Origin of the sequence: Proteus mirabilis HI4320 (assembly GCF_000069965.1) — a bacterium.
GTDB classification, from domain to species: Bacteria; Pseudomonadota; Gammaproteobacteria; order Enterobacterales; family Enterobacteriaceae; genus Proteus; species Proteus mirabilis.
In genome coordinates, this window is the sequence record NC_010554.1 from 2,537,540 (window position 1) to 2,998,912 (window position 461,373).

Annotated in this window: 394 protein-coding genes, 2 tRNA genes, 9 pseudogenes and 1 riboswitch (2 of these 406 only partly in view); of the genes and pseudogenes, 138 read left to right on the forward strand and 267 right to left on the reverse strand. The window is 41.1% G+C overall.

The features are described 5' to 3' along the window. Both rapA and rluA read left to right on the forward strand, forming a co-directional pair. Positions 1–2,781, forward strand: the 3' portion of a protein-coding gene (rapA, locus tag PMI_RS11515; protein ID WP_004249485.1) for an RNA polymerase-associated protein RapA. 123 nt of this gene lie to the left of the window's left edge; the window shows 2,781 of its 2,904 coding nt (coding positions 124–2,904); its start codon lies beyond the left edge, outside the window; the stop codon is at positions 2,779–2,781. Positions 2,782–2,839: 58 nt separating this feature from the next. Beyond that, entirely contained in the window at positions 2,840–3,493 is a 654-nt protein-coding gene (rluA, locus tag PMI_RS11520) for a bifunctional tRNA pseudouridine(32) synthase/23S rRNA pseudouridine(746) synthase RluA (RefSeq protein WP_004245532.1), read from the forward strand. 244 nt (positions 3,494–3,737) lie between these two features. On the opposite strand, the gene djlA is transcribed toward rluA, so the two are convergent. Beyond that, positions 3,738–4,538, reverse strand: coding sequence for a co-chaperone DjlA (gene djlA / locus PMI_RS11525; RefSeq protein WP_004245533.1), 801 nt, complete (start codon positions 4,536–4,538; stop codon positions 3,738–3,740). A 425-nt stretch (positions 4,539–4,963) separates the two neighbouring features. Here djlA and lptD point away from each other — a divergent pair, with 425 nt between their 5' ends. From lptD to apaH, 6 genes are read left to right on the forward strand one after another with little or no spacing between them, the layout of a single operon-like run. Then, positions 4,964–7,330, forward strand: a complete 2,367-nt coding sequence (gene lptD / locus PMI_RS11530) for an LPS assembly protein LptD (RefSeq protein ID WP_012368321.1) — start codon at positions 4,964–4,966, stop codon at positions 7,328–7,330. A 47-nt stretch (positions 7,331–7,377) separates the two neighbouring features. Then, on the forward strand, positions 7,378–8,715 hold the full coding sequence (surA, locus tag PMI_RS11535; RefSeq protein WP_004245538.1) for a peptidylprolyl isomerase SurA: 1,338 nt from the start codon (positions 7,378–7,380) through the stop codon (positions 8,713–8,715). Continuing rightward, complete coding sequence (gene pdxA / locus PMI_RS11540; RefSeq protein ID WP_004245539.1) at positions 8,705–9,706, forward strand: 4-hydroxythreonine-4-phosphate dehydrogenase PdxA; 1,002 nt, start codon at positions 8,705–8,707, stop codon at positions 9,704–9,706. Before surA ends, pdxA begins: the two co-directional genes overlap by 11 nt. Beyond that, entirely contained in the window at positions 9,699–10,517 is an 819-nt protein-coding gene (gene rsmA / locus PMI_RS11545; protein WP_004245541.1) for a 16S rRNA (adenine(1518)-N(6)/adenine(1519)-N(6))-dimethyltransferase RsmA, read from the forward strand. The genes pdxA and rsmA overlap by 8 nt, the downstream gene beginning before the upstream one ends. A gap of 29 nt (positions 10,518–10,546) precedes the next feature. Next, entirely contained in the window at positions 10,547–10,924 is a 378-nt protein-coding gene (gene apaG, locus PMI_RS11550; protein ID WP_004245543.1) for a Co2+/Mg2+ efflux facilitator ApaG/CorD, read from the forward strand. 2 nt (positions 10,925–10,926) lie between these two features. Further along, positions 10,927–11,748: a bis(5'-nucleosyl)-tetraphosphatase (symmetrical) ApaH gene (gene apaH / locus PMI_RS11555; RefSeq protein WP_004245544.1), complete on the forward strand. Its 822-nt coding sequence runs from the start codon at positions 10,927–10,929 to the stop codon at positions 11,746–11,748. Positions 11,749–12,115: 367 nt separating this feature from the next. On the opposite strand, the gene folA is transcribed toward apaH, so the two are convergent. Then, positions 12,116–12,601 carry a type 3 dihydrofolate reductase gene (folA, locus tag PMI_RS11560; RefSeq protein ID WP_004245545.1) on the reverse strand — a complete coding sequence of 162 codons (486 nt, stop codon included), beginning with the start codon at positions 12,599–12,601 and terminating at the stop codon, positions 12,116–12,118. Between the two features lie 413 nt (positions 12,602–13,014). Then, on the reverse strand, positions 13,015–14,223 hold the full coding sequence (locus PMI_RS11565) for an RNA-guided endonuclease InsQ/TnpB family protein (protein WP_012368322.1): 1,209 nt from the start codon (positions 14,221–14,223) through the stop codon (positions 13,015–13,017). 22 nt (positions 14,224–14,245) lie between these two features. Here PMI_RS11565 and tnpA (PMI_RS11570) point away from each other — a divergent pair. Beyond that, positions 14,246–14,661, forward strand: a pseudogene (tnpA, locus tag PMI_RS11570) (IS200/IS605 family transposase). Positions 14,662–14,728: 67 nt separating this feature from the next. On the opposite strand, the gene PMI_RS11575 reads toward tnpA (PMI_RS11570), so the two are convergent. The 9 genes from PMI_RS11575 to nudF all read right to left on the reverse strand — a co-directional run bounded on the left by PMI_RS11575 (position 14,729) and on the right by nudF (position 29,620). Next, positions 14,729–15,922 (reverse strand): hypothetical protein, encoded by a 1,194-nt coding sequence (locus PMI_RS11575; protein ID WP_012368324.1) that lies wholly within the window; start codon positions 15,920–15,922, stop codon positions 14,729–14,731. Between the two features lie 106 nt (positions 15,923–16,028). Further along, positions 16,029–19,283 carry an autotransporter Pta gene (pta, locus tag PMI_RS11580; protein ID WP_012368325.1) on the reverse strand — a complete coding sequence of 1,085 codons (3,255 nt, stop codon included), beginning with the start codon at positions 19,281–19,283 and terminating at the stop codon, positions 16,029–16,031. 458 nt (positions 19,284–19,741) lie between these two features. Further along, positions 19,742–21,163: a cell division protein FtsP gene (gene ftsP / locus PMI_RS11585; RefSeq protein WP_004250218.1), complete on the reverse strand. Its 1,422-nt coding sequence runs from the start codon at positions 21,161–21,163 to the stop codon at positions 19,742–19,744. 354 nt (positions 21,164–21,517) lie between these two features. Further along, positions 21,518–22,267, reverse strand: a complete 750-nt coding sequence (locus PMI_RS11590; RefSeq protein WP_004245551.1) for a 1-acylglycerol-3-phosphate O-acyltransferase — start codon at positions 22,265–22,267, stop codon at positions 21,518–21,520. A gap of 64 nt (positions 22,268–22,331) precedes the next feature. Beyond that, positions 22,332–25,289, reverse strand: a complete 2,958-nt coding sequence (gene parC / locus PMI_RS11595) for a DNA topoisomerase IV subunit A (RefSeq protein ID WP_004245552.1) — start codon at positions 25,287–25,289, stop codon at positions 22,332–22,334. A gap of 33 nt (positions 25,290–25,322) precedes the next feature. Next, positions 25,323–27,218: a DNA topoisomerase IV subunit B gene (parE, locus tag PMI_RS11600; RefSeq protein ID WP_004245554.1), complete on the reverse strand. Its 1,896-nt coding sequence runs from the start codon at positions 27,216–27,218 to the stop codon at positions 25,323–25,325. Between the two features lie 107 nt (positions 27,219–27,325). Further along, a complete protein-coding gene (gene yqiA, locus PMI_RS11605) occupies positions 27,326–27,916 on the reverse strand; it encodes an esterase YqiA (RefSeq protein ID WP_004245556.1) in 591 nt (196 codons plus the stop codon). Positions 27,917–27,919: 3 nt separating this feature from the next. After that, complete coding sequence (gene cpdA / locus PMI_RS11610; RefSeq protein WP_004250217.1) at positions 27,920–28,759, reverse strand: 3',5'-cyclic-AMP phosphodiesterase; 840 nt, start codon at positions 28,757–28,759, stop codon at positions 27,920–27,922. Positions 28,760–28,990: 231 nt separating this feature from the next. Then, positions 28,991–29,620, reverse strand: coding sequence for an ADP-ribose diphosphatase (gene nudF, locus PMI_RS11615; RefSeq protein ID WP_004245558.1), 630 nt, complete (start codon positions 29,618–29,620; stop codon positions 28,991–28,993). A gap of 213 nt (positions 29,621–29,833) precedes the next feature. Here nudF and tolC point away from each other — a divergent pair, with 213 nt between their 5' ends. From tolC to PMI_RS11630, 3 genes are all read left to right on the forward strand, one after another. Further along, entirely contained in the window at positions 29,834–31,231 is a 1,398-nt protein-coding gene (gene tolC / locus PMI_RS11620) for an outer membrane channel protein TolC (protein ID WP_004245559.1), read from the forward strand. Positions 31,232–31,559: 328 nt separating this feature from the next. Continuing rightward, a complete protein-coding gene (locus PMI_RS11625; protein WP_004249472.1) occupies positions 31,560–32,288 on the forward strand; it encodes a DUF1190 family protein in 729 nt (242 codons plus the stop codon). Positions 32,289–32,295: 7 nt separating this feature from the next. After that, the gene (locus tag PMI_RS11630; RefSeq protein ID WP_012368326.1) at positions 32,296–33,459 is read left to right on the forward strand and encodes a glutathionylspermidine synthase family protein; all 1,164 of its coding nucleotides are present in this window, start codon (positions 32,296–32,298) and stop codon (positions 33,457–33,459) included. A 139-nt stretch (positions 33,460–33,598) separates the two neighbouring features. On the opposite strand, the gene ygiD is transcribed toward PMI_RS11630, so the two are convergent. Beyond that, entirely contained in the window at positions 33,599–34,384 is a 786-nt protein-coding gene (ygiD, locus tag PMI_RS11635; RefSeq protein ID WP_004249471.1) for a 4,5-DOPA-extradiol-dioxygenase, read from the reverse strand. Between the two features lie 175 nt (positions 34,385–34,559). Next, positions 34,560–35,213 (reverse strand): 3,4-dihydroxy-2-butanone-4-phosphate synthase, encoded by a 654-nt coding sequence (gene ribB / locus PMI_RS11640; RefSeq protein WP_004245565.1) that lies wholly within the window; start codon positions 35,211–35,213, stop codon positions 34,560–34,562. A gap of 124 nt (positions 35,214–35,337) precedes the next feature. Beyond that, positions 35,338–35,497, reverse strand: a riboswitch (FMN riboswitch). A gap of 201 nt (positions 35,498–35,698) precedes the next feature. On the opposite strand from ribB, the gene ubiK reads away from it, so the two are divergent. Continuing rightward, a complete protein-coding gene (ubiK, locus tag PMI_RS11645; protein WP_004249470.1) occupies positions 35,699–36,013 on the forward strand; it encodes a ubiquinone biosynthesis accessory factor UbiK in 315 nt (104 codons plus the stop codon). A 60-nt stretch (positions 36,014–36,073) separates the two neighbouring features. Here ubiK and PMI_RS11650 read toward each other — a convergent pair whose 3' ends face one another. The 5 genes from PMI_RS11650 to PMI_RS11670 all read right to left on the reverse strand — a co-directional run bounded on the left by PMI_RS11650 (position 36,074) and on the right by PMI_RS11670 (position 43,852). Then, entirely contained in the window at positions 36,074–37,381 is a 1,308-nt protein-coding gene (locus PMI_RS11650) for an AAA family ATPase (protein WP_004250215.1), read from the reverse strand. Next, on the reverse strand, positions 37,381–38,334 hold the full coding sequence (locus tag PMI_RS11655) for a reverse transcriptase domain-containing protein (protein WP_004250214.1): 954 nt from the start codon (positions 38,332–38,334) through the stop codon (positions 37,381–37,383). The genes PMI_RS11650 and PMI_RS11655 overlap by 1 nt, the downstream gene beginning before the upstream one ends. Positions 38,335–38,544: 210 nt before the next feature. Next, positions 38,545–39,969 carry a bifunctional D-glycero-beta-D-manno-heptose-7-phosphate kinase/D-glycero-beta-D-manno-heptose 1-phosphate adenylyltransferase HldE gene (hldE, locus tag PMI_RS11660; RefSeq protein WP_004249466.1) on the reverse strand — a complete coding sequence of 475 codons (1,425 nt, stop codon included), beginning with the start codon at positions 39,967–39,969 and terminating at the stop codon, positions 38,545–38,547. A gap of 100 nt (positions 39,970–40,069) precedes the next feature. Next, on the reverse strand, positions 40,070–42,904 hold the full coding sequence (gene glnE / locus PMI_RS11665) for a bifunctional [glutamate--ammonia ligase]-adenylyl-L-tyrosine phosphorylase/[glutamate--ammonia-ligase] adenylyltransferase (protein WP_012368328.1): 2,835 nt from the start codon (positions 42,902–42,904) through the stop codon (positions 40,070–40,072). Between the two features lie 24 nt (positions 42,905–42,928). Continuing rightward, positions 42,929–43,852, reverse strand: a complete 924-nt coding sequence (locus PMI_RS11670) for a CYTH domain-containing protein (protein WP_004245571.1) — start codon at positions 43,850–43,852, stop codon at positions 42,929–42,931. Between the two features lie 219 nt (positions 43,853–44,071). Here PMI_RS11670 and PMI_RS11675 point away from each other — a divergent pair, with 219 nt between their 5' ends. Further along, the gene (locus PMI_RS11675; RefSeq protein ID WP_012368329.1) at positions 44,072–44,692 is read left to right on the forward strand and encodes a TIGR04211 family SH3 domain-containing protein; all 621 of its coding nucleotides are present in this window, start codon (positions 44,072–44,074) and stop codon (positions 44,690–44,692) included. A gap of 27 nt (positions 44,693–44,719) precedes the next feature. Then, positions 44,720–45,943 (forward strand): multifunctional CCA addition/repair protein, encoded by a 1,224-nt coding sequence (locus PMI_RS11680; RefSeq protein ID WP_012368330.1) that lies wholly within the window; start codon positions 44,720–44,722, stop codon positions 45,941–45,943. A 19-nt stretch (positions 45,944–45,962) separates the two neighbouring features. Here PMI_RS11680 and folB read toward each other — a convergent pair whose 3' ends face one another. After that, complete coding sequence (folB, locus tag PMI_RS11685) at positions 45,963–46,313, reverse strand: bifunctional dihydroneopterin aldolase/7,8-dihydroneopterin epimerase (RefSeq protein WP_004245575.1); 351 nt, start codon at positions 46,311–46,313, stop codon at positions 45,963–45,965. Between the two features lie 104 nt (positions 46,314–46,417). On the opposite strand from folB, the gene plsY reads away from it, so the two are divergent. The 5 genes from plsY (at position 46,418) to PMI_RS11710 (ending at position 50,621) form a co-directional block, all read left to right on the forward strand. Then, positions 46,418–47,074, forward strand: a complete 657-nt coding sequence (plsY, locus tag PMI_RS11690) for a glycerol-3-phosphate 1-O-acyltransferase PlsY (RefSeq protein ID WP_004245577.1) — start codon at positions 46,418–46,420, stop codon at positions 47,072–47,074. A 369-nt stretch (positions 47,075–47,443) separates the two neighbouring features. Beyond that, the gene (locus PMI_RS11695) at positions 47,444–48,142 is read left to right on the forward strand and encodes an RraA family protein (RefSeq protein ID WP_004249461.1); all 699 of its coding nucleotides are present in this window, start codon (positions 47,444–47,446) and stop codon (positions 48,140–48,142) included. 19 nt (positions 48,143–48,161) lie between these two features. Continuing rightward, on the forward strand, positions 48,162–48,686 hold the full coding sequence (locus PMI_RS11700) for a prephenate dehydratase domain-containing protein (protein WP_004245580.1): 525 nt from the start codon (positions 48,162–48,164) through the stop codon (positions 48,684–48,686). A 70-nt stretch (positions 48,687–48,756) separates the two neighbouring features. After that, positions 48,757–49,155, forward strand: a complete 399-nt coding sequence (locus tag PMI_RS11705; RefSeq protein WP_004245582.1) for a cupin domain-containing protein — start codon at positions 48,757–48,759, stop codon at positions 49,153–49,155. Positions 49,156–49,214: 59 nt separating this feature from the next. Next, on the forward strand, positions 49,215–50,621 hold the full coding sequence (locus PMI_RS11710) for a 3-deoxy-7-phosphoheptulonate synthase class II (RefSeq protein ID WP_004245583.1): 1,407 nt from the start codon (positions 49,215–49,217) through the stop codon (positions 50,619–50,621). A gap of 69 nt (positions 50,622–50,690) precedes the next feature. On the opposite strand, the gene tsaD is transcribed toward PMI_RS11710, so the two are convergent. Further along, positions 50,691–51,713, reverse strand: a complete 1,023-nt coding sequence (gene tsaD / locus PMI_RS11715; RefSeq protein ID WP_004245584.1) for a tRNA (adenosine(37)-N6)-threonylcarbamoyltransferase complex transferase subunit TsaD — start codon at positions 51,711–51,713, stop codon at positions 50,691–50,693. A gap of 342 nt (positions 51,714–52,055) precedes the next feature. Between tsaD and rpsU the strand changes: the two genes are divergently transcribed. From rpsU to PMI_RS11745, 6 genes are all read left to right on the forward strand, one after another. Further along, positions 52,056–52,271 carry a 30S ribosomal protein S21 gene (rpsU, locus tag PMI_RS11720; protein WP_001144069.1) on the forward strand — a complete coding sequence of 72 codons (216 nt, stop codon included), beginning with the start codon at positions 52,056–52,058 and terminating at the stop codon, positions 52,269–52,271. Between the two features lie 113 nt (positions 52,272–52,384). Next, the gene (gene dnaG / locus PMI_RS11725; protein WP_004245585.1) at positions 52,385–54,133 is read left to right on the forward strand and encodes a DNA primase; all 1,749 of its coding nucleotides are present in this window, start codon (positions 52,385–52,387) and stop codon (positions 54,131–54,133) included. A gap of 190 nt (positions 54,134–54,323) precedes the next feature. After that, a complete protein-coding gene (gene rpoD / locus PMI_RS11730; RefSeq protein WP_004245586.1) occupies positions 54,324–56,180 on the forward strand; it encodes an RNA polymerase sigma factor RpoD in 1,857 nt (618 codons plus the stop codon). Positions 56,181–56,562: 382 nt separating this feature from the next. Further along, positions 56,563–56,639, forward strand: a tRNA-Ile gene (locus tag PMI_RS11735). Between the two features lie 548 nt (positions 56,640–57,187). Continuing rightward, positions 57,188–57,871 (forward strand): DNA-binding protein, encoded by a 684-nt coding sequence (locus tag PMI_RS11740; protein ID WP_223842426.1) that lies wholly within the window; start codon positions 57,188–57,190, stop codon positions 57,869–57,871. A gap of 255 nt (positions 57,872–58,126) precedes the next feature. Continuing rightward, positions 58,127–59,044, forward strand: a complete 918-nt coding sequence (locus PMI_RS11745; protein ID WP_004249454.1) for a bestrophin family protein — start codon at positions 58,127–58,129, stop codon at positions 59,042–59,044. Between the two features lie 81 nt (positions 59,045–59,125). Here PMI_RS11745 and PMI_RS11750 read toward each other — a convergent pair whose 3' ends face one another. Genes PMI_RS11750 through PMI_RS11760 form a run of 3 tightly spaced genes read right to left on the reverse strand, consistent with a single transcriptional unit; the run spans position 59,126 to position 61,642 of the window. Continuing rightward, positions 59,126–59,305: a DUF2474 domain-containing protein gene (locus PMI_RS11750; protein ID WP_012368332.1), complete on the reverse strand. Its 180-nt coding sequence runs from the start codon at positions 59,303–59,305 to the stop codon at positions 59,126–59,128. Continuing rightward, positions 59,283–60,290 (reverse strand): cytochrome d ubiquinol oxidase subunit II, encoded by a 1,008-nt coding sequence (cydB, locus tag PMI_RS11755; protein ID WP_012368333.1) that lies wholly within the window; start codon positions 60,288–60,290, stop codon positions 59,283–59,285. Before cydB ends, PMI_RS11750 begins: the two co-directional genes overlap by 23 nt. After that, the gene (locus tag PMI_RS11760; RefSeq protein WP_004245592.1) at positions 60,290–61,642 is read right to left on the reverse strand and encodes a cytochrome ubiquinol oxidase subunit I; all 1,353 of its coding nucleotides are present in this window, start codon (positions 61,640–61,642) and stop codon (positions 60,290–60,292) included. The genes cydB and PMI_RS11760 overlap by 1 nt, the downstream gene beginning before the upstream one ends. 662 nt (positions 61,643–62,304) lie before the next feature. On the opposite strand from PMI_RS11760, the gene PMI_RS11765 reads away from it, so the two are divergent. Next, positions 62,305–64,590: an FdhF/YdeP family oxidoreductase gene (locus PMI_RS11765; RefSeq protein WP_012368334.1), complete on the forward strand. Its 2,286-nt coding sequence runs from the start codon at positions 62,305–62,307 to the stop codon at positions 64,588–64,590. Positions 64,591–64,662: 72 nt separating this feature from the next. On the opposite strand, the gene PMI_RS11770 is transcribed toward PMI_RS11765, so the two are convergent. The 3 genes from PMI_RS11770 to PMI_RS11780 all read right to left on the reverse strand — a co-directional run bounded on the left by PMI_RS11770 (position 64,663) and on the right by PMI_RS11780 (position 69,031). Then, positions 64,663–65,562: a LysR family transcriptional regulator gene (locus tag PMI_RS11770; protein ID WP_012368335.1), complete on the reverse strand. Its 900-nt coding sequence runs from the start codon at positions 65,560–65,562 to the stop codon at positions 64,663–64,665. A gap of 224 nt (positions 65,563–65,786) precedes the next feature. Beyond that, positions 65,787–67,307 (reverse strand): methyl-accepting chemotaxis protein, encoded by a 1,521-nt coding sequence (locus PMI_RS11775; protein ID WP_017628548.1) that lies wholly within the window; start codon positions 67,305–67,307, stop codon positions 65,787–65,789. Between the two features lie 155 nt (positions 67,308–67,462). After that, on the reverse strand, positions 67,463–69,031 hold the full coding sequence (locus PMI_RS11780; RefSeq protein ID WP_004245601.1) for a methyl-accepting chemotaxis protein: 1,569 nt from the start codon (positions 69,029–69,031) through the stop codon (positions 67,463–67,465). 400 nt (positions 69,032–69,431) lie between these two features. On the opposite strand from PMI_RS11780, the gene PMI_RS11785 reads away from it, so the two are divergent. Beyond that, positions 69,432–70,112: an HAD family hydrolase gene (locus PMI_RS11785; protein WP_012368337.1), complete on the forward strand. Its 681-nt coding sequence runs from the start codon at positions 69,432–69,434 to the stop codon at positions 70,110–70,112. Between the two features lie 96 nt (positions 70,113–70,208). On the opposite strand, the gene PMI_RS11790 is transcribed toward PMI_RS11785, so the two are convergent. From PMI_RS11790 to PMI_RS11815, 6 genes are all read right to left on the reverse strand, one after another. Continuing rightward, complete coding sequence (locus PMI_RS11790; protein WP_004245603.1) at positions 70,209–70,784, reverse strand: TerD family protein; 576 nt, start codon at positions 70,782–70,784, stop codon at positions 70,209–70,211. 76 nt (positions 70,785–70,860) lie between these two features. After that, complete coding sequence (gene terD, locus PMI_RS11795) at positions 70,861–71,439, reverse strand: tellurium resistance membrane protein TerD (protein WP_004249446.1); 579 nt, start codon at positions 71,437–71,439, stop codon at positions 70,861–70,863. Between the two features lie 67 nt (positions 71,440–71,506). Continuing rightward, positions 71,507–72,532 (reverse strand): TerC/Alx family metal homeostasis membrane protein, encoded by a 1,026-nt coding sequence (locus tag PMI_RS11800; protein ID WP_004245605.1) that lies wholly within the window; start codon positions 72,530–72,532, stop codon positions 71,507–71,509. Between the two features lie 34 nt (positions 72,533–72,566). Beyond that, complete coding sequence (locus PMI_RS11805; RefSeq protein WP_004245607.1) at positions 72,567–73,022, reverse strand: tellurite resistance TerB family protein; 456 nt, start codon at positions 73,020–73,022, stop codon at positions 72,567–72,569. Between the two features lie 24 nt (positions 73,023–73,046). Next, positions 73,047–74,189 (reverse strand): TerD family protein, encoded by a 1,143-nt coding sequence (locus tag PMI_RS11810; protein ID WP_012368338.1) that lies wholly within the window; start codon positions 74,187–74,189, stop codon positions 73,047–73,049. Then, a complete protein-coding gene (locus PMI_RS11815) occupies positions 74,190–74,774 on the reverse strand; it encodes a tellurium resistance-associated protein TerZ (RefSeq protein ID WP_004250201.1) in 585 nt (194 codons plus the stop codon). 392 nt (positions 74,775–75,166) lie between these two features. On the opposite strand from PMI_RS11815, the gene PMI_RS11820 reads away from it, so the two are divergent. The 5 genes from PMI_RS11820 (at position 75,167) to PMI_RS11840 (ending at position 79,840) form a co-directional block, all read left to right on the forward strand. Beyond that, a complete protein-coding gene (locus tag PMI_RS11820) occupies positions 75,167–76,312 on the forward strand; it encodes a phosphoribosyltransferase domain-containing protein (RefSeq protein ID WP_012368339.1) in 1,146 nt (381 codons plus the stop codon). Then, complete coding sequence (locus PMI_RS11825) at positions 76,305–77,075, forward strand: HAD family hydrolase (protein WP_004245612.1); 771 nt, start codon at positions 76,305–76,307, stop codon at positions 77,073–77,075. Before PMI_RS11820 ends, PMI_RS11825 begins: the two co-directional genes overlap by 8 nt. A gap of 2 nt (positions 77,076–77,077) precedes the next feature. After that, positions 77,078–78,154 (forward strand): cysteine protease StiP family protein, encoded by a 1,077-nt coding sequence (locus PMI_RS11830; protein WP_004245613.1) that lies wholly within the window; start codon positions 77,078–77,080, stop codon positions 78,152–78,154. Then, positions 78,154–79,098: an HpcH/HpaI aldolase/citrate lyase family protein gene (locus tag PMI_RS11835; RefSeq protein ID WP_004245614.1), complete on the forward strand. Its 945-nt coding sequence runs from the start codon at positions 78,154–78,156 to the stop codon at positions 79,096–79,098. Before PMI_RS11830 ends, PMI_RS11835 begins: the two co-directional genes overlap by 1 nt. Before the next feature lie 274 nt (positions 79,099–79,372). Next, positions 79,373–79,840, forward strand: coding sequence for a hypothetical protein (locus PMI_RS11840; RefSeq protein ID WP_004245615.1), 468 nt, complete (start codon positions 79,373–79,375; stop codon positions 79,838–79,840). A gap of 134 nt (positions 79,841–79,974) precedes the next feature. On the opposite strand, the gene PMI_RS11845 is transcribed toward PMI_RS11840, so the two are convergent. Both PMI_RS11845 and PMI_RS11850 read right to left on the reverse strand, forming a co-directional pair. Continuing rightward, positions 79,975–80,382 (reverse strand): TonB family protein, encoded by a 408-nt coding sequence (locus PMI_RS11845; RefSeq protein WP_004249439.1) that lies wholly within the window; start codon positions 80,380–80,382, stop codon positions 79,975–79,977. Positions 80,383–80,478: 96 nt separating this feature from the next. After that, on the reverse strand, positions 80,479–81,192 hold the full coding sequence (locus PMI_RS11850; protein ID WP_012368340.1) for an NUDIX hydrolase: 714 nt from the start codon (positions 81,190–81,192) through the stop codon (positions 80,479–80,481). A 152-nt stretch (positions 81,193–81,344) separates the two neighbouring features. Between PMI_RS11850 and PMI_RS11855 the strand changes: the two genes are divergently transcribed. Both PMI_RS11855 and PMI_RS11860 read left to right on the forward strand, forming a co-directional pair. Further along, the gene (locus PMI_RS11855) at positions 81,345–82,361 is read left to right on the forward strand and encodes an SPFH domain-containing protein (RefSeq protein ID WP_012368341.1); all 1,017 of its coding nucleotides are present in this window, start codon (positions 81,345–81,347) and stop codon (positions 82,359–82,361) included. Between the two features lie 3 nt (positions 82,362–82,364). Beyond that, positions 82,365–83,309, forward strand: coding sequence for a diacylglycerol kinase catalytic domain-containing protein (locus PMI_RS11860; protein ID WP_004245619.1), 945 nt, complete (start codon positions 82,365–82,367; stop codon positions 83,307–83,309). Here the strand turns inward: PMI_RS11860 and tetR(J) are convergent. Next, positions 83,306–83,929, reverse strand: coding sequence for a tetracycline resistance transcriptional repressor TetR(J) (gene tetR(J) / locus PMI_RS11865; protein ID WP_012368342.1), 624 nt, complete (start codon positions 83,927–83,929; stop codon positions 83,306–83,308). The two genes, PMI_RS11860 and tetR(J), sit on opposite strands and share 4 nt — an antisense overlap. 90 nt (positions 83,930–84,019) lie before the next feature. Here tetR(J) and tet(J) point away from each other — a divergent pair, with 90 nt between their 5' ends. Beyond that, positions 84,020–85,216 carry a tetracycline efflux MFS transporter Tet(J) gene (gene tet(J), locus PMI_RS11870; protein WP_012368343.1) on the forward strand — a complete coding sequence of 399 codons (1,197 nt, stop codon included), beginning with the start codon at positions 84,020–84,022 and terminating at the stop codon, positions 85,214–85,216. 266 nt (positions 85,217–85,482) lie between these two features. Here tet(J) and PMI_RS11875 read toward each other — a convergent pair whose 3' ends face one another. After that, the gene (locus PMI_RS11875; protein ID WP_004249433.1) at positions 85,483–85,773 is read right to left on the reverse strand and encodes a phage holin family protein; all 291 of its coding nucleotides are present in this window, start codon (positions 85,771–85,773) and stop codon (positions 85,483–85,485) included. Between the two features lie 506 nt (positions 85,774–86,279). Between PMI_RS11875 and PMI_RS11880 the strand changes: the two genes are divergently transcribed. The 4 genes from PMI_RS11880 (at position 86,280) to dhaM (ending at position 90,044) form a co-directional block, all read left to right on the forward strand. After that, positions 86,280–86,540, forward strand: coding sequence for an Ogr/Delta-like zinc finger protein (locus tag PMI_RS11880; RefSeq protein ID WP_004245624.1), 261 nt, complete (start codon positions 86,280–86,282; stop codon positions 86,538–86,540). A gap of 294 nt (positions 86,541–86,834) precedes the next feature. Next, positions 86,835–87,899 carry a dihydroxyacetone kinase subunit DhaK gene (dhaK, locus tag PMI_RS11885; protein WP_004245625.1) on the forward strand — a complete coding sequence of 355 codons (1,065 nt, stop codon included), beginning with the start codon at positions 86,835–86,837 and terminating at the stop codon, positions 87,897–87,899. Positions 87,900–87,931: 32 nt separating this feature from the next. After that, positions 87,932–88,564 (forward strand): dihydroxyacetone kinase subunit DhaL, encoded by a 633-nt coding sequence (gene dhaL / locus PMI_RS11890; protein ID WP_004249430.1) that lies wholly within the window; start codon positions 87,932–87,934, stop codon positions 88,562–88,564. Positions 88,565–88,595: 31 nt separating this feature from the next. After that, entirely contained in the window at positions 88,596–90,044 is a 1,449-nt protein-coding gene (gene dhaM / locus PMI_RS11895; RefSeq protein ID WP_004250192.1) for a dihydroxyacetone kinase phosphoryl donor subunit DhaM, read from the forward strand. A 43-nt stretch (positions 90,045–90,087) separates the two neighbouring features. Here the strand turns inward: dhaM and PMI_RS11900 are convergent, their stop codons facing one another. The 3 genes from PMI_RS11900 to PMI_RS11910 are packed head-to-tail and all read right to left on the reverse strand — an operon-like array spanning position 90,088 to position 95,062. Continuing rightward, a complete protein-coding gene (locus PMI_RS11900) occupies positions 90,088–91,365 on the reverse strand; it encodes a sigma-54-dependent transcriptional regulator (protein ID WP_004245628.1) in 1,278 nt (425 codons plus the stop codon). Then, a complete protein-coding gene (locus PMI_RS11905; RefSeq protein ID WP_004250191.1) occupies positions 91,343–93,718 on the reverse strand; it encodes an ATP-binding protein in 2,376 nt (791 codons plus the stop codon). The genes PMI_RS11900 and PMI_RS11905 overlap by 23 nt, the downstream gene beginning before the upstream one ends. A gap of 57 nt (positions 93,719–93,775) precedes the next feature. Beyond that, positions 93,776–95,062 (reverse strand): ABC transporter substrate-binding protein, encoded by a 1,287-nt coding sequence (locus tag PMI_RS11910; RefSeq protein WP_004245630.1) that lies wholly within the window; start codon positions 95,060–95,062, stop codon positions 93,776–93,778. A 312-nt stretch (positions 95,063–95,374) separates the two neighbouring features. Here PMI_RS11910 and PMI_RS11915 point away from each other — a divergent pair, with 312 nt between their 5' ends. The 3 genes from PMI_RS11915 (at position 95,375) to PMI_RS11925 (ending at position 98,713) form a co-directional block, all read left to right on the forward strand. Next, a complete protein-coding gene (locus PMI_RS11915; protein WP_004245631.1) occupies positions 95,375–96,712 on the forward strand; it encodes an MFS transporter in 1,338 nt (445 codons plus the stop codon). Positions 96,713–96,774: 62 nt separating this feature from the next. Continuing rightward, a complete protein-coding gene (gene pyk, locus PMI_RS11920) occupies positions 96,775–98,226 on the forward strand; it encodes a pyruvate kinase (protein ID WP_004245632.1) in 1,452 nt (483 codons plus the stop codon). A 220-nt stretch (positions 98,227–98,446) separates the two neighbouring features. Continuing rightward, positions 98,447–98,713, forward strand: coding sequence for a DksA/TraR family C4-type zinc finger protein (locus tag PMI_RS11925; RefSeq protein WP_004249427.1), 267 nt, complete (start codon positions 98,447–98,449; stop codon positions 98,711–98,713). 86 nt (positions 98,714–98,799) lie between these two features. Here PMI_RS11925 and PMI_RS11930 read toward each other — a convergent pair whose 3' ends face one another. The 12 genes from PMI_RS11930 to PMI_RS11985 form a co-directional block, all read right to left on the reverse strand. Next, complete coding sequence (locus PMI_RS11930) at positions 98,800–100,536, reverse strand: pyridoxal phosphate-dependent decarboxylase family protein (RefSeq protein ID WP_012368345.1); 1,737 nt, start codon at positions 100,534–100,536, stop codon at positions 98,800–98,802. 800 nt (positions 100,537–101,336) lie between these two features. Beyond that, entirely contained in the window at positions 101,337–102,650 is a 1,314-nt protein-coding gene (locus tag PMI_RS11935) for a CitMHS family transporter (RefSeq protein WP_004249424.1), read from the reverse strand. Between the two features lie 244 nt (positions 102,651–102,894). Continuing rightward, positions 102,895–103,611, reverse strand: coding sequence for a purine-nucleoside phosphorylase (gene deoD / locus PMI_RS11940; RefSeq protein WP_004249423.1), 717 nt, complete (start codon positions 103,609–103,611; stop codon positions 102,895–102,897). 78 nt (positions 103,612–103,689) lie between these two features. Continuing rightward, positions 103,690–104,916 (reverse strand): phosphopentomutase, encoded by a 1,227-nt coding sequence (gene deoB / locus PMI_RS11945; RefSeq protein WP_004245637.1) that lies wholly within the window; start codon positions 104,914–104,916, stop codon positions 103,690–103,692. A 66-nt stretch (positions 104,917–104,982) separates the two neighbouring features. Then, positions 104,983–106,305: a thymidine phosphorylase gene (deoA, locus tag PMI_RS11950; protein ID WP_004245639.1), complete on the reverse strand. Its 1,323-nt coding sequence runs from the start codon at positions 106,303–106,305 to the stop codon at positions 104,983–104,985. 69 nt (positions 106,306–106,374) lie between these two features. Beyond that, positions 106,375–107,154, reverse strand: a complete 780-nt coding sequence (deoC, locus tag PMI_RS11955) for a deoxyribose-phosphate aldolase (protein ID WP_004245640.1) — start codon at positions 107,152–107,154, stop codon at positions 106,375–106,377. Positions 107,155–107,677: 523 nt separating this feature from the next. Beyond that, complete coding sequence (locus PMI_RS11960; protein WP_004250187.1) at positions 107,678–108,979, reverse strand: NupC/NupG family nucleoside CNT transporter; 1,302 nt, start codon at positions 108,977–108,979, stop codon at positions 107,678–107,680. Positions 108,980–109,266: 287 nt separating this feature from the next. Continuing rightward, positions 109,267–110,049, reverse strand: a complete 783-nt coding sequence (locus PMI_RS11965) for a metal-dependent hydrolase (protein WP_004249416.1) — start codon at positions 110,047–110,049, stop codon at positions 109,267–109,269. Continuing rightward, positions 110,046–111,107 (reverse strand): patatin-like phospholipase family protein, encoded by a 1,062-nt coding sequence (locus tag PMI_RS11970; protein WP_012368347.1) that lies wholly within the window; start codon positions 111,105–111,107, stop codon positions 110,046–110,048. The genes PMI_RS11965 and PMI_RS11970 overlap by 4 nt, the downstream gene beginning before the upstream one ends. Positions 111,108–111,203: 96 nt before the next feature. Next, positions 111,204–111,551, reverse strand: a complete 348-nt coding sequence (locus tag PMI_RS11975) for a BON domain-containing protein (RefSeq protein ID WP_012368348.1) — start codon at positions 111,549–111,551, stop codon at positions 111,204–111,206. A gap of 408 nt (positions 111,552–111,959) precedes the next feature. Beyond that, complete coding sequence (gene prfC, locus PMI_RS11980; protein WP_004249415.1) at positions 111,960–113,549, reverse strand: peptide chain release factor 3; 1,590 nt, start codon at positions 113,547–113,549, stop codon at positions 111,960–111,962. Between the two features lie 256 nt (positions 113,550–113,805). Further along, positions 113,806–114,453, reverse strand: a complete 648-nt coding sequence (locus PMI_RS11985; protein WP_000854920.1) for a LexA family protein — start codon at positions 114,451–114,453, stop codon at positions 113,806–113,808. A 117-nt stretch (positions 114,454–114,570) separates the two neighbouring features. Between PMI_RS11985 and PMI_RS11990 the strand changes: the two genes are divergently transcribed. Genes PMI_RS11990 through eexS form a run of 7 tightly spaced genes read left to right on the forward strand, consistent with a single transcriptional unit; the run spans position 114,571 to position 118,246 of the window. Then, positions 114,571–114,822 (forward strand): helix-turn-helix domain-containing protein, encoded by a 252-nt coding sequence (locus tag PMI_RS11990; RefSeq protein WP_000451746.1) that lies wholly within the window; start codon positions 114,571–114,573, stop codon positions 114,820–114,822. Positions 114,823–114,877: 55 nt separating this feature from the next. Continuing rightward, the gene (locus tag PMI_RS11995) at positions 114,878–115,747 is read left to right on the forward strand and encodes a hypothetical protein (RefSeq protein ID WP_012368349.1); all 870 of its coding nucleotides are present in this window, start codon (positions 114,878–114,880) and stop codon (positions 115,745–115,747) included. Then, positions 115,734–116,396 (forward strand): DUF6475 domain-containing protein, encoded by a 663-nt coding sequence (locus PMI_RS12000; protein WP_001158521.1) that lies wholly within the window; start codon positions 115,734–115,736, stop codon positions 116,394–116,396. Before PMI_RS11995 ends, PMI_RS12000 begins: the two co-directional genes overlap by 14 nt. Then, complete coding sequence (locus PMI_RS12005) at positions 116,383–116,931, forward strand: lytic transglycosylase domain-containing protein (protein ID WP_012368350.1); 549 nt, start codon at positions 116,383–116,385, stop codon at positions 116,929–116,931. The genes PMI_RS12000 and PMI_RS12005 overlap by 14 nt, the downstream gene beginning before the upstream one ends. Next, complete coding sequence (locus PMI_RS12010; RefSeq protein ID WP_000210563.1) at positions 116,928–117,227, forward strand: flagellar transcriptional regulator FlhD; 300 nt, start codon at positions 116,928–116,930, stop codon at positions 117,225–117,227. The genes PMI_RS12005 and PMI_RS12010 overlap by 4 nt, the downstream gene beginning before the upstream one ends. Next, positions 117,224–117,757 (forward strand): FlhC family transcriptional regulator, encoded by a 534-nt coding sequence (locus tag PMI_RS12015; protein WP_000566753.1) that lies wholly within the window; start codon positions 117,224–117,226, stop codon positions 117,755–117,757. The genes PMI_RS12010 and PMI_RS12015 overlap by 4 nt, the downstream gene beginning before the upstream one ends. A 57-nt stretch (positions 117,758–117,814) precedes the next feature. Next, positions 117,815–118,246, forward strand: a complete 432-nt coding sequence (gene eexS / locus PMI_RS12020) for an entry exclusion protein EexS (RefSeq protein ID WP_012368351.1) — start codon at positions 117,815–117,817, stop codon at positions 118,244–118,246. A 32-nt stretch (positions 118,247–118,278) separates the two neighbouring features. Here the strand turns inward: eexS and PMI_RS12025 are convergent, their stop codons facing one another. From PMI_RS12025 to PMI_RS12110, 20 genes are all read right to left on the reverse strand, one after another. Further along, entirely contained in the window at positions 118,279–121,848 is a 3,570-nt protein-coding gene (locus PMI_RS12025) for a conjugal transfer protein TraG N-terminal domain-containing protein (protein WP_012368352.1), read from the reverse strand. Positions 121,849–121,851: 3 nt separating this feature from the next. After that, positions 121,852–123,240 carry a conjugal transfer protein TraH gene (locus PMI_RS12030; RefSeq protein WP_012368353.1) on the reverse strand — a complete coding sequence of 463 codons (1,389 nt, stop codon included), beginning with the start codon at positions 123,238–123,240 and terminating at the stop codon, positions 121,852–121,854. Between the two features lie 2 nt (positions 123,241–123,242). Then, entirely contained in the window at positions 123,243–124,187 is a 945-nt protein-coding gene (locus PMI_RS12035; protein WP_012368354.1) for a thioredoxin family protein, read from the reverse strand. A gap of 287 nt (positions 124,188–124,474) precedes the next feature. Continuing rightward, positions 124,475–126,367: a UvrD-helicase domain-containing protein gene (locus PMI_RS12040; protein WP_012368355.1), complete on the reverse strand. Its 1,893-nt coding sequence runs from the start codon at positions 126,365–126,367 to the stop codon at positions 124,475–124,477. Continuing rightward, positions 126,364–128,328, reverse strand: coding sequence for an ATP-dependent nuclease (locus PMI_RS12045; RefSeq protein ID WP_012368356.1), 1,965 nt, complete (start codon positions 128,326–128,328; stop codon positions 126,364–126,366). Before PMI_RS12045 ends, PMI_RS12040 begins: the two co-directional genes overlap by 4 nt. Positions 128,329–128,501: 173 nt before the next feature. Then, positions 128,502–128,678 carry a hypothetical protein gene (locus PMI_RS19290; RefSeq protein WP_153630148.1) on the reverse strand — a complete coding sequence of 59 codons (177 nt, stop codon included), beginning with the start codon at positions 128,676–128,678 and terminating at the stop codon, positions 128,502–128,504. Between the two features lie 157 nt (positions 128,679–128,835). After that, positions 128,836–129,543, reverse strand: a complete 708-nt coding sequence (locus PMI_RS12050) for a hypothetical protein (protein WP_012368358.1) — start codon at positions 129,541–129,543, stop codon at positions 128,836–128,838. Between the two features lie 89 nt (positions 129,544–129,632). Further along, positions 129,633–130,706 carry a DUF7146 domain-containing protein gene (locus PMI_RS12055; RefSeq protein ID WP_012368359.1) on the reverse strand — a complete coding sequence of 358 codons (1,074 nt, stop codon included), beginning with the start codon at positions 130,704–130,706 and terminating at the stop codon, positions 129,633–129,635. A gap of 91 nt (positions 130,707–130,797) precedes the next feature. Beyond that, positions 130,798–131,139 carry a hypothetical protein gene (locus PMI_RS12060; RefSeq protein ID WP_012368360.1) on the reverse strand — a complete coding sequence of 114 codons (342 nt, stop codon included), beginning with the start codon at positions 131,137–131,139 and terminating at the stop codon, positions 130,798–130,800. Beyond that, a complete protein-coding gene (gene radC / locus PMI_RS12065) occupies positions 131,139–131,636 on the reverse strand; it encodes a RadC family protein (RefSeq protein ID WP_012368361.1) in 498 nt (165 codons plus the stop codon). The genes PMI_RS12060 and radC overlap by 1 nt, the downstream gene beginning before the upstream one ends. An 82-nt stretch (positions 131,637–131,718) precedes the next feature. Next, a complete protein-coding gene (locus PMI_RS12070; RefSeq protein WP_012368362.1) occupies positions 131,719–133,374 on the reverse strand; it encodes a VWA domain-containing protein in 1,656 nt (551 codons plus the stop codon). Between the two features lie 69 nt (positions 133,375–133,443). Then, on the reverse strand, positions 133,444–133,884 hold the full coding sequence (locus PMI_RS12075) for a hypothetical protein (protein ID WP_012368363.1): 441 nt from the start codon (positions 133,882–133,884) through the stop codon (positions 133,444–133,446). Between the two features lie 61 nt (positions 133,885–133,945). Then, the gene (locus PMI_RS12080; protein WP_012368364.1) at positions 133,946–134,899 is read right to left on the reverse strand and encodes a DUF3150 domain-containing protein; all 954 of its coding nucleotides are present in this window, start codon (positions 134,897–134,899) and stop codon (positions 133,946–133,948) included. 98 nt (positions 134,900–134,997) lie between these two features. Then, positions 134,998–135,765, reverse strand: coding sequence for a hypothetical protein (locus PMI_RS12085; protein ID WP_012368365.1), 768 nt, complete (start codon positions 135,763–135,765; stop codon positions 134,998–135,000). Beyond that, complete coding sequence (locus tag PMI_RS12090) at positions 135,765–136,724, reverse strand: AAA family ATPase (RefSeq protein ID WP_012368366.1); 960 nt, start codon at positions 136,722–136,724, stop codon at positions 135,765–135,767. The genes PMI_RS12085 and PMI_RS12090 overlap by 1 nt, the downstream gene beginning before the upstream one ends. Before the next feature lie 209 nt (positions 136,725–136,933). Continuing rightward, positions 136,934–137,950: a YqaJ viral recombinase family nuclease gene (locus PMI_RS12095; RefSeq protein WP_012368367.1), complete on the reverse strand. Its 1,017-nt coding sequence runs from the start codon at positions 137,948–137,950 to the stop codon at positions 136,934–136,936. Positions 137,951–138,010: 60 nt separating this feature from the next. After that, positions 138,011–138,154: a hypothetical protein gene (locus tag PMI_RS19470; RefSeq protein WP_000167275.1), complete on the reverse strand. Its 144-nt coding sequence runs from the start codon at positions 138,152–138,154 to the stop codon at positions 138,011–138,013. 83 nt (positions 138,155–138,237) lie between these two features. Then, positions 138,238–139,056: a phage recombination protein Bet gene (gene bet / locus PMI_RS12100; RefSeq protein ID WP_000414662.1), complete on the reverse strand. Its 819-nt coding sequence runs from the start codon at positions 139,054–139,056 to the stop codon at positions 138,238–138,240. A gap of 79 nt (positions 139,057–139,135) precedes the next feature. Further along, positions 139,136–139,555 carry a single-stranded DNA-binding protein gene (locus PMI_RS12105; protein ID WP_012368368.1) on the reverse strand — a complete coding sequence of 140 codons (420 nt, stop codon included), beginning with the start codon at positions 139,553–139,555 and terminating at the stop codon, positions 139,136–139,138. A gap of 15 nt (positions 139,556–139,570) precedes the next feature. Further along, on the reverse strand, positions 139,571–139,897 hold the full coding sequence (locus PMI_RS12110) for a hypothetical protein (protein ID WP_012368369.1): 327 nt from the start codon (positions 139,895–139,897) through the stop codon (positions 139,571–139,573). A gap of 367 nt (positions 139,898–140,264) precedes the next feature. On the opposite strand from PMI_RS12110, the gene PMI_RS12115 reads away from it, so the two are divergent. Further along, positions 140,265–140,867, forward strand: a complete 603-nt coding sequence (locus tag PMI_RS12115) for a hypothetical protein (protein ID WP_012368370.1) — start codon at positions 140,265–140,267, stop codon at positions 140,865–140,867. Between the two features lie 108 nt (positions 140,868–140,975). Then, positions 140,976–141,650 (forward strand): endonuclease, encoded by a 675-nt coding sequence (locus tag PMI_RS12120; protein WP_012368371.1) that lies wholly within the window; start codon positions 140,976–140,978, stop codon positions 141,648–141,650. Positions 141,651–141,714: 64 nt separating this feature from the next. Here PMI_RS12120 and PMI_RS12125 read toward each other — a convergent pair whose 3' ends face one another. The 18 genes from PMI_RS12125 to traL form a co-directional block, all read right to left on the reverse strand. Next, the gene (locus PMI_RS12125) at positions 141,715–142,233 is read right to left on the reverse strand and encodes a hypothetical protein (protein WP_012368372.1); all 519 of its coding nucleotides are present in this window, start codon (positions 142,231–142,233) and stop codon (positions 141,715–141,717) included. 19 nt (positions 142,234–142,252) lie between these two features. Continuing rightward, positions 142,253–144,526 (reverse strand): dynamin family protein, encoded by a 2,274-nt coding sequence (locus tag PMI_RS12130; RefSeq protein ID WP_012368373.1) that lies wholly within the window; start codon positions 144,524–144,526, stop codon positions 142,253–142,255. 9 nt (positions 144,527–144,535) lie between these two features. Then, positions 144,536–144,784, reverse strand: a complete 249-nt coding sequence (locus PMI_RS12135; RefSeq protein ID WP_011788505.1) for a hypothetical protein — start codon at positions 144,782–144,784, stop codon at positions 144,536–144,538. 241 nt (positions 144,785–145,025) lie between these two features. Continuing rightward, the gene (gene traN, locus PMI_RS12140) at positions 145,026–148,718 is read right to left on the reverse strand and encodes a conjugal transfer protein TraN (RefSeq protein WP_012368374.1); all 3,693 of its coding nucleotides are present in this window, start codon (positions 148,716–148,718) and stop codon (positions 145,026–145,028) included. A gap of 2 nt (positions 148,719–148,720) precedes the next feature. Further along, entirely contained in the window at positions 148,721–149,749 is a 1,029-nt protein-coding gene (locus PMI_RS12145; RefSeq protein ID WP_012368375.1) for a TraU family protein, read from the reverse strand. Continuing rightward, complete coding sequence (locus tag PMI_RS12150; protein WP_012368376.1) at positions 149,733–150,860, reverse strand: TrbC family F-type conjugative pilus assembly protein; 1,128 nt, start codon at positions 150,858–150,860, stop codon at positions 149,733–149,735. The genes PMI_RS12145 and PMI_RS12150 overlap by 17 nt, the downstream gene beginning before the upstream one ends. A gap of 7 nt (positions 150,861–150,867) precedes the next feature. Next, positions 150,868–151,380 (reverse strand): S26 family signal peptidase, encoded by a 513-nt coding sequence (locus PMI_RS12155; RefSeq protein WP_012368377.1) that lies wholly within the window; start codon positions 151,378–151,380, stop codon positions 150,868–150,870. Next, positions 151,364–151,711: a hypothetical protein gene (locus PMI_RS12160; RefSeq protein ID WP_012368378.1), complete on the reverse strand. Its 348-nt coding sequence runs from the start codon at positions 151,709–151,711 to the stop codon at positions 151,364–151,366. Before PMI_RS12160 ends, PMI_RS12155 begins: the two co-directional genes overlap by 17 nt. Next, a complete protein-coding gene (traC, locus tag PMI_RS12165) occupies positions 151,704–154,103 on the reverse strand; it encodes a type IV secretion system protein TraC (protein WP_012368379.1) in 2,400 nt (799 codons plus the stop codon). Before traC ends, PMI_RS12160 begins: the two co-directional genes overlap by 8 nt. Further along, the gene (locus PMI_RS12170; protein WP_001228924.1) at positions 154,103–154,795 is read right to left on the reverse strand and encodes a DsbC family protein; all 693 of its coding nucleotides are present in this window, start codon (positions 154,793–154,795) and stop codon (positions 154,103–154,105) included. The genes traC and PMI_RS12170 overlap by 1 nt, the downstream gene beginning before the upstream one ends. Positions 154,796–154,926: 131 nt before the next feature. After that, positions 154,927–155,865, reverse strand: coding sequence for a nucleotidyl transferase AbiEii/AbiGii toxin family protein (locus PMI_RS12175; RefSeq protein WP_012368380.1), 939 nt, complete (start codon positions 155,863–155,865; stop codon positions 154,927–154,929). Beyond that, the gene (locus PMI_RS12180; protein ID WP_012368381.1) at positions 155,858–156,691 is read right to left on the reverse strand and encodes a type IV toxin-antitoxin system AbiEi family antitoxin; all 834 of its coding nucleotides are present in this window, start codon (positions 156,689–156,691) and stop codon (positions 155,858–155,860) included. The genes PMI_RS12175 and PMI_RS12180 overlap by 8 nt, the downstream gene beginning before the upstream one ends. Positions 156,692–156,868: 177 nt before the next feature. After that, positions 156,869–157,255, reverse strand: coding sequence for a TraA family conjugative transfer protein (gene traA / locus PMI_RS12185; RefSeq protein WP_000180225.1), 387 nt, complete (start codon positions 157,253–157,255; stop codon positions 156,869–156,871). After that, the gene (gene traV, locus PMI_RS12190) at positions 157,252–157,824 is read right to left on the reverse strand and encodes a type IV conjugative transfer system lipoprotein TraV (protein WP_001944091.1); all 573 of its coding nucleotides are present in this window, start codon (positions 157,822–157,824) and stop codon (positions 157,252–157,254) included. Before traV ends, traA begins: the two co-directional genes overlap by 4 nt. A 74-nt stretch (positions 157,825–157,898) precedes the next feature. After that, entirely contained in the window at positions 157,899–159,188 is a 1,290-nt protein-coding gene (locus PMI_RS12195; RefSeq protein WP_012368382.1) for a TraB/VirB10 family protein, read from the reverse strand. Between the two features lie 2 nt (positions 159,189–159,190). Then, positions 159,191–160,090 carry a TraK domain-containing protein gene (locus tag PMI_RS12200; protein WP_012368383.1) on the reverse strand — a complete coding sequence of 300 codons (900 nt, stop codon included), beginning with the start codon at positions 160,088–160,090 and terminating at the stop codon, positions 159,191–159,193. Beyond that, complete coding sequence (locus tag PMI_RS12205) at positions 160,071–160,697, reverse strand: TraE/TraK family type IV conjugative transfer system protein (protein WP_000667170.1); 627 nt, start codon at positions 160,695–160,697, stop codon at positions 160,071–160,073. The genes PMI_RS12200 and PMI_RS12205 overlap by 20 nt, the downstream gene beginning before the upstream one ends. Then, on the reverse strand, positions 160,694–160,975 hold the full coding sequence (traL, locus tag PMI_RS12210) for a type IV conjugative transfer system protein TraL (protein ID WP_000433891.1): 282 nt from the start codon (positions 160,973–160,975) through the stop codon (positions 160,694–160,696). Before traL ends, PMI_RS12205 begins: the two co-directional genes overlap by 4 nt. A gap of 288 nt (positions 160,976–161,263) precedes the next feature. Here traL and PMI_RS12220 point away from each other — a divergent pair, with 288 nt between their 5' ends. Next, the gene (locus tag PMI_RS12220) at positions 161,264–161,851 is read left to right on the forward strand and encodes a hypothetical protein (protein WP_012368385.1); all 588 of its coding nucleotides are present in this window, start codon (positions 161,264–161,266) and stop codon (positions 161,849–161,851) included. 26 nt (positions 161,852–161,877) lie between these two features. Here the strand turns inward: PMI_RS12220 and PMI_RS12225 are convergent, their stop codons facing one another. The 11 genes from PMI_RS12225 to PMI_RS12275 form a co-directional block, all read right to left on the reverse strand. Then, a complete protein-coding gene (locus PMI_RS12225) occupies positions 161,878–162,513 on the reverse strand; it encodes an IncC plasmid conjugative DNA transfer DtrJ family protein (RefSeq protein ID WP_041707099.1) in 636 nt (211 codons plus the stop codon). Further along, positions 162,500–163,060, reverse strand: coding sequence for a hypothetical protein (locus tag PMI_RS12230; protein ID WP_012368387.1), 561 nt, complete (start codon positions 163,058–163,060; stop codon positions 162,500–162,502). The genes PMI_RS12225 and PMI_RS12230 overlap by 14 nt, the downstream gene beginning before the upstream one ends. Positions 163,061–163,069: 9 nt before the next feature. Beyond that, positions 163,070–164,890 (reverse strand): conjugative transfer system coupling protein TraD, encoded by a 1,821-nt coding sequence (gene traD / locus PMI_RS12235; RefSeq protein ID WP_012368388.1) that lies wholly within the window; start codon positions 164,888–164,890, stop codon positions 163,070–163,072. A 48-nt stretch (positions 164,891–164,938) separates the two neighbouring features. Then, entirely contained in the window at positions 164,939–167,089 is a 2,151-nt protein-coding gene (gene mobH, locus PMI_RS12240; RefSeq protein WP_012368389.1) for a MobH family relaxase, read from the reverse strand. Positions 167,090–167,337: 248 nt separating this feature from the next. Next, entirely contained in the window at positions 167,338–169,464 is a 2,127-nt protein-coding gene (locus tag PMI_RS12245) for a UvrD-helicase domain-containing protein (protein ID WP_041707154.1), read from the reverse strand. 14 nt (positions 169,465–169,478) lie between these two features. Then, positions 169,479–175,901 carry a DEAD/DEAH box helicase gene (locus PMI_RS12250; RefSeq protein ID WP_012368391.1) on the reverse strand — a complete coding sequence of 2,141 codons (6,423 nt, stop codon included), beginning with the start codon at positions 175,899–175,901 and terminating at the stop codon, positions 169,479–169,481. 192 nt (positions 175,902–176,093) lie between these two features. Then, a complete protein-coding gene (locus PMI_RS12255; RefSeq protein ID WP_012368392.1) occupies positions 176,094–181,064 on the reverse strand; it encodes an Eco57I restriction-modification methylase domain-containing protein in 4,971 nt (1,656 codons plus the stop codon). Positions 181,065–181,066: 2 nt separating this feature from the next. After that, positions 181,067–183,952, reverse strand: a complete 2,886-nt coding sequence (locus tag PMI_RS12260) for a DEAD/DEAH box helicase (RefSeq protein WP_041707155.1) — start codon at positions 183,950–183,952, stop codon at positions 181,067–181,069. A 104-nt stretch (positions 183,953–184,056) separates the two neighbouring features. Further along, positions 184,057–184,980 (reverse strand): WYL domain-containing protein, encoded by a 924-nt coding sequence (locus PMI_RS12265; RefSeq protein ID WP_012368394.1) that lies wholly within the window; start codon positions 184,978–184,980, stop codon positions 184,057–184,059. A 317-nt stretch (positions 184,981–185,297) separates the two neighbouring features. Continuing rightward, positions 185,298–185,597, reverse strand: a complete 300-nt coding sequence (locus tag PMI_RS12270) for a hypothetical protein (protein WP_012368395.1) — start codon at positions 185,595–185,597, stop codon at positions 185,298–185,300. An 87-nt stretch (positions 185,598–185,684) separates the two neighbouring features. Beyond that, the gene (locus tag PMI_RS12275; RefSeq protein WP_012368396.1) at positions 185,685–186,590 is read right to left on the reverse strand and encodes a 3'-5' exonuclease; all 906 of its coding nucleotides are present in this window, start codon (positions 186,588–186,590) and stop codon (positions 185,685–185,687) included. Positions 186,591–187,246: 656 nt separating this feature from the next. Here PMI_RS12275 and umuD point away from each other — a divergent pair. Both umuD and umuC read left to right on the forward strand, forming a co-directional pair. Further along, positions 187,247–187,696: a translesion error-prone DNA polymerase V autoproteolytic subunit gene (gene umuD / locus PMI_RS12280; protein WP_012368397.1), complete on the forward strand. Its 450-nt coding sequence runs from the start codon at positions 187,247–187,249 to the stop codon at positions 187,694–187,696. A 7-nt stretch (positions 187,697–187,703) separates the two neighbouring features. Beyond that, positions 187,704–188,972: a translesion error-prone DNA polymerase V subunit UmuC gene (umuC, locus tag PMI_RS12285; protein ID WP_012368398.1), complete on the forward strand. Its 1,269-nt coding sequence runs from the start codon at positions 187,704–187,706 to the stop codon at positions 188,970–188,972. Between the two features lie 10 nt (positions 188,973–188,982). Here the strand turns inward: umuC and mobI are convergent, their stop codons facing one another. Then, positions 188,983–189,426: a conjugative transfer protein MobI(A/C) gene (gene mobI, locus PMI_RS12290; RefSeq protein WP_041707100.1), complete on the reverse strand. Its 444-nt coding sequence runs from the start codon at positions 189,424–189,426 to the stop codon at positions 188,983–188,985. A 464-nt stretch (positions 189,427–189,890) separates the two neighbouring features. Between mobI and PMI_RS12295 the strand changes: the two genes are divergently transcribed. The 3 genes from PMI_RS12295 to PMI_RS12305 all read left to right on the forward strand — a co-directional run bounded on the left by PMI_RS12295 (position 189,891) and on the right by PMI_RS12305 (position 192,380). Then, positions 189,891–190,865, forward strand: coding sequence for a ParM/StbA family protein (locus tag PMI_RS12295; protein WP_012368402.1), 975 nt, complete (start codon positions 189,891–189,893; stop codon positions 190,863–190,865). Between the two features lie 125 nt (positions 190,866–190,990). Next, complete coding sequence (locus PMI_RS19370) at positions 190,991–191,137, forward strand: hypothetical protein (RefSeq protein WP_162097663.1); 147 nt, start codon at positions 190,991–190,993, stop codon at positions 191,135–191,137. Position 191,138: 1 nt separating this feature from the next. Beyond that, the gene (locus PMI_RS12305) at positions 191,139–192,380 is read left to right on the forward strand and encodes a tyrosine-type recombinase/integrase (RefSeq protein ID WP_012368404.1); all 1,242 of its coding nucleotides are present in this window, start codon (positions 191,139–191,141) and stop codon (positions 192,378–192,380) included. A 16-nt stretch (positions 192,381–192,396) separates the two neighbouring features. On the opposite strand, the gene PMI_RS12310 is transcribed toward PMI_RS12305, so the two are convergent. After that, the gene (locus PMI_RS12310; protein ID WP_012368405.1) at positions 192,397–192,591 is read right to left on the reverse strand and encodes a helix-turn-helix transcriptional regulator; all 195 of its coding nucleotides are present in this window, start codon (positions 192,589–192,591) and stop codon (positions 192,397–192,399) included. 1,043 nt (positions 192,592–193,634) lie between these two features. Between PMI_RS12310 and abiEi the strand changes: the two genes are divergently transcribed. Both abiEi and PMI_RS12320 read left to right on the forward strand, forming a co-directional pair. Then, entirely contained in the window at positions 193,635–194,171 is a 537-nt protein-coding gene (gene abiEi / locus PMI_RS12315) for a type IV toxin-antitoxin system AbiEi family antitoxin (protein WP_004249304.1), read from the forward strand. Further along, positions 194,161–195,081 (forward strand): nucleotidyl transferase AbiEii/AbiGii toxin family protein, encoded by a 921-nt coding sequence (locus PMI_RS12320; RefSeq protein ID WP_004249303.1) that lies wholly within the window; start codon positions 194,161–194,163, stop codon positions 195,079–195,081. Before abiEi ends, PMI_RS12320 begins: the two co-directional genes overlap by 11 nt. A 311-nt stretch (positions 195,082–195,392) precedes the next feature. Here PMI_RS12320 and rimI read toward each other — a convergent pair whose 3' ends face one another. Next, entirely contained in the window at positions 195,393–195,839 is a 447-nt protein-coding gene (gene rimI / locus PMI_RS12325; RefSeq protein ID WP_004245652.1) for a ribosomal protein S18-alanine N-acetyltransferase, read from the reverse strand. Continuing rightward, the gene (locus tag PMI_RS12330) at positions 195,808–196,218 is read right to left on the reverse strand and encodes a DNA polymerase III subunit psi (RefSeq protein WP_004245653.1); all 411 of its coding nucleotides are present in this window, start codon (positions 196,216–196,218) and stop codon (positions 195,808–195,810) included. The genes rimI and PMI_RS12330 overlap by 32 nt, the downstream gene beginning before the upstream one ends. Before the next feature lie 129 nt (positions 196,219–196,347). On the opposite strand from PMI_RS12330, the gene rsmC reads away from it, so the two are divergent. Then, entirely contained in the window at positions 196,348–197,361 is a 1,014-nt protein-coding gene (gene rsmC / locus PMI_RS12335; protein ID WP_012368406.1) for a 16S rRNA (guanine(1207)-N(2))-methyltransferase RsmC, read from the forward strand. A 116-nt stretch (positions 197,362–197,477) separates the two neighbouring features. On the opposite strand, the gene PMI_RS12340 is transcribed toward rsmC, so the two are convergent. The 5 genes from PMI_RS12340 to PMI_RS12360 form a co-directional block, all read right to left on the reverse strand. Then, positions 197,478–197,741, reverse strand: coding sequence for a DUF1435 family protein (locus PMI_RS12340; protein WP_004245657.1), 264 nt, complete (start codon positions 197,739–197,741; stop codon positions 197,478–197,480). Between the two features lie 183 nt (positions 197,742–197,924). Next, on the reverse strand, positions 197,925–198,467 hold the full coding sequence (locus PMI_RS12345; protein WP_012368408.1) for a GNAT family N-acetyltransferase: 543 nt from the start codon (positions 198,465–198,467) through the stop codon (positions 197,925–197,927). Further along, complete coding sequence (locus tag PMI_RS12350) at positions 198,464–200,101, reverse strand: Na/Pi cotransporter family protein (protein ID WP_004245660.1); 1,638 nt, start codon at positions 200,099–200,101, stop codon at positions 198,464–198,466. The genes PMI_RS12345 and PMI_RS12350 overlap by 4 nt, the downstream gene beginning before the upstream one ends. A gap of 428 nt (positions 200,102–200,529) precedes the next feature. After that, positions 200,530–201,969 carry an alkaline phosphatase gene (gene phoA, locus PMI_RS12355; RefSeq protein WP_012368409.1) on the reverse strand — a complete coding sequence of 480 codons (1,440 nt, stop codon included), beginning with the start codon at positions 201,967–201,969 and terminating at the stop codon, positions 200,530–200,532. A 171-nt stretch (positions 201,970–202,140) separates the two neighbouring features. Continuing rightward, the gene (locus PMI_RS12360) at positions 202,141–203,349 is read right to left on the reverse strand and encodes an RNA-guided endonuclease InsQ/TnpB family protein (RefSeq protein WP_041707157.1); all 1,209 of its coding nucleotides are present in this window, start codon (positions 203,347–203,349) and stop codon (positions 202,141–202,143) included. 22 nt (positions 203,350–203,371) lie between these two features. Here PMI_RS12360 and tnpA (PMI_RS12365) point away from each other — a divergent pair, with 22 nt between their 5' ends. Beyond that, positions 203,372–203,788, forward strand: a complete 417-nt coding sequence (gene tnpA, locus PMI_RS12365) for an IS200/IS605 family transposase (RefSeq protein WP_041700895.1) — start codon at positions 203,372–203,374, stop codon at positions 203,786–203,788. Positions 203,789–203,926: 138 nt separating this feature from the next. Here tnpA (PMI_RS12365) and PMI_RS12370 read toward each other — a convergent pair whose 3' ends face one another. The 5 genes from PMI_RS12370 to serB all read right to left on the reverse strand — a co-directional run bounded on the left by PMI_RS12370 (position 203,927) and on the right by serB (position 210,771). Next, positions 203,927–205,486 carry an alpha/beta hydrolase-fold protein gene (locus tag PMI_RS12370; RefSeq protein WP_232464486.1) on the reverse strand — a complete coding sequence of 520 codons (1,560 nt, stop codon included), beginning with the start codon at positions 205,484–205,486 and terminating at the stop codon, positions 203,927–203,929. 169 nt (positions 205,487–205,655) lie between these two features. After that, on the reverse strand, positions 205,656–206,795 hold the full coding sequence (locus PMI_RS12375; protein ID WP_004245665.1) for a YdcF family protein: 1,140 nt from the start codon (positions 206,793–206,795) through the stop codon (positions 205,656–205,658). A gap of 317 nt (positions 206,796–207,112) precedes the next feature. Beyond that, the gene (gene nadR / locus PMI_RS12380) at positions 207,113–208,357 is read right to left on the reverse strand and encodes a multifunctional transcriptional regulator/nicotinamide-nucleotide adenylyltransferase/ribosylnicotinamide kinase NadR (RefSeq protein ID WP_004249296.1); all 1,245 of its coding nucleotides are present in this window, start codon (positions 208,355–208,357) and stop codon (positions 207,113–207,115) included. Between the two features lie 11 nt (positions 208,358–208,368). Beyond that, positions 208,369–209,760, reverse strand: a complete 1,392-nt coding sequence (gene radA, locus PMI_RS12385; RefSeq protein WP_004245667.1) for a DNA repair protein RadA — start codon at positions 209,758–209,760, stop codon at positions 208,369–208,371. A 33-nt stretch (positions 209,761–209,793) separates the two neighbouring features. Next, positions 209,794–210,771 (reverse strand): phosphoserine phosphatase, encoded by a 978-nt coding sequence (serB, locus tag PMI_RS12390; protein ID WP_004245668.1) that lies wholly within the window; start codon positions 210,769–210,771, stop codon positions 209,794–209,796. A gap of 109 nt (positions 210,772–210,880) precedes the next feature. On the opposite strand from serB, the gene PMI_RS12395 reads away from it, so the two are divergent. From PMI_RS12395 to PMI_RS19665, 4 genes are all read left to right on the forward strand, one after another. After that, on the forward strand, positions 210,881–211,573 hold the full coding sequence (locus PMI_RS12395; RefSeq protein ID WP_004245669.1) for a YtjB family periplasmic protein: 693 nt from the start codon (positions 210,881–210,883) through the stop codon (positions 211,571–211,573). Positions 211,574–211,819: 246 nt separating this feature from the next. Next, positions 211,820–213,361 (forward strand): YjjI family glycine radical enzyme, encoded by a 1,542-nt coding sequence (locus PMI_RS12400; RefSeq protein ID WP_012368413.1) that lies wholly within the window; start codon positions 211,820–211,822, stop codon positions 213,359–213,361. Further along, positions 213,333–214,199, forward strand: coding sequence for a YjjW family glycine radical enzyme activase (locus PMI_RS12405; RefSeq protein WP_012368414.1), 867 nt, complete (start codon positions 213,333–213,335; stop codon positions 214,197–214,199). Before PMI_RS12400 ends, PMI_RS12405 begins: the two co-directional genes overlap by 29 nt. A 200-nt stretch (positions 214,200–214,399) precedes the next feature. Continuing rightward, positions 214,400–217,264, forward strand: coding sequence for an autotransporter domain-containing protein (locus PMI_RS19665; protein WP_232504889.1), 2,865 nt, complete (start codon positions 214,400–214,402; stop codon positions 217,262–217,264). 101 nt (positions 217,265–217,365) lie between these two features. On the opposite strand, the gene yntE is transcribed toward PMI_RS19665, so the two are convergent. The 19 genes from yntE to efp all read right to left on the reverse strand — a co-directional run bounded on the left by yntE (position 217,366) and on the right by efp (position 237,452). Next, positions 217,366–217,977 carry a nickel ABC transporter ATP-binding protein YntE gene (yntE, locus tag PMI_RS12420; RefSeq protein WP_004245677.1) on the reverse strand — a complete coding sequence of 204 codons (612 nt, stop codon included), beginning with the start codon at positions 217,975–217,977 and terminating at the stop codon, positions 217,366–217,368. 67 nt (positions 217,978–218,044) lie between these two features. Continuing rightward, positions 218,045–218,848, reverse strand: a complete 804-nt coding sequence (gene yntD / locus PMI_RS12425) for a nickel ABC transporter ATP-binding protein YntD (protein WP_004245678.1) — start codon at positions 218,846–218,848, stop codon at positions 218,045–218,047. Further along, on the reverse strand, positions 218,842–219,654 hold the full coding sequence (gene yntC, locus PMI_RS12430) for a nickel ABC transporter permease YntC (protein ID WP_004245680.1): 813 nt from the start codon (positions 219,652–219,654) through the stop codon (positions 218,842–218,844). The genes yntD and yntC overlap by 7 nt, the downstream gene beginning before the upstream one ends. Then, entirely contained in the window at positions 219,651–220,634 is a 984-nt protein-coding gene (gene yntB, locus PMI_RS12435; RefSeq protein WP_012368416.1) for a nickel ABC transporter permease YntB, read from the reverse strand. The genes yntC and yntB overlap by 4 nt, the downstream gene beginning before the upstream one ends. Continuing rightward, positions 220,619–222,202 (reverse strand): nickel ABC transporter substrate-binding protein YntA, encoded by a 1,584-nt coding sequence (gene yntA, locus PMI_RS12440; RefSeq protein ID WP_012368417.1) that lies wholly within the window; start codon positions 222,200–222,202, stop codon positions 220,619–220,621. Before yntA ends, yntB begins: the two co-directional genes overlap by 16 nt. Positions 222,203–222,602: 400 nt before the next feature. Then, on the reverse strand, positions 222,603–223,595 hold the full coding sequence (locus tag PMI_RS12445) for a glycosyltransferase (protein ID WP_012368418.1): 993 nt from the start codon (positions 223,593–223,595) through the stop codon (positions 222,603–222,605). Positions 223,596–224,012: 417 nt separating this feature from the next. Beyond that, positions 224,013–224,513 carry a hydrogenase maturation peptidase HycI gene (gene hycI / locus PMI_RS12450; protein ID WP_004245684.1) on the reverse strand — a complete coding sequence of 167 codons (501 nt, stop codon included), beginning with the start codon at positions 224,511–224,513 and terminating at the stop codon, positions 224,013–224,015. Continuing rightward, positions 224,510–224,920 carry a formate hydrogenlyase maturation HycH family protein gene (locus PMI_RS12455; RefSeq protein ID WP_004245685.1) on the reverse strand — a complete coding sequence of 137 codons (411 nt, stop codon included), beginning with the start codon at positions 224,918–224,920 and terminating at the stop codon, positions 224,510–224,512. The genes hycI and PMI_RS12455 overlap by 4 nt, the downstream gene beginning before the upstream one ends. Further along, on the reverse strand, positions 224,913–225,695 hold the full coding sequence (locus tag PMI_RS12460) for an NADH-quinone oxidoreductase subunit B family protein (RefSeq protein ID WP_004245686.1): 783 nt from the start codon (positions 225,693–225,695) through the stop codon (positions 224,913–224,915). The genes PMI_RS12455 and PMI_RS12460 overlap by 8 nt, the downstream gene beginning before the upstream one ends. Next, positions 225,692–226,246 carry a hydrogenase 4 subunit H gene (gene hyfH, locus PMI_RS12465; protein ID WP_004245688.1) on the reverse strand — a complete coding sequence of 185 codons (555 nt, stop codon included), beginning with the start codon at positions 226,244–226,246 and terminating at the stop codon, positions 225,692–225,694. Before hyfH ends, PMI_RS12460 begins: the two co-directional genes overlap by 4 nt. Positions 226,247–226,257: 11 nt before the next feature. Next, complete coding sequence (locus tag PMI_RS12470) at positions 226,258–227,991, reverse strand: hydrogenase large subunit (protein ID WP_012368419.1); 1,734 nt, start codon at positions 227,989–227,991, stop codon at positions 226,258–226,260. A gap of 1 nt (position 227,992) precedes the next feature. After that, a complete protein-coding gene (locus tag PMI_RS12475) occupies positions 227,993–229,561 on the reverse strand; it encodes a hydrogenase 4 subunit F (protein ID WP_004245690.1) in 1,569 nt (522 codons plus the stop codon). Between the two features lie 4 nt (positions 229,562–229,565). Then, a complete protein-coding gene (gene hyfE, locus PMI_RS12480; protein ID WP_004245691.1) occupies positions 229,566–230,216 on the reverse strand; it encodes a hydrogenase 4 membrane subunit in 651 nt (216 codons plus the stop codon). Between the two features lie 11 nt (positions 230,217–230,227). Continuing rightward, on the reverse strand, positions 230,228–231,676 hold the full coding sequence (locus PMI_RS12485) for a hydrogenase 4 subunit D (protein ID WP_012368420.1): 1,449 nt from the start codon (positions 231,674–231,676) through the stop codon (positions 230,228–230,230). Between the two features lie 6 nt (positions 231,677–231,682). Then, positions 231,683–232,633, reverse strand: a complete 951-nt coding sequence (locus PMI_RS12490) for a respiratory chain complex I subunit 1 family protein (RefSeq protein WP_012368421.1) — start codon at positions 232,631–232,633, stop codon at positions 231,683–231,685. 12 nt (positions 232,634–232,645) lie between these two features. Beyond that, on the reverse strand, positions 232,646–234,661 hold the full coding sequence (hyfB, locus tag PMI_RS12495; protein ID WP_004250169.1) for a hydrogenase 4 subunit B: 2,016 nt from the start codon (positions 234,659–234,661) through the stop codon (positions 232,646–232,648). A gap of 1 nt (position 234,662) precedes the next feature. Beyond that, positions 234,663–235,283, reverse strand: coding sequence for a 4Fe-4S dicluster domain-containing protein (locus PMI_RS12500; RefSeq protein ID WP_004245695.1), 621 nt, complete (start codon positions 235,281–235,283; stop codon positions 234,663–234,665). 237 nt (positions 235,284–235,520) lie between these two features. Beyond that, positions 235,521–235,997 (reverse strand): RpiB/LacA/LacB family sugar-phosphate isomerase, encoded by a 477-nt coding sequence (locus tag PMI_RS12505; RefSeq protein ID WP_004249279.1) that lies wholly within the window; start codon positions 235,995–235,997, stop codon positions 235,521–235,523. Positions 235,998–236,885: 888 nt separating this feature from the next. Beyond that, positions 236,886–237,452: an elongation factor P gene (gene efp, locus PMI_RS12510; RefSeq protein ID WP_004245698.1), complete on the reverse strand. Its 567-nt coding sequence runs from the start codon at positions 237,450–237,452 to the stop codon at positions 236,886–236,888. Between the two features lie 43 nt (positions 237,453–237,495). On the opposite strand from efp, the gene epmB reads away from it, so the two are divergent. Further along, complete coding sequence (gene epmB, locus PMI_RS12515) at positions 237,496–238,524, forward strand: EF-P beta-lysylation protein EpmB (protein WP_004249278.1); 1,029 nt, start codon at positions 237,496–237,498, stop codon at positions 238,522–238,524. A gap of 140 nt (positions 238,525–238,664) precedes the next feature. On the opposite strand, the gene PMI_RS19670 is transcribed toward epmB, so the two are convergent. The 8 genes from PMI_RS19670 to PMI_RS12555 all read right to left on the reverse strand — a co-directional run bounded on the left by PMI_RS19670 (position 238,665) and on the right by PMI_RS12555 (position 245,978). Then, positions 238,665–239,285 (reverse strand): hypothetical protein, encoded by a 621-nt coding sequence (locus tag PMI_RS19670; protein WP_012368422.1) that lies wholly within the window; start codon positions 239,283–239,285, stop codon positions 238,665–238,667. A 93-nt stretch (positions 239,286–239,378) separates the two neighbouring features. Continuing rightward, positions 239,379–241,922: a fimbria/pilus outer membrane usher protein gene (locus PMI_RS12525; RefSeq protein ID WP_004245704.1), complete on the reverse strand. Its 2,544-nt coding sequence runs from the start codon at positions 241,920–241,922 to the stop codon at positions 239,379–239,381. 43 nt (positions 241,923–241,965) lie between these two features. Next, the gene (locus PMI_RS12530) at positions 241,966–242,781 is read right to left on the reverse strand and encodes a fimbrial biogenesis chaperone (protein WP_004249275.1); all 816 of its coding nucleotides are present in this window, start codon (positions 242,779–242,781) and stop codon (positions 241,966–241,968) included. 4 nt (positions 242,782–242,785) lie between these two features. Beyond that, a complete protein-coding gene (locus PMI_RS12535) occupies positions 242,786–243,502 on the reverse strand; it encodes a fimbrial biogenesis chaperone (protein ID WP_012368423.1) in 717 nt (238 codons plus the stop codon). A 7-nt stretch (positions 243,503–243,509) separates the two neighbouring features. Then, complete coding sequence (locus tag PMI_RS12540; RefSeq protein WP_004245710.1) at positions 243,510–244,067, reverse strand: fimbrial protein; 558 nt, start codon at positions 244,065–244,067, stop codon at positions 243,510–243,512. Positions 244,068–244,069: 2 nt separating this feature from the next. Beyond that, complete coding sequence (locus PMI_RS12545) at positions 244,070–244,645, reverse strand: fimbrial protein (protein ID WP_004245711.1); 576 nt, start codon at positions 244,643–244,645, stop codon at positions 244,070–244,072. Beyond that, on the reverse strand, positions 244,623–245,321 hold the full coding sequence (locus PMI_RS12550) for a fimbrial biogenesis chaperone (protein WP_004249271.1): 699 nt from the start codon (positions 245,319–245,321) through the stop codon (positions 244,623–244,625). Before PMI_RS12550 ends, PMI_RS12545 begins: the two co-directional genes overlap by 23 nt. Positions 245,322–245,414: 93 nt before the next feature. Continuing rightward, on the reverse strand, positions 245,415–245,978 hold the full coding sequence (locus PMI_RS12555; protein ID WP_004245713.1) for a fimbrial protein: 564 nt from the start codon (positions 245,976–245,978) through the stop codon (positions 245,415–245,417). Positions 245,979–247,110: 1,132 nt separating this feature from the next. Between PMI_RS12555 and PMI_RS12560 the strand changes: the two genes are divergently transcribed. Beyond that, entirely contained in the window at positions 247,111–247,749 is a 639-nt protein-coding gene (locus PMI_RS12560; protein WP_004245714.1) for an NAD(P)H-binding protein, read from the forward strand. Positions 247,750–247,857: 108 nt separating this feature from the next. Here the strand turns inward: PMI_RS12560 and PMI_RS12565 are convergent, their stop codons facing one another. After that, positions 247,858–248,202: a DUF4156 domain-containing protein gene (locus tag PMI_RS12565; protein ID WP_004245715.1), complete on the reverse strand. Its 345-nt coding sequence runs from the start codon at positions 248,200–248,202 to the stop codon at positions 247,858–247,860. 368 nt (positions 248,203–248,570) lie between these two features. On the opposite strand from PMI_RS12565, the gene yidI reads away from it, so the two are divergent. Beyond that, positions 248,571–249,044 carry an inner membrane protein YidI gene (yidI, locus tag PMI_RS12570; protein WP_012368424.1) on the forward strand — a complete coding sequence of 158 codons (474 nt, stop codon included), beginning with the start codon at positions 248,571–248,573 and terminating at the stop codon, positions 249,042–249,044. 97 nt (positions 249,045–249,141) lie between these two features. Here the strand turns inward: yidI and groL are convergent, their stop codons facing one another. The 3 genes from groL to PMI_RS12585 form a co-directional block, all read right to left on the reverse strand. Continuing rightward, entirely contained in the window at positions 249,142–250,788 is a 1,647-nt protein-coding gene (gene groL / locus PMI_RS12575) for a chaperonin GroEL (protein WP_004245716.1), read from the reverse strand. A 52-nt stretch (positions 250,789–250,840) separates the two neighbouring features. Further along, positions 250,841–251,134 carry a co-chaperone GroES gene (locus tag PMI_RS12580; RefSeq protein ID WP_004249265.1) on the reverse strand — a complete coding sequence of 98 codons (294 nt, stop codon included), beginning with the start codon at positions 251,132–251,134 and terminating at the stop codon, positions 250,841–250,843. 169 nt (positions 251,135–251,303) lie between these two features. After that, on the reverse strand, positions 251,304–251,810 hold the full coding sequence (locus PMI_RS12585) for an FxsA family protein (RefSeq protein ID WP_004245719.1): 507 nt from the start codon (positions 251,808–251,810) through the stop codon (positions 251,304–251,306). A gap of 372 nt (positions 251,811–252,182) precedes the next feature. On the opposite strand from PMI_RS12585, the gene aspA reads away from it, so the two are divergent. The 4 genes from aspA to PMI_RS12605 all read left to right on the forward strand — a co-directional run bounded on the left by aspA (position 252,183) and on the right by PMI_RS12605 (position 256,226). Beyond that, complete coding sequence (gene aspA, locus PMI_RS12590) at positions 252,183–253,607, forward strand: aspartate ammonia-lyase (protein ID WP_004245720.1); 1,425 nt, start codon at positions 252,183–252,185, stop codon at positions 253,605–253,607. A 158-nt stretch (positions 253,608–253,765) separates the two neighbouring features. Then, positions 253,766–255,091 carry an anaerobic C4-dicarboxylate transporter gene (locus PMI_RS12595; RefSeq protein ID WP_004245722.1) on the forward strand — a complete coding sequence of 442 codons (1,326 nt, stop codon included), beginning with the start codon at positions 253,766–253,768 and terminating at the stop codon, positions 255,089–255,091. Between the two features lie 192 nt (positions 255,092–255,283). Then, positions 255,284–255,856: a division control transcriptional repressor DicD gene (gene dicD / locus PMI_RS12600; RefSeq protein WP_012368425.1), complete on the forward strand. Its 573-nt coding sequence runs from the start codon at positions 255,284–255,286 to the stop codon at positions 255,854–255,856. Between the two features lie 294 nt (positions 255,857–256,150). Continuing rightward, positions 256,151–256,226, forward strand: a tRNA-Phe gene (locus PMI_RS12605). 233 nt (positions 256,227–256,459) lie between these two features. On the opposite strand, the gene PMI_RS12610 is transcribed toward PMI_RS12605, so the two are convergent. From PMI_RS12610 to PMI_RS12680, 17 genes are all read right to left on the reverse strand, one after another. Next, a complete protein-coding gene (locus PMI_RS12610) occupies positions 256,460–257,530 on the reverse strand; it encodes a tyrosine-type recombinase/integrase (protein WP_000654298.1) in 1,071 nt (356 codons plus the stop codon). A gap of 15 nt (positions 257,531–257,545) precedes the next feature. Next, a complete protein-coding gene (locus PMI_RS12615; protein ID WP_232504890.1) occupies positions 257,546–259,195 on the reverse strand; it encodes a TraI domain-containing protein in 1,650 nt (549 codons plus the stop codon). A gap of 118 nt (positions 259,196–259,313) precedes the next feature. Continuing rightward, positions 259,314–259,640: a hypothetical protein gene (locus tag PMI_RS12620; RefSeq protein WP_012368427.1), complete on the reverse strand. Its 327-nt coding sequence runs from the start codon at positions 259,638–259,640 to the stop codon at positions 259,314–259,316. A 143-nt stretch (positions 259,641–259,783) separates the two neighbouring features. Continuing rightward, positions 259,784–260,785, reverse strand: a complete 1,002-nt coding sequence (locus tag PMI_RS12625; protein ID WP_004245726.1) for a DUF1281 domain-containing protein — start codon at positions 260,783–260,785, stop codon at positions 259,784–259,786. An 84-nt stretch (positions 260,786–260,869) separates the two neighbouring features. Continuing rightward, positions 260,870–261,169, reverse strand: coding sequence for a TA system toxin CbtA family protein (locus tag PMI_RS12630; protein ID WP_001038587.1), 300 nt, complete (start codon positions 261,167–261,169; stop codon positions 260,870–260,872). 9 nt (positions 261,170–261,178) lie between these two features. Further along, complete coding sequence (locus PMI_RS12635; protein ID WP_012368428.1) at positions 261,179–262,153, reverse strand: ArdC family protein; 975 nt, start codon at positions 262,151–262,153, stop codon at positions 261,179–261,181. Positions 262,154–262,305: 152 nt separating this feature from the next. Beyond that, positions 262,306–262,953: a hypothetical protein gene (locus PMI_RS12640; RefSeq protein WP_004239680.1), complete on the reverse strand. Its 648-nt coding sequence runs from the start codon at positions 262,951–262,953 to the stop codon at positions 262,306–262,308. Beyond that, the gene (locus PMI_RS12645) at positions 262,953–263,465 is read right to left on the reverse strand and encodes a hypothetical protein (RefSeq protein WP_000542402.1); all 513 of its coding nucleotides are present in this window, start codon (positions 263,463–263,465) and stop codon (positions 262,953–262,955) included. Before PMI_RS12645 ends, PMI_RS12640 begins: the two co-directional genes overlap by 1 nt. 110 nt (positions 263,466–263,575) lie before the next feature. Further along, on the reverse strand, positions 263,576–263,932 hold the full coding sequence (locus PMI_RS19060; protein ID WP_004239684.1) for a hypothetical protein: 357 nt from the start codon (positions 263,930–263,932) through the stop codon (positions 263,576–263,578). Between the two features lie 96 nt (positions 263,933–264,028). Next, positions 264,029–264,199 carry a hypothetical protein gene (locus tag PMI_RS19675; protein ID WP_232504891.1) on the reverse strand — a complete coding sequence of 57 codons (171 nt, stop codon included), beginning with the start codon at positions 264,197–264,199 and terminating at the stop codon, positions 264,029–264,031. Between the two features lie 418 nt (positions 264,200–264,617). Then, entirely contained in the window at positions 264,618–264,935 is a 318-nt protein-coding gene (locus tag PMI_RS12655) for a hypothetical protein (protein WP_000171971.1), read from the reverse strand. 81 nt (positions 264,936–265,016) lie between these two features. Next, positions 265,017–265,379, reverse strand: coding sequence for a hypothetical protein (locus tag PMI_RS12660; RefSeq protein WP_004245735.1), 363 nt, complete (start codon positions 265,377–265,379; stop codon positions 265,017–265,019). A 223-nt stretch (positions 265,380–265,602) separates the two neighbouring features. Continuing rightward, complete coding sequence (locus PMI_RS19740; RefSeq protein WP_012368430.1) at positions 265,603–265,731, reverse strand: hypothetical protein; 129 nt, start codon at positions 265,729–265,731, stop codon at positions 265,603–265,605. Further along, positions 265,728–266,339: an SGNH/GDSL hydrolase family protein gene (locus PMI_RS12665; RefSeq protein ID WP_000861660.1), complete on the reverse strand. Its 612-nt coding sequence runs from the start codon at positions 266,337–266,339 to the stop codon at positions 265,728–265,730. The genes PMI_RS19740 and PMI_RS12665 overlap by 4 nt, the downstream gene beginning before the upstream one ends. Positions 266,340–266,346: 7 nt before the next feature. Beyond that, positions 266,347–267,255, reverse strand: coding sequence for an integrase domain-containing protein (locus tag PMI_RS12670; protein ID WP_004252296.1), 909 nt, complete (start codon positions 267,253–267,255; stop codon positions 266,347–266,349). 1,042 nt (positions 267,256–268,297) lie between these two features. Continuing rightward, positions 268,298–268,537 (reverse strand): hypothetical protein, encoded by a 240-nt coding sequence (locus PMI_RS12675; RefSeq protein WP_004245739.1) that lies wholly within the window; start codon positions 268,535–268,537, stop codon positions 268,298–268,300. After that, the gene (locus PMI_RS12680) at positions 268,537–268,836 is read right to left on the reverse strand and encodes a hypothetical protein (RefSeq protein ID WP_004245740.1); all 300 of its coding nucleotides are present in this window, start codon (positions 268,834–268,836) and stop codon (positions 268,537–268,539) included. Before PMI_RS12680 ends, PMI_RS12675 begins: the two co-directional genes overlap by 1 nt. A gap of 342 nt (positions 268,837–269,178) precedes the next feature. On the opposite strand from PMI_RS12680, the gene PMI_RS12685 reads away from it, so the two are divergent. Next, positions 269,179–269,586, forward strand: coding sequence for a DUF3742 family protein (locus PMI_RS12685; protein WP_004239694.1), 408 nt, complete (start codon positions 269,179–269,181; stop codon positions 269,584–269,586). A 42-nt stretch (positions 269,587–269,628) separates the two neighbouring features. On the opposite strand, the gene PMI_RS12690 is transcribed toward PMI_RS12685, so the two are convergent. The 16 genes from PMI_RS12690 to PMI_RS12765 form a co-directional block, all read right to left on the reverse strand. Next, entirely contained in the window at positions 269,629–271,143 is a 1,515-nt protein-coding gene (locus PMI_RS12690) for a conjugal transfer protein TraG N-terminal domain-containing protein (RefSeq protein WP_000988923.1), read from the reverse strand. Continuing rightward, the gene (locus tag PMI_RS12695) at positions 271,140–271,478 is read right to left on the reverse strand and encodes a hypothetical protein (protein WP_000160224.1); all 339 of its coding nucleotides are present in this window, start codon (positions 271,476–271,478) and stop codon (positions 271,140–271,142) included. Before PMI_RS12695 ends, PMI_RS12690 begins: the two co-directional genes overlap by 4 nt. Beyond that, complete coding sequence (locus PMI_RS12700; protein WP_000973818.1) at positions 271,479–272,921, reverse strand: integrating conjugative element protein; 1,443 nt, start codon at positions 272,919–272,921, stop codon at positions 271,479–271,481. Positions 272,922–272,935: 14 nt separating this feature from the next. Next, the gene (locus PMI_RS12705) at positions 272,936–273,910 is read right to left on the reverse strand and encodes a TIGR03756 family integrating conjugative element protein (protein WP_012368435.1); all 975 of its coding nucleotides are present in this window, start codon (positions 273,908–273,910) and stop codon (positions 272,936–272,938) included. Continuing rightward, the gene (locus tag PMI_RS12710; protein WP_004239699.1) at positions 273,907–274,347 is read right to left on the reverse strand and encodes a TIGR03757 family integrating conjugative element protein; all 441 of its coding nucleotides are present in this window, start codon (positions 274,345–274,347) and stop codon (positions 273,907–273,909) included. The genes PMI_RS12705 and PMI_RS12710 overlap by 4 nt, the downstream gene beginning before the upstream one ends. Before the next feature lie 78 nt (positions 274,348–274,425). After that, positions 274,426–276,651, reverse strand: a complete 2,226-nt coding sequence (gene taaP / locus PMI_RS12715; RefSeq protein WP_012368436.1) for a trimeric autotransporter adhesin TaaP — start codon at positions 276,649–276,651, stop codon at positions 274,426–274,428. A 94-nt stretch (positions 276,652–276,745) separates the two neighbouring features. Next, on the reverse strand, positions 276,746–279,613 hold the full coding sequence (locus tag PMI_RS12720) for a conjugative transfer ATPase (protein WP_004239701.1): 2,868 nt from the start codon (positions 279,611–279,613) through the stop codon (positions 276,746–276,748). Further along, positions 279,613–280,050 (reverse strand): TIGR03751 family conjugal transfer lipoprotein, encoded by a 438-nt coding sequence (locus PMI_RS12725; protein WP_004245744.1) that lies wholly within the window; start codon positions 280,048–280,050, stop codon positions 279,613–279,615. Before PMI_RS12725 ends, PMI_RS12720 begins: the two co-directional genes overlap by 1 nt. Next, the gene (locus tag PMI_RS12730) at positions 280,047–280,532 is read right to left on the reverse strand and encodes a hypothetical protein (RefSeq protein WP_004239705.1); all 486 of its coding nucleotides are present in this window, start codon (positions 280,530–280,532) and stop codon (positions 280,047–280,049) included. Before PMI_RS12730 ends, PMI_RS12725 begins: the two co-directional genes overlap by 4 nt. Next, complete coding sequence (locus PMI_RS12735; RefSeq protein ID WP_004239706.1) at positions 280,529–282,025, reverse strand: TIGR03752 family integrating conjugative element protein; 1,497 nt, start codon at positions 282,023–282,025, stop codon at positions 280,529–280,531. Before PMI_RS12735 ends, PMI_RS12730 begins: the two co-directional genes overlap by 4 nt. After that, positions 282,022–282,918 carry a TIGR03749 family integrating conjugative element protein gene (locus PMI_RS12740; protein ID WP_000023746.1) on the reverse strand — a complete coding sequence of 299 codons (897 nt, stop codon included), beginning with the start codon at positions 282,916–282,918 and terminating at the stop codon, positions 282,022–282,024. The genes PMI_RS12735 and PMI_RS12740 overlap by 4 nt, the downstream gene beginning before the upstream one ends. Next, a complete protein-coding gene (locus tag PMI_RS12745) occupies positions 282,915–283,559 on the reverse strand; it encodes a PFL_4703 family integrating conjugative element protein (protein ID WP_000033152.1) in 645 nt (214 codons plus the stop codon). Before PMI_RS12745 ends, PMI_RS12740 begins: the two co-directional genes overlap by 4 nt. Next, positions 283,552–283,968, reverse strand: coding sequence for a TIGR03750 family conjugal transfer protein (locus PMI_RS12750; protein ID WP_004239708.1), 417 nt, complete (start codon positions 283,966–283,968; stop codon positions 283,552–283,554). Before PMI_RS12750 ends, PMI_RS12745 begins: the two co-directional genes overlap by 8 nt. 12 nt (positions 283,969–283,980) lie before the next feature. After that, complete coding sequence (locus PMI_RS12755) at positions 283,981–284,343, reverse strand: TIGR03745 family integrating conjugative element membrane protein (RefSeq protein WP_073557142.1); 363 nt, start codon at positions 284,341–284,343, stop codon at positions 283,981–283,983. Between the two features lie 47 nt (positions 284,344–284,390). Beyond that, complete coding sequence (locus PMI_RS12760) at positions 284,391–284,630, reverse strand: TIGR03758 family integrating conjugative element protein (RefSeq protein ID WP_001070025.1); 240 nt, start codon at positions 284,628–284,630, stop codon at positions 284,391–284,393. Next, positions 284,627–284,953, reverse strand: coding sequence for an integrative conjugative element protein, RAQPRD family (locus PMI_RS12765; protein ID WP_001236300.1), 327 nt, complete (start codon positions 284,951–284,953; stop codon positions 284,627–284,629). Before PMI_RS12765 ends, PMI_RS12760 begins: the two co-directional genes overlap by 4 nt. 146 nt (positions 284,954–285,099) lie before the next feature. On the opposite strand from PMI_RS12765, the gene PMI_RS12770 reads away from it, so the two are divergent. Continuing rightward, complete coding sequence (locus tag PMI_RS12770; RefSeq protein ID WP_004239713.1) at positions 285,100–285,708, forward strand: DUF2913 family protein; 609 nt, start codon at positions 285,100–285,102, stop codon at positions 285,706–285,708. Between the two features lie 87 nt (positions 285,709–285,795). Here the strand turns inward: PMI_RS12770 and PMI_RS12775 are convergent, their stop codons facing one another. From PMI_RS12775 to PMI_RS12820, 9 genes and pseudogenes are all read right to left on the reverse strand, one after another. Continuing rightward, positions 285,796–286,545, reverse strand: a complete 750-nt coding sequence (locus tag PMI_RS12775; RefSeq protein ID WP_000179437.1) for a TIGR03747 family integrating conjugative element membrane protein — start codon at positions 286,543–286,545, stop codon at positions 285,796–285,798. Beyond that, positions 286,532–288,679 carry a type IV conjugative transfer system coupling protein TraD gene (gene traD / locus PMI_RS12780; RefSeq protein WP_012368437.1) on the reverse strand — a complete coding sequence of 716 codons (2,148 nt, stop codon included), beginning with the start codon at positions 288,677–288,679 and terminating at the stop codon, positions 286,532–286,534. Before traD (PMI_RS12780) ends, PMI_RS12775 begins: the two co-directional genes overlap by 14 nt. A 355-nt stretch (positions 288,680–289,034) precedes the next feature. After that, positions 289,035–289,589 (reverse strand): integrating conjugative element protein, encoded by a 555-nt coding sequence (locus PMI_RS12790; RefSeq protein WP_004245750.1) that lies wholly within the window; start codon positions 289,587–289,589, stop codon positions 289,035–289,037. Then, the gene (locus PMI_RS12795) at positions 289,579–290,217 is read right to left on the reverse strand and encodes a transglycosylase SLT domain-containing protein (protein ID WP_004239718.1); all 639 of its coding nucleotides are present in this window, start codon (positions 290,215–290,217) and stop codon (positions 289,579–289,581) included. The genes PMI_RS12790 and PMI_RS12795 overlap by 11 nt, the downstream gene beginning before the upstream one ends. Positions 290,218–290,229: 12 nt before the next feature. After that, positions 290,230–290,964: a TIGR03759 family integrating conjugative element protein gene (locus PMI_RS12800; protein WP_000790124.1), complete on the reverse strand. Its 735-nt coding sequence runs from the start codon at positions 290,962–290,964 to the stop codon at positions 290,230–290,232. 13 nt (positions 290,965–290,977) lie between these two features. Beyond that, on the reverse strand, positions 290,978–291,718 hold the full coding sequence (locus tag PMI_RS12805) for a hypothetical protein (protein WP_000149725.1): 741 nt from the start codon (positions 291,716–291,718) through the stop codon (positions 290,978–290,980). Beyond that, positions 291,715–292,377, reverse strand: a complete 663-nt coding sequence (gene pilL2, locus PMI_RS12810; RefSeq protein WP_004239720.1) for a PFGI-1 class ICE element type IV pilus protein PilL2 — start codon at positions 292,375–292,377, stop codon at positions 291,715–291,717. Before pilL2 ends, PMI_RS12805 begins: the two co-directional genes overlap by 4 nt. A gap of 171 nt (positions 292,378–292,548) precedes the next feature. Further along, positions 292,549–292,986: pseudogene (gene tnpA, locus PMI_RS12815) on the reverse strand (IS200/IS605 family transposase). Between the two features lie 157 nt (positions 292,987–293,143). After that, a complete protein-coding gene (locus PMI_RS12820) occupies positions 293,144–295,132 on the reverse strand; it encodes a TonB-dependent receptor (RefSeq protein ID WP_000428182.1) in 1,989 nt (662 codons plus the stop codon). Between the two features lie 172 nt (positions 295,133–295,304). Between PMI_RS12820 and PMI_RS12825 the strand changes: the two genes are divergently transcribed. The 16 genes and pseudogenes from PMI_RS12825 to PMI_RS19300 form a co-directional block, all read left to right on the forward strand. Then, a complete protein-coding gene (locus PMI_RS12825; protein WP_001351065.1) occupies positions 295,305–296,618 on the forward strand; it encodes an MFS transporter in 1,314 nt (437 codons plus the stop codon). 31 nt (positions 296,619–296,649) lie between these two features. Next, entirely contained in the window at positions 296,650–297,387 is a 738-nt protein-coding gene (locus tag PMI_RS12830; RefSeq protein ID WP_000371013.1) for a class I SAM-dependent methyltransferase, read from the forward strand. 20 nt (positions 297,388–297,407) lie between these two features. Beyond that, positions 297,408–303,512 (forward strand): non-ribosomal peptide synthetase, encoded by a 6,105-nt coding sequence (locus tag PMI_RS12835; protein WP_012368439.1) that lies wholly within the window; start codon positions 297,408–297,410, stop codon positions 303,510–303,512. A 12-nt stretch (positions 303,513–303,524) separates the two neighbouring features. Then, complete coding sequence (locus PMI_RS12840) at positions 303,525–312,740, forward strand: type I polyketide synthase (RefSeq protein ID WP_012368440.1); 9,216 nt, start codon at positions 303,525–303,527, stop codon at positions 312,738–312,740. Next, positions 312,740–313,828 (forward strand): Gfo/Idh/MocA family oxidoreductase, encoded by a 1,089-nt coding sequence (locus PMI_RS12845; protein WP_000801189.1) that lies wholly within the window; start codon positions 312,740–312,742, stop codon positions 313,826–313,828. The genes PMI_RS12840 and PMI_RS12845 overlap by 1 nt, the downstream gene beginning before the upstream one ends. After that, positions 313,828–314,601 carry a thioesterase II family protein gene (locus PMI_RS12850; RefSeq protein ID WP_004239723.1) on the forward strand — a complete coding sequence of 258 codons (774 nt, stop codon included), beginning with the start codon at positions 313,828–313,830 and terminating at the stop codon, positions 314,599–314,601. The genes PMI_RS12845 and PMI_RS12850 overlap by 1 nt, the downstream gene beginning before the upstream one ends. Positions 314,602–314,619: 18 nt before the next feature. After that, entirely contained in the window at positions 314,620–316,386 is a 1,767-nt protein-coding gene (locus tag PMI_RS12855) for an ABC transporter ATP-binding protein (protein ID WP_001044024.1), read from the forward strand. Beyond that, the gene (locus PMI_RS12860) at positions 316,379–318,106 is read left to right on the forward strand and encodes an ABC transporter ATP-binding protein (protein WP_000588838.1); all 1,728 of its coding nucleotides are present in this window, start codon (positions 316,379–316,381) and stop codon (positions 318,104–318,106) included. The genes PMI_RS12855 and PMI_RS12860 overlap by 8 nt, the downstream gene beginning before the upstream one ends. A 12-nt stretch (positions 318,107–318,118) precedes the next feature. Beyond that, on the forward strand, positions 318,119–318,868 hold the full coding sequence (locus PMI_RS12865) for a 4'-phosphopantetheinyl transferase family protein (RefSeq protein WP_000071884.1): 750 nt from the start codon (positions 318,119–318,121) through the stop codon (positions 318,866–318,868). Positions 318,869–319,037: 169 nt separating this feature from the next. Then, positions 319,038–319,181 carry a hypothetical protein gene (locus PMI_RS19800; protein WP_000482925.1) on the forward strand — a complete coding sequence of 48 codons (144 nt, stop codon included), beginning with the start codon at positions 319,038–319,040 and terminating at the stop codon, positions 319,179–319,181. A gap of 908 nt (positions 319,182–320,089) precedes the next feature. Then, positions 320,090–320,278: an AlpA family transcriptional regulator gene (locus PMI_RS12875; protein WP_000200567.1), complete on the forward strand. Its 189-nt coding sequence runs from the start codon at positions 320,090–320,092 to the stop codon at positions 320,276–320,278. Positions 320,279–320,302: 24 nt separating this feature from the next. Next, a pseudogene (locus tag PMI_RS19500) lies at positions 320,303–320,416 on the forward strand (DUF2857 domain-containing protein); the annotation flags it as partial. A 20-nt stretch (positions 320,417–320,436) separates the two neighbouring features. Further along, positions 320,437–321,389 (forward strand): annotated as a pseudogene (locus tag PMI_RS19070) (IS3 family transposase); the annotation flags it as partial. Positions 321,390–321,599: 210 nt separating this feature from the next. After that, positions 321,600–322,664: an IS110 family RNA-guided transposase gene (locus tag PMI_RS12890; protein ID WP_012368441.1), complete on the forward strand. Its 1,065-nt coding sequence runs from the start codon at positions 321,600–321,602 to the stop codon at positions 322,662–322,664. A gap of 12 nt (positions 322,665–322,676) precedes the next feature. Next, positions 322,677–322,892, forward strand: a pseudogene (locus PMI_RS12895) (integrase core domain-containing protein); the annotation flags it as partial. Positions 322,893–322,904: 12 nt separating this feature from the next. Beyond that, positions 322,905–323,060: pseudogene (locus PMI_RS19300) on the forward strand (ClbS/DfsB family four-helix bundle protein); the annotation flags it as partial. A 352-nt stretch (positions 323,061–323,412) separates the two neighbouring features. Here PMI_RS19300 and PMI_RS19305 read toward each other — a convergent pair. The 3 genes and pseudogenes from PMI_RS19305 to PMI_RS12910 all read right to left on the reverse strand — a co-directional run bounded on the left by PMI_RS19305 (position 323,413) and on the right by PMI_RS12910 (position 329,243). Next, positions 323,413–324,334, reverse strand: a pseudogene (locus PMI_RS19305) (ArdC family protein). A 447-nt stretch (positions 324,335–324,781) separates the two neighbouring features. Next, positions 324,782–327,151 carry a TonB-dependent receptor plug domain-containing protein gene (locus tag PMI_RS12905; protein WP_004239729.1) on the reverse strand — a complete coding sequence of 790 codons (2,370 nt, stop codon included), beginning with the start codon at positions 327,149–327,151 and terminating at the stop codon, positions 324,782–324,784. A 10-nt stretch (positions 327,152–327,161) separates the two neighbouring features. Beyond that, on the reverse strand, positions 327,162–329,243 hold the full coding sequence (locus PMI_RS12910; RefSeq protein WP_001351060.1) for a TonB-dependent receptor: 2,082 nt from the start codon (positions 329,241–329,243) through the stop codon (positions 327,162–327,164). A 378-nt stretch (positions 329,244–329,621) separates the two neighbouring features. Here PMI_RS12910 and PMI_RS12915 point away from each other — a divergent pair. Next, a pseudogene (locus tag PMI_RS12915) lies at positions 329,622–329,897 on the forward strand (DDE-type integrase/transposase/recombinase); the annotation flags it as partial. 664 nt (positions 329,898–330,561) lie between these two features. On the opposite strand, the pseudogene PMI_RS12920 reads toward PMI_RS12915, so the two are convergent. The 4 genes and pseudogenes from PMI_RS12920 to PMI_RS12930 form a co-directional block, all read right to left on the reverse strand. Continuing rightward, positions 330,562–330,765, reverse strand: a pseudogene (locus tag PMI_RS12920) (DUF417 family protein); the annotation flags it as partial. Next, the gene (locus tag PMI_RS19090) at positions 330,704–330,922 is read right to left on the reverse strand and encodes a FimD/PapC N-terminal domain-containing protein (protein ID WP_071550302.1); all 219 of its coding nucleotides are present in this window, start codon (positions 330,920–330,922) and stop codon (positions 330,704–330,706) included. The gene PMI_RS19090 and the pseudogene PMI_RS12920, both read right to left, overlap by 62 nt. Before the next feature lie 83 nt (positions 330,923–331,005). Continuing rightward, a complete protein-coding gene (locus PMI_RS12925; protein ID WP_081355108.1) occupies positions 331,006–331,629 on the reverse strand; it encodes a fimbrial biogenesis chaperone in 624 nt (207 codons plus the stop codon). A gap of 174 nt (positions 331,630–331,803) precedes the next feature. After that, positions 331,804–332,214 (reverse strand): fimbrial protein, encoded by a 411-nt coding sequence (locus tag PMI_RS12930; RefSeq protein WP_000669584.1) that lies wholly within the window; start codon positions 332,212–332,214, stop codon positions 331,804–331,806. 824 nt (positions 332,215–333,038) lie between these two features. Here PMI_RS12930 and speFL point away from each other — a divergent pair. Beyond that, the gene (gene speFL / locus PMI_RS19805; RefSeq protein WP_223310125.1) at positions 333,039–333,116 is read left to right on the forward strand and encodes a leader peptide SpeFL; all 78 of its coding nucleotides are present in this window, start codon (positions 333,039–333,041) and stop codon (positions 333,114–333,116) included. 313 nt (positions 333,117–333,429) lie between these two features. After that, a complete protein-coding gene (locus PMI_RS12935) occupies positions 333,430–333,741 on the forward strand; it encodes an Orn/Lys/Arg decarboxylase N-terminal domain-containing protein (RefSeq protein WP_004239731.1) in 312 nt (103 codons plus the stop codon). A gap of 14 nt (positions 333,742–333,755) precedes the next feature. Here PMI_RS12935 and PMI_RS12940 read toward each other — a convergent pair whose 3' ends face one another. The 6 genes from PMI_RS12940 to PMI_RS12970 form a co-directional block, all read right to left on the reverse strand. Beyond that, the gene (locus tag PMI_RS12940) at positions 333,756–334,088 is read right to left on the reverse strand and encodes an exported protein (RefSeq protein WP_004239732.1); all 333 of its coding nucleotides are present in this window, start codon (positions 334,086–334,088) and stop codon (positions 333,756–333,758) included. Positions 334,089–334,530: 442 nt separating this feature from the next. Beyond that, entirely contained in the window at positions 334,531–335,454 is a 924-nt protein-coding gene (locus PMI_RS12950; protein WP_012368443.1) for an Rpn family recombination-promoting nuclease/putative transposase, read from the reverse strand. A 20-nt stretch (positions 335,455–335,474) separates the two neighbouring features. Next, complete coding sequence (locus tag PMI_RS12955; protein WP_000202155.1) at positions 335,475–335,942, reverse strand: STY4534 family ICE replication protein; 468 nt, start codon at positions 335,940–335,942, stop codon at positions 335,475–335,477. Positions 335,943–336,825: 883 nt separating this feature from the next. Further along, entirely contained in the window at positions 336,826–338,880 is a 2,055-nt protein-coding gene (locus PMI_RS12960; RefSeq protein ID WP_004239734.1) for a DNA topoisomerase III, read from the reverse strand. 9 nt (positions 338,881–338,889) lie between these two features. Next, complete coding sequence (locus PMI_RS12965) at positions 338,890–339,426, reverse strand: hypothetical protein (protein WP_012368445.1); 537 nt, start codon at positions 339,424–339,426, stop codon at positions 338,890–338,892. Between the two features lie 47 nt (positions 339,427–339,473). Beyond that, on the reverse strand, positions 339,474–340,178 hold the full coding sequence (locus PMI_RS12970; RefSeq protein WP_000437242.1) for a PFL_4669 family integrating conjugative element protein: 705 nt from the start codon (positions 340,176–340,178) through the stop codon (positions 339,474–339,476). 282 nt (positions 340,179–340,460) lie between these two features. On the opposite strand from PMI_RS12970, the gene PMI_RS12975 reads away from it, so the two are divergent. Continuing rightward, the gene (locus PMI_RS12975) at positions 340,461–340,979 is read left to right on the forward strand and encodes a ClbS/DfsB family four-helix bundle protein (protein ID WP_000115888.1); all 519 of its coding nucleotides are present in this window, start codon (positions 340,461–340,463) and stop codon (positions 340,977–340,979) included. A gap of 285 nt (positions 340,980–341,264) precedes the next feature. Here PMI_RS12975 and PMI_RS12980 read toward each other — a convergent pair whose 3' ends face one another. From PMI_RS12980 to dnaB-PI, 5 genes are all read right to left on the reverse strand, one after another. Further along, positions 341,265–342,560: an STY4528 family pathogenicity island replication protein gene (locus PMI_RS12980; protein ID WP_004239736.1), complete on the reverse strand. Its 1,296-nt coding sequence runs from the start codon at positions 342,558–342,560 to the stop codon at positions 341,265–341,267. A gap of 126 nt (positions 342,561–342,686) precedes the next feature. Then, the gene (locus PMI_RS12985) at positions 342,687–342,971 is read right to left on the reverse strand and encodes a ParE family toxin-like protein (protein WP_004239737.1); all 285 of its coding nucleotides are present in this window, start codon (positions 342,969–342,971) and stop codon (positions 342,687–342,689) included. Next, a complete protein-coding gene (locus PMI_RS12990; RefSeq protein ID WP_000235333.1) occupies positions 342,961–343,551 on the reverse strand; it encodes a DUF2857 domain-containing protein in 591 nt (196 codons plus the stop codon). The genes PMI_RS12985 and PMI_RS12990 overlap by 11 nt, the downstream gene beginning before the upstream one ends. 524 nt (positions 343,552–344,075) lie before the next feature. Beyond that, on the reverse strand, positions 344,076–345,725 hold the full coding sequence (locus PMI_RS13000) for a ParB family protein (RefSeq protein ID WP_000845359.1): 1,650 nt from the start codon (positions 345,723–345,725) through the stop codon (positions 344,076–344,078). A 14-nt stretch (positions 345,726–345,739) separates the two neighbouring features. Next, the gene (gene dnaB-PI / locus PMI_RS13005; RefSeq protein ID WP_000549132.1) at positions 345,740–347,092 is read right to left on the reverse strand and encodes an SPI-7-type island replicative DNA helicase; all 1,353 of its coding nucleotides are present in this window, start codon (positions 347,090–347,092) and stop codon (positions 345,740–345,742) included. 211 nt (positions 347,093–347,303) lie between these two features. Between dnaB-PI and PMI_RS13010 the strand changes: the two genes are divergently transcribed. Continuing rightward, positions 347,304–347,735: a hypothetical protein gene (locus PMI_RS13010; protein ID WP_001095747.1), complete on the forward strand. Its 432-nt coding sequence runs from the start codon at positions 347,304–347,306 to the stop codon at positions 347,733–347,735. Between the two features lie 77 nt (positions 347,736–347,812). Here PMI_RS13010 and PMI_RS13015 read toward each other — a convergent pair whose 3' ends face one another. The 4 genes from PMI_RS13015 to PMI_RS13030 form a co-directional block, all read right to left on the reverse strand. Continuing rightward, positions 347,813–348,685, reverse strand: a complete 873-nt coding sequence (locus PMI_RS13015) for a ParA family protein (protein ID WP_000196965.1) — start codon at positions 348,683–348,685, stop codon at positions 347,813–347,815. Positions 348,686–349,011: 326 nt separating this feature from the next. Next, positions 349,012–349,191: an integrase gene (locus PMI_RS13020; RefSeq protein ID WP_223293375.1), complete on the reverse strand. Its 180-nt coding sequence runs from the start codon at positions 349,189–349,191 to the stop codon at positions 349,012–349,014. Beyond that, the gene (locus PMI_RS13025) at positions 349,172–350,350 is read right to left on the reverse strand and encodes a TPM domain-containing protein (RefSeq protein ID WP_004250160.1); all 1,179 of its coding nucleotides are present in this window, start codon (positions 350,348–350,350) and stop codon (positions 349,172–349,174) included. Before PMI_RS13025 ends, PMI_RS13020 begins: the two co-directional genes overlap by 20 nt. Beyond that, positions 350,347–350,943, reverse strand: a complete 597-nt coding sequence (locus tag PMI_RS13030; protein ID WP_004245783.1) for a LemA family protein — start codon at positions 350,941–350,943, stop codon at positions 350,347–350,349. Before PMI_RS13030 ends, PMI_RS13025 begins: the two co-directional genes overlap by 4 nt. Before the next feature lie 478 nt (positions 350,944–351,421). Between PMI_RS13030 and PMI_RS13035 the strand changes: the two genes are divergently transcribed. The 3 genes from PMI_RS13035 to PMI_RS13045 all read left to right on the forward strand — a co-directional run bounded on the left by PMI_RS13035 (position 351,422) and on the right by PMI_RS13045 (position 359,360). Then, on the forward strand, positions 351,422–352,051 hold the full coding sequence (locus PMI_RS13035) for an OB-fold-containig protein (protein ID WP_012368448.1): 630 nt from the start codon (positions 351,422–351,424) through the stop codon (positions 352,049–352,051). Positions 352,052–352,137: 86 nt separating this feature from the next. After that, the gene (locus tag PMI_RS13040; protein ID WP_004245785.1) at positions 352,138–354,333 is read left to right on the forward strand and encodes a hypothetical protein; all 2,196 of its coding nucleotides are present in this window, start codon (positions 352,138–352,140) and stop codon (positions 354,331–354,333) included. A gap of 92 nt (positions 354,334–354,425) precedes the next feature. After that, positions 354,426–359,360: a DNA repair ATPase gene (locus PMI_RS13045; RefSeq protein ID WP_012368449.1), complete on the forward strand. Its 4,935-nt coding sequence runs from the start codon at positions 354,426–354,428 to the stop codon at positions 359,358–359,360. Positions 359,361–359,595: 235 nt separating this feature from the next. Here the strand turns inward: PMI_RS13045 and PMI_RS13050 are convergent, their stop codons facing one another. The 5 genes from PMI_RS13050 to PMI_RS13070 all read right to left on the reverse strand — a co-directional run bounded on the left by PMI_RS13050 (position 359,596) and on the right by PMI_RS13070 (position 364,366). After that, positions 359,596–360,927, reverse strand: a complete 1,332-nt coding sequence (locus PMI_RS13050) for an MFS transporter (protein WP_012368450.1) — start codon at positions 360,925–360,927, stop codon at positions 359,596–359,598. Positions 360,928–361,010: 83 nt separating this feature from the next. Beyond that, positions 361,011–361,298: a ferredoxin-like protein FixX gene (gene fixX / locus PMI_RS13055; protein WP_004245788.1), complete on the reverse strand. Its 288-nt coding sequence runs from the start codon at positions 361,296–361,298 to the stop codon at positions 361,011–361,013. After that, positions 361,295–362,587: an FAD-dependent oxidoreductase gene (locus PMI_RS13060; RefSeq protein ID WP_012368451.1), complete on the reverse strand. Its 1,293-nt coding sequence runs from the start codon at positions 362,585–362,587 to the stop codon at positions 361,295–361,297. The genes fixX and PMI_RS13060 overlap by 4 nt, the downstream gene beginning before the upstream one ends. A gap of 55 nt (positions 362,588–362,642) precedes the next feature. Beyond that, a complete protein-coding gene (locus PMI_RS13065; RefSeq protein WP_012368452.1) occupies positions 362,643–363,581 on the reverse strand; it encodes an FAD-binding protein in 939 nt (312 codons plus the stop codon). An 11-nt stretch (positions 363,582–363,592) separates the two neighbouring features. Next, positions 363,593–364,366: an electron transfer flavoprotein FixA gene (locus PMI_RS13070; RefSeq protein ID WP_004249233.1), complete on the reverse strand. Its 774-nt coding sequence runs from the start codon at positions 364,364–364,366 to the stop codon at positions 363,593–363,595. A 598-nt stretch (positions 364,367–364,964) separates the two neighbouring features. Between PMI_RS13070 and caiT the strand changes: the two genes are divergently transcribed. The 6 genes from caiT to caiE all read left to right on the forward strand — a co-directional run bounded on the left by caiT (position 364,965) and on the right by caiE (position 372,072). After that, positions 364,965–366,509 carry an L-carnitine/gamma-butyrobetaine antiporter gene (gene caiT, locus PMI_RS13075; RefSeq protein WP_012368453.1) on the forward strand — a complete coding sequence of 515 codons (1,545 nt, stop codon included), beginning with the start codon at positions 364,965–364,967 and terminating at the stop codon, positions 366,507–366,509. A gap of 12 nt (positions 366,510–366,521) precedes the next feature. Further along, entirely contained in the window at positions 366,522–367,664 is a 1,143-nt protein-coding gene (gene caiA, locus PMI_RS13080) for a crotonobetainyl-CoA dehydrogenase (protein WP_004245793.1), read from the forward strand. A gap of 69 nt (positions 367,665–367,733) precedes the next feature. Next, positions 367,734–368,954, forward strand: a complete 1,221-nt coding sequence (caiB, locus tag PMI_RS13085) for an L-carnitine CoA-transferase (RefSeq protein ID WP_012368454.1) — start codon at positions 367,734–367,736, stop codon at positions 368,952–368,954. Positions 368,955–369,031: 77 nt separating this feature from the next. Next, complete coding sequence (gene caiC / locus PMI_RS13090) at positions 369,032–370,588, forward strand: crotonobetaine/carnitine-CoA ligase (protein WP_012368455.1); 1,557 nt, start codon at positions 369,032–369,034, stop codon at positions 370,586–370,588. Positions 370,589–370,653: 65 nt separating this feature from the next. Further along, positions 370,654–371,439: a crotonobetainyl-CoA hydratase gene (caiD, locus tag PMI_RS13095; protein ID WP_012368456.1), complete on the forward strand. Its 786-nt coding sequence runs from the start codon at positions 370,654–370,656 to the stop codon at positions 371,437–371,439. Between the two features lie 39 nt (positions 371,440–371,478). After that, positions 371,479–372,072, forward strand: a complete 594-nt coding sequence (gene caiE / locus PMI_RS13100) for a carnitine operon protein CaiE (protein ID WP_012368457.1) — start codon at positions 371,479–371,481, stop codon at positions 372,070–372,072. 63 nt (positions 372,073–372,135) lie between these two features. Here caiE and caiF read toward each other — a convergent pair whose 3' ends face one another. The 4 genes from caiF to PMI_RS13120 all read right to left on the reverse strand — a co-directional run bounded on the left by caiF (position 372,136) and on the right by PMI_RS13120 (position 375,572). Further along, positions 372,136–372,528, reverse strand: a complete 393-nt coding sequence (gene caiF / locus PMI_RS13105) for a carnitine metabolism transcriptional regulator CaiF (RefSeq protein WP_012368458.1) — start codon at positions 372,526–372,528, stop codon at positions 372,136–372,138. Between the two features lie 718 nt (positions 372,529–373,246). Next, positions 373,247–373,909: a fructose-6-phosphate aldolase gene (locus PMI_RS13110; protein ID WP_012368459.1), complete on the reverse strand. Its 663-nt coding sequence runs from the start codon at positions 373,907–373,909 to the stop codon at positions 373,247–373,249. Positions 373,910–374,170: 261 nt separating this feature from the next. After that, positions 374,171–374,782 (reverse strand): lytic polysaccharide monooxygenase, encoded by a 612-nt coding sequence (locus PMI_RS13115; protein ID WP_012368460.1) that lies wholly within the window; start codon positions 374,780–374,782, stop codon positions 374,171–374,173. Positions 374,783–375,110: 328 nt separating this feature from the next. Further along, positions 375,111–375,572 carry a regulatory protein RecX gene (locus PMI_RS13120; RefSeq protein WP_012368461.1) on the reverse strand — a complete coding sequence of 154 codons (462 nt, stop codon included), beginning with the start codon at positions 375,570–375,572 and terminating at the stop codon, positions 375,111–375,113. Positions 375,573–375,929: 357 nt separating this feature from the next. Between PMI_RS13120 and PMI_RS13125 the strand changes: the two genes are divergently transcribed. The 7 genes from PMI_RS13125 (at position 375,930) to PMI_RS13155 (ending at position 384,252) form a co-directional block, all read left to right on the forward strand. Further along, complete coding sequence (locus tag PMI_RS13125; RefSeq protein ID WP_012368462.1) at positions 375,930–376,919, forward strand: hypothetical protein; 990 nt, start codon at positions 375,930–375,932, stop codon at positions 376,917–376,919. Then, complete coding sequence (locus PMI_RS13130) at positions 376,919–378,061, forward strand: BamA/TamA family outer membrane protein (protein WP_004245803.1); 1,143 nt, start codon at positions 376,919–376,921, stop codon at positions 378,059–378,061. The genes PMI_RS13125 and PMI_RS13130 overlap by 1 nt, the downstream gene beginning before the upstream one ends. Then, entirely contained in the window at positions 378,061–379,212 is a 1,152-nt protein-coding gene (locus PMI_RS13135) for a DUF4056 domain-containing protein (protein WP_012368463.1), read from the forward strand. Before PMI_RS13130 ends, PMI_RS13135 begins: the two co-directional genes overlap by 1 nt. A gap of 275 nt (positions 379,213–379,487) precedes the next feature. After that, on the forward strand, positions 379,488–380,282 hold the full coding sequence (locus PMI_RS13140) for a protein bax (RefSeq protein WP_004250146.1): 795 nt from the start codon (positions 379,488–379,490) through the stop codon (positions 380,280–380,282). 164 nt (positions 380,283–380,446) lie between these two features. Further along, complete coding sequence (locus PMI_RS13145; protein WP_012368464.1) at positions 380,447–381,865, forward strand: MBOAT family O-acyltransferase; 1,419 nt, start codon at positions 380,447–380,449, stop codon at positions 381,863–381,865. Then, a complete protein-coding gene (locus tag PMI_RS13150) occupies positions 381,852–383,045 on the forward strand; it encodes an SGNH/GDSL hydrolase family protein (RefSeq protein WP_012368465.1) in 1,194 nt (397 codons plus the stop codon). Before PMI_RS13145 ends, PMI_RS13150 begins: the two co-directional genes overlap by 14 nt. After that, positions 383,020–384,252: an SGNH/GDSL hydrolase family protein gene (locus PMI_RS13155; RefSeq protein WP_004249223.1), complete on the forward strand. Its 1,233-nt coding sequence runs from the start codon at positions 383,020–383,022 to the stop codon at positions 384,250–384,252. The genes PMI_RS13150 and PMI_RS13155 overlap by 26 nt, the downstream gene beginning before the upstream one ends. 66 nt (positions 384,253–384,318) lie before the next feature. Here PMI_RS13155 and PMI_RS13160 read toward each other — a convergent pair whose 3' ends face one another. The 4 genes from PMI_RS13160 to gntR form a co-directional block, all read right to left on the reverse strand. Then, complete coding sequence (locus PMI_RS13160; protein WP_004249221.1) at positions 384,319–385,245, reverse strand: methyl-accepting chemotaxis protein; 927 nt, start codon at positions 385,243–385,245, stop codon at positions 384,319–384,321. A gap of 151 nt (positions 385,246–385,396) precedes the next feature. Continuing rightward, a complete protein-coding gene (gntU, locus tag PMI_RS13165; RefSeq protein WP_004245814.1) occupies positions 385,397–386,734 on the reverse strand; it encodes a gluconate transporter in 1,338 nt (445 codons plus the stop codon). Next, the gene (gene gntK, locus PMI_RS13170) at positions 386,731–387,285 is read right to left on the reverse strand and encodes a gluconokinase (protein WP_004245815.1); all 555 of its coding nucleotides are present in this window, start codon (positions 387,283–387,285) and stop codon (positions 386,731–386,733) included. The genes gntU and gntK overlap by 4 nt, the downstream gene beginning before the upstream one ends. Before the next feature lie 306 nt (positions 387,286–387,591). Further along, the gene (gene gntR / locus PMI_RS13175) at positions 387,592–388,587 is read right to left on the reverse strand and encodes a gluconate operon transcriptional repressor GntR (protein WP_004250141.1); all 996 of its coding nucleotides are present in this window, start codon (positions 388,585–388,587) and stop codon (positions 387,592–387,594) included. A 234-nt stretch (positions 388,588–388,821) separates the two neighbouring features. On the opposite strand from gntR, the gene PMI_RS13180 reads away from it, so the two are divergent. From PMI_RS13180 to PMI_RS13205, 6 genes are all read left to right on the forward strand, one after another. Then, positions 388,822–389,853, forward strand: coding sequence for an iron ABC transporter substrate-binding protein (locus PMI_RS13180; protein WP_004245817.1), 1,032 nt, complete (start codon positions 388,822–388,824; stop codon positions 389,851–389,853). Continuing rightward, positions 389,850–390,848, forward strand: coding sequence for a FecCD family ABC transporter permease (locus tag PMI_RS13185; protein ID WP_012368466.1), 999 nt, complete (start codon positions 389,850–389,852; stop codon positions 390,846–390,848). Before PMI_RS13180 ends, PMI_RS13185 begins: the two co-directional genes overlap by 4 nt. Continuing rightward, on the forward strand, positions 390,845–391,639 hold the full coding sequence (locus PMI_RS13190) for an ABC transporter ATP-binding protein (RefSeq protein ID WP_004245819.1): 795 nt from the start codon (positions 390,845–390,847) through the stop codon (positions 391,637–391,639). Before PMI_RS13185 ends, PMI_RS13190 begins: the two co-directional genes overlap by 4 nt. After that, positions 391,626–392,450: a class I SAM-dependent methyltransferase gene (locus tag PMI_RS13195; protein WP_012368467.1), complete on the forward strand. Its 825-nt coding sequence runs from the start codon at positions 391,626–391,628 to the stop codon at positions 392,448–392,450. The genes PMI_RS13190 and PMI_RS13195 overlap by 14 nt, the downstream gene beginning before the upstream one ends. Further along, positions 392,447–393,295 carry a ModD protein gene (gene modD / locus PMI_RS13200; RefSeq protein WP_012368468.1) on the forward strand — a complete coding sequence of 283 codons (849 nt, stop codon included), beginning with the start codon at positions 392,447–392,449 and terminating at the stop codon, positions 393,293–393,295. Before PMI_RS13195 ends, modD begins: the two co-directional genes overlap by 4 nt. 130 nt (positions 393,296–393,425) lie before the next feature. Further along, the gene (locus PMI_RS13205; protein WP_012368469.1) at positions 393,426–395,375 is read left to right on the forward strand and encodes a TonB-dependent receptor plug domain-containing protein; all 1,950 of its coding nucleotides are present in this window, start codon (positions 393,426–393,428) and stop codon (positions 395,373–395,375) included. 107 nt (positions 395,376–395,482) lie between these two features. Here PMI_RS13205 and PMI_RS13210 read toward each other — a convergent pair whose 3' ends face one another. From PMI_RS13210 to PMI_RS13290, 17 genes are all read right to left on the reverse strand, one after another. Continuing rightward, positions 395,483–396,529, reverse strand: a complete 1,047-nt coding sequence (locus PMI_RS13210) for an IpaD/SipD/SspD family type III secretion system needle tip protein (protein ID WP_004245823.1) — start codon at positions 396,527–396,529, stop codon at positions 395,483–395,485. A 60-nt stretch (positions 396,530–396,589) separates the two neighbouring features. Further along, positions 396,590–397,420, reverse strand: a complete 831-nt coding sequence (locus PMI_RS13215; protein WP_012368470.1) for a hypothetical protein — start codon at positions 397,418–397,420, stop codon at positions 396,590–396,592. Between the two features lie 24 nt (positions 397,421–397,444). Beyond that, the gene (gene sctE / locus PMI_RS13220; protein WP_012368471.1) at positions 397,445–399,604 is read right to left on the reverse strand and encodes a type III secretion system translocon subunit SseC family protein; all 2,160 of its coding nucleotides are present in this window, start codon (positions 399,602–399,604) and stop codon (positions 397,445–397,447) included. A gap of 4 nt (positions 399,605–399,608) precedes the next feature. Beyond that, positions 399,609–400,127 carry a type III secretion system translocator chaperone SicA gene (sicA, locus tag PMI_RS13225; RefSeq protein WP_004245829.1) on the reverse strand — a complete coding sequence of 173 codons (519 nt, stop codon included), beginning with the start codon at positions 400,125–400,127 and terminating at the stop codon, positions 399,609–399,611. Between the two features lie 121 nt (positions 400,128–400,248). Beyond that, positions 400,249–401,310 (reverse strand): EscU/YscU/HrcU family type III secretion system export apparatus switch protein, encoded by a 1,062-nt coding sequence (locus PMI_RS13230; RefSeq protein WP_004245830.1) that lies wholly within the window; start codon positions 401,308–401,310, stop codon positions 400,249–400,251. Then, on the reverse strand, positions 401,303–402,076 hold the full coding sequence (sctT, locus tag PMI_RS13235; protein WP_004245831.1) for a type III secretion system export apparatus subunit SctT: 774 nt from the start codon (positions 402,074–402,076) through the stop codon (positions 401,303–401,305). The genes PMI_RS13230 and sctT overlap by 8 nt, the downstream gene beginning before the upstream one ends. A gap of 5 nt (positions 402,077–402,081) precedes the next feature. Then, complete coding sequence (gene sctS, locus PMI_RS13240) at positions 402,082–402,330, reverse strand: type III secretion system export apparatus subunit SctS (protein ID WP_004249210.1); 249 nt, start codon at positions 402,328–402,330, stop codon at positions 402,082–402,084. A gap of 5 nt (positions 402,331–402,335) precedes the next feature. After that, the gene (locus tag PMI_RS13245; protein WP_004249209.1) at positions 402,336–402,995 is read right to left on the reverse strand and encodes an EscR/YscR/HrcR family type III secretion system export apparatus protein; all 660 of its coding nucleotides are present in this window, start codon (positions 402,993–402,995) and stop codon (positions 402,336–402,338) included. A 3-nt stretch (positions 402,996–402,998) separates the two neighbouring features. Continuing rightward, positions 402,999–403,928 (reverse strand): FliM/FliN family flagellar motor switch protein, encoded by a 930-nt coding sequence (locus tag PMI_RS13250; RefSeq protein ID WP_012368472.1) that lies wholly within the window; start codon positions 403,926–403,928, stop codon positions 402,999–403,001. After that, a complete protein-coding gene (locus PMI_RS13255; RefSeq protein WP_004245835.1) occupies positions 403,925–405,103 on the reverse strand; it encodes a hypothetical protein in 1,179 nt (392 codons plus the stop codon). Before PMI_RS13255 ends, PMI_RS13250 begins: the two co-directional genes overlap by 4 nt. Further along, positions 405,084–405,545: a SpaM family type III secretion system protein gene (locus PMI_RS13260; protein ID WP_004245836.1), complete on the reverse strand. Its 462-nt coding sequence runs from the start codon at positions 405,543–405,545 to the stop codon at positions 405,084–405,086. Before PMI_RS13260 ends, PMI_RS13255 begins: the two co-directional genes overlap by 20 nt. Then, positions 405,529–406,827, reverse strand: a complete 1,299-nt coding sequence (gene sctN / locus PMI_RS13265; RefSeq protein ID WP_004245837.1) for a type III secretion system ATPase SctN — start codon at positions 406,825–406,827, stop codon at positions 405,529–405,531. Before sctN ends, PMI_RS13260 begins: the two co-directional genes overlap by 17 nt. Before the next feature lie 3 nt (positions 406,828–406,830). Then, positions 406,831–407,244 (reverse strand): InvB/SpaK family type III secretion system chaperone, encoded by a 414-nt coding sequence (locus PMI_RS13270; RefSeq protein ID WP_004245838.1) that lies wholly within the window; start codon positions 407,242–407,244, stop codon positions 406,831–406,833. Between the two features lie 8 nt (positions 407,245–407,252). Further along, on the reverse strand, positions 407,253–409,352 hold the full coding sequence (locus PMI_RS13275; RefSeq protein WP_004249202.1) for an EscV/YscV/HrcV family type III secretion system export apparatus protein: 2,100 nt from the start codon (positions 409,350–409,352) through the stop codon (positions 407,253–407,255). A 26-nt stretch (positions 409,353–409,378) separates the two neighbouring features. Then, positions 409,379–410,455 carry a type III secretion system gatekeeper subunit SctW gene (gene sctW, locus PMI_RS13280; RefSeq protein ID WP_012368474.1) on the reverse strand — a complete coding sequence of 359 codons (1,077 nt, stop codon included), beginning with the start codon at positions 410,453–410,455 and terminating at the stop codon, positions 409,379–409,381. Between the two features lie 4 nt (positions 410,456–410,459). Further along, entirely contained in the window at positions 410,460–412,175 is a 1,716-nt protein-coding gene (sctC, locus tag PMI_RS13285) for a type III secretion system outer membrane ring subunit SctC (protein ID WP_012368475.1), read from the reverse strand. Next, positions 412,159–412,914: a helix-turn-helix domain-containing protein gene (locus PMI_RS13290; protein ID WP_004245842.1), complete on the reverse strand. Its 756-nt coding sequence runs from the start codon at positions 412,912–412,914 to the stop codon at positions 412,159–412,161. Before PMI_RS13290 ends, sctC begins: the two co-directional genes overlap by 17 nt. Positions 412,915–413,203: 289 nt before the next feature. On the opposite strand from PMI_RS13290, the gene PMI_RS13295 reads away from it, so the two are divergent. From PMI_RS13295 to PMI_RS13325, 7 genes are read left to right on the forward strand one after another with little or no spacing between them, the layout of a single operon-like run. Further along, positions 413,204–414,277: a hypothetical protein gene (locus PMI_RS13295; RefSeq protein WP_012368476.1), complete on the forward strand. Its 1,074-nt coding sequence runs from the start codon at positions 413,204–413,206 to the stop codon at positions 414,275–414,277. 49 nt (positions 414,278–414,326) lie between these two features. Further along, a complete protein-coding gene (gene sctF, locus PMI_RS13300) occupies positions 414,327–414,581 on the forward strand; it encodes a type III secretion system needle filament subunit SctF (RefSeq protein WP_012368477.1) in 255 nt (84 codons plus the stop codon). A gap of 23 nt (positions 414,582–414,604) precedes the next feature. Next, positions 414,605–414,883, forward strand: coding sequence for a type III secretion system inner rod subunit SctI (gene sctI / locus PMI_RS13305; RefSeq protein ID WP_004245846.1), 279 nt, complete (start codon positions 414,605–414,607; stop codon positions 414,881–414,883). A 2-nt stretch (positions 414,884–414,885) separates the two neighbouring features. Further along, the gene (gene sctJ, locus PMI_RS13310; RefSeq protein ID WP_012368478.1) at positions 414,886–415,638 is read left to right on the forward strand and encodes a type III secretion system inner membrane ring lipoprotein SctJ; all 753 of its coding nucleotides are present in this window, start codon (positions 414,886–414,888) and stop codon (positions 415,636–415,638) included. Then, entirely contained in the window at positions 415,631–416,203 is a 573-nt protein-coding gene (locus tag PMI_RS13315; RefSeq protein ID WP_012368479.1) for an OrgA/MxiK family T3SS sorting platform protein, read from the forward strand. The genes sctJ and PMI_RS13315 overlap by 8 nt, the downstream gene beginning before the upstream one ends. After that, the gene (locus PMI_RS13320; protein ID WP_004245849.1) at positions 416,184–416,876 is read left to right on the forward strand and encodes a hypothetical protein; all 693 of its coding nucleotides are present in this window, start codon (positions 416,184–416,186) and stop codon (positions 416,874–416,876) included. The genes PMI_RS13315 and PMI_RS13320 overlap by 20 nt, the downstream gene beginning before the upstream one ends. Next, entirely contained in the window at positions 416,866–417,297 is a 432-nt protein-coding gene (locus PMI_RS13325) for a hypothetical protein (protein ID WP_004250129.1), read from the forward strand. The genes PMI_RS13320 and PMI_RS13325 overlap by 11 nt, the downstream gene beginning before the upstream one ends. On the opposite strand, the gene soxR is transcribed toward PMI_RS13325, so the two are convergent. Then, positions 417,298–417,747 (reverse strand): redox-sensitive transcriptional activator SoxR, encoded by a 450-nt coding sequence (gene soxR, locus PMI_RS13330; protein WP_012368480.1) that lies wholly within the window; start codon positions 417,745–417,747, stop codon positions 417,298–417,300. A 125-nt stretch (positions 417,748–417,872) separates the two neighbouring features. On the opposite strand from soxR, the gene PMI_RS13335 reads away from it, so the two are divergent. Genes PMI_RS13335 through PMI_RS13345 form a run of 3 tightly spaced genes read left to right on the forward strand, consistent with a single transcriptional unit; the run spans position 417,873 to position 422,537 of the window. Then, the gene (locus PMI_RS13335) at positions 417,873–418,295 is read left to right on the forward strand and encodes a DoxX family protein (RefSeq protein WP_004245852.1); all 423 of its coding nucleotides are present in this window, start codon (positions 417,873–417,875) and stop codon (positions 418,293–418,295) included. A gap of 45 nt (positions 418,296–418,340) precedes the next feature. Beyond that, a complete protein-coding gene (locus PMI_RS13340; protein ID WP_012368481.1) occupies positions 418,341–419,447 on the forward strand; it encodes an efflux RND transporter periplasmic adaptor subunit in 1,107 nt (368 codons plus the stop codon). A gap of 12 nt (positions 419,448–419,459) precedes the next feature. After that, positions 419,460–422,537 (forward strand): MexW/MexI family multidrug efflux RND transporter permease subunit, encoded by a 3,078-nt coding sequence (locus PMI_RS13345; RefSeq protein WP_004245854.1) that lies wholly within the window; start codon positions 419,460–419,462, stop codon positions 422,535–422,537. Positions 422,538–422,617: 80 nt separating this feature from the next. Here PMI_RS13345 and PMI_RS13350 read toward each other — a convergent pair whose 3' ends face one another. The 19 genes from PMI_RS13350 to yddG form a co-directional block, all read right to left on the reverse strand. Next, positions 422,618–423,748 (reverse strand): protein-tyrosine phosphatase family protein, encoded by a 1,131-nt coding sequence (locus PMI_RS13350; protein ID WP_012368482.1) that lies wholly within the window; start codon positions 423,746–423,748, stop codon positions 422,618–422,620. Positions 423,749–423,954: 206 nt separating this feature from the next. Further along, the gene (locus tag PMI_RS13355) at positions 423,955–424,281 is read right to left on the reverse strand and encodes a DMT family transporter (RefSeq protein WP_004245856.1); all 327 of its coding nucleotides are present in this window, start codon (positions 424,279–424,281) and stop codon (positions 423,955–423,957) included. Between the two features lie 90 nt (positions 424,282–424,371). Next, positions 424,372–424,779: a DMT family transporter gene (locus tag PMI_RS13360; RefSeq protein WP_004245857.1), complete on the reverse strand. Its 408-nt coding sequence runs from the start codon at positions 424,777–424,779 to the stop codon at positions 424,372–424,374. Positions 424,780–424,813: 34 nt separating this feature from the next. Continuing rightward, positions 424,814–425,518, reverse strand: a complete 705-nt coding sequence (locus PMI_RS13365) for a hypothetical protein (protein ID WP_012368483.1) — start codon at positions 425,516–425,518, stop codon at positions 424,814–424,816. 17 nt (positions 425,519–425,535) lie between these two features. After that, the gene (locus PMI_RS13370; RefSeq protein WP_004245860.1) at positions 425,536–426,180 is read right to left on the reverse strand and encodes a phosphate propanoyltransferase; all 645 of its coding nucleotides are present in this window, start codon (positions 426,178–426,180) and stop codon (positions 425,536–425,538) included. Continuing rightward, positions 426,180–426,686 carry a BMC domain-containing protein gene (locus tag PMI_RS13375; protein WP_004245861.1) on the reverse strand — a complete coding sequence of 169 codons (507 nt, stop codon included), beginning with the start codon at positions 426,684–426,686 and terminating at the stop codon, positions 426,180–426,182. The genes PMI_RS13370 and PMI_RS13375 overlap by 1 nt, the downstream gene beginning before the upstream one ends. A gap of 16 nt (positions 426,687–426,702) precedes the next feature. After that, the gene (cutD, locus tag PMI_RS13380) at positions 426,703–427,653 is read right to left on the reverse strand and encodes a choline TMA-lyase-activating enzyme (protein WP_004249185.1); all 951 of its coding nucleotides are present in this window, start codon (positions 427,651–427,653) and stop codon (positions 426,703–426,705) included. 103 nt (positions 427,654–427,756) lie between these two features. After that, positions 427,757–431,185 carry a choline trimethylamine-lyase gene (cutC, locus tag PMI_RS13385; RefSeq protein WP_012368484.1) on the reverse strand — a complete coding sequence of 1,143 codons (3,429 nt, stop codon included), beginning with the start codon at positions 431,183–431,185 and terminating at the stop codon, positions 427,757–427,759. 51 nt (positions 431,186–431,236) lie between these two features. After that, positions 431,237–432,385, reverse strand: a complete 1,149-nt coding sequence (locus tag PMI_RS13390; protein WP_012368485.1) for a 1-propanol dehydrogenase PduQ — start codon at positions 432,383–432,385, stop codon at positions 431,237–431,239. Between the two features lie 7 nt (positions 432,386–432,392). Continuing rightward, positions 432,393–432,656 (reverse strand): EutN/CcmL family microcompartment protein, encoded by a 264-nt coding sequence (locus PMI_RS13395; RefSeq protein ID WP_004245867.1) that lies wholly within the window; start codon positions 432,654–432,656, stop codon positions 432,393–432,395. A 26-nt stretch (positions 432,657–432,682) separates the two neighbouring features. After that, entirely contained in the window at positions 432,683–434,335 is a 1,653-nt protein-coding gene (locus tag PMI_RS13400) for an acetaldehyde dehydrogenase (acetylating) (protein WP_004249183.1), read from the reverse strand. 67 nt (positions 434,336–434,402) lie between these two features. Beyond that, positions 434,403–434,681: a BMC domain-containing protein gene (locus tag PMI_RS13405; protein ID WP_004245869.1), complete on the reverse strand. Its 279-nt coding sequence runs from the start codon at positions 434,679–434,681 to the stop codon at positions 434,403–434,405. Between the two features lie 14 nt (positions 434,682–434,695). Beyond that, the gene (locus PMI_RS13410) at positions 434,696–434,980 is read right to left on the reverse strand and encodes a BMC domain-containing protein (RefSeq protein WP_004245870.1); all 285 of its coding nucleotides are present in this window, start codon (positions 434,978–434,980) and stop codon (positions 434,696–434,698) included. Positions 434,981–435,000: 20 nt separating this feature from the next. Beyond that, a complete protein-coding gene (locus PMI_RS13415; RefSeq protein ID WP_004249182.1) occupies positions 435,001–435,279 on the reverse strand; it encodes a BMC domain-containing protein in 279 nt (92 codons plus the stop codon). A gap of 583 nt (positions 435,280–435,862) precedes the next feature. Next, on the reverse strand, positions 435,863–436,381 hold the full coding sequence (locus PMI_RS13420) for a FidL-like protein (RefSeq protein WP_004245872.1): 519 nt from the start codon (positions 436,379–436,381) through the stop codon (positions 435,863–435,865). Continuing rightward, complete coding sequence (locus PMI_RS13425; RefSeq protein WP_012368486.1) at positions 436,381–437,241, reverse strand: transcriptional regulator; 861 nt, start codon at positions 437,239–437,241, stop codon at positions 436,381–436,383. The genes PMI_RS13420 and PMI_RS13425 overlap by 1 nt, the downstream gene beginning before the upstream one ends. Before the next feature lie 20 nt (positions 437,242–437,261). Next, positions 437,262–437,855 carry a TetR/AcrR family transcriptional regulator gene (locus tag PMI_RS13430; protein ID WP_004245875.1) on the reverse strand — a complete coding sequence of 198 codons (594 nt, stop codon included), beginning with the start codon at positions 437,853–437,855 and terminating at the stop codon, positions 437,262–437,264. Between the two features lie 430 nt (positions 437,856–438,285). Next, a complete protein-coding gene (locus tag PMI_RS13435) occupies positions 438,286–439,560 on the reverse strand; it encodes a bifunctional O-acetylhomoserine aminocarboxypropyltransferase/cysteine synthase (protein ID WP_004249177.1) in 1,275 nt (424 codons plus the stop codon). Positions 439,561–439,748: 188 nt separating this feature from the next. Next, positions 439,749–440,684: an aromatic amino acid DMT transporter YddG gene (gene yddG / locus PMI_RS13440; RefSeq protein ID WP_004245877.1), complete on the reverse strand. Its 936-nt coding sequence runs from the start codon at positions 440,682–440,684 to the stop codon at positions 439,749–439,751. A gap of 869 nt (positions 440,685–441,553) precedes the next feature. Between yddG and PMI_RS13445 the strand changes: the two genes are divergently transcribed. The 6 genes from PMI_RS13445 (at position 441,554) to PMI_RS13470 (ending at position 447,393) form a co-directional block, all read left to right on the forward strand. Then, positions 441,554–442,114, forward strand: a complete 561-nt coding sequence (locus PMI_RS13445) for a fimbrial protein (RefSeq protein ID WP_004245878.1) — start codon at positions 441,554–441,556, stop codon at positions 442,112–442,114. A gap of 98 nt (positions 442,115–442,212) precedes the next feature. Next, on the forward strand, positions 442,213–442,890 hold the full coding sequence (locus PMI_RS13450) for a fimbrial biogenesis chaperone (RefSeq protein ID WP_004245879.1): 678 nt from the start codon (positions 442,213–442,215) through the stop codon (positions 442,888–442,890). 36 nt (positions 442,891–442,926) lie between these two features. After that, positions 442,927–445,458 (forward strand): fimbria/pilus outer membrane usher protein, encoded by a 2,532-nt coding sequence (locus tag PMI_RS13455; RefSeq protein WP_012368487.1) that lies wholly within the window; start codon positions 442,927–442,929, stop codon positions 445,456–445,458. Continuing rightward, the gene (locus tag PMI_RS13460; protein WP_012368488.1) at positions 445,458–445,976 is read left to right on the forward strand and encodes a fimbrial protein; all 519 of its coding nucleotides are present in this window, start codon (positions 445,458–445,460) and stop codon (positions 445,974–445,976) included. Before PMI_RS13455 ends, PMI_RS13460 begins: the two co-directional genes overlap by 1 nt. After that, the gene (locus PMI_RS13465) at positions 445,976–447,049 is read left to right on the forward strand and encodes a fimbrial protein (protein ID WP_004250113.1); all 1,074 of its coding nucleotides are present in this window, start codon (positions 445,976–445,978) and stop codon (positions 447,047–447,049) included. The genes PMI_RS13460 and PMI_RS13465 overlap by 1 nt, the downstream gene beginning before the upstream one ends. A 26-nt stretch (positions 447,050–447,075) precedes the next feature. After that, entirely contained in the window at positions 447,076–447,393 is a 318-nt protein-coding gene (locus PMI_RS13470; protein ID WP_004245886.1) for a helix-turn-helix domain-containing protein, read from the forward strand. A 133-nt stretch (positions 447,394–447,526) separates the two neighbouring features. Here the strand turns inward: PMI_RS13470 and potD are convergent, their stop codons facing one another. The 5 genes from potD to PMI_RS13495 form a co-directional block, all read right to left on the reverse strand. Next, a complete protein-coding gene (gene potD, locus PMI_RS13475; protein ID WP_004245887.1) occupies positions 447,527–448,570 on the reverse strand; it encodes a spermidine/putrescine ABC transporter substrate-binding protein PotD in 1,044 nt (347 codons plus the stop codon). Positions 448,571–448,686: 116 nt separating this feature from the next. Then, positions 448,687–449,466: a spermidine/putrescine ABC transporter permease PotC gene (potC, locus tag PMI_RS13480; protein WP_004245888.1), complete on the reverse strand. Its 780-nt coding sequence runs from the start codon at positions 449,464–449,466 to the stop codon at positions 448,687–448,689. Further along, positions 449,463–450,323 carry a spermidine/putrescine ABC transporter permease PotB gene (potB, locus tag PMI_RS13485; protein WP_004250112.1) on the reverse strand — a complete coding sequence of 287 codons (861 nt, stop codon included), beginning with the start codon at positions 450,321–450,323 and terminating at the stop codon, positions 449,463–449,465. The genes potC and potB overlap by 4 nt, the downstream gene beginning before the upstream one ends. Next, positions 450,307–451,422 (reverse strand): spermidine/putrescine ABC transporter ATP-binding protein PotA, encoded by a 1,116-nt coding sequence (potA, locus tag PMI_RS13490; protein WP_004245891.1) that lies wholly within the window; start codon positions 451,420–451,422, stop codon positions 450,307–450,309. Before potA ends, potB begins: the two co-directional genes overlap by 17 nt. 443 nt (positions 451,423–451,865) lie before the next feature. After that, complete coding sequence (locus PMI_RS13495; protein WP_004249170.1) at positions 451,866–453,140, reverse strand: S8 family peptidase; 1,275 nt, start codon at positions 453,138–453,140, stop codon at positions 451,866–451,868. A gap of 892 nt (positions 453,141–454,032) precedes the next feature. Between PMI_RS13495 and dusA the strand changes: the two genes are divergently transcribed. Then, on the forward strand, positions 454,033–455,067 hold the full coding sequence (gene dusA / locus PMI_RS13500; RefSeq protein ID WP_012368489.1) for a tRNA dihydrouridine(20/20a) synthase DusA: 1,035 nt from the start codon (positions 454,033–454,035) through the stop codon (positions 455,065–455,067). Between the two features lie 106 nt (positions 455,068–455,173). Here the strand turns inward: dusA and PMI_RS13505 are convergent, their stop codons facing one another. Beyond that, positions 455,174–456,157 carry an NADPH:quinone reductase gene (locus PMI_RS13505; protein WP_004245895.1) on the reverse strand — a complete coding sequence of 328 codons (984 nt, stop codon included), beginning with the start codon at positions 456,155–456,157 and terminating at the stop codon, positions 455,174–455,176. A 167-nt stretch (positions 456,158–456,324) separates the two neighbouring features. Here PMI_RS13505 and dnaB point away from each other — a divergent pair, with 167 nt between their 5' ends. Genes dnaB through PMI_RS13520 form a run of 3 tightly spaced genes read left to right on the forward strand, consistent with a single transcriptional unit; the run spans position 456,325 to position 460,115 of the window. After that, the gene (gene dnaB / locus PMI_RS13510) at positions 456,325–457,734 is read left to right on the forward strand and encodes a replicative DNA helicase (RefSeq protein WP_004245896.1); all 1,410 of its coding nucleotides are present in this window, start codon (positions 456,325–456,327) and stop codon (positions 457,732–457,734) included. Between the two features lie 40 nt (positions 457,735–457,774). Further along, positions 457,775–458,866: an alanine racemase gene (gene alr / locus PMI_RS13515; protein WP_004245898.1), complete on the forward strand. Its 1,092-nt coding sequence runs from the start codon at positions 457,775–457,777 to the stop codon at positions 458,864–458,866. Positions 458,867–458,921: 55 nt separating this feature from the next. After that, a complete protein-coding gene (locus PMI_RS13520) occupies positions 458,922–460,115 on the forward strand; it encodes an amino acid aminotransferase (RefSeq protein ID WP_012368490.1) in 1,194 nt (397 codons plus the stop codon). 121 nt (positions 460,116–460,236) lie between these two features. Here the strand turns inward: PMI_RS13520 and PMI_RS13525 are convergent, their stop codons facing one another. Then, positions 460,237–461,373, reverse strand: partial view of an L-cysteine desulfidase family protein gene (locus PMI_RS13525; RefSeq protein ID WP_012368491.1) — the 3' portion only. 213 nt of this gene lie beyond the right edge of the window; 1,137 of the gene's 1,350 nt are visible here — the last part of the coding sequence; its start codon lies beyond the right edge, outside the window; the stop codon is at positions 460,237–460,239.

Below are 461,373 nucleotides of genomic sequence, written 5' to 3' on the forward strand. Positions count from 1 at the left end.
CTTTATTCCCGCCATGATGCCCCAATAACGCGGGTGATGTTTAATGTGGGGGATACTGTCACCAGTCATGAAGGCTGGAAGCTCGCCATCGACAACGTTGTGGAAGATAATGGCTTACTTATTTATCACGGCGTACGTTTAGATACCGAAGAGCCAGCACAACTGCGTGAAGTATTCTTAGATAACAAACTCACTTTTAATAAGCCACAAGATCGTCTTTTTGCTGGTCAAATAGACCGTATGGATCGTTTTGCTTTACGCTATCGTGCGCGTAAATTTATGAGCGAACAGTTTAAGCAAGCACAAAGTGGTCTACGTGGTATTCGCGCAAGTCTTATTCCTCATCAGCTCTATATTGCGAATGAAGTGGGTAAACGTCATAACCCACGTGTTTTATTAGCGGATGAAGTTGGGCTGGGTAAAACTATCGAAGCGGGTATGATAATCCACCAGCAAATCATGGATGGACGCGCTGAGCGTGTTTTAATTATCGTTCCTGAAAGCTTACAACATCAGTGGTTAGTTGAGATGTTACGTCGTTTCAACCTACGTTTTTCACTGTTTGATGATAGCCGTTATAGCGAATCTTTATTAGATAGCGATAATCCTTTCGAAACAGAGCAGATGATCATTTGCTCATTAGACTTTGTGCGTAAAAACAAACAACGCTTTGAACACCTTGTTGAAGCGACTTGGGATATGTTAGTTGTCGATGAAGCCCACCATCTGGTATGGAGTGAAAAGGCACCAAGCCGAGAATACCAAGTTATCGAAACGCTGGCTGAAGCGATCCCTTCTGTATTGTTATTAACCGCAACACCGGAGCAACTTGGTCAAGAGAGCCATTTTGCCCGCTTACGTTTGCTCGATCCTAATCGTTTCCACGATTACAACGAATTTATTAATGAACAACAAAAATATCGCCCCGTGGCCGATGCGGTAACCATTTTGCTTTCAGAAGATGATTTAAATAACGAACAGCAAAATAGCATCAGTGAGATGATCAGCGAGCAAGATATAGAGCCGTTGCTAAAAGCCTCTAATACCCAAGGTGAAGAGCGTACAAAATCTCGCCAAGCACTTATTCATATGTTGATGGATAGACACGGTACGGGTCGTCTGTTATTTCGCAATACTCGCTCCGGCGTCAAAGGCTTCCCTAACCGACTGTTGCACGCAATAAAAATGCCACTACCAACTCAGTATCAAACCGCCATTAAGGTGGCTGAGATTATGGCAGCGAAAAAGAGCCTCGAAGTACGAGCAAAAGAGATGCTCTATCCTGAACGTATCTACCAAGAGTTTGAAGGTGAAAATGCCACATGGTGGAACTTTGATCCACGCGTTGAATGGCTACTAGGCTTTTTAACCGCCAATCGTCATGAAAAAGTATTAGTCATTTGTGCTCAAGCCGCCACAGCATTGCAATTAGAACAAGTTTTACGTGAACGTGAAGGTATTCGTGCTGCAGTATTCCATGAAGGGATGTCTTTACTTGAACGAGATCGTGCAGCCGCTTATTTCGCCTCAGAAGAGGAAGGCGCACAAGTGTTACTATGTTCTGAAATCGGTTCAGAAGGGCGTAACTTCCAATTTGCTAATCAACTAGTGATGTTTGATCTCCCCTTTAATCCTGATTTATTAGAACAACGTATTGGTCGTCTTGATCGTATCGGTCAAAACCGCGACATTGATATCAGTGTGCCTTATCTTGAAGGAACCGCTCAATCTGTTCTATTACGTTGGTATCACGAAGGGTTAGATGCATTTGAACATACCTGCCCGACGGGTCGTACAATTTATGACAACGAATATGATGCGCTAGTCAATTATCTTGCTCAACCTAATGAACTAGGTGATTTTGATAAGTTTATCGTTTCTTGTCGTAAGCAACATGATGAGATGAAACTCAAACTAGAACAAGGTCGTGACCGTCTATTAGAAATGCACTCTAACGGCGGTGAAGTTGGCGTTGAGTTAGCGAATAAGATTGCAGAGCAAGATAACGATCCCGATCTGGTTAACTTCGCCTTAAACTTATTTGATATTGTGGGCATTAACCAAGAAGATCGTAGTGATAGCTTAATTGTATTAACGCCATCAGATCATATGTTAGTTCCTGACTTCCCTGGATTACCGCAAGATGGTTGTACAATTACCTTTGATAGAGAGCACGCACTCTCTCGTGAAGATACGCAATTTATCAGTTGGGAACATCCTATTATCCGTAATGGTTTAGATTTAGTCTTATCTGGTGATACAGGTAGTTGTGCGGTTTCTTTATTGAAAAACAAAGCATTACCTGTAGGTACGCTATTAGTTGAACTGATTTATGTCGTAGAAGCGCAAGCCCCTAAACATCTTCATTTAACTCGCTTCTTACCGGCAACTCCAGTACGCTTATTACTTGATTTAAAAGGTAATAATCTTGCATCACAAGTTGAATTTGAAAGTTTTAACCGCCAATTAAATGCGGTAAATCGCCACACATCCAGCAAATTGGTCAATGCGGTACAAAATGAAGTTCATCATGTACTAAAAGCATCTGAATCCTTAATGGAAGCGGAAGCGAAAACGCTAATTGAACAAGCGAAGCAAGAAGCTGACAACGCATTAACACATGAGTTATCACGCTTAGAGGCATTACGTGCCGTTAACCCAAATATACGTGATGACGAAGTTGAAGCAATTGAAAATGAGCGTACGCATATTCTTAACCACTTAGATGAAGCGACATGGCGCTTAGATGCGATCCGTTTAATTGTTGTTACCCACCAATAATCACTGTTAAAACGGGGGAAAGCTTTATCTCCCCCGTTATTTTGCTGAGATATCCACTATGATGGAAGTTTATAACCCCCCCACTGATCCTTGGTTACACGTTTTATATCAAGATGAGCATATTATTGTTGTTAATAAACCCAGTGGATTGCTATCTGTACCCGGCAAAGCGCTAGAACATCACGACAGCATTATGTCGCGTATAAAAGCCGATTTTCCTGATGCGGAATCTGTTCATCGCCTTGATATGGCCACGAGTGGTGTGATGGTTGTTGCGCTTAATAAAGCCGCCGAGCGTGAATTAAAACGCCAATTTCGTGAACGAGAGCCGAAAAAAACCTATATTGCCCGTGTCTGGGGAAAGCTTGAAAAACCACAAGGATTAGTTGATCTGCCGTTGATCTGCGATTGGCCTAATCGACCTAAGCAAAAAGTATGTTATGAAACAGGAAAGTCTGCACAAACTTTTTATGAAGTGTTGGAATATGAAGAAAATGCAACGCGGGTAAAACTATCACCAATAACCGGACGCTCCCATCAGCTACGGGTTCATATGCTAGCATTAGGTCATCCTATTTTAGGGGATCGTTTTTATGCCCATCCGCAGGCAAGAGCACTCGCACCTCGCCTGCAGTTACATGCTCAGGAATTATTTATTACGCATCCGGCCTTTCATTCACCGATACATTTTGAATGCCTGGCAGATTTTTAACCTGTCTTACGACACTAAAACGGTCACCGAACTTAGTGAAGCAAGGAGCAGACAGAGCGCTAATCCTATTACCCCAACAAGAACACGGACGTTTGACATTGATATAGTTCCTTTTATAAGAGAATGAGAGTGAAATAATTAAATTTCACTTATATTTTACCGTGACAAATAATAATCTCAACTAAGACTGAGTTATCTTCATCACGGATTAATTCTCTCTTTTCTCATCTTTATTTACAAGATGTTAACGAAATCCTTTTTCTTTTTTAATCAAATCGTAAGCAACTTGGATAGCTTGTGCTTTTTGTTTTGCAATTTCCATCATCTCCGGTGGTAAACCTTTTGCAACCAATTTATCAGGATGATGTTCTCCCATTAATTTTCGATAAGCTCTTTTTATTGTTTTAACATCATCCCCCTCTTTAATACCTAACACTTTATAGGCGTCAGAAAGCGTTGGGCCTTGAGTTTGTGGCTGATAATTTTGCCCTTGTTGATAATGAAAACTTTGCCCCGCCTGCATCATGGCTAATATATGTTCAAAACGGGCGCGAGAAAATCCGAGCTCATCAATAATAATAAACAGCATTTTACGTTCGTTAGGATGTAACTGCCCATCAGCAAATGCGGCTTGTAATTGAATTTCCAGAAACATCTGCAGTAAATCACGGCGACCGGCACAAATTTGGCGAACACGTTGTAAGGTGGCTCTAAGTGGGAAATCAACCTCTTTACCTTCTCGAAACGCCTGTTGTGCTGCTTGACGTGCTGCCCCATGTAAATTCATTCTATCCATTAACGTACTGGCTAATGTGATATCGGTTTGTGTCACTCGTCCTTTGGATTTGGTTAAATGCCCTAAGACTTGGAATGTGGCAGCAAAGAAATAGGCTTGTCTATCACGATTATAGCGCCCACCATAGCTTAATTTACTTCTTTGTACGTCATAAAGGTGTCCTAGAAAAACCCCAATCACAATGCCCCAAAAGCCGATCCCGGCAAAACTACCGATGATAAGGCCTAATAATTTTCCCCAATAGCGCATAGACTCCTCAAATCTTCAATGCCCTGCTCACAATTTTGCATTATCATACTATTCATTTGCTTTCACACCTAACATCAAGCAAGCTCAAATAAACTTTTTCTTAAAATGATGAGGTTTTCGCTAGCTGCTTGCACAGAGATAATGCTGTTTTCGTTTAAATTGTGTTAAAGTAAAATAAGTGACCAAACGAATAACTTTAGCGTTGTTATGCAGCACGAAATACCGCACAAGCGCGGTGTTTTTTTGTTTCTAATAAAGCTATAAACCGATTTCAACATAGAAACATCGAAAAAAGGGAACTGCTCTTTTTTCGGTTACCGTTAGAACAATGTTCAGGACGTTGGGCTAGTGTTGCATAACTCCCTGCGTTAGTTTCTCGCTATTTAGCAGTAGAAGCCACTGATGACGGAAGCACATAAATACTCATGAAAAAAAGTTATCCCACACTGCTGGCCACCTTAGTTTGGGCCACAATTTATGCTCAGCCTGCATATGCTGATCTTGCCTCTCAATGTTTACTGGGAGTCCCTGTTTATAATAAGCCATTAGTCGAAGGCGATCCTAACTCATTACCTGTCACCATTACGGCTAAGGATATGCAAGGGGAATACCCACGCATGATCCAATATAGAGGCAATGTAGACATTAAACAGGGAAATCAAACATTAAGCGCAGATAATGTTGAGTTGACCCAAACAGAAGGTGAAACACCATTAAGAATGGTCACCGCGACAGGTAATGTCTCTTATGATGATCCACAAATCATCTTAAAAGGCCCACGTGCTTGGTCTAATCTAAATAATAAAGATACTGATATCGAAGAAGGTAAATACCAAATGGTGGGCCGACAAGGCCGTGGCTACGCGAATAAAATGCAAATGCGTGGCGAAAACCGCTATACCATTATGGATAAAGGGATGTTTACCTCTTGTCTACCCGGCGACGATAGTTGGAGTGTTGTCGGCTCTGAGGTTATCTTAGATCGTGAAGAGCAAGTAGCAGAAATTTGGAATGCACGTTTTCGTGTTGCTAACGTCCCAGTTTTCTATAGTCCTTATCTGCAATTACCGATTGGCGATAAACGTCGCTCTGGTTTCTTAATTCCTAATGGTAACTATTCTCGTAGTTCTGGGTTTGACTTCCAACTGCCTTACTATTGGAATATTGCCCCTAATTATGATGCGACTATTACCACGAATTATATTAGTCGCCGTGGTTTAAAGCTCGATAATGAATTTCGTTATTTAACAAAACCGGGTCGCGGTACGATTGCGGTTGATTGGATCCACCACGACAGTCAATACAATAAAGATAAAGCAGACGAAAAAGCGGGTTATCTGGCGCGTGATTCTGCTACACGCTGGTTATTCTATTGGGGTCACAGTGGGGTGATGAACAATGTGTGGCGCTTTAATGTTGACTACACAAAAGTCAGTGATAACAAATATTTCACCGACTTTACTTCGCAATATGGTAATACCACTGATGGTTATGCGACGCAAAAATTCAGTACCGGTTATGCTCAGCAAAATTGGAATGCCACATTAACCACTAAACAGTTCCAAATTTTCTCAGATAATAAAGATGCAAGGGCTTATCGTGCTGAGCCGCAGCTTGATCTTAATTATTATAAAAATGATATTGGCCCATTTGATTTTCGTACTTATGCACAATTTGTCCGCTTTACCAGTGTCGGAGAAAACACCCCTGAAGCGAACCGTTATCATATAGAGCCAACCATTTCCTTACCTGCCTCCACTGGCTGGGCAAGCTTTAATAATGAGTTTAAATTGATGGCGACTCATTATGATCAAGATATTCCTGATGCTTATAAAAATAACGCTAAAAATCCAAGACTTGATGATAGCGTTAACCGCGTACTACCACAATTTAAGTCAGATATGAAAGTGGTATTTGAACGCCAATATGACACTAACGATATTACGCAAACGTTAGAGCCACGAGTACAATATCTATATGTACCGTATAAAGATCAGTCTAATATCAATAACTTTGACTCAGCGCTATTACAATCCAACTATAGCGGACTTTTCCGTGACAGAATGTACGGTGGTCTAGATCGCATTGCTTCTGCAAACCAATTAACGGCGGGTGTTACTTCACGTTTTTATGACAGTGAACTGGTTGAACGTTTTAATATTTCTGTTGGTCAAATCTATTTCTTTGAGCGTCCGAAAACAGGTTCATCGAATGAAATTATCAATAGCAAAGATGAAACCGGATCTATGGTATGGGCAGGCGATGCATATTGGCGCATTACTGATACTTTAGGTATGCGTGGTGGTTTACAATATGACCGTCGTTTAGGCAGTGTCTCTATGGGTGATGCGATTATGGAGTATCGCCGTGATAGCGACCATCTCTTACAATTGAGCTATCGTTATGTAGACCGTGATTATATTCAAGCAACACGGGTTCGCCCTTATGATGGCGGGGTCAATCAACTACCAGAATACCAAAAAGGCATTTCTCAAATTGGTGTTGTCGGCAGTTGGCCTTTAGCAGAACGTTGGGGACTGGTCGGCGCTTATTACTTTGATACCAAAGATTCAGAGCCAGTAAGCCAAATGGTTGGCTTACAATATAACACCTGTTGCTGGGCGGTAAACGTTGGTTATGAACGTAAAATTGTTGGCTGGAAAGAAGACCACAGCGATATTGACAACAAATGGTCAATCAATTTGGAACTCAGAGGCCTAAGTAACAATCATAGTTTAGGTAGTCAAAAAATGCTTGAGCGCGGTATCTTACCTTATCAAAGAGCGTTTTGATTAACCCAAACGACAAAATTGGCTGAATGAATATGTCATCGCGCAAAATGCGGAAAACACATAATGGGAAACTTATGAAAAATTGGAAAACGCTGGTTATCGGCTTAATGATCACGGTTGGTGCAGCCACCAGCACAACCACTTTTGCAGCACAAGAACTCAACCGCGTATCGGCTATCGTCAATAACGGTGTCGTTCTGGAAAGCGACGTCAATAGAATGTTACAAACGGTGCAAATGAATGCCAAAAATGCCGGGCAAGAAATGCCTGATGAGCAAGTTTTGCGCCAACAAATCTTAGAGCGCTTGGTGATGGATAACATCATCTTGCAAATGGCTCAACAGATGCAAATTGATATTCCTGAAGCTGCCGTTGAGTCAACCATTCAAGGGATTGCCGCAGAAAACAACCTGACACTAGAGCAGTTAAAAAAACGTCTTGCTGCCGATGGGATTGCCTATAACGATTATCGTCAAGATATTCGTAAAGAAATGATGTTAGCAGAAGTGCGTAATAACGAAGTTCGTCGTCGTATTACGATTTTGCCACAAGAAGTGGACTCATTAGCTAAACAAATTGAAAGCCAAGCAAGCCAAAGTATTGATCTTAATCTTAGCCATATCTTAATTCCATTATCAGAAAATCCATCACCTGCAGAAATTGAAAAAGCACAGCAAGTGGTGAACCGTATTAAGAACCAGCTAAAAAACGGTGCTGATTTCGGAAAATTAGCTGCCACTTATTCTGCCGATCCACAAGCACTTAATGGTGGTAATATGGGATGGGCATCAATTGATGAGTTACCGACAATCTTTGCTAAACAGCTTGCTAATGCACAAAAAGGTGAAATTGTCGGGCCACTGCAATCAGGTGTTGGTCTACACATTATTAAAGTCAATGATATACGTGGTGCTTCAAAAACCGTTTCTGTGACTGAAGTAAAAGCACGCCATATCTTACTAAAAAGCTCGCCTATCATGAATGATGAGCAAGCTTATGCCAAACTACAGAAAATTTCCGCCGATATTCGTAGCGGTAAAATCAGTTTTGCGGATGCGGCTAAAGAGTATTCTGAAGATCCCGGTTCAGCATTACGTGGCGGTGAGTTAGGATGGTCAATGCCTGATATTTATGATCCAGCTTTCCGTGACGCGTTGATGCGTTTAAACAAAAATGAATTAAGCCAACCTGTGCGCTCTAATTTTGGCTGGCACTTAATTGAACTTGAAGATACGCGTAGCGTTGATAAAACAGATGCAGCGAATAAAGAACAAGCTTACCGCTTACTGTTTAACCGCAAGTTTAATGAAGAAGTGCAAAACTGGATGCAAGAGTTGCGTGCAGGCGCTTATGTGAAAATAATGAACGAGAATAATGCAAACTAAGCTAAAAAAACCCCTCGTTATCACCCCCGGCGAACCCGCCGGGGTTGGTCCTGACCTGATTATTTCATTAGCACAGTCACAGTGGGCACTTCCTTGGGTAGTATGCGCTGATCCTCAATTATTACGAGCAAGAGCACAGCAACTCAATCTCCCACTCACTTTAGTTGAATATTCCCCAGATAATCCACCTACAGCACATATCCCTGGCCAAATTTGTGTACTTGCCGTTGAATTAACCGACCCTTCGGTTGTCGCAGGTACACTTAATACTGCCAATGGCCACTATGTGGTACAAACGCTTGCTCGCGCTTGTGATGGATGTTTAAACGGAGAGTTTTCTGCTTTAGTCACAGGGCCGGTACATAAAGGGGTTATTAATGATGCCGGTGTGCCATTTACAGGGCATACAGAGTTCTTTGCCGATCGTAGCCATTGTCAACGAGTGGTGATGATGCTGGCAACGGACACTTTAAGAGTCGCTCTCGCCACCACACACCTGCCCTTAAGAGAAGTTGCTGATGCGATTACGGGTGAGTTGCTTAATGAGATCATCACCATTTTAAACCATGATCTAAAAACCAAATTTGGCATCTCATCACCACATATTTACGTATGCGGTCTAAATCCTCATGCTGGAGAAGGCGGTCATATGGGGCGTGAGGAGATCGATATTATTGAACCCGCATTAGAGCAATTACGCCAACAAGGTATTCAACTTCATGGGCCTTACCCTGCGGATACCTTATTCCAGCCTAAATATTTAACACATGCAGATGCTGTGCTTGCGATGTATCACGATCAAGGATTACCTGTGCTAAAATATGAAGGTTTCGGTCGTGCTGTGAATATCACGCTCGGTCTACCTTTTATTCGTACATCTGTTGATCATGGGACCGCCCTTGAACTTGCAGGTACTAAAAGCGCAGATGCTGGCAGTTTTCGCACCGCATTAAATTTAGCCATTAATATGATACAAAATTGTAATGAATAATAGAGTCCATCAGGGGCACTTTGCCCGCAAACGCTTCGGGCAGAACTTTTTAACAGACAGCTATATTATTGAAAGTATTGTTGAATCTATTTATCCACAACCCGGTGAAGCCGTTATTGAAATCGGTCCTGGTTTAGGCGCGCTTACTGAGCCGGTGGGGGAAAGAATGGATAAAATGACGGTCGTCGAAATTGACCGTGATTTAGCTGCACGCTTAGAAGTTCACCCTACATTAAAAGATAAGCTAACCATTATTCAGCAAGATGCGATGACGATTGATTTTGCCCAATTAGCAAAAGAGCGTCAGCAACCTCTGCGGGTTTTTGGTAACCTACCTTATAATATTTCAACGCCATTAATGTTCCATCTATTTAGTTTTGCTGATGCCATTTCTGACATGACTTTTATGTTGCAAAAAGAGGTGGTTAATCGCCTAGTGGCAAGTCATGGTAGTAAAACTTATGGCCGCTTAAGTGTCATGGCACAATACCACTGCCAAGTCATTCCTATTATTGAAGTGCCACCAAGCTCATTTAAGCCAGCCCCGAAAGTAGATTCTGCCGTTGTGCGTCTGATCCCTTATAAGGAAAAACCCTATCCGGTGACAGATATTGCTATGTTAAGCCGTATCACATCACAAGCCTTTAATCAGCGCCGTAAAACGTTACGTAATAGCTTAGGTGGACTACTTACAGCAGAAGATATGCTGGCATTAGATATTGATCCCACTGCACGCGCAGAAAATATTTCTGTTGAGCAATACTGTAAAGTGGCAAACTGGTTATCATCACAACAGCAACACGCTGAGTGAAATAGCGCACACTAGACCTAGGAGGTATTATGTTTACTTCATCCAAAGTGGCGATACAGGTACAAAGCGTTTACATTGAGAGCCAATCTTCGCCAGAAGAACAGCGCTATGTTTTTGCTTATACCATCACCATACATAACTTGAATAAACATGCTATTCGCCTCCTACGTCGCTATTGGTTGATCACCAATGCACAAGGAAATACCACTGAAGTTCAAGGTGAAGGGGTTGTTGGTGAACAACCTCTGATTGAAGCTGGCTCACGGTATCGTTATACCAGTGGCGCAGTTCTTGAAACGCCGATGGGCACCATGGAAGGTCATTATGAAATGATTGACGCACAAGGACGTCTGTTTCAAATTGACATCCCTGTTTTCCGCCTTGCTATCCCTACATTGATAAATTAATTATGGCTACTTATTTAATTGGCGATGTTCACGGCTGTTATCGTGAATTACGCCAACTTCTCAATCAAGTTAATTTCGACGCCAATCAAGATACACTTTGGTTAACGGGGGATCTGGTTGCTCGAGGACCTGATTCACTTGAAGTATTGCGTTTTGTCAAAAGCTTAGGCTCAGCGTTAAAACTCGTATTAGGGAATCACGATCTGCATCTACTGGGGGTATTTGCAAAGATTAGTCGTAATAAACCCAAAGATAAGCTTAATGAATTACTCAATGCACCAGATGCTGATGAATTAATTAATTGGTTACGACGTCAACCGCTATTACAAGTTGATGAAGAAAAGAAAATCGTTATGGCACACGCAGGTATTACCCCTCAGTGGGATTTAGCAACAGCTAAAAAATGTGCCCGAGAAGTAGAAGCCATATTAAGTAGCGATAGTTACCCCCTTTTCATTAATTCCATGTATGGTGATATGCCCAATAATTGGTCACCCGAATTAACTGGCTTACCGCGATTACGCTTTAGCACCAATGCTTTTACTCGTATGCGCTATTGTTTTCCTAACGGGCAGTTGGATATGATTTGTAAAGATAAGCCTGAAAATGCGCCTGCGCCATTAAAACCTTGGTTTGATTTACCTAATCAACTACCAAATGATTACAGTATTATCTTTGGCCACTGGGCCTCTTTAGAGGGAAAAGGCACCCCTGAAAATATCTATGCGCTAGATACTGGGTGTTGCTGGGGCGGTGTTCTAACCTGTCTACGTTGGGAAGACAAACGTTATTTTATCCAACCTAGTCTCACACACTTACCATAATTTTGTAGCGTTAAGATAGCATAGGTGTTGATTTATTTTACTATGCTATCTGGGCTATCTACTCTCTTCTGAGAGCCATCACAAAGATAACTTGATTTAAATCAATAGGTTATTTTTTCTCAAAACAAATTAAGTAGCTTTTTTATAACAACAAGCAGAATTAACCGCTATATTGCGCTATTTATTATAGATTATTCTTTATAAAGATATTTATTAAAAGATAAATAATGAATATTTAATTATAGGGTACTCTTTATAGCTAATTATATTTTAGTTATAGTATCTATTCATATTTAAATATGAATATATTAATAAATTAATAAAAATAAAAAGGAGATATTTAATCTCCTTTTTTATTTAAATTTTGTTATTTTCTTCTTTTTAATATTTCAAAACAGTAGTTATGCGAATTATTTTCATCTGCCTCATGGTATTCCATAAAAGTAGAATCCCACTCATCAGGCTCATAATCGGGGAAAGTTGTATCACCAATCACTTCAGCATCAATATGAGTAAGGTATAATTTATTCGCCATTGGTAGGAATTGCTCATAAACCTTACCGCCACCAATCACCATGATTTCATCATTATTTTCAGCAGCTTGTAGTGCTTCTTCAACGGATTTCACCCAAACAACATTGTCATCATTTCCAGGCTGACTGCTTAATACAATATTGAGACGATTAGGTAAAGGACGCCCGATAGACTCATAAGTCACCCGGCCCATAATAACGGGTTTATTTAATGTATTTTTTTTAAACCATGCGAGATCACCAGGTAATGTCCAAGGCATCGCCTTTTCCATACCAATAATACGATCCGCCGCTAATGCTGCGATTAAACTAATATTCATTTACATACCTACGGGTAAAAATGGGAAAACTATTTATACTATACGGAAAGCGAAAACTTGAGTCGATACAATTTATGCTTCACCGATAATAAATAATTGCTTTATACAGGAAGTGTTAACTTAATCATGAAAGCTTTAAACATTATAATAGTGCTATATGGCAGTTGCTATTATATTTGAAAATTCTTTAGGTGTTTTTACAATTACTTTACGCTCATTACAGGCGCGAGAACCTTACTTTTTTCTCATCGTAAAAAATGTAGCACTTTATCAATAACATGCGAAAAGAGGCACTGCTACTTCTCATTGACTGGCTTATAGCACTTTTAACATTAAAGTATCACCTTTCGTTAAGGCAATCATACGATTGTTGACATCCTCCACGCCCTAAAGGACGTGGATCCCTACTGCGTTCAGACTGATGTCTGAATCAACTCGGCGGGTTCCTGCTTCGACGGGCGGTCTGACTGCACCCTCCCTCCACAGGCAAGCACGGCATGTCCTGCCGCTAAAATGTTACGTGCCCCGTTGATATCAGCATTCGCTGTATATCCACATTCAAGGCACTCGAATTGACTTTGTGACTGGCGGTTTTCCTTTGCTGTATGACCACAGTAAGCGCACTTCTGACTGGTGTAGGCAGGGGGTATTGCCAGTACCTGACCACCTCGCCAGAGCTGCTTGTACTCAAGCTGACGGCGCATTTCATACCAGCCCTGCTCCAGTATTGAGCGGTTTAAACCAGATTTAGCTTTTACGTTCCGTCCAGGCCGTTCTGTCGTACCTTTTGCCGATTTAGACATGTTACTGACCTTTAAGTCCTCAATGACAATCATTGCGTGGTTTTTGCTGATTTCACTGGTGACTTTGTGAAGGTAGTCTTTCCTAATATTGGCAATATGAGAATGCAGACGTTGAATTTTGCGCTTTTGTTTTTGCCAGTTGGCACTGAATTTGATTTTACGGCTTAATTTCCGTTGAAGCCTTGCCAGCTTTCGCTGGTTTACTTTAAAACTGCTGACGGGCGGGTATACCGTACCGTCTGAAAGCGTGGCAAGTTTTGTAACGCCTGCATCAAGCCCGACTATTGAGGTTGATTCATGTTGTGGTTCTGTCGCTTCATGCTCAGTCTGAATGCTGACGTACCATTTACCGCATGACTGACTGACCGTGACGTTTCTCACTTCTCCGACGACTTCACGACTGTTGCGGTAGCGCATCCATCCCAACTTTGGCAATGATATACGACTATTGGATTGATCGAGCTTCACGCCCTGCGGGTAGCGAAAAGCGTCATTTTTACCGCGTTTCTTGAATCGAGGAAAAGCGGTACGCTTCTGGAAAAAATTCTTGTAAGCCCGTTCCAAATCTTTCAGTGACTGTTGTAACGGTTGTGATGGGGCTTCCTTCAACCATTGTGTCTCTGTGTCAGATTTCCACTCAATGAGCCATGAAGCCATTTTTGTATAGGGAATGTATTTATTCCCTGCTTCGTAATTCTCATTCTGACGTGCTAATGCCCGATTGAAAACAAAACGACAAGCCCCTGCAAAGCGTCTCATCTCACGCTCTTGCTGACCATTGGGTCTTAACTGGAATTTAAAGGCTTGTAGACGTTTCATATTGCCTATTATACTTTGGTCTATGAAAAATGAAACTAATATTTTCCTTGGCAGACATTGTGTGTTCCTGATGCACATCCATTTGGTCTTTGTCACAAAATACAGGCGAAAAATATTTGATCAGGATGCAATTGAAAAATGGCGAGGCTACTTTGCCAGTGTTTGTGCTGATTTTGATGTTGAACTGGTTGAAATGGATGGGGAACGGGATCACGTTCATTTACTGATTAATTACCCGCCAAAACTGGCGATATCTAATCTGGTTAACAGCCTTAAAGGGGTATCGAGTCGATTACTTCGACGTGATCGTCCTGATATTGCCCAACGTGATTACTACAAGGGGGTTCTTTGGTCGCGAGTTATTTCGCGGGGAGTTGTGGTTGCGCACCAATATCCATTATCCGCCAGTACATTGAGCAACAGGAAACACCGAGTTAGTTAAAAAACCGCGCCTTATATCCCCGACCTGAAGGACGGGGTTTTACGGTGCTTTGGATAAAAAGAACTAAAATAGGTGTAAATAATTATCAATGTAATAGGTGTAATCGATTATTAATGAATCAAAATTCCAATCCTTATCGTCCCTTAAGTAATCAATAATATCCAGTAAAATATCTTTATATTTATCTTTAAGATCATCACACTCATTGTCTATTTTTTCTAAAATATTCTCATGATTATTTCTAATAACATTAGCAATGGTATATTTCATTTCATCACTATTTTCATTCTTAGTAAAAATATTTTGCATTCTTCTATTATGTTTAGTGATAAAACTCTCGTCTTCCATTGTCATTTTTTTAGCTTTAATAATATCTTTTTTTTCTAACACTCCTAATGTAAGCATATCATCTACAAACTTTTGAACGTCTTCATTATTTCTTAATTTATTAGTCAAAAAATTTGATATTGACTTTTTAAAAGCATCGTTAATATAGTTTACCGTATTATATTCCATTGCTTTATCAATAAAACATTTAGTTATATTGACAATAAACGCTTTATCCATCTCCACCGAATAAATACTATACATTATAGTAACTAAATTCATTATTGAATTAATTAATTCATTATTATCTTTTCTATTAATCTCTTTACAAACATAACTTAATGCCATATCAATATGTTGTTTATAGTTAAAATCACTATAATATACCATATCATCGCACTTTGGGTGATATTTCTTCAATTGTTCAAACATTTCTTTTGGATAATGATTAATTATATTGAAAGCAATGTTTATTATAGTAATAAAGTCTCCTTTTGTTTTTGATTTTTCATAAAGATAACATTGTATTAATCTTTTAACATCATCATGACAATCATTTTTTATTGCATAACTTAAAGTTAAAAAAAATGTATCTAAATGTTTATTCTTAAAGCTAACAAAATCTGAGTTAATTAGCTTACAGTTTTTAAAATATACTTCCCCTCCATTTCTCATCAAAATGGATAATGTATTAATTTTCGCATGTTGACTTTTGTCTAATAGAAAAACCACCCCAACATTAATATTAAAAATACTCTTTATAAAAAATGATATTTTAGATAGTAAAGTAATCTTTTCCCTTTCAATATAAAGACTTGAAAGCGTATTTAACACATCATTGATTTTATTTTTTATTTGGTATTTCTCTTTTATATTTTCATCGTATTTTTTTATTGAAGTAACGCTATCAAAATTATTTTTTATATGCATAAAAACTCCTTATCTCATAGTAAAACTATCTTTTATTTATCTACATATTCATACAAAAAAAAGCCCTTATTACTAAGGGCTATAAATATCAAAAAACAAATAAGGTTTAGAAATTAATTTTCAATATTGCATTAATACCACTCGAATTGATATCACTATTATATTGACCTTGATAAGAGATACCGAAAGTGGTTGATTTACTTAACTGCGCATCAACACCTAGACCAACACCAAATAAATTATCTAGTTTACCACCTCGTAGTGATGCCTCACCTGAATTGGATAACCATAGACGTGATTCAGGGCGATTATCACCAAACAGATGGCTTGCTGATATATCACCTTTTAATGCCATATTAATATTGCCTGCCATAAATGGATATCCACCACGTAAACCAACCGTAGCAACTTGAATATCTTGTGCATCTGTTTTAGTGGTAAACTTCATATTACCCACATTTTCATTGATATTATCAGTGGATACTCTTAACCAACTAAATCCAGCATAAGGTTCAATTGAGTACTGGCTAGTATTCAATTGAGTATAAGCACCTTCTAAAAAGAATTGACTAATTTTCGCATCGTAACTGGTTGAGTTATAACCTGCAGTTTGTCCTATCCAGAGTGTTCTTTTGGCATCTCTATCTTGGTTTGTATGTGTAAATCCATAATTTAATGAGGCAACATCATAAAGATTAGAGATCCCATAAGCACCAATATGAATATCATTACTATCTATCTTTCCATATTGATTACCTTTATATTTGGTGGAGCCTGCACCGAAAAATAGACCCGCTTTAGTATTTTCAGTAACATCAATTTCAGCACCTAATAACCCAACATAGAAATCAACATCCATATCACTGTGGCCATAATCCGTCTTACCCCACTGACCCATGCCGCTGATCCAAATACGCGCATTACTATTACCTAGTTGTGCATGGCGACCATCACCGATACCAATAGCCTGATCTTTCACTGTACGAGTTAAACCCAATACATTAACAATACTGGCATTATTGGCATTTAAATACATATCACTACCCAATGATTGATAAGTGGTTTTCAGATCATTTTCATTCATCGGTAATACAGCATTAAATAGCTCACCATTCCCTGTATTATCTAATGCATTAGCAATAGCACGACCATTTTCATTATCAGCAAAGGTGGCTAAAGTCGTATTTTCTTTCTTAGTTAAACTACCACTGATGGTTTTATCTGTTATCGTGATATGTTTATCAAATAAAGCATAATCATTATTGGTGACAGTAGTGGTTGTGGCTGGATCTGCAACCACACGGTTACTGGCTAACATTTTCGTTTTAGTGCGATTATCAACTAAACTATCTGTATTCACCTCACCGACAACAACACTATTATTAAGATAAATATCTTTTAGTTGCCCAACATTATCCGCCCCCACATCAATATCGGCTCCTTGATTAAGCACTAAGTTACCAATATTAACATTGTGTCCTGCGGTCACTAAATAACGACCTTTATCATTAATATTAATGTTTACTTTATGGTTTTGGTTTGAGGTTAATTGGCCTTTTTGAGTAAAAGTATCGTTATAACGCTCAATAATACCTAATTTCCCACCATTAACATTGACGGCTTGCGTCCCAAAAGATCCGCTAAAGCCATATAAAGTACCTTGTTCGACAGTTGTACCACCACGGTAACTATTATTTCCCGTCATGACTAACGTACCTTCGCCTCGCTTCACCAAAGCACCATCATATAAGCCAGCATCAATTTTAGCTTGAATAGCATCAGCGCGTTTTTGGTAATATTCTTGACGCCATTTTTCAGCATCTTCTTGGCTAACAATATGCGATGTAGGATCAGGATTGCCATCATTAATCACAAAATCAGTACCGAGATGATAATCACCTCCTGCCGCAATACCTTTTTCGGTATATTCTTTCAACCATGCGAGATCTTCTTGCTTACGTAGATCTAAAGCTGTTTGGGAAATATCATTAGTCCACACATCAAGCGGTGTCGCATTTAGGTTATATTCAAATTTACCTAGCAATTGACCCGGACCATACATCCCTTTATCTAAATCTGGTGTTCCCCACCCATAACGTACATCGGGAGTACCTTCTGCAGCCGTCCAGCTCTCATATAAAGAGCCATCAGGATCACGATGGTTAGCGGTAGTGAACATGACATCACGAACTTGAATGGCGTTCATGGAAGGATAACGAGACATTAATACTCCCATCGCCCCCGTCACATGAGGAGCTGCCATTGAAGTACCACTAAAGGTATCCCAACCTGGATTTCCCTCTTTATCAACCACTGTAGAATAGATATTTCGACCTGGTGCAACCACTGTCCACCATTTTGCATTACCCGCTTCATTGAAGACTTTTTCTAATACATAACCGGTGTTATCCGCATTTTGCTTCAATCCTGCCACCGCAATCCAATGCTGTTCGGCTTCGGGATTAAAATAAGGATAAAGAGGACGATAATAAGGTTGAGCAAAGTCGCGATTACCCGTTGTAAAGACCTGAACAACATTCGTTCCTTTAACTGCATCATAAGCAGCATCAACAAAGGAAGGTTTATCACCATAGACTTTTTTAAAGTAGAAATATTCGTATTCTGTCTGTGCCGTGGTGTTAACAGGCATATGTATCGTGGTATTACCACCATCAGGCCCCTCTGTTTTATCTGTATTAATAATGCGCGGGTTAGTCCCCCAGCTATTATTAATCACTTGCGCACCCGCGTCGACCATCGCTTTCCAGCCAGTATAGAAATAGGTATAGTCTTGATAAGGGCCATAGTTATTGCTGTCTGTTGCCCCAGTATTCCCTAAATAAATATCAGCCCCCCACGCCACACCATGCATACCATTACCATCACGGTTAGCCCCCACAGTACCAGTGACATGTGTGCCATGGGTATCATTCACCCCTTTGATCCAATTACCATCAACATCAAAGACTTGGCCTTTTTCATAATGTCCGCCCATTTCTTGTGGATAGCGCATTCCCGTAGAGCCATATTCACCTTTGGCTTTTACTGCATGAAAACGAGATCCACTCAACTCTTGATGTGAGAGCAGTGCACCAGAGTCCATCACCCCGACTTTAGCACCTTGACCATGAAAACCCAGAGCATAAGCACTAGAGGCATTCATGGCTGCAAGCCCCCAGTCTTTTTGATATTCAGGGCTTTCCCAACTTTGTTTATTACCTAATTGTCCAACTTCTGAATATGCAACAGCATAGCCAGAAAAAAGAAGTGCCGAAGTAATAAGGGAGAGTTGAAATAGAGAGTTTGTGGTATTTTTTTTCTGATTAATGGGATGGTGACTTAAAGCTATTTCTTTGTTCATTCTGTACCTTCTGTTATGTTGAAAGGGATAACATTAATTAAGGAATAAAAACAAAAGACGTAGCGATCCTCTCTTTTTTATAACAATAATTACTTGAGGGATCTCTCAAATATACGAAGCTAAACCACAAAAATAGATAGATTGCCTAACAAATCACAACTTAATAGTTTAATTAAACAATTTTAAAACATAATCTAATATTATATAAATAAATAGATTTAACGTTTTCTACGGTAATACTGACAGCTTTCAATAGCTAAATAAAGCTGATAAAAAGCAAACCAATAAAAAAACATAATAGCTAAATTAATTAACAATTTATTTTATAATCTGATTTAGCTATTTAATTCTAGTATGAAAAATTTATTTTTCTTAATTTTATAGTAATAAAAAAAACAGTATCTTTATTTTAAAAATACTGTTTTTATTTTAATTTTTGACGTGATATTACTTAATTTTTATTCTGATGGCGTGATTTCCATTTGCCCCGCAATCCCTTTATCCGCATTTTCGAGTATTTGGCTATAATAAACAAAAGGGAAATGGGAATAAGAAGGCTGTTTTAGCTCAACTAATAATTCACTCTGTTTTTCGATCCACACTGTATCTTTCCAACCAAAATCAGCAGGCGCTGGTTTTTGTCCATCATGATTAATCACTTTAAAACGTGCACCTTCAATATGAAAAGGTTGTGGTGTTTCCACTGTCACTAACCAACGTTCCCAGCCATTTTGTTTACCGACAAGATCGATCCTTGATAACTCCCAACGCGCATTATTAATACCAGGAGGACTGTTTTGTAATTGGATCGTTCTCGGTTGAATTGAGGTGGTAATTTGTGTGTCATCCACCACCAACTGTTGTGGAACTTTATCGGTAACCAGTGACATCAGTCCAGTAGGCTTGATGGTTAGCACATTGGTATTGCGCAATAAGTTAGAAGGTTCAAAAATACCACGTAATCTATCCATAAATCCGGCACTTTGCCCAGCAGTGATAGTCACTTCTTCGCCTTCTGATAGATCAATAAGAATTTCACGTCGCTCACCCGGTGCCATAGGAATAGATTTCAATTCTACCGGTGACGTTAACAAACCTTGATCAGAGGCTATCAGATAGAGTGAGCGACCATCATTCGCCGATAACTCATAACGTCGAGCATTCGAGGCATTAACTAAGCGTAAACGAATCCAACCTCTTGATACTTCAATATAAGGATCTTCACAGCCATTCACTAATAATGTGTCACCATAAAATCCCTCTGTCGCGGCTTCTTTGTCGTACTGTGGCGTTCCAAAGTTATCAAGGCGTTTATCTTGAAGAATAATAGGAAAGTCATTTACCCCATAATGTTTAGGCAATGGTAACGATTTGCTCTCTTCGTCTTCAACAATCCACATGCCTACCAATCCGTTATAGACATGAGGCGCCATTTTAAAAGGCGTATTCGCATGATACCAGCAGGTGGCCGCTTTTTGACGAATAGGCAACACCGGTGACCAATAGGCTCCCGGAGACATCATCCTTGCAGCTCCACCTATTTGTGTTCCCGGAACTAATAAGCCACTTACGGTCATAGAAACGGGTTCATTAAGGCGATTGCTATAAATCAGTTTGACATCATCACCGCTTTTTACTTTGATTGTCGGACCCGGCATTGAGCCATTAATGCCCCAGACTTCTGTTTTTTGTGTGCCATCAAAGGCCCAATGCACTTTTTGTAACGTTACAAAAAGAGGCTGACCATTACGTGATTCAAGTAATGGGGGAATAGGTAGTTTTCTATCACTAACTGATCCTGCACGAACAGATGAAGATAATGAGCCCAGACATACCGCTAAGCCTGAAGCCTGTAAAAACTGGCGACGACTAAATGACATACTTTCTCCGCAACAAAATACCCATATTCCTATCCCACGAGTGAGGATCAACTGATAGGAAAAAAGCTGCTGTGATATTTAAAGACAAAAGACTTAAATCAAATTATGACAGCATAATAACGCGGATATGACATAAATCCTAAAAATAGTTGATAACTTAGTGCATTTTAATTTATTAAAGACAATATCCGTCCGAAAATCGGGATATATTCAAACGATCAATCAACCTATAACGTTTATTGTTAGCCATTATAAAGTATATAATTAAACCATTAAAATCATGATGTTATAAAAATGCCAAATCTAATCGATTTGGCATTAGGTATGATAAACAATTAAATAAATTACAGACCGTTAATTTAACTTACCTGCAAAATCGCGTTTATTCATTTCTTCCACTTCTTTATCAAGCTCTTCAATTTTAGCCTTCATGATCTGACGACAATCTTCAGCTAATTCTCTCACCTGATCTTTGTTATATTTTGATACATCAATGGGAGGCAACATTTCAACAATCACGTAGCCATTATTCCAGCGATTTAATTTTATCTTACCTTGTGTGGTAGAGACACAAACAGGCACAATAGGCACCCCCGCTTGCATCGCCGCGTGAAAAGCCCCTGTTTTAAAAGGTAATAAACCACGTCCTCGGCTACGTGTTCCTTCAGGAAACATCCATACAGAGATTTTTTTCGCTTTGATTTGCTCTGCAACCTGAGTGATGGTGCTATGGGCTTTAGAGCGATTACCTCTATCAATCAAAATATTGCCAGTGATCCAATAAAGCTGTCCAAAGAAAGGAATAAACACCAAGCTTTTTTTGCCCACCGTCACGGTATTAGGTTGTACCGCATTCGACATTGTCACCATATCAAAGTTATTTTGATGGTTACCAATATAGATACTGGGTCCATAACTTTTAGCTTCTTTAGGAAAACGCTCAACTAATTTGATCCCAAAGACATGTGATAATTTGCCGAATAAACGTCCATAAGTCATTACGTGTTTCGGATTTCTGGGAGAAAACATGCAATAGATCATCCCAAAAGTCACCACAATAATGGTGTACAGAATGACAATAATGCCTCGAATAATGGCTAGCATAAGCTTTTAGCGTCCTAATAATAAGTGGGTCATATGACCCACTAATCTACATTGAAAGTTAAAATTAATGAGTTTCGATATCTATATGATCGATACTTTGTGCACCACGAGGGAGCGAGGTTCCACGACGACCACGTTTGGCTTTAAATGTCTGTAATTCATTCATCGACATCGTGAGTTTACGTTTACCAAAATGCAATGTAACACTGGCATTTTCTGGTAATACCCGCAACCAAGCGACTTTATCTTCACCACTTGCAGCCTGTGAAGCAGGAATAGAAACCATTTGGTTACCTTTTCCTTTTACCATAGTTGGCAACTCAGAGGCTTCAAAAATCAGCATTCGCCCACCCTGAGTAATGATCATGATCAAATCACTCAATTCATCATTTAAGCGTTGAGGTGGTAATGGTAATGCATTTTCAGGTAATGTTAATAATGATTTACCAGCTCTATTTTTAGAGGTTAAGTCATCAATACTACAGATAAACCCATAACCAGCGTCGGATGCCATTAAGATCTTATCGCTACTTTCCCCCATCACTACATGACGTAATTGAGCCCCTTTTTGGACTTTTAATCGTCCAGTTAAATCATCACCTTTACTACGGCCTGATGGTAATGCGTCAACATCAACAGTATAACTTTGACCCGTGGTATCAATCAGATGTACCGCTTGATTGCTCATTCCTTCAACTGCGTCAAAATAATCATCCCCTGTTTTAAAGCCCACTGATTTCGCATCAATGTTATGGCCTTTTTGGCAACGGATAAGCCCTTTTTCGGACATGATCACGGTAACCGCTTCAGGGTGAAGATGTTTTAATGGGATAGGCTCATCGCCAACATCACCACTAAAATAGCTAATCTCTTCTGCTTTTAATGTTTGTTGTTGACCATCAACAGTAAATGTGAGGGCTTCATTTTTTGCTATTAACACGATTTGTTCGATAACATCACTTTGCTCTTTGCCTAATGCAACTAAGCGAGTGCCTCGACCTTTCTTATTCATCTCATTTAGATGTTCTGCAGATATCGCCAGAATACGTGTTTTATCGGTGATAATAACTAACCAATGTTGATTGTTTTTCTTTTCTGCATCGACTAAGAAAGGCGCTAGCAATTCTGTTTCATCTGAAACCGTTAACAGCCCTTTACCGGTTTTATTTTTTGTCTCCATCTCTTCATAACTGAGTACAGAGCCATAACCCTCTTTTGTTGCCAGTAAATACTCCTGTTTAGCGGCTCCCGCTAACATATATTTTACGCTGGCGTCAGGTGGGAAGGTCAATTTACCGGTTAAAGGCTCACCTTGGCTACGGCCTGATGGCATGTCATTGGGACTTAAACTATAGCTTCTACCCGTTGAATCAAGGAACAATACTGGCTGGTTGCTCATACCCCGTACCGCACTATGATAACTGTCTCCGGCACGATAACTCATGGTACTAGGATCAATTTCGTGCCCTTTCGCACTACGCACCCATCCCATTTCAGAAAGCACAATAGTCACAGGCTCTGATGGCAACATATCTTGTTCATTAACCACTTTCGCCTCTTCTTGAGGTCGAATAGGAGAACGTCGTTCATCACCAAACTCTTTAGCGTCTGCCTCTATCTCTTTTTTCAATAACGTATTGAGACGGCGAGGAGAATTTAACAGTTTTTCAATACTGTCGCGCTCTTTTTCCAGTTCATCACTTTCAGCTTGCAGTTTTATCTCTTCAAGCTTAGCTAAGTGACGTAAACGTAACTCTAAAATCGCTTCTGCTTGAATATCTGATAATGCAAAACGACGCATTAATTCCGCTTTTGGCTCATCTTCATAACGGATGATCTCAATCACTTCATCAATATTGAGATAAGCGATTAATAAACCTTTTAGAATTTCTAAACGGCGTAATACTTTTTCTAAGCGATGGTTTAAACGATTGGTTACGGTTTGACGGCGATAAACTAACCACTCATTTAAAATGGTTAATAGCCCTTTCACAGCAGGACGGTTATCTAACCCAATCATATTGAGGTTAACGCGATAACTTTTCTCTAAGTCTGTATTTACAAATAAGTAATACATGACTTGTTCTAAATCGACGCGATTACTACGAGGAACAATCACCAATCGAGTAGGATTTTCATGATCTGACTCATCACGTAAATCATCAACTAAAGGCAATTTTTTCGCTCGCATTAATGCAGCAATTTGTTCAAGTACCTTAGCACCAGAGACTTGATGAGGGAGAGCTGTTATCACCGCACAACCCTCTTCTTTTTGCCAAACAGCACGCATTCTAATAGAACCACGTCCTGTTTTATAAATCTTTTTGATATCCTCAGGAGCGGTGATCACTTCCGCTTCTGTTGGATAATCAGGTCCTTGTACATATTGCATAACATCAGATAACCCAGCATCAGGATTATCTAATAGCATGGTTAATGCTTGGCCGATTTCCCGCGCATTATGTGGCGGAATATCCGTTGCCATACCGACAGCAATCCCCGTTGTCCCATTTAATAAAATATTAGGTAAACGAGCAGGCAACATTTTTGGCTCTTGCAGGGTGCCATCAAAATTGGGGATCCAATCAACAGTACCATGTCCCAATTCGCTTAGCAGGATCTGTGAATATTTAGATAAGCGAGACTCGGTATAACGCATAGCTGCGAAAGATTTTGGATCATCCGGAGCCCCCCAGTTACCTTGCCCATCAATTAATGGATAACGATAAGAGAAGGGTTGCGCCATCAATACCATGGCTTCATAACAGGCGCTATCACCGTGGGGATGATATTTACCTAATACATCCCCCACTGTTCGTGCTGATTTTTTAAATTTAGCACTGCTGTTTAAACCTAATTCAGACATCGCATAGACGATACGACGCTGTACTGGCTTTAACCCATCGCCAATAAAAGGCAATGCACGATCCATAATCACGTACATTGAATAATTGAGATAGGCATTTTCCGTAAATAAGTGGAGCGGTTGGCGCTCTACACCATCATGAGTCAGTTCACTCATTCAATATTTTCCTCAGACGCTTGGTGAGTTCCATTACACTTCGATGTCAACTTCGTCGCCTTTTTCTTGCAACCAGTTACGGCGATCTTCAGAACGTTTTTTGGCAAGTAACATATCCATCATGCCCAACGTTTCTTGATAATTTTCATCATCAATCACCAATTGCACTAAACGACGTGTATTAGGATCAAGCGTTGTCTCACGTAATTGCAGTGGATTCATCTCACCTAAGCCTTTAAAGCGTTGCACATTTGGCTTACCTTTTTTACGGCTAAGGCGTTGCAAAATAGCGTTCTTTTCTGCTTCATCAAGGGCATAACTCACTTCTTTACCTAAATCGATACGATAAAGAGGTGGCATAGCCATATAGACATGACCTTGCTTTACTAATGCCGGGAAATGACGAACAAATAAAGCACAAAGCAAAGTGGCGATATGTAAACCATCGGAGTCCGCATCCGCAAGGATACAAATTTTTCCGTAACGTAATTGGCTTAAATCATCACTATCAGGATCCATCCCGATCGCCACAGAAATATCATGCACTTCTTGTGACGCTAATACTTCATCAGAAGAGACTTCCCAAGTATTAAGAATTTTACCACGTAGAGGCATAATCGCTTGATATTCACGATCGCGAGCTTGTTTAGCAGAGCCACCCGCTGAGTCCCCTTCAACTAAGAAGAGTTCGGTATAACGTAAATCTTGCGAAGTACAATCTGCTAATTTACCCGGCAATGCAGGCCCCGAAGTCAGTTTTTTTCTCACCACTTTTTTAGCCGCACGCATACGTCGTTGCGCACTGCTAATAGCCATTTCTGCGAGTAATTCACCGACTTGAACGTTTTGGTTTAACCATAAACTAAATGCATTTTTTACTGCACTAGCAACAAAGGCACTGGTTTGACGTGACGATAGACGCTCTTTGGTTTGTCCTGCAAATTGAGGATCTTGCATTTTTACTGATAACACATAAGCACAACGCTCCCATGTATCATCTGCGGTTAATTTAATGCCTCTTGGCAATAAATTATGGAATTCACAAAACTCGCGCATGGCATCTAATACACCTTGGCGCAAACCATTAACGTGTGTACCACCTTGTACGGTTGGAATGAGGTTCACATAACTTTCTGTGAGTAAATCACCGCCTTCCGGCAACCAAAGCATTGACCATTCAACGGCTTCGTTATCACCTTCAAATTTCCCTGTAAATGGCTCTTCAGGCAGGCGAACAAATTCAGCGACAGCTTCACTTAAATAGTCAGTTAAACCATCAGCGTAACACCACGTTTCTTGGGTATTATTGACTTTATCGGTAAAAGAGACATTGACGCCTGGGCACAACACCGCTTTGGCTTTTAATACATGAGATAAGCTTTTTGATGAGAAACGAGGAATATCAAAGTAAGTGCTATCCGGCCAGAAATGAACACTGGTTCCTGTATCTCGTTTAGCACACGTACCTATTTGATGTAGCTCTTCAACTTTATCACCGTTCTCAAAAGCAATTTGATATATTTTGCCTTCTCGGCGCACGGTGACTTCAATACGCTTTGATAACGCATTAACCACTGAGATCCCGACACCATGCAAGCCACCAGAGTATTGGTAGTTTTTATTGGAGAATTTTCCTCCGGCATGAAGATGGGCAAGGATCAGCTCAATAGCAGAGACTTTCAGTTCTGGATGGATATCAACCGGCATTCCTCGCCCATTGTCGATAACCTCAATAGATTGGTCTGCATATAAGATAACTTCGACCTTGGTTGCATGCCCCGCAAGCGCCTCGTCCACGCTATTATCTATCACTTCCTGTGCCAAATGGTTCGGTCTAGTGGTATCGGTATACATACCAGGACGCCGACGTACAGGCTCTAGACCATTAAGAACCTCAATATCCTTTGCATTATAACTTGATTGAGTCATTGTTTTAATCTGCGGTTCACTGTTTGAGAATACTGTTTATAATAACAGGTGTTAGCGGTAATATGATATTCATTTTTGAATTGAGACATCAACCCCAGTATTGCAGGTTAATGAGTCGAAAACGATGTTATTTTCAAAAACTGAACAATTTCCGGGAAAAAACGTTCAAAATTAACAAAAGCATGGTTTCCTCCCTGCTCTACTGTTTGCTTACAAGCGCCAAGATATGAAACCGCTTGACGATAATCAAGTATTTCATCTCCAGTTTGTTGAAGCAACCAAATAAGATCGGGGGAAGTTATCGTAGGAATACGTAAGGCAAGTAACTCATCCATATGGTGAGGTGCTAATCTATACTTTTGATGAGTATAAGGATTTTCATTATCGCCTAAAAAATCCTGTAGCAAATCAAACGGGCGAACCGCAGGATTCACCACCACTGCAGGTAAATGAAAACGTTGTGATAACCAAATAGCAAGATAGCCCCCCAGCGACGAGCCAATTAATCCTAACTTATCATTGGCATTATCTTTTACTAATTTTTCAATTAATTGAGCGGCTTGCTGAGGATAAGGGGGTAATTGGGGTACAAGTAGCTCAATATCAGGATGAGTGACTGATAACCATTGTTTAAACCCTTGCGCCTTGGCTGATTGAGGCGAGCTATTAAAACCATGTAAATAGAGGATACGAGACATGACTTAATAGCCATCCGCGTCAAGATCTGGACAAAAATCTTTACCCGCTAGACGATGTACTTGAGTATCAATATTCCTCTTACCCTGTGCAGATAATGATAACTCCAAATAGCGCCAACCTGGCGAAACGGTATCTAAAGAAAAATTAGTACAATGCGGGCGAAACTGAATACAGGTAGAGGGTGTTGCTAATAAGCGAATACCATTCCACATTTCATCCATTTCTTGATGAATATGACCACATAGCATCATTTTTATTTGAGGGTGATCTTTAACACGCTCAGCTAACTGGTGAGAGTTTCTTAAACTATGTTGATCTAACCAAGTACAGCCAGAAGGCATCGGATGATGATGCAATAAGATCACAGTATCTCTTTCTTTGTGGCTTTCTAGACAGCGTGTTAGCCAATCTAACTGACAGTCAGATAACTCGCCATGGGGAACACCTTGAATTTGGCTATCTAATAATAACAATTGCCAATGTTCACCAATTAACACTTGTTTTGCCGACAGAATGCCTGCCTGATTTAAAGCATCAATCATTGCTGGTTGATAATCATGATTACCGGGTAACCACACACAAGGTGAAGGTAATCTTGCAATCCCATCAGCAAAATGCTGATAAGCTGCAAAGGATTGATCTTGAACTAAATCCCCAGTAGCAACAATCAAATCAATCGATAACCCTTGCTGTTTAATCGCGTCCAATACCGCATGATAGCTACGATAGGTATTAATTCCCAACAAGGTATCATCCACATTAGCAAAAAGGTGGGTATCTGTGATTTGTAATATTCTAACGGTGTGTTGTTGATCCACCGACAATTCAAGCTGGCTTTCCAAAAGGTTTCCTTGTTTCTCTCTTACTAGCCGTTATTTTAACGTAATTTTGTATTAAAGATCTGCCACCCAATACACATTTCAAAAGATTATTGAGAAATATTCTCGCTACCAGTCACATTTTTTATCTCTTATGTTCAAGCTTAATCGATTGTATATTCATATACTTTAAAGATAATTACGTCATTTATCATATCTTTTCATAGTGACGAATAAAGTTTCTTTTGGCAATTATCACAACCAATCTTTTCTTAAGGTGACATGATGAAGCTGTAACCACTGAAGTGCGATGACGGAAGCGGCATTATCAATTATCCCTTCTTCAACCCATTGATAAGCCTGCTCTCGGCTGACGACATGAACACGAATATCTTCATTTTCACAAGCTAGCCCATGTATGCCTGTTGCTGTTGTGGCATCCACTTCCCCTACATAGACATACATCCGCTCACTGGTTCCTCCGGGGCTTGAAAGGTAACTTACAATGGGCTTACAACGACCTATTGTGATCCCCGCTTCTTCTGTGGCTTCCCGTCTTACCACCTCTTCAGGGCTTTCTCCTTCTTCCACCATGCCGGCAATCACTTCTAATAACCAAGGTGTTTGACTGGTTTCATAAGCTGGAATACGAATTTGTTCGATTAATACAACTTCGTCTCGTTTAGGATCATAAGCCAATAAAACACCCGCATGACCACGTTCGAACACTTCTCGCTTAACTTCGGCACTCCATCCTCCCTTAAATAAACGGTGTTTGAAACGATACTCGTTCATACGGAAAAAGCCTTTATAGAGTGTTTTTTTACTTATCAGCTCAACATCATTACGTGTATATAAAAATGGTGTATTTTCCTTTTTGTTCATACAATATTCCTCTGGTTATACTTAAGTCTTTTTTTATTGCATACGTTTAATACAGATTTAAAGATATTTGCCCGCAAATCCTGTAAAGTTAACCTAAAATAAAAGGATATGGCACAAATGGCTACCCCTACTTAGGGAAACAATCTGCTAGAATTGTTTCTATACAAGATTAACAGAGGCAACTCAGCGAAACTGTTGCAACAAGGAATTAAAATGAAAAAACTGCTCTCTCTTTTAGTCACGATGAGTTTGGCAGGGTTCAGCACTGCAAGTCAGGCTGAGGATCTGCTACAAGTTTATCAAAAAGCAAAGGACAGTAACCCAGAATTACGTAAGTCATTAGCTGAACGCAATCAAGCTTTTGAGAAAATCAATGAGGCACGTAGCCCATTATTACCACAATTAGGATTAGGCGCTTCTATTGATTATAAAAGTGGCTATCGTGATGCTAAAAATACCGAGTCTAACTCTCTTGGTGCGAATTTAACGCTGACTCAGACTATTTTTGATATGTCTTTATGGCGTCAATTGACCATGCAAGAAAAAACGGCGGGTATGAGTGATGTTACCTATCAAACAAGCCAACAACAGCTTATTTTAGATACCGCAACAGCTTATTTTAATGTTCTGCGTGCCATTGACTCCTTATCATTTATTGAAGCACAAAAAGAGCAGGTTTATCGCCAATTAGATCAAACTACACAGCGTTTTAATGTAGGGCTTGTTGCGATTACTGACGTACAAAATGCGCGTGCAAACTACGACAGCGTGTTGGCACAAGAAGTGGCTGGACGTAATGAACTGGATAACGCATTAGAAAAACTGCGCCAAGTCAGCGGTGTGTATTATATTAATCTGGCTTCACTTAATATCGCACGTTTTTCCACCACTCCACCAGACGCCATTGATAAACTGTTAAAAGACGCAGAAGAGCGTAACTTAAGTCTACTCAGTGCTCGTTTAGGTCAAGATTTAGCACGTGAAAATATTCGTTTAGCGCAATCAGGCCATTTGCCAACCGTAAATTTAAATGCTTCAACGGGTGTCTCAAACAGTCATAATCATGGTAGTGCTTTACCACCAGAAACACCTGCTAACAGCCGTAATAGCTATAATGGTCAAAGCAGCATCGGACTCTCTTTAAGCATTCCATTATATACAGGTGGCAGAACGAGCTCACAAGTAGAACAAGCTCAATATGGCTTTACCAGTGCCAGTGAGCAGTTAGAATCGGTATACCGCTCTATCGTACAAATTGCACGTTCTTCTTATAACAATATTTCAGCCTCCATCAGTAGCATTAAGGCCTATCAACAAGTGGTTGTGTCAGCGCAAAGCTCTTTAGATGCAACTGAAGCTGGCTATCAAGTGGGTACTCGTACTATTGTTGATGTCTTAAATGCGACCACAACGCTTTATGATGCTAAACAAAAATTATCAAGTGCACGTTACGACTATTTGATTAACCAATTAAATATTCAATATGCACGTGGTACCTTAAACGAAAATGACTTAATTCAGTTAAATAATGCGTTGGGTGAAGAGATTTCTACTTCCCCTGACAACATTATTCGTCCATTAACAAGTCCCGTACTGAATACGACAAATTAATCGTTAATAGACACCGTTAACCATCAAAACCGCTTACAGTGATATACGGGTAAGCGGTTTTTTTATACACTAGCGAGAAAAAACATTTTTGGTTACAAATAGATTAAAAATAAATTCACCTAATGCCCATTACTTAAGTTTATAAATAACCCAATCATTATTTGTTTAATAAATAGAGGATTTAGCTGATTTCATTGCCATTATCCCTATGAAGATCACAAATTTCTGCTAATCGCTGATGATTAGGTGTTTCTTATTTATTTTCTAACCTATTTAACCTATCCTAGCTTTTATTTTGAACGTTTTACTTTTTATGGATCTTACCAATATGACAATGAAACGTACCAAATCGATTAATCGCGATGCTTTTCGTAAAGCATTTCGCCCTTATCGTCTGGCGCCTGTTGCCATCGCCATCACCGCGGTATTCGCCCTTTCAGGGTGTGAAGAGAGTGATGAGACGGTTTCACTGTATATGAATGCACAAGAATGTGCGCAAGCGAATCCATCACAAGCAGCACAATGTGAAGATTCTTACCGCACGGCATTACAAGAAGCGCAACGTACTGCACCTAAATACGCAACAATGGAAGATTGTGTTGCTGAATTTGGTGATGCGCAATGTACACAAACTGCCTCAATTGATGGTAACCCCGTTAACACCGAAAACGCCAATAACCTCAACCCTGATAGTTCACAAATGGCACAAGCTAACTCTGGTGGTAGCTTCTTTATGCCACTGATGGCAGGTTATATGATGGGGCGTTTAATGGGTGGTGGCGCACCAGCACAGCCTTTATTTAGCTCGCGTAATCCAAGCAGCCCAGCTAATGGTAAGTTTGTTGATGCAACGGGTCGTAACTATGGTCCTGCTGTCGGTGGTCGTCAAATGAACGTCCCTAAAACAGCTATGACTCCAAAACCATCTACAACATCAACCATTACGCGTGGTGGCTTTGGTAATACCGTTTCACGACAAGCGGCAGCTCAACGTGCAAGCGCGACGAATAACAACCGTAGCTCAACAGGCTCCTCTTCATATCGTGCAGGTGGTTAATTAAACCATGAAACGCGAACAAATTATTGAACGTCCTGATTGGCGCGAAAAAGCCACTGAATATGGTTTTAACTTCCATACCATGTATGGCGAGCCTTACTGGTGTGAAGATGCTTATTATCAATTCTCAATGGAAGAAGTGGAAACATTAGAAGAAACCACGGAAGAGCTTCATCAGATGTGCTTACAAGTCGCTGATAAAGTGGCTAATAGTGAAGAGCTATTGACTCGTTTTCAAATTCCTCGCCATTGCTGGGATTTTGTCCGTGAGTCATGGAAAACCTCGCAACCATCGCTTTATTCACGTCTTGATTTAGCTTATGACGGTAAGGGGCCGGCAAAATTACTCGAAAATAATGCCGACACACCAACTTCATTGTATGAGTCTGCTTTTTTCCAGTGGATCTGGCTTGAAGATCAAATCAATGCGGGTCGTTTGCCACAAAATGCCGATCAATTTAATAGTATCCAAGAAAAATTGATCGACAGATTCGCTCAATTGCGTGATCAATATGGTATGCGTTATCTGCACATGTCATGTTGCCAAGATACGCAAGAAGATCGCGGTACCGTACAATATTTACAAGATTGTGCAGAAGAAGCCGAAGTCACTACCGATTTCGTTTTTATTGAAGATATTGGTTTAGGTGAACGGGGTGAGCTGACCGATCTACAAGACCAGATCATCAGCAATATGTTTAAACTCTATCCTTGGGAGTTTATGTTCCGTGAAGATTTCTCGACCAAACTTGCTGATGCAGGGATCCGTTGGTTAGAGCCAGCTTGGAAAAGTATTATTTCCAACAAATCGTTACTGCCAATGCTGTGGGAAATGTTCCCTAATCATCCTAATTTATTACCGGCTTATTTTTATGACGGTAAAGCGCCAGATTCATTATCACGCTATGTCATCAAACCGCTCTTTTCACGAGAAGGGGCGAATATTCGTATCGTTGAAAATGGTAAAGATATCGCTGTTGCTGATGGCCCTTACGGTGAAGAAGGCTTTATTGTTCAGGACTTCCATCCACTGCCAAAATTTGGTGATAGCTATACATTAATTGGTAGCTGGCTAGTTAACGACCAATCTGCAGGTATTTGTATTAGAGAAGATAAAGAGCTTATCACGCAAGATCTGTCTCGTTTCTATCCACATATTATCTTAGATTAATAACGCAATTGCTGTGATAGCAAAACTTATTGTCTAGCATTGACCCCCTCCCCGCCCTGAGCTAAAGGGCGGGGCTTTATGGCACACCTAAAAAATAAATTTAGGCTTAACATTCTATCAATTAGTTTTATTGAATATTTTACCCAATTTGAAAGGTCATCATGCTAAGTGATTTATTAATAATATCATTATTTAATAAAGTTACTTTTTCATCCGGCTGTTTTAAACCGAGTAGATATAATGCAGGTAAAAAATGTTCTGCTGTTGGGTGTGCGAGTTGCCCTTCTTGCGTTGATAAAATGGTAAAAAGCGCTTCAGGCACTTTATCACTTTGTAAACAGCGCTCTACTGTTTCACTAAAAGATAATGCCCAAGAGTAAGGCTCTGCTTGGTCATTTTGCCAATCCATCATTCTTAAATTATGAACGATATTTCCACTGCCAATCACTAATACACCTTCTCTACGTAGTTCAACCAGTTTTTTTCCAAACTCATAGTGCCACTGTGGCGATTGGTTAGCATCAATACTTAACTGAACAACAGGAATATTAGCATTAGGGTACATCTTCTCTAATATTCCCCAACTACCGTGATCGAATCCCCATTGCTCCATATCCAGTTTTAATTTCATCGGATCAATCAGATCTTCAATTAATGCAACGAGACCAATGGAGCCTTTTGCAGGATATTCTATTTGGTATAACTCTGGTGGAAATCCATAAAAATCATGAATTGTTTTAGGATGAGTCATCGCTGTAATATAAGTCCCTTGCGTATACCAATGCGCTGAGATGACTAATATTGCTTTAGGCTTAGGCAGTGTCTCTCCTAACGTCGTCCAGAGGCGAGTATATTTATTATCTTCCAATACATTCATTGGACTGCCATGTCCAACAAATAGCGCTGGCATCAATTTTCTGTCCATAATCACCTCTTATCATCTTGCTATCTATGGCATTTAGCATACTGCCTTCTTACTTGAAATATAGTCAAAGAAGTGTGAAATAGTTATTCAAAAAATATGAAAAAGCCACTTAGGGAAACTTAAGTGGCTTGAATAAGTGTGTGTGTGTTTTCAGTGTCGTTTTAACTTGTTAATTTCAGCCCGCTTTCTTCTCCTCGCGAAGACGATAAGCCACTAAATCTTCAATCGTTAACACTGGCATATCATGCTGTTTAGCAAAAGTGACAACTTCTGGCGCTCTGGCCATGGTGCCATCGTCATTGGTTAATTCACATAACACGGCAACAGGTTTAAAACCCGCTAACGTTGCTAAATCAATAGAAGCTTCAGTATGTCCACCACGTGTTAATACACCACCAGGTTGTGCTCGTAATGGGAATACGTGACCTGGACGATTTAAATCACTTGGTTTTGCATTATCAGCAGCAGCTGCACGTACTGTCGTTAAACGGTCTGCTGCTGAAACTCCCGTAGTCACCCCTTGGGCCGCTTCAATAGTTACCGTAAATGCGGTATGAAAATGACTGGTGTTATTTTCTACCATCATAGGTAAATCGAGTTGTTGACGGCGCTCTTCGGTAATACAGACACACACAATACCACTGCCATGACGAATAGACATCGCCATTTGTTCTGTGGTCATGGTTTCTGCGACAAATACCATATCGCCTTCATTTTCACGGTTCTCATCATCAAGCACCATCACACCTTTACCGGCACGAAGGGCTTCAAGCGCACGCTCAACACGCTCTAATGGAGAGCCAAATTCGGAAAGTAGCGTCTGATTCATGGTAAAAAAACCTCAATAATTAATGAAAGTTACCAGAACCAGGGCAGTCTTAGGAGTGGATCTCTGCTGTATAAATAGACAAGCAGAAACAACAGGAATGGATACAAGGATCCCACTGATGCTATTTTATTCTCTCCCATCCAGACTTTAACTGTCGGCTCCAGAATTACACTGGATCTGCTGACCTTTGCATCACATTGGTAATACAAAGCGCTCGCGGGCTTTACCTGATTATTCAGGTATCTACCGCCGGTGGGGACTTTCACCCCGCCCTGAGATAAACAGAGAAACTATACGCTTTAAAATAATAAGAGGCAATCCCAATCCACAATAACCCTTGTCAAATCACACTAATCTGTTATTGATAGGCAAATAATTTAACGATTTATCATAAAAATATAACAATAATATCGATATCAGGTTTTATTCCCACAGCCCTCATATTACACTTAGCATAGCTTTCTATTTTATTGTGAGGACTATCCATGCTGGACCCAAAAAAAATTGAACAAGTCGCTCGCCAAATCCAAAATGTACTACCACAAGGTATCAAAGATTTAGGTGATGATATTGATAAGAAAATCCGTGCAATACTTCAATCTCAATTAAACAAATTAGATTTGGTTAATCGCGAAGAATTTGATGTGCAAACACAAGTGCTGTTACGTACTCGCGAAAAATTGGCTCGTTTAGAGCAACGTTTAAATGAGTTGGAAGCAGGACAACAAGCGCCAGCGGAAGTTGCACAGATTGAAGAAGTTGATGTTATTGTTGAAACTGGGAATGACAGTAAAGCTTAGTTGATAGTGTAATAACACCCTGTGCCACATTCGGACAGGGTGTTTTCTCAAAAATAACTTTCATTTGTTAATAAATTCTCTTAGTTCGGCTATTGTTTGTTCTATTTTATCTTCAAAATCAATATCGAGGATATTAAAAAAAGCTTCGTAACCAATATCTTTAATTACTGTTTTACAGTAATATTTACTTTTACAATTATCAACCCCGATTGAAGGTAAATTAAATCTATTATTTTCTTCAGTATATTTTCTAAAAAACTCATCTTCTATATCTAAAAATGGACTATATAAGATATTATCTCCAGATACTTTACCTCGAGAGTCACCATCTAAAAAAGAAATCATATGTTTACTTTCACAAATAAAGTTTTCCCGCTTATTTCTTCTCATAAAATCTATAACATTTGAAGCACCACCTATATAAATAATCTTTACTGATTTATTTGTATCAATTTTAGAAATTAATCTTTTTAAATAAATTTCCAACATTATATCTTCTGTTAGAATATATTTATCATAATCTTTAAAACCAAAAAGCTCACCCACAATATAACTATATGAGACTTCTCTCATAATTAGCCTGGAATTAATATTCTCTAAATAAAATATAGACTCACCAACCTGTTGATATAACACTCTCATAATAGGAAGAGAATGTGTTGTAAATATTATTTTTTTCTTATATTTATCACACAAATTATTGAGGGCTTGTATTAATCTAACTTGAGCAGAGGCATCAAGAGAAATATCAATTTCATCTACAACAATTAATTTACAATCAGAAGTTACTGTCTTATATAGATTTATTACAAAGTACTCTCCAGAGCTAAAATAATCCTCTCTAATATATCTATATCCATCAAGAGGAAGAAAATAATACTTATTACCTCTTATTATTACCTCTTTGAGTGATGAGAATCTCTCTCCTATATAGATTTGGCTCAAAAAATAAATTATTTCTATATTTTTATTAAACTCTCCCTTAATATAACTCTCTCTTAATTCTTTATCAATATTACCTAAAACAGGAAAATTAGAGAAACGTTTTCCATAAGGAATAGGGAGTTCAACATTTAAAAAACTTTCATCAATAATATCTTTTGAATCAATTTCTCCGTTATTACAATAATAATGATAATTGTTTTTATTTATAGATATTGTTATATTAGTTTCTTTATTTATACTGAAAATTGAAGATGTCTTATTTAAGACACTTATATCTTTTAATAAGCATAATGATTTTACTATAGATGTTTTCCCTATTCCATTCCGGCCAGTTATACAAATTAAATTCCTATTGGAAAAATCGAAATCTAATAAAACATTATTAATGTGTTGTAATGATTTAATGTTTAGTGATATAAACATCACAAATCACCTTTATTTTTAATTAATTTATTAATTATTGAATTACCATATTTACGTCTTAGCTTATTTATATAAACTGGATCAACACCTAATGCATAAGATAATTTTCCAGCTAAAGAAAATATTGCACTCATTTCATCCATTTCTGAAAACTTGACAAATTTATCTTTATTATTAATAAGAAAAAATATTTTAACTTCTATCTCTTTTTTTAACTGACGACTTATCGAAAGAGTTCCTACAGGAGAAATGCTTATACCTAATATATTCCTTTCAAATTTTTTTGTTATTATTTTTGTTTTTTTATCATTTAAATGAAATACATTATCCTGATTATAATTCAATATATTATTAATCTCTTGGTTAATTGAATTCTTATCTAAGTTATTTTTACCTGATAAAATAATATCATCCGCATATCTTGTATATATTAAATCGTTATTTTTAGCAAAACAATCTATTTTACAATCAATATCATACATAACAAAATTACTTATAGCTGGTGATGACGAAAAACCTATAGGTAGTTTTTTATCTATAGTAACTAACTCTAATATTCTAGATAAATGAACCATTACATCATTTGTATCTAAAAAAGAAATATCTTTTACTTTTTCTATTATTTTATTTTTTATTAAGTCATAGCCTATAGATGGAAAAAAATTTTCAATATCTGTTTTATATATATAATTATTAAACCTATGAGGAGAAATACAATCTACTACATTAACTCCTTTTCGATAAGAGTAAACTAAATCTTTTCTAAACTCTATATTTTCAAAAATAAATTTAGATAAAAATAGTTGAATTGTTTTTAATTCATCACTGATTGAATAACATTTTTTATTATTAAAATTAAATTCTTTAATATGATCATTTAAAGATAATGTATAAAATTGTTCGAAACTCTCTTTTCCATTAAAATAAAAATTAAAGACTTCCTCTAATTTCATATTCTTTCCCCCTATATATTAGAAAGGGTGAAGAATCTCTCTTCACCCTTTCTAATATATTTATACTGCCTTTAGGGACTCCCTTTATGACTGGAGATAACTCGCTAGTCAGGAGTATGGTTATATTATAGCCATTTCCAACATAAACGGCAAGTACATCCAACAAAAGCACTCATTAGAGTGCCCTTTCAATTATAATAAACAGCTTAATTATTTCTTTTTAATGGCATTAATAATATTAGTTGTGGAAATACCATCTTCAAAATTAAGTACTTTCACTTCACCACCCGCAGCCCACACCTCTTTACTGCCAGCAATGTCTTCGGGTTTATAATCGCCACCTTTTACTAAAATATCAGGCAATACTGATGCAATTAAACGCTGTGGGGTATCTTCTTCAAACGCGACAACCCAATCAACCGCCCCTAACGCGCCTAATACGGTCATTCGTTGCTCTAATGGGTTTACTGGGCGACTCTCACCTTTTAAGCGTTTAGTTGATGCATCACTATTTACCGCAACAATCAGGCGATCACCCAATTTACGTGCATTAGCTAAATAACTAACATGTCCAGCATGAAGAATATCAAAACAACCATTTGTCATCACTATGCGCTCACCACGTTGACGCGCTAAAGCAACCGCTTGTTTGAGTTGTGACTCTTCCATAATACCAAAGCCGTTATCAGCACGCCCGCGAATAGCATTTTCAAGCTCAATAGGAGAAACCGTTGACGTTCCCAGTTTCCCCACAACCACACCAGCCGCAGCGTTGGCAAGAAAGCACGCTTCCGCTAATGGTTTGCCTGCAGCTAACGCAGTGGCAAGCACACCGATAACCGTATCTCCCGCCCCTGTCACATCATAAACTTCTTGTGCTTGAGTGGGTAAATGCAATGGCGCTTCATTGGCTTGTAATAAACTCATGCCCCGCTCTGAACGAGTGATCAATAGTGCATCAAGTGCTAAATCTTTTACTAGTTGAGTGCCCTTTTCTACTAGCTCATCATCTGTATGACAAACGCCCACCACTTGCTCAAACTCTGACATATTCGGTGTTAATAGTGTGGCACCACGGTAGCGTTCAAAATCACTGCCTTTAGGATCGATTAGTACCGGCACACCTGCTTTTTTAGCTAATTGGATCATTTGCTGTACGTGAGAAAGTGCACCTTTAGCATAATCCGATAAAATTAAGGCACCCATTGAGGGTAATGCTTGTTGAATACGCTCATAAATTGGCTCTGGAGAGACATTGCTAAATCCCTCTTCAAAATCAAGGCGGATAAGTTGTTGGTTACGTGATAGGACACGTAATTTAGTAATAGTTGGATGTGTCGCAATAGAGACGAAATCACAACGCACATTAACCTGACTTAATGTATTGCTTAATGCTTTTGCCGCTTCATCGATGCCGGTTAACCCCACCAAACGAGAATTAGCCCCTAAAGAAGCAATATTCATTGCAACGTTAGCTGCACCACCCGGACGCTCTTCTATGGTATCTACTTTTACCACAGGCACAGGTGCTTCTGGTGAGATCCGACTTGTAGGACCATACCAATAACGGTCTAACATGACGTCACCGACAACCAGCACATTGGCTTTATTAAAATCCGGCAGCGTTACTTTCATCCCATACTCCACATTATTTTCAAAAATAAGCCGAAATAATACCATAACTTGTTACGCAAAAAGCGAAACTCATCAGAATAGTGTGAACAAAAAAGAGCGTTTATTCATCTAACCATTTTTGTTTACTACTCAATACCCATTGCCGTTCTGTAATAAAACAATCTCCATCAACAACCGCAGGTAATGTTTGTAATGCAAGATGATGAAGCTCATTACGTAGGGTGACATAAGCTTGAGTTAATAACTGAGCCTCTTGTTCACTCATCACTTGGTATTTTGCCATTAATTCCAAAATTCGCACATTATCAGACCAACGGGTCAAAGCCGGATATTGATGTGAAAAGCGCAATACCAAATATTGTGCGATAAACTCAATATCAGTGATCCCCCCTGATGAGGCTTTTAAATCAAATGTATTGCTTTGAGTGGGTGCCAAATGCTGTACCATTTTTTGGCGCATCTCACGCACTTCCTGCTGCAATACAGTTGCGTTACGTGCTAAACATAATGTTTCATGGCGAGTACGTGCAAACATCTGCTGTAATTGGTCATCGCCATAAATCATTCTTGCACGAATTAATGCTTGATGCTCCCAAGTCCAAGCTTCATTTTTCTGATACTCATCAAAGGCTTGAATAGTACTTACCAACATACCTGATTCACCGGAAGGACGTAAGCGTGCATCTACTTCATATAACACGCCGGAAGAGGTTCTGGTGCTAAATAGATGAATAATACGCTGCGCTAAACGTAAATAGAATTGGCGAGCATCAATCTGTTTTGCCCCCGTTGTCAGAATATTCATTGGGCAATCTAATAAAAAAACCAAATCTAAATCAGAACTATACCCTAATTCCCAGCCCCCTAATTTGCCATACCCAACGACCGCAAAACCTAAACCGTCTCGTTGCGCTAAATGCGCAGGTTCCCCATAGCGTTTCACCATATAGGACCATGCTTGGTGAACAACGGCATGGATAATGGCTTCCGCTAAATAGGTTAGGTGATCGCTGACTTTCATCACCGGTAATACTCCTGCAATATCCTCTGCGGCAATACGCAATAGCTGGGCTTGTTTAAATTGGCGTAATGCTTCTAAACGTTGCTCTTCATCTTCTTCTGGCACACGCAATAAATATTGACGTAATTCGTCCTGATAGGCATTTAATGGTAATGGTTGATAGAGGGAATGAGGATCGAGTAATTCATCCAATAATAATGGATGTCGTGTTAATTGTTCAGCAATCATCGGTGATGCAGCACATAAGCGCACTACGTGGGTTAATACTTCATCAGACTCTTGCATTAACTCTAGATAAGTGGTTCGACTTACAATGCCCAATAGCAACGGGGTGATACGCTGTAAGATCACCAACGCTTGTGGTTGAAGGCACACTTTAGCCAATAACTTAGGCATTAGCGCATCAAGCACATCACGCCCTCTAGGCCCTATAGTACGTTTACTGATATCTTGGCGAAACAGTTGCAGTGTTTGACAAATAGCTTGCCTATCTTCTGCCGTTAGCCCTTGATGAAAAAGCGTTGCGCTATCAGGTAAACGCCCTAATAACCATAATCGCTTAAATTCGCTGACATCTTCTTCATCTTCATTTTCATCATCTTCGCCAATCAGTTGCGTAAAAATAACGGAAACAGCCTGCATTTTTTGGTTAATTTGTTGATAGAGCATTTGCCAATCGTCAAATCCCATCGCAAACGCCAGTCGTGCCTTATCTTCAAGATTGTCAGGTAACGTTTGTGTTTGTTGATCCGCAATAGATTGAAGAAGATTTTCTAATCGACGTAAGAAAAGATAGCTATCTGCTAACTGTGATGTTTCTTGTGCAGAGAGTAATTCCAATTTAGCAATGACATTAAGCACCGTTAATAGTGAATGACTTTGTAGCTCAGGCTCTCTACCGCCTCGAATTAATTGAAAAACCTGAGTAATAAATTCAATTTCACGTATCCCCCCCGCCCCAAGCTTTATATTATCAATCATCCCTCGACGACGTACTTCACGACTTATCATCGATTTCATATTACGAAGAGATTGGATCACACTAAAATCGATATAGCGACGATAAACGAAAGGGCGCAACATTTGGCGTAAGATTTGGCAATACTCTTTTTTTTCTGCCCCCAAAACACGCGCTTTTACCATTGCATAGCGCTCCCAATCACGTCCTTGCTCTTGATAATAATCTTCAAGCGCGGCAAAGCTCATCACTAAAGGGCCACTTTCGCCAAAAGGACGTAAACGCATATCTACACGATAAACAAAACCATCCATTGTATGTTGATCTAACACTTTAATCAGTTTTTGCCCTAATCGGGTAAAAAACTGAGCATTATCTAATTCACGTCGCCCACCTTGAGTCACACCATTTTCAGGATAGGCAAAAATAAGATCGATATCAGAAGAGAAATTCAGTTCAAGTCCACCTAACTTGCCCATTCCCAAAATAAGTAATGGCTGAGGTTTTCCCTCTCTATCACAAGGCGTTCCCCACTGTTGGCAACATTGCTGATATAGCTTATCTTTGGCGACACTAATCAAGGTTTCCGCGAGTACACTCAATTGCTTGAGCGTACAGGGTGTATCACAGAGTTGGAAAAATTGTGACCAGGCAATACGCACTAATTGTTGATGACGGAACTGTCGTAAAATGGCCATCAAGTCATCTTCATTATCAACATGAGTGAGTTGTTGCTTTAATTGAGATGAGTAATTTTGCCACTCATCACTAACAGGTGGTGTTTGTCTGATTTCCGTTAACCAGTGAGGATTGACACGTAAATGCTCGGTTGCAAAAGGGCTAAAGGCAAAAAATTGCTGCTCTCGCTCACTAAAAGGGGCAAGCTCGTTGAGCTTTGTAGAAAACGTGCATTGTGCTTTATCCCATAATTGTTGAAACACACTGTTAGCAGACATAATAAACTCTCAATTGTCAGAAAATTAAGCGATAGCCAGCAACCACGCCATTGCAGATAATTTAAAATTCAGCCATAACACATGATAATAATCCGTTGCGCGGGTAAAGGATAACAACGAAAGATTATCGAGTGCTTGCTGCATTGATTCAGGTAACTGAGGCTGCTTTTTACACCAATCAGAAAACAGTGCTAACATAGCGGGCATAGTGAGTGTTGGTGGCGTCGGATTAGCAAAAATAGCTTCTTCTAACGCTTGAATAGCCGCTAACCACTTAGTCAGTTGTTCCGCTATTGTGTCATTAGGTGCAAGATTGACCACACTTAACGATAATGCGGGCTTATCTTTAGCAAGATAATAACCACGGGCAGCTTTACTGCGTGAAGCAAGTCGTAATCCCCCTTGTTCACCTAAAAAAGTCGCCAAAGCAATCACATCCGCCACTTGGCCTTTTTTTAGCTCCAGTTCAAACTCTTCAATAGGTAATTCATATTGCGCTGTACGAATAGTGCCTTTATCTAGCACCACTTCAATTTGACTCTCTAAATAATCCACCAGCCAAATTTCACGATGAAAATCGGTATGAAAAAGAACCTTTAATTGTGCTTGTAATGCCGTTAAATCGGTCTTATCCGGCCAAATTTCTGCGGGAAAACGGGTTAAATCGAGGGTTGGCTCATTTAATGTCACATTATATTCTGGGCGTTGATGTAACCCCGCAACTACTTTACCCGCTGTTTTAATTGTCATTTCATAATGAGAGTCAATGCCACGGATACGTAGCCCCATGTCCCAATTACGCATCTGATTATCGGAGGTTTCAAAGTAAAGATTAGTCAATTTATGCGGTGGTGTATGCTGGTATGGCAAAGTCAGAATGCGCTGAATAATCTGAGGAATAGCGGCAGGTATCGCACTAAGTTTGAGTTCGGTTTCTAATTGGCTCATTCTATTTCCCTTAAGTAAATCAATCGATTAGTAAAATATTTAACGCATTGTTATTTCGCAAATGGTAGTCTATTCACAATAATGAATAAAAGGCAGATTACCCCTATATTCTATCAGTTAAGACTGTTCTCATTCTGGTTTACTATTTGCTTACGCAAACTTTACTCTTTAGTATCAGTAAAAATATTCTCTTGTATAGATAAAAAAGTTGAAAACATAATGCGAAAATTACCTTTACTTTTTCTTTCCTTACTTGGCTTAGGCGTTTCTCTGAGCTCACACGCAGAAACTCGTTATGTTTCCGATGAATTATCCACCTATGTTCACAGTGGCCCTGGTAATCAATACCGTATTGTTGGCTCATTAAGTTCAGGGGCAACAGTTACGGTACTTTCTCGTAATGCCGCTACAGGTTATGTGCAAATCAAAGACGATAAAGATCGGACAGTTTGGTTACCAGAAAATCAATTAAGTACACAACCGAGTATGCGCACTCGCATTCCGGCTATGGAAAAAGAGATCCAAACCCTACGCGATAAATTAGCGAATATCGACCAAAGCTGGAACCAGCGCACAATTGACATGCAAAATAAAGTGTCAAACAGCGATGAAATTATCAATGGTTTGAAAAAAGAAAATGAGCAGATGAGAACAAAATTAGCGGTTGCTGAGAAAAAACTCGATTTTGCTAATCAACAATTAGATGATAGGCAGCGTGATATCATCCTACAGTGGTTTATGTATGGTGGTGGTGTTGCCGGTGCTGGTCTTATTTTGGGTTTAATATTGCCACATATTATTCCTCGTCGCCGTAAGCGTAATGACCGTTGGATGAATTAATCACAGGCAATTAAGGATCAAGATCCCGTGAAAATCTACCTTGTTGGTGGTGCTGTGCGCGACCAACTATTAAATTTACCGGTAAAAGACAGAGATTGGGTAGTGGTTGGCGCAACGCCAGAGACACTATTACAACAAGGCTACCAACAAGTGGGTAAAGATTTTCCGGTTTTTCTTCACCCTGATACTCACGAGGAGTACGCTTTAGCGCGTACCGAACGAAAATCAGGCTCAGGTTACACGGGATTTACCTGCTATGCAGCCCCTGATGTGACCTTAGAAGATGATTTGCAACGGCGTGATTTAACCATTAACGCCATTGCTTACTCTGCTAAAGGTGAATATATCGATCCCTATCATGGTATTGATGATATTCATGCCAAATTACTGCGCCATGTTTCTGATGCATTTAGTGAAGATCCATTAAGGGTACTACGTGTCGCTCGTTTTGCGGCTCGTTTTGCCCCTTTAGGTTTTACAATAGCGCCGGAGACGATGTCATTGATGCAAGAGATGACAAACAGCGGTGAATTAAATGCCCTCACGGCTGAACGAGTGTGGAAAGAAACGGAAAAAGCACTTCACAGCCAAGCCCCACAAGTCTATTTTGAGATCTTACATCAATGTGGCGCTCTAAAAATACTTTTCCCTGAAATTAATGCGCTCTTTGGCGTTCCTGCCCCTAAAAAGTGGCATCCTGAGATTGATACGGGTATCCATACCATGATGGTATTAGCTATGGTCAGCCGGTTGACTGACGATATCGCGGTACGTTTTAGCGCGCTTTGTCATGATCTTGGTAAAGGTGTTACCCCGGTAGAAAATTGGCCTCACCATCACGGACATGGCCCTACGGGTGTTCCTTTAGTTGAGGCTCTGTGCCAACGTTATCGTATTCCTAACCAGATACGTGATCTCGCCAAACTGGCAGCCAAATATCACGATCATCTCCACCGCATAGAAAGAATGCGCCCCTCAAAAATAATTCGACTTTTCGATGCGATTGATGCTTGGCGCAAACCAGAACGCATCGATCAACTCGCTATAATTAGCGAGGCCGATGCAAGGGGACGCCAAGGATCAGAAAATTTGCCTTATCCCCAAGGAGTATTTTTTCGTCAAGCCTTTAAGATTGCCAATCAAGTTGATGTTAAATCAATTGTCAGTCGTGGTTTAAAAGGCAGTGCCATACGAGAAGCATTAACTAAACAAAGAGAAGTCGCGATAATAGAATGGAAATCGCGACTTTAACTATTGTGTGTGGCAAATATTAAGCGTAACGCTCAATAATCACCCCGACGTTGGCGGCTTGTGCTATCGCCCCTGGTTTAGCTAATTTTATTTTGACTCGTGGTACAGAAAACTGAGTTATCAGTAGCTGTGCCACTTCTTCAGCAACACGCTCGACTAATTCAAAACGTCGCTTTTCCACATACTCTATTATGGCGTGACTGACACTGGCATAATCTAAACAGTGAGCAACATCATCGGTTTGGGATGCGCGTTTATTATCCCACTCCATTTCGATATCGAACACTAACTTTTGCTTAATGGTTTTTTCCCAATCATAAACACCGATTGTGGTTATTACTGATAATTGTTCAATAAATACGATATCCATCACGTCATCTCTTATTTTTTCTGCTCATCGGATACCACTTCCGATGAAATATGCGTATTATCCATACATGTCTAACGAACGTTCATCAACATTGGAGAATACAAATGAGTGCTAACGCACTTGGAATGATCATCTTCGCCTATTTGTGCGGCTCAATCTCCAGCGCGATTTTGATTTGCCGACTGGCAAGACTCCCTGATCCAAGAAAATTTGGCTCTGGTAATCCTGGCGCCACCAATGTGCTACGTATTGGTGGTAAACTTGCAGCGGCATCTGTGCTTATCTGTGACGTCCTAAAAGGGATGATCCCCGTTTGGCTCGCCTATTACCTAAATGTGCCTCCCTTTTATCTCGGTATTGTCGCAATAGCGGCTTGTCTAGGCCATATTTACCCTGTTTTTTTCCACTTTAAAGGCGGAAAAGGGGTTGCTACTGCATTTGGCTCTATCGCTGCTATTGGTTGGGATCTTAGCGGACTGATTGCGGGAACATGGCTACTAACTGTTTTACTCAGTGGCTATTCCTCACTGGGTGCTATTATCAGTGCATTGCTTGCCCCATTTTATGTCTGGTGGTTTAAACCCGAATTCACTTATCCCGTTGCACTATTATCATGCTTAGTACTTTACCGTCATCATGACAATATTCAACGTTTATGGCGAGGACAAGAGAGTCGCATTTGGCATAAGCTGAAAAAAAAGACAGAGAAAACAGATAAAGAGATAATCCAAGAAGCCAAAGAGCAAGAAAAAGAAGATTAACGCTTATCCTTATTAAAAAAAGGTCATTTATTAACTAAGTGACCTTTTTTATTTAATAATTAAATTCTATTATAAAATATAAATAAATTAAAAATAATCACACATAAAAAAAACACCCTTTTTATATTCGAAAAATAAAAATAATAAACAACATTATTAATAATACCCTTCTATATTTAGATTAAATATATCAATATTGGTTTTATTTATTACAAAAAAACATTAAAAATAAAAATCTTAAATAAGATAAACTTATATAAAAAATCAAAATTAACGAAATAAATCGCTTGAAAAAAAACCAACTTACATCTATTAATTAATAACCATAAAAAAATAATCATTTAACTCTGTGAAACATTGGAGTTCACCATGCTACAAAAAATATCTGCCAATAAAATTGCATTAATAAAAAGAATGCAACTTAGTACTCCTACATTAGTCGATATTCTCGATAGTTTAGGAAAAACCATTGTATTAAATAGTCAATTAAAAAGTATTAACCTAGAAAACTTTTATTCTGTTGGACAAGCTTATACTGTGCAATGGAAATTAATTAGAAAACAAAAATCTATTTTAAATAAACAACCTTCTACGTGGGAACAAGTTAGTTCTTTTTTAGTCCCTGAAATAACAGATGCAAAAGGATTATTCTATATAGCCGGAGGACATGAACTAATAACAGAAGCAGCACTTGCAGGTGGCATGAGTTGTACTTATTTTGAAAAATTAGGCTTTGAAGGAGTTATTTTAGGGGGAGCGGTACGAGACAAGAAAGATCTCACCAATCTAACCATTCCAGTCATTGCCACCAATCTTACTCCTACAGATACACAAGGCGCTTATTTTGTCAGTGAGACTGGCACTCAATGCACCATTGAGCATGCCACAATCTGTAGTGGTGATTTAGTGATATCCGACCCTAATGGCACCGTGATTATCCCTTTTTCACTCGTCGATAATGTTCTAGAAGAAGCGATTAAGATAGATAGCATTGAAAATAACATGCTAGAAAAAATCAAACATGGACAACGTTTACCAGAACTTATCAATATAACGGGACGTATATAATAAATAAAGGTGACTGACCATGATAAATATTCATACATTGGGTCCTGCAGGAACAAACTGTGAGAAAGCCGCTTATTATTGGCTAAATAAAAATAATCAACAAGGAAATATTATTCTTCACCCTACATTAGAAACCGCAGTAAAAGAAATGGAGGTAAGCCAAAATAGTATTCTATTAGGTTGTATTGTTTATCCTTTTTTACACAATATTGTTTTTAATAATCTCTCTTTTATCAAATTAACAGATTGTTTTGTTATGGATACCCATAACATGCTATTTGCTAGCCGATTTAATAATATTAAGGAGATAAAAAAGTTAGGTTCTCATCCCGCACCACAAGATCTATTTAGAAAAATAACAGAACTCGATAATATTGAAAGAGTTCTTTTTAATTCAAATAGTGAAGCAGCACTTCAATGTGGTTTAGGGCGAGTAGATGGCTGTATTACCACACTTAGTGCAGCTAAAAAATATCATTTAAATATTTTATATGATTTTGGCCCTGTCCCTATGGGATTTTCTATTCATTCAAAATTAAATTAAGTAATTAATTACATCACAACAGTCAAAACGTTAATTATCTAGTCACTTGGTTAATAAAAAGGAAAAAACTATGAGCTTATATTTATCTAGTGAAATGATCTCTTATGATATGGATCTAAATAGAAACGAAGGTGAAGAAAGTAAAATTCAAGCTAAATTTATTCATGGCTCTAATTTTACAATGGCATTTTGGACATTTAAAACTAATGCCATTATTCCTGAACATAAACATGAACATGAAACTGCCACATCCATACTAAAAGGCTCTTTGAAACTGACGGTAAATAACCGCATTGTTTATTTACATGCTGGCGACTCTTTTATTATTCCCTCATGGGCCGTTCATCACGCAATTGCTTTAGAGCCTTCTGAGGTTATTGATGTCTATACCCCCGTTAGAGAAGACTATGTTGCAAGGCAAAATGGCGTTATTAAAACCTATTTAGAAACATCTCAACCCCAAGGATAACAAAAAGCGAGGATCACCTCGCTTTTTCTATTCTTACTATAATCGCAGGAGCACTTTCTATGTTTAGTACCTATAATATTGATGTTTTAACAGAACAAAATCATCAATATTTACCAATAGAAAACACCCTATCATTACAGAATATATTTTCCATCTCTTGGCACCCATCATTATGGAAATCTTTACCCGCCAAGCAACTCCCTGAATACCCAGATATACATGCCTTAAATTATTGCAAAGAAAAGCTTAAGCATTATCCCCCGCTAATTTTAGCTTCCGAAATCAGAGCATTTAAAAATTTATTAAAACTTGTTGCAAATGGTGAAGCTTTTCTTCTGCAAGGAGGAGACTGTGCAGAATCTTTTGATGATTGCCAAGCCACTATTATCCGTGATTTAACATTCACTTTATCGCAAATGTCCGCATTAATTGAACAATCAACGGGATTGCCGGTGATTAAATTAGGTCGTATGGCTGGACAATACGCTAAACCTCGTAGCCAAGCATTTGAAACACAAAATGGCTTAACTTTACCCAGCTATCGAGGAGAAATTATTAATGGTCTTGATTTTTCAGTTAAAAGTAGAGAGCCAGATCCGATTAGAATGATAACTGCCTATCATCACTCAGCAGCGACCTTAAATCTGTTACGTGCGATGAATTATACACAATATACCAAGCAACAATGGGCCTTGGATATTAACGCTCATCCTGGCTCTACAGAGCCTGAGCATTATTTCCATTTGCTAGAACAACTCTATCATTCACAACACCATATTATTAATAAACAGCCCGATACCTCTTCCTATTATGTTAGTCATGAAGCTTTGTTACTGCATTATGAGGAATCGATGACTCGTCAAGATTCCATTGACAACAAATGGTATAACTGTTCAGCACATATGGTTTGGGTAGGAGAACGAACAACCGATATTGATCATGCCCATATCGAGTACCTACGAGGTATTGAAAACCCTATCGGTATAAAATGCAGCACCAGAATGTCTGGAGAAAAACTGATTAAGCTAATAGATACTCTTAACCCGAGCAATGAAGTTGGAAAAATTATCTTAATCATTCGCGTGGGTAAAGATGCTATTCATGCATATCTTCCGGAATTAGTAAGAACGGTAAAAGAACATCAACGAGCGGTTATTTGGCAAATAGATCCAATGCATGGCAATACACAATCAGCAAATGACAGTATGAAAACCCGACATTTCAATGATATTGCCGAAGAAACTCGTGCTTTTATTCATATTTTACATGAGATGGGCATACAGGCTGGGGGGATACATTTAGAAATGACCGGACAAGAAGTCACTGAATGTACTGGAGGATTACAACAAATTCGATACACTGACCTAAGTCATGGTTATCAAACTTTATGTGATCCTCGTCTTAACCGGACACAGTCATTAGAGTTAGCGTTCTTGGTTGGACGGCATTGGCATAATTCACTTTAATTGTAACCAAATATAAGTGCTTAGTACTTAAGCCAAGCACTTATCATTACCAACACCGCCAATGGCTAATTATTTATCCGCTAAAGCAGGTAATTCAGCTAAAGGCCAACGCGGTCTCACTGTCACCCCTAAAGGCCCCTCGGTACCACCTTTAAAACGGATCATCCCCGCCAAAGCAATCATGGCACCATTATCGGTACATAACTCAGGGCGAGCATAAAACACTTCCCCTCCGAGTTGTTCCATTATCATTGCCATTTTGGCGCGTAAAGTACGGTTAGCACTTACACCCCCCGCCATCACTAAGCGTTTAAAGCCTGTTTGCTCTAATGCTCGACGACATTTTATTGCCAGAGTATCTACTACGGCATCTTCAAAAGCACGCGCAATATCTGCTCGAGTTTGCTCTGAATCATCGTTTTGACGAATAGTATTAGCGGCAAAGGTTTTTAAACCAGAGAAACTAAAGTCGAGTCCGGGTCTGTCTGTCATAGGGCGAGGAAAAACAAAACGTCCTTCTACACCTTGTTGTGCCATTTTTGATAAAACAGGGCCGCCGGGATAATCAAGCCCCAATAGCTTGGCTGTTTTATCAAATGCTTCACCGGCAGCATCATCAATAGACTCACCTAACAGGGTATATTCCCCAATCCCTGTTACACTAATTAATTGTGTATGCCCCCCCGAGACAAGTAACGCCACGAAAGGAAAATCTGGCGTTTTCTCTTCAAGCATCGGCGCTAATAAATGCCCTTCCATATGGTGAACTGGAATAGCAGGCACATCCCATGCAAACGCCAGAGAACGACCAATAGTCGCCCCCACCAGCAATGCCCCTACCAGCCCTGGTCCTGCAGTATAAGCGACCGCATCAATATCTTTTGCAGTTAAATTTGCTTCTTTAAGGGCGGCTTGGATCAGTGGCACTGTTTTGCGGATATGATCTCGTGAAGCAAGCTCGGGAACAACACCACCATAGTCGGCGTGCAGTTTTATTTGGCTATAGAGTTGATTCGCTAACAGACCGGCTTTATCATCGTAAATTGCGATACCGGTTTCATCGCAAGATGTTTCAATACCTAAAACTCGCATGACGCTTCCAAATTCTTCCTCGCGCAATGGCGTAATGGATCGATTGTAGCATTATTTCACTAATTTAATACGCTTTCGCCACAACTTTTACATACCAGTATGTGACAAATTTCTTTTTCTGGTCTATAATTATCCACCTATTTTACATGATTTAAATGTGTGGTTAGCAACTATCACGTTGTGTTTTGAATAAATTAAGACACAAAAGTGAGAGTTTGCGTTTCAATTTTGTGCATCTCTTTACAAAGTGCCCTGCTTTGAAGTAAAATTCCGCACCATTTTAAATGTCGGCTGGCTAAAATCATGCCAGCACAAACCGATTTCTATTGAGGTGAGAGGCACATGCCGGTAATCAAAGTACGTGAAAACGAGCCATTTGACGTTGCTCTTCGTCGTTTCAAACGCTCTTGCGAAAAAGCAGGCGTATTAGCAGAAGTTCGTCGTCGTGAATTTTATGAAAAACCAACGACTGAGCGTAAACGCGCTAAAGCATCAGCAGTAAAACGTCACGCTAAAAAATTAGCTCGCGAAAACGCACGTCGTACTCGTCTGTACTAATATTTTGCGGCTGATACCGCAATTTATGCAGACACTGTAGTCGCAGTTAAAAGGCCGTGCTTTCTTATGAGAGCGCGGCTTATTCTCGTTCAACAACAGGCGTAAAAGGGCTTATGGCTGGACGAATTCCACGTTCATTTATCAATGATTTATTAGCACGAACCGATATCATCGATCTTATCGACGCTCGTGTGCCGCTTAAAAAACAAGGCAAAAATCATTCAGCGTGTTGTCCGTTTCATAATGAAAAAACGCCCTCTTTTACAGTAAATAGCGACAAACAGTTTTATCACTGTTTTGGTTGCGGTGCGCATGGCAATGCTATTGATTTTTTGATGAACTACGACAGACTTGATTTTGTCGAAACCATTGAAGAGTTAGCAGCAATGCATGGGTTAGAAGTTCCTTATGAATCAGGAACTGGCAGTAGCCCGATTGAGCGACATATAAGACAAAATCTCTATCAAGTGATGGAGAAATTGAATCAGTATTACAAAAGCACCCTCAATACCCCTGACGCTCAGGAAGCAAGAAATTATCTTGCGCATCGCGGGCTAAGTGAAGAGGTTATTACCCGCTTTTCTATCGGCTTTGTACCTACGGGTTGGGACAATATCCTAAAACGTTTTGGGCAAAATCCCGATAATCAAGCCCTGTTACTTGAAGCAGGAATGGTAATAACAAACGATAAAGGTCGCACTTATGACCGTTTTCGTCAGCGCGTTATGTTTCCGATTAGAGACAGACGAGGTCGTGTTATTGCATTTGGTGGACGTGTATTAGGTGATGATTTACCCAAATACTTAAACTCCCCAGAAACAGAGATTTTCCATAAAGGCCGCCAACTTTACGGGCTTTATGAAGCACAACACACTCACCCTAACCCAGCTAAGTTATTAGTGGTTGAAGGTTATATGGATGTTGTGGCATTAGCGCAGTTTGGTATTGATTATGCTGTCGCCTCGTTGGGTACATCAACAACCGCAGAGCATATCCAGTTGCTGTTTAGAACTACGGATAACGTTATTTGCTGCTATGATGGTGATAGAGCAGGACGAGATGCCGCATGGCGAGCATTAGAAACTGCACTGCCTTTTTTAAACGATGGCCGTTCTTTACGTTTTATGTTTTTACCTGAAGGCGATGATCCTGATTCACTGGTTCGCCGCGAAGGGAAAGAGGCATTTGAAAAACGAATGGAACAAGCACACTCTTTATCTGAGTTTTTATTTGATTCGCTGGTTCCACAAGTGGATTTGAGCACCCAAGAAGGCAATGGCAAACTCTATAGTTTAGCGCGCCCATTAATTGATCAGATCCCAAGTGAGACTTTACGTCTATATTTATTAAGAGAGCTTGGAAATTTAACGGGAAATCCCGATATTGAGCAGATGGATCGTTTATTTGGTAGAAACTCGCTACATCACGAAACATCGTATCAACCGACAAAACTACGTACTACACCAATGCGTATTTTAATTGCCTTGTTGATACAAAATCCCGAGTTTTGCCAATTAGTGCCACCGCTTGAGGGGCTAAATACAGAAAAAATAGCGGGTTTATCGCTTTTTATTGAATTAGTTTCTCTTTGCCAAGCGCAGCCAGGCTTGAATACAGGTCAGATTATCGAACTCTATCGAGAGAATAAATTCGGTAAACAACTTGAAAAACTGGCGATGTGGAACGATATAGATATAGATGAGATAGCTGAAAAAACATTTACAGATACGTTAGATCATCTCTTTTTAACCGCAATGGATGAACGTTTAAACGCCCTCATTGCCAAAGAGAGAACTGAAGGTCTAACACAAAATGAACGCGAAGAAGTCCAATTGATAATACAGGCTCGCGTTAAAAAGTAAAACCTAAATTAAGATTAAAAACACGGCTTAATTGCCGCTATCGGTAGGTATAAAAAATAACCTACATTTGCTACGCTGAGGGGATCGTAGCAATCGACAATGAAAATGCCCCTCCGTAGTTATTGTTGGCTGAACCGTTTATCGCCGACCGACACCAACCCAAATTACTTTGAAGTGTGGATACCGTCTTATGGAGCAAAACCCGCAGTCACAGCTGAAGCTACTTGTTACGAAAGGTAAGGAGCAAGGCTACCTGACCTATGCTGAGGTCAATGACCATCTGCCGGAAGATATCGTCGATTCAGATCAAATCGAAGACATCATCCAGATGATTAACGACATGGGCATTCAGGTCATGGAAGAAGCACCTGATGCCGATGATCTGATGTTGGCAGAAAATTCAAATGACACTGATGATGATGCTGTCGAAGCCGCTGCTCAGGTACTTTCTAGTGTAGAATCTGAAATTGGCCGTACAACCGATCCTGTGCGTATGTATATGCGCGAAATGGGAACCGTTGAACTGCTCACCCGGGAAGGTGAAATTGATATCGCAAAACGTATTGAAGATGGTATTAACCAAGTTCAATGCTCAGTTGCTGAATATCCTGAAGCAATCACTTATCTTCTTGAACAATATGATCGTGTTGAAGCCGGTGAAGCGCGTCTTTCTGATTTAATTACTGCCTTTATTGACCCTAATGCCGAAGAAGTGGCAGAAAGTGATGATGTCAATTTAGGCAAAGACGACGATGAAATCGACAACAGCGCCGATGACGAAGATGAAGACGAAGATGAAGATAGCGACACAGACAGCGATAGCGATGATGATAACAGCATCGATCCTGAACTTGCTCGCCAAAAATTCACCGAGCTTCGTGAACAGTACGAAAAAACGCGTCAATCTATTAAGGCCAAAGGTCGTAATCATAAAGATACCGAACTGGAAATTTTACAGTTATCAGAAATTTTCAAACAGTTCCGCTTAGTGCCAAAACAGTTTGATTATCTGGTTAACAACATGCGTGAAATGATGGACAGAGTCCGTGCTCAAGAGCGTCACATCATGCGTCTTTGTGTTGATCAGGTCAAAATGCCTAAGAAAAACTTCATTACTCTGTTTACAGGAAATGAAACTAACGACACATGGTTTACTGCCGCTCGTGCGATGAATAAACCTTGGTCTGAAAAACTGGCAGGTATTGAAGAAGAAGTACAACGTAGCTTACAAAAGTTACAACAAATTGAAGTTGAAACAGGACTGACAATCGAACAGGTTAAAGATATTAACCGTCGTATGTCTATCGGTGAAGCAAAAGCACGCCGTGCGAAAAAAGAGATGGTCGAAGCGAACTTACGTTTAGTTATCTCTATCGCGAAAAAATATACCAACCGTGGCTTACAGTTCCTTGACCTGATCCAGGAAGGGAATATTGGTCTAATGAAAGCGGTTGATAAATTTGAATATCGTCGTGGTTATAAGTTCTCAACTTATGCAACATGGTGGATCCGTCAGGCTATTACTCGTTCAATCGCCGATCAGGCACGTACCATTCGTATTCCGGTACATATGATTGAAACGATTAATAAGCTAAACCGTATCTCGCGCCAAATGTTGCAAGAGATGGGACGTGAGCCTTCACCAGAAGAGCTTGCAGAACGTATGCTGATGCCTGAAGATAAAATCCGTAAGGTACTAAAAATCGCTAAAGAGCCTATCTCCATGGAAACCCCAATTGGTGACGATGAAGATTCACATTTAGGTGATTTTATCGAGGATACTACCCTCGAATTACCTCTGGATTCAGCAACATCAGAAAGCTTACGTTCAGCGACACACGAAGTATTAGGTGGTTTAACACTGCGTGAAGCTAAAGTCCTGCGTATGCGCTTTGGTATCGATATGAATACCGACCATACATTGGAAGAAGTGGGTAAACAATTTGATGTTACCCGTGAACGTATCCGTCAGATTGAAGCAAAAGCGTTGCGTAAATTACGCCACCCAAGCCGTTCTGAAGTGCTACGTAGCTTCCTTGATGAATAATCAATCTCTTTGATTTTGGTAGTAATACAAACGCCTGTGACTCACAGGCGTTTTTTATTATCTGGTCTAAACCATATCTGTTTTCAGCGCTGATAATTTGCTTTTATCATCCCTATTCTCTTTTGGTCTATCTTAAGTAACCGCTATCGTTTTCGCTAAAAATCTGCTGATTTTTTCTACCTCTATTTACAAAAAATCACCCTTTTATTTTTACCCTTGTCGATTTTTTACTCATCAAGTCTTTCTTTTTAGACTATCTCATTGAAATAAAAGATTATTATTTAATTTATTTTTTCTGCTCTATATTGAACACAAATTGCGCATACAGTCACACAAAGGCTAGACCTCGCCTCAAATGGCACGTATAATCTCACACCATTAAGGCCCCTTAGCTCAGTTGGTTAGAGCAGTCGACTCATAATCGATTGGTCACTGGTTCAAGTCCAGTAGGGGCCACCAAATTTTAGCTGTTAAATCAGCATATTAAGCCACTTCTTAGTAAGTGGCTTTTTTGTATCTAAGGGTTATTGCCCCCTTTTTGTCCCCTGAGATTTTTTTACTGCCCTAATTTTTTTCATGACATGTTACGACAACTTTTATTTTCTCAAAGTATGTCATGCTAATTTTCCCCAATATATTTGTAATTCATTTCAGTTTCAAAAATCTCTATAGCCACCAGCTTAACGGACAGTTCGCCAGCACGCGGAAGCGCATCACAAAACCGACCATGTAGTTTGGTGTATTTGTGACAAACTGTGCTCAGCATATACAGATCCCCCTCCTTACTACTGACGAAATTTGATGGAGATGTAGGTAAATCGTTCCAATATAAAAACCAGATTTTTGTTTTTTTAACTACATAAAAAATATAATTAATTTAAGGTAAGTATTATATTATTATAAAAAATTGTAATTATTATTTTATAAGGGTCGGTATGTATTTTTTTCTTGGTTTTTTGTTATTTCTAATTGTTTTGATGGTTATTTGCAGGATTAGAGTTTTATGGTTGGCAAGAAAAAATACAATAACTGAAAAGAATTTTAAAACCTTCAAAGAGTATAACAATATTGAAGATTATGAAAAAGAAGCAAAGCAAGCTGTTTATGCTGCAACAATAAGCAAAACTCTTTTTGAAGAATGCCAATGTCTCATAACCTTAAGAACAATGCTTGAATCCCTACACACTGATTATGAAAAATATGAAAAAGTAAATCCGTTATTAATGGAGCTATTACGCAAAAAATTTACTTTTACATACTCCGCTTTCATTACTATCTATCCAGAACCCATCGAAGAAAGCGGGCTAGAACGATTTAGTTTAATTAATACAAAAAAATACTGTCCAGAACATGTATGGAAACATATTCTCAAATCCGCTATTTATACCAATGAAGAATTGGATGACTATTTTGGGTCGCAGGAATTACTCCCACTGGAGCGGATGTGTACAGATATGGATTTATATAACGAGTTTAAAGGCACGGTTTTATTTGATGAAGTGATCGGGTGCTATGTTAATGAAGAAAACGAAGGATCTCAAATTTTTGATAATGAGGTTTATTCTGTTACCGAAGAACAGTTACGCCAGTGGCTAGATGAAGAGCTTGCATTTCTGAGTTATGTCACTGAAGGTCTTTTGAATATTTGTATTGAATACATAAGAAAAGAGAATGGAATTATAAGGGTTTGAAGTGATGGACAAAAACAAACTTAAAAATCTTAAGTTTTTTTTGAAAATACCCCATTGGTTCAGCATTTGAATTATTCCCTTTCTGAAGATGAGGAAAGAAATTAAGTGTATTATGAAAGTCTGAACTTTCGGACTGGGCTATATCAACTATATTGTTGATATAACAATCTTAATCTTTCAATAGAATTAATTAGATTATTATTTATTTTATTGCGATAATAACTTAACAAACTTTCTTTTTATATCACTACTATTATGGTCATACGTCCTAATCAACACTGGTTTTTTCGGTTATTTGATTGGCACGGTTCAGTGCTATCAAAAATAATCTTTCGTTTATGTCTTAATATTGCAATGTCTATTATCGCTATTTTGGTTTATCAATGGTATGAATTATTAGGTATTCATTTAACTGTTGCCCCATTTAGTTTATTAGGTATTGCTATCGCAATATTTCTTGGTTTTAGAAATAATGCAAGTTATAGTCGACTTGTGGAGGCAAGGACATTATGGGGAAATATGTTAATTACCCATCGCAACATATTAAGAAATATAAAAGCCTTATTACCGGAAGATAAACAATTTAATCGTGACTTTTCTAATCTACTTATTGCTTTTAGTTGGAGTCTAAAACATGAGCTAAGAAAAACAAACCCAATGGTCGATCTCTATCGCCTCTTACCCCGACCTTTATTTGATGAGATAATGAATAGCCCTTACCCCACTAATCGGATTTTATTACATATTGGCCTAAAAATTGGCGAGTTGCGAGATAACAAAGTAATAAGTGATGTTATCTTTCAATCAATTAATAAAGATATTAATAACTTATCTGATGTATTGGGTGGCTGTGAACGTATTTCAAATACTCCTGTACCTTTTGCCTATACGCTCATATTGCAACGTACGGTATATCTATTCTGTGCTCTGCTACCTTTTGCATTGGTTGCCGATCTCCACTATATGACGCCATTTGTTTCCGTATTTATCTCTTATACTTTTTTATCTTGGGACTCATTAGCTGAAGAGTTAGAAGATCCATTCGGTGTTTCTGCCAATGACTTACCATTAAATGCAATATGTAACACCATAGAAAGGAATTTATTAGAGATGCAAGATATCACTCCACTCCCCATCAGAGTTAAACCTGACCAATATTATAATTTATTGTAATTAATAAAATAAAAACAAATAAAAAAGGCAGTGTTAATTAATAACACTGCCTTTTTTATTAATAATACATCTTTTATGTTATTAATGCGTTCTCATTCCTGCGCTGTACATTAATAATTTAAATAATGAGGCGATAATTGCAAGACTTAATACACTTAAAGACCAAATAATTATCATCCATCCGATTTGTTGATACCAACGAGCTTTATTTTTCGTTGGTTTTATTGTTAAAAAATGACTAATGATAACTTTCATTGGCATTTACCTTTCCACGAAATACATAATAACTCCAACTGGTATAGGCTAATATCACAGGAATAATTATAACCGCTCCAACTAACATAAATTGCTGACTTAAAACAGGTGCTGCCGCCTGCCAAATCGAAATAGAAGGTGGAATAATATAAGGAAAGATACTGATCCCTAATCCTGCAAAACCAATAAGTACCAATAAAAGTGATAATAGAAAAGGCTGATAATGACCATAATTATAGGCACTACGAACAATGCCCCAAGCACAAGCCAATACGAGCAACGGAACAGGTAATAAAAAATATAAATTAGGTAAACTAAACCAGCGTTGTGCAATATCTGCATGTGTGAGTGGTGTCCATAAGCTTACTATTGCAATCACCACCAGCAATGTAATAGCCAGATACACCGTTATAGTGCACATTTTACGATGCAGTTGATGCTCTGTTTTCATAATCAACCATGAACTGCCTAACAATGCATAAGTGACTAACAAAGCAAAACCACAGAAAATAGGGAATGGTGTTAACCAATCCAATGCCGAGCCACTGAAATGGCGCTCTGTCACATTAAAACCATTAATAACTGCACCTACTGTGATCCCTTGGCAAAAGGTAGCAAGAAAAGAGCCACCAATAAAAGCTGAATCCCAAAATAGGCGATGTTTAGGAAGTGCGTTAACGCGAAATTCAAATGCCACACCACGGAAAATAAGCCCAATAAGCATCAATGTCAGTGGTATTGTTAACGCATCAATAATAACTGCATAGGCAAGAGGAAAAGCACCATAGAGCGCAGCCCCTCCTAATACTAACCATGTTTCATTGCCGTCCCAAACTGGTGCCACACTATTAATCATGGTATCTCTTTGTATTTTATCTCGGGTAAAAGGCAAAATAATGCCAATCCCCAGATCAAATCCATCTGCAATAATATACATAAGTGTGGCAAAAATAATGATCGCAAACCAAATCATCGAAAAATCAATATTCATTATTTTTCACCCTGTGTTAATTGGTCGGATTTAAGCACTACAGGGCCTTTCTTCATCAGATGCACCATATAAAAATACCCGATGCCAAATACTGAAAAATAAACCAAAATAAAGGCCAATAAGCTCAAACTCATTTGAATATCACCATGAGCAGAAACGGCATCTTTGGTACGTTGTAGACCATAAACAACCCAAGGCTGACGGCCAATTTCTGTGGTAAACCACCCCGCAAGGATCGCAATCAGTCCTGTAGGCCCCATTAATAAAGCAAAGCGTAAGAAAAAGGGTGAGTGATAGAGTCTTTTCTTCTTACGTAAAATAATACTCAACAAACCTAAACAAATCATCAGCATACCTAATCCTGCCATGACTCTAAATGACCAAAATATAATGCTAGAATTAGGTCTATCTTCCGGTGCAAAACTTTTTAATGCCGGAATTTGCTTATCTAAACTATGGGTAAGGATCAGGCTACCTAAATAAGGAATTTCAATCGCATATTTTGTTTTTTCTTCCGCCATATCTGGGATGCCAAATAAAATCAGCGGAGTCGCTTCTTTCGTTGCATTATCCCAATGCCCTTCTATAGCTGCGATTTTAGCCGGTTGATGTTCTAGTGTATTTAATCCATGAGCATCTCCTACAAACGCTTGTATGGGGGCAATAATTAGTACTAACCATAAGGCCATAGAAAACATTTTTCGTACAGGTGCTGTATTTTGTCCTTTTAATAATAACCATGCGGCACAAGAGGCGATAAATAAAGCACTGGCTAAAAAAGCCCCAATAGACATATGCAATAAACGGTAAGGGAAGGAAGGATTAAACACGACCTGTAGCCAATCAACAGGCACGACAACACCATTTTCAATAGCATAGCCTTGTGGTGTTTGCATCCAACTATTGGATGACAAGATCCAAAAAGTAGAAATCAATGTGCCAAGCGCTACCATACAAGTTGCAAAGAAGTGAAGTTTTCGCCCCACTTTATTCCAACCAAACAACATAATGCCAAGAAATCCCGCTTCTAAGAAAAAGGCGGTCAAGACTTCATAAGTTAGCATCGGCCCTGTGATACTACCGGCAAATTGTGAAAAACCACTCCAGTTAGTCCCGAATTGATATGCCATCACTAACCCTGATACCACCCCCATGCCAAAGTTTACGGCAAAAATTTTTATCCAAAACTGATATAAAGAAAGGTAACTTGGTTCTTTTGTTTTTAACCATAAGCCTTCTAATAGGGCTAGAAAGCTAGCTAATCCTATGGTGATAGCAGGGAATATAATATGAAATGAAACGGTAAACGCGAATTGTATTCTTGCTAGGTGAAAAGCATCTAATCCAAACATAATGCCTCTCTCGATATAAATCTATATTCTATAAATTTATTCATTTTCTATTATCCTAATTATATTTTTCTCACAAAAATCTTATTTAGTTTTTATTATGAATGCTGATTAACCTCACTTTATTTTCAGAAAGTAAAAACTGAAGATAGTGAGTTTATATAGATATACTATTTAAATCCCCCTCTCTTAATTACTAAAAAAGAGAACAACAAAAAATCATTACGTAATAAATCACATAACGATACCATGGTAGCCAACAAACTGTTATTTCGTCATTTTTTCAATAAATCAAGTTTAAAAAACTTGTCCATTAGCGTATTAACATTTTTAACCAAGTAATAACAGAGAGTCAAATAAATTGATTTTATCACACGATAGATATGCTCTATCATCATATAAAATAAAGTTATAAAGCGTCATTTAGCCTATTTTACTCATTGACAATATAATTACATTATTTTAACTTCTTAAGTAACAGAAGAATTGCAGATTATATAACTTTAATACCAATAAATTATTATTTATTGGTATTAACAAGTCTAAATATATCCTTTATTTCTAGTAAGAAATATATTTTAAATTATATAACCTTATTGCTTTTTATATTCACCTGCTAACTATTCATCATTAAATATTATTATTAACGTTTTAGGAATGTCTATATGAGTAAGAAAAAATCACCTATTCCTGGAGTGAAACCCTATAATGGACCCGCAGGAGGATGGGGGGCATTAAAAGCAACAGCTATCGCGGTACGCACTCAAATGGATGCTTTTATTGCACCTAAAACATTGCTTAATACTAATCAGCCTGATGGTTTTGATTGCCCCGGCTGTGCATGGCCAGACAAAGAGCATCATTCTACTTTCCAATTTTGTGAAAATGGAGCTAAAGCGGTCACATGGGAAGCAACAAAAAAAAGAGTCACACCTGAATTTTTAGCACAACATACCGTAACAGAATTGCTGACAAAGTCAGACTTCGAATTAGAAGGCTACGGTCGTTTAACCCATCCTCTCGCTTATGATGCAGATACTGACACTCTTCGTCCTGTGACTTGGGAGCAAGCATTTACTCGTATTGGTGAGCTATTAAGAAATATGCCATCACCTGATAGTGTTGAATTCTACACCTCAGGTAGAGCTTCCAACGAAGCCGCGTATCTATTCCAACTGTTTGCGCGAGAATATGGCACCAATAATTTTCCTGATTGCTCAAACATGTGTCATGAACCGACTAGTGTAGGCTTACCTCAATCGATTGGCATAGGTAAAGGCACAGTTTCTTTAGATGACTTTGATAACACTCAACTCATTATTGCCATTGGACATAACCCTGGAACTAATCACCCAAGAATGATGGGAACACTGCATGAAGTAGCTCGTCGTGGTGTACCTATTGTTGTATTTAATCCATTGAAAGAACGTGCTTTAGAGCGATTTACCGACCCTCAAAGTGTTATTGAGATGGCGACTTATAGCTCAACCAATATCGCCTCATCTTATTATCAAGTCAAAGCCGGTGGTGATGCTGCGGCGTTAAAAGGCATTATGAAAACCTTAATTGAGTGGGATAATGAGCGTGGAGATATTCTCGACCACGATTTTATTGCTGAGCATACACTAGGTTTTGAAGCCGTAGTTGAAGATCTTAAACAAACTTCTTGGCAAGATATTGAAAGTGAAAGTGGCCTTTCGCAAGCAGATATTGAGAGTGTCGCACTCCTTTATGCCAATTCTCCGGCCACCATTATTACCTATGGTATGGGGATCACCCAACATAACAAAGGTACAGCGAATGTGCGTCTGATTGCTGATTTGTTATTAATGAAAGGGAATATTGGTAAGCCGGGTGCTGGCATATGTCCATTACGTGGGCACTCTAATGTGCAAGGTAACCGAACTGTTGGGATCACAGAAAAACCATCTGTCGAATTTTTACAAAAAATAGAACAAACTTTTGGTTTTAAACCACCTTATAAACATGGTCACGATGCAGTTAACGCAATGCAAGCGATGGTTGATGGCAAAGCAAAAGCGTTAATTTGTTTAGGGGGTAATTTTGCCGTGGCATTACCCGACCCTCAACAGTCATTTGCTGCAATGAGAAAGCTTGATTTAAGTGTACACATCGGCACTAAATTAAATCGCTCACATTTATTAACGGCAAAAAATACCTTTATATTACCTTGCTTGGGGAGAACAGAATTAGATGTACAAGCATTAGGTCGTCAATCCATCACGGTCGAAGACTCAATGTCAATGGTGCATGCCTCTTCTGGTAAATTAACACCCGCTTCACCATTATTAAAATCAGAGCCTGTCATTGTTGCAAAAATGGCTGCTGCAACACTGACAGATAGCAAAACCCCATGGCTAAGATTTACGGAAAGTTATGATCTTATTCGCGATATGATTGAAAAAACCATTCCCGGATTTGATAATTACAACCAACGAATTCGTGTTCCCGGGGGTTTCCGTATGCCACTCCCTGCCGTTGAGAGAGTTTGGGATACCCCCACAGGTAAAGCCATGTTCTCGGTATTTAAAGGTGTGAAAGAGAATAAAATGGTCATGGGTGATGATGTTCTTCGTTTAGTCACTATTCGTAGTCATGACCAATATAATACGACCATTTATGCACTTGATGATCGCTATCGTGGCATCTTTGGTAGACGCGATATACTGTTTATGAATAATGTCGATATGATAGCAAGAGGCTTAAACGAAGGTGATAAAGTCACCATTGAAACGGTCAGCGAAAATAGAAAACTACAGCTTGATAATATAACTGTTGTTTCATTTAGCATTGCTCCTGGCACAGTGGCCACTTATTACCCAGAAGCCAATGTCCTTGTACCATTAGATTATATTGATAAAGAGAGTGGAACCCCCTCTTATAAAGCAATACCTGTCAGAATTTATGATAAAAAAACACAAGTCGCTTAATCATAATTCATACGCAAAACAAAAAACAAAGGCGAGCTATTTATTAATACTCGCCTTTTTATCTCTATCCATCTATAGACCTGTACTTTCTAAGTAAGTACGCATTTGTGCAAAACATTTTTCAATTAATATAGAGCGCGGCTCTTCTTTGCGGATCACAATCCCCAATGGGGCATTAATGGTTGCATCAACAATAGGTACAACATCTAGATCTTGGCTGAGATTTTCCATACCTTTAGCAATAGGGACAATCGAGGTGCAAAACCCTGCATTAACTGATTGTATAAGATGTAATGTAGAACTACTTTCGACCAACACCTTGGGGTGTAAGTTATAACGCTGAAAAGCTAAATCCACGGATTGCCTAAAGTGATTCTCTTTATTTAATAAAGCCAATGGTTGTTTAACCGCTTCATGCCACGAGATAGTTCTTGTTGAAGGCATAAAGTGATTGCGATGAAATAAAAGCCCTAACTCCGTTTGTTTTAATGCATAAATTTCATGCTGTTGAGTATTCGCTTTTTCCAAATAGCAGATACCAATATCAAGACTATTACTATTAAGTCGATCTATAATATTTTCGCTATTCGTTGAGAGCACCTGAAAACTTATCTCTGGGAATAGTGCCGATATTTTCTGCAACATCAGCATAGGATTTAAATTGGTTAAAGGCACAATACCTATACGCAGTTGCCCAAATAGTTGCTGTCGAAAGTTAGCGGCTTCTGCTTGTAATCCATCGTAAGCAGATTGCATAGTTTTCGCCCATTTTAATATTTTCTCGCCTTCTTCGGTAAATCCCTCAAAGCGAGAGCTACGCTTGATAAGAACCACATCAAGCTCTTTTTCTAAATTACGTAATCGCATTGATAAGGTAGGTTGCGTAACATGGCACATCTCGGCAGCTTGACCAAAATGTTGCGTTTTATCCAAAGCGATTAAATAAAATAACTGTTTAATATCGATACGCAATAACCTCGTCATTTGCAGGTGAAGGGAATAGTTATCTGTTTTTATATTGCACTATTAACAACACTAAAGTTTGCGCTGTCTATAATTATTTTTCAATAATAAACGAAGAGAAAAGAAATAATCGCCTTATCGATTAGCCATAAAATAAAAAAAACTCACCCTAATATTTCAACTAAGGTGAGTTTATTTTTACTAAAATATTAATGTATTAATTAAAGATAAGCTTATTCTTTGATTTGAAAAACTGATACTTTATCGATCAGATTTTGTGCTTTTTCATCTAACATCATGGTTGAGGTGGCTCCTTGTTCTACTAAAGCCGCATTTTGCTGAACCACAGAATCCATTTGATTTATCGCGACGGCTATTTGTTCAATTCCCACTTTTTGCTCTTCCGATGCAATGCTAATTCCCTGCATGATATCGCTTACTTTGGTAATTGAGGTGACAATTTCTTGTATATGCTCACCGGTTTTATTAACCAGTTCACGACCATGTGCGACATCCGCCACAGAAGCTCGAATAATCTGATTAATTTCACGAGCGGCTTCCGCACTTCTGGCCGCTAAATTGCGAACCTCTGTTGCAACAACTGTAAAACCCCGCCCTTGCTCCCCTGCACGAGCGGCTTCCACTGCCGCATTCAACGCAAGAATATTGGTTTGACTGGCAATATTGTTTACCACGTCATTGATTTCAGCGACTTTTAACGTACCGACTTCAATTTTTTTCATCGAAGTAATGGCATCATTCATAATGCTAGCGCCATCGATAGCCAAATCACGCGTTTGTGCTGTGATAGAGTTTGCTAATACGGCATTATTGGTATTATTCACTACCGCAATTTTTATCTCTTCCATGCTGGCTGCGGTTTGTTGCAATGCACTCGCTTGCTCTTCTGTACGAGAAGAGAGATCTTGATTACCTGCTGCGATTTCTGCTGAACCGCTTTTGATCACTAATGCCTCTTCTTTCACCAAACCAATAGTCGATGTCAGTGCATTTTGCATATCACCGACATGAGAAAATAGTGTACCAAACTCATCTTTTCTATTTTTGGGTAACGAGAAGTTTAAATTCCCTTCTCCCACTTTTTGCAAAATGGCAGAGAGCGTATTGAGGTTAAAGAGAAAGGTTTTATTAACCCAACGGATCACTAAATAAAGCAGTCCAATCAGTATCACTAAAGCAATACATGTAGTGTAAATAAAGAGTTGAAACATCCATTTTTGTTCGTCTTCAATTTGATCATTAACATTTTGAGTTATCACTAAGTATTCATCAAACAACTCAGCAAGTTTTGAAAAATCTTTCGATAAATCAATATTTTCATAAGCTAGCGTATCAATAGGCGCAATAATAGTATCGACGAGTTTGATAAATAGTGCCGATAATTGTTCTGAGTTTCTTTGTGCGTCAGCACTGATTTTGCTTTCCCTTTCCCAAGCGTTAATTGTCTCTTTTGATTTAGCCGCTAATGTTTTAGCTTCAGAAACTAATCGAGCTTTGGTTTCTTGCATATCTAAATTTTCATGACCAATATTGACTAAAAAGTTAACATGAGAGCGTATGGTTGCTAGTTCATATCTTGCCTCTTGTACATTATTTAATCTCGTGGTTAACGAGTTTAATGAAGCAAAATTATCCTGCATTTGATAAATAAAAAACGATGATAAAGCTGATGTCACTAAGAAAATAGCTAATAGTATAATAGAGCCTACTTTCGCTGTTCTTTCAATACTCATGAAATAATCCACCCCGGTAATTAAATAACATAAATGTATTCATATATCGGCAGTGGATAGATTTTATTTACTCATTAATCAGAATTATCGACACAAATGTTTTACACACACCACCCTCAGTGATAAAAGATGATGTTTTATACTATTATCGTAGTTTATTCTTGTTCATTGATTAACTCTTGTTTCTGCTCTGGCTCTTTTTCAAGATCGTCAATATTAAAGACTGCGACATTATCCATCAGCACTTGTGCTTTATCGTTTAACATCATGGTAGAAGAGGCGGCAAGATCGACCAAAGAGGCATTTTGTTGTACTACCGTATCCATTTGATTAATTGCTACTGCAATTTGTTCGACACCAAGACGTTGCTCTTCCGACGCTAAACTAATCCCTTGCATGATCTTGTTTACTTTTGAAATGGAAGAGACAATCTCTTGCATGCACTCACCGCTTTTATTAACTAAATTTGTACCATAGGTAACATCATTGATAGATGCTTTAAGAACTTGGCTAATCTCTTTTGCTGCTTCAGCACTTTTTGCGGCTAAGTTCCGTACCTCAGCGGCCACAACGGTGAACCCACGCCCTTGCTCGCCAGCTCTTGCTGCTTCTACGGCAGCATTTAAGGCCAAAATATTAGTTTGATTGGCTAATTTATTAATAACATCATTAATTTCCCCAACTTTCACTGCACCTTGTTCTATTTTCTTCATCGATAACACGGCTTCTTTCATGACATTAGCGCCATCCATAACAATGTCAGTAGATTGATTAATAATATTATTTGCTTCAATTGTGTTATCGGTATTGTTAGCAACGGCTATTTTGATCTGCTCCATACTGGCAGCGGTTTGTTGTAAAGCACTGGATTGTTCTTCTGTACGAGATGAAAGCTCTTGATTACCAGAAGCAATTTTAAATGCGCCCCCTTTTATATCCATAGCCTCTTTTTTGACAGAAAAGATTGTCGAGGTTAATGCTTTTTGCATATCACTGACACGGGAAAAAAGTTTACCAAACTCATCATTTTTTACTTGTGGTACAGAAAAAACCAAGTCAGCATTACCTACTTTATTTAATATCTCAGACAATGTATTAAGATTAGAGACAAAGGTTTTATTGATCCAATGAAGCACAAAGTACAAAACAATTAATAAAATAATTAATGAGATAATTGTTGAGTAGATAGAAAACTCAACCATTGAATCTTGTTTATGAGTAAGGTAGAGACTATTTTTATTTCTAGTCTGAATATATTTTTCAAATAATTGATCAAGATGTTCAAAATCTTGATCAAATTGATTAGCTTTTATCTTTATTGTCGCTAATTTATTAGGATCTAAAACTAATTTATCTATCAGATTATAAAATAACGTCGAAATATCATCAGCATTTTTTTGTGCTGCAACAGTCATTTTCTTCTCTTTCACCCATGTTTCCATGGTGTTTTTAGCCATGATAGCTAGCTTTTTATTTTGCTGAATAATTTTGTTACGATCTGCGACACGACTATCTTTGTCTTGTAATAGATAATTGACATTAGAACGCATAATAGCCAGTTGATAACGAGCCATCAACACATCGTCATAACGTGCAGATAAGACATCAACTTGAGTAAAATTGTTTTGCATTTTATAAATAAAAAATGAAGATAAGGCAGACGATAGAATAAAAATCAATAACAGTAAAGAAGAGCCTAATTTTACGGTTCGTTTAATACTCATGATAAAAATACCTATATGCGCATATCGATAAGATTTATTTTTTATCGACACAATGATATTTTTATTTAATTATTAGAGATAACACTAGGTCATTGATTTTTATTTTAAATAAATTTTTATATCATAAACAAAATAAGTTATTTTTAATAACTGCTATAATTATTAGTATATTATAAAATAAAACAAACCAATTCTTTTAAAACATAATTCGCTATCAATTAGTGCATTCTTCTTTATGCTCAATATCAATTTTCATTTTATATGACTAATATCATCAACGATTAAAAATAAAAACCTTATTTTTTCAATAAGATACTGATGATACTATCTCATTTTGAGAACAATGATATAATAGGCGCTTTACCTCATAAACTCTGATGATTTACGGAGCTCAATATTTATGCAACCACAATTTGAAAACGCAAAAAACACCGTAAAAACATTATCAGTGTTTGATTTTGATGGTACTTTAACCTATCACGATAGCTTTATCCCTTTTCTAAAGTTTGCCTTTGGGCGTCGTAAATTTGCTCGTCGTATTATCAAAATGGTATTCCCCACATTACGTTGTTTTAGACGTAAACTGACTCGTGATGAATTAAAAGAAGTGCTGATTAAAACTTTTTTAACCGATATCAAAGAAGAATGGCTCAAAGAAAAAGCCGAAGCCTTTTGTAAAGCTTACTGGAGTAAGTTAATGCGTCCTGCAGGTTTATTAGCCGTTGCTGAAGAGATTAACCGTCATGCTGAAGTGACCATTTGTTCAGCTTCTCCAGCTATGGTGTTGCAACCTTTTGCGGATCGACTTGGTATAAAGTTAATAGGAACAACACTTGAAGTGGTTGATGGTGTGCTGACAGGAAAAATCATTGGCAATAACTGCCGTTGTGGCGAAAAAATCAAACGATTAGAGCGTGTCTATGGCGATCTTACTCAATACCACTTAAGGGCGTGGGGCGATTCACGTGGTGATCATGAATTACTCTATGCTGCACAAGATCCACATTGGCGCTATTTCCACACAGGAAGTAATAAGTCAAAAAAATCACCTATTAAAATAACGCTTAAAAAAGACTCATAAGTGTTTATATAAAAATAAAGCGGGAAACGTATTTTCCCGCTTTATCCATAAACTAACTATTTATCTAGTCATCTTGGCGCTTTTATTAGCGAAAGATTAAATATTGACGCCATGTTGTGCGGCTAGTGCGCCTAAACCACCCGCAAAACCTTGGCCTACTGCTTTAAATTTCCAATCTGAACCATGACGATAGAGTTCACCAAAGATCATCGCCGTCTCCGTAGAGGCATCTTCAGAAAGATCAAAACGTGCAATTTCAGTGTTATTGTCGTTATTATAAACGCGCATAAAACTGTTGCTCACCATACCAAAGTTTTGTTTGCGGTTTTCAGCATCGTAAATAGTGACAGCAAAAACCAGTTTTTTCACTTCAGCAGGAACTTTGGATAAAGTGATTTTGACTTGTTCATCATCACCTTCGCCTTCTCCAGTACGATTATCGCCTTGGTGTTCAACACTACCACATTGGCTCACTTTATTATTAAAGAAGATAAAACTTGCATCTGAAAGCACTTTTCCATCTTCACCGACCATGAATACTGACGCATCTAAATCAAACTCAGCGCCATCTGTCACGCGGGCATCCCATCCTAAACCAACCATAGCCACCGTCATGGTTGGTGCTTCTTTAGTTAGCGAAACATTACCACCTTTAACAAGGGAAACAGCCATATCAAAGCTCCTACTGTGTTGAATAAACTGACAATTAGGAATAACTGCCAGTAATTTGTGATTTCATAACATACGATTAAGAGGCGTTAATACCATATTGCGCACATACTGAGCCTAAGCCCCCTGCATATCCTTGGCCTACAGCACGGAATTTCCACTCACCGTTATGACGATATAACTCACCAAATAACATCGCCGTTTCCGTTGATGCATCTTCCGTTAAATCATAACGAGCAACTTCAATTTGGTTGTCATCATTAACTAAACGAATAAACGCACCAGATACCTGACCAAAGCTTTGACGACGCGCTTGCGCTTCATGGATAGTCACTACAAAGATAATTTTTTCGACATCACTGGGGATGGTATCTAGTTTGATTTTTAGTGCTTCATCATCACCATCACCTTCACCTGTTCGGTTATCACCAGTGTGAACAACAGAGCCGTCGGCAGATCTTAAGTTGTTATAAAAAATGAAATCGGCATCGCTACGTACTTTTCCATTAGCGGCTAACAGAAATGCAGATGCATCTAAGTCAAAATCTTGACCATCTGTAGAACGGGCATCCCAACCAAGTCCGACTAGGACGTTTTTCATCGTTGGGGCTGCTTTGCTTAAAGAAACATTACCACCTTTAGAAAGAGAAACGCTCATCTTCAACCTCTTCAATTTATGTTGCGATATTCTAATTTCCCAAGAATATCGGTTATCATTATTTACCTTATTTATTCTTTTTTTCTGGGAATACAAAACTTGCCAGAATACCCAGAGCAAGAACACCAAGCACTACGAATAGGCTGGTTGTCGCGGAAATGCTATATCCATGCTGCCAAATATGATCTGTTGCATTAAGCCCCAGCTTTACAGCAATAAAGAACAGCAATGCAATAACCGCTTTTTCAAGGTGAATCAGATACTGTTTTAATGCCTCTAACACAAAGTAGAGAGTACGTAAGCCCAAAATAGCGAACATCATTGCACTATAAACAATCAGTGGCTCACGACTAACGGCAATGATTGCAGGCACCGAATCGAAAGCAAACATCACATCAGAAAGCTCTACCACCGCCACACACAACATAAGCGGTGTCGCATATAACGCAGCTTTTGTACCTCGCCCGATAGTTATGTCTTTGTTTTCCGGTTTTGCTAACTCTACATCAACCTCTTTTTGTGTTAATAAGAAGGCATGTCCAGTAATTTTTGGCCATATAGGGAAAAATCGTTTTACTAAGCGATAAGCAAGATGCTGTGAATAGTCTTCAATTTCTTCACTATCATTCCCACTTCTCAGCATCATTACGGCTGTCCAAGCAACAATCAGAGCAAAGACTATCTCAACGTAAGGCCCTAAACTTAATAAGCCGGTACCAATAGCAACAAAGATCGCACGGAATACAATGGCACCAATGATCCCCCAATACAGAATGCGGTGACGGAAACGATCAGGAACCGCAAACCAAGAGAAAATCGCCATCATGACAAATAGGTTATCGACAGACAGTACTTTCTCTAATGCATAACCCGTCACGAATAAGCTTGCAACTTCTGCACCATGGTGGACGTATAAAAAACCCGCGAATGCCATGGCAACGACTACCCAGAATATTGACCAAAAAACAGCATTCTTTAACGTTATCGGCTTATCTGCACGATGCATAAATAAATCGATAAAAATAGCGCCTATCGCAAGTACAACAAAAACAATGACAGTTTCTGTCGGAAAACCAATATGTGTGGATACCATAATTATTCCTAAACGGTTCCCTATATAAAATTAATTACAAATCAAACTCTGCGGGCTCAAAGCCTAATGCAACGGCAATAGCACGCACCGCCTCTTTTTCGTCATTGTCAAAATCACCATCACTTTTCGCAACAGCAATACCGACACGGATCGCTAATTGTGCAGCTTCTGGCTGATCTTTCATTGCCAGAATATACTTCATCGTTTCACCTTTACCGACTTCAGTATCAAATTCAAAACTGCTAATTAGCTTATTAAAGAATTCGATCACCTCGGAGGTATCAAAGACTTTAAGCTCTTCTGATGCTTTTAAAAAACCGAGCATCTTCTGCTTTTCTTCAGAACTCACACCATCGCTGGCAATAGCGATACGAGCACAAACTGCGACCGTACCTTGCATAAATTTTTTGTTTTTAAAACGACTGACTTGCTTAGTTAACTCCGCTCGCCCGGAATTAAAACCTTCTTTTAATTTATTGAAAAAACTCATTTTTATTCTCCTTATTTCGTGTATTCACTTAGATCCAGCAGTCCAGCGAAATCCCCATCCGTAGGCATTATCCATATCGCGATGGCCTTTAAAAAATTCATTGAGACGTTCAACTTTGATTGATCCGTTTTCATTAACAAGTCGTGCAATGGCACACATAGCTCGACCATTATTACCATCCGTTAAACGTGTTTCGATAGGTGGTTGCTCGGGAACATGAATAGTGACCACACCATCTGTTTTACTCCAGTTAGGAACCCCTTCATAAATAAAAGTAAAAATAAGCACTTGCTTGATATTTTTCCATTCACGTCCATTGATAAAAATCCACTCGCCACCCGCTACATCACCAGTGCGATCATCACCTTGTAACTCAACATAAGGCATGCGATTAAAATCACCGAATCCATTTCCTAAGGCTTGGATCACTGACTTATAACCATCTTGTAGTTCAACAAAGGCGCCAATATCTAAATCAATACCTTTGTTACCACCAAATAATCCACCTAATAACCCGGAACCACTGCTTTTACTTTCTCGATGCCAATCGAGGTTAATGCGGATTTTGCCGAAATCATCCTTTTTAGTTAAGCTAATTGCAGGTTTCTCTTTAGTTAGCGAAACCTTGCTTAAATTCACTGAGCTCGGTGCTGGTGCTGGTGCTGGTTCAGGATCAGCAATATCAACACCAAAATATTCCGCCAATGGTTTTAATCCACCGTTAAATCCTTGTGCAATAAACCGAAATTTCCAACTTCCATTGCGACGGTATAGCTCACCTAAAATTAATGCCGCTTCAGTGCGTCCATCGATATCAACATGGCCGTTCGCAACGACATTATTGTTAGCATCAACTTGAATAGACAAATGTTGTAGATGAGCAATGGTTTGTTGCCCTTCACAAGTTGCAGTAAAAGCAATTCTATCGACATCCGGTCGTAAGCGAGTTAAGTCAACCGTAAACGACGTGCTATTACCTGCTGTTGCATAAATAATAGTACGATCATCATTAGTGGTTTGACCATAAAACACCATATCAGCATCACCGTTCACTTTTCCTGAGGCATAAAGCCTAAATGCAGATACATCAACAGGTGAGCCTGAGTGAATACGCACCATTAACGTTTGATCAGGTACGGATATATTTCCGCCAGGTGTTAGGGTCATTTATCGCACCACCGTCGCCAAAATATCTGGCATCATCTCGTCAATGACAAGCCCTTTACAAGGTGAGCCAAAAGCCGTGAAATCCCATTGTCCTTGATTACGTTGTAAAGCGGCAATCACGATCCCTGTATGAGCGCCTTGTTCCGTTAATTTGTAATGAGCAAGCTCTTTATTGGTTGTTTTATCGACAACTCGACAAAACGCATTTTCAACTTCATTAAAGGTCTGCCCACGGAAACTATTGACAGTGAAAACCAAATATTCAACCAATGAAGGAAGACGATTTAAATCAACAAAAATAGTTTCATCATCACCATCACCCTCTCCTGTTAAGTTATCTCCTGAGTGAATAACGGACTGACAAGTTGATTTTAGTTTACGAAACCAAATAGTATCGATTTGTTTACCATTTACATCGAGTAATACACAACTTGCATCTAAATCTATCGAATTATTACCACCAAAGAGTCCACCGAGAAATCCCTTTTTCTTAATAGGATCCCAGCCTAAACCAAACATTAGGTGACTCAGTGCAGGGGCTTGTTTACTGAGAGAGACTGTCTGATCCTTGCGTAATGAAACCATAATTAACTCCCTTCAAAGGTAGAATGAAACAACAATATCACTTGCATATAAATACAAATTATAAATCATCATATCATGATGAAGTAGTTCGGCAAGTCTATTTTTATCAACTTACTTCAAGAGATTGTAAACATATTGAAATAAAAGAAATTTTTATAGATAAACACAATTAAAACTTAAGTTAAAAACAAAAAATACCGCATTAACCTAATTATTTTAAATTAAAGTAAAATAGATCACATTATGATTGACATGATAAAATAGAAACTTCATGATGAGAAAACAGGTTTTAGCTTAAACATTCACAGTATGTGACGTTATGTTCAACACGGCTTAGCTTATACCCAGATAAATGCACTTAAAAAACTAATTAGTACGGATAATAAAGAATAATGAATAGTTTGATTGGCTCTTCTGTTTATCGTCGCCAACTCACTTGTGGCACATTAAGCGTAACGCCAAATTGCTCATTAGAACATCTTGATGAACTTTTTGATATTGCGGAAAGACGCAACCCTAAGCGCGCTTTTTTGTTTGTCAGTAAAGTATTAGGGCGCCATATTCCTGTTTCACCTAAGAAAATGCGTGAAACTTATCAACAAATGGCCAAACAATTTCCTCAATCACTCGAAGGCCCTATTCTTTTTATTGGTATGGCAGAAACTGCGGTCGGTTTAGGTGCGGGGATTTTTGATGAAGTAAGAGATCGCTATCCTCAAGCCCTCTACCTTACTTCAACGCGCCATCCTATTGCTGATGGTGAATTATTCTGTAAATTTAAAGAAAATCACAGTCATGCAACTGATCACCTACTTTATTTGCCTCATAACCTAGAACAACGCCAATGGATCCAGCAAGCGAAAACCATTGTGTTAATTGATGATGAAGCAACCACAGGTAATACCTTTCTTAACTTGCTGTCTGCATTACGTGAAGAAGGCAAGTTAACACAAATTAAGCAGATTATTGCTGTCACATTAACCGATTGGAGTGGTGATGCTCTGCAAAAGCGTTCACCATTACCCATAACAACCTTCTCTTTAGTGCAGGGAAAATGGCAATGGCAAGCCAATCCCGATGCACCATTACCTGTTATGCCAAATGTCAATATTACTGCTTCAGGACAGGTTGCTATCACAGGAAAACAAAGCTGGGGACGCTTAGGCATGACAACCCCTGCTAATGATCTTGGCCTATTTATTCATGTTTCTGAGGGTGAAAAAATATTGGTTTTAGGCTCTGGTGAATTTGTCTGGGAACCCTTTTTATTAGCAGAACGCTTAGAAAAACAAGGGGCTATTGTAAAATATAGCTCGACGACTCGCTCACCTATTGCCACTAATTTTGCTATCCAATCAGCGATAACTTTTACTGACAATTACGGATTAGGCATTCCTAACTTTGTCTATAACGTGGCTCATCAGCAATTTGATCGCATTCTGCTTTGTTGTGAAACCCCTGCCGAAAGTATTGATAGTCAACTTATTAAGGCTCTCTATAAAGTTGCCCCTATTGTTGAAGTAATTAGCTATGACTAACCCTGTTATTTTAGCCGATCTTGACGATACCTTATTTCAAACTCGTCGCAAAATGGTGGATGAGTTAGCGCTTGCACCCTATAAAACTGGTGCGTTGGATAGAAGTTTAGCGCCACGTAGCTTTATGACTCAAGAGCAAGCTATGCTGGTTGATTGGATGCTAGAACATGCTGATTTAATTCCAGTCACAGCACGTGGAACGGAAGAAATGAGCCGTGTCACTATTCCTTTTCATTCATGGGCTATTACCACACACGGTGCTGTTGTCTTAACCCCAGAAAAAGTCGCAGATGAACAATGGCAACACCATATCACACAAAGCTTAACACCTTATAAGCAACCTTTACTTAGGTTACAGCAATCTATTACCCAATTAATGGCTGAACGTAATATTGATGGTTGGGCGAGAATTAACTATGAATATGATGATTTACCCATTTATTTAGTGATGAAGCATAACGATAGCGCTCGATTAGATGAGCTATATGCTATCGGTGATGAGATAGAAAAAATATTCTCAACCAAAGGTTTTTATATTCATCGTAACAGTAACAATATTGCTTGGTTACCTGAGCCAATTGAAAAAGGTAAAGCCGTCACTTATTTGCTTAATAAATTAAAAGCAGAACGTGGCGTTTTTCCTGTGATTGGTTTCGGCGATAGCCTAAGTGATCATCGCTTTATGAAATTATGCAATTGGTATGCTATTCCCCGCCAAAGCCAATTCGCGAATGCGATCAACACAAAAATTTTTGGAGAATAAACATGATGGATCATCAGCCTTTTTCAGGCTCTTATCTACTGGGTGATGTTGATTTTTTACTGCAACCCGTCAAGATTGAAATGACACCTGTTGAGTTAAAAGAAGAACTTATACAGTCTGGTAAACGTCACTATTCTGATATGTTAAGCCAAGAGCCAGAACCCACAACCTGGCATCTTGAACTGTTTGAAAAAGCACTGGCTGCTGGCGCAACACGTTTAGCAACACAAGTAATTATGCTAGCAAAATCACTTATTGCGCATTTTGGTGACACCCCTATTATTCTGACAAGTCTTGTGCGTGCGGGTGTTCCACTTGGCGTGATGTTACAACAGACCTTGCGCAAAATGGGAAAAACGTCTTATCACTATGGTATTAGCATTATTCGTGATAGGGGTATTGATAACGAAGCGCTTTCATGGATTGAGCAACGCCATGGGACAGAAGGTATTGTATTTGTTGATGGGTGGACAGGAAAAGGCGCTATCACAAATGAGTTAATTCGTTCATTGGCGGGACGTGAAGGTTTTCCTGCACAACCCCATCTTGTCGTCCTTGCTGATCCTTGTGGTTGCGCTTGGTTAAGTGCCAGTGATGAAGATTGGCTAATCCCTTTTGGGATTATGGGAGCGCCCGTTTCAGGATTAATTTCACGTTCAATTTGGACAGAGCAAGGCTTCCATGGTTTTGTCGATTGCCAACATTTAAAACAATATGAATGTAGTCGCTATCTTGTTGATACTGTGGGAAAAATAGTTGACGCCTTAATAGATAACGATATTCCACTCGCCACATTTAAACATCAACCGTCAGACTTAAAAAAACTGAGCGAAAATGTCGTTAGTTTACTTGCCAACAAATATGACATTTCAAATATCAATCGTATAAAACCCGGTATTGCTGAAGCAACTCGCGCCGTTTTACGCCGTGTACCTGAGCATATTCTGGTAAAAGAAATTGCAGATCCTGATGTTGCATTACTGATTTATCTTGCTAAACAAAAAAATATTACTGTAACCGAGGCAGGTAAAGCATTAGGACAATATCGTGCCGTTACTATCATTAAAAAGGTGCAATAATGATTGAACGATTATCCCCTTGGAATTTAGGGGCAACGCTGTATATGCCCGCAACACGAACCGATATCGCCGCAACAATTATTGATCAAAAAATTGATGGATTACGTTCATTAATTATTTGTTTAGAAGATGCCGTCAGTGATACTGATATTCCACAAGCATTACAAAATCTAGCAACATTATTAACCACATTATCAGACTATAAAAAGCATCATGATTGTACTGAATGGCCGTTGCTATTTATACGCCCCCGCCATACAGAAATGGCGCAATGGCTGGTTGAGCATGTAGATTTAACCGTGATTGACGGCTTAGTATTACCTAAATTTACCCAAGCTTCATTACCCCTTTGGTGGCGTATCATCAAACCCACCCATTTATGTATGATGCCAACATTGGAAACAGAAGAAGTGTTCGACGTTCTTCAAATGACCTCACTGGCAGACTTGCTACTAGCCCACCCTTGCCATAAGAGAATTATTGCCTTACGTATCGGTGGAAATGATTTAATGAATGTTATTTCTCTTAGACGTAATCGCCATTTAACACTCTATGATGGACCTATGGGATACGTGATAAAAATGTTGGTTGCTGTATTTGGTGCTCGTCAGTTTGCGCTTACCGCTCCTGTTTGTGAGCATATTGATGATCAACAAATTATGGATAGAGAATTAGCCCTCGATATTGCCAATGGTTTAGTGGGCAAAACCGCTATTCATCCCAAGCAGATAGACAAAATAGAACAGGCATTAATGGTATCTCAGTCTGATCATTCCGATGCGTTGCGCATCTTAAATTCAACACAAGCCGTATTTAAATCTCATGGTGCCATGTGTGAACCGGCAACACATCGCCGTTGGGCATTAAGTATTTTAACTAGAGCAAAACTGTATGGCATTATTCCCAATTCAAAAAATAGTGTTCAACGATTTAATACACCATAAGTTTAAATATTCGTTTTTATATTTACTATAAGCATTTTTTTATTTATTAATATTTTAAACTTAGTCTCTAGTTAAAGAATAATATCTTTAACTAGAACTCCTATTTATAAAACTTTAACATATTATTTAACAATATTTTTATTTCGGTTGTTATTTTATAAAATCTTTAATATTTGACATTATTTCAGATATACTTGTAGAAAAATAATACAGACACAATAAAAGCTGGGTCTAATTTCTTAACACACAATTGACAGATACGTGGTAACCAAACATGCAATTGAGCTCTCGCCAAATCAGAGTTTTTAAGCTGGCTATACTTTTAAGTACAGGGAAAAAAGTCCCCACGATTAAGATTATTTCTGCTCTTGAATGCTCGGAGCCAACGCTCACCCGTGTTTTAAAAGAAATAAGAGAGTCTTATAGTGCTGAAATTAAGTACAGTAAATCATCCAGATCGTATCAAATGACTGAACGAGGTCAGCTTGATAATAAAACATTACGTCGTATGCGAGAGGCATTATCTTCGAATGAAGAACTACAACATAGTGGCACAACGAGTCGTGTTTATTTAGATAAAGATAAGAAAAAATCAGTATCACTATCTTTAAAAATGTCAGCACTACGGAAAATAGATAAACTTTCGTTTTTAAGAAGTACAACCCGAAGTCAGACGGTTGAGTTTCTTGTTGATAATTATGTAGAACATTTAATTCAAGTTGCTCTCCAAGATAAAAAATAAATAGGGTAATTATATGAAATAACTTGGTATTTAATATCGAGTTATTTCATTGATATTTTTCAATAACCCTGTACGGATAATTGTCATTCCCCCTAATGGTAAAATAATGTTTATACGTTATTTATTTTATTCATTTAATGTGATTGATTAAATCCGTTATGTTTCACATTTTCTAATCTGAATTGTATAACCACTTTTAAATCTTTAGCCGGTTTACCTGATTCGTATCGCCAATGCTTCATCGCCAGTGAAACAGAGGGAGCAAATATCGCTGCAATAGGATCATCTGATATCCTAATATTTTGTACATTACCATTTTTATCCACATCAAACCTAACCTCTACATCGCCTTCAATATTAGCGGTTTTAGCGCCTGTAGGATAATAAGGAAATTGTCGTGATACTATTTTCGGTTTTTCGACAGAAACTACAGTAGCTTCTTTTTGCATATCCAAAGGTATCGTTTTTATTGCATGAGCAACAAACCCACTTAATAAAAGAATACCGCCAAATACCCCCAAAAGAATAAATTTTATTTTCATAATTGTTATCAGAGTAATTTTTAAGACATTAATAATTCTAATGATAATTTGCTAACTTAAAAAGAGTATAGCGATTTTAAAAAAATACTCTATATATTAAAATTCAAGATTACGAATAAAACGATAATCCGCAGACGACTTCTTAAGTCGATAGAGACTAGCAGGGCGTCCCTTCTCAGCACGTTTTTCTCCGGTATCAATTAATAAGTCGGCTTGTTCAATCCTTCGTCTAAAAGATTTTTTCTGGATCTCTTTACCTATCAATATCTCATGCACATGCTGTAATTCAGGCAAAGTAAACACTTCAGGTAACGCAAATCCTGGCACAATAGAATAAAGCGATTTTTGCTTTAATCGCTCTCTCGCTTGCGCAATCAGTTCATTATGATCAAATGCCAGATTTTTCTGTGCTACTTCATCAATAGGTAACCACATCACATGATCCACACTATCAATATGCGCTTTACATGCTTGGTGAGCAATTAACGCCGTGTAACATACAGTAACAGACCAACCTCTTACATCGCGCTGATTATTTCCCACTGAGCAGAGTTGTTCAATGTACGGCGGGATCACCCCTGTTTTCTCTTTTAATTTTCTAAGCACAGTATCTTCTAGGCAGTTGTCTTGTGTTTCATCAACAAAGCCACCAGGTAATCCCCATTTTCCTTTTTCAGGATGATTAGCTCTTTCCACCAAGAGCACTTTTAACTGCCCTTCATGGTAAGTGAATAGTACTGAATCAACAGTAATAAGCGGCGATAAAAAATCACGGCGATTGTAATTTGCTAAAAAATTTTGTTCGTTCATGGTCTGCACTTTGTAAAAAGATAATGAGTTTATTTTAATGTTAAACACATGAAAATCAAATTTTGTCATAAAGACACTAAATGACTTGACACCAATAGTGTCCATAAGACAATATACTGTTAATGTCATAAGGACACTAACTGGAGAACACTATGTTTAACTTAAATTATTTCAAAGCAGACTCATCAACATTTATTATTAAATCGGTCAACGGGAAAGTGCGCCAACAAGGTAAAGGCTTAAGTTTTTGGTATAATTCGGCGACAACATCTATTGCAGCACTGCCGTTAAATGCACAAGAAGCCCCTTTTATCTTTAACTTCCAAACTGCTGATTTTCAGGCACTACGTATTCAAGGACAAATTTCATTCCAAGTCACATCACCTGAAAAAGCTGCTGAAGTCCTCAACTTTAATTTAAGTAAGAATGGCAAATCTTACGCCAGTGAAGATCCCCTAAAGCTCAACGATCGCGTGGTGCGTATTGCTCAAACCCTGATCCAAGCCAAGATCCAAAGCACCCCTTTACGAGAAGCACTACAACTTAGCCAATCCTTGGTTACTTTAGTGATGAAACAACTTACTGAACACCCTTCATTAGAGGCCTTAGGTATTACTATTTTAGATGTTTCTATTGCGGCCATCTCACCCTCTCCCGAAACGCTTAAAGCATTAGAAGCTGAGGCGCGGGAATCCTTACTCAAAGAGGCTGATGATGCAATTTATGCACGTCGTAAATTCTCAGTAGAGCAAGAGCGCACCATTAAAGAAGCTGAATTAGAAACAGACCTATCTATACAGCGTAAACGACAAGAAATTGAAGAAGCTCGTTTAGAAAATGAACGTACCCTATTACGTGAACAAGCCGAAATAGAAAAAGAGCGTCTTGAAGCCAAAGTCAATGCCGAAGCAAAACGTAAAGAATTAGTCGCGTTAAGTGCGGAAAATCAACGCATACAATCTGATGCTGATGCTTATGCTATTGAAGCAACTATGCGAGCTTACCGTGAGTTGCCCGTTGAAAATCTCAAAGCAATGGCTCTAGCAAAAATGGACTCACAACAATTAATGGCAATGGCATTTGAAACTTTAGCGCTTAATTCAGGAAAAATTGGTGAATTAAATATCACTCCTGATTTATTTAGGCAATTTATGAAAAAAAGAGGATAACCTATGAAAAATAATACCGATTTTCGTTTCATATTAGTGATGCGAAAAAGTCGCCTACAAGAATTAATTGAGCGTTTTAACACTTGGTCACAAGCCAAATTCTATTTAGAACATAACCATGTTGAGGTAACAGATTATCTTAATGAACATAATCTCTATCAAAAACAACTCACAGAAGCTGAGCTTATTTTAAAATCATTTGGACGTTTTCAGCTCTTGGAAAGAGGATTATTGCCTAGTTATCAATTTTCCTCTCATGATATTGTAGTGGTAATAGGTCAAGATGGCCTCGTCGCTAATACTCTGAAATATCTTAATCAACAACCCGTTATTGCTATCAATCCAGACCCTTCAAGATGGGATGGTAAGCTCTTGCCCTTTGAAATAGGGCAATTGAAAGAGATTATAATTAATACAATAAATCACAAAATGCCTTTTAATTCGGTCACTTTTGCACAAGCAAAAACCAATGATGGTCAATCACTGTTAGCGGTTAATGACTTATTTATTGGCCCTAAAAGCCACACTTCCGCACGTTATATCTTACAATGGGGAGACTCTCAAGAAGTGCAATCCTCATCAGGCATTATTGTATCAACGGGACTTGGCTCTACAGGGTGGTTTCAATCTATTCTTGCTGGAGCCATGGCCATCACCGGAAAAGCATCACACCCTCTTTTACAAGGGTTTAGCTGGAGTGATAAAAAATTACAATTTAGTGTAAGAGAGCCATTTCCTAGTAGAACAACAGGCACCGCTTTAACTTTTGGCACGATTGAGCCGGACTCTCCATTGCAATTAGGATCTTTAATGCCCGAAAATGGTGTTATTTTCTCAGACGGCATTGAAGAGGATTATTTACATTTTAATGCTGGCTGTATTGTGCAAATCAATATCGCAGATAGACAAGGGCAACTCATCGCCCCTAAGGGGCGTCAGCCTATTTAATGATGATTATTTAGCACTGTTTCTAGCCCTGAAATCATCACATCGAGCACAAAAAGGAATGCAGCTTCACCATTATCACTATCCATAATATCAATAGCTTGCGTTAATAATGGTGGGTAGTTTATCTCTATTTTTGGCACTTTTTCTCGCTCTTTTTGGCTCTCTTGATGTTCTTGGGTTTCAAGCACTGAACCAAGTGTAAAATGCGCGATGGAACTTAATGCATAAACAGCTTGCGTTAACGTAAAGCCAGCATCGCACAAAAATTGCAATTGTTGCTCTGATGTCTCAAATTGATTGGCTGATGGTCGTGTGCCTGCATGGATCTTTCCACCATCACGATACATTAATAGCGCCTGACGAAAACTTATTGCGTTATTACGCAAAAAATCCTGCCAACTTTCATTCGCTAATGGCAAAACATGATGATGATGCTTTTGTAAAATAGTCTCAGCTAAAGCATCTAATAACGCACGTTTATTCTTTACATGCCAATAAAGTGTCGGTTGCTCTACTCCTAATTTTTGCGCCAACTTACGTGTTGTTAACCCTTCCATACCGACTTCATTTAATAAAATCAATGCGTTATCAATAACCTGTTCTTTATCTAATTTTGCCATTTGCGTCCTCATAATAAAATATTCTTGACAATCTATCACTGATAGAGATATTTTTCACCTCTCTATCAGTGATAGATTTTTAGGATATTTATGAATAAATTAATTATTATCATACTGCTTGTCACAGTATTAGATGCCATTGGTATTGGCCTTATCATGCCAGTACTACCAACACTATTAAACGAGTTTGTGAGCGAAAACAGACTCGCCAATCATTACGGTATATTATTAGCACTCTATGCGACGATGCAGGTGATCTTCGCACCTATTTTAGGAAAATTATCAGATAAATATGGCAGAAAACCTATTTTATTATTTTCGCTATTGGGTGCGGCATTAGATTACCTATTAATGGCTTGCTCTACCTCATTATGGATGCTCTACATTGGACGCATTATTGCGGGTATAACAGGAGCCACTGGTGCAGTATGCGCATCAGCAATGACTGATGTTACTCATTCTCATGAAAGAACACGCTATTTCGGTTTTTTGGGTGGTGCATTTGGTGTGGGTTTAATTATTGGCCCCATGTTAGGGGGATTACTGGGTGAGATCAGCGCCCATACGCCATTTATCTTTGCGGCTATTTCTCATTCGTTATTATTTATATTTTCATTACTTTGTTTCCAAGAAACTCAAACCACAAAAATATCGACTGAAATATCCGCATTAAATCAGGAAACAGCGCCTCACTCTGCCACTGGTTTTATTAAAAAGAGTCTCTGTTTTTGGCTTATTGCCTATTTTATTATTCAACTAATAGGGCAAATTCCGGCCACCATTTGGGTGCTATTCACACAAGTGCGTTTCGCTTGGCACACTACTGAAGTAGGTTTATCTCTTGCATTTCTTGGCGTATTACATATTTTTTTTCAAGCGGTTCTCGCAGGAAAACTGGCGCAAAAATGGGGAGAACGCAACACGGTTATCATTAGCATGTCAATTGATGCATTTGGTTGCTTATTATTAGCCTGGATAAGCCATGTTTGGGTTATGCTCCCCGCTTTAATCTGTTTAGCTGCGGGAGGAATGGGACAACCTGCTTTACAAGGATATTTATCAAAATCTGTTGATCATCATGTTCAAGGACAATTACAAGGAACGTTAGTCAGTCTAACGAATATAACTGGGATTGTCGGCCCGTTACTCTTCTCTTTTATTTATAGTTACAGCGTTGAATATTGGGATGGCTTATTGTGGTTTATTGGTGCAATGCTTTACAGTGGGTTACTTGTAGCCAGTTATTTTAAACAGAAATCACCAATATTAAAAAAATTTCCCTCATAACATACTTGTCATTAAACAGGTTGAAGATCAAGACTGGCTTCCTTGCAGACTTGATCTTCATTTATCGTGATAAACGTTCCTTGTCTCCACGTCGCGCAGTCTCGATACTCATCTTGAGCAACCCAATTTACGCTACTTGCAATCCATACCAATCAATAGCGCTATTGGATATCACTTAATTCCCTATGATACGAAACCACACAAATATCATAAAATACAAATATAACGCTCAACTTATTGATTATTGATAATTAATCATTGGTCACTTAGTTTTTCTTCCGTGAAAATAGCTCATTTCCTTTTTTCCTTAGCCAAATTTCGACAAGTTGATAACCGGCGATCCCCAGGGCAGAGCCGATCCCCATAACCGCAATAGGATGAATACCCGGCCATAAAATCAACAGAGCACCTGCCACAACAGAAACCGCTGATCCTAGGATGATCCTGCCAATAAATAGTCGTAATGTGATAACTTCATTAGCAACTAGCATCTTCCCTAATGCAATAAAAGCGCCAACAACTACCAATGATACTAGTGTGTGATCATATTCATCCATGAATATACCTCGCATTCGCTTACAGTATTTAGCCGTAAAAAGAACCCTCACCTCCTAGTATCAATCAGATAATCTGTATGGAATATGCAAGATCCTTTTGCTCAAGGATAAATACAACGTCCTTTTGTACTATCCTTGCCCACTTCCTTGTTAATTTGTAATAGGTTATCCATTACCTATTTTTCTCCACATATTAGTCATTACAACAAATTAAATAATATTTAAATTCAATACGTTGTATCTCCACATGTAGGTTTAACGTGAAATCATTATCTATAAATTTTGTATTTTATACTAGTAACTTTGTTCGGTTATTGTCGGTTAATGGTGTTTAACCGAGGTTAACCGAATTATTTTTAGTCAAATAAACAAATAAACTTGTTTTTCATGATGAAAATCAGTTAACAACAAATTAAAATACAAAAAAACAATAATATTACTGGTAATTGTACAAACTTAGGCTAATATAGAAGGTGGTGATAGATTGATAATAAAGAGAAAATACCATGCGTGTTTTAACAATTTACTGTCCTGAATGTGGTGAAAAAGCGATGATAAAGAAAAGTAATCGCAAGCATAAAGAGTTAACAGATCTTTACTGTGCCTGCCGTGATCCGCTTTGTGGGCATACCTTTGTGCTAAATCTTACCTTTAGTCATACTCTAAGTCCCAGCGCCAAAAAACAAGATGCCCTTTTATTAGCAATGATAAAAAATCTCTCGCCACAGCAACGAGAAAAAGCCTTAACCTTGTTACAAGAGATATAACGCTTTTTTACTTACTCTATTTTGCCTTGATTTTATGATCCTGCTCCCATTCTGGTAGGTAAATAAGTTAACTGGTTCTTATATAACCATAAATGATGTAGATTTAATTTAATCCAACAGAAACATTCTTATATCGCTTATTAAAGCAACATAGCAATTCAACAACCACAGAACGCGGTTTTGATTAAAAAAGCCATAAAATGAGTCATTCCTTTAATCAGAATTTGTCGAAATCTTATGTAACAGCATTCTGTTACATAAAATTTCAATACAAGTTTCAAATGGAGTATATAGATGAAAAAGCTTATTAATCGTGTTGATGATGTTTTATCAGAACAACTGCAAGGTTTTGCTAAAGCCCACCCTGAAATCAATCTCCATCCCTCTTCTTTTTATGTCACCCGTCATGATGCCCCCGTAAAAGGTAAAGTAGCCCTTTTATCTGGAGGTGGCAGTGGACATGAGCCAATGCATGCCGGTTTTGTTGGAAAAGGCATGCTTGATGGGGCATGTCCTGGTGAGATCTTTACCTCACCAACCCCAGATAAAATGTACGATTGCGCAAAAGCAATTGATAGCGGTGAAGGTGTATTAATGATCGTTAAAAACTACACCGGTGACGTACTCAATTTTGAAACTGCGACAGAGCTACTACATGATGAAGGTGTAAAAATTGCTACGGTATTAGTTGATGATGATGTTGCGGTTAAAGATAGTCTGTATACCGCCGGTCGTCGTGGTGTAGCGAATACCGTATTAATGGAAAAATTACTAGGTGCGGCGGCTGAGCGTGGCGATACACTCGATGATTTGGTTAAGCTAGGTCATCAAATTAATAATAATGGTTTTTCTATTGGTATTGCACTACAGGCTTGCACCGTACCTGCTGCAGGAAAACCCTCTTTTACTCTCCCTGAAAATGAAATGGAATTTGGCGTTGGGATCCACGGAGAGCCAGGAATAGACCGTCGCCCATTTACTTCATTAAATGATACCGTTGATGCAATGTTTAATACTCTAATTGAAAATGGTCACTATCAGCGCACCATTCGCAGTTGGGATCGAGTCAATGGTGATTGGATTGAAGAGACACAAGAAAAACAGCCACTAAAATCAGGTGATCGTGTTATAGCCCTAGTCAATAATCTTGGCGCCACTCCCCTTTCTGAATTATATGGTGTTTATCATCGCCTTGCCCTGTGCTGTGAAAACTTTGGTCTTAACATCGAACGTTCGTTAATTGGCTCTTATTGTACATCGCTCGATATGTCGGGGATCTCAATTACCTTATTAAAAGTAGATGACGCGCTACTTACTTTGTGGGATGCACCCGTTGCTACACCTGCGATGACAAAATAAGTTTTCCTATAACGATAACTAAGGATCAGAAAATGGTATTAACTCATCATCAAATTATTCTTTGGCTACAACAATGCGCTCAACTTTTTGAACAAAACAGTGACTATCTCACCGATCTTGACCGTGAAATTGGCGATGCTGACCACGGCTTAAATATGAATAGAGGCTTCAAAAAGGTAGCGGAGAAATTACCTGAATTTGCCGATAAAGATATTGGTTTTATCCTTAAAAATACCGGTATGACATTACTGTCTAATATTGGTGGTGCCAGCGGTCCTCTTTTTGGCACCTTCTTTATTCGTGCCGCTAAGCCCACCGCATCATTACAAAGTCTCGATGTAAATCAACTTTATGAAATGACTAAAGAAGGTGTTGATGGCATTGTCAGTCGCGGTAAAGCACAACCAAATGATAAAACTATGTGTGATGTTTGGTGGCCTGTGGTTGATAGTTTAAAGCATGCGAATGACCAAAGTTTATCTATAGAAGATGCTATTGATAATGCACTGAAAGTTGCAGAAAAAGCGGCGGAGGAAACTATTCCTATGCAAGCGAAAAAAGGCCGTGCCAGTTATCTTGGTGAGCGCAGTATAGGACATAAAGATCCCGGCAGTGCCTCTGTGGTATTGATCCTCCAAGCGCTGTCTAATGCTATCCACGCATAATCATTCACAATATAATCAAGAGAGGTCTGCCATGATTAATATCGTGATTGTTTCTCATAGTAAACATCTTGCTGAGGGTATTGAGGCGTTGGCGAATCAAATGCTTAACCCAACGCATTGCCGATTAGCCATTGCCGCAGGTGTTGATGATGAAGCGCACCCTATTGGTACTGACGCTGTTAAAATTATGACGGCGATTGAATCGCTCGCCGAAGCTGATGCCATTATTGTTATGATGGATTTAGGTAGTGCCATACTCAGTACAGAGACAGCAATTGAACTGCTTGATACAGAATTAGCGCAAAAAGTGACACTATGCTCAGCTCCACTGGTAGAAGGAACATTAGCCGCTGTTGTCGCAGCGTCATCCGGAGCTAGCTTAGAAAAGGTTCTCGAAGAAGCCAACCATGCACTAACCCCTAAAAAGATGCAATTGGGTGAAAACATGGGTGGCTCAGAGCCAAATGATGTCACGCCTTCTATTCAAATGCACGGCAAAGAAGCTCATTGGGTGGTAAAAAATCCTCATGGTTTACACGTTAGACCTGCAGCGACACTGGTTGAGCTACTGTCAAAATTTCGTGCTGACTATCAATTAATTAAGGGAGATAGACGCATTAATCCCCTTAGTTTAAATCAACTTTCTCTTATTCAAATTCGTCAAGGTGATGAAATAACCTTAATTGCTTCAGGAGAACAAGAAAATGAGGCTATTGATGCCTTTTTAGCACTGGCTAAACAAGGTTTTGGCGAAGCATTACCGGATGAACTCACGGAGCAAAGTTTAACCGGTACTCTCGTACCCGCTTCCCCCATCAAGGGACCGGCTTTTATTTGGCATGAGCTAGAATTAGCTCCTATTGAAAATTTATCTGCACCACTCGATAGCACAATACAAATTGAGCAATTTAATCAAGCGATAAAAGATACACTCAATGATTTGAAGCACTATGCTGAAAAAGCCAATCACACATTAGGTGAACAAATAGGCGCTATTTTTAACGGCCATATCATGATGCTGGATGATGAAGAATTACTCACCAATGTTATCGATCGTATTAAAACAGATAACGTTAGCGCTCAGCAGAGTTGGACGAATGAAATGAAAGAACGTATCCAACTCTACCGTACTCTCAGTGATCCTTATTTGAGAGCACGGGAGTTAGATCTTCGTGATCTGCGCAATCAAGTTCTTTACCATTTACAACAGAAAACGCCTCCTAAATTTACCCCATCACAACCCTCTATTTTAGTGGCTAAAGAGTTATTCCCCTCGACATTAATTCAGTTTGATGCAACTCAATTATTAGCCATTACCTTAGCTGAAGGGGATAGTTGTTCTCACAGTGCCATTATCGCCACGCAGATGGGGCTACCTATGTTAGTTCATTTAGGTGATGGATTATTAAAAATAAAAGAAGCACAAGAATTAACCCTTGATCTCAAGAGTAGTGAATTAATTATTGGATCAATAAATTAATGTGCTAATGCAATAAGCGCCAAATGGCGCTTATTGATAACTATCAAACCTTAGGTTTATAACTCTCTTTATCCAGTTCATGCTTTTTCATGCGTAAATAGAGTTTTTTACGTGGGATACCTAAATAATCAGCCACATCGCTCACACGGCCAGCAAATAAATAGAGTGCATCTTCAATTAAGCGACGCTCATAATCATCAACTAAGTTATCTAAAGGCCCTTCAGGGGGGATAATGGCACGATGTTGCTCACTATCAACCATTTTCACAATACCAACAGCATAGAGTTCAGCGACATTCCGTAGCTCACGAATGTTTCCAGGCCAATCATAACGTTTTAATATATCGAGATAATTACGATCAATTTTTGGTACGGCGATCCCAAGCCGCTGAGCACTTTGCCGTAAAAAGGCTCTAAATAGAGGAATAATATCCGGGCGTCTTGCGCTTAATGGTGGCAAAGAAAAAGTTATTTGCGAAAAGTAGTAATAGAACTCAGGTATCAATCGCCCTTCAGTGACTAATTGCTGGGTATTATTTTCTAAAATCGCGATCGTTCTAAATTGGCGCTTACCCTGCCTTTCCATATCTAATAGGTAAGCACTTAACCAACGTTGTGCACCAGAAGGTAAATCATAAGGGGAGCGTAAAATAAGTGTGCCGACTTCCTCTTGCTCTATTTGAGCAATCAGTGGCTTAATATCTACTAAATTTTGACAATCTACCGTAGTCACCGCTTTATCGCTGTGAGGACTTAATTCATGTAATAACTGAGCGAGTAGATGTCGCCCTGTCCCCATCTCACCTTCAATCATTAAGTCTTTATCAATATCAGCAATTTGCTGTACTTGCTGTCTAATGGCGGTAATTTGTGCACTATCGCCAACTAGACGCTCTTGAGTGGTGGTGATCATCGTTTTTCTAAGTGAAAGAAGTGATTTTCGCTCTTTATGCGCTTTAGCAACTAACTCTAAAAATAGCGGTGGATTAATGGGCTTTTCAATAAAATCATAAGCGCCTTTTTTAACGGCCTCTACAGCAAGGGGTATATCACCGTGGCCGGTGATCATAATCACCGGAATACGAGGATCAATTTGTTGAATACGCGCTAAGACTTCCATGCCATTCATCGCAGGCATGTAAATATCTAACACTACCGCACCTTCATATTCTGGTGTCAGCAGACTCAATGCTTTTTCTGGCGAATCAGTCACTCTGGCAACCATTCCGGCAAGATTAAGCAAATGACGATAAGATTCGAGAATATCCTCATCATCATCAATTAATAGTACATCAATATCAGACAGCAGTGACTGTGTCATGAGTAAACTCCAAAACAACCATCGCACCGCCATTTAATGCCGATGCTAAGTAAATTTCATAACCAAACCGTTGCATAATAGAACGGCAAATCGATAGCCCTAACCCTAGCCCAACATCTTTGGTGGTGGTAAAAGGGGTGAATAATTTTGGTAAAACATCAGCATTAAATCCTTTGCCACTATCGGTAATGGCCACTCGTTGATATTTAGCTTCATCCGATAATAGGTCGACGCTGATCTGACTTTCGCCCATTCCTGCGACTGCATCCATTGCATTAACAAACAGGTTAACTAAGACCTGCTCTATTTGTGTTGGATCAGCACAAATATTCAGTTCACTGGGGATATTATTGATAATGGTGCACTGCTCTCGTTTAGAGCGCGATTCCACTAATACCATGGCACTTTCCACCAGCCCTTGTAACGGCGCTGAAACATAGCTAACTTCAGATGAGGATTTTTTAGAAAAATTACGTAATGCCGTAATGATCCTATTCATACGAGCACATAATTTTTCAATACGCTCAATGGGATCAGGAAGTTGGTCATATTTCTCCATCTGTAGTGTTAATTTAACGCTATATAAGTAGGTATTAATGGCTGAAAGCGGTTGATTTAATTCATGAGCAAGACTGGTCATTGCCTGTCCTACTACTGCCATTTTGGCCGCTTGCACTAACTCTTCTTGTGTCTGAATTAAGTGTTTTTGTGCTTGTTCACGACGCACAATCTCTTCATTTAATTGTTGGTTCTTTTCTTGTAAATCTTGGGTTTTTAATGCCACAAGATGTTTTAATTCTAATCGACTTAATTCTTGGCGAGTAATATCCGTGATCGTCACAATATATTTATGCTCGTCTTTATGAGGATATTCGCGAATATTAAATTGCAGAAAATGAGGCTTTCCTTGTTTTACCATGCTCACAATAGACTCACTTTGCCCAAACAAATAAAGCGGACTTGTGGGACTAAACTGCGCTCTTAATATCGTATTGGCTTCACCACTAAATAATAACCATAATGGTTTATTGCTCTGTTCATGACCAATACCTAATAAAGTAGCAGCACTGGGATTGACGGTTTCCATACGTCCATCATGATGACAAGTAATTAAACTGGCATCGGTATTATTAATCAGATTCAGGGCATTCGTGGCTTCAACTTCTTTCATTTGACGCCAAAAGCGCCGCAAACGGCGACTTAATAATCCAATTTCATCTTGCCCTTCAATTAATACAGGCTCTGTTAAATGACCTTTAGCAACATGGGCGAGATCATCACTCAACTTATTTAATCTAGCAATCAGTCGCCTATCTATTAAGATTTTCATGACAATAATGCTGAGCAATAGTGAAGCAACGACAATTAAGATAATGACAATTTTTCCCGTTGCCATCAGTTGTCGCGTATTATCATTGAGCTTATTCAATGCTTCACTGGTGGCAAGCACATTACTTCTTACTGCATTATCAAACTGAGATAATTTTTCATTTAATTTAGGAGTAAGTGCTTTAAGTTTTTTTTCGGTTTCGACATCATCAATCAATGTTTGATAGATATCACCGTCAAAACGAGTGATCGCAATAATTTCTTGCAATACTTGGCGATGAGCAATGGTAGAAGGATAGCTTTTTAATTTTTGATTTAAAGCGATAATTTCATCAATTTTGACACTTATATAGTGAAATGCGACATCAATATCACGGCTATAGCGTTGATGTGCAATTTCTTCCACTAAGCTAATTAATTCATTTTCTGTAGTGAATAACTCTTGAAGTAACGTTGATTCTAAAAGCAGTTGTAAGCTATTTTCCTGTACATTTTTTTCATTAAGCATTTGGCTGACATGCCACTCAATTTCATTAAGTAGAGGCTTAATATCTTCACCTACCGCATCATGCATCCAAGCCAATTGACCTAAAAGCTGTGCTAACCTATTTTCGAGTTCACGACGTTTATCTAATAAAATATCTTGCTGCTCAATTAAGTTTGATAAGTCATCCACTAATTGATTATAAAAAGTGCGTTGTGATTGTTGCTCAATCGGAAACTCGCGCAGATTATCTAATAGTTGATAAATCTGCTGTTTTTGTTGTTCTGAAACTGATTTACGTTGTGTTTGTTCACGCTCTTTTAATAGCATCTGTAAATTAGTGCTGTAACGCTCCATATTATAGCTGGTGGTTAACATAGGTAAGGAGTCACCAACAGACGCATTGATTTGAGTGGCTAATTTTCCCCACATAAAAAATATCACCCCACCAATCAATAAAGTGAGTAACGAACTAAAGATAAACGCCAAATAAAGGCGTCTACCGAGTTTGCCCGATTGCTTAGGCATTAATATCTGCATCCATCATACCTTTCAAAAAAACAGTATTTTCAACTGTATATCTGAACCACAAGGCGGTTAGGGAGATTTAGTTTCTTTCAATAAAACTAATGCTTGTTCAAGTTTTTCCGCTTCTAATGTACGCCATTGGTACAATACGGCTAACGCTTGATCTGAATATTCCCGCTGATCGGCTTCTTTCATAAATAAGGCTTGTAATGTCGGTGAATTAGCTTCTTTTTCGCTAATTAGTACTGAACTGGCTATTTTTCGGGCTTGATTGGTTGCTGCGATCCGTTCTGGTGATCGATTTTGTTGTTTTTCTGCCTCGTGGATCTCATTCCAAACTTGGCGCATTAATGGAAAATTATGGGTGATCATTTGATCAAAAAGAACATTGACCACTTCGCTACGGCGATAAGCTTCATTACTGTTTAAAATAAACTCAGTATTATTAGCAAGCTCATCATTATTACGTAAAATTTCTTTGCTGAGGGGGATCTTCGCCATATCACTTTTATAGATAATCTCTTGTCCTTCATCCGATAAAAGAAAGGCGATAAATTTGGCCGCAGTATCTCTTTTACTGCTTTCAGCCACAATAGCGACATAAGCAGGTAAAATAATTGATTTATCAAAATAACTAAAATCAACAAAATCAAAGCGTTTTTGGTGGTTAAAAGCGTAATTATCAATAATAGGCCCCGCCCCCACAATACCTCTGGCAATAGCGTCACTCACTCGTGAACTACGTGCCGATATCGAAGAAAGGTTACCACTGGTTTCTAGTAAAATTTGCCATCCGCGCTCCCAACCATATTCTTGCAGCACATTTTCAACCATCAGTTGCATCGTGCCAGAGTTGGCTGGTGTCGTCATAGTTAAGTGCCCTTGGTAAATCGGATCACTTAAATCAATCCAACTTTTAGGTGCCGGAATACCTAACTTTTGCAAGTATTGTCTGTTACTCATGATCCCAATACCTGAATAACCCACCGTGGTTATTTTGTCATTTAAGATATCACTATGACGAGTTAGCCATTTTGGTGTTTCATAGTTAATCGGTAAGCGCGCGAGTAGTCCTTCTCTATCTAAATGATGAAAAAAATTAGCCGAAGAGGACATCACTATATCAACAGGTTGCGTAGGATACTGCTTCATCATCCGTGTAGCGATCGCAACACGCCGATAAACCACTTGTACCTTAGTTTCAGGATAACGAGCACTAAAAGCTTCGGTAAGTGGTCGCATAGGTGTATCTGAAAGTGTCGTCAGTATAACCAATGGCTGCTCATCACTTTTTGCTGGAGTGATAAACAGCCAACTAAATAATAGTATGAGGCTAAAGATTATTTTTATTCTCATGACATACCCCTGATTTTGTGTTGAATAAACCTAAAAATGTGTTGAGCATCAAATTTCTGATATTTAGCAATATTTATTATTTTCAGTGAATGAGTCCTTAATGACCCATTTTCGATGATGATACGACGATATATTCACTCATTTTTAGTCCAACACCTAATAGCAATGTTACAAATTTGACTCACCGATTCAGCAGAATGTGTCAGCTCTGACTCAAATTAGCGCTTTTGCCCTCTGATGGCCTAAATGAATAGCATCTGCCCTGAAAAACAAAATCAGCTTCAGGCATGAATAATATTCGGAGTCATCTCTATGTTAAGTTTCTTTAAAACCAGAAAGGATCTGCCGCTAATCGAAGCGTCCAATGAAAAGATCCGCTCAATATATAAAAAATATCAGTGGCAGGTTTTTCTTGGGCTAGTACTAGGTTATGCCATGTTCTATGTGGTACGTATGGCACTTGGTGTCGTTAAAAAGCCGATGCTAGATGCCGGTATTGTGACCACTGCAGAACTGGGTTTAATGGGGTCGGCGTTCTTCTTTACCTATGCCTTTGGTAAGTTTTCCAATGGCTTCTTGTCGGATTATGCCAATATTGGCCGCTTTATGTCCATCTCGCTGATTGCGTCCTCTTTTGTTTGTATCTTTATGGGAATGTCGACTGCGAGCCTATTCTTCATCTTATTGTGGGGAATTAATGGTTGGTTCCAATCGGTAGGATCTGCCCCTTCTTGTGTGTCTATTTTCCAATGGTTTTCTCCGAAACAGCGCGGTACAGTCTATTCTATCTGGGGTGGCTCACGTAATATCGGTGAAGCAATCACTTGGATATTAACTGCGACCATAGTGAGTTTCTTTGGCTGGCGTGCCGGTTTTATCGGTGCAGGTATCGCGGGTATTGCAGCAGGTATCATCTTACTGATGATCTTAAAAGATCGTCCTCGTACTTATGGTCTACCTGATCCTGCCAGTGCATATGGTGAAGAGTCAGAAGCCGTTAAATCAAGTGATCCAAAAGAAACTCGCCGTGCTCAATTATTTGTCCTAAAACAACCTACCGTATGGATCATCGCTGCAGCTTGCGCTGCTATGTATATCTCACGCTACGCAATCAGTTCATGGGCGGTGCTTTATCTGCAAGGCTCAAAAGGCTATTCACTGATTGATGCTGGCTTTGCTATGTCAACTTACCCTATTGCGGGCTTCTTTGGCGCCATCTTAGCCGGTATGGCATCTGACAAACTATTTAATGCCAATCGTCATATCCCAACACTTATTTATGGTATCGCCAATATTGCCGGTTTCGCCCTCATGTTCTGGGGACCACAAAGCCGTGTTATGGATGCCATTGCATTAAGTATGATTGGTTTTGCTATGGGCGGACTGGTGGTGTTCTTGGCGGGCTTAACGGCTTGCGACCTGATGCCAAAAAACGCAGTAGGTGCAGTAAAAGGCTTTATCGGACTTTTTGCTTATATTGCCGCATCCGCTCAAGAGCTTGTTTCTGCCTCGCTGATCAAAGTCACGCAAGTCGGTGATATCACTCACTATGATTTCACAACGGTACAGTATTTCTGGATTGGTTCTGCCATCGTGTCCATGATCTTAGCTACGCTGGTCTGGAATGCGAAAAAAGTCACCATGGATTAATAAATTAAGTTGTTATCAAGGGATACTTTTCAGTATCCCTCTTTAAAAAAGAGAATGTCACTATGCGTAAGACAAAAATTGTTGCGACTCTTGGCCCTGCTAGTTGCTCAGAACAGATGATTGAAAAACTGATTTTAGCTGGCGCTAATGTATTTCGTTTAAATTTTTCACATGGTACTCGCGAACAGCATCAGTCCACAGCCGCAACTATCCGTCAGGTCGCAAAAAAACATCGTGTATTTATCGGCATTTTAGCTGATCTGCAAGGCCCTAAGATCCGTATAGCGAGTTTTAAAAATAATGCTATTCAATTAACACAAGGGGATAGTTTTATCCTCAATGCAGATTTAGACAGCACACAAGGCGATGAACAACAAGTGGGGTTAGATTACCCACAACTTGTACAAGAAGTCACACCAGGGAATATTCTGTTACTTGACGACGGTAATATCCAATTAAAAGTCCGTGCAGTAAATAATAATAATATTGAGACAGTGGTCACTGTCGGTGGAAAATTATCTAACCGTAAGGGAATTAATTTACTCGGCGGCGGTTTATCCGCACCAGCCTTAACGGACAAAGATAAGCAAGACATACACACAGCAGCCGCTATTCAAGCAGATTATATAGCCGTTTCTTTCCCTCGTAATGGTGCAGATATTGAATATGCCCGTCGTTTAATTGTTGCTGCTGGCAGTCAGGCAAAAATTGTTGCCAAAGTAGAGCGTGCAGAAGTCGTTTCATGTCAAGCCAATATGGATGACATTATTCAAGCATCGGATGTCATTATGGTAGCGCGAGGGGACTTGGCGGTTGAAATTGGCGATGCCTGTCTTCCTGGTGCACAAAAACAGTTAATTGCTCGTTGCCGTGCTCTAGGCTGCCCGGTTATTACAGCCACCCAAATGATGGAGTCCATGATTGAAAATCCCATGCCTACCCGTGCGGAGGTGATGGATATCGCTAATGCAGTAGGTGATGGCACAGATGCGGTGATGCTTTCTGCAGAAACAGCTGCAGGTAAATATCCTGAAGAAGCCGTTCGTGCAATGGCTCGTGTTGCAGAAGGTGCAGAGCGCTCTTTTGCCGCCAATGCCGAAAACCCATGGCAATCCCCTTCTTACTATTCACAAACAGGCCGTTGGATTGCTTTAGCGGCGACCACAGCAGCTTTTCATAATGATAAACATCTGAGCGTTGCTGCTTTAACTGACAATGGTCAATCAGTCACGCTTCTATCGCGCTTTATGCCAAATAACAATATCTATGCATTAACAGATAACCCTGCACTTGCTGGTCAGTTGACTGTATTACGTGGTGTAACGCCTGTCACTTATCAACGTCAAAATAATAATGATGGTGATGAAAACATCATGCAAAAACTGCAAACAGAAGGATTATTAACAGATATTCATTCACTCTTAATCACCCGTTTATCGACCTTTGAAAAAACCGGTGAAAGTGACTGTTGTCATCTGGTTCCGGTAAAACAAGTTACAACAGCTTTAACTTAATTGTCTGTTATCAAATAGCTTATGAGAGAGGCAACCTGAAGAGGCCAATAACAAGAAAAACAGTATAGCCAATTATTTTAGCCACATGGAACGTGGCTATTTTTCTTTTTAATGCACCTAACCATCATTATCTATTAAAAAATAGTGCTCCTAGCTGTTGTTTTTTTCGACAGCATCCCAATATTAATTCCTATATTCACTGTATTAATAGGAGAATATGATGGCAAGTGGATGGGCAAATGATAGTGCTGTTCAAGAACAAATTGATGCCACTATTGATGATGCCATTGCAAGAGCGCGTAACCAAATGACTCAGGGAGAAAGTGCTGAGTTTTGTGATGAGTGTGGTGAAGCAATTCCATTAGCTCGGCAAAAAGCGATTCGAGGGGTTCGCTATTGTATTAACTGCCAAGAAGCGATAGATAAAAAATATAATACCTTTAGTGGCTATAATCGCCGTGGTAGTAAAGATAGCCAACTCAGATAATGAGCACACTTCTTATACAAAAAACTGTACCTTATGTAAGCTTACTCAATCAAGGTACAGTTTATTTTATTCAATCAACTCACGAGTTAAATTTTGCTGACTTTCTTAGCACTTAAACTATGGCTCATTTCAGTAATTATCTTTAAGAAATTATCAATATGGGAACGTTCCGTATTCGGGTTCATAAAGACAGCTTTTTCCCCCGGAATATAAACATAGCGATTATTTTTTGCATACTTAGAGCAAGCAATAGAATCAACCCAGTTGGTAAATAATCCCTTTTTACCCCGTTGTAAGAATAATTTTCTATGCCATTGTGCATTATGTACCATAAAGTCATAGGCTTCTTTATCTGTCGCACAGGTTGATTCTAGATCAAAGGCAACATTAGGATCAGAGACTAAGTTTGGATCATATAATTTAAACCCAACACTTGGGCCTTGGTTTTGAGGCACTATGACTTTGGCATTCCCCATAGCAAGTAATTGATGGCGCATATAGTTCGCGTTTTGTAGGCAATGGGCAATGATGGTTTGATAGCCTTCAATCCCCATATAATGCATTGCAGAATAAGCCCCAAAAATACCAACCCCACTACGTGTACATTCAATAGTTGATTGTAAATGGGTTTGACCTTCTAATTCATGTTCAAAGTAAGTGAAGTTTTCCGGATCATTTTCAAGGGCAACAAAGTCATTACCATTTTTCACTAACACTAAACTTGAGGTATAAGGTACATATCCCCACTTATGGAAATCGATAGTAATTGAATCAGCATATTTTAGATGTTTAAATTTCGCCACATTTTGGCGTAAACCTTCTAAAGTAATATCGTTGATAGCCAGAGGGTTGCTATTAAAATCATAATCTAAGAAGAAAATAATTGGCCAACCTACTGCTGCATCGACGTGAATATGTGGTTTAACCGCGATTTCAAATTCTTCACACAGACGATCTCTTAATTCGCAAACGCCTTTAACATCATCAACGCCAAAGGTGTCCGTCGTCCCTGTCGTCAGCATAATAGTTGGTACTTTACACTTAACAGTAAAACAAGCTCTTAATTCACGCTCTAAGTGTTCTAAATTAATCGTATTATCTTCGGACACCTTAATGCGGATAGTCTTGTTATTAACATCAACCCCTAATAGCGCCAAGTTGGTCATATTAGAATAATGACCCCCTTGAGAGTTAATAATACGATAATCCTGATCGGCTGCCATGCCTAAATGTTTAGAATTAGGCATTGATTTACGTAAACCAAATAGATAACCATATAAGTTACACATGGTGCCACCCTGGGTGAAAACCCCAGAGGCAACTTCGGGATCGTACCCTACTAATTTAGCTACTTTTTTAATGGTGACTTTTTCTAAAACATCAGCAACACCAGAGTATTCACAATAAACCATATTAGGATTGCCCATTAATCCTAATATTGAGCCATAAACACCCGGATCGCTTGGCATCGCAATGACATTTTCAACCGCTAATGGATTTTCCCAGTTTTTGCATAACGTCGACACTAACATGAGTAACTCGTTAGGATCATTCTCTGGATAATTAATATGTTGCTGGATCTGCCCATCAGCCATTAAACGGTCAAATAACGCCTGCCCATTCTCATAACGCTGTAATTGATCCTTATCATTCGTCATGGTCTTTCTAAACTGTGTAATAGACTGAATGGTTTTATCCTGAAATATCGGCCAATACTGCGGATCACGGCTGAAAAAGTGAGCAATAACATCACGGTACTTCTTCTCAAATTCAGCATTTAGAATGTTAGCAGAAGATAAACCCAACAAATCTTGATTTTTCACTATATTCTCCAAATAAAAACCGACAATAGCTTAAATAAACTGAATAGCAATACTATACATTTTCTTATTAAAATAGTTAGTGATCTATATATAACAGTTGTTATTTAAATAGTTAACTAATAATTTATTTTATTTAAAACATATCAATAAGATAGGGATAAATGGCAAGCTATATTGACAGTCATCGCACTCCTACCCTTGCTTTTATGTGACTGACATCACAATAAAAACAGGCTCACTATTAGCATTATCGTCGGAATTAACTGTAATAATTTGATATATAATGAAAAAATATTAAAACCAAATAACTTATTGAAATTATTAGAATAGATATTTAATTAAATTAATTAATCTATTTTTAATGAAATTAATGCAATTAAAATTGCATTTAATGTAACTACAACACTCAAAATAAGAACAAAAAACCATATTATGCTTTATTGATAGATAATTTATTTTTTACTTAACTTTTATGTGACATTAAATATTAAAATAATAGTTAATGATGCTAAAGAGGCTTAATAAAAACAATCAAGTCAATAACATTAGTTATTTATACTAAAAATAATTAAAAAATTAGCATAAGTTAAAAACTTAATATATTAAACTGTTAGGTCAAATAGTATTGCTAAGCGATGATAACGAACTTTACCAATAAACTAATAATAATGATGATACAGCTGAAATAGCTGATAGAAGATTGAGTAGGAAAATCAAATTGAGATGGGGATTAATACATAAAGCGGGAAAAGTACTCCTTCCCGCTTTATTAATTAGAATTCGACCTTAATGTACAAAAATTAAAACAGTCCCAATAATGTGCCAACACCTAGGGTAAAGAAGCTAAATAGCCAAATCCAACCAAATGAGTAACGTAAATGTTTACCCATATCAGTGCCAGCAAGCCCCATAGCAAGCCAAGCGGCTGGTGAGAATGGACTTACAAAGGTTCCGGCATTATTACCTATGGCCATAGCATACACAACATCAGCAACATGGACACCACCACTAGCAGTGACCTCCTGCACAATAGGCAATAGTGCAAAATAATAAGCATCAGTGCTGGTAAAGATATCCATGGGAACACCTAATATACCTACAACAATATGCAAATTATCGACCCAATGAGAAGGTAATACTGCTGCTAAATCAAGGGCAATAGCTTCCAGCATCTTCCCATTAGACATGATGCCTAAAAAAGCACCTGCCGCTAAAATAATTGCTACCATAGAGAGTGCTTGAGGAGCATGATGATTAATTATCGCTATTTGATCTTTTGGCTTAGGATAGTTGATCACTAGAGCGGCTGATAATGCAACCATAAAAATATAAGGTGCCGAAAATAATCCTAAGGCTAAACACGTAATTGAGCCGATAATTAACAGAAGGTTGATCCAAAATTTTTGTGGTTTTTCTGTTCCTGTTTCTGGCTGATCTTCATCAAATTGTCTTAATAAAGAATCTTGCTCATAAGGCGTAGTCCCTTTTAGTTTTGCTTTAGCAATACGTTTGGTTTCTCGCACCCCCATAACCGCGGCAAAAAGCATCGAGCCAAAAATACCAATTATCTGTACTGGGATGATCTTTTGCCACAATTCCGCAGCCGAAATACCGGTTACAGCCGAGGCTCTACCTAAAGGCCCTCCCCAAGGTACCATATTCATCACCCCCATACTGGTGCACATAATTAGCAACATAAGATAAGGGCTCATACCTAAACGGCGATATAGCGGTAAAAAAGCAGGAATAATAATTAAGAATGTCGCCGCACCCGAACCATCTAAATGTACAACAGCCGCGACTAACGCTGTGACAATACACACTATAATGACATTGCCACGGGTGATACTGATCATCATACGGATCAGAGGGTTAAAAATATGCAGATCTTTCATTATGCTAAAAAAAAGTATCGCAAATAAAAACATCGTTGCGACACTACTCACCTTTTTAATACCTAATTCAAAAAAAGTAGATATTTCAGTAAATGAATAACCTGCGACAAGCGCACCAATTAATGGTATGACCGACATTGCAATAATTGGGCTTGTTTTCCCCATCATTAGTAATGTCACAATAGAAATAATAATGAGTAATCCGATAATCGTTAGCACATGAGGATCCTTGTAGTCGTTATTATATTTGCACTTTATGTTACAAAAATGATAACCACTCATGTAAAAACAGTTTCAATGATGTGAAGTTAATCACCGATTATTTTCTATATAAATATACTTAGTAAAAATCCTAATTATATTAAATAAAGTTAAAAATCAAATGAATAAAAAGAAAAATAGACATAAAAAAACCCAATGCAACATTGGGTTTCAATTCAATTTAAGCAACGAAATGTATCAATTAGTCTTCTAATAACAGAACAGATTCTAATGCAATTTCAATCATTTCATTAAAGGTAGTTTGGCGCTCTTCTGAGGTTGTTTGTGTACCTTTCTTAATGTGATCAGAAACAGTACAAATTGTCAGGGCACGTGCACCATATTCCGCAGCTACACCATAAATACCTGCTGCTTCCATTTCAACACCTAAGATGCCGTATTTTTCCATCACATCAAACATTTCTGGATCAGGCGAGTAGAAAAGATCCGCTGAGAAAATATTACCCACACGAACTTTAATATCTTTTGCTTTCGCAGCAGAGACAGCATTTTGTACTAATTCAAAATCAGCAATAGCCGCAAAATCTTGGTCTTTAAAGCGTAAGCGGTTAACTTTAGAATCTGTACATGCTCCCATACCGATCACAACATCACGTAATTCAACATCTGGTAATACCGCACCACATGAACCCACGCGAATAATCACTTTTACACCAAAATCAGTAATTAGCTCTTTAGCATAAATTGAGCAGGAAGGAATACCCATACCGTGGCCCATTACAGAAATTTTACGGCCTTTATACGTACCAGTAAAACCTAACATGCCACGAACATTATTTACTTGACGTACGTCTTGTAAAAAAGTTTCAGCAATGTATTTAGCACGAAGCGGGTCGCCCGGCATTAAAACGACATCAGCAAAATCGCCCATTTCTGCGTTAATATGAGGGGTAGCCATAATTCTTCCTTTTAATATTGATCTTTCACTATTCAAATATAATTCGGTAGACATATTGCTATGCCTACCGAAGTAAAATTAAAACATTGCTTTACCGTATTCTACTGGTGATAAACCGAAGTATTTCACAACAGTTTGTCCGATATCAGCAAAAGTTTCACGGTGACCTAATGAACCTGGTTTAACTTTTGGCCCATAAACCAGAACCGGAATGTGTTCACGGGTGTGATCTGAACCTTGCCAAGTTGGGTCACAACCATGGTCTGCGGTTAGGATCAAAATATCATCTTCTTTCACTAATTCCATCAGCTCAGGTAAGCGACGGTCGAATAATTCGAGTGCTTCACCATAACCGACAACATCACGACGGTGACCATAAGATGAGTCGAAATCAACAAAGTTAGTGAAAACGATAGTGTTATCACCTGCTAATTTCATCTCTTCAATCGTTGCATCGAACAGAGCATCAATACCTGTTGCTTTCACTTTCTTAGTAATACCTACATTTGCATAGATATCAGCAATTTTACCGATAGAGACAACGTGGCCTTGTTTTTCATCAACCAGTTTTTTCAACATAGTTGGTGCTGGTGGCTCAACAGCTAAATCATGACGATTACCTGTACGTGAGAAATTGCCTGGTTTGTCGCCAATAAATGGACGAGCAATGACACGACCGATGTTGTAATCACCTTTGTTTAGTTCATCACGAGCAATTTCACATAGCTCATATAATTTATCTAAACCGAAGGTCTCTTCATGACAAGCAATTTGGAAAACGGAGTCAGCAGAAGTATAGAAAATAGGTTTCCCAGTTTTCATATGCTCTTCACCCAGTTCATCCAGAATAACCGTACCAGAAGCGTGACAGTTACCTAAATAACCCGGCAAATTGGCACGTTTAACAATGTTGTCTAGCAACTCTTGAGGGAAAGAGTTTTTCAAATCTTTAAAGTATCCCCAATCAAATAATACAGGGACACCCGCGATTTCCCAGTGGCCTGACGGTGTATCTTTACCAGAAGAGATCTCACTCGCGTAGCCATAAGCACCAATAATTTCCGCATCTTTGTCTAAACCAACAGGGAATTTACCTGTTGATTCTTCAGCCGCTTTACCTAAACCTAAACGGCAAAGATTAGGTAGGTGAAGAGGACCTTTACGACCATCTTTATCCGCTTTACCTTCTGCAAATGCTTGTGCGATATGTCCTAAAGTGTCTGCGCCTTGGTCACCGAATTTCTCCGCATCACCAGCAGCACCGATACCAAAGGAATCTAATACCATGATATGTACACGTTTCATAATTCTCTCTCCTGTGTCATTTTCCGTAGACCACGGATATGTCACTTATAAATCATCATTGAGTTCTTATTCGCTGACTTGGCGATACACCATTGGTGACGTTTCACGTTTTGTCTCACCAATTACCATCGCTTTACGGACTTCTGCCGCAGCTTCTTGCCATGATTTTTCACTATTGGCATGGATCATCGCGAGTGGTGTATCTGTATTGATTTCTGTTCCTAGTGCCGCGATTTCACTTAATCCAACACTGTAATCAATAGCATCAGTTGCTTTACGGCGACCACCGCCTAAAGTCACAACTGACATACCTAAAGCACGGGTATCCATTTCTGTGACAAAACCGGCTTTCTCAGCAAATACAGGCTTACTTAATACCGCCGTTGGCAGGTATTTATTGTAGTTTTCAACAAAATCTGTAGGACCATTTTGGGCTGCAACCATACGAGCAAAGACTTCCGCTGCTTTACCGTTATCCAGTACATCTTGCAGTTTTTGGCGAGCTTGTTGACGTGAGTCAGCTAAACGACCTGACACTAACATTTCTACACACAGTGCCATCGTAACTTCAAATAAGCGTGGATTACGGTATTCACCCGTTAAGAATTGTACTGCTTCACGGACTTCTACTGCATTACCTGCACTTGATGCTAATACTTCATTCATATCAGTCAGTAGTGCTGTAGTTTGGCATCCGGCGCCATTTGCTACTTGTACAATTGATTCTGCTAGCTCTTCCGATTTCTGATATGTTGGCATAAAGGCACCTGAGCCAACTTTAACGTCCATCACTAATGCATCCAAACCTTCAGCTAATTTTTTACCTAAAATAGATGCAGTGATAAGCGGAATTGAATCAACGGTAGCAGTAATATCACGTGTAGCGTAAAAGCGTTTATCAGCAGGTGCTAATGAATTGGTTTGCCCAATAATTGCTACACCAACATGACGAATAATATCGCGGAATTTTTCATCATCAGGGAAAATATCAAAGCCGGGAATAGCCTCAAGCTTATCAAGAGTTCCACCAGTATGACCTAATCCACGACCAGAAATCATCGGAACATAACCACCACAAGCAGCGACCATTGGCCCTAACATCAGTGATGTAACATCGCCAACACCGCCTGTTGAGTGTTTATCAACAATAGGACCATTTAAGTTTAGACTCTTCCAGTTTAGTACAGTACCGGAATCACGCATGGCTAATGTCAAAGCCACACGTTCAGGCATGGTCATATCATGAAAATAAATTGTCATTGCAAGTGCTGCAATTTGACCTTCAGAAACAGTATTATCTCTGACGCCATTAATGAAAAAACGGATCTCTTCTTCAGTTAAAGGATGACCATCACGCTTTTTACGAATAATTTCTTGGGCAAGAAACACTGCAACCTCCTGGTGTTATAGCATTGATAACGCCCACCCATTGTAGGGTAGGCATACTTCATAAATGAATTAATAACCACTAGACGATTTTTGTTCGCCATGACCGAGTGTGGCTAATAAATTACCTAACAGACTTGATGCACCAAAACGGAAGTGGCGAGCATCAACCCAGTTATCGCCCATAATACGGTTTGCTAATGCAAGGTATTGCGCAGCTTCTTCAGCTGTACGTACCCCACCCGCTGGTTTAAAACCAACTTCTTTGCCAACACCCATATCGTGGATCACTTGAAGCATTAATTCAGCGCTTTCCAGTGTTGCATTAACAGGCACTTTACCTGTGGATGTTTTGATAAAATCAGCACCTGCTTTAATTGAGATTTCAGATGCTTTACGAATGAGCGCAGGATCTTTCAACTCACCCGTTTCAATAATAACTTTCAGTAAAGCACCCGCTTTAGCGCAAGCGTCTTTACATGCTTTAACGATATCAAAACCGATTTGTTCATTACCTGCCATTAATGCGCGGTAAGGAAAAACAACATCAACCTCATCAGCACCATAAGCTAATGCTGCATTAGTTTCAGCTAATGCGATATCTAAATCATCATTACCATGAGGGAAGTTAGTTACGGTTGCAATACGAATTTCTGGTGTTCCCTGTTCACGTAATACTTTACGAGCCAGTGGAATAAAGCGTGGGTAGATACAGATTGCGGCTGTATTACCTTCTGGGCTTTTCGCCTGATGACATAGTTTTGTCACTTTTTCATCAGTGTCGTCATCATTTAAGGTGGTTAAATCCATCAAAGACAGCGCAAGGCGCGCTGCAGCGGTTAAATCTGTCATAAAACTCTCCAACGATGTTTCTCAAGCCCTCTATGGGCATACGCTTTAAGGTTAGCGATTAATTTTGTTGGCGAGCGGACTTGGTTCCTTGAAGATGTGGTTGTAACAAGTGCTACAACGACAGCTGAGCTCCCTCTCACCGCGCTATGCTCACTTCGGCGACCCGTCATTGAGCTTTCGCCATTCCATGAAGTTTCAGCACATCTTATTTGAACACGCTAGAGAACAATTAGATGTGCTTTCTGTCACAATAATAAAATGAAACTTGCAACTAAAGACATTAAATTGTGATCAGAATCACAAAAATTTTATTTTCTGGTTTAATGTTACTCGAATAAAGTCAGTAAGTCGTCTTTATAACGTAAAAACTTTTACTTTTAATGAAATGACTCATTAATTGGCTAACTTCTCTACAAGTTGCGAAGTAACTCACATATATATAAAGGTAGTTAACATTACAACAGAAAACAAACAAAAAGAGCAGATAAGCAATTACCTATCTGCTCTGTAAATACTTTCTTATTTAAGCAGCAACCACAGCCATTGCGGTTAATGCAAAAAAGAAGCCGGCGATGGTTGCACTCATTAAGTTAGAGAGTGTACCCGCCAAAACAGCTTTCATACCTAAGCGTGCGACATCTTTACGACGGTTTGGTGCCATTCCCCCTAAACCACCCAGTAATACCGCAACAGAGGAAAGGTTAGCAAATCCACACAGCGCAAAAGAGATAATCACTTTTGTTTGTTCAGACAAGGCCATTAAGCCTGCTGCTGCTAATTGTGATTCATCTTGCAGATATTTACTAAACTCCGAGTAAGCATAGAATTCGTTGATCACCAGTTTTTGACCAATAAAAGAGCCAGCAATGGTTGCCTCACTCCAAGGCACACCAATTAAGAAGGCGATTGGTGCAAATACCCAGCCTAAGATTAATTCTAGCGAGAAGTCTTCATAACCGAACCAGCCACCAATTCCGCCAAGAATACCATTAATTAAGGCAATTAATGCGACAAAAGCGAGTAGCATTGCACCTACGTTTAACGCAAGTTGTAATCCTGAAGAAGCCCCTGATGCCGCAGCATCAATAATATTAGCGGGTTTTTCTTCATCACTTAAGTTATCAAAAGCATCTTTTTGATCATCAGGTGTTTCTGTTTCAGGAACCAAGAGTTTTGCGAAGAGTAAACCACCTGGTGCCGCCATAAATGAAGCGGTGATCAAATACTCCAATGGCACACCCATACTTGCATAACCTGCCAGTACCGAACCTGCCACTGATGCTAATCCACCACACATCACCGCAAAAAGTTCTGAGGTTGTCATTCTAGCAATATAGGGGCGAACCACCAGTGGTGCTTCTGTTTGTCCAACGAAGATATTGGCTGTTGCAGACATTGATTCAGTACGAGAAGTGCCTAATACTTTTTGTAATCCGCCACCTAAAATCTTGATGACAAATTGCATGATACCTAAGTAATAAAGTACTGCTATCAATGAAGAGAAGAACACAATAACAGGTAAAACACGCAAAGCAAAAACAAAGCCACCGCTGCCAAATAGCTCAAACATTTTGTCGGAAACTAAGCCAGCAAAAAGGAAGCTCATGCCGTTTTCACCATAATCGATGACATTTTTAACGGCATCAGAAATAGCCAATAACACTTTACGGCCACTTTCTGAATAAAGTACAAATGCGCCTAAACCAATTTGAATAAGGAATGCGCCACCGACCGTGCGTAATTTAATTGCACGTCGGTTGCTGGAGAAAAGAATGGCTATCAATATCAATGTGGCCATTCCGACCAAGCTCATAATGAGGTGCATTGAAGGATCCCTGTTCATATAAAAATTTAATGGATTATCAATAAGCTTGTTACTAAGTTTATTGACTCTTTTTTTGCCAGATAATTATACCTAGTCCCAGAAAAGAACCCTCTATATCCATCACAATTAGCATCTTAAAAAAGTAACATAAAAGTCACAAATGAGATCTAAATCACACTAAAAAGCAAAAAACGCACTTAATGGATAAAGTTTATTTGGAAAAGTGGTTAGCAGTTTAATAAAAAACGGTAATACGAATGGCAGAGTAATTACTAATTTACTTAAAACTAGGCATCATCTGTTAACTGAAATAATTGTAGACTATTCAGGTAAAGTTGGTTTGCAATAACCTCTGCTGACTCTTGACGCAATTCACAAAGAGAAGAAAAAACAGCGAGAATTCGCTCAGGGCGGTTAGGCTCGCCTTGAAAACCACTTACAGGCATATCAGGCGCATCCGTTTCTAATAACAAGCGCTCTAAGGGTAGAGAGGCAATTGCACGACGTGTTTTTTGTGCACGTGGATAAGTGATAGTGCCCCCTACCCCAATAAAATAGCCTTGTTGAACAAAACGTTCTGCTTGTTGCAGACTGCCGGAAAAACCATGGATCACACCTTTACGAGGAACTGAATAACGGCGCAAAATAGCACTTAGATTATCATGAGTTTTACGTGAATGAAGGATCACTGGTAAATCAAATTCTATCGCCAATTTAAGTTGTGCTATTAAAAATTGTTGCTGTTTTTCCGGATGTGGATTTGTCATATAGTTATCCAAACCCATCTCCCCCATTGCAACACAACGTGGCGTCGTTTTTAGGCGTGTTTTAAGTTCAATCAAGTGCTGCTCTGTATGCGCTTCAATATATAAAGGATGCAAACCTAGTGCACAATATAGTGCATTGTTATAACGAGACAATTCCGTTACCGCGTCCCAATTCCACTGAGCAACCGCAGGAATAATAATTTTTTTTACCTGAGCCTGTTGTGCTAAAGCAAGGCTATTCTCAAGGTCGTGATAAAAGACGGGAAAATCAAAATGACAATGCGTATCAATAAATCGACTCATTCTTGAACACTCCTTACTTCAGGGTGCACACTCCGAGTTCTTTTTTGAATGATTTCGGCATCTTCCGCTTTATCTGCTTTTGCTTCATTTTCAAATAGGCTAAATATTTTTTTATCGTGTTGCTGAAATTTTTTCTTAGAGAAGTGTTGACCAATAGTGGCTAGAAAATAGCGCCCACAGCGTCTACCAACATGATAATCATGATTTAATGCACTTAAACGGCTTCCTAATGCACTAGATTGTAGTGTTGTTGGTGGATATATTTCAATGATAACGGCATCTTCAGGTGGAGATTGGATAAATCTTAGTGTGTCAGTATAAGTTTCAATATGGACTTGAGCCATATTGAGAAAGCGTTGAAAACGGCCATTCTCAAACCATTTTCCCATTTTATCCACCCACTCGGTGGTATATTGATATTCAGACGGTACTGTTCGTATAACGACAATTGTACGACAACCACGACGATAAGCCTCTTTTACTGGGATCGCATCACTAATACCGCCATCATGGTAAACAACATCTTGAAATAAAACACCATTGCGATAAAACGCGGGGATCGCACTGGAGGCTTTCACAATATCAAGCCATGTGCTTTTTTCTGGTTGAAAATAATTTGCCTTAAAATTGTCGGAGCGACTTGCCACCATATAAAACTCGCGACCACTATCGAAACGACGTAATGCTTTAGGCATATTTAAAGGCATTTCTTTCGAAGTGGTTTCTATATACCAGTCAAGATCGAGTAAATTCCCCCCACGAACAAAGCGAATCGGATTAAAGAATTGGTTATTGGTGGTATAACGGTTAATGACTCTGCGGGCGTAACCCCTTTGTCCACAAGCAAAAGCAGATAAGTTTTGCGCCCCCGCGGATACCCCTAGGAGTAGATCAAAAGGATCAAATTGAGAGCGCATAAATTCATCAAGAACACCGGCAGTAAAGATGCCCCGCTGTCCACCGCCTTCGCAAACTAATGCAACTTTGCCTTGTGGTAAGGATGATTGAAATTCAAGTGCAGTAATATTATTTAATGTAACCGGTATATACTTCCCCATAGAGTCTCCTTAATACAACCTTATAAGGATACTCGCACCTGTTTTCAAGGTCATTCTTTTTAATCACTAATTAAAATAAATTAAGTCGCTATTAAGTTAGCCTTGAATATTCACTGATGATTCAACGCTTTTTACACCATCAATTTTTTCAATGATCTGAATGATTTGTTTTTCCTGCTCTGCATTTTTAACAAAGCCGGCAACTGTGACATGACCAAATTCAGTACGAATTGAAAGTGATCCACTGTCAATGGAGGGGTTAGGTAATAGTGTTTCTTCGATTTTTTTCGATATTGCCGTATCGCTTAATTCATTGTTAACATTACTGGTAGTTTTATCAATTTCGTTATACCACGATGTCTCCGCAATAGTTGATGTACTTATCATTGTCACTGTCATACCCGTGACTAGCGCTAATACTAATTTTATTTTTTGTTGATTCATTGCTTCCCCCTGCTCATAAATTAATCATGACAGGAAATGTGTGTATTTTTTATCAAATTATTAACAAGTACTTCAGTTACACTACTAAGTTATGAGTAGCAAATAAAGTAATAAATAGTAAATAAAGATAACTTTTTGTAATTTTAATCTGAAAAATAGCCATTTATATGTAAAAAGTTTTTATTTTATTTATACAATGAGTATAAAAATATCATTATTAGGATAGCAAAGAATAGAAAGAGTAATAGCTGATTAAAGGGTAGTTTTTATTAGAATATCGACGGAATATAAATAGTATAGATAAGATTATTGAGTAAATCTAAACAGATACTGGGGTTGATTTTACAATACATCATTGTGAAAAAAGCCATAAAAAATATGGCTTTTTATATGATTTATAACAGAAAATTAGTGTTCACGCGTTTGATGGAACTCAATATCAGGATAGCGTTCACGGGTTAAATTTAAGTTAACCATCGTTGGTGCAATATAAGTTAAGTTATCACCACCATCTAATGCCAGATGTTGCTCATTTTTACGCTTAAATTCTTCGAGTTTCTTTTCGTTACTACATTCAACCCAACGAGCCGTCGATACATTCACTGATTCATAAATGGCTTCAACGTTATACTCACCTTTTAAGCGTGCAACCACGACATCAAACTGTAGCACCCCAACTGCGCCAACAATTAAATCATTATTAGCTAGGGGTCTAAACACCTGTACCGCACCTTCTTCAGATAATTGCACCAGACCTTTTAACAATTGTTTTTGTTTTAGCGGATCACGCAGACGAATACGGCGGAATAATTCCGGAGCGAAGTTAGGAATACCGGTGAATTTTAACATTTCACCTTGAGTAAAAGTATCACCAATTTGAATGGTACCGTGATTATGCAGGCCAATAATATCACCAGGATAAGCATGCTCAACATGAGAACGATCCCCTGCCATAAAGGTCAATGCATCTGAAATCACCACATCTTTTTTCGTGCGTACTTGGTGCAGTTTCATCCCTTTATCATACATGCCTGACACCACCCGTAAAAAAGCAACACGGTCGCGGTGTTTGGGATCCATATTAGCTTGAATTTTAAAGACAAAACCCGTGAATGTCTCTTCAGCCGCTGTCACTTCTCGCATATCAGTTTGACGAGGCATTGGCGCTGGCGCCCACTTCACCAAACCATCAAGCATGTGATTAACACCAAAGTTACCTAATGCGGTACCAAAGAAAACCGGAGTCAATTCACCCGCTAAGAAAGCTTCATGATCAAACTCATGTGATGCACCTAACACCAACTCTAGCTCATCACGTAATTGAACGGCTAAATCATCACCAATCGCTTCATCTAACTCAGGATTATCCAACCCTTTGATTACTCGTGAGTTTTGGATAGTATGACCTTGGCCTGTTTGATAAAGATAGGTTTCATCTCTTAAGATATGGTAAACCCCTTTAAACAGTTTTCCACAGCCAATCGGCCAAGTAACAGGACTACAGGCAATTTTTAGCTCAGTTTCAACTTCGTCCATTAATTCCATCGGATCACGAATATCACGATCCAATTTATTCATAAAGGTCAAAATTGGCGTATCACGTAATCGAGTCACTTCCATTAATTTACGGGTACGATCTTCGACCCCTTTTGAAGAGTCAATGACCATTAAACAACAGTCAACGGCAGTTAAAGTACGATAAGTATCTTCAGAGAAGTCTTCGTGCCCTGGGGTATCAAGTAAGTTAACTAGACAATCAGCGTAAGGAAACTGCATAACAGAAGTGGTAATGGAGATACCACGTTGTTTTTCCATTTCCATCCAGTCTGATTTAGCATGCTGATTTGAGCCACGCCCTTTTACTGTTCCTGCACGTTGGATAGCTTGTCCGAATAACAACACTTTTTCAGTGATGGTTGTTTTACCCGCATCGGGGTGGGAGATGATAGCAAAGGTCCTTCGCTTATTGATTTCATTAAGAAAATCTTGGTTTGCCATGTATAAATTCTTTTAGTTTGTACACGGATTTGTACACACTTTTGGAAGTACTCTCTTTTCAGTTCTTCGCTTGTCAAATCCGTCGTGTTAATCGTAATTGGCCGCTATTTTCGCTGATCTTGACTTTATAAACAATCAATGGTTATCTAATCGGTTACCATTTACTCTCAGCGTGCGCCAATGCTCAGTTGTAGCTGTTTGCAATCGTTGCTTCTTCAGCTCATGAACAACTGTGGCTAAACCACAAATTCCTTCGCTACCAGAAATCGATGATAGCTTGTCGTACTACACCGATGATGGTGCAGTTGCCGTTGATCGGTATTGCAGGGTATTGCGGGTTCAAAGGTTTTAGGTACTTCTGTTCACCATCAATAACTAACTGCTTAAAGGTTGCTTCTTTCGAATCATCCAAACGCGCAACAACCAATGAACCTGAAGAGTAAGGTAACTCAGGATCAACAACGATCACTGCCCCCTCAGGTATGGATTTTTTTCCGCTTGGATTTTCCATACTGTCGCCTTTTACGCGAAGTGCGAAACAACCCTCATGTGCTTTCCCAGTGACTTCACGCCACTCCTCAGCATCTTCATGGGCAAATCCCTCCGCTATTTCAGTCCAATCACCGGCCTGAACCCAGTTAATGAGAGGAATTCTTCCCTTAATATCAGGCCCGACTTCTACATTACCGACCCCCAAGCCAATCTCGCCATCACCTGTGGCGAGCCAATGAGCATTCACGCGAAGCGCCTCCGCGATCTGCATGGTGTAACGAGACCTAGCCGATTTACCAGAGCAAATCTGGCTGATCGACTGCTGTTTGATACCAATGCGACGAGCCAACTCAGACTGAGTTACCCCAGTAAGCTGCAAGGCATGGTTTAGTCGTTCGGATAAAGTTTTCATAAGCCCGCATTCTACAAATAAAACTGTAGTCTTTCAACAATTTTAACTGTTGACTTATCTACAGTTTAAACTGTAACATTCAATCTTGTAACAGTTATTATTGTAACAGGAGACGGTATGGAAGTGTTCAACACGACACAAAAACATCTCCGCCGTGCCATTGACTTGGTCGGCGGGCAATCAGCATTAGCACGAGCCATCAACTCAAAACAGCAAAACGTCTGGTTTTGGTTGAATAAATCAGGGCGTGTTCCCGCTGAATTCGTTTTACCCATCGAACAAGCTACGCAAGGACAGGTAACCCGATCCCAGTTAAGACCGGACATCTATCCCGAATGCCCAAGCGAGCTGAAAGCCAGTAACCAGTAGGATTAAGGGCAAATAATGGTCAGCATTTTACGTAAACACAAAAGCGAGTTCCTCCATGCGTGATTATGGCAAGGTCTATACCCGCTTTTGGCTAAAGCAAAACGTTTTGTCCTGGAGTGACTCAGCTAAGTTGCTAGGACTGTATTTGCTTACATGCCCACATTGTAATTTGCTTGGCTGCTTTCGATTGCCGATTGGTTACGTTGCTTCTGACTTGAACTGGGAAGAGCAACAGGTTGCCAAGGCTCTAAATGAGTTAGAACAAGATCAGTTCCTCATTCGTTGCGAGGAATCCGGTTGGACTTTGATTCGGAGCTTTCTGAAGCACAACCCAATCGAAAACCCTAACCAAGGTAAGGCAGCCTTTCGGTTGCTTAAAGATGTACCTGCCGACTTCGTTGGTATGGCATCGCTTTTGAAATCTCTTGCCGCTTTTCAAGCTCGGCTTCCAGAAGAATTTTCATCATTGTTTATGCCTGATGGCAACCCGGTAAGGGACTCTCAACGGTCGGATGACTCTGAGAGAAGCAATAAGCCAACAGTTAAAACTGTTAACCAGATACAGTTCGAAGACTTCTGGGATGTACAAATACGCAAAGAAAAAAAAGCGAAAGCCAAAGAAGAATGGCTTCGCATGGGCCTCAATGAAGACCATGAACTCGCCTTGGAAGTGCTAACACGCTGGAAAGAGCAACGAGACAACCGATTGCAGTATCAAGATCGGACTAAGACCCCTATGCCACATAACTGGCTTTTAAACCGGCAATGGGAAGACGAGTACGTTCGCATTGATGAAGTACAGCAATCATCGACGAGCCTAAAGGGCAGCAATCACCAATTGAATATTGAAGAAAGCAATCGCCGCATCGCCGAAAGCTGGGCCGGACCAGGTATTCGGGAGGTTCGTTCAAGTGCAGGAGGTTGATAAACGCGAGTTTGCTGAGGTTTGGGGAGCCGCTTGGGCCATGTATGGCAAAAGCGTATCACCGCAATTGCTATCCATCGCATTTGAAGCCCTTCGTGCTTATAGCATTGAAGAAGTGCGAATCGGTCTGACTCGGCATATTCAATCACCGGATACTGGGCAATTTTTTCCAAAGCCCGCTGACGTCATCAAGCATATCGACGGCAACTCGGGCTCAAGAGCCATGGTTGCTTGGAACAAAGTTGACAAGGCTGTTCGTCAGGTTGGCGCTTGGACATCAGTGATGTTTGACGATGCGCTTATCCACCGCGTGATTTCAGATATGGGTGGATGGGTTGAACTCTGCAAGGTTGATGACAGGGAATACCCCTTTAAGCAAAAAGAGTTTTTAACACGCTACCAGGCTTACTTGCTGCGGGACGAAGTGGGTGAATACCCAAGGCTATTACAGGGTATTGCAGACCATCAGAACCAGCAAAAAGGATTTGATATGCAAGCGCCTGTTGCCGTGGGCGACTGGTCAAAAGCGGCACAAGTTTACACGAGAGGCATCGCCAACTTTAGCGCAGTGCCTTTAAAAAGAATAAGCCCGAAAGCCATTCAGGCGCTTCTCGGAAATCAATTAGAGGACAAAAATGAAAACGATTAAAGCAAAAACCATTGCACTAGCGATAGCCATGTCCGCAAGCACTTCAGTCTATGCTTTTCCGGGCTATCAGTGGGAAAAAGCAGCACAAAGCGTTGGTATTGATCCAGTCATGCTCTACGCCGTTGCCTTGGCTGAGTCCGCCTCACATCGCGGTCTCAACATGACCAGTCCATGGCCATACGCAATTCGCAATGGTTCAAATGCAACCTACGCCAAATCTCAGACAGAAGCGGAGCAACTGTTAAACCAAGCACTGCAAGAGAGTGAAAAATACCAGCTCGATATTGGCCTAATGCAAATCAATTTGCATTGGCACGGACATCGGGTGAGCTCAGCGGCGGAACTGCTAGACCCCATCACCAACCTTACCGTCGGCTCCAGTATTTTGGCCGAAGCAATCAAGTCTTCACCTAACGATTTAGAGCTTGGCATAGGCCGCTATCACAGTTGGAACGAAGAGCGTGCACGCTGGTATGGGCAAAGAGTGCTTTCTATTTATCGCAATATTTTACATGAACTGGAGGTCCGTCAATGACAACCAATCAACAAGACTTCTATCAATTAAACTTGGCGTACCTGCACGCAGCACGGGAATTGGCGCGCATTGATCCGCAAGAGGCTGTCTTGCGCTTTGGACTTACACGCGATGTGGTTGATGCTCTGATTAATGCTGGTGTTGACGACCTGCAACGAGTAGCGACCTCATCATTCATGCTGTTTCAACCAAGGGGTAACCAAAGCCAACTGATTGAGATGGTGAAGAGCAAAGGCACAGGTATCCCAAGAATCGCTTATTTATTATCAACCCTAAACAACAAGGGGGATGCATGATTGATAACCTGTCCAAAAGTGAGCTGTTTACCCGAGCCTCGCTACTTATTAAATACGGATTTAGGACAACCATTATCGCGCTCGATACTGGTTTGCCAATCCACATTATCAGAAGGCTTCACAAAGAAGTGACTGGCAAGTCACCTTGCCCTGGTCAATTGCCAGAATCTGATGCCATTGTTAAAAGCAGAAGAGCCTTAGTTGAAGGCTCCCTGCTGATGGCGCTTTATGTCAATATTGGTGGTGATAATGTCTACAAGCAATTAAATATTGATGCTTTGATGAAGGCTTACGATGCGTACTTGGTTGCAAGGGAAGAAGCAGATCTTCCAGCTGAAATCCCCTGGAAAAAACTAACCATCAATGAAGGTTGGGTTCTAGCTCGTGATTTAAGATCACAGCTTGCATCCTTACACCGGTGTCGGTGCGGCAGTCTGTATTTGACGGTATCACAACAGCGCATTCAGCTTAAATGCCCTGTGTGTGAGATTATGGCCGAGCAAACCACTAGAGCACTTTTTGAGAACTAACATGCTGATGCATGATTTGATTGTGCACCGCCCGTGCACTTTGAGAGTACTAAGAAGATGACAAACTTACTTAAATCTTTAACAGCACGCTGCTGGTTTATATCACTGGGGCTTTTTCTGGCGACTTTGGCTGCGGCTCATTTCTTTCCATCAGAAATATTAACGGCATCTGCCAAGTTAGCGGCTTTGCCATTTCTGTTCTGCACCGTCGTTTTTTTCAGCTACTTGGGATTCAAAGCGACCTGTAATCCCATCGGACTTATAGCCATAATCACTATGCTTGTAGCAATCGCATATTGGCAAGCGAGTTGGACAATTGTTGGTTTGGGACTCTTTTTCTTAGCTATTTGTACTGGAATTAGATTCTTGAGTAGCCAAGTTAAAGATTCGGGTAGAACTTTGAGCATTGAAGAAAAATGGTATTGGTATAAGCTCCATTCGTTTTTTGATGGCTTTTATCCAAGGTATCCCAAAAAGCCAAAAAAATAGCCAGCCAACCACAAGCTGGCTACCTTCTATTTTCAGTTCCTTCCTGATGCCTGATTATAGGCCCTAATATCGATCAAGTTGTTCTGAGCATAATCTCCCGCAAGCGATGCATTTGAGATCACCGCTATCTGCTTATCCACAAATGCTTTATCTTCTTCGGACACACTGTCAGGAATGTAAGCGCCACTCTCATCCTTTTGACGATACTCATTTAGCATTTGCTCCCTTAGACCTAGCATTTCAGGCGACCAACTCGATGAGTCTTCAGAGTTGAATACGCGCCCCGCCAAACCTTCATTGAAAGCTTGAGCAAACACTTGACTTTGAATCGGGGTCAATCCCATTCTCTGCCCTTCGCTGTATGCTTCCTGTTTAAAATCATCGGCGTACTGTTCTAAGAACTCACCGTATCGATTGTTAACTGCCGCACCGAATGCCCCCGCCAACATGGCTTCAGACTTAGTGCCCCAGTTTACTTCGGAGGCATACTGCGAACTCGATCCACTGTATGCATCATTAAACGCCGTCAAAGGATTTTCCAAAGAGGTTCCGGCATCAACGGCTGCTTTTAACCCATCCCATGTTGATTTGCTGGCCACAGTTGCATTGTGCAAGAAACCTCGTGAGCCAGGTTCTGCAAGGGCTTGCTCCTTGTAACTCTCATAGTCTTCGCCAAAATGATTCAAGGTATGCAATGCTGCATCAGTATGCTTGCCACTGAAATCACCAATAGCACTGGCGCTGTTGAAGAACATTTCAGCACCAGAGACTCCGCTATCATCAGCCATAATGCGAGATCGCCACTGAGAGCCAGCTTCACTGTTTAGTCCAGATTGATAGGTACTTGTGTCAGAAGCTACGGCCTGCTGGGCTTGTTGCTGATGCGCATTCAGCTGTCCATCTACACCAGAAAGATTGGTTTGGTAAGCAGATTGAGCCGAATTGAACTGCGTTTGAACTGTTGCAGCATCCTCATAGCCTCCCAGAACACCGGATTCAACTTGGCTTTGAGTGCCACCAAAAGTAGGTGCCGTTGATGACAAGCCTTCATTAGAGCGTGGCTGAATAGATCGTAAATCGGCTCCGGTAGCCATGGCCATAACAGTCATTGCTGCTTGATAGTCATTGTCTCGTTCAGCGGGCGTAGAGGAGTTGCTATAGGTTAAAGACTCCATAGCTGCGGCCACATACGCCTGATTATCATCAGGTAGCAAGCGCTGATACATTGGAAGGTTTTCACGTAATCGGTTACCTGCTTCAACATGCTGGTTCATATAGCGACCTAAATAATCCATGACTTCAGGATTATCCGCTGCTAATCGAGTTAACGTCGCACCATCCGTGTTCCTTTGTCCTGATAGACTGTAGCTGGCCTGATCAAGCTCACTAAAGCGGTTTGATGCCGTGATAACGTCTTGTGCTGAACTCTGAAGTGACTGATAGTCTTGATTAGACAACGACATCTCAACGCCAGAGCGTCTTGAATCTGAAAGGTCCTTAACCATCGCATCGCGAAACTCAGCACGTCGTGAATCACTCGATGCCAAGCTTTGCATCTCCCCAGTGAGCGTATTTGCGGTCGTAGACCGAGAACTGCCTTCTGACGACTCAACTTGGCCACTAAAGTTACCACCTAGATCCAACCCAGCTCGTACCCTTGATAGTTTTGGTACACGAGATGAATCTGGCTTATCAACTCCAGGCAAATTACCTTGTGGAGAATCATTGCCTCCCGTTCCAAGAAGCCTCCCAAGAAAACCCTTATCGGCAACTTCTTTCTCACCGGGATTAGTAATGGTTCCATCGCCACCAACCCTAAGGCCTCCCGATAACACGCCCGATACCAAGCCACGTACAGCGTCTTTTTTATCGTCTCCGAAACCATACCGTGTTTGCAGGTCATCAGTAACCTGATTAACAACGGCGCTAGATGCGGAATTAGAAGAACCGATCTGACGTCCAACCGAAGAAAGGTTGTCGTAACTTAGCTTTTCACCAAAGGTTCGACTCATGGTATTGCCAACCTGACGGCTAAAGGCTTGAGTTGCCTGAGTCATGGATTCTTTTGCAGAGCCGACCATTGAACCCACTGCGTTTCCGACAGAGAAACTGCTTAGTAGGTTTGACGCGCCGGTCATAGCAGAACCAGTGAGGGCTGAATTTTGGAACATTGACTGTGATTGCATCACCGGGGCATTTTTCGCGACATCTGGACTTGCCATCTTTTCATCAATTGCATCACCGTTTTGAAGACGTCCAGCCAAGTGGGTAGCGGTTATTGCTGAGCCATACACGAGCATGAGCGAAATCGCCGGAACACTCGACGCCAACATGCCGCCAGTAGCTATCCAGGTTTGCAGCACTGAATCCATCTGCATCATCCCAGCAAAAGATGGCACTTCTGTACCTGCAAAGGCATCAAGAGCCGACATTTTCCCAGCTACAGTTAAATGGATATATAGGTTAATGATGGCCATGACAGGCATCCAAAGTTGAATCCAAAGCAGGATTAACAAGTACTTCCCGGCCATTCGCATCCCGATTTGGCCAAGGGCAATCACAAAGGCCATCAATGGGGTGATGGCGTAAATGAAACCCTCAAAAAACGTCATCATCGGACGAACGATACTTTGGAACAGGGTCTGCTCCGCCGCCCATTGCGTATTGCGCTGCTCAATCGCTTGGTTAACCATCACGGCGGCGGTGAAAGCTTGATCATCCATATACTTGCCCGTCACGCTTTGCTCATAAATAGGCAAAAGCACCGACGCGGTCATGTACTCTTGGGTGTTAACCGAGGCCAAACCAAGATTATTCAGTGCATTTCGGATCACGTCATCAGTGTCCGTTGCTGACGAAGTCCCCAATGAGGCCGACAGAACCTGTTTAAGCCTTGGAATGAAGGTTGATTCTGTCATGAGTTTCAGTTGGCTGTAGGCATCGGTGCAGTCCAGATCGCTACTGCTACCACTGAGCATGATGCGTGTGCCATAAATACGCGAATCAAACCTAATCGCAGTCATTGGGTTGGGGTCACTCAGCACCTGATCGAGGTTCTTTTGGCCAATGTCGATACCAATCAAGGTGCACTCTTTGATGTAGTTAAACCACGATTGCTCGATGTCCGAACCGGCGACACGATTTGCATCACCCAACCCAGAGCGATCCATCACCTGTTTTCTCACTTTAATCAGTGACTGTAAACTGGATGCAAAGCCGTATTCCGTCATGGCGGGAGTTGAGAACGCCGTTTCAAACAATCGCGTGATTTGAAAGCCAACAGTCGAAATCGTACTGCCTGCGGCAGCAACACCGATGGGCACATTATCAACCACTCGAACTTGTCCCGTGTACGCATCCTCAATGCTCACTCGGGTACTGGGTCCAAACATGGTTGCAAAGACTAGCCATGAGACTAAAACGTGTTGAAAGTTAATCCCACGACCGCCTTGCATTAAGGCCTGAACAGAGACCATCAATACCCCAATGAGCAAGCCAATGCGAACCATTGAAGTAAAATCGCCTGTACCAGTGATCATCGCGACAGCGTTCAGGACCTGCTCTAAAAAAGCCGAATCCCCGATGGAATAGATTTCCCACATGACCTATTCCCCCAGCGCCGTAGATTTAACGGTGTAATAACGCTGTTTGCGAATGGTCTGAATCACCTGGTTAAAATGCGCCAGCAATTCTTGCTCTGAGCCGTATCTTCGCTGCAACGCAGCGTACTCATCATTGATTTGGCGACGTGCACGTTCAAGGTCTTCGGTTAACAACTTCGCATAGGCATGATCTTCCACACCCGATGTGCTTCTAGCTGCATTGAGCATGTCTTCAACCAATGCCCGGGCCATCTCAACAGCAATAAATGGTGCCGCTCGTGAAGCAAACGACCTAGCGGCCCCTTCATTTAATGCAGAAAGTGTTCGAATCATGCCGCCAATACTCGCAGGAGCCGAGGTCATAAAAGCCTTTTCGGTGGTGCTAGCAGCCCCTGTATTTCGAGCAAACTTAAAAATAATGCCGTTACTAGAACCTGTACCAAGAAGTAAATTTTCTACCTGAGTTGATAACCCGGTAAGAGTCACGTTAGTGATTGTTGGGTTCAGACAACCGTCTTGCGTCACTGTGTCACATCGGTACATAGCGACGTTACCGCCATGAATTAGATGCTCAATAGTCACTTTATTGCCATTTAGTCTGGTCAGTTTTGGGGCTTTACCTTGGCCATCAGCGGCATTCGCTAAATCACCAACGATGATCGAACCAGTCACCGACATAACCGCTTCAAGAAAACGATCATCCCCCGATGCAAACCAGCTTGATGCCGAGTGACGTTTCAGTGCTCGCCAGACCAAGTTACCTTTAATTGTTTTGTTCACATCCGATGCCGCGACACTTGAAGCGTTCTCATAAGGGTTCTTACCATTGGACTCACTCCAACTGGTAAAAATGTCTCCAGCCCCTTTAAGTGAGCTCAACATGCTGGCTTCTGTTTGCCCCTTTTTACCAAAAGCAGCCAGGGTATCGTTCACGACTCCCTGAGCCATTTGACAGGAATTGCCAAAATACTCGTTCAACTGCTGTATTTTCTTTTGCAGTGTCTCCATGTGCTGAGAGCATTTCTCACACATAGCACTGAGCGCTAATTGGAATGCGTATCCCTTGGCATTTGCCGCTACAGAGCGAAGTAATTGAACAAACTGATCTGCATTAACAAATGACAAACTTCCAGCGAACATATCAATGCCGCCACAACCTGCTTGGAATGAAGGAGGCACCATTGAGACGAGGTTTTCGTTCATGATCCTGTTACGGACAACAACGCTTCCACCAGATATAACGCCACGCCGCTGACTCTCGAATACACCAGGCGCAGTGGTGTTGGTCATTGAACCAAACAACTGATTCATCTCCTGTTGCAAGCTTGCTTGGCTCATAGATGAAAAACCAATCGCACAGGCGATAAGCGATACTCGGAATACTTTTTTCATCGTTATAACCCTCCTTGTGCACGCAGATAGCGAACAAGAAACTCAGGGTTCTGTAATATCTTTTCGTTAAGCTCTTGGGCTGACATCGCAAGTGACACGCCGGGTTGAACAGGTCTGGTGGCATAGTAAGTTTGATCGTCAATCCAACCGGCTTGATGGGCTGCGAGAATGATTCGATTATTGAGCTCATCGAGGCTCATTGCACCTTGGCCAATCGGAGTTATGACGTTAGGCGGGTCAACTAAGAACACGGCAGGGACAGTCGTAACTGACAATGATTGAGCTTGTCCTGAATCGACTTTGTAATTAGGAAACTCTCCACCAGGTAAAGGCAAGCCATCGACAGCAATAGCAAACACCTCGAAACCGTAGTTCAAAGCCATGGATTCGATGATAGGAGCTTGAGCATGGCAGTAAGGACAATCCGAACGATAGAAAAAGAACAAGCCAGCCCGTTTTGCTACTTCACCTAAAGCTACATCACGTTGAGCGCCAGCTTCTCGATCCATCCGATTGGCAGCATAAGTCGCCAAGGGTCTGCGACTGATTTCATCCAAAACAGGATCGCCCATGACCACCTGCTGACTAACATCAGCAAATAGTGAGCCCTTATCCATCATGACGCGCTGAAGATAAAGATAGGCTCTGACATTCTCACTCGTTGGCTCATCAATTGCCTTGTCCATGAACGACTGCATGTGCTCACGAAACCAGGCAGCACTGAAAGGCTTTAGCCCGCTCTTACTCGACTCTGCCGCACCAGATTCCGGCTTAATAAGCTCTTCAGCCTCCGCTGGCCCAGGAATGACTTGATACCAAAACCAGCCTTCCTGACCACGCTGATAGAATGGCTCGTCACTGGCATAGGCGGGTAAGATGAATAGAAAGAAAATAATGATTGGGATGGTCACCCATAGGATAAACCAAGGTAACAAAGGCGTTCTCATTGTCAGCTCCAGAAAATTTCATAGAGCTAACATGCTAAAGAACGCCGTTAAGGTGATTGGCCAGATAGATGAAGAAATCGTGTGTGTTTCTGACTAGCTGTTATGACCAGTAACAGTAACAACAGCTAAATTTAATGAGCCAAATTTATAACTGGACCGCTTTCTGCGAGGAGCGGACGGTCGAACAAACTCGTTTTGGGACATAAATGAGTTACAGATTTCGCTTAATTAGCAGTTAAAGAATTAGAAAAGGTATTACAAAACCTCAAATGGGGCGACCAAATAGATTATGCCACTACACTTGGTTGGATCGCATACTCCTGAACACCAGCGGCCGTCAACAACTCATAAAAATCTGCGACGTTGGTTCGTTGCCCTCTTTGCTGACAATAGGAAAAAATAGCCCTTTGTTTAGCGCGAGACAGTGCTACAAAAAATGTCGATAGTCCTTCCTTATCACCTTGCTTATAAGACCACCAAGCGTTGTCGTCTATCCCCATGAAAATGGTTGTATCGAATTCAAGCCCCTTGCTTTTGTGAATAGTCATAAGAGGAATATGGTTCGTGCCTTCAAACTCATCTAGCAAACCTGCCCAAGAGTTCTGAGTATCAACACAGTTTATAAAAAATTCTTCGAGTGCTGCCAAGTTTATTTCAAGTAAATTTCCTGTAGCGTAACGAGAAAAGGAGCTGCGAAGATCGTCTGAGTTAATAAATTTTATAGTTCGCTCAAATACATCGCGACCATTTTCCCGTGTCAGAGGCTGTTGCATTAACATCCGTAGTGTAGAAATGAACTTTGTTAGCTCGCGTTCAACCTGTCGTAGTGCCTTTTCGTCTTCCTGGTTCGTATTACGAAGAATTCGAATATCTGATGATAGTTGATTCCACGCTTGTGCATTTCGACGGACCAGTCCCAGCCTAAGCAGAGTAGAGAACAAAATGGTCAGTTCTTCAGCAAGCAAATCTTGTAATGTAGTTTGACCTATTTTCACACTCTCATTTCGTAAGCTCAGTCCATGTTGAGCGAGATAATAAGATAGCTGTTGTTCATAATCTTCTGGTTTTTGACGCACCAGAATAGAGTAGTTTCTTGGATTCAGTGACCTACCTAGCAAGTCATTTGCTATCCACTCAGCCAAATGAGCAGCCTCCTGATTTATATTGTAACTACAACAAATCCAAGCGGCATCACCAGAAATTAAATTGATATTACTTGTCTGAACCTCTCTCACTTCATGGTCAATAGCTTGTGCAATAACATGTTGTATCCTGACCAATTCAGGTGAAGAGCGGTGATTAAGGAGCAATGAATGTCGTTCTGCTGAAAAGTCAGCCTCAAATTGATGAAACACATCACCTTTAGCACCGGCCCAACCCATTATTCTTTGCTTGTAATCTCCTACTGCTGTTACCTCAGCCTCACTTGATTTAAAAACAGAAGATAGAAAATCATATTGAGCAAACGTGGTATCTTGGAACTCATCCACAAAAACAATAGGATATGATGCTCTAATAGATCTACGAACATGATCGTTAGTGCGAACGATATATTCAGCAAGTCGATTTAGCGCCGGAAATGACACTCTGGAAACACCGTCGGGGTAGTTTATTTGCTGACTCAACCAAAAAGTTAAAAATTCCTCCTCCAACCATGACAACTTGGGATCTCCTATACGCACACTTCCGATAAACTGATTCATGTTTTGGAGTCTTTGCGTAAAGCTATAGATACCTACTGCGTTCCCAAAATTATTTCTGAAACTACTAATAAGCTGCTTCTCTTGGTGAAAAGATGGAAAAGAGATTTCATATCGCTTTGATGGGCGATGATGCTCGGGCAAAGCCATGCGAAATCGATCTATTAAATTCTTAGTGAATGCATCAAAAGTCATCGAAATAAATCGATTGCTGACTTCTTCTGAACAACGCTCTTTCACTCTATCTGCGAGATTTTTTGCGGCATCAGTCTTGAATGAAATCGCCAGAATTTTTTTGTTTGATGGACATAGGCCAGTCTCAAGCAGATATGCAGCCTTTTGCGCTAAAAACTCTGTCTTTCCGGCTCCAGGGCCAGCGATAATACTTGTGGACTCTCGTTGCCTTAGTGCTTGCCAAGCATTTGGCTCAAGATCGTCGATCCCCTTCGGCTGCCAGTGGTCAGGTCGAATAAACTTCACCTTGCCTCCTGGTTTTGAAGGGTTGTGTGAATAGCTAGAACTAAAGCCCGTAGCTCTTCTGGCGCGTTTTGAGCCAACTGATCTGGCGGAATAGAGCCAAGCACTCGAATATGCGTACTTGGTTTACCTCTTCCTAAGAACAGATATCTGTACCAGCGCAAGTTAAGTACATCATCCGCGTAGAAGCCAGGATACCCTTCATCTCCCATAACAGCATTGCCTGGATCACCATGCATAGATGGTCCATTAGAGCTTTCATCTGGGACCACCCGATAATGGCTAGTGAATGCTTTTAACATCGAATAATCAATGTCTAATGGGCTTGAAAAATAAACTTTGTGCCGCCTGAGCCATTGAACCCACTGATTAATGTTATTCCAATCTGAAACCGGATAATTATCAAATGCAGCAAGGTTATGTTGGTAGCCTAACAGATTGAGGTTTTGCCCAAATATCTCACTTGGGTCGAGCCCATACTCTATCAATTTGGCAACTGCATTCTTAATCCTTCCCCAGCCACCGCCGTGCCGTCCCCAATCCAGATCGAGTAATGTTAGAAAAGGGATCTGTAAATCTGTTAGCAAACGCCACATGTGGTTTACATGGCGGCCCCCTAATGGAACCATGGCGACAAAAGATTTATCAATTGGTATGCCCATAGCTTCTGATATAGCAGGAAGAATTACCTCCTCGGAAGCCCCTTCCCCGAGAACAACAACTTTAGCGAAATACAACTCTGGATAGGCTCTCACCGCTTGCTGGATGTACTTTGCAGCTTCATTCTCCTCATAGGGTAAAGTCAGTTGACGAACGACAGTGGTGTTTGATTCTGTTGCTAGTCTGAAGTGCCTTACTTGTGTTGGCTGGATTCTGGCGAGAATGCTCGGCGAATGGCTAGATAGCACTGCTTGCGCTCTTAAGCCATGCACTAAACTGCTGATCTGACTTATGATTCGAGATAGATAGTATGGGGCTAGGTTATTCTCCGGCTCCTCAAGTGCCAAAATAGTCAACGAGGGCAAGAACAAGTCTGCACCGAGAAAATCTTCACTCTCCGGTTGGGCTAATATCTCGGTTTCAACATCGAGAGTAGCTGAAGTCATGGCGATGTGAAACAGCGAACTTTGGCCATCACTTAGCTCATCAATGCTCCTATCCCGACCACTTTCATCTGGGTGCAGCAGTACCTCCACCTTACGAACGAATTCTTCAAAGCGTAGGTCGACCGGGCGAAACTTCGGTGTACTATCAGTTCCAGCAGAGTGCAGTTCATGCCAACGCTCTGTGAGCTTTCCGGTAACGATACTAATCGCCTTTTCACCCTCAAAAGATTCGTTCAGCTCTGTGGCTTTTTGAGTAAAAGATGACCGAACTTGTTCCGACCAGTTAATAGCCTTCCAAAGTCGGCTTTTCAGAAAAGCGGATACCTGAGAAACTGCGCATCGTGTGGCAGGGACGTAAATCAGTTGGATTCGAGAACGATCCGCTGGACGTACATTTTGAAAATCAGCAACTTCTGGCTCGCCCCATGTCGTAACCGCACGGAACTGGCTCGTAATGTACCCGTCTATTGAGCCATCATCTTCCCATTCCGCGTCCAAGCGCAAACGACACTTCAGTTTTCCACCCTCATCTGTAACGCTCATATGATGAAAAAAATCTGGTATCACAGAGTGATCTCCATCTTCATCATCCAGTTCGGGGAAGGCGACAATGGCTTCAAGCGTGAGAGTCCGCTTGCTGGGTATTTCTTCTTCCAAAGAGGGAATATGAAAATCCTGACGGCGAATCGTCCGCTGCTCATTGGAGATGCCAAACATTCGCTGTAAGGCCTGCATCAAGACCGTTTTCCCAGCACCATTTGCTCCAACCAAGGTGGTTAGATCCGGATCGACAGCTATGCTCTGCCCTTCTGGCCCGAAACTTCTAAAGTTCTGTAGATTTATTCTCTCGATATGCACAGCAGCTCCCTCTCCTATATGCCCATAGATTATATGGGGCTTCTATTGCAAACTTTCAACTGACAAAGTACGGCCATGTGATCGCGTATCGGTTACTGGATCAAAAACGACCACCTTGGGGTGCCGTAATAAGAGCTACGTTGAAGTCGCTTCAAGCAGTGTTATCAGGTTAGTTATCCCCCTGACAACTGTTTCAAGACTCTACGATAGTCATCTCCAGACATCGAAGCACTGACGCCGTATGCCAAGGTGGGAGCAGGCAAAGTCATCACAAAATCTACCTTAATGGTTTTATCGAAAATTGACGGCATCAACGCTTCTAGCTCAAATGAAGCGAACAGGGGCACCACTTTCTTCTCCCAAATTTTAGACAATGTAGGGCAAACTGCATAACGTGGTTTGAGTGGTTACGCGTTGCTGGCACGGAAAGGGGCTGAAAGGAGTTACGCTTCAAGGTCCACTATTGGCACGTAATTAATATTCAGAAATTTCGAATACTACATTAGCTCACTTTACTGCAAAAACCGTAACCAACGTTTTCATTGAGTCCTCAGAAATCATAACAAAGTGCATTTTGCTACCAACATGCTGCCAAAACTCTGCCTCTTGTACATATTTTTTTGCTTTTTGGATAGAGACGCTTTCTGGTAACTCGGCTTTAGTTAGCGCAGAACATAGCAGCATTGAGCATAAAGCCTTCCAAGGATGCTTGGGCACTCCATTAGAAAGCCGTTCCACAAACCGTTCCAGTGCATGACGAGTCACCACGACAGGTCCAATGTTCGGAACGTTGATTACCTCATCGATTTCTCTCACTGTAGCATTATCGACGCTGTATTCTTCGAAGGAATGTGAGAGCCAATCGCCCCGCTTCTCTACCGAGATCTGTGCTTCTTGGTAACGGGTGAGCAAGAACCTAGTCAAGCTGTAAAGTGAATGCTGAGTTGAGCGTTGTTTCTGTAACTTTCTGATGGCTCCTTTACTGACCCGGATTTGAAGCCCATTGCCGCTTCGGTTACTCCCCATCACCTCTTTCACTGACAATAGGTGATGAATAGCATAGAGCTCAGCTGCAATTGGCTTTTGCTGCTCAGGTAGCTTGTCGTATTGCTCACCTAAATCGACCTTTAGCTCACCACCTCTTCGAAGGCCGGTCTTCCAGTAAACCGTAAACTCACCATCAATCTGCTTTGTTAACAGGGTTAATACCATCATGTTTGTTTCTCCTATTGGTTATCTATTTTTCATTCTCCATGTTTTTTCAAATATGCAAGGCGCAAAAAAAGGGGCCGAAGCCCCTTGGATCAGATATGAACTTTCGTAAAGCCCATGGCACCGTAAACATTCAGCACATCATTCCAATCCCAACTTTTCACGCCGAGTGACGTTGGTATCGGGGGGATCAGGACTTGTGTCAGAATGCCTTTTTGCCAGGCTTTTTTCTTGAGTTCATTCGCTGCATTCAGGCCGGTCTCAGAGAGATCGTGATCTGCCCAGATGTACAGCATTTTCACATTACTTGGTGGTTCAAACCTAGCCAGTAGGGTTGCATTCACAACCGACCAACATGTTTGTCCCGTTGCTCTGGTAACCGCTAAAGCTGTTTCGATGCCTTCAGAAACACCTAATACTTCACCAGGCTCACCAATCGGAATGGCACCGCCAGTGATTGTTCTGTCACTTGGTATGGGCATCATCTTTTTAGGCTTTTCAACCGGCGCTTTGAATCCATCTTCACTTAGGTAGATCCGATGAAACGTGGCCGAACGCCCTTGCTGAGTAACGATTTTACCTAGCAGCGCTGGGTAGCTATCGATAAACAGACCATCTTCATCATGGTAAGGCAAGTTTGGATGAAACCTCAGCACCGAATCCCATTCAGGACGAAGCCGGGTAACAATGCCACGACGATGCAAGTAGTTCCAAACTGGTTGCGCACGAGTATCTGCAAGAGATAGCGTTTCTCCCCAGGTTTGATTCAAGCGATGGATAATCGCTTTGTCCTCGTCCTGCTTTCTAGCCTTCCAATCAACAGCGTTACGCGTTATTGCCCGAGAAGGTGCTTGTATTTGTCCGGGTTGAATACCAAGAACTTGGCCAATTGCTTCAATAGACTGAGCAAAGTTCCACCCATTAATCCAAGACAACAGTTCAAAGCCATCATGAAAGATCCCGCAGGTGTTACAAACGCCACCTCCGGTATATTCAGCATCTTTGAACAGCCTAAAACCATCACGACCGCCATGAACAGGACAAGCCACATGACGGCCTTTTCGAGCAATAGCGGCATCAAGTTCTGGCACCAACGCCGCCAGTATTTGAAGCCATTGGCCATTAAGATATGGCCTTACTGTTTCAATTTGTAAAGGTAACGCCATATAACCTCCTTAAATAAAATGCCGACTCCTACCACAGGTGGTAAAAGTCAGCTTAGGTCCTGCATTGAGCCGTTTGGTTAATGCAGGAACGTTAGTCAAGCTGGATACCATGTCGTCTTAATAGCCACATGATGGAATCACGAAGCACATCAGGATCGACAACCGCAGCCATCGCGCAAACACGAAAGCAAAATGGCGCTATTTCGTCATTTTGAATCCACGACAACACATCCTTTCGCAATCGAGTACTGACACGACCGTCCAGCAATACACGGATCGCATCCAATAGAATGCCTTCGCGTAACTGCCAGATTTCCGTGTCAGACCAAGTGACTGGGGCATCATCAAACTCAAATAGAAATTCGAGCTGTGCTGATGTGTGCTGATAGGACTGCTTTTGTGATGAAGGAGAATGGGCAATGCGCCCATTCATTAAAGATAACCGCGTTCGGCAAGCGAAACGCAGCCCTCGGATGCGACCACGACATGGTCAAGCGTTCGAATATCAACAAGTGACAAGGCGTCACGAAGTCGATGAGTGATGCGTTTATCAGCTTCACTGGGTTCAGGATCACCCGATGGATGGTTATGAACCAGTATCACTGCTGCCGCATTAAATTCCAACGCCCGCTTTGTTACTTCCCTTGGATACACGCTCGCTGCATCTAAAGTGCCTTTGAACAGCTCTTCAAATCGAATAACGCGATGCTTTGTATCAAGAAACAGCACGCCAAAGACTTCGTGCTCATACTCGTGCATCAGTGTTTGCAGGTATGAGAACGCCGATGATGGCTGTTCAATTTTGCGACCTTTACTCAATCGACCACGGGCAAGCTTAAGCGCCATATCTAAAATATCCGCTTCAGTCACTTGCTCAGGAACGATGTAAGTACCGGCTTCTTCGCCAGCTAAGAATTTTTTGTTTTTCATAGGAGTCTCCAAAAAAAACGGAGACGAACCCATTCCCTGAAGGGGACGGAATCGTCCCCGCAGGGTGGTAAAATTGATGTGGTTACTGAATTAACAGTTGTTGTGTTACTTCGAATAACTCACGCTTCAGATCTTTGACGTCGTTAATCACGATGCTTTGAGGAAAGAATTTCTCAACACTGCGTGTTTGAATCCCTATTCCCAGCAGCTCAAAGCCACTTCGTCTGCACCGGTCAACAATGTCATGCGTGGCAGCCCAATCATCTGGGTCACCATCCGTTAGCACTATCATTAGCTTTCGCTTCTGTTTTTGCGCTAACAAACTATTTGCCGCAAACCACATCGCTTGTGCCATAGGCGTACAACCTCGTGGTTTTTGGTCAAAACAGGCGGCCCGATGTCGAACCGATTGCTTGGGCAATAACGCGATAGAAACTTCCTGATGAATACCAGGAAAATAACTGACCGCAGGTACAACACCCGGTATGCCTTCCAGTGCCATGGCCAAAGCCAAAGCGGCTTCATTGGCAACATGAAAGTACTTTCGATTACCTTCGCCAATGGGTTTACCCATTGAACCCGATATATCGACCAGCAAGTGCACAGCAGCATTAGGCGCAATGCGAGGTTGCCTTTGAATAAACAATCTCGACTCACCGGCTTGTGAAGCGGCAAGACGATGGGTTGCAACTCGAAGACCGTGCCTTTTGGCATGATTCCGATTGTCCTGACTGGACTGAACCATGCCCCTAAGTCGGGCTCGAATTTGAGCGGACTCAGACGCCGATAAGGTCAAAATGGCCTCATCACCCAACATAGCTTGCTCTGCTTGGGGCAAACTGAGTGGAGTGACACCCTGATGGCCTTCAGCTTGTTCCGACAACACTTCTGCCACTTGGGCAAAGGTATCGGGTTCAAACTGCGCGGCACTGGCCTCTAAGGCTTGTCGCAAATTGTCAGCTTGATCAGAGTTATCTGAATCCCCCGTTTCAGCAGCATCCCCCATTGCAGACGAGTCTGCTTCCGGGGTTTGACTGTCACTACTGTTATTGCTGTCATTACTCGCATCTTGTCCAATGTCATTACCGCTATCAGCATCCGACTCATCCTGTGGTGGACGAGATTCGTCTTCCAACATGGCAACGATGGCATCGACAAGTTTCAGCACTTCACCTGTAGATGCCAGGCTAGGCACTGCTGTCAGCATGGCGCTTAACCGGCTCATCGCTGCGGCAGGAAAGAGTTGTCTCACTCTTTCATCAACTGCTTGATACAAAGGCGTCAGTGCTTTCTGACCCAGAAAATGGCATCTCAAGCGGAACAACAACCATGCTTGCAAGTTAGATGCAGGCTCAAGCTGTTCAGGTACACACATTTGCTGAGTGTCCACCATGTACTCAATCACTTGCGAAATACTGCGCCGGGTTCCGGGGTAATCCTTTGCCAATTCGTTTTCAATTCGCACATCCTCAATGATATTGAGAAGTGCCTTACGGATCGGTTTGGACGACGCCTTCTGCACCATGTCAAAATTGGTATGCCGAATATGCGCCGCTTCATGAGCCAGATAACCCCAAGCTATCTGTTGATAGTGTGGGTCGTCTGGGTTTGCTGTTGGGATCACAATCCGCTCACCATCGGTAAACGCATCTTGTCCTTGAATAAGCACCTTCACACCAAACTTTTCGCCATAAGCGGCGGCAACGATTGGCAGTGCGTTTTTTAATGGATGATTCATGGGAGTCTCCTAATCATTAGGGGGAATACTCCCTCAGCGGGAGCGTTTCCCCGCTGCGAATGTAAGTGTTTAAACCTGTGCTTTTAGCTTATCCAGATCGTATTTTTGACCTAACCAAGCCACCAATTGAGCTGGACTCTCGTGCTGCTCAAATGACGTTTTAAGCTGGTCTAAACTCAGGATGTCATCCAATGTCAGACCGTACTGGTCTTGTAACTGAGTAGACACCTCGTGTTGATATTGCATCCAGGCCCGCTCAAAAGCGGTTTGCTGCAATGCCATGTTTGGAACAAATACCATGGCCGTTACCCAAGCTCCTTGTGCGTCCGCATCTGCGATCAAAACAGGGTTCTTGGGGATCACGACACTATGTGTTGAGTACGACCGTTGTACTAACGTTCGACAACACGCCACTTCTGGTATCGATTCACTTTCAACCGCATCAGTCACACCACGAAAATGTGCTTCAAACTGGTTCAGTTGGCTGGGGTTATGGATGGTTGATTGCATAATTTCCTCTTACATAGTTCAGAGGACATGCGCCCTTCAGGGCAACATGCCCTCAAGGACGTTAGAAATAAAATGAGTTTGGTACAGTCGAACCAAGGTTTGGTCTGACGGTTGGTTGTGGTATTGCACGTAAGTTATCTGCCTGAGCAGAAACTGGCTGTGCGGGTTTAGGTTCAGGTTTGGGCATCAGTTGTCTGATATCCAATTGACCTTCACCGTGCATTCTCATCTTGTCTGGATCAGACAAAATTAAAATGGTCGCCATCAGTTCGTGATAGAGATTGTCTATCACAGGGCCGGTCTTCGGCAGACGAACAAATAAATTGTCCATCGCTTCAACCATCGGCTGAACTCGATGATCCAGGAAGGACAAACCATCCAACTTGTCTCTTAACCGCTTGAGAGGATTAAGGGCTCGCTGACTGATTTGATTCTTACCTGCAACGGAACGCTCAAAAAGCTCATTGGCATCACGAGCCACCTCCCTAAAGAGGGTGTGTCCCATGCCATTGACCTTGTCATCTAAGCCTCCAGCTTGTTCAGCCGGTTGCATTCGATAGATGGCATAATCGAACTGAAGCCGTTGTTCCACGTCTTCGATGGGTGATAATGCACGTCGGATTGCATCTGCAAATTCCGGGTGTTTTGCAACCCAGTCAAACGTCACCTGATCATAGTTGTCCAGGAACAACTGCTTACACTGCGCAAACTCCTGACCGATCCGGTCAAGCTCAGGAACAATCTGATCAATTCGATCTTCAGGGACGGCATAGCCACCTAAAAACCGTACACCGACTTGCTCACACAAGCGCTGCGCTTCTTTTTTAAGCCTTTCAAAGTTCGCCAATGCCTCTGGGTCGCAAATTTTTTTACTCCCTAAGCTGGCAACATCCTTCGGTGGAAGTTGGCTGCCATTAGCTAATCTGAAATCTTCAGGCCTTAGTTTTTTTCTACCGCTCCAGATGGAACAGTCGATGTGACAAATCAACAGTTTGTCGAGGGTTTGAATACTCATAGTGCATCCTCATGCGAGATGGGGACGCACCACTCCCAACAGGAGCAATGGCCCCCGTTTGAGTGGTAGTAGTTGACGCGCTAATGGCAATACCACTATCAGAAATAGTAATTTTGCGAATCAGGCGACGATTGGTTGAGATCGATTTTCACAGGCATTAAGTCCAGTGCTTCAGCTATCGGGCGAACCCGCTCTAAATCACTGCCTAGCAACCGCAATACATCTTTTTCCAACTTCAGTTGGTCGGATACTTCTATCCCTTCAGGACTCGCTACTGTGAGCGAACACAGTGGTGGTAATTGACGCTTAAAAGCCAGTAACAGCAACAATGGCCACGGGCCATCATCAGTGTTAACAATGCCAGCACCTTCACCTGACACCATGCTGATTTGATTGGTACTAGGTAATCCGCTTTTGCAAAACCCTAATGACCATTCTCCAATCCTGACCTGGTTATCATCAATGACAGCCAAGCCATAGGCTTCAAGCAGCTTTGTCATATCGAACAACGCTTTTTGCGCCAGCGAGATTTGGCCATTGACGTCCTTGCGAGTACGAAACTCCCAACTGACGTTATTGGCGCACGCGACGCTATCAAGCGCATTTGAAAGTTCAAATGGCCGCCCTTGATGATCAATGCCGACTTGTCCAACCAATCGATAACCCTTGTTGATTTTCTCATTGATTCGTCGGTCTGCTTCAGCGTTAGGATCAGTCGAGTCAATCAATCGCTGCTGCGACAATTGACCGGCTTTTCCAAACCGAACTTCAATCTCCTGGGTATCCGATCCAACGTAAATGGCCCATTCTTTGGCTGTCCCATCAGAATGACTGTAACGGTAAAGAGCAAAGCACTTATCCATCATCAATCCTCCCAATGGTCACCGAAGACATCAGCGGCAATACGGTGAATGGCTTCACGTTGCTCCAACTCAGCACGAGCCGTCAAAGACCGAATCAGTGCATATTCCACTGCGTTAGGAGCGCCTTTAAAAGCAAGTGTTAACTTTGCCCAGCGCACCAAGGTCCGAGTGGACATGGTGATACTAAGCTCAGCACCGCCATCCGCGCCCCCAATAAAGAGACGACGAATGTCACCAGCCACTTTCACCATTTTCTGGCGAAAGACTTCTGGCAAGCCCGGCGCAACGTTCTCCAGAATGGCTTCCTCTACAGAAGGCTCTGCATAGGTCGCTTCGATGATTCTAAAGCGATCAAGAAAAGCCAAATTCTGTTGGAGCACACCTTGATACAAGCCCGTTTGGTCACCGCTGCCCGCACTGTTGCCGGTAGCGATAAAACGAAACTTGGCATGTGGCATGATGATCTCACCGCCATTTTGTGCGATGACCAACGGGGCACCTTCCAAAATGTCATTGAGCCCAGCCAGTTCAGCAGGCTCAGCAAGATCCATTTCATTAATGATCAGCAAATGGCCATGCTTGACAGCCAGTGCCAGCGGTCCATACACAAAGGTCATGTTGCCATTAACCAGCGTGTGGTGACCGATAAGATCGGACAACTCCAATCGACCATGTGCAGTAATTTGCTGAACAGGCCAATTCAATCGAGAAGCAACTTGGCAAATTAGCGAGGTCTTACCGCATCCCGTGGGGCCTGTAATATACAAACCGTCACCGTCGGGGTTAGACAAGAACGCCAATACGTCACGTAAGTCTTCTTTTCTAAAAACATACTCGTCCTTGCGAACGGGAATGTTTGGATGGGTAGTGTCGGCACTAAATCCTTCCAGAACGAAAGCATCAGGAGCCGGGACATTAAACGCTTGATTCACTTGAACCAAAAATGGGGATTGTTCAGTCATGGTAAACCTCATCTGTTTTGACGAGGCCCCATGCCCCAACAGGGACTGAAGTCCCCGTCGGGTGGTGTGTTGATTGTGGTATGGCTGTGTATGTAAGAGTTCAGCTCGCTCTATCATTCGTACCCAGCATTGGCTACGAGTGAAACTGCTTTCTGATGCACTCGATGTAAGCGCATTAGAAAGGAGCCGAAATCGGCTCCAAGTGAACGTTAAAAATAAAATGAGCTCGGCGAGTCACCTGGCAGAACCAAGTTCTCTTGCTCAAGGCTAATTTTGATTGGTGTTTCAACGGGCTGATCTGGCTTATTGGTGCTGATGCGCAACCGCTCTTGTGGCGCTTTTCGGTAGGCTGCTAAAACCTGTTCGTCCAGCTCGCCTAATTTATCGGTGGCCAATTGCTTATAGTCCACCGTACCCGCCATCATGTAGCGGCTGAGTTTGACCCCAGCATAGTCGGCATGAGCGTAGTTACCCATCATGGCGACCAATTTTGACTGAGCTTCTCGCATTTCTTCTTTCAAAGATTTGATGTGACTTTCCAGTCGAACCACCTCGGCATGTGCTGAGCAATATTGCCGAGACAGCGATGTCCAGCGGTATTGGGCTTCACCCTTGGGAACAAAACAATCTTGCTCAGGGCATTTTGACGGTTCTCTTTTGGTTTGAACTAACTCCCAAAACTGAAGCGCCGTTTCTTGCAATTCAGTTAAGAACGCCGCGTCTCGTTGTATTTCAAACTCAATCAGTTGATCCTCAAAATAGAAAACTAACCAACCACGCGTGCTATTGGCGACCTGTATTTGATGCTGTACCTGCACCCAATACAACTGGTACGCCTCGCTTTGTTCTCTGTGAGCTTGCACATCCTCAAAAACTGACTGGCAAGGACATTTCAGTTCAACGGGTTCGCCCGCATCGTTGATGCCATCAAAGCTGGCTCGAAAGATTGCGTTATGATCGGCTTCTGCACATAACGGCAGAAGAAAGTCATTATGCGCATTCTCAAATGCTCGCCTTGCTTGAGGCTCCAACCGAATACCGCGAAGCACATTAGGATTATTCGACAGGTCTTCCGGTAATACGAATCCGGTTTTTTCTGCCCATAATCGCCAAGGTGTTTTGTAGGGAGAACGCCCCATAATAATTGGGGCTTCAGATGCCGTAACCCCTGCAATGCGCCACTGGTGCCATGCAGGAGTACGCTGTGATAGGTCGATAACCTTCATATTGCCTCCTTTGAGGGGAGACTCCCCCGAAGGAGAGAACTCCCCTTCAGGGTTAAGTGGTTACTTTGCAGCTTGTGCTAACGCTGTTTGGTGCTGAACAACACTTGCTTGAACCGAATCAATTGCCGCTTTACCGGCTTGAATCGAACCTACGACAAGGGCAACAACCAATACCAAGCGAAAAAGTGAGGCTGATTTAGTCATGGAAGATCTCCAAAAAAAAAGACGAGACCTTCCCCCTGACGGGAGAATAATCCCGCCAGGGTTAGTAAAATGAATGCTTGTCGCTAAGAAGCTAAAGGCTGTGTGAGCGCTTTGGCTGCTTGTTGCTGAGCATTAAAGATTTCTTGCTTCGCAAACGTCAGCTCAACACCTTGAAAATGTTCATTGGCATATTCCAATGCACTATTCCATGCGTTTGAAGCTTCCGCCCGCTCGATAAGCTTGTAAACAAGCCCTCGGGTTCGATCATCAACTTGCTCGGGTGGAATCACAGATGGCTCAACAACGTGTGTTGCTTGGCCTTCGATAATTCGCTCCGCTTCGTCTTGATCGAAAATTCCCACAAAGCCAAACGCAATGCGGGAACACTGGATCATGGATTTATGTCTTAGCATTCGCTTAGTGTGCGTCTGCCATGGACCATCTACACGGTAAGGGCCATTTTTGCCGTTACCCTCAAAAGGCGGTCGATAGACTTCATCCAGATACTCAGTGATTTTGACTGGGTGCGAACGGTCGCGCCGATAGATGATGCATTCCATCCATTCAGGGCATTCTTTCGCGCCATCCAGTGAGACTTTGTTTTCTGAAGTCTTAAACTCCATGCCATCAAACTGGTCGTGTTGATTGATGATGCGAGACCATCCATCGACACCTACCACTGGGATAATCCCAGCTTGTTTATCAGGGAACGCAAAAATCTCTTTGGTGAAAGGGTTCAAGCCGTACTGATCTGCAACCACCAAGAGCGCCATCATCTGCTCATTGGTAGGTGCACTACCGTCACGTTGCTTGAATGCTGTTGCTTTTAGGGTATCGAACAGTTTGTTTGGATCGACACTAAAGCGCTCAGCAAAGCGTTGGATTAGCTTTGGTTTTTCCATTGTGGACTCCGACAATCAAAGTGGGAGTCTGCCCCTGACGGGAAAGTACTCCCGGCTGGGTTAAAGCATTTTTGCTCGGTTAAAAATCTGGTTCAGGATAAGTTTGTGCCCAATTAGCTTGGGAGCTCGCATCATCCGCCGGTGATGGCTCAGATGCTTTATTCACACTATCAAGAAGCAGAAACTCGTCCGCGTCCACTTCGGTCAATCGATGCTTAATGCCATCTTTCTCCCATGAGCGCGTGCGCTGGGGCCCTTGAACAAAAAGCTTCGCTCCTTTTTGGATCAAATCTTTTGCCCTTAGCCCTAACTTAAATCCACCACGATCTCGAAAAACAACCCGATGCCATTCCGTATGCTCTTTGAGCTCATTGGATTGACGGTCGCGCCATTTCTCAGAAGTGGCCAGCGAAATGCTGGTCACCAAATCACCTGATGGATAGGCTCGCGTCTCTGGCTCAGAGCCAACGTAGCCTATGAGTGTTACTTGGTTTTTCATGATGTTCTCCTCGTCTTAGTTGAACTCTGTGCACACAGTTGCTTCTACCCGGCTGGGCAAAGAAGACTGACGACGCAGATAGGTTGGTATTTCGAGTAAAGCCATGTCGTACTGATGTGGCTCTTTGTAAAACGCAGATGTCAAACGGGGCATACCAGGAGCTTTAGGCACCGCCATTGGACGACGTTTTGGTTTTGGTGTGAGCAATCGCTTGATTTGAGTAAGTACAAATCGAAACGGGCGCACGCTTTGACGAGCAAGCAATCGCAAAAGCGACCAGCTCAGTTTTGCAAGCAACATAATGCCTGCGATTTGGATAATAAATCCGAAGATATATTCCATTGGTGACTCCTTATATTGGTTTTGAAGGAGTCACCCCCAACTGGGGAAAACTCCCCCAGTTGGGTGGTGAAAAGGCGAACCGTAAGGAACGCATGGTTGAGCATGTAAAAACATGCAGGCTATTTGTTTAAGGAGGCTAGCTACCTCTTAGTACCACTGAGAATACTCAGCGGCGGGCTTCCTTTGAGCTCATGCTCTTAGGCGCAGATATCACTGAAACAGATCAGCAATATTTGATAGTCAGTGTAACCGTCTTATCCAGACAGGATAGTTAGAAAGATGCTCAATTCTTCCACCTAGCTGAAAGGCCATTACCTCACAGAGGATTAGGCTAGGGACTGATTATTGTCATATCAGGAGCAAACTTATGGCCCAAGCAAAACCCAATTACTCAAAACCCATCTTTGAACAATCATTCACAATTAACAGCTTACAGGCACAACGTGTCGTTGACCGTGTTTTTAGACGGACGGTCAGTGCGCTTTACGGAATCGATGTCATCCTGCGCATCATTGGCGATGAGAACGAAATTGATGAAGTGGAACAGATCATTAGCCAGTTGATCGAGGATTGCGCTAAAGCGGTAGACAGCGAACAAGCTCGTTTGGACAAACTAATGGAGTCCAACGGCATCGATGAAGTACCTGACTACACCGACCCAATTACCTTCAACGCCAAAATAAGCTCGCCCCAAGTTGGCCAGTTTGTTGGCTTAGTTCGCAAACTCGATGCGTTGATGATCTCAATGGACACACTCTGGTTATCTAGCGTGCTTAGCAACAAGCAACGTGTTGATGGTAACTACGCATGGCAACAGCGCATCATCAAACTGGCTCGACGCATTATTGATATCGAAATTCGAGCACGAAAATCAGCCCAAGCGAAGGGTAAAGAAGCAGAGGTTGAACAAGCGGTGCCTTTAACCGATGACGATATCACTGAAGAGGAAACAGATACCCCCGCCAACTAGCCAACTAGGCTCCCATCAACCAGCCCCTCTCGAAGGGGCTCTTCATCTTGCTGTATTTTCTATCAAAATCGTTAAAATGAATTTAACTGTCATTTTTGGCCAATTTACATGAATAGAACTAATTTGCTCGTTACTTTCTTTATAGCGTTGTTCGCTATCCCTGCATTTGCAGAACACCCAACATCGTTCAGCCAGGCAAAACGATTTGCCCGAGAAATTTACCAAGACAACCAGAGTACGTTTTACTGTGGATGTAGCTATAACAATGATGGTGCGATTGATGCTGCATCTTGCGGATATGAACCAAGGAAGCAACCGAAACGAGGTGAACGCTTAGAGTGGGAGCACGTAGTCTCAGCTTGGGAAATTGGCCATCAACGCCAATGCTGGCAAAATGGTGGTCGTCGGAACTGTGAAAAGAATGATGCTGAGTTTTCTAAAATGGTGTCGGACCTCCATAACCTTGTACCATCAGTAGGAGAACTCAATGGGGATAGATCAAATTTTCGATTTGGCATGATTCCGAATGAACAAAGAGCCTACGGTCAATGTGATTTCGAAGTTGATTTCAAAGACCGTCGAGCAGAACCACCAGCTAACCGTCAGGGTGATATTGCTAGAATTTATTTCTACATGCGTGATCAATACGGCCTAAGACTAAGCAGGCAACAAACTCAACTATTTGAAGCTTGGTCAAGAATGGACCCTGTTGATGAATGGGAAATTACACGAGACAATCGAATTAAAGCCTTACAAGGCAATAAAAACCACCATATAAAATAGATAATAAAATAAAATAATAGGGGCAGTATGCCCCTATTCTAGATTCCCACTAATTAAACTGTATTTATCTTGAAATCTCACTTTGCAACTTAGCTACGAATGGATCTATGGATCTATCGTATTCATTGTAGTGATCAATGCCCGCCATTGAACCATATTCATCGTCAGCTTTTTTTGCAACATTGTTGACCTCCGAGTTTAAATCTGTGAAAACCAACAACGAACCATCAACTTCCTCAAAACTCTCACTATAAGAAGGATTTAACAACCTTACAGTGCTAGACAAATTACCTAAAGCCGCATTAAAACCGGAAACGTCTAAGATCGCATCGGCTTTACTTGAGCCATCCAACTTAACAAGTTCAGACTCTCTATCGCTAAAAGCCTTTGATATTAGCGACTTCCTATTCTCAAGTATTGCTTCTCGTATGAGTTTTTTCCTTAACTTTGTACGAGTAGACTTCGCAGAAGATAGTGTACTACTTGAACTTGAGCTATATGATGGCTCATCATCTTCAGTAACAGCATCATATATTTTTTTTGCCCCCCATATAACAAGAGGAGCAGCGAGCCACCAAGCCATAAATACCTCCCATCAAAAGTTAGTCGCTAGACTTAAGAATTAATAACGTGTCATCGATAAGTGAGACACATACATCAACTTCATCAATATCATATTCAACTTTCGCATCAGCCTTTAAATTTTCAATATATTCATCAGTTTTGATGATTAGCTCATCCAAACCAGCTTTGATTGCCTTAGATGTACTATTCCAATACTCAGTTACAGCTTTCTCTATGTCATCAAACACCGACTCTTTACGAATTGCTTCTGCGGCTTTTTTTGCGAGTGATTTTTGCCAACTACCACCAGCTAGTCGATATATTATGTAACCAATTGCCGCAGCAAGAGCAATACCTATGGTAATAGGACCACCGATGGCTGCAACGAATGAAGTTACTGTAGTAACACTTCCAACCAACCCTAAAGACACCAATACTCCAGCTGCCTTTCCAACTAAAATATATGCACCTAAATTACTTGCTATAGTCGATACATATAATGCCATAGCTCCAAGACTTCCTAATCCCGCAAGACCTCCAACAAAAGCCGCTCTCGAGTTAAATGCACTAAACTCTGCACCCAATCCAGATATTTGGGTATCAACTCCTGTAGTTGAGATTGTGGGGGCAGCTTCCTGCCATCTCAGCAACAAAGAATCTAATTCCGTCGATACGGCTTTACCACTAGTCTTTAATGTGCTTTCTAATTTTGTAGTCAAAAGCTGACCAATATAATTGCCTAACTCAGATTGAGCCTCTTTCTTGTCCGAATAGGTGTCATTGATAAGCTCTTCGAGACCTTCAACAGAAGTATTGTATTTGTAATAGGTACTCATAACATCCAAGTCGTGTTTTTTGTGGCTATTACATGATTCAATGAGGGAGTTAAAATCTTTTATCAACTGAGTAGACAACTCACGAAATCGCGCATCCTTCTCGTTGACCTCCTTAATTCTTTCGAAAGTCTCCGATTTCTTGTTCTTTAGATTATCAATCTCACTCAATAGCATATTTTCGATATTCTTTAGAATATTAGAAATATACTTATCTACTATTGATGCTTGGTTCAAAGTTAGAGACGAAGCCATTTCGGTGATTTTTCGCAATGTATCACTACGATAGTCATTATTTTCACGCCAAAATGGTTGAACTCGTGCTGTTAGTTCTGAACTTTCTGGTAATTGCGTAATAAATCCATCTTCCATCCATGATGAAAATATTAAATTATCTAGTTGCTTCTTAATTCTCTTGAAGGTTACACGACCTACAGCTTCCACATCATCCCTGCTTATTTCAGAGTGACAATGAGACTGGATGAACATTAAATGATCAAGTGGTTTCTCCTTATCCACTGGTGGTCTCTGCCTGATGATATTTGATGCAAACCCTAAATCACTATCTTTGAAAAACCCGGTATGATTTGAAACAAAAACAACACCATCAGCAAGTTCTACACCACCGAGAGCCTTCTCAGTATCAGACTCATCTGAACCGTTAAGATCCCCTGGGGTATCCAACAACCAAACCGAACGAAGTATCTCGGAATCTGAAAAAACAATTGCGATATAAGCCTCATTTAATACATCATCTTCATGATTGTGTACTCCTAATCTATCCAATATTTCTGAACCACCTTGTTCAATTAAATATTTTTCGACATCAACTGGTGAATGAACCATATGCGGCTTAAAGCCCTTCTTAAACACAGCCACATTTCCTGAAATTGTTTCAGGCTTATCTGATTCGTGCATAAGAAGATTAACAACACATGTTGCTGGTTGGTATTTGGTCGGGAGCAGTGACTGATTGATAACAGTGTTAATCAGTGTTGACTTACCTGCATCAAAATGACCAAAACATCCAATTACAGGCTTTCTATTAAGTCCATCTACTACAGCCTCAAGCTGTTCAACCTTACTTTTAAGCCCTATTGAATCGATATACTCATGATTGTAGCAATCGATACTATCTTTCACTGATGAAATAAGCGACTTCGCTGCCTCTACCTTAATTTTGATAGTTTGCTCACCAACTTCTGACATAATGTAATCATCCTCTTTATAAGTGTATTCCGTTAAAATTTCATAATACTTGCTTGGCTGAATCCCAACAGCTGATAAATACCCAGCAATCTTAATTGCATCAGCATTCATTGGTTGACTTTCAATTCTTGAAACAGCCCGTTGATCCAGTGTTCTTCCAATTCCAAAAACCTCAGACCTTGCAGCAACATCACTTTGGGACAAACCCGCATTTTCTCGGCTTGAAATTAAGAAAGTTCTTAAACGCTCATTTAGTTCATCGTGTTTCATTTTTCAGACCTATGATTTCAGCCACTTGTATATACCGTAAGTTCCAGCACCAATCGCCAATGGAGCTGCCGCAGTAATTGCAAGTCCGGCAACCATTCCACCACCAACTACACCACCTATGGCGGCAAGACCGGAAGTGACACCAGCAGCGCTTAAACCTGCAACGGAACCTGCCGCTGATACGGCACCAATTGAACCACCTACACCGCCGAGGCCACCAACAGCACCAGCGACTTTCGCTTTATCTTCCATTTCCATACCAACCTCTAGACAAATATGACTAACACAACAACAATTTAGACAATTAAGTCTAACATATCAACACGTCAGACCTATTTGTCTAAATTTTTTACGTTAAATGTAAATTGAGAACTGTACAGCTCAGCACGCAAGGAATACAAATTCCAAGGTTGGGTAATGCTTTCTCAGAAGTTCAATGGTTATTTCATATCGATATAGAAGGCTTTGCATCACAAAGCCTTCTGTTCTAAGAGTGCGCTCAATTATTTCCAGAAATTTCTTCCGTCGCCTCCTGACGCAGTTTCTGGGCATCCATGCCGTTTAGCCGTTCAATGGCCCTGTCTGCGGCACTCTGACGATTTCCATCAACGTTTAGCGTGCTTCCTGAGCCGGTGAGTCGTTCCAGATCCAGTGACGGCACTTCAGGTAGGTTGCCCGTGATCGACAAAATACCTATCCATTCATCCAGATTGACTTGGCTCCAATCTACCTGGTTTAACTGACTCGCGGTCAAACCTTCACAGTTTGGTGACTTGGCACTGCCCCAACCAAGGCCCAATTGAGGACGTACTTGTTCTTGAATAATCCGTGAAAGCGGCGAAGTAAAGCAGCAATATGATTGCCGTTTCTCAACACAGGCACCTAAGAACTTAGACTTGCAGTAAGAGCCTACGTAGTGGCAACTCTTCAATACCCGCTTAGCGTTCATCTCAAACTCACTCTGCTCACATTTCCAGATAAGCTGAATGAGGATCATGGTGACTGAATAAATCATGTAGGCCGTCATAACCGTACTCAGAACCGCGCCCGCAGCGCCACCCAGCGCAAAGTTACCACCCGAAACGACACCATCGGCTCCAACCGCGCCACCAACGTTACTAAACAGAGCCGATTGTGCCCCCGAACCAAAGGTCGTACCTACCCATTCAGCCGTTTTGTTGGTCAACACCTGCATGAAGCCTGTCGCTGCTTGCTCTGCTCCCGCGCCAGCAGCCGTTGATGGCCCAGCCCCCATGAGAGAGTCCCATGCAGACACAAAGGGCTCTTTGACCGCACTCCAGGTACTGGTGATTGGTTCCCTGAGCGTATTCCAGGAACCATAGATTGCCGAAGACGGATTCATGGCCATGACTGCCGTATCAAGCTTGTTGACCGCCACTATCATCGTGATGTAGTCCGATAGCGACACGCCACTTGGCTTTTCACAGCAATCCACTATGCCGCCAACGGCTTTTTTGCACTGGCCAGCATTACCTTTAAAGACCGTACACTCGACGTTGTCTTGGCCATCAGCTCCCGTGCATGACATATCATTGGTCATAAACTGCGCCGCATTAAGCATAGCTGCGGCTTCTGCAAAGTTAGCCTGCTTGATTGACTCTGGCTCTAAACAATCTGTGCCCATGCAGCGAACTGGCCCCTCACAGTTGTATTGAGTTTCCATTCGTGCATTTTGCACTTCAACGCTTTGTCCGCAGTCATACACCAAACTTTGGATATAGCAGAAGCCTTCATGACCAGCCCCGCCTTCAGTGCATTCGGTTCTGACATACTGGCAGGCCGGGTTTTGCTCCAGCGCGGCACACGTATTGGTGGTCGTGTTTTGTCCGTTATTGACGATGGTTTGAGTATTACCATTGGCATCTACCCAGCTATCTGAGCTGCCCATGTTGAACTCTGGATGAGAAGTCGAAGCATTGTAGGTCGCTCTTGCCCTCCAGCATGAGAGCCCCAGTCCATCAGAACTGCCGCGACTGGTTAAATGAGCAGGAGACGAAACAACCGCCGGATAAAGGCTTCCCAGATTGGCCAACTCGCCACTACCAACCGTTAACCCGTCGATTCGTTTTGTGCCCGTATCCAAACACCGCCACTGAACCGCAGTAAACTGATCCGTTTGCATCAAGCATTGGTCTATGCCCGGATCACTTGATTGATGAACAACGTCTTGCTCTAAGTATTTGCCAGAGAAGGCCAATGAAGCGCTCAGTTTCCCAGGAGCCAAACACTTCTGAACTTCTCGGCTGCAAGTATCGAAATCGACTTTGTTCCAGCCGGACTCACATTTGGAACGCGTGACTTCCTGCGGTTCATGCCACGAAATAATCGACCCATTAACGACCTTGCACAATGAGCCAACCAAGGTTCCTTTTGGACAGGTCATTTCAGGGTATTTAATGGACGGTTTCGTCTCTGTGACCGTCTCCTTGTTGCCCTTAAGAGAGAGTGTCGTTTTCCAACCATTTGCCTTAGATGGCGACTCAGTGATTTTTATCTCAGTATTTTGATTATCAAAAATCCTCAGTGTCGCGTTTCCAGTTTGCATGGTGGTGCTGTGCTGTGGAACAAAACTGATGATTTCAGAGCTAAAGCAACCACGCTCAATGGACCAGCTTTGTTGATGGGTTTCAGCGGATACACGTCGCTCTAACTGACACTGAGTAAGCGTGCTGATCTTCTCGCACACCTGGTAATCCGGTACATGCTTGGTTTCAGTAAATGGCGTAATCGTCTGGGTAGGCTCACAGGCCTCAAAACTACTTGGCATAAGGTTGGATACCACACACTTTGGATCGCTGGTTTGCAATCCACAGTCATAGGTATCGGTAAAACGAATGCATTCACCTTTATCATTGGTCTCGGCACATTCTGACGACATGAATCCACAGGAAGGATTCGCTTCAAGCACTTGGCAGGCCTGGTTTTCAATCCCCTTATAGCTTTCATCATCCACACTCACTTGAACACGCCGACACAAAGGCGATATGCCAGCCACTGGGCTTGGGGCAAAGTAGGATTCACAAACTGAAACACCATTGACCACCGTACATCCGTTGGTTGAAGACGGCTGATCCGTGCATTGAATACTGTAGTCTGAAAACTTCGCCGGGATATCCGCGGCTTGTTCGATACAGGACTGTGGTGACCAACTATCATTCATCACCACCTTGGTTGGATCAAAGCGCACCTTGATGCGTGCATACCCCTCACCACTACCCGTAACCGATACGCGAATTTTTACCGGCACTTCTAAACCGGGTTCTACCGCTTTTAGCCTGGCAGTGAGATCGGTATTTGGATTGCGCTCCCAACTGGTACTGAGCTCGCAGCGACCTGCCGTTTCTGGTGGAAAGTTATTGTTCGGCCCAGACCAGACTTTCTGATCGCCAAGCCACACTTGCATGTAGTCATCCCATTTGGCGTACTCAAGAACGGCTGAGGTAATCGCATCGGGGTTCACTACTTTGAGTGTGATGGCCTGTTCAAACACTTTACAACGGCCACTCCAGTAGTTGTCGCCAATTCGTCCAATCCAAACTTCAAGACATCCCTCACCACAAGAGCGAAGGTTCATTGGTCCTGAAACATGCTCAATAATGCCTGCCGTGTAATCGTGAGTAATAGTGCAGCTGTTAACCGCTGTATTGAGCCTGTCGCATTGCTGGTAATTTGGGCTACCTTCACCTTGAGACTCACAGCCTGGGAAGCTTTGTGTTAATAGATTTGGGTCAGTTTGAACCGCATCAGTTAATGCCCAAAGCGGATCATTGACCATATCTGGCCGAGACCTGTCTTTGATTTGCTGTAGCGAACGAAATGCTTCACCCGTAGCGCCACTTTCGGATGCCATGCTCTCTTGGCGCTGTGTCCCCAATTGATTCATGCTGGCATCAGAGCCATAAACGCCCGTTAAGACATCCAATGAGCCCTGATCCATACCAGGGAAAAGCTCTTGCAAGTTAATGGACTCATTACCACTGCCATTCGGCACCGACAATGTATTGCCATTGAGTGCGGGCATCGTCCAGTTTTGCAGCAATTGCTTACCTTCTTGTTGTCCGCTTAGGCCGGATTGGCGCTGTACATCAGCGGCCACACCATGTAAGGGCAAGCACGCCATAGTGATTGATAAAACACCCGCTAAAACTCGGGTAAAAAGTGTTGGTTTCATATTTAACCTCCCGAGTTACAGCAGTCTTGCCAGCGCCACAAAATGTAGAGCGCATCTTCACCGGCACCAGGGATTGTTCGCCACTCTCCCCATTTCATGGTGCTTTCACCGATGACATGCGCACTTTCAGTTTCCGGTACAGGGAAGAACATACTCATCTTGTATTGGGATTTCGGCAGCATGGGTTCGATAACAGGTCGGCATAGCGCACTGTTCCCCATTGTTCGCCTAGCAAGACCACGCCTGTGTTGAGCCGCGATTGCACGCGCCGCTAAATGGCTGGTATTTTCTGCTAATGAGCCAAAGGCTAAGGTGTGGCCAGATAACGGATAGAGATGGCCCCAACTGCCAGCACACCAAAACAACTGGTCGATGGGTTTACCAAGCGTTGATGAAGCAGCGTCAGCGGTACAAGCAGATATAGCCAATGGATTGGCAACGGCAGCCGCTTCAGGCTGAGTAAAAAAGGCCAGTTCATCGTTCAGCCATGTTGGGTCCAATTCCGACAAATACATCAAGTCAAAGTCCATGTAACCATCGGCATTGCAATTGCCATCCATGAACAAATCGAGCATGACCAAAAGCGGAAAGGCGTAATAATGGTAATGGTAGAAAGCAAGATCACCGGTATCGTATTCACCTTCACCATGACCACCTTGCAGTCGTCTATCACCTAACGGTAAACGAATCCCTCCCAGGGAAGGCGAACAACCCGGCGTTCTGACCAGTTCAATCAGACGCGCTGGCTCCCACATGCTGGTAACAATACCTGGCCTTGGCACGCCTAAGTTGTCTTCACACAAGCAAAATGACTTGTTTGATGCGCCGCTTGGGACATTTCCAGAACCAAGAGGAAGACCGGCAACCCGGATAGGAAAAATGCATGACCAGCAAACATCCGTCAGCAACTTGCCGGACAATAACCCCGCGTCTGGGCAAGTCAATTCGGCTTTTGCAGGAATAGATGCGCCCAGGACAAGCATGACAACGAGAGTCCGCATCAGACGATACGTATTATTGAGCTTTTTCATGAACAAGCTCCTTTGCTGGAATTTCTTCTATTTCAAACGCGAGCCCCTTTGCTTGAACAAACGATGGGGTGACTTGCAAATCAAAGCGCTGCTTTAGCGAGGCATTGAGAAGGTAAACCGGACTATCCAATGTCTTTTCGAGCGCATTTAGGCTATTCCAACCTTGAGTACGGTCGAGCTGCGTGGTGATAAGCGTAATGCGGCGCAGTGTCCTATCTTGCGTCTCAAGCCAATGCGCAACTGCGTCCACTTCTTCAGCGTTCGACGCATTAAACACCACAAGCTGCTGAGTAAACGGCAAGGCTTTTAGCGGGTTAATACGCGTTCCTGCTGGGATCAATGTTCGGCCATTGGCATCCAATAGTGGCCGCTGCATGACGATGGTTGGATCAACCGTTCTTATCCGATACTGCGTGGCTTTGGGTAAGTCAGTGAAAGTTTGGCGAGACCAGAATCGCTCAATGGCTTTTTTCTTTAACGCGCCCAGGTCAAGCGACTGTAAACGCTGCATCGCCACTTGCATCAAATCCGGTTCTAAAATGGAATGAATCGGACCGCGTTGACCCAATGAACCGGTATTGCCTGTTTCAATTTGACGCTGCAACCAGTCCTTGCTGTAAACCCCTAGTGCACTTGCAGTCACCTTGTCATCTTCTATGCGGAAAATGGCAGGCACGCTAGTCACCCGCCAGTGCACAAAGGCTTTCGGATCGATTCGAACCTGAGGAACAGGATCAAGTCCCACCATCAGCGTATGCCAATCACGGATAGCCGCCCCCAAGGTCTTTCCTTCAGGAATTCCCCGAAACAACACAATAGCGCCGGTTGCACTGGCCTCTTTAAATAGCTGCTTCAGTGAGGAATCCCCCAGTGAAGACGACGCAAAAATCAACCATTCATCGTTGTGTTTGAGCGACGCAGGTTGTTCAATCGGTGAAAAAGGCTCGATAAATTCAGATGAACCATCCACAGCACTTTGTAAAATGCTGCGGCTCATTTCAACGATCTTTTTGTCCTCGTCAGACAACGGATAAGGCTCTTGTGCCCAGGACACTTGAACCCAAGCCAATGGAGCAACCAACAAAAATAAGAGGCATGGTCTTCTCATCATCCACCTCCTACCAAAGCGGCCAAGCGCGACCAACAATCTGCTCGCGCTTAACGGCATTCCAATAGCGGGAGTCGAAACTCGTTGCAGCCTCGCCGGAAAACCAATATTCGTTTTCTTGCAGCGTCAATGAGCGGCTAAATTGTGATTCCGCCACACCAAGACGCTGGGCTAATGCCATGCCGGTAGAGACTTCAGCACCGTTCACCAGCACATGCTCAGGCGTCACATTGACTTCATCCCCAGGCATCCCTGTTAGGCGTTTCAGCATCCGAGTACCGTCGTTATATAACGGAGCGAGTCCTTTTGAGTGGAAGGCATACAAACCATCCTTAACGGGCTCTTTATTCCATAGGTCAATCAGATACACCGTGGTATCAGGCAGGCAGCGCTCTTGCTGGGTATCAATACCTATTCTGTAGCGCATCATGGCGTAGGTGCCTACCATTGCCATGATTAACGCAAGGATGGTCAAACGGATGAGATATGGCCGCCAAGGCATTCTTTTACGGAGTATCTGCATGAGACACCTCCTTTGAGCCTACTGGCACGAATACAGAATCATCTGCACCCACCACCGCTTGGGCATCCAGCACGATAAAACCGGCTGCTTTTAGCTTTTCAATTTGCTGATTGGTCTGAAGCAACCTAGATTCGATGTCTTGTTCGCTGGCATTGGGGCCCAGTGACAACACCACCTCCCCAAAATCCACGACTGCAATGGGCGTACTTAACGCCAACTGGCTGTGGATGGGTTCGACTGTTTTCATTAAAAGCCAACTGGTCATTAAACCGCTACCAGCAATAGACAAAGTAATAGAGGCCATAAATGGCCAAAGCGTGGTCTTATTCATAGCCTCGCTCCTTTAACAACTGGGAGATGGCATCAGCAACAGAAAGGCCTTTGCGCGTTAACTGCTTAATCGCGTTTACATCTTCTGCACGGGACGAGTACAACAGCTTGTGAAACGGATCGACGATAAGGCGGCCAATCCCGGTGCCCATCTCGGTAATAAAGAAAATCTCGGAATAGACACCCGTGACGGTATGAACCGTTTTCAGGTATTCGTAGCCGCCTTCACCTAATGGCAAACGGCCTTCTTTTTTGAGCGCGTTGATGGTTTCGGCTTTTTGGCCAAGCAGGTACATATTGGCCGAGTTTTCAGCGATGGCTTTACCTGTAGGGCTGTCGTATAAATCGTTGACCGACTGCGTTACTGTTACAGCACTGCCGCCATATTTTCGAAATCGACGGTAACCGGTTTCGATGAACTTACCGACATCACCTTGAGTCAGCAGATCCCAGGCTTCGTCAATGAACACAATCTTGCGACGATCCCGCTCACCTAAGTACATCTCTTGTTGGATTTGGTAGATAAGCTGAAGCAACACCACTTGTTGCAGGTGCTTACGCCCCTTGAGCTCTTCTAACTCCAGAACGGTGAAACGGTTTTTGAAGCGAATATTGTTGTGGCCATTAAAGAAGCGGCCATATTCGCCTTGTGTCGTAAACGGATAGAGCTGCTCACCCACGTCTTGCACACGACGGTCATCGTGATTTTTCAAAGCCTCTGCCACATCATCAACCAACATCGCACGACCTTTTTTCTCCCACAGTTCACGGGTCTGACGTTTTAGGTTGGCCATCTGAAAATCGGTTAATGACTGCGTAGGTGCGGCCATTGCGGCCAATAACCCAACCAACACATCCGCTTCTTCGTCATAGTCCTCAACGATTTCAAACGGATTCAAGCAAATGCCACTGTCCCGGCCGAACTGTAAGAACTCACCATCATAGACTTCACACAGCTTTTCATAAGAGCGGCCAACATCAATCACCCAGCATTGGCCGCCTTCAGATAAGTAGGAGGAGATGATTTCGTTCACCAGGAATGACTTACCCGACCCCGATTGCGCCGCGATGCAACAGTTGTAATTACTGCCCGAGTCATAAAGGGACACACTCATGATCTGACCATTACGGGAAACAAAGTTAATCACTGGCGTGCCCGTGCCTTTCCAATCCGCAAACAAAGGCAACAGAGGGATCACATGCCGTGTCGCCATGGTCTTGAATCGAAACAAGTCGTTCATCGCCTGGCGGTCGGCACCAAATGGCAGGGCATTCAAGAAAATTGGCAAACAGAAGTACTTGTCTTCCATCAGCTCAAATCCGAGTTCTTTGAAATAAGTTCGAGCATTTGAAACAGAGCTGATGGACGCCTCTTCCGTTGGTGAAAACAGCGTCAAAGTCATATTTGCCCGAATAGGACGATCACCTTCTTGCAAGGCTTCAAAAAGAACATCAAATCCCTTTTTCTTGGCTGCAAGCACCGGCACAAACTTGAGCATCGGGCCATAGGCCTGATTGACCGCCCATTGACGCTTCGTCTCTAAACGAGATCGCATCGCCTCAGCTGAGGGAAAGTGAATGGTGACATTTAGCAAAAAGCTGCCGCGTAAACCGCGACTGCCCGTCATCATGTCGCCCGCAAAACTTGCGGCATGACCAAACCAGATCCGCTCAGGCAGGCGCTTAAACGATAGGGTTTTAACTCGGTAATCACCCAGCATCAGACCTTGACTATCCACTTTGATAGCCCGGTCATAATCCAACACTTGCTCTCGAAGTGGCTTATCTGCCTCACTGCGGATTGGTGATGGATTACGCCAGGAAGCATCTTTTCCCCAGTTAAGCTGCGCACTTAATGCCGCGAGCCAGTTTCGGTCAGTCATCTCAGTGACGCGAAAACCAACCGTTGCCAGCGCTTGAGAGAAAGAAGCCCGAAGCGCGGATGCTCGACTTAATTCACGCTCAGTCGGTATAGGACTTTCCAAAGGCAATTTGCAGGTGACTATCAGTTGAAAGTTGCGTACCTGAGTCTGGGTCGATTCTTCTATCGGTTGAACCGTGCCCCCATCGAGAAAATCCGCACGTTTGCGTATCGACGCCCTGAGTAATGGATCGGATTGACGATGCCGTAAGCCCATCATGCGCTGAAGGTCGGTTTGAATATCAGGCGAGGCGTACAGGCCAAATTGCAGCAAAGTGTCTTTTGGCCAGTCGTTGTTGAGAAGAACATTAACCCTGTCTGCAACAGACTCATCACCACCCGGCAATGGGTCACATAGAAAACCAAAGCCAACACTCTGGTCTTCCATGAAAAACAGTTGCTCATCGTCTGAATAGGCCAATACTGGCAATAGCTCAGAAGCGCGTTGCCCTGAATACAGAGAGGCTTTCATTAACGCCCCTCCAACCAAGCAGAAAGATCATAAGGACGGCCTCGGCTGATGCGACCATCATTGGCGACGATGAAAGGCACACCTTGAATGCCCAGGATTTGAGCCGTCACCAAGGTACGCTGCATTGGTTCTAAGTTGCAGGCATCATCCTGTTCTAGGTTACCAATCCGGCCATTCAGCAATGCATCGGTGGCCGCTTTTTTGTCACGCGCACAGCCAAGCTGGCGAACCTGACGCTCTGAATCAGGACCAAGCACTGGCACAGGGAGTATTTGGAAGGTGTATTCTTTGGTTAGCGGTAAAGCTTGTTTCAAAAGCTCATGGCAGTGCGGGCATCGTGGATCAACAAAGACCACCACTTTCTTTTTGCCTTCGCCCAGCGTCAGTGGGTTCAAATCATCCATTTTTAAACCAAGACGACTTAAGTCCAGCGTGTTTCCCGCTTCTCGAATTTCTTCAAGGCTAGTAAGCGGCTTTTTCGACCAGGCATCATAGAGCGTGCCATCAATGACGAACCGGCCACTGTCTGACATGAAAACAATACGGCCATTGCTTTCAACCGCTTTCATACCCGTGACAGGCAAAGAAACCATGCCGTCAATTTTGCCAACGGGCGACACTTCAGACACTGGTTCAGCTTGAACCAAAGGAGACAGCGCAAGCGCCAGAATAATTGGAGATAGTTTTCGCATGAGGAGTCCTCGCTAATGTAAATCGAGGCTCCAGTCTATGCAGTTGTCCTATGTGGACTCGGTTAGATAGATTGAAGAAATCGCAATCTAACTAGGGGGCTTATAGCTCGTTGAGGTTTGTTATAAACGAATTACTCGGCGTTTGCGTTAACAAGCCAATCATCAAGCACTTGCTTCAATTTATCTAATTGCTCTTGATGTTTTGCTTGATTCTTTGCCAATTTGTTAATGTTCTGCAACTTCCAACGAATCGCTGGCAAGTCTGCTGCATTAGGATAGTCAAACAATGCCCAGTCAGGTTGCCCTCTTTTGAATGACATAAGGAAAGCATGATCCCTTTCTGTGAAATGTTTTTGCAGTTCAATTAACATCATGGGCCTAACAGAGGCTAAGTCTTCGCATTCAACTTTTTCAAAAGTCATTCCGTCAAATTCTGCCTGAAATTTCTCATTTAGAGGCTGCCAGTTTGGCGACATGACTTCATTAATAGGCCGAGGGTGACTTAATGTATAGGTTAAAAAACCCACCAAAATCTCTCTCGAAATCCCTTCACTGCCAAGTAACATACGGACATCAAATAAGTCGCGAGGATGTTGGCGATCCATTGCAGCACACAATTTCCCACCATACAGATCGGGAAGACTGACTACCTGAATCTCAGCATAACCAAACTCGTCTTCAACAGACTCTTGAACTGGCATTATCTCTGCACTATGCAATGTACCTCTGGCGACGGGCGACACTTCAATTTTAATTGTCGCAACCGGACTTGATACAACGATTCTCAGTTCATCAGCTTTATTATCCTGAAATGCCGCTCGGATATCTGGTTGAGTATTGATTCTGTCTGTAATGCGCTGCAATGCAGCCCTGACATTAACCAAAGCCTCATCTCTTGGTTCAAGTGGAAGATAAGCAAGATCAATATCTACAGATAACCGAGGAAAATCTCTCACAAATAAATTTATGGCGGTGCCGCCTTTAAGTGCAAAAACCGTCTCTGTGGCTACCACAGGAAGCATTCTTATGAGCAAGGAAACCTGTTTGTAATATGGGCTGTCTTTATCCATTATGTTGTTCACCTTTTTTGACGCTTAATATCTCTGGCACTGTGATTTGATATCGCTCATCAAAACGTCCTTTTTCGACAACCTGCCGCTTTCCTGCACCTAATTTAATTCTTGTTTCATCTACGCGATTGACCCACTGGTGATCGTAGTATCGACCCAGAAATAGAAATATTCGGTTTGCCTGAACAGAGCTGCTTCGTTCAAGAATATCTTGTACTTTTCTAGGACTAAGATTGACTAAACCCTGAAATAATTCTGCGACATGCTCAAATGAAATCAGCTTCCCAATCCCGTCTACCACTTCATAGGCAGCAAGTTCTGCACAGCTGACAGTGAGTTCTTTCTCTTTAACCGTGATCCTTTTCAAATCTTTCTCGGGATTCACTTCAAGCTTATGATTTCCACAGTAAAACCAATTCTGATAAGGGAATTCACGAAACCATTTTGGTAAGGACGACTTATTTTTAACGCAAATCCAAACTTGCTCTTTGTTCAGCTGTAAATAGTGACTCAGTCCTTGGTGAGTTAAGCTGCTCAATCCAGCCAAATGAACTGAAACGCCCAATTGCACATCTAATGCTTGAATGGCATCAACCCAAGTTGGCTTTATATCGCCCCGCGCATCTGGACGATAATACACGCCAGAACATAGCTTCTTTAGCCAACCGTTCTGCGCGTACTTTTGAGCCAAGGAATAGCTCACACCGTTTTCAGTCAGCCATTGCTGAAGTACTAGCGCACCAGGAGAAGTATGAGCAACAAGCCAGTTTATCTTAGATGACATTTTAACACCCAAAGTATTAATATCACGAACAGTATAAACCATATAGTTTATTATGAAAGTGATTTTAACACTTTAGGTATTAATATACCAAATACTGTAAACCAAGCCCGCTAATGCGGCGTTGTTGAAATGAAAAGGTCTACACAACATCACCAATAACCCGATGTTGTGTAGACCTAGTTTGATTACCTTAAGTGAACTGCCTACTGTGGTTCACATTCAGGTGCCCAGTAAGACGGCGCTGATTGCTGGAACTGTTGTGCCAATGACTTCTTGAGTGCTGGCAACAACAGGTAAAGTTGCAGACATAACACTTTCAACGACTGTTGGCGTATTGTAGAGACCCATACCGCCACCAATGCCCAAGGCAAAAGCCATCAAGCTTTGGCGAGCGATACCGCCCACAATACCCACCAGTACCATGGCTCCCGCTACGATCCGTCCCAAAGTACCTTGGGTCCAGTCTTTTAGGGTATCCCACACATCGGTGAAAGCATCACCACCGGTGCCCGCAAATGAGGGCTCCGAAATCATTAACGCCATTAAACCAAGCGCACCAATGGTCATTAGGCGCTGAGTTTGAATGGTGCGAACTGCATTTGTCATTCGTTAGTTTCTCCGTAGATACTCAAGTTATCGCGCTTACCATCAGCTCCCGCTGAGGCAGAATCGCTTTGAGTCTGAAGTGGACGTAGCACTGGCGAAACCGTTCGAGGTGCTGACACCCCAATATCCCACCGGCGCGGTTCAATTTCGGTAAACACGTAGCTGGATAAATTCAGATCTCCACGGTCATCCTCCCAAGGCGCAATCCAAATTCGCATCACCCTTGAAGGAATGCGAATAGGTGCAGATTGCTGCGTCTCAGGTAATGCTGGATGGCTCAACAGTCCTGTTTCTAAATCAGATTGTGAATACCCAGAGGGAGAACCAATTCGAGTCGCCACAGCATCAATCGTCTTGGGTGCAGCGCCATTACTGGTAAGCTCATAGACTTCACGCGCGGATAAACAGCGCACACCGTCAGGCATACCTGGGCATCCATATTCACTACTCCCAAGACCCAATGAACTACAGCCAGACAATAAGGTTGAGCCGACTGCCAATAAAAGTAATCCAGCTTTAGACCACTGTTTTGACTGGTGCTTTGGGTTGTTCTGCATTGATGTCGTCATGGTTAACTCTCCTCTGGATACACATCTTATTGTCTGAAACGGACTTCGATCGGTTAGCAACATGCAGGATTTTTTCATCTTCTTGCACCTACACCTTGTGAAGTGGCCAACGACAACGAGGCCCCACGAGTGACTATGACTTCAATTTTCCTTGCAGCGTCTACCTCTATGACTGGGAACATATTTTCAGCCATGTCCAAATAGAACTTGGCCACTCGATCCAATGCTTTACCTGTGCCTTTAATCGCAGCGCCTTGTAATGCTTCTTGGCTCATGACTTGCTGGTACAGCTGAGTATCACCGGCATTACCCGTCTGAATCGTTGGTACAGGATTCACATCAAATGCGCCAGCCAAGCCCTGAAGGAATCCGGCCATCATCGATTTGGCCACCAGCTGGCCTTGTTTCGACACTAATCGGCCACGAATACCGGCTTTGCCGTCTTCACCCACGGCATAAGAATCCAGTCGCGTTTCAATGACGCCACCATCTTCTCTCACACATGAAATGGTCTCGCCTCGCAAATAAGCACGCTCAGAGCTCAAATCACCGTAACCTGCGGCGATCAAGAAACACTCTTTGATATCCGCTCTAAATCGGTTGGGTAAAATGGCTTCCTTTTGAATCCTCAGCAATGCAGGAAAAGGTTCACGTCTTGCGGACTCGTGAGTAGGTGCATCCAAACCGGTGATCAAAGTACCTGAGATGATGCTGCCCGCCGGTAGATACAAAGGCGGCGCTTCTTGCACAACAACCTCTGGTTCAGCAACCACTTCAGGCTCAATCATACGAATCGTGATTGGCGGCAATGGAACATCTCGTGCTCGTGTACCTTGGCCATTGGCTGGCTGCTGATAGAGCGGATCAGGCAGCGGCGCATTGGCAAAATAGTCGTCTGGGTTAGACGGCAGTGGCCTTTCTTCTTTAGGCAATTCCATGGCAGATAAAGGCACTTCGAAACGGCTATTTGTGCCTTCAACAGCTGCATCACCTCCAGCGCGAACATCATCAAGTTCCGCTCGAAGGCGAGCCAACTCCGCATTGACCTCACTTGGTATAGAAGGCGAACCTGGGCTTAGCCGTCCTGAATCGACGTCACGACGCAAGCGCTCAACTTCACGACGTAACTGTTCATTGCGCTCACTGAGTAGTTTTACGTTCGCAGCCAAACTATCGACCCCAACATCACGAGTATTGGTATCCGTAAGAATGTGCCGGATCGTTTCCTGCCGGTTACGACTGCTTGAGCCATCGTCAGGATTAGGTGAAAACACCATCACCATAAGGATGAGACCACCAGCAATACCAGCAACCGATAGACCCCGCTTCATGTTCGGGCTCATTTGCTCCCATTGTGCTTTCATCGTTATTCACCTCCCACAAGAAGCGAAGGTCGCTGACTTTCCACCGCTTCTTCACGATGATTGCGAACAACCACATACAACTCAGTCTTTTCACCCGGCAACAAGATATTGCGTGGCCAGTAAGCACTTGCCACTATATCTGGTGCATGACAGGCTAATTCACTGGCTTCTATCGGCTCATCGGCAAAGCTTTCAACCAGTCCTACATAGACGGTGAAGTAATGTCCCGACACAATTTGCCCCTGCTTAAAACCAAACTTTAAGCCCGGCTGAAAACATTTCGGGCTTGTGTCAGTTTGGCCAGCTAAACGGATGTCATAGCCTTGTGGTAACTCATTTAGTGCAAGGCGTCTGAGTAAGTCACGTAGGTTATCGACGTATGGCTGAGCCGTTTCCCAAGTGGCGGCTTTTCGGTTCACGACGCCCTTAATAGGCCACTGCTGACCATCAATAGCTAAGGTGATTTCACGCGGTGGAATACGACGAGGTACTAAGGTGACTGATAATGCGGGCGCTTCCTGACCAGGCGGAGTGATGTAAAGTGAAACCGGTGATTCTTTGTCCGTGGCCACATATACAACATTCCCCTTGATTTGCGTCTGAGCATCACTGGTTGTTCTTACCTGAGGCGATTCAAACGGCGTCACAATCCGGTTCAGATGGCCAAGTGCTACAGGGATCAGTTCATTAATCCCCGGTGTCATCAGCAGCGTTGTTGGCACATCCGTTGAAGCCGTATTGGTTTGAGTCGGTGGATTTGCAGTAGCAGACTGCTTCATCACACTGGCTGGCACAATCGGCAATTCCACGTCTGCATACGACGCTTGTGATAACAGGACGCCACTCAAGCTAATTGCGATTAAGCTTGGTGTCATCCATCGACTAATTTTGGTTCGCATCATTCACCCTCCGGTTTTGCTCTTGGGTCAACTTTTCACGAACTCGCTTCGTTCTAGCTTGCCCTTCATACGTATCCATCCAGCTAAGTTTTGGACGGTATTGCTCAATATCGATATCAAACTCATAGGTGCGAGTTTGGCGCTGCTCATCTCCAGATGGTCCAGAGACCAAGGAATAACCGGTCACAAAGACATGGCCGGTTTCATACTCATACTCCACTTGTCTGGGTTGGAATTTGAGCGTGACTCGGTCTTCACGGATCTGTCTTGCCTGAATCTCCAGTGCATCGACCACTTGCTGGTACACCGCAGGTGAAAGTAGCGGCTCGATAGCAACCCGGATAAAGGACACATTGCCCGGCGTCACGTTGCCCATAAGCTCAGCCAGGTAGAGTCCCCAAGATTCCAGGTAAGGCTGAGTGGCCTGGTTTCGTGACACTTCAGCCGTTTCAGACAAGGTTGGTGGTTGAATGGCCACCACGGTATTGCGAGAAAATGCCGCTACCGCAAGCAGCAAGTTAGATAGCACCAGCACCGCAATCAGGAACCGTTGCCATCGGTTCTCTAATTGCGTGCCTTGCCATGATTTTAAAAACACGTCGAACTTCACGGCAGATAGCTCCTGATAAATGGGTTAGGGATTGTCTTGGCTTTGGTTGGCAACAGCCCGGCCCAGTAGATGGCGTGAAGAATAAAACCATCTGGGCGACCATCACGAAAACGCCGATAGAGCTTGGTTGTCACCAACCCCAACAGGCATAAAACCAAGGCATTACCGGTAAAAATGCCGATCACTAGCCCCAACAGAATGGGAGCCATCTCATCGGCACTCCAAAGCAGGAAGTGCGGCGGGTCATCGATATAGGACGGAATACTCACAGGTTCCATAGTCACTCCTCGTTGTTTGAATTGAGAAGTGAAGGATGCCTTGGGATTGGCAGGTTCAGTGGTCAGCTAGATGCCGAATTCTTGAAGGTTTTGAGGGTTCTACTCAGACAATACTAACAATTGATCTTTTTGATGCGGTTGATATGATGGGGATATTGGTCGTGTCGAGACCAGCTGCCCACTTTAGCAAACCCGGACGGGACGACATGCATATCAAATTTATTTTTTGCTTAGGTTTTTTCTGCGACCTCGGCAGTGGGCACCGTATTCGCTAATAGGAGAAACTCAATGCAAATTACTAAAATCATTTCCTCTGCCACGGTTGAACGTTTAAAGCAAAAAGCACGAAAGCTTAAACGTGAAAAATCTATTCCACACACTCAAGCACTCGATGAAATTGCAATCTCTGTTGGTTTTAATCATTGGCATCAGGTTGTACAAGCTAATGACGTACTGAAACCAACAGAAGTGGCATTATCTTCAGGATGTGTCATGGCTTTTGATGTCAAAGATGGTATGGATGTCGATACCAGTGATGGAATTTTAATTGAAGACCACTTCTTGGAGATGCTCACTGAAAAGCAGCTATTCGAAATTTATGCCAATTCCCCTGATGAGGACGACGAACAAAACAGGCCGCTAAAAGAAACGCTATCGGATTCAGAGCTTCATGAGTATTTTCGAGATTATTGCTCATTCATGTACTTCCGTCTTGCCGAGCCTCATGCAAACAAACCGCTGAAAGAAGTATTGGCTCTTATACGACAGTACTCGTTTTGGATGCCGCAATATATTTGGCTTCAAGGCCACCTTATTGATACTTACCATTTGCCTGCTGAAGACGAGAACGGCAATACCGTAGGCGTGAGGTTTTAGCTCTACAAGATGAGGCCTGACAGGCCTCATATCTTCTTCTGCAAGTGACTTAACGCCAACCCTGCCATCAATGCCAAGCCGATGATCAGCGACGGTAGCACCAACGGTGGAATAGCCAGCGGGGCGAACAATCCCATAAACAGCAAAATGACGCCTGAGCCCAGGATAATCATGCTGTAGCGGTGAATGATAGGGCTCGAAAAATCAAAGGTTGTTTTCTTAATCTTCCAGGTCATTAAGCCGTCCCACAGTGCCGGTAACATGAGTATAAGCGCAAAGGGCAACCAGACCATCAGCAAAGCAAATCGAGTGAACACTTGGTACAACACATCAAAAAATGCCTGAATACGGTCTTCTACCCATACAAACCAAAAGCCTCCCATGTTCTCCATCCCTTTAGAACGAAGTCGTTGTTCTTCTGTGGGGATTAGAAAATCACGCACAGATTGCTCCATCTGCGTATCCACAATCCATGACTGATACCAGCCATGGCTAGTTTGACCAATCCAATAGCTTGTTTGTGCGCCCAATTGGTTTTGGATCATCTGCTTCTCTTTACTAATAACCCGGCCAGTCCAATCACCAGGCACTAACACGCCAATGGCAATAATCTCCAGCATCAGTGCCAGACACAGCAGCCAAACCGACTTATGCTTGCTCATGCCAAACATCCTCTTCTACTCGGGCCAGCATGGCTGCAACGGTTGGCGTCATAATCCGGGCTTTAATCACTTGTTGAAGCCGCTTTGTCGATGTATGGCCACTGACATAACGCACCTCGATGCGTCCTTCTGCCAGATACGCCATCCGATTAAGACGATTACGAATCCAGGTGTGGAAATACACACCATCCACGGCGGCCCACTCGAAATGGTCAGGATCACGCAGGCGAATCCCCGTTAAAGCACTGGCGGCAGTCCAGGTCAGTGCCTCAATGAAATGCCAAAGGCGTACACTATCATCATCACAACTGACTTCTTCATAACTGCCCAAGCCATTACACAGACACAAATCAAAGATGGAATGGCCATCTAACGTGAACGCATCCGTCAAGTAGTCCGCCAAGCAATACACCGAGGCCAAAGCATGAGGCCAGTCTGTTTCAAGCAGTCTTAAGGTTTCCTTGAACTGGGGGTTATGTTGCTGCCACTGAGCGAGCATTTCTTTACTGGTAAGTGTTGTCATTTTCAGACAGACAGAATGATGCATACAGACTCCTTATGCTGCCTGTGTAGAGCTGGTTAAAATAGGAATGCGGCCTTTGATCACGCGGCCACCTGAAAGCTTGGCGATGTACTCTAGGTTGGGGAGCTGGCCTAATAACTGCGGTGGAAACATATCGCCTTCTTCCTCCATCAAGCGTTCGCCATGATTGCCGGTAAACAACGCGGGGCTGTCCGAGTTGGACGACATACCTTGAGTTTGCATAATGTACTGCAACCGAGTCTTAGGCAGATTGTCGGTAATGTACTGCTGCGTTTCGGCGTCCATCACCCGAAGGGCTATCAGGTTGTTGATGTTACCTAACACCTGGCGAGCCTTAGCTTCGCTGCCTGTACGAGCTGCAAAGTCAGCAAAGGTCTGAGTAGCAATCACGCAACGCATTTTTGCGCCACGGCCTTTGTTGAGCAGTTGAATGAAGGGATCGTTGACGACTTCAGCCGCCTCATCGATGAAGATATTTACGGGACGATTATCAACACCATAGTTATAGCGGTCACCGGCCACGGCGGTGAGATCGGATAAAAGCAACGAACCGATGGCGCTGCCAACCATGGCGTCAGTCAATGAATCCAAGCCGATATACGCCACTTGGGCATTGTTGATAATACGGCCAGAATCCGTAATTAACCGGCTGTCATTCACATCGTTTGCAATCGGTGATAGCAGTGGGCCAAGTTCACTTGAAGTGAGCATATTGAGCACCGGCATCAGTGAAGCCACCATCTTGGAATAGTGGGTTCTGTCATGTTCAAACATGCTCAAAAGGCCTTCCAAATCAGTATTGGCGGCAACGGGCTGAATGCGTTCGTAGTAAAAAAGCAGCATCGCCATGGCTTGTTTAGCCAAGGTATTGGCCTTTTCAGTAAAGCGTTTAATCTCCACACTAAAGTTCGGATACACCTGCTCCCCCCAGGCTGTGACGGCTTTTACTACCAAGCCCTCTGGGCCACCTTCCAAGAATCGTCTCAGTGTTTTCAGATCAGGACGCTGTGAAGTAAGCAACAAACCTTGCACGATGTTGTTCAGTGCCATTTGGCCAAAGGCTTTAAATGGATCAGCACCGGTTTCGGATGGGATTAAGGCCGCAATTCGGCTGGCAATTTCAGTGCCCCGGTTAAAGTTTCTCAGGGGATTAAGACGTACTGAATGCTCTGGAAAACCCGGATGAAAATACACAAAGCGCTCAGGACTACCGGCGGCAATACAGGCTCGCTGTGCATTATCCTTAAGTTCTTTGTCTCCCTTGGGGTCAATAATTATCACGGCTTCATTGCGCAAAATGGCCTGAGTGATCATCGCATCAAAGCATCGGGTTTTTCCGGCACCGGTCGTACCAACTATTAAGGTATGCCCCTCAGTGTGACCAACTGGCTGGTACACATCTTCTTCTTTGGGCTCGACACCATGAATCCAGGTCGAACCCATTTGCTTGCCGTGACCTTGGTTAAGCAAGGTTTGCTTATCCCGCTTTAAGATTTCATAAGCACGTTGAGCATGGCGTTGGTCCCACTCAAAGCCATAACCTAACCACAATTCATCAGGATGTTTTGCCATTACCTTTTGCAAATGCGACAGCGCCATAAATGCCAATGGTTTGCCTTTTAGCCCCTTCTGCAACTTATAAAGACGGTAAGCCTCAGGCAGGCGATACAACGCCATGCCCGAGGAAATCCCTGTCATCCACCAAAATGGTTCGGGCGGTAACTCTGTCAGCATTTCTGCGGCAATCGCCCCAGTGGCCCCAACCAGCCAACCTGCTGCTGCCATGGCCTCATAGTTCGTGCGCCAGGGCATTTCGTATGCGTTTTCTTTCATTCATGCTCCGCAAAATAACCGTTTGCAATCCACTTAAGTTCAAATGGATTAACGTTTAGCGTGAGCGGTAAACAGAACCGTTTCCCCCTCATCAAACTGGCATTCGTCACTGGCCGAGATCCCCCGAAGCAGCTGTCCGGCTGGAATGCCATGCGCATTGGCGACTTGGCGTAAGGTTTGAATCGTGACGCGAATACCATCGGCACTATGATCCACGTCTGGGTAATCACCATCGGTCAGTAAGATGGGCAAATCTTTCACAAAATTAACCATCTGTTGGCGCTGCACGTATTTGGGGTCTGTACTCGATTTCGCATTGGGCGCAATCGGCTTTTGCTTTCGCTCCGCTCTTGTGGCGGGCTCTTTTGCTTGGGCATTAGTTGTCTTAGTTCGACTCGGACGCTGTAAAGCCTCTTCGTTCTGAATTGCTGTCGCCGGTTCTGTGTCTTGTTTGGAGATGTCTATCAGTGCAATTAGCCTTTTAGAAATCGATACCTTCAGAAGTAACCCTTGCTCCTGAACGCCATCATTCGTAGTCACAGTTCTGGCCTTACGAGTCGGGTTTGCAGGATCTAGTTCAAGCCAGTCTAATCGACTGAGTTCAGCAAGCAGTTTTCGAGGAGCACACCAAGGCCTTACTGCATCGGGATAACGGATCAGGACTTGCTCACCAACCACAACCAACGCACTGCTGGCCTCTGGGAGCCACGCCAAAGATTCAGGTAGATTCAATGCTGCTTCGTTTTGCTGATTTACGTTATCTGCGATAGCGCCATCATATGAATTGTTAGGCTTTTCGCATTCATCACCTGGAGCATTTTCAGTTGCCTGGGGGTTATTAACATCACTGGCATGACGAAGTTCATCATCTTGTTCGGACGAGTTTGTCGATGGTGACTGTGCCGAACTACTATGTTCAATTGATGATGACGCTTCAGACAAGCCTGGATGCTCACTGGAACGACTCTGAGGCTCTGCTTGTGTTTGTTGTGTTGCTTCCCACTCAGGTTTACTAAACAGTGTCACACCACTTGGTACATTCGAGCTGAACAATAAATCGGTCTCAGAAATATGCAGCATGGGTAACCAGATTGGCTTGTCGTCTTTGATCAGCACTTCAGGGGCAAGGCTTTCATATCGCTCATTTGAGCCGGATTTAGTGGCCAATCCTCTCTCAATGAGGATGTCCGCAAGGGTATCGGGATCTCTTGGGATGCCAGGTATCTTGTCTTTGGCCAAAAGCTCAATGATGTCCTTAGCCGCGCTTTTCCAGACCAGGTAAAGATTGGTTGATTGATTCGATTTTCGTACCCAGACTCTCGCATCTCGCTGATTGACCAACCACTGGGAACTGGCAAGCAATCGCCTCATGGCATCAAGTAAATAGCGTTCGACTGGGACACCAAGGGCATTGTCGTCAACGGAAATTCGTTGAGCTTTCAGGTCTCGCTGGACACTGGTTTGGTCAGCTTCAATAACCAATTTAGACAGGACATGCTCGGGATCGGTATTGCCAATTGCTTCCAACATGGCTTGCAAAATCTCAGGGCCCGGCTGGGTTAACCAGGCGAGCAACTCAGGTGTCATCACCCGGTTTAACACCAGAATTGAAAATTGCTCGTGCCGCTTGCACCGTCCGTCGCGCCAGCGAATGAAATAGCGTTCAATGCGGTTATTAGTGGCCCACTGGGATAAGGTTTGTAAAAAAGGGTTCCACTGATAGCGTCCATCTTCGTCTGTGATGGACAAATCTGAAACAGGCTTACCAATATCATGGAACAAACCGCCAAGAGCCGCCGCAACACGCCACCTTGGTTCAAGCTCTTTTTTCTCAACCGGTGTGCCACTGGCAACAAAGATGATCCCTTCAGCAGCTTGTGCCGCCCAGAAAGCAACTTCCAAAGAATGACGTAATAAACCACCAGCGCCACTGTGATGATGATGCTCAGAAGCTGGCAACAAATGAACATAAGCAGCCAGATGATCAATGCAGGGCTGAATTAGCCTTTGAAAATCACGCTGGTTAAAGCCAAGTATCTGGCGCAGTTTGGCAATTAGCTCGTCTTGTGTGGACTGCAAATCTTCAGGTGACGCAGCTGGCAACCCCTTCAGGAATGGCGGGTAGCGTGGAATTTCCGCATCCAGTTGTGATGACAGCTCTGGAAGTGCTTTGGCTTGAAAAAATAGGTTTTTGAACATAGGGAACCTCCGACACGATAGTGTGAAGGTTTTCTATAGCTACCTGAGTCAAAATAGATAATAAATTTATGCAACTATTCTCCCTTTACTTGGTTGTTGAATAGAATGGAAAATCACTCATATGGCCTTTCGTGAGAGAAGTACTCCACCACATACAGGCGAGATATCCAAAACATGGCTTCACATACCCTATGTGAAGCACAATTTTAAACAAGCTCAAATTGATATCTGGGCAATTATAAAGATAACTAAATCAAGTAAGGGCTTAGTTGTCCTGACGATGTAACGACGAGACCCTTTATTGCTCTTGTTGCAGCAACGTGTAATAGCGCTCTTTCGTTGAAATCGTAATCGCGTTTTTCGACAGGATCTTCGGTAATAGCCATTTGCAATGGGATGACACCTTCGTTTGCGCCTGCAATGAAAATATATTGAAACTCGAGCCCTTTAACTCGGTGCATCGTAGCAAAACGAAGCCCTGGTTTATCGTTGTCAGAACTCTCTGAAGAGAGCGAGTAAGAATCGAATCCAGCTTGTTCAAAAGCGCTTTTGTAGTTGTCACGAAGTGCGTTCGTTCGCGATACAATACAAATATTCTTCAACGGCACACCACATTCAATAAGCGATTCTATCTGCTTGCGTATGAAGCCACACTCCTCATCGAAACTGGTACACGCTTGCACAATTGGCAAATCACCATGGAAAAGAGATAAATAGTCACTCGATTTATCAAAGTCACCATCAAGATCATCGACTGGCACATTTTCTAAAATAGCTGTGGCAAATCGACGGGTTTCCTCAGTGGTACGATAGTTAATCTTTAACTTTTGAGAACGACGTCCACGAACATTGATGCCGCAACGGCCAAGTACCACCTTATTGCGATAAATGCGCTGGTGGCCATCACCAACAATAAATAGGTCATTCTCTTGTTCTGGCACGATACTTCTCAGTAGCGTGAAAGCTTGACTCCCCATATCCTGAGCTTCATCGACGATGATCGAACTATATGGAAGAACGAGTTGTTGCTCATTAATGAGCGCCATCGCGTCTAACATCGCATCATTAATTTCTCGAATTTGATTTCGGTTAAGTTGGTTTCGATATTCTTCGAAAACAGGCCAAACGAGAGAGCGCTGCAAACGGCTCAATGAGGTACCTCGCCCAACACGGCTTACCTTTAAATACTCTTGCTTGGTTTTAATCCCATTTGCTTGAACAATCAGGCGCCATTCTTCTTGATAAAAAGAATCTGGGAAATACGGCTCGGCAGGCGCTTGGCTAACAGCGATATCCCAACATTTTTTTCGTTTAGCATCACCCTCATACACTACTTTGTAGTCATATTTAAACTGCTTCAACAGACGAGAAACCCAGCCATCAATGTTGACGACTTCAATTCGTGCCAATTGTTCATCTGTTGCTATTTTTTTGATGTTTGCTTTAATATCAGAGGCTAAATTTTTGGTAAAAGTCGTTAATAAGATCTTACGATTACTCTGTTCTAAAATAAGCTTCTTCGCCAAATGGACAGCGCGATGCATCGCCACTACAGTTTTCCCTGTCCCTGCACCGCCGAGCACTCGGGTTGGACCTTTAGCCTCTAGTGCAACCAACTTTCGTTGGCTTGGGTGCAAGAATACTCGCCATTGTTCCAACGGTGCATTAAGCATCTTTTGGAGTTCAAGGTCATCGGTAACCACTTTGAAAGAGCGCAGAGTAACGGCTCGTTGCAACGCCGCATCAAAGTCTTCTACATCAATCTCAACATCGCCATTAATTTGGTCGTTATAGGTGTTATAAACAGATTCATAGTCGTCTCCAGCGGCCAACATAAACAATGCCTCAAAGGCTTCAGTTGGCAAACTCTCTTCCAACTGTTCAAGTTGTTTCTCAGTCGCAATTGACATCACACGTTGGATAAAACTTTCTGGTACACCAAGCGCGAGAATTTGCTTTTCTTTAAACTGTGCAAAAAGTGGTGAGTTTTGCGAAGAAATCCCTTGTGTCGGCTCAACAATCTCAGCTTCCACATTAGAAACATCAATAATCTGAATGGCGCCTGTTGACGGGTGAATTTCGCAGCGATGAGTACGAGCCCAATCATAAGCATCATCATGCAAAGCAACAAACATCAACATGTAAACGTTGCCTTTTTCTGGTTTAAGAACAATGCCTCGATAAGCTTGATCGATTCTTACCGAATGCACATTCTTACTTTTCGCATCACGGATTTTTTCATAATTAATCGCAGAGCTTGTGGGGTTTTCACGAAACTTGCTCAAAAACTCTTGCACCTTCTTTTGTTGTGCTTTGGGAATCGCAGCAAAAGAGAGCAAAAAATCGGATGCAATTGCAATTTTTGGAGTATCCATACCTGACATTGTGGTTACCTATCATTATGTTTTAATTTTAAATTTAGCTGCTCAAAGACGGTTTCATTTAATGCGCCAACAATGACGAACCACCCCTTTGATTCAAATAGATCTACCGCCTCTTGCTGCTCAGGCAACAACAAGGCAACTTGACTACTCGGCCAAGCCAATTCTGCCTCAGCCAAAATTTCGCCTTCTTCGCTTGTTAACTCATAGCCAACCTCAGGAGCACTGAGGGATTTTGCCATCATCGCTTCAATAACCTCCGGCTCTAGCAGTTGATGCTCAATAATAAGCTGCCATTCTTCATCCGCTCCGCCCACCGAAGATGGCGAATTTACGGTAACAGAGGCGGTTTGATTCGGCATCAGTGTACCGTCATTCACGTCGTCTTGGAGCAGTACACGGGAAGTGCAGGAAAAATCACGCATAAACTGGCCGATATTCACCAGCTTCCAAAAGCCCGCGAGGTACGCTTCAAAGTGCTCATCGTGAATGTCACGATCATCAAAGCAAATGTGCAAACGTATATTTGCTTCAACATACTCGAAAGGTGTTTGACCTTTCACTGCATCTTTCAGCACATAAGCATATGACTCAACAGGAAAAACAGTTGCAATTTCCACTAACCTTTGTGAAGTGCCAACTGAATCAAGTAAACCACCGAACAGATATGGCGTATCCATACAGAGTTCGCTAAAGCGACTCGAGGCGCTATTTTCACGCATTTCGTATTCAAACTTCGCTTTCACCGATAAGTCTCGTGACTTATTGAACGCTAGCCAATAGAAGCAGTTCGCCGTCGAAGCTTGACGGAAAAATACGGATGTTTCGATGGGTTGATGTAACCATTTTTTCAGCAAACTAAAGTTATTTTCCCCTTCATAAACGCTGCGCAATGTTTGGTAATTACGCTCGATGAACTTAGGATACAACGCTTCTTTAGGTTGAATTTCTTGGCGATGCAAACCAAAAAACTCTTTCAATTTACTCTTATCACTTTGAACAATATCATGCCAGCCTAGTGTCCACGTGTTATAGCGCCCGCTATCACGCACTGCATTACGCTTAGCTACATCGTCAAACACTATTTTTTTGTGGAACGCGAAACCATCAAGATAAATGGCTAAAGGTTTCACACCAGCCATCTGAGATGCGGGATACAAAACAAAATCAGGACGAGTTTCTATATAAACGCCGTCGTTTGAACCGAGTTCGACTTGCGGAACCAAATGCCAAGAGACATCAGAGTTAATTTTTGACGCGATAAACCAAGACGAGCGGTTATGGAAAAACTCTTTGGTTACCACAAACTCTTTGGCAAGCCCTTTCAAGGTTTCAATAAATAGCCGTTCAAGTTCAGACTCCACTACGCCATCAATTTCAATATCTGAAACGCTCTTAATACTGATCAGCTTGTCTTTATTATCGATGATAGCTCTGAGCAACTTACGCGCATGTTCACGGGAAATTGAGCGCATTTTGTTGCGATCACGGTAAGCATAAACACAGTGGTAACAACCATCCTTACCTTCCGAGGCGCAGGCACAATGTTCAATGACCTCCAGCGCCATCGATAGCAGGGCGATTAGGTTGTCAGGCTCCTGCATTAATTCTTTAAGAGCCCCTGTACCTCCAGGCACTGAATCATAAATGACTAAGTAATAACGATAGCTTTCACCTGCATCTGCCGGTTCTTTATAAATCGTGCCTTTTAGATGATCGACACTGCCCTTAAAGTATTTTTTCATCCCCAATTGCAACGCAGCAGCCAAAGAAGACTCCGTGACTTCACCTAACCCATAGTTACTCACGGGCAACAAAATTCGAATGGCCTCAGATTCAAGCTCGCGATAAAGATACAAAACGTCCTCATAACGCGCCTCTTCAGGAGAATTTCGGTATTTACAGGCGATTTCGTGCGTTGGTTGGCCATAGTTTTTTTGTACAAAGCCACAGTCACTGCACACCTTAAAGCCTGTTTTCTTTTTCTTCTCTCCTGCAACGTAGAACTCTTCCCCTTCATCAGATGCACTACCAAAGTTAATATCTCGCAACGTCACTCGGTTTAAGAATTCAAAACCAAAAGGCATTTCTTTATTAGGAATGTGGTAAGCGTAAGCGACATCTTGCGGCATGAAGTTCACCAACATTTGTCGTTGGAAAAACGCTGGAGTACGAGTGTCAGCATCGTCAGCAATTTTTGAGTCACGCGAGCTAGAACGCGCATAAACCTGTCTGAGTTTCAGCATGCGAATTTTCTGCTCTGCATCCCCCCAACCGGAATGGCCACATTTGGGACAGAAAGAATGCTGATCGGCCTCAATGCGCTCACTATAGTTACAGTGGCTACAAACTCGCCATGTCTCAGGCTCAGACACCTTCATGTCAATTTGTTCGATTTCAACTTTATGCCCACCCGCGTAAAAATGGCTCGTTGGTGCAAGCTCAGAAAGCGCGGCCGCTGCCGGACGCTCGTACTCAAAGGTACGTGTCACGTATTGGCTTGAGCCATCTTCCGTTTCAATGGTGTCCTTTTTACGCCAAAGCACTGAGCGAAGCGTAACGCCCGCTTCAGGGAATGCATAGTTCGGCAGTAAGCCCTCATCCGTCATAAAGTTGAGAGTATTTTTCCCGTTAATCTCTCGAATCAGCGCCAACAGCGCATTGCGCTCGTTTTCTAACTCATTGAGTTCAGATTCAAAATTGAGGTCTTTAACTGGCGACAACTTCAATTTATCAATACTACGTTTGAGTTTTTCGGCGCGACTGCGCAACGATTTACGGTCAGTCGCCAAATGGCTCAATGACTGCTCAATTTTGCTTTCTAAGCTGTAAGCGACATTACTGCCAAACATAAAGGCACGTAACTTATCAACTGAGTTTGGCGATAGGCTGTGGAAAATAGAGATGAAGAGATCAAACAACTCCTGCTGTTTACCTTTAACAAAAGTGAGGAAATTGTATGGATATAGATCGCGCTGGCCACTTTCTGTCGCATCCAACATCTGTTTTACTCGCTTAGGAATCGCACTACTGGTCACACCTGTTTTAATCCAACGGTCCATACAAAACGCCGTTAACTGACGTTCCAAAATGGCCGAAGCATCAAGATAGACACCCGGTGCAGTGACACTGCCCGCCATCATTTCCAATGGTTCTTGATAATAAAAAAGATCGTGCGGATTACCTTCTGCGACAGTCATGTTAAAGGCATTACCGTCCTTTCGCCCTGCGCGGCCGATACGTTGTAAATAGTTCGCTTGCGCTGGTGGTACTGAGCAAAGCAGCACTGATGACAATCCACCAATATCGATACCCATTTCAAGCGTCGGCGTCGAGGAGAGCAAGTTCACAGCCCAGCTTGATTGCCCTTTGATAAATGAGTTTTCAACTTGTTCACGCACATCACGCTCAAGTAAGCCGGTGTGTTCACTGGCATTGACACGGTGTGTTTGTGCAAAATGCCACTCTTTTTCCGCAAGCGGCAGATCGCGCGTATAGCGCCCTTGACAGCAATCATTATGACAAGGTTGAGCATACCAACTGGCATAGGCAGTTTTAGCGACCACCAAACGTTCGGTACAACGGTCACAACCGATTGCTTGTAAATTGGTCGTCAGCTTAAGACTTTCAGGTTGCAAGCCCCAGACTTCACTACCTTTGACATCAAATTGAACAATGATGCCCGCTTTGCGTAGCGCATGCATTAATCGGCTATAAATCGTCTGGGTATGCGAGGAGATCATCACGTTGTGCTGATTACCCAAACATTTGTTAAGCCAGGTTTGGTACCAACTGTGGTGATGTTTAGAACCAAACAAATTATCAAAGCGTTGGATCTTACCAAACGACAAAAATTGAGGGGTGCGCGTTCTGTCACTCCAGTTGGGCATAAATTTCGAAGTTAGGCGGTCAATTTTAGTTAGATAGTAGGTTTCGCCAGCGTCTTGAATGTAGTGTTGTAAGGCTGAATGATTTATCGCCCCTTTCAAACGCATGCGGTGTAGTACGCCCAAACAGAAATGCAGCAGATGTTGATCGTTCACTCCGCTGAACTCATTCCCCAGTTCATCAACCAGTTCAGCATGCAGCTTTGAACAAAGTGCGACCAATTCATCACTGCACACATCGACACTCACCTCGCCAGTGCGCTCAAGGGTTCGGCCAATCGCTGCTCGCAAGCCAAATTCTGAATGCACTTCCCAATTAAGTCGTTTCGCCACTAAATCTGGCAAATTGCTATTGGTGGGTAATGTGGCGGCATCGTTTCCTTCCACCAGCTCGCGATAATCGTTTAACCATTCCATATTCGGCGCCGTAAACGTTGCGACAAACGATTCAGGAGTCACGAGTTTAGCTTGGGCTTCTTGTGTCACTTTCGTGGCGAAGCTCGCCAGATCAAGCCCTTCAAATTGCTGCGCAACGGTGGCGATATGTCCTCGCACCATTAACGGCCAAGTACGTGCAGCAAAGAAACCCGCTCGGTGAGCGGCGTCTTGGACCGAGTCAGAGAAGGTGATGAGTTTTTTATTGTCGTTGAAACGGCTAGCATAAAGCTGATTGATAGCAACACTCGACAGTGTCGCGGATTGCGCACCAATAATGCTCAGGCCATTTTTGCTATGACAATAAGGGCACTGATTGTCAAAGTGTGGGCCTTTAGTTTCGGTTGTTTTTACCAAATCTGGGATAAACACACGGATCAGTGCGTCTTGCTCATGACCACAGTGGATCGGGGCGCTGTCCGAATTTAAGGTTAGGCAGGTTGGGCAAACGCGTCGAATAAGCCCTTTGGCCGGAATATCTTCACCTTCGTTGATGGGGAATAACACGCGCACGCCTTGATGACGAGCGAAGAACAAGCGGTAGAACACCTCCAAATCGTTCTCGAGCTGATCGCTGTAGCCATCGCCATAACTACCCCACCCTGTTGCATGACAGTCACGGCAGTGGATCACTGGCATATGTTGCTCGCCTTCGTGAAACGCCAAATCATCACTAAAACGCAGCACCGGCTTCGGATGGATTTGTGCCACCAAACGGCGTAGCTCGCGCAGCCAAATTTGGTAACGCACTTGCAAAAATGGCAGCACGGGGCGCGCTTTGCCCAGTGCGATTCGTTCTTGCTCGACCTCTGGCGGTTCATCTATCCCTCGGCGCGCTATCGACACCAAAGCAATAAAACTCTGCAACAACTGCAACGTGGCTTGATATCCGAGTGACAAACTTCGGTCGAGTTCATTCACCAGCACATCCAGCGCGCGAATTTTGCCATCCAGCAATCCCAGTAGTGAATGGAAAAACTGATGTGTAAGCAGAGCCTCCCCTAATGCGATGCGCACGGCTCGCCCTTCATCCGAATCGAGATCGTCTGGCAAGGCTAAGTTATGCTCGGGAAACCACAGCGCTAACTGCTGATTTAAATAGGCGACTTCATCGGCGAACTGAGAGGCATCAAGCAACGAGAGCTGCTCATAACTCGGTGAGTTAAACACTTGTGCTTGATGAGCCTGTAAATATTCATCGTGGCGATAACGGTCTTCTCGTACCACGGCGCTTTCATCAAACGGTGCATCAAAAATGGTGCTGGCGTATTCCAGCAATGGGGCTAAATCATCACCGACAGTCGCTGAGGTGCCAACACACGCAAAGCCTTGGTTATCCACGCTTAAGTGGAACTTTAAACGGCGGATCAAACAAGCCAAGTCCGAACCTTGAGCGCCATCAAAGGTGTGCAGTTCATCCACCACCAAGTACTTTAATGTGCCCGGTTGGTTATGTAGCCACAGCGATTGATCTTCAGGGCGCATCAGCAAATAGTCGAGCATTTTGTAGTTGGTGAGCAAAATATCGGGGGGGGTATTGCGCAAATGCTCTTTGCTGGTGATCACGCCATCTTTACTCATGACAACGCTGCCTTGACCATCGCCACCGCCAACAAACAAGCCGACCGTGACTTTGCCTTTTAAGCCCGCATTGTTGTACACCGTTTCTGCAAAACGTTTAGCTTGGTCAGTTGCCAGCGCATTCATCGGGTATATGACGATCGCTTTCACCCCCGGCTGGTTGCTTGCTGCACAGTGATTCAAAATAGGGTAAAGAAAACATTCCGTTTTACCCGAGCCCGTGCCGGTTGCGACCAAGGTGGCCTGTGGGTTGTCACCACCAAGGCGCTGATAAGCAACCGCTTGGTGTGCGTAGGGCGGAAAAGGTAAGCGTACTTGCGAAAAAAAATTCAGCGCCAGCGCGCTTTGCCGAAAAGGCAACTGAATGGATAAATAAGGGCCTTTGACCAGATTATCGCGCTCGTTTAAAAAGCTATCGATCATCGAGTTATCTTCGCTTTCAAAGCATGGGCTGTTCATGGTAAAGGCGGATTTTACGTATTTTTTGACGCTGCTTGCGACTTGGTCACTCACCACTGACGGTAACATGGTTTCACTGTCCTTTTTGCATTGTTTTTTGCATTCTTTTCTCGCGCTGTTTTCTCGCGGCGCTATTTTCTCACGATGGTTTCTTTCGTTATTCTATTGGCTAAATGCAAGTGATTCGGCGGTTCGAGCGCCGTGGTCGAAGCCTCGGCGCTCTTGCCTACATTATTCAGCGAATGTCTAACTGAGCTTCAACTAGGCAAAACGCTCACTAAACACCGCCCATGCGGTTTCGTAGTCTTGCTCACGGTCGCACTTGTCGAATGGGGCGATGTATTCAATAGTGCGTTCAACCGGCCCGCCGGGTTGCGTGTCATCCATGTAAGTTTTGTAAACCTTGCCGGATTTCAGTTCGCGAATATCTTCCCAACCGAGCGCTACATTGCTCTGCGTCCACGGCTCGGCTGCACTGCCCTGCCCGCTGGTTTTATCGGCAAACACGCCATCTTCAATCGAGAGGGTAAACCCGTTTTTCTTATTAAACTTACGGTCTAAACCTACGCCCACCAAACCTTTTGAGGCGGTAAACACAATACGGCCAGTTCGGTCGTACCAAGTATCCGCCTCGTATTGACGCATTACTGGGAACTGAACACGGTAGATGGTTTTGAGCTCTTCCAAAGTCATACCCAACGCCATTGCTACCAGCACATCGATTTCAACTAAGGCTTGGCGGCGTGCGTAATCGGTACGTAGTGCACAATCGCGACGCCATTCTGCGGTTAGGTTTCTAAAAAAACGGTTGGGAAGACGAGAATCCTCTTTTGCCCAAGTTTCATTCTCAAACTGCGCTTTAAAGCACTTACCCCACAACTCTTGATAAGCTGTTGTTAAAGCAACCAAAGCTAAAGAGCGCAAATGAATAGCCACGCGATAAATATCATTTGAAAGAACTGGTAGCTGATTGATCAACGTTGTATTAGCATGCCCCATTCCTGTACTTTTAACGCGGTAATCGATTGGAACAGATAACGTCATACCGAAATAATCCAACAAGTCAGCATGGCGTTTAAACACCGTTCCTAAACAAGTGTTTATATGGCCAACCCTTTTTGGAATTATCGTTGAGATCATTGTTCGCTCCGAAGATGGCCCTATCATTTCACGATTCACAAATCGATAGTAATCTGTCACGGGTCTTGGCTCTGGCATTTCTTCCGGTTTTGCACCCTTTTCCTGCCATGCGGCCAAATCGGCTTCATCTATCCAAGGTACTTTGGGGGTACGTCGCAGATATTCTGCTTCATCGCAAGCTGGGACATAGTTGGTACGAGGGAGGTAGTTGTCAGGTATCGTTTGGAGATCGACAATATCGTAATGCCCTTTTTCGGTACAAATTGCTCTTGGCGTTTTATAGACTGGCGTGCCTACATAAAAATGTGGGCCAGATAACACAAAACTACCTGTGTGATCAGGATGACAAGTCTGTCGTTCTATTGTTCCGTCTTTTTGGGCGTTCACTTCGTTCCAGTGTTGAGTGGTAACGAAACTTTTTCTTATACAGGATAGTTTTTTCGGCTGACTGGCTAATTTTTCTAAAACGGACAGTAATTGGGTAGAATGTAAAGCAGGCAATCTGGCTTCAAGCGAAGGGGTTCCTTCTTCGTCATAAAGTTGAGAAAACAATTTTAGTGTATCTTGATCAATAATTAATAAGCGATTTTTATGCCCACTCTCATCCCAGTTCCCCTCATCATTCTTAATTCCTCCTACTATTCCTGAGCCATTATGGTGGATTGATAAGTCTAATGTTTTTGGTAAAAACAAGTTAGACACGTTGATAAAATCGACGGTGTCATTCTCTCGGGATGTAAATATGTTTACGCTATACTTATTTCGATGCCCTATTGGAAATAGCATATGTTGATTTTGAAATTGAGCATGTAGCCGCAATCGTTTATAAATCTCAGCTCTCAACCTACCACCATTGGGGTCGTCATATACACCTTCCGGATGCAACAATCCCGCTGTGCCATTTTTACTTCCAATAGACCAAGATAGTGGTAAAAAACATTTATATAGATTCGCTTTACTACCCTTGAGCTCAGGATAGTTCGCCAAACTATTTAGAAAGTTTTGTGTTGCTGATGCTTCTTCATATTCAGAAAAATACGCATGTTCTAGCGCAGGCATCTGTAGCAGCATTTCTTCACGTAGAGTATTTAGCTTGGAAGCGGAAAACTTACGCAATACAAATTGTGGCTCAAAATCACCCATAATGCCGCTTTCTTGCCATTCCACTCTCAACCAAGGTGGGTTACCAAGAATCAGATCAAAACCGCCGTGGTCGGCAAAAATATCGGCAAATTCCAGTTCCCAATGGAAAAATTTATAGCGCGCGGCCAGCTTATCCACCAGCGCTAAACGCGGGAAGACCATATATAAGAAGTCTTTATTGACGGTACCGCTGTTATTGGTGGCAAACAGATCTTGCGTTTGAGACTCTGCCATTTCATCGAACATACCTAGTTGGCCAGAGCCAGATTCAACAAGATTAAGACTTGCTGTTTCTGCATAGCCTTCGAGTACCTGCTCAATTTCACCTAGGTATTCCGCGCGGCTTGGCAGATCATCGGCACTCTCCATTGGCCAAAACCACAGCGCACACCAGTAATCCATCACCATTTTTAAGCGCGGGTAAACGGCTGAACCTGACTGCTGTGATTGACTCAGTAACTTATCTTTATCGTTGGTACTTGAACGCTGTGCTGAGCGCGCGGAGTTTGGCCAAATTTGCAGGTTATCGGTGGTGATATTGCGCTCTTTTCGGCGCTGCTCAACATGCGCTTGCCATAGCTCATCAATTTTTTGGCAGATACGTTTTAGCTGATCTTTTTCTTCCATGCTAAACGAGCGAACAAAGGTTTTGCGCCATGCATTGATGGTGGCAATTTCTGTTGGCTTAAGCGCTTTTACCACTTTATCACTGTAGTTTGCCATACCGTTATCGGGCAGCAGGTAGTGATAAACCTCATGCGGACTGCGCGCTTCATTATGGCCTAAACGTTTTGGCTCGATGTTTAACCAGCTTGGGTCTTTGGCTTTTGTGTAAGTGAGGTCGCCAGTCGAAAACACCTGGCGGCGTGCGCCAATTAATGAGTTACCATTGTAAAGCTGATAGCCAAACCAAGGTACAAAGGCTTCATCGCTAATGGCGTTAAGCCACAGCGAGACTTCCGCCAGCTCGACGGCGACGGGGTTTAAATCCACACCGTAAACGTTGTTATCGGCGATGTACATTTTTACCCGTTGCAGCTCTCGGGTGTATTGCTCTTGCGGTATACGGGTATCTTCTGCCAGTTGTTTTAACTCAAGGTACTTTTCAGCCAGCTGATTTATCGCTTCGTTCAAGAACGCCGCGCTGCCCATGGCTGGCTCACACACTTTGATGGTGAGGATTTTATCGGCCTGTTCCGCAACGGTTGCGAGGGGTTCGAGCTGCTCTTTATACAGCTCTTTCAGCGCATATTTCACCAATGACTGAGTGAGCACTTCTGGGGTGTAGTACGAGGCCGATTTTTCACGATCTCGCCCCGCCATGCGGTAAATAAAGCTGCCTTTCGGGTGGCTGAGTAAGGTGCCATCTTTGCGAAATACCTTTTCATCATCTTGGTATTCGGCCAACTGCTCGGCACTGACAAAGTAGCCTGTTTCCAGCTCATTGAGCTCTTCCCCAGCTTTTTTCACTTCATATAAGTCGGTTTGAGCAAAAAAGCCACGGTAGGAAAGCAAGGCTTCATACACGGCGCCCAACTGGTTAATCCCCAACTGCGCGTAAGAGATGCGGCCACGACGCTTGCCTTTGCCTTTTCCTGGGCGGCTTAACGACATTAACTTGATCACGCGCTGTAAGGTTTCGTTACGAAATACCACACGCGCCAAATACGGCATACGCGCGTCATCGAATAAGTGACTTTCAAGTTTGCGGATGGCAAAACTTTTCTGAATATCATCAAATAAGCTGCTCTCGCTATCGCTCTGTTTGCTGTTGCCAGCAAAGCCTTTGGCCACGAGACGAAATAGCATCTGCAAGCTGTCGTGAATATAGCGACCATTGCGCGATTCTTCGGTAGAGAGATCCACCATTTCCAAATCGCGTAGTGCTTCTAAACTGTACCCTTTGAGGTAGACATCGGAGTTTGTCGGTGCGTATTTTAGCTCTGGCCTTGCTTCGATATAGAACAAAAACAGCATGCGATACATGTACCGTAAGCATTCAAGGCTTAGTTGGCTGGCATCAATGTTGTTTTTGCCGTCGTAGGTAAACCCTTTTTCAATCAGCTGTTTTGCGGCTTCATCCCCCAACAGCTCAATGGATTCACGCAGCGCGTACTTGAGATCTTCGGATACTGAAAACGCATGCTTGTGTGAGCTTTCATCTAAATTATCCAGTAGGTTCTGACCTTGCTGTGGGCAGATGGAATCTTTATGCAAAAGAGCAGCCATCGCTTTGAGAGTATCGCTCTCTTTACGACCAAGAATCTCTTCTAAATCAAAACGTAACAAACGGTTTTGCGCCCACTTGGTACGATCTAGCAACAAGCATTGGCGATTGCCCAATAACAGCAACCAGCGAGGTGGCTCCGGGGCGCTAAAGATTTTTTTCGAAATTAAGTCCTGCCAACTCAGCTCATCACCTTGCTGTGTTTTTAATAGAACCTTACGCTGTTCTGGTTCGAGTGCTTCTAACTGCTGTGATAACAGGGGCAATGACAGTGGGTCAGCGCAGTCATCCATGGATGGATCATGGGCTTCGAGGATCCATAACAGAGGCAAACCTTGATGGTCTTGATAAGCCGACAAAACCGGTAGCTGACCGTTTTCTAGCAAGACTTGTGTTGGTTTTATCTCAAACCCGAGCGCATGCAAGATGGGGCTCCAACGCGCACGCTGATTACTAAGGCGTTTGTTGATGTCTTTAACACTGAGATGCTGATTTAACTCGCGAAAGTACTCACCGCTATAACTTGCCAGCTGGGTGTGAGGTGCACGATAGCCACGCTGCGGTTTACCACCTTGCTCTTTTTCCGCACGTTCAATTTCGCGGGCTTGGTTTTCTTTTTCTAACCACTGTTCTAATACACCACGAATATCACCGACAAACACTTCGCTCAGATAATGGTGTGAGTAAAAGTCGTTTTCGTTGTAAATACCAACCAATGCCATGGTTATAGCCCTTCCGATCCGGTTAATACTGCCACCAGTTGAATGTATGGTGAGGTTTCTGTGGTCATGGTGTCCTCGATCCAGCGTAAATATTCATCGAAGATCTGTTCAATTTCCCGTTGGCGCTGTGCTTTTTTGTCATTAACGATTTTTTCTGCTTGCTTGCTATCGCCAAAGTCCAGCTCCAATTGCTTCATTTGCTTATCGCGTAACTTATCGAGTTTTTCCATCTGCTGATTGAGCTTTTGATTTAACTCGGCTTCTTTTTCATTACGAAGTTGTAGCAAGTATGGGCGTACTGCATCGATCGCTTGGCTTAAAAGCGCTTCTTGGCGCTCGTGGCTGCGTTCACCGCCTTTATTAGACAGCACTTGCTGGTGGAATGGGTAACGCTGAATAAAGTCTTCAAAGCGCTCAATGCCCGTGAGTTCACCGTCCTCAAAACTGACCACCAACCATGGGTTGACTACCGGGTGTGATTTACGGTTCGGAAACAAGCCAGAAAGCACAAAGTGATCTTCATAGCTTTCGAAAAGTGCAGGCATGCGCAGCACTGGCGCTTGGTGGCGACCAAACGCGCCCATCATTTTATCGCCCAGCCACTGTGAAACCGGGTTTATCGGCCAGAGATATTGGATTTTCGGCCAAGCCGTTTGCTCACTGCGACAACGTATAATTTCCTGGTTAATCACATCAAGCCGGTTACTCAAATAGAGGGTATGGTTGTTCTCTTCTTTGGGCTGTATTTCCGTAGGTAAGAATTTAAAACGCTGACGCAGGTCTTTAGGGGCAAATAACGAAACAACACCTTTGTTGTCCACTTCGTATTTGAGCTTTTGTCCCTGCTGGTTAAGATACTTCAGCGCGTGCTCACAGTAATCGATATCGTCTTTAAACAAGGAAACAGCTTGGGCCGTATCATCGCCTTCTTGCGCATTGGACACGTCGTTTGCGAAGCCTGCAAACAGGTCTTCTTCTTGCTGCTCACTATTTTGGCTGTAGAAGTTGTCAATCCAGTCCGCAGGGTCAAAGCTGATGTCATCGCTCATCATCTGATCAGCAATTTGCGCTTCTTCTTCTTCTTGAGAATACGCACGAGTAAACTCCGAACTATCACCAATGTTTTTCTGCGCCTGATCGTCTTTATTGATCAGCACTTCCAGTACGCGGGTATCTCCGCTAATTCGGGGATTGTCGCTTTGCGTTAGCAGGTAGCGGATTTCTGGCTGGTGTTTCTGTCCATAGCGATCGATACGGCCATTACGCTGCTGGAAAACCATCAACGACCAAGGCACATCAAAGTGGACCATTTTGTGGCTGAGGTGATGTAAGTTGATACCTTCTGATGCCACATCAGAACAGACTAATAGGCGCAATTTCGAGTTTTCTTTGCCAAACTCCTCCACGACGCTCATGATATCCGTGTCTGACATGCCACCATGTAACTGGGCAATAGCTCCCACAGCTAAACCAAAATCTTGCTGCAGATTTTGATACAGAAACTCTAGGGTTTTGATGCTTTCGGTAAAGATCACTAAGCGGTCATCGGTTTGGCTTTTCTTCCACTGAAGATCTTTTTGCATCGTCGTAAGTAACTGTTGGTACTTGCTAAAACTGGCTTTATCGACGTTGCGCAAAGCGGATGCGAGATGTTCAAGCTCATTAATGTCTTCTTGATAATCGACATCACTAGTGTTCTTAAGCTTCTGTTCTAATTTTTTTATGCGGTTTTCAACAGTAGACAAACAAGCCATTGGGCTGGAAAACAGTGCCTTTTCAAGCGTTACTTTAAATAGTTTGGTGCCTTTGTTACCCGACTCTAAGCTGCGCAGCGACATTTCGACTAAGCGACGATAAACCTCTTCTTCTTGTGCGCTGGCTTTGGCATAGACTCGGTCAATGTGCCGTTCTGGAAACTCACCCACCATTTGGTCTTTGACGTCTTTCTTAAAACGGCGCACCACTAGATTTTTATCTTTAAAATCGTCGTAACTGTAATCACTAGGGTTGGCAATGGCGGTTGCGTCCAGCATGTTCATCAAGCTAGCGAAACTTTCAGCCTTGCCATCGTGTGGCGTTGCAGAAAGCATCACTAAGGTATCGCTACGACGAGCCAGTAATTTGGCTAACTTACTGCGCTGCGAGTGTGAACCACGTTCTGCTACGTTGTGCGCTTCATCAATGACTATGATGTCCCAGTATGCACTCTCTAGGTAATGGCGATACTCGACATCTTGCTTGAGCGTATCTATCGAGATAATGGCTTTATCGTAGTAGTAAAACGGGTTGTGATTAGTGGGGATGCGATTGCGTACCTGCTGAATCCCGGTTGAATCAAGACGTGTTAATGGAATAGAAAAACGGCTCCAAAATTCTTTTTGGAACTGCGTCAACATTGATTTCACCGCTAAGACAAGAATACGCTTACCTTTACCACGACGAATAAGCTCTGACACTAAAATGCCAGCTTCAAGGGTCTTACCCAAACCCACGGCATCAGCAATCAAGATACGTTGACGAGGCTGCTTTAACACCATTTTGATCGGGTCGAGCTGGAAAGGTAATGGGTCCATCGCCGCTTTATGACCAAGATGTACTTTCTCATCTGTTGGCACCCGTTGGCGCAGCATACTTTCGATGTATAACTTGGAGGCGCTATAGCCCGAGGAGTCATCCTCTACCAATAGGGTATTTTTGGGGTCTAGTATTTCAATTTTGTTTTCCAAACTCGTCAAGAATCGCCCTTCTCGACCGCGTACTAACTCGGAAATCCCTTCACAGGTTATCAGCAGACCACCATCTGAACTGCTGTCGACTTTTTGAATTACCCATTCAGCATCGCGTATCACAATGCGCATGCCGGGAGCATAATTGACTTGTTGGTTTATCATTAATGTTCCTTTAAAAGAAAAACATCTTTTCCGTTTTTTGTGTGCTTGGCAACCTGTGACCTCATAGGCAGTCATCTAAGAATCAATGATTTACTCACCGACTAACTTGTAATTCCCGGAGCTAGCATGATGTTTTTAACTCCATAAAGTGTTGCTCTGTTCTTTAAATACAATTGAGCTCCACCATCTTTGAGTGTGGCGTTGGTAGAACAATCCACATTCCATTGTCTGAGTAAGTAGCCTGCCGATGCCGCTCTAATCTCAACCTTTAGAACGCCCCCCGTCATGCCATAATCCAGCTCAATCGCTTCGCTGTGCTCAATACGTGGGTGCGGCACTAACTCAAGTTCAACAAATCTGTTCCATTGCCGGTCTTGGGTTTCAAGTTCGGCTTCAGACAGCGTGGAGTCTTCAAGCACAGCCGCTGCTTTAATTCGGGTCAGCACAAAGTCACGGAACTCGCCATGCTTGCGGTCAAAACCACGAACATGCCAACGCAGGCCATTGTCCACCAGCGTATGCGGAACAATTTCACGCGTTGTTTCACCACTCGATAACGACACATAGGTGATACTCAAGGCTTTGCCTTTGTGTATGGCCTCGGTGACCTTCGCCACTATCGATAAACTCGGCTTGTTAAGGTGATAAGGCGCTTCACAAGCCAATGGTGGTTTTACCTTGCCAGTGAAGCCATCTCCGTATCCTTGGCTAATGGTTGCCAGAGTTCTCACAACGTCGTACTCGAACAGGGGCTCAAAAGCTTCACCACGCTTATGTAATTTGAGCTTTTGGTCATACTCAATGTTGCCTGGCGCAAGCTCTCGATACATTGTGAAGTCTTTCGTTGCTTGTGCAGCGGCTATGCTGAAGCGATCGACTAAATCAGCTCGCACCGCTTCGCCCTTAAACAATAAAGTGAAATCGATGTGGGCAATGCGATCCCTGGTTGCTTGTGGCAACTGCGCTATCTGCAAAAGCCTATCTGGCTTCGCCACTACTGTTTGTTTCAGACCATCATTTGTCATGCGTCTTGTTTATCCAATTCAACCAGATTCTTAAAACTCTGTTTATAAAGTACGGTCAGACATCGCGTAATCACATTGAATAGTGTCACTCAATGCTGCTCTTCATCCGCAATGACTTAACAATCTCTACCGGTTGAAGCTGGACAGATGGCCATAAAACACTGAATAGGCTTCAACCTAATTAATTTTATTAGGTATCATCCTATCACAAATTATTTTGTAGGGAAGACTAAGCGGCAACTTTTTGATCTGGATTGCAATTGCCGCTCAGGTATCGGTGTGAAGACCTTGTTTCGTGTCATTGGTGATAGCCGAGTTCAATGCGCTACCCGAACCAGTGGCACCACGATGTTACCGCGATGAGATACCCCTTTGTCCGTCTTTGTAGACATCAGGGCTCGTTGCTCACTCTCCCGAATGCGCCTGGCAACTTCTGCCTGAGCTGGTAGCAATGGCAGCATCCCTTCAGCAATCGCGTCCGGTGCAGATTCTTGGCCACAGGACATCAAGTGCTTCCATGGATCTTTAAGAAAGCGCTCGAACGTGATGCCAAATTCAATGATGCGGGCAGAGACGAAGATTTCGCCCCAGTATTCAATGTAGGTGTCTTGGTACATGGAAAGATTCCTCTTTTTGGTTAAACCATGAGTTCACTTTCCATTTTCCAGAGGTTTTCAAATATGCAAGGCTTACCTTGTAGAGAGCTACAAAGCTTTAAATCGATTGCGGGCATCTTTGTAGTCATAGTGGGCATGTTCTGAGCCACGATGATACAAATCATCTAGGTAAGTTTGTTCCTGCGGCAACTCGTCTTCGCTGATTTCGCGCCACCAATGTTTGTTGGCACCTTTCACACCGTCATGCCAGCGGTAACCACGCTCTTTTAAATAGTCCTTTACGTCAAACGGCGCACCAAACGCACGAACTAATACAGTTCGCCTGTCTGCTTCAGACAACAAGTTTGCAACGGACTCGGGCAACAAATAGAACAACCAGGCCATCGCCAAACAATCGGTTGCAGCTCGGTGTCCTTCATAGAACCAACCTAAGCGAAGCAGCAGGTACTCAAGCTTTCTACTTTCAAAGCCCAGTGCTTTCCAATCTATGCCACTGGCTGAACAGGCCCAAGATAGATGGCCTAATGCAGCAAACCGATTTTCAAAGAAAGGACGATCAAACTGTGCATTGTGTGCAACCACCAGCGGATCATCGGATAACCAACTCGCTACCAGTGAATCATCAATGTGCTGGCCTTGAACCATATCATCGGTGATACCGGTTAACTCGGTAATCAGCTCGGGGATTGGCTTGCCGGGATCTTCATACAAGCTGATCAAATCAATAATCGACACAATCCGCTGAGCAGAGGGGCTGTAAAGCACCTTAACCATACCAAGCTCAATAATGGACTCATCATCGGCAGACAGTCCGGTTGTCTCTGTATCGAGCAGCACCATTGGCTGTTCATCACCGACCATAGGAGAAAGTTCAAGTGGCCAGGACTGCGGCTCACGCGTTAATGGAATACGCTCCAGCAATCTAAAATCTTCTGGTCTTTCTGGGATATCCGCGAGGCGCTCTAGCGGAAATGGCGCAGGGGCTCTTGTCATTGATGGTTCCTCTTCAATTCTATTGTTCGCTTTAGGTTATTTCACTGTGCCCTGTCCGTTTATAAACGCATTTGTACAAAATGCACATTGGATACCTCAGCGTTTTTTTAATCTTTCTACTGGGTGACCCCATGTATGAAGGCTTTGACTAAGCCTTTCGGAAAGCCTTAGCTAAACCGTTTAGGTAACCCTTACCGATACCCTTTACGTATGGCTTAGCCAACCCCTTTTCAAACGGTTGCAAAAGGCTTGAACTAAGTTCGACTGAACATTTTAAAGATGCTCATGACTTCGCTTTAAGCCAGTAAATTCAATACGAAGCAGAATTTTACTAACTGTTTTTAAACCCTTTGCAAAGGGTTCAACAAGCCTTGTTTGACGGTTACTTGACCCATGCGTTAACCAGTAGCAGTAACAGGATCAGTAACAGAAACAAGAGCAGTAGGCAGAAGCAGTATTGTCCAAGCCTTGCAGGCTTTGACGAGGGCGAGCGATCCCCCACATCTAGTTTTTCATCACAAAAAAGAAATCACCCACGACACAACGTCTTACTCGAACAACTACAGTTTTACCTACAATTTTACTTGTAGAAATCAGCATAGCATTAGATACTGTATAAATAAACAGTATCAATTGTGATTTTTTCGAGGTTCGTCATGAGTGTCTCGCTGATATGCCGTAGCGGCGCACTTGCCTTCATCAAAGCCAAGCGCCTTCGTATTCCATTGTTTATGGAACGTGTTTCTGCTGGTTTTCCCTCACCAGCGCAGGATTATGTTGAGCAAACGCTCGACCTCAACGAGCTGTGCATCAAGCGACCGGCTGCAACCTTCTTTGTGCGTGTTGAAGGTGATTCAATGATTGATGCTGGGATTCACCCAGATGATATTTTGGTGGTTGATCGATCTGTCCAAGCCGAACACGGTGACATTGTCATCGCGGGTATCCATGGTGAACTCACGGTAAAGGAGCTTCAACTAAGGCCGTGCGTCATGCTGATCCCAAGAAACCAGGCGTATGAGCCCATTCATGTTTCTGAAGGGACAGAGTTAGAGATATTTGGTGTGGTCACCAATGTGGTGCGAAACATGCGCCGCAAGTCGTGACTATCCCATGCCAGTATTTGCCTTGGTGGACTGCAACAACTTTTACGCTAGTTGTGAGAAGCTGTTTCGTCCTGATTTAAAAGATACGCCGGTTGTGGTGCTGTCCAACAATGACGGCTGCGTGGTTGCACGGTCGCGTGAAGCTAAGTTACTCGGTATTAATATGGGCGTACCCGTCTTTCAAATCAAAGCTGAAATGCAGCGCCATGGTATTTTGGCATTCTCGTCTAACTATGCGCTGTATGCAGATTTAAGCAGTCGAGTGATGCGCACTTTGGAAGAGATGGCACCACGAGTAGAGGTTTACTCCATTGACGAAGCGTTTTTGGATTTAACCGGTATTGAGTCTGTCCTATCCCTTGTCGAGTTCGGACAACAAGTGCGAGAGCGCATAGGCCACTGGATTGGGATCACCGTTTGTGTAGGCATTGCACCGACTAAAACACTCGCCAAGCTGGCTAACCATGCCGCCAAGAAATATCCCGCCACTCAAGGGGTTGTAGATCTAACTAATCCAGATCGGCAACGTCGATTGCTCGCATTAGTCCCGGTTGATGATGTTTGGGGCGTTGGTAGACGGCTTTCAACGCGATTAAATGCTCTGGGTATCACCACAGCCCTAGACCTCGCCAATGCCTCTCCTAGAGCCATCAGAGACCAGTTTTCAGTGGTTTTAGAGAGAACCGTCAGAGAGCTCAATGGTGAGTCGTGCATTGAACTTGAAGAGATCCCACCAACTAAGAAACAAATCGTCTGTAGCCGTTCATTTGGCGTAAAAGTAACGCAATTTGAATTGTTACGTGAAGCTATATGCGAATACGCAACCCGCGCCACTGAGAAGCTACGCAAAGAACAGCAGCAAGCCAAAGTGATGACCGTGTTCATACGTACCAGCCCCTTTAAGGACAACGAGCCGCAGTACAGCAACTCTGCATCGGGTGAATTGCTAATCCCAAGTTGCGACACGCGGGATTTTATCGAGCTGGCCAGTCACTTACTCAAGCGGATATGGAAGGATGGTTTTCGTTATGCCAAAGCGGGCATCATGCTGTCTGACTTTTACGATCCTGGCATGTTTCAACCAGGACTATTCGATGACGTATCGACCCGCTCTAATAGCCAACAGTTGATGTCTGTATTGGACACCATTAATCAAAGCGGTGCCGGAAAGGTTTTCTTTGCTGGACAAGGTACGAAGAAAGATTGGTCGATGAAGCGAGAGCATTTGTCTCCCGCTTATACAACACGCTGGGACCAATTACCGCGAGTGAAGTAGCGCCGATAATTCAGTAGGCATTCACTCTGCGACGCAGCATGTTGAGCTTATCAACTTGGCGTCGAACATCACTGAAGAACTCCTCTTTCTCCATGGCCAGCGCTAGCTCCCATTCTTTGGCCAAACCTTGGCAGTCCAAAAATGAGTATCTCAGCTTCGTCTTTGAGATACGCAGCCCCTTGCTAAAGACCACGCGTTTGCCTCGTTGACCGTGAAAACTGTTGATGTACCACTCTATGCCAAAGCCATACTTAAAGTCTCTGATACGGACACCAAGCAGACCCCAGTCTTTAAAGGGCTCATTCTCACGAACCTTGTAATGGGTAACCCAAAAGTCATCAACTTCAGCTCGTGCCAGCGCTTTTAGCCTGTCCGTTTCTTGCTGAAGTAAATCTGATACCTCTACTTTCCATTGTTCATTGACGATTTCTACCAAACCAATTTCCCCATCCAATTAACCCCAAAAGCCAAAACCACTATCCGTTTGGCTTTTGGATCGAAACGCCAAACGTAAAACTGCCGTAACAATCACTGTTTGGCGTCTCGATATAAATCAACTCGCGCAATCCCATACCTGACAAGGGATACAATCCGATTTCACTTAAAAAAGCCTGAAAAGACGTATCGCCATGAAGATACAAACCGTTTGGCGAGTTCAGGCCAGAATGCAAACGACGTTTGGCGTCTCGATTTTTTTGGCTCAGTCATCCGCCGCAAAACAGAGCCTATTCTCATACTTTTGCGAAAATGCAATCGGCAGATAGATGAAAGGATTTGTCACCTTTCTGCCCACCGCCAGTGCACCGAATCCTGATAATGACATTTGAGTGAACCGCCAGAGCACTTGGAAATGCCCAAGCGTGAACAGCGCGGTTGATTGAAAACCGTTAGAGCACTTTGAGTGCACAGGAGATAAGTATGTTTGTACTAGGCGTAGATATCGGTTACTCAAACCTGAAGCTGGCAATTGGCCAATCAGGCAATGAACCGAAAACCATTATTCTGCCTGCGGGTGCCGGTCCTGCGGATCGTATGCCGGAGCGTATCGGTGGAGGCGATGATGAAACTTGTTTGTATGTGTCTGTCGATAATGAGCGTTGGGCCGCTGGTGTGCCTGCTGGACGCCTTCAAGGCTGGGAACGAGAGCTTCACCCGGAATATCCCACCACAAAAACCTATAAGGCGCTTTTTCATGCCGCCTTGTTAATGGCTGAAACAGAATCCATCGATTTGGTTGTCACTGGATTACCGGTTTCCCAGTTTCATGAACCACAACGTAAGTCTGACCTTGTGCAGCGTTTAAAAGGTGTCCATCAAGTGACGCCAAAGCGCAGCATCACCGTTCATGACGTCAAAGTGCTGCCGCAGCCTGCCGGTGCCTATATGGATCTGGTTCAAACAGGTGGTGATTTGGGCTTGATTGAAGAAGGTCGCGTCGTCGTCATAGATCCCGGCTTCTTTTCTGTTGACTGGGTTGCCCTTGAGGCCGGAGAAATTCGCTACAGCTCATCAGGAACCAGTCTTCAGGCAATGTCCGTGCTACTGGAAACTATTGATAAGCTGATTTCGGAAGATCACGGTGCCAAAGTAGGTATGGATCGACTTGAAAAAGCCATGAGAACCGGCGACTTGCAGGTCCTGCTATTTGGAGAAAAAGTCGATATTTCACCTTATCTGAATGCTGCCATGAAAAAGGTAGCGCCAGTTGCTCTTACAGCCATGCGCCAATCTATGCGCGACGAAAGCATTAATGCGGACTTGGTATTGATCGCCGGAGGTGGAGCCTTGGCTTATAAGGAAGCGGCCAAGGAGATTTTTTCACGAAGCAAGATTATCGTGCCGGAACAGTCTGTTTTGGCGAATGTCCGAGGCTTCTGGTTTTATGGGGCATGATCATGAGAGTTGTCGTCAACATTCCCCCAGGGAGCCACCCTGAACTGCTCAAAGAATTGGAAAAGACGCCACCACGGGAACGCGCTGAGCGTCTGCGGATGCTGGCCACCTTTGGGTTAATTCACATGAGCCAACCCAATCTATCCACGGCATCTGTACCGGTGGATGGCCATGCACCAGATGGTGAAGTGACTTCTATGAGTACAGCGCCAGAACCCAAAGCAGAATCACGTAAACAATCATTAAAATCAAAACTAGGGATGGGCTTATAACATGGCGTTATCAGTTAGCTGGCTCGATGCCAGGTTAAATAAAGAAGCAAAAGAAACCGTAGTAAAAGCCGACCGAGATGGGCTAAGTGCTCGGGTATCGCCCAAGGGCAAAATTGTTTTTCAGTTTCGTTATCGATTCGATGGCAAGCAACAGCGGGTAGACATAGGTACTTACCCACTAATGAAGCTTGCTGAAGCCAGGAATGAGCTGGATAGGTTAAGGGCGGTACTCGACCAGGGCAGAAACCCCAAGCTCTACCTACAGCAGGAACGGGCTAAGTATTCTGCCAACCAAAGCTTCGAATCGATTTTTCGAGACTGGATAGACTCTGCCGGTAAGCAAGGGCTAAAGGAGAAAACGTGGCACTTCCAAAAACGCAGCAGTGAAATATATTTGCTGCCCCGACTTGGCAAGTACCCATTAACTGACATCAATGAACTGTCCTTAAGAAACTGTCTTCGTGAGGTTTCGGAGTCGTCCCCTTCAAACACAGAACGCCTAGTGTCTGTACTGCATAAGTTCTATGACTGGCTGATTGATGAACAAATTTTGGAAATTAACGCTGCTGCTGGGATCACAGCAAAGAAGGTTGGCGGTAAAAAAGGAAAACGAACTCGGGTGCTAAATGACAACGAGATCAGGATACTTTGGCGCTATTTGCATGAGTCAAAAATCACTGAGAAGAACCGCATCTACATAAAATTGCTTCTGTTATTGGGAGGCCGTAAGGGAGAACTCATTCAAGCTGAAAAGCATCACTTTGACTTGCAATCTGCAATGTGGACAGTGCCCATAGAGATCCGCAAACAAGGTGAGAAAATTGGAGCGCCGATCATGCGGCCATTGATTAAGCCAGCTATTGAGCTGATTGAACTGGCGATGCAGATGAGCAAATCAACCTACTTGTTTCCCGCGAACGGACAAGAAGAGCTTGCCACAAATGGCTTTGATACCACTATTCCTAATAATGTGAAAATCTGGGCTCGCAGATCGCTTGGTATTGAGATGGAACACTGGTCTATGCATGATCTTCGCAGAACGATGCGAACGCGAATGTCTGCCATCACGACGCAAGAAGTTGCCGAGTTGATGATTGGCCACAGCAAAAAAGGGTTAGATGCTATCTACAACCAATATCAGTACCTGGATGAAATGCGTCATGCTTACGACGTTTGGTATCAACAGCTAGAAACCATCATCGAACCGACAGGCTTTCCATTCAACTGGCGTTTCGGACAGTAAAATAAAAGAAAGAGGCTCAGTCCTCTTTCTTCTCATACTCCTCCAAGTCTTCAATGTGCCACAGCTTGTTTCGTGTATTTCGGTTGATACGAGGTTGCGGCAAGCTGCCATCTTTTATTCTTCGCCAGAGCGTCGTATAGCTAATGTGGTAACGAGCCATCACTTCGTAAGATGTTAGAAAAGGGGTTATCTGGTGCGCTACTGCTGTCATCTGCATTCTCCTGAAAATCAATGTAAAGCTATCATCGCCTGATTCATCACTTGTTGATGGTCAGAAAGATGCATGATTTGTTCAGAAGATCAGCCTTATCAAAACACAAATGTTGCTATTAGGTACTTTTCAGCTCAAACCTATGAATAACAAGGGCTACAAGGCGGTTTGTGTCATGAATAGCAATCAACATGCCTAACGTGAAAAATTTGTACACACTGTTTGTACACTCGCAACGATGACACATCAAAAACCACAATGACGAACCGTTTAAATTCATAAGCTTACAAACATAAAACTAGAGATGATCGCATTTATTCCGCTTTTGTAATGTCGAAACCAAAGTACCAAAAGCAGAAGGTACTTTCTTCATCAAACCCAGTAACCACAAGGCCTACAGCCAGATTTGTGTCATGGAATTTTCGCCAAAGGCCTCTAAAACGGAATTTGTACTCAAGTTTGTACACACTTTCCGAGGTTACGCTTGAACATCATTGAAAAGCAAAGAAACGAGAAAAAGACAAAAAGCCTTTAAATTCAGTACGTAGAGATGTGATTGTGGTGTGCAATGAAAGGTGGTTTTAAGCGTTGAAAGGCTGGGCGGCATCAGGGTGGGAAATAATGGCAAAAGTTCTACGACGAGCAACTTCTTGCTGAAAAATAGGATTAGACATCAATAGTGATCTTCTAGTTGATAAACAAGTGAATGCACTGCACTGAGATATTTCTATAACGACTTATTAAAGTGACTATAAAGCACATTCACCCGTAAGTTAATCTTAGTTGGCGCTTATTTTCGCCTATCTTGGCTTTATAAACAATCAATGGTTATCTATTTATTCTCAGCATTGTACCAATGCTCTGTTGTCGTTGTTTGTAATCGTTGTTTTTTTAGCTGATGAACATCCTTTTAATCCTCCCCATAAATAAAGTAAACAAATTTGATCCTTTTTAGTGTCATTTTTGTTTACTTGATTCACACCAAAATTAAGTATACAGTTATGACATGTTTAAGTGTTATTTTTGATAACTAAAGGTGTATTGTGAAAAAGATTGAGGCAATTAAAAAGCTCTTAGAATATGACAAGCGCGGTCGCTGCGTTTTTACTAATTCAGATCTGGCCAACATCTTTCATCAAGATAATGAACGAGCATTGCGTGCAGGAATTAAACGTTTGCAAGACGATGGCTTACTCACTAGGATCATTAATGGTGTGTACTTATACAATTTAGCGCAGTCAAAAGGCAGCGATACGTTGGAGCAAATTGCTAAAACTATTCGACGTGGGGAATATAACTACATTAGCTTGGAGTCTGCCCTTTCTGATTTTGGTGTTATTTCGCAAATTCCAGTAGATCGCTTAACTGTTATGACAACGGGACGTTCCGGTGAATTCAAAACGCCTTTGGGTACAATTGAATTTACACATACAAAACGAGCTCCAATCGACATTATAGAGAATACCACTTTAGTCGGCAGACCACTTAGATTAGCAACAAAACAAACTGCATACAGAGACTTAAAACGAGTCGGCCGAAATACACATTTAGTAAGCAAGGAGGAACTATATGAAAATTGATCAAGAAAATTTCGCGCTATTGGTGAATAAAGCAATGCAGGTCGGAAATGTATCTCACATGCGTTCCGTGATAGAGAAAGAACTCTTACACTACGATATTTTATTTGCGCTAGAAAAAGGTGGACTTCTAAACAAACTGACTTTTCAAGGTGGCACTTCATTACGTCTTTGTTATGGTGGTAATCGTTTCAGCGAAGATCTGGATTTTGCTGGCGGGAAGGATTTTAGCTCAGCAATGTTGGCAGATATGAAACATTGTATAGAAAAATACATTGGCGAACGATACGGGCTAGAAGTAACAGTAAAAGAACCAAAAGATCTAAAGCAAGATCCTAAATATTCTGAATTGAGCATTGATAAGTGGCAAATAGCAGTAGTGACTTCTCCTGAGAGAAAAGATCTACCAAAACAAAAAATCAAAGTAGAAGTGGCAAACATTCCAGCCTATACAAGAGAGCCCCAACCTCTGCAAATAAACTATGATTTTTTGCCTGATGGATACAGTGATATGCTAATTTTGACAGAAAGTTTGGATGAAATCATGGCGGATAAAATCATTTCTTTGCCAGCCACTACAAGGTATGTCCGCCACCGAGATATATGGGATTTAGCTTGGTTACAGCAACAAGGCGCGACACTCAATATGGACTTAGTTAAAAATAAGGTATCAGATTATAAACTTGAGCACTTCAACAAAATGTTGGAAAACTTTCTCGAACGACTTCCTAGTATTGTATCTAGTGAAGCATTCATTGCAGAAATGAAACGTTTCTTACCAACAGATGTATTTGATAGAACCCTCGCTCAGGATAAGTTTCAAGTTTACCTGCAAAATACTTTGGCGAAACTATTTAAAACTGTGAGTAACGAATTACTAGGCAAGGTCACTAATAGTGAATTTAGAATGTAAATTAATAAATGGCTCAACTTGATGGGATTCACTTCAGTATTTTCCTATCTTAATAGGCTTTTTATAAACTAACGATAAATTTAAGAACTAAAGTAAACATGCGTTTTACTTATTTTAACGCCCTTCATATTGTCTTTATTATTCTCACAATATGTTTTACTAAATACCCCTTGTAACTAAAGTAAAATTATTTACCAAAATATCCATTAGGTAAAATTTAAATAAAAGAATAAAAGTCTACTCACTTCACATAAAATAAAAAAAGACGCCTAATAGAAGACGTCTTTAATTTAACTTAAATAAGTATTTAATTAGAATTTAATTGGATAAGCCATGATTATCGCATCTTCTTTTCCCGTTGCTGTTGGATAATAATTCTTACGTACAGATACTGAATTAAATCCTATAGATTCATAGAGATTAGATGCTTTTTGATTGGATTCTCTTACCTCAAGCCATAATGTAGCAATATCTTTTCTTTCAATATTATCAATAAGTTCTAATAACAATGCTTTTCCATAGCCTTTACCTTGATAATCAGGATGTATCGCGATATTAAAAAGCGTTGCTTCATCTAATATTAATTGCGTAATAGCAAAACCTACCATAATATTATCAATGCAAATTTTTAGATTAAAATAATGATCACCTTGGTTACTATAGAATGTTTCTTCGCTCCAAGGGAATGAATGACTTAGTTTTTCAATTTCCCATGCTAAAGGTAAATCAGCAGGGTTTAATGGGGAAATGGTCTTCATGTTGATAGATTTGTTTCCAAAGATCGCGTTTTGCATTGGCATCAAAATATAATTGATGTAATGAAGGGCTTCTCAGAGAAGTATATTGAGCAGGTAGAGTGATATCAGTACCTAATAGCCAACAGGCTGGTGTAAATGATCCTGTGAGCAGGCTCACATCCTCTGAGGTAATACAATAGATTTCACTTTTATCTATTCCCATAGTGCTAAAAATATCAGAGAAAAGCCCGTTATTTAGATCAACAACATCATCAGTAATGATAAGTAAACGAGTGGTATCCGGAAATTGCACAGAATGTTCGCCTTTTAATACAGCAGGCTTACGAAGTACCCATTGACGAATTCCAAGTTGGGCTAACATTCTGTCTTTACGGCTCATGATATTTACCTATCAAGTGTAGAACAACGGTACATAGTATCAGAGGGCATAAACTACGCCAATAAATAGCGTCAGTTTCTTTATATCTGATATCATGCGTTTTATGTTTTTTAAGGAGTAATAATCATAATGTCCTCATTGTCCCCTGCCAGCGAAGTTATTCTTCGTCATCTAGATCATTTCGCAGACAGGCACGTACTCATAGCAGGTGATCTTCAAGACACGCTAGCATCACAAATTCAGGCCAAAAGTGTTAGAGCCTATACAAATCAATATCACCAGTGGCTACCGCTACTCAAATCCATGGGTGATAATGCATTTTTTGGTTTAGCGGCAGATCAATCATTCGTAAAATATTGCGACACTTTGATTTATTTTTGGCCTAAGAATAAGAATGAAGCAACTTTTCAGTTACGTAGCTTATGCGCAAGTTTATCTGTCGGGACTGAAATCTTCATCGTCGGCGAAAACCGTAGTGGTGTAAAAAGTGCTACGGAATTAATGAATGGTATAGCAAAGCTAAAAAAAATAGATTCAGCACGTCGTTGTAGCCTCTTTTTTGGTTCACTAACCTATCAAACACTCTTTGATCGAAATAACTGGTGGCAAACTTATCGTTATGACGATTTAACGGTGATGGCATTACCCGGTGTTTTTAGTCAAACCGCATTAGATGAAGGCAGCCGATTATTACTCTCTACATTTGATGATGCAATGGTAGGTGACTTACTGGATATGGCCTGTGGTTGTGGGGTGATTGCCACGGTATTAGGCAAGAAAAACCCGATGTTAAAACTCACACTCTGTGACGTCAATGCAGCCGCTATTTCATCCAGTATTGCCACGTTAAATGTTAATGAATTAGAAGGACGGGTTATTGCAAGCAATGTCTATTCTGCGGTAGAAGAAACTTATGATTGGATAGTCTCTAATCCTCCTTTCCATGATGGCTTAGGTACCAGCTATCAAGCTGCAGAAGACATTATTCGTCTCGCGCCTAACTTTTTGAAAAAAGGCGGTAAACTGCGTATTGTTGCCAATGCTTTCTTACCTTATCAAGATATTCTTGATCACGTGTTTGGCTCTCATGAAGTGCTTGCATCAACAGGTAAATTCAAAGTTTACCAAGCAACCAAGAAATAGTAATCACCAGCACTATTATAAAAACCGCCAGTAATTGATTTTTCAACTACTGGTGGCCTTCGGTATTTACTTCCTTTTTATTATCAGCAGGTTATCATGCCTTTATTTACGGTTATCTACCCATGATAGGTTAAAAAAAAGGTCATTAAGCTATAGGTGATCACAACGCCGGCGGGGATCATCACCCACATTTGTAATTTCTTATGAAATAACATAATGGTAGATAGCAACATAGAAATAACAAGAACCAATGTAAATGCTGCTGTTCCTGCAATAGAGTGGGTGATCACAGTAAATAACGAAGCAACAGCCAACATTTCCCATAAACTAATACGAGATGTCCAAGAAGAGACAGAGGAGATACGTGTTGATTTAGCCATGAGAGCCACCATCTGTTAATGATAATGATTTTCATTATTATATAACACATTGGTTAACTCAATGTCTATCAAGAAAAAAAAGTAGCCATACCCTTAATTTTAAAGAGGTTAAACAAAAAACGCTTTACCGCTGCCAACGATAAAGCATTTTAGAGTCATCAAATGATGATGTAAAATAAGTGATTAATCTTCTTTATTAAAATTAAGCACTAAATGAATATCTTCAGGCTCTCTTTCATAAAGCTCAGTATCAGGCACATCAATTAAACGACAGCCCATATGCTGATAAAAATTAACACTATTTTCAGAAGGCGTTGAGGATATATATAATCCGCTAGCCCCTTTTTGCTTCGCATATTCCACACAATAATCAAACAATATACGGGCTAATCCTTGCCCACGCTGCTGGTGGCTAATATGTAAGAAAGAGAGCTGTAACAAGGTGTTATCTTGGCCTCGCCACTGTGGATCAACACTGGTAGCAGCGACTAACTTGTCATCTTCAAAGACTCCCCAAAAAGGGGCACCGCGCTCAGCGCTTTCAAGTAAAACAGGGGTATAATGTTCTGCCTCACCTTCAGGCCAGCCTTTCATATCAAAACGCTGTTCAGATAACACCAGTTGCCCTTGTTGTAAAACATATAGCCTTTCAATCAATTCTGTTCTATCAATTTCCCAAACGCGAGGGATTTCATTATGTGTTAATAGACGAATATTTTTTTTCATTGTTGAAGATTAACCTGTTCTGAAGAAGATCCGCTCCGCTCTAATGCGTGGTAAGCCACTGCACAGAATAAGGAGTTCAACCGTTTCATATCACCCAACAAACTGGTATGCAGCGAACTGGTTTCAATACTTTGCATATTATGCAAATGAAGACGTTCTACATGAGCAAACGAGTAACGTTGGTTGAGTAAACGGAATCGATGTTTTGCTCGGCGTAATTTACGCGCATGCTCCATATTGCCGGAAACAAACACCGACATCGCCAGATTCAGATTACTTTGCAGACGCTCAAGGAGTGTCTGTAATTCACGACGTCCTTCCTCCGATAAATTTAAGTGATGATCTAAACTTTTATTCACCACCTCACCAGACATACGCGCTATGATAGCGGAAGATTGTTGCAAATTCATCGCGGTATCAATAATTTCTGCCCAGCGACGAGAGTCTTCAGTACCAAGATCATGCTGCTGAATTTGTGCCATATACAATTTAATACTGCTATGGAGCAATTCCACTTCCTCTTCTAGCTGGCTAATCTCCCTTTTTTGCAGACGATCCCCTTCCATTAAGGCTTGAAAACGTTGCAACATCTGTTCAACCACATCCCCTAACCGTAATGTCTCTCTGACTGCATTAGCAATAGCTAAAGAGGGAGTATCAACGGCGGATGGATCTAAATAACGAGGTGCAACTTCTGTCCCAGTAACGGGTAATTCCGGCACTAATTTTTGACATAATTTCGCCATTGGCCCCACAAACGGCAACATCAACACACAGCGCACTAAGTTATAAATCACATGAAAATAGATAATCACTTCCGCAGGGGAAAAATCATATTGTTGGATTTTTGTCGCAATGATGGTGATCCACGGCAATACCAGCAAGGCGCCAATTAATTTAAAAAACAGACTTCCTATGACGACTTGACGTGAACTAATACTTTGACCACGACTACTGATTAATGCCAACAATCCACTACCAATATTAGAACCAATAACAATACATAAACTAATATATAAAGGCATAAAGCCTGTTGCACTTAATGTTGCGGTAAGTAATACCGCCGCTAAGCTTGAATAACTAACCATCGCAAAAATAGCGCCGACCAATAGTGCTAAAATCGTATCCCCGCTCAAAGAGGTAAAAATAGCTTGTACTGCACTGGCATGGGTTATCGGCTCAGCAGAAGTCACAATCAGTTGTAATGCTAAGATAATTAAACCAAGGCCTATTCCCACTCTACCCAGTTGCCCGATACGCTCTTTTTTACGACTTAAAAAAGTCATGACACCCAATAAAATCAGTAACGGTGATAACCACGAAAGATCGAATGTCAGCACCCGCGCCATTAGCGCTGTACCCACATCAGCCCCTAGCATAATCACCAAAGCGGGTGTAATAGAAATAAGGCCTTGAGTGACGAACGAAATCACTAGCAATGCCGTAGCATTACTACTTTGTACTAAGGCAGTAACACCGACACCGGCAAGAAAAGCATTCGATTTTTTATTAATACTTTTACCTAAAATTCGGCGTAAATCAGAGCCGAACACACGCATAATACCGGTGCGAACAATATGTGTTCCCCAGACTAAAAGTGCCACGGATGAGAGTAAATGAAGCAGTGTTAGCATAGAAATTAGTCACCTTATTTTTTATCGTTGTTTATTGGCTCATTTCTCCTTCAATGCCATAAAAAAGAGAGAGATCCTACGCAGATAACCATATCTGAAAAATGATTTTTATAGATAACGCCCTAATCAAAACGACGTTATTAGGCAAAAAGATATTGCGACTTAAGTGCAATAATCAATGGAGAAGTTAAGAATAGTATAAGAATATCATTGTAAATTCTGTTAATTATAGCAAACAAAAAGTAACTTTCAAAATTAGACTGTAAATAACGTCTTGATTTATTATCGTTTTCTTATTTTTTGTAAAGAAATCATAGAAAAAAACGCGACTTGAGGGTATCTCTCTAAGTCGCGTGAAAATACAACAATTTTAGTAAGACAATTCAACTACATTTCAGACAGACTACAATTCAGTCACCTTATCAAGGTTATTTCAATCCCATCGCATCGCGCATAGTAAAGAAAAGATCTGTTTGGTCTGTTAACCCTACGACATTAGCAGCATGTGGACCATAAGCGGCAACGCGTAATTGCGCGCCTGTATGCTCTTGTGAATCCGTTTCTGAGTTACCATAATTCACCACCATGACAGCGCCATCTTTGGTAATCAATGCTTGTGTTAAGCCGCTTGATTTCACATCAGCTTCAATAATTTGACTAGAGTGAGCGTGATCTGCGGTCACTATAATAAGCGTATCACCATTTTGTTTAGCGAAATCTAAACCAATTTGTACCGCTTCATCTAATGCCACCGTTTCACCAATTTGACCACAAGGATTAGCATTATGATCTTGTTTATCAATGGAGGCGCTTTCGACTTGTAAGAAGAAACCATTTTCATTCGTTTTCAGCAAATCAATCGCTTTTTTGGTCATTTGCGCTAATGTTGGTGCATTCGGGTCTAATTTTGAATTCGGTTTACACTCTAAAGGAGGATTCTTTAAATTACCTTGATAAGTGGCTTTTGGCCCTTCCCAAGCGACGGCCATATTACCGTCATGAAATAGACCTAACACAGGTTTATCTTGATTTGCTAGCGTAATCGCCTCTAACGATTTAGCATCTTTCACAATTTGATAGCCACGCTCTATTGCTTGTTGCTCGAGCGTTTTCCCTTTATATTCACCGGCCGTTGCTGTTTGAGCAAAACTTTTCGCGCCTCCTCCCAGTGTAATATCTGCACGAGTCACTAACAATTGCTCAGAGATTGAACCTCTACCGCCATTTTCTAGCGCATTCGTTGAGCATTTTGCTAACGTTTCTACAGGCCCATAACACTTACGCCCGGTAACATGTGAAAATAGCGCAGCCGGTGTTGCATCTTGAATTTCAGAGGTAGTGACATTCCCCGTCGCTTTACCATTCGCTTTTGCTAATTCCAAAATCGTTTGGTGATCTTTACCAAACACATCAATCCCTAATGCCCCATTATAGGTTTTAACCCCTGAAGCCCATGCTGTTGCTGATGCGGCCGAATCTGTTACATAATTAGGTTTTTGTGTTTTTCTATCTAAAGAATAATGAGTATATTGGCCGGTCATCGGTAACGCATCAATCCCTTTAAAGAAGCCACCAGCCCCTTCGGCATAGTTACGTGCTACCGTTATCTCAGAATCCCCCATCCCATCACCGATAAATAGGATCACATTTTTAGCTTGATGATTATTAAGTGCTGCTTTTAATGCTTCAGTTTGATCTGAGGTTATACGACGAGCACCACCAAATTCCGTAATATTACCTTTTGCTGCGCGATCTTGCGCCAAAATAGTATCGGCAGTGACGGGGGCTGCAAAAGAAGAGAAACTCACGCTTGTAAAGAGTGTTGCGACGACTACAGATAACGCAGAACGTTGATAACGTAGAGACATAGCTTTTTCCTTGCACGCAAAAAAATAAAGAATTTTGGGGTTTATGTTTTAAGTCACAAAGAGCTTACGAGAGTAAAATGACAAACAGATGAAAGAAAAAAGCGATTTAGATGACAGCTTTATGGCAATTGACATCCTCCACGCCCTAAAGGATGTGGATCCCTACTGCGTTCAGACTGATGTCTGAATCACCTCGGCGGGTTCCTGCTTCGACGGGCGGTCTGACTGCCCCCTCCCTCCACTGGCAAGCACGGCATGTCCTGCCGCTAAAATGTTACGTGCCCCGTTGATATCAGCATTCGCTGTATATCCACATTCAAGGCACTCGAATTGACTTTGTGACGGGCGGTTTTCCTTTGCTGTATGACCACAGCAAGCGCACTTCTGACTGGTGTAGGCTGGTGGTATTGCCAGTACCTGACCTCCTCGCCAGAGCTGCTTGTACTCAAGCTGACGGCGCATTTCATACCAGCCCTGCTCCAGTATTGAGCGGTTTAAACCAGATTTAGCTTTTACGTTCCGTCCAGGCCGTTCTGTCGTACCTTTTGCCGATTTAGACATGTTACTGACCTTTAAGTCCTCAATGACAATCATTGCGTGGTTTTTGCTGATTTCGCTGGTGACTTTGTGAAGGTAGTCTTTCCTTATATTGGCAATATGAGAATGCAGACGTTGAATTTTGCGCTTTTGTTTTTGCCAGTTGGCACTGAATTTGATTTTACGGCTTAATTTCCGTTGAAGCCTTGCCAGCTTTCGCTGGTTTACTTTAAAACTGCTGACGGGCGGGTATACCGTACCGTCTGAAAGCGTGGCAAGTTTTGTAACGCCTGCATCAAGCCCGACTATTGAGGTTGATTCAGGTTGTGGTTCTGTCGCTTCATACTCAGTCTGAATGCTGACGTACCATTTACCGCATGACTGACTGACCGTGACGTTTCTCACTTCTCCGACGACTTCACGACTGTTGCGGTAGCGCATCCATCCCAACTTTGGCAATGATATACGACTATTGGATTGATCGAGCTTCACGCCCTGCGGGTAGCGAAAAGCCTCATTTTTACCGCGTTTCTTGAATCGAGGAAAAGCGGTACGCTGCTGGAAAAAATTCTTGTAAGCCCGTTCCAAATCTTTAAGTGACTGTTGTAACGGTTGTGATGGGGCTTCCTTCAACCATTGTGTCTCTGTGTCAGATTTCCACTCAATGAGCCATGAAGCCATTTTTGTATAGGGAATGTATTTATTCCCTGCTTCGTGCTCCTCATTCTGACGTGCTAATGCCCGATTGAAAACAAAACGACAAGCCCCTGCAAAGCGTCTCATCTCACGCTCTTGCTGACCATTGGGTCTTAACTGGAATTTAAAGGCTTGTAGACGTTTCATATTACCTATTATACTTTGGTCCATGAAAAATGAAACTAATATTCGCCGTGGCAGACATTGTGTATTCCTGATGCACGTCCATTTGGTCTTTGTCACAAAATACCGGCGAAAAATATTTGATCAGGATGCAATTGAAAAATGGCGAGGCTACTTTGCCAGTGTTTGTGCTGATTTTGATGTTGAACTGGTTGAAATGGATGGGGAACGGGATCACGTTCATTTACTGATTAATTACCCGCCAAAACTGGCGATATCTAATCTGGTTAACAGCCTTAAAGGGGTATCGAGTCGATTACTTCGACGTGATCGTCCTGATATTGCCCAACGTGATTACTACAAAGGGGTTCTTTGGTCGCCGAGTTATTTCGCGGGGAGTTGTGGTGGCGCACCAATATCCATTATCCGCCAGTACATTGAGCAACAGGAAACACCGAGTTAGTTAAAAAACCGCGCCTTATATCCCCGACCTGAAGGACGGGGTTTTACGGTGCTTTGGATAAATGACAAATTAGCCTAAAGAAAAAGGATGTGTAGTTCACCACCACTCACATCCCTTTAAGATAAAAAAGATGAATAATTAATCGTTAGTTAACGCTTTAGTGCCGATATAAAGCGCCTCACACCAAGAGATATAATCATGCCCGCTCGCCATCTCGAGCGATTGCACAGGATAGCCCCTTTGCTGTAAAACCTGCTTTAATTGGCGATTATTATTTAATATTCCTCCAGCGCCTTCGCGAGACTCAAATAACCCAGCCTCTAAGAAAAACTGTAATGGTTTTTTATCCGCCTGTTGATATTGGCGAATTAACCACTCTGGGGCTTCGTTTTCTGGCGCCCACCAATAAGAGCCGGACATACTAAGCACTTTCCCAAAGCGATCAGGACGGTTAAATGCCACCCATGCAGAGGCCAATCCCCCATAGCTTGAGCCTGAGACTATAGTTTCCTTAGCGGCTACTTGCAGGCCTTTCTCTTGCTCTAACCAAACCAAAAGTTCATCCGCTAAAAAGCGGTGAAAATCAGGATTAGGTGGTAATTCAACACTACGACGATCACTATCAATACTATCGACAAATAAGATAGCAATAGGAGGTAATTTCCCCTCTTCAATCAACTTATCAAAAAACCGGTCTATGCCATATTGTTGGCGATAAATTTGTCCATCAAATAGCACCAATAGTCGCGGTGTCGTCATTTTCTGTGCGGGTAAATAAAGCGCAATCTCTCGATCATTGTTTAAAATTTCACTATGAAAACGACTGATTGATGTATTGCCATTCATTGCCCTATCTAAGATATCTGGCAACTGGCATTCACGGGGATAATCAAGTGACAGCAATGAAAAGTAATTATAACGATCGTCCGCTTTACTTGGTGAAGGGTGAAGATTAAAAGGATCGGCCTGTGCCGTCGTTAAAATAGCACGGCGCTGCTGTGCAGCTGTTGCATTTTCAATGACTGGCACATCTGGTGCTAATTTATATTGCATTAATGTATCGTTAGGCACGATATAACTACGATACCAAATATCGCTATTGGCTAAACGCGTTAACGGATCATGATCACCTGCAGGCGATCCCAATAGATATACATTAGATTGCGCACCTTGCCATAAAAAAGTCACGCGCTTGTTATGATTATCGTAAGGTTCAACAAGGGGAGTTCCCTCTTGCTGTATCTGTTGCCAGAATAACTGTATATTGCTGGCGGTGAGATCTTGTGCCAGCATTTGCAATCTAGGGCTAGTTAATGCTATACCCGCATCTTTATCTAAAGGCTGATAAGGGTATGTTTTCAGTGTGATATGCCACTGTACCCCAACTTCTCCTTGGGCAATAAACTGATAATTTGCCGTTTCAGGTAATAGGAAGCGTATCTTTTGTTGTTGTCCATCAACGGGCACATCTTTTAATAAGCGACGAACATGAGTGCCATCTTGGTTTGCTAATTGTAGATTTTGTATACCTTTAACATCTAACTCAGCATAACGCTGGCTCTGTAAATGTGTAGAAAAACAGAGTGCCTTATCGTGATTAAACTGGCCTGTTATTTCTTTATTTTCTGTTATTGATAAGCAATTGGCGAAACTAGAAAAAGAGGCCATCAATGCGCAGATCATTAGAGGAGTTCTCACTGTATTTTCTCATTATAATTTAGGTAAGAACTTATAGTAATGATAATTGTTATCAATTCAATAAGGATTTATTGGTGTATGAATTTGATCACTTAGAATAATAAAAAACTCCACAATCTTTTGGTTTTCTTGTGGAGTTTTAGTAGCAAAATAATATTCAAAGGGTCTATCAACGCTCTTCTAATGGATAACTACGAAAGCTCCATAATCCTAATGCTTTTAAGCCATCGCGATAAATACCTTGTAAATCAGATTTTGATGTTTTTTGTAATTCAGCTAATGGCTTATCGGGGGCTACAACCGTTAAATAGGTGATATCACTGGGGCCACTTTGCCAACTCGCAACCGTAAAAATAGCATCAGCACGACGAACATGACTACCAGAGCTAATAATCACCGCTGTTTTAATTCGGTGTTTAGTTAATGCATAACGGCTAAATAACGCATTCTCCACCGTTGAGCGTGCATAATTGTCTTGGAAAATTCGCTCTGCGGGAATACCTTTTTTAACTAACCAATCCGCCATTAATTTACCTTCAGTTTGATGTGCTTTCGGCACACCACCTGTCACAACAATCATTGCATCAGGTAACTGTTTTGCGACTTCAAGGGTTTTATTTAAACGATCAATCAAGATCTGATTCATCGTACCATCTGGATTAAGTGCATAACCCAATGTCACAATGGCATTATTTCCTTTGGTTTTATTTAGCGTTGCCAAATCTGCTGGCGTTAACTTATCACTTAATGGCATTTTGCTTACACGATCAATTTGAGCAAAAAAGCGGCTTAGCTCTTCAGCTTTTGCCGGATTAAGGGATTTTAACTTGTTAAAATAGGCTTCACTTTCTTTATCTTTACCTTCAAAACGCGTCCAAGAAGTCACATAAATTAATGCATCAATATCATCCGGTGCGGCTTCTAAAATTTGTTTATAAATCGTTACCGCACGCTCAATTTGATTGTTATAGACATAAGCACTGGCGGCACTAAATAGTAAATCTAAGCGATAAGGCTCTAACTTATAAGCTTGTTGTAGCTTTTGTGCTACGACTTCCATATTAGAAGGTAGTTTTCCCGTAAATCCAGCGTCAGAAACACGCGCTGGCGATTTAAATGCCTCTAATGCATCTTGGATCAACATATCTACCGTTTGGCGCTGAGAAATATATTGCTGATAGCTATTATCGGGTTGATGGACTTTTTGATAAGCCAATGCAGAAGAGGAAGCCGTAAAGCCTAAAGCAGCAATGGCTAATGAAATAACTGTTTTTTTGATCTGAAGTGAAATACGGGAAGGTTGCGCCATTATCTTGTCCTTTTGCGAAAATAAATCTGTTTCTTCAATTGGTTAAGCTTATGAAGACAAAGTGTGTGACTCCTCACACTTAAGAGAAAAAGAAATACACACCGATATATCTATACCTAACTTTTATCATAGAGATCTACCATTAATTTGCAGTAATCATTTTCACTAATTTGAAAAAAATAGCATTATTATGCTAATCGCTTAATGAACAGCCGTTTTTATCCATACTTTAGGTTTAAACAAAAATTTCATTCTTATTGTGACTATATAGCTAGCTATAAATAAAAAACGCCAATTAATGGCGTTTTTAAAAATACTTATTCGATATGCTTTGATTGCATCATCAGCAATTCCCTGACTAATTCGACACAACGAAGAAAGCGCTCATCATAATCAGGAGGATCTACTTTGACATATTCAATATTGTTTTTATCTAACATCTCTATCAACAATGTTTGAAAACGACGGCGCTCTTTATCACTCCCTAAACTACGTAAACCATCGGCAACCCATGGCGTATTGTTCTCTAGCAGAATAACTAAATCAAAACGATATTCATCAATCAATGCCTGTACAAAAGGATGTTCTTTTCCTTCATAACGTAAACAAAAAGCCTGTGTTGTTACAAAATCAGTATCGATAAATGCAACTTTATTAGCATATTTAACTGCAAAATCAATATATTGGGCATGACCTAAAGCGATTTTATCATAATCAGAATACTGCAATGCCATTTCGTCTCCTCCTAAATGAGAGAAGACATAATCACGGCCATATTCCCACGCACTGGTTGTATTAAAAATATTAGCAAGCTTATTTACTAAGGTCGATTTGCCACTCGATTCACCACCTAATATAGCCACTGTACGCACGAAAAAAGGTTTTACTTCGGTAGGAATATATTCCCAATATTTAAATGGCGCTTGACGGATTTGACTACCGCTAATATTCATAAACGAGCGCTCAGGATCGACCAGTACCGTTTCAATACCTAAAAATGCTTCATATTGACTGGCGTCCTCTCGTTCACTGGTATAGATAAAATCCGGCGCGATCTGTTTTTCTTGTAGAAAGGCTTTGATACCCTCACTCCACATTTCCCAACCATGAGGTTGAGGCTCTATACCATGTTCATTAAACTCATGAATACGAATATTTTTCTGATACTTAAAAGTTTGTAATAACCAGCGCAACCTATCACTTACCGTCGGCTGTTGTGACATCGCACTATTGATAAATAGCTCTTTATCACGAGGTTCGTCATGACATAAAATGACATGCAATTCATCCACTTGACTACAAGCTCGTTGAATTAAATAAATATGCCCAGTATGAAGAGGATAGAATTTACCAAAAATCACCCCAATGGTTTTCTGTTGTAATGGATATTCTAATCCCAAAAATTGGTGTAATGCGGACATTTTTTGTGCACTGGGGCTTTTGATTTTGTTATTAATAAGCTGGCTAAGATAGCCCTTTGTCATCTGACTTTCATCGGCAACTTGCTGTAAGGTATAGCCATTCTTTTTTATTGCCTGTTTGATATAATCAAAAGATCCCATGATTTACTCCTTTAGAAGTCGTCCAAATCATCAAGTACAGATAACGCATCTGATAGTTTCTTCACTCCATACACTTTCATATCAGGTGGATTTTTCTTTGGCATATTCGCATTAGGCACAATAGCACGTTTAAAACCGTGTTTTGCTGCTTCTGCAATTCGCTCTTGTCCACTTGGTACAGGACGAATTTCTCCCGCGAGTCCTACCTCACCAAAAATAACTAAATCACGCGGTAAAGGACGATTACGAAAACTCGATACTAATGATAGTAATAAAGCTAAATCTGCACTAGTTTCGGTTACTTTGACACCGCCAACGACATTAACAAAGACATCTTGATCAGACATCTGTAAACCACCATGACGATGCAAAACCGCTAATAATATTGCTAAGCGATTTTGCTCTAATCCCACCGCAACACGGCGAGGATTTGATAACATAGAGTGGTCGACCAATGCTTGGATCTCCACCAGTAATGGCCGCGTTCCTTCCCAAACCACCATAACAGAACTGCCTGAAGTCACCTCATCACCACGACTTAAAAAGATAGCCGATGGATTACTCACTTCGCGTAAACCTTGTTCCGTCATGGCAAAAACACCTAACTCATTCACCGCACCAAAGCGGTTTTTATGACTACGCAATGTTCTAAAACGTGAGTCCGTTTCACCATCAAGCATCACTGAGCAGTCAATACAGTGTTCTAATACTTTAGGTCCCGCTAATGTGCCATCTTTGGTGACATGACCCACCATAATAATGGCAATATCATTCGTTTTAGCAAAACGAGTCAGATAAGCAGCTGTCTCTCGTACCTGTGCCACACTGCCCGGGGAAGATTGAATATCGGCCATATGCATTACTTGGATCGAGTCAATGACCATTAATTTAGGTTGCTCTTGAGCAGCAATTAAACAAATTTGTTCAATACTGGTTTCTGACAACATATTCAATTCGGTTGTCGGTAAGCCTAAGCGGTGCGCCCGCATGGCAACCTGCTGTAATGACTCTTCTCCCGTGACATACAAGGTTTTCATTTCAGCGGCTAAACGACACATGGTCTGCAGTAATAGTGTACTTTTACCTGCCCCCGGATTTCCGCCAATTAAAATGGCACTTCCCGGCACAACCCCTCCGCCTAACACACGATCAAATTCTTTAAATCCAGTAGAAAAGCGAGGTAATGCTTCAAGGCTAATTTCAGAGAGCTTTTGAACACGGCTTATTCCTTTCGCATCTCCGGCAAAACCGCTAAAACGATCGTTACGGGCAGAAGGTGTCGCCGCAAGGCGCACTTCCGTAATGGTATTCCACGCATGACACGCAGAACATTGTCCTTGCCAACGCGGGTAATCGGCACCACATTCATTACATACAAAGGCTCTTTTGGCTGCTTTTGCCACACTGCTCTCCCCGTTATTTTCTTGACTGAAAACTTATCGTTCTTCGTGCTTTAATCCTGCACTTAAAATACACATCACACCCATTAAATCAGCATGACGAATAGCTACTTTGGCTTGTGCATATACTTTAGGTTTGGCATGGTAGGCAATACCTAAACCCGCCTTTCTAAGCATTTTAAGATCGTTTGCGCCATCACCTATCGCAATGGTTTGTTCCAGCGGTATATCTAAATCTTTAGCTAAGCGTGTAAGCACTTGCGCTTTATATTTAGCATCAACAATAGGGCCTTTGACTTTGCCCGTTAATTTACCATCTTTAATTTCTAGCTGATTAGCAACCGCTGCAACTAAACGTAATCGCTGTTTTAGGTTATCAGCAAAATAAGTAAATCCCCCTGATGCAATCGCAATTTGCCAATCCATTGCCTGAAGCTTACGCACTAAACTTGTTAACCCGGGCATCAGAGGTAAATTATCCATTACTTTTTGTAAAATATTCGCATCAGCTCCCGCTAATTGTGCAACACGCAATTTTAGGCTTTCACTAAAATCCATTTCACCTTGCATCGCTTGCTCCGTTATCTCGGCCACTTTATCACCGACACCGGCCAGTTTAGCGATTTCATCAATACACTCAATTTGAATAGCCGTGGAATCCATATCCATCACTAAAAGTCCCGGAGAGCGTAAACGTGGGATCTGCCCAAAGGGTACAACATCTAAACCACATTCATCAGATAACCGACGAATACGACGGGTTAAACTTCCCGCAATACGTACCACTTGGTAATCATCAATACGCCATGAAGAAACCACCACAATAGCCACACCTAATTTATGCTGGAACTCACTTATTCTTTTTTTATCAAGTTCTCGTCCATAAAGTAACCATCCGCTATCGCCTGCACGATAATCCAGTGGCATCACTTCTTCACCACTGAGTGATAGCGGTAGACCTGGCCATTTACGGATCTCATCCGGTAAATAGCAATAGGTCAGACTATTTGACATACTTATTCTCCTGTTTTCCCCTGTCTGAACAAAATAATTGTTATTCAGCCTATTCTATCTGTGATTCATCTGGCAACATGCACATACTTGCTTACGCAAAAGGTTGAACATGCTTAAAGATAAACTAAAATTCAAACTACAAAAAACAGCGATTATACTGATTTGTATCGCATTATTGGCTTTTTTGATGCAAGGCGCCTCTTATTTTAGCCGTGCAAATCAGCACGCCCGTATCACCCAGTTTGAAGAGCTTGCCAAAACACTGGCAGAACAAGTTGCCTTCTCATTATCCAATTATATGGATGACAGTAGCAAAGATAACGTAAATCCACACATTATAGCTAATTTAAATCATCTAACTCACGATAGTCGGGTACTGGATGCAAGTCTTTATTGGCAAGATGGCACACAAATAGCGCATAGTGGTGAAAATGTGACGGTAAAAGAGCGATTGGCCTTAGAAGGACAAAAAAGTGGCGGTTCTTTTAATCATCAGCTGGTGGTGCCTATCCCTGGTCAAGATCAGCCAAAGGGTTTTCTAAGATTGACGTTAGATACACACCAACTTGTCACAGAATCTGGCCAAGTCGATAACACCACTAATTTATTGCGTGTGATGCTATTGGTTGCTCTGGCGATTGGTTTTTTACTGTCCCACAGCTTATTGCAATTAACACCAGTGCATTGGCAGCAATCGCCCTATTTATTAACCGCAAGTTTACCCACTCGTCATGAAAAAGAAGATGATGAACAAAAAAGTGATCAGCAAGAAGAAACAGAAAATAGATCTGAAGTTAAATAACACTGCCACAAATTAACATAATAAGGTGAGTCATTAGTACTCACCTTCATTTCTTTATTTCTATATTTCTATCTAAAATAGGTCAAATTATTTTAGATATATCTAATTTATACGTATTTTCGTGCTATTCCCTTAAACTTTGAATGGGCTTTGTTTAAAATCACAGTAAATCTCAGTCAATTTATTAACCTAATGCGATAAATAAATCTTACATCTTTCTTTTGCTCTTGAGTTGCTGAGGTGGTTATGACTGAACAATCTGTTATCCAACGTTGTCAACAAATCGTAGAAAATCCAACCCTTTCCCCCGAACAAAAACGTCATTTTCTAGCATTAGAAGCGGAAAATATGTTGCCATACCCGACATTATCTAACGAGGCGAGCCTTGCGCTAAATGAACGGGTTATCTGCGATATGTATGAAGGTCATGCCCCTTATAAACCACGTTATGTATTACCTGATTACGCGAAATTCTTAGCACAAGGCTCGCGCTATTTAGAGCTTGAACCTGCCCAAGATTTTGATGATGCGCTAAATATGCTGACTATCCTTTATCATCATGTTCCTTCAGTCACTTCAATGCCGGTTTATTTAGGTCGTATTGATAAAATCTTACTACCTTATGTGGGGAATTTGACGCAAGAGCAACTCTATCCAAAATTAAAGCGTTTCTGGCGCTATCTTGATAGAACCCTTCCTGATGCCTTTATGCACGCTAATATTGGCCCTGAAGACTCTATCATTACACGTTTAATTCTTAAGGTAGATGTTGAACTTCAACAAGTAGCCCCGAATCTCACCTTTATTTATGACGCGGCACTAACACCTTCTGATTTATTGCACCAAGCAATCACCAATATTTGTCATAGTAGTAAACCCCATATTGCTAACGGTACATTGCAAGATGCTGTATTTGGTAAAGATGAATACGGTATTGTTAGTTGTTATAACTCTCTACCGCAAAGTGGTGGCGGTAGCACTTTAGTTCGTATCAATCTCAAAGAAGTAGCAAAGCGCAGCCAAAATAGTGCCGACTTTCTAGAGAATGTATTGCCGTTTTACATGCAAAAACAAATCGAGATCATCAATGCTCGTTGCGAATTCCTCTATGAAAAATCAAACTTTTTTCAACAAAGCTTTTTAGTAGAAGAAGGTTTGCTCTCACCCGATCGTTTTGCCCCGATGTTTGGCATTTATGGTATGGCTGAAGCAGTTTCTCTATTACTTGAAAAAGAAGGTCATACAGCAAACTATGGTCATAGCGAAGCGGCCAATAAACTTAGCTATATTATTAGTGAAAAACTGGCCCAATTTGTTGCACAGACCCCTGTAAAATATGGTTGGAAACAGCGTGCCATGTTACATGCTCAATCAGGCATAAGTTCTGATATTGGTACTACACCGGCGACCCGAATTCCTTATGGAACAGAGCCTGATCCTGTTACTCATTTAATGACCGTTGCCCCCCACCATCAATTTTATACTTCAGGTATTAGTGATATTTTAACCGTGGATGAAACTATCAAACAAAATCCTGATGCCTTAATGCAACTGTGCTTAGGGGCGTTTTCTTGCGGATTACGTGAATTTACCGCTAATGTGGGTGGCAATGATTTAGTCCGTGTCACTGGCTATATGGTGCGGTTATCGGATTTAAAAAAATATAAAGAAGAAGGCTCTCGCCTAAATACAACTTGGTTAGGAGATGAAGCAACAACCAATTGCCATATTGCTGAACGAAAACCACGAGTGATTAGCCATGAACAGCAGATGCGCTTCGATAAATAAAATACTGCCTTTTTCTTGTGTTGATGGCCCAGGCAATCGCCTCGCCATCTTCCTACAAGGATGTAATTTACGCTGTAAGAACTGTCACAATCCCTACACTATGGGGATTTGTGATAACTGCGGGGATTGCATTGCCACTTGCCCTCAGCAAGCTCTCTCGTTGCAAAACGGAGTAGTAAATTGGAACTCTCACCGTTGTGAGCAATGTGATACTTGTATTCAGCAATGTCCTCGCCAATCAAGCCCTATGACATTGACCTATACAGTTGATGAACTAATTGCAATTACGCGTAAATATGCCGCTTTTATCAATGGGGTAACCGTAAGTGGCGGGGAATCTACGTTACAACTTCCATTTTTAATTGATTATTTTAAAGCAATCAAAGCAGCCCCTGATCTTCGACATCTTACCTGTTTAATTGACAGTAATGGCACTCTTTCACTTAATGGTTGGCAAAAAATCGCCCCCTTTATGGATGGTGCGATGATTGATTTAAAAAGTTGGAGTGAAGAAACACATATTTATTTAACCGGACGTAGTAATCAACGTATTAAAAAATCAATCAAATGGTTAAGTGAGCATAATTTACTTGCAGAATTACGCCTTTTATATATTCCAGAAAAAACCGATTATTTAGAGAATATAGAACCGCTTTCCCAGTTTATTAATTCACTTGATGAATCCATTCCAATTCGTATTAATGCGTTTCATCAGCATGGCGTATATGGTGAAGCGAAGAATTGGCGATCCGCAAATAAAGAACAAATCATAAATCTACAAAATGAATTAATACTTAGAAAAGTAAATTTAATTAAAATACCAAATATATATACATAATAATAATTTCTTACTCATTATTATATATTAAATTCATTTCATTTTATTCAATTGACTTTAATTAATACAGAGGTTAACCTCCAGTTAAAATCTTATTTTTGGTATATAAAATGAAAATGAAAAATAAATCAATATTATATATATTGTGTCCTCTCTATATATGGCCTATTAATTGCTACAGCAATTATAATATAAATGATATGGGAGACTCAATTTATAACCCTTTTAGTATTGCAAATAATGCAAGTCAATATTATGAATTCAATCATAATAGATATGAATACATTAAACATCTCCACGGCCGTGTCTTAGATAAGCATAGTTACAACCAACAGTTAATGACGCCGTTTGGAAGCACTTACATATATGCAACAATAAGTGATGATACACTTTCATTATATAATCGTATAGCTGATGAAGGTGAACGTAATATTCAAAAAAAGATACCTAATTATAATGTTAGAGAAACCGTTTATTTCTCAGAAGAACTCTTACCAAATGAATTATTTATTAGTATAGATGGCGGAAAGACCATAAAAAAAATAAATAAAGAAAATAATCCGCAATTAGATCTTCTTTACCTTTCCCATATTTCAAAAAATAGTAAAACTGTTGTTGGGTATGCCTTTGCAGGTGCTAGAGCCAGATTAGAGCAGATGGTTAAAAATAATAGTATTTTTGAAGATACTATCGGTTGTGGTACATACAATGGATGTTATGTATTTGCCTATAACGTATATAACAATACATTTTCTATTTTAGATAGAAATATGGAGATTAGATATTTAACGAAAGATGGTAATTTTATTTTATATGAATACAAAGGTGATGAGAGAAAGAAGCTATATATTTATGATATCTATAAAAAAGAAAACTTCGAATTAACATTCGATAACGTTAATAAGTATTTAGCTAATCATCTAGAAAAAGCAATTTTACTTTCACCAATTACTGAATATCCTTTCTTAAAGGGAATAAAAAGAAGAGGTGTTGATATTCAAAAAATCAGTGATAATGGTCAAGTCTTTATTGGCCAGCTAAACCGAGATTTGCCTAAAAAGAAATTACTGGATAGAGAATATCCTAAAGTTGCCTTTATCACAACAGCATCAGGCCCTATACGAGAACTTAGTCTCTCTGAATTTGGATCGACAAAACTTGCAGATACCTCAGCAGATGGGAACTATAGTGTTGGCTGGGGAGATGTTTGGCATAATAATTATGCAATTAGGTTACCTACTAGAACAAAAACTTCTTCAGCAATTTTTAGTCAAGCATTACTCTATGACTTCTCTAATGATAAACTCATCAATATTGGTAACCTTTCTACAAAAAAAGAAGAATCGGAATTTAGAAATGCTAGAGCACTTGATATTACTGCTGATGGTAAATATGTTGTAGGGTGGTCTGAAACTGATGAGTATAACTTAAAAACCATTCCAAAAGATCTAACAGGCACTGGTCCTCATGCCTTTATCATGTTTCATCGTCATGGTTTTATTTATTTCAATAATCATATGTATGACTTAGGAACACTTGACGGGGGAAAAGATTCAGAAGCACATGCCATCTCAGATGATGGAAGAATCATTTATGGTGTAGCCACTAATGAACGTAATAACTGGCGTCAAGTTATTTGGAGAAATGATGAAATCGATGATAAATATTTCAATACTGAACAACAAGAAATTGCAGATGAAAAAGATAAGCAAGCTGAGCAAGAAAAGGCTGAGCAAGAAAAAGCGGAGCAAGAGCGCCTAGCCAGACTGCAAGCTGAGCAGGAAAAAACGGAGCAAGAGCGCCTAGCCAGACTGCAAGCTGAGCAGGAAAAAGCGAAGCAAGAAAAAGCGGAGCAAGAGCGCCTAGCCAGACTGCAAGCTGAGCAAGAAAAAGCAGAGCAAGAGCGCCTAGCCAGACTGCAAGCTGAGCAGGAAAAGGCGGAGCAAGAGCACCTAGCCAGACTGCAAGCTGAGCAAGAAAAGGCGGAGCAAGAGCGCCTAGCCAGACTACAAGCTGATAAAGAACTTCCCCCTGTAGAAGATGAACAAGTACAACAGGCTAAAGCAAAGGTAAAAGAGAAAGAAACAGCAAAATCATCGACAGCTATCAGTAAACCAATCGATGTAGAAAACAGCTATAAATCCATGCAATTAATGGCTGAAAATAGCTATAAACTTATCGATATGCAACAGGGTCAATTGCGTTATTTAGCTTCCGCCACCTGTTCTGTCGGTACTGAAAAAGCATGTCTTAGTGGCTTCACACACTATCAAAATATTGATAAAGCCAACGCTATACAAACGGGCATTAGTGGAGCTTATCGTTTTGATATCAATCAAACACCATTAGTGGTTGGTCTTGCTATTGATAGCGATAGCTACTCTTCTTTACCCACAGGCTATGAATATCAAGGATACCCTTTACCGTTAATTGGTTTTAGCGTTGATTTAATCCCGTCACTAAACCCAACCTCGAATGGCAATGCATTACATCTTTCATTAAAAGGGGCATATGTAAACCGCAAAGTCACGATTAAAAGACCAATATTAGATAATACCGAAGCGGGTAAAGGCCACGCAAAGATCTCCGGTTATTATATTGATTTTCAAGGATATTATCCTTACACACTCAATAACCTTATCACTGTAACGCCTTTTGCAGGACTTACTTTTAATCAAACATCACGCTCTGCTTATAGCGAAACACAAGGGACTAAACTTGCAGTCCATTATCAAGAACTTAATGCACATTCATTGCTTGCAAAAATAGGATTAGGAATAGAGTATACAGTCAATGCCAAACTCAAACTGGACAGCAAAGCGGGTTTATTATGGCATTTATCACATCACCAAGGTGACTTCCAAAGTCATATTGATTATCTAGGTCAGCAAAAAATTAACTATAACGACAACAAAAAACAGTTAGCACAGCGTCCATTTGCTAGTGTAGGGCTAACTTACCAACTAGATAAACAGTCATCTGTTAATACGACAACAAATTGGCAAATGACCCCTTATCGTAATCAAGATATTCATATGGGTATTGGTTATACATATCGTTTTTAATTCCTTATTATTATTATAATTAGTAGTAATAGTTTGCTTCCTATATTTCAAAATACAGGAAGCTTTTTTTTATTAAAATCGCTCTAGTATCCTTTTTACTATCAACATATTTTTTCCTTATCTACCCACCATATTCTGGTAGATACTTTTTCTAGTAAGGCTTTATTGTGACTAAAGATAATTAAACTTAAAGGACGTTTTTGACTTTCATCGATTAATACTTGCCAAATTTTGGCTTGGATCTGTGCATCTAATTGTGCAGTCACTTCATCTGCAATTAATAATTGTGTTCGAGGATCAAGTGCTCGTAGTAATGCAATACGTGCCAATTCTCCTCCTGATAACTCATTAGGCCTACGGGTTAACCACTCTGGCTCTATCATCAATTTTTCAAGCCACAGGCTATCAGGCACCCATGCATCACGTACACTCTCTCCGGTTGTTCTAAATGGATTAAAACATTTATCAGGATGTTGCGGAACCAATTGAATGGGACAATAACCTTTCTTAGGCAGAGGTTGCTGATTAAAAAGAATTTGCCCACTAGTCGGCATTTGCCATTGTGCTAATACACGACCTAACGTTGTTTTTCCTCTACCACTTGGCGCAGAAATGCCTAAGCGCTCTCCCGCCTCTAATGAAAAAGAGAGATCATGCCATAACATCTTACCGGCTTGTTGCACAGAGAGTTGTTGTAGCGCTAAAAGTGGCATAAAAATAACCTCAAAAATAGGGTTCTCTAAGAGAAAAAGGTATATAAAGAAGATAATCTATCACTGCTCAATATGGGTATGGGTTGCAAGCCCCCTCTTGTAGATCTAAAAACTGCTGTTCAGGCAGTGCATTCCACAATGTTTTTAGCCATTCACTCCCACCATGATGATAAAGCGCTTTAGCAGCGACTATCTCATTTAGCTCCCCTTGCCTCAACACAGCAATGGTATCGGCATAACGAGCAGCCAAAGCTAAATCATGGGTGACCCATAGGACTGATTTACCTTGATGACATAACTCTTTTAAATGCTCTAGCAATAAACAAGCGTGTTCATCATCAAGCCATGATGTTATCTCATCAGCCAGTATATATTGTGCATTAGATAATGTTGCATTGCAGGCGAGTACTCGTTTAGCCATTCCCCCCGATAATTTTGCGGGGTAAGTTTTCACTAACGAGCTAGAGAGGTGATATAAACCAAATTGGTGTTTAATATCTTCATAGGTGATATCAGCACCACTTAACCGCGCTGAACGGCCCAGTTGTTCACCAATGCTAATTAACGGATTAAGCGCTGTTACACCTTGAGGAATATAGCAAAAAGTATTACCACGATAAGCAATAAGCTCTCGCTCGGTTAACGGATGCCCATTAAGTTTAATTGTGCCTCGGGTTCGCATATTAGCAGGTAGTAGTCCCAATGCACTTTGCAGGAGTAAACTTTTACCTTCACCGCTGCCCCCCACTAAAGCCAGCATTTTGCCAGGTTTAATATCAAGAGAAATAGATTTTAATAAAGGCTGCCAAGTGCGCTTTCCTAACCAACGAAACTGCGCAATATCAATGGAAAGCTGTTCAAAACTTAACATCCTGCCCCTCTTAACCATAGTTGTTGCATGGCTTTAGCAAATTGATCAAATATCAATACCAAGCACATTAAAATTAATCCGGGAAAAAACACCATCCACCAAGCACCGGTACTTAAATAACGTAAGGCATCCGCTAATAGCAATCCAAGAGAAGGCTCATGCGCTGCTTGCCCAAAACCTAAAAAGCTCAACGCAGCACTATGCAATACCGCATGTGGAAACATAAGCAACGTTCCTACAATCCATTGCGGTAATAACATTGGGATATAGTGTTTTTTCACACACTCAAAAGGTGTATTGCCAATACGGCGAGATAGCATCACATAATCTGCTTCACGAATACGTTGAATTTCACCACGTAAAATTAGGGCTAATTTGGGCCAATGGGTTAATGCAACAGCCCAGATAACACCTTGCTGTCCCCCACCTAAAGTAAAACAGATCAAGATCAACAACAGTAAATGAGGTAATGCTAACAAGGCATCAACCACCCCTCTGACCAATAAATCACAATGGCGATTAATGGAGGAGATCCCAGCAAATATCAAAGCAATAGCACCACTGACAACGGCACTAGTGACACCGATATTTAAGCTACTTAACATACCTTGAAAACAGCGTAACCACAGTGAACGGCCTAAATTATCCGTGCCAAACCAGTACTGAGTTGATGGCGCTTGGTTTCTAGCTAAAAAATCCATCACAATATCAGTATGAGAAACAGATAAGCCATAAATAACCAGCCCCACTAATACGATTGAGACAAATAGCAGTCTAAATAAAGGCTTATTGGGATCGTAAATCATAAGTCGCGCAAAATTCCTTTATTAATTCGTCGTAACAAGTAGTTAGAGATACTGTTTCCAAAGAAAATGAGAATTGTGCTAAATACAACAATCCCCATTAATAGGGGGATATCCCCACGCAATCCGGCATCTACTGTCGCTTGCCCTAATCCCGGATAAGCAAAAACCTTCTCCGCCAATAATGAACCACCTAACAATTCACCAATTGATGCAAACTGTAAGCAAAGTGCGGGAGTAATGGCATGACGTAGAACATGAAAAAGCATCATAGCCCAACCTTTATCACCTTGGGCTTTAGCAAAATGAATAAATTCACTGCCCATCACTTCAGCAACTTTTGCGCGAGTATGCAGTGCGATATTACCTGTACCTAATAATCCTAACGCTATCATAGGTAAAATAAGATGCGAAAAACGTTGGCCCAATGTGGCTGCTTCAGCACTACTGCCCATCGGCCATGCACAGCAAATAGGTGCCCAGTGTAACGTTACCGAAAACAGCGATAACAACAGCAATCCAACCCAAAAAGTCGGTAATGAGGCCAGCAAATAAGAGAGGGTTGAGATGATCCTATCAGGCCAACGATTAAGATATCGTCCTGCCACTAACCCCATTAACACCCCTATTACACCTGAAAATAGCCACGCAGAAAAAAGCAGGATAAACGAAGGCCCTGCCCGTTGGCGAATAACATCAATAACCGGCATGTTATAGAGTATGGAATAACCAAAATCACCTTGGATTATCTGGCTAAACCAGAGCCAAAAACGCATCCATAGTGGCTGATCCATCCCCCAGCGAGCCGCTATCAGCGGATACTGCTCAGGCGGAACGTTTAGCAAATCACTACCGATATAGGCCTTGATCGGATCAATCGGCGAAAAACTTAATAAAATAAAAACACCTGCTGTTGTTACCAGCAGCAGGCATAATAATCGCAGGAAAAATCCTACTGTTTGACGTATTACTGACAAGTCCACTTCCAAGTATCTACGCTATTTAATAATGACCATGAACCGTGAATTTCCGGAGCGCCAGTGCCTAAATCAACACAAGGATCGGTTAAGTAAGTATGCTGAATATTCATTAACCAAGCCCAAGCAGCATCACCTTTGATACCGACGCCATTTTTACCATCCCACTCTACCGCTTGCCAATGTGGTACCGCTTGTTGCCATGTCGGTGCATCTAATGCTGCTTGTAAATGTTTTTCAACGGCAGGATTTTTATAATACCCAGGATTATAGTAACCCACACCTGCGGCATTCATACTATAGTGATGATAGAGCTCCATCGGATCAAGACTTCCCCAACCAAACAAAGTCGGGTTTGAGTGCATATAACGCTCTACGGTATCCCAGCTTCCTGACTTAAGATCCATTTGAATGCCAAGAGGTTGCACTAACGCACGAATTGATTCAGCTAAATCGCGACGAGTTGCATCACCACTGGTGTACCAGAGTGTTAATTTCGCTTCTAGACCGTCTTTTTCTCGAATGCCATTTTTATTGAGTTTCCAACCCGCATCATCAAGAATTTGTTTGGCTTTTTCAATATCACCATCTTTAAATGCAGCCTCGGTTTGATCCCAAGGTAATCCTTTTACGCCGGTATAAGCAGGAACTGCATATCCATCTAATACTTGCTCTGCCAGTAATTGGCGGTTAAGGGCATAGTTAATCGCTTTACGGATGGCGATATCTGCAGTGATATCATTACCGATATCATACCCTTGTGCATTTTTCTCACCTGATTTCACCATAGGAAAGACGATACCACGATTTTCAACACTGGCTCTTTCCCACAATTTTACATTAGGCAAATTTTTAGCAATGGCTGCGGTGGCAGGAGGAATACGAACAACCCCTAGTTGTCCACTTTGAGCGGCAGCAAAAGCGGCATCTTCATCAAGAAAAACAAAGATAAGCTTTTCGAAATCATTTTTCTTACCCGCATAATAAGGGTTTGCCTCAACGATGAGTTGCTGACCCGGTTGAAAACTGACCATACGATAAGGACCGGCACCAATCGGCTTTTGTGCATAGGTTTTTTCATCATATTTATCAGCTGAAACAATGCCTAGCGAGCCTAATACATTAACAAAAGTACTTTGAGGCGCTTTTAAAGCAATAGTGACATGTAAATCATCATCTGCCGTTGCAGAAAGAAAGTTTCCCATATCCACTTTACCGCCACTTGCCGCAGCATTGTTATAGGTAAAGGCAACATCTTTTGCGGTTAAAGGGGAACCATCAGAAAATTTCAAATCTGGTTTTAACGTCAGCTTCCATGTTGTGCCCTCTGCACTAGGCTGATAATCACTGAGCATATTGCTATACCAACTCAGATCCGCATTTTGCTTTAATAATGGGCTGTGTAGCAGTAAGTAGCTACCATGGCTCCACCCTAACATGGGATCAAAACCTTCTGTCGGCTCTTCACCAATGGCTAGTTTTAAGGTTTGTGCTGAAGTAGTAACAGGAACGCTAAGTGCGGCTAAGCAGGATAAAGCAATAAACGATTTTCGCCAACTAAACCGAATAGACATAAATATTCTCCGATTTTTTAGATACGACTTATCATCAGTCTCAATCTGTTTGAAAGAGACAGAAAAGAAATAAGTTAACTGTTGTTATTATGATGTTCTGCACATTGATGCAGACAAAAGGATTAATTGCTTGGCATCATAAAAGCTTTTCTTGAATTACTCGAATAATATCCAACATTTTATTGATTTTACATAAACTTTCATCAAGCAATAGCGTTCAATATGACAAAATTTTAAATAGAGCACAGTTTTTTTCTAATAAATCAGTTATATAGGTTATGCTCATTCTTAATCATGAGCATATAACAAAATAAATTGCTATTTTTACGAAATAACCTAATTTTACGATAAGTATATTAATGAAAAAATAAAGGGTGCAAATTATTACACCCCTTTATATTTATTCTGCTAATATTTTTTTCAGTCGAAAATAACGCCGACCTAAACGCCATTTTAATCTAAAATCTTTCGCATTTTTCCAAATTAATGCCCAAATTCCCCGCTCAAAAAATACCTTAACTATCTGTTTTTTGGTTTCTGGTGAACTAATCGCATCAATAGAATGAATAATACCTAAACCTTCTTTGGCTATTTGCCAATAACAAGCATTGATCGTTTTTGCTATCTCAGCATGGCGTTGATTAATAGCATCCAGCATCTCAAGTATTTTCATATAATTATAAATTGTTCTTACATGAATACGATCATCGGGTGTCGTATGCGACACGGAGCCAGAATGAATAAAATAGTCGTAATAACGCTCATCGATATATTTTACCCGTTTCGCCGTTAATAACACTTCTGTCGTCCAAGGAATATCTTGGTGATGCAAACCCGGCTCAAAGTAATAACCATGCTCCAATAAAAACTGACGTCGATAAATATTTAGCCATGTAACATGTAAGAACTTTTTCGATTCAAGAGCACGTTCAAGCCATTGAGGCCCGGTTAATACCTCTGTGGTTGTTAAACGCGTTGAAGGAAAGATAGGGCGTGTTGGTCGGTTTTTATCATCATAAACATAATTCCCATTACAGGTTGCCACATCCAAATTATCGGCTTGGGCAATTTCAAGTAATCGGGGATACATGCGTTTATCTATCACATCATCAATATCAGGAAAAGCAACGTATTCCCCCTTTGCAACAGCAAATCCTGTATTACGCGCAACGGAAACACCTTGGTTTTCTTGTGTTAAAATAGTGACATTGGGAAAGTGTTTTTCCCATTTATCTAAGATCTGACGAGAGTTATCAGTAGAGCCATCATCAACTAAAATAAGTTCCCAGTTTTCCAGTTGTTGTGCATGTAAACAATTAAAAAACTGTGGTAAAAATTTTTCACCATTAAAAACCGCCACCACAATACTTAATTGGGGAAAAGAAGAGGACATACCGAACCTTTTATTTTTTTAATAAGACAGAAATATTTTGTCGTGAACATTTTTGCTTAAGGGCATTAAGGGTAGCAAAGATAGTTAGCTTAATATGAAGCTAATCTTGCTATGTTACACTTAACATTAATCAAAAAGTGCGCTTTTTGAGCCAATTAGGCCTCTAAAATTCACTAGTTAGGCTAAGTATAAGTAATTTTGTCTTGATACTGATGAAGAAAGGGTTAAGGATGTGCGTTTTTTAAAAAAGATAGGCTCAAGATGACTGTTTATCCATGAGTGATATAAGTTACAAAACTGTCTTTTTTTGGCGGTTGTGACACTTATATCACTCATTAATATAAAACATCCGCAGAACGGATGTTTTTTACTTATGGATACTTATTTATACTTTATGTTTTTTATACTTTAATTTTTCTATTCTTCGATATCGTCTTCATCACAGACTTCAAGCTCAGGAAAGTAATCAACTCGCCAAGACTTAATGCCTTGATAAACTTTATCAACAGCGTTTCTTACCGCTTCGGTCATTGGGTAATAGAATCCCACCAGATCGGGCTGGATCCCCAAGAAAGTAATATCGGGGATATCGTCCTTTAATTGATCTATCAGAAAATTTAACGGCATGTTATGGGTGCTCATAATAAACATTTCTGCAATATAATCAGGATCTATTACCCTTATTTCACCAGGTTTTAAACCAATATCAGCCGCATCAACAATGACAACACATTGCGGTTGTAATGCTCTTATTTGATAAGAAACATTCTCTGGCGCACTTCCCCCATTGATAACCATCCAACCATCAATCGGGTTTGCTTCCATTAAGTCCGCTAATAGAGGACCGGCTCCATCATCCCCCATCATGCTATTTCCTACCGTTAATACGACCTTAGGTGCTGTCATTGTTTCACTCATGGTTTTCTCTTTACTATCAAATAAATCGCTGGCTCTATAACAATTTCACCTAATAAATTAATCAGCGTTTGGCTCCACTCACTAAAAAGTGGATCATCACTTTTGGCAATAGGATCGAAAGCTAAAGCTAACATGTGAGTATGTTCAGAATTGATATTGATCTCACCGAAAGTTAGCAATCCTTGCATTTTTCGTTTTGCTTCCCCCTCAGGTAATAAATCAATCCATGCTTGATATTTTTCTAAAGGACAAACCAACTCTGTTTTTAAGCAGTCAATCATGCCGACGTGATGACCAATCGCCAACGAGTAGTACATCACTTGTTGCGCCTGCTCAGGTATATCATCATCGCTATCAACAAACTTTTGTCTTAATGACCAAAAGTAAACTTTAGCGTCATCAGACATGAACGCCTCCTTGGTTTAATGAATGCACCAGTCGTTTTACAATTTCCGCTAAACGAGGATCATTCGCTTGGCGTAACCATTCATCAACACGCCCACTGACTTCTTGTACTGTGGCACCATCAAGTAAAGTGAGGAAATGATCACTAATTTGTCGCCCTTGATAATAACCAGCAAGACGACGAGCTTCACGCTCTATCATTACGCGTGTATCAAGAGGGATCGACGGCAGTAACAGTGACGCTTGCTCATTATCCACTTCAGTGTGATTTTGACCTTTTAGTTTTTGATCTAATAAGCCTAATGCCACAGCAAAACCATAAATAGTTGCTGCAGGTGTCGGAGGACAACCAGGGATCCACACATCAATAGGAACGATGGTTTCACTCCCACCCCATACACAATAGAGATCGTGGAATATCCCACCACCACAACCACAAGCCCCATAAGAGATACAAATTTTGGGATCTGGTGCTGATTCATAAGCACGTAATGCCGGTACACGCATTTGGCGTGTTACGGCACCAGTAAATAACAAAATATCAGCATGGCGAGGTGAAGCAACCACCTTGATACCAAATCGCTCGGCATCAAAAACAGGTGTAATTGCAGAGAAAATTTCAATCTCACAACCATTACAACCACCACAGTCAACACGATAAACATACGCGGAACGTTGAATATCTTTCAATAACGTTTTTTTCAGCTTTTTCACCTGATCACTTAATGTGATAGGTTGGCTGACATGATGATTGATGGGAATTTCTGGTAGACTCATTTTTTCACACTCCCGACATTGCCCATACTAATATTTTCTTGACCATCAGAGAGTAGGTTATGTTTACGTTTACACTCAGGGCAAGTTTCAAATTGTGGACGCATTGCCTCAACAGTTTGTGCATCCCAACCCGATTGCACCAGCAGTGCCATAGCGTAATCAACAGATTTTCTAGGTGTAAAGGGTTGATGACACTCACGGCAGCTTAATAATTTAAATGTACCTTTAATATAAAGATCTGATTTTTGTGTGACTGCCGTTTCAAACATATCTGATAATACAATTGCCCGAGTTGGGCAGACTTCTTCACAACGGCCGCAATAAATACAACGACCAATAAATAACTGCCAGTGACGTTCACCCGTTTCGAGGTTGGTTTCCATGGTCAGTGCATTCGCAGGACATGCAGAAGTACAAGCCCCACAAACAATACATTGCTCAGGTGAGTACTCAGGTTTTCCTCTAAAACCATCAGGGAGTTCTAATGGTTTAAAAGGATATTTTGTTGTTGCATCGCCTGTTTTGATAATGGTTTTAAACAATTTTAACATCGTTCAGTCCCTCACTTGAGCGGCGAATTTTTACGTTCGATGCTATAACGTTCAATTTCTTTATAAGAAACTGTTTTCGATTTACGTTTTTTCACATCGACAAGCGTTACCCTGTCAGTACAGGAGTAACAAGGATCGAGGCTACCGATAATTAATGGTGCATCAGAAACCGTATTTCCTTGTAACATATAACGTAGTACTGGCCAGTTAGCGTAAGTGGCCGCACGACAACGCCAACGGAATAATTTTTGATTATCACCCAACATACTCCAGTGAATATCTTCACCTCGTGGAGCTTCGGTAAAACCAAGTGCAAATTTATAAGGTTGGTAGGTAAAGCCTTCTGTTAATAACGGTCCTTCCGGCAGATTATCTAAGGCATATTCAATCATTGCCATAGAATCAAGCACTTCCTTAATACGCACCATCACACGTGAGAAAACATCCCCACCTTCATAACTAAATAGGGTTAATGGTAAGTTGCCATAATCTGCAAATGGGTGATCAAAGCGTACATCACGTTTAAAACCACTGGCTCTGATCATGGGGCCTACCGGACTGAAATCACGCGCGACTTTCTTATCTAAAATCCCGACCCCAACGGTACGCTGTTCCATATTTGGCGCAGAAAGTAAGATGTCGACTAATTCAGTGACTTCTTTGCGCATTTCTCTGACTAATTGGATAGTTTTAATACGTTGATCTTTTAAAATATCGCGACGAATACCACCAATTAAGTTTAAGCCGTAGGTCTTACGTGCTCCCGTCAGCATTTCAGCAATCTGCATGGATTTTTCACGAATACGGAAGAATTGCATGAAACCGGTATCAAATCCGGTAAAGTGACTTGCTAAACCGATATTTAATAAATGACTATGTAGACGTTCAACTTCTAATAAAATAGAACGGATAGTATGAGCGCGACGAGGCACTTCAATACCTAACGCATTTTCAACAGAAGTGGTATATGCCACGCTATGTGTAAAGCCACAAATCCCACAGACACGGTCTGATAGGAAAGTCACTTCATTATAGCCCATACGGGTTTCTGCCAATTTTTCCATACCACGGTGTACATAGAACATGCGATAGTCAGCATCAACAATATTTTCACCGTCAACAAATAAACGGAAATGTCCCGGTTCATCAGACGTAATATGCATAGGGCCGATAGGAACGACACGCGCATCTTGTTTGCCTTCGTTCACAAACGGATAGGTTTCTGTTTCTGTGGTTGGCGTTGGACGTTGGCGATAATCCATGGCATCTTTACGTAACGGATACATATCTTCAGGCCAATCATCTGGAAGCACTAAACGACGCTCATCCGGTAAGCCCACAGGAATAAGACCATACATATCACGAATTTCACGCTCTCCCCATACTGCTGCAGGAACTCGCGGGGTAACAGAAGGAAATTCAAGTGTAATAGGACTAACGTGTGCTTTAACGACTATCCAGCACTTTTCACCCTCTTCCATCGATAAGGCGTAATAGACGGCATAATCACCATTTAAACTACGTTCATCGTTACCAAATAAAACAGGTAACCAGCCTCCTAAACCGTAATATAGATACTCCACCACTTCAGGCAGTGATCCCGTTTTAACTGTTATCGTCAATTGATCAGCGGTTTGTCGCTCTTCATCAAGAATAGCTGATGGGAATTTTTCTCGAACTTTAGCAATATAACCCGCACCGAGTTCGTTTCCCTCTTTTCTACTGACATAATTTTGATAGCTCACGTTACTTCTCCTGAACCGATATTGATGGATTGCTGATTAACGTTGTTGGCCATGTATAATTTGGTGATCCACTCTCATCGATATTCATCACGATATTGGCTGCGTTCTCCAATAACTCACTGACTGGCTTAGGAATATGTGTTCCCATTAACAACATAAGCGCAATCAAAATGATCATCGGTAGTGTGGTTAACAGACCTAATTCACCTTTGGCAACCACATCCGGTTTTGGACCAAATACCGTTTTAGCTACCATACGAACTAATCCACCTAATACTACGGTTAATAACAATAATAATAGAATTGTTAATCCCATATGCTTAGCTGCTAAGCCTGCAACAACAATCATAAATTCACTGATAAAGACATTAAATGGTGGCATGCCCCCTAATGCCAAAGCACCGCCAGCAAATAATGCAGCACTTAATGGCATTACTTTAAACATACCTTTCACGACATTTAGATCCCGTGTACCGTATTTCAGTAACACGTTACCAGAGCCGCAGAACAGCAATGCTTTTGCTAAGCTGTGGTTTAACGTGTGGAATAAAGCCGCCAAAATCCCAATCGGGCCACCAATACCCAGAGCCACTGCAATTAACCCCATGTTTTCCACACTGGAGTACGCTAATAAGCGTTTCATATCGCGCTGGATCAGAATAAAGAACGCGGCGATAGCAACAGAGAGGAAGCCAAAGATTAACAATAGGTTACGAGTGAATTCAGTGCCTATTGCTGCATCAATAATAATGTAGTAACGAATAATGATTAACAGCGCACAGTTTAATAACACCGCAGATAACAGCGCACTAACAGGGCTTGGCGCTTCACTGTGAGCATCTGGTAACCATGCATGCATTGGGAATAACCCGGTTTTGGTACCGAAACCGATCAAAATAAATACAAAAGCTAAATGCATCAGTGTTGGATCTAACTGATGTGTATATTTCAACACTTCTGTCCAGAAGATGGCCTGATCAGGATCAGGCATAAAGCTTGCTGCATTGGCATAAACTAAAATTGTGCCAAAAAGACCAAATGCGACACCGACACTACAGATAATAATGTACTTCCATGCAGCTTCTAATGAAGAGCGTTGACCATAAATCCCTACTAAAAAAGCAGAGCTTAATGTTGTGGCTTCAATCGCGGCCCACATCAAGATCAAGTTATTACTGGTGATCGCTAATAACATGGTGAAAAGGAAGAGGTGGAAGAAACCATAGTAGTTACATAAAGTACGAACAGAAATTTCGCCCTCATCCACTTCATGATTCATATAACCAATAGAATACAGGCCGGTTAAAAAACCAATGATGCCTAAAATGGCTAGAAATAGTGCCCCTAAACTATCAACATGAACCCATTTCGCTGCCGCCAGTATTTCGCCATGGGACATCACATCAGCAACAGTGCCTAACGCGGCAATGACTAAGACAAAAATACCTATAGTATGAATGCCTGTAACGATAGGACGTGCCGCTGCTTTCAATAATGGGCTTAAAAATGCCAATATCGAAAATACCAGCGGTGCAAACATTAAGATTGTTAACATGGTTGTTTGATTCATCTCCTCACCCCTTCAGCGCGGTCAGTTGATCCACGTTCAGTGTGTTGAGCGTGCGGTAAATCTTACGCGCCAATACTGCCATGACAATCACAGCAAAAATGGCATCCGTTGCTATACCAATTTCTACCAACTCTGGTGCCCTCCACGCTAATAAAGCGAGTGTTAAGTGAGAGCCGTTTTCCATTAAGCAGTAACCAAATGCTTGTTTTAGAATATTTCGTTGAGTCACAATACACAGTAGACCTAGCATAAAATGGCCTAAAGAGACCGCTAATGCAGGTTTCAATTCCGCCACCATAGGTATTTGAATTGGCTCAACCACAAACCAACATAAAATCACAATCACGGCGGCTAATAACATCAATAATGCTGGTTTAATGACACTGATATTGGCGCTCGGATCGGATAATTTGCGGAAGGCAAATCCTAAGATAAGTGGAACGAGTAGAACTTTGGTAAAGAAGGCGGTTATCGCCCAAAGTGTCAGTTGATGTGCATCTAGCGTATTTGCTAAAGTGACAAAAATCATCACCAAAACAAAGGATTGCAGAGCATAAAACCAACAGGAAGCAATAGGCTTTCTTGCGCCTATCACCAGTAGCGAGGTGATCATCATTAACCCCGCTAAATTATTAACAATAAGTGCTCCAGTCATGATTTATCCCCTTATCCTAGCCAAGTCACAGCAATAACACTGGATGCGAAAGACATAATAATCAGTATTCCAATCACAATTTGCATTGCCATAGGAACCGGTTGTCCTTGCGCAACTTCTTTACTTGGTTCTCCTGGCACCACACGGCCAAACCAGTAGATAAACCAAGTGAAACTTGCAACAGATTCAATCAGTACCAGAACCATAATAGGTGTCATTACCCAGAACACACTCGATAATTCAAAGCCTGCTGCAAAGATAGGGAATTTACTAAAGAAACCATTGAGTGGTGGTACACCTGCAATCGCTAACGCAGCAACACAAAAGCCCACACCCAGCAATGGATATTTATTAATTAACCCTTTTAAGCGCGGTAACATACGAGTACCACAGCTATAACTCAGAGCACCTGCGACTAAGAAGAACAAACTTTTAGCAAAAGCGTGGTTAAAGATATAAGCCACACCACCATTAAAGGCTTCACGAGGTCCAAAGATTGAGATAGATAACGCGAGGAAGATATAAGAAAGCTGTGTAATGGTTGACCATGCTAACAGACGTTTCATATCTTTTTGTGGCAGATACATCATAAAGCCATAAATCAGAGTGATAACCGCCATGGCGATCCCCACCCAACCAATGATATGAGGGACATCACCGGCTGAAATAATGGCACGAGCAAAGATATACACACCCACTTTAACCATTGACGCAGCGTGTAAGTAAGCACTTACAGGTGTTGGTGCTTCCATTGCATCAGGTAACCAAGCTTGTAAAGGAAGCTGTGCTGATTTACCCCAAGCAGCAAACAGAATACCGCCAAAGACAATCAGTTTTGTTGGCTCATCTAATGTTGCTATCGCAGTTAGTTCAAACGAACCCGTACTTACAAACAAGGTTGCAGCTGCAAGATACAGACCGATTGACGCAACATGAGTAATTAACAATGCCTTCATTGCCGAACGCAATGACTTCTCTGATTGGTAATAACCAATTAATGCCCAAGAACAACCACCGGTAATTTCAAAAAACAGCAGTTGCCCTAAAATGGTAGATGACAGTACTAAACCTGCCATAGCACCAATAAAGATCAACAGGAAAGCATAATAACGACGAGTCCCATCATGAGGATGCTCACGGTTACCGTTAGTGAGATAACCCGTTGAATAAAAACTGACGAGTAATCCTAAGAACACAACGGCAAAAGCAATTAAGGTACTGACGCGATCAATGGTAAAACCAAATAGCGCAACATCACCATATTGTACTAGCGTAATTGTGGTATCGACTTTACCTTCAGCGAGGAACTGCCAACCTAAAACAACAGTACCTAATGTGGCTAATAAAGCGAACAGTGTACATAACCACTTCGCCATCCGATTTGGCAGTATGGACGTAATTAACGCCCCTGCAAATGGGATGAGTAAGGTCGCAAGAGCTATATTTTCCATTGCAATCATCGCTCCTTATAGACCAGTTAAATAGAAAACAAAAGCCAGTGCCGCAACACCGAACCCTAACCATGTCACATGCTGAGTCAGTAAGAAGCGACCACGCGCTAAACTGTTTTCAACTAATGACGCTAATACAAACACGACCAGCAATTTCACGGCCATTAACACTAAGGCGACAAGAAGCGCGACAAAAGTAAATTCAGTCGCTTTGCCAAAAGGAATAAATACGGCAAGGAACAGCTCAGCAATCACCACTTGTTTTAAACCAATACCCAGTTTAACCATGGCAAAACCAGAGCCGGAGTACTCGGTTAGTGGTCCTTCTTGTAATTCTTGCTCTGCTTCCGCGACGTCAAAAGGCATTTTGCCCATTTCAATAAATGCCGCAAAAGCACAAGCCAATAAGGCTAAAAGTGTAGCTGTGGGTGATACCCAACCTTGGGCGAGTGTCGCACTGATAGTGCCGACATTGGTTGAACCCACAATCAATGCCACCACAATCAACGAAAGCACTAAAATAGGCTCAACTAATACACCCAATGTCAGTTCACGGCTGGCCCCAATACCCGCAAATGGACTACCTGAATCCAAACCCGATAAAGAGAAAAAGAAACGAAATAGCGCAAACAGATAAATTAATGCAATTAAGTCAGCTGCACCGCCAAACAAAGAGGTTGCCGTAAAGACAGGCAATGCCATTGCCACTAATAACATACTGCCTAATAACACATAAGGCATCACTTGGAAGATCACGCCGGATTGCTCAGGGGCTACGGATTGACGTTTAAGTAATTTAAAAATATCTCGGTAATCCTGCCAAATACCAGGACCTTGACGCGAATGCATCTTGGCACGAATTTGGCGAGAAATACCTGTACATAATGGGGTTATCGCCAGCAGAAAGAGTGCTTGAATAACCGCGAATATTCCCATCATAAACGAAGGTGTTTCTTGGAAAGTCATCATTCCCTCTCCTTACGCTGCGATAACTAAAAGCAAGATGACCAGCGCTGCCACCACGTACAGACAATAGAGTCTGAAATCGCCGCCTTGTAGGCATTGGATACGTTTAGCAAAACGTTGGATACCACGAACCAATGGATAAATAATGCTTTCATCCCAGAATGGTTCGACCTTTTCAGCACCGCGCTGTGTTTTATTAAAGCCACGTGAAAGCCAAGGTGATGGATCAAGCTGTTTACGCATACGATAAAGTGGTGCAAACATACTACGTAGTGCTTGAGTAAAGCCCCCAGCGGACACCGCCATGTCTTTTTCCCAGACATAACCACAAGCCCATGGATTACCTTTACGGCGAAATGCAGGTTGACCACCTTTTAAGCCGAGATAAATTAAGAATGGAATTAGTGGTAAGGCGATTAATAAAATAAATGTTAAGGCAGGAGAGAACATCGCTTGTGATGCACTATCAGGGACTAATATCGCACCTTGAGTCACTGTTAATGCACTGGTTTCGCTAAGTGACATTGCAATATTGGCAATAATTGGCGCAACAAAAGCCGCACCCACACCTAATACAACACAGAAAAGTGCTAATAACCCCATAGCAATGGTCATTGGCAACGGTACTTCTTTAGCTTTAGTCGCTTGCTCACTACGTGGGCCACCGCAAAAACTGACGCCATAAACTTTGACGAAACACATGGCCGCTAATGCCCCGGTAATTGCCAACATAATAATGGCAATAGGACCACTTAAGCGCATGACAAAGTTACCATCGTAACTCATCGTAAATAGTGATTGATAAGTATACCACTCACTCACAAAACCATTTAATGGCGGTAATGCTGAAATTGCCATACAACCAATTAAGAATGCCGTTGCAGTGTAAGGCATTAGTTTGGCTAATCCACCCATCTTATCCATATCACGAGTGTGAATTTGATTAATAATGGCTCCGGCACCTAAGAACAATAATCCTTTAAATACCGCGTGATTTAATAAGTGGTATAACGCACCAAGCAGACCGAGAGCGGCAATCACTGGATGATCGGTTGCCATACCTACCATGCCAACTCCCACGCCCATCAAGATGATGCCGATATTTTCAACGGTGTGCCATGCAAGGAGACGTTTTAAATCGTGCTCTGCTAATGCGTACATAACCCCTAATACAGAAGAGACAGCACCGAATGCGAGAACGACAATTCCCCACCACATTTGTGAAGCACCTAATAAATCAATGCCTACTTTGATGATGCCAAAAATACCAATTTTCACCATCACCCCAGACATTAATGCTGAAGCGTGAGAGGGTGCTGCGGGGTGCGCTTTTGGCAACCAACTGTGTAATGGCAACATACCGGCTTTGGCACCAAATCCGAAGAAGCCCAGTAAGAACACCACAGAAGCCATTGCAGGGGAAAGAGAAAGTTGACGGAATGAATCAAAATCAAGGCTACCGCTTTCACGCCACATTAAGAAGAAGGCTATCATGATTAGCACAGAGCCTGCGTGAGCGATAAAGAAGTAGAGTAAACCGGCGTGGATAGATTCGTCATCTTGGTCAGCGATGACTAAGAACCAAGATGCTAACGACATCATTTCAAATAGGATAATAAAGTAAAACGCATTATCCATAACAATCAGTCCTACCATGGAAGCAATAAAGAGATTCATAAAAAATCCCATACTCCATGCGCCGCGACCTTTGTATTCTTGAACATAAGAGAGTGAATACAACGCACAAACAGTGACGAGTAAAGAAATGACAAACACCATAAAGGCGCCAAGCATATCCATACGCACCACAAAAGCGGCGAAATCAAATGGCCCAGCCATAGCAAAACTGATTGTTTCACCATTTAAAATAACTGGTAATGCGCTTAAAACACCTAATACACCACCGATGATTGCGCTGATCCCCGATATTAGGATTGCCAATCCTTCCTGTTTCTTTAAAAACAGTGCAATAACGCCACCAACAACATACAGGATGATTGACCACATCAGTAACTGAAGAGGTTCCATATTACTTGCGCTCCTGTGTCAACGTAGATAGATCATCAAGACTTGTCATAGGTTCCATCACAGAGTCTAAACGACGCGCTTTCATCTGCTCTTCAAGGCTATCTTCTTCAACTAGATGTAAGGCATCTGTCGGACAGACTTTTACGCAAGCAGGCCCCTCATCTGAGAAAGCACACAAGTCACATTTCACTGCTATTGCGCGAATACCCGCATTCCATGCAAGGAATGGATTGGTAGTAGGAAGACTTGCGGGCACATCTGCCAGCATCTCTTCAGGCACAAAATGGTCAAACACAGCCGGTAAGTTAACGGGTTTACTGCCTGATGGTGTAATCGCACCAAAAGGACATACCAAACCGCATAACTTACAGCCAATACACAAGCTCTCATTAAGAAAGATCATATTATCTTCATGAGTAATGGCATTGACTGGGCACACACTAGCACAAGGAGCATCCTCACAATGCCGACAAAGCATCGGGGCGGTCTGATCCTCCACTTTTACCACTGTAAGACGCGGATGCGCCTGTAATCCCACAGCTTGGTGTACTTCCGAACAAGCTGCCATACAGGTATTACACCCTATGCATCGTTGTGGCTCTGCAATAACAAAGCGATTCATTCGCCACATCCTCCGAGAAAAACGTTTAACAGCTCACGGCTGTCGTTAATTTTTCTCTAGATGAAGCATATTTCATGCCAAGAGCAGTAATATTTTATTTTTGTTAAAAATCAATGCATTATAAATAAAAATTAATTTACTTGATGACGTGTCGACAATTATGACGTTGACACTTAAGTGGTGGGAAAGAGTGATATGATTGAAAAAGCCTGCAAAAGCAGGCTTACAAAAAAGGGATTAGTCAGTATAAATGCGCTTTTCAACTTCTTTCATGGTCTGTAAGCCACATTGTAAATCATCTGGGGTCGCTTCAGAAAACCCTTGTGTAAAGGTTGCAGATAAATAAGCATCTACCATCATATTGGCTTTAAAGGGAGTAATCAGTAAACCCCCCATGGCTAGCATATTGCAATTATTAATCACTTTACAAAAACGCGCAGTGGTAACACTCTCACAAACCCCGCAATAAACATTTTTATGTTTATTAGCACTAATACTTACTCCCATCCCTGTGCCACAAAAAACAAAACCAATATATTCAGGATGTTCTGAAATAATAGCGCCAACTTTATCACCAACATCACAATAACCAATAGGTCCTGATTCGGTAATATCTTTTATTGTGTAATTTTTTGCTTGTAGATGAGATTTGACGGCATTTTTAAGTTCATAACCTGAAGGATCTGCCCCCATAACAATTATTTTCTGTTCCATATCGCCTCCTAAATAAATTGAGAGTCATGGTCAAAGAAAAGATATCTGATTGATAACCATTAAAACCAAATAAAAACATCTCACTCAATGAGTTGTTACTTATTAAAGTATAGACGATAAATATTTTATTTATATTCAAAAATTTTAAATTTCTCTGTAATCAATTTAGAGAACTTTAAATAACCATCATAATCATAAGGTTTTATTTTTGATGAAAATCAAAAAAAAATTAATGACAATAAAATTGTGTTTATAGGATAGGAAAAAATTTTTTTTAAAATAACATACTAATCTGATTATGAATTTACACTTAAGAGAATTTACGTATAGAAAAAGGACCAAAAAGCATCAATCTAGTATAAAAAGTGCTAATTATCAGATAAATAAGAACGAAACGTAAGAAAAGAAAAAATAAAAGAGATATTTTAGATATAGTATTATATTGGAAATAGTTTCCCTAGTACAAAAAATAAAAATAAAAATAAATATCAATAATATTACAGGATTACAGTTTTTATCTATATTCTTCAATATCTCTAAAAGGAAAGGTCAAAATAAATTAAATAAATATTGCTGTGGATTATCTTTACCAAAATAATCAACAACTACATTGTAAAAAAATGGCTATTTTTTACCAATTCCAATCTGGCATTGCTCATGCTGTTTTGGCATAAATAAAGAATGAAATAATATATTGATTTTATATTATATCACTTATCTATATAACGATTTTATAAAACACCGTATTAAAGTAAATTAATCAATTTTTTTAAAGATAATTTGTTATATTTATCAAATTTTTTGCGTATAAAATAAAAATACCACAATCAAGAGAGCATATGTGGTATTTTATATTGGTATAAACGTTCGGGAAAATAATCGCGATGATTATTTTACGCGTGATACATATTCACCAGAACGCGTATCCACTTTAATCACTTCACCGATTTGTACGAACAGAGGTACTTTAACCACAGCGCCAGTGCTTAATGTTGCTGGTTTACCGCCTGTACCCGCAGTATCCCCTTTCAGACCTGGATCGGTATCAACGATTTCTAACTCAACAAAGTTTGGTGGAACAACAGCAATAGGACGATTATCCCACAGTGTAACGATACACTCTGCTTGGTCAATCAACCATTTAGCATTTTCGCCAACCGCTTTTTCGTCTGCAGCTAATTGTTCAAAGGTTTCGTTGTTCATGAAATGCCAGAACTCACCATCGTTGTACAGGTAAGTTAAGTTGATATCCATGACATCTGCACCCTCAGCAGAATCAGTAGATTTGAAGGTTTTTTCCAGTAATTTGTTAGAAATCAGTTTACGCAGACGCACACGAGCAAATGCCTGACCTTTACCTGGTTTCACAAATTCACATTCAGTAATGACGGCTGGCTCGCCATCTAACATGATTTTAAGACCTGAACGAAAATCGTTGGTATTATAAGAAGCCATGAATATCCTCTAACTTTTTTAATTTAAAATGGCATAGCCAAAAATGGCACACATTGTAACTCATAATCACACCACCAGAGAAGTCTGGTTAACACAACTCGCGCAGGCAATCAGTGATCCTGTTGAATTACTCCAACTTTTAGCGCTGGAACATCACGCTGAACTACAACGGGGTGCTCAGGCGAGACGACTTTTTCCTTTACGGGTTCCCCGTGAATTCGTTGCGCGCATGAAAAAAGGCGATCCTAACGATCCATTACTTTTACAAGTATTAACTGCACATGCTGAATTTACCCTAACGCCGGGATTCTCTACGGATCCATTAGATGAGCAACAAAATGCGGTGCCGGGTTTATTACATAAATATCAGAATCGTGCATTGCTTTTGGTCAAAGGTGGTTGCGCTGTCAATTGCCGTTACTGTTTCCGACGCCATTTTCCTTACGAAGATAACAAGGGAAACAAAGCTAACTGGCAAAAGGCAATAGAGTATATCAAAAATAACCCAAAACTCGATGAAATCATCTTTTCGGGTGGCGATCCGCTGATGGCCAAAGATGACGAGCTAGATTGGTTAATTACTCAGCTAGAAGCCATCCCCCACATTAAACGTTTACGTATTCACTCTCGTTTACCTGTGGTGATCCCTGCGCGTATTACTCATAGGTTATGTCAGCGCTTACAGCAGTCACGTTTACAAAATATTATGGTATTGCATATCAATCATGCAAATGAAATTGATGATGCGTTAAGAGAAGCTTGCTTAAAACTAAAAAATGCCCATGTTACGCTATTAAACCAAGGGGTATTACTGCGAGGGGTTAACGACAATGCCCAAACCCTTGCTGATTTAAGTCGTGCACTATTTGACGCAGGCATCATGCCTTATTACCTTCATGTGCTAGATAAAGTACAGGGAGCGGCTCATTTTATGGTACCAGACAGTGAAGCGCGCGAAATAATGAAATCATTAATGAGTCTTGTCTCTGGCTATATGGTTCCTAAACTCACGCGTGAAATTGGAGGAGAGCCAAGCAAAACCTTGCTTGATTTAGGCTTACGACAAGTATAGTGGATAGGAACTTATAAAATAACATTGAATACCGTTATTTGGCCTAGACAATAGGCCTATCCGGTAAAAATAGTAGTACCTCATAAAAAGCAAATAAGAATGATCGCGTTCTTATTTGCCCAATATTACGTTAATGCATATTACTCGACTAAAATCGCTACATCGACACTGCCCGAGTATCTATCTGCGGGAATATTACTATTTGCACAAAGATTAAAATATAACGTTTGATTAAAAACTTTGGGCATAGCATTAACTAATTTATTACTACCGACATAACTTAACGCATCACTGGAATTAGGTTCACAAATAGTATTTTGTTGTTGGCTAGTTAGCGAAGTCACCACATAACCGCTTTCCTGCGCTTTAGTGCCGGTTAATTCCATTCCCGTATTACTGCCTTTGACTAAGGTATTAAACGGTCTTAATGTGATATGTACATTCCCAGCATAGGGACAATCAACATTTATACTGGCAATATTCTCATCGAGTTTAGTCGGTGTAGCAAAATTTTGTGCTATTTGACTACGGTAATTAATCGATGTTGCTGTTTGTGGCGTCACATCGCAGGCTTTTAATGTATGGACTGTTATCTTTGTACTAGAATCTGAAAAATAAGGCCTAGCATCAATTGAAAATCCAGAACTAATAGCTACATTAAATTGCAAAGAATGATCTCTGGCTAGACTATAATTTCCCGGCTCTAACGCACCAATAGCGTAAACTGAATATCCACTGATAGTGCCAATAGAAAGTAACAATACATTTTTTTATTTGCGGGAACGTCATTACTCTTTGCCTTTACATAACAGCATTGCTGGTTATCACCTTGTTTAACTTAATAATTATAAAAATTATTGACAATTAACGGTCACCATTCTTATTGGGTTTTGTTGTGATACTTCAATCTTTTCAAGCTCTGAATAACTAAATTGACATGAATGTTTGCCCGTATTGTTATTCCAAGTCACCACGACATTCCCATCATTGGGTAACCCACTCATATAAAGAGATTGATAGGCATCAATAATACCGGTATTTACCTGTTTATCTTTTTCATCTGTCAAAGAAGCCATTGCACCAAAAGGTATCGCTATATTTTCCGCTGTTTTTATATCAAAAATAACCTGATAACCCACTTTAGTTTGAAATTGTCTTGCTAAAATAGCCCCTTCGGTTGGATAGACTTTCATTGACGTTTCATTAAGTGTCACATCATCAGGTAATGTGCTGACATTTACGCTAATACTGTTTGTATCATAAGGACTTAATTGAGGGACAATGGCATTACCAAATGTATCTATTTTCACATTTCCATTGATTTCTGCGCCCTTTGCTTTATCTGCGCTCACTATGGCAATACTGTCACCTAACATCCTTGATAATGTCACTCCTTTTGAGTGCAGAACAACACCACCAATAAGGCTACCATTAAAGCTATTTCTATTTTTCCCATAGCTATAACCCCCAGAAAGCGTTCCTTTACTTCCTGAATAACTCATATTCATATTGCCACTATAACTATCTGCCTTGTTATCTGTATTCTGGTAGATACCATAAGAGAGTTGATTATCAAATGCAGAGCCATTTAAACCGGCTTGTTGCGAAGTTCTTCCATCATTGCTATGTGTCAGAAGATAGCTTGCATTCATATTTTGCAAGCCACTTGCATTTGAGAACACACTCAGTGGCATATTCATATTAAAATTAATTTGTCTATTTTCTGGCCATGTATTGTCATCACTTTTTAGGCGAGAAATAGAATAATCTATATTAAATGCAATACCTTTCAGAACAGTGTTATAGCCTAATGTGACACTATTATTAACACGGCTATTCCCCCAATAACGGCTGGTTTCACCACGAAGATACATGGAACCGTATTTTCCTAATGATTGTGAAATTGAAGTTTGAAAACTAGATTTCTGACGTTGGCTTAACCAAGGTGCAATACCTTCTCGCAATTCATAACCTGAGTTATTGTAATCACTAAAGTCATAGTAATCTTTAGTTGAATAACGTAATGCGGTTAAATCAAACGAAGTCCCTGTAGATAATAAACTCTTAGAATAACGAACCCGATATGATTGACCGTGATAAGTTTTATCCAAATTAGCTCTGGCGAGAGTGACGTCCGCAGATAAGGCACCTAATAACCCAAGAGAAACACCCGAACCGATAACACCAGAGGTATAACCATTGGCAATTAATAAACCACCGTATGCAGTGATTGAGTTATTGATACCATAACTAAACGTTCCTAAAGCAAATTTACTTTTTTTGGAATCTGTCGTGATACCACCATCATATTGCCCCGCACTAAACTCATACTCAAATTGCCCTTCACGCAACATGATAGGCAGCGATGAATAGGCTTGTGTATATACACGTTTAGAGCCATCTTCTTCTTCAATGGTTATTTCAAGGTCCCCACCAATACCGCCGGCGGAAATATCATTAATAATAAAATTCCCAGGAGCAACAAAAGATTTATAGATAATTTGACCATTTTGACGAATGGTAACGGTTGCATTGCTGTTGGCAAAACCTCTTACCACAGGAGCATATCCACGCATACTACTTGGTAACATTTGTTGGTTAGTGGCTAAAGAAATCCCCTTTATCGGAATACTTGAAAAAATATTCCCTCCAGTGGTAATTTCACCAATTTTCAGCATTGATTTTAAATAAGCGATATTTCGCATTACATAGGTATTACTAAATTCAGAATCACTTGAAGAACGCTGATCTGAACCACTCGAATTATTATAAGAATAATTTGTTCTTAAACGCCAAGGGCCTATATTTACACCACCATTAAGATTCAAGAAAAAGTTGTTATTATGGCTTGAATAATCACCTGTCGTTCTATTTTTAATAAAGTTAGCCATATAATTAAGGATAACAGCACTCACGCCATCATCTAATAATTCTGCGGGAATTTCACCTTGAAAGCTCTTATCCATATTAACTTGGGGAAAAGATGCATTTAATGTTAATTTATTAATATTAAAGGTTAGCCTTGAATTAGGAATATACGCTTCTATATTATCAATTTCTGTATCTTCGGGTAGATCACTTAGCTTACTTATCGCTGAAACATTAACCCCAAATAGCTTCAAATCTTTGATTGTAACAACTGGGACAACTTTACCTTCTTTGTTTGCTTTAAATAAAATTGTCTTTTCACCTAATGGCTCAGTATTAACAAAAACGCTTAAACTATAGTCTCCTGGTGCAATGTAGTCTTCTTTGCTGAAATTACTTAAATCAATATTGTCGTTATTATTTAGTAAAAGATTCGGATCAAAGTAATTATCAGACAATGCGATTTTCGGCATTGCCACAGATAAAACACAAAGATTGATACAAAGAATTTTATGCAACATAGGTTTCATAAACCACCCCAAAGACCACCCATAAATAAGAATTATTGTTAAGTTAATATTCTTTATCTTTTATTATAAAGAAATTTTCATCATTGAATCTCCAACTCAGCTTTCCTTGAACATTTTTAGGTGCTTCAACTGATACTGTAGAGAATGGTTTTACCGTTATTGCTCTACCATCATTTTTTATTTCAACCTCGCCCACTTTTAAATATTCAAAAGTCATATAAAGTGGTGATTTATTATTTATAACTATGTTCTCATTTACCTTTTCAACAATAACATCATCAATAACATCTTTATTTTCCAATGCCATTATTGACTCAGGTCTATAAATTAATTTGAAGAAGAAAGTAGGTGTTATCGTTAGTGACACAGATTTCTTTTCCTCAATTTTACTATCCTTAAGAGGAACTGCTCTAAATGCAATCCAAAATAAGCTTTCTCTGTCTTTTGGTAACGCCATATCATTAGAACCTTCACTAATACGACGAATATTCCAGCTATATTCACTAGAGGGTTCTAAACGATACAAAGGTGGTAAAATCATAAAAGGTGTTCTTTCACGATCTTTATTCACTATAGGTACATTTTTATCATCATCATTAAATAAAATAGAGCTATTAATTAAATAAGCACTATTGTTATTATTTTTTAAAGAGATAGAGATACCTTTTATATCACTTTCCAGATAGATATATCTTTTTACTACAAAAGAAAAACCATTTTTCCCGAAATCTGTTAGATCCACAGTATCGTTTTCTATTTTTTCAACTGCTTTCGATGTGACTGAATAAGATAGAAAAAATAGGCAGAATATGACTATCTGGATAATATTTTTTTTTCTACCTCTTAAAAAAGATAACATTTAGTCACTCCACAATTATTTTATTTTCAAATGTATTTGATAATCCACCAAAATCATCAATATATTGCCAACTAACCTGTTTAATTGATTTATCTATAGCTAAATTGAGTGACGAAAATGGCGCAACCATAGGTGCATTTGCTGATTGATAACTTTTGCCATCGAATTTTAAATTTGATACCGTAAAATAATAAGGTGTTGGGTTATTGACTTGCACATTATTACCTACTTTTTTAAAGGTTATCTTCTTAGCATGACTATCTAGTGATGTTATGGCTAATTCATTTGGTCGATAAAATCCTTTTATGATAATTTTTGTTACCATATTAATTTTTAGTGATAAATCACCACTATTATTTTGTTGCCCTCTTTTTGTTTCAGGTATCAAATATGCAGTGAAAAAAAAGAGTGATTCCCGATCACTTGGCAATGTATCTAAAGAGCGTGGTAAAATTTTTATAGAAACCGATGACTGAGGCTCTAATCGTTTTAACGGTGGCAATACAATAAAATGTTCATCTTTTTTGCCATCTAAATCAGCCGTTATCATATTTTGAGATAAATAAAGATTATCTGTATCATTATTTATTTGTACACTTTGACTTTTATCTCCCTCAGAAAATATAATGCGACTTTGTGACAAAGATAGCCCTGCATAACTATATGATGCAGAAAAAATAAAACAGCTAAAAAGTAATGAAATCGTTTTTAATATATTCATATTTTAATCAATCAGAAAAAAAGCTAAGCACTACTGTTGCCGTAAAAGGGCCAACCTCTGGAGTACATCCCTCTTTTTGACAACGCAACTTTGCTGTTAATGATTTAGTCGAGCTTTCTGAGGTTATATTATCCCACACAACAGAATCATCAGAAGGTTTAAAAACAGAGCTATTATTTACTTTATATGTTTTACTACCACTGTCGTCTGTAAGTTGAACACCAAATGACCCAGAAACATTGTTATTAAAAAAATCTCGAGTTCCGGTTAAAGTAACACCTTGAGATATATAAACGCTCGTTCCACTTAAAGAACTTGTTGAGCAATTAGTTAACGAGATAGGGATCTGTTGACTAATTTTATTATTTTTTATGTCATTAGCACTAACAGAACTAGCCCCTTCACCACTAGTGAAAGTAATATTATCTGGAACAACAATTTCACACGTTTTAGCGAGAAAAACGACTGAAAAATTATATTTCACTGATTGCGCTGCAACTGAAGCCCAACTCGTCAATAATAAACAAAGACTAACTATTAATATTGACACTTTTTTTGTCTGCATAATTAATCCTGAATATATTCAAATAAAATAGTCGCCGTTGAATCACCAGGTGTCATTTTATTATTGTTACGTCTAACAAAATCGACGATGTAGTTAATACTTATCGCTGAATTAGAGTGAGAAGAAAAAGATAACTTTTTATTGTTTTCTAGAATTTGGCAACTCGCATTTTCACCTTCAAGACAGCCTTTTACTAAAAAACCGGTTTGGGTCGTATCGCCTTTTCCATAAAAAACCTGATCTGAATATTCAGTATTCGCGCCTGTTTTTACATTAATCGTGATTTTTTTCTCACTATCAGGTTCATACTCTTTACAATCGATAAGATAAGTAAATTGCTTAGTGCCGAGACTCCCTTTAATAGGCGCCTTTATTGGTGTGTCTTCTGCATCACCAATAGTAAAAAACTGTTCAAATGAGACATGTTTACTCAGCTCATTACTATCGCTAAATTCACAAGTGCCACGTGTTACATTAGCAGAAAAGTTGAGAGTACCATTATTTGCGGATTGACAGTTTACTGCATACACCATCATCGCTAACAATACTGTTCTTTTAAAGTTTTTTATTGTAGACACTTTCTCCGCCTAAATCGTTGATAATATGAATATTAACAGCACCTGTTTTATTACTTACCACATAGTTTTTAGAAGAAAATGGTTCTATCATATTATTAATTTTATTTAATTTTATCGTTTCATTTTTAACGGTAATCTTAAAAAGATTAATATAATAAGGCGTAGGGTTCTCAATACTGATCCCATTAGGCGTTGCTTTTACAACTAATTTATCACCGGCTTCTTTTGGGTTTATCGCTAAATTAATAGGGCGATAAAATACCTTGATAATATTTTCCATCGCTATTTTTATCCCATCTTCATTTTTATTTGTTGATGGAATATTTCGCGAGTGGAAGTAATAAAGTGATTCTCTATCTTTAGGAAGATTTGTTGGTATTATTTGAATTTTTATTGTATTTTCACTTTCCGGAGCTAACCTGAAAATGTTTGGAGTAATAACAAACATACCACTCAAAGGTGGTGATGAGGTATCCAGTTTTTCGGTTATAAAGTTAGAGACTAAATAAGGTTGTGCATTATTATTTCTAGCGCTAATAGAGGCTGTATTAGTATCCCCATTAATAATAATACGAGTCTGGCTTAAACCGACACCGGCTTGAACCTGAAATGATAAAAATAATACTCCTAAAACACACAACGAAATATATTGAAAAAAGCGTATTTTGTTTACCATCTGCCTATCACCTTATTGCACTGCAACTTTACTATTGGTAGTAAAACAAAATTATGGAAAAGGAATAAATTCCTTTCCCATAACATACTAATATTAGTTATAAGCAACACTAAAGGTTACTGGAACATTAATATCTTGTGCTTTCAGTGAGTCACCAGTTTCTGTAGCAAATAAACCTGCTTTCATAGGAATAATCAGGTTACCTTCACCTTCTGCTTTTAAGTTTTGCAGTTCTGTTGACTCATTTGGTTTCAGTACTACAGAGTTCATTGCAGTTAACTTGATACCAGCTTGAGTTGCACCAGCGCTAGCAAATAATTGCTCATTACCAACTAGGCCATTACCGCTTGCTAATAATTCAATATTAGATACAGTTACAGCAGGATCTTCACCTTCAGCTGGTTTACCAATCTTAGTACAGTTGTTTAACACTAAGTTGAAATCTTTTTCAGATACAGCTTGGTTAATATTTTGAATATCAGTAGTTGCATAAGTACCTAAATCAACACGATCTTGGCTTGCGCTGATATCACAAGTTGCTGCAACTAAACGTGCAGAAAATGTAACGTCTGCGTTTTTAGCGGCCATAACTTGAGTTGATAAAGAACCCATAAGAAGTGCACCAGCAACCATTACGCCTAATTTATTGAATTTCATATTAACTTCTCTTATAAAATAATCTAAAAATTATCAATATCGTAATAATTTAGACCCAACGTATTGTACTAAGCCAACATGTGATCCTTACTATATAAATGATATTGATCCTTACAACGATTGTTTATAACCCATTAATAAAACTAACTTTACATCAAAAATAACATCATATAATGTTGCATTTCTCAGTATTTATTTTTAGCTCATCAGAAAAATGACAAAAATAAACATTGAAATCACAGAAACATCAAATATATATATACTCACTCACTGTATAAAGTAAGCATAATATATTTTTTGAAAAAACAGCGGAGTTATTTAAATCACATAATTAAATCTCACCATATTAAAATATTATTTTAAGCCAAGTTAAAAATTTAATGAGAAATATTAATTCTTAAATCAGTATATTCTCTGAGTTGGGGAAAGTAAAGCAACCACAATAGAAAAAATTACATTTACTTATATATAAATTTACATTATATACATACGATAAAATAAAAAAACAACCTTTAAAAACAAATGGTTATGATTTTAATTTTGTTTTTTTATTAAAATAACCTTCTGATAAATATTAATTAGATTATCTTTTGTTGATTATAAATAAATAATAAAAACCAAACCACTCTAATTTAAATAGTCATATTTTGTTATTTCTTATAATTTATTAATTTACTTTTATGACGCTTATATAAAATATCTTATATAGATAATCTAATTATGATATATTTTTAATTTTATCCATTAAAATTACAATAAAAAAATAATCAGCATCTATACACATTGATATATAAGTATTTTTATTATAGTAAATATGATAGAACATCATGATAGTATCAGTATGAAAATATTAATATGTGCTTCTCATTTAATATAAATTAAATACTATCACTTATTAAAACTATCTATTAGTCATATAATTATCTATCCTAGTAGAATTGGATATTTTATTTTTTAATTTATTGTATTATTTGCATTTGGCTCTAAAAAAATCCTACTACGCTTATAGTAATAATCATTAAATGATAGTTTTTACGGTACATAATTTACCTGATTAAAAAATAAGTTTTAAAATTAAGTTCAGTGTAAAGAGGAGCTTCAAACACGAAATTGAGATTTTAATGGAGGAAATATGAATATTCTCGTCATTGGCGCTAAAGGTCGAGTAGGTCAGCGTTTAATCGAAATATTACTTGCTAAAGGTCATCATGTCATAGGTACAACCCGAAAATTATCCGACACATCAGTACATCATCCCTCACAGTACCATGAAATTGAATTGGACATAACAAAGCCGTTATCATCCATCACCGATTTATTGCCAGACAATTTAGAGGCTATCTATTTTACGACAGGCTCCCGAGGAAAGGATTTATTACAAGTTGATTTACATGGTGCTGTTAAAACGATGCAAGCAGCAGAAAAAAAAGGAATAAAAAGATATATTATGCTCAGTGCGATTAATTCATTATCACCTGATAAATGGACTGAATTAATTGATTATTTTACTGCTAAATATTTTGCCGACCTCTACTTACGGGATCGTACCCAGTTAGATTTCACCCTTGTTCAAGCAGGCTATTTAACTGAAAAACAAGGCACATATAAAATTACGACCAAATTGGAAGATAATGCTACAAAAGGTGAAATCACTATTGATAATGTCGCGGCAACATTAGCAGAGATATTAGATAAGCCGAATACATTTAAAAAATGCATTCCTATATTAGATGGTGACGAGGCGATTAAAACAGCCCTCAGTCGAATTTAGAAACGATTAGTTTACTGATTTTGATAAAAAACAATCTGACCCTGATAGACATTAGGGCCAGATATGTTAGTCACGAGCTAGCTTATCAATGTACACAACCATTGTTTGTTACTGACATTTATAAACTTGTCCACTCATTTTGCTATCTAGTGGCGCAAAGCTATCGACAATGCTACCTGCACCTGTACCAACATTAAAAATAACATTACCACCCATAGCGGCTGCTTTGTTGCGTAAATCATTAGCAGCACCGCGTAGTGATTGGCTTTCAGTACGAGAGCCTGATAACCAATTATTCTGAACGCCGGTTACTGTGCCTAATAACTGGCACTCGCTGCCTGGTTGCGTATCAGTAATTTGTACCTGTGAACCTGCACTGGTCAATGTATTTGTTGCAGAACAGCCTGCTAACAACAACGCTGCAGTGGCTCCCAATAACAATTTAATTCGCATGATCCCCTCATTTCTTTGAGTGTCCGTTTAGTCATGACAACAATATACCCTGTCACTCCTCTTAAGCGCAAAAATAAATCATCACTATCTTACATTAGCCTATAGTCTTAAGAGGTTATTTCCACTTGTTACTTATTTTGATTTAATGATTTAGCTTTAAGATAGACAAAGCAATATCTATTTATTTTACACCGCTTTGCGGCTTTTAAAACATATTGTGTGCTTTTCAGACACCACAGTGCGAGACTGGGCACATTATTTGGTCGTCGTTCTTAGCCTAATCCTCTGCTTTAATAGCATAATCAGGCAATAGGCCATTGATAGAAATTATTTTTTGATACTTAAATAATAGGGAACATTAAATCATTATGTACTGGCTCAATAATAAATTTAACATTATTGCTATCATCGTTGGTGTACTGAGTATTTTTACTATTTTGATTAATCAAAGTTTGGAGCGCGAATATGTTCAAATGAGCCCCAAACTAGAACAAATCGTCCATGAAAAAGTGAGTAGCTTAAAAAAATCAGTCGTTGATGCGATAAAAGGGAAAACTTATCAAGCTGCTGCTATAGATATCGAGGCAGAACAGAGGCAACAATTGTTAAAGCGGATGGAACAAATCAAACAAATTGGTGTAGTTCTGAGTGTATTAGGGATTATTTTTACTGCAATTTCATTTATTCGACATGAAAATAAATACTCTTGTCGAATAGCCTTAGCACTTAATGGAAGTATCCTGTCTATTTCTCTTTTAATGTATGTTGCAACAAGCATTGCTAGTATTGTTACCATATTACTTCTTATATGGCTGCTAGGTAATATCTTCGGTTTCTGTTAAAGACAATAAAAATGATATAAACAGCCAGAACGACTTATTATGTAAAAAAACCCGAGCCTAAGCTCGGGTTTTTGGTGTAAAACAGCTAGCTGATGAATTACATCATGCCGCCCATTCCACCCATGCCGCCCATTCCACCAGCAGCACCTAAATCCATTTTTTCGTCTTTAGGTAAATCTGTCACCATAGCTTCAGTGGTGATCATCAGACCTGCGATAGAAGCTGCGAATTGCAGAGCAGAACGAGTCACTTTAGTTGGATCTAAGATACCCATTTCAATCATATCGCCATAAGCTTCTGTTGCAGCGTTATAACCGTAGTTACCTTGGCCTGCTTTCACATCGTTAACTACCACAGAAGGCTCTTCACCTGCGTTAGCAACGATTTGACGCATTGGCGCTTCCATTGCACGTAGTGCAACACGGATACCAACTGTTTGTTCTTCGTTATCACCTGTCATTTCACGCAGCGCATTAGCAACGCGAACAAGTGCAGTACCACCACCAGCAACAACGCCTTCTTCAACTGCTGCGCGAGTTGCATGCAGAGCATCATCAACACGAGCACGTTTTTCTTTCATTTCAACTTCAGTTGCTGCACCAACTTTAATTACCGCAACACCGCCAGCTAATTTAGCCACACGCTCTTGCAGTTTTTCACGATCGTAATCTGAAGTTGCATCTTCGATTTGTTGACGGATTTGAGCAACACGGCCACTGATAGCCTCTTGTTCACCCAGACCATCAATGATGGTTGTCGTATCTTTGTTGATAACAACACGTTTCGCTTGGCCTAAATCTTCCAGCGTTGCTTTTTCTAACTCCATACCGATTTCTTCAGAAATCACAGTACCATTAGTTAGAATAGCGATATCTTGTAACATTGCTTTACGGCGATCACCAAAACCTGGTGCTTTAACCGCAGCAACTTTCACGATACCACGCATGTTGTTGACGACTAATGTTGCCAGTGCTTCACCTTCAACATCTTCTGCAATGATCAGCAGAGGTTTGTTTGCTTTAGCAACACCTTCTAAAACAGGAAGTAATTCACGGATATTAGAGACTTTTTTATCAACTAATAGGATGAATGGATTTTCTAACTCAGCTGTACCTGTTTCTGGTTTGTTGATGAAGTAAGGAGACAGGTAACCGCGGTCAAACTGCATACCTTCAACAACATCCAGCTCATCTTCTAAGCCAGTACCTTCTTCTACAGTGATGACACCTTCTTTACCCACTTTTTCCATTGCTTGAGCAATCAGAGTACCAACGGTTTCATCAGAGTTAGCAGAAATAGTACCTACTTGAGCAATAGCTTTAGTATCTGAACATGGAACAGACAGTTTTTTCAGTTCTTCTACTGCGCCCACAACGGCTTTATCGATACCGCGTTTCAGATCCATAGGGTTCATGCCAGCGGCAACTGCTTTTAAGCCTTCGGCGATAATTGCTTGTGCTAACACTGTTGCAGTTGTAGTACCGTCACCTGCCGCATCATTAGCTTTAGAAGCAACTTCTTTCACCATCTGAGCACCCATATTCTCGAATTTATCTTCTAATTCGATTTCACGGGCAACAGAAACACCGTCTTTAGTGATAACAGGTGCACCGAAAGATTTATCTAAAACAACGTTACGACCTTTAGGGCCTAAAGTTACTTTAACTGCATCTGCAAGAACATTAACACCACGTAACATTTTATTACGAGCGTCTATACCGAATTTGACGTCTTTAGCTGCCATCGTATATTTCCTTTGAATTCGTTCAGTTTAAGAAGATCTTAAAAGAGAAAAATTATGCTTCTACAATTGCTAAAATGTCGCTTTCAGACATGATAAGCACGTCTTCGTTATCAATTTTTTCTGATTTAACACCATAACCATCGTTAAAAATTACGATATCGCCAACTTTAACATCGAGTGGTTTGACTTCACCGTTTTCCATAATACGGCCGTTACCAACTGCTAAGATTTCGCCACGAGTTGATTTACCCGCTGCAGAGCCAGTCAGTACGATACCACCTGCTGATTTAGCTTCGACTTCTTTACGTTTAACAATAACACGGTCATGTAATGGACGAATCTTCATTAATAGATCTCCTATAAAAAAGTCCATATCAGGATTAAGGTTGATACCAGTGCCTAAGATGAACCAGTACCATGACGATACAAGTGGGGGCATCCAATAAAACTTCAAGGGGGAGAAAAGTGTTTTTTTTCAAAAAATCCCCTTTTTAGATGATTATGCTTATAGTTAATTATTTTTTATCAGAAAAATGGTCATTATCCTGATGTTCATCCTTATTATTCAGTTGCTTACTAGGTGAATCTTCTTTACGTTGATATTCACCTTCAAAAGTACTCCCACCTTGATGGGAAGAAAAGCCATTTCCACCCTGTCCGGGGGTATAAATTTTGATACGCGTAATCAGTTTTGTTACCAATAGCGCTTGTAATGGGGGTAACAATAAAAGTAAGCCGAGGAAATCAGTAAAGAAGCCAGGGATCAATAATAAAATCCCTGCCAACACCAACGAAACGCTTTTCACCATTTCAGCCGCAGGCACTTCTCCCATGGCTAATTTTTGTTGCATTGAAGCAATATTTTTCACACCTTGATTTTTGACCAAAGAGATCCCGACACAAGAAGTCAGTACCACTAGGAATAGGGTTGTAAGAACGCCAATTGAAGAGGCAACATGCACAAAAATCACAGCTTCTATATAAATAAGAAGGCAGATAACAATTAATGGGAGCCAACGCACTTGGTTCTCCTTTTATAAAAAAGATTCATATTATTAATAGAAAGGAGTGTGAACCACCTCTAAGCTAACAGCTTATACACTCGCTTTTTCTTAGTTTATCTACATAATAATGGGGAGCCTAATCCTCCTTTTCAAGGGAGCATAAAAAGAGAAGTAGAACTGTAAAATCCATGAGATAGATCACAAAAAGAAAATAATTCAGCGTTATTTACTTATAAAGTGATCCAGCTTAAAGGTATTTGCTTACAACCCGAATATGATCGTGTCAGTACCAAGCAAAACGGTAAGTTATATTACATTATTAACCGTTAACGATATATTTTATTAACAAGCGCATAACTAGACAGTTAAAATTTTAATAAGAAGGTTCTCATGTCAAATAAAACTCGTATCGAAGAAGACCTGTTAGGTAAAAGAGAAGTTCCTGCTGATGCTTACTACGGCGTCCACACTTTACGTGCAATTGAAAACTTCTACATCAGTGATCGTACAATCAATGATGTTCCAGAATTCATCCGCGGTATGGTCATGGTGAAAAAAGCCGCTGCATTAGCAAACAAAGAGCTTCACACTATTCCTCGCGAAATCGCTGATACGATTATCAAAGCCTGTGATGTTGTTTTAGAAACAGGCAAACACATGGATCAATTCCCAGTTGATGTATTCCAAGGTGGTGCTGGTACTTCATTAAACATGAATACTAACGAAGTTATCGCAAACATCGGTTTGGAATTAATGGGTCATCAAAAAGGTGAATATCAATATCTGAACCCTAACGATCACGTGAATAAGAGCCAATCAACAAACGACGCTTATCCTTGTGGTTTCCGTATCGCAGTTTATAACTCTGTTATTAAATTAACTGAGTCTATTGAGCTACTGAAAGCAGGTTTTGATAGAAAAGCAACTGAATTTGAAGACATCCTGAAAATGGGTCGTACTCAATTACAAGATGCTGTACCAATGACTTTAGGCCAAGAATTCCACGCTTTCTCAGTATTAATGAAAGAAGAAATCAAAAACCTAAAACGTACTGCTGAATTACTGTTAGAAATGAACTTAGGTGCAACTGCTATCGGTACTGGTTTAAATACTGCACCTGGCTACCAAAAATTAGCTGTTGAAAAATTAGCAGAAGTAACTGGTTTACCTTGCGTTCCAGCTGAAGACTTAATCGAAGCAACCTCTGACTGTGGTGCTTACGTAATGGTTCACGCTGCATTAAAACGTCTAGCAGTGAAAATGTCTAAGATCTGTAATGACTTACGTTTACTTTCTTCTGGTCCTCGTGCCGGCCTGAAAGAAATTAACCTGCCAGAATTACAAGCAGGCTCTTCAATCATGCCAGCTAAAGTAAACCCAGTTATCCCAGAAGTTGTGAACCAAGCTTGCTTTAAAGTTATCGGTAATGATACTTGCGTCACCATGGCAGCTGAAGCAGGTCAATTACAATTAAACGTAATGGAACCGGCTATTGGTCAAGCAATGTTTGAATCAATTTCTCTATTAAGCAACGCTTGCCGTAACTTAGTTGAAAAATGTGTTGATGGTATCACTGCTAATAAAGAAATCTGTGAACACTTCGTATTTAGCTCAATCGGTATCGTAACTTATCTAAACCCATTCATCGGTCACCACAACGGCGACATCGTTGGTAAAATTTGTGCAGAAACAGGTAAGAGCGTACGTGAAGTTGTATTAGAACGTGGCTTATTAACTGAAGAACAACTGGATGATATCTTCTCTGTTGAGAACCTAAAACACCCGGCTTACAAAGCAAAACGCTTCGATGATTAATATTTATGTTTCATAACATAATCATGTTAAACATAAGAATGAGCTCTTAAAAATACAAGGCACGGACTCTTTAAGAGACGTGCCTTTTTACTTGATTGTAAAAACAAAAATTTAACTTATCTTTCTCATTTTTTTAATTATCTCAAGGAGTAAACGCTATGTTAGCCGTAGAATTGATTATCGTTCTGCTGGCCATTTTCCTCGGTGCGAGACTAGGAGGAATTGGTATCGGGTTTGCCGGTGGTTTAGGGGTGTTAGTATTAGCCGCTATCGGTGTTAAACCAGGTACAATCCCTTTTGATGTGATCTCCATCATTATGGCTGTTATTGCCGCAATCTCTGCGATGCAGGTTGCTGGTGGTTTAGATTATTTAGTTGATCAAACAGAAAAACTATTAAGACGTAATCCTAAATACATCACAATACTTGCGCCAATTGTGACTTATTTATTAACTCTCTTTGCAGGTACAGGTAATATCTCTTTAGCTACATTACCCGTTATTGCTGAAGTTGCTAAAGAGCAAGGCATCAAACCTTGTCGCCCATTATCAACAGGTGTGGTTGCTGCGCAAATTGGTATTACAGCATCACCTATTTCTGCTGCGGTTGTTTATATGGCATCAGTCATGGAAAACCCTGCAATGGTCGGTGAAGGTAATACAGTAAGTTATATCACTCTGTTATCTATTTTATTACCAGCGACCTTCCTTGCTATTATTCTGATGTCATTCATCATCTCTTGGGTATTTAACTCAAAACTGTCTGATGATGCGATTTATCGTCAACGTTTAGAGCAAGGTCTAGTTGAATTACGTAATAGTAAAGAGCGTAGAGAAACATTACCGGGTGCTAAATCTTCTGTAATGCTATTCTTACTTGGTGTTATTTGTGTGGTCACTTATGCCATTATCAATAGCCCAAGTTTAGGCATTGTAAAAGAGCCGTTAATGAACACCACTAACGCTATCCTTATCATTATGCTGAGTGTGGCAACACTTATTACTGTTTTCTGTAAAGTTAAAACAGATAACATCTTAAACTCAAGTACATTTAAAGCAGGTATGAGTGCATGTATTTGTATTCTGGGTGTTGCTTGGTTAGGTGATACTTTCGTTTCAAGTAATATCGATTGGATCAAACTGACTGCCGGTGATTTAATCACAGGTCATCCTTGGTTATTAGCGGTTATTTTCTTCTTCTGCTCTGCCTTATTATATTCACAAGCGGCAACAGCAAAAGCGTTAATGCCAATGGCTTTAGCTTTAGGTGTTTCTCCATTAACAGCGATTGCATCATTCTCAGCAGTTTCTGGTCTATTTATTCTACCAACTTACCCAACACTGGTTGCTGCCGTTCAAATGGATGACACTGGTACAACTCGTATTGGTAAATTAGTCTTTAACCATCCATTCTTTATCCCTGGTACTATCGGTGTGATATTAGCGGTCGGATTTGGTTTCCTCTTCGGCGGTATGATTTTGTAGTTTAAAACCAATATTTAAAAAGACATTGCAAAAAGCTTTACTTTTTAACTAGATATAAAAATAAGTCCCCTCACCCAAATGGATGAGGGGATTTCATTTTGACACTACCCCACTCGCGGCTGTTACTTTCATTTCTGATTAAAATCTGTTAATTATGGTGCTCTTGCGACACTATGATTTAAGGAGATTTCCGTGCAACGTGAAGCATTATTAGACCACGTACTTATCCAATTAGAGCAACATGGGCTTGCCGCTACGTTGCCTGAGTTATTGCAGGGATTTGATATTACTGAATCTGAACTCCAACCTTTTTGGCCTGATAAAGACGCGTTAATTTTTGATTGTCTGCGCCATCATGGACAGCAAATTGATATTTGGCAACGCCAAGTGATGTTAGATGATACGCTGACCACAGAGCAAAAATTACTAGCACGTTACGATCAGCTGGCTATGCGCTTAGAAAAAAATCGTTTCCCAGGCTGTTTGTTTGTTGCTGCTTGTAGTGCTTATCCTGATGAGCATTCACAAATCCATCAGTTAAGCCAGCGCCAAAAGCAAAGCTCATTTGAATACTCTAGAATGCTACTACGCAAGCTTGATCTTGAAGATAGTGAGTTAGTTGCTAAACAAATGGAACTCATCTTAGAAGGCTGTTTAAGTCGCTTAATGGTCAATCGTCGTGCTGACGATATCACGACAGCAAAACTATTAGCTCAAGATATTCTTAAAATCGCCCAATGTCGTAAAAATGGTGCGCTAAGCTGATTGCATATCAATATTGCAATTAGAGTAATTGCTCATTTCGTTCTCTTATTCCATTACTCTCGATGAGAGGAAGAGCAAAGCGGTTAAGTGATAAGCAAAGGAAAAATATCTCTTTAAAAGATAAAAATGGACTATCTTTACTGATTGTTATTTAAGCATTTTTTATTAGAAAATCGCTTATGCTGAAAAATCAGACTCAAATAGAATAAAAAGAGAGCAAACAAACTTATTTTTGCATTTTTTATTAAAAAGACGTTGACGCATCACGCTGAATACGGTTTAATGCGCCTCGTTGCCCGGATAGCTCAGTCGGTAGAGCAGGGGATTGAAAATCCCCGTGTCCTTGGTTCGATTCCGAGTCCGGGCACCATCTTTCCTTTCGGAAATGGTGTAACCGTTTCCCTAGCACGGTCGCTGGAAGTGAGATCTCCAACGCTCGGTTAAAACTTGAATTTCAGTTGTAATCACGTTCATGACTTCTCACGTGGTTGACAATGATTTATCAAGTAAGGGTGTTTTCCTAGAACACCCTTCTCAATCAAATCCAGCTTATACACAAAGTTGATAAAATAGTCAACTTTGTGTAAATATTTTTTATTTATATCACATCCTCTGTCTTTTTGATGCTAGCCTTGTAAGTTCACCACCTAATCCCATTGTTAAAAACTCACCTAACTCATTCTCCAAGATCCTGACTGTACTGTATGCATCCAGAGCAATATATTCCATAGTTGAAGAGAGACTACGGTGTCCTAACATCTGTTTCGTCAATTGCATATTACGTTCAGGATGTTTCATTAATGTCGTCGCCAGTGTATGTCTGAAACGATGGGGACTGACATGAAATCCACATTCCTTTGATAAACGACGGAAAAAAGAACGTATCGTCTGACTGAGTGGAGTTTCAGAGCGGGATAGTCGTTTATGATAAAGACGATGAACATCAAACAAAATATCGTTTTTATCCGCCCCGTGACAACGCATTTCCTCAACCAAGGGCGCCAGTAAACAACGTAGTGGCTGAACAAAAGCAATCTGATATTCCCGGTGATTTTTACTGCTTTCACTGCGCAATGTGATCGTACACTCCTCAAAATCCAGATCGCCAATATGCAGGTTAATCAGCTGGTTAAAACGAATAGCCGTCAGCCTCAGCGTTTCCAGCACAGCAAACCAGAATCGAGTGGGATAAACCGCACATGCCTGAAAGTGAGCCTGATCAGGTGGCAGCATATTTTCCTGTTGCTGAAATTGTTCCAGAATACGATAAATCGTTCTCAGTTGTGATTGTGTATAGACTTTTTTCTGTTTTTCACCCGGTTCAATTTGTGTTTCTGAGAACGGGTTTTCTTTAAGTGAAACAATCCCTTTTTTGATCCAATAATTATACAGAGACTGCATATGCCTGGTTTTTGTGTTCCATGTCCGTTCCCGGACTTTCTGAATATTCAGCTCATTTCTTCGCCATCTCAGCACATGCTCATGTGTCACTTCATCCGGTAGCGGTAACGCATTTTCACAAACTCCGCAATAACGCAGAAAAAGACGTACCATCTTACGGTATGTTTTCTCCGTATCCGGCCGTAATACTTTATTGTAAAAGTAATTACTCAGCATTTGCTCCCATACATCCACTTTCTGCTGATGTTCATCAGAACTGTGATTATCTTTCATAAACACCTCCTGCTTTTAACTTCCGACAATACGAATAAACAATGATTCCTCCGGCATATTCATGCCAAAAATCTGACGTCCTTTAATCATGTAACCATTGATTTTTTTATGGGATAACGTAATTAATGTTTTGTTATCACTCAGCGGATTCAGTTTTTCACCATAAATTCGAGCCCTGAAATGCCCTGTTTGTCGGGTATCATGACGAATAATCCGGTGCAATTTAAGGGATTCAAAAGAAGAAATAATATGGCCGATATCATCCGGATTTTTACCCGCCTCCTGTATGTACTGATAAAAAACAGCCGGACTCTGGCAAAACAAATACTCCATGACACAGTGAACCTTCGCATCCGGCGTATTTATTGCCAGTTTTCCGCCCAATAATCCGGACTTAAACCACGCCCAGAAAGCCTCTCCTTCATTTTTTATACTCAGACAGTTTTCGCGCTGTTCATCCTTCTCATCACGATTGCCCGTCTGAGTATCAGATAAGATTTCCGGCATTAAACCTGATAATTCAAGTGCATATTTCATATCCTCAGATAACGGAGGAGACATATCTGAGACAGTTTTTTCATCAGCAGAATCAAGTGCCCCATGGACAACCGCACCTTCTGCTTCTGCAACTACCATTAGCGGTATATCGCAGTGAATTCCGTTCTCTGTTTTTTCTGAAGTAACAGACTCCGGAGGCAATACAGATGTTACAGACGGAGTTTCAGGTTGTGGCTTTTGCGCCAATTCAGCAGGCGCCAATGACGCGATATCATTCTCCGGCTGCCCTGATAGCACTGAAGACGAAGCATCAGGCGCTGACATAGAAACAACGGAAGAAAATGCCGGCAATGCACCGGCGGGGAACGCAGCCAGAGCCTCATTCAGCACACGCTGTAAATCATTATCACCGTTTACCGGCTCGGTCACCACGTCAGACAACGCCTGAAGCGCCTTTGGTGTACCCGACAACCAGTGGATTACCTTCTCCGGTAATAGCCGGAAAGCCATCATGGCCCCCGTCGTCCGGCGAAAATGCGTCATATCCGGCACCGGCTCATGAAAGCGAAAACGATACGGTACGGTGGGCGCACTCATCCCCGGCTGCCACGCCGACAGGCTGTTCAGTTGTCCCTCAAACTGTGCCGTTAACGGTAACCAGTAAAACAGTCCGGTATAAAAAACACACACATTCCAGGCGCTGAACTGACGGCTCTGCTCTTCCGACGGAAGCCCGCGGGGCAGCATCTCTTTCTGGGACATCCGCATACACCAGGCTGTCGTATTCAGCGTTAAATCCAGCAATCCCCCTTCGCCGGCATATTTCCCGGTTTTTGATGCCGGCACACACTGAAGTCGTTCTGCCAGCATCTGCAAAGGAGACAGGCAAAGTGCCCGGTACTGGTTATCCGGTAACGCTACCACCCGGCTGATTTGCTGTAACCAGTTTTGCCGCTGCGGTGTGGTCAGCAATACGTCAGCTGCCTGCGGTAAATAAAAGCCGTCACTGTCACGGATAAATAATGGCCTTTCCTGCGTGTTTCCCGGGGAAACACGCAATGTTTTCTCTTCCGCTTTCCGGGAAAGCGATTTACGAAACCACGGTAACATCGGTGTTACTGCCTCTTTAATTCGGTAAAAACAACAACGCAACATTAAATAAAACATAAATTATTTTAATATCAGGATAAGAATAAATAATAAATGCACCTTATTTTCATTACGTTAACTCATCCACAAAAATAATTCCGGCAACAAAACAGAAGATTACATGAATAATGTTTTATTATTCTGTCTCTGTCTGTTTCTGCTGCCAGGCACGGATGGCCTTTTCATACGCGTCCGCATTCACATGCTCCCGGGTCATTCCGCATTGCAGAATATTTTCCCGACCTGACCAGAAGCCCGCATTTCTGTTTCTTTCCACCAACTGACATTCCGTCAGGTAATAACGCCCCCACTCAGCCTGGCGCTGTTCATCCCAGACCAGGAAAACGCCCACAACCAGAATCAGTGGCAACAAAAGTCCGGCTGTGACAAAAAAAGGAAACAGAATTTCATTCCAAAAATCCTGAGCCCACTCCCTCACACCCTGCCCAAATTCACATCTCATCACACTCTCCCCCATCTCATTCAATGACGGCATCACGATAACAATGCGGGAATAAAACAAAAGCCGAAATTAGTTTTCCGAAAAAAATAAAAAAACCCGGTATCACTACCGGGTTTTCAGTCAGTTAAATCAGTACGGAAACCTCACCCTCCGTAATGTGGCAATGAATCAAGAATATAGTCCGGTCCCGTCACATCCTGGAAACCGTCCTCATTCTCTTCATCACTGAACTCAATCTCATCAGATTCATGGTCGGTTAACCGGCCATGGTCATACTCGCTGTATCCGCAGAAACCACAGCCTTCTTCGGCATAGACATGACGGACCTGACAGCGGAAACGCGCAGACAGAGCACACAAAACCGCTGCTGACGGCGGCCCCCACGGAGTATCAAACTCTGCGGATAACTCCGTCGCATACCCGCCATCAATACAGTGAAAACCACTGCCGTTCGGCCATTTCACACCATAACGGCACTGATAAAGGTGATATGTACTGTTACCGGGGGCAAACGCCTGCCAGCGCGCCTGCCGCCAGATGACCTCCGGTGTTTTCCATAAACAGCCGTTAAAACCGTGTAATTCAGCCGCAAGGCTGGTCGGTAACAGAGTCCGCATATCCATCGGTATGGCTTCTCCGGTACTGCGAAGGTACTGAATATCCTCCCAGGCTGTCGCCACCCGGCTCTCATCCTCTCCGGTAAACCGGTTAAGCCAGTCAAAACTGCTTCCCGATAACAACGGGGACAGTCTCGCTTTCTGCGTCGCCGTCAGCGAGTCCCAGGAATGGTACGCCCCGCCTTCAGATAACCACATCTGATACCACTGATGGATTTGCTGACAACATGACGGTGTCAAATCCGGTGCAGTCATCAGCAGGTCAACCCAGTGCGTGAAAGCCGTGTTTCCCGGGGAAACAGGCCCGGTTGCACCGTATGAAGTCAGTTCCGGTAACGGCGGAAAAGACAGCGGTCTGACCGGTTTCAGTATCCCCGCGCAGCCGGCCAGCAACAAATGCAGACTTTGTGCTATCGCCGTCTGCCAGGCGGGTATCCCATCATCCGCATATATCCAGTGTTTAAGAGCCGGCATATCCGCCGCGTTGTGTAAGGTGATGTCAAGTCGGTTCGAGCACCAGTTTGGCATGATGATGTCCTCTTTTCAGAATAAAAAAGAGGGCTTATCCCGTGAGGAACAAGCCCTCACGGGAAAGATGTCAGTCGTTAATCGTTAAGGATTATCCGGCATGACATCCGGGTTAATGGCACCGCTCAGCTGAGCCTGTGCAAGTAAGGCATCGCTGTCACTGACATACGGGGATGCCGGCAGATAACAGGATGCATTCAGTTTATCCAGGTGGTACTTATCCACCAGACGGTTGACCACCGATACCGGCGATATCCCGAGTTCAATCATCCGGGACACCTCAGCATCATCGGACAATCCGGTATCACTCAGCGTAATGCCGTAATGCACTTGCAGTAACTGATGTACCAGTAACTGAAAGCGGATAATGGTCATTTTGTTCATCGCAGTCTCCTACGCGGCCTGTCGGGATGCGGCCACATTCAGTAAAAACTCACAGGCCTGGCGGGCCTGCCCGGCGGCCCGGAACAACGCTTTTTTGTCCGATTTCAGTACCCGCAGCCAGCTGTCAAGATAGCTTTCATGGTTCACTTCTCCCTCGACGCTTAACTGCGCACAAAGAAAAGCGCTGCCCATTTCCGCAACCAGCTCCTCAAAACTGTACAGCGGGTCACCAAACTTCAGGGACGATGAGGTGATGCCTTCACGGGCCAGCCTGGACGGATGACCGGTACTGTGCACCAACTCATGCAGTAAGGTGGCCTGGTAATCGGCATTCCGGTCAAACTGTGACGACAGCGGCATCACAATCCGGTCCTGTGACGGACTGTAATACGCCCGGTTCTGCGCCGCACTGGTCACCTTCACGCCGCTGGCATTCAGGATATCCAGCACCCGGTGCGTGGCCGGCAGGGTTATCCCTGCTGTCTCCTCTCCGGGTAGTCGCCGGTTTTCGTAAAAATGCGCCGGCAGGTCATCACACTGGGCTATGTTAAATAACGGATTCGCCTTTATCATCGGCACCTCCGTCATCACCACCTCACCGTGTTCATCCCGCAGCAGCTCACCGTGACGGTCTTTTGCCGGCACCTTCACCGGTTTGAATATCACAGTATTCGTCGCCATTTCGCCTTTACGGACATGGCCACCCAGTTGCTGTGCCTGACGGTAAGTCAGCCAGATATCGTAACCAAAGCCCTGCTCCGCCGCCGACAACCATAACAGCAGCACATTTATCCCCTGGTAGGAATGACCGGTCAGGGCGTTCACCGGAAAACCGGTGCCTGTCCCTTCCGACGGCCGCCATGGTCGTTTCCACGGACGGGTGCCTTTTTCCAGCGCGGCCACAATACGGTCAGTCACTTCCTGATAAATATCGCGAACCGGCTTATCCGCTGCCGGACGGCGTTTACGGTCAGATTTTTTCATCGGAATACCCTCAATAAAAAAGGTGTATCCCGTCCTGACGGTGAGATACACCATCAGGTGAAAAAACAATATGGTTAATTTTCAACCGGCGTTTCCAGTGGAAACACTGATTAAAATGTGTTCAGTGCTTCCCGGGGAAACACCTTACCTGATTACCACCAGGCCACAAAAAACAGTGACTCTGCGTCAAAGTCAAACGTCTCCGTTATCTCTGACAGCCAGCGTCTGACGCCTTCCACATCAGCCCAGTACGCCTCATCATAAGCCGTTGAACCAAAGAAAAAGCCCTCAGTGGTCGGGAACCGTGTCTGACAGTTTTCCGGTGTCAGTGCCTGCAAGTCCTGCTGTAAAGCCCGCAGATGGGCCTCTGTCACCAGCACCTTTTCACAGTTCTCAAAAGCCCCGATATGGTCATGCACCCACTTAAACAGCGCATTAACCTTACGGAAATACCCGACTTCAATATCGCCGTCGCTGTCCGCTTCTGCGTAACGTGAGGCGGGTATCCGGCTTTTGTCTGTACCACGCTTTTCACTGGCATAAAAGTAAATATCGAGTCCCTTCTGCTCAGCATCTCTGACACACGATAACGCACACGCCAGCGTGTCCCAGTTGATCCCCAGCTCCGCATCAAAATGATGTGCAACATGCGTTAATGTTGCCCGTGTCTCTGCCGGACAAGCCGTTTCATCAACATAGGTAACATCATCGGGGAACCACATCTCACACAAGACGAATGCCTCCGGATTGCAGCGGGATAAATCCGCTATCAGTTCCCGTATCGTACAGGCTCTGGCCATTATCCTGCCTCCGGTAAACCTATCCCTTCCGGTAACGTCAGGATAAGATAAGGAAATACCTGACTGACATAGTCCAGCACCGGCTGCCAGTCCCGGATATCCCCGTCAGAAGAGACCGAAAAATATCCCGGGCACAGGTTGTACAACAACAGTAATGCCGCGACTACAAACACGTCATAGGGTTTGTATGCTGTCTTGCAGAAATCCCAGTAGTCCTCTACGGGGATTTCGCGCTGAACAATAAACGTCTCATGATTCATGTCATCAGCCGCATTACCGTTAAAACAAAGCGCCTCACCGTCGTCGGTGAATAATGAGCCATCATTCAGCCGTTTTTCCTCCAGGCCATCACACAACACAATAGGTTTATCTGGGTATCCGCCGCAAATCTGCTCTGCGGATATGGGATTGGCCAGATAGTGGTGATAGAGCTTGTCCAGATGTTCACGGAAGTTCTGCCACATCAGGGGGTCAACGCTTTGTTTTTGTGTAAAATAATGTGTATATCCCATGTGATAAATCCTCATTCTGATTAAAAAAATGGCGGATTCATCTCCTGACGGAAATCAATCCGCCGGGCGGGGTCATAACAAAAAGTCAATGGTGCTATCAGTACAACAAATCAGCGACACCAGGCATAACGCACCTGTGCCAGCTGGTATGTCAGTGCAAATCCGGCACGGGAGGCCGCTTTTATGGAACAAAATGTCCTGCTGTCCAGCGAGGTTATCAACGAATGAAAGCGGTATTCTTTCGAATGCGCGCCCAGACGTACAGTAATGCGGATCCTGAACTGCCGGGGATTCACTTTCACCACCGTCGCACGGTAAGCGCGCCGGCCGGTTCGGTTACTTATCCACGGTAATTCACCGGGTATCCCTGACGAAACAAACGGTATACGGTCATAAAAACGGTACAGCCGTTGCATGATCAGACTCAGAAATGAAAACGGTTTGTTTTCTGGCAGTAAAACAGACATGTGTGTTTCTCCGGTAAAAAAAGACGGAGAAACGTCCACCTGACGGGGAGTTTCCCCGTCGGGTAGGTAAGTAAAAAAAGAATGAATGCCGGCAAATCAGTCGCTCAGTTCGATACCGACAAGGTATTCATCAGCCATCTCCATTGCCATCCATTCACTGACGGTCTCATCCAAGCCGGCTTCACAGCCTTTCTGCCAGATCACTGCATCAATCCGCTGACCGATATCCGGTAAACAGCGAAGCAGACATGCCGGCCAGGGTCTCATCAGACCATCCGCACGCCACAGTAATAATCTGCCGTAAGCAAATCCGGCATCATAAAGCGTACACTTCATCAGCGAAATGGAATGAGGGCGGTTTTGCTCACCGGCATACCTTTCAGCCAGTTTCAAATCAGCCTCAACATTTCGCAGTGTCCGGGCTTCCTCAACCAGCCACATCAGCCATTCCCAACTCCGGGAATAGCGACAGACGTGATCGGCCACAAAGAACAGTCCGCGGGTAATGCCATAAATCATGGTTATCAAACCTGATCAGTAAATGGAAGCAGCCCCATTTCAGGGTAGCTGACTGACACCTGTGAGTCCGTTAAATCAGTCGGTTACATGCTTTTCATTTTCGTGTTGCAGGCAGCAGCGGTAACCCCAGCGCCAGGCTTCATTCCAGATTTCCGGATCGAGCCGCTCAGCGATGACTGTCAGCCGGTGAAGCAAAAATGCGGGGGCACCGGTTTGCGAGTCCATAGTAAATCAGGGCGCCAAAACGAAATGCCGTTGTATACAAATCAAGCTCAATAAACGGCAGTTCTCTGTAATCTCCGCTCTGATACATCCGTTTTTCGTCCAAACGTATCACCTCCAGTTCTTCTGCGGTGATTTTCAGCATCCGGGCATCATTAGCAACGGCCTTCAGTTGCTGAGAAACACGGGAATGCGGAAATAAATAACTGGCAATACCAGACATTACGTGGGCAACACCATAATTCAATGTAAAAAGAGTCATAAGGGCTATCCTCAGATAAGGGAATACAGCCCTCACGGGATGTTTTCCCGTATGGGTCATAAAATCAGTGAATGTCCGCCGTTAAGCACCAAACATCAGCGCTTCAACCGGATCTTCAAACTGTGCATTTTTGATCGCATCGTTGTAGATACGGCGAAAGTCAGACGCATAAGGCGTTTGCTCAGCCGCTTTCCAGACAGCGCGGACCATTTTCTCAAGATGTGGACGGGTAAAATCAGCCTCCACAGATAACGCGCCCAGTTGCTCTGCAACGGCACTGATTATCCAGAAGTTTGGCGGAAAATTATCTTCGTCCGGGTGCTCGCCAATATCCAGACGGACAAAAGCAAGAACCATGTCGAGCTCACCTGAGAGGTGATGCAGTTGCGTGAGAGAGTGCAGATCGTCAAAAAAAGACGATTCCGGAAATGTAGATACCTTCATTGAATTTCTCCTGAAAAAACGGAGAAATTCCCTGATGACGGGTGATTTCCCCGTCAGCGGGCAGGTTATATGAAGCGTTGCGTAAAAATAATCCTGATGATAACGCTATTCTGTTATCACCCTCCGTCGATTTCAAGGACGAACGGAGTTCTGTCATCGCCCGTAGGCTCCCGTCTCAGATGACCCGAGGATTGGCAGTGGCAATCACCCGTAGGCGTTCCTCTCAGATTGCCGGAACATTGGCATTGTTGTCACCCGTAGGCGCTTCTCTCAGACAACCGAAGCATTGGCAAGTTGCATTACGCAACGAGATAAGCAGATTCATTTTTAGCCGTTTTTTTATCTTTGTCAATCCTGCCCATTCAGGATTTTTACCACTTCTCTGATCACCCGTACTCCCCCTTTACGGGTAATATGTATTCCATCATCAGTTCGTACAGTTTCATTATGAATAACAGATTGCCATTGCGTTCCTAATATATGAGGCTGATTAATATCCAGATAATGAATATTTAATAACATCGCACTGTGTTTAATTATATGCCGGGTATGTATTAAATAACGTTCATGTTCCGGATTTTTTAAATGTGGTGGAGATATCCAGACAATTGTCGCTAACGGATTTTCACTTTGAATTTCAGCAATGAATTGAAATACCAGACTGTAATATTTCAGCCATTCATCCGAACCATATTGAACAAAATCATTTGTTCCGAGACTAATAATCACATTATCAAACTCCCGCAAATCGAAATTATTCACGAAAGCGATCCAATCTTTTTTACTTTTATTTATTAACCCCGAACCGGAAACATATTCTGTTTTTATTTTTTCATCCAAAACATATTTTGCTGACATTTCATAAACAGCCGTTAATGAATCACCTAAAAATAACGTCTTCGCCATTAACGGAAAACAAAAAGCAAAATTAATAAACAAAATAATTAAACAGACTTTCATTTTTATCTTATTCCTCAATATCTCCTTTCTGACTATAAACCCGTTTAATATAATCGCCACGACCGTCACCATGCCCTAAATCCATGGAGGTTAATGCATAGGCTTCCTTTTGACTGAATCCCTGACTGAGATAATATTTTTCAACATCCTGAGCATAGGCATACCGTAAACCATGATTTGATTCTTCGTGAATAAATCCGCCTATCCGTCGCATCACATTAATATAACGATCTTTGGCAGAATGTAATGACGGACGATTAATTAAATAACCGTTATGTTTATCCGCATATTCAATGGCTTTATTAATTAATGTTAATACACGGGCTTTATCCGGCACTAATGCTTCACGGGGTCTGCCTCCTTTTGTCCCAAAAACCACATGAACGCGATCTTTACCGTTTTTAAGCGCCTGTTGCCAGGTCCGTAATGATTTTACTGACTGCACGGCTTCTTCATTTCTCAATCCCAGACTACGGGATAACTGCATAGTTAATGCCACCCCCTGATCATAAGGCTCAATCCGAGCGAGCGCTTCGTGAAAGCGCTCGTCCGATATCGCGGTACGGGTGCCAGCCCTGCTGGCACCTGAAAGCCCCAGCGCCTCATTACTGAGGCGCTCATGTTTAGGGTCAGCCAGTTTATGACGTCCGGCAACACGAAATATCGCCCGGATAGCCGACATTTCGTTTTGACAGCTGCGTAAACTGATATTCTGTTCTCTGCGGGCATGGATATACATTTCAATATGGCGGGATTTCAGTTGCTCAACAGATCGTATCTGAATATTCAACCCGGCCAGCTCTGCCGCAACCCGTTCTGCAATTTTGACCCGGTCTGCAATGGTTTTAAAGCTCCCTCCGGCCTGACGTGCAAGGATATGCATTTCACGGGACAGGGCTTTTGCTCTTCTGGACATTCTCTGATTCTCCGCCTCTTTCGCTCTCAACTGGTTACCTTTTCCCGGCGCGACGGTTTTATATTGCGCATCCTGCGACCTGACAGATACCTGAGCACCGGGGCGATAAAAGGTTGAGTTGTTGAGAGGTATCAAATCAGTTCTCTGAACTGTTTGCGGTCATCAGACCGGCCCCCGTTATCAGGGCACCTCCGTCCGTCAGTTTCCTGACGTCGCCTTGGTATCGTGTCGTTTTTTCTCCTTTTTTCATAATGTTATACGTTTTTATCATCATATAAACGTTGAGCGTTGAAAGACTTTCAGCCGTTCTGAGCAATGCATTACATGTCTGTCAGATTGTCAGTTTTGCTGTAAGACCAGTATTGAAGCGTTCTGAGCGTATGCACTTGCGTGCGTCACTTTGTCTTCGTTTCACTTGACGAAAGTGACGCACGCCCATCATTCTGCTGCTCAATGTATTGCTCCGAAGATGCCGCTTTCCAAAGCTGCGCAATGGAAACGCGTCATACCGGGCATACAAAGGTTGCAGAAAGCAGGACGTATTCGTCAGAACACATCAGAAGAGGCAGATACACGTTATCGCATACTCTGCTTTTTTGTGGATATCCGGGTGACCGGATAGCTGTGACATGGTCACTGAAGTGCAGTTAATCCTGATGATAACGCTATTCTGTTATCACCCTCCGTCGATTTCAAGGACGAACGGAGTTCTGTCATCGCCCGTAGGCCCTCGTCTCAGATGACCCGAGGATTGGCAGTGGCAATCACCCGTAGGCGTTCCTCTCAGATTGCCGGATTGGCATTGTTGTCACCCGTAGGCGCTTCTCTCAGACAACCGAAGCATTGGCAATGTTGCATTAAGCAACGGTGTAACGTGGTAAATTTAATCAAACTTTCTTTTTTCGTCAATACCCGATAAAGAAAAAGGAGAATATTTTACATCCTCCTTTTTCTCTTTATTAAATATCCCCTTGTTGGTTCTTCATCGTATTAATAATCAATGCCATCTTTAATCACGAAAACTCAACAATCAGATATGTTTTTATTTGGATTTATCATAAACATCCCAAACAGGCGGTTTATTTTTCATAGAGTCAACAGAAACACGTAAGAAGGGCATATTAGTTTTAAATGTTAAAATAAAATCCAAGGACATTCTATTACAAACAGAAAAAAAACGTTTTTGTTCTTCATCAGTAAAATTTTTTTGTTTTGGGAATATAAATAAACTCCCTAAACTAACCTGACAATGTATATAACATTTCTCACCAAACCAGCTCACTAACTTATCATGATATTTTTTTCAGTAATCGTAGTCAAATATTCTTTTCTGTAAAATTTAATACCTCTCTCGATCATTAACCAAAAGAAACTTTCTTTATTCTCAGAATAAAAATTATTACAATCCCCATTACCTTCCAAAGCATCATTGTCATTTTTTTTATTATATAAACATCCTTTGTTACCATTTAATGTTGTTTTTCTCCTTGAGTATTGCTTCCTTATTTTACTGAACCACCCCCTCCTCCTCCACAAATATCCCGCCCCTATTAAGACCACAAACCAAAAAATAAAATTCATATTATCATCTCCTATATACAAGGACTCGGATACATATTAAAAACTTACTTAAACTGACATAAAAAATCAAATTCAATAAATCCATCCAGATGAAAGAATAAGATTTTTATATGAAGGCAACAAAAAAGTTATACACATACCCACCGCCACCATCAGGGCCGATGCCCTGTACGCTCCCGTTTACCCGATTGCTTGTTGGCATCGGGTTGCACTGGCTTGGTGACCGTGGATATGTGCATAACTCACAAGATGTAGACAATGATTAAAAATCGACCTAAAATTGTATTAACGATAGACGACAAGCATGAGATAAATCAGACTCACTGATTACCGGAGGGGGAAATGAGTGATAAAACAGCCGCTTCCAGAGGAGAACGCTGGGGCATAAAAGCAGCTTATAAAGCAAAATGGCTAATCAAAAAATTGAAGGCTTTCGATAAGAACTGTGTGGCAAGCGCCAAAAGCAAAAATATGCCGGGTTGGCTGGGGCATATTCCACTGGTATCTATAACTCTCGCAGTCATCGCGTTACTGGCTTATTTCAGTTTGTACATCCTATTTACCTTTGGAGCGTTGGTGATTTTATTTTCTGTAATAGAACACATTGATATTTCTTCAGGAAATAACATTCAATCCACTGATAACAATAATGAATGGCAATCCAATCTCGTTGGCAATAGTGACGACTTTAGAAATGGCAACCAAGGTTTTGGATATTATATGAACGGAATAAATATTGACGAAGATTAGCCAGCCACAAAACTAAATTTTGCAGCTGGCTTCAAAATATTATTAGTTAACTTTTTTAGAAATAGCTTGTTCTGCTAACTGTCCTCCTTTCCCCCCCGCACTATGCGCAGGTGAAGTCGCGTTAGATGTCATATTACCTAGCTCGGACCCAACTTTAGCTCCAGCCCAACCAAATGCTGTCAACCACAACGCCGGCAACACCAAAAACATCGTTCCCATTACCAGGTTCATAATGACATCATCAGACGTGTTCTGAAGCCCGTTCATATTCCACTGACTGTGCGTATCGGAATTATACAGTGCCTCCATCATCCAGCTGTCTATCCAGCGTGCCAGCTCCCACCAGAATGTCAGAAAGTTCAGCGCAAATATCACAAACGTCACCGTTATCGCCGTCTTAAATTCATACGCCGAAAACATCAGCACCATCGGGATCATGATATACACCGCCATTAACATCAGCCCCTGCACCATCGGTAAGGACTGTCGCATCGTATCAAAGGCAGGGAATGCCCCCAGTGACGCCAGCGAAGTCCCGGCTACCCCTCCCATTCTGGCCAGCTCATTCATCACCGTCATATCCGCATTACCCCCGTATCCCCGGTATACCCGGCCGCCGGAGACATCCAGATTCGCCGGACTCACCAGCCGGCGGACGATGGCCTCCTCAAACTCTTTCGAGTTTTTATTAATCAGCTTCATCGCCGCCCGGGCACGCAGCCACATCCCTTCATCGGTCTGCTCTTTGACAAGTTTCAGTAACCCTGCATTCGCATCATTCCACCACTGATAACAGGTCGGGTAACCGTTGCCGTTGACATTCGCATACCCGTCATCCCGGTCGGCATCCCAGGGAAAGCCCGCCCGCGGTGTCCGTGACTGGATCTGATGATATTCCCCTTTCATAAAGGTGGCCGAGCCTATCCAGGTGATATCCTGTAACGTTTTTTCATCCTGTGTTTTTCCCTGATCTTTCGCTTTCCAGTCATACAGGGCACGTGAGTAACAGTCATCCGTAAAATCCTGAAGTGCGGCAGCCAGCGCCGGATTTTTAATGTTGCTGTGCTGCACCTCAAAACGCACCTGACGCAAATCCGGCCGGCACGGAATGCTGGCCACCGCCGCCTGAGTCACCCCTTTCGACAGCTTATGTACCAGCATCCACCACAGCGGGATTTTGGCTGTCTGATTATCCAGTGACGACACCACGCCGCTGTAACCGGATTCCGCCGGCTTCACCGGGGTCCAGGTGCCGCAGGTTTTGGTCCGGCTGGTATCAAATTGCAGGGTACTGACACTCACCTCCATCAACGGCACACAACAAAACAGGATCACCACAAAGGCGCCGTAAAGCGCGTTCTCGATACGCACAATTGCCAGTGAACCTTTGTTACCCTCATCCTCCCCCTCTTCCCGCACTTTCAGCCAGATCCCCAGCACTTTAAAGACCAGCGGCAGCGCAAACAGCCCGGTGCTGGTCAGTACCGACCACAATCCGTTATTCACCACCCAGGCCAGCAGCGTGAGAAAATACTCGAGATAACTGTTTGTCATCATAAGCCGTCACCTCCCGCCCAGACTGACCATTCACTCACCGCCACAAAGGCGGCCATCGCCAGCCCGCTGCGCTTCAGACTGCGCCGGGCCGTCTCACTGACTTTCGGGTGGTGATACAGTTTCCATAATCCAACCGCCACGGCTCCGTACAACACACACCGCCAGACCAGCCAGAACCAGCGGGCACGGTAAAACGCCCGGCGCAGACTGTCCGCCTCACCGTAATAACTCAGCCCCAGCTGAGCCACCGCCAGCAACACCACCATACTGAGCAGGGTCAGCCCGGTTACTTTCAGCACCGGCCATAACCGGCGCCCGGTTTTTCCTTTCGTCATTTAACGTCCTCCGGTGTCACTGTTTTGCTCCAGTCCCTGTACACGCACATCCGTATTATCTGGGGTCTGGGTGGCAGGGTTCGCCTGTGTCCGTTGCTGATCACGCTCAATCACCGTCAGCATCGCGTTATTGGCAATGGATTTACGCACTTCCATTTCCGTTTGCAGCATCCCGATTTCGCGATCCAGCTGGTCAACCGACTGGTTACCGATCTCCTGGGCTTTCGGAAAATTACCGGCATTCGGCTCCCCCTGGCCGGTGATCAGCATCCGGCGCATCGTCAGCGCCAGCTCCATCGTGTCCGCCATCGCCAGCTCACCGGCCAGACGCTGTGTTAATGCCGTTTTATCCGGATCCCGGCGCAGCGCTTCAATCACCCCCCGGGAGACCGTCAGGCTGCCGGTTTTCAGTTTCGCCAACTCTGCCGCCCCGACCGCGCCCCGGCTGTTCACCAGTTTATGCAGCTGTTCCAAATTTTCCCGGGTGGTGGTCTCCAGCACCGGTGCCAGCCCGGTTCCTGGCTGGGAACTGCCCGGTTGCTCCGCCTCACCGCCGCTCTGACAATCCGCCGGATTGGTGCAGGTGCGGACCGATTTGCTGCCCAGCACCTGTGTGACCACCTGAGCGGCTTCCTCACTGTTGGCAAAGCGCCTGCAAGCGGCTCCGTTACACTGGCCGGCCGGCACCGGGGCCGTACTGGTTGCCGGCAGACCGTTCATGATATTAAAGCCGGCCTGTGCAAAATCCTGCGCCGGCTGAATCGCAGGCTGACCAACCCCACCGCGCTGTTTCCCGCCTATCCATACAACCCCTTTATCGCCACTGCTTTGCTGAATTTGCTGGTCAGTTTTTACCGCATCCCCGTCACTGTTATTGATGATATTCTTTGCTTCTTCGAGGATCGCCGCCTGCGTCCACTGATTATTTTCTGAAAAGTCCATCATCCGTTTAGCCATGTTCTGACAGTTCAGCTGCGCCTTATCAAACGCCACATTAGCCTGCAACACCCCGTTGGTCAGCATTTCATACAGGCCGGGATTCGCCCGCTGGATAGCCATCGCCGGCAGACTGGCCACCGCCCCGGTGGCATTCTGGATCACCTCACTCATCAGATTCTTAAAGCCGGCCGTCACCCCGTTCAGCTGGTTGCCCACCGTGGTTTTGATATCAAAATTGCCGCACATCAGATCACTGTTCCAGCCCATGCTCATCCCCAGACGTTGCAGATTACTGCGCCCCGGCGGCTGGGATAACACCGTGCCGCCGCCCAGGTTGTAGTACAGTTTGTCGGAGACCGCGCCGGAAACATTTGCGCCGTAGCCGATATCATTCGCACCGGCAGAAAAATCCAGCCCGGCCCGGACAGAAAATGCCGGTACACTGCATAACACCATCAGTGTCAGCGCCGGCGGAAAAAACGTGTGTCGTTTTGCTTTCATCATCTTAAAATCCCTGCTTAAAACGTTGTGCTGTACAGAAATTTTTGCCCCATGCGCTTGCAGCAGCTGTACGGCTGCCACAATGCCCAGGCATAATTACCGTCCTGTGCCTGTGCTCCGCCCTCATCCGGAAACACCGCACAGCTGTTTTTCAGCCCCGGCGACAGGCGCTGCCATTTATGGTTTTTTGTCCCGGTATTCTCCGTCACCGCGTCCGGCGGCCAATAGCCATCCCGGCGGTTGCCTTTCAGGGGCACATAGGTATGCGCCTGCCCGGTGCGGGTCATAATATCTGCCACGCGCTGCGCCACCACAGCCGCCGCTTTATCCCCGTCCTGCTGGTTGACAAAACCGCTGCGCGGATAGAGATTTCCCCACATGTTGCCCCGGCTCTGCCCCCCGATTTCCCGTTTCCCGGGAATTATCGCTTCCGGATACGCCATTTCCGGCACACCGAGCCGCCACGGCACACTGTCGAGCGTGCTCAGGTAATAAGGAAACAGCGGTGTGGCTGCGCTGTCACAGGAATACCCCGGAATACTGCCGCCGATAAGGGTGGTTGCCGGATGACCGATAGCATCCGCATAAAAAAAGTGCAGGGCGGTTTTACGTTTTGCCTCAAACTTCTGTTCACTGTTTCCGCCCCCGGCAGATACCCCGCTCAGCACGCCGGTCACGGCATTTTCAATCCCGCCGGCCGCCCCGCTGACCAGTGACATTTCCCGCCACGGGTTTTCACCCGGGGCATGGTAGGCCGAGACCACCGCCTGCGGAATAAAATGTGACACCCGGACAGATGTCCGGATACGGCAGCCGCCCCAGCCACACTTCAGCCAGTAGCAAATCCCGCTGATACGCCAGCTGATACACGACGGTGAGGCCGCAGAAGCGACCAGAGTGGCGGTACTCAGACTGGCTTCCGCCACCGGCACCAGTGAACAACCGAGTAACAAAGCCCCCGCCAGACGCCGGCGATGTGATTGTCGGGTCATGGTTGACCTCCTCCTTCCTGTTGTTCCCGGTACTGCTGTATCTGCGTCACCGCCTGTGCAATATCGGTGGTGCCGTAAACCACCCACTGCGCATCAACGACGACCGCCGGCAGAGATGACACCCCCAGCTGCCAGGCCTGAACCACGCCCTGATAAGCCTGCCGTAATGCCGTTTCTCTGGCCTGCCAGGCCGGACTTTGTAACAGGGCGGTGATGTGCGGGGCATCCGCTTCACTCAGTTCCGTCCCCGGCTGAAGCAGGGCCTCATCCAGCAGGCGTTCAGGCGCATCCAGATACACCACCTCAAACGGGATGTCCGTCTGCGGCAGAGCGTCATCCTGCGTGGTATACAGCACCACTGCCGCCCCGGCGGTCAACGGCAGGCATGACAGCGACAGCATCAGCAATCCGGAAAGAGATAAAAATCGTTTTTTCATTCGGTCAGTCCTCACAAACGAACGGTGAGAGAAGAAAAGCGCATCAAAACCCGCCGGTGACCGGCGGGTTTTCACCGGTTACCAGCCCACCGCAAACCCGGCGCCGATACTGGTATCGCCGCCGTTATTCCATGACGCATTCAGGCGCACATTGGTATTGGCCGTCGGCTTATACTGCACCCCGGTGGCTATCGCCTGTGCATCACGGTAATGCCCCATCGCCATCCCGAACGAAAAACGCTCACTGTTCACATACGGAATGGAAGATATTGCGGTCACCCCGGCAATCCCCGCATTGGCCCGTTTCTCCACCTGACTGATTTTATTGTCCAGCTGACTGAAACGCTGGTCGGTATACTGCCGGGCATTGTCCAGCACCGTGTGGGTCACCTGCCCGAACGTCTCATCGGTATAGCGGTTTGCGGCCGCCAGGGTCTGTTCCTCCCCCTCAATACGGGCCTGCTGCTCTTCCGTAATCCGCTTGTTTATCTTCGCCTCACTGTACTGAATGCTCACATCGGTGTAGTCCATGGCCTGTTTCAGCGTCTGCTTATCGCCGGCAATACGCGCATCCCGCTCCTCATCCAGTTGCCCTTTGTTGACCGCATCCGTTTTTGCAATGCCGGCCGCCACATGCGTCAGAAAACGTTCCTGACCTTCACGGCCGACGGACACGCTGTTATCCCGGTCAGCCAGGCTGCCGTCCCCCAGTGCCACACTGTTTTTCGCCAGCGCCCGGGCATCCACACCCAGTGCCACGGATTTTTCGCCCAGCGCCAGACTCTTATCCCCGACCGCAACAGCCTGTTTACCCTGACTCAGCGTACTCTGCGCCTCATTCAGGGCTTTATCCGCCGCCTGATATTCCGCCTGTTTCTGCGCCAGTTCGGCTTTCACCTTCTCCAGATCCCGGATGTTTTCCAGCTCGGATTGCGTCGGACGCAAATCAGACAACTTTGTATCCAGCGCGGAGAGATCCTTTTCCAGCCGGGAGAGTTGCGTTTCTGCCTGCTTCAGTGCCTGATCGGTGACGGCTTTTTCCGCCGATAACTGCTGTTTCAGCTGTGTGGCCTGTGACGACATGGCCTGTGTGTGACTGAGCGCATTGTCCTGAAGGTACTGATCCACTTTTTGTTTCAGCGCCTCCGGGTTGGTATTCAGCCCGACGGTGTTATCCCGGGGACGGCTTTCCAGTACCAGCAGTTGCTGTAACTCTTTGGCATAATCCGGGCTGTCCGGCGATAAACTGTTGACCTTATCCAGCTGGATCAGGTAGTTCAGCTGATTCTCATAGCGGGTGAAAATACCGCTGACCATCTGATTAAAGGTGCCTTCATCGATGTTATCCAGATACAGCTCTGACAGGATCTGCTTCCCGGCCTCTGTCACCCCGGTGAGCCCCTGCTCAATTTGCTGCCAGGCATTTTTCTGATAAGCCTGATACAGATTCTTTTTCCCGTCCGCAGAGGTGATCAGGGCGATTTTGGCCAGCTCTTCCTGATAACCGGCAACGCCCTTCAGGGCCGCGGTATTCAGGTGTAAACGGGATAATTGTTTCTTCTGCTCGCTGTCCGTGACCGCATCCGACCACAGCATCGCTTTATCACTGTGGCCGGCACTCAGTACCGGGGACAGGGCCACACCCTGATAGTTGGTCGTAATCTGAGAACCGGTTTTCTCTTTGATGGTTTCATTAACCAGAGCACTTCTGGTTTTCGCTTCAATATAGGCATTAACATAACTGACATAAAACTGCGTGTCATTACTGACCGACGTATCCTGCTCAACCCGTTTTTTCACTTCCTGAGCCAGACGGTCAGCCTGCCCCTGCTGCCACAACGCCACAAAATTCTCATCCACAATCTGTGAAACCGCCCCCAGATTGCGTTCATAAATCTGTGCCATCCGGTCAGCGACCTGCTGTGCCTGTGTCACCTGCTGCTGTTGCGCGGTACGCTGACCCGCCAGGGTCTCCTGTTGCTGCAACAACGGTTTCATCGCTTCCTGACGCTCCAGAATATTGCTGTTCGCCAGCGATTTACTGTCAAACAGGGCCTGCGTCTGCATGTACTGCTCATGCGCCTGCGCCCTGTTCTGCAACAGGGCATTCTGGGCTTTCATCGCCGCCTGCGCCTGTTCCGCCGTCATATTGTTCCCCAGCGCCATACTGCCCTCACCGACAGCCGTACTGTGCTGCCCCGTGGCCACGGCCGTGTCCCCCAGTGACACGTTTTTGGCCTGTAAAGCGCAGGAATAACTGACAACCAGCGACAAAAGCGTTACTTTAACTCCCGTCGTTTTCATGACGTCATGTTTCCTCTTTTTAACATACCCAATGAAGCGGCCGGGTAAGCCGTGCTGCAACACGGTTTACCCACTCCCTGCTCCACCCGTTTCATCATCCCGGCACCCGGGGCGGTAACCCCCGTTTCCGGTCAAGTTCATCTGCCACCCTGAACGCCGCTTCCAGCTCACTGCATCCGTATTGCTCCATCAGCACCCGCCGTTGCTGCTTCTCCTCTTTTTCCGTCATCCCCAGCGCCAGATATAAGCTCGGCTGTACCACCCGGAACAGCGCCTCCACTTTCCGCGCCAGCACCACCCCTTCCGTGTAACAGCCGGAGAGTTTGGCTGCGGACAGCAGCACCTGTTTCTGCTCCTCACTGAGCGTCTTAAAGCGGGCGATTGCCTCCACCTCTTTCTGCGGCATCGTCAGACACACCCACCACTCCGCCATATTGAGCATTTTCTCGGCACAGTCCGGATAGTCATCGAGGTTCTGGGTCGCCAGCCACAGCCAGGCCCCCAGTTTCCGCCACATTTTCACCACTTTGGTCACATAGGGGGATAACAGCGGGTTGACCGTCACGATATGCGCCTCATCCACCACAAAATTAATGTCCCGGGCCCGGTACTGATCCCGCTCGGCAATATTGTTGATGGAGTTGATAAGACTCACCATCGTCAGCGCCATCTGGGCCTCATACCCTTCCCGCGCCAGGTGCCCCAAATCAATCAGGGTCACATCCGCCTCCGGCCACAGCTCCCCCGGCAGATTAAACAGCTCATGCTCAAAACTGCCCGGTTCGGTAAACATCCCCAGGGATTCCGCCATTTCGGCCGCTTTCGCCCGGCGCTGCGGATTTAATGCCCGCCCTTCCTCTTCACCTTCCCCCCGGGAGAGGGCATACAGCGCCTCCTGCAAATCCGCCGGCAGCATCTGCCGGTCGGCGGCATAAGACGCCCGGGCCCCCGCCATCAGCGCCCGGCGGATCATCGCCCGGTCAGCCCGCTTCAGCTCCGCTTCTTCCCGCACATCCCCGCCGGTGATCATCATGCGGGCGGAGATTTCCATTTCCCCCAGAATGTCACGCTGCCCGTCATCATCCTCAGATTCACTGTCCGTCTCTGGCAGTTCATCCGCATTCAGTGCCAGACGCTGTTCATCCATCATCAGCAGCTGATGCGCATCCGCAAACAGCGGCAGACGCACCCCGCTGCCGGGCTTGACACTGACCTTATTGACACTCAGCCCCAGACTGGCGTAATAGTCCGCCAGTAAACCAAAGGAGTTACCGGCCTCCGCAATAAACAGACGCGGACGGCGGACCGCCATCAGCTGCGATAACTGTGCGCATAAGGTGGCGGATTTACCGGCCCCGGTGGGACCGAATAACAGCAGATGCGCATTCTGGGTACGATCCTGTTTATTCTGCGGATCAAAGGTCAGCACCCCGCCGCCCCGGTTAAAGAAACTCCAGCCGGGATGCCCGGTGCCGCTGGTGCGCCCGGTCACCGGCAGTAATCCGGCCAGGTGCTGTACCCAGGTCAGCCGGGTATACCAGTGTTTTTTATCCGTCTGCGGGTCAAAACACATCGGCAGGGCACGCAGATACCCGTTCAGCGGCGCCACATCATATTCCGGCTTCACCGGCTCCAGACCGGCATTCAGCAGCGTGGCCGTCAGATCCACGCGCTTTTTGTTCAGTTCCTCCACCGAGCCGGCACGCAGCAGCAATGACAGGGAGGCCCGGTAAAGCTTATGGCGGTGCCCCAGTAAACCTCTGGCGGTTTCCACGTCCCGGCGGGTACGTTGCGAGTCGGTGTTTTCCCCCACCGAGTTTTTCCCCAGCCGGGTAAATTCCTGCTCCAGCGTATCCTGAGGCTGTGTGACGATGGTCATCGACAGCATCGTCCCTTCCGGAAACAGGTCCATCAGCGCATTGATATTTTTGTCACCGCGCTTCTGCTCCCCGGTCAGGTGCCCCGGCCCCGGGGCTTTACGCAGTTTTTCGATATTCACCACACCGTGCGCCAGGTTATCAAACCACCACACGCCGTTTTCCACATCCGACCGGGGCGGGGTAAACCACAGCGTTTCCGCAAAATCCTTCAGCACCGGCAGGGTGCCCGGGGCTTCCTCCGCCGCCGGCCAGTACGCCCCTTCCCGGTACAGCGTCTCCCGGTCCACCCAGTCAGGGGCCGGATTGAAATGACGCAGCAGCCACTGATGCACCTGCCTCCCGTCCTGGCGGACACACTGCACGCCGGCACTGCCCAGACTGCTGACCAGCCGGTCACACATCTGATTGAGCATCGCCACCGGCGGCATCGGATCGGTATAGCTGTTCCCCAGCCGGCGGTAAACCACCATCCGGGTCCGGCGCTGCTGTCCGCGCCAGGGTTGTCCGGTCACCTCCGTGTCCTTAAACAGCCCTTCCGGACGGGCAATCCCCCGTAAATGACGCGCCATTTCGGTCAGCCAGGCTTCGGTAAACGCGGTGCCCCGGGCCGCCGGCAGGATATAGTCCCGCAATGTGGCCAGTGTGACGCTCACGTCGTCCTCATCCTGACAAAAAAACTGCACCACCCACGGGTTATCATCATGCTCATCCAGACTGTCCTGAAGCGCATCCTCCACCGCATCCCGGATTTCGAGCAGACGGCCGGCAGAGCGCCCTTCCGTCGGCGCCGGCTCAACGGCATACACCGCCCCGACCGACACCCCGTCATCAAGCAGCAGGCATTGCTCCTCATCCAGAAATTCCACCCAGGGCAGGTAATCAATAAAGGACGGATTCGCATGGTAAATCTTCTGCTCATCCGCCCGGGTCATTTTTCCCGGCCGGGAAAGCGGCTGACGGCCTAAACCGGCATTCTCTGCCGGTGTACTGCGGTGTACGGTTTTGTCAGCCTTGTTTTCATCCGTTTTTTCAGCAGAAACCGCCTGCGCTTTCCGGCGTGAGCGGAATAATGAAAATCCCATCACAAGCCCTCCACACGCTCACCCGGCAGGGCATACTGCACTTGATGGTAAAACGGAAACACCGTACTGTATCCCGGCACCGGCAGATTGCCGGCCGAGAGATGCGGGAACACATACATCACCATGTCCGGGTTCGGCAGACGCGGAAACTGCTGATGGATCTCACTGCTTTGTGTCCGGGTATACGCGGTGTCCGCCTGCTGAAGGCGCGCGGCTTCATCATTCGTCAGGGCGCGTCGCAGGGCGCTGCGGGCGGTCTCCGTCACCGTCCGGCTGTCCGCCGCACCGTTCGGATCAGCCTGTCTGCCGGACCAGATGGCCATCATGTCGCTGTTTCCCGCCGGCAGCAGCTCCTCTTTGGAGGTGGCACAGCCGGCCAGCAACAACACCAGTGCGCACAGCACTCTGCTTTTCATCACACATTTCATCATTCTCATGATATGACGCCTCCCGCGCCCTTCAGGATCGCCCCCCGGCAGGTCAGCCGGGCAAACTCACCGTGACAGCTCAGTTCAGATAGTGAAAAAGGCACACATTGCCAGCCGGCTTTATCCGGCGCCTCCCCTTTAAAAACGGTGTACAGCAGGCGATCCCAGTCACTGTCCTGCGGCCACGCCTCATCCCGCGGGGCAAACCGGTAAACGGTAATGTCGTTGTCACTCAGCCCCACCCGGTGACGGCCCACAGACAGAACCGCCCCGGGCGTCTCACCGGCGGTACTCTGCCACGCCAGCTGTATCGTCGCCGGTGACATGCCGGCAATCAGCTGCTGTTGCTCCTCATCAAACACCTGATGACCGGCCACCGTCAGGCAAAAATGACTTCCAGTACAACCGGCCTGTCCGGCACTGAACACAAACACCAGCGGAAACGTCACCGGCGTCACAGCCAGCACCCCCGGCTTCGCAAAATACGTCACTCCAGACCTCCTTCCTCACCCTCTGTCAGTGAAAAACCGTAATTCACCCGGCGTCCCTGCGATTCATAATCCACCGGGATCTGACGGCTGATATGCACCGCGACTTTCTGCCCCGGCGGCACATACACCGCATCAAAGGTCTGCCCGTAGCGGGATTTCACCCAGTCCGCCACATCCTTAAACCCGCCGCCGATGGCACTGCCCAGCGCCGCTTTCCCCGCATCCCCGGAGAGCGAGGAGGTGATACCGTACCCGTTGTTCTGCGCGGTATACTGACTCTGCGACATCGCATCCCCGGCCGAGGCCGCTGCCGTCAGGGCAAACAGGGTCGGCAGATAGGTGCCGGCATTGGTTTTACGTTCACCGCTGATACACGGGATCCCGCTCTCATCTGAAATCCAGCCGAGCGACCCGCCGTTATTACGGGCATTCTGTCCGCTGTTGGCCTGACTGCCGCCGTCCGTCCGGTCAGCCGGCTTCGGCACCGTGCGGATCGTGCCGTCCGTAAAAACAAAGGTGATCGAGGTGATATCCCCGCGCACACAGGACAATGTCCAGTCACCGGTGGCCGAGCCGCTGATCACCGCCCCTTCCACATCCGGTAACTCAATGCCGTTCGCCGTGAGGTTGTCTTTTCCCACCACCACCTTGAACGGATACGGATCGGTCACTTTACCGTCAATGGGCACCCGCCCCAGCAACGCCGTCATCGCCTGGCTGCCCACCAGGGTGGCATTCTCCGGTATCGTGTACGCCGGTTCGGTATGGGCCTCACCGTCCACTGTACCGGAGAGCGTGCGCTGATTTTTGGCCACCCGGTCCAGTTCCGCTTTCTGACGGGTAATGGCGTTATCCTCCAGAAAAGAGGTCGGAAACGCCGGTTTAGCCGGTTGTCCGTTCACCATCCGCCCCGGTTCAGCCGGTTGTGCATCCTGCGGCTCAGCCCACAGCAACCCGTCTTTCACCGTCAGTCCGCTGCCCCCGGTATCCAGCCCCAGTCCCAGCGGAATATCGCCTTGTCCGCTGCCCTGAGCCGGCTGACCACCTGATGCTGTCAGCGTTTCCCCCAGGCTATCCAGACGCCGCATCAGTGTCTGCTGCTCCTGTTGCAGGGCACGCTGCTGACTCTCCGCTTCCTGACGGACGGAAGCCACCGCAGACTGGATCTGCCCCGACACATTCTGCTGCCGGTTACGCAGCTGCGCATTCTCTTCCAGCAATTTCTCATTCTGGGCGATCAATTCCGCCTGACGGTCACGTACCGTTTTCATAGTGCCAATCAGCGTCCTCAGTGTATCGGCCGGGGTATCCCCCTCAATCCCGAGTGACTTCAGCTCCCCTGGGTCAAGGTCATTGATTGACTGAGACAGGTTGTCCTGTCCGCTGCCGGTGACCGGCGTGTCGGGCTGGCAGCTTTTGATACCAATCAGCACCGCCAACGCCAGTGCGGACGGCACCAGAATTTTGACCAGCGTATTGGATTTCACTTTCATCGGGCTTTCCCTCCCGTCCTCCTGACAGGCGGCTCCGCAGGAAACGCCTTATCCGGTTTGCCTTTCATCACCAGATACACTGTGGTGGTATCCTCCGGTGTGCCCTTCGCGTCCAGCCACTGATGCTGGAACGTGGCGCTGACAAACTGCCCCTGCAACTGACGGGGATCCAGCACGACTTTCTGAGCGGACTGATTGGTCAGTTTCACCGCCACCACCCGGTACTCCGCCGCCTGCCAGCCGGCCAGCGGCCGCGCGATCAGTGGTTCAGACGGGTAGAGTGCTGTCAGTGTTTTTGGTAAGGTCAGTGGCAAAGGTTGTACGCCGGACACCGGCTCCACTGTTCTTAACGGTGCATACAGACTCTGGGCGGCATAACGGGTCAGTAAGACCGGTAACGGCGCCGGATAACGGGTTTTCGCTTTGCGGTCCACGCTTTCCGGTACGGCATCGGCTGCTGCCCCCGCAGCCTGCCCGCTGCGTCTGACGCTCTGACTGTCACGCTGCGTACTGACTTCACCGCTGTACACCACCCGCACCGGCTCCAGCTTCCCTTTACCGGCAGTGGCCGTCACATCCAGCAACAGGATTTCCCCGCTTTCCACATCCTGTAACTGAAGGCGGGTCTGCGGGAAGGCGCTTTCCGCCCGCAGGTACACCGCCCCTCCGGTACTCTGGATCCGCAGTTTCTCATTCAGAGACGGTGGAAAACCGACACGCACATTTTTTTCCACAAACACAATGCGCTCTTCCCCCACATGCAGAGAAACCGGTAACGGAATACGCTCCCAGCGGACCAGCTCTACCGCCTGCACCGGCAGCGGCAGAGCGGCCACAGAAAACACCGCCGAAATCCCCAGAGCACAGGCCGTCAGATGACGTTTTATGCTCATTGACTGACCTCCTTATTCTGCTCCGCCGCTTCCAGACGCTGAGGCAGCCCGTCATAGCAGTCCAGGGCCAGACCAAACGGATTACTTTCCGGATCGCCCTCCCAGCGCACCACTTTCACCGGATAACGTACCGTCGCTCGCTTGACCGGCTCCGCGCTAAAATATTCATCCGCTACCAAATCCAGGCGCACGATCCAGTTATCCCGGTCAATCACCCGGACTTTATCCTCACTGAACCCGCGTCCCGGGATCTCATACACCACCCGGGAACGCCCTTTCAGCTCCCCGAGCGTAGTACGGTAAGCGGCCTCTTTCTCAAAATACGCCCGGCAGGACGGCGTCAGATAGGCACTGAGCTGTGCAATCTTTCGCGGATAATCCACCTCGCCGTCTTTCGGCCAGGCATTCAGTTGCTGAAAAATATAAAAGCTGAAAGCGTACACCGTCGGCAGCGGCACTTCCCACCATGCCCGGGTACTGCCGGAGCGCAAATCCGGCGGATTATGGATCGTCAGTTTAGCCGGCGCCCGCATCCAGCCGGCAAAGGCCACAAACAGGCAGAGCACCAGCACCCCGCAGATCATCCGCAGTGTCAGAATGTGCTGGTCCCGGTTTTGCAGGGCATGACGAAATTTACTCATGGCGGCCTCCGGCGATATACCGGCACAGTGACAGCGCCTGCGTCCGGCGTAAAAACCAGCCCTGAGATACGGTGATGAGGGATTTTTCAGTCAGCCGTCCGGTCAGCGGCAATGTGCGGGCAAACCCGGTTTGCAGTTTCCAGGACAATCGGCGGTAGAGATAATTTTCCGGTTTTCCGCGTTTGATACGGGTCAGAAAAGTGCCGCCAAAAAACACCACCAACAGCGGCATTATCAACGCGCCGGTCGGCAGGATCACCCACCCGGCCAGCGGTAACAGCGGGATACTGATAACGCTCCCGCCCACACAACCGACACCGGCGGCGGCAAACATTTCATGGGTGGTAAATCCGCGAAAGACGGTGGGCTCTGCATTTAAGCGATCCGGCATAAAATCGATGGTCTGCATCGTTGCCTCCGCTTAAAAAATAATAGTGGCGGATTTTCCGGCCAGCCAGACGACCGCCACAATCAGGACGACACCGACTACAATAATTGTACCGAATTTACCCCAGCCAGCCTTTTGGTCGCGCACTTCATTGAACGTGGTGACCGCGGCAATGGCCACCACGATAAAAGCCGTCGCAGCCACAACCAGCCCGCCAATCACAATGCCGTCATTAAGATAGCCTTTAATGGTGTCCATCAGTCCGCCGCCGCCACCGGAAGAAGGGGGTTCCACCGAAGGCAGTGCGGCATACGCCGGCATCAGACTGAATAAAGTGAATAACGTCACCACTGACGCACCAATACGACGGACACCACGTCCCCAAAATGATTTCATATCCATAAAATGACCTTTCATTCTGTAAAATAAATTAAACAGCACACTCAACTGGCAAACATCCAGATGCAGACCACCAGTAATATCACTGCCCGGACAGCAAACTGCCCCACCCTTGCAGTACGAACATTTTCATTTGCCCAGCCCCGGTAAACATCAACCAGTCCCCAGGCTGCCCATAAAAACAGCACCGCCAGTAATGCCCCGATACACAACAGATTCAGAACAGCCGGAGACATCCCCGAGCCGGCAGCAGCCTCAAATGCCGCCTGCTGTGACGGATTCATCGCTGCTCCCGGCGGTAATCCCCGCGCAGCGGCTCCGCCACATTAACCGGCACCGTGGGCTGGGCCCGGGAAGGCTCCAGATAGCGGACAATCCCCTGCCGGATAATCTCCACCTCTCTGGAGGCGCGGGAATAATCAAAATAAAAACGGGCGTGATTGTCCTGATTTGCCTGAATACGGGCGCGCTCCAGGCTGGCCTGGATGTGATCGAGCTGCTTTAACGTCAGCGCCAGTTCATCTTTTTCAGCGGCCTGAGCAGGCAATACCCCAAATGCACTGACAACCAACGCAAACAGGGAAATAAGCGGAGAAAATAATCGCATAACGACTCCTTAAAGACGGTTAACGTGGAGTCAGGGTAAAAAAGGCGGACAGAAAAAACAGCAAACAATTAGTTTTCCAAATTTTTTAATTTTATATTGCTTGCTTTTTGCGAAAATAGCTGAAATGAATAAATAAAAGTGAGCCTATGAGTCAGACCATCACCCGAAAAACTGGGCATTTTGCCTGGTGTGCACTGGTTGCCCTGCATCTGGCCCGCAGGGAGGGGCTGGTGCAGTCCGACATGCAGAAAAACCTGTTTTTAATACGCTGGCTGGCAACCGCCAAAAAGCAACGCCGTTTTGACCGTGACGTTACGCCGGATATTGACTGGCTGCTTCAACAGGGACGTACACTGGGGAGCCGGGCCAAACTGCCACAAAAACTGGATTATCTGTACCGCTCCTGTACAGGCGCATTACACGAGCAGAGCGATCTGTTCCGGCTCACTTATGCGCTTGAATCGGCCAAGGAGGCAGGCTTTGCCTATCAGTTATTGAGTGATAAATCGTGGCACAGACGACATGCGGTGAGCCCGGATACGCTCAGCAACACCATCTGTTTATCCAAAAATGCACTGGAGCAGGCTTTTGATACTGACGGTCATCAGACCGCACACCTACCTGTAAAAATCGGAGGTGATATCGCCGCACTAGCTGAACTGCTGACACAATGTGGCTGGCAACTCATCACGACAGACAACCCGCCACTTTATTTACTGCTCACACTCATCAATCCATCAATCAGCGCAGGATAACCCCATCACACCACTGACGCGCGGCCTAGCCGCTTGTCTGCTGACAGAGACACACAAAAACAAGTGTTGTGTGTCTCTGCCCAGCGCCTATAAATATTTTTTAAATGACGCGGTAGCCACTGCCACCGCAAGCCCGAACAACAGAGCCGCCGGTAACAACACCAGATTAGGGTAAATGGCAGACGGCCAGGACAGATAAATCATGCACGGAACAAAAAAGGCCGGCTTAACAAAACGCTTGGCGTGGTGATACACAAAACTGGATTCATACCCGGCACCATAACGCCGCAAATCACGCCGGTTAAAGCCTTCCACCATGCCCACCAACAGCACCATAACAAACAGGGGCATCGACAGCACCAGAATAGTCACCCGGATAAAAAAGGTCAGCGTCACATAAACCGTCGCCAGCAGATAGTCTCTCAGCTCGGACACAAACCAAATCCGCCAGTCATCCAGTTCACGGGCAACTGCATTCCCGCTGACAGGATACACGTTCTGCCAGCTCTCCATCAGCCCGGACTCCACAAACAGCCACCGGTATGCCTGTTCAACGGTATGAGCCAGCCACTGCGCCGGACTGGACATCAGCAGACTACGGGTAAACCCTTCTGACAGATACCCGCTCTCGGTTAACATCACCTGCCGGCTGTGCTCCGCCCCTTCGTCCGCCCAGAAAAACGCAATCCCGACCCACTCAATCAACAGACTGCATACCCAGGAGGCCAGTAATACCCCGATGATGGCCCACGGCCAGTGCCACAACAATTTAGCCGGCAAACCGGGGTCTTTTGCCGGGTGACGCGGGGTTTCCTGACGTACCTCAGCAGTTGCCATCGTTGCCCCCTTCGGTATCCGGTGCCATCTCAGCCACATTCATACCGCCGCTGTCATGCCGCGCATCCGAAAATGATGACGCAGTCCACCAAGTTTCGCCGGTACGGTAATTTTTCTCCATATACTGTGCGATTTTTTGTAAATCCGGTGGCATCAGGGCATCAGCCTCTGCCGCCGGCAGGGGCATCCTGATTTTCCATAACTTCCCGCCTTCCAGCAGCGCAAACGCCTGTCCTTTCGGTAACTGAATAATATCTGCCGGTAACAGCAGCGGTTTAGCCACCATACTGACCCTGTCCTGGGTATTGGAGGTAAAATCACTCCCCTGCCTCGGATTGGAAATATCGGTGATCCCGGATACCAGGGTTTTGGTGTAAATATCCACTTCCGGTAACTGTTCCGTCAGTAATTTCGCGGTCATCAGTTCACGGACACGCAACATCACCAGCGTATTAAAGTTACCGGTGACCTGCGCCGATTTCGCCGCATTCCCCAGCCGGGCTTCAATATCAGACCAGGTCTGTGTGTAGGCCGTCACTTCAATCCCCGCGCCGCCGCTCTTGTTCAGTAACGGAATAAATTCATCCCCCATCAGTTCATTAAATTCATCGCAATGCAGGCTGATCGGTAATTTTCCGGCGTGCTCATCCTCCGGCAGTCCATCCTGAGTCCCGAATTTATAAATATGCCCGGCTACCGAGACCAAATCCGCAAACATGGAATTCCCCACCGCTGCCGCCACTTCCGCATCCGATAACGCATCCAGCCCGACATATACAATCCCTTTTTTCCGAATCACCTGCTGCCAGTCAAAAATCGGACGGGGATCCTGCATATTGGTGTAATCCGGCGACAACAGGGCGGCAGTTTTTCCGGTAGTCAGTTTTTCCAGTAACGGCAGCAGAGAAGCCACTATTTTATCAAAATAGGTCCGGTCATAACGGATCGCACTGCGCAGCCCGTCCAAAATCGGATCATAGATTTTTTTCCCTTTCTCACTACTTAACGCCAGCTCCGTTGCCCAGATAGCCACAGCTTTCGGATCACTTTGCAGATGACGGGGCACATCCTCGACCGTCAGCGCGTTCTGCGCATTCTCGATTTGGGCAAACAAATCAGGTAGTTGTGCTTTAATCACCTGCATCGAATATGTCTGATAGAGTTCCCCGATATTGGTGACATAACGTAAAATTTTGGCATAATCCGGACGCTCCCCCAGAGCAACCAGTGCCCGGGCAATGATATTAACAAACCGCCAGGCAAACTCCCGGAACGCCGCGCTGTTCCCTTCCCCGGATAACTGGCCGGCAACCCGCCCCGCGACTTCCGATACTCGGCCAAAACGCCCGATGGCGTTATAACGGGCACTGATATCAGGCCAGCCCAAGTGAAAAACATAAAACTCCTCACTGCGCCCCGCACGATGCGCTTCCGCCCACATCCGGCGCAATAAATCCGCATCCCCTTTCGGATCAAAAACAATCGTGATATTCCCCCGGCGGATATCCTGAGTGATCAGCACTTCCGCCAGACGGGTTTTGCCGACACGGGTGGTCCCCAGTACCAGCATATGACCAACCCGTTCACGCAAATCCATGGTCACATTCACCTCATCCGGCTCCACACCGTGTAACACCGGATTCCCCCCCACCGGCGTCAGCGGGCGGACCGGATTCAGCCAACTGTCTTTTTGCAAAAGCCGGCAAACCGCCGGAAAACGGGATTCAAAACGGAGTTCAAACTGCCGGGCCAGCCGGTAATGTGCCGGCGGCTGAACATACCGCTCCACTTCCGGACGCTGGGTTTCCAGCAGGCGTTGCGTGTGTTTTTGCTGCCACTGAAACCCTTTTCCCAGAAACAGACGCTGCCGGCTGACCGGCACCTGTGCCGACGTCACCTGATAGCGGGGCAGACGCCGGAGATTCCGGCGGTAACGTAATACCCGGAATCCCTGATGTGCCCGCAATGCGGAAAAACCGGCAAACGCACCGGCGGTGACATAACTCACGGACGGAGACAATGCCACTGCCCAGGGCGCTACCGCACACACAAACGCCGCCCCGCCGGACACCAGAGCACTGTTCAATTCCACGGCCGGTCGCAGCCAGGCCTCTATCACATAACGATCACTCATTCTCTCAAACTCTTTTTTGGTGTTACCCCGGAAAACAGTGTTTAAAAATTCACCGGTGTTTCCAGTGGAAACAGTGTTCAAAAATCATCCAGCGTTTCCACTGGAAACACTGTTTGAAAATTCACCGACACGTCCGGAAAACAATGTGCTCACTGCACTCAACCCCAGGGAGGATCTGACGGATTTTCTTTTTCCGGTACACGCGATTCTTTCCCGTGACAGTGACGATGACGGCGGGCAGGACGGTTTTTTTTCCCCAGGAGTCTCATCACAACAAAGAACACGCACCACATCAGCACGGCCAACCAGAATGCCGGGGAGTCAACCCCATCTGAAGGCCATATCGGCGGTAACATTACTTCACCTGCTGGGTCAACCCGGTTTCCGTGATCAGAACTGGGTAATGTGATAACTGAAGACGGTGAGCTAAATCGGTGCCAGAAGCTGGGGAGAGCAGTCCTCCCTGAGCCAGCGCCTGAAGCGCCTGTAACCCGGTTTCCGATTTCACATTCACCACCATCCCGGCCGCATTCATTGCATTCAGCTGGGCTGCGTGCTGTGTGAGCCATGCCCGGGATAACGGATCATCCCCCACCAGATACAGTGCCCCAATCCCCGGTAAATGCAGGACGCGGTCATCCACCTCCCCCGGCGTCATTTCCGGTGTCTCAACCGGCAACACCATTGACGGGGCCATCACGGACGGCAGAGGGCGGGACGCCGGCTTTGCTGTCCATTCATTCGGGGCATTATTTATCGCGTCATAAAAAGGTGCTGCCGGTTGCCCGCCATAATCCGCCACCACCGTTAATGCCGCCTGACTGCCGCCGGCTGCGCAAAACAGCAGCATCCCCAAGACGGGCAGGGGATAAAAGGCTCGCGTTGTCTTTTCTTCAGGATTATTTCGCATCGGTTTTGTTCTCCGGTTCTATCCACACAAACGATACAGCCCGATCTGTACTGACTGCCGGTAAATGAGCGGGAACGGGTTGTGTACCGCCCGTCAGTGTCGCCAGCTGACGCCGGACACTATTTTTATAGCGTACTGCGGGCTGACCGCCCGCCGGATGGTGATAACAGCCGGCGGCACGGATCCAACTACCCGGTGACGCCTCATAACAGCGGCGCAGGATGCGGGCGGCCACATGCAAATTGGTATAAGGATCAAAGGCCTCCCAGGCGGAACGGAAGTGATGCCCGTTCCAGCCCCAGTTCACCTGTGCAATCCCCACATCAATACGTCTGGGGGATGTCGTCTGTAAAAACGACTGTAAAGCCTGCCAGGCGGCCTGCCGTGTCGGATAACGGTATCCTTTACCAGCCACATTCAGCGTCCACGGCCAGGGATGGATTTCACCGGCCTGCGGGTGATGTGCCGGTAATGTCCAGGATGACTCCGTCAGTGCCAGGGAATACAGGGCTTCTGCTGGTACATTCTCCTGCCGGGCCACCTCACGGTAGCCCGGCGGCACCTCCCGAGCCGGTAACGGCACGGAAAACAGCAGCAGGACAAGAGTGAGCAGGGAATTTTTACGCATCACGCCTCCGGATTAAGGTGTGAGCGGACGCCACCGCCCATCCGGTAACTGTTGCATCACCACCGGTGTGGTGGTCAGTCCGTACTGAAGCGAGAGACCGCCATCATGATTTAACGTAATTTCCCGCTTTCTGACGCGCTCTGCCGGGATATTTTTTTGTCTGGCCCAAGCCCTCAGGCGGTTATCATCCCCCTTTGTCCCCAGCACATAAATATCAAACGGCTGTTTGCCGGCCAGCAGAGTAGCCAGACGGGCATCACACGCGCTACAATTTTCCGCCTGCACAAACAGTGCCTGCCGGCGCTGCGCTGTTCCCTGTTCCATCCTGCCGAATGTTCCCAGACTGACCGGTAATACCTGACCATAGAGCCGCTTCCAGGCAGCATCTACTTCCCGCTGAAACGCCAGCTCTTTTTCTGCCCTGGCAAATTCCTGCTGTACCCACTTTTCAGCCAGCCGGCGGCGCTCTTCGTCTGACCGGGCCTCAATACCCAATGTCGTCAGGGGATCCAGTCCGGGAGACTGAATACCGCGCCGCCCTTTCATCAGCGCCTCAAAACGGGCATACTCCTCCGCACTCAGTCCCCATTCCTGCGCCTCATACTGCAATGACTGTGTCTGACTCTCAGCCGATTTCCCCGCCTCAATCTGAACCGGTCGGGTTGCCCCGGAAACAGACTGTGCAGCTGTCAGCGGTGCGGACATCAGACACCCACCCAGTAAAACCACGCATCTTATGTTTTTCATCACGGCATTCCTTTTATGGCAGGCGCAACGTCACTGTGCGCCCCTGATAACGTAATGTCACACGATCAGTCTGAATGTCGGTCATTTCCCAGCCCTGATAACGTCCGCCTACCGGCAGTAACTGTACCTGCCCCAGCTGACGAATATCCGCAGGAGCCAGTGCGGCAAGAAGACGACCGCCCCGCTGTTCAATCGCGGTTAACTGAAACGGCACGGTCCGGGATGGACGGACAGAAGCCCCGAGACGGGAAGTTTCCGGCGTGGCGGGTTTTGCCCTGACAACCGGGGGATTGACCGTTTTTTGTTCCGGCTGACGCTGTTCCTGCAACTGATGTAACGCCAGTGCCCACTGTGCCTGGCGGGTTTCCAGTTGTGCCAGCCGTTTTTCCAGCCCGTCAGACAGTACGGCGATCTGTTCATCCGGTTTGCCGGCCACCGCCAGCTGTGCTGTCACCGTTCTGAGGGTGTCGCGCTGTGATGCCACATCCTGTTTTAGCGTCGTCAGCCCCTGACGGAGCACGTCCAGTTGCGCATTCATCCGGTCATCCGTGACAGAGTCAGCCATCTTCATCTCAATCGCCTGTAATCGTTGTCCGAGTTGTGACAGAGCCTCTGAGTGTGAACTGATAACATTACTGTGGATAAACAGCGGGATACCGGCCACCAGAGCACAGGCGACCACGCCCGTCACAATCACCCCCCGGTAAATTTTTTTATGTAATGGGGTTACGGACAATTCTTCAGAATGAGTCATTTCAGCCACCCTCCGCGATGAACCTTATTCACATCGGTATGACCAGTGGAAGTGTTAAGCACCGGTGGCACCGGTAATGGCGTACTGCCCGCAGAAAGTGGGGTGACCACAGAGACGGATGAAGCGCCGCTCATTCCTGCATCCGGCGCAGATGGCGTGTATTCCGGACGAAGTCGGTAACACACTTCCCGTTGCACATCATCCACCCACAACTGCCAGGCCGGACCGACAAGGATCTGTAACGCCACATTCAGGCGGATCGATCCCATCTGATAATGAACAGCGGGTAACGGCAGACGATAAAGGTGGTTCGCCTGTCCATCGGACGTGCACAGACGATATCCGGAATCACGCAGGGCATAATGTAGCGCATCCCCGACTGTCGGGGAGACGGAAGCAGGAATACGCAGATGAACAATTTGTTCCAGCGGGTAACGCTGTGCCTGTGAAGGCGAAATATCAACCAGCCGGTAACGGTCATAACGCACCACTTCCGGGGCTGACGGATAAATATCTGGGAGCAGCGGCTGAGCATAACCGACGTTGAGCGGAATCGCGATGTCTGCCGCCGCTTCCGTAGGCTGGGCTGGCTTGTCTGCACAGCCCCCCAACAACAGTGAGGTCAGGGCAAGACATATCGGGAGAGTTTTCATACGCATTTTCTGTCCTGAGTTAACAAAATAAAGTCACAGGCACACTGTGCGCAGAAAAGCAAGCGCTCTCAATAGGAAATTAGTTTTCCGAAAAAAAAGAAAACGGCGGGTGTAAAATACCGCCTCTAAAAGAGGTGGTTTTAAATTGGGCCCCCTATAAGGGGGCTATATTCTTTATTAATCCCCCAACAATTCCATTTGTTGGTCGAGCTCTTGATCAACTTTATCCTGATGCCTTACATAACGCCTAATGATGACTTCATTAACCCCCACCGTATCAGCAAAATATCCCCTAGCCCAAAAATGATTACCCCAAAGTTTCTTACGTATATGTGGAAATCGATTATATAACCTTATCGTACTACGTCCTTTCAGGACTCCCATTAGTGTTGATATTGATAGTTTAGGTGGGATCATTACAACTAAATAAGCATGGTCTGGCTGAACATTTAGCACCAATACTTCACAGTCTTTCATAATGCAGAGAATATAAATTATTCTATAAAGCTCTTTTCCTACTTTATCTTTCAATATATTATAACGATATTTAGGAGTCCAAACTAGATGATATTTGCAACGTCAATACACATGTGATGAACTTCTGTATAAACCCATGTTATTTCCTCTTTACTTGTGGTGAGTAAGAGGTAGTTTTTTAACATGGGTTTCCTTCAGGCTATAGCCTCACAGGGTCAATCATCACCTGCTTAGGTGGTGGTTTAAGGCTGACAATAAAAACCCGCTTTTTGGCACAGGCGGATTTTACTATACCCTAAAAGTTAATACTTCCCTGAACCCCGATCTCTCTCGGATTACCTAGCTGTGCTTTATTACCAAATGCATACGTTCGATATAAAGCATCACCAATATTTTTCGCATAGATACTAAGTTCATATTGCTTTGTAGGGTGCCATGATATTGATGCATCAACAACAGTATAATGCCCTTGTTCTAAATTATTTTGCTCATTAAAGTAAAATGGTCCATTAAATCTGACTGCAATCCGAGAAGACCACTTTTGCTCCTTGCCATATAAGCCCTCCCATGAAATTAATGAACTATAACTAGGAGTATAAGCAGGTCTTTTATTTTTATGTTCTCCACTGGTAAACTCTGATTGATTGAACATGCCACCCAGTGAAATACTATGATTAGGGGTAAGCTTTGATTTCCAAAGATATTCTATCCCTCGACTTCTTGAATCTCCCATATTAGATAATGCCTGATAACCAATAACACCTACATATCCTTGAACATCTTTACTATCTATTTGATATAAAGTAATTTCGGCCATATGGTTATCATTAACACTGTGCCATTTCCAACCTAATTCCATTTCCGTGGCAATTTCCGATTTATAAGAAGTCAGAGCTAGTTTATCAACCCCTTCTTTGTTAAAACCACCAGGTTTAAAACCGCGGCCAACTCCAAACCATATACGATTCTGCTCATTTGGAAGCCAGGCGATACTTGCTCGTGGAATAAAGGCATTAAAAACTGCATTATTATTATAATTAGACTCACCTTTTCCTTTTTCTAAAATAATCATTCGAGTTTTTGCTTTTTCGTGAGAAAAACGAGCCCCTGCACCTAACTCCCAATTGTCATTTATCCTGTATGCACCATCAAAATATCCAGAGTAATTATAAATATCATTATCAGATTTTTTTCCTCCCATTCCGACTTTCCCTACAGATAAATTATCATGTCTATAACCCATCTTTTGAAATGATACCCCTATAATTCCACTTAGATCCCCCCCCTCATAATTAGCTCTTGCTTCTGAATACAAAATATCCTGAGAATCATCTTGTAACGTTCCGTCCATAAACAATCTATCTATATCCATATTTTGATAAGAAAGTATCGTTTTAAACTTCCATTCATCATTAAAATCATAACCTGTATTCCAGGAAATATTTTTTAATTTACGTTTAAGATTAGGTGTTTCATATAACCATTCAGTATCAATTTTTGAACGTGAAAGAGGTGAAAAAGGAACAAAATATTCCTCATGAGAATGGTAATTTTCTCCACCTACTTTTAAATTAGACTCAAATAATGTATCAGGGGAAATATAATTAGCAGACAACCATCCAGCTTTTATATCTCTGCTATCAACATTTTTTTTATCCCATGCTGGATTGTTCAAAGAACCATTATTTCTATCGAGACTAACATTCCCCTGAAAAGCCCAGCCGTTTTCCATGTAGCCAGTGCTTCCTCCTGTATTGATTCTTTCCCCTTGACCAAAATATTGCCCCCCTAACCATGCTTCAGCGTGACTACTGGGTTTTTTGGTAATAACACTGATAATCCCTCCCAATGTGCCACGCCCATAAATAACTCCTTGTGGGCCTTTAAGTAGCTCAACTTGCTCAACCCCTTGAAGAGATTGAGCATACGATTGAGAAAGCTGGGGAGCACCATCAACAAACAGTCCCAAACTTGGAGAAAAGAAATCGGCCGAAGATTGGCCCCGAAGAGTCATATTGTTATAAATACGCGAACTTCGGTTTGCAGATAACAACTCAGGAAAAACTGCGCTCAAATCATCAGTTTGATTAACTAAAGATTTTTTTAACTGTTCATCAGTTTGAACATTCACATTACCAATTACATCAAAACTACTTTGAATGCGCTTAGTTGCAGTAACAGTTATTGTATTATCATGCTGTTCTGTGGCAGCTACAGAGCTTACTGTTACCATTGTAGCCGCTACAAAAGATATAGATTTAAATAAAGTTCCTTTATTTTCCATATAAACCCCAAAATGTGCAATGGCACTTTACGCCGAAATGTTAATGCGAATTAATATCATTTGCATTGTTATTATTATTTGAGGTTGATCACATTTTGAGCATGAAAATTATATATACTTATGAAAGTGTGCTGAGTAACAGAAAACATGAATATTAAGGTGGGTTAATAGAGTGCAAACCAATGACAAAAAACAAAAGGATCATTGCTGCTATAAATCAATCTGTTATGAGTTATCAGCCAACAGAAGGATCATTATGGCTATAGGTGGGGTTTATATCACCCAAACCCTTATATCAATGATTATCATGCAATCTGTACCAACCTTACTAAGAAGTGAAGGATTTTCTCTCTCTTTAATTGGATTGACTTCACTTTTTATGCTTCCTTGGACACTTAAATTTTTATGGTCTCCATTTATTGAACGCCTGAGATTACCTTTTGGAAAAAAATTTCGCCGTTCACGTAACTTGATTCTTATTGGTCAATCATTGGTTGCTCTTTTAGTTTTTTTACTTATTCTAATAAACCCTAACGATAATATAAGCAAACTGAATAATCTTTGGATTTTTGGAATATTTATCCTATGTGCATTCTTAACATCGACTATTGACATTGCATGTGATGGCATGGCGGTAGAACAGATTAAGGCAAGTAATAGAGGGTGGGGAAATATTGCCCAAGTTGGCGGAGGAGAAATAGGAGCATTATTAGGCACTAGTGGTTTTTTATTAATTTCCAGTTATTTTAGCTTAAATACTGCATTTGCTATATCAGCTCTAACCATCATATTACTTACAATTCCAACACTCTACTTTAAAGAATCAGATAGACTAACCACATCTGAAACTTACCATATACCCAAATTATCATATGCATTTAATCGAAAAGAGGTAAGAATTGGTATTTTATTAGTAGTTTTATTAGAAGGAGGTAACAGAATCACAGATATGATTACCGGACCTCTATTAATAGATATAAATATTACATTAAATAATATTGCACTATTAATAGGAAGCTTCAATTTTTGTGCAAGCCTATTTGGAACACTTTTAGGTGGTATATTAATAAAAGTATTTGGCATATGGAAATCAATTTTCATTACCTATGGTTTACAAGGTTTAATTTTTACTTTCATATCCATGGCTATAGGAATAAAATATATCCCACATGAAATACTTTTTTTACTTATAGGGTTCAAATATATTCTTTTTTCTGCAGGACTAGTTTCTTTTTACACTGGTTTAATGAGCTTATCTTCATTGAAACAAGCTGGTATTGATTTCACTATTTTCCAATGTACAAATGCTTTTACAGCAATCATTGCTACTCTATTAGGCACTTGGACAGCGGAGAACTGGTCTTATCATTTTGTTTTTGCAATATCATCTATTTATACTTTTATCGCAGTACTAATTTCCATTAAATTAATAAAAAAACGCCTTAAACTAAATATTTCATCAAACAATTTTGAGCAATATGTATAATTAGTAGGAAATTGAATAAGGTAATTACAGAATGGATAACTATGAAGATTATTATACTCAGTCTGCTGAAATGTATGATATTTTAAGCGAACCTCATTGGGAAACTCGTAAAGATACATTTATAAAATCCTTGAAGTTTATGGGAGTAAAAACAGGCAACTGGTTAAATATAGGTTCCGGCACTGGCCAAGAATTAAGTATAATTGCGCAAATGTTTCCAGACATACATATTTTTGCAATTGAACCGTCTGCATCTATGCGTATTGGCCTAATGACAAGAATTATGATGTTACCTGAAATACAACACCAAGTAACTGTGATTGCTGATACATTTCAAAATACCATTCTACCAAAATCATTTTCTGCCGCTATTATATGTGGCTGTATAGGATATTTTAATCAGAATGATAGAAAAATATTATGGAATAAGCTTGCAAATGGGCTAGAAAAAAAAGGTGCTATTTTGGTAGATACAATGCCGTTTAATACGCCTTGTAACATTTCTAAGATACTATTAAATAGTAAAAAAATAGGGAACCATATCTATGAAATTTATTTAAGTGGCAAACCTATAGATCAAGAGGCTATTCGTTGGAATATGAATTTTAAAATCATAGAAGACGATAAAGTCATACGAAATTTTAATATAGAAAGAGATTGGTATACTTTTGGAATTGAACAAGTAATTAAGGAGGCATCAAGAGAAGGATTGGTCCATGAAAACATTAGCTCAAGTACTGTACCAATGGCAATCCTCCGCCATAAATAACTCATAATTAAGGTATAGAAATGAAAATATTAAGTGATATTAATAACATAAAAGAATTATGTTCCAAGCAAATAAACATTGACAAAAATAAATTTTCAGATAAGGACAATCTGATAAAATTAGGTCTTGATTCAATTGGATTTATGCAATGTTTATATATTTTCCAAAAAAATGGTTATGCTATAACATTAAAAGATTTGTATTTAAATCCAACAATAAAAGGATGGTATAAAATATTAAAAAAATCAGATATAAATAAAAAAGAAAGAAAAGATAATATATATACACATAAAACAATAAAAAATGCTGGTGAGTTTTCACTTACACCTATACAACATGCCTATTTTGTCGGCCGTTTGAATAAACAAACTCTTGGTGGTGTTGCTTGCCAAATTTATCAAGAATTTGATGGCACCCCTAAATTTACTCCGGAAAGTCTAGAGAAAGCATTAGTATTATTATCAAAACGTCATCCCATGTTGAATATAGTATTTCACCAACAGGGTACACAATTTTGGTCTCCTAACCCAAATAGAAAATATGTTACATATCATGATTTTAGTAAATTACCAAAAGATGAGTATGAGAAAAAACTTTTACAATTACGGGAAAAATTAAGCCATCAGGTACTAAATGTTGAAAGCGGTCAGTTAATTGATTTTCACATGATATCGCTACCTAACAACAGATATCGTTTATGTACTAATATTGATATGTTGATTGCAGATGGTACAAGTTATTCATTACTCTTTACTGAACTTTGTTTATTATTGAGCGGAGAAATACTGCCTCAGTTAGATGAGCACTATGACTTTTACCATTATTTACAAGATAAAAAACAGTATGAAAACAAAGAATCAGCATATCAATATTGGAAAAATAAAATCCCAAACCTACCAGACTCTCCTCTTCTGCCATTATATATGGATCCAGAAAAAATAAATAAAATAAAAATTAAACGCCTTAGCTGGACATTTAGCTCAAAAGAATGGAAAAACTTTAGTAATTTGGCTAAAGAAAATAATATTACACCTTCCATTGCATTAGCAACCTGTTTCTCATCTGTACTTGCAAGATGGACTGGCCAAAATAGCTTATTACTCAACTTTACATTATTTGATAGAAAGCCATTAGCCCCTGCAGTTAATAATATTATAGCTGATTTTACTAATGTCATTCTTTTAGAAATGAAAACAGACAATCGACCATTAATTTCATTATCTAAAGACAATCAAAATACATTTATTGAAGCTTGGCAACATTCTGATTATTCTGGTATTGATATCATTAGAGACCTTCGTAAAAATGGCACCCATCCTTATGGGTGTCCTGTTGTCTTTACTAGCCATATTAATCAACCACTTATTGATAAAAATATAGAATCTGTATTAGGTTCTATAGGATGGGGAATATCACAAACCCCACAAGTTTGGCTTGATCACATGGCAATTAACAAAAGTGGAAATATTGTTTTACAGTGGGATTATAACAATGACTTGTTCCGGAATGATGTTATAACAACAATATTTGATGTTTATATTTCTCGTATACGCCAACTTGCCAACGATCCTAATGCCTGGATTGAAACCCAACCTGATTTAATTCCTAAAAAACAATTAAAAAATAGAATATCAGTTATCAAAAAAGATAATTCACTATTACCACATACACTGCATAAGTCTATTTTCCATAATTATTCAAATTCATCAAAAATTGCTGTCATTGATATCGACTCTCAGGAATGGAGCTACAAAAAATTATTATCTAAAGCAACAATACTCAGTGATCAAATAATACAACAAGGTTATAAACCAGAAGACAGAATTGGTGTATGTATGCCAAAAGGAGTAGGGCAAATCATTAGCGTTCTGGCTATTTTATTAATGGGGGGAACTTATGTTCCGATTGATGTACTACAACCAGAAGAACGTATAAACCGCATTGCTAAAAATGCTCAGCTTTCATTACTCATCGTATCTGATAGCGATCCATCCTATTCAATCTATGCTACATTTTGTAACAGGATTGTTTGGCAAAAAGTTCAACCCTCCGAGAATAAACCACTACACAATATAGATATATCTCCTCATCAAGCAGCTTATGTTATTTATACTTCAGGTTCTACTGGAGAGCCTAAAGGTGTTGTTGTATCCCATGCCAGCGCAATGAATACCTGCCTTGATCTCAATCGGCGATATAACATTTCAGACAAAGATCGGGTACTTGCCATATCAGCACTACATTTTGATCTGTCTGTTTATGATATTTTCGGTGTTTTAAATGCCGGAGGGACTCTTGTATTAGTTAAAGAAGATGAGCGCCGTAATCCTGATGCATGGTTACGACTTATTAACCAACATAAAATAACACTTTGGAACAGCGTACCTGCACTGTTTGATATGTTACTAACCTATGCAGAAGGAATAGGGTCATCCATTCCACAATCGCTGCTATTAATCTATCTCTCTGGAGATTGGATTGGGCTTGATCTCCCGACACGTTACTATAATTTCTGCCCTGATGGACAAATAGTCGCCATGGGAGGTGCCACAGAAGCCGCTATTTGGTCTAACTATTTTAATGTCACAACATTAGACCCATCCTGGAGCTCGATACCTTATGGATATCCTTTATCCAACCAACGTTATCGTATTGTTAATGCTAGAGGAGAAGATTGCCCTGATTGGGTATCAGGAGAACTTTGGATTGGTGGTGCAGGCGTTGCGTTAGGCTACCTAAACGATCCCGAAAAAACAGCACAACAGTTTGTAAAACAAAATGGTGAAAATTGGTATAAAACAGGTGATATGGGAAGATATCTCCCTGGCGGTATACTTGAATTTTTAGGAAGACGTGACCGCCAAGTTAAGATTGGCGGATACCGTATAGAACCAGGGGAAATTGATGCTGCATTCAATAAGCTTCAGGGTGTGCAAAATGCGATTACACTATGCCTTGGTAATGGTAATAAAGAAAAAGCATTACACTCTTTTGTGATACTAAATTCGGGTAATTACCAGGATATTATCAGTTCAAATAGCACCTTTTCTCCCCTCTACTATCTGCGCTCAACCCCAATAAATGTACAACAACAATCCCAAGAAACGGCAATCATAGCTGGATTTTTATATGATTATCTTACTGAACAAAATATTGATTTCGACAACCTCTTGTCAGAAAAAAAATCAGCAGATGACCATAGCATTATCGCTAGCTATCAGTCATTAATGGCTAATTGGCTAAATTTAATAGCACAATATCCACAAACTACACTCAATTCCCCCCCAACTAATAGTACCCAGCGAACGCTAATAGAAAATTTGCAGCGCCACAAAAACAATTTAACAGACATACTCAAAGGTAAAAAATCAGCTCTAACACTATTTGATGATCCCTATTGGTCACCAGAACAAGTCACTATGCGTATTGATGGAATGCACTACTCCTTAGAAAATTTACTACAACAAATAAGAGAACTTCATCATTCACTAAAAAGGCCAATAAAAATCATTCAATTAGGTGCTAGAAGCGGTATTTCAGCAAATTATATTCTGCAACGATTACCCACTAATATGGTTACCCTACTGCTAACTGATGAGTCTCTTTCAATGGTAACGCAAGCTAACCAAAATTTATCAGATTATCAAAATAGTTATGCTGAGCCTCTTACAGAAGTATTTCTTCATAAAAATCGATATAGTGCAGATATCATTTGGATGAACAATTATCTTCATCGATTAGACAGCCCACAAAAAGAGATACAAAAATTCGTTTCACTCTGTGCTCCGAGTGGAATGATTTTTATACAAGAAGTGTTACATGCCCCTGCACAATCACTGATAAGCATCTCTTTATTACAACAAAATGGTAGTGATCCTGCTGATGAATTATTAACAGCAAAAAAATGCAAAGATATCTTTAGCGCTTCTACTGCGACTTATAAAAGTGAAGGAGTTAACGGCGAAATATTGACACAGTTATACCAAGCACCAGAAAAAATTTATTTACCAGATAAAAATAAGCTAGAGCATGATTTGCGCCAATTTTTACCAGACTATATGATCCCAAAACATATTTATTTTCTAACTGAGTTCCCCTTAACCGCAAATGGCAAAATAGATAACCAATCATTAAAATTGTATTGTCAGGAATACCAAGAAGAATACCTAAATCAACAACCTATCAATGGTAAAGAACAGATCATCATAACAATATGGCAAAAGCTCCTTGGCACCAACAAGATACACCGTCACAGTCATTTCTTTCGTGAAGGGGGAGATAGCCTAGTTGCTATTCGATTGATCTCTGATTTAAACCATATTGGCTACCAAGTTGAACTGGAGCATATCTTTGCTTATCCGATCCTTTCTGATTTTGCACAAAATATAAAGCAGAGCGAAGTTTTCGAAAAACAGCCAGCAATTTCACATAACGAGGCGTATAGATACAATCCATTTCCACTCACTGATATTCAGCAAGCTTACTTAGTTGGACGGCAAAATAATTTTACACTTGGGGGTGTTGGTACACATTTTTTTGTCCATTTTATAGCGGAAAATTTAGATGTACCTAAATTAGAACGTACAATTAATCAGTTGATTTCTCGTCATGATATGTTACGTGGTGTCATTATTAATGGACAACAACAAGTACTTAAAAAAGTTCCTTATTATTCCGTTAAAACGCATTATATCCCTACAGAAAAAAGTGACTCTTTTCTAGTATTACGAGCTCAACTTGCTAACATTGTTTATGATCCAGAAATTTGGCCTTTATTTACTATTCAAGTTATCAAAACCAAAGAACAACCAGATCATATTTTTATTAGCCTTGATAACTTATTCCTTGATGGAATGAGTATGCAGATATTTTTCAGTGAGCTAAAAACACTGTATATGGAGCCAAATCACCAATTTATCCCTCTAGATATTACTTTTCGAGATTATATTGATTGTGATGCCTATCCGATTAACACACAAAATGATTGGGAATATTGGTTAACGCGTTTACCACAATTACCACCAGCCCCACAATTGCCACTAATAAAAGATCCAGCACAGATTGTGCAACCTCGCTTCTCGCGTTTACAAACATCATTATCTACTTCTGTTTGGCAAGCACTACAACAAGTTGCTCAGCAAAATAATGTTACGCCAGCAGCACTTTTGATTGCTGCTTATTGCGCCACATTATCCGCATGGAGTAAAAGCCCTGAGTTAACAATTAATTTGACATTATTTAATCGGCATCCTGTACATCCTCAAATAAATGAAGTACTTGGTGATTTTACCTCATTACAATTACTCGATTGGTATACCTGTGATCTTTGGTCAAACAGTATCTCAATGATGCAAAAACGTTTACATAAAGATATGCAACATCGTAGTGTTTCAGCCATTAAAGTAATGCGTGAAATGGCAATTCAACGACAGATGTCTCATATAGAGATACCTGTCGTTTTTACCTGTGCATTGGGCTATAAACATGATGAAGGTTTTCTTTCTCATCATTCATGGCTAAAACCTGTTTGGGGAATATCACAAACACCACAAACATGGCTAGATCATCAAGTATATGAGTCAGACGGTGAATTATATTTAAACTGGGATTTTGTCGAACAATTATTTGACTACACAACCATTTTTTCCATGTTCCAGCAATATGAACATATACTCACTAAACTGGCTACTGAACCACAATCTTGGCAATTGCCACTAAATAAACTTATACCAAGATGCAATAATCTCGTCATCACCCCAGTTTTCAATGCCAAAAATAATCAAAACACACATTATAAACAATCTACTGATACACAAAAAACAGGTCAGACAATACAAAAACTACAACAACTTGTTAAGCAAGTTATTGGAATAACGTTAGCACCTGAAACAAATTTTTTCGAAGCAGGTGCCAGCTCTTTACAATTGGTTCAACTTCATGCAGCACTACAAAAAAATGGCTATAGCCATATTACAATTACTGATCTGTTCGCTAGTCCAAATCTAAGTACATTAGCGCAATTGCTTTGGCAAAACACTTCACCAACATGTGAGCAATATTCCGACCGAGACAAACACAAAAACAAGAGAAAGAAACGGTTACAACTACGAACTCATAGTAGATAAAGGATATTAATCATGCTGAATTTTGAAACTTTCTATGGTAATAGTGAACCTATAGCTGTTATTGGTCTTTCTGGTCGCTTCCCTGATGCACAAAATATTGATCAATTTTGGCATAACATAATTAATAAACACGATAGCTCTCGTCTTTTTTCTGAAGAAGAACTAAAAGCCGCAGGTGTCGCTGAACAAACTTATCATTCACCTGATTTTGTTAATCGTGGCGCGCCGTTAGATGAAGCGGAATATTTTGACGCTACTCTATTTAATTATTCACGCTCAGAAGCTGAACTTATCGATCCCCAGCAAAGAATTTTTTTACAAGGTGCTTGGCATGCTTTAGAGCATGCTGGATATGCCCCTTGCAATATAACCATCAAAACAGGCGTTTTTGCTTCAGCAAGAATGAGCAGCTATCCTGCCCAGCAAGATTTAGCATTGCACAATATTGGCCATGTCCGTGGCATGCAAAAATTATTAGGGAATGATAAAGACTATCTCGCAACACGTATTGCATATAAATTAAATTTAACTGGTCCAGCATTAACTATACAAACCGCTTGTTCTAGCTCCTTAGTTGCCGTACATATGGCTTGTGAAAGTTTACGCTCTGGTGAATGCAGTATGGCTATTGCTGGTGGAATTGGTATCACATTTCCACAAACCGGTGGTTATCTATATCAGAAAGGCATGATCTTCTCACCAGATGGTATTTGTCGTCCTTTTGATGCAGAGGCAAACGGTACTTTTGCTGGTAATGGATTTGGTATTGTAGTGTTACGTCGTCTTGAAGATGCCTTAGTGGATGGAAACACAATTATTGCTGTATTACGTGGTAGTGCCATTAATAATGATGGTCATCAAAAAGCGGGATTCACAGCTCCCTCCGTAGCAGGCCAAGTTTCAGTTATTAGAGAAGCAATACAACTGGCCGATATTAAAAATGAAGATATTGAACTTATTGAAGCACACGCAACAGCTACACCATTAGGTGATCCAATTGAGTTTAGTGCATTATGTCAGGTTTTCGCTGATCGCTCTCTTACTGCTTCTAAATGCGCTATTGGCTCAGTTAAAGGCAATATCGGACATCTGGATACAGCAGCAGGTATCACTGGCCTAATTAAAACGATATTAGCGGTAAATAAAGCACTTATTCCTCCATCTATGCATTTTAATCACCCAAATCCTCAATTACAAATAGAAAAAAGCCCGTTCTACATTCCTAAAAACCCTAAAGCTTGGTCTAGCAGAATACGAACTGCTGGTGTTTCTTCATTTGGTATTGGTGGAACAAACTGTCATATCATTGTGCAATCATTGCCTGACTCATTAGTATCAATCAAACCTGAACAAGAGGTAGACAATAATTTTGAATACTCATTATTGCTTAGTGCCGCCACAAAAGAGAGTCTAAAAAAACTTGCTGGTGATTATGCACCATTAATAAAAATTACCCCAGCAAACATTCTGGCTCATAATGCATTACAGCAAAGACAACTCAACTTACCATGGCGCTTATCTATCCCCTTAACAAGTGAGAGTGATATTTCACTGTTAGCTTTCTCTCAAGGAAGTGCTGATTCTTTAATACAATATGGTCATACATCAACAAATAAGAAAATAGCGTGGCTATTTTCTGGTATGGGATCACAATATCCTGCTATGGGTAAAGTGATGTACCAACATTCAACAACATTTGCCGAAACAATCGATCGTTGTGAGCAAGCATGCCTGCAACACTTAACATTTCCGTTAAAAGAAGTCATGTTTGGCCTACATAGCGATAAACTTGTTAATGCCAGTTATATTCAAGCGGCTATTGTCGCCTATGAAATCGCAATGGCAGCACATTGGCGAGCAATCGGTATTTTACCTGAAATAATTGTAGGTCATTCTTGCGGAGAATATGCCGCAGCCGTTATCGCTGGTTTCTATACAATCGAACAAATGATGCCACTTGCTGTATATAGTGGACAATTAATGGAAAGTCATGTTAATGGTGAAATGATTGCTGTATTTGCAGAATATCAAGATATTCAAATCATTGCTAAACAATGTCATGTTGAATTAGCTGCAATTAATGGCCATAACAACTTATCATTCGCGGGGCAACCCGATGATATGCAAAAGTTTACTCAAATATTGAAAGCAAAGAATATTCGATTTAGAGAAATGAATAACGTGTGTGCTGCTCATACCTCTTATATTGATAATATTCTTGATCAATTGATGGAATTTACTGAGTCATTATCAGCCTCACAAGGAAAAATAGCCTTAGTCTCAGGCTATACAGGGCAATTAATTTCTCAAAAAGAACTTCAACATCCATCATATTGGGCTCAGCAACTACGCAATACAGTTATGTATCAAGATGCAATACAAACGTTAGTCAATCATGGTGTCACCCATGCTATGGAATTAGGACCAACTTCTGTATTAAGTGATCTTGGTGAACGTGAAGGCATTACTGAGATTAGTTGGATACCAACTGCCAGAATGGGAGTTGATGAAATTCAGATGAAACAACAGGCTGCAACAACCCTATTTATTGCAGGCTATGATTTACCATGGCAGTCACTGTTTAAAACTCAAGGAAGTTATATACCATTACCTCTCTATCCCTTTGAAAAACAATATTATTGGTATGAAAAAAAGGATAGTGAAAAATATCAACCACAAAAAAGCGCATTTGATTTACCTATTAGCCAAGGTCGTGAAACGGCATTAAAAGCGCTTACAACACTCGATCTTCCTCGTTTAAACTCATTTAATTCAACACTTACCACTTTACATAATTATTACGTCGATAAAATGATATGCTCGTGTTTAGGCCATGAGTTGAATACCCCCATGTCTGTAATCGATATTATGCGAGCAGGACGCATTTTACCCCGCTATTATCAATTATTAGTACGTTTATTAGAGGCCTGTGTTGAGGATGGATATTATATTTACCAACAGATAAATCAGCACAACTACTATAAAAAAATAAAATCTATTTCTAGTGATAAATTACCATTATTATTCCATCAATTACAATTAGATAGCGAAGGTCTTCAATCTATTCCTGACACCGTCAAGCGAGCAGGAGAGCAACTCTACGATATGATGACAGGCGTGATTGAACCTGTTTCAGTGATCTTTCCTGAAGGTGCATCTCAAGGTGTTGAAGTTCTCTATCAAGATTTTAGTTTTGGTCGTTATTTTAACCAAATTGCTGCCGCGGTACTTAAAGGATTACTTTCTCACTACCAGCCCACTGTGGCTAAGCCTTTGCGAATTATTGAAGTCGGTGGTGGCACGGGAGGAACCACCTCTTGGCTGCTACCTATTTTATCAACCATACAACATGTTGAATACGAATTTACCGATATTTCACCTATCTTCACCCGACGTGCCGCACAAAAATTTAGTCAATATTCATTTGTTAACTATCGAGAGTTCAATTTACAACAATCCCCTGAAATACAAGGTTTTCAATCTGATTATTATGACATTATTATTGCTGCTAATGTTATTCATGCCACTCAACATATTGGAGATACATTAACTGCTCTTCGTACTTTACTGCGTTCCAATGGTCATTTGCTTATGCGCGAAATAACCAAACAAGCTCGCTTATTTGATTTTGTTTTTGGCCCACTGGTGTTACCCCTCCATGATGAAAAGATCCGTAAAGGAAAACTATTTTTATCACCAGAATTATGGCATCAACAGTGTCGCTTAGCAGGATTTCAACATATTCGCTGGTTACCTGATGCATTACCAGAAACCAAAGATATGTGTGAACATATTATTCTCGCCAGTGTTTCGACAGAAAACGATCACTTTGATCAAGAGTTACCTAGTGACACCAAGATACAACAAAGTTCACACTACCAATGGCAATTAACACCTTGTGTGGAACAAGATCTTATCAAGCCAACATTAATATTTAACCATCAACAAACATTGCCTTCTGAAATCACAGCTATTTTATCCGCTATTGGATGTCTTTCTGAACAGGGCGAAAATCAATTAATCGTTGCCAACCTTGCAGATCCTTTAATTATCGCCGAGCAGATCCGCCAAATATTACTGTCATCGTCTGATGGGTTTGTTGTTATCACGCAACAAGCCTGGGCATTAACTGCCATAGAAACGGTTAATCCAGCACAACGTAGTATTCGAAGTTTATTAAAAACTATTCAAAAAGAATATAGCTCAAGGTTAATTGCCATTGTTGATTTAGGTATAAATGCCTCATGGTCTGAATTAGTTCCTGCTTTTATACAAATAGAACAAGGTAATAATGAAATTATTGTTCGTAACCATTGCTGCTACTTACCACAATTAACCCCACTGCCCTCATCTTCTACGATCATAGCGCAGAACATCATGGTATCCCCGCGCTGGCATATTATTACTGGTGGTTTTGGAGGCTTAGGTCGAATTACAGCAAGTTGGTTAGTAAGGCAAGGTGCTAAACGTATCGCTATTTTGGCACCACGAGCTGATAGCAGCGCATTAGATTGGATGAATAACTTACAGAAATCTAACCAGCTAGAAATAAAATGGCTAACATGTGATTGTCGTGATAACGCTAAATGTCATGCAGCACTCACTCAGCTTGAAAATGAAGGTGGCATTGAGGGGCTTATACACAGTGCAGGTATTTTGGATGATGCACTTATGACACAACTCACCCCTAAGCGTATGTCTGACGTATTTTCTGTTAAAGCGATATCTGCCAAGCAATTTTGTGATGCTTTAGAAAAAACAGATGCCAGTTACCTTATTTTATACTCCTCTGCCGCTGCAACTATAGGCTCTGAAGGACAAGCAGCTCATTCCCTCGCTTGTGGATATTTAGATGGATTAGCTGAATATGCACGTCGCAATATCAAGGGATTAACCGTCATTTCTATCGCTTGGGGGGCATGGCAAAGTGTTGGCTTTGTGGCAGAAAAACAACTCCATGATAAATTACAACACAAAGGTATGAGTACGCTTACTACTGAGGAAGGACTGGCACATTTAGATGCTTGTCTGCTAGATAATACCTCTTGTCGCCTTGCAATGCGCTTAGCGACTCCACCTTTAATGACACAAAAAACGCCTTTATTTCATCAGACTAATCATAATGATCATTATGATAACCATGAAATTAATCACACTCGCCAGCTTTGTGAAACCCCAACTCAAACGGATCAAACAGAGCCGGTAAGCCCTAACAGGGTTGATTATCGCGTTGGTGATAACTTAGAACAGTGGCTAACAGCATGTATCAAACAACTGTTGCGTCTTGGTGATGAACATATTGATACTCACATTGAACTATTCCAATTAGGACTAGATTCTCTCTCTTTCCTCGATCTCAGTGCGGAAATTAAGAAACAGTTTGCGGTCAATATTGACGCTGAACAATCTTATGATGATATGACTATTGCTGGTTTAGCCTCAGTTATTCGAACCGCAGCACCTGAGAAATTTACTGTGACAGAAGCACTCCATAATCAAGACAACATTTCCCACACAATGGAGTCAGAACGATATGCCCCATTTCCATTAACACCAATTCAACACGCCTATTGGATCGGACGTAAAAACCTCTTTAACTACGGAGGCGTTGCTTGCCATGCAATTTTTGAATGGGATTGTCAACGCCATATATGGGAGCCGGCCTCACTTGAAAAAGCTTGGAATAAAGTTATTCAGCGTCATGATATGTTGAGAATGATCATAGATGATGATGGACAACAACGTATCTTAAAAGAAGTTCCTTATTTTCATTTTATTCAACATGACCTAACAAATTTAACCCAACAAGAGCAACAAGAGAGCCTAACACAGATAAGGGAAGCCCTTTCTTATCGGGTATTACCGACTGAGTCATGGCCATTATTTGAAGTTGAAATTTCTTGGCTAAATAACGATTGTTACAGATTACATATCAATCTAGATTTACTGCAGTTTGATACCATGAGCTTTAAAATTCTGTTTGATGATCTATTTAACGCCTATTCAGGACAAGAATTAATACCACAAACATTTACCTTCCGCGACTACTGCTTAAAAAATCAAACAAATCGTAACAGTGATGAGTGGAAAATGGCATGGTGTTACTGGCAGGATCTATTATCTGATTTACCTTCTGCCCCATATTTACCGATAAAGAATTCATCCATTACTGAACAACCTCGTTTTACGACTTTCCAACATCATGTTTCTATAGCGCAATGGGACAAATTAAAACAGAGGTGGAAAAAGCATGGTATTACACCATCAGCAGGGCTTTTAACACTTTTTGCTTTAGTTTTAGGTCGCTGGACAAAATACCCAGCCTTTACACTAAACTTAACTTTCTTTAATCGTCAACCATGGCACCCAGATGTTACACAACTTATTGGTGATTTTACCTCTGTACTCCCTATAGATATTTATCTAGATAACGACTGTACATTAAATGAGTCAATGGCAAAAATACAGCGCAGACTTTGGCAACATTTAAGTAAGTCCCAAGTAAATGGTGTAGAGATTTTACGTGAATGGGGACGCTATAAAGGGGATAGTAGCCAATCTCTGTTACCTATTGTATTTACTAGCATGTTAGGTATGACACTAGATGGTGACAATATTGATGAAGCATTAAATCAGCTTTTCGGCCAACCCGTATATAGCTTCGCGCAAACACCTCAAGTTTGGTTAGATCACCAAGTAATGGAAGGAAAAGAGGGGCTAACATTAAATTGGTTCTGCATGGATGACATCTTTGCTGACGGTTTATTAACAATGATGTTCTCTGATTATCAAAGCTTGATCACTCAATTATGCCAAGATGAAGATAATAATCAATCAGTTGATAAGATTATTGCGCAACTTCCTTCATATCAACATTTAGCAATAGATAATCACCTCCAATCACGCTATCAACAACTCGAGCAAACATTGGAAAATCATCCGCAAATCAAACGTGCTCATGCTATGGTAATGGTAAAAGACGATACGAAAGTAGAGCCTCCTCTACAATTACTGTTTGAAGCCTCTTCTGATATTCCACTATCCGTTATTAAACAGCCCAATTGGTTACCTAATTTACTTTCGCCATCAGCTTCACTCAGTGACATTATTGAAAAGAGTTGGCAACGATTTGAGGAACGAGCACGGTATGGCATATGTCACACACTGTATCGAAATGCTCTTTTTACCGAGCTAAACACACCAATCACCCTAGCTGAAATAGTGGCTCGTTTAAAAGCAAAGCCTCAGTATGAGAGGCTACTTAGTCAGTGGCTAGATTTATTATGCCTGCATCACTTATTAACCAAAGAGGGTGATCAGTTTTATGCCACAACACAGTTTATTAACTTATGTTTATCTGCCCCAGTATTTCAACAACCTGTTAATGATTGGGAATATGTACTTTGGGATTACCTTGAACAATCACTAACCCAACATGAATTACTCTTTAGTGGTAAGGTTTCTCCTCTTTCACTACTTTTTAATTCAGATGAAATTACCACAGCACTATACGCCAAACACCCTGCACTAAATTATTTAAATCAATGTGCAAAAGATATTGTTAGTGCAATGGTTGGTGCAACATCTTCACTCAATATTTTAGAAATAGGGGCAGGTACAGGAGCTACCACTCAAGGTATAGTCGCAGTACTTAAGAATACGCATTACTCATACACCTTTACTGATATATCACATTACTTCCTTGATAAAGCGCGAAAAAAATTCACTGCTGTAGGAGAAATGCGCTATCAACTCTTTGATATTAATGCACCAATACAATTTTCTCATCATCCAGATAATGGCTATGATCTGATCATTGCATCTAATGTATTACATGATGCATCACATATCGGCCACGCACTAAAACGGATTAGAAGCCTGTTAAAACCTCAAGGCTATTTATTATTTATCGAAGCAACCGAGTGTCAAAGTGCTATGCAAATGGCGACTGTTGGCTTTATTGAGGGATTAAGTGCATATCAAGATAAGCGTATATTGACGAATAAAGCGATGCTTGATAGTGAAAGTTGGCATGATATTTTAATCAATACTGGTTTTGAAACTATTGGTCAATGGCCCCAAACAGATTCCTCATCTTTGCGACAAACACTCTTTTTAGCCTCTCCCACTCGTGGAGGAAAACCTTATTTAGGTAAATTACGTGATTATTTATCTCATTCTCTTGATCAGAATATCGACTCTTTTGAGTTGTTCCAATGTGAAAATATTGAAGCAACCCTTAATGGCATAGCAACATCATCCGCTCAAGAGCTAAATGAACAGATACAACCTGTTGCAATACCTGATGTACCAACCAATATGATTAATGAAATCATTGCATTATGGTCTGAGTTATTAGGTCGTGAGGTCAATAGTACAAATGATTTCTTCCGTTCTGGAGGAGATAGTTTGATTGCAACCAAAATGATCAGCCAATTACATCAACGGGGATATCCAGCAACATTACAACAGATTTTTACCTATCCATGCTTAGCCGATTTTTGTGCTCATTTAGAGCAGGAAAAGCAATCTCAACGAGAGTACTCCTCTTTGATACCTCTAAGCGCTGTATCTGCTCCAAAACCTTACCACTACTTTATGGTACATGCTTCTGATGGTGATCCCGGTGTTTACCTACCTCTTGCTGAGTCGTTAAATAATACAGTGTGGGGATTAACAGTTACAGATGCTTCAAAACTAACTGATTTGGATACATTGTTATCATTACATTTATCTAGCATAAAAACAGCACAACAGACTGGCCCTTATATTCTTATTGGTTGGTCATATGGTGCTTTTATTGCCAGTTACCTTGCAGAACAACTCTCGCAACAAAATCATTCCGTATTATTAGTATTAATAGATCCCGTCTATCGACATGATTTTATTAAATTTTGTCATGATGACTCAGATAGTTCATCAGATGAAAATAAGCAGCTTGCATGCACTAAAAGACTTATGTCATTCCTACCTGAAAGTGACCTACCATTATCTGATGATATCGCCTGTTTATGGCTGGAAGCCACCAACCACCCAACAGAATGGACATCACCTGAAAAAGAGTGGTACCAACGATTACCGCCACATACCCAACATCACTATTTTTCAGGGGAGCACTGGTCAATACTGCAAGATCGCGCTACCAGCACACATCTGGCCGAAATCATTGATCAGTGGGTGCAACAAAAACTTTCTAATAACGGATATCCATCCGAAGGAGGTAATTAATGAAACCGGCAAAAAAAGTGGTGATTGTAGGCAGTAAATTTGGAGAGGTTTATCTCAATGCATTTATACAACCTCAAGACAAATGGCATCTTATTGGCCTTTTTTCCAAAGGTAGCACTCGTTCTCGAGAATTATCTAAAGCATTCGGTATTCCACTTTTTACTCGATTTGATCAACTACCTGAAAAAATAGATCTAGCTTGTATTGTTGTGCGATCAGCCATTGTTGGTGGCGAAGGTAGCCAACTTGCGCAAGCATTTTTACAACGGGGGATCTCGGTTGTACAGGAACATCCTGTACATCCTGATGAAATTACCAGACTACAATCATTAGCAGAAAAAATGCATTGCCACTATATCGTTAACAGCCTCTATCCACATAATAAAGCAGGACGTTTATGGATAGAAAACACACAGAAGATATATCAGCAAATACAACAACGACCAGTGTGGGGACAAATTATCACAAGCAGGCAATTAATTTATTCCGCCTTAGATATATATTGCCAAGCAATGAAATTACACCCTAATGATATTACAGTCACATTAGAAAAAGATAATACCCCGCTACAATTTCTACGACTATCCAACCCTACTGGTGATTTGCTTTTATGCCTACAAAAACATTTGTCATCTAACGATCCTGATCAGCATAGCCTCGTGATGCATCATATGATATTAGGCTGGCCAGCTGGTTATTTAACTCTCGCTGGAAGTTATGGGCCAGTAGAATGGAATAATGCGCTTTATATTCATCATCACCAAGATAGTAAAAAAGCCATGTATCAATCTCCTGCCACGATGGAGCTTGATGAACCACTGTTTCATTCATTTCATACTCCACCAAATAGTTGGCAGGATGTGATGGAATGTGAAGCACCAGAAGCTATTAATTACTTACTGGCAGAGATAGATAAATGCTGGCAATTACCTAATGATAAAAAACCAATGATTTTACAACCCCATTACCAATTAGCTTTATCTCAATTATGGATAAAAACATTGCAAACAGCAGGTAAAGCCATTGATGGCACAATTGCGCCATTTAAGCGAATGAACTTCACCAAAAGTAGTGGACGGAGAAAATAATGATAAAACAATCTCCCAAATATATTACTCCTTTAAATGAGCAAAATGTAAATAAAGACAATGCTAACCTATTGGTTTGCCCATTTGCTGGTGCCAGTAATAGTGCATTTAACTCGTGGAGATCTACCGATATTTCAGGGTTAAATTGTCAATTAGTTAATTACTCTGGCCATGGTTGCAGATTTAAAGAACCAGCCTTTAATGATATTGGGTTATTAGCCAATGAATTAATAACAATAATAAAGAAATTTTATCCACCACGGCATAATTCATTATTACTTTGCGGTCACAGTATGGGGGCCCAAGTTGCCTTTGAAACTGCTATTCAATTAGAAAAAAATGGCTGGGAATTATCTGGACTAATATTATCAGGCTGCCAAGCTCCTCATATTCAAGCAAGGAGATTACTGAGTGATTTAAATGATGATGACTTTATTCAACAATTAATTGCCATTGGTGGATGTGATGCTGAATTAATCAAGCAGCCACAGTTGTTAAAACAGTTTATGCCATTATTACGTGCTGATTTCCTTGCTACCGAGCGTTATTTTTTTCAAAAAAGCACTAAACGGCTTTTTCATACCCCTGTTTTATTAATGTATGGTAGTCATGATAGTGAAGCTGATAAAAACGAAGTTGAAGCATGGCAAGATTGGATAGATAAGCATTGCACTATTAATTGCATCGCTGGAGATCACTTTTATCCAATTACACGCCCAAATACTTTTTGTCGTTTTATTATTGATTTTTATCACCAATTTATCAATGATTAAATTGATTAGGTAATATATATGAATAAAACAATAGATACTTTGCCACTTAACTTTCGTATTTTAATAAAATTAGCCCCACTCCCTCTGATTAGTGGCATTATTATGGCAATAATCTCAACAATGCTAAGTTTAGCACCATTATGGATCATCTATAAAATCAGCCAGATTTGTTTTTCAACATCACCTAATATTCAACAAATAAATAATCTAGTTTATATCACTGTGATTATTTTAATTTTACGTTGGGGATTAATGGCAATAAGTCATATTGCCGCACATCGGGGTGCTTTTTATATTCAGCATCAATTACAACTCGCAATAGCTAAAAAAATCAGTAAAGTACCATTATCATTTTTTGCTCAATATGGCAGTGGAAATCTGCGACGTATTATCAATGATGATATAAAAAGCTTAGAAGGTTTTTTCGCACATATGCTACCTGATCTCGTCTCAGCCATAGTGACTCCCTTTATCGCTATTATATTACTTTTTTATGTAAATTGGCCTCTTGCCTTATTATCTCTAACCCCATTACCCATTGCTTTTATGGCTCAACTTCTCATGTTGCGTCGAGCCAATAAACAAACCAATGAGTGGATGAATATTCAGAAAAAAATTGCTAATGAAATAGGAGAATATATTAAAGGAATACGAGAAATAAAAGCGTTTAACTTAACCTCCCATACTTTTGGTAAATTATCTCAATCTATCAATTCCTCTGTTAAATGGATAAAAAATAATGTCAAAGCTAGTACAGGCTCTTGGATGGTATTTAGTGGGATATTAACAGCGAATCTCGTTATTATAGCACCAGTAGGTGGGTGGATGTATTTAAATCAAAATATTGATTTATCTACTTATATTTTATTTTTAATGACATCCCCCCTCGTACTTGCGCCGTTATTACGACTAACATTTGTGCTAGGAGAACAAGCTCAACGAAAACAAACCTTAAAACATATCAGTATGATCCTTGAACTTTCAGAGCATAAACAACATGATAAACATTTTACTCTCCCTAAAAATAGCGATATTACTTTTAAAGATGTCTGTTTGGATCATGGTGATAAACCGATATTAGAGAAAATTAGTTTTAATGCCCAAGCGGGTACAACAACTGCAATTGTAGGCCACAGTGGTGCAGGAAAATCCTCATTATTAAAACTAATTCCCCGTTTTTATGATTGTACTTCTGGCCAAATAAAAATAGGTCAATATGATATCAACTACTGGCCAGAAATTGATTTACTTTCTCAAATAAGTGTTGTTTTTCAAGATGTATATCTATTTCATGGAACTATTTTAGAAAATTTACTCATAGCAAATCCTAATGCCTTATTTGAGGATATTATCAAAGCAACTAAAGCAGCCAATATTCATCATGTTATTGAAAAACTCCCAGCAGGATATAATACATTAATTGGTGAACAAGGAAATAAACTTTCAGGTGGAGAGAAACAGCGATTATCAATTGCAAGAGCACTATTAAAAAACTCTCCAATCCTACTTCTCGATGAAATTACTGCCAATGTTGATGCTGAAAATGAAATTTTGATCTATCGCGCATTAAAGAGTCTATGCCAGAATCGGACTGTTATTATGATCACTCATAACCTACATACTATTATTAACGCAGATAAAATTATTGTGCTTGATAATGGAAAGATTATTGATACAGGTACACACACCCATTTATTAAACCAATGCCCAACCTATCAAAAATTATGGAATGATTATAGTCACACTATTCATTGGCAATTAATCCAGGAGAATAATAATGATTAAAGAATTAATTAAATCAGGTTATTTGCTTTCTAATAAAAAAGATAAAGATTTAATGGTGGGTCTATGCCTTGCCGTAGTTGAAGGTCTTTTTGCTACTATTCCGTATATTCTACTCTATTTTTTATTAATTGATCTTTTTGCCAATAAAATCACACTAGCTCAGTTATTTTATTACTTTTTATCAATACTCTTATCTATTGTTCTGCGTATTGTCATTGGTACTTATAGTATGCCAATGATTTTTATTGGTGCTTATAAAATGATGGGACAAGCCCGTCTAAGAATAGCCGATCATTTACGAAAAATCCCGATTGGCTGGTTTTCTTCTCAACGCAGTGGTGATCTTGCATCACGGCTTACTGCTGATTTAGAGATCATTGAAAATATCTGGTCACATTTCTTAGGAATGTTTATCAGTACTTTAGCGATGCCTGTTTTTCTCTCACTATTCTTAGTATGGGTAGATTGGCAACTCACTTTAATTATATTATTTTCTATTCCAATCGCTCTGTTCGCATTATCCATAAGCCATAAAATAATGTTAAAAGCTGCACAACAGGCAGCTGATGCTAATGCCAATGTACAATCCGAATTACTCGATTATATCCAAGGAATTATGGTTATTCGTAGTTTTGGGCGACTTGGTCCTGCATGGAAAAAACTAAAAGCAGCCTTAGAAACACAAAATAAAACCCAAATAGTTCTAGATTCCAAGCCTGCCCCTTGGATTGCACTTTATGGTTTTATTCTTGAATCAGGTTTTATTTTATTAATGATAATAGGAACAAGCCGTTTAATTAGTGGCTCACTTTCTCCTTCTCAATTCGTTTTTTTCCTTGTATTAGCACTCCCCATTTATCGACAATTCTTTGATTTAGGATTATCCAGTATGTTGTTAAATTATGCACAAAAATCATTACAACGCATAGAAGAAGTAATGAAAGTGGTTCCACTTTCTGAGCCTAAATATACTCAATTACCAATAAGAACAGATATCTATTTTAACAATGTAAGCTTTATTTATCCTTATAATAGTCAATTAACATTAGATAATATATCTTGCTGTTTTCCTGAAAAAAGCTTTACTGCTATTGTTGGCCCTAGTGGCTCAGGGAAAAGCACTTTACTACAGCTTATTTCTCGTCTATGGGATGTTAACCAAGGTGAAATATTGCTAGATGATATTAATATTAACCAAATAAATTCCGATAAACTCTGTTCATATGTATCTTCTGTTTATCAAGATGTCGTTTTATTTTCAGGAACAATTAAAGATAATATTTTAATGGGAAAAACAGATGCTCACGATGATGAAATAATAACTGCAGCTAAATTAGCTAATGCACATGAGTTTATTATACAAAAACCACAAAATTATGATACTCCTATTGGTTACGGTGGTATGTTACTCTCAGGTGGAGAACGTCAACGTCTTTCTCTTGCTAGAACTTTATTAAAAAATGCACCAATTTTACTGATCGACGAAGCAACATCGAGTATCGATTGTTCATCAGAAGTATTAATTCAACAAGCTTTATCATTGTTATCAAAAGATAAGACAATCATTATGATTGCCCATCGATTAAATAGCATTAAAAATGCCGATAACATTATCGTAATGGAAAATGGAAAAATAGCAGAACAAGGAAAACATGCTGAGTTACTTGCAAAAAATGGCTTATATGCACATTTATGGTTACAACAGAAAGCGTTATGCTAATAGCCAAATGCAATGAGTAATAGCAACTTGTTTATAGATAATGAGGTGCATATCTGGATTGGTAATCTACAAACGATACCATGTTTAAGTAAAGCTAAATCCAGAATGCACATCTTAAATAACGATGAAATTTCATCGTTATTCGACTACCCTTTTATAAAACAACGAAATATTTTTTTGCTATCAAGAGTCATGTTACGCGATATTTTATCATTTTATTTAAAAATTTCACCAGAAGATGTAAGATTTTCAAAAAATGAGTACGGGAAACCATTTATTTTAAACGAATCAAAGGAAAGCATTTACTTCAATTTATCACATTCAAATAATTGTGTTGCTCTCGCTATTTCAAATACATCATCCGTTGGTATTGATATTGAATATTTCAACCGTGATATAGAAATAAATAGCATTATAGATTATTATTTCTCAAAAAAAGAAAAAAAATACCTATCTTATTTTGACGAGACTCAAAAAAAACATAATTTCTATAAGATGTGGACATTAAAAGAAGCCTATATTAAATCAAGAGGCATTGGATTATCAGAAGAAATCATTAAGAATTTAGATTTTTATATAAAGAGAGATCAATTTGATAAATTATATTTTATAGAACAGCATTACTCTGCTCATCTTTCATATATTACCAAATCAATATTAGATAGCTATAAAATATCCATAATCACATATCACCATCCATTTAACTATAAATTCTTAACATGGGGTGATATAAAAAGCAACCTGCCACATCATTTATTATAGTTATACGACCACAATGAAATTATATATTAACAGTTAGTTTTAAGTATTATTTGACTGACTATAGGTCATATAAAAGATATGACAATTCAATTCATATATTCACACCAAAACACGAATAAATTATAAAAAACCATCAATATATTAGCACTCATATAAATAAGGAAAAATTATGTTTAACAATAAAACAAAAAATACTATTATTAAAAATAAATCCGATTGGTTAACCATACCTGAAGCTGTATACCTAGCCAACCAGAAAAAAACAGAGAAACAATTAACCGACAGCGACGTTTATCGCCATGCGCTATCTTGAAACATTTATTTATCTATATACTTTCAATCTACAATTATATTAAGGAAAGTCACAAAAATTAAGAATAAAATTAAATTGAAAAAAATAGGAAACTCTCTCACAGATCGTTTATGCTATCTTGATACACATTGTTTCATTAAACATATAAATTATACCACACTCACTCAAGATAAATATATTCATTCTAAAAAAATGGGTCATTGATACCACTCTGATCGGGTATGAATTCGTAACAATTCAACACTTACTGGCGCACTCAATCAATATATCACCACCAATCACAGGCAATCAATGTATTAATTATGGCATTTCAGTTTTATTATCAAGAACTCTATTTCAAGCGTTTGAGAAAATAACATGAAAAGAACGAATTAGCCAACAACTAATGTAATTACCTGAAGAACTAAAATCTGAGATTTATAACAACATTAATCGAATGAAACTCATAAATCCAGTGACAAAGAATATTTCCCTATTTATAAATTACCACAAGATTCCTGTTTTGTAATTCGCCTGACTGAACTACAAAAGCTGATGAATGCCTATGTAAATATTAAACACACTCCAACATCGACACGCATATCCAGCCCTTTATCTCGTCTTTTCTGGCTTTCATGTAAACATAATGAAGTCATCAGTCCATTACTAGGAAAACCTTACAAGCTTTTATCCATTTTCGAACAATGGGCATCTACCGAAGGTATTACTGACAAATTCAGCGGCGATACACTGAAAACAGCACTTGAACGCGGTTCTCCCACTTCAGTGCCTTATTGATTTAACTCACCATTATACTGAAATACGTATTAAGAACTCAAAAACTCTTAATACGGGCTTACGTGCTTTCTTCTTCACCTTCGCTTATGCTTTTTTATCTTCTCCAACCCCACTCTACACTGGAGAAAATCATGACATCACATCAGTTATTACGCCTGAAACAGGTCGAAGAAAAAACCGGTCTGAAACGCTCGCAAATCTATCTGTATATGAAAGGGGGCTCTTTTCCTCGTTCAATAATAAAGGTTGGCCCTGCCAGCGTAGCCTGGCTCGAATCTGAAATTGATGAATGGATCAACCTCAAATTAGCCAACCGCTGAAGTGTTTAAGGAAGGTCCGAAATCATGATTCCGTCTCTGAATTACGCCGTATTAACAGATGCCCTGCGTGCGCTGAAAGAAGACAATATTCACCATCGTGAATCTCTGGGACTCACCTTCGACGAAATGAATACCCTCAGGACAACACTGGTGCTTTAATGAAAAAACGAAATTTCAGTGCAGAATTCAGACGTGAATCCGCTCAGTTAGTGGTGGATCAACACTATACGGTTGCAGATGCCGCAAATGCCATGGATGTCGGACTTTCCACTATGACCCGGTGGGTAAAGCAGCTACGAGATGAACGTGCCGGCAAAACACCTAAAGCCTCCCCTATCACGCCGGAGCAAATTGAGATACGTGAGCTGAAGAAAAAACTTCAACGTATTGAAATGGAAAATGAAATATTAAAAAAGGCTACTGCGCTCTTGATGTCAGATTCCCTGAACAACTCTCGATAATCGGGAAACTCAGAGCGCATTATCCTGTGGCCACGCTTTGCCACGTGTTTGGGGTTCACCGCAGCAGCTATAAATACCGGAAAAACCGTCCTGACAAGCCGGATAGCAGGCTAGCTGTATTACGCAGTCAGGTTCAGGAACTACACGGCCTCAGTCATGGCTCCGAGGATGCAAGAAGTATCGCCACAATGGCCACACACAGGGGCTTCCGGATGGAACGATGGCTTGCCGGCCATCTTATGAGGAAGCTGGGGCTGGTGAGTTGTCAGCAGCCTGTTCACCGATATAGACGTGGGGGACACGAACATATTGCTATCCCGAATCACCTCGGACGTCAGTTTGCAGTGACAGTGCCTGACCAGGTATGGTGCGGCGATGTGACGTATATCTGGACAGGTAAACGCCGGACTTACCTTGCTGTGGTACTCGATCTATTTGCACGGAAACCCGTGGGGTGGGCAATGTCGTTCTCTCCGGACAGCAGGCTGACCACCAAAGCACTGAAAATGGCATGGGAAAGACGCGGTAAGCCATCCGGGGTTATGTTCCACAGTGATTAGGGTAGTCACTATACAAGCAGGTAGTTCAGGCAGTTACTGTGGCGATACCGGATCAGGCAAAGTATGAGCAGGCGCGGAAACTGCTGGGATACTCATTCTAATATACTTTCAAATACCGGATCGGACTGACCCGTGCTGGGATTGGCTCAAATGCCTTTGTGTTGACCTGTCGTCCGATTCTGGTATTTCCCGGGCATAACCGGGCCCAGAGTTTGTGACCTGATAGGAGCTTTGTGCTGCATCCCGAGTGTCCTGTCCTGCGATGGGGATGATTGTGCTACCAATATCTGGAGGCAAACCATGCAAAACGACCGCCAATCTTCTGAAACCGTGATTCTGGGTGTCGATACCCATCTTGATATTCATGTCGGCGCTGTTATCAGTCAGGCAGGTAAACTGCTTGGAACTCACATTATTCAAACAAATCAAGCGGGCTATCTGGAACTACTTGATTGGGCACGTTCTTTCGGTAGCCTCGAACGAGCAGGCATCGAAGGAACAGGAACATATGGTGCCGCATTAACACGCTATCTCATCAAGAATAGCATTTATGTTGTTGAAGTTAACCGGCCAGATCGCTCAAAACGCCGCCTTGAAGGGAAGTCAGATCCACTAGATGCAGAAAATGCAGCCCGGACAGTGCTTTCAGGGAGCAGCAAGGCCATACCAAAAATGCAGTCAGGTGCATGTGAGGCTCTCCGGATTATTAGTGTTGCCCGACGTAATGCAGTAAAAGCCTGTACGCAGGCGATTAATCAGCTTCGTGCACTGCTGGTTAGTGCCCCGCAAGATGTTCGCGACAAACTCTGGAAATCGAAACCACACGAATGCGTAACCGCCTGCATTAACAGCGAAGTGTCAGAGCACTCACCGTTACGTATAGCCTTGTGCAGTACGCTTCGAAGCCTTGCGAAACGATGGATGGCCCTGACTGAAGAGTTGAATGAACTAGACGAATCACTAGATAAACTGACCCGCAAGTATGCCAGTAACCTTCGTAGCCAGTTTGGCGTTGGGCCACAGACGGCTGCAACACTGCTGGCAGTTGCGGGTGATAACCCCGAACGTTTAAAAAATGAAGCGGCCCTGGCATCGCTCTGTGGCGTAAATCCACTGCCAGCATCATCAGGGAAAACAGTAAGGCACAGATTAAACCGTGGTGGCTCACGTGAAGCAAACAATGCCCTGTGGACAATAGCCCTTGTACGTATGCGTAGCGATCCGCGCACGAGAATCTATGTCGACAGACGAACTGGTGAAGGGCTATCGACTAAAGAGATCCTGAGATGCCTAAAACGCTACATCGTCCGTGAGCTCTATCCATTGATTTTATCGGACCTCGCATATGCCAATCGCCGCTCTTGACATAGGAGCGTCAACAGTCCGATGGAGCGCTTTTTCAGGAGTCTGAAAAATGAGTGGATGCCGGTGACAGGCTACACCAGCTTCAGTGAAGCTGCTCAAGCGATAACGGGTTATATCGTCGGGTATTACAGCGAACTCAGGCCGCACGAATATAACGGTGGATTACCACCAAATGAATCGGAAAACCGATACCGAAAAAACTCTAAAACCGTGGCCAGTTTTAGTTGACCACTACAAAAGCTTATTGATGAACGAACTGATGATGTTTTGTATGGTGAACCATGATACAAAAAATGGACGATGGGCCGAATGATCTCATTTAATACATCTTCGCCTTATACCAACGCGAATGGAAGATTAAAAAAGTGGGCAAAAAATAATAACAATTTAAAGTAAGCATCAGCGTCAAATTAATGGCCGAAAAATCGCTCTATGCCCACATCCTTAATCTGACCACGCCGTGGCAGGTTAAATCCCTTGCTCTCAATAAAAATGCAGATTCTGTAACCGGAACAAAGAATTCTTCAAGGTGGCGATAATATTCCATTATGGAAAGCTAAATATGGCTTTCTGAGCCTTATTACCATGACTAAGGAATACCCTATTATCAACAGTATAAAAATGTAGTTTGCAGGATGAGCGGGCTCTTTACCGTCCGCATTCGCAGGGAAATTGAAATCTATGTCACTCTGCCAGATCCAAAAATAAGGTTAAGGCCGCATTCCTTTGCGGCGTCTTATTCCTCTGTTCAGACCTTATCCATCATATAACGATGCGCTTTCGATGCTGCCTGGCGGCTTTAAAAATATAGCGCTTATCGTTTTTCAGTGCTTTCAGCCAAGAAGCAATATAACTTTCGTGCTGAACCTATCCGACAATCCCCAGATCCGCCATCAGGAACACGCTTCCCAGCTCGGCGATCAACTCTTCAAATGCATAATTTTCACTGCTAAATCTTCCTTTCATTTCGCGGTTCAGGCGACTTTTGCCATCGCTCCAGTGAACAATCTCATGCAGATCCGTGGCATAAAAGCTAGCGGCATCGGAAAAAAACGACGTTCAGGTAACAAAACCTCATCTGTTGATGGCATGAAAAAGGCGTTTTGTCCTTTCTCAATGATGTTAGCACCGCTGTTACAGAACAGATTTTCAGCCTGTGGCAACGCGTCAAACGTCGCTTGTGGGGCAACGGTATCTGCCGTCAGTGAGAGGCCATCAATTTGTTCGACATTAAACACGACAAAGGTTTTCAGCATCGGGATATGGTCAATTTCTCCGGTGTCGTTTTCCTTCTCCAGGATGGTATAAAAAATGGCGGTCATGCCGTGCTAGTCCTTACGAACTTGCGCACCTTCTGCCCTAGCCTGTTTGTATGTCATCCAGCAGGAATCACTGAATCCTCATTCTGATTCACTGCACCCGCTGTAGGCTGTGCCAGTAGCGTAGTTGGAAGGCATGCCGGACATACCCGGTACGCGCTGCCACGGACACACTCAGGGTTTAACGCCTACTTCCAGTGTGGTAATGATGAGGTCGGTAACGATCTGATAAATATCGGTTCTGGTTTTGGAAAATTTCGTTTTTGAGGAGCCTGACGGGTCCAGCGGGGATACGCTGGTCGCCGTTGCGGTGTTAGAGGCACTTGTCTGAGTATGCAAGGAAGTGATCATAGTTTTTTCTCCATCAGTAATGTGATTTTCATCTTCGTATCGCCTGACAGTTCGCTTTCTCGGCATCGTTCTGGCCCACAAGGGTGCAGCATGCGTGCACTTCACCCTTACGGGACCGGTTGTGCCGTGAAATGATTAACCGGAAGCTGATACGGGAACAAAAAGCACACAGGAGGAAAAATCGGTCCCTGCATAGCCGAACTTAGCGCCCTTTACTCCGTATTGGTGAAAAGTAGATTTGTGGTAATGAATTGGGGATTGGTACTGATAGAAACATCTTGTTGGCACCGAGATCTCAAAAAATGTCTAGAATTAAAACAGGTGTGCTTACCTTAATGTGATAGAGCCCTAAAACATGCATCTTCAAGTTAATTGTGCATGATTATAAAAAAAAGAGGCACCCATAGAGTACCTCACTTACTTTATATCTTATTAAATCAGAATATATTAAAAATCAATTTTGACATTTATCCCATAATTTCGACCCGGTAATGGGACTAAATATTTCAATTGAGAAGATGCAGGTCTTGCTTCAGTATCGGTGAGATTATTAATAATAAAATCAACCGAAACATCTACCTTATCAAGGTGGTATTTTTTGCCAATCCCCGCATCAACTAACGTATAGGAAGGAAAGGCCATATCTCCACCATACATTAACCCACCGCTTTCTTTTTGTTTTTTATAGTAAGTTGCACTACTAAATGCAGTTAATTCATCATGTTGGTAATAAATACTGATACCATGCTTTTCATTAGGTAAATTTGGCAAATAGTGACCTGCAATAAACAGTTTTCTTTTGCTTTTATTTTCGACAAAATCACCAAATAGTGTAAATGTTAGATTGTGATCATGAGGCATTTCATATAAATATTTAAATTCATATTCTAATCCTTTTGTTTCAAGATCGGTGTCATCCCATTCCATAACAGGACCAGCACCACGACTGATACCCGTTAATCGTCTAAATTTAAAACCACTGTAGTCTGTTTTATACAAATTAAGTTTATTAGAGAAATTGCCAATCTCAATAACAGATGATAATTCAATACTTTTGCTTTTTTCGGTATTAAATTCACTGTTTCCTTGTTCTTCAATTAAATAAGCATAATGAGGGCCATGTGTATAAAGTTCATTAATTTCTGGTGCTCGATAAGAAATATTTTGTTGTAGTTTTAATGTCCATTCATCAATTGGTGTAAAAGATAGAGCGAGTGTATTTGCACTTGTATCAAAATGACGGTTTTGTAAATTAGAACCTTGCCCTCTACCACGATTATAATTCGCTGGAATATTGAGATTATGTTGAGTGTAACCTTTACGATATCCAGCAGTGAGCTCAAAAGGAGATAAATTTAGCGATTCAACCCAATATATTCCGTACTCTTTGGTTAATACACTGGGTAAATAAGCATCATAACCAGACGTTTTCAGATCACGATAATTACCGTTGATCCCAAACGCACCATTAAGTCGATTAAATAGCGGAGTATGTGCAGTTTCTAAAGCTAACTGATGGCTTTTTGTATTAAATACCGATGAAGCAATTTGGCCGACTAACTCTTCATCTTTAGATTCAGAATAAGAATAATAAAAAGCACTGTCTCTTAAAAATGGTGCTAAATGATCATGTTTTCCTTGTATATCTATTCTTCGATTACTATTTGAAACCGAAACAGGTTTATACCTTTCTCGAGTTGTTTTAGTTGTGAGATAAGCATAGCCTGGCACTCCATACGATGTTTGAAAATCAGTGACAGAAAAACCTAAGTAACCGTCATCTCCGATATAAGAGAGTGATGCGTTACCACTTTGGCTTTTTAAAAAGCTATTGGGAATTTCGTTATTATTATTTTCAACATAATGCTTTGGAGGTGTGACATGTTCAATAGATGTGGGGCTACCAGGTTTATATCGTAAGTTAGGTTCATTATCTACATAACCAATACCTGAAAAATAGTCCTTATCTTTAAAGGTATATTTATCATCCTCGCTTAACTCATATTCAACCTGATATTTTTTCCAAAACTCACTAATGTAAGGATACGCTTCAGGGTTACGGCTAGTAAACACTTTCATATCCACTTGGCATTGATCACGTAATGCAGAGTGGTCTTTTAGCTGTTGATAGCTATAGCAAGCACCAACTTTAGAGCGTGTTGGAATTTTATATTTTGAGACTCGTTTAGTAGCACCGGAAAGATTAAAAATCCAGTTTTCTTTATTACTGAATTTAATATTTACTGATCCACCGTTACCATTATTAGTGCTACCATTAAATGTCACGGCACCTGAAATTGCTTTTTCAGGAAACTGTGTCATTATTCGATCATCCCACAAATGAATTGCACCACCACTGCTGCTACCACCATAAAGTAGTGCTTCGGAGCTTTTACTAATTGATATTTCGTTAATTCTATTCATATCAACAGGAATAGGCATATTCCCACTAATAAATGAAACATCATTAATCGGAAGATTATTAACTAAAATCCCGACTCTATTGCCAGAGAGACTTCGAATAACAGGCCTTGCCGCATTTGGGCCAAAACCTTCCGCTTGTACACCAGCAACTTTTGAAACGGTATTACCAATCGTATTTGTTTTTATTTGTTCAAGTTGTTTTCCTTTTATCTCTTCTCGATTATTGAGTAATAAAGAGGAGAATGTCTCTTTGTTTTTTATTGATGTTGCTTTAACAGTAATAACATCGTTTGATGTTTCTTTTTCTTGGCTTTTATCTTGATTATTCTCTTTTCCATATAAAGGAGACGACAAAAGTATAAGTAAAATAATAGAGAGTTTACTTTTTTTCATGATATTCATATTAGAATGTAAGAGTAGCGCCTAAGATAATATTACGACCAGGTAAATACATTTCATCTTTAATATAAGAGGTGCTGTCTTTCCCTTTTACATCAAAGATATTATTAATCTTGGCGTATAAGGTATAATCTGTGTTATCTAAATAACCAATATATTCACTACCTAAACTAACTGTGTTATAAGCCTCTGTGGATGTTTCATAGTCTGCTGTTTTATTCTGTTTTCCAAAATGATCAATGCGAATTTGTCCAATTACGTTTTCTGTAAAACTATGTTTAATATAAGTACTTAAACGATAAGCCGGTATTCTTGGTATATTTCCCTTATTGTGTAGTAAATTTGCTCTAACATAATCACCAGAAATACCAATTAAGCTATCTTGGTTATAGTAATAATCAATATTTCCTTCTATACCTTTAAACTGTGCATCATTTTGAACATATTGTAATGAACGATAGCCATTATTTAATTCAGTCCCCGTAAATTGACCGTAAATATAATTATTAATACGGTTATAATAGGCACTCATATTGAATTGAATATCACCTGTTACTTTAGTTATTCCAATATCAATATTATTTGCAGCCTCTGCGGTTAAATTAGGATCGCCTTTTTCAATAGTTCGACTTGCAGCATGAACACCATTCGCGTAAAGCTCTTCTGCAACAGGTAATCTTTTCGTGTGTGAAAGTGATAAATTTAAAAAATAGTCTTGTGTAAAATTCCATGCTAATCCAGCAGAAATAGAAGATGCACTCTGCTTATTATTTTTTTGAGTTTCTCTATTTAACAGTGATTGCCACTCTTGGCGAAATCCTAATTCATAGCGAAAATCACCTAATTGGTATTCTTCTAATAAAAAGAGTGAGTGATTTTTTGTTTTTGTTGACGGTACATAAGCTTCTTCTCCTTGAGCACTAAAATCACGCTGGTTAAATTGCCCGCCAATAACACCATGCCAACCCCAAATAGGTTGATGTGTAAATGTCAGTCTTAATTCATCGCCTTTGTTTTTAAATGAGGTACTGACTTCATTTCCTTCTTTTTCATCATGATGATAATCGGTTCTGACCGCACTGAAACGTATTGATTCAATACCAGTAAATGGATTGTTTTTTTCACCACGAAGATCCCATCGTTTGCTATCCATAACAATATAAGGAATACCATGTTGATGTTGTTCATCAGGGTATTCATGATTGTGATTATGATGATGATGGCCGATTAAAGGAGGGCGAATTGGGGCGTGATGATGGTGATCATCTTCATGATCATGAAAATGCGTATGACCAGGCAGCCCATATCGACGATGTTGTTCACCATAACCAATCCCTATATAACCGTCATCAAAAAGCCAGGATACACCAATATTTGCCGATTGGTTATCTTGATAAGATCCTGCTAAACGGCTAGTTTCTCCTTGATGTAAAGGTTCTGGTTGTTTGTAATCACTTTGATAACGTTTAGTACCCTCAAGGCGAAGCGCCAAATTATTTTCTCCTAACGTTAATCCTACTGATCCTGTATTTCCTTTAGAAACAGAATCGTATTGATAATGCAATTCACCCTCATAGCCTTTTTCAGGCACTGACATAGGAATCTTGCTATCAATAACATTAATTGCACCGCCTATTGTGCCTCCTCCATAAAGTAATGTTGAAGGGCCTTTTAATACTTCAATGCGTTGACTTAAAAAGGGTTCACTGGTGATTGTATGATCTGCACCAATAGAGGATACGTCCATAAGATCACTACCACTGTGTAATACCTTGACTCGATTGCCTGACATTCCTCGAATAACTGGATGAACTGAGCCTCCACCAAAAAAGCTGGCATGAAAACCTGGTAAGGATGTTAAGGTTTCAGCAATCGAGGCACTACGATTAGCGCGTAGATCTTCTTGTGTCAGAACAGAAACGGGGATCGCCATTTTCTCTTGCGGAGTATGCAAAGGTGTTGAATAGACCTCTAATACCTCATTGTTCCGATTTTCAGTTGATTTTATTGCAGGGCTTGCATTTGCAAATAAGGAATAACTCATTGAAATAAAAAATGTTGTATAATTAAAAATAGATTTTTTCATACTATCCGCCATTTTTTGTTATGTTATAACATATCACATTGTATGTATATATAATTATCATTAGCAAGTGATTATTTAAAAAATAATAAAAATTTGGGCTGTCCTAGATAAGGTTTAAGTTTTAACTATCTGTTTTAGAATACTTAATTGCTTCTTTGCAGCTTGGCGTATTAAACGGGTTATTGTTAAATCTGGTGTATGGCACCATCAGACAATGCTCCGATCTGATGCTTCATCCTCTGCATACTGGGGTTGACGGTGTAAGTATCCCGCATAATTAATTTGCCAACGAAGGAGATCGCTATGCGTAAAGCCTGTTTTACTGAGCATCAGATCATCGCCGTAATTAAGTCGGTTGAAACCGGGCGGACTGTTAAAGTTGATGACTTTAACCGTGAGACATTGTCGATTAAAATCATTCTGAATCTGCCAGATCTGCGAATGATCCGTGTACTCGACAGGATCGCGGCAAACTGCGGCTACCCGATCATGCTGCACATGAATAATGGTCCAGAATTTATCTCACTGATACTGGCTGAATGGGCAGAAAAACATGCAGTAAAACGGGATCTTATCCAGCCAGGTAAGCCGACGCAGGACACTTTCATTGAATACTTTAACCGGACATACCGTACATACGCGATTTTTATATATTCATGATCAGACGTGAGATAAATAACGAATTGGAGTGGGTTTAAACAGGTTATAACGAATAGGTTACTGTAATTAATTTTCAGTATATGTAAGAGAATTTCGAGTCCGTTTACCATGCTGTGTAAACGCCTTTTTCAAAAGTGACCATCCTGGCGGTCGCGGTCACCGAACTCGACAATAAAGCGACTCTATTACTATACGCCAGTTCCTCAGCGGCATTGTCCATTTTTGCGAGGCAATCCGTCAGACAGTGCGGGGTTAGGATTGAAGCCACAGAGCACCGTTATCACTGGATACAATGGTACGTTGGCTCAATCTCAGGCTACGTGGGTATTGTACTATGGACGCTTTTGTCAATCAGTAATGGATTATATAGCCAGACATATCGATCTGTACCTTGCTAAATGGGTTACCCGTAAATACAAGAGGGGACACGGTAGTCTGGTTCAAGCGTATGAATGATTAGACAGGATCCGGAATGTTAAACTCAGTTTGTTTGCACACTGGACTATTTGTACGCGATGTTACCAGTCAACTACAAGAGCCAGATGACGGGATACTGCCACGTCCGGCTCCGTGGGAGTGGAGGGGGAAAGTTCCCCTCCACGACGCGATAACCTCATATAATACTAGAAAATAAAAATCAGATAAATGATAGTGTTCACTACTTTTTAGTGATACACCTTGCAGAATGTACCATTGCAACAAATCCTGCTGCTATCATCATAGTATCTTTCAGAACTAACCTTCCCGCACCGGAAAGATAAGGAAACTCAGTATGAGCATCTGCTCCATGTACCCAGGTTTCAGGTGTAAACACCAAAAATGTTAATGTGACAAATGGCGTAAGAAACACTAAGGCAGAGCCCTTTCCATTTATTATTAAGATAAACATCAGCATAGTACTTTCCTGCTGGAGTTGGATTTCCTTGATTGAAACGATGAATATCTAACGTCGTCTTCCCTTGAGTATGCTGTAAAAAACTGGGATCAAATTCAGCATATTCCATAGCCACTGTGTCCATGGAAAAAACTCCCAGTGAAATAAATATGGCAGGCAGGAATGAATGATGTTCAGTTTAAGTGCAATATTTCATAAATATTATCCTTATTTCAGAGCTGACTCACTTAATTCATGCCCACCATAATCGTTAACAACTGTCCACTTCACTTTTCCATATCCCGACATATTTCCATGTATAGGAAGGCGTATTGAAGAATAAGGAGCAACCATATCTACTGGATTAATTGATTGTGAGTAGTTGCTCTGAATCAAAGTAATATGATTATAAGTAATAAAATAAGGACTTTGATTATCTGCACAAAGAAAGGCCTTTGCTCCTTGTTTTTCAATATGCCATATAACAGAATTATAGGCCTCACTGAGAGAACGTGTGAGTTTTTCTGGACGATAGAATAGCTTTATGCGACTATGGATCGGGAGTTGAAGATAATTTGAGTTTACATTTAAATTATTTTTATTTTCAAATTTAGGTTTAGCTGAAATATCCAGTATATTTAGCCAAAAAATTGATTCACGATCATTAGGCAGTGCTTCACCCGTATACATAATTCGTAATGTTTGCCCTGTGTGAGGTTCTATACGAAATATAAGCGGAGTAATAATAAAGGGAACATTGACTGAGTCTGGAGCAACACTGGCATCACCAGTATCAATCCAGGACTGAATTAAAGATGGAGTAGATTCATCATTATTAATTTTAATATTAATACCTTCCTAGTTTTCAGGATAAATAACTCAGGTACCCAACATTAGCATAACTTGACACAGAAAATAAGCCGGCCATCATGAAAAAGAAAAGTTTTTTCATGGAAACTCCGAACAAAGCAGTGCAGATGAGCTGCCTTGTAAATAATGATAATAAAAACGCACGATTATTATTTATTACTCATAGGCAATAGTGTAATTAACACTAGAAATGACATCCCCTACAATTGCTTTTCCTGTAGCATAATATTGGGCCATATAGCGTAGTGTCGCTTCATCGTCACTATTAATAGCTTCTGAATGGACATCCTGTCCGACAAAGTCTTTCCCTAATTGAATAGCAGTAGTACCATCGTTATTTAATAACTGAATTTGAACATTTTGTGCTCCGTCAGAGCTTGCATTTTTTAGTTTGTTCGTATTAAAGTCAGTATTAGCTCCGGGTTCAAAAAAAGCTTTCACATTACTAGATCCATTTTGTCCAGTAGTGCATCCAGTAAGACTAATTGTACCGTCATATGCCATTGCTGAGTTAAAAATAGCAACAGACAGTACCGTACTTAAAGCAATATTATTTTTAAATTTCATTATTTGGTTACTAACATAAAAATCAATCTATAAACTTCATTGAGGGTATTTATATCCTTAATTTATATATTAAAACTATAAAAAACAGGTGCTACTCTATTAAAATTATTAAATATAAACGCCATTATTTAATAAAAAATTAATAACATTCACCAACATGAAAAATACGGAAGCTTTATTTGAAATTACAAACTTATTATTTATTAAAATGTAACCTCATGTAATTAAAATATAATTAATGGATATAATTTTCTTTCTAAAAATAAATTATGTTAATATGTTATTATTGATCGATAATGTATTTTTTTGATAGATTAAAACCATCAATATAAACATAACAATCGTTTTTAACGATCATTTTTAACAATTTATACTGATTGTAAAACTCATTTATATTGATATAGAAGGGAATAGGTAATACAGAATATATTTCAAAGTATATTTTATTAATCTTAATGACTATATAAGCAAATTTAAAAAACTTTAAAATAATTATTTAGAAAATAAATATATATTAATGCAACCATTAATGATAATAATTTATAATCTTTAATTATAGGAAAGGCACCATAAATACATTGTATTAATATTTATAACATAGACTTGGCGACTATATTAATCACCTATTCTTTTGTTAAAAAGAAAACAACAAATAACAAAAAATAAATATATGAATTAAAGAAAAATCATTCTTTAAATGATATACCTTGATCTGCATCACAGTATAATTCGGATATTTAATTACATATAACTTATAGTTGTTATATATACCTTAACAATTAATGAATGCAAAAATAGAAAATAATAACCGATTTTGACCACATATAAAACTTATTACACATATAATGATGCTTTCACATTTCTCATGTTTTAGTTTTAATCTTTTCAGCGCTCAAAGATAATCTCTCTATTGGCTTCTATCACGTGGTTTGCATATTTTCATCAAATGGATAGTCAATCTCTTTATCATTATATATCACATTTAATGTGGTTATAACGAGCTCTTATTGAACATTCATATCCTTGGTTTTTATGCACAGTAATGTGCAGCTAAACAGCTTTTATTCCTAGTCATTTTGCTAAAAAAAGATTACTAAAATTATAAAAGCCACCAACCTATAACATTATTTTATATCCGTGATGACATAAATATAAATAAATGAAATATTTTCACTTAATATTTCAGCAAGATTTTTTACCAAAAAGGAATTAAAAATGAAAAATTATAAAGTCGCAGTCAGCTATGATATGTCTGACTCTATTTCAACTCATCGTAAATATGTTAATATTCTACATACTGACTTCTCTTATATTGCCGCAATTATTATTTCACTTGATAATATTCAAGATGGAAGGCTCGATTTTATTGAACAAAATAGCTTTGGACAGCCTGTATTCGCTATTATTAATAAAGATAAAGTTATTCCGACTAATATTATTAATCGATTAACAGGTGTAATTGATTTAAATAAAAAGAATACAGACCGGATTCAGCCGGCTGTTCCCAGACTGACCGATAATATCTGACCATAAAGCCGTTTCTAGGCTGCATCCACTTCCCGCTGAAACGCCAGCTCTTTTTCTGCCCAGGCAAATTCCTGCTGTACCCACTTTTCAGCCAGCCGACAGCGCTCCTCATCTGACCGGGCCTCAATGCCCAGTGTCGTCAGAGGATCCAGGCCGAGAGACTGAATACCGCGCCACCCTTTCATCAGCGCTTCAAAACGGGCATACTCCTCCGCACTCAGTCCCCATTCCTGCGCCTCATACTGCAATGACTGAGTCTGACTCTTAGCCGATTTCCCCGCCTCAATCTGCCAATCTGCCCCCCGGAAACAGACTGTGTGGCTGTCAGCGGCGCTGTCATCAGACACCCGCTCAGTAAAACCACAAATCTTATGTTTTTCATCACGGCATCTCTTTTATGGTAGGCGCAACGTCACCGTACGCCCCTGATAACGTCCGCCCACCGGCAGTAACTGTACCAGCCCCAGCTGATGGATAAAGGTCCGGAAGTACCGGCTGGGCATGACCGGTGTTGACCAGAATCGCGGTATCTATCAGCCACCGGTTCAGCAGGCCGGGAGGGTTTATCTGCACAGCCCCCCAACAGCAGTGAGGTCAGGGCAAGACATATCGGGAGAATTTTCATACGCATTTTCTGTCCTGTGTTAATAAAATAAAGTCACAGGCACACTGTGCGCAGAAAAGCAAGTGCTCTCAATGAGAAATTAGTTTTCCGAAAAAAAAAAGAAAACGGCGGGCATAAAAAATGCCGGCAGTCATGCCGGCATTTGAGAGTAAAAACAGAAAAGATTAATGTTTTAATGACTCAATCTTTTCCCGGGTCAGTCCGGTACATTGCATAATAATGTTCAGATCAACCCCCTGTTGTAATAATGAGCGGGCGACTTTTTCAACACCCAGGCCAATACCTTTTTCGATACCTTTTTCGATACCTTTTTCGATACCTTTTTGCTCAAGTTGTTCTGCAATCGTTGTCAGCATCGTTTTATACTCCGGTGACAGTGCAATGAATTGGCTGAAAAAGCGGGATTCATCCAGAATATACCCCTGATAGGCAATATATTCTATCACACTCCTCACCTGGTCAACCGTATTGTGTTGCGAGTTAATTATCTGCGCGATTATCGGCAATACCGCCATTAAACCGTCGCGGGTCCGAATATGTTTCTGAACCAGCTCCAGCAGGGCAATACCCTTGTGTGTCAGGATTTCCTCATCACTGAGCACACTCAAATCCACTAACGGAAACGACCGGGTATACAGCTGCTGAGCCAGCGCCGGATCGGCGAACCCGTCCAGCCAGTTCATGCTGTACGGATAAGGACAAACACTGCCCTGATAAAACAGAAACGGCACCACCAACGGCAGGGTCTTATCCGCCGGCGATTTTTTCAGATGATGCGCTATCGCTGACATCGCATAATGCATCAGACGAAAACCCATTAACCGATCCGGTTTTGACTGGTGCTCGATCAGGCAGTAGATATACCCTTCCCCTTCCGTCATCTGCACGGAATACAGCACATCCGAATGCAGCTGACGTAAACGGCGCTCCACAAAACTGGCCGGCTCCAGGCGCAGTGTACTTAAATCGCACAAAGGCAGGATGTTGGCCGGCAAATGCACCGAGAAAAAATCCCGGGCATTCTCAGGATGCGTTAAAAACTGCTTGAATAACGCATCATGTACCGGTTGTTGTGTATTTTTAGTCACAGCAAACTCCTTATTAATGACTAAAAAGAATCAGCCACATACTCTCTGGATACCGGCTGTTCAGTCTCTGGTGGTGTTGACTGGTGTTTCTCGGCTTTATATACCACTTCTTTACCGATTTTAATCCAGTCAATATTCAGCAGCCTGGCTTTCAGGCTGACCCGCTGTTCTCCGGCATGCTCACCTTTTGTCAGGGTGAAAATATCGGAAGCCAGGTTACTTAATGTAAACCCGGTTAGGACTTTTTTGTCCTCATCCACCGCTTTGATACACCGTCTGACCAGTGAGACCGTATTCTCCCCGACAACGGTCGTATCAAAACGAACATACACAGGGTTATCAGCCGGTCCACTGAGTGCATTAATCACTGCGGTTAAAAACTGCCCTTTAGGGCCGTTAACCTGACGGATATTCGATAAATACCCAATCCCGTTCACATGCAGATTAAAGTATTTATTTTCAGATGTTGTATTATTTTTGCTGGTCATGATGTTTCTCCATCGGATAAAAAAGGTAAAAAAATGAGAAACATCGTCTCGGCAGGAACGTGTTTCCCACCGGGGTCAGTAACAGGAACGCTCCCGAACTGACGACTTGCGTTGTATAAGATGATCCTGATGATAACGCTATTCTGTTATCACCCTCCGTCAATTTCAAGGACGAACGGAGTTCTGTCATCGCCCGTAGGCTCCCGTCTCAGATGACCCGAGGATTGGCAGTGGCAATCACCCGTAGGCGTTCCTCTCAGATTGCCGGAACATTGGCATCGTTGTCACCCGTAGGCGCTTCTCTCAGACAACTGAAGCATTGGCAATGTTGCATTAAGCAACGGTATAAGCAGAATAAGGATTAATCTGCTTTTTTTATTTGTCAAGTAAAAAAGCAGTTCAGAGAGAAAAGGATAAACACAGAAGAATAAAATGGATAACAGAAACAAACTGAAAGTCTGGTTACAGCAACATCATCTGACACAAAAAGACCTGGCTCAACTCATTCAGCAGACAACAGGCAGGCCCTGTTCTGTCAGGGCGGTAAAATCCTGGTTATGCCCACCGGAAAAAAACAGCGCCCGGCCCTGCCCGGACTGGGTGATTCAGGTACTCAGTCACATGGATGAATAACTTTTTTGTCAAATAAAAAAGGCGTTACGGTTAATAACGCCTGACAGTGCCGCCCACTCTGTGATGTTAAAAAGAACCTCAGGAGTTCAACCAGCTCCGGCGCGGTTTTCATGAGGTTGATGCGCCTTAAAGTCTGTCCTGCTGACAGACAGACTTTCTCATTGTCGCCACCGCAGTTGTTCCGCTACGGCTTTGCCGCAATGACGGGGGGCTTTTCCCTAGCGTCAGCTATGCTAACGGTAATTATCACTCAGGTAAAGAGTCCTGTTATGCTCTTCTTCACGGCCTTCTTTCTTTTATTCATCCCCCGGGTAACCCCCTGCATTTTTTCCGGTAATGGTACACTCCCTTTACAATCCGGATAACGCTGACAACTCCAGAAACGGCCTTTACTGCTCTCCCGTAAGACCATCTTTCCATGACACGACGGGCAGGATGGCATCGGTGGCAGATCCAGCGCCAGCGGCATTTCCCCGCCTTTTTTAATGAGATGTGCCAACCAGCTGATTTGCTTTTGCATAAACACATCCAGAGACAGATTTCCCTGTGCAACCTGCTCGAGTGATTGTTCCCATAACGCCGTCATTCCCGGATCTGTACAGGCTGCCGGCAGGGCATCAATCAGCTGACAACCGGTGTCTGTCGCCCGGAGTGTTTTTTTCTGCCTGACAATCAATTTCCTGTTTTCCAGTGTGGTGATGATCCCTGCCCGGGTTGCCTCTGTCCCCAGCCCCGCATTCTCTTTCAGGACTTTTTTTAATGTCGGATCGGTAATAAAGGAGGACGCATTCTTCATGGCCGCAATCAATGTACCATCCGTATACGGTTTCGGTGGTGAGGTCGCCAGTTGTACAACCTTTGCCTCCTGTACCACACAGAATTCACCTTCGTGAAGGGACGGCAATGTTTCTGTTCCGGCTTCCAGCCCGGTTTCTGCCTCTTCTTTTACTGGCGGATCGTCTTCATGTTTCACAAATAATACAGACCAGCCCTTCACTCTTTCGACTTTCCCTTTGGCAACAAATTGTTGTCCGCCTATATCTAAAAACACCTCTGTTGCATCCCATTCCTGATCCGGCAAAAACTGCGCCAGATAATGGGCACGGATAAGTTTATAGACATTCAGTTCAGCCTCATTCATGGCGTTCAAATCAGGTGTCTGCCGGGTCGGTATAATCGCATGGTGAGCCGTAATTTTTGCATCATTCCAGACCCGGGAAATTCGCGCCGGCTGCAATTGTGCCAGCACATTCTGTAAGGCCGGATCGCTTTGTGATAATGCATCTAAAACAACCGGTATGTCGGCACGCATGGACACCGGCAGATACCCGCAGTCCGTCCGGGGATACGTGGTGGCCTTATGTTTTTCATACAGACTTTGCGCGATTTCAAGCACTTTATCCGCAGAATACCCCCAACGCCTTGAGGCCGCCTGCTGAAGTGTCCCGAGATCAAACGGCAACGGCGGCAAGGCTTTTCCTTTCGTTTCATTCACTGTACACACCGTCGCTTTCCCTGCCTGCCGGCACAGTTGCTCTACGGCCTGAGCGGCCTGAACGTGAATACAACGATGTTCATCATCACAATACTGCGAGGCAGGTCGCCAGTGAGCCTGAAAAATGATCCCCTGATGCTGCAACGAGGCGGTCACCCGCCAGAAGGGTTTGGAAACAAAGTGCGTAATTTCTCTTTCCCGCCGGACAATCAGGGCCAGTGTCGGCGTCTGGACACGTCCGACCGACAATATCCCACCAAACCCCAGTTCCCGGGCTTTGAGGGTAAACAGACGCGTCATGTTCATACCGATAAGCCAGTCTGCTCTGGCCCGCCCTAATCCCGCTGAATATAAAGAGGCCGTTTTCTCGCCGGGTAACAGGTTATTTAATGCCTGCCTGATACTCGCCTCATCCAGTGCAGACAACCATAAACGTTGTACCTTTTTCCGGTAATGACAGGCCTCCAGTAATTCACGGGCAATCACTTCCCCTTCCCTGTCCGCATCCGTGGCAATCACCACTTCCGTCGCCTGACTGAGCAACTGTTTTATGGTCTGAAACAACGAAACCGCGTCTTTTTTAACCACCATTTTCCACTGTTCAGGAATAACGGGTAAGGCACTCTGCCGCCAGGGGGCCGCAAACTGTGCGCCATAAGCCTCCGGTTCAGCCTGCTCCAGCAGATGACCTCTTGCCCAGGCGACCTGAACGCCATTTCCCTGAAAAAAATTATCCCGCCGCTGATGAGCGCCGATCACCCGGGCAATATCTTTGGCCTGAGACGGCTTTTCGCACAGAAATAATTTCATTACCCTGTTCTACCTCCTTTTTCCGGCTGCAACGTCATTCGCGGTTTTAAATATTTCCTGAACAAACTCCGGAGTCAGGGTATCACTGTACGAAGCGCTGTAAGTGATATACATGTGTGTTCCCGAACCATTTTTTTCCAGTTCGATGACGATATGTGCCGGCGGGTTACGTTTTCCCATATCCGCCCCCATTTTATAATAACTTCCCGGCGTCACTTCCCATTCCCAGCCCCGGCTTTCTTCTGCAATAGCCGTGGCGGCCCATTGATCACTTTCTTTACCTGACTGACGCAGAGCACGGATTTTGGTATTCACATCCTCAAAACCATAATAACGGCGCAGACGGGCTGCGGCTGTATCAATATCAACAGGGATAACCACGTCATACTCCCGTTGTTCCCGTTTCTGCATACCACCATTCATGGTATGACTGACCTGATGCCCCAGGTCACTGATTTTCTGATTCCATTCTGCGATTTCCTGTGCAGAGCATCCGGTCAAAAGCCATAAAGAAAAGCATAAGGTAAGCAATCCGCTTTTTTTCATTGCAGCTCCTTATTATTAAATAATTAACCCAATATAAATAACATTCGTTATTTTTTTAAAGACGGTAAAAATGACGCACGTTTTCTTCCTGAAATGATATCCGGATCAATTTCACCTAAATAACGGGAAGCCTGTTGATAAGTTTCACTGTTTAAATCAAGGTTATGACGGGTGAGCTCATATTTCCGGTAGTTTACGGCCATCCCTGTCACATGACGAACCTGATAGCCCGCTAATTTAAGGACCTTGTCACGTTGCTGACGGGAAATAAAACCATAATGCTCTCCCTGCAATACACGCAAAGCAAGTTGATCAACCCCGACGAGTAACCAGACACATTTATAACCAACAGGAGATTTACTGAATATCGCCAGGTCAACAGGAGATGTTGATGAGATATCCGAAATAACCGCAACCGCAGGTAACTGAACTAATTGTTGTTCAACCTCTGAAAGTAATTTCTGAATAGTCCGAGTCCCTTGCTCCAGTGCCTGCTCAAGCTGATACAGCCACATTTCTGCATATAAGTATCCCTTCTTTGCATCATCAGTAATATGACCCGCCCGGGAAATAAACATCGGAAGACTGGGGATCATCCATTTACGCTTTTTTTCGTCACCGTCATTCTGAGAGTTGGGTACAACCCGCCCTTCCCATAGCCGGATTGCATAACTGGTATGGAGTTTCAGTGTTAATGTTGACTTTAAAGGGCCAGCCTGAAGTAACTGTTGAGAATGTTTATTTTGTTCCATAACAATACCCTTGCTTTGAGAAATTGACATACCGTACAAATGTCAACCCCCTATGCCAACGATAAATTCAAATTGAAAAAAATAATTTATTATAAAAACGTAGCGTTACTCGTCATCCTACTGAAATGCAGGTTAACCTTTGAGCATTGTTTCCACCGGAAACATCAGTAAATAGTTAAGGGTCTTCCTCTGTTGTAAGGGGAGTAGTACAGTACCTAATTGATTTATAAACACCATACAATGCATTTATGGTGTCTTATTTTAAATAAGAGGAAATTCTTCATGAGTGTGCCACAAACAAAAGCTGAGCTGCTTTTAGCTATTGATAAAAGTTTTAGTAAATTAATTAGTTACCTCAACGCAATCCCGCCAGAAATGACTTCAGATAACTCAATGGATGGACACGCCAAAGGAACGAAGATAAGTGTTCATGACCTTGTTTCATATCTGCTTGGATGGAATGCTCTTGTTGTAAAGTGGATCACTTTTGATGCTAAAGGTCTGCCTGTCGATTTTCCGGAAACTGGCTATAAATGGAATCAACTTAGTCTTCTTGCTCAAAAATTTTACTCAGATTACAGTGAGTTAAGTTATGAATTGTTAGTAGCTGAACTTCAGGCTGTAAAAAATGAAGTTGTGAAACTTATTGATGAGCGTACCGATGATATTTTGTATGGAAGACTATGGTACACAAAATGGACGATGGGGAGAATGATCTCATTTAACACATCTTCGCCTTACGCCAACGCTAATGGAAGATTAAGAAAGTGGGCAAAAAACAATAAGATCAGTTTAAAGTAAATATCAGAGTGAAATTATATGTACGAAAATATCTCTATGCCCATATCGTTAACCAGACTGCTCCATAGCTTGTTAAATTCTTTACTCTCGATGATGCAGATTTCGTTACGGAAAGCGAAATATCGCGTTCCGGACCTTCCTACCCGGATAAGAAAAACCCAATTTTTAAACACTGTTTCCAGTGGAAACACCGGTTAAGTTTTGAGCACTGTTTCCAGTGGAAACACCGGTTAAGTTTTGAGCACTGTTTCCAGTGGAAACACGGGTGATTTATTGAATACGCCTTCATTGCTCATTGGATATCCCTATGAGCGTACGGCGAAAACGCTGAAGGTACTGACGTGCAATATCAGGGGCACCCATCCCCCCCTGAGACGCCTTACTTCTCTCCGTTCTCTCCGGTTTGGTTTGCGTGTGCTGTGATACATCCGGAGTACCTGACATTTTCTGTAAAGACGCACTTTTCATCCCCGTTTCTGCTGGGGAAACGGAGTGATATCGCCCTTCACGGGCTGCCTTTAATAGCTGCAAGGCATACCCCACCGGATTACGTACACTTCCTGTCCTCACCCCCTGTGTCAGTTGCTGCACAATCGATATTGCGGCTTCTTCCGGCAACGCCTGTAACTGTTTTTCCAGCATCTGCCGATCATTCTCATCAATCCACTGATGCAGCCCCTGCACCTGAGTACCCGATAAATATTGCTCTCCCTGATCTACGTACGTATTTTTTACACTCTGTGTAAAAGTATTACGTACGTAACAGTTCGATTTTCGTACCCCTGAATCAGACTGGGTTTGTGTACTCAGTTCGATTTTCGTACCCGGTTTTTTTTCATCATTTTTTTCCCTGAGTTCGATTTTCAAATCCGGTGTTTTACACTGGGCTCGATTTTTTTTATGTTTACCCGGATGAAGTTGTGCCGTCTGCCCATTGAGTATCCGGCGTTGCCTGTCTGCCAGCGCTTCCGGTGTCTGAAGACTTTCAAGCCGCTGCTCAATGAGTTGCATTCTGGTATGCTGATGTCGCATTGACGGCTCGGTTTTCAGGGCAGTCAGCGCAGCGCGGGCCACGCACCGCACACTCTTATTTTTGTGATAACAACTTTTTTCCAGTACATCCATCCAGCGTGGATCTAATGTCTCTGCATCAAATGCATTCACCGGCTCATCATGTAACATATAGATATTTCCTCTGATACGCCCCCGTTTATCCCTGACCCGATGGCATAAACTGAGCCAGCCCGTCAGCCTCAGCATTAACAGTGCCCTGCTGACCGTTTCCCGCGAGGCTTTATCGCTGTGGGGTGTGGCTAACTGGAGTTGTAAGTCATCATAGGTCGGAAATACGGCCCCCTCATTTTGCTGAGCATGAAGGCGGATCATCATCCAGGTCAGTTTATCAACCGGGGAAAGTCGGGATTCCAGCAATAATTGCCGGGGGATTGCATCATGAACATTGCCGGCGTAAATCAATCCACTGCGCAGTGCCGTGCCGGGCTGGCTGTGTTGCCGGTGATGCAGTTGCTGCCGCATTTTTTCTAATGAAAACTGAATAATACTGTCCGGAGGAAATTGCATCTTATGCCCCACACAAAAATAATTTCATGCCTGAATACACTTATAGCTGCCTCCTCCGGTGAAAATACCGCACCGTAAAGAGGCAGTCTCAATATACTGAGGATCATGATGTTGAATATTCTGCCCTTACCGGCTAATCATCTTGTTATAACGTTCATGGCTCATCAGCTTCCAGCTTTGCCCCTGGTCCATACTGAGCAGACGCCAGAATGCACCAATATCAATTTTCAATACCGGGTAAACACCGCCCTTTTTTCCACCGCATTTCACTTTTTTACAAAGTCGTTCTCCCGAAAAATAACGTAGCAATAACCCGTTTGCCTTCCGCTGAATATGCTCCGGAACAGGCGTGACACATTCCGGAAATATCCGGGCGGATTGATGATGACTGATATTCCTGTTATCCGGCATGATATTTCCCCCTGTCAGCTGAATTCAGTATGCCGTCCCGGTGCCATTCCTGAACCGAATTCCATACCGTGGTCAGAGAGACATTCATTTTTTCGGCACAGGACACCATGATCTGAAGACAATCCGGATCATCCGGCTCCGGCATGCCCTCCTCTTTCCAGCGATACCATAATTCCGTTTGCTGCACATCTGACAGCCGCTGTGAACGGCCAGCATTTCCCCGGATCCCGGACAAACGCCGACGGGCTGACACCTCCAGTGACGTCATGCCAAAATACTGATTCAGCAAATCGATGGATGCCCCCAGTCTCAGACAGCGTTCAATCATCTGATTTTGACGGTGAACTTCTTTTGCCCGGGTCAGTAATAACCGTAAATTCTCCCGGTGGATCTGGCAGGTAATAATGGAGACCGGACTTTGAGAAAGATAATGCAGATCTTCAATGGTTAAACTGTTCAGTAACCGGATCTCATTGTCCGTCAGTCCCAGCGCCTCACAACGCCGCAGATTTCCGCTTTTTATTTCCATCACCAGTTCTGTCAGCAGATGATTCCCTGCCTGTGCTAATTGAGTCGCCATTACAGCCTCCTGTATTATTGAAAGCCTGCCAGAGTGTAAGTATCCACTGTAACACGTAATTCCGGTGCCATAACTCACGGGCTTTATTTGAAAGCAATACTTCTGCCCCTGCTTTTTGTCTCATGGTGCGCATATATTTTCGCCACGCCCGGCGCCGGCTCTGATAATACCGGGACCATATAAATCCCAGTAATTCCGCAGACAATTCAGCCTGCCGGCCTTTACCGGTAAAACACACCTCAATATAAGGTTCTCCGGCGGTCCCGGTTTTCCGCAGTGCATAACGGCAACGGCAAATTTCCGCACTGAACAACACCAACCGCCACCAGTCCGCATCCTGATTTTCCGGTGGACGGACAGAAAACCGGAAAACCTTATCATGCTCATATTTCCGGCTCCCGGCCCGGAATAACCGGCAGATATCCATCAGGCGCTGTATCACTTCCTGCTCATAACCGGTCTTTGCCCGCCCCCGGTTCAGGGGCAGATAACACGCCAGCGCCTCCGGCGATAAGGCGGTGCTTTTATTCCCATTCCTCTTCATCATTCACATCCGGATCAACATCTCTTTGTTTGGCATACAAACAACGCAACAAGTACATCAGTTTCATCCATGTCATAAACTGGGTATCATTCAATACCGGCGACATACCGGGCTGATATCCCCCCGTCAGCAGGGCTCTGAGGGCATCCGGAATATCATCATGGGACTCATCAGGTTCTGAGAAAACCGTCATCACACGCCCCAGCACCGAATGTGCTGACAACGTAATAAATCCCGGAGAATGCACCCCGGAAGCCGCCATAAAGGCGGAAGATAAATCCAGCTCATTCCCTAATTCAAACAAAGTACGGTAAATTTGCGTCTGAAGATGTTCAATATCATCCAGATGTGATGCCACCGGCCAGAGATCCTGACACGTCAGTGCCGTCACCGCATGACCGGAGACGGGCGCCTCCACCGGTGTGACATGCTCCGGGTTATTCGTGACAAACAGACTTCCGCCATCGACAGGCTCAATATCCGCCTCGTCGGTATCCCCGCTCAGCACAGGTGCCCCGCCGTATAAATCCGTCTGGATCTCCACAACCGGACGGGATTTTTTCTTTTCAACGACAGGAGATACTGAAGCCTCCTGACCTGAACCAGAAGATAGGGGCTCCGTTAACAAATCCTCTGCCGAAAAACCGGAGGTCATACCGGTAGGTACGGTTTCTGAATGCGCGGTTGTTGTATCACCCTCACTCTCCACCGGCGCAGGCAATTCCGGCTTTGTGCTGCGTCTGCCTTTATTGACCTTCAATTCAAATACCCAACGTTCATAATCCACACCGGCAACAGAACACTCCCTCAGTAGCCGGCCAATCAGTTCATCCAGAAACACGTCATAATCAAAAACATCATGGTTATCTATTTCTGTGCATGTCCTTTCAAAACATCCCAGAAAATCACAGGCTGGATCCGGCCCGTCATACTGAAAAAGAAACGAATCCGCTACCCGTTTTAATGTCGAACGCACGGACAATAATTGCTCAATTTGGGGTCTTCCCAGCCCGTTTTCCAGTAAACGGGGCATATAAGGTAATAAAACAGAAACAGTATCTTCCATCTTACTGATGTGTGAAATGCTGACAGGTAATCCGTCCGCCGTCATGCGCTGAGCGAATGCCCGGAGTGATAATTTTTTCCCCAGCGTTTCCTCATACAGAGAACGCGCCACACAAATCCCTTGTGCTTTTTCCAGAAACGTTAACTCCCCTCTGACTTCATTCTCCGCCAGATGGCCAATCAAACACTGCAAACGCCCCGGCCAGGGTTTAAATAACACATGAAGGCGGAAGAAACGCTCATCCTGTGTCTCCTGCCACAACTCAGAGAGGATCTGATAGCGCGTATTTCCGCCGTCACTGAAGATATAAAACTCACTCCCCGGTGCTTTGGTGACTTTAGGGACACTGTCCAGTCCGCGTGCCCGAATGGAACTCTTGATTTCCTCATAACGCGGGTTTCTGCCCTGACGTGGGTTATCCGGATTTGGCTGAAGTTGCTCAAGTGTTAATATCATCGGCATTTCAGACACCGGATTGACGTGGGCATTATCGGATAACGGGGAACTGACAGGATTTCCTCTGAGAAGCGCCTGACTGAGTTTATGCTGTAAATCTGTTTTCATTCTTCGCCTCTCCCTTAAAAATAATATCCCTGAGGAAAATCACTGAACCGGGTATACATCCCGTTAAACTGCACTTTCACCGTCCCCAGCGGTCCCTGTCGTTGCTTACCGATGATAATTTCTGCCACACCTTTGTCCGGTGAGTGTTCGTGATACACCTCATCGCGGTACAAAAATAAAATCAAATCCGCATCCTGTTCCAGCGAGCCGGAATCCCGTAAATCCCCGTTTGTCGGGCGCTTATCTGCACGTTGCTCCAGTTGCCGGTTTAGCTGGGAAAGGGCCACCACCGGACACCCGAGTTCTTTCGCCAGTGCTTTCAGACTACGGGAAATTTCACTGATTTCCTGCGTCCGGTTTTCCTGTTCAGGACTGCGCATCAGTTGAAGGTAATCCACAATAATCAGTCCCGGCGTACCCACTTTACGGCGGTAACGCCGTGCCCGGGCACGTAACAGGGAAGGTGTCATATTACTGGTATCATCAATCACCAGACGCTCCCCCCATTCGGCAATCTGTGACATGGCACCACCAAGACACTCCCAGTCATTTTCTTCCAGAGACGCACTGCGGATAGCCGTCAGTGAGACATTGCCCAAATCACTGAGTAAGCGCTGCATGATTTGTTCCGCCGGCATTTCCAGACTGAAAAAAAAGACCGGTTTTTCTGCCAGACGCAGGGCATTCTGTGCAACGGTCAGCGCCAGTGCCGTTTTCCCCATCGATGGCCGTGCGCCCAGTAACACCAAATCGCCTGCCTGCAAACCACAGGTTTTTTCATCCAGCTCACTGAACCCCGTTGGCGTACCGGTTATCCCTTTTGCACTTAATGCCTCCTCCAGATGCTGAACAACATTATTTAAAATATCGAGCAACGACGGGGAATAAGCGGGCAGCCCTTTTTCTGACAGCTGAAACAGCCGCTGTTCAGCCTGCTCACATAACGCCGGTATATTTGCCTGAGCCGCCACACTCTGGGTGGCCAGCAGATTCCCGAGCATCATCAGACCACGGGCACGGCTGCGATCCACGACAATCTCCGCATAGCGGACAATATTGGCCGCACTGGGGGTGTTTTTGGATAATTCCGCCAGATAAGCAAAGCCCCCCACCCGCTCAAGCACGCCGTCTTTTTCCAGTACATCACTGAGGGTGATTAAATCTATCGGGCTGTTTATCTGACACAGGGCGGCCATTTTCTTCCAGATTTCCTGATGCGCTCTGGAACAAAAATCCTCCGCCTGTAATAACGGCGCCACTTCATCCCAGCGGTCATTATCCAGCATCAGCCCGCCCAGCACGCTCTGCTCCGCCTCCGGTGAGTACAGAGTTTCAGGTAATACAGCAGAAGAAGACTTTTTATGCATTGAAAAGCCCTCCGTTAATCCGAAATGCCCTGTTCCCACCGTGTAAATAAATTATTTTTTTTGGAATATGAATTGTTGGTGTCGGACGAACAGTCGTCAGAGATAAGCTCCCTGTGACTGCCCGACTATTTTCGGACCGGTAAGTTTGGCGACCCCGGTCTGAACGTACAGGCAGCCTATTTTTATCCATAACACACCTAAAGGAACATTTATGAATACAAACTATCAACTGCCGTCCGACATTGATTACATTGGCATTTTTGACAACAACACCGATACGGGCGAAGCCCGTTTTGACTTGTATGTCAAAACCTTCCGGAGTATGACCATGAAAATGACTGAAGAAAGCAATTCCCGCCAGAGTCTGTTCCGCCTGCAATGGCTGGGTGACTGGCTGGCTGAAATGTATGGCTGGAAAATGCTGAATCCCGATATCACTCCCCTGAATGCTATTCACAGCTATCTTATTCTTCGCGATAACCTGCCGGCAGCTCAGGTGGCAGGCATGACAACAGAACAGATACATCTGGCGCTGACTGAAGAGTGGGGCACATTCAAAGCTCGTAGAGGGGCAAAAGACTTTTTGCGCAGAGTCGAAAAACGCCCGGACTCTCTTGACGATCCTTTCCGGGAAATACATTAATTCTGATCGGGCTGGCAGTATCTGCTGCCAGTCCACGGTTAGACTGAACGGGAAAAAACAGGAGAATACCTTGATATTCATGGACGCACCTCCCGTTTCAGCACATCATCAAAACGGGTTTTCCATTCCGGAAACAGCTCTGAAACAAGATGATGCATAATGACTGCGGCTGCCGGTGTTTTACGCTGAGTCCGGTATTCCAGACGATGCACCGGTTGTCCCTGTGCATGACCATTTTTAAATATTTCCAGTTTGGGAACAGCGGTTTTCAGTAACGAAAGAGAAATCGACTCCGCAAAGGGGTACGCTTTTTGGTCAATAATCTGAGTTAATTCAGTCAGTGTTGCACGATCTAACACCGTATCTTCAACACAATTAGCAAGAATACGTATTGCCGGCAGGGGAATTCCGTAAGCCGTCAGCGGCACCAGCCCGCCGATTAATCCCAGTGTTCCCCGTAAAAATTCACGCGTATCCGGCAAAATAGGTTTGATTATCCCGACAGCATAATCGGTGGCAGCTAACAAAATGGTTTCCAGCATCACCGAAGCCGCGCCTTTTGAATCAATGATAATAACATCGTAAGAAGCGAATAACGGATGTTGCAGAATATTACGCAGACGCATTCTGCCGTCAGGTGCATGCAATATAGCCGCAGGGAGACGATCATGCGGATCGTTAGAAATGATGATATCCAGATTAGGGATAACGGAGCGTGATATGATGGTATCCGGCCGGGAAAGATCGGTCAGTTGCATTAACAACTCAAACAAGCCGTTTGGTGCTTCATATTCAAGTTTAAACAGACTGCTGGCTGTCGGCTGGGAATGATCGCCGTCGATCAACAGGGTTTTTAACCCTGCATCAGCACAAAAACCCGCAATATTGCTGGCTTTGGTTGACTTTCCGGCTCCGCCTTTTGTTGATATAATTGGAACAATTCTGGTCATTTTCTCACTCAGCATACTCTGGGTGAGAAGTCAAAAAAAATAATTACATTAGTGAATTACATCAAGCTTTTTAACTAGGGGATTGAAAATCCCCGTGTCCTTGGTTCGATTCCGAGTCCGGGCACCATATTTTATTTGTTCGTCAGTGAGTTAAGTCACTGAGAGGGCAAAAAAGAGTTGAAAAATAATATAATTTGGCACAGTCACTTTATGTTAAAACTCTTAAACTAAACAGTCTTGCTCATATCAAGGCTGTTTTTTTATTTGTCACTTTTACTTTCTTTCCTAATTGCTGTCAAATCTAGATACTCCTCCTGTTATTCTTATCACATCAATTCCGCTTCAAGTATATCTCGCAAGTTATCAACACTTTCATCAATGTATTCTAATATCGATGTAATACTGGCATGCCCTAATAGCCTTTTCACAACATGCAGATTACGCTCTGGTGATTGCATCATAAGATAAAAATAGCGACATATTCCTCTACCAACTCCCTGAAGCACCCCCACCACCACTCGAACCACCGCCGCCACCGCTAGAAGAACTAGAAGAGCTGGATGAACTTGATGAACTTGATGAATAAGACGAACTCGAATAACCACCAGAGCCTGAATAACCACTACGTCTACGAATACGTTTTGAATATGGCAGTTGATTAAACGGTGAACCAAACGGACTAGCGACACAAATCGCTTTCCATTCTTTTCGTTGTTGCCGATAAATTGGAAATAACAGGTTGATAATACCAAATAAAACCACTAATACGATAAAATTACATAATAATGACAATATGACTATTATCACTAAAACAAAATTATCAATAATACCATCAAGAAAGACTTGTGTATAAAACATCGCCGCCGCAAAACAGAGTGTCATGGGGAAAAATAACGTTGAAAATGTAGGAAAATAGTACGAATATTGCAGATAATTTTTCAACTGTTTACGTTGCTTTATACTTAACTTACCTTTTTGGTCTGCTGGATTTTTCTTTTTTCTTCCTCTAGGCGCTAATAATTGATTAATTTTGGTTTTTATTTTTCGCGTCGAGAATATCAACTGAAACCAATAAACACCGCCTAATATTACCAAATAAATTAGGATAAAATGTGTGTGGAATATTTTAAGTGTATTAGTATTTATCTGTGAGTTAGTGAAACTTATTGGTTCATGATTAACGGCTTGAATAGCATTTTTAACCCCTTGTTCGATGCCTGCATAATAATTATTTGAACGAAAAAATGGCAACATTTCATTGCGAATAATTCGTCCTGCCAGTACATCAGTTAATGCTCCCTCATAGCCATACCCGACTTCAAAACGAACATTACGATCATTAATTGCCACCACGAGCAATAATCCATTATCTTTCCCTTTTCTGCCTATCTTCCATTGATTAAAAACACGAAAAGCAAAGGATTCGATGGTTTCTTTCCCTGTCGTTGGAACGATATAGACAACAAATTGTGATCCATCATTACGACTATTTTCGAAGTTAACCAATAAAGTATTTAACGCTTTGAATTGTTGTGCAGTCAATAAATTTGCACTATCAATCACTCTATCTGTTTTTAGTTGAGGAATATCATTCGCTGATGCACTCACTATCACGCTAAAGCTAAATAAGAACAATGAGAATAAGAATAAAACCTTACGTATCATGAGGCAAAGTCCACCACTGGTGTTACTTTTATTTCCTGTTCACTCTCAACAGTGAAATTGACTTTTTTATCATATCCCATAACGATAGCTATGAAGTTATAAGGAAACTGTCTAATCTGAGTATTATAATGACGAACTGCCTCGATATATCGCCCTCTAGCAACAGAGATACGATTTTCGGCTCCCTCTAATTGCACCATTAGATCTTGATATAATGTGTTAGCTTTCAAGTCAGGATATCTTTCTGAAATAGCTAAAAGACGTGATAAAGATTTTCCCAAATCATCCTGTGCTTTTTGATAACTGGTAGCAAGTGTAGAATTTTCAAATAAACGCGTATTGACATTAATTTGTCCAACAGACGCTCTTGCCTTTACAACATCTTGTAATACTTGGCTTTCATAATTTGAGTACCCTTTAACTGTATTGACTAGATTAGGGATCAAATCTAAACGACGTTGATATTGATTTAATAATTCTGATGCCGCCGCAGTAACTAACTCGTCATTCTTCTGGATTTTATTATAAGAATTAATCAATACAACAAAAATAATGATAAGAAGCAAAACCAAACCAACGACTAACTTACGCATAAAATATCCTTTTATTGGTGAGCTTTTAGTTCTATGACAGCAATAAATTTATCATTTTTATCAACTAAAAAAAATCATTTAATATTATTACCCATTTTTTATTATGGTTACTATTTTTAGTCGATCTTTTCTTCAGTATTTTTCAACAATACTCCTATCTTCTTAATGAAATAGAATATTCACTCAATATATTTATTTTTTGCACAACAAAATAATTATTACCTTAAGATAAGGTATTGCCATCAGAGTAAAATCACTTTTATCTTTTTTAAAGAATGATCTGATTTTCTAATACAGAAGAATTAATACTATCTCATTGCTATCTCAGTCATTTATCTTAACTACCAATGAACATAAAAATAAATTAAGATAGACAAAATGTGTTCTCAACCACATGTTTTTGCAACCATTTAACATAGTATTATTAGTATTAACCTAAAAGAGACACGCTCATCTCGTTAATTTAAGAGAACGCTTTATGAACCTTTTTTTCCAAAATAGCTTAGCCTTTCCTAGCATTATCTTTAGTGCCTTACTTATTATTATCCTCTTTTATTGGCTATGTGCTGCTTTTGGACTATTAGATATCGATTTATTTAATATCGATAGCGAATTAGATGTCGATGCGACGGGCCTTGCGGGTTGGCTAACTAAATTAGGGCTTGCCGGCATTCCGGTAACCATTATATTAACCTTCTTCACTTTGTTCGGCTGGTTTATTAGTTACTTTTGCGTACATTGGTTTATTCGTTTTATTGAAACAGATTTATTGCGTTATGTTATCGGCTTTATTGCTTTTATTATCATCAGCTTTGTTTCTCTTAATTTAACAGCGCTATGCTTAAAACCAATCCGCAATAAGCTCATTTCTCGTAGCAAACCTAAATCAGTTCACCAACTAGTAGGAAAATTTGCTGTAGTACGCTCCGAATATGTCACAGAAAATAAAGGTGAAGCCCTATTAGAAGATGGTGGTGCCGGTTTAATTTTACAGATCAGAGCGCCAGCAACAGAAAATATTAAACGAGGGGATAGCGTAATTATTATTAGTTATGACGCGCCTACTCATAGTTATCAAGTCGTAACGGAAGATGAATTTCACCGCTAATGATAAATTCGGTGAAAGGAAAATAAGTTAACAGACACATTAAGATTAAAAATGACGACATCGTCTGAACCTATGGAGAAAAATGTATGGATTTGGCTTTCGTTATGCCTTTCTTAACAATTATTGGCTGTGTGATCTTAGTTATTTTAGGACTCTTTGGTTTATTCAAAGCGTTTTATATTAAGGTTCCACAAGGTACAGCATTAATTGTTAACGACATGACATCACAACCTAAAGTTCATTTTACTGGGGCTTTAGTTTATCCGGTTATCTACAAAAAAGAGTTTATGCGTATTTCGCTTTTAACCTTAGAAGTCGATCGCCGTGGTAAAGATGGATTAATTTGCCAAGATAATTTACGTGCAGATATTACTGTCGCCTTCTACCTGCGTGTTAATGAAACGACGGAAGATGTATTAAAAGTCGCTAAAGCGATTGGTGTAGATAGAGCATCAGATCATCAAGCCGTGAGTACATTATTTAGTGCTAAATTCTCTGAAGCCTTAAAAACCGTCGGCAAACAATTTGAGTTATCGAAATTATTTGAAGATAGACAAAATTTCCGTGATCGTATTGTTGATGTGATTGGTAAAGATCTCAATGGTTATGCGTTAGAAGATGTGGCCATCGACTATTTAGAGCAAACACCTAAATCAGCCCTTGATCCAAATAATATTTTTGATTCAGAAGGTATTCGCAAAATTACCGAAATTACTGCAATACATAATATCGAAACGAATCAAAAAGAGCGTGACCAAGAGTTAGCGATTCAAAAGAAAAATGTTGAAACTCGCGAAGCAAGTCTGGCTTTAGAGCGCCAACAAGCAGATGCAGAAGCTCGCCAACAGCGTGAAATTGATAATATCCGTGCCCGTGAAAGTTCAGAAACCTTACGAGTACAAGAAGAAGAGCGTCTAAAAGCAGAGCAAGCTCGTATTCAAACTCAGCAAGAAATTGAAATACGAGAAGAAAACCGTATGCGTGAAGTCGAAGTCGCGCAACAAAACCGCACCAGAGCGGTAGCTATCGAGCAAGAGCGTGTTAATCGTGCCCGTGAATTAGAAATTGTCGCTCGTGAGCGAGAAGTTGAACTACAACGTATTGAAAAAGAAAAAGCGTTAGAAGAAGAGCGCAAAAATATTTCAAATGTGATCCGCGAGCGTGTTGCTGTTGAAAAAACGGTCGCACAAGAAGAAGAGCGAATTAAAGAAGTACGTGAAGTCTCAGAAGCTGAGCGTATGCGCCAAGTGACGGTGATTAATGCGCAAGCTGAAGCCGAAGAATCTTTAGTACGCCAAGTGAAAAAAGCCGAAGCGGATGAATCAAGTGCAAAACATAAAGCTGAAGAAATCAGCACCATGGCAAAAGCAGAATTAGAAGCCTCTGTGAAACAAGCTGAAGCGAAAAAACGCTTAGCTGAAGGGATCGAAGCTGAACACGCAGCATTAGGCCTTGCCGAAGCACGTGTTCGTCAAGCAACTGCCGAAGCAGAAGAAAAAGAAGGTTTAGTACAAGCCAATATCACAGCGGAACAGCTGTTGGCACAAGCGCGTGGCTTGAAAGAAAAAGGCTTAAGCGAAGCGCAAGTCATGGAAGCAAAAGCACAAGCGCAACAACAACAAGGTTTTGCTGAAGCGAAAATTCTTGAAGAGAAATTAGCAGCTCAAGCTCGCGGTGAAGAGCAACAAGCGAATGCTAAAGAAAAACTGGGTCTTGCTGATGCGAAAATTCTTGAAGAAAAACTGGCCGCTCAAGCGCGTGGTGAGGGTCAATTAGGTTCAGCACAAGCAGAAGTGATCCGCCAACGTCTGAAAGCAGAAGCTGACGGTTTAACAGATAAATTCAAGTCAATGGATCACCTCAGTGATACTGCTCGTGCTCATGAAGAGTTCCGTATGCGCCTTGAAAAACAATTTGAACAAGCCATGGCTTCTATTGAAGCAAATAAAGAGATTGCTCGTGAGCAAGCGGATGTATTAGCAGCAGCACTGAGCAAAACGAATATTGAAATTGTCGGTGGTGATGGCAACTTCTTTAATACCTTCTCTAAAGCACTGAGCTTAGGTAAAGCGGTTGATGGTTTTATGGATAAAAGTAGCTTTGCCAAAGAGAACGTTGAGAAATTGATTAATCGTACTCAGCAAGATAAAAAATTAGATGTTGCTTCACTGCTAAAAAATCCAGAAGTTCAAGAATTAATTAATGGATTTATGGCGACTAAAGGTGCGGGTCAACTGATCAAAGAAGTCACAGCAAAATCAGACACCCCAAAAGAAGATTAATATCGCTCTAAAAGGAGAGGAAAAGACATAGATAAATTCTCTATGTCTTTTCGATTGTTTCTATCGTTTAAGCCAAGGAAATCCGTTATACCATGTCTGATATTCATGATACGAATCGCGAACAGGAAATACTTGATAGCGCTGTTGCACAAGGTGGCGCATATGAAATATTGCGTAAACGCCTTACCGAGCAAGGTCAGCAGTTACATGTAAAAGCCACTGAACTCAATCAGCATCGATTAGCTGAATTTGGTCAAAGCCAAATGGATATCATTGGCCGTATTCGTATTCGAACAGAGAATAATTGCCAAGCAAGAGATATTGTTCGCGTTGGTGAATGGTTACTATTTGGTTATAACGTTTTCCTCGGTTTAAAACGAGAAACGCATCTTGAAGATGTTTTTTCACTTTATCGCTTAATTGATAATGATGGCGAGTTTGATGTTGAAGCGGTTGCTTATGAAGGCACTTTTTTAAATGATAATCGCTTTATCCAAGATTTTACCGAGCTATACACTTACTATAAAAATACGCAACTACTACAGCTAGTTGAGCGTGATGGTAAATTACTCGCTAGTTTTCAAATTGGCGATCGTATTACCGATGTACGCGTCTTCCGTTGGTCGATATCCAGTGACAAACAACGTATTGAATATATTGATAATCGTGGCGAACGCGATATAGCACTCCCCCCTGCTTACGATTTTGATTGGATAAAAACACAACGTGAAGATACGGTAAATGGGCGTTTTCCTCATATCAACATTTTAGATACAGTCTTTGTAGAAACCACTGGTGGCGATCTGACTGTCAAATGTGAAAACAATACCGAAGATGGTTTAGGAATTTATCGTGAAGCGGTCTTAGATAAAAACCAGTCCCTTGATGATGCACAAATTGAATATGCACAAACTGGCAGTTTAATTTTATTAAAAGTGCTTCCTTACCGCGAAGAGAATTGGCGTTATTTAGTCTATAACACACTAACACAAAGTGTTCAGCGTATTGATGCCATTGGGCAAGCTTGTGTGCAACTTCCGGAAGATCACGGTATCATTTTCCCTGGTGGCTACTATCTACAAAATGGCGATTACAAAACCTTTGATCAACCAATGGAAGGTATGTATTTTCGTCGTTTACGTCGTTCACCTAACGGCGAAGATGTGCTGTATGTCTTCTATTCACCGACACAAGGTCGTCTCGCGCTATTTAATTACAATATGATTGAGCGTAAATTGGCGACACCATTGGTCGGTCATGGCTATGCCATGCTAGAAGATGGCAAAATGGTGCTATTTGAAGGGGAAGGCGAAGAAGCTACCCGTGTTCACCCGATGCAAGTTTGGCAAACGCCCTTCTATTCTGAAGAATTTGCCGATAAACAACCGCCACGAAACGGCTTTTATGGGCGTATTGGTAATGCCGATTTAGTTCGCGGGATCTCAGAAATTTTACATGTCGCCAAAGAAATTGAAGGTAGCCAAGTTTCCATCGCTCGTTATGAGCAACTTAGCCAACAACCAAAAAGCTTATTAGATCTCTATTACTGGTTTAATGATGAACACTGTCTAGGTATTGGCCCCTTACTAAAAGAGATCGCTCAAACAAGTGAATTAGTGCTTGATGAATATGAAAAAGTCGAAAGTATTCGTCAACAATCAGCGAAATCAATGCAAGAAGCGATCAACCGTCAGAAATCTCTGTTATCACTGACACTGCCTGATAGTTGGACCGATATTCAACAATTTGTTGATAGTTTAAATTCGCTCAATACACACCATGGACACCTTATTTCTTTGCGTGAATTCCGTTATATGGATTTAACGCAATTAAATAAAATGGAAACGGAAATAACCGAGGCACAGCAACGTGTTTCGCAAGCCACAGCCCAATTTCTTGCCAGCGACAAAGCGCTACAGCCTTTTAAAACACAGCTTACTACTTTTGAACAACAGATAGAAAAAGCACAAAACAGTGCTCAGCTTGATGTACCAATGAATGAGATGGCGCAGATGTCAGAAGATTTAGACATGCTGTCAAATCTGATGGCATCACTTACCTTTGAGGATGTGACGCAACAAACACAGATTATTGATGCCATCTCCCAAATTTATGCACAACTCAATCAATCACGAGCTCGCTTACAGCAAAAAAGAAAATCACAAAGTAGCGTAGAAACCGTCGCTCAATTTGGTGCGCAATTCCGCCTATTTAGTCAGGGGATCACCAATGCTTTATCACTGGCAACAGATCCGGAACGTTGTGAAGAGCAGCTTTCACGACTGCTAGTACAGCTAGAAGAATTAGAAAGCCAATTTAGTCAGCATGATGAATTTCTTGATGATATCTTGTCAAAACGTGAAGAGTTATTAGAGACTTTTGAGGCGCATAAACAATCGTTACTTGATGATCGTCAACGTCGTTCACAAAGCTTATTAACTGCTGCTAATCGTCTCTTAGAAAATCTGCAACGTAGAACAACTCGGTTGCAATCACAAGATGAATTAAATGCTTTTTTTGCCTCTGATCCTTTAGCATTAAAAACACGTGAAATCATTGAAAAACTAAGAGAAATCAATGACAACGTTAAAGCAGATGATATTGATGCCCGTCTTAAATCGTCTCGTGATCAAGCCATCCGTATCTTACGTGATAAAACGGATATCTTTGAAGAGGGTGGCAATGTTATTAAATTGGGCCCTCATCACCGTTTTAGTGTTAATACACAAGAGCTAGATCTTACTATTTTACCGAAAGAAGATAAGCTTTGGTTATATCTAACCGGTACCGATTTCCAAGAGCCAATCGACCATCCAGAGCTTGAAACACTGCGCCCTTACTGGAATGCGACATTAAGTTCAGAATCTGAAACGGTGTATCGTGCGGAATATCTCGCCTATTCAATTATCTATGCTGCATCAAAACGTCAAGATGGATTAACCCTAGAAATCTTAAAAGAAGCACTGAGTGTACCTGAAAAATTAGAAAAGTTAGTACGTGATTTCGCAACACCTCGCTATAAAGAAGGCTATGAAAAAGGGATCCACGATCATGATGCTATCGCCATTCTAAAGAAACTTCTACCTGTAGGTGAAAGTGCTGATCTGCTTCGTTATAACCCAACAGCACGGGCAATTGCTGCTATTTTCTGGGAAAAAGTACAAACTAATGAATACCCAGCATTATGGCCAGAGCGCGCACGAACGGCAGTGAATATTCAACAACTGTTTCATAATGATGATGCATTAATTGATTTACAGGCAGAAATAGAAGCGGATATCCGCCTATTCCTTACTGATAATCCGATTAAATGTGGATCTTATGTTCCGATCCAAGCCGCTGAATATTTAAGTTTTGCACTAGCAAGAACACCAATAGAATTGGTTTACAGTAAATATGCCAAAGAGCTCGTTGTTGCCTTACAAAACCGATTAGAAGCCGCTCATATGTGGATTGATTTTAATCGTTCACAACAAAATTTAGCCTCACGTTATGCACAACGTTGGGCATTGATCCAAAATTGGCTACAAGGATTGTGCTCTCAAGCCGATTATGCTCATCTAACCCCTTATATTCCGGGGGCAATTGCCATTATTATGTTAGATAAAATCGCCTCTGCACGTTATAGCGAGGTTGATTTATACTTTAAGGTAAACGGATTATTAGGTGAGCATCCTACTATTGAAAATCAAACACTTTCATTGAGTTTAGATGATTATTTCAGTCGTATGCGCGGACAGCGTAAAACCTTTATTCCCGCCTTTAATCATTATCTGACTTTACGACAAAAAATTGTTCTTGAAGAGCGTCAGCGTTTAAAACTGGATGAGTTTAAAGCAAAACCTCTCAGTTCATTTGTGCGTAATAAACTAATTAACGATGTCTATTTGCCAATTATTGGTGACAATATGGCAAAACAGATTGGTGCATTAGGTGAAGGGAAACGCACTGACTTGATGGGATTATTATTAATGATCTCCCCACCAGGTTACGGTAAAACGACCTTAATGGAATATGTAGCCGATCGTTTGGGACTGATCTTTATGAAAATAAATGGCCCTGCTTTAGGTCATAATGTTTTGTCATTAGATCCCGAACAAGCGCCAAACGCAACAGCAAAACAAGAGCTAGAAAAACTCAATCTTGCCCTTGAGATGGGCAATAATGTGATGTTGTATGTCGATGATATTCAGCATACACACCCTGAATTCCTACAAAAATTTATCTCGCTATGTGATGGCACACGCCGTATTGAAGGGGTTTGGAAAGGGAAAACCCGAACCTATGATATGCGTGGTAAAAAATTCTGTGTGGTGATGGCCGGTAACCCTTATACCGAGTCTGGTGAACTATTTAAGATCCCCGATATGTTAGCTAACCGTGCTGATATCTATAATCTTGGTGAGGTATTAGGAGGAATGGATGACGCCTTTGCACTCAGTTATATTGAAAATAGCTTAACCTCTAACTCAGTTCTTGCTCCCCTTGCTTTACGTGATCTAAACGATCTCTATCTTTTTGTTGATAAAGCCATGGGTAAATCAGTTTCAACCAATTCCCTCAGTTATCCTTATTCGGATGCGGAAATTAATGAAATTGTGATGGTATTAAAACATCTAATTACTTTGCGTGATGTGATTTTAAAAGTAAATCAACAATATATAGCAAGTGCGGCACAATCCGATAAATATCGTACTGAGCCTGCATTCCGCTTACAAGGCAGTTATCGCAATATGAACAAATTAAGCGAAAAAGTCTCTGCGGTTATGAATGAGAAAGAAATTGAACGCTTACTCGACGATCACTATCTTGGCGAAGCCCAATTACTCACAACGGGTGCTGAAGAGAACTTATTAAAACTGGCGGAAATACGTGGCACATTAACCGAACAAGATGCTATTCGTTGGCAGCAAATCAAAAAAGATTTTATGCGCAACAAAGCATTAGGTGGCGATAATGCTGATATTGGCGATCGCGTAGTGTCACAGTTGGCGAATTTAGTAGAAAGTGTGCAGAGTTTACGCTAAAAGAGATAAATTAACCTTATTTAGTTCACTTATTTTAGTGGGCTAAATAGGGTATAGATAATGGTTTATAAATTGAGCAACCCACTCCAAAAATCATTGATTAATTGAAATACTACAACCCATGTACAATCCTTACTAACAATCTTTCTCATGTTTCCATGTTCACGATATGCATCTGTTCAAGATTAGTGAACAAGGGAATATCGTGAACAGAATATGGTTAAATATTTTACAATTAAAGGGATTTTTTACCACGTCGCATAGGCATCGTTGATGTCTGCTTTAACGTTAATCCCTTCGTTTCTGGTGCAAACAGTACTGATACCATCATCCCAAACAGAGAAATAGCCGCCCCCACCAGCATTGTGGTATTGATCCCATAAGTGGCAATAAAAGCGGGAAGCGCACAGGTGGAAATAACCGTCCCAATACGGCTTATCGACATAATAACCCCCACCGCCGATGCTCGGATATCGGTTGGAAATAATTCATTCGGATAAAGCCACTGTAAAATGCCAGGTCCTCCCGAGAAAAAAGCGTAGGTAGCAAACGCTAAGATAACGAATAAAATCGGTAAATTCGGGAATATCCCCAGCGTGAATAATGCTAAAGTCATCATCGCAAAACTACCAATTAACAGTGGGCGCCGCCCCGTTTGGTTTAACCAAAACATCGCAGGAATACAACCCAACATAAAAAATAGGCTGATCACGACATTGCCTAATGCCGCACTTCTTCCTGTATCCCATCCTAATAAACCGACAATTTGAGGGCCAAAGGTATAAATGGCAAACATCGGGATCACTTGGCAGGTCCAAATTACGGCAACAAAGAGCACAAATGAGAAGTGGCGTTTATTAAATAATTCGATAAAACGGGTCGTTTTAGCATCTTCTGCTTCAAAGACCACAGGCTCGCCAAAGAGTTTGATCATCATTTCATTACACTCTTTAATACGCCCTTGGCGTATTAACCAAAGCGGTGATTCAGGGAGATCAAAGCGACCAATTAGAATAATAACGCAAGGAATAAAAGCACTGCCTAACATCCAACGCCAGCCATCTTGGACATCATATAAAAGATAACCCACTAAATTGGCACATGTCGCACCGATATACCACATAGCAGCAATAAATCCAACGGCAAAGGCACGTTGCTTTTTATTGGAAAATTCGGTGATCATCGAAGTTGCAATAGGATAGTCAGCGCCAATCACAATCCCAATAAGGAAGCGCATCACTAACAACCCTATTGGTGTTGAAACAAACATGGTCGCAATAGAAATCACCGCAATAGCCACAATATCAACGAGGAACATTTTACGGCGCCCTACTTTGTCACAAATATAGCCAAAAAGTGAGGTACCAATAAAAAGCCCTGCTAATGTTGCCGCACCAAGCAAACCAATCCATCGCGTATCAAGCTGTAATATAGGTGTTAATTGTTCGAGCGCCACACCAATAATGACTAATACATAACCATCAAGAAAAGGGCCGCCACTTCCCCATAACATCACTCGACGATGTACTGAGGTAAAACGAATATCATCAAAGTTTCTGGGCTGCATGACTGCGTCCTAGTCTATTTTTTTAACCAAAGAAAGAAAAGCTCCCAGGCCGGAGACAGCGCTGGGAGAAAAGTAGCGATACATCATCCGTAACGATATTCCACGCCAAACGTTCCGCGTGGGTATTCCCATTTTTCAAGCGCACTGTCTAAACCGAGAATTCGACAGGTTCCACACTCTAAGCACCCTGCATAATCAAAGCTGACGCTACCATCTTGTTGTTTTTTATAAAGACCCGCAGGACAAGCTTTTACCAGTGTGTCTAATACTTGCATATCAGGTTGCTGTTTAATGATGATATGTGGATTTTCTTCATCGACATTAAATTTATTGATGCCCAATTTGACATCGACATTTACAGGAGAACTCATATTGCTTTTACTCCTTTGATCCCATCTTTTATTAAATTCATCCACCCCACTTTTTTGCTATGACGCATGATGGTTTTACGCATCGGTACAGGGGCATCATCGGTGACAGTAAAGAGATCTTTTGCAATACCAACCACCATGTCAGGATAAGCAGTAAACATACGCGGATTATCTAGTAAATCAGGCATACGTTGATATGCTTTCATATCGCGCAAAGGCCCCTGTGCTAAATGGTCGAGATACTCATTAAGAGTTTGTTTACTAAAATCATTTTTTGCCATTGCTGAAAGCACCGTTTTTGCAGCAGCTTCCCCTGATGCCATGGCTAAATCCATCCCTCTAATGGTAAAGCCTAGATTCATACACATGCCTGCCGCATCTCCTGCTATCAAAACACCATCGCGAACAAGTTCGTGTTGCATTCGCAAACCTGCCTCGGGTACCACATGGGCGCTATATTCCACCATTTTTCCATCAGCAATTAGCGGTGCTACAACGGGATGTTGTTTAAAATCTTCTAGCATTTGTGGAACCGATTTTTTGGCATCTTTAATATGGTGAAGCCCACAGACAAGCCCCAAAGAAAGCGTCGTTTTATTGGTATATAAAAAACCGCCCCCCATTAACCCATCGGTAGGAGAGCCGGCAAATAACCAAGCTACACCTTCGTTATCTTTTAGGTTAAAACGATCTTTAATGACACTTTCAGGCAGTTCAATGATCTCTTTTACGCCCACGGCAACATTTTCAGCTGCAACTCGTTTAGTCATGCCTAACTGTTCAGCCAAAAGTGAGTTCACACCATCAGCCAAAATCACCGCTTTGGCTTCTAATACATCACCATCTGCTTCTACACCGACAATTTTACCGTCACGCTCAACTAACTTATCAACACGAATGCCCGTGATACACTGGGCGCCTGCATCTTCGGCTTGCGCCATTAGCCATTGATCAAATTCACCACGTAATACAGACCAAGAGGCATGATTAGGGTTATGCGTTTCAACGTTTTGATAGTCGATAGTCATAGCCCCTGTTTGTGTCATAAATGACAGTTTTTCATGGGTGATCACCCGCTCAACCGGAGCCTGTTGCGCAAATTCAGGAATGATGCGCTCAAGGGTATGGGCATATAGACGACCACCCGTTACATTTTTTCCGCCGGCGTAGTTCCCTCTTTCTATTAGCAATACCTGCGCACCTTCTCTGGCTAAAACAAGTGCAGCCACAGAGCCCGCTAATCCTGCGCCAACAATAATGGCATCGAAAATATCTTCGGAATCGGACATAACATCTCCAGAACTTGCAAATAAAGCAGAGAAGTTATCTTCTCTGCTGACTAAATCAGTTAGATAGTTGACGGGTAAGTGCAGGCAAAATCTTCATTAAATCACCGACAATGCCATAGTCAGCAAATTGGAAGATAGGTGCATTTTTATCTTTGTTGATCGCCATAATGGTTTGTGATCCATTTGCACCAACCATATGTTGGATTTGCCCTGAAATACCTACCGCCAAATACAGATCTGGCTTAAGCATCAAGTTAGAAATGCCAACATAACGCTCATGCTCCATCCATTTTTCATTTTCAGCCACAGGGCGAGAGCAGGCGATTTCAGCCCCAATCTCTTTTGCTAACTCTTCTGCAATAGCAATATTTTCTTTACTGCCAATACCTCGACCAACACTGACCACAAAACGGGCTTTATCCAGATCGACGGCATTGATTTTTCTTGGCTGAATTGACTGGCAAATAATGCTTTGTGAAGGGGCAATCCATGCTACTTTTTGTGCCGTACCCGTAGCCTGTGTTTCTGATGCAACGTCAAAAGCACCAGTACTTGCGGTAACAACACAATAAGGTGTTGTTAATGTTTCATCACTAAAGGCAAGTCCACCGTAAACCATATGTTTTGCCACTAATGTATCATTTTGAGTACTTAATGATTGTGCATCATTTGATACTACCGCGGCTAAACGGTGACCTAAACGAGCGGCAAATAATTTGCCACGACGCGTATTCGGCAGTAAGACCAAGCCGGCATCGCTATGTGATTTAATGGTTTCAACGATACTTTGTGCATAATCTTCCATAATGCGATCATCAGGTTTACCTTCTAATTGGAAAACCGCTGTCGCCCCTAATTTAAAGGCAGCGATGCTTTGCTCATCATTAAAGGTAAAGACATTGATTGATTGACCTAATGAAGAAGCCCCCCCCATTAATTCTGGTAAAGGAGAAAGTACATCACTCAACACCCAAACAGTTGAAAACTGGCTCATAACTCCCCCTATTACTTAATAATTTTTCGTAAATATTCTGCAAATTCAGCAATTTGATCATCGCCATCACCTTCAATAATGATGCGCTGACGTACTTTTTGTTTCGGTGCTAACACGGTTTGCTCTGAACGTGGCGTTATGGGCTCTAAACCAAGATCGGCCACACTCCATTGTTGAACCGGCTTTTTAGCGGCACCTAAAATGGCTTTCATGGATGGAATTTGCGGAGAGTTGATATCGGTAGAAACGGCAATCACCGCAGGTAAGGTGATAGTAAGCGTTTCAATTTCGTTTTCTAATTCGCGTTCAACGGTGATGGAATCAGTTGTAATAGAAACAATTTTATTAACCCCATTAATGGCAGGAATATTCAAGATCTCCCCCACCAGCAAACTCACTTGTTGGGAACTTAGATCTGCCGAGCCATCACCACATAAGATAAGATCGTACCCCTGCTTAGTTGCAGCTGCTGCAAGCACTGTCGCCGTTTGATAAGGAAGAGAAGCTTCCAATTGCTCATCGACCACCACCACGAGATCATCAGCACCACGAGATAACACATCTTTACGTGCTTTAGCGTTAGTCAGCGCGTTACCACCTACGCTCATTGCCGTGATTTGAATACCATCAAGTTGTGTTTTTAACTGATTTGCCGCTTCAATCGCATTTAAATCATATTGGCTAATTTTGTTATTGGCGCGCGAAAAATCGAGTGAACCATCGGCATTATTGACCACAATATCCTGTTCATCGGGAACACTCTTGTAACATGTAATAATCTTCATTACATCTCCTGAAATTAATAAATATGTCATTTACTCTGGCAATGTAATATACAATTAACACAATTAAATGATTAAGAAATTAAATCTAGATCACCAATATTGAAGATTATTAAATAAGAGATGGATAGCGTTCAATATTGCTAAATACATCACCAATATTGAAATTAAATTTAATTAAAGTGATTAACTTTCAATATTGTTATCTGGATCAACAATATTGAACATAATAAGAAATGAGCTATTTAATATTCAATATTGCCACAAAGATCAACAATATTGAAAGAGCGAATATAACACATTTATTACAAACCTAAATATATCCTTATTTATCAATTAATTAAAATGAAAATAAAAGGTTATAAACCGTAACATAAAATCGACAAAAAGAATAGTGTGAAGTGAATAACAGAATGAAACATTAATAATACCCATTATTCTTCTTCATTAATGATTTTATAAATTAGCCAATCGGCTTGTTTTTTGATTATGATAAAAACCAATTAATGGAATATATAGGATCTAACTAATAGAGTTTATTCGAAATTAGGAATTAACACTTATTAAACTTCTGCGCTAAATATATTTGGAAAATTTACCTATGAGCAAAGATAATAAAAAGGCAGGAATAGAACCGAAGGTTTTTTTTCCGCCATTAATCATTGTTGGTATTTTATGCTGGTTAACGGTACGCGATCTTGATGCTTCAAATGAAGTGATCAATGCCGTTTTCAGCTATGTTACCAATGTCTGGGGTTGGGCCTTCGAATGGTATATGGTGATCATGTTCGGGGGCTGGTTCTGGTTGGTTTTTGGACGTTATGCCAAAAAACGCCTTGGCGATGAGAAACCAGAATTTAGTACGGCAAGCTGGATCTTTATGATGTTTGCTTCTTGTACATCAGCAGCTGTGCTGTTTTGGGGCTCAATTGAAATATACTACTACATTTCAAGTCCTCCTTTCGGTATGGAAGGTTACTCCGCACCAGCCAAAGAGATAGGGTTAGCTTACAGCTTATTCCACTGGGGCCCGCTACCTTGGGCAACCTATAGTTTCCTGTCTGTCGCCTTCGCTTACTTCTTTTTTGTGCGCAAAATGGAAGTGATCCGCCCAAGTAGCACTTTAACGCCATTAGTGGGTGAAAAACACGTTAATGGTTTATTTGGTACTGTCGTCGACAATTTCTATTTGGTCGCCTTGATCCTAGCAATGGGCACCAGCCTTGGGCTTGCAACGCCTTTGGTAACTGAATGTATTCAATACTTATTTGGTATTCCTCACACTCTACAATTAGATGCCATTATTATCTCTTGCTGGATCTTACTCAACGCTATTTGCGTGGCATTTGGTCTACAAAAAGGGGTAAAAATCGCCAGTGATGTGCGTACTTACCTGAGCTTCTTAATGTTAGGTTGGGTATTTATCGTGGGTGGTGCCAGCTTTATTGTCAATTACTTCACAGATTCTGTGGGTACATTGCTGATGTATATGCCACGTATGTTGTTTTACACCGATCCTATTGGTAAAGGGGGTTTTCCTCAAGCTTGGACTGTCTTCTATTGGGCTTGGTGGGTTATTTACGCCATTCAAATGAGTATCTTCTTAGCGCGTATTTCTAAAGGTCGTACTGTTCGTGAATTATGTTTAGGAATGGTATCAGGTTTAACCGCAGGAACTTGGCTGATTTGGACTATTCTGGGGGGTAACACTTTACAACTGATTGACCAAAATATCCTTAATATTCCGCAACTGATTGATCAATATGGTGTGCCACGCGCCATTATCGAAACATGGGCCGCTTTACCCCTCAGTACAGCAACCATGTGGGGCTTCTTTATTCTCTGCTTTATCGCCACCGTCACTTTAATCAATGCCTGCTCTTACACACTAGCAATGTCAACTTGTCGCTCCATGAAAGAAGGGGCTGAACCACCATTATTGGTACGCATCGGCTGGTCTGTATTAGTCGGTATTATCGGCATTATTTTACTAGCATTAGGCGGCTTAAAACCGATCCAAACCGCCATTATTGCCGGAGGATGCCCACTATTTTTCGTCAATATCATGGTCACCTTGTCCTTTATAAAAGATGCCAAAGTGCACTGGAAAGATTGCTCTCCCTATACGCAAAAAATGACACATTAAGAGGTTATTAACATGGATTTTAGATTGAATGATGAGCAGGAACTGTTTGTTGACGGTGTCCGCGAATTAATGGCCAGTGAAAACTGGGAAGCTTATTTCGCACAGTGTGATCGCGAAAGTAAATACCCAGAGCGTTTTGTTAAGGCCTTAGCGGATATGGAAATTGACAATCTGCTTATCCCTGAAGAGCACGGTGGCTTAAATGCCGGATTTGTTACTGTTGCCGCAATTTGGATGGAATTAGGTCGTTTAGGTGCGCCAACCTATGTGCTCTATCAATTACCGGGGGGATTTAACACCGTATTGCGTGAAGGGACTCAAGAACAAATCGACAAAATCATGGCGTTTCGTGGTACAGGCAAACAGATGTGGAACTCAGCGATCACTGAACCGGGGGCCGGTTCTGATGTGGGCAGCTTACAAACCACTTATACCCGTAAAAATGGCAAAGTTTACCTCAACGGTAGCAAATGCTTTATCACCAGTAGTGCTTATACCCCTTATATCGTCGTGATGAGTCGTGATGCGGCTTCCCCTGATAAACCCATCTTTACCGAATGGTTTGTCGATATGAGTAAACCCGGCATTAAAGTCACTAAGCTAGAAAAACTGGGTTTACGTATGGATAGCTGCTGTGAAATCACCTTCGACAACGTTGAACTTGAAGAAAAAGATATGTTTGGTCGCGAAGGTAACGGCTTTAACCGTGTGAAAGAAGAGTTTGATCATGAGCGTTTCTTAGTGGCACTGACTAACTATGGTACCGCCATGTGTGCGTTTGAAGATGCGGCGCGCTACGCCAACCAACGGGTTCAATTTGGTGAGACTATCGGTCGTTTCCAACTTATTCAAGAAAAATTCGCCCATATGGCGATCAAACTCAATTCAATGCGCAACATGTTATATGAAACTGCATGGAAAAGTGACAATGGCTTAATTACCTCCGGTGATGCTGCAATGTGTAAATACTTCTGTGCGAATGCAGCCTTTGAAGTGGTTGATAGTGCGATGCAAGTGCTGGGTGGTGTGGGGATCGCAGGTGAACACCGTATTGCACGTTTTTGGCGTGATCTACGCGTTGACCGTGTATCTGGTGGCTCTGATGAAATGCAGATCCTGACATTAGGACGCGCTGTACTGAAACAGTATCGTTAATTAATCGCAGAGCACTCTCTTAACATCAAGTGAGGGAGTGTTCAAACAGTCCACTGACGAGGTGACATTATGACAGAACATTTACCCATGCCACAATTTGGGCCACTAGCTGGAGTTCGTGTGGTGTTTTCAGGTATTGAGATTGCCGGGCCATTTGCAGGACAGATGTTTGCAGAGTGGGGTGCGGAGGTCATTTGGATTGAAAACGTTGCATGGGCGGATACCATTCGTGTTCAACCCCATTATCCACAGCTTTCCCGTCGCAATCTACATGCGTTATCGTTAAATATTTTCAAAGAAGAAGGCCGTGATGCTTTCCTAAAATTAATGGAAACCACGGATATTTTTATCGAAGCCAGCAAAGGTCCTGCCTTTGCCCGTCGCGGTATTACCGATGAGGTTTTATGGGAGCATAACCCTAAATTGGTTATCGCGCACTTATCCGGCTTTGGTCAATATGGCGATCCGCAATATACCAACCTTCCAGCCTACAACACTATTGCTCAAGCATTTAGTGGTTATCTCATTCAAAACGGCGATAAAGACCAACCTATGCCCGCCTTTCCTTATACCGCTGACTATTTCTCTGGTATGACGGCAACCACCTCAGCATTAGCGGCACTGTACAAAGTGCAACAAACGGGCAAAGGGGAAAGTATTGATATTGCAATGTATGAAGTGATGTTGCGAATGGGGCAATACTTCATGATGGACTATTTTAATGGCGGAGAAATCTGTCCACGAATGACCAAAGGCAAAGATCCATACTATGCCGGCTGTGGCTTATACCGTTGCCAAGATGGTTATATCGTGATGGAAGTGGTCGGCATCACTCAAATTGAAGAAATTTTTAAAGATATTGGTCTTGCTCATCTATTAGGTACTCCTGAAGTCCCCAAAGGGACACAACTGATCCACCGTATTAATTGCCCTCATGGTCAACTCTTTGAAGATAAATTAGATGAGTGGCTAGCCAACCAGCCTATTACCGCCGTACTAAAACGCCTATCTGAACTCAATATTGCCAGTGCAAAAGTGTTAACCATTCCTGAATTAGAAGGCAATCCACAATACGTGGCTCGAGAGTCAATTACTCAATGGAAAACGATGAGTGGTGAAACCTGTAAGGGACCAAATATCATGCCGAAATTCAAAAATAATCCAGGAAAAATCTGGCGTGGTATGCCTGCTCACGGCATGGATACCAATGCGATTTTGAAAAATATCGGTTATAGCGACGAACAAATTAGGGAGCTAGTCGATAAAGGGCTAGCTAAAATCGTAGAGTAAATACCGTTAGACTCAGGTACAAGTGGCACTATCCCACAATACCTGAGCTTACGGCAAAAGCATGGGATAACAGTTTAATGGATGTGATTGGCAGACAACACTTACGGCAAATGTGGGATGATTTAGCTGAAGTTTATGATAAAAAAACAGCGCTAATTTTTGAATCTGCACAAGGGAAAGTCAGACAATTTAGCTACAGTGAATTAAATGAAGAGATCAACAGAGCCGCAAATCTTTTTCATGCCTGTGGTATAAAAAAAGGCGACCATGTTGCCTTACATCTTGATAACTGCCCAGAATTTTTCTTTTGCTGGTTTGGACTGGCAAAAATTGGCGCTGTTATGGTGCCTATTAATGCCCGCTTTATGTATGAAGAGAGTGCTTGGATCATTAACCATTGCCAAGCACACTTTGTGGTAACAAGTGATAATTTCTCTCCAATTTACCAACCGATGTTGCACGATAAGCACTCTCCTTTAACGCAACTGTTTTTAATAACAGAAAACTGTCTCCCTACTGAACAAGGGGTTGTTGATTTTTTAAGTGAAAAAGCCAAGCATCCCGTTACGCTTAATCATCACACCCCATTAAGTGTGGATGACACTGCTGAAATCCTTTTTACCTCAGGAACTACTTCACAACCCAAAGGAGTAGTTATTACGCATTATAATTTACGTTTTGCTGGCTACTACTCCTCATGGCAGAACGCCTTACGGGAAGATGATATCTATCTTACCGTCATGCCTGCTTTTCATATCGATTGTCAGTGTACCGCATCACTTCCTGCTTTTTCTGTCGGTGCCACATTTGTACTACTAGAAAAATACAGTGCAAGAGCCTTCTGGAAGCAAATTCTCAAATACCAAGCAACGGTAACAGAATGCATACCCATGATGATGCGCACCTTAATGGCACAACCAGTCTCACCAGATGAAAAGCAACATAAACTGCGCGAAGTGATGTTTTACCTCAATCTTGCAGATGAGGAGAAAGATGCCTTTATTGAACGCTTTAATGTGCGATTACTCACCTCTTACGGCATGACAGAAACCATTGTTGGCTTAATCGGTGACAGACCGGGCGATAAACGCCGTTGGCCATCTATTGGTAGACCGGGATTTTGTTATCAAGCGCAAATTCGCGACAAACAAAATCAGCAAGTTCCTAACGGTGTAGTCGGTGAGATCTGCGTCAAAGGTGAACCGGGAAAAACCTTATTTAAAGAGTATTACAATCGCCCCGATGCAACAGAAAAAGCGCTAGAGCCTGATGGCTGGTTACACACGGGTGACTATGGTTATCAAGATGACGAAGGCTTTTTCTATTTTGTTGATCGCAGTTGCAACATGATCAAACGCGGTGGTGAAAACGTCTCTTGTATTGAAATTGAAAATATCATCGCATCACATCCTAAAATCCAAGATGTAGCAGTAATTGGTGTACCTGATGATATTCGCGATGAAGCCATTAAAGCCTTTGTGGTACTGGTTGACGGTGAAACGTTAAGTGAAGAAGCCTTTTTCGCCTTTTGTGAACAGAATATGGCGAAATTTAAAGTGCCTTCCGCCGTTGAGTTTAAACAGGGGTTACCACGTAATTGCTCGGGCAAAGTGATCAAAAAGCATTTGCAATAAGCCATAAGTGGGTTTTCGTGACAGTTAATTATAACTGCTTATTTTTATTGAAAAAGGAATATGACATGAGCCAATCATTACATCTAACAACACGTGGTTCAGTGCTTGAAATTATATTAGATAGACCGAAAGCCAATGCAATTGATGCCAAAACCAGTCATGAAATGGGTGAGGTATTTATGCGTTTTCGTGATGATCCTAGTTTACGCGTTGCCATTATTACAGGTGCTGGTGAACGATTCTTTTGTGCCGGTTGGGATTTGAAAGCCGCAGCTGAAGGAGAAGCCCCTGATGCAGACTTTGGTGCTGGTGGCTTTGCGGGCTTAACGGAATTATTTGATCTTAATAAACCTGTCATTGCTGCCATTAACGGCTATGCTTTTGGGGGTGGCTTTGAATTAGCACTGGCAGCCGACATGATAATTTGTTCAGACAATGCTTCTTTTGCCTTGCCAGAAGCACAATTAGGTATTGTTCCTGACAGTGGCGGTGTTTTACGTTTACCTAAACGCTTACCTCCTGCAATTGTCAATGAAATGCTCATGACTGGCCGTCGTATGAATGCACAAGAGGCGCTACGCTGGGGCATTGCTAACCGCGTTGTCAGTGCGACTGAACTGATGGATAGCGCCCGTGAATTAGCCGATCAAATCGCCAACAGTGCGCCACTTGCAGTCGCTGCATTAAAAGAGATCTACCGTGCCACTAGCGAGCTTTCGATTGAAGAAGGCTACAAATTAATGCGCAGTGGTGTTCTAAAATATTACCCACGTGTTTTACATTCAGAAGATGCACTCGAAGGCCCGCTAGCCTTTGCCGAAAAACGCTCACCTGAATGGAAAGGACGGTAATTATCACTTGAATTGATAATACAACTAAGAGGAAAACTGATGAGTATCTATGCATTTGAAGGTGTTATTCCTGTTGTTCATCCAACAGCTTACATTCACCCATCAGCAGTACTAATTGGCGATGTCATTATTGGTGCTGGTGTTTATATTGGCCCTTTGGCTTCATTACGGGGTGATTATGGCCGTTTAATTGTTGAAGCAGGTGCAAATCTTCAAGATGGCTGTGTTATGCATGGTTATACGGATATGGATACCATTGTGCAAGAAAATGGTCATATTGGTCATGGTGCTATTCTTCACAGTTGTATTATCGGTCGTGATAGCCTAGTCGGCATGAATAGCGTGATTATGGATGGTGCGATCATTGGTGAGGAAAGTATTGTTGCTGCCATGAGCTTTGTGAAAGCGGGCTTTCAAGGTCAGGCGAGACAAATGTTAATGGGAAGCCCAGCAAAACATGTACGTGATATTAGCGACCAAGATATGCAATGGAAACGTATGAACACTCGTGAATATCAAGATCTCACTGTTCGTTATCGTCAAAGCTTAGTTGAAACCACACCATTAACAGCCCCTGAAGCTAATCGTCCTCGTTTAAGAGGCACGACAGAAGTAAAACCCAAAGGCCAATAAACCAACAGCGACAGGCACAACAAACGCCTGTCGTATTGCTTTATTTTAACACTCGGCTATCAATTAACGCCGTTGTGATTTTGACAACATCCATTGCCATTTTTGTTGGTGATCCAGCCCATGAGGGATCATAGCGGCTAATTTCTCTGGGGCGCTTAAACGACTTTTACTTTGCGTATGACCTTTTAAACGAGCGTAAAGAGCAGGATCAATATGACTGACTTTGATCATCCTTTGGCATTGGCACCCTCTTCCTTCCAATTGATTAGGAACGCTTTTGGTATCACACTCAATCTCTTTTACATCAGAAAGAATATAAGAAACGATATTAATCGCATTACATTGGGGGATATCAAAATTTTTAGCGATCTCTTTTGCGCTCACCCAGCGTTGCTGCTCTTGAACCCAGTCTGCAATTAACAAGTAGAGTGGTTTATTTATGTCTTCTTCACACATATTTACTCCAATAATATTACAAATAAAAGTTTATTTATCTCTAAATAAAGATAATAACTATATGTTAATTTTATTTAACCGCGGAGTATCGGCTTTCCCTGTTAATTCATTCAGTTAGTTATTTAAAAATAAATAATATTTTGTATATCATTAACAACCAAACTCTTTAATTAACACATTAATTACAATTTATTTTGTTGTTATTAAATATAAAATAACACTAATAAAAATAAATAAAATCAACTTACTGAGTTTACAGTAAGAACGGACAAAAAGAATAAAGGAACATGATAAAAGTGTTTATAAACAACAAAATAGCATAAAAATATTATATTATTAATCCATTAAAATGCTAAGGTTATAGTAATAGATTTATTTTTAGATTACCAGAAAGGCAACTTATTATTAGATATAAATCAATAAGTGACTAAATTACGCCTTATCCGCGTACATGATAATTTGGTAGAGAATAATCTTACTTTAAAACCATAAGTCGATATAATAAATTATTATCAAGCAATTTAATCAGACAATATTTCTACAATATAGTACAACATTCAGCATTCTATTCTTTTAAAACACTCTATTTTATCAATAGCGATTTTATTTAATATAGACAGAAAAATTGAATAAGAATAATATTTATTTTACCTATGATTATTATTTTATTGGCGCCATTAACATTAAATGGCGCCAAATAACAAACACAATAAAATCATTACAATGATTGGCGATTAAAGGCTAATGACCAATCATCAGTAAATTTATTAATCGCATCATCGACTACGGGTGAACGGATAATAGAGTAGGCAAGCTCTATCGGAAGTGTTACTGCCGAAGCGCCAGACAACAGACAATCAACCACTTGGCGTGGTGTTTTAAAACTAGCTGCCAGTATTTTAGTGGGTAAATTATGCATGGAAATCAGCGTTTGCAACTCTCTTACTACTCTCACACCATCAGAGCCTTGTCTATCCATACGATGCACATAAGGAGCGATATAATCAGCCCCTGCTAGCGCCGCCATCAACCCTTGAGACACACTGTAAATAGCAGTCCCCAATACCAACATATTTTTTTGCTTTAATTGTTTAATAGCAACCAAGCCAGCTTCAGTGACGGGAATTTTAATCACAGTATTATCGGCAATATTACCAATGCGCAATGCTTCTTCAATCATGGTATCGATATCACGGGCAATCACCTGCGCAAATATCCGCCCTTTGCCACCCATAGCGGCTTTTAATTCAGGTAATAACGTTTCAATGGGCTGCACTGATTGAGCAATAATAGAAGGATTGGTAGTGACACCAGCAATAGGAAGCACTTGTGAAAGTTTTCTCACTTCTTCAATATCTGCGGTATCTAAATAGATTTCCATAATCGCGCCTCAATGATGTTGGTTTTAAGCTAAATAATTATAGGTATAGATTAGAAAGTAGCATTGTGAGCGAAGGATTTCCAGTCAGTTTAATGAAAATAGCGCCATTTTCACGGCGCTAACAATTAAACAAAAATAACCGTTATATTTATTTAATTCTTATCATTAATATAATTTTTTGTTATTAATCCTAGCCAAAATCTTAATAGTGTTAAGATTAACAGTATGACAAAAATAATTATTTAAATAAAATATAGCGAGTTATTTTTTAAATTCAGCATCAATAACTTGATAAAAAGCATTACCCGTATCAGCAATATCCCAAACACCTAAAATAATTTGATAACCAGAACGCTCTGGTATATTACAATTTAATGTTACGGTTTCTGTGGGTATTTTCCCATTATCATTTCGTTGGCAGAAAGGTGTTAAATCAAAATCAGCACGGGTCAATGGTTTATTAACATCCCACCCGGGTTTAGTAATAAAGAAGCGCCATGATTCAGTGCTATGTTTTGCAGTTAATGTCCACTTAAAAGTATTTTCGCCACTTTTCATTGCCACTTTATGCCAGCGATCTGCACTTTGTGCATTTAAAGCAGAAAAAGTTGCCTTTCCACCACTGGCAATTTCACCATCTGCTGGGCCACCTTTAGGGAACCCTTTATCCCCTTCAATGGATTGCGGTTCATACTGTATCGGACCACAATTTTTATTTAAATTCTCCCCTTCGGATGAACAAAGAAAAGCTCTGCTGGGTGGGATATCAATATAGCCATGCTTTAATGTCACCTCAGCTGATGCTGTTGAAATAATACCTGCAGATGATAATAATAATGTTGCAGTAAATAGCATAAGTTTATTTTTCTTCATAATAAATCCTCAATAATAATTAAATTTTTTAAAATATAATGATTATGTCAATCACATTAGATATTAGTCAAAAATAGATAATTAAATATATATTTATTAAAATCTGTGAGCAATATCGTCATTTAATTTAATATTAAAAGGAGACTAAAACAGTCATTTAATATTTATTAGATGATGATTAACTATTGAAATAATAAAAATATAAACAAGAGTATATAAAATAAGTTTATTATTAAAGAATAGTTTTAAATTAACATTTCACTTAAATTAACTATTCTTTATAAAAATTAGTTTGATGATAAATATGCCATGGCACTTCGTTAATCAATTAAAATAACGCATTGATATAATCAGAAGTAAACCCTCGATATTGGAGATAGCGGATCTGTTTCGCTCTTTCTTTAAAATCTTTGGGTTTACCTGTACCAAATTTTTTCTCTTTAAGATCTTGGCAGAGTGCATACCAATCAGTTTCTGTTTCTTCTAGTACCCGTGCAATAATTTCACTGGGAAAGCCTTTTTGCCGTAACTCTTGGCGAATACGCAGCGGGCCATAAGATTTACTTAAATAACGACGAAAAAAAGCATATACCGTGCGATTATCATCCAGATATTGGCCTTCTAATAATCGCTCGATCACTTGCTCTAAGCATCTTTCATCGGTTGTGCTCTGTTTAGCTTTATCGACTTCGTTGATCCTTCGTGCTAAACGGCGTTTCAGCTCAGTGGTACCATAATCACGACGCGACAACATAAATATAGCGTATTGGTATAATTCATCATAAGTCATCGCAACTCCTTAATGTTATTGCACCCCAGTTTGGTATCCTGCATATCTTATCGCAGTTACTTATCAATGCGACCAATTAATCGGAACTTATCAATAGCTGTACAAAAATAGTACAATCACGCTTGGTAAACCCCGTTATTTATCACCATAAAATCATCTGCTTTTATTAAGAATAACTGAAGATAAAGATGATTATTAGTTAAAAACACTTAGATAATACCGTGATAATACATATTGCTAAGCATTTTTATCTGCAATTAGCACTTATAGCTGGTGACCATATATAAGAAAAAGACTAAAATTTCGCGCTACTCTTTTACTTACTATTTGGTTATTTTTTATTTTTGTGGGTTATATATGAACTTTTCTCATTTTAATAAGGTAGTGTTTGCTGCCTCTCTTCTTGCTACTGGCTTTTCTTATGCGGATAGCGATCGCCCTCTGCTCTCTTTAAGTGTAAGCCAATCTGGCGGCACTGCGTTAAATAGCGAAGGTTCGTTAGATACCCGTACTCCTGCAAGCCAATCGCGCGTATTACCTATTTGGGGTGATGAAGCTCGCGCCCGAGGTTATGATTTACCAGAGCCATTTGGAGTAAGCTATAACTATATGAATCTACGTCAAGATGTGATTGTGGATAAAATTGGATTTAACTCTAGCAATATTGCTATGCAAGGTATATTGGATCAATTAATTATTGATGTTGGCCATACTCGCAGTAGTAATAAATCACATATGGTGAAACTCGATAGTTGGGTTTTCCCATTTATGAATGTGTATGGAATCTATGGAAAGACAAAAGGCACATCAACAGCACAATTGAAATCTGTTGGCTTCAATATTGATGCTCCTATGGCTAAAAATGTTCCTTTTAATTTAGATTATGAAGGAAAATCTTATGGTGCAGGTTTTACTTTAGCAGGTGGTTATAATCAATTTTTTGGTACTTTCGATTTAAACTATACCAAAACTAATCTTGATATTCTCGATGGGGATATTAAAGCCTTAGTCATTACACCCCGTGTAGGTTACGAGTTTATTTTTCAACCTCTAATCACCGGTCAAGGTAATACCAAGCTGCAAGTGTGGACAGGGGCTATGTATCAAGATATAACTCAGCGATTTAAAGGCGATGTGAATAAATTAAACCTGCCTGGTGAGATAGCACAACCATGGATGAAACCTTTTATGAATGGAATGAAATTCGATGTTGAACAACATCTTGCCCATAAATGGAATAATTTGATTGGTGCTCGTTTAGAAATCACCCGTAACTTTAATATCATCACTGAAGTGGGATTTAATAATCGTAATAGTTTTCTGTTCTCTGGTGAGTTCCGTTTTTAATGGTTAAAACATCTTTTATTTATGGGCTGGCCTTTGCCAGCCTATTTATTTCACACACAGCGAATGCCCAACTCTTTCCTGATAGACAACAAATCGACCAATGGTTAAATCAACTAGGAGGGAGCAATAATTTTGATCGCAGTAAAACCATCGACTGGGGCGTTTTACCCGGGCCTTTCTATACCCCTGAATTAGAGTTGGGGCTTGGGATCGCCGTTGTTGGGCTTTATCAAGCAGATAGTCGTCCCGACAGTAAAATTTCATCACTGTCATTAAGTGGCTTTGGTTCATCAACCGGGGCTTTTGGTATGACTTTTAGTAACTATACTTACCTTGCTGATGATACATGGCGCTTTTACCTTACTGGGGCATTAAATAATGTGCCGACCAACTTTTGGGGACAAGGCTATCATGAAGGACGAGTTAAAAAGAACTTTGCACAATATCGTTCACAAGAGCTACATTTAACGCCGACATTGCTACGTCAAATTACCAAAAACACCTATATTGGCTTAGGTTGGGATTACGCTAACTTACAAGCAGCAGCACCTGATGATGAGTTTAAAGCCTATATGAGCAAACGTCATTTGCCATTACGCTCTACCAGTTCAGGATTAAGTGTGCGCTTTACCTACGACAGTCGCGATTTTTTGCCTAACGCTCGCCAAGGCCAAGCCTTTGATATTAGCTATACTCATTATTCATCGGATACCGGTAGTAATAACCGTTTTAATGCAACCCAAATGCAGTACAACTATTATTATCCATTAACCGAAGATGCGGTACTCGCCTTTGATAGCTATGCTCGCTTTACCTCAGGAGATGTACCATGGACGCAACTGTCTAAATTAAGCAACGGCCATCAGATGCGTGGCTATTATGAAGGGCGTTATCAAGATAATCATGTTTTTTCTAGTCAGATAGAGTATCGGCAAAAACTTAGTTGGCGTCATGGTATTGCATTATGGGCCGGAGGTGGCACATTGAGTAATCAAGCACGTGATCTCGGTAAAGGACATTGGCTACCCAGTGTTGGTATTGGTTATCGTTTTGAATTTAAACCACGCATGAATGTACGCCTCGATTTTGGTGTCGGTAAAGAGAGCACCGGATTTTATTTCCAAGTGGGTGAGGCATTTTGATGTTAACGCGTTTGGCTATTTTTAATATCATCTTCATATTGATCATTTCAGGATGCACTACCTCATCTGTGTCTGAAACCATTGCCGCTCATCTGGAAAGTGAAACTCAAGAAGAAGCCTCACAAGTTTGGCAAACGCCCCCCGCACTTGATGCACCTAATGGATTAAGGCCTTGCTGTGCTTTTGGCTATAATTTAAAAGTCAAAGCATGGGGAATACCTATTCCTTTTTATCGTATCGATAATATTGTTGAAGCATCTACTTTAGGTGATCATCGCTATAACGATAACTTTTGGCTGGGAACTGCCGCAGTATTAGGCATAGGCAGTGAAAAGTCGGGCATAGTCTATTCACATAAAGGGGGCTTTCTTGATATCGCCCATATTCGTGATACCGCAGATTATACTTATTATCTCTTTAGCCATATCTATCCCAAATTAGGCCAAGAGTGGACGCTAACACTCAGTGACGAATTAGCACAGCGTAAAATTCACTTTAACCGCTTTACTCCTCCTAGTAGTGATCGACAACGTTATACCTTAAGTGCTTATCTTGCCGCGCGTTTAGCTTATCGCCTTGCCGTATGGCATGAGATTGCACAGTGGTACGGTTATCGCTCTGTAGCGGGATTTTCAGAAGGGATCTCCGCATTCTCACCAGAAGATCTCTACTCTAACCTAATGGGGGCGCGCTTATCACTTACCCTGATCCTCAATGGTGATGCCACAAACCTTGAGCACTATAACCAATCAATGCAGCGTATTATTCCCTCAGCACTCGCTCAACTAGAGGCGCAACCTCGTCAGGCCACCCAGCAGTGGTTTGATTTAATTGATGGTCAATGGTGGAATAGCCAAGAGCGGGTACCCGATAAATTTTTAGTATTAAAGCGTGATTATCATCTTGCTGACAAACGCTATCCGGTATTGCCTTTTGGGGAGACAACTCCACCTCATTATCTGACATTACCCGATGTTTACGCAGGCTATTCTTTAAAACAATTAGCAGAATTTCAGCTTTGGCCTACTAAACAGATGGCAAATTTACCCATCCCTAAAACATATTGGAAAGAAGCGGATTTTGCTGATTTAGCAGAAAAAGCTCGCCAAATCGATCAAAAAACTCGACCAAAAACAACAAAAAATGACTAAATATTGAACAAAATTGACATATTAAAAACGCTAAATTATGATAAATTTGAGTTAAATAGCATTAATTTATATAAGAATAACTGAACAATAATCAAAAATCACATTTTTTGTTAAAAGAAAAAAGCGATTATAAAACGAGGTGTTCCAGTAAATAAGATACATTTTATTAACAATGCACTCGTAGTTATCCTAATGTAAGGCGATATTTTGTAGCTATAGAAAAAGTAATTTGCTAGTATTCGTTCGATTTTTATCCAGTTAAACGAGGAGAAGCAATGCCCTCTCAATTGATGAGGACAAGTGCCGTCTTCGCTTTCTTGATTTCACTACTCTTTACTGGTGTGAGTTTTGCCTCTACCAGTACCGGCAGTTCCCGAATGCTGCAGGCGGATACATTCAAAAGCACGACAACCTCGTTGCCAGATTTGAAAAAATATCCCTCGGGAACTCAGCGTAAGAAAGCGTTTTTAAATGTCATAGTTCCTATTATTGATAACATTAATAATAAGATATTGAGAGATCGTGAGTGGTTAACCGCTCAACGTAAAGCCCAACACTGGGGCAGCGCAGATTTGAAAAAACTGCGTGAAATCTGTCAATACTATGGCGTAACATGTACCAGCCCCAAAAAAGTGAATTGGGATTCGTTACTGGCTCGCGTTGATATTATTCCGACTCATTTTGTCGCAACGCAAGCCGCAACAGAATCAGGTTGGGGAACATCAAAATTGGCACAGCAAAACAATAACTTATTCGGTATGCGATGTGGTAACCGGTCTTGCAATAATGTCCCTGGGAAAACCAAAGGCTATGCAGCCTACCCGGATATTGAAGGCTCAGTGATTGCTTATATGCGTAATCTCAATACGCACCGCGCCTATAATTCACTGCGCTCATCAAGAGCACAGCAAAGAATGACGCAACAGCAACTCGATCCACGCCAGTTAATCACCGACTTGAAAGGCTATTCAGAATTAGGTTCAAGTTACAATGATTATCTGACCGAAATGTTCGACTCAAATAAGAAGCTGATCACGCAAGTTCAGTTACAGTCGAAACGAGAAAGTTAGTCCTAAATAGCTATTCATAGCAAACAAAAGCCACTTTTCATTTATCTGAAAAGTGGCTTTTATTTATCACAAGATAATCTTTTGATTGAAAGCAAGCTAATAATTCATAATATAGGGAGTAACACATTTGGTATGACTGTTAAATCACACCCTTAGAGCCATTTATGAATTTTTTTTCATTCGAGTTTCTCGGAGCCTTTACGAGCTTTTTTATTATCTATTGGCTCTTCCAAAAGCAGGTTAAGATCCAAAATATCTTACTCATCATAGTAAGTTATGCTTTTCTATTCTATGTCGACTACCGTCCTGCTGTTATCTTATTAAGCTATACGCTTTTGATTTACTCATTAGCCAATATACTCACCCGCTATACCTCAACGAAAGTGATTTATTGGTTACTGGGGCTGTTAGTTGCCCTCTATTTTACTGCCTTTAAATATTACTCATTTTTCCAAGAATCATTGACACAACTATTCTCACAGTGGGGATTAAGTGTTGAATTACCAATTATTGAACTACTGGCACCATTAGGGTTATCGTTTTATATCTTCCACTCTGTTAGCTATGTCGTTTCAGTGTGTCGCAAAGAGATCCCTAAAGCCCCTTTTCTTGATGTCGTGCTCTACTTATGCTTTTTCCCAAGCATTGTGGCGGGACCGATTAATCGTGCCAAACAATTTTTACCACAAATTCAAGCACCAACCCGTAAAATTATCGACTATAAAGGGGCTATCATGCTGATTGTATTAGCAATCGCTAAGCTCTTTTGGTTAAGTGGTTGGTTGTCGACAAATTATGTCGATCCTATTTTTAATGCCCCTGATTTAGCCACTAGCGGACAAGTACTGGTGGCGACCTATGCTTATGCATGGCATATCTATTTTAACTTCTCGGGTTATACCAATTTAGTGACAGGTATTGCGCTATTACTGGGTTTTGTTGTCCCTCGTAACTTTAATGCACCTTATTTAGCCATCAATCTTGCTGATTTTTGGCGCCGTTGGCATATAAGTTTATCAACGTTTATTCGCGATTATGTTTATATCCCTTTGGGGGGAAATCGTAAGGGCGTTATTCGACAAAATGTGAATGCCTTTGCCGCGATGGTTATCTCTGGTTTATGGCATGGCGCAGCTATGACGTTTATTATCTGGGGAGCCATTCATGGTATTGGTGTGGTGATATTAAATATCAAACACCGCCTTTTCCCCACCGCCAAACATGACGCCAATAGCATGCTAGCATCATTAAAAATGTTGTTATCTTGGATAATTACCTTCCATTTTGTGTGCTTTGCGTGGATCTTTTTTCGCAGCCAAACCGTCAATGATGCTTGGATATTAATTCAACAACTCTTTAGTGCAGGTGCTTGGCAGTCGCTACAAGCCGAAGGGCTAACCCTGTTTATGTTCTGGGGACTGTTCTTACTGTATCCTTGTTTTGTCACTTTAAGGGCAATTATTGCGCGACTTGAGAAAAAAGTGCCTTGGTATGTTTATCCACTACCATTAGCGTTGATCCTTACAATTATATTTATGTTGTCTCCTGATGGGGTTCCGGGATTTATTTATGCCAGCTTTTGATTTCAGTTCAAATTTAAAAAAGACCGTAAAAGTGGCTTTAATGGTGCTCTTCAGCACACTATTTCTTATTTGGCTAAACCAAACATCATTAGAGCGCTTTTGGCAACAACAATACCATCGCCCAGCCCCTTGGTCGGGTTTATCACAATATTATGCTTGGCAAGTGGGAGGTCAGTTGCGAGATGGCGTATTTGTCGCAGTAACAAGCTATAGTGATTATTTGCGAGTTAATCACCCGGATAATCAGGCTAAACCAATAACGCCTCGTCAAGAACAAACCGCCTTTCCAGAAGGATTTGCAGTAGGGCTACATTTTATCAATGGCTATACTCGCCCCGCTTCGCAATTAACACAACAGTTTCCACAACTCCTACAACGTCAATATGCACAAGGTACATTAGCAAATACATCAACTATTGATCTGACAAAAGCCGCTGCTGAAGCCCAAAAACCTATTGTGCAAAAAACAGATGTCATATTATCTCCCAAAGACAAAGTGCTGTTTGCTGGAGATTCAATGATGCAAGGCGTTGCCCCCTTATTAAAACGTCAATTGCAAACAGATTATAATATAAGCAGTATTGATTTGAGCAAACAGAGCACAGGATTAGCCTATCCTAAGTTTTTTAATTGGCCTCAAACTATTGCTAATCGGTTAGCTAGCGATGATTCCATTAAGTTACTGGTTGTTTTTTTAGGGCCTAATGATCCTTGGGACATGCCCCCAGATGGTGGCGGACGTTATTTAAAATTTGCCAGTGAAGCGTGGGGTACCTTATATCGCGCACGTATCGCCAGCATTATTGATAATGCGCGCCAACATAATGTGAGTGTGATTTGGATTGGTCCTCCGAATATGCGTAAGCAAAAATTATCTCAAGGTATGGCTTATCTAAATCAACTTTACCGGGAAGAAGCAGAAAAAACGGGAGAAATTTACCTTTCTGTCAATGATATGTTTAAATATGAAAAAGATATTTATTCTGATTATATCGGTGATGGTAGCAGCCGCGTGAAGCTAAGAGCAGGCGACGGTATTCACTTTAGTTTAAAAGGGCAACAAATCATTGCTCAGCAGGTATTCTCGCGTATCCATCTGCAAAAAGTTGATGATGTGCCAGATGATGTAACAGACAAAAATATGGTCACGCCAAATGAAACAATTAACGCACATCCTTAAACCTCGAACCTTAGTCAGTCGTTCTATTATACTGGCTTTGGTTTCGCTGTTAGTCGCTTGTAACCAAGAGAAAGATAAATCTCTTACGCTATCAACACCTAGCGTGTTACCTGCAGATGGTTCAAGACAACTCTACAACTACCACGATCCCAACTTTGCCGCTTTTGCGCAAAAGTTAAAGCAACGACGCCAAAGGGTACATATCGTACAGTTGGGTGATTCACATACCGCTGCGGATTTTTTCAGTGGTAAACTACGTGAACGTTTTCAAGCTGATTATGGCAATGGTGGTATAGGTTTTATTCCCCCTACCGCTATTGCGGGTCAACGTATTGCCAATATCCAATATCAAAGCAGTAAAAAAGCGTGGGATTTACTTTCTAGTCGCAAAGAAAGCGATCCTGATTTTCCCTTAGGGGGATTTATCGCTGAGCCAGTCGCGAAATGGTCAGCATTGCAACTAAATGAAAATCCGACAACAGGTCAGCGTTACCAATTACAAGCGTTATATAAGGCGCCTACGGCTTCACAAATCCATTTACAATCCGCTGGCAGTAAAACACTTTCACTTTCACAGACACAAGGTGAATGGCAATTTTCTAAACCCACAACGATCACCTTCCCAATCAATATTACGATTAGTAAAAACCAACCGATAAAATTAGGCGGTTGGTTAATTAGCAACCAAAAGCCAGGGGTGATGTTATCCGCATTAGGTATTAACGGCGCAACCATTAATATGATGGATAAATGGGGAGCACAGTGGAGTAAAACATTAGGCCAATTACATCCCGATATGGTGATTTTAGCTTATGGCACTAATGAAGCCTTTAATGATACGTTTGATTTAGTGGCTTACCGACAACTGCTTGTTGAAAAAATTCGTCAAATCCGCCAGCAAGCCCCGAATAGTGCCATTTTATTAATTGGTCCGTCGGATTCTATTAAGAATAAAGACGCATCAGATTGTCGCTCTCAGCAACCCCAATGGTTAACCGATATTATTCGTATCCAAAAGGAAGTCGCTCAACAAGAGCGTACATTATTCTGGGATTGGCGCGATTATATGGGTGGAGAGTGCTCAATTAAAGCATGGTCTATTTATGATCTTGCAAGGCCGGACGGTGTCCACCTTTCTCGTGAAGGGTATGAAAGTAGTGCAAATACTCTCTATAGCCAATTATCAGCGCTGATTAATAAAAGTTAGATATTATTATAACGAAAAGGAGCCTCAGCTCCTTTCTCGTTATGTGGACTCTCAGTCATCGCATTATTAATTATGTAAAGCATCAATATATTTAATGACATCAACACTCGCTTGTTCCATTTGCTGAATATACTTCACTACCGCATCCTGATCACCGGCCATATTCGCCGCCAATGCAAGACGCCCACTTTGATGAACCAATTTATGAGGCTCTTCTAAACGACGAAAAGCTTCACTGCCAGCAAATTTGCGTCCTTCACCTTGGTAGTACCATTTTCCTAAACGACATTCAGTATGCTGATTAACACAATTTTCATCATCATTATTTAATAAGTGAATATAAATCGCTTCTTTCCATAAAACATGATCTATTTTCACAGTATTAAAAAATTGTTGTATCGACATAAACTGAAAGATATTTTTTAAATCATTGGCTTGTTGAGCAAGCGCAGATAAATTAGCATGACCTTCCGTAACAAGATTTTTTATTTGCTTAAGTTGTTCTTGATTTTTCTGAGTATTTTGTTTTATTGGTGTAAAGCGGGCACTTACATTATTGTTGATAGACGCTATTTCTGAGGCCTGATTTTGGATCTTTTGTGAAAGGCTTTTCATCTCTTGTGCTAATACAGAAAATCCTGCACCTGCATGACCTATATGTCCTGCCTCTATTGCTGAATTAATTGATAATATATTGGCTTGATTTGACAGTTTATCAATATTATTAGCGCTATCTTTTATTTTATTTAGCCATTTAGCAAAATTCTCAATTTCTTCATTACTATGAGTAAAATGCTCATCAATTTCATTAAAAAAGACCACTAATGATTCTGCATTGATAAGCATGTCATTAAAGAGATGTTCCATTTCTTCCAGCAATGCTAGCTTTTCTTGTAATTTCTGACTAGATGCCAAAATGGAATCACGAATAAGTGTAATAGTATGAATATTACACTCCGTATGCTGTTTAAACAGTGAATTATAATCACCCATAAAAATATCAGCCTCACCATGTTCACAAAACAATAAGACCTGTAGATTAATCAGTTGTTAACTATTTTCTATCAGATTTAATGGTGATTTATAGCAATGAAAAATGGCGCACCTATTGATGCGCCATTTGTTAAAAAGGAACAGCTCATTTTTATAAAAATGCAAAGAAAATCATTCCAACCACTGCGCCTGTAGTACCTAAAATGGTTTCCATTAATGACCATGTTTTTAAGGTTTGCCCTTCTGTCGCACCAGTAAATTTACCGTATAACCAGAAGCCGGAGTCATTAACATGGCTTAAAATAATAGAGCCACCGGCAATACAAACCGATAACGCCGCCATTTGTGCACCGCTATAACCTAATTCACTGATCACCGGTAACACTAAACCAACCGCAGTTAAACAAGCCACAGTCGCAGAGCCTTGAATAACACGTACAGCACCTGCAAGAATAAAACAAGCCACAGCAATCGGCATACCTGCACCAATTAATGCATTCCCTAATGCTGGCCCCACACCTGAATCCACCAGCACCTGTTTAAATACGCCACCAGCACCCGTGACTAATAAGATGATCCCCGCAGGTTGGATAGCCGCAGAGCATACTTCCATGACTTTTTCTTTGCTCATACCACGGCGAATAGCCAAGCCATAAATAGCCACTAAACACGCCACAAGGATGGCAATAAAGGGGTGACCAATAAACTCAAGAATATTGAATAGCTGAGAGTCAGGCTCAACAAAACGCGCACCAATGGTTTTACATCCAACCAAGACTAATGGCAATAAGACCAATGCAAGACTGAAGCCAAAAGAAGGCATTTTACTTTGTCCTAAGCTTGGCTCATCAAAATCTTTCGGTAATTCTAAGGTCACATAACGGCTAATAAAGTTACCAAAAATAGGCCCCGCTAATAACATACCTGGAATAGCTGCACATAAACCAATTAAGATCATCCAACCAAAATCAGCATTCATCTGGTCAGCAAGCAACATAGGCGTTGGCCCCGGTAATAAGAAGGCAGCGGCCCCTGCAACACCGGCAAAGAGAGGGATCGCCATTTTAACAACATTTCCCCCCGTACGACGGGCAACAGCAAATACCACCCCGATCAGTAAAACCACCGCAACATCGAAAAACAGAGGTAATGCGCAAACTAAACCCGCAATACCCAGTGCATAGTTAGCCCGTTTTTCACCAAAGGATTTCAGTAGCCGTACCGCAATTTGGTCTAATGCCCCCGTTTCATGCAGAATTTTACCAAACATTGCCCCCAAGGCGACCACGATGGAGAGAAAACCCAGAGTTCCCCCCATTCCGTTTTGCATGGTTTGCGTGATTTTTTCTAACGGCATACCAGAGAAAATGCCAGCACCAATAGCAACAATCATTAACGCAATAAAGGCGTGTAAACGCGCATACATTACAAAGAAGAGCAATAATAGGACGGAGCCAACCGCAGTTAGCACCAGTGTTAATGTACTCATACCGCACTCTCCTCAGTAATAGGTTTAGTAACAGATTCTATAGTGTTGATGACATTTTCAATCACGTTATCAAGAGATGGCGAAATATCTATTTCATAAACATCAGGTTCGTCATTCGTTGGCTCTTCTAATGTTTCAAATTGAGTAATCAACATCTGTGGTTTAAAGAAGTGACCTTTACGCTCTTTTAAACGACTTTCAATTAGCGCGTAATCCCCTTTTAAATAGAGAAAATGTAAGCAGTGATTACCTTCTCTTAACATATCGCGATACTGTTTTTTTAATGCGGAACAAACGATTAATGACACTTTATTGGTTCTTTGCATTGCAAAAGCAGCATCATTGAGAGCGTGTAACCAAGGTTTGCGATCTTCATCATTTAAAGCATGACCTGAAGCCATTTTAGTGATGTTTGCACGAGGATGAAGGAAATCGCCATCTAAAAATGCCGCACCGATACGTTGTGCTACACCATTTGCAACCGCTGATTTACCGCTGCCTGATACCCCCATTAAGATAAAGACATGGTGTAGGGATTGGGTATCTTTCATATATTGCTCCTTTAGGCAGTTATTAACTTTTTTGTAATGTTACCCGTAACTGTTACGGGTAACATTACTCGATCCAGAAAGATAAAAACAACCTACAAAACAAACTATGAAATGAAAGTGTGAAGCGTCTCGCAAATAGATTGTGGAAAAACAACAAAGTTACAACAAAATCATAAGTAATTGATAAGTTAACGACTGATTTTTACAAAGCAAAAAAACGTCAGGATATATCACTCTATAATCCCAAATAGGGTCAATAAAAAAACCCTACCAAAGAAAAAAATAATTTAATAATCAAATAAATAACTAAATACTTTCACCGGTGATGATACGGAATCCCACATCAATCACTTGCCCACGAGCAATTTTACCCTTCATTCTTTTTAGTAATAAATCCGCCGCTTGTTGTCCCATTTCATCACGTGGCGTAAAAATACTGGCTAACCGTGGAGTCATGACTTGTCCCACATCATGACCGTGGAAACCGGAAATAGCAATTTGCTCAGGTACCGCAATCCCCATACGCTGACATTCGAAAATAGCCCCTATCGCAATATCATCATTGGTGCAATAGAGCCCATCTAAGTCAGGATATTGCTTGCGTGCCTCATGTAAAAGTTCTGTACCTAACGAATAAGAAGAGCTTTTAGGTGTCATCACATGACCTATGGGTAAGCCTGCTTCTTGCATCGCTTGTTCATATCCTTGTAAACGCATTAATGTTCGCTCATCTTGTCTTGCCCCAAGATAGATAATTCGTTTACAACCACGGTGGATCATTTCGCTGACCATTTTTCGCGAGGCTTCAATATTATCTAACCCTACCGCCGAATCAAAACAAGGTGAAACACTATCCATAATTTCCACCACCGGAATACCCGCCGTTTCCAGCATTTTGACCGTTTTGGGTGTGTGTGTTCTTTCCGCTAAGATCAAGCCATCAATATTATAAGAAAGCAGAGAAATAAGACGCTCTTCTTCTTTTTCTGCTTGATAGCCATAGTGCGCCAACATAGTTTGATAACCATATTTATCCGTCACAGATTCAATACCACGAATAACTTGTGCAAACACTTGGTTAGTAAGAGAAGGCAATAATACGCCAATCGCATGGCTGGTCGCATTCGACAAAATATCAGGTGCACGATTAGGAATATAATTCAGGCTGTCTAATTCACGAGCGATTTTGACTCGTAATGCTTCGGAAACTTGTTCTGGATTACGCAAAAAACGACTAACTGTCATTTTTGTGACACCAACACGGTCGGCAACATCCTGTAATGAGGGGCGTTTTTTTTTCATTTTATATCGTAACTATCCAAAATATCAGTATTAATACGCACTTGAGGTTTATTTAACAAACCTGATTATATCCTTAGGTTATACACTATTTCGAATAAAGTTTATCGGATGTCTTCTTAGATTTAATTTTGAATGCCTCTCCCTTGACTTAAGCCAAAGGAAATATAGTATGCATCGTTATATAATTTATGAAATAACGATTATTAATATAAAACAACACTACAGTGTGAACCTATGGCTATCCACAGACGACAATTTCTGAGTTATTTAACGACGCTTGCAGCATTATCAGCACTGCCACGTTGTGCAAGAGCGGCAATCACTTCACGTATCGCTGCTCAATTTGGTGTGCTTCCTACACCAGAAAATATTCATCGCGTTATTAGCGCAGGCCCACCAACCGACCAACTGTTGTTGGCTTTAGTACCAGAAAAATTATTAGGTTTCTCCTCGCTTAATCTAGGAAAAAGTAGCTTATTTGCCGACAAGTTGCGTAAATTGCCCCATTTAGGCCGTCTGTCTGGCCGTGGTAGTACACTCTCCTTAGAAACATTAATGGCGCTAGAGCCAGATATCATTATTGATAGTGGTAATGTTGATGAAACCTATCGTTCATTAGCTAAACGTGTTAGTGCGCAAACAGATGTACCTTATGTGTTAATTGACGGCAGCTTAAAAGACAGCCCAACTCAGTTACGCCAAACGGGGGCTTTATTAGGTGTGGCAGAAAAAGCAGAAACATTAGCACTTATTGCAGAGCAGTATCTTAGTGATGCGACCTTGTTTGCTTCTACTCTAAAAATAAGACCTCGGTTTTACCTTGCACGTGGTGCGAAAGGCCTACAAACTGGCTCAACAGGATCTATTCATACTGAAGCTATTGAACTATTAGGGTTCGAAAATGTCGCTGATATTGCAGGTTTTACTGGCCTTACTGATGTTTCCCCTGAACAACTCCTTATGTGGAACCCTGAAGTTATCATCACACAAGATGAAAATGCCTATCAGCAAATCAGGCAAGACTCTATATGGAAAAATATCCAAGCTGTTAAAAATAATAAAGTGTTATTATTTAAAGGCTTACCATTTGGCTGGTTAGATGGCCCTCCTGGTATCAACCGTTTAATGGGAATGCGTCGCTTACAGAGCCATTTTGACCATCGAATAGCAGAACAAGCCACGCAAGATCTGCAAAATTACTTTGCTTGTTTTTACCATACATCGTTAAGTGCTGAGCAATGCCAGCTGTTGATGAGGTCTTCATGAGCCAATCAGCACGTATCACTCTGTTGTTGCTGTTATTCTCAGTGGCTGTAGTTATTGCTATCACTAGTGGTAAGTATTCACTTACAGTCAATGAACTGTGGACAGTCGTCAGTAGCAAATTAACCGGGCATATTGAAGAGAGTCGAACAGCAACCGTGTTCTGGCAAATACGCTTGCCTCGAGTGCTTGCTGCCATTTTAATTGGAGGTGGGCTTGCTATTGCGGGGGCGGCTTATCAAGGTATGTTCCGTAACCCACTAGTATCACCTGATATTCTCGGAGTGTCATCAGGGGCTGGTGTCGGTGCTGTATTGGGTATTTTTCTTGGTCACTCCATGTTGTCAATTCAGCTTTTTGCTTTTGTCGGAGGGCTTATCACTGTTGCTTTAGTCTATTTTATTGCCAAATTGGCGAAACAACAGGATCCGGTCCTTTCTCTTGTTTTAGTTGGTATTGCGATTAGCGCCTTATGTGGCTCAGCTATTTCATTAATGAAAATTTTAGCTGATCCTTATACTCAGCTACCTTCCATCACTTTTTGGCTGTTAGGAGGGCTATCAACTATCACGGCGCCTGATTTACTCTCTGTTGCACCTTTAATGCTACTCGGGTTTATTCCACTGATTTTATTACGCTGGCGAATGAATATTCTCAGCCTTTCTGATGAAGAAGCGCGCTCCTTAGGCCTTAATGTAGAAATTACCAGACTTATCTTTATTTTATCGGCCACATTAATCACCGCGAGTGCAGTTTCTATTGCGGGCATTATTGGCTGGTTAGGTTTAATTGTTCCGCATATCGCAAGATTGTTAGTTGGTGCTAACTTCGGATATCAACTGCCTATTTCCTTACTTGTGGGCGCAACAATGTTATTAATAACGGATACACTAGCACGAACTATTGCGAATATTGAGTTGCCTTTAGGCATTTTAACCTCGGCTATTGGTGCGCCTTTCTTTCTGATGTTATTACTCAAAACAAGGCGGGATAGATGATCATCACTGCAGCTAAACAACTCACAATTGGCTATAAAACAACACCCTTGATCCAAAACCTCTCTTTTTATATTAAACAAGGGCAAATTGTCTGTTTATTAGGCGCAAATGGCTGTGGTAAAACCACGTTGATGCGTACCTTACTTGGTTTGTTACCCAGTCTTGCAGGCCATATTATCATTGAAGGCAAAGAAATAAGTAAGTGGTCACCAACTGATTTAGCCAAAGTGATTGCCTATGTTCCTCAAGCAACCCACCTCCCTTTTTCTTTTAAAGTGATTGATATGGTGATTATGGGGCGTGGAGCACATATCTCTTTTTTCTCGATGCCTAGCTCACAAGATAAAGCAATGGCAATGGAAACCTTAGAAATGCTTTCTCTTTCGCATCTTGCTCACCGCACTTTTGATACGTTAAGTGGTGGTGAAAAACAGTTGGTATTGATTGCACGGGCTTTGGTGCAACAACCTAAATTACTGATTATGGATGAACCTGCTGCCAGCCTTGATTTTGGTAACCAAATCAAGCTAATTAACCAAATTAAGACACTAAAAGCCTTGGGTATAAGTGTGTTTATGTCTACACATCATCCACAACATGCCGCTTTACTGGCAGATGAGGTGATTTTACTCACCCCTCATCGCCACGTTTTACAAGATAAACCTGAGCTTTTGCTCACCCCCGAACATTTAGCTCAGCTTTATAATGTGAAACCCACTGATATTCAGGCGCACTTTTACGCCTACCCTGATAATAACAATCCATATAGGCAAGAATATGAACACCATTGAAACCACAGATTTTGCTGAGCTTTATAAAAACCATATGCAACAGGCACAAAGAACCAAAAAAGAGCCTGAACATTGGGATAAACGCGCTGAAAAAATGGCAGAAAACTGTGCGAATCCCAACGATCCCTATTTGATCAAGTTTCGTGAAATGATGGATTTTTCCGATGCTGAAACACTATTGGATGTCGGCTGTGGACCTGGCTCTATTAGTATTCATGTTGCTGACAAGTTTAAAAAAATAATCGGGATAGATTATAGTACCGGCATGCTAACTGTTGCCAAACGTAGAGCCGCACAAGCGGGTATTCATCATGCTAATTTTCTTCATTATTCATGGGAAGATAATTGGGATGCGCTTCCACCTTGTGATATTGCGGTGGCTTCACGCTCCACATTGGTGATGGATTTAAAAGCTGCGCTGTTAAAACTAAATCGCCAAGCTAAATTACGGGTTTATACCACTCACACCGTATCACCCACTTTTGTTGATCAACGTATTCTTCGCTTATTAGGTCGCAATGTTCCCACATTGCCGACCTATATTTACGCAGTCAATATCCTTAACCAAATGGGGATCCACCCTAAAGTAGATTATATCCGTAGCCGTAATTGCCAAAATAATTTTAATAGCCTTGAGCAGTTTATTGACAGTATTAACTTCTCTGTAGGGCCTTTAAACGAAAATGAAATTGCACACTTAACCACTTATTATCATGAAAGTATGAAAAATGATGTGGCCCTTATATCGCCAACGCGTGATTGGGCGATGGTTTCTTGGGATGTCGTTCCTGAAAGCGAGCTAACCTTATGATTTATTATCCCGATGCTTTTCTTGATAATTTATTGCTGGAAGATATTCAATATGGCGATTTGACTTGTCGCGCACTCAATATTAACCATCAATTAGGCACAATAACTTTTACATGTCGTGAAGCCGGCTGCGTCAGTGGAATCACCCTAGGCTGCCGTTTATTAGCAAAATTAGGACTGACTGTCACCGCACATCTACAAGAGGGTGATTTTGCCAAGCAAGGTGATTGTTTAATTAGTGCAGAAGGTCAAGCAGATGCACTACACCAAGGCTGGAAAGTGGTGCAAAACGTGCTGGAGTGGAGTTGTGGTGTGAGTGACTATATGGCAAAAATGCTCGAAATCTATCATCGCTACCAACCTAAAGGGCAAATTGCCTGTACACGTAAAAATATCCCTAATACAAAATTACTGGCCACTCAAGCGGTACTTGCGGGTGGTGGTATTATTCATCGCCAAGGCTGTTCTGAAACTATTTTACTCTTTGCTAACCATCGCCATTTTTTATCCGAGCCAGATAATTGGTTACAACAGGTTACACAGTTACGCCAAGCAGCACCTGAAAAATGCATTGTTGTGGAAGCAGATAACTTACAACAAGCAAGAGAAGCGTTAAAAGCGCAGCCTGATATCTTACAACTGGATAAATTCTCTATTGAAGATATTACCTTACTACAACAAGAGGCTCCGCAGATTGCCCCACGCTGTCATCTTTCTGTCGCTGGGGGAATTAATCTAAATACTATTGAAAAATATGCCCAAACAGGGATCGGCTTAATGGTGACATCAGCACCTTATTACGCACCACCTAGTGATATCAAAGTTCGCCTTTACCCTAAAAATTAAATCAAAACACAGATAAAAATATTAGTTTATTGACTGATAAAGATGAGTGCCTACATTAGGTAAGCACTCACTTTGTAACTTTAACTTGCGCCTATCGTTATATAAACAATTATATATTGAGATTAAAATAATGAAACTAACACCTCTATGCTGTTTATTCCTTGTTCTACTGCCTTGCAGTGTAATAGCCCAGACAACTTACCAGCAATCAATCCCTGATGTATTAACCGTTTGGAGCAGTCCCATTGCGGCAAATCCCGATGTATTAACACAACAACAAATGCTCGAACAAAATAAAGTCAATGCGGCACAAGCACTGGCAACATTACCTGGTATTGTGATGCAAAAATCAGGTAATCGTAACGAATATACCCTTAAAGTACGTGGTTTTGATAGTCGCCAAGTTCCGGTGTTCTTTGACGGTATTCCAACCTATGTGCCTTATGATGGCAATCTCGACTTAGCGCGTTTTACCACTAACGATCTCGCCAGTATCGAAGTTAACAAAGGTTATACCTCATTACTGCAAGGCCCTAATCTGATGGGAGGTGCAATTAATATCACCACCGCAACGCCTCGCAAACCATTAGAAGGTCATATTGCTTATTCGCAAGGTTTTGCTCGTGGTGCTGATTATGCTCATAACATGAGTGCTCGTTTAGGAGCACGTACTGAATATGGTTTTATCCAAATTAGTGGCAGTCAACTCCAGCAACGTTTTACCCCCATACCTAATGCAGATGAAAATAATAACGCAGTTGGGACACATGGACGTCGTAGTCATTCAGCAACAGATGATAAACGAGGAATGATCAAAGTGGGTTGGACACCACGCGCTTCTGACGAATATACCCTCACCTATGTAAAACAAGATGGTAATAAAAATAGTCCACCGAATAGTGATCCTAATGCCAAAGGTCGATATAAATATTGGGCATGGCCAGATTATAATAAAGAGAGTTACTACTATAGTGGTGTGACACAACTTACGGATAGCATAAATCTACAAAGTCGTGCTTATCATGATAAGTTTGAAAATACCCTTTATATGTATCCTAAAAAAGGTAATAGGGTCGATTATAGCCATTATGATGATCACAGCACAGGCGCTGCATTACAATTCGGTATCGATATGGAGGAAAGTGATCTGCTCTCTTTTGCGGTACATTGGAAAGATGACGTTCACCGTGCCCAAAAAGAAAAAAACGGTGATTGGGTACGTTTTAAAGATAGAACTTGGTCATTAGCCACAGAATATCAATGGGTAGTGAGTAACGATCTTGATGTCGTTGGCGCCATAAGTTACGACTGGCGCAAAAGTATCGATACAGATAAAAAGGCTGATAACAACAAACAAAATGCCATTAACTGGGAAATCATGGCTAAATATTCATTAGCCAATGACGATAATATACGTTTTACAATCTCTGATCGCAGTCGCTTCCCTACCCAAAAAGAGCGCTATACCACCGAAAAACCCAAAGATGGATCAAGAGGGATTATTAACCCCAATTTAGATCCAGAACGCGCATTATCCTTTGATATGACCTACGAAGGTTATCTCAATGAGAAATGGGGCTACCAAACTAGCCTATATTACAATCGTGTAAGTGATGCCATTATGGCGCATACGCTTTATCGTCACGGTGAAGCGCTATTTCAAAACCAAAACAGTGGACGTGTTGATTATCTAGGCTTGGATATTGGTACTAAAGGGAAAATGACCGATTGGCTAGAACTTGGCCTAAATTATAGCTATATCCATAGTGATCCAAAGCAAGTTGACCATATTGAAGGTTTACCAAAACATAAAGCCTATATGTGGTTAACCTTTATTCCTGTTGAACAAGTGCGCTTTACTATTATAGAAGAAGCACAAAGTTGGACTTATAACCGTATAGATGAGAATAATAAACTGGCTGGCTATACAAAAACCGATCTACGGTTAGATTATGATGTTGGATATGGTATTTCAGTTAATGCTTCCATTAATAATCTTTTTGATAAATCTTATCAATATACACAAGGTTATATAGAAGATGGCCGTAATTATTGGTTAGGCGCTGAATATAAATTCTAATCAGCTCACTCAATTATAAGTAAAAGCGCTATTAAAAAATAATAGCGCTTATTTTTCAATATTCATAAATCCATATTATATGCAAAAAATAATCTATTAATAAAATATCAGAAACGTAAAAATCCTTTTGCCATTTCTAATAAAGTGTTCATTGTACTACTGACAATCTTAACAAAATTATCATAATTACTATTTGCTGTACTGTATTTTTTGGAAAGTTCATCTAAATTAGTGTTAATTTTCTTATCTAATGCGTCGATGGTTTTTCTGAATAACTCAAATTCTGTTTGATTAATATCATCCGTGTTAGATACCTTCTTAGATAGATCATTTAGCAATTTTTCTAGGTCAGTACAATCAATTCTACCTCGACAATCAATGTCAACATCAGGCTCCCCCCCACGCCTTTGTATTGATACACTTATTCCATTTATACCTTTTAATAGTTTTTCTAACGCATCTGCAGCATTATTTACCTGTTGTAGATCGCTATAATGAACTTCTTGGCCATCAATGGTGCGTAAATATGTCCCATCCTTTTGATGTTGAAAAAACAAACGAGATTTAAAAACAAAAGGATCGTCGACAGTACCTGTTGGATTTTTATATTTATCTCTAATGTTAGATAAGTCATTAAAAAAAGATTTAAAATCAAAATTCACCGTACCTTCTTTACTTCCTGCTTTCTGATATTTATTTAAATTAGATATGGTTTGCCTTAGTTCATTGACAAAATTCATGTAGTTAGAAAAGATATCCTTTAATACATCTAGATAATCCGCTTTGCCTGAAACAATAGATTGTTTAACATTATTAAAAAGATCACTTAACGAATCAGTCTCATAACTATTATCTTTTTTTCTAAGATCATTTAGATCATTAGAAAATTGATTTAAAAAATCATTTTTATCATTAATGGTTTTATTATAATCATCATCTAAATAATAATATTTATCTGTATCAGGTAACTTCTCTATAAATTTATTCTTTCTATTATTATCATAATTCATATCTTGATATTCCCGATTAGGTTCCCAAGATAAAAAATCCTCATCTTCTAGCAGGTTTTCGAAATAATTATCAGTATTTACTCTAGTATTTAAATGAGGTAAATCGTTAATCCCCTCAGTATAAACTGAAATATCATTAGACATAATCTTAACCTTTTATATTAAATAAAAGTTTATAAAAAAAATATGATTTTATCTTTTAAATTAAGCTCTTACATTTGAAGAAATCGTAGAAGCTGCATCCTGCTGAGCATGAATTATCGCTTCTATTGCTTGTAATAATGCTCTTATAACTTCAGTCACTTCTCGCTGTATCTCATTGTTATTATTAATCACATTATTATTAATACTTCCTCTCGCATCCAATACTTTTTGTTCACCTTCAATTGTGCTATTTTCAGATTGTATAGTTTGGTCTGCAACCCTTGCTAATGGATCTGCCAAAGATGAAATAGTATTTCCCATCACTATGGTTGGATTGGAATGCCCAATAAGCTCTTTCCCCATCCCTTTAATAGAAAAAGTGGCTCCCATACCATGTATAGCCATAGAAATTCCAGCACTAGTAATTGCAGAACCAATCATAATATTGGCTTTTTTATTAAGATTATCTTTTACTTTATCGGCTATATCCAATTCAATGTTCATTAGCATCACACCCATTTCTCTGGATGCTTCAAATTTTTTTATCATTGTTTCTAAATATTTAACAATGAGATCTATTAATTTCATCATATCGTCTGAAACAAAGTTAAAAATCCCCGTTCTTTCTACTTTAACATGATCGTAAATATCATTATCATTATCTACTTCTAATGAATCTAATATCTGTTTAAGATCTGGTTTAGTTATATGCTCTGGTTCAGATAAAACAGGCTTTAGATTAACTCTGTCTATTCCTGTTAATTTACTTAAGCTAGGTGCTACCTCTTTATATAACTTATTTCTATCAATAATACCCTCACCTTCATCAGCATTATTGATTGTAGTTTGATAGTGATTAGATACATTATCACTATTAATCTTCATACTCATATTTATACCTCACTAATTTTTTATTTAAATAGATATATTTCTTATCATGTCTGATTTTAATTTATTACTTACTGAAGATTTATCGCTGAGGTTTTTTAAAATATCTGTTATAGAATCAATATTCTCATGATAAGTTTCCATTATCTTATCCATTAATTTTTGAATAATATCTAAAACCGCAGTTAATTTTTTACTACCGGCAATAGACTGGATTATTTTTGACGCGATAACAGAACCATAAATATTAACAGTATTTGTTGCTGCTGAATTGGTTAACTTAGAAGCAACCACCGTTCTATTCAACATAATACTTGCTTTTTTAGAAATCTCTTTAGCTAACTGCTTATCAATTTTTTCCAGTGCTTCTTCAAGCGCTTTAATAATGATATCTTTGATCATTTTCCCCAATACCGCTTCAAGTCCATCATTGAGCACTTTTTTTAGTATTTGTCTAATTTGCTGATTCGATATTTTATTAACCGCATCTGAAATACCTTTCATGGCAGGTCCAATAACAAAACTCAATGCCGTAGCGGCAACAAATAAAACGACTGTGACAAGTATTTTAGTTGCCATTTTCAATTTGTCTTGTATTGAATTTTTCATCTCTTCGATGATTTTTTTATCTAGCCCTAATTCTTTGAGTCCATCCAAAGAACTATTAACTAAACTCACTAGAAAATCACTAACCTTATCGATAGCTTCCATAACCGCATCTGATATGGGTTGCATAATCTCATCCATAAAAGATTTATTATGAATAGATTGATACACTTCATCAGCAATAGTTAACCCAGCATCAGCAACAAATAAGGTTGTTGCGACTCCTATTAATACCATTGAAGAGCCAGCGGTAAAAATAGAAGAAACACCTGCAACAAGCGTTAATAATCCGCCTAATATTTTTAAACCAATACCAGCCCAAAACTGAATTTCTTCTTGTTTTTTGATTAATGATTTTTGCTCTTCAACTTTATCTTTAAGTGATTTTTCAGTCACCTCTTGCATTTCATTAAAAAGTTTCTGTTCACTTTCCGAACGATGTAACATGACCTTTAACGTCAACTCACGTGTCTTAGATAACAGAAATGTCAGTAATGACATACCGGATAAAGAGTTAGATGCAATTTCAAGCTCCAAGGAACTTTGTGAAATAGTCAGTTCTTTAAATAGACCTCTTATTTCTGCTAATTGTTTTTTTATTGATTCACTTTCTTTTTTGTTGATCAATGCCTTTAATTCATCAGTATGTGAAGTAATTTTATTGATTTTATCTTCACTTAAAGAAATATTTGGTAGGTAATTAAAAGAATCATCAAAAAAACCATCCAATTTTTTAGATAAATTATCTAGTTCATCTAATGAAAGCTTAGAAAAATCACTAGGAAAGTTTAAGAAAGGGAAAACATCTTCAAGGGCTTTTTCCATATCCACTTTAGAGTGAATATTTCCTAATAATAACTGTTGAATTAATGAATCAGGAATATTGCAATTATTTAAAAAACTTTTAACTTCAGACTCTTTTTTGAAATTCTTTTCTTTTATTTGGTTATAAACTTCCATCCAGTAATCAACAAAAGCACCTTTGGTTTTATCAAGGTCATTGAAGCCAGATTTAAAAAGTTCTTTTAAATCATCTATGCCATTAGATAGCTTTTGTAATTTATCTCTGTAATAATCAAATTTCTCTGGATCTTTAATTTTATTCAAAATATCTTCATGTATAACATGCTGGTAAGATAATTGTAAAAATAAAAAATCATAATCTTTGTTGGATTTTTTATTTTCTAAATGATCGGGACTGGAAGTAGGTAATGATGAATTTTGTTGTGCAGATACGTCAAGATGATCATCTTTTTTTTTATTATTCTTCGGTTCTTCTTCTGCTAAGGAAGGCTTAGTATTGTCTTCATCATTTTCTAGTGAAAATGTCGTCATTTTATATTGTGGATCATCTTGAATATTAATTCTTTTCGCATTCCTCTCCTGTTCATGAGGTACTCTAAGAAGTGGTATATCAAACTTACTTTGATTCTCCTTCTGTTGTTGAGTAGTCACATAATTACTTATATTATTAATTGCATTTGCTTGCTTAGTAGTATTTTTAATAACATTTTTTACTTCTTCAGAAACAAAAGGCGAAGCTAATCTACTATGTTCATTACTTTGATTAATCTTATTCATACTATTATTCCTTTTCTTCCTTTTCTTCCTCTTTATTAAGGACAACAAGAGGAATATCTTTTAATAGCTCTAAATAGCTATTAGCCTTCTCTTTTATCGTTTGATCATTAATATTTTGAGCCACCTGATGAAAACAATATTTAGCTTTTTCTTTTTCACCAATTGATAAATTACATTGTCCAGCATAAAAAACAGGTCGATAATCATTTTTAGCATTTAGATAAGCTAAAGCATAAAGATCGATAGCTGCTTGATATTGCTTTTTTAATTGATTAACTGCAGCAAGTCCCATAATGTAATCAACATTATAAAAATCATAGAGACATAAAAACTTAAAAATCGCCTCAGCTTCATCTAACTTCCCTTTCTGATAAAAATCATACGCAAATGAATAAATCCCTTCCATAAATCCATCTGGAATTTCACTTTCATCTTTGATAGATGCGCCATTTTGTACAATAGAAACAATGTAGTTTGCGAGCTGATCTAATTCTTTTTCTGACATTTTTTCATATGCTGACATTATGATAATCCTTTCATCTATGATGAATAATTAATAATAATATTCTAACTTAATTATTAATTACCCACTTTAATAAAACACACGTCTATATTCATAATTATAAATATTTCGACTAAATTTATTAATTATTGATATAGTCCATTTCTTCTCGAGATAACCCTTCAATTTCTACTCTTTTTAGCCAAATAAGAACATCCATAACATCTAATAAATCTTGATCTATTATCACTTCAAATAAATGATATTTATGATGTAGCTTCCTTGCTAATTCAGGATAACGAATAACGGGTGTACCAACTTTTTTGGCATAGGCCTTTACTGCTAATGCTTTAGCATTAGTACAACTCAATGAAACTATTGGCATTATGCCATTATCAGGATCGAAGTAGATACCTACCGCGACATGTGTGGGATTGACAATAACAGCTGATGAGTCGCGGATCACACGTTTCATTGGCTCATCGAGTAATTCTTGATGAAGTTGTCTACGTACCGATTTTATTTCTGGATTTCCTTCCATATTTTTATGTTCTTGCTTAACTTCATGTTTTTCCATCATCATATCTTTTATGAATAAAAAGAAATCAGCAATAATATTTAAAATAAGAATAGGTATCGATAAAATAAAAAATATAAATATAAAACTAACAACTAATGAGCACCATTTATCAATCACCCCCTCTAAATCAGCGCGATATAGTATAACGACTTCCCCCATATGTAAAATCATGAAAACATAACAAGTTATTAAAAATATAATAATAAATAATATTGTTTTTAAAAAATCTTTTATTGTTCTTATGCTAAATATTTTTTTAAATCCAGAAATGGGGTTAATATGATTAAAATCAATTTTAATTGCTTCAGTGGCAAGTTTAAAATGGGAGCTAAATAGAGAAGGGATTGCGCCAGATAAAAAAGTCACAATAATGATCGGTAGTACAATATCAAAGAATAATTTTGATATAACTTCAACATAACTCTTTAAAGAAATACCTGTTGGATGCAGTAAAAGTGATTGATAAAATTGATTAAATTCATCCAACTTCACTTGATTAAATAAATATATAACACCAATGAAATAGACTAAACCAGAAACCAGTTCCTTACTTTTAAACGATTGTCCTTTTTTTGCTGAATCATCAAGCTTTTTCTGTGTTGGCTTTTCTGTTTTCTCAGCCATGATAAATACTCATAAAAATAGAATAAAAGTATCTACTGTTAAAAAAATGATATAATTCATTCGTCATTGCTGAGGTAAAAAAGAGCAATAATACTAAAAAAGCGATAATACCTTTGATACAAAGAGAGAGAGAAAATGCATTTAATTGAGGACAAAATAATGAATAAACCCCTAATGCAACTTCACTTAAGAACATGGTAATTAATACAGGAGAAACCAAAATAATCGCCACTTTAACCATATCATTTAGCCAATGACCGATAAAATCGTAACCGATATTTTTATTAATATACCCAATAGGAAAAACATCGTAACTCTCTTTTATGGTACTCATTAAAACAACGAGCCCACCTGTAGCTAAAAAATAGGCCATACAAAACAATCCGGTTAATGACGCAAATTCTGACGATTCAATACCTGTAGTAGGATTAATTGTATCTCCTATGCTTGCTCCTCTTTGATTATCAACGAATTCTCCAAACGCAGAAGCTATCCAAAATGGCGTGGCAAGTAGCAAGCCGATAACTAGACCTATAATTAACTCACTAATTAGAACAATAGCCCAAGTCTCTCTTAAAACCCCAGTTATCGTGATGCTAGGTTTTATTCCTAATGCTATATAAAAAATAATAATATATTTTAATAATTGACTATTGAGAACTCGACTATTGAGGAATGGAATAAACATAAAAATAGGAAATAATCTAGCAATGAGCAAAAAAATATCGATTAAATAAGATTGTATATATTGCAACAGTACTAGCATGATAGTTACCCTGCTAACCCAATCGTCAACATCTCTTTAGCATAAATTAGTAACTTATCTCCCATCCATCCCATCATCATAAGTAAACAAACAAAAACCCCCACAAGCTTGACACCAAAAGGTAAAGTTTGCTCTTGTATCTGTGTGATCGTTTGCAATAGCCCAATAAGCAATCCAATAAAGGTCGCGATAGCAATAGGCGCAGCTGAAAGCAATATAATCAAATAAATAGCTTTATTAGCCGCATAAACCATATCCACTAGTTCACCGCCATCAAATCAAGATATTGATTAATGAGTCCCTTAGATAACAGTCCCCAACCATCCATAGCGATAAATAAAATAAGTTTTAAAGGTACAGATAATGTAATAGGGCTCATCATCATCATACCTAATGCTAATAAAATGCATGAGACAACTAAGTCAATAACAATAAAAGGCAAATAAAGATAGAAACCTATAATAAAAGCAGATTTTATCTCACTAAGTGCATATGCCGGTAATAATGATAAGAGTGAATTTTCTATGTTTTCTTTATCACCATCACTATTCGGTCTATTCTCTTGCGCTTGTTCAAAAAAAGCTAATAAATCAGGATCTGAGTAATGATAAAGGTATTTTTTATAATCGCCTAACGCCTCATTTGAAAATGACTCAATCGCATCTGGAGATGACATATCCACTTTATTTTCAATAATATAGTAACAAATGTTTTTAGTAATTGGTGTCATAACAAAAAGAGCCATCATTAAAGCGATAGCATTAAGTACCATATTAGAAGGAACTTGCTGTACACCTAATGCATTACGAGTCATGACTAAAACGATAGAAAACTTTAAATAACAAGTTCCTGCAGCAATAATAAAAGGAGCCAATGTGGCAAGAGCTAGGATCAAGATTAATTGTGTTGAGCTTTCCATATGTTATTCACATTTTATAGATAATTTATTAATTTCTACCGCTAACATATCTTTAATTTTGATTAATTCTCCTTGGGCAATAGCTTTACCATTTGCTAAAATATTAATATGACGAATGGCATTATCAGGTAAAATAAATTTCTTCCCTGGTGCTAATTCTTCAAGTTGATCAATTGATAATGTTTTATTGGCTAAAAGAAAAGATATTGTAATCGGAATAGCGCCAATTGAATTTAAATCAAGTGATTGAGCTAAATCAATGCTATCTTCTATTATGGCATCGTTTTGCTCATCCTCTTCATTTTCTTCACTATTTTCAACAATAGCATCTAATGTCACACAATTACCCTCATCCCATGAAAAATAAAAATATTTTTTATCACCAACATTAAAAGAAAAATGGATATCATCTATTAATAAAACATCCCCTGGTAATATTGTTTTTAATAATGAAAGTGATATTTTACTGTAACCTAAAATAAAACTTGTTATAAAACCTATTTTATTTTTTGGAAATACTGTCAATTCATATTTCCATTTAATATCGCAAATAAAAACATGACCTAATGTGGTATCTACACAAGGATAGCAAGATCCTTTTTCAGCACCTAAACAGATATTATCAACACATGATGACATTGGCTCTTTAGAAAAAGGAAATAATAATGTTGATAAAGATTGTGAAAAAAGAGCAATTAAATAGTTTTCAGGTACTAATTCCCAATCAATTTTTTTTTCAGGATATAAGTTATCCATGACTTGACTAACTGAAATTAACGCCGTTAAGGTTCCTAATTTATTCTCACATCTCAATACAAAATATAGCTGTTTTTCTGTTATTTTTTTTGTACCAAAGATAGAAGATAATATTACCATGTCATTAATTTTATTTGTTTCTTTATGGTTATTATCTACCTCTACGTTAATACTCATTCATTTTCATCCTCTCTTTCATAAATAGCATTAATAGAGTTGATATACCACGATTTATTTTTATGGCTATTAGTTAGATCTATGGATAATCCCCCATTATATTGCTTCAAATTCTCTAATGCTGTTTGATAAACGCGTCCTGAGGAGGCAATTAACTGAACTTGTTTATCAATAAAATGAATTTTAGCCTGATGATAACGACTCTTCCATTTTGTAAATGTATAAGTAATGCTTGGTGGTAGAGTCAACATAGATATTTTTTTATCTATTACTTGCCAAGCAGGTAGCTGTGAAACCATTTTGGCTACTTTTGGTAATGCAATTACCGTTTTTATTGGTGTAACTTGCGAAGAAAAAGGAACAACTTTATTAGTTTCAGTGATATTTTCTTGATAAATTTCCGGTTCTTCTTTTGTATCAACTTTTGATACGTTATTTAGCGGCATTGCCATACTAGACTCAATATTTTTGTATGCACTGTTATTCTCTTTCTGATGAATTTGAGCCTGTTTTTCCTGCTTAGTTGCACTGCTAACTAAATCAACATTATCATTATTAACGGGTTCTTTTTTAATTATTTTTTCTAAAAACTTAATATACTGTTGTTGATTTATTTTTTTATCTACGAAAATAGGAAATACTGAACTCTTTTTTGTCGATAAGAATTCATTAACCATCGTTTTAACATTGTTTTTTCTTATTATGTCTTTAATGACAGTTTTTTCTTCTATTCCTACATGGGGTTGTAGTTTGTATTTATCTATCTTAGATGTTTTTTTATTTATTCTCTGATCAGTGAGCTGTGCTTTTTTTTCTTCTCTTCCTATATATAAAGAGTTAAATCCTTTTTTTATATTTATATCTAAAGATATTTTTTTAGTTTTAGAACCACCAGATGATAATAAATACCGATGACTTAATAGCAAACCTTCATAATTTTCTGGCATTTTATCTTCCTGAAGATCTTGCTCATCGTTATGACTGGCAATATTGTCTTTTAAACTCGCTATTTTTTTAAGTATATCTAATTTCTCTGCTAATTTTTTTATACTTTCAGGTGTAAGCTGACATTTATTCAAATACCTATTTACGCTATAAGACTCAGTTGGAATATCACTTTCCGTTTTTTCACTAGATAGCGTCATCTTATTTGAGTTAGATATTCCCTGAACCATATAATGCTATCTCCTGTATTTCATTCTGCTCTAACCTTTCAATATATAGCTCTTTCTCTAATGCTTTTCTTTCAAAATAAAGTGTCATTTTATTTTGTTTTTTGACGGCCTTTTGTCGTTGTTTTTTTAGCGCCTCACTCTGTTTTTCTAAATCATTCAGTTTATCCTTTATTTCTTCAACTTGAGCGACATAAAAATTTATTGAATGTAAAACAATAGCTTGCTTCCTTCTTTGTTGATGAAACGAATGAATTGAATAAATACCGGCTTTTTCATAAGCGGGTACTTCACTCTTTAAAGCACTAATTAATTGCTCTTGCTCTTTTTTCTTCTGTTCAGCTTCTGTAATAAGTTTTTTATATTTTAATTGTTCTTTTTCTATTTTTTTTTGCCGTTGGGCAATGGCACTAATCAATGCTTGATGCTTAAGCGGTAATCTCATACATTTGTTCTAATGTTTGTTGAAAATCGGCTTTTTCTTTAAAGGATTGAGTAAGAAAGCTTTCTATCTTGGCTTGTTTTCTTACCGCGATATCATTTAATTCGTTATCTCCTTCATGATATTCTCCTAACTCTTGCAATAACTTAACATCTTGTAATCGCATCAATATTTGTCTTATTTTTAAAGCAGATTTTTGTTGTTTACTATCAGTGACTTGTTGAAAAACCCGACTCACACTACCTAATACATCAATAGCAGGATAGTGCCCTGATGCTGCTATTTTTCGAGATAAATAAATATGTCCATCTAAAATAGAACGAATTTCTTCACCGATCGCATCTGGCTCATCATCACTCTCTAATAAAACAGTATAAAATGCCGTAATGGAGCCTGTTTTTGTTACCCCTGGACGCTCTAAAATAGCGGGAAGTTTATCAAATACAGATGCTGGATATCCTTTACGTACGGGCAACTCACCCGCTGTTAATGCGATATCCCTTAACGCTCGACAATAACGAGTCATAGAATCAATAAATAAAACGACATTTTTTCCTTGTTGACGAAAATATTCGGCAACCGTTGTTGCCACTAAAGCCGCATTACACCTTTCTACCGCTGATTGTTCTGAAGTTGAGCAAATTAAAACCGTATTTTCACATCGCTTATGTTGCTTTAATTCTTCAATAAACTCTGTAACTTCTCTTCCTCGTTCACCAATCAAGCCAATAACAAAAACATCTGCCTGTGCAAAACGGATAATCATATTCATTAACATCGTTTTACCCGTTCCTGCACTAGCAAAAATCCCCATTCGTTGCCCCAATCCACAACTTAATAATCCATCAATAGCACGTATACCTGACTTAAATAGTGTTGTAATAGGCAGCCTATCACTAAACAAAGGTGGCCGACCTTCGATAGGACATAAGGTACTAAAGGTCTTCTCTGCTATTTCTGTATTAAATCGTAATAAGCAATTCCCTTTACTATCAATCATGCTGCCTAATATATGTGGGCCTAGGGCAACTGAAAATGTTTTTCCTGTTGGCTCAACTATAATTTGTAAAGAGTAACCTTGAGCGCTTCCCATCATACTTAATATTGCTATGTTATTATGAAACCCAATAACAATAGCTTCACCGAGAATATTTTCACTGAAAATATTCTCTTTTAGTTGGCAGACCTCCCCAATAAAAACATCACGTAACATCACTTCTAAAATATTTCCTTGTATTCGTAAAGGATGCGCTGCGTTATGAAACATTAGAAATCTGGCGTTCATTATTTAGCCAATAAACCGTTGATGTATACTATTCATAATTTGAAAATAGTCATCAATGGCTCTTGCCATGCTTTCTCCATTTTGCAATGCAATTGGCATAAATGATGCTCTTAATTCTAAAGAGTCCTCAATTCTCACCAAGGCCGGTTGTCCAGGGTAAAAACTTTCTGTTTGATTATTGATGCTATCTAATAATAATTCGGCACTAATTTGTGTAAGTAATTTTTCATCATAATCACAAAGCACCGACCAAATCATAGGAACCTCGTCAACAACCAATAAATTAATATCTGGCATATCACCTAAACTAATGGTAATGGTTGAATGGTTATCGATTGATTTCCCCCCTGAAAATAAATCATTCCGACCAATAACATTCATTGCATCCATAAGTAAGCTAGCAAGATCAAAAGACATAATCACTCCTAAATAGATTGTAATACATTAATTTCAATATCAGATGTTATCTCATCATAAGATAATACCGGTATTTGAGGATATTGAGTTTCTATTAGTTTTTTTACAAAACGCCTTATATCTATTGATGTTAAAAATATATAATCCTGAATATATTTAATATCATCAATAACCATAGATATTTTTTCTATTATCATATCTAATTCAGCAGGTTCTAAATTCAATAATGTGCCAGAAGAACTTTGTCTTATTCCACTACGAATTATCTCTTCCATATCGTTAGATAAGATAATTGCATTAAACTTCCCATCGGTTGAAAAAAAATAACTAATATAACGAGCAAGAAGCGTTCTAATGTGTTCAGTAAGTAGCACGGGATCTTTTTCTTTGCTCCCCCATTGAACTAAGCCCCCTATAATAGTCTTTATGTTTCTAATAGGAATTTTTTCTTGTACTAATCGTTGCAAAACATCATTTATCCTCTGAATAGAAACTTGCCTATAACACTCTTTTAAAAGCTCAGGGGCACTCTTTTCTAATTTATCAAGGATATCTTTTGTTTCTTGAATACCAAGAAACTCTGTAATATTTAATGTGATCAGATCAGAGAATTTTCTATAAAAGTAACTTTCTGAACGTTCCGCTTTGTAACCTAATGGCGCTAATTTAGATTCATCATCACGCTCAATCCAATAATGGGTTTTATTATCATCTTCAATACTTATTAAGTTAAAGCCTAAAGAGAGCAATTCATCATTAGGATTTTCTATATGAAAAAGAGGAAAAGGACAATTAAGTTCTTTTGCTTTAACTTCGTTAATTAAAATAATAATTTTATCGTCATCTATTTTATCTGAATAGTGAATCACAATATCTGGTAATAATATACCATATTGTAAAATAAATTCTTTTTGTAACCATTTTTCAAAAACTATTTTTGTTAAATATGGTTTTTTCTTAGTAGAAAGAGTGATGATTAATGGCAAAGTTTCAGCTTGTGATAAGGTAATATTTTCTGTTAATAAACTATTATCTACTTCTTCCCCATGTTTACCAGAAAATAAATTTGACATAAGTCCTTTTTTACTGTCGGCATTAGTAGCATTATGATTATCTTTTTCATCTTCTGTTTTATATTCTTTTTTACTACTCTTCCATTTTATTTTAAAAAAGTAAACGCCAAGCATTACAGATAAAATAAGAAAAACAGGTGTGGGAAATCCTGGTAAAAAACCGATACCAAAAGCCAAAATAGCTGTAACAAGCAAAGCAAAATCTTGTGCCAATAGCTCATTCATAATGCTATAGCCCAAATTATTATTTTCACCACCGACACGTGTTACAATAAATCCGGCACTAATAGAGATAAGTAAAGCAGGAATTTGTGCAACTAATCCATCCCCTATCGTTAAAAGTGTATATGTATGTAATGCCTCTGTAATAGATAACCCCATTTGAGCCATACCTACCGATATGCCACCAATTAAGTTCACGAAGATAATGACAATGCCGGCTATCGCATCCCCTTTTATAAATTTCATGGCACCATCGAATGAACCATATAATTGACTCTCTTGTCCTAACTCTTTCCTTCTGATCTGAACTTCTTCATTCGTAATGATCCCTGATTTTAAATCAGCATCAATACTCATTTGTTTTCCAGGCATACCATCCAAAGAAAAACGAGCCGCGACCTCCGCTACTCGTTCAGATCCTTTAGTAATCACGAGAAATTGCACTATGGTCACAATGGAAAAGACAACAAAACCTACAACAAGATTTTCACCAATGACAAACTCACCAAATGAGGTAATGATCTCTCCTGCATCGGCATCTAATAATATAAGACGGCTAGTGCTTATTGATAAAGCAAGCCGGAAAAGAGTTGTTATAAGCAATAATGCAGGAAATGTCATAAAGTTCAGTATACGTTTAATATAAAATGAACTCATAAAGATAAGAATTGCAATAGTAATATTTAAACCTATAAGAAAGTCGACCAAATAAGTTGGCAAAGGTATAATTAACATCATTATAACCAGTATCATCACTGATAGTACGATAAGTTCTGGTTTGTTTTTTATTGCTAATAGAAACTTATAAATCATAAACTTTGCCAATAATTAATTGTTTTTTATTTTCTTAATTGATATTGCTCTTTCTTAATATAATTATCTATAATTTTTTGTATCATTATTTGGCATTCATTTCTAAAATCATCAGATAAGTATAATAATTCAGGATATTTATTGAACATTGTCTTTAACTGTTGTAGCAACCTCATTTTTATTTTAATAAAATAACCTTTCCATTGATTATCCATAAGTGATATTAAATATTTTTCCATTTGTTCTGGAGATATCATTCCATTAATAGTTAGTTGATAAAAATCATCTTCTTTTATAAAACTCTTTAAATCTTCTTTAACTAAATTTTCTATATTCATTTCTATAAAGCTATATAATAATCGTAATTTATTTACCTTTTCCAAAAGATAACCAAACTCTGAACTTTGGGAGCAACTTGGCATTAACGATTTCATATCACAAATCAAGCTCTGTGTTAGAAAATTCAAAATAATTGAACATTTTTTTATATCATATTTTTCTATCCACATTTTGAAAAAATAAATAGGTTCAATATCCAGAATAATGTAACTACGGTAAAGGTCTCTTAATACTGATGCATCTAAACAAAGTAATTTAGCAAAGGCTTTAGCTTGGAGAGCAATATTAATGCCCGCCTTAATTTGCTTACCCTCCTCACCTGCAAGTAACCTATTGATCTCATTTTCAATACCTGCATCTAATTGTGCACCTAATTTTTTTTTCCTAAGTAATTCTCGTAAAACCATAACGAGATCACTAGGATCAGGGAACATTTTACGTAAATATTGCAATAATTCCTGTAAACTTCTCCCCGATTTTCTAAATTGAAGCATCACCTTATCAAGTTTCTCATCAGCACCATCTTCTGCAATATATAAAGCTTCTTGCCCTTTATTGGCTTTTTTGTCTAATAATTTTCCTAATCGCTGAGAAAAAAGAGTTGCCACCATAGACATATCATCAGATATTTCTATTAATTGATTTTGATAATTTTCACTTTCGTTTATTTGTGGTTGCTTATATTCTATGTCTTGCTGACTTTCTTTACTAATACTGTTGCTGGCACCATTTGTCGAAGTTGCAGTATTAATTGGTCCGATCATAATATCACCTCATAAATGCCTGAATTTGTTTTAGCGCTTGAGATGTTTTTTTATCCATCGGTAAAAATGGGTGTTCAGTTAAAGAGTCCAATCCGTGCGTATCAGTTTTATCTAATAAACGCGGTTGTAACATAAAAATACGCACCATTTTTTTATTATTATCTGACTGATAGCTAAATGCTCGGCCAACTAAAGGTATAGCACTTAAAAAAGGAATTTTGTTTTCTGCTTTTATGTTATCTTCTCGTGTATATCCACCAATTAATAAACTACCGCCTTCAGAAACTCGGGCCACGGTGCTGATATTTGTGCGATTAATAACAGGTAATTTTTCAATCCCTTCTTCTCTATCTTCATCATCACTTTTTTTCTCGGCGCCATCTTCAAGATTGATAATCATCTCAATCTCTTGGTTAGTATTACTAATACGAGGCAACACACTGATCATAGTGCCGAATGTTGTAGATTCTAATGAAGCAACTCGCTCACCTTTAATTTGTGTATAAAAGGTGGTGTTATTATCAAATATGGCGGGGGTATTTTCTTGAGTTAACAAAATAGGACGAGAAACCATTTTAGCTTCCCCTTCCTCACTGAGTGCTTTGATTTTACTTAAAAAACTAAAACCAGATACAGCACTTAAGCTAGCGGTATTAAAGAAAAATGTATTTTTACCCGAGCCATAACTCCCCTGCCAATTCACCCCCAAACTATCGGCTTTACTTTTAGAAATATCAATTATCCATAATGACAATTCAACTTGTCTTTTCGGTTTATCTAATTGTGAAATAAGTGAGCTAACTAAAGCTAAACCTTCTCGACTCGTTTTAACCAACAGGCTATTTGATCCAGGTAAAGGAACGAGTTCAACATTATATTTGCCCATTTGAGTGATAATCGGTGAATGAGTATCTTGTATATCGTTGGTAATTTTATCATCCTGATATTTATCATTATCTTCGATAATCTCACGCGCTCTTCTGACTGTTTTTTCTTTCTCTCCCGATGGCATAAATAGCTGTTGCAAAACCGTTGTTATACCTGGTAAAACCACTTTTTCATCACGTAATATATAGGTTCTATCTTGTACAAAAGTGTTTTTTAATGGAAATATCTGCACAAACTCATCGCCATAACGAGAGCTTCCGGTTGGAACTTGATTATTGATATTTTCATTAATTTTTTCTTGTACATCATTATCCAAAAGCTCAGCAGCAGCCTTAACTAAGCTAATATAAATAGGAGGACCTGAGAGATAAAAAGTACGCTGATCGTGACCTGCACGTAATGGGTAGCGGAGATCATATAATCCAACATCTTGTAGATACTCTTTCAGTTTACTCAAGCTGATATTTTTCACTTGAAATAGCTGTTGCTGTATCTCATTATCGCGATAAATATAAATAGATTCTCCGTCATTAAAATAAAGTAATGACAAACGTTTTACCATTAATTCAAAGGCGTCTTCAGGTGAAGAAATATCAAATTTTCCACTGATCCGCTCTTTTTTTACTGCGCTGCTTAGAATAAAAGGTTTATTTAATTTATCTGATAGCACTAGGAAAAACTGTTCAATATGTGTATTTACCGCAACAAAAACATCAGGTTTTTTAACCTGATGTGTATAAATAACCTTTCCTTCTGCAGCTTGTGTTGGCAAAAAGAAGCTATAAAAAATGATAATTCCAATGATACAGTAAATTTTATTTTTTATGTTCATAAAGATATTGGCCAATTCGCCGAAATTCAGTTGGTGTAATACCAAATAATGTCTTAATTTCATTAGAAAAATGAGATGCTGAACTAAAACCATTATCGACTGCAATCTGAGTCAATGATTCATCTGTTGATAGCGTTGTCAAAATAGAAGATGCCGCACGCCATGAACGTAATTGACTTTTACCACAATTACCTAAATAACGTTTACACAGCCGTCTAAAATGTGTCCCTGATACACCATATCGTTCACCTATTTGTGCAATATTGCTTTTTTTCTCATCCAAATAACTAATCAGATGTAATATAAGCCAGTAACTTTCACTGTGTCTTATTGTCACAAAAAGAGGTTCTAATTGGCTTTCATCTTTCAGTGCCTCATTAATAATCAGATGTTCTAATGTTCCACTCCCCTCTTTTATATAAAAAATTTGTTGATTAATATCAAAATTAGTGCCAACTGCTGTCATTTTTGAAAAATCTCTAGCATAATCAATAAATGCCAATAATCTGGCACAAATAAAAAATGATCTCTTTTCAATACGCCATGACTGATTTTCTGATTGAAAAATAACATTTTCATTTTTTGAATTATAAATAAAAGCCTTTCCCTTTATAATTTTAGTCGTTTTATCATCGTATATTCTTATTGGATATTCATCATTTAAAGGAATGCACATGAATAATAAATTCCCTGATAAAATATTTTTATCGCCACTTATTTTTATATCATTTATTAACATGGTAAATACCTCAGCCTATACTTATAATCTATTAAGGGTTCAAAAAAACAAACTATTTTTCAAAATGTTATTATAGCCATAATTTATAGAACACTATAATAATATAGCCTAGAATTAACTTTAAAAATAAATAACAATTCTCATTGATTATTATTAAAAAAACAACAGTAATATATCAACATTTATTTTCAAATAAAACACCTATGTTTTTTTAAAGAATTTCATTGTTTATATGACTAAAATATATTTATAACATGAATTAATTAACATTTATTATTGGGTTAACTCTATGCTGTATTATATTTATGTTCTCAGTGGTCCTTTAAAAGGGATAATAACGCCTTTGCTGCCTAATCAATACTCATTAATTCTACATAGTAAAGAACATATTGAAAATAAAATAGAAAATGAGAAATTAACACTTTACATTCCTTGCAACAAGAAAGAACATGAAAAGATAATTACGATTATGCTTGATGAGCATAATACAAAAAATAATAAATATAAAATAGAAGATGGTTTAATTTCTAAAGAAATTAGCAAAGAACTACCATTAGAACTCGATAAGCCTATATATATCAATAATTTTCCTATTTTCTTAATTAGTCATAAAGATGATTTGTCTATAACATCTTTTGATTTAAATTCAAAAAAATGGACAATTAATAGAAAAATCATTGTATCATTTATATTTGTTATTGCATTTTTTATAGTATCATTTACTTTTATGAATGTATCAAAACCATTAGAAAATAAACCAAAGGAATTGGCTTTTAAAAGTTCATATTCAAATGAATTTAAAGGAGAAAATGGTTATTTATGTATTTACACTGAACCTTACTCTTCTAAAAATTTAATAAAAGATAGTGATTCAAAAACAAAAATTTCATTTTTGAACAAAGAAAAAATTATCAAATTAGCAACTAATAATAAAATTCACGTTACTTTAAAAGACAACACTAAACCTATAGTGAGTTTTTTTTATTATAATAAAAATGAAAAGTTAAAAATCATTCAAGCCATCAATGACAATTTTCCCAAAAATTGTCAGCCAATCATAAAAGAATTATCAATTGCTAAAATTGTTGAAGAGATAAACAAGCTAAATTTCACTAAAACAATAGGATATACTATTGAAGAAAAAAATAACGGCTTAATTTTTATCTTTGATGATAAGCTAAGCGTAAATGACAAAGAAAAATTTAATGCTTATATAAAAAAACAGGCAGCTTTTTTTGGAAGAAAATTTATTTTTTATCGTGAAAATAAAGTTAATATCAACTTGAAAAATAAAGCAATGCTACAAGAAGATAATGGATATATTTTTCTTGATAATCAGCATCGTTATTTTCCTCAAGGATAATCAAGCTATGATGAGTAACATAACAAATTTAAGCACAAAGGAGTAATTTATGGCTGCGAGTCTTGTTGAAACAGATGTAAGTTCAATTAGTAAAGTTGACCAATATTTTCATAAACCTGTGAAAACCCAAAGCTATGAGTTATCTGAAGCCTTAGAAGCATTAAAAGCTGATACATCTAATGCCGCGGCATTAGCCGAATATCAAGCCAAACTTGCCGAATATAATATTACACGTAATGCCCAATCTACATCAATCAAAGTCATTAAAGATCTAGCAATGAGTATTATTGGTAATATGCGTTAACATGAGTTTTACGGAGGTTATGTATGGCTATTGCACCTATTATTCCCGTTAATTTAACCAAAGAACTACAAGATACAAGTGATGATAGTTTATCGACTATCATGGTAAATGGCATTATTAGTAGTATGCAATATGAAAAAAAGATACAAGAAAAGTTAACAACATTAAGCCAATTAGGTGATGCCCAAAGTTATACGAATTTACAAATAGAACTTAGCGATTATTCAATTACGATGAGCTTAGCGAGTACGTTAGCAAGAAAATCTCTCAATATTGTGGAAACACTACTTAAGGCTCAATAGTAATGAATAGACGGTATTTGTTATTACTATTTTTATGTTGCTTACTTCCTTTATTAAACGGTTGTAAGGATCAATCACTGCTCACTAATTTAAGTCAAAGGCAAGCAACTGAAATTCAAGCGGTGTTACAGAAACACCAAATAACAAGTACTCGTACTGCGTTAGGAAAAGGATTATTTGAGATCTCAGTTAAAAAGGAAAATATAGGGATTGCTATTCAAATATTAGAAGAATATCAATTACCAACAATTTCTCGTATTGAAATTACACAATTATTTCCATCAGATGCATTAGTTTCATCGCCTCAAGCTGAAAAAGCACGTTTAATTTCAGCCATTGAGCAACGGTTAGAACAATCATTATTAACCATTGATCATCTTATCGATGCGAGAGTACATGTCAGTTATCCACTATCATCAAATGATCGTATAACGCCAACACCTCATGCTTCTGCTTTAGTTTTCTATGAAGATGGCATGATAGATAGTGATCAGCTAAGTGACGATGTTCGTGCTTTTATCCATAATGCTTTTAATGATATGGATGAGAGTAATATTACTGTTTTATTATATCCACGGAATATCAATAAATTTACGATATTAAATAATCAACTTCACCAAGATAATACGACATCATTGAGTAGCTCTTGGTTACTCATAGGGTTATCAATAATTAGTTTAATTATAATAATTATGGTCATATTGATTATTTATCGTCGTAAACAAGTCAATAAAATGGTAAGCGAGAATGAGTAATCTGACTGCTGAACAATTTAAATTGATCTCTAATGTAATGTATGAACCGTTAAGTTATATCCATTCAGACTACGATGTATTAGCATCGCCAGAAGAAAATACCCTATGGCAAAAAATAGCTAATCGTCATTTAATTGGGCAATATCAACTTATACTGCATATTGATTGTGAGATTGATACTACCGTAGAAAAAATATTTACTCATTGGCACACTCTTCCTCGTTGTGCTTTATTTTTAGGTTATTTTTATTCTCGTCATACGCTATTAGCACAAAATTATTATCATTTAGAACCTGCATTAAAAGCCTTTTTAGCTCTCTATCCTATGTTAAATAGGACTGTCGATAGCAAAATATTACTGTCACTAAAAGATATTGCCCCCATAGATATTGGCTATCAATTACTATTTAATTTTATTAAGCTAATATCGAACGCACTAGCTCAACGTTTTAAATTACTTTTTTCACCAAAATCTTTATCAATTAATATTGAATTTCCTAAATCACTTGTTTTATCTCCTACACTTTTTTTACTGGTATTAAATTATGCTACGCTTGTTACCTGACAACCTTTTAAAATATACCTGCGAAGGTGTATTAATACGAGCTCACTATATACGACAGCTCGATAATATTCATAAAACAACATTAGCGACCAAGCAGGCAGCAAAAAAAATGCTGCATCACTTTAATCATAAACTAGATAAACTTCGTAATAAGATAGCTAACGAAGCTTATGCTAAAGGATTACAGGTTTTATTAGCTGATATAATAAGATTCTCAATTGAATATCAAGAAAAATTTGTACAATATGAATTTCAGCAACGAGAACAACTCGTCGCAACGATCGGGGAATTCTTAGATTCACCTGAAATACAAGTTAAACTCACTCAATATCTGATGTCATCTGTTCCTCTTGAGCAAAAAGTAACACTCGATATTCCCACAACACTACAGCGCTATTTTGAGAGTGAACTCGACAATAGCAATATTAAGTTAAACTGCCATAACAACAAGACCATTGCTATTCATACCGGTGATCAAATTACTTTTTTTGATCCTGCCATATTTCTCAACGATCTAAGAACACAATTTCATCGGCCTTTTTCTGAAACTTATCAACCGATTTTTGAGCAAAACATCAAACAACTGCTATTAAACTTTATCAATACATTTACCCCCTCAGACGATCTTTCTTCAAGAAAGCCAATTTTAAACGAGGATAACAATGAAAATTGATCCTTTCCGCGCACAGCAGGTATATAACTCTCCTTCGACTTTATCTAGTGCTAACAATATTTCGAGAAAAGGATCAGATCCTATTATCGAAAATTTGAAACTGACTTTTTATCAAGATTTAAGCAAAGCGGATCTTAGCCATGCTAATGATATTCTTACTTTATTAGACCAATTTGATGTCAAAGATGGAGGCAATCAAACGTTAAAAGAGAAGCGACAAATAGCCTTATTGGTTTATGCTCACCAACAAAGTGAATTAGAACATCATGAAAATAAAAACTTGATTAATCAAGCACTCGTTTCGCGACTCTCTTATCAAGGTTTTTATCATCAAGTCACCCTAGAATTATTAGGTATGATTGATAACAATGATGAATTCGAAGGTTTTTTTAAGCCTGATAGGGTGACATTTTCATTGTGATCATAACATTTGAGCACCAGGCCCTTTTTCCCCTAAAATATCATCAGGGTTACGTAATGGGCAATCATTTAATGATAGGCATCCACAGCCAATACAGTGATCAAGTCCATTACGTAATCGCTTAAGACGCCGAATACGCTCATCGAGCCGTATTTTCCAATCCGTTGATATTTCATGCCATTGTTCTGCAGTTAATTTACTATTTGGTGGATATTTCCCTAATATTTCCTGAATTTCTTTTAATGGAATACCTGTACTCTGCGCTGCTTTAATAATTGCCACATAACGAAGTACCACTGACGGGTAACGGCGCTGATTTCCAGGGCTCCGAGAACTTTTTATCAATCCTTTTTCTTCATAAAAATGCAGTGTAGAAATCGCAACACCACTGCGTTTTGCCACTTCGCCAACCGTGAGCGCTCGATTAAAATCTATTTTCTCTTTACTCATTTGCTACCTTTTTTATTTTTCACTTGACCTCAAGTTAACTTGAGGTTTTATAGTCTTGTCCCAATACAAAGTCAAGTCAGCCAATTGCCTGATTTTATTTTTTTAAGTTTATTGAGGACTGATACATGCCTAACTCAATTGCACGTATTCTTGAAAGCCAAACATTATGGATTGTCGCAAGAGTGCTAATTCTATTGTTATTTTTATCATCGGGTTTTGCCAAGGTATTTGATTATGAGAATAGTTTGGCAGAGATGCGTGCAGCAGGGTTAAACCCTGATTGGTTTTTTAATCTCGCCAGCGCCATTGTTTTATTCGCCGGATCGATTTTAGTCCTTTTTGATCGTTACCTATGGTTAGGTGCTGGCGCATTAGCCACTTTCTTATTTTTAACCATTGTGATTGTACATACGTTTTGGAATATGACCGGCGATAAAGCGATGTTATCCATGTATTTTGCGATAGAGCATACCTCTGTGATTGGAGGACTAATGGCAACCGCAATGGCTAGCCACTTCAGAGCATTATGGAAAAAATTCAACTCATAACACCCTAAAAATAGATAAAAACTTCACTATGGGATCGGCGGTAAAATGAATAAGAAATTGACGTTAACTTTATGTGCCTCACTATTTTTATTAAGTGCAGGGGCAATGGTTTATGCAACAATGGGATCTGATGAAGATGAAACACAGCCATTTGCTTATCCACCAACAAAAGTGGCATTAGCAACCGCGCAATCCGCTGAATTACCTAATACCATGCATGGTGTTGGAGAATTGGAAGCCGCTAGACAAGTCTATTTAGCGGCAGAAACAAATGGGCGCATCGCCACGATCCACTTTGCATCAGGACAGACCGTCACCGCGGGACAAATCTTAGTAAAATTAAATGATGAGCCAGAGCAAGCGGAATTATTACGCCTACAAGCACAACTAACTAATGCAGAAAAACTTTATTCAAGAACTCGCCAACTTTATAGTAAAAATGTGGCTGCAGCAGCACAATTAGATAGTACGTTATCAGAGCGCGATATGATTGTAGCCTCTATCCGTGAAGTGAAAGCGCGCATTGCACAAAAAACAATTAAAGCTCCCTTTGATGGTATTGTCGGCATAAAACTCGTGCATGAAGGACAGTATCTAAATGCTGAGGAACGTGTTGCCTCATTAGTGGATGCAAGCCACTTAAAACTTAACTTTTCACTCGATGAGCAAGTGGCGCCACAGCTTTCAACTCATCAACCTATTAATATTGCAGTTGATGCTTATCCTAATCAAACATTTACCGGCTCACTTAATGCCATAGACCCTCTTATTGGCCCTTCTCGCACTGTGCAAGTACAAGCCATTTTACCGAATACCGATAACAAATTAAAAGCGGGCATGTTTGCTCGTGTTCAAGTTACCTCCCCTACTCGTCATCAGGCATTAACCGTACCAGAGACAGCGGTTACTTATACTGCCTATGGGGATACCGTGTTTGTAGCGCAATCTGACAATCAAAAAAACCTTATCGCTAAGCGTGTCTCTGTGAAAGTTGGATTGCGCTACAACGGCCTTATCGAGATCAAAGAAGGCTTAAATCAGGGAGATCAAGTTGTTACCTCAGGACAAATCAAACTTAGTGATGGCACCTCAATAGCCCCCATAGAGCAAGATACGTTAACACTGGCCCAATCTACTACTCGTCAACCATAACAGGAGTGTTTCATGAAATTCACTGATATTTTTGTGCGACGACCTGTTTTAGCGTTAGTAGTTAGCACCTTGATTTTTTTACTGGGCGCATTTGCGTTCAGTAAACTACCTATTCGCCAATACCCCATGTTACAAAACTCAACGATTACCATTGCAACAGACTACCCTGGCGCATCGTCTGAACTGATGCAAGGTTTTGTGACTCAGCCTATTACGCAAGCCGTTTCCTCGGTGGAAGGCGTTGATTATATTTCTTCATCTTCAGTACAAGGAAAAAGTTTTGTCACGGTAAGAATGGAGTTAAATCGCGATCCGACACAAGCATTAACGCAAGTGATGGCCAAGGTCAATCAAGTACGTTATAAATTGCCAGAACAAGCTTATGATCCTGTGATTGAACTTTCTTCTGGTGAATCAACCGCAGTCGCTTATGTTGGCTTTTCCAGTGAGCAAATTTCTATTCCAGAATTAACTGACTATCTATCTCGTGTGGTTGAACCGATGTTTTCCTCCATTAATGGGGTCGCCAAAGTACAAGTCTTTGGCGGACAACAACTGGCCATGCGCGTATGGCTAGATACTGATAAATTAGCGGGGCGAAACTTAACTGCTAGTGATGTCGCTGATGCCATTCGCCGTAATAATTACCAAGCAGCTCCCGGGAAGGTCGAAGGTGAGTTTGTTATTGCGAATGTTTATGTCAATACCGATTTAACCAATGTGGAAGAATTTAAAGATATGGTGATCCACAATGATGGCCATAATCTTATACGTCTACGTGATATTGGCACCGTCGAGCTAGGTGCGGCTGCTACTGAAACCAGTGGCATCATGAATGGCAAAAAAGCCGTCTTCTTAGGCCTATTTCCAACACCAACAGGTAACCCGTTAATCATTGTTGATGGTATTCGCGAAAACCTTACTGATATAGAAAAAACACTCCCACCAGGTGTAAATGTGGAGCTGGCCTTTGAAACTTCACGTTTTATTAAAGCTTCTATTGATCAGGTGGTGCAAACATTAATTGAAGCCATTTTAATTGTTATTGCTGTTATTTATCTCTGCTTAGGCTCATTACGTTCTGTAATTATTCCTGTGCTTGCTATCCCTTTATCTATGTTGGGGGCAGCCGGATTAATGTTGGCATTTGGTTTTAGTATTAATTTGCTTACTTTACTAGCAATGGTTTTAGCCATTGGATTAGTTGTCGATGATGCGATAGTGGTGGTTGAAAACGTACATCGTCATATTGAAGAGGGATTATCACCAGTGCAGGCCGCATTAGTGGGGGCACGAGAGGTCGCGGGGCCGGTTATTGCCATGACCATCACTTTAGCCGCCGTTTACGCGCCAATCGGTCTCATGTCAGGATTAACAGGTGCACTGTTTAAAGAATTTGCCATAACGCTTGCTGGTAGCGTCATTGTATCGGGTATTGTGGCATTAACCTTATCTCCGGTCATGAGCTCATTAATGCTCAAACCGAAAGAAAATGAAGGCAGGATGGCTAAAATAGCCGAATATACCTTTGATAAATTGGCATATTACTATAGCTATTTGCTTAATTTTTCTTTAACTCATCGCTGGTTAACCGTCGTTTTCGCCTTCGCCGTGTTTGTTAGCTTGCCGTTTTTATATAGCCAGACAAAACAAGAGTTAGCACCTTTAGAAGATCAAGCGAGCGTTTTAACCGCGGTAAAAGCACCACAACATGCAAATCTTGCCTATGCGGAACATTTCAATCAGAAACTTGATGATATTTATATGAGCCTACCAGAAACAGACAGCACATGGATCATCAATGGTACTGATGGCCCTTCAGCAAGCTTTGGTGGGATTAATTTTGATGGTTGGAAAGGTCGTGATCGTAATGCCAATCAAATTCAGGCAGACCTACAAAATCGTGTTGCGGATGTTGAAGGAAGCAGTATTTTTGCTTTTCAATTAGCATCATTACCTGGCTCTGTCGGCGGATTACCTGTCCAAATGGTGTTACGTAGCCCATTAGGTTATCCCGTTTTATTTGACACGATGGAAGAGATCAAACAGCAAGCACGAGAAAGTGGTCTATTTGTCGTAGTGGATAGTGATCTTGATTACAACAACCCTGTTGTACAGATCACTATTGATCGTGCCAAAGCCAATACCCTTGGTATTCGCATGCAAGATATTGGCGAATCACTATCCTTATTAGTGGGTGAACACTATATCAATCGCTTTGGTATGGATGGTCGCTCTTATGATGTGATCCCCCAAAGTATACGTCAACAACGTTTAACTCCGGCAGCACTTGCAGGGCACTATATTCGTACTCAAGATAACCTGTTAATTCCATTATCAACCGTAGTCAATATTACCACTCAAGTTGAACCCAATAAATTAACGCAATTTAATCAACAAAATGCCGCTATATTTCAAGCTATTCCGGCACCGGGTGTCACCATGGGGCAAGCTGTTGCGTTTCTTGAAAATGTGGCAAATTCCTTACCCGCTGGCTTTAGCCATGATTGGCAATCTGATGCTCGCCAATTTACCCAAGAAGGAAATACCTTAGTCTTTGCGTTTATTGCCGCCCTTATCATTATTTATTTGGTATTAGCCGCACAATATGAAAGCTTGGTTGATCCATTGATTATTTTGATTACGGTACCACTCTCAATTTGTGGTGCATTAGTGCCATTAGCTTTAGGTATGGTGACATTAAATATCTACACTCAAATTGGTTTAGTCACCTTGATAGGACTTATCAGTAAGCACGGTATTTTAATGGTGGAGTTCGCTAATGAATTACAAGTTCATAAAAATCTAAATCGACGTGAGGCGATTATTGAAGCAGCAAAAATCCGCTTACGCCCTGTCTTAATGACTACGGCAGCAATGGTTATCGGGCTTATTCCTCTGCTATTTGCCAGTGGTGCTGGAGCTAATAGTCGCTATGGATTAGGGTTGATTATTGTATCAGGTATGTTAGTTGGCACGCTATTTACGCTGTTTGTATTACCCACAATGTACAGCTTCTTAGCTCGAAACCATCAAGTCAGCGCTCAGACTGAGCGTCAAAAACAATTACAGCAAATCAGTGAGCAATAAAAATAACAAGCGCTAATGTCGTAAACCCATCCCCATTGTAAATACAATGGGGATGGTTATAGTTATTTTTTGAATAAATATTATTTTATTTCAATATTATCATTGACTAAAGGAATGTTATGATTTATTGCAAACTTAATCAGCTCATCAACTTGTGATTTCCTTTTAAGTACCTCCCTACTGCGATTTTCCCTTAAATGAACGAGAATACTTTCTAAGCTTTTTGTTTTTGTATTTCCTGCCTCTATCATTTTCATCATTTCCATTAAAGCAATAAACTCCCCTGTTCTTCCTAATCCCGCAAGACAATGGACAGCTATATTTTCTTTTGTTGGGTTTATTGTTAATTCTTTGCCAATCAAATCAATTGTATTTTTTAATTTTGTCGCATCTATTGCTGTATGATCTCTCCAATTATAAATATGCACAAATTTTATATTTTTCTTTTCATCACAACCTTTTTTAGTTAATTTATTAATATATACTTTGCAATCTAAACTTCTTTCATTTAGTAAAACTTCATTATCTCCATTTTTATTTTCTATAAATTTCCCATTTTTACCTTTTATTTTAAAACGACTGAAATCCCACTTATTAAAGTGGCGAGATTCTATATTATCTGAATAAAAATCCTCTCTAAAGTATTTAAACCCTTTCTGCTTAGAATTGCTTTTATCATATTCACTATCAGGTTTTGAGAAGTCCCATTTAATATCCTTATTCGAGGCTAAAACATAAACTGTCTTTATATCATTATCAAATAACATATTAAAATAATGTTTTAAACTCTCTTTATCATTAAGAGGATATTGGCTTGCAATAGTCGTATAAGGAGAGTTCTTAACACTCACATTATTAGTAGGTAATAATACCCCATTAGATTCTATTAAAGTTTTTTTACAATATCGTACTCTATATCTAGAATTAGGTACACATTGATAATTATTTTCATCATATTGAGGTGAGTTTTCATTATAATATAATTTGTTAAGAACTTCTGTAGATACTAATCTTTGGATATTATTTACATTATTGATATTTTGTCGCATACAGAGAACAGGTGCTTTTTTTTCAGGTAAATCTTTTGTATACCATATAGCACTACTATTCTTAACACTACTGACATTAAGATTTCCCGTGGGATCTTTTATTCCTAAAAAATTTCTTATGCTATTAATTTTTGCACTTACATTAGGTATTATTCTTATCATATATCACCCTTTTATAACTTAGTTTTACATAACAGTCTCCTAACTTTATATTGATAAAAAATTTAAAATATAAAAAAAACATCTTTTATCAATCATGTTCATTTTAAGAAATAAATATAAGTGAATATAAAAATGCCAATATTGTTGAATAACATATCGGCATTTAAAATTAAAAGAAAATTTAGTCTCTTGTTTATAAACTTATCTTACATCGTTGAAAAGGTATTCATAATTATCCCACCAGAGATAATCAATGCCATTGAGAATATAGCGGGTAGATCGGGTTTTTGTTTATATAAAATCATGGCAACTAATGTTACCCCAACAATACCAAATCCACACCACAAGGAATATGCCACACCAACAGGGATATAGCCCATTGCACGTGTTAAGGCGAAATAGCAAATACAGTAAGCGGCAATCACTAAAACAGAGGGGGCTAATTTACTAAAGCCATTGGTCTTTTTAATCATTGAGGTGCCTGTGATTTCAGAACCAATAGACAGCGCCAGCCATAAGAATCCGGTAAACATAATGGTTATCCTTATTTATTTTAATAAAGTACTTATTTATTAAAAAATAGTTTTATTAAATATAGATTATTAAGAAATAGATTTATTTATTCACTGACGAGCAGTGTGTTTTATATTCGATAACTCCGTCGTTTCTTCTGGCTCTTCTTCGGAACCCATTTTCGAAAACAGATTCATAATGACGATCCCGCTGGCAATAACTGCCATACCAATAATAGCAGCCGTATCAGGATGTTGACCGTAAAATGCCATACCTAAAGTAGATACAACTAAGATACCGGTTCCGGACCAGGTGGCATAAGCTAAGCCTACTGGAATATTTTTAACTGCACGAGATAATGAATAATAACAAACAATATAAAGAACAATAATTAATCCTAATAATAATGTCTTTGTTATTCCTTCACTATTATCAAACATTTTTAAGGTCGAGGTTGCTGAGGTTTCTGAAATAATAACCGCCAGCATCCAAAGCCATGATTTTGCTTTTGGGGACATAATAAGACTCCTAAATTTTTAGATATGGTATATTTTAATCTTTCAAACTTTTTAAATATTCAATAGCAGAATCGGTTAATTTATCTTGTGATAATTGGTATTTTTCAGGGTTACTCATTACTTGTTTCAAAGTAATATAGCGATTATTATTCAGTTGTTTTGTTTCCGTTTTATTAATAAATTTTAACTTGTGATCAAAAGCATTCTTTTTTAAGTTATCTTCAACTTCATTTATTGAGCAAAAAGTAATACCCATTGATATTAATCGTTCAATATTCTGTTTTAGCACTAAGTTATAGTGTTCATTTTGGTTTAAACCTAAAATTTCATTAATTTCACTGTTTGGCTGACAAAAGTAAGGTAATGCAATAATAGGAATATTTTTAGCCAATGCGGAATGAATAAGTGTTCCTTCTTCACTAATCATTAACCCATTAATAATTTCCCCCACCAGCTTTTTGTCAAAATAGGGAATAAATAATGCCTGATAAGCAGATAACCTATGGGGATCAAACTCATCGGCTTTAGTGATATCCCCTACATGGCACCACTGCGATAAATCATGGCATTGCTGTGCCTGTGTGGTAACAAAAATAGAAGCCCGTACAGTGGAAAAATGGCTAATGCGTTGATAGATTTCATCACGATATCCCGGCGCCGGTGTTAAAACTAACAACACCGGCTTTTTTATACACTTTTCTATTTCTGCAACAATCCGTTCAATTAATTGATTGTCCATTACCTCACCTCATTGTCTTAGCTGACAATAAACACGCTGTCGTTATTTCTAACTCCTGCCGCATTTGCCTCATCGGTATCAATATGAAATTCCAATGCAAATTTATCACTGACGCGCACAATCACTTCATCAAAAATCAGGCTACGTTCACCCTCTGTTTTTACATGCACTTTCTGACCATTGGTCACATTTAACGCTCTAGCATCAATATTATTCATATGAATATGACGCTGAGCACAAATGACTTGCTGTTTTAATTCCACATATCCCGCAGGCCCCATTAAAACCGCATTACCGGAGCCTGCCAAATCACCGGAACTACGCACGGGTGCCTTTATACCTAATGCAAAACAATCTGCTTTTGAAATTTCTAATTGGCTTTGTGGACGAACCGGCCCTAAAACACGAACTTTACTGATAGAGCCTTTAGGCCCGACTACCATCACACACTCTTTGGCGGCAAATTGTCCCGGTTGTTTTAGATCTTTAAACGGGGTGATCTGATAGCCGTGACCAAATAACGCATCTACATCTTGTTGTGAAAGATGTACATGCCGATTAGAAATACCAACAGGAATAGCGATCCCTTGATTTATGCCCATTCCCACATTGGGGATATTTAAACGAGTGAGAATTTTTCCCATTAGTTGTTGATTAATCATTATTTTTTACCTTTACGGCTTTCAGGTTTACTCTCTTTTTTACTGCTTGGTGCTTTATCTGCTGTCATTGCTTTAGTTTCAGGGGCACTATTTTGAGCCAGTCTATCTGCAACTTCTTTTGTCGCGTCACTATCTCCACTTTCGTGCTTCATGACAGTTTCAACCCTGTTTTCAGCCAGCGTTTTGAGTGCATTCTGTTGTGTTTCTTCACTAATAACAGCGCTTTTTTTCTTACCTTTTATTGTCAGCAATTTGGTGATAACACTTGGCTCTGGTCTTGCTATGACGAGTGATCCGATAACCAACTCTTTTTGGCTCACCACATCTACACCATGCTCAACCGCTGTTTTTACCGCACTGATCTCACCTTGAAAACAGACAGAAACTAACCCTGATCCAATTTTTCTATAACCGATAATTTCAACACTGGCAGCTTTACAAGCCGCATCAGCAGCTTGGATCGCAGCGGTTAATCCGCGTGTTTCAATCACACCTAAACTGTTCATCTTTCTCTCCTACTGATTAGTGGCGGACAAGACGGATCTCAAAATCAAATTGTTTAAAGAAGGCTTCTAAGCGATCGAGCTCTTCTGGCGTATATCCCGGATCGTTTTTAATGGGGTAGATCATCTCCAATTTTTGGTATTTATTACGGCCAAATTGGTGATAAGGTAGAATATCGATGCGCTGAAGATTACCGCGTTTTGACAACGCCATGGCGTAGTTAATCGCACCAGTAATCGCATCATAAGAGTCGTTATAACCTCGCACTAAAGGCATACGGATAACCACATTTGCACCGAGATCCATCAAACGCTCTAAATTACGGCGGACATTCTCATTACCAATGCCAAATAATGCTTTATGCTGAGTAGTATCAATGTGTTTGATATCAATTAGAAACTGATCAACGACTTGCGCTAATTTTTCATAATTAGCCACATTAGTGGTTGCTTGTGTTTCCACCGCGGTATTGATCATCATCTTTTTACATTCACGTAGCAGAGCTACAGCAAAATCCGTTTGTAAACTCATTTCGCCGCCACCGATTGTGACACCACCGCCGGAAGAGATATAGAAGTCGTAATCTTGCATGATAATGTCCATCAATTCAGATACAGAGACATCTTTACCCATAATATCCAGTGCATCAGAAAGACACACTTCTTCACATTTACGGCATCCAATACAATCAACGGCACGATCAACGCGATGAACTTGCTGCCCTTGCTCATTGGTTGTCATGTAATGCACACCTGCCGGACACACATCAACACATTTACCGCAATCCACGCATTTATCGCGAGAGTACATCACCTGAAATTCACTGCTAAGACCTTCTGGGTTTGAACACCAAGGGCAGCGGATATTACAGCCTTTTAAGAAAACCAGAGTACGAATACCATCACCATCATAAATAGAGTATTTTTGGATATTAAATATCCGCCCTCTTATTTCTGCTGCCGTCTCCATCTTTACGCCTCCAAATCTGCATCAAACATCCTTGTTCGATAAATTTACATCTTGTCTTGTCGCGATTAATAGGGAGGACTCTTAGCCCTCCTTAGGTCTATGATCAGAATTTCTCAATCACTGTACGACTAATAATTTCATCCTGAACTTCTTTACATAATTCAACGAAGTACGCACTGTAGCCAGCAACCCGGACAATTAAATCGCGGTACTTTTCAGGCTCTAATTGGGCTTTTTTCAGTACTTCATTATCGACATAGCTAAATTGCATCTGACCATTACCCAAAATAGAGGCAGTTCTTAATAAGGTAATTAATCCTTGGCGTCCTTCATTGGTATCTAGCAAGCCTTTGAGGAATTTAAAGTTATGAACCATACCGATATTCATGGTTTCAACATTCATCTTGCTGATGGATTTAATGATGGCAGTTGGGCCATGTTTATCGGCACCCTGTGTAGGGCTGATCCCATCTGATAATGGTTTCCATGCTAAACGACCGTTTGGTGTTGCTGCGGTTAATTCACCAATTGGCGTGTTATTAGAGATAGATAACGTACCGTGACTAAATGTGGAGTAGAGCATTTTATATTTACGGCATTCACGTTCAGTCCATTCGGTAATGTCTAACGCATATTGGTCAACAACATCATCGTCGTTACCAAATTTCGGTGCATTTAAACAGTCACGCAGTAACTCTTCGTGCCCTTCAAAATTAGCTAATAAGCCGTCACGTATTTGCTCTAAGGTATATTTTTTGTCTTCATAAACCAGTTTGCGAATTGCCGCCATAGAATCGACATAAGTGGCTAAACCAGAGAAGATCAGACCCGGTCCGTGGTTAACCATCGCACCACCCGCTGTCACGTCTTTACCTTGCTCCATACAACCTTCAACCAATAGCGACATGAGTGGTTTTGGGGCAATGTCACGGTGAACGCGCTGGCTGATAACCGTACCAATTGCTGATAAACGAATAATATGTGCGACTTGCTCTTTAACCGCGCGATCGAAATCCTCATAAGTACGTAAATCACGTAAATCGCCGGTGTCTAAGCCTTGGTAGCTATCAAACAGCACCATACGACCACGATTTAATACAAATTCAATGGCAATTGGCCACTGGGTATAACCCGTTGATGTCCATTGATAGATACGACCTGATTTTTGTGGTTCAACACAGCCCATCAAGCAGTAATCGCGTGCATCTTCAAAGTCGAAGCCTTTGCGCAACATCATCTTGATATGAGAATCATCGAAGTGACAGGCAGGGAAGCCCATTCCCGCTTTGACCACATCAACGATTTTTTCCATATATTGCTGTGGTGATTGGTTATGGATACGACAAGCCAGCGAAGGTTGATACACTTTCACAAAGCGTACTGCGTCCATAATCAAGTAAGTTAAATCGTTACAAGCATCGCCACCTGAGCGTTTCTGTCCCCCCACCGTTAAGTTGATAAAGGGTTGATAACCGGCAAAATATTTTGCGCCAAGTTCACTAGACATCCACATTAATTCGGCACATTTGATGATAAAGGCCTGCATCATTTCCAGTGCTTGTTCACGCGTTAAACGACCTGTTTTAATGTCGTTTTCATACATTGGGAAACAGTATTGATCTAAGCGACCTAAAGAAAGTCCCGTTTGGTTCTCTTCAACTTCAAACAATGATTCTACAGTCCAGATACTTTGCAGTGCTTCTTGCAATGTTTTTGGTGGATTAGCAGGAACATTTTCATTGACTTGAGCAATGGTCAATAACTCTTCACGACGTTGTGGATCACTCTCTTTAGAGGCTAATTCACGGGCATGCTCGGCAATACGATGAGCATAAGCGATAACCCCTTCACAACTTTCAATCGACGCTTTATAGAAATAGATACGGTCAATATCAGCAGGATTTTCCATGCTTAATTCAGCCAATTTCGCTTGTGCATCGGCTTTAATACCGTTCATCCCTTTGGTGAATAACAATACGTCATAACCGGGGCAAGTATCACCACCACCATTAATTTGATGATAAGAGAGATCGCTGACAAAGGTTTCGCCACTGAATTCCCATACACCCGCTTCACGGTATTGCGCTTCACAAATTTCATCTAAAGAGCGACCTTCCCAAAATGGCACTATCTCTTCACGAATGACTTTTTTGTCTTCTTCTGAAATTTGGAATGGATCTTGTGGGCGCGTGCTCATGGTGTCGAGTTCATCACGTACCCAACGCCATGCGATATCAGGAGAGAAAGCGCCAGCACGCGGTTTCCCACAAGGATGTCCCACAATAAGCTCTTCATCTTGAATTAAGATAGGTGCGGTTTCACAAGCACGGCGGAAAGCTTTAGCACGCAATAAAATAGGGGGTAAACCAGGATTATTGCGAGCAATTTCAGTAAAGGCTAATGCTCTATAAATTGAAACACTAGGACGAGCCTCTAAATAACGATTACGCAGGCGCTGTAGACGGGGAGTTAAGCCTTCCATTACAGTCAACTCACCATTTGCTGTCGCCGGTGTAACAACATTGGCTGAAGGTGAAGCATATTGCGGTGGTGTATTCATACGACCGTTATATAAACGGACTTGTAGTGAACTGTGTAATGCTGATAAATTAGCGCGCGCTGATAACAACATTTCTGAAAGTTCGTTAATACTGACGCGAGGATCGTTAATATCGATACCTTGGGTCATGGCATCAAACATCGGATAGCCATCGACTTCTTTCGTTGCGCGCACTTCGGATAGCTCAGCCAGTTTTAGCCAAAGACTTTCAACAATCTCATAAGCTTGTGCTGGCGTTAAACGGCCTTGGTCAATATCACGTTGATAGAATGGGTATAGTGCTTTATCAAAGCCCATTGGGTTGATAGCGTAGCTACCATTCTCCAGATGAAGAATAAGCTGTAATAAATAGAAAACTTGTACCGCTTCTTTAAAGGTTTCTGCTGGTTTGGCGGGTACTTTACGTAAAATAGCCGCACTTTCTAATAATTCAGCTTTACGGTATGGATTACCTTCCATTGCGGCTAAATTTTCTGCTTTAGCTGACAGTAGTTGTGCAAAATAAAGTGCCGCATCACATGCATAAATCGCCGATTTGCAGAAATTGGCTTCATCCATACTGCTACGATTTACCGCACTACCAATGCTTCTCATTCTATCTTCAAGTTGTGCTTTGATGGCTAAGAAACCTTGATTCACCACCAGCATATAATCAGGTGATGTAACGCTATTATTGATACTTAAAAAGCGATAAATAGAGTCACTACGCACTTCTTCTTCGCTGTGGAAAATCGCACCACGTGGTGTTGAGGATTGGCTACCGATAATGAGCTCATCTTGAGCGATATAGCTTGGAAAATGACGAATAAACTGATAAAAGCGTTGTGCAGGTTTAATCGCTTGGGGCACACCGGCAATATTGTTATCTAATGAATCAAAAATCGTCGCACGCTCTGTGCTAATAGAACTGTTACGTGAAACTAAACGTTCTGCCAGCATTTTTACGCGTGGCGTCAAAGAATATTTGGCCATGTGAGGCTCTCCTGATGTTCTTTACTAGACCTAATCGGTATTAATTGAGCATTAACTGTGTGATACACCGGCAAATGCCTGACGATACAATGTTTCTAATTGGTGTGTGTTTACGTCACGCGGATTTGTCGGCGTACAGCTATCGCGTAAAGCCTGTCCGACCATTTCCGTTAAACGGGCATAAAAGTCCGCTTCACTGACACCGGTATCGCGAATACTCTTCGGCATACCGATTTCATCTTTCAATACATTAATGGCGACAATAAGGCTGATAACGCCTTCTTTTACCGTCTGCGCAGGTAATCCTAAACTTTGGGCAAGGTAGGCATAGCGCTTCGCTGCTTCGCTATTACAATCACCATGAAGATTGGCATTAAAGGCAATAACATGTGTCATCAATAACGCATTCGCACGGCCATGAGGGACATGAAAAACACCGCCTAATGCATGGGCAAGACTGTGTGTAATACCTAACGACGCATTAGTAAATGCCATACCTGCGATGCAAGATGCATTGTGCATTTTTTCGCGAGCAAGTAAGTTATCCCCTTGATGATGACAATCAAGCAGATGGCTAAACACTAATTTGACTGCTTTTTCTGCCATCGCATCAGAAAAATCAGATGTAGCTTTAGACACATAAGCTTCTAATGCATGGCAAAGGACATCCATACCCGTATCAGCGGTAATTGCAGGAGGTACAGATTTCACAAGTTCAGGATCGAGGATCGCGATATCAGGCAACATAAACTCATCGACCAATACCAGTTTTTCACTGCGTGATTTGATCACTGAAAAAGAGGTCACTTCAGAGCCAGTACCACTGGTCGTGGGGATCGCAATAAACTGCGGTTTACTTCTACTGTGCTCTTTACGGGTATGCCAGAGGGAGTACATAACGGCTTTAGCAGCATCGATAACAGATCCACCGCCGAGTGCGATAACCAAATCAGGATAATGGGCATCCATTATTTTCATACCACTGACAATGGCAGAAATATCAGGATCTGATGCAACATCATCATAGATTTGAAACTCAATACCTCGTTGCATTAATTTTTCAGTGACTTTATCTGCAAAGCCAAACTTCACCATTGCTTTATCTGTCACCACAAATGCGCGGCGGGCAGTTAACCCAGAGAGAAAATTCAGTGCATTGGTGCCAAACTGAATTTTGGGTTTTATCAGAAACTCACTCATGTCGTTATTACTCCTTACTGTCCCGATAAACCTTCTCAACAATGGCAACCACGGACATCGCCTTGTAACGATCTTTGTTTAGTGCGAAGTATTCTTCAGCCAACACCACATCGTTGATACCTGCACCCACACTATCCACTGCAACATAGGTTTTATTTTTCAGTGGATTAAGCTCATCATCTAAGGTCGCTATCATTAATAAATTGCTTCCTTTCAGTTCAGGGCTTTTTTGTGTCGCGACTACGTGTCCGATTACCTTTGCGAGGATCATGGTTTATATCGCCTTCTATCAATGAGTTATTTACCCAGACGTCCGAGAACTTCTTTGATAATGCGCTCCACGTTCTCTTCGGTGATCTCACCTTGCTCAATCACTTGTTGTGCACACGCACTGACTGTCGTTGTATAAGGGGACGCGCCAAAGCGATCATCACCTTGTGTTTGACGTTGTGCTGTTGCACATTCCGCATGAACAGGGGTTAAAGAAGGTGAACGAAAACGATCATCATCAAGAATGCTGGTGTGGTAATTTGCGCTAGAAACAGCAGGTTGAGCAGCTTCTTGTGCTAATGGACAAGGTTGTTTTAACTCTTCAACACTACGTACCCCATAACCGACTTTACGAATATTCAGTAAATTCATCGGGCCGACGTTATCTGAGCTAGAACCACCGCCTACCGCACCACAACCTAGGGTTAACGCAGGAGTAATATTGGTTGTTGCGCCAATACCACCTAATGCCGCCGGAGTATTAATTAAAATACGATTAACGGGTTTTTCTAAAGAGAACTGACGAATAACATCTTCATTTTGGGTATGGATCACTAAGGTATGACCTAAGCCTTCGTTAGTGAGCAATTGCACCACACGATGACAGGCTGATTGCCAATCTTCTTCAATATACATACCTAAGATTGGGCACAGTTTTTCCCGTGAATAGGGATTCTTCGGTGAAACAGTATCTTGTAGTGCAATCAAGACGCGGGTATTAGCAGGTACAGTAAAACCGGCGCGCTGGCTTAAATAGATAGCATCTTTACCAACCACCGCAGGATTTATCGTGCCATTAGCGCGCAATAACATAGAAGCGACTTTCGCTGCTTCTTCATCATTCATAAAATAAGCACCTTGCGCTAATAGCTCACGGTGAACTTCGTTATAAATACAACGTTCTACGATGATGGATTGCTCTGAAGCGCAGATCACGCCATTATCAAATGTTTTACTGGTGATGATATCGCTCACTGCTTTTTTGATATCCGCACTACGCTCAATAAAGGCAGGACCATTACCTGGACCACCACTGATAGTTGGTGTGCCTGATGCATAAGCCGCACGCACCATTCCTTCACCGCCAGTAGCTAAGATTAATGACACATCTTTGCTGTGCATTAATTCTTTTGTCGCTTCCAATGTCAGCAATGTCACACCATCGACAATTCCCTCAGGTGCTCCCGCTTCTAGTGCGGCTTTTTTGACAATTTCTAGCGCGCGGAAACTACACTGTTTCGCATTAGGGTGCGGTGAAAAAATAATCGCATTACCTGCTTTCAGTGCAATTAGGGTTTTATAGATAATGGTTGAAGTTGGGTTAGTGGAAGGCACTAACGCTGTAATAACCCCTAAAGGTACCCCCACATCCATGACTTTTTTCACTTTATCGTCATTGATAATGCCAATGGTCTTTAGGTCTTTCATATGTTCATACACACGCAATGACGCAAAGGTATTTTTCAGTACTTTGTCTTGCCATTTACCAAAGCCGGTCTCTTCGCTGGCCATTTTTGCCAACTCTTCTGCGTGACGAGCAGCTTCAAATGCAATGTGTTTGACTATATTGTCGATTTTTTCCTGCGAAAATTTCGCATATTGTTGTTGTGCATTTTTCGCGTTACGAACTAGCTCGCGAGCCAGTTGTCGGGATTGCAAATCTTTATCTAATGCAACCATGTTTTCCCCCATACAGGAGTTAAAAATTTAGCTGAATAACGTTTTTTGCTTGGCAGCACCTGAATAATCAGGCTTTATGTTGCTCTGCAATCTTCTCGATATCGTTATGTGGTCTTGCAATAACACGAGAAGTCACTACTGTGCCGATACGTTTTGCCGCCTCAACACCAGACTCAACCGCTGCATTAACTGCACCGACATCGCCTTTCACCATGGCAGTCACTAAACCTGAACCGACGTTTTCATAACCAATCAGTTCCACATTGGCTGCTTTACACATTGCGTCAGCAGCTTCAATGCAAGCGACTAGACCTTTGGTTTCCACTAGACCGAGTGCTTCTTTCATATTTATTTCCTTCGTTATTCAGTCACTTTGTACTGGGCAACGATTTTTTGAATATCGTTATGTGGACGAGCGATGACTAATGAAGTGACCACCGTACCTACACGTTGAGCCGCTTCTAAGCCAGAATCTACAGCGGCTTTAACGGCACCCACATCGCCTTTTACCATTGCAGTGACCAAACCTGAGCCAACATTTTCATAACCAATCAATTCAACATTGGCGGCTTTGCACATCGCATCAGCGGCTTCAATACATGCCACTAGCCCTTGAGTTTCAATAAGTCCTAATGCATCACCCATACGTTCTCCTAAGGCAAAGACTATGCCTTGTGTTTGATAACAATTTTGTTGATGTCATTGTGAGGACGAGCAATCACAAGTGATGTGACGACTTCACCCACCCGTTGCGCTGATTCCACACCTGAATCTACCGCAGCTTTCACTGCCCCTACGTCGCCTTTCACCATCGCAGTCACGAGACCTGAACCAACGTTTTCATAACCAATCAATTCAACATTGGCGGCTTTGCACATCGCATCAGCGGCTTCGATACATGCCACTAACCCTTTAGTTTCAATCAGACCTAATGCATCACCCATTTTTATTTCCTCCAGGAAGCCGTTTAACGGTTTACAGTTACCCATCATGTCTGCGTGGTGATTTTTTAAACGCAGACCTTGGTTTCAAATTCACTATAACGGCTAAAAATAAAAACAACATATAAATCCATAAAAGATAAACATATAGTTTTATATTCTGATATTTATGCTTATTTAGCCTTATTTTTATTTATCTATGCTGTTAATTGCTTTTTTTTATCTGTTTAAATTTATAAAAAAACACGCAAAGAAGATGAAAAAAAAGACAATTTAAGTTTGTTAGAAGGATGTTGAAAAGGTGCAAAAAGGCAGTACAAATCAGCGGGAAAGATGTGCGGGATATCACTAATATTTCAATGCCAGCTCAAGGATGAGAAAAAGCTAAATCTAGTCTATATACAAAAAGTGCTATTTCTAGGTTAGCCCTTTATGTCTTAAGCCGAACTCATCATGCAGCGTCCTTAGCAGGCATAAATAGTCAATGTTTCCGTCGATGGGGGGACAGTATGAGAGAGGGAATATTCGCAAGAATACGTCGCAACGCTCGCCCAATATTTATTGAGCGAGAAAGTAATGTGGATTTTTAATCGAATTTACTGCCGGGTTTTAAGGTACAAATATAGAGTGGGGAATTGAGCGAACTGAGTAATAACGTTTTTTCATTTAGCTTTTGTGCGTTAATAAATAATCCATCATGACTATCTGACATTTCACGCATAAAATAATCAAAAATAACATCGGGAGACTCATCAATCGAGGAGGCACTAGACTCCCATTGACTGACAAAATAGTGACGCTCGGTGGGGGAAACCCGCTTTGTGGTGTAATCAAATTTCACATAACGTTGTAAATAGAGCCAACCCGCTTTAGAGGTAGTATACCCCTCAACCACAATAGAGCCTTTGCCATTAGCACCAAAAGAGAAATGAATATTGCCATTCACATTCTCATCTTCCATATTTTCAAAGCGCATAATGCCCTTTGTTGAACAAACCATCATACCTTCATTTTTGATAGTTAATAATCTTGTTGCTGCATAAGTGGCGACCAAGATAAAAATCAGGGCCGATAAAAAACATAAAAGTTTCCCTGAGATTTTCATTAGTATTTCCAAGAATAGTAAAAGTAATTATCGCAATAGCTAAATGGATTATCTTCGTTCTTAGCGCAATGCGCTAAAAAGACACGCCCTAAGCCATTAGTTTGTAATTTATCACCATAGAAAAAAACAAAGCGCTCCCCTTTCACACACTGTAAATTAAGCTTCTTTCTTACAGCGTCAAAATTGCGAATATAATTATCACTGACAGAGGAGTTAATCATGGCCTCGTTAGAGAGTAATTCACAATCATTATGGGTGAGAGGTGTTAATGTGATAGGCTTTGATTGATGCTGATTTAAAAAGATGATCACCACAAGAAATATGGCGCCAAATAAAAAACCAATACTGGCTAAATACCAACAAATTTCTGGTTTTTGTGGCGATGTTGCCGATAATTGAGGCTCTTTTTCTAATTCACTGTCTAGATTATCAGGCTCGGATGATAATGATGTCTCAATGGGTGATGTTGTATTACTTTTATTTGCTTCACCTTCGTGATCATTTGTTTGCGTAACAGGTAACAGTGTTGAGTCATCAATTAATTCAACAGAGATATCAGGATTAAACTCTAGTCGCCCTTTGGCGATAGTGACAATAATATTTTCAATACCATAATGACGAAATGTTTTACGCAATAAACTTAAATATTGGTTTAAATTACTATTTGAAGAAACTAGCCCATTGTCATCCCACACGCGTTTTAATACTTCATCACGATTTACTACACCGGGATTTTGAATAAAATAAAAGAGTAACGCATTAGCGGTAATAGACAGATGTGTATCAACGTCACCTTTTTCTAACGATATCGCGCCATCCGTTGCGTCGTAATAAATTGAGGCATTTATTCTGTATTTCATTGTGCCCTCATTCATCCTAATTAACATGACTGATTTGCTGTGTCGGCCATATATTCAAATGTCATTTTTAATAATCTTTCAACTAATGCACTACGCTCTTGTTGTGAAATCGTAGGGCCTTCTGTGAGTTCTGATAACCAAAGGCCATCGGCAGCATAACGAATTAACGTACCTAAGTAGCTATTATCAAGTTTATCGCCTTTGGCTAAATGGCCTAACATCCAATCACGCCAACATTGACGCATTATTGGCTCGTTAGGCATAGCTAAAGAAAGTATTGCCAATTGGCGGCTTTCATCTGACTGTTTGAGATCAGAAATATAGGTTAAATAAGCGCGAGAAAAGCGCCCTGCTTCTATCGGATCGTTGGCCATAATTAACGCAATTCGTTTATCCATAATACCGAGTAAGCGTTTGAATACCGCCTGTATCAGTTCTATCTTCCCAGGAAAATGGTGCAATAATCCGCCTTTACTGACACCCGCTTCTTTGGCTACGGCATTTAAAGATAAAGAAGCAATTCCTTCATTCGCCACAATAATACTTGCCGCTTCTAATAACTGCTCTTGGACGCGGATAGGATCTTTTTTTCGGTGATGTGCGGTTGTATTCATGCGTAGGATAATACCGACCAGTCGGTATGTTCCTTATTGATCAAAATCAAGCACTATTAGAGTGAGCCTTATTATATGCCAATAATGTTGTCAACTTCACATTACTTTATTTAAAACCAAATTTAATTTTAAATAATAAAATTATTTTATATTTTTGATCTCAATAAAATATTTAATTAACAACAAAAAAAGAGAACTTGATAATTATCAATTAAAAATAAGGATAAATAGTCATTAAGATATTTCAATAATGTGGTAACGCAATAAAACACACTTTCTCTCATAGAGAATAAATTAAACACCCCTTTAAAAGATCGATTATTTGTTTGTTTTAAAATAAAAAGCCCTCTTTAAATTTAAAGAAGGCCTTTCTATTATTAATTAAATTACTATTACTTAATCGTTATTAATTAACTATTATTAATAACGGTTAAAAACTGGCGTTTAATGCTTGTTCTAGATCAGCGATAATATCGTCTATATGTTCAATACCAATTGAAAGTCGAATTAAATCACGAGAAACCCCCGCGCGTTCTAACTCTTCATCATTGAGTTGGCGATGAGTGGTTGATGCAGGATGACAAGCCAAAGATTTAGCATCACCAATATTGACAAGACGCACAATCAATTTCAATGCATCGATAAATTTCGCACCCGCTTCGGCACCGCCTTTGATACCAAAAGAGAGAATACCAGCAGGTTTACCTGACATATAACGTACCGCTAAATTATGCTCCGGGTGGCTGGTTAAACCTGCATATTTAACCCAGACAACTTGAGGATGATTTTGCAAATATTCAGCAACTTTTTGCGCATTTTCAGTATGACGCTCCATACGTAACGCTAATGTTTCTAGACCTTGAAGAATTAAGAAGGCGTTAAATGGCGAAAGAGCGGCTCCTGTTCCACGCAATGGGGCAACACGGCATCGCGCAATATAAGCAGCCGCACCAAAGTGTTCAACATAATTAACCCCATGATAAGAGACATCCGGTGTATTGAGGATTTCAAAACGATCTTTATGTTCAGCCCAAGGAAATTTACCTGAATCAACGACGATCCCACCAATAGAGTTACCATGACCACCAATATATTTAGTGAGTGAGTGAATAATAATATCAGCACCATGCTCAAAAGGGCGACATAGGTAAGGCGTTGCTACCGTATTATCAACAATTAAAGGGACACCATGACGATGAGCCACAGTGGCGAGAGCTTGAATATCAACAATATTACCACTTGGATTAGTGATAGATTCACAAAATACCGCTTTGGTTTTCTCATCAATTAACGCTTCAAGTGCCAGCAGATCATCATGGGGGGCAAAACGCGCTTCGATACCGATACGGGGAAAAGTGTGCGCCATTAAGTTATATGTACCGCCATAGAGCTTCGCAACCGACACAATGTTATCGCCCACTTGTGCAATGGTCTGGATAGCATAAGTAATCGCAGCCATACCCGATGCCACAGCAACTGCTGCAATCCCTCCTTCTAAGGCGGCAACGCGTTGTTCCAATACATCATTGGTTGGGTTCATGATACGCGTGTAGATATTGCCAGGTACTTTTAAGTCAAATAGATCAGCACCATGTTGCGTATCATCAAATGCATAAGAGGTGGTTTGGTAAATAGGCACCGCAACAGCTTTGGTGGTTGGATCAGGTGAATAACCAGCGTGAACAGAAAGTGTCTCAAGTTTCATAGCAATCCCTTTGTTCTTATCATATAGGTAGCTTCTAAATAGAAGTTAGATCTTTTAACTTATAAGTAATATAGATAAGCGGATATTAGCCTTGTCGCATAGTGAAAAAATTTCAACTTATACCAATGAGACTTTTTTAAAATCGAGAGTATTTATTCAAATACCCCCAATTGGCACGAAAATTTGACTTAAGAACCCTGTTTTACATTCGATTTGCTCGTTTTTGGCATTTTTGTCATTTTTTGACGAGTCGCTAACCAACAAATTAAAGAGCCGCCTGTCACCATCATAACGCCTTGCCAAAATGAAAAAGAGAGTGCTGTAGAGAGTAGTAGGGATGAAAAAGCCGTAGAAATTACCGGAGTAAAATAAGAAAGCGTCGCTAATAATGTCACATTACCGCTGATCATTCCTGCCGTCCACGCCGCATTAGCTAACCCTATCGCAGCCCCAGTAATAAGTAACAGTGAGATACTTTTTACATTAACCACCCACTCGATTGGAGCAGAAAAAATATATTGCCCCCAAAGTGCCAATGCTGTTAAGAAAAAGAAAGGCACAATACCATTGTGCCCCCCCGAAATAAGACGAGTCACATTACTGTAAAATGCCCATAACACGGCGCCGATAAACGCCAAAATATAACTGAGAGGATTACGACAAATATTATTCCATAAGCTTTCTATTGTCAGTGGATTATCACCACTAACAACCCAAACAAGCCCACTGAATGAGCATAATAAACCCACAATCAATAGGATAGAGAATCGCTGTTTATTTAAGAATACCGCTAATGCCAGTGTAAAGCTGGGCCATAAATAGTTAACCATGCCAAGCTCTATAGCTTGTGCTCTATCACTAGCAAATCCTAGCGCCAGCGATAAACAGATTTCATAGCTAACAAATAAAAGTGCCCCCCAAGCAAGGTAACGCTTAGGAAAAAGAGATAACTTAGGCACCCCTAAGATCAAAATCAAAAATAGCGTTCCCGTTGTGTAAATCAGCGCAGCACCCCCTACCGCACCAAAATACTCACTGATATTGCGAATTAACCCAACAATGGTACTCCAAAGGAATATCGCCACAATGCCATAGAGTGTTCCTTTTGATGTACTGGATATCATGTTTATACCTTCAGATTTAAGTTTTTCTCTATATAGCCGATAGTAAAACAGAATCGGGGTAATTGCTTGAATTACTCACTCCCTATAGAAGAAGCGCACTCGAAAATGAAACATTTTGTTACAATTAATATAGCAAATTAAATATATTGATTTACTCCCAATACGAGTAATAAAAGTATCTTTTATTTTTATACGATAAAAATACGCTTTGTAATTTCCAATAAAAATGAATAAACAATATTTCTATTTTATTTACAAATAATAAATTTTTATTTTAAAATTTACTTAAATGCCCCCTTTCAGCGTGCTTTTTTACTTAACAAAAAGCCATTTTTCGTTTCATTTTATAAAAAAACTATCCATAAAATACATTTTATGAAACATCATCTTATAAGTATAAGTACGCTATCTTTTTACGATGCACCGGATAAATGATGAGATAGATGTAATAAAATCAAATAAAAAACCAAACAATATCAATCAGATAAAAAATCACTCACAAAACATTAGACAAAGTAATATATTTTTCTATTTTTTAACAATTAAATATTACCGATAGTTGAGCAGATATTAATAGAATTTATCTATAAAACCAGCAAAAAACGATCGTTTAAAACGATTTCTCTATTTTTTTTACCACATTTATAATTTTTGTAAATTTGACTTAAGTGAATATATGGCAATTTATTCTTTTTCACGAAGATTGCTATCACTCGCTTTTGTTTTAATAAATAAAATAGTCTTATTTGGCATTTTCCAAAAATAATTTAATCCTTGTTTTTTATTATTAATAATAAAAACAGAATTAAATATTAGCTTATTTTATTAAGCTAAGTATTAAATATATATTGAAAATATAGGAACATTTAATGAAAAAGTTATTATTATCTGCAATTATTACTTCAGCAATGGCCATAATTGCTACACCTGCCCTAGCAGAAGATACTGGTACACCAGCACCAACAGAAGTTACAGTTAATGGTGGTACTATTAACTTTGAAGGTTCTGTCGTTAATGCTGCTTGTGGTGTTGATAGTAGTTCAAGTAACCAAACTGTTCGTTTGGGTCAATTCCGTGTCGCTGAATTCACTAAAAAAGGTGATGAAACAGGACGTATTCCTTTTAGCATTAAATTAAATAACTGCGATATTACTGTTTCATCATTAGCAGCAATTACCTTTAACGGTACAGCTTCTGATGGTGATGCAACTGCATTCGCATTACAAGGCAGTGGCGCAGCAACCAATGTAGCGTTAAAAATTACCGATTCAAGCAGCAAAAATGTTGTTCCAGGACAACCTTCTTCAACTCAAAAATTAATCGAAGGTGAAAACCAATTAAATTATAACGCTTCTCTTATTTCCACTGATGATACAGTGAAGGCAGGTAGCGCAAACGTTACAACTAACTTTATGGTGACTTACTCTTAATCACTTCATCACTTTTGATTGATGTCTTATCGCCAAGGACGGCCTATTTTTATCAAAAGTATTATTACTCCATATTCATTAGCTAATAAATATTTATTATGAAAAAGATATTTGCTTTTATTATTTTTTTATTCCCACTTATTGCTTATTCTAATGGTGTTTCATTAGGTGCTACGCGTATTATTTATAATTCTAATATTAAACAAACTAATCTTGTTGTGACTAATTCAGATAAAGAGAATAGTTTTCTAATTCAATCATGGGTATCTGATAATCAAGGTAATAAAAATAATGATTTTATTGTTACCCCTCCTTTATATATTCTTGACGCTAATAAAGAGAATGCTTTAAGAATTATGTATACAGGTGAACCTTTACCTGCAGATCGCGAAAGTTTATTTTGGATGAATGTCAAAGCTATTCCTTCTTTAGATGAAAAGCTTGCTAATGAAAATACACTACAAATTGCCATCCAGAGTCGGATAAAGCTTTTCTACCGTCCTAGTGGATTGTCCGCTTATACTGAAAAATATGCCAATGAAGTGACTTTTTCCTATAAAAATGGGGAGTTAATTGCCCATAATCCAACACCTTATCATATTACTATGGTCAATTTAGCTGCAGCCGACAGTCAACTTCCTTCAAGTATTATGATTAACCCATTTTCACAATTAACATTAGGAAAAGTTAATCAGAATGCTAATACCATTTCATTCCAAACCATTAATGATTATGGCGCACAGACTCCTGTTTTAAAAAAAGAAATCGTTCATTAATCACAGCATCTTTTTCAACCCTGTTGGTCAAAAACCATGGTTAATAAGAATACTAATAAAGATATCGTTTATTTTCTCTTTCCAAGTGTCATTGCATTGTCATTGACGCTGTCCTTTTCATCATATAGCGCAAACCGATTTAATCCTGCATTTTTGGCTGACTCTCCTGATGCCGTCACCGATTTAAGTTATTTTGAAGCAGGCAACCGCATTAAACCCGGTGATTATCTTCTTGATATTGTTTTTAATCATGAGTATCTGCGTAGTGAAAATATTCATTTTATTAGTCAAGATAACCATGTTATTCCTTGTTTAAATCGAGATTATTATCAATCACTCGGGATCAATATTAAACTATTTGCTGATTTTGAGAAATTCTCGGCAAATGAATGTATTGATATTGAAAAAATCATTCCAGATTCTGTTGTTAATTATGATATTGAGAAACAAGCTTTAAATATTCAAGTCCCTCAAGCCGCGTTAGATTTGAAAGCACGCGGTTATATTCCACCAGAAAAATGGGATAACGGTATAACAGCAGGTATTTTAAACTACACCTTTAGTGGCGCTAATAGCTGGGGAAATTCTCATAATAATAGCTACTACTTAAATCTACGTAGTGGGATCAATATTGGTGCTTGGCGATTACGCGATTATTCCACTTGGAATTCGTCAAACGGGAAAAACCAATGGAACCATATCAATACCTATCTGCAACGCAATATTGTGTCATTAAGAAGCCAATTACAAATTGGTGATAGTTATACCTCATCAACACTTTTTGACAGTGTTAATTTTCGAGGTATTTCATTAGAAAGTGACGACACTATGCTACCTGATAGCCAAAGAGGATTTGCACCTGTAGTCAGAGGTATTGCTAAAGGCAATGCTAAAGTGGTGATCCGCCAAAACGGTTATGTGATTTATCAAACCTTTGTTTCTCCGGGTGCTTTTGAAATCCGTGATCTCTATCCAACGTCAAATAGTGGCGACCTCTATGTCACCATTGAAGAAAATGATGGTAGCAAACACAGCTATGTTGTGCCTTATTCTGCTGTACCTATTTTACAGCGAGAAGGCCAAAAACAGTTTGTCATCCAAGCCGGTGAAATACGCCAAAATAACCAACATAAAAAACCTCGCTTTATACAAGGTCATCTTATTTATGGCTTACCCTATGACACCACTGTCTATGGTGGTGCATTAGCAACAAAAGATTACCAATCTTATGCCCTAGGAGCAGGTAAAAATATGGGTACCCTAGGTGCCTTCTCTACCGATATCACCTTTGCTCATAGCCAATTGCCAAATAACTCAACATCAGATGGTTATTCTTTACGTTTTCTTTATGCCAAGTCGTTAAACCAATTTGGCACAAACTTTCAATTGCTCGGTTATCGTTACTCTACTTCGGGTTTTTACACATTAGATGAGACATTAAATACGCGTATGTCCGGTTATCTGTATGAAGATAATCAAAAAAAACCGTTGAGTTATTTTAATTTGCATAATCGCAAGAAAGGGAGCCTACAAATTAATTTATCACAACAACTGGGGGATTATGGCTCTATTTTTATGATGACCAACTGGCAAAATTATTGGGGAACTAATGAGAAAAATGTCCTAGTACAAACCGGCTACAATGGCAATATTAAAGGGCTCTCTTATAACGTCATTTATAGTTATAACAGAATGATGAATAGTGGTCAGCGTGACCAAACATTGTCTGTGGGTCTTTCTATCCCATTACAATTGCTAATGCCGACAAGTTATCAATCCATCAATAGCACTTATCTCACATATAATTACAGCCACAATAATAACGGTTACTCGACACATAATGCGGGGATTGCTGGTACATTATTGGAAGACAATACCCTTAATTACAGTGTTCAACAAGGTTATAGCAATCAAGGCGGAAACTATACCGGTAGTGCGGCGTTGGGTTATCAAAGTCGCTATGGCAATTTAAATGCTAGCTATAACTATCATCAAGATGCTCAACAAATTAACTATAGCCTCGCTGGAGGTATGCTACTCCATAGTGGCGGATTAACCTTAAGCCAACCCTTAAGCGCTAATGCCATTTTAGTAGATGCTCGTAATACTGCGGATGTACCGATTGATAATGCGACAGGGGTTTATACTGACTGGCGAGGGTTTGCCGTTATTCCCTATGCTACCGCTTATCGACAAAATCGAGTGGCATTAGACACCACCGCATTACCCGATAATGTTGAAATTGAGCAAAACATTAAGCAGGTGATCCCAACACAAGGCGCCGTCATTAAAGTTCAGTTTGATGCTAAAAAAGGGTATCGCTTATTACTGACGCTACAACACCAAGGTCGCCCACTCCCTTTTGGGGCAATAGCAACTGATAAACAAAATCATCTGTCCGGTATTGTTGGCGATGATGGCTTACTCTACTTATCGGGTGTCCCTGATTCAGGAAAATTAGAGATCCGCTGGGGGCATAATGCCTCTCAATACTGTCAAGTGAACTATCAATTACCCGCCTCTCAACTTGATGAACCTTTTGTGAAAATGACACAGGAGTGCCAATAATGCACAAATTAATGCTTATTGTAGCGTTGTCATTACTGTTTACCACTAAGGGATCTGCTTACGATACATTGGTACACATTAATGCCAGAGTAACAGGAAACACATGTACGGTAGAGACAAACTCAAAACGTATTACCGTAAAATTAGGCCAAATCGCCACAAAAGATTTTATTTCTACGACGATAACGCAACAACGTACGCCTGTTATCCCTTTTAGTATTAAATTAGTCGATTGCCAACCTGAAGCCAGTGCTGTGAAGGTCAGTTTTAATGGTCGTGCCGATCCTATTGATAACGCCTTACTCGCCATTGATGCAACGGGTGCCAAGGGAGTTGCCATTTCCATTATGGATAACTTAGGAGCTTCCATCGATATTAACGATAAAAGCCAGTCTTATACCTTATTGCCTAACCAAGATAATACCCTGCAATTTTATGCTCGCTATGTAGCGACTCAACTTCCTGTTCAAGCCGGATCGGCGAATGCAACAGCAACCTTTTTACTGGAGTACCAATAATGACACGCTCTTTTTCTTTCTTCACATTGCTGGTTTCTCTTCTTTGTATCCCGAGCCAAATGGCATGGGCTATTGCAGATCCATTAGTGGTAACCCCTCCACCTATGAATTTTGATGGTGCCGCCGATGGTACTCCCGCAGGAACGCCCATCACATCAACTTGGATAGGTGAAACCTCTGTCCATAATGGTTTCAAATGTGAGAAGAAATTTTTGCAAAAATGTTGGGTTGAAACCCTCTATGCTAATGCTACTGGTTCAAAAATTAGCGGGATCTACTATTACGAAGGTAGTAATCGTTATCCTGTTTATTCACTCCCCGGAGTTAAAGGTATCGGCTATGCTTTTGGTTTAAAAGATAACAATGATAGTGTTGCTTACGTACCTATTGATGTTGATAACGGTTCGGGTGCAACGGTGATTTATCCTGCAGTAGGCTCTACCGTTAACCATAATGTGGATCGCGTTTCACTGAAAGGCAAAGTCGTCTTTGTGGTGACAGATAAACATCTTGAGACTGGCGTTTATAACATTCCATATACAGTTATCGCCAATACATGGTCTGAATATGGTGGAGGCCATAAAGGCAATAATACCTCTATCGTAGCAATTAACCCCGTCACTATTACTATTAAAGCTCGAGGCTGTACCGTAAATACCAAAAATCTCACCTATGAATTAGGTGATATCTCAATGCGAGATATGGCAGCCATTGGTTCAACATCAAAAAGTCAGGCTAAACCCATCTCTGTTACATGCGATAGTAATGTGCATTTATATGCCAGCATGACCGATCAGTCTACCTATTCTAATAATACAGATATCCTCACACTGACATCAGATTCTGATGCTTCTGGTATTGGTATTCAATTTTTCTTTAATGATAATCCAACTCCCGTGGTGTATGGCCCTGATATCAGTGCGATAGGACAACCTAACCAACGTTTACTCCATATAACAACTTCTAACAACGAAAACTACATATTAAACCTGTCAACTCGCTATATCACGACTGGGACACTAAAACCGGGTAAAGCAAACGGATTAGCCAGTCTCACTTTTTCTTATCAATAATGATTTGAATTTTTAAGGCTGATGAAATGATTGATAGCAGCAAAACGATTAATTTTCGTATAGGACAACGAATACGTCACTTGCGAAAAAATTTAAAATATTCGGGGAAACTATTTGCCAAAGAGTTAGGCATAAGTCAGCAACAACTTTCACGGTATGAACGAGGAACAAATAGGATCAGTATTGAGTTTGTTTATTTAATTACTGAAAAGTTTGATGTTCATATCAGCTATTTCTTACAAAGTAACTATATGATTAATATTGAGCAACAACGAAATATACAAGAAAAAAACAGCCTGCTGATTGCCGAGGCTTGTATAAAAAATGGCACTAATCGCCCTTAACTTAATTATCCTTTCGGTTCAAATACACACTGTCATCTATTTTATCGTTGATTTAATGATAATGTTCTCTTTTTTCTATACAAATATAAGAAGCCACCGTTTAACGGTGGCTTTTTGGTACTGATAAACTTAATTAACGACCCGCTTTCAGTTTTTGGTAATAGCTTTCGTATAAAACCGTCGCTTCACCCACATCATTTTGCCATTCGCCTTTACTGATAATCTCTTCACTAGGGTAAAGTGAGCTATCTTTTGTGATAGCTTTTGGCAATAATTTTTGTGCCGCTAAATTAGGTGTTGGATAGCCGATATTTTCAGCCACTTTTGCAGCAACTTCAGGGCGTAATAAGAAGTCGATAAGCTTATGCGCACCTTCAACATTTTTTGCATTTGCAGGAATAGCTAAGCTGTCCATCCAGAAGATACCGCCCTCTTTTGGCCATACCAACTCAATAGGAGCACCGGCTTCTCGCGCAATAAATGCAGAGCCATTCCAGATCATCCCTAGATTCACTTCTCCTTGCATATAAGGATTGGCAGGATTATCCGAATTAAAAGCCAGTACATTAGGCATCAGCTTTTGTAACTCTTTATAGGCTTCTTCAATCTGTTTTGGATCTGTGGTATTACCTGAATAGCCTAATTTTAATAAAGCCATTTGGAATACTTCACGTGCATCATCCGTTAACAGTAAACTATCTTTATATTCCGGTTTCCATAAATCAGCCCATGAAGTAATGCTACTTACATCAACTTCATCACTATTAATCCCTATCGCAGTCGCTCCCCAAATATAAGGGATTGAGTAGTCATTTTGAGGATCGAATGATTTATGTAATAAACTTGGGTCAAGATTATCAAAATTACTGAGCTTCGATTTATCAATCTTCTGTAGCATCCCCTCATGACTCATTTTAGAAATAAAATAAGTTGAAGGAACCACCAAATCATAAGCACCATCTTTATAGGTTTTTAATTTGGTATACATGCTTTCGTTAGATTCATAGGTGGAGTAAATCACCTTAATCCCAGTTTCTTTTGTAAACTGTTCCAGCAATCCTGGCGGTACATATTCCGTCCAGTTATAGAAATAGATTGTCTTACCATCATCAGCCGATGCTGTACCAATACTTAATGCCATTACACTGGCAGCAAGTACAGAGGACCACTTTTTCATTTAGGCTTCCTTCAGTGGTTGATGCGTTAATATCAAATAGGCGTAACGCCTACCTCCAACAGATTTGGTCATCAAGACCGTAAAAAGTGCGAGAAACTCGCACTAATACTTTTAAATTACGCTTTGCCAGTTCTATCTCGTAAGATCAACTGACTAATTAATACTAATACTAATGATAGCCCTAAAAGGATGGTTGCCAGTGCATTCACTTCCGGTGAAACACCTACTTTTACCATTGAGTAAATTTTTAATGGTAAAATTTCATAGCTTGGTCCAGTCACAAAAGAGGAGACAACCACGTCATCCATCGATAACGTAAAGCTTAATAACCACCCCGAGGCTACTGCTGGCATCGCTAATGGCATAATGATTTTACGTAAAATAGTAAATTCACCCGCCCCTAGATCCTTAGCGGCTTCAAGCATTTTGACATCAAAACCACTGAGTCGCGAATAGACCGTGACCACCACAAAAGGCAGACAAAAGGTAATATGCGACACCAGTAATGACCAAAACCCTAAGGAAATGCCTAATAGCATAAATAAAACCAATAATGAAATCGCCATCACAATATCTGGCGACATCATCACCACAAACAGCATACCACCAACAAACTTTTTACCACGAAAACGATAGCGATAAAGCGCCACCGCAGCCAATGAACCAATCAACGTCGCAAAGGTTGCTGAGGTGACTGCCATCGTTAATGAATGCCCTGCAGCTTGTAGCAGGCTGTCATTATTTAATAAAATGGTATACCAGTCAGTGGTAAAGCCTTTCCAGTTGATCCCGAAACGTGATGAGTTAAAAGAGTTAACTATCAGAATGATAATCGGGATATAAAGATACGCGTAAATGATGGACATAAATCCACCCCGCAATAACCGTCCTATCATTCTATTTCTACCTTCTTATGCAGTAGTTTTACGGCTCGGTAATACACAAATAGCATTAACCCCATCACCAGTGTTAAACAGATACTGGTAGCTGCCCCAAATGGCCAGTCGCGAATATTTAAGAATTGGCTCTTTATTACGTTACCAATAAGTAGGTTTTTCGCGCCCCCCATTAAGTCCGCCACAAAGAATAAGCCCATGGCAGGTAACATTACCAATAAACAACCTGCGATGATCCCCGGCATAGTTAATGGGATAATAATACGAATAAAGGTCTGTAATTTATTCGCACCGAGATCTCGAGCTGCTTCCAAACAGGGTTTATCCAGTTTTTCAATGCTGGAATAGAGTGGCAGAACCATAAAAGGTAATAAAATATAAACCAACCCTAATACTACCGCCTCTGGGGTATAGATAATCCTTAGCGGTTTATCGATAAGCCCTATCCACAATAGAAACTCATTAAAATAGCCTTTCGTACTAAGAAAAATCTTTAACCCATAAATACGAATAAGTGAGTTAGTCCAAAAGGGAACTATTAATAAAAACAGCAGTAATGGTTGTATTTTCTTAGGCATTTTTGCCAGAAAAAAAGCAAAAGGATAACCTAATATTAAACAAGCTAAGGTCGCTACCAATGCCATATTAATAGAGTGCAGTAATACTTCTGCATACATTGGATCAAATAAGCGATAATAGTTATCGAGTGTAAAAACCATCTCGACTAAATTCGCATCATCACGGGTTAAAAAACTGGTGGCGATGATCATGATATTCGGTAAGAAGACGAACACCATTAACCAACCCACAACACCAGTAATAACGATGTTTTGAAATAGTTTACGTGTTTTCTTCATCAGCCAGCACGACCTCCCAGCTCTCAACCCAAGTTACCGCTATCTTTTGGTCTAACGAGTGATCAACATCCGGATCATCTTCATTAAAGAATTCACTCACCATCACCATCTTGCCATTTTCCATTTCAACAACAGAATCTAGCGTCATGCCTTTATAGTTACGTTCACGAACATAACCGATAAGTCCCGGAAGGTTTTCAAGATCGTGTATCTCTTCAACGCGCAGATCTTCTGGTCTGAGTAACACTTTCAGTTGCTGATTTTGAGTAACAGGTAATTGCGTATAAATATCGCATTCGTGCCCTTCAACATCCGCTCTAATACGTGTCTCATCAATACGATGTAGGACACGTGCATCAAAGATATTGATTTCACCTATAAATTGAGCAACGAATAAATTAGTTGGCTCTTCATAGATTTCTCGAGGCGTGCCGTCTTGCTCAATACGCCCTTCTTTCATTACCACGATCCTATCTGACATAGTCAGTGCTTCTTCCTGATCGTGGGTGACGAAAATAAAGGTGATCCCCAGTTTTCGTTGTAAGGCTTTTAGCTCATTTTGCATCTGCTTACGTAATTTGTAATCCAGAGCAGACAATGATTCGTCTAACAACAATACCTTCGGCTTATTGACCACCGCCCGTGCAATCGCAACCCGTTGCTGTTGACCACCAGAAAGGTGAGCAGGACGGCGTTGGGCAAAGTCCTCCAGTTGCACCATACGTAACGCTTCCATAACGCGACTATTGATCTCTGCAGCAGGTGTTTTCTGCATACGTAGACCAAAAGCCACATTTTCAAATACGGTCATATGGGGAAACAGGGCATAACTTTGGAAAACGGTATTTACAAAACGCTGTTCTGCTGGAATATGGGTAATATCCTGTCCATCTAGGATAATTTGTCCATCATCCGCGTCTTCTAAGCCCGCAATTAAACGTAATACCGTCGTCTTACCACAGCCTGAAGGGCCGAGTATGGTTAAAAACTCGCCATGGTTGATAGTCAGATCGAGGCGGGAAATGATTTGTTTTCCGTCGAAACCTTTACTTAAGGATTTTAATTCGACTAGTGGTGTCAGAGATGTTTTCTCAGTCATTTAAGGTAATACTCTATCCCGAAGAATAATGCAGATAGAACCGCCGCCGGAAAAGACTGTGTGAGCTGCCGGAGCAGTATGCTCCACAGAAGCCCAAAACCAGCAACGCCGTATGTATAGTACAAGGGGCAAATGATAAACGTAGTGAGGTAAAATTGAAAGCAAAAAGGTACATTTCTTATGAAAAACTATTCATTTTTAAGCTTTTCATCATAACTTTCGACTTTGTTATAAAAAACAAAAAATAGAATATAATCAAATAATTAATAATAAGTATAAATACTAATAAATTATTTTAATTTATGATTAAATAAATTTTTTATCACAAATCATTCTATCGCGGTATTTTCAAGTCTAAAACAGACTTAAAAAAGATTATTTTCAGCAAGATAAATACTAAAAATACCTTCCATAGTCTTAAGCCATAGAAGGTATCCTTTCTATTAATTATATTGGATTAAATTTTTTAAATGTAAGATGGCATTATTTACATTAGGCAAAGGGCCTATCTTTTCATTTAATGATGGATAAGTTCCTGTTTTAATCAGTAGCTCTCGCATCTCTATTGGCGTTAATACCGTGTTGGTTTTATCTTTATACCAAGATTGAATAACCGCAGCCGCCCCCGCGACTAATGCACAGGCTGATGATGTTCCACTAAAATTAGCCGTATATTTGTTATTCCCGTCACCATGAAAAAGATCACCATATCCGGCAGTGGTCACATCTTCTCCCCATGCTTGCACATGTATGGGGGAGCCATGCGTTGAGAAAGGTAAACGATTTAGCGTATAAGGCGAGCCCGCACCGACACGTATAGAGTGGTTATCGCTACGTTGACGATAGCTATCATAAAAAGGTAAATCGAGATCAACCCCCCCATTGCCGGCAGCCATGATCACAATAATCCCCGCTTCTGTTAATGTACGAGTTGCCTCCCAGATATGCATTTCATAATCAGCAGGAACATAAGCATGATGTTCACAAACTGTCTGCATCTCATATAAAACAATATCACCCGCGTGTAATTTCTGTTTACTGGCAATAATTGCTTCAATACGACCACTGCTTAATTCTGATATGGCATAAAACATATCTAATTTATAAGCAAGCCCAGTAATACCTTTACCGTCTTTTTTCCCCATAATTAACCCCGCCACTGCCGTACCATGGTCGGCTTGATCGGTTTTTTCAGTTAAAGGAAAAAGTGGCGTGATATTATTAGCTAACAAATCGGGATGTGATAAATCAAAATCCCACTCAATATCGGCCACCTGTATACCTTGTCCATAAGCATTTTTATTCCAAGCGTCTATAATACCTAACCCAGTTATTTCATTTGATTTTATTTTTGGGGTTTTTAAATAATGCTGATGGCGAGTTAAATCCGGCGTAATATTAGGTGGCTGTACAGGTAATTTTGGAATTTTTTGCACATATTCTATATCAGGATGTTGTTTTAATATTTTAATAATTTCATCTAATGTATATGTGTTATCATTAGGTAAATTTAAATAATAGTAATCATTTAAATGATTTGATGTAAGAGAAAGATGATTTTTAGGTGGTAATTGTGATGATGATAATACTGGAACAAAAGAAATATTAGATAAAAATGTATTATATTGATTATGGTAACCAGAGCGTAATAGTTTTTTATTTTGATCAAGTGAATGTATATTTTTTAGTTTGACTAGTATTTTCCTTTCAATATTCATAACCAATGCTCCTTTTCTATTTTTTATTTTTACTTTTGTTTTATAACGTAGATTTTTGAGCATTGGCTATTTTCATTTTTAATAGCATTGAGATAAATTTAATTATTAAGATAATATACTGTGTATTTATACTCATTAAATAATTTAGTTTTTCTTAGACAGGATGCACTTCCATTTGAATGGGATCAAAGATCCAGACCAGTGAGTGCACAATATAAATCTTTTTCATTGTTTTACTTGAGTCGCATTGGGATGGTTGCCTTGAGCTGAGGCTGGTTTTGGAATGAAAGTAACATCAATACCAACCGTTAAAGGCCAAGCTTTGCGTCTCTTCTGCATTGATTGGTTGGTGTAAAATATCTGATGTGACTTTTTACAGCGTAAAATCGCATAAGAGTGGTTGTTTGTAAGTAAAGAGTCGAGAGTTAGATAGCGTCTTAATTATTGATTTTACAGGCATATTGATATTCCACTCTGATGATAAAAAAGTATATCTATACATCCGATGAAGAACAAGCTACTTGACATCAATCGGGAATTGACTAGAATCTAATCATCGACGGAAACGTCACTAGATTGAAAGCGCGGTACAGTGTGAAGCTGGTTGGTCTTAGACCCCGTTAGCGAGATATTTTCGAAGGGCTCCTTATAGGAGCCCTTTTCGATCTAATAATTAAACCTAGATTAGTTCATCAATAATTAAGCTTCGTACATAAAATCTAATTATATCGGCCTCGTTTTAGGGAAAGATCACACCACCTGCTCTATCACATTTTGTTATGCTATAGTAAGCCATCTCGATATAAATCCTCTCTTACTCTCAGTAAAACACCAAAATCTGGTGTCCTCATTGGTGTCCTGATAAAGAGAAAACACACTAAAATGGGTTATAATGCACGAAAATACACCAACCGATAAAACACTAGAAAACAAGCAAACACAGGGCACTCAAGGGAATTACCCACTTAATCGCTTCTCTGTTGCACCTATGCTCGATTGGACTGATCGCCATTGCCGTTATTTCTTTCGCCAGCTTACCAAAAATACTTTGCTGTATACTGAAATGGTCACAACAGGTGCCATTATTCATGGCAAAGGTGATTATTTAAAATATAGCAACGAAGAGCACCCGATCTCATTACAGCTTGGCGGCAGTGATCCACAAGCGTTAGCGCAATGTGCAAAATTGGCACAAGAGCGTGGATATGATGAAATTAATTTAAATGTAGGTTGCCCTTCTGATCGGGTACAAAATGGACGCTTTGGTGCTTGTTTAATGGGTGAAGCACAACTCGTTGCAGATTGCGTGAAAGCTATGCGTGATGTGGTCGATATTCCTGTGACGGTAAAAACACGTATTGGCATCGACAACCAAGATAGTTATCAATTTCTATGTGATTTTATTGATACCGTCAGCCGTGATAATAACTGCGATACCTTTATTATTCATGCTCGCAAAGCTTGGTTATCGGGATTAAGCCCCAAAGAAAACCGCGAAGTGCCTCCTTTAGATTATCCTCGTGTTTATCAATTAAAACGTGATTTCTCGCATCTCACTATGGCAATTAATGGGGGAATTAAGTCACTAGAAGAGGCGCAGGAGCACTTAAAATATATGGATGGTGTTATGGTAGGTCGCGAAGCTTATCAAAATCCATCAATATTGGCTCATGTGGATCACGTGCTTTTTGATAATCAGTTACCTGTTGCTAATGCCGTCGCTGCCGTAAAAGCCATGTATCCTTATATTGAAAAAGAGCTCTCACAAGGCACTTATTTAGGTCATATCACCCGCCATATGTTGGGAATTTTCCAAGGTATTCCCGGGGCAAGACAATGGCGTCGTCATTTAAGTGAAAATGCCCACAAACAAGGTGCTGATTTAACCGTGCTAGAGAATGCGCTCAAGTTTGTGACCGAAAAATAGTCCTTTTTAACCTGTGATAAAAATCCATCTTACTCAAATTGCTTAATCAACTATTTAGTTAATCAGTTAATAAAGATGGATTTTTTATACTTGTAACCTTTAAAAACTATGGGATCAATAGACTTGAACCTTGAGATTGACGACTTTCAAGATAACGGTGTGCGGCTTTAGCATCAGCTAATGCAAATTTCTGATTATCTGGCACACTGACATCAATTTTACCACGACCAATTAACGTAAATAGTGCTTCACTTGCTGCATCTAACTCTTCGCGCGTCGTAATGTAGCCGGAAATAGAAGGACGAGTAACATAAAGTGAACCCAATTTATTAAGAATACCTAAATCAACCCCTGTTACCGCACCAGAAGCGTTACCAAAACTGACCATTAAGCCTCGGCGTTGCAAACAGTGCAACGAATCCAACCAAGTTGCTTTGCCAACAGAATCATACACAACGGGTACTTTTTGGTTATTGGTGAGCGCAAGGACACGTTCAACAATAGATTCAGTTTGATAGTTAATCACTTTCCATGCACCTGCGGCCTTAGCTTTAGCCACTTTCTCATCACTGCCTGCAGTACCAATCATTTTAGCGCCAATCGCTTTCGCCCATTGGCTGGCAATTAGCCCGACGCCACCCGCCGCTGCATGGAATAAAAAGGTTTCCCCTGCACGTAATTTGTATGTTTCATTGAATAGATAATAAACCGTTAATCCTTTCAAAAAAGAGGCGGCGGCTTGTTCAAAAGAGATATTATCAGGCAGGCGAGCTACTTTATTTTCTGGTACATTATGCGTATCGCTGTAGGCGCCTAATGGAGATTGTGCATATACAACTCTATCCCCTTCTTTAAGTGAAGTAACATGAGCGCCTGTTTTAATCACAACACCGGCAGCTTCAGTTCCTAAGCCACTTGGGAAATGCTCTACTGGATATAATCCGCTACGCACATAAGTATCAATATAATTAATGCCAATGGCTTTATTGGCAACCTGTACTTCGTTATCGCCTAGAGGGGCGGGGGTAAATGAAGTTAGCTCGAGTACATCGGCATTACCATGAGCTGCAAACTGAATGCGTTTAGCCATCGTAATCTCCTTTATAAGATTGATGATTGACCTAGGATTATATAAACCAGCGTTGTAACGACCTGTAGAGATAATGACAAATGATCGTTATTTCTACAAGGCACAGATTATTGGGTTAGCGTATACTAATGCGCTGATTGATATTTTTTCGACTTTGTGCAGGATTTATGGCCAGAAACAAGACCACTGACAAGCTAATGTCTGAGATAAAAGATCGCCAAATGGAAGGGTTGAAGCTTCCCCCCCATTCGCTAGAAGCCGAACAATCGGTGTTAGGCGGTCTAATGATAGATAACGAGCGTTGGGATAATGTCTCCGAGCGTGTCACTGCCGATGATTTTTATAGCCGACCTCATCGCACTATTTTTGCGCAAATGCAGCGTTTACTTGAGCTGGGTAAACCTATTGATCTGATAACCTTATCAGAAGCACTAGAACAAAACGCAGAATTAGAAAGCGTTGGAGGCTTTGCTTATTTAGCAGAACTATCCAAAAATACGCCAAGTGCAGCCAATATTAACGCTTATGCCGACATTGTACGTGAGCGTGCTGTCGTTCGCGATATGATCAAAGTCGCCAATGAAATTGCTGATGCTGGATTTGATCCCCAAGGACGCACCAGCGAAGATCTGCTCGATTTTGCTGAATCTCGCGTCTTTCAAATTGCCGAAACCCGCGCCAATAAAGATGAAGGGCCAAAAGCAATTGATGCCATTTTAGAAGAAACCGTTGAAAAAATAGAGCAACTCTACCAAAAACCTCATGATGGTGTGACGGGGGTATCCAGTGGCTATCAAGATCTGGATAAAAAAACCGCCGGACTGCAAAAATCAGATTTAATTATTGTCGCAGCACGTCCTTCTATGGGTAAAACCACCTTCGCGATGAACTTATGCGAAAATGCGGCAATGACGGAAGAAAAACCTGTACTTATCTTTAGCTTAGAGATGCCAGGTAACCAAATCATGATGCGTATGCTCGCTTCATTGTCTCGCGTGGATCAAACCCGTATTCGTACTGGGCAACTTGACGATGAAGATTGGGCGCGTATTTCAAGTACCATGGGTATTTTGCTTGAAAAACGTAATATGTATATTGATGATTCCTCTGGTTTAACCCCCACCGAGGTGCGCTCTCGTGCCCGAAGAATTTATCGTGAACATGGCGGTTTAAGCCTAATCATGATTGACTACTTGCAGTTAATGAGAGTACCTTCATTATCTGAGAACCGAACTTTAGAAATTGCTGAAATTTCACGCTCTTTGAAAGCATTAGCTAAAGAATTACAGGTTCCTGTTGTCGCTCTGTCACAGTTAAACCGTAGTTTGGAACAACGTGCTGATAAGCGCCCAGTTAACTCTGACTTACGTGAATCGGGCTCTATTGAGCAAGATGCCGACTTGATTATGTTTATCTATCGTGACGAAGTTTATCACGAAAATAGCGACCTAAAAGGGGTGGCAGAAATTATCATTGGTAAACAGCGTAATGGCCCTATCGGTACGGTAAGACTAACCTTTAATGGTCAATGGTCTCGCTTTGATAACTACGCAGGCCCTGCTTACGACGACGAATAACCATCCACCTTGACGGAATAAAAGGAAATAGAGAAATAACATGAAAGCGGCAACCGCAGTAATAGATCGCCGCGCTCTGCGTCACAATTTTCAGCATGTAAGAGACTATGCACCACATAGCCACCTGATAGCTGTCGTGAAAGCAAACGCTTATGGTCATGGGTTATTAGAAACAGCATATACTTTAATGGATGATGCTGATTGTTTTGGCGTAGCACGTATCGGTGAAGCCTTAACATTACGTAGTGGGGGGATTGTGAAACCCATCCTACTACTTGAAGGCTTCTTTGATGCTGTTGATTTACCCATTTTGGTGGTTAACCATATTGAGACTGTTGTTCATAGTGAAGAGCAACTCGAAGCGTTAGAAAATGCCGATTTAGAAGAACCCGTAAAAGTCTGGATGAAGCTCGATACTGGAATGCATCGTTTAGGCGTCCGTCCTGAAGAAGCTGAGGCTTTTTATCAACGACTTTGTGCTTGTAAAAATGTCCAACAACCCGTCAATTTGGTCAGTCACTTTAGTCGCGCGGATGAGCCTGATATTCCTGAAGTCACACAAAATCAAATTCAGCTATTTCAAGCCTTTATCCAAGATAAAGCGGGTGATAAATCTATCGCTGCTTCTGCGGGAATTTTATTTTGGCCACAAGTCCATTATCAATGGGTTCGCCCTGGGATCATCACATACGGTATCTCACCAACGGGTGATAACAGAACAGGTAAAGACTTTGGTTTAACCCCGGCAATGACATTAAAAACGAGCCTTATTGCGGTTCGTAAACATAAAGCAGGTGAACCCGTTGGTTATGGTGGTACATGGGTAAGTGAAAAAGATACTTATCTGGGTGTTATTGCTATCGGTTATGGTGATGGTTACCCACGTAGTGCACCTTCTGGTACTCCTGTTTGGATCAACGGTCGAAAAGTGCCGATTGTTGGACGCGTTTCTATGGATATGATCAGCGTCGATTTGGGATCTGAGCTAATTGATCGTGTCGGTGATGAAGCTATTTTATGGGGAGATGTGCTACCCGTAGAAGAAATTGCCAAATATAGTGGTATTAGCGCGTACGAATTAATTACCAAATTAACTTCGCGCGTCATTATGGAATACCTAGACGAACAATAGCACACAAGATATTGTATCTATCTGGCACACAAAAAGTGATTGGAGAATAAAAGCCGTGTTTCAACAGGTTGAAGCGTTTGCGGGAGATCCGATTCTCTCATTAATGGATGTCTATAATAAAGATCCACGTCAAGATAAAATTAACCTAAGTATTGGTCTTTATTATGATGAAGAAGGCAAAACCCCCATTCTAGGCACTGTGTCTGTGGCACGTCAGCAGCTTAATGCGATGACACCTACCGCAACACTGTATTTGCCAATGGAAGGACTCGCCCCTTATCGCCACGAAGTACAGACTCTCCTTTTTGGTGCTGATAACCCGCTTATTGCAGACAAAAAGATTGCTACCATACAAACATTAGGTGGCTCCGGAGCGCTAAAAGTCGGCGCAGATTTTCTACATCGCTATTTTCCAAGCTCTGAAGTTTGGATCAGTGATCCCACTTGGGACAATCATGCGTCTATTTTTGCGGGCTCCGGTTTTAAAGTAAATTATTATCCTTATTTTGATCCCGAAACCAAAGGGGTCAAATTCGATGCATTAATAGATTGCTTTAAAAAACTTCCTGAAAAAAGCATCGTACTGATGCACCCATGTTGCCATAATCCAACAGGATCCGATCTCACCAAAGCACAATGGGATCAGGTCATTGAGATCCTCAAAGCGCGTCAAGCAATCCCTTTCCTTGATATTGCTTATCAGGGATTTGCTGAAAGTTTAGATGATGATGCTTATGCGGTTCGCGCTATGGCAAAAGCGGGGTTACCTGTATTAGTCAGTAACTCATTCTCTAAAATCTTCGGGATTTATGGGGAACGGGCGGGTGGCTTATCGATTGTATGTGATAACGCGAAAGAGTGTGAGCATGTATTAGGGCAATTAAAAGCGGGCGCACGTCGTATCTATTCAAGTCCTGCTAACTATGGCGCACAACTGGTTAATCAAGTTTTATCAGATCATGTATTAACCGCACAATGGCAAAAAGAAGTGGCTCATATGCGTGACCGCATCAAAGAGATGCGTGTAACTTTAGTTAATGCCTTAAAAGAAGCATTACCTGAGAAAAACTTTGATCATTTATTAACACAACGCGGTATGTTCAGTTATACCGGCTTTTCACCAGAGCAAGTAGATAGATTACGTGAAGAGTTTGGTATTTACCTGATTGGTACAGGTCGTGTTTGTATGGCGGGTGTCAATAACAATAATGTGCAGCGCATTGCACAAGCCTTTGCAGCTGTCAGTTAATTAATATAACCAACCATTCGTTGCTGATATTAGCTTAAAAAAATACCTGCCTATTTTCATAAGCAGGTATTTTCTTTACTGCATTACAACATTTTTCACTGTCTTTTTAGGTCTTTGCCTTTTATGCATTGACAGCTTGCTGCTTTTCCCCGGCATTACGGCGTGCTTTTTCTTCCATGATCTCAATAATTTGAATATCTGTATGTTGCATTGCACGACTAGCTAATGCGCAGAGATTCGCAATTGAACTATCAACATCATCACTGACAATCCCGTCAGTGCCCGCTACACTTTGATTTTGCATCGCCATTAAAACGGCTTTATACGCACTCGCCGCACTACTTGATACTTTCATCGCACAGCTATTTGAGGCGCCATCACAGATAATGCCACTAATATCACCAATCATACTGTTGATTGACATACTTACAGTGGTGAAGTCTTTAGTCAGTAGCCATGCCATACCCGCAGCCGCCCCCATTGATGCAGTGGTTGCCGCACACAATGCAGACAGAGGTGGGAAATGGCTATGAACATAAATCGCCATTAAGTGCGATAAAACTAATGCCCGTAATAAAGTTTCGTCATCTGCTTGAATAAATTCAGCAACTACCATTACCGGCAATGTTGCAGCAATGCCTTGATTACCGGAGCCTGAGTTACTCATAGCAGGTAATACAGCGCCCCCCATACGTGCATCTGAAGCGGCAGACGTTCTTATCATGATTTCACTCAGTAAATCCTTACCTAATAAGCCATTCTCTTGCTGTGAAACCAGCGTCCGCCCTATCGCCAATCCATAACTATTTTTTAGCCCTTCTTCTGATAAAGCACCATTTAGATAAGCCGCATCAAGCATAAAGGCGACTTGATCTATAGGTACATTGAGTGCAAAGCGATAAATATCTTCAGCACAAACCGTCGCAAAAGGCTTTTCTTCTACGCTATCCCCGGCATGAGTCAAACTCGTTTTATCATCCTCAAAAACAACTTTGCCATTACACTCACAGCGCACAACATGGGTATGCTCTTTAGCAATACTGACAATGGCATAACCTGACTGACCATATACTTTTGCTTCGGAGTAGAGTACATCACTACATGGCGTTTTCACGCCAACCGTCACTTTTCCTTCAGCAACCAATGTCTTAGCCTGAGCGATAGCTTGTGGTGATACTGTAAGTAATACTTCAAGGCCAGCATCCGGATTGCCCCCTGTCGCCCCTAATGCAGCCGCGATGGGCAATCCCGCCATTCC

What these genes read in the sequence shown, in the direction of transcription:
- phoA (WP_012368409.1), bottom strand. Translation starts at nt 201,969, where the DNA reads ATGTCTCTACGTTATCAACGTTCTGCGTTATCTGTAGTCGTCGCAACA.
- PMI_RS12550 (WP_004249271.1), bottom strand. Translation starts at nt 245,321, where the DNA reads ATGGTAAACAAAATACGCTTTTTTCAATATATTTCGTTGTGTGTTTTA.
- PMI_RS12490 (WP_012368421.1), bottom strand. Translation starts at nt 232,633, where the DNA reads ATGACTTTCCAAGAAACACCTTCGTTTATGATGGGAATATTCGCGGTT.
- PMI_RS13405 (WP_004245869.1), bottom strand. Translation starts at nt 434,681, where the DNA reads ATGAAAGAAGCACTCGGTCTAGTGGAAACCAAAGGTCTAGTCGCTTGC.
- PMI_RS19470 (WP_000167275.1), bottom strand. Translation starts at nt 138,154, where the DNA reads ATGACTAAATCAGCCTCACTTTTTCGCTTGGTATTGGTTGTTGCCCTT.
- PMI_RS12530 (WP_004249275.1), bottom strand. Translation starts at nt 242,781, where the DNA reads ATGTTATCTTTTTTAAGAGGTAGAAAAAAAAATATTATCCAGATAGTC.
- tolC (WP_004245559.1), top strand. Translation starts at nt 29,834, where the DNA reads ATGAAAAAACTGCTCTCTCTTTTAGTCACGATGAGTTTGGCAGGGTTC.
- PMI_RS13325 (WP_004250129.1), top strand. Translation starts at nt 416,866, where the DNA reads ATGAAAATTGATCCTTTCCGCGCACAGCAGGTATATAACTCTCCTTCG.
- PMI_RS12400 (WP_012368413.1), top strand. Translation starts at nt 211,820, where the DNA reads ATGACTGAACAATCTGTTATCCAACGTTGTCAACAAATCGTAGAAAAT.
- PMI_RS13040 (WP_004245785.1), top strand. Translation starts at nt 352,138, where the DNA reads ATGGATTTGGCTTTCGTTATGCCTTTCTTAACAATTATTGGCTGTGTG.
- PMI_RS12685 (WP_004239694.1), top strand. Translation starts at nt 269,179, where the DNA reads ATGAGTGATAAAACAGCCGCTTCCAGAGGAGAACGCTGGGGCATAAAA.
- sctT (WP_004245831.1), bottom strand. Translation starts at nt 402,076, where the DNA reads ATGCTAGTACTGTTGCAATATATACAATCTTATTTAATCGATATTTTT.
- PMI_RS12985 (WP_004239737.1), bottom strand. Translation starts at nt 342,971, where the DNA reads ATGCCGGATAACAGGAATATCAGTCATCATCAATCCGCCCGGATATTT.
- rpsU (WP_001144069.1), top strand. Translation starts at nt 52,056, where the DNA reads ATGCCGGTAATCAAAGTACGTGAAAACGAGCCATTTGACGTTGCTCTT.
- djlA (WP_004245533.1), bottom strand. Translation starts at nt 4,538, where the DNA reads ATGCGCTATTGGGGAAAATTATTAGGCCTTATCATCGGTAGTTTTGCC.
- PMI_RS11835 (WP_004245614.1), top strand. Translation starts at nt 78,154, where the DNA reads ATGATTGAACGATTATCCCCTTGGAATTTAGGGGCAACGCTGTATATG.
- PMI_RS12080 (WP_012368364.1), bottom strand. Translation starts at nt 134,899, where the DNA reads ATGAGTATTCAAACCCTCGACAAACTGTTGATTTGTCACATCGACTGT.
- PMI_RS12245 (WP_041707154.1), bottom strand. Translation starts at nt 169,464, where the DNA reads ATGGATACTCCAAAAATTGCAATTGCATCCGATTTTTTGCTCTCTTTT.
- PMI_RS13115 (WP_012368460.1), bottom strand. Translation starts at nt 374,782, where the DNA reads ATGAAGAAAAATAAACTTATGCTATTTACTGCAACATTATTATTATCA.
- PMI_RS12775 (WP_000179437.1), bottom strand. Translation starts at nt 286,545, where the DNA reads ATGGCAACTGCTGAGGTACGTCAGGAAACCCCGCGTCACCCGGCAAAA.
- PMI_RS12705 (WP_012368435.1), bottom strand. Translation starts at nt 273,910, where the DNA reads ATGACCCGACAATCACATCGCCGGCGTCTGGCGGGGGCTTTGTTACTC.
- radC (WP_012368361.1), bottom strand. Translation starts at nt 131,636, where the DNA reads ATGAAAAACAAAAAATTCTTAGCTGGCGAAGAAGCCGGTACTTACATC.
- PMI_RS12735 (WP_004239706.1), bottom strand. Translation starts at nt 282,025, where the DNA reads ATGAAAGTGAAATCCAATACGCTGGTCAAAATTCTGGTGCCGTCCGCA.
- PMI_RS11960 (WP_004250187.1), bottom strand. Translation starts at nt 108,979, where the DNA reads ATGCACCTCATTATGAGCTTGGTCGGAATGGCCACATTGATATTGATA.
- PMI_RS11970 (WP_012368347.1), bottom strand. Translation starts at nt 111,107, where the DNA reads ATGGGGAAGTATATACCGGTTACATTAAATAATATTACTGCACTTGAA.
- caiE (WP_012368457.1), top strand. Translation starts at nt 371,479, where the DNA reads ATGAGTATCTATGCATTTGAAGGTGTTATTCCTGTTGTTCATCCAACA.
- PMI_RS13340 (WP_012368481.1), top strand. Translation starts at nt 418,341, where the DNA reads ATGAATAAGAAATTGACGTTAACTTTATGTGCCTCACTATTTTTATTA.
- PMI_RS11990 (WP_000451746.1), top strand. Translation starts at nt 114,571, where the DNA reads ATGGAAGTGTTCAACACGACACAAAAACATCTCCGCCGTGCCATTGAC.
- PMI_RS12505 (WP_004249279.1), bottom strand. Translation starts at nt 235,997, where the DNA reads ATGGAACAGAAAATAATTGTTATGGGGGCAGATCCTTCAGGTTATGAA.
- prfC (WP_004249415.1), bottom strand. Translation starts at nt 113,549, where the DNA reads ATGGCAAACCAAGATTTTCTTAATGAAATCAATAAGCGAAGGACCTTT.
- PMI_RS12350 (WP_004245660.1), bottom strand. Translation starts at nt 200,101, where the DNA reads ATGCTAACACTGCTTCATTTACTCTCATCCGTGGCACTTTTAGTCTGG.
- folB (WP_004245575.1), bottom strand. Translation starts at nt 46,313, where the DNA reads ATGGATATCGTATTTATTGAACAATTATCAGTAATAACCACAATCGGT.
- epmB (WP_004249278.1), top strand. Translation starts at nt 237,496, where the DNA reads ATGGCACACATTGTAACTCATAATCACACCACCAGAGAAGTCTGGTTA.
- PMI_RS12850 (WP_004239723.1), top strand. Translation starts at nt 313,828, where the DNA reads ATGATAAAACAATCTCCCAAATATATTACTCCTTTAAATGAGCAAAAT.
- sctC (WP_012368475.1), bottom strand. Translation starts at nt 412,175, where the DNA reads ATGAACATAAAAAATAAAATTTACTGTATCATTGGAATTATCATTTTT.
- PMI_RS11590 (WP_004245551.1), bottom strand. Translation starts at nt 22,267, where the DNA reads ATGCTAGCCATTATTCGAGGCATTATTGTCATTCTGTACACCATTATT.
- PMI_RS13445 (WP_004245878.1), top strand. Translation starts at nt 441,554, where the DNA reads ATGAAAAAGTTATTATTATCTGCAATTATTACTTCAGCAATGGCCATA.
- PMI_RS19060 (WP_004239684.1), bottom strand. Translation starts at nt 263,932, where the DNA reads ATGTCTGTTTTACTGCCAGAAAACAAACCGTTTTCATTTCTGAGTCTG.
- PMI_RS12610 (WP_000654298.1), bottom strand. Translation starts at nt 257,530, where the DNA reads ATGAAAGATAATCACAGTTCTGATGAACATCAGCAGAAAGTGGATGTA.
- PMI_RS11705 (WP_004245582.1), top strand. Translation starts at nt 48,757, where the DNA reads ATGAGCTTATATTTATCTAGTGAAATGATCTCTTATGATATGGATCTA.
- PMI_RS12875 (WP_000200567.1), top strand. Translation starts at nt 320,090, where the DNA reads ATGACATCACATCAGTTATTACGCCTGAAACAGGTCGAAGAAAAAACC.
- PMI_RS13450 (WP_004245879.1), top strand. Translation starts at nt 442,213, where the DNA reads ATGAAAAAGATATTTGCTTTTATTATTTTTTTATTCCCACTTATTGCT.
- PMI_RS12095 (WP_012368367.1), bottom strand. Translation starts at nt 137,950, where the DNA reads ATGAAGGTTATCGACCTATCACAGCGTACTCCTGCATGGCACCAGTGG.
- ubiK (WP_004249470.1), top strand. Translation starts at nt 35,699, where the DNA reads ATGCTGGACCCAAAAAAAATTGAACAAGTCGCTCGCCAAATCCAAAAT.
- PMI_RS12975 (WP_000115888.1), top strand. Translation starts at nt 340,461, where the DNA reads ATGAGTGTGCCACAAACAAAAGCTGAGCTGCTTTTAGCTATTGATAAA.
- PMI_RS11855 (WP_012368341.1), top strand. Translation starts at nt 81,345, where the DNA reads ATGTTTAACTTAAATTATTTCAAAGCAGACTCATCAACATTTATTATT.
- gntU (WP_004245814.1), bottom strand. Translation starts at nt 386,734, where the DNA reads ATGAGTACATTAACACTGGTGCTAACTGCGGTTGGCTCCGTCCTATTA.
- bet (WP_000414662.1), bottom strand. Translation starts at nt 139,056, where the DNA reads ATGGAAAAACCAAAGCTAATCCAACGCTTTGCTGAGCGCTTTAGTGTC.
- PMI_RS12360 (WP_041707157.1), bottom strand. Translation starts at nt 203,349, where the DNA reads ATGAAACGTCTACAAGCCTTTAAATTCCAGTTAAGACCCAATGGTCAG.
- PMI_RS11765 (WP_012368334.1), top strand. Translation starts at nt 62,305, where the DNA reads ATGAGTAAGAAAAAATCACCTATTCCTGGAGTGAAACCCTATAATGGA.
- PMI_RS13230 (WP_004245830.1), bottom strand. Translation starts at nt 401,310, where the DNA reads ATGGCTGAGAAAACAGAAAAGCCAACACAGAAAAAGCTTGATGATTCA.
- efp (WP_004245698.1), bottom strand. Translation starts at nt 237,452, where the DNA reads ATGGCTTCTTATAATACCAACGATTTTCGTTCAGGTCTTAAAATCATG.
- PMI_RS12010 (WP_000210563.1), top strand. Translation starts at nt 116,928, where the DNA reads ATGACAACCAATCAACAAGACTTCTATCAATTAAACTTGGCGTACCTG.
- PMI_RS11925 (WP_004249427.1), top strand. Translation starts at nt 98,447, where the DNA reads ATGGCAAGTGGATGGGCAAATGATAGTGCTGTTCAAGAACAAATTGAT.
- hyfB (WP_004250169.1), bottom strand. Translation starts at nt 234,661, where the DNA reads ATGGAACCTCTTCAGTTACTGATGTGGTCAATCATCCTGTATGTTGTT.
- PMI_RS12795 (WP_004239718.1), bottom strand. Translation starts at nt 290,217, where the DNA reads ATGCGTAAAAATTCCCTGCTCACTCTTGTCCTGCTGCTGTTTTCCGTG.
- PMI_RS19370 (WP_162097663.1), top strand. Translation starts at nt 190,991, where the DNA reads ATGAGCCAACCCAATCTATCCACGGCATCTGTACCGGTGGATGGCCAT.
- PMI_RS11840 (WP_004245615.1), top strand. Translation starts at nt 79,373, where the DNA reads ATGCAATTGAGCTCTCGCCAAATCAGAGTTTTTAAGCTGGCTATACTT.
- PMI_RS11700 (WP_004245580.1), top strand. Translation starts at nt 48,162, where the DNA reads ATGATAAATATTCATACATTGGGTCCTGCAGGAACAAACTGTGAGAAA.
- PMI_RS12630 (WP_001038587.1), bottom strand. Translation starts at nt 261,169, where the DNA reads ATGAACAAAATGACCATTATCCGCTTTCAGTTACTGGTACATCAGTTA.
- PMI_RS12800 (WP_000790124.1), bottom strand. Translation starts at nt 290,964, where the DNA reads ATGAAAAACATAAGATGCGTGGTTTTACTGGGTGGGTGTCTGATGTCC.
- PMI_RS12150 (WP_012368376.1), bottom strand. Translation starts at nt 150,860, where the DNA reads ATGATGAGAAGACCATGCCTCTTATTTTTGTTGGTTGCTCCATTGGCT.
- PMI_RS12275 (WP_012368396.1), bottom strand. Translation starts at nt 186,590, where the DNA reads ATGACAAGAGCCCCTGCGCCATTTCCGCTAGAGCGCCTCGCGGATATC.
- PMI_RS13365 (WP_012368483.1), bottom strand. Translation starts at nt 425,518, where the DNA reads ATGGACAATCAATTAATTGAACGGATTGTTGCAGAAATAGAAAAGTGT.
- PMI_RS12725 (WP_004245744.1), bottom strand. Translation starts at nt 280,050, where the DNA reads ATGAGAATGATGAAATGTGTGATGAAAAGCAGAGTGCTGTGCGCACTG.
- PMI_RS12760 (WP_001070025.1), bottom strand. Translation starts at nt 284,630, where the DNA reads ATGAATCCGTCACAGCAGGCGGCATTTGAGGCTGCTGCCGGCTCGGGG.
- sctE (WP_012368471.1), bottom strand. Translation starts at nt 399,604, where the DNA reads ATGAATAAGATTAATCAAAGTAATGAACATAGTAGATTAGCTTCGCCT.
- parC (WP_004245552.1), bottom strand. Translation starts at nt 25,289, where the DNA reads ATGAGTGAACTGACTCATGATGGTGTAGAGCGCCAACCGCTCCACTTA.
- PMI_RS12770 (WP_004239713.1), top strand. Translation starts at nt 285,100, where the DNA reads ATGAGTCAGACCATCACCCGAAAAACTGGGCATTTTGCCTGGTGTGCA.
- PMI_RS13430 (WP_004245875.1), bottom strand. Translation starts at nt 437,855, where the DNA reads ATGAATACAACCGCACATCACCGAAAAAAAGATCCTATCCGCGTCCAA.
- PMI_RS12455 (WP_004245685.1), bottom strand. Translation starts at nt 224,920, where the DNA reads ATGTCTGATGACGCTAAAGTTTACTTTTGGTCATTAAGACAAAAGTTT.
- PMI_RS13195 (WP_012368467.1), top strand. Translation starts at nt 391,626, where the DNA reads ATGAACACCATTGAAACCACAGATTTTGCTGAGCTTTATAAAAACCAT.
- PMI_RS13315 (WP_012368479.1), top strand. Translation starts at nt 415,631, where the DNA reads ATGAGTAATCTGACTGCTGAACAATTTAAATTGATCTCTAATGTAATG.
- PMI_RS11860 (WP_004245619.1), top strand. Translation starts at nt 82,365, where the DNA reads ATGAAAAATAATACCGATTTTCGTTTCATATTAGTGATGCGAAAAAGT.
- PMI_RS12525 (WP_004245704.1), bottom strand. Translation starts at nt 241,922, where the DNA reads ATGAAACCTATGTTGCATAAAATTCTTTGTATCAATCTTTGTGTTTTA.
- caiD (WP_012368456.1), top strand. Translation starts at nt 370,654, where the DNA reads ATGAGCCAATCATTACATCTAACAACACGTGGTTCAGTGCTTGAAATT.
- PMI_RS12750 (WP_004239708.1), bottom strand. Translation starts at nt 283,968, where the DNA reads ATGCAGACCATCGATTTTATGCCGGATCGCTTAAATGCAGAGCCCACC.
- mobH (WP_012368389.1), bottom strand. Translation starts at nt 167,089, where the DNA reads ATGTTCAAAAACCTATTTTTTCAAGCCAAAGCACTTCCAGAGCTGTCA.
- dnaB (WP_004245896.1), top strand. Translation starts at nt 456,325, where the DNA reads ATGGCCAGAAACAAGACCACTGACAAGCTAATGTCTGAGATAAAAGAT.
- PMI_RS12160 (WP_012368378.1), bottom strand. Translation starts at nt 151,711, where the DNA reads ATGAATAAGACCACGCTTTGGCCATTTATGGCCTCTATTACTTTGTCT.
- cutD (WP_004249185.1), bottom strand. Translation starts at nt 427,653, where the DNA reads ATGGAGACGGCAGCAGAAATAAGAGGGCGGATATTTAATATCCAAAAA.
- PMI_RS12225 (WP_041707099.1), bottom strand. Translation starts at nt 162,513, where the DNA reads ATGAGCAAGCATAAGTCGGTTTGGCTGCTGTGTCTGGCACTGATGCTG.
- PMI_RS12250 (WP_012368391.1), bottom strand. Translation starts at nt 175,901, where the DNA reads ATGTTACCGTCAGTGGTGAGTGACCAAGTCGCAAGCAGCGTCAAAAAA.
- PMI_RS13185 (WP_012368466.1), top strand. Translation starts at nt 389,850, where the DNA reads ATGAGCCAATCAGCACGTATCACTCTGTTGTTGCTGTTATTCTCAGTG.
- pilL2 (WP_004239720.1), bottom strand. Translation starts at nt 292,377, where the DNA reads ATGCGTATGAAAACTCTCCCGATATGTCTTGCCCTGACCTCACTGTTG.
- PMI_RS11790 (WP_004245603.1), bottom strand. Translation starts at nt 70,784, where the DNA reads ATGGCTGTTTCCCTTGTTAAAGGTGGTAATGTTTCGCTAACTAAAGAA.
- PMI_RS12270 (WP_012368395.1), bottom strand. Translation starts at nt 185,597, where the DNA reads ATGTACCAAGACACCTACATTGAATACTGGGGCGAAATCTTCGTCTCT.
- PMI_RS13350 (WP_012368482.1), bottom strand. Translation starts at nt 423,748, where the DNA reads ATGATAAGAATAATACCTAATGTAAGTGCAAAAATTAATAGCATAAGA.
- PMI_RS12740 (WP_000023746.1), bottom strand. Translation starts at nt 282,918, where the DNA reads ATGAGCATAAAACGTCATCTGACGGCCTGTGCTCTGGGGATTTCGGCG.
- PMI_RS13375 (WP_004245861.1), bottom strand. Translation starts at nt 426,686, where the DNA reads ATGAACAGTTTAGGTGTGATTGAAACACGCGGATTAACCGCTGCGATC.
- yddG (WP_004245877.1), bottom strand. Translation starts at nt 440,684, where the DNA reads ATGATATCCAGTACATCAAAAGGAACACTCTATGGCATTGTGGCGATA.
- PMI_RS12970 (WP_000437242.1), bottom strand. Translation starts at nt 340,178, where the DNA reads ATGGAACAAAATAAACATTCTCAACAGTTACTTCAGGCTGGCCCTTTA.
- PMI_RS12660 (WP_004245735.1), bottom strand. Translation starts at nt 265,379, where the DNA reads ATGAAGGTATCTACATTTCCGGAATCGTCTTTTTTTGACGATCTGCAC.
- yqiA (WP_004245556.1), bottom strand. Translation starts at nt 27,916, where the DNA reads ATGTCTCGTATCCTCTATTTACATGGTTTTAATAGCTCGCCTCAATCA.
- PMI_RS11785 (WP_012368337.1), top strand. Translation starts at nt 69,432, where the DNA reads ATGCAACCACAATTTGAAAACGCAAAAAACACCGTAAAAACATTATCA.
- PMI_RS13050 (WP_012368450.1), bottom strand. Translation starts at nt 360,927, where the DNA reads ATGCAGCCCAGAAACTTTGATGATATTCGTTTTACCTCAGTACATCGT.
- plsY (WP_004245577.1), top strand. Translation starts at nt 46,418, where the DNA reads ATGAGTGCTAACGCACTTGGAATGATCATCTTCGCCTATTTGTGCGGC.
- PMI_RS12125 (WP_012368372.1), bottom strand. Translation starts at nt 142,233, where the DNA reads ATGGCTTGGTGGCTCGCTGCTCCTCTTGTTATATGGGGGGCAAAAAAA.
- dnaB-PI (WP_000549132.1), bottom strand. Translation starts at nt 347,092, where the DNA reads ATGCATAAAAAGTCTTCTTCTGCTGTATTACCTGAAACTCTGTACTCA.
- PMI_RS12755 (WP_073557142.1), bottom strand. Translation starts at nt 284,343, where the DNA reads ATGAAATCATTTTGGGGACGTGGTGTCCGTCGTATTGGTGCGTCAGTG.
- PMI_RS11820 (WP_012368339.1), top strand. Translation starts at nt 75,167, where the DNA reads ATGAATAGTTTGATTGGCTCTTCTGTTTATCGTCGCCAACTCACTTGT.
- PMI_RS11825 (WP_004245612.1), top strand. Translation starts at nt 76,305, where the DNA reads ATGACTAACCCTGTTATTTTAGCCGATCTTGACGATACCTTATTTCAA.
- PMI_RS13245 (WP_004249209.1), bottom strand. Translation starts at nt 402,995, where the DNA reads ATGGAAAGCTCAACACAATTAATCTTGATCCTAGCTCTTGCCACATTG.
- sctF (WP_012368477.1), top strand. Translation starts at nt 414,327, where the DNA reads ATGGCTGCGAGTCTTGTTGAAACAGATGTAAGTTCAATTAGTAAAGTT.
- PMI_RS13120 (WP_012368461.1), bottom strand. Translation starts at nt 375,572, where the DNA reads ATGACTTATGATGAATTATACCAATACGCTATATTTATGTTGTCGCGT.
- PMI_RS13190 (WP_004245819.1), top strand. Translation starts at nt 390,845, where the DNA reads ATGATCATCACTGCAGCTAAACAACTCACAATTGGCTATAAAACAACA.
- PMI_RS11810 (WP_012368338.1), bottom strand. Translation starts at nt 74,189, where the DNA reads ATGACCCTAACACCTGGCGGAAATATATCCGTACCTGATCAAACGTTA.
- PMI_RS13465 (WP_004250113.1), top strand. Translation starts at nt 445,976, where the DNA reads ATGACACGCTCTTTTTCTTTCTTCACATTGCTGGTTTCTCTTCTTTGT.
- PMI_RS11650 (WP_004250215.1), bottom strand. Translation starts at nt 37,381, where the DNA reads ATGTTTATATCACTAAACATTAAATCATTACAACACATTAATAATGTT.
- modD (WP_012368468.1), top strand. Translation starts at nt 392,447, where the DNA reads ATGATTTATTATCCCGATGCTTTTCTTGATAATTTATTGCTGGAAGAT.
- PMI_RS12075 (WP_012368363.1), bottom strand. Translation starts at nt 133,884, where the DNA reads ATGCAATCAACCATCCATAACCCCAGCCAACTGAACCAGTTTGAAGCA.
- PMI_RS12085 (WP_012368365.1), bottom strand. Translation starts at nt 135,765, where the DNA reads ATGATGGATAAGTGCTTTGCTCTTTACCGTTACAGTCATTCTGATGGG.
- folA (WP_004245545.1), bottom strand. Translation starts at nt 12,601, where the DNA reads ATGAATATTAGTTTAATCGCAGCATTAGCGGCGGATCGTATTATTGGT.
- pdxA (WP_004245539.1), top strand. Translation starts at nt 8,705, where the DNA reads ATGCAAACTAAGCTAAAAAAACCCCTCGTTATCACCCCCGGCGAACCC.
- PMI_RS12680 (WP_004245740.1), bottom strand. Translation starts at nt 268,836, where the DNA reads ATGAATTTTATTTTTTGGTTTGTGGTCTTAATAGGGGCGGGATATTTG.
- PMI_RS12265 (WP_012368394.1), bottom strand. Translation starts at nt 184,980, where the DNA reads ATGACAAATGATGGTCTGAAACAAACAGTAGTGGCGAAGCCAGATAGG.
- PMI_RS13065 (WP_012368452.1), bottom strand. Translation starts at nt 363,581, where the DNA reads ATGAGCCAGTTTTCAACTGTTTGGGTGTTGAGTGATGTACTTTCTCCT.
- caiT (WP_012368453.1), top strand. Translation starts at nt 364,965, where the DNA reads ATGAGCAAAGATAATAAAAAGGCAGGAATAGAACCGAAGGTTTTTTTT.
- cutC (WP_012368484.1), bottom strand. Translation starts at nt 431,185, where the DNA reads ATGGCCAAATATTCTTTGACGCCACGCGTAAAAATGCTGGCAGAACGT.
- PMI_RS12060 (WP_012368360.1), bottom strand. Translation starts at nt 131,139, where the DNA reads ATGAATGGGCGCATTGCCCATTCTCCTTCATCACAAAAGCAGTCCTAT.
- PMI_RS12230 (WP_012368387.1), bottom strand. Translation starts at nt 163,060, where the DNA reads ATGCATCATTCTGTCTGTCTGAAAATGACAACACTTACCAGTAAAGAA.
- PMI_RS13155 (WP_004249223.1), top strand. Translation starts at nt 383,020, where the DNA reads ATGAAACAATTAACGCACATCCTTAAACCTCGAACCTTAGTCAGTCGT.
- deoB (WP_004245637.1), bottom strand. Translation starts at nt 104,916, where the DNA reads ATGAAACGTGTACATATCATGGTATTAGATTCCTTTGGTATCGGTGCT.
- PMI_RS11655 (WP_004250214.1), bottom strand. Translation starts at nt 38,334, where the DNA reads ATGAAATTAGAGGAAGTCTTTAATTTTTATTTTAATGGAAAAGAGAGT.
- PMI_RS13025 (WP_004250160.1), bottom strand. Translation starts at nt 350,350, where the DNA reads ATGATACGTAAGGTTTTATTCTTATTCTCATTGTTCTTATTTAGCTTT.
- PMI_RS12555 (WP_004245713.1), bottom strand. Translation starts at nt 245,978, where the DNA reads ATGAAATTCAATAAATTAGGCGTAATGGTTGCTGGTGCACTTCTTATG.
- lptD (WP_012368321.1), top strand. Translation starts at nt 4,964, where the DNA reads ATGAAAAAAAGTTATCCCACACTGCTGGCCACCTTAGTTTGGGCCACA.
- PMI_RS12930 (WP_000669584.1), bottom strand. Translation starts at nt 332,214, where the DNA reads ATGAAATTTAAAAATAATATTGCTTTAAGTACGGTACTGTCTGTTGCT.
- PMI_RS12625 (WP_004245726.1), bottom strand. Translation starts at nt 260,785, where the DNA reads ATGCCAAACTGGTGCTCGAACCGACTTGACATCACCTTACACAACGCG.
- tnpA (WP_041700895.1), top strand. Translation starts at nt 203,372, where the DNA reads ATGAAAAATGAAACTAATATTCGCCGTGGCAGACATTGTGTATTCCTG.
- PMI_RS13320 (WP_004245849.1), top strand. Translation starts at nt 416,184, where the DNA reads ATGCTACGCTTGTTACCTGACAACCTTTTAAAATATACCTGCGAAGGT.
- PMI_RS12965 (WP_012368445.1), bottom strand. Translation starts at nt 339,426, where the DNA reads ATGAAAAAAAGCGGATTGCTTACCTTATGCTTTTCTTTATGGCTTTTG.
- PMI_RS12765 (WP_001236300.1), bottom strand. Translation starts at nt 284,953, where the DNA reads ATGCGATTATTTTCTCCGCTTATTTCCCTGTTTGCGTTGGTTGTCAGT.
- hyfE (WP_004245691.1), bottom strand. Translation starts at nt 230,216, where the DNA reads ATGACTGGAGCACTTATTGTTAATAATTTAGCGGGGTTAATGATGATC.
- PMI_RS11830 (WP_004245613.1), top strand. Translation starts at nt 77,078, where the DNA reads ATGATGGATCATCAGCCTTTTTCAGGCTCTTATCTACTGGGTGATGTT.
- soxR (WP_012368480.1), bottom strand. Translation starts at nt 417,747, where the DNA reads ATGAGTAAAGAGAAAATAGATTTTAATCGAGCGCTCACGGTTGGCGAA.
- PMI_RS12710 (WP_004239699.1), bottom strand. Translation starts at nt 274,347, where the DNA reads ATGAAAAAACGATTTTTATCTCTTTCCGGATTGCTGATGCTGTCGCTG.
- PMI_RS12485 (WP_012368420.1), bottom strand. Translation starts at nt 231,676, where the DNA reads ATGATTGCAATGGAAAATATAGCTCTTGCGACCTTACTCATCCCATTT.
- PMI_RS12980 (WP_004239736.1), bottom strand. Translation starts at nt 342,560, where the DNA reads ATGCAATTTCCTCCGGACAGTATTATTCAGTTTTCATTAGAAAAAATG.
- yntA (WP_012368417.1), bottom strand. Translation starts at nt 222,202, where the DNA reads ATGTCTATTCGGTTTAGTTGGCGAAAATCGTTTATTGCTTTATCCTGC.
- PMI_RS11875 (WP_004249433.1), bottom strand. Translation starts at nt 85,773, where the DNA reads ATGGATGAATATGATCACACACTAGTATCATTGGTAGTTGTTGGCGCT.
- PMI_RS13425 (WP_012368486.1), bottom strand. Translation starts at nt 437,241, where the DNA reads ATGAAATACAGAATAAATGCCTCAATTTATTACGACGCAACGGATGGC.
- PMI_RS11760 (WP_004245592.1), bottom strand. Translation starts at nt 61,642, where the DNA reads ATGTTTGGATTAGATGCTTTTCACCTAGCAAGAATACAATTCGCGTTT.
- PMI_RS19675 (WP_232504891.1), bottom strand. Translation starts at nt 264,199, where the DNA reads ATGAGACCCTGGCCGGCATGTCTGCTTCGCTGTTTACCGGATATCGGT.
- PMI_RS12375 (WP_004245665.1), bottom strand. Translation starts at nt 206,795, where the DNA reads ATGGCGCAACCTTCCCGTATTTCACTTCAGATCAAAAAAACAGTTATT.
- PMI_RS12255 (WP_012368392.1), bottom strand. Translation starts at nt 181,064, where the DNA reads ATGGCATTGGTTGGTATTTACAACGAAAACGACTTTTACTCACACCAT.
- PMI_RS12320 (WP_004249303.1), top strand. Translation starts at nt 194,161, where the DNA reads ATGAAAATTGATCAAGAAAATTTCGCGCTATTGGTGAATAAAGCAATG.
- PMI_RS12695 (WP_000160224.1), bottom strand. Translation starts at nt 271,478, where the DNA reads ATGACGAAAGGAAAAACCGGGCGCCGGTTATGGCCGGTGCTGAAAGTA.
- PMI_RS13035 (WP_012368448.1), top strand. Translation starts at nt 351,422, where the DNA reads ATGAACCTTTTTTTCCAAAATAGCTTAGCCTTTCCTAGCATTATCTTT.
- PMI_RS13010 (WP_001095747.1), top strand. Translation starts at nt 347,304, where the DNA reads ATGAATACAAACTATCAACTGCCGTCCGACATTGATTACATTGGCATT.
- PMI_RS11745 (WP_004249454.1), top strand. Translation starts at nt 58,127, where the DNA reads ATGGTCATACGTCCTAATCAACACTGGTTTTTTCGGTTATTTGATTGG.
- dhaM (WP_004250192.1), top strand. Translation starts at nt 88,596, where the DNA reads ATGATTAATATCGTGATTGTTTCTCATAGTAAACATCTTGCTGAGGGT.
- sctS (WP_004249210.1), bottom strand. Translation starts at nt 402,330, where the DNA reads ATGGTTTATGCGGCTAATAAAGCTATTTATTTGATTATATTGCTTTCA.
- PMI_RS12700 (WP_000973818.1), bottom strand. Translation starts at nt 272,921, where the DNA reads ATGATGAAAGCAAAACGACACACGTTTTTTCCGCCGGCGCTGACACTG.
- dhaK (WP_004245625.1), top strand. Translation starts at nt 86,835, where the DNA reads ATGAAAAAGCTTATTAATCGTGTTGATGATGTTTTATCAGAACAACTG.
- PMI_RS13495 (WP_004249170.1), bottom strand. Translation starts at nt 453,140, where the DNA reads ATGAATATTGAAAGGAAAATACTAGTCAAACTAAAAAATATACATTCA.
- groL (WP_004245716.1), bottom strand. Translation starts at nt 250,788, where the DNA reads ATGGCAGCTAAAGACGTCAAATTCGGTATAGACGCTCGTAATAAAATG.
- serB (WP_004245668.1), bottom strand. Translation starts at nt 210,771, where the DNA reads ATGTCAAATAGTCTGACCTATTGCTATTTACCGGATGAGATCCGTAAA.
- PMI_RS11850 (WP_012368340.1), bottom strand. Translation starts at nt 81,192, where the DNA reads ATGAACGAACAAAATTTTTTAGCAAATTACAATCGCCGTGATTTTTTA.
- PMI_RS13060 (WP_012368451.1), bottom strand. Translation starts at nt 362,587, where the DNA reads ATGTCCGATTCCGAAGATATTTTCGATGCCATTATTGTTGGCGCAGGA.
- PMI_RS12790 (WP_004245750.1), bottom strand. Translation starts at nt 289,589, where the DNA reads ATGCGAAATAATCCTGAAGAAAAGACAACGCGAGCCTTTTATCCCCTG.
- PMI_RS12990 (WP_000235333.1), bottom strand. Translation starts at nt 343,551, where the DNA reads ATGGCGACTCAATTAGCACAGGCAGGGAATCATCTGCTGACAGAACTG.
- hldE (WP_004249466.1), bottom strand. Translation starts at nt 39,969, where the DNA reads ATGAAAGTAACGCTGCCGGATTTTAATAAAGCCAATGTGCTGGTTGTC.
- dhaL (WP_004249430.1), top strand. Translation starts at nt 87,932, where the DNA reads ATGGTATTAACTCATCATCAAATTATTCTTTGGCTACAACAATGCGCT.
- PMI_RS12955 (WP_000202155.1), bottom strand. Translation starts at nt 335,942, where the DNA reads ATGACCAGCAAAAATAATACAACATCTGAAAATAAATACTTTAATCTG.
- sctN (WP_004245837.1), bottom strand. Translation starts at nt 406,827, where the DNA reads ATGAACGCCAGATTTCTAATGTTTCATAACGCAGCGCATCCTTTACGA.
- sctI (WP_004245846.1), top strand. Translation starts at nt 414,605, where the DNA reads ATGGCTATTGCACCTATTATTCCCGTTAATTTAACCAAAGAACTACAA.
- PMI_RS11675 (WP_012368329.1), top strand. Translation starts at nt 44,072, where the DNA reads ATGCGAAAATTACCTTTACTTTTTCTTTCCTTACTTGGCTTAGGCGTT.
- PMI_RS12110 (WP_012368369.1), bottom strand. Translation starts at nt 139,897, where the DNA reads ATGGAATATATCTTCGGATTTATTATCCAAATCGCAGGCATTATGTTG.
- PMI_RS13395 (WP_004245867.1), bottom strand. Translation starts at nt 432,656, where the DNA reads ATGATCCTCGCAAAGGTAATCGGACACGTAGTCGCGACACAAAAAAGC.
- PMI_RS13000 (WP_000845359.1), bottom strand. Translation starts at nt 345,725, where the DNA reads ATGAAAACAGATTTACAGCATAAACTCAGTCAGGCGCTTCTCAGAGGA.
- traD (WP_012368437.1), bottom strand. Translation starts at nt 288,679, where the DNA reads ATGAGTGATCGTTATGTGATAGAGGCCTGGCTGCGACCGGCCGTGGAA.
- sctJ (WP_012368478.1), top strand. Translation starts at nt 414,886, where the DNA reads ATGAATAGACGGTATTTGTTATTACTATTTTTATGTTGCTTACTTCCT.
- PMI_RS13355 (WP_004245856.1), bottom strand. Translation starts at nt 424,281, where the DNA reads ATGTTTACCGGATTCTTATGGCTGGCGCTGTCTATTGGTTCTGAAATC.
- PMI_RS12330 (WP_004245653.1), bottom strand. Translation starts at nt 196,218, where the DNA reads ATGAGCCGTAAAGACAGAATGTTAGCCCAACTTGGAATTCGTCAATGG.
- PMI_RS12200 (WP_012368383.1), bottom strand. Translation starts at nt 160,090, where the DNA reads ATGATGCGAACCAAAATTAGTCGATGGATGACACCAAGCTTAATCGCA.
- PMI_RS13125 (WP_012368462.1), top strand. Translation starts at nt 375,930, where the DNA reads ATGAACTTTTCTCATTTTAATAAGGTAGTGTTTGCTGCCTCTCTTCTT.
- PMI_RS13270 (WP_004245838.1), bottom strand. Translation starts at nt 407,244, where the DNA reads ATGTCTTTTGATCTTGCTAGCTTACTTATGGATGCAATGAATGTTATT.
- PMI_RS12845 (WP_000801189.1), top strand. Translation starts at nt 312,740, where the DNA reads ATGAAACCGGCAAAAAAAGTGGTGATTGTAGGCAGTAAATTTGGAGAG.
- dusA (WP_012368489.1), top strand. Translation starts at nt 454,033, where the DNA reads ATGCACGAAAATACACCAACCGATAAAACACTAGAAAACAAGCAAACA.
- PMI_RS12025 (WP_012368352.1), bottom strand. Translation starts at nt 121,848, where the DNA reads ATGTGGGAAATCTATTCCATCGGGGATTCGGCTTTTTTAGAGCAGGTC.
- PMI_RS12120 (WP_012368371.1), top strand. Translation starts at nt 140,976, where the DNA reads ATGAATAGAACTAATTTGCTCGTTACTTTCTTTATAGCGTTGTTCGCT.
- alr (WP_004245898.1), top strand. Translation starts at nt 457,775, where the DNA reads ATGAAAGCGGCAACCGCAGTAATAGATCGCCGCGCTCTGCGTCACAAT.
- cydB (WP_012368333.1), bottom strand. Translation starts at nt 60,290, where the DNA reads ATGAATATTGATTTTTCGATGATTTGGTTTGCGATCATTATTTTTGCC.
- PMI_RS12645 (WP_000542402.1), bottom strand. Translation starts at nt 263,465, where the DNA reads ATGGGATATACACATTATTTTACACAAAAACAAAGCGTTGACCCCCTG.
- aspA (WP_004245720.1), top strand. Translation starts at nt 252,183, where the DNA reads ATGTCAAATAAAACTCGTATCGAAGAAGACCTGTTAGGTAAAAGAGAA.
- hycI (WP_004245684.1), bottom strand. Translation starts at nt 224,513, where the DNA reads ATGAGTGAAACAATGACAGCACCTAAGGTCGTATTAACGGTAGGAAAT.
- PMI_RS12405 (WP_012368414.1), top strand. Translation starts at nt 213,333, where the DNA reads ATGAACAGCAGATGCGCTTCGATAAATAAAATACTGCCTTTTTCTTGT.
- apaH (WP_004245544.1), top strand. Translation starts at nt 10,927, where the DNA reads ATGGCTACTTATTTAATTGGCGATGTTCACGGCTGTTATCGTGAATTA.
- PMI_RS11670 (WP_004245571.1), bottom strand. Translation starts at nt 43,852, where the DNA reads ATGAGCCAATTAGAAACCGAACTCAAACTTAGTGCGATACCTGCCGCT.
- PMI_RS13145 (WP_012368464.1), top strand. Translation starts at nt 380,447, where the DNA reads ATGAATTTTTTTTCATTCGAGTTTCTCGGAGCCTTTACGAGCTTTTTT.
- PMI_RS12135 (WP_011788505.1), bottom strand. Translation starts at nt 144,784, where the DNA reads ATGGAAATGGAAGATAAAGCGAAAGTCGCTGGTGCTGTTGGTGGCCTC.
- PMI_RS13210 (WP_004245823.1), bottom strand. Translation starts at nt 396,529, where the DNA reads ATGTCTAATGATATTTCAGTTTATACTGAGGGGATTAACGATTTACCT.
- rimI (WP_004245652.1), bottom strand. Translation starts at nt 195,839, where the DNA reads ATGAAGACCATTTCCCCATTAAACCCTGCTGATTTACCTTTAGCATGG.
- PMI_RS11575 (WP_012368324.1), bottom strand. Translation starts at nt 15,922, where the DNA reads ATGCATATAAAAAATAATTTTGATAGCGTTACTTCAATAAAAAAATAC.
- PMI_RS12565 (WP_004245715.1), bottom strand. Translation starts at nt 248,202, where the DNA reads ATGCGAATTAAATTGTTATTGGGAGCCACTGCAGCGTTGTTGTTAGCA.
- PMI_RS11630 (WP_012368326.1), top strand. Translation starts at nt 32,296, where the DNA reads ATGAAACGCGAACAAATTATTGAACGTCCTGATTGGCGCGAAAAAGCC.
- PMI_RS12860 (WP_000588838.1), top strand. Translation starts at nt 316,379, where the DNA reads ATGATTAAAGAATTAATTAAATCAGGTTATTTGCTTTCTAATAAAAAA.
- traV (WP_001944091.1), bottom strand. Translation starts at nt 157,824, where the DNA reads ATGACGACATCAATGCAGAACAACCCAAAGCACCAGTCAAAACAGTGG.
- PMI_RS12890 (WP_012368441.1), top strand. Translation starts at nt 321,600, where the DNA reads ATGCAAAACGACCGCCAATCTTCTGAAACCGTGATTCTGGGTGTCGAT.
- yidI (WP_012368424.1), top strand. Translation starts at nt 248,571, where the DNA reads ATGTACTGGCTCAATAATAAATTTAACATTATTGCTATCATCGTTGGT.
- PMI_RS13045 (WP_012368449.1), top strand. Translation starts at nt 354,426, where the DNA reads ATGTCTGATATTCATGATACGAATCGCGAACAGGAAATACTTGATAGC.
- PMI_RS11985 (WP_000854920.1), bottom strand. Translation starts at nt 114,453, where the DNA reads ATGAAAACTTTATCCGAACGACTAAACCATGCCTTGCAGCTTACTGGG.
- PMI_RS12475 (WP_004245690.1), bottom strand. Translation starts at nt 229,561, where the DNA reads ATGAATCAAACAACCATGTTAACAATCTTAATGTTTGCACCGCTGGTA.
- PMI_RS13255 (WP_004245835.1), bottom strand. Translation starts at nt 405,103, where the DNA reads ATGGTTCAGGGAATATCTAACTCAAATAAGATGACGCTATCTAGTGAA.
- PMI_RS13160 (WP_004249221.1), bottom strand. Translation starts at nt 385,245, where the DNA reads ATGGGTGATTATAATTCACTGTTTAAACAGCATACGGAGTGTAATATT.
- PMI_RS11965 (WP_004249416.1), bottom strand. Translation starts at nt 110,049, where the DNA reads ATGAGTCGATTTATTGATACGCATTGTCATTTTGATTTTCCCGTCTTT.
- PMI_RS13370 (WP_004245860.1), bottom strand. Translation starts at nt 426,180, where the DNA reads ATGATTAATCAACAACTAATGGGAAAAATTCTCACTCGTTTAAATATC.
- PMI_RS12050 (WP_012368358.1), bottom strand. Translation starts at nt 129,543, where the DNA reads ATGATGGTATTAACCCTGTTAACAAAGCAGATTGATGGTGAGTTTACG.
- caiB (WP_012368454.1), top strand. Translation starts at nt 367,734, where the DNA reads ATGACAGAACATTTACCCATGCCACAATTTGGGCCACTAGCTGGAGTT.
- PMI_RS12540 (WP_004245710.1), bottom strand. Translation starts at nt 244,067, where the DNA reads ATGCAGACAAAAAAAGTGTCAATATTAATAGTTAGTCTTTGTTTATTA.
- PMI_RS11880 (WP_004245624.1), top strand. Translation starts at nt 86,280, where the DNA reads ATGCGTGTTTTAACAATTTACTGTCCTGAATGTGGTGAAAAAGCGATG.
- PMI_RS13180 (WP_004245817.1), top strand. Translation starts at nt 388,822, where the DNA reads ATGGCTATCCACAGACGACAATTTCTGAGTTATTTAACGACGCTTGCA.
- taaP (WP_012368436.1), bottom strand. Translation starts at nt 276,651, where the DNA reads ATGAAAACGACGGGAGTTAAAGTAACGCTTTTGTCGCTGGTTGTCAGT.
- rluA (WP_004245532.1), top strand. Translation starts at nt 2,840, where the DNA reads ATGATGGAAGTTTATAACCCCCCCACTGATCCTTGGTTACACGTTTTA.
- PMI_RS11900 (WP_004245628.1), bottom strand. Translation starts at nt 91,365, where the DNA reads ATGACACAGTCACTGCTGTCTGATATTGATGTACTATTAATTGATGAT.
- PMI_RS11775 (WP_017628548.1), bottom strand. Translation starts at nt 67,307, where the DNA reads ATGAGTATTGAAAGAACAGCGAAAGTAGGCTCTATTATACTATTAGCT.
- PMI_RS12635 (WP_012368428.1), bottom strand. Translation starts at nt 262,153, where the DNA reads ATGAAAAAATCTGACCGTAAACGCCGTCCGGCAGCGGATAAGCCGGTT.
- tsaD (WP_004245584.1), bottom strand. Translation starts at nt 51,713, where the DNA reads ATGCGAGTTTTAGGTATTGAAACATCTTGCGATGAAACCGGTATCGCA.
- PMI_RS11845 (WP_004249439.1), bottom strand. Translation starts at nt 80,382, where the DNA reads ATGAAAATAAAATTTATTCTTTTGGGGGTATTTGGCGGTATTCTTTTA.
- caiA (WP_004245793.1), top strand. Translation starts at nt 366,522, where the DNA reads ATGGATTTTAGATTGAATGATGAGCAGGAACTGTTTGTTGACGGTGTC.
- traL (WP_000433891.1), bottom strand. Translation starts at nt 160,975, where the DNA reads ATGGAACCTGTGAGTATTCCGTCCTATATCGATGACCCGCCGCACTTC.
- PMI_RS12170 (WP_001228924.1), bottom strand. Translation starts at nt 154,795, where the DNA reads ATGCGAAAACTATCTCCAATTATTCTGGCGCTTGCGCTGTCTCCTTTG.
- PMI_RS12595 (WP_004245722.1), top strand. Translation starts at nt 253,766, where the DNA reads ATGTTAGCCGTAGAATTGATTATCGTTCTGCTGGCCATTTTCCTCGGT.
- PMI_RS19090 (WP_071550302.1), bottom strand. Translation starts at nt 330,922, where the DNA reads ATGGACACAGTGGCTATGGAATATGCTGAATTTGATCCCAGTTTTTTA.
- yntE (WP_004245677.1), bottom strand. Translation starts at nt 217,977, where the DNA reads ATGCCACTTTTAGCGCTACAACAACTCTCTGTGCAACAAGCCGGTAAG.
- PMI_RS12615 (WP_232504890.1), bottom strand. Translation starts at nt 259,195, where the DNA reads ATGTTTTATTTAATGTTGCGTTGTTGTTTTTACCGAATTAAAGAGGCA.
- PMI_RS12460 (WP_004245686.1), bottom strand. Translation starts at nt 225,695, where the DNA reads ATGAGTCTACCAGAAATTCCCATCAATCATCATGTCAGCCAACCTATC.
- PMI_RS12030 (WP_012368353.1), bottom strand. Translation starts at nt 123,240, where the DNA reads ATGAAAAAAGTATTCCGAGTATCGCTTATCGCCTGTGCGATTGGTTTT.
- PMI_RS12690 (WP_000988923.1), bottom strand. Translation starts at nt 271,143, where the DNA reads ATGATGACAAACAGTTATCTCGAGTATTTTCTCACGCTGCTGGCCTGG.
- PMI_RS11780 (WP_004245601.1), bottom strand. Translation starts at nt 69,031, where the DNA reads ATGAGTATTAAACGAACCGTAAAATTAGGCTCTTCTTTACTGTTATTG.
- surA (WP_004245538.1), top strand. Translation starts at nt 7,378, where the DNA reads ATGCGGAAAACACATAATGGGAAACTTATGAAAAATTGGAAAACGCTG.
- PMI_RS12835 (WP_012368439.1), top strand. Translation starts at nt 297,408, where the DNA reads ATGAAAATATTAAGTGATATTAATAACATAAAAGAATTATGTTCCAAG.
- PMI_RS12655 (WP_000171971.1), bottom strand. Translation starts at nt 264,935, where the DNA reads ATGACTCTTTTTACATTGAATTATGGTGTTGCCCACGTAATGTCTGGT.
- PMI_RS13390 (WP_012368485.1), bottom strand. Translation starts at nt 432,385, where the DNA reads ATGAGTGAGTTTCTGATAAAACCCAAAATTCAGTTTGGCACCAATGCA.
- PMI_RS12340 (WP_004245657.1), bottom strand. Translation starts at nt 197,741, where the DNA reads ATGGCTAAATCAACACGTATCTCCTCTGTCTCTTCTTGGACATCTCGT.
- sicA (WP_004245829.1), bottom strand. Translation starts at nt 400,127, where the DNA reads ATGTCAGCATATGAAAAAATGTCAGAAAAAGAATTAGATCAGCTCGCA.
- potD (WP_004245887.1), bottom strand. Translation starts at nt 448,570, where the DNA reads ATGAAAAAGTGGTCCTCTGTACTTGCTGCCAGTGTAATGGCATTAAGT.
- PMI_RS13420 (WP_004245872.1), bottom strand. Translation starts at nt 436,381, where the DNA reads ATGAAAATCTCAGGGAAACTTTTATGTTTTTTATCGGCCCTGATTTTT.
- PMI_RS12090 (WP_012368366.1), bottom strand. Translation starts at nt 136,724, where the DNA reads ATGACTGAACAATCCCCATTTTTGGTTCAAGTGAATCAAGCGTTTAAT.
- PMI_RS12070 (WP_012368362.1), bottom strand. Translation starts at nt 133,374, where the DNA reads ATGAATCATCCATTAAAAAACGCACTGCCAATCGTTGCCGCCGCTTAT.
- PMI_RS12580 (WP_004249265.1), bottom strand. Translation starts at nt 251,134, where the DNA reads ATGAAGATTCGTCCATTACATGACCGTGTTATTGTTAAACGTAAAGAA.
- PMI_RS11975 (WP_012368348.1), bottom strand. Translation starts at nt 111,551, where the DNA reads ATGAATCAACAAAAAATAAAATTAGTATTAGCGCTAGTCACGGGTATG.
- PMI_RS12830 (WP_000371013.1), top strand. Translation starts at nt 296,650, where the DNA reads ATGGATAACTATGAAGATTATTATACTCAGTCTGCTGAAATGTATGAT.
- PMI_RS12960 (WP_004239734.1), bottom strand. Translation starts at nt 338,880, where the DNA reads ATGAAATTATTTCTGTGCGAAAAGCCGTCTCAGGCCAAAGATATTGCC.
- PMI_RS12910 (WP_001351060.1), bottom strand. Translation starts at nt 329,243, where the DNA reads ATGAAAAAATCTATTTTTAATTATACAACATTTTTTATTTCAATGAGT.
- PMI_RS12535 (WP_012368423.1), bottom strand. Translation starts at nt 243,502, where the DNA reads ATGAATATATTAAAAACGATTTCATTACTTTTTAGCTGTTTTATTTTT.
- parE (WP_004245554.1), bottom strand. Translation starts at nt 27,218, where the DNA reads ATGACTCAATCAAGTTATAATGCAAAGGATATTGAGGTTCTTAATGGT.
- apaG (WP_004245543.1), top strand. Translation starts at nt 10,547, where the DNA reads ATGTTTACTTCATCCAAAGTGGCGATACAGGTACAAAGCGTTTACATT.
- PMI_RS12805 (WP_000149725.1), bottom strand. Translation starts at nt 291,718, where the DNA reads ATGACTCATTCTGAAGAATTGTCCGTAACCCCATTACATAAAAAAATT.
- PMI_RS11910 (WP_004245630.1), bottom strand. Translation starts at nt 95,062, where the DNA reads ATGAGAATAAAAATAATCTTTAGCCTCATACTATTATTTAGTTGGCTG.
- gntR (WP_004250141.1), bottom strand. Translation starts at nt 388,587, where the DNA reads ATGAAAAAAAAACGCCCCTCATTACAGGATGTTGCCGACCGTGTTGGT.
- ygiD (WP_004249471.1), bottom strand. Translation starts at nt 34,384, where the DNA reads ATGGACAGAAAATTGATGCCAGCGCTATTTGTTGGACATGGCAGTCCA.
- glnE (WP_012368328.1), bottom strand. Translation starts at nt 42,904, where the DNA reads ATGTCTGCTAACAGTGTGTTTCAACAATTATGGGATAAAGCACAATGC.
- PMI_RS11905 (WP_004250191.1), bottom strand. Translation starts at nt 93,718, where the DNA reads ATGCAGATATTAATGCCTAAGCAATCGGGCAAACTCGGTAGACGCCTT.
- PMI_RS12035 (WP_012368354.1), bottom strand. Translation starts at nt 124,187, where the DNA reads ATGAGAACGCCTTTGTTACCTTGGTTTATCCTATGGGTGACCATCCCA.
- rpoD (WP_004245586.1), top strand. Translation starts at nt 54,324, where the DNA reads ATGGAGCAAAACCCGCAGTCACAGCTGAAGCTACTTGTTACGAAAGGT.
- ribB (WP_004245565.1), bottom strand. Translation starts at nt 35,213, where the DNA reads ATGAATCAGACGCTACTTTCCGAATTTGGCTCTCCATTAGAGCGTGTT.
- PMI_RS12445 (WP_012368418.1), bottom strand. Translation starts at nt 223,595, where the DNA reads ATGTCCTCTTCTTTTCCCCAATTAAGTATTGTGGTGGCGGTTTTTAAT.
- rsmC (WP_012368406.1), top strand. Translation starts at nt 196,348, where the DNA reads ATGTCCTCATTGTCCCCTGCCAGCGAAGTTATTCTTCGTCATCTAGAT.
- PMI_RS11710 (WP_004245583.1), top strand. Translation starts at nt 49,215, where the DNA reads ATGTTTAGTACCTATAATATTGATGTTTTAACAGAACAAAATCATCAA.
- PMI_RS12055 (WP_012368359.1), bottom strand. Translation starts at nt 130,706, where the DNA reads ATGGCGTTACCTTTACAAATTGAAACAGTAAGGCCATATCTTAATGGC.
- eexS (WP_012368351.1), top strand. Translation starts at nt 117,815, where the DNA reads ATGACAAACTTACTTAAATCTTTAACAGCACGCTGCTGGTTTATATCA.
- PMI_RS13470 (WP_004245886.1), top strand. Translation starts at nt 447,076, where the DNA reads ATGATTGATAGCAGCAAAACGATTAATTTTCGTATAGGACAACGAATA.
- PMI_RS13290 (WP_004245842.1), bottom strand. Translation starts at nt 412,914, where the DNA reads ATGTTAATAAATGATATAAAAATAAGTGGCGATAAAAATATTTTATCA.
- PMI_RS12905 (WP_004239729.1), bottom strand. Translation starts at nt 327,151, where the DNA reads ATGAAAAAAAGTAAACTCTCTATTATTTTACTTATACTTTTGTCGTCT.
- ftsP (WP_004250218.1), bottom strand. Translation starts at nt 21,163, where the DNA reads ATGTCATTTAGTCGTCGCCAGTTTTTACAGGCTTCAGGCTTAGCGGTA.
- PMI_RS11815 (WP_004250201.1), bottom strand. Translation starts at nt 74,774, where the DNA reads ATGGTTTCATTACGCAAGGATCAGACAGTCTCTCTCAGTAAACAAGCC.
- PMI_RS12105 (WP_012368368.1), bottom strand. Translation starts at nt 139,555, where the DNA reads ATGAAAAACCAAGTAACACTCATAGGCTACGTTGGCTCTGAGCCAGAG.
- potC (WP_004245888.1), bottom strand. Translation starts at nt 449,466, where the DNA reads ATGATAGGACGGTTATTGCGGGGTGGATTTATGTCCATCATTTACGCG.
- PMI_RS12560 (WP_004245714.1), top strand. Translation starts at nt 247,111, where the DNA reads ATGAATATTCTCGTCATTGGCGCTAAAGGTCGAGTAGGTCAGCGTTTA.
- deoD (WP_004249423.1), bottom strand. Translation starts at nt 103,611, where the DNA reads ATGGCTACCCCTCATATTAACGCAGAAATGGGCGATTTTGCTGATGTC.
- pyk (WP_004245632.1), top strand. Translation starts at nt 96,775, where the DNA reads ATGCGTAAGACAAAAATTGTTGCGACTCTTGGCCCTGCTAGTTGCTCA.
- PMI_RS11995 (WP_012368349.1), top strand. Translation starts at nt 114,878, where the DNA reads ATGCGTGATTATGGCAAGGTCTATACCCGCTTTTGGCTAAAGCAAAAC.
- PMI_RS13415 (WP_004249182.1), bottom strand. Translation starts at nt 435,279, where the DNA reads ATGGGTGATGCATTAGGTCTGATTGAAACTAAAGGGTTAGTGGCATGT.
- caiF (WP_012368458.1), bottom strand. Translation starts at nt 372,528, where the DNA reads ATGTGTGAAGAAGACATAAATAAACCACTCTACTTGTTAATTGCAGAC.
- nudF (WP_004245558.1), bottom strand. Translation starts at nt 29,620, where the DNA reads ATGAACAAAAAGGAAAATACACCATTTTTATATACACGTAATGATGTT.
- PMI_RS12295 (WP_012368402.1), top strand. Translation starts at nt 189,891, where the DNA reads ATGTTTGTACTAGGCGTAGATATCGGTTACTCAAACCTGAAGCTGGCA.
- umuC (WP_012368398.1), top strand. Translation starts at nt 187,704, where the DNA reads ATGCCAGTATTTGCCTTGGTGGACTGCAACAACTTTTACGCTAGTTGT.
- PMI_RS19800 (WP_000482925.1), top strand. Translation starts at nt 319,038, where the DNA reads ATGTTTAACAATAAAACAAAAAATACTATTATTAAAAATAAATCCGAT.
- PMI_RS13070 (WP_004249233.1), bottom strand. Translation starts at nt 364,366, where the DNA reads ATGAAGATTATTACATGTTACAAGAGTGTTCCCGATGAACAGGATATT.
- potB (WP_004250112.1), bottom strand. Translation starts at nt 450,323, where the DNA reads ATGAAGAAAACACGTAAACTATTTCAAAACATCGTTATTACTGGTGTT.
- PMI_RS12670 (WP_004252296.1), bottom strand. Translation starts at nt 267,255, where the DNA reads ATGTCCAGAAGAGCAAAAGCCCTGTCCCGTGAAATGCATATCCTTGCA.
- PMI_RS12500 (WP_004245695.1), bottom strand. Translation starts at nt 235,283, where the DNA reads ATGAATCGCTTTGTTATTGCAGAGCCACAACGATGCATAGGGTGTAAT.
- fixX (WP_004245788.1), bottom strand. Translation starts at nt 361,298, where the DNA reads ATGAGTTCTCCTGTAAATGTCGATGTCAAATTGGGCATCAATAAATTT.
- PMI_RS13505 (WP_004245895.1), bottom strand. Translation starts at nt 456,157, where the DNA reads ATGGCTAAACGCATTCAGTTTGCAGCTCATGGTAATGCCGATGTACTC.
- rsmA (WP_004245541.1), top strand. Translation starts at nt 9,699, where the DNA reads ATGAATAATAGAGTCCATCAGGGGCACTTTGCCCGCAAACGCTTCGGG.
- gntK (WP_004245815.1), bottom strand. Translation starts at nt 387,285, where the DNA reads ATGAAAGATACCCAATCCCTACACCATGTCTTTATCTTAATGGGGGTA.
- terD (WP_004249446.1), bottom strand. Translation starts at nt 71,439, where the DNA reads ATGAGCGTTTCTCTTTCTAAAGGTGGTAATGTTTCTTTAAGCAAAGCA.
- PMI_RS13110 (WP_012368459.1), bottom strand. Translation starts at nt 373,909, where the DNA reads ATGGAAATCTATTTAGATACCGCAGATATTGAAGAAGTGAGAAAACTT.
- PMI_RS13030 (WP_004245783.1), bottom strand. Translation starts at nt 350,943, where the DNA reads ATGCGTAAGTTAGTCGTTGGTTTGGTTTTGCTTCTTATCATTATTTTT.
- PMI_RS13345 (WP_004245854.1), top strand. Translation starts at nt 419,460, where the DNA reads ATGAAATTCACTGATATTTTTGTGCGACGACCTGTTTTAGCGTTAGTA.
- PMI_RS12155 (WP_012368377.1), bottom strand. Translation starts at nt 151,380, where the DNA reads ATGCAGATACTCCGTAAAAGAATGCCTTGGCGGCCATATCTCATCCGT.
- PMI_RS11625 (WP_004249472.1), top strand. Translation starts at nt 31,560, where the DNA reads ATGACAATGAAACGTACCAAATCGATTAATCGCGATGCTTTTCGTAAA.
- dnaG (WP_004245585.1), top strand. Translation starts at nt 52,385, where the DNA reads ATGGCTGGACGAATTCCACGTTCATTTATCAATGATTTATTAGCACGA.
- caiC (WP_012368455.1), top strand. Translation starts at nt 369,032, where the DNA reads ATGGATGTGATTGGCAGACAACACTTACGGCAAATGTGGGATGATTTA.
- PMI_RS11750 (WP_012368332.1), bottom strand. Translation starts at nt 59,305, where the DNA reads ATGCCAATGAAAGTTATCATTAGTCATTTTTTAACAATAAAACCAACG.
- PMI_RS13215 (WP_012368470.1), bottom strand. Translation starts at nt 397,420, where the DNA reads ATGAGTATGAAGATTAATAGTGATAATGTATCTAATCACTATCAAACT.
- traD (WP_012368388.1), bottom strand. Translation starts at nt 164,890, where the DNA reads ATGAAAGAAAACGCATACGAAATGCCCTGGCGCACGAACTATGAGGCC.
- PMI_RS12720 (WP_004239701.1), bottom strand. Translation starts at nt 279,613, where the DNA reads ATGGGATTTTCATTATTCCGCTCACGCCGGAAAGCGCAGGCGGTTTCT.
- PMI_RS12855 (WP_001044024.1), top strand. Translation starts at nt 314,620, where the DNA reads ATGAATAAAACAATAGATACTTTGCCACTTAACTTTCGTATTTTAATA.
- PMI_RS12935 (WP_004239731.1), top strand. Translation starts at nt 333,430, where the DNA reads ATGAAAAATTATAAAGTCGCAGTCAGCTATGATATGTCTGACTCTATT.
- traN (WP_012368374.1), bottom strand. Translation starts at nt 148,718, where the DNA reads ATGAAACCAACACTTTTTACCCGAGTTTTAGCGGGTGTTTTATCAATC.
- PMI_RS12130 (WP_012368373.1), bottom strand. Translation starts at nt 144,526, where the DNA reads ATGAAACACGATGAACTAAATGAGCGTTTAAGAACTTTCTTAATTTCA.
- yntD (WP_004245678.1), bottom strand. Translation starts at nt 218,848, where the DNA reads ATGTTAAGTTTTGAACAGCTTTCCATTGATATTGCGCAGTTTCGTTGG.
- potA (WP_004245891.1), bottom strand. Translation starts at nt 451,422, where the DNA reads ATGACTGAGAAAACATCTCTGACACCACTAGTCGAATTAAAATCCTTA.
- pta (WP_012368325.1), bottom strand. Translation starts at nt 19,283, where the DNA reads ATGAACAAAGAAATAGCTTTAAGTCACCATCCCATTAATCAGAAAAAA.
- PMI_RS13400 (WP_004249183.1), bottom strand. Translation starts at nt 434,335, where the DNA reads ATGGTTGCATTAGATAAAGATTTGCAATCCCGACAACTGGCTCGCGAG.
- PMI_RS11695 (WP_004249461.1), top strand. Translation starts at nt 47,444, where the DNA reads ATGCTACAAAAAATATCTGCCAATAAAATTGCATTAATAAAAAGAATG.
- PMI_RS13140 (WP_004250146.1), top strand. Translation starts at nt 379,488, where the DNA reads ATGCCCTCTCAATTGATGAGGACAAGTGCCGTCTTCGCTTTCTTGATT.
- PMI_RS12395 (WP_004245669.1), top strand. Translation starts at nt 210,881, where the DNA reads ATGCTTAAAGATAAACTAAAATTCAAACTACAAAAAACAGCGATTATA.
- PMI_RS12115 (WP_012368370.1), top strand. Translation starts at nt 140,265, where the DNA reads ATGGCCCAAGCAAAACCCAATTACTCAAAACCCATCTTTGAACAATCA.
- umuD (WP_012368397.1), top strand. Translation starts at nt 187,247, where the DNA reads ATGAGTGTCTCGCTGATATGCCGTAGCGGCGCACTTGCCTTCATCAAA.
- nadR (WP_004249296.1), bottom strand. Translation starts at nt 208,357, where the DNA reads ATGGGATCTTTTGATTATATCAAACAGGCAATAAAAAAGAATGGCTAT.
- PMI_RS12345 (WP_012368408.1), bottom strand. Translation starts at nt 198,467, where the DNA reads ATGAAAAAAAATATTCGTCTATTAACACATAATGAAATCCCTCGCGTT.
- PMI_RS12640 (WP_004239680.1), bottom strand. Translation starts at nt 262,953, where the DNA reads ATGGCCAGAGCCTGTACGATACGGGAACTGATAGCGGATTTATCCCGC.
- PMI_RS12865 (WP_000071884.1), top strand. Translation starts at nt 318,119, where the DNA reads ATGAGTAATAGCAACTTGTTTATAGATAATGAGGTGCATATCTGGATT.
- PMI_RS13150 (WP_012368465.1), top strand. Translation starts at nt 381,852, where the DNA reads ATGCCAGCTTTTGATTTCAGTTCAAATTTAAAAAAGACCGTAAAAGTG.
- PMI_RS13335 (WP_004245852.1), top strand. Translation starts at nt 417,873, where the DNA reads ATGCCTAACTCAATTGCACGTATTCTTGAAAGCCAAACATTATGGATT.
- deoC (WP_004245640.1), bottom strand. Translation starts at nt 107,154, where the DNA reads ATGACAGATTTAACCGCTGCAGCGCGCCTTGCGCTGTCTTTGATGGAT.
- PMI_RS12745 (WP_000033152.1), bottom strand. Translation starts at nt 283,559, where the DNA reads ATGAGTAAATTTCGTCATGCCCTGCAAAACCGGGACCAGCACATTCTG.
- PMI_RS12015 (WP_000566753.1), top strand. Translation starts at nt 117,224, where the DNA reads ATGATTGATAACCTGTCCAAAAGTGAGCTGTTTACCCGAGCCTCGCTA.
- PMI_RS11805 (WP_004245607.1), bottom strand. Translation starts at nt 73,022, where the DNA reads ATGAGTTTTTTCAATAAATTAAAAGAAGGTTTTAATTCCGGGCGAGCG.
- traC (WP_012368379.1), bottom strand. Translation starts at nt 154,103, where the DNA reads ATGAAAGCCTCTCTGTATTCAGGGCAACGCGCTTCTGAGCTATTGCCA.
- PMI_RS13360 (WP_004245857.1), bottom strand. Translation starts at nt 424,779, where the DNA reads ATGTCCCCAAAAGCAAAATCATGGCTTTGGATGCTGGCGGTTATTATT.
- PMI_RS12195 (WP_012368382.1), bottom strand. Translation starts at nt 159,188, where the DNA reads ATGAAAGCACAATGGGAGCAAATGAGCCCGAACATGAAGCGGGGTCTA.
- hyfH (WP_004245688.1), bottom strand. Translation starts at nt 226,246, where the DNA reads ATGTTAAAATTGTTTAAAACCATTATCAAAACAGGCGATGCAACAACA.
- PMI_RS13015 (WP_000196965.1), bottom strand. Translation starts at nt 348,685, where the DNA reads ATGACCAGAATTGTTCCAATTATATCAACAAAAGGCGGAGCCGGAAAG.
- PMI_RS11915 (WP_004245631.1), top strand. Translation starts at nt 95,375, where the DNA reads ATGTTAAGTTTCTTTAAAACCAGAAAGGATCTGCCGCTAATCGAAGCG.
- traA (WP_000180225.1), bottom strand. Translation starts at nt 157,255, where the DNA reads ATGACAAATGCAGTTCGCACCATTCAAACTCAGCGCCTAATGACCATT.
- PMI_RS13460 (WP_012368488.1), top strand. Translation starts at nt 445,458, where the DNA reads ATGCACAAATTAATGCTTATTGTAGCGTTGTCATTACTGTTTACCACT.
- PMI_RS12620 (WP_012368427.1), bottom strand. Translation starts at nt 259,640, where the DNA reads ATGAGATGTGAATTTGGGCAGGGTGTGAGGGAGTGGGCTCAGGATTTT.
- yntC (WP_004245680.1), bottom strand. Translation starts at nt 219,654, where the DNA reads ATGATTTACGATCCCAATAAGCCTTTATTTAGACTGCTATTTGTCTCA.
- PMI_RS19665 (WP_232504889.1), top strand. Translation starts at nt 214,400, where the DNA reads ATGGGAGACTCAATTTATAACCCTTTTAGTATTGCAAATAATGCAAGT.
- PMI_RS13295 (WP_012368476.1), top strand. Translation starts at nt 413,204, where the DNA reads ATGCTGTATTATATTTATGTTCTCAGTGGTCCTTTAAAAGGGATAATA.
- sctW (WP_012368474.1), bottom strand. Translation starts at nt 410,455, where the DNA reads ATGATCGGACCAATTAATACTGCAACTTCGACAAATGGTGCCAGCAAC.
- PMI_RS12180 (WP_012368381.1), bottom strand. Translation starts at nt 156,691, where the DNA reads ATGGTTTATACTGTTCGTGATATTAATACTTTGGGTGTTAAAATGTCA.
- PMI_RS12305 (WP_012368404.1), top strand. Translation starts at nt 191,139, where the DNA reads ATGGCGTTATCAGTTAGCTGGCTCGATGCCAGGTTAAATAAAGAAGCA.
- PMI_RS13130 (WP_004245803.1), top strand. Translation starts at nt 376,919, where the DNA reads ATGGTTAAAACATCTTTTATTTATGGGCTGGCCTTTGCCAGCCTATTT.
- PMI_RS13260 (WP_004245836.1), bottom strand. Translation starts at nt 405,545, where the DNA reads ATGAGATTACCGCTTAAGCATCAAGCATTGATTAGTGCCATTGCCCAA.
- PMI_RS13410 (WP_004245870.1), bottom strand. Translation starts at nt 434,980, where the DNA reads ATGGGTGATGCATTAGGACTTATTGAAACTCAAGGGCTAGTGGCATGT.
- PMI_RS13250 (WP_012368472.1), bottom strand. Translation starts at nt 403,928, where the DNA reads ATGAGTATTAACGTAGAGGTAGATAATAACCATAAAGAAACAAATAAA.
- PMI_RS12145 (WP_012368375.1), bottom strand. Translation starts at nt 149,749, where the DNA reads ATGAAAAAGCTCAATAATACGTATCGTCTGATGCGGACTCTCGTTGTC.
- PMI_RS12310 (WP_012368405.1), bottom strand. Translation starts at nt 192,591, where the DNA reads ATGACAGCAGTAGCGCACCAGATAACCCCTTTTCTAACATCTTACGAA.
- PMI_RS13435 (WP_004249177.1), bottom strand. Translation starts at nt 439,560, where the DNA reads ATGAAACTTGAGACACTTTCTGTTCACGCTGGTTATTCACCTGATCCA.
- PMI_RS12820 (WP_000428182.1), bottom strand. Translation starts at nt 295,132, where the DNA reads ATGGAAAATAAAGGAACTTTATTTAAATCTATATCTTTTGTAGCGGCT.
- PMI_RS13455 (WP_012368487.1), top strand. Translation starts at nt 442,927, where the DNA reads ATGGTTAATAAGAATACTAATAAAGATATCGTTTATTTTCTCTTTCCA.
- PMI_RS13205 (WP_012368469.1), top strand. Translation starts at nt 393,426, where the DNA reads ATGAAACTAACACCTCTATGCTGTTTATTCCTTGTTCTACTGCCTTGC.
- PMI_RS11800 (WP_004245605.1), bottom strand. Translation starts at nt 72,532, where the DNA reads ATGGTATCCACACATATTGGTTTTCCGACAGAAACTGTCATTGTTTTT.
- PMI_RS12220 (WP_012368385.1), top strand. Translation starts at nt 161,264, where the DNA reads ATGCAAATTACTAAAATCATTTCCTCTGCCACGGTTGAACGTTTAAAG.
- PMI_RS12840 (WP_012368440.1), top strand. Translation starts at nt 303,525, where the DNA reads ATGCTGAATTTTGAAACTTTCTATGGTAATAGTGAACCTATAGCTGTT.
- PMI_RS12175 (WP_012368380.1), bottom strand. Translation starts at nt 155,865, where the DNA reads ATGGATAAAGACAGCCCATATTACAAACAGGTTTCCTTGCTCATAAGA.
- PMI_RS13135 (WP_012368463.1), top strand. Translation starts at nt 378,061, where the DNA reads ATGTTAACGCGTTTGGCTATTTTTAATATCATCTTCATATTGATCATT.
- PMI_RS12005 (WP_012368350.1), top strand. Translation starts at nt 116,383, where the DNA reads ATGAAAACGATTAAAGCAAAAACCATTGCACTAGCGATAGCCATGTCC.
- PMI_RS13275 (WP_004249202.1), bottom strand. Translation starts at nt 409,352, where the DNA reads ATGATTTATAAGTTTCTATTAGCAATAAAAAACAAACCAGAACTTATC.
- PMI_RS12665 (WP_000861660.1), bottom strand. Translation starts at nt 266,339, where the DNA reads ATGAAAGTCTGTTTAATTATTTTGTTTATTAATTTTGCTTTTTGTTTT.
- PMI_RS11565 (WP_012368322.1), bottom strand. Translation starts at nt 14,223, where the DNA reads ATGAAACGTCTACAAGCCTTTAAATTCCAGTTAAGACCCAATGGTCAG.